This window comes from Sphingomonas sp. R86521, from assembly GCF_042466235.1.
GTDB lineage: Bacteria > Pseudomonadota > Alphaproteobacteria > Sphingomonadales > Sphingomonadaceae > Sphingomonas.
This window is the reverse complement of record NZ_JAXHBY010000001.1, coordinates 1164419-1625791: the sequence shown is the minus strand read 5'-3', so window position 1 is coordinate 1625791 and position 461373 is coordinate 1164419. Positions and strand designations below refer to the sequence as shown.

Below are 461373 nucleotides of genomic sequence, written 5' to 3'. Positions count from 1 at the left end.
GACCGCGGGGTGACAATTTCGTCATCCTCGCAACTCCCAGCACGGCGGGCGCCCGAGCTTGCCGCGTTATTGCGCGTCCAGGATCGCTGCGATCGCGGCGGCGACGTGCGCAATGTCCGCCATCCCGTCGACGCGGCGGACCAGGCCCCGCGCTTCGTAGATCGGGAGGATCGGCGCGGTCTTGGCGCGGTATTCGGCCATCCGGGTATGGACGGTCTGGGCGTTGTCGTCAGGCCGACGCTTGAACTCGGTCGAACCGCAAACGTCGCAGACCCCGGCAACCGCAGGCTTCTTGAAGCGGTCGTGATAGCCGGTGCCGCATTTGGCACAGGTGTAGCGACCGACGACACGATCGATCAGCGCAGCCTCGTCGACGTCGAGTTCGATGACGTAGTCGAGCGTGCGGCCGCGCGCGGCGAGCAGTCCGTCAAGCGCCTCGGCTTGCGCCGCGGTGCGCGGATAGCCGTCGAAGATGACGCCCGACACGGTGTCGTCCTGATCGAGCCGTTCGCCAATGATCCCCGAGACGATCTCGTCCGAAACGAGACCGCCCGATGCCATGACCGATTTGGCCTGAAGCCCGACCGGCGTACCAGCCGCGACCGCTGCACGCAGCATGTCGCCAGTCGACAGCTGGACCATGTCGCGGGTGTCGACCAGCGTCGCGGCCTGCGTGCCCTTGCCCGCGCCAGGCGGTCCCAACAGGATGATATTCACGAAACGCACTCCCTCGTCCGTGCGGAGTTAAAATCGACCGTCGCGCCTCAGCGCAGGCGGCCGCCCTTCAGCTTCGCCTTCTTGATCAGGTCGCCATACTGGTGTGCCAGCAGGTGCGACTGGATCTGCGTAACCGTGTCCATCGTTACGTTGACCACGATCAGGAGGCTAGTCCCGCCGAGGTAGAACGGGATCGACAGCGCGGTGACGAGATATTCCGGCAACAGACAGATGATGGTCAGGTACGCCGCACCGATCACGGTGATGCGCGTCAGCACGTAATCGAAATAATTCTCGGTGTTCTTGCCCGGACGGATGCCGGGGATGAACCCGCCATGCCGCTTCAGATTGTCCGCGGTCTCTTCCGGATTGAAGACGACGGCAGTGTAGAAGAACGAAAAGAACACGATGCCCGCGCCGTACAGCAGCATATACACCGGAGAACCGTGCTGGAGGTACTGGTTGAGGGTGATGATGAAATCGCCCCACTTGCTCTGCCCGGCGGCATACTTGCCCGCGAACTGCGTGATCGTCAGCGGCATCAGCAGCAGCGACGACGCGAAGATCGGTGGGATCACGCCGGCGGTGTTGATCTTGAGCGGCAAATGGCTGCGATCGGCCTGCATCCCGCGTTGGGTCTGGCGCTTGGGATACTGGATCAGGATGCGGCGTTGGGCGCGCTCCATGAAGCAGATGAACAGGATCAGCAGGACGACGGCGATCACGATGCCGATCAGCTTGATCGGATCAAGGCTGCCGGAGCGACCGCCTTCGAGCAGGTTGACCAGCGTGGTCGGCAGATGTGCGACGATGCCGGCCATGATGATCAGCGAGACGCCGTTGCCGATGCCGCGGCTGGTGATCTGCTCACCCAGCCACATCAGGAACATCGTGCCGCCGATCAGGCTGACGACCGCGGTCATGCGGAACAGCATGCCGGGTTCGATCACCGCCTGGACACCGGCGTTGGCGCCGAGCGTCTCGAGGCCGACGGCGATGAAATAGCCCTGCACCGCGGTCAGTCCGACGGTGCCGTAGCGGGTGTACTGGTTCAGGCGCTTGCGGCCCGATTCGCCGTCCTTCTTGATCGCGGCGAGCGTAGGGCTCAGCGAGGTCGCAAGCTGCACCACGATCGAGGCGGTGATGTAGGGCATCACGCCGAGCGCGATCAGCGACATCCGGCTGAGCGAACCGCCCGAGAAGGTGTTGAAGAAGTCGAGGACGCCGCCCTGAGTCTGTTGCCCCAGCACGCCGAGCGCGGTCGGGTCGATCCCCGGCAGCGGCACGTAGCTGAGCAAGCGGAACACGATCAGCGCACCGATCGTGAACCACAGACGCTTCTTGAGGTCGGTCGCCTTCGCGAATTTCGAAAGGCTGATGCTTTGCGCCATCTGGTCGGCTGCGGATGCCATGCGTCAAGATATCCTGGAAACAAGAACGGCGGGATGCGTTGTTACGCCCCCGCCGCTCATATAGGCGCCCAAGCGGGCTTGTCTAACTTTCCCAGAAATTGTTCCCCCGCGAAGGCGGGGGCCCAGTCTGGGTCCCCGCCTTCGCGGGGACACATAAGTTACGCCTTGAACGACGCCTTGTGCGCCTGGCGCTCCTTGTACTTCACGCCCTTCTTGGCAGCAGCCTTGGTAGCCGGATCGATATATTCGATCACGTCAACCTTGCCGCCGGCCTTCTCGACCGCTTCGATCGCGCCCTTGGACGCGCCGTTGACGGTGAAGGTGAGGACCGTGGTCAGCTCGCCCTTGCCGAGCAGGCGCACGCCGTCCTTGCCGCCGCGTGCCAGGCCAGCGGCCTTCAGCGCGTCGTGGTCGAGCGTTGCGTTGGCTTCGATCTTGCCGGCGTCGACCGCGAGCTGGATCGCACCGAGGTTGACCTCGGCGAAGTCCTTGCGGAAGATGTTGTTGAAGCCGCGCTTAGGCAGACGCATGTGGAGCGGCATCTGGCCGCCTTCGAAGCCGGCGATGGACACGCCCTCGCGGCTCTTCTGGCCCTTCTGGCCGCGGCCGCCGGTCTTTCCCTTGCCCGAGCCGATGCCGCGTCCGACGCGCATCTTGGACTTACGGGCACCCTGGTTGTCGCGGAGTTCGTTGAGTTTCATGGCTGTTGCACTCGCTTTCGCTTTTGTCGCGCTGATAGAAAGAAGAAGGGGGCCGTTAGCCCCCTTCCCCGTGTTTGTCACTAGTGTCCCTTACGTTCCTGCGAAGGCAGGAGCCCAGGGTTACCATGGCGGTCGTTTGTGATCCTGGGTTCCTGCGTTCGCAGGAAAACAGAAAAAGCTCAGCCCTCGACCGACACCATGTGCTGAACCTTGCGGATCATGCCGCGGACTTCAGGAGAATCCTGAAGCTCGCTGGTACGATGCATCTTGTTCAGACCGAGACCGATCAGCGTTGCGCGCTGGTCCTTCTCGCGGCGGATCGGCGAACCGGTCTGCGTGATCTTGATGGTTGCCATCTGATCTTACTCCGTGATCGCGGCTGCATCAGCCTCGGCGGTCTTCGACCCACCGTGGCCGAGCAGGTCGGCGATCTTCTTGCCGCGACGCTGTGCGACGGCCTTGGGCGAGGTCTGCTCGCCAAGGGCCTCGAACGTGGCGCGGATCATGTTGTAGGGGTTCGACGTACCGACCGACTTGGTCACAACGTCCGCAACGCCCAGCGACTCGAAGACGGCGCGCATCGGGCCACCGGCGATGATGCCGGTACCCTGAGGCGCCGACCGCAGCGTCACGCGACCGGCACCGAAGTGACCGTTGCCGTCGTGATGCAGCGTGCGACCATCCTTCAACGGAACGCGAACCATCTTCTTCTTGGCAGCAGCCGTAGCCTTCGAAATGGCTTCCGGCACTTCGCGTGCCTTGCCATGACCGAAGCCTGCACGACCCTTGCCGTCGCCGACGACGACCAGCGCTGCGAAACCGAAGCGCTTACCGCCCTTGACCGTCTTCGAGACGCGGTTGATGTGCACCAGCTTCTCGATCAGCTCTTCGCCACCGTCATCGCTGCCGGGACGACCGCCACGGTTGCCGCCGGGGCCACCGCGACCGCCGTCACGACCGCCACGGTTGCCACCAGGGCCACCGCCGCCGCGATTGCCGCCAGGGCCGCCGCGACCACCGCCGCCGCCGCCACCGGGACGACCACGACCACCGCCGCCGCCCTGATAACCGGTGCTCTGCTGAGGAGCTGCCTGCTGCGTGACGTCCTGCGCGGTCGTCTCGGGAGCGACAGTTGCCGGAGCTGCGGCCGGCGTGTTGTTTTCGTCAGCCATGTCTTAGAACTCCAATCCGGCTTCGCGCGCGGCGTCGGCAAGAGCCTTCACGCGACCATGGTAGAGGAAGCCACCGCGATCGAACACGACCTGGGTCACGCCCGCCGCCTTGGCAGCCTCGGCGACGCGCTTGCCGACCGAAGTCGCCGCGTCGATGTTGGCGCCCGACGTGCCGCGCACGTCCTTTTCCAGCGTCGAAGCCGATGCGACCGTCGTGCCGGCGGCATCGTCGATCACCTGGGCGTAGATGTGCTTGCCCGAGCGATGCACGGACAGCCGAGGACGGCTGCCAGCGCGAGCGCGAAGCGCGGTACGGTTGCGGCGGCGCCGCTTGGCGAAAAGAGAAAGTCCCTTGGTCATTACTTCTTCTTCCCTTCCTTGCGGAAGATGAACTCGCCGTCGTACTTGATACCCTTGCCCTTGTAAGGCTCAGGCTTGCGCCACTGACGAATTTCCGCGGCCAGCTGGCCAACCATCTGCTTGTCCGAACCCGAGATCTCGATCGTCGTGTTGTCCGGCGTCTTCACCTCGATGCCCTCGGGCACGTTGATGTTGACGTCGTGGCTGTAGCCGAGCTGGAGCTTCAGGTTTCGCCCCTGCGCTGCGGCACGGTAGCCGACGCCGTTGATCAGGAGCTTCTTGGTGAAGCCATCCGACACACCGGTGATCAGGTTCTGCACCAGCGTACGCTGCATGCCCCAGAACGCGCGAGCACGCTTGGTGTCGTTGGCCGGCTGCACCGAAATGCCGCCGTCCTCGAGCGTGTAGCTGATCTCTTCGCGCAGCGGCATCACGAGGGTACCCTTGGGGCCCTTCACGGTCAGCTGCTTGCCATCGATCGTGGGCGTGACGCCCGCCGGTACGGTGACCGGCTTCTTACCAATGCGGCTCATCAGAACACCTCTGCGAGGATTTCGCCGCCGACGTTCTGCTCGCGTGCTTCGGAATCCGAAAGCACGCCGCGGGGCGTCGAGACGATGGTGATGCCGAGGCCGTTGCGGACGCGGGGAAGTTCCTGCGAACCGGAATAGACGCGGCGGCCGGGCTTCGAGACGCGCGCGACATGCTTGATCGCAGGCTGGCCCTCGAAATACTTCAGCTCGATGCGGATGCCCGCTGCGGGGCCCATCTGCTCGTCGCTATAGCCACGGATATAGCCTTCACGCTGCAACACGTCGAGCACGCGGACGCGCAGCTTCGACGCGGGCGAAAGGACGGAGTCCTTCTTCGCGCGCTGGCCATTGCGGATGCGGGTGAGCAGGTCACCCAGGGGATCGGTCACTGCCATGATATGTCCTTACCAGCTCGACTTCGTGACGCCGGGGATCAGGCCCTTGTTGGCCAGATCGCGCAGCATGATCCGCGAGAGCCGGAACTTGCGGTAATAGGAGCGCGAACGCCCGGTCAGCTCGCACCGGTTACGGATGCGGGTGGGGTTCGCGTTGCGCGGCAGAGCCGACATCTTGAGGCGGGCCATCAGGCGCTCGCCGTCATCGAGGGTCTTGTCCTTGGCCATCGCCTTCAGCGCCGCAAACTTCGGAGCATACTGCTTGACCAACGCCTTGCGACGCTCGTTCTTGTTGACTGAACTCAGTTTCGCCATCGACTTAAGTTCTTTCTTTCTTCTGGTCCCTCCCCGCTCCGGAGAGCGGGTTGGGTGAGGGGCAATCCAGGACTGCGCCTCGTTTCTCTACGTAGGGAAAGGGAGACTCACTCCCCCTCTCCCCTGCCCTCTCCCCGAGGGGAGAGGGAGTTGGTTACGCTGCCTTCTTCTCGTCGGCAGCGTCGTCTTCGATCGGGAACGGGAAGCCGAACAGACGGAGCAGCTCGCGCGCCTCGTCGTCGGTCTTGGCCGTCGTCGTCACGATCACATCCATGCCGCGGACCTTGTCGACCCGGTCATAGCTGATTTCTGGGAACACGATCTGCTCCTTCAGGCCGCAGGCATAGTTGCCACGGCCATCGAAGCTCTTCGGGTTGAGCCCGCGAAAATCGCGGACGCGGGGAAGAGCGATCGTGATGAAGCGGTCGAGGAATTCGTACATGCGCTCGCGGCGAAGGGTGACCTTCACGCCGATCGGCATGCCCTCACGCAGCTTGAACTGCGCGATCGACTTCTTCGCCTTGGTGATGACGGGCTTCTGGCCGGCGATCAGCTCCATTTCAGAAGCGGCCTGGTCGACCTTCTTCTTGTCCTGGGTAGCCTCGCCAACGCCCATGTTCAGCACGATCTTGTCGAGCCGAGGGATCTCCATGACGTTCTTGTAGCCGAACTTCTCGGTCATCGCCTTGATGATCGTCTCGTCGTACAGCTTGCGCATGCGCGGCGTGTAGACGACCTCGGTACCGGTGCTCTCGGCTCCAGTGTTCTGATCAACCATTGATCTTCTCCCCGGTCTTGACCGCGACACGGACCTTCTTGCCGTCCTGCTCCTCGAAGCGGACGCGGGTCGGCTTGCCGTCGGCGGTCACGTGCGCGACCTTCGAAACGTGCATCGGCGCTTCCTTGCGGACCAGGCCACCCTGCGGGTCGCCCTGGGTCGGCTTGGTGTGGCGAACAGCGATGTTCACGCCTGCAACGACGACCTTGTCGGCCTTCGGCATCGACATGGTGACTTCGCCGGTCTTGCCCTTGTCCTTGCCGGACAGGATGATGACCTTGTCACCCTTCTTGATACGAGCGGACGCCATTACAGCACCTCCGGCGCGAGGCTGATGATCTTCATGTGCTTCTTGCCACGCAGTTCGCGAACGACTGGGCCAAAGATACGGGTGCCGATCGGCTCCTCGTTCTTGTTGACCAGCACCGCGGCGTTGCCGTCGAAGCGGATGACCGTGCCGTCTGCGCGACGGATGTCCTTGGCGGTGCGGACGATGACGGCGCGGTGAACGTCGCCCTTCTTCACGCGGCCGCGCGGCTGCGCTTCCTTGATGGAGACGACGATGATGTCGCCGACACCTGCAACACGACGCTTGGAACCTCCAAGCACCTTGATGCACTGCACCCGCTTCGCGCCACTGTTGTCAGCGACGTCGAGATTGGACTGCATCTGGATCATGGATCCGTATCCCTTCTCTCTTTGGGGCCGATTCCGACCGGACCCCGCCTAAAAAATCACCCCGGCGCGGATAAACCGCACCGGGGGGAGCGGCCCTGTAGCCGCCCCAGCGATGGGACGCAAGCGTCCCTCTTCGTTCCGTCATTCTGGCGGAAGCCAGGACCCAGGGCCACGAGCGTTACGCCCTTGGCTCTGGATCCTGACGTTCGTCAGGATGACGGCAGCAGGGTTACCCCTCGGCGGAAGCCCGCTCCGGCGTCGCGTGGGTGTTGACCCGCTCGATCACCTTCCAGGTCTTCAGCTTGGAGATCGGTGCGGTCTCTTCGATCCGCACGGTCTCGCCCTGCTTGAACTCGTTGCTCTCGTCATGAGCATGATACTTCTTCGAGCGACGGATGATCTTCCCGTAGAGCGGGTGCTTCACCTTACGCTCGACGTTCACGACCACCGTCTTGTCGCCCTTGTCGGACACGACCAGACCGGTCAGCACGCGCTTCGGCATGATGTGTTCCTTACTTCGCGGCCGCGGCGCTGGTGCGCTGCGACTGCAGGGTCTTGATCCGCGCGATGTCGCGACGGACTTCACGAACGCGGCTGGGCTTTTCGAGCTGGTTCGTCGCCGCCTGGAAGCGGAGGTTGAACTGCTCGCGCTTCAGCTCGCCGAGCGATTCCGACAGCTGGTCGTCGCTCTTGGTCTTCATGTCGTCGATACGAGCCATGATCTTACTCGCCTCCCAGATGCGAGGTGTCACCCAGACGGGCAACGACCTTTACCTTGATCGGCAGCTTCATGGCCGCCCGCTCGAACGCCTCTGCGGCGATCTTGCCCTCGACACCGTCGAGCTCGAACAGGATCCGACCCGGCTTGACGCGGGCGGCCCAGAATTCCGGGGCACCCTTGCCCGAGCCCATGCGGACTTCGGCAGGCTTCGACGAGACCGGAAGGTCCGGGAAGATGCGGATCCACAAACGCCCCTGGCGCTTGATGTGACGCGTGATCGCGCGGCGAGCCGCCTCGATCTGACGCGCGGTGATCCGATCCGGCTCCATCGCCTTCAGCCCGTACGAGCCGAAGTTGAGAGAGAAGCCGCTCTTCGCGTCGCCGGAAATCTTGCCCTTGAAGGCCTTCCGGAACTTGGTCTTTTTTGGTTGCAGCATGTCTGTTCCTGACCCTTAGCGACGATCGTCGCGCTGCGGACGCACGCCGGAGGTCTGAGCCTCCATCATGATCCGGTCATACGACGTGGGATCGTTGCCGAGGATCTCGCCCTTGAAGACCCAGACCTTGACGCCGCAAACGCCGTAAGACGTGTGCGCCGTGGCTTCGGCATAATCGATGTTCGCGCGCAACGTGTGCAGCGGAACGCGGCCCTCACGGTACGATTCCGACCGTGCGATCTCGGCGCCGCCAAGACGACCACCGCAACCCACGCGGATGCCTTCGGCACCCAGACGCATCGCCGACTGAACCGCACGCTTCATGGCGCGACGGAAGGCGATACGACGCTCGAGCTGGTCGGCGATGCCCTGCGCAACCAGCTTGGCATCGACTTCCGGCTTGCGGATTTCGACGATGTTCAGCGAGACCGTCGAGGACGTCATCTTGCCGATCGTCGACCGCAGCTTCTCGATGTCCGCACCCTTCTTGCCGATGATCACGCCGGGGCGTGCAGCGAAGATGGAGATGCGTGCGAGCTTGGCCGGACGCTCGATCACGACCTTCGAGATCGCGGCCTGCGGCAGCGTCTTGAAGATGAACGCGCGGATCTTGAGATCCTCGAGCAGGAGCCGACCATAGTCGGCGCCTTCGGCGTACCAGCGGCTGTCCCAGGTACGGTTGATCTGCAGACGCAGACCGATGGGGTTGCTCTTCTGACCCATTATGCTTCTTCCTGCTCGCGAACGACGATCCGCAGCCGCGAGAACGGCTTGAGGATGCGCGTCGACTTGCCGCGACCACGGGTCGCGAAGCGCTTCATCGTGATCGATTTGCCGACCGAAGCCTCGGCGACGACGAGTGCGTCGACGTCGAGGTTGTGGTTGTTCTCAGCGTTGGCGATGGCCGAAGCCAGAACCTTGCGAGCTTCGATCGCCATACCCTTGGTCGAGAAGGCGAGGATGTTCATCGCATCGCCGACCTTCTTGCCGCGGATGAGCGCGGCGACAAGGCCGAGCTTCTGCGCGGAACCGCGGATCTGGGTGCCGACCGAGAGCGCCTCGTTGTCGGCGACCTTGCGGGGTGCTGCCTGCTTAGACATCAGCGCTTGCCCTTCTTGTCGGCGGCGTGACCCGGGAAGTAGCGCGTGGGCGCGAATTCACCGAGCTTCATGCCGACCATGTCTTCGTTCACCGAGACGGGAACGAACTTGCGGCCGTTGTACACGTTGAACGTGAGGCCCACGAACGACGGCAGGATCGTCGAGCGGCGCGACCAGGTCTTGATCGGCGAACGCGCGTTGGTGTCCTGGGCGGTTTCTGCCTTCTTGAGCAGATGAAGGTCCACGAAAGGGCCCTTCCAGACTGAACGAGCCATGTTAGCCCTTCCTCTTCGTCGAGTGACGCGACCGGATGATCATCTTGTCGGTCGACTTGTTATGACGCGTGCGCGCACCCTTCGTCGGCTTGCCCCAAGGCGTGACCGGATGACGGCCACCCGAGGTACGGCCTTCACCACCGCCGTGCGGATGGTCGACCGGGTTCTTGGCGACGCCGCGGGTAAGCGGACGAATACCAAGCCAGCGCGAACGCCCTGCCTTGCCCAGGTTCTGGTTCTGGTTGTCGGGGTTCGAGACCGCGCCAACCGTCGCCATGCAATCGCTGCGGATGTAGCGCTGCTCGCCCGAGTTCAGGCGGACCATCACCATGCCCTTGTCGCGACCGACGACCTGCACGTACGTGCCGGCCGAACGGGCGATCTGGCCACCCTTCATCGGCTTCATCTCCACGTTGTGGACGATGGTGCCGACCGGCATCTGACCGAGTTCCATGGCATTGCCTGGCTTCACGTCGGTCTTCTTGGCCGCGAGGACCTTGTCGCCGACGGCCAGACGCTGCGGCGCCAGGATGTAGGCAAGCTCTTCGTCCGGGTACTTGACCAGGGCAATGAACGCGGTGCGGTTGGGATCATACTCGATCCGCTCGACGATGCCCTCGACGTCCCACTTGCGACGCTTGAAGTCGATGTAACGGTACTTCTGCTTGTGACCGCCGGCGATACCGCGCGAGGTCACATGGCCCTTGTTGTTACGACCGCCGGTCTTGTGCTTGCCTTCGGTCAGCGCCTTTACGGGCTTGCCCTTCCAGAGCGACGACTTGTCGACCAGGATGAGACCGCGGCGTGCCGGCGATGTCGGATTATAATGCTTGAGTGCCATGGCCTCAGATCCCCGTCGTCACGTCGATGGACTGACCGTCCTTCAACGTCACGATTGCCTTTTTCATGTCCGAGCGCGAATAGTTCGTGCCCTTCCACTTCTTGGTCTTGCCCTTCTGGACCAGCGTGTTGACGCCGACGACGTTGACGTCGAACAGCGCTTCCACAGCGGCCTTGATCTCGGGCTTCGTGGCGTCGTTGGACACCTTGAACACCACCGCGTTGTGCTCCGACAGAGTCGTCGTCTTCTCGGTGATGTGCGGCGCGAGGATAACGTCGTAGTGACGGTTATCGATCGTGCCGTTCTGCTTCTTAGCCATGGAAGCGCGCCTCCAGCTTTTCGACAGCGGCGCGGGTCAGCACCAGCGTGTCATGCTTCAGGATGTCGTAGACGTTGGCACCGGCAGCCGGCATCACGTCCACTTCGAACAGGTTGCCGGCGGCGAACGCGAAGCTCGTCTCGACCATGTCGCCGTCGATCACCAATGCGCGCTTGCCGAAACCGAGCTTGGCGAGATCGCCGAGCAGGGTCTTGGTCTTGCCGCCTTCGACGACCAGGCTGTCCATGACGAACAGCGTACCAGCCTTGGCATGGCTCGACAGCGCCATCTTCAGACCGAGCGCGCGAACCTTCTTGTTCAGGCCAGGGTTGAAGTCGCGGACGCGGGCGCCGTGTGCCTTACCACCACCGATGAACACCGGAGCGCGGCGATCGCCGTGACGGGCGGTACCGCCGCCCTTCTGGCGACCGAACTTCTTGCCGGTGCGGGCAACGTCTGCACGCTCGCGGGTGCCACGAGCCGTCTCGCGACGCTTCTCGAGCTGCCAGGTGACGACGCGGTGCAGGATGTCGGCGCGCGGGTCGAGGCCGAAGACCTCGTCGTTGAGCTCGATGTCCGCTGCGTCAGTACCGGCGAAGGATGAAATCTTGACCTTCACGTTCAGCCCTCCTGGCCGTCGGCTGCGGGTGCGTCGGTCGTTTCGGCCGGCGTATCTGCTGCAGTGTTGCTGTTGGTGGTCTTGAGACCGGCGGGGAACGGTGCGTCGGCGTGGCGCGCGACCTTCACCGAGTCCTTGACGAAGAGCCAGCCGCCCTTGGAGCCAGGAACCGAACCCTTGACGAACAGGAGACCACGCTCGACGTCGGTCGATACGATCTCGAGGTTCTGCTGGGTGCGATACTTGTCGCCCATGTGGCCGGCCATCTTCTTGTTCTTGAAGACCTTGCCGGGATCCTGGCGCTGACCGGTCGAACCGAGCGAACGGTGCGAGACCGAGACGCCGTGGGTCGCGCGCAGACCGCCGAAGCCCCAACGCTTCATGCCGCCCTGGAAGCCCTTACCCTGGGTCCGGCCCTGGATATCGACGATCTGGCCTGCGACATAATGGTCTGCCGAAATCTCGGCACCAACGTCGAGCAGGCCGTCAGCGTTCACGCGGAACTCATGGACGACAGCCTTGGGCTCCACTTCGGCCTTGCCGAAATGGCCGCGCTGCGGCTTTGCGACATTCTTCGACTTGGCGACACCTGCACCAAGCTGGACGGCGGTGTAGCCGTCACGATCCATTTCGCGAACGGAAATGACCTGATTGCCTTCGAGTGCCAGAACCGTGACCGGCACATGCCGACCATCGTCCTGGAACAGGCGGGTCATCCCCATCTTCTTCGCGATCACGCCAGTACGCATGATCTTGTCCCTTCCTCGACAGAGGCCCCCGCGAGACGATTCTCCGGGGGCTTGCGGCACCCGCCGCGGATCAACCACGACAAGGCGCCAAATACGAAACGCCACCGAAGCGAATGCCTCGATGGTGCCCCTTCCAGCCCGGAATATGCGATGCGAGCCCCCGTCCCGGGCTGGGATCCGGCGAACCGGACGAAACGGGAGACGCAGACCCGGTAGCAAGCCACCAGCGGTATCTCTTTTTCAGTCGGACGCTGGCCGAAGCCGGTTCCGAACTGGATCCCCGCCTCCGCGGGAACACGAACCCGGCGAGATAACCCGCCGGGGAAGCGAGGCCCTTAAGCCAGCCCGTTGACTACGTCAACAGGCCACCCCCGCCTTCGCGGGGGCTAAAGGCAAACTCGCTCAGGCGAGCTTGATCTCTACGTCAACGCCAGCGGCGAGGTCGAGCTTCATCAGCGCGTCCACCGTCTGCGGGGTCGGCTGCACGATGTCGAGCATGCGCTTGTAGGTCCGAACCTCGAACTGCTCGCGTGACTTCTTGTCGACGTGAGGACCGCGCAGAACCGTGAATTTCTCGATGCGCGTCGGCAACGGGATGGGACCACGGATGAGCGCGCCGGTGCGGCGGGCGGTGTCGGCGATGTCGCCAGTGGCCTGATCAAGCACGCGATGATCGAACGCCTTCAGACGAATGCGGATATTGCTGTCCATAGTCCCTACCGATGCGAAAGAGCGGGCCCGTTTCAGGGCTCTTGCTGATTGATGTTCAAACCGAAGGCGGGCCTGTACGGGAGGCCGCGGGGGAATGCAACCGGGGGTGGGTGATTTTCGCGGCGTAGTACGGCCGCGCCGCCCTCCCCGGCCGGAGTCCTATGCCGCGACCTGAGGTCCCGAAACGAGCTTTACGCTTTCCAGGATAACGTCCACTGCCGCATCACCCATGCGCTTGGCGGTTTCCAGCGCAGCGGCCGGCGTCAGGATGATGTCGACGTTCGACGGGCCGCGGACATGCACGGTGAGGCCCTCGGGCTCCACCCTGCTTGGCTGGTCGTGGATGGTCGTGCCCAACCGCATGGCGGACGCTTCCGTGATCCATTCGCGGGCGAGTCGCATCGACGCGAAGATCCGGTAGTCGGGACTAGCCGTGCGCTGCGCCCGTAGCTCGCGAATACCAGACGACGATACCACCGCGATCCGGTCCGGCCGCAGGTGGCCGAGGCGCGCGACCATCGCCCTCAGTGCGGCACCGACATCATGCGCCGGCGCCGTGGTCGAGCGAATATCGAGGATGCAGCACCGCGGGCGACCCGATATCTCCAGCAGGGCGAGCTCGCGGCGCAGGAGCGGTTCATAGGCCATCATCGTGTCGACCGACCACGACCCGGAGCGCGTGACCGTCAGCAACGGTATCTCGGGTTCAAGCTGGAAATCGAACATCGGTCGTGCCCCCTGGCGGTGAAAGCCCGTCATCGTCTCTAAGCTAACACGATATCGTGCGTTAATGATCCAGGTTGGTCATCCCTAGGTTAACATATTGTGCGCCCCCATGCGGCTAGGCGACGCTGCATGATCGATCGCGGAGGCTTGGGTGACCAGTTCGCGAGCCTATCCGCCCCGCCGCGCCCAGACGCAAAAAAACCCGGCCTATCTTGCGAGAAGCCGGGCTCTTTCGTTCGACGCCCGAAGGCGTGGAAGATTACTTCGAGATACCGCTGACGATACCCGAACCAACCGTACGGCCGCCTTCGCGGATCGTGAAGCGCTGGCCCACGTCCATGGCGATCGGTGCGATCAGCTTGATGCCGAGTGCGACGTTGTCGCCTGGCATGACCATCTCGGTGCCCTCAGGCAGCTCGACGGTGCCGGTGACGTCCGTGGTGCGGAAGTAGAACTGCGGGCGGTAGTTGGCGAAGAACGGCGTGTGACGGCCACCCTCGTCCTTCGACAGCACGTAGACTTCCGATGCGAAGTCGGTGTGCGGCTTGATCGAGCCGGGCTTGCAGAGAACCTGGCCACGCTCGACTTCTTCACGACCAACGCCGCGGATCAGCGCGCCGATGTTGTCGCCAGCCTGGCCCGAGTCGAGCAGCTTGCGGAACATCTCGACGCCCGTGACCGTGGTCTTGCGGACCGCCGGGTGGATGCCGACGATCTCGACTTCCTCGCCGACCTTCACAACGCCGGTCTCGACGCGGCCGGTGACGACCGTGCCGCGACCCGAGATCGAGAACACGTCCTCGATCGGCATCATGAACGGCTTGTCGAGCGGACGCTCCGGCTGCGGCAGGAACGTGTCGACGGCTTCCATCAGCTTCAGAACGGCGTCATGGCCGATCTCGGGCGTGACGTCGTTCAGGGCTGCAACAGCCGAACCGCGGATGACGGGGATGTTGTCGCCGTCGAAGTCATACTTCGAGAGCAGCTCGCGGATTTCCATCTCGACCAGCTCGAGGATTTCCTCGTCGTCGACGAGATCGACCTTGTTCATGAACACGACCATCGTCGGCACGCCGACCTGGCGTGCGAGCAGGATGTGCTCGCGGGTCTGCGGCATAGGACCGTCGGTCGCGGACACGACCAGGATCGCGCCGTCCATCTGGGCTGCACCGGTGATCATGTTCTTCACATAATCGGCGTGGCCCGGGCAATCGACGTGCGCGTAGTGGCGTGCGGTCGTCTCGTACTCGACGTGTGCGGTCGAGATCGTGATGCCGCGCTCGCGCTCCTCGGGAGCCTTGTCGATGTTCGCATAGCTGGTGAACGTGGCGCCACCGGTCTCGGCGAGGACCTTCGTGATCGCTGCGGTCAGCGACGTCTTGCCATGGTCGACGTGACCGATGGTGCCGATGTTGAGATGCGGCTTGTTCCGCTCAAATTTTGCCTTGGCCATGATTTCCTACCTTCTGATTCGAATTCCGGTGCCACCGGGGGCCACGCGAACGCGGCCCTGTAGCGGCTCAATTTCAGTTGCGCCAGCCCCCTGCCCTGCGGACGGGTCGACGCGGAAGTAAATTCCGCGTCGTCGGACCTCGGGGAAGCCCGCAGCCGGCCGGCCCTTCAGCGTCTCCGAGCCAAGCGAACTTGGCTCGGTGCGCCTTGGGCTTAAGCCAACTTCGCCTTCACCTCGTCCGCAACGTTCTGCGGCACTTCGTCATAGTGCGAGAACTGCATCGAGTAGTTCGCGCGACCCTGCGTGAACGAACGGAGCGAGTTCACGTAGCCGAACATGTTGGCCAGCGGGACCATCGCCTCGACCGTCTGCGCGTTGCCGCGGCTGTCGGTGCCCTGGATCTGGCCACGACGGCTGTTCATGTCGCCGATGACGTCGCCCAGATAATCCTCCGGGGTAACGACCTCGACCTTCATGACCGGCTCGAGCAGCGTGATGCCCGACTTCTGTGCCACTTCGCGCATCGCGCCACGGGCACAGATTTCGAACGCCAGCGCCGACGAGTCGACGTCGTGATAGGCACCGTCGTACAGCACGATCTCGAAGTCGATGATCGGGAAGCCGACCAGCGAACCCGACGCTGCGGTTTCGCGGAAGCCCTTCTCGATCGCCGGCAGATATTCCTTCGGAATGTTGCCGCCCTTGATCTCGTCCTTAAAGATGATGCCCGAACCGCGCTCGCCCGGCGTGACCTTGACCTTCACGCGACCGAACTGGCCGGTGCCGCCCGACTGCTTCTTGTGCGTGTAGTCGACGTCGACCGGCTTCTTCAGATATTCGCGATATGCGACCTGAGGAGCACCGACGTTCGCCTCGACCTTGAACTCGCGCTTCATGCGATCGACCAGGATCTCGAGATGGAGCTCGCCCATGCCCTTGATGATGGTCTGGCCCGACTCGGGGTCCGACGAGACGCGGAACGACGGATCCTCGCGCGCCAGACGATTGAGCGCGACGCCCATCTTTTCCTGGTCGGCCTTGGTCTTCGGCTCCACCGACAGCTCGATCACGGGCTCGGGGAATTCCATCCGCTCGAGGATGATCGGTGCGTTCTGCGCGCAGAGCGTATCACCCGTGGTGGTGTCCTTCAGGCCCGCCAGCGCGACGATGTCGCCGGCGAATGCCTCCTGGATGTCCTCACGGCTGTTCGCATGCATCAGCAGCATGCGACCGACCTTTTCCTTCTTGTCCTTCACCGAGTTGGTGACCATCGATGCCGCTTCGAGCTTGCCCGAATAGATGCGTGCGAAGGTCAGCGTACCGACGAAGGGATCGTTCATGATCTTGAACGCCAGCGCCGAGAACGGCACGTCGTCCGACGAGGCACGCTCGTCCGGCGTCACGCCGTCGAGCTTCAGGCCCTGGATCGCGGGAACGTCGAGCGGCGAAGGCAGATAGTCGACCACGGCGTCGAGCAGGGGCTGCACGCCCTTGTTCTTGAACGCCGAGCCGCAAACGACCGGCACGAACGCCATCGCCAGCGTGCCCTTGCGGATCAGCTTCTTGAGGTCGGCCGTGCTCGGCTCGTTGCCCTCGAGATAGGCTTCCATCAGGTCGTCGTCCTGCTCGACGGCCATCTCGATCAGGTCGCTGCGATACTTCGCGGCCTTTTCCTTGAGATCGTCGGGGATCTCGGCATATTCGAACTTCGCGCCCAGGCTCTCTTCGAGCCAGATGATCGCGCGGTTCTCGACGAGATCGACGAGACCCTTGAAGCCGCCTTCCATGCCGATCGGCAGGTACAGCACGGCCGGACGGGCACCGAGGCGCTCGATGATCGAGTTGACGCAGAAGTAGAAATCGGCGCCGGTGCGATCGAGCTTGTTGACGAAGCACATGCGCGGCACGCCGTACTTGTCTGCCTGACGCCACACGGTCTCGGACTGCGGCTCGACGCCGGCAACGCCGTCGAAGCATGCGACCGCGCCGTCGAGCACGCGCAGCGAACGCTCGACTTCGATCGTGAAGTCGACGTGCCCGGGGGTGTCGATGATGTTGATCAGGTGCTCTTCGCCCTTGCCCTCTTCGGCGCGCCACTTGCACGTCGTCGCGGCGGACGTGATCGTGATCCCGCGCTCCTGCTCCTGCTCCATCCAATCCATCGTCGCGGTGCCTTCGTGCACTTCGCCGATCTTGTAGGACTTGCCGGTGTAATAGAGGATACGCTCGGTCGTCGTCGTCTTGCCGGCGTCGATGTGCGCCATGATGCCGATGTTGCGGTAACGGTCGAGCGGATGGCTGCGGGCCATGATCGTGCTTCCTTAAAGATATGGGGAGCCAGCGGAACCGGCTCCCCATGATATAGGCGTTATATGGTTCGGGCGATAGACCACCCGCGCCATGTTACCAGCGAAAGCTGGTAAACACCGCTGTTACCAGCGGTAATGCGAGAATGCACGGTTGGCCTCGGCCATACGGTGCGTGTCTTCGCGCTTCTTGACCGCGTTGCCGCGGTTGTTGGCGGCGTCCATCAGCTCGCCCGACAGCCGTGCGGCCATCGTGTTCTCGCTGCGGGCGCGTGCTGCGCCGATCAACCAGCGGATCGCCAGGGCCTGGGCACGCTCGGGACGCACTTCGACGGGGACCTGATAGGTCGCACCACCGACGCGACGCGAACGGACTTCGATGCCCGGCTTCACGTTGGTCAGCGCGTCGTGGAACACGCCGATCGGATCGCGCTTTGCGCGCTGCTCGACGGTTTCGAACGCACCGTACACGATCAGCTCTGCGACGGACTTCTTGCCGTCCAGCATGACGCTGTTCATGAACTTCGACAGAACCTCATCCCCGAACTTGGGATCAGGCAGGATGACCCGCTTTTCGGGACGACGACGACGTGCCATTTTGTATTCCTTCTAAACTTCAGCCTTGATGGGTCAGATACCTGCCCGGCTTACTTCGGACGCTTGGCGCCGTACTTGGAACGCGACTGACGCCGGTCCTTCACACCCTGTGTATCGAGCACGCCGCGCAGGACGTGGTAGCGAACACCGGGAAGATCGCGGACACGACCGCCACGGATCAGGACCACCGAGTGCTCCTGAAGATTGTGGCCCTCGCCCGGGATGTAGCTGATGACTTCGCGCTGGTTGGTCAGGCGAACCTTAGCCACCTTGCGCAGAGCCGAGTTCGGCTTCTTCGGGGTCGTCGTGTAGACGCGGGTGCAAACGCCGCGCTTCTGCGGGTTGGCTTCCATCGCAGGGACCTTGGACTTGGCCTTCTGCGGATCGCGGCCCTTGCGGACCAGCTGGTTGATCGTCGGCATTGAAGCCTTCACCTTTCAAATGGTTACTTTGCTGGAGCCATGGGCGCCTAGGAATACAAAAAGGACCATAGGAAGCGGTGACCGCACCCTTAGGCCCTGGAATGCATCCAGCAATGTTCAAGCATGTCCGGCAGGAACGGTCCTGTCGAGCAGCGCCGGCCTATACGCATCGACAGGTGTCCGGTCAACCGGGGGATCGGGCCGCCCTCATCAACCGCGCAAGATGCGTAACGGACAAGAGTTGTGCCGAGAAGTCGGATGGCGGCTTGCCCTGCCGCAAACTGCGCGCTAGGGGCGGCGGGCGCGGAGGAGTGTAGCTCAGTTGGTAGAGCATCGGTCTCCAAAACCGAGGGTCATGGGTTCGAGTCCCCTCACTCCTGCCACGTTCTGAAAGGCGCAGCGCGCCTCGGACGTGGCCTCAGCGCTTCCGCAGCTTTATACATCACCCGGTCGTTACCCTGCATGCGTTCGGTATGCGCGATGCGACACGGGAGACGACAATGCGATTCGTTCAGATCGAGATGCTGCCTGCGGGCAAGGCGCTAATCGACATCGACAAGCTGACCCATGCGGTGCCCGAGGGCGAGGGATCGCGGCTGTTCCTGGGGGCGCAGCATATCGACGTCCCGCATTCGCTGTCCGAGCTCGAGAACGTCCTGGCCGGTCGCGAGCGGACCGACGATGGCGAGAACAGCCGGGCCGGGTTCGGCGTTCGCTAGCGCCCTGGCCGCTTGGTGCCTCTTCGGTCGCGCGGCGCACGACCGAAGAGGCAGTCGTTTAGGACCAGCCTAGTTAGAACTGGTAGCCGATGCCGCCGCTTGCACCGACGGTGTCGCGCGAATCATAGGATCCGGCGAGCTTCACGACCGTGTGGCCGTCGTTGAACGCCTTCGAAAAGCCGAGCGCGACTGCCGAGCCGGTTCGATAGGTGCCGCCGCCGATCGCGATCATGCCCTTTCCAGCCTCATACGCCTGCGGCAGCCCCGCCGCTGCCAGCGCGTTGGCGGTCCCGGCATTGGCATCGCGCCGGACCTGACGCAGGTCGAAGTTCAGCGCCGACACCCGCGAGTCGGTATAATTGTTGGACTGTGCCACGGCCGAGTTGATGCCGGTGCCCAGCTGCATGACGTTGACCGCGTCCATCGGCGACGTGCCCGCCGCGACATTGTGGAGCGGGATCGCGCTGCCACCCGGGTTGATCGTCACGCCCGACCGTCCGCTGTCATACTGTACGGCGTTCTGGCCCAGCGTGAGCGCGGTGTTGGCGGTGTTCTGGACAGTCGTGACGGTCTGGTTGGTGGCATAGAGCTGCGCGCCGTTGACCGCGTCGGTCGAGTTCGCGGCCAGCGTACCCGCCGCGACGTTGTTGATCGCGACCGGCGCCGCCGCATTGCCGCCGACGAGCGTGACGACATTGGTGCGTACGCCGTTGACCGAGTTGTAGGTCACCGCGTTGGCCGTGACCTGTGCTAGCCCGGCGATCTGCCCGCCGTTGACCGCATCGGTCGACCCCGCCTGGATCAGCCCGTTGCCGACATTGTGCAGCACCACCGGCGCCGCTGCGGCACCGACCAGGGTCAGGTCGTTGGTCCGCACCCCGCCATTGGGCGTCGTCGGTGTGCCCGGATTGGAGAACTGCACCGGCCCGACCGCGCCGTTGGCGACAGTGTTGCCCAGGTTCGTGATCGCGGTGGTGTTGTTGGCGACCTGGACGTTGGTCGCGTTCAGCTGCGATCCGTTCACCGCGTCGGTCGAGGTCGGGCTGAGCGCGCCGGCCGCGACATTGGTGATCGTCGTGCCGCCCGCCCCCGCCAGCGTCACCCGGTCCCGCGTCGTGCCGTCGTATTTGACCGACGCGTCGCTGAGCGCCCCGACCTGTGCCGCGACTCCGGCAACCTGGCCGACGGTAGCCGCATCGCTAGCCGCGACGCCCGCTGCGACGTTCGTGAGCTGCCGTTCGGCACCGGGCGCGCCGATCGAGACCTCGCCGATCGCGTTCTGCAGGCCGGCCAGCCCCAGCGCGGCATAGCCGGTGGTCGCGCCGCGTACTGCGGCGGCACCGGCGCCCAGCGCAACACTATTGCCTGCGACCGCGTTCGCTTCGGGGCCGATCGCGATGCTGTCGGTGCCGCTGACGGTTGCGTCGGGGCGTGTCGACAACACGCGGAAGTAGCGGATGCCGGCGCCGCCGTTGACCGATGTGTTCACCTGATCGAACACCGACTGCAACGTGGTGTATTGCGCGCCGCCATAGGCGATCGACGCCGCCAGGCTGTTCGTCGTCGGGTTATAGGTCGTCAGCCCACCATAGCTGTTGGCGATGCTGGTACCGAGCCCGGCGAGTTGCCCGCCGTTGACGGCATCGGTCGACCCCGCCCCCAGCACGCCCGCCGCGACGTTATGGATGCCGACCGGCGCCGCGGCGGCACCGACCAGGGTGACGTCGTTCGACACAACACCGCCATTCGGCACCGTCGGCGTGCCCGCGTTCGCATAGCGCACCGGACCGATCGCGCCGTTGGTCACGTTGGTCGTCAGATTGGTGACGTTGCCGTTGGTCGCGAACAACTGGCTACCGTTCACCGCCTCGGTCGAGGTCGCACCCAGTGTGCCCGGCGCGAGATTGGCGAGGGTCGTACCTGCCGGCCCCGTTAGCGTGACCCGGTCATGCGCGACGCTGTCATAGAGCACGGCAGTGCCCGCGACGGCACCGACCTGCGCCGCGACGCCGGCCAGTTGCCCGACGTTGACCGCATCGGTTGCGGCAAGCCCTGCCGCCACGTTGGTCAATTGCCGCTCGGCACCCGCAGCCCCGATCGAGACCTCTCCCGCCGAGTTCTGCGGTGCGGCCAACCCGAGGACGGTATAGCCAGCTTGCGGCCCGCGTGCCGCGACGCTGCCGGCGCCCAGCGCGACGCCGTTAACGCCGGTCGACTGCGCGCCGGTCCCAAGCGCTACCGCCCCGGTCGCACCGGCGCCGACGCCGGATCGTGCGCCCAGCGCGATCGACCCAACCGCCGTCGCATCGGTCAGCGCGGCATTGCCGAACGCGATCGAGCTAGCCTCGCCCGCAAACGCCTCCTGCCCGGTCGCGCCAAGCCCGGTGATGCGATTGCCGCCGATCGCGATGCCCGCCGGCGTGCGCAACGTGAACGAATCCGCCTGGGTGTCGCAACGATCCGCCGCGCCGACGACGACGCCGTTCGCATTCAAGACCTGAAGCGTAATCGGATTTCCCGCCGCGGCATTCGCCAACAGTCCGGCGGCATCGATGCTGAGCGGCGGCACCAGCGGCAGCACGCCGCCGACCACGCCCAGGATCGGGTTCACGGTATTCTGTATCGGGGCGACCACGCCGGTGACGACGGAGGACATGATGTCGGTGACGACCGACCGCGGCAGACTGACACCCGAACACGCGCCGACGATGTTGGGCGGGGGCGCAACCTGCGCGAAGCCCGCTCCCGGCGTCAGCAAGGCGGCGGCGGCAGCAAGGCCGGCGAGCGACGCGCCAGCGCCAAGGCGCGCACGCGTAGAGGTCGAGGTGGAAGGCAGATAGACGACAGGGTCGACGATAAACTCAGACATGGCGGCATCCTTTCCCAGACTGCGGAGCTGCAGTTCGTTTTTCTGAGTTCAGCGATAGGCTCGAACTCGATGGGTCAAGGCTGGCCTTCAATCGATAACGAATAGTTACGACAAAAACATAGTTGTCGACCTGAAACAAATCTCACCGTCATCCGTTTTACTCATGAAATAACCAAAATGCTTCGTAATTGATCGTCGATACTGTTACATACCTAATCGGACACTTGTTATGCTGCACCGCAGCCACGCAACGCGGCATATATAGCGCACTGTTGTTCGAATTCAGGTTAGCCCGCGGGAGAAAGTCTTACGCAGGCGGCGGGCGGCCAGGGCGGGGCGAGAGAGAGGGCGATGGCATCAGGCGGACCGGCGGCGACGCATTGCAGCGAGGTTTGATATCGCCTAGGCGCTCACACGGCCGGCCAGGGCTTCAGAATTTTGCGATAAGGCCACCACGCCAGGCGATAACCTACCCACTTCGCGCGAGCCCGAACCTACGATTGCAGAAAACGCATTCATGGTTGCGCAACCAGCAATTGCCTTGTCCTCTGCTGCGACGCACAAGGACGACGCCTTTCAGGCATCCTCTCCTAAAAACTTTTACGGCCGGTCGCATGACCGGCCTTTTTTTTGCTCTGCTCAGGCGGTCGCCAACGCGCCGTCTTTTCGGTCCGTCCGAGTCGTTACCGACGGCGCGATCCGGCTCCCCTGCCCCCACCCTTGCTTTCACGTGGCAGCGAAGCTATCTGCCCGGACTTCCGACGGCCAGCCCGACCGCCTTCCCAGGCGATGCGGCTTGCCCTCCTTTCTCTCAACATGCGGGTGCGAAGAACATCGTGGCGAAAACGTCCCCACTCGAATTCATCCAGCAGGTCCGCACCGAGACCTCGAAGGTCACGTGGCCGACGCGGCGCGAGACGGTGATGACCGGCGTTATGGTGGTGATCATGACCACGATCCTCGCGGTGTTCTTCTTCGCGGTGGATTCGATCCTCCAGGCGATCGTCACCATGCTCCTGAAACTCGCTCAATAAGGTCCGCACATGGCGCGCTGGTACATCATTCACGCCTATTCGGGTTTCGAGGGCAAGGTTCGCGATTCGATCATGGCGGAGGCGACCCGGATGGGTCTCGAGCAGTTGGTCGAGCAGATCGAGGTCCCGACCGAGACGATCACCGAAGCCCGTCGCGGCAAGAAGATCGCGGTCGAGCGCAAGTTCATGCCGGGCTATGTGCTCGCCAAGCTGAACATGAACGACGACGTCTATCACCTCGTCAAGAACACGCCGAAGGTTACCGGCTTCCTGGGTAGCATGGGCAAGCCCCAGGCGATCAGCGAGGCGGAAGCCACGCGGATGCTGAATTCCAAGGAAGAAGCCGCCGCCGCACCGAAGCAGAAGATCAAGGTCGACTACGAGATCGGCGATTCGGTCAAGGTCCTGGACGGTCCGTTCGCGACCTTCACCGGGCTGGTCGAGGAGCTCGATTTCGACAAGTCGAAGGTCAAGGTTTCTGTGTCGATCTTCGGTCGCGCCACGCCGGTCGAGCTCGACTTCGAGCAGGTCGAGCGCTCGAAGTAAGTCGAAGGCTTGCGACCGCACGCGGATAGCAGCGCTATCTGCGTGTCGGGCGGGCCTTCGAGAAGCGAGGTCCGACGACGCGGGATTTAGTCACGCGACACCGCGATATGCCGATAGGCGAACCTTCGTTTCCTCGCCGGAACAAAACCATCCGCCGGCCATTACCCCCTTTCGGCGTACGCGCCGTTCCAAACAGGGGGTTTCCTATGAAGAAGACGATCGTTCTCGCACTCGCAGCTGGTCTCGCATCGCTGTCGGCCTGCAATTCCAGCCCGCGCGAAAACGCTGCGGACACCATCGAGTCGAACACCGAAGCAGTCGCCGACAATCTGGAAGACGCTGCCGACAACGCCTCCACCAAGGCTGGAGAGAACGCGCTTGAGAACAAGGCCGACGCGGTCCGTGCAACCGGCCAGAACCAGGCCGACGACATGCGCACGAACGATCCGGACACCAACCTGGCGAACGGTATCTGATCAGTCGCGAGAAACCGTGACGCGCTGCTCCCAAGCACGGCGCGTCCGGCGGGGCGTTCGAGGCAACTCGAGCGCCCTTTTTCGTATCTGACGGGTCGCGCATTGAACGGCGACGTCAGACCGTCCGGTTTGCGGCTATCAGCTACAAAGCCGTCCAGACGTTGGCGTTGATGAGGATGTCGTTGAGGGTCTCGGGCCAGACTTGATCGGCCGTGGTTTGAAGATCGGCCTGGCTCCACCAACGGTAGGCCACCATCACGTTACGCTCCACCTCGGTCCAATTGGCGTTGCAAACGATCCCGTCACTGTTTCGAACCAAAAAGTACCGCTCGTCGGCTTCGACCAACTCCCCCGTTGGCAGCGTGAAGGACGCGACGCGACGCGCAACTTGTGGGCCGGGGTTTTCGATAACGAGCCCAGTCTCCTCGAACGCTTCACGGACCGCGGCGTGTTCGAACGTCTCGCCGTCGTCGAGGCGGCCACCGGGAGTAGCCCAGAATACTTGTCCGGCAAGAACGCCCTGTTTGTGCTCGAAGCGAAACAGCAAGATACGATCGGCCGCGTCCAGAACCAGCACACGCGATGAAGGACGATGAAGCACGGTTTCGTATAATCGCGGACTAGCTTGCGCCACAAGCAACGATCGCCGCCGATGATCCTCCCGTAGGCCGACGACTTCAGGGTCTGGCCCCCGACGGCGCGCGCTCCGGCCTTACCGCGCTTTAGCCGCGTCGATGTCTGCGCCCCAAGGATCCTTCCTGGCGACCGCCTTGCCGTCCGCACCGAACTCCATCAGCTGGTCGCTGGCGCGCGCATAAGTGGGCCAGGCCGGCAGCCCGGCGCCGTTCGGATTGCCCGTCCTGGCGAAATTGACGAGGTAGCGGCTGATCGTCCTGCCGACTGCGATGTCCTTCGGCGTGGTCGCGTCGCCATATTTGATCTTGGTCGTGTCGAAGAAGAACGGGATGTCGGTGGCGTGCTGCGCGCCCGGCTTGCCGACCGAGTCCGCGACGTAGGAGAAGCGGTATTCCCAGACCGGCACGCCGCGGTCCGCGATCGCCGCCGATGCTTCGCGGGCGCCCGCGACCATGAAGCCCGTCTTGCCGCCCATGTCGGCATCGGTCGCGCCGATCACGATCGGCACGCGCGCGAACCGGTCGGCGGCATAGGCGTCGCCGATATTCACCACCACCTCGCCGTCGACGAACGGGCCGGTGTTGGTGACCGGACCGGGCTTGGGCCGGAACAACTGCATCATGCTCAGCCCGTCGGTGACCTGGTCCGCCGACAGCGCGCGCAGCTTGGCTAGCGCGTCCGGGGCAGCGGGATCGATGTTTTTCGAGCGGGCGAAATCGGCGCCGATCTGCTCGACATCGGCGAGCGTCTTCTTGTCCGACTGGCCGTTGCCGCCCGACATCACGAACGCCTTGGCGAACAGGCCGCGCGCGAGCGGCGATGTGTTCAGCATGTGCACCGACATGCCGCCCGCGCTTTCGCCGATGATCGTCACGTTCGACGGATCGCCGCCGAACGCCGCGATGTTGCGCTTGACCCATTCGAGCGCCGCGATCTGATCCATGATGCCGTAATTGCCGAGCCGGCCGCCATCGGCATTCTGCTTCGTCAGCGCCGGCAGCGCGAACGTGCCGAACCGGCCGACGCGGTAGTTGAAGCTGACGAACACCACGCCCTGCCTGGCGACTTTGGCGCCCGCATAGGTCGGCGGCGACGCCCCACCGTTGACGAACCCGCCGCCATAGATCCACACGATCACCGGCAGTTTCGCCGCTTTGGACGCCGCTGGCTTCCACACATTGGCGTACAGGCAATCCTCTGCCGGTTGCGTGCCGAGCGGCGCGGCGTCGCTGGGGAACGGCACCTGCATGCAGTCGTGCGCGTAGGCGCTCGCGTCGCGGATACCCTGCCATGCCGGCGCGGGTTGCGGAGCACGCCAGCGCAACGCTCCGATGGGGGCGGCGGCGAACGGAATACCCTTCCAGCTCGCGATGCCGTCGGCGAGCGTGCCTCGGACCTGCCCGCGGTCGGTGGCGATCACCGGTCCGGCAACGGTCTGGGCGGTGCCGGCTAGCGGCATTGCCAAGGCAACGGCGGCGGCGGTCGTCAGGAACAGGTGATACGATGTCATGGGATTAAGCTCCGTACGGACCGGTCTGGCCGAGATTGACCGGATCGGAAGGCTTTTGTCACCTGGAACGTGATGAGCGACCTAGAATGTCGGCGCCGTCGGGACAGGTCGGTCGAAAGTTTTGGATGGACGCGCGCACCGCGATGCGCATGAATACGCCCAACGGCATCGTTCAGGAATGCCGAGCCGCTCGTCGCAGCGGCAAATCGAACCAAGGGGGATGCCGACATGATGACGACACGTACCGGAGCCGCCGCGATCGGCACGCTGCTGATCCTGTCGAGCGCCGCGAGCGGAGCGATGCCCGCCGCCGCGCGGGCGCCCGTTGCTGCCGCAAAGACCGCGCAGCCGTGGATGAACGCGACGCTGGATGCGCCACGCCGCGTCGCGCTGCTGCTGCCGCAGATGACGCGCGCCGAAAAGCTGCTGCTGGTGCACGGCTATTTTGCGACCGACTTTCCGCCCAAGCAGTTCAAGGCGCCGGTCGAAGGGCGCAACGGATCGGCCGGCTATGTTCCGGGCGTGCCTCGGCTCGGCATTCCGGCGCAGTGGCAGGCCGACGCGGGGATCGGCGTCGCGACGCAGGGCGGCGCACCGCGCAAGCGCGAACGTACCGCGCTGCCGTCGAACATCGCGGTCGCAGCGACCTGGGACGTCGCGCTGGCGACCCGCGGCGGGGCGATGATCGGTGCGGAAGCGCGCGCGTCGGGCTTCAACGTGATGCTCGCGGGCGGCGTCAACCTGACGCGCGAACCGCGCAACGGCCGCAACTTCGAATATGGCGGCGAGGACCCGTTGCTCGCCGGCACGATGGTCGCGGCGCAGATCGCGGGGATCCAGTCGAACCACATCATCTCGACGATCAAGCATTACGCGATCAACGACCAGGAGACCGATCGCAACGCCGGTAATGCGGTGATCGACCGTGCCGCGGCGCGGATGTCGGACCTGCTCGCGTTCCAGTTCGCGATCGAGGCGTCGAACCCGGGGTCGGTGATGTGCGCCTACAACCGCGTCAACGGGCCGTTCTCGTGCGAGAACCCGTGGCTGCTCGGCGACGTGCTGCGCCGCGACTGGGGCTGGAACGGCTATGTGATGTCGGACTGGGGCGGCACCCATTCGACGCTGCCGGCGATCACCGCAGGCCTCGACCAGCAATCGGGCTATCCGTTCGACAAGGAGCCCTATTTCGCGGCCAACCTGGAAGCGGGGCTCGCGTCCGGTGCGGTCAAGGAAGCGCAGCTGGACCGGATGGTAGGGCACATCCTGTACGCGATGTTCGACCACGGCTTGTTCGATCATCCCGTGACCGCGGCGCCGATGGAGCTGCCCGATGCGATGCTGGCGGACCATGCCCGCGTCACTGCGCAGGCCGCGGCGCAGGGCATGGTGCTGCTGAAGAACGCCGGCGCCATCCTGCCGCTGTCTTCGTCGGTAAAGTCGATCGTCGTCATCGGCGGCCATGCCGACAAGGGCGTGCTGGCGGGCGGCGGATCGTCCCTGGTCTATCCGAAGGGGGGCAATGCCGTTCCCGGACTGCAGCCGGCGGTGTGGCCGGGCCCGGTCATGTATTATCCGTCTTCGCCGCTCGACGCGATCCGGCAGCAGGCGCCGAACGCGCGGATCACCTTCGTCGATGGCAGCGATCCGAGGGCCGCCGCCGCGCAAGCCCGTGGCGCAGACGTCGCGATCGTGTTCGCCACACAGTGGGCGGGCGAGGCATTCGATGTCTCGCTGACGCTGCCCGATGGCCAGGACGACCTGATCCGCGACGTCGCCGCGGCCAATCCGCGCACCGTCGTGGTGATCGAGTCCGGCGGCGCGGTGCTAACGCCGTGGAGCGGTAGCGTCGCGGGTATCCTCGCTGCCTGGTTCCCGGGAACCGCAGGGGGCGCGGCGATTGCCGATGTCCTGTTCGGTCGCATCAATCCGTCGGGCCACCTGCCGATCAGCTTCCCCGCCAGCGTCGACCAGCTACCCCGCCCGGCCGCGCCCACGCCCGGCGACGTGACCTATTCGGAGGGTGCCGCGGTCGGCTACAAATGGTTCGATCGACAGCGCCAGCGTCCGGCCTTCGCGTTCGGGCACGGCCTGTCCTACACCAGTTTCGGCTATGACCGGTTGAGGGCAACGACCGACGGCGACGGCGTCCGCGCCAGCTTCACGGTGCGCAACACCGGCAAGGTCGCGGGGAAGGCCGTCGCGCAGATCTATGTCGCCGGTGAAGGCTGGGAAGCGCCCAAGCGGCTCGGTGGGTTCGCGCTGGCCGACCTGGCACCCGCAGCCTCCTCCGCGATGACCGTGCAGATCGATCCGCGCCTGTTCGCCACCTTCGACGAAGCCGCGCGCGCGTGGCGCATCGCCGGCGGAACCTACCGCGTGATGCTGGGCGGAGCGTCGGACGCGCTTGATCAGACCGTGACGATCACCCTGCCCGCCCGCACGCTGCCCGCCGGCTGGCACCCGAAAGCACCGTCGCCGCGGTAAAGGGGTCAGCGGCTATTCGGCGACGCGCGCGCAGTTCCGGCCGGCAGCCTTGGCGGCGTAGAGCATCGTGTCGGCCTGCTTCAGCCACGCCGGGAACGACGTGACGTCGGGGGCAAGAGTCGCCGCGCCGAAGCTCGCGGTGACGTGCAGCGTCGCCGCATCGTCGAGCGCGATCGGCTTTTCCGCGATGACGTGACGCAGCCGCTCGATCGCCGCGACCGCTTCGTCGCCCGCGGTCTCGGGCAAGAGGATCGCGAATTCCTCGCCCCCCAGGCGCCCGAGCACATCGCAGGGGCGAAGCGCGCCGCCGACCGCGTTGGCGAGCTGCTGCAGCACCCAGTCGCCCGCCGCGTGGCCGTGCGTGTCGTTGACCCGCTTGAAGTGGTCGAGGTCGAGCATCACAAGCGTGCTGGGGCGACCGTAACGCCGGGCGCGTGCGATCTCGCGTTCGGCCTGTTCGACGAAGCCGCGACGGGTAAGCGCGCCGGTGAGGTGATCGACCTGTGCGATCATCCGCAGTTCGAGCTCATCGCAGACGATGTTGGCGAAATTCGCCAGGATCGCGATGTCCGCCGGGCTGAAGCGACGCGGCCGCGTGTCCATCGCGCACAGCGAGCCGATATTGTACCCCTCGGGCGTCCGCAGCGGAATGCCCGCATAGCTTTTGATATGCGGCGGTCCCGCCACCAGCAGGCTGCCGGCAAAGCGCGGATCGAGATCGGCATTCTCGACGATCAGCGGGTCGCGCTGCTGGATGGTATGCGTGCAGAACGACACCGAGCGCGGCGTCTGGTCCGTTTCCAGCCCGCGCTTCGCTTTGAACCATTGGCGGTCGCGGTCGACCAGCGTCACCGTCGCGATCGGTACCGCGAGCACGGTACGGACAAGCGTGACGATCTTTTCGAACGGCTCCTCGACCGCGGTATCGAGCACGTCGAGGCGTTGCAGCGCAGCGATCCGCGCGGATTCGTCGTGCAGCAGCGGATCAAACATTGCGCGCTCCCAACATCATGCCGCGGATCACCGTAGTGAGTTCGTCGGCATAGCTGTCGACCAGCGTACGCACGCTCGACTCGATCGTGCTGCCCTCGACTCCGGCGGCGCGCATGCTGGTGATGAGCGCGCTCAGATGGGCTTGGTGACGCTGTACGCTGGCAAGCAGTTCCACTGGAATTTCGAGCGGCTCGGCATCCGTCGGTGCCGGTTCAAGTTGGTCGATCCGCATTACGCACCCTGAAGACTTTGGATGGCCAGACGCTAGCGCCGAAAGCTTAACGGGAAGGAAAGCACGTCGATGAACGTCTAGCGTGCCGACGCGAAAACCCCATAGCGTTCGCGCCAGGCGGCGACTTCGTCCTGAAGGTGCCCGGGCGCGGGATCGCCCGAGATCACCAGGCGGGCGATTTCGGCATCGGGATGCATCAGCATTTTCCGCGCGCCGTCGCTGAACCACACCGGGACCAACTGATCGCACAGGCTGTCGAGGACGGTCGCAGCCAGGCCATTCGCGATCGCGTCGCTGCCCGCAAGCAGCCGGATATTGATCGAGACGCCCTCGAGGCAGTTCTGCGGGGTATCGACGAAATTGATCGATACGAGCAGGCCTGAGCGGTCGGGTCGCGCCTCGTCCGGCAGGCTGGCGACCCGTCGCCAAGCACAGAACCAGGTTCGGCAGATACGGGGACGGACCGGGTGGATACCGCATCCCTGTCCGCTCAGGTGGATGCACGGCGTGCCAGCGGGCTTGGCGAAGTCCGGCGTATCGACGGTGAGTTCGGTGCAGCACGCCGTGCAATCGCCGCAGCTGCGATCCGCGAGGACCGGCCCCAACAGCGCCGTTTCGAGGTCGGTCTCAGCCTGCATCAGCGCCCGGTGTTCTCATCCAACGAGCCCACGGATCAGTTTCCGTCGGCATCCACGGTGAAGATCATCGGCTTGCCACGCGACACCGGCTCCCAGCCTGCCAGCAGCGCCGCCCGCACACCGCGCGCGAGCGTGGCATCGTCGATCTGCAACCGCCCGCGCGGCAGCCCCTTCAACAGCCGCTTGGGCGCGGGGAATTCCAGCAGCGCTTCACGCTTTGTATCGTGCTCGAGCAAGGCGATCGCCATGCCCTTCCAGCCTTCGTCGTCGGTCAATTGCGGCTCGCGCTGCAGCCGCCAGTCATAGGTGATGCCATCGACGACGATGGTGCCGGTAGTGCTTTTGATGTTCGCCATGCACGCTGCCCTAGCATGGCCGCGGCGCGTTACCAGCGTCGCAGTCTTAAGATCCCGAGGGCGTTATCGTTGATCTTCAGCCAAACTCCGCGACGTATCGCCAGAGTGGTGACCCCTACGGGAATCGAACCCGTGCTTCAGCCGTGAAAGGGCCGCGTCCTAACCGCTAGACGAAGGGGCCTGCGTGGTGGGAGGCCGACTAAGGCCCGGGCGGCCAAGCGTCAAGCGTTCAATCCGCCCAGGCCGCATCTTCGAGGTGAAGTTCGGCTGCGGGGCGCGACGACCAGTCGTCGATCTTCGCACGGCCCGCCAGCCACAGCTTGCGGTGCGGCGGTGCGCCGAGCAGCGCCTGGCCGAGCGGCGTCTCGGCGGCGCGGAACGCCATCGCCTTGATGCTGCGGCCGTCGTCGCCCGCCACCACGGTGCGGACATGGCCGTTGCCGACGATATCCGCCTTGATCACGCGCACCGGCCCCATCGCGACGCGTGGCGCGGGCCAGCCCATGCCGTACGGGCCGCCCGCCTCCATCGATTCGACGAGGCCGGGGTTGACACCCCCCGCCGCCAGCACCGCGTCGAGCAGCAGCGCACGGTCGCCATTGGAGCGATCGACCCCGGCGGCGAGCCGTTCCTCGAGGAAGTCGGCAAACGCCGGGATCGCGCTTTCGGCGATGGTGAGGCCCGCCGCCATCGCATGCCCGCCGCCCGCGACGAGCAGCCCGTGTTCCTTCGCCGCCATAACCGCCGCGCCCAGATCGACGCCCGAGATCGATCGGCCCGACCCCTTGCCGACGCCGTTCTCGTCGATTGCGATGACGATCGCGGGGCGGCCGAGTTTTTCCTTCAAGCGTCCCGCGACGATGCCGATCACGCCGGCGTGCCAGCCATGCCCGGCGACGACCGCGACGCGGCGGTCGGTGGACGTCAGCAGGTCGGCCGCCTCCTGGACGCCGGTCTCGATCATCCGACGCTCCTCGTTCAGCCGGTCGAGTTCGGTGGCGATGGCGCGTGCTTCGTCGGGGTCGCGCGTGGTCAGCAGGCGCACGCCGAGATCTGCACGCCCGACCCGTCCGCCGGCATTGATCCGCGGCCCAAGCGCGAAGCCGAGGTCGGTGCAGGTCGGGCTGCGGGTCAGCCGCGACGCCTCGATCAGCGCGGCGACGCCGATGTTGCGGCGCTGTGCCATCACCTTCAGCCCCTGCGCCACGAACGCGCGATTGAGCCCGCGCAACTGCGCGACATCGGCGACGGTGCCGAGCGCGACGATGTCGAGCAGGTCGATCAGCTTCGGTTCGGGCCGGCTGGCGAAATAGCCGCGCGTGCGCAACGTGCGGACCAGCGCGGCGGCGGCGAGGAAGCACATCCCGACTGCGGCAAGATGCCCGTGCGCCGCGCCTTCGCCCTCGTCGAGCCGGTTGGGGTTCACGACCGCCAGCGCGGGCGGCAGTTCGGCCGAGCATTTGTGGTGGTCGATGACGATCACGTCGACGCCCGCGTCACGCGCGGTGCCCAGCGCCTCGAACGCCTGCGCGCCGCAATCGACCGTGACGATCAGCGTCGCGCCCTCGGCCGCGAGGCGGGTCAGCGCGGCGCCCGACGGGCCGTAACCCTCGAGCATGCGGTCGGGGATATAGGGTCGCGCCTCTATACCGAGATCGCGGAGCACCAGCACCATCAGCGCCGCGGAGGTGGCGCCGTCGACGTCGTAATCGCCAAAGATCGCGACCTGCTCGCCGGCCTGTACCGCGTCGGCGAGGCGTCCGGCGGCGCGGTCCATGTCGCGGAAGATCGAGGGGTCGGGCATGAAGCTGCGGATCGAGGGGGTGCGATGCGCATCGAGGTCGTCGCGCGGGCAGCCGCGGGCGAGCAGCAGCTGGGTGACGAGATCGTCGCCGCTGAACCCGTCGCGCTGATCCGCCGCCAGCGCACGCCAGCGCCAGGGTTGGCCGAGGATCGAAGAGCTTACGCCGAGTACGTTCATCAGAGGGAGGTAGGGCTTGGCGCGGGATTGTCGAGCGGAAGGCGCCACAACCACGCCGTCATCCCGGGCTTGTCCCGGGATCCAGAGCCCCGAACGCCGTACTCCGTAACCCTGGATCCCGGGACGGGCCCGGGATGACGGACGATATTACGCATGGTGCTACGCGGGCGCGGCCGCGGCTATTTGATCCAGGGCCGCTCGCGAAACCACTTCGTCACGATGTACTTCGTCCCCTCGACCACCGGCATGCCCTCGTGCAGCGTCAACCGGTTCGGGCTGCCGTCGCGGTTCATGTTGTTCCAGGCCAGCAGCAGGCCCCGTTTGGGCGCGATCTTGATGCCGGCCTGCGGAAACCACGTCGCGCCGCCCTCGGGGACGTCGTTCAGGTACACCATCGCGGTCCAGGTGCGTTGGCCGCCCTGTTCCTGCATCTTGTCCCAATAGCTTTCGGATTCGTGGAAATAATCATGGTGCGCGCGGAATTGCTGGCCGGGGGCATAGCGCTGGCCCTGCATCGTCTCGCCGTGGAACAGGTCGATGCCGAGCAGCGTCGCGATCGCTTCGTCTGTCGGCTGGACGTCGGGCGACCAGCGATCCATGTCGCAGCTCTCGCTGGTGCGGAAACTGCTGTTGGGGCGATCGGACAACAGGGTAGACGGCCGCCGCTTCGAATCGATGATCGCTATCAGCCGCTTGCAGGTCGCGGCGTCGAGGAAGTCGTTGTGGTAATAGAATTGCGCGGTGTCCATCGCGACGCGTTGCACCGCGGGATTGGCGTCCAGACGTGCACCGACTTCGGACCCCGCGGCCTGGCGGAGCGCGGCGGCGGGATCGGGCTTTGGCTTGGCTTTGGTGAAGATACCCATCGCCCGAATGTGCCGACGCGCGCGCGAAACGCAAGGGGCCCGGCAGCCTGCGCCGCCGAGCCCCTCCCCTGTTACCCGTGGATTACCAGAAGATGTCGTAGACCGTGTCGACCACGCGGCCACTGTCGAGGTCGACCAGCAGCGCGTCGTTGTAATAGCGGACCCAGCGATAGGGGCCGTACGCTTCTGGCAGGCGATAGGTGTAGGGATCCTGGATCCAGTAGTTCTGGTCGAACAGGATGCTGTTCAGCGAGACCCCGACCCCGAAACGGCGATACCCCCCGCTCCAGCCGCCCGGCGCGTAGTAGCGCGGAAGGCGATAGGCACCGCGGTTCGTCGCGCGGTAATTGCTCCAGGCATAGCGGTTGTCGCTCCGCCAGCCGCGGTTCCAGTTGCCGCCGTTGAAGTCGCGGCGCCCGTTATATTGCTGGCGGTCGGCATAGGGCTGGCGGGCGTTATAAGGCTGACGAGCGTTATACCCGCCGCGATACTGCCCTTGGTCGCGCTGGTCTTGGTCGCGATAGTCGCGCTGGCCCTGACCGCGTTGGCCCTGATAGCCCTGACCCTGGTAGCCCTGGGGTCCGGGATAGTCCTGCCGTCCGTTGCGGTCGCCCTGGAACCCGGGACGTCCCTGCCCCGCGTCGCGCGTACCGTCGCGGTCTCCGTAGCGACCGCGCTGGTCGCCGGGCTGGCGGTCGTCGCGCTGGCCTTGCGGCGCGCCGCCGAAACCACCGCGCTGCGGGCGCTGGGCCTGCTGCGGTTGGGGTTGCTGCGCGGGCTGCTGGGCCTGCGGCTGCTGTTGCACGGGCTGAGGCGCCTGCTGCTGACCCCGCCCGCCGCGGTCGCCGCCGCGGTCACCGCGATCGCCGCCCCTGTCACCGCCACGCTGGCCATTCCACTGGCCGCGGCCATCGGCTTGCGTATCCGGTCCGCGCTGCGCGGTCGCCGCAACCGGGACCAGCGCCGTTGCCGCCATCAGGAGCTTCAGAAAAATGCGAGTCATGCTCGTCGTCCTCGACTGCCGGCACATGCCGCCGGCCCCTATGATGGACGATATGTGCAGCAACCGCGTCGAACCGAAGCTGAACCCGTTCGTCAGCGATCAGACAGCTTTGGCGGAACCAGCGCCGGCACCACGCGCGCGGCGTCGGCGGGGTCGATCCCGGGCCGCGCGCCGGTGGGAATGACCTCCTCGCCGCGCGTCGCCCGCCCGGCGCGCTGGATCGCCGCGACCAGCCGCGGATAGATGCCGCAGCGGCACAGGTTGGTGATGTCCCGGCGGATCAGCTCCTCGCTCGGATCCGCATTGTGCTTCAGCAGCACCGAGGCCGCCATAATCATGCCGGGAATGCAGAACCCGCATTGCGGCACCGCTTCGGCGGTGAAGGCCAGCTGCAGCGGGTGGTTGCGCTCGTGCGACAGCCCCTCGATCGTGGTGACGTAGCTGCCCTCGATGGTCCCGATCGGCACCCGGCAGCTGCGCCGTGCCTGCCCGTCGATGTCGACCGTGCATGCGCCGCAATGCCCGGTGCCGCAGCCGTATTTCGCGCCGGTCAGGTTCGACGCATCGCGCAACGCCCATAGCAGCGGCGTCGCGGGGTCGAGCCGGTACTCGACCGGCTGGTTGTTCACGGTGAAGCGCATCATCGCCGTCACGGTAGGCGGCGGCGCGCGCCCCGTCACCCTTCCGTTCGCCGATGGGCGCCTAGGTCCGCAGCAACCCTTCGGTGGCACGCGCCTTCGCGCTTCCCGGGAACAGCGCGGCCATCGTCCGCGCCGGATCGACTTCGAAATGAGCCGAGACCGCGCCGCCGATGAACGCATCGAGCTGCGCCGTCGGCCGGATGTCGCGCGCCTCGTAGAGTGCCGCGGGGGCCAGTCCCGGCCAGTCCGACAGCACGCGCCCGCCATTCACCCCGCCGCCGAACAGCATCGCCGCCGCGCCGGTGCCGTGATCGGTGCCCCCAGTGCCGTTGATAGCGACCGTCCGCCCGAATTCGGTCGCGACCAGCACCATCGTGTCCGCCCAGAGCGGCCCGAGCCCCGCCTGCAGCGCACCGATCATGGCATCGAGCCCGGTCAGCTGCGCAGTCAGCCGGCCGCGTTGCCCGGTATGCGTATCCCAGCCCCCGGTCTCGACCATCGCGATCCGCGCACCACCGTCGGGGGCGAGCAGCTTGGCCGCCAGCGTCCCCGTCGCCGCGGCGTTGCGGCCATTGTCAGAGCCCAGGTCGCTCGTCAGCGCGCGCGTCGCCATCGCCTCGCTCCACAGCCCGTGCAGCTGCGTATCCCCCTGATACAGCATCGAAACCCGCTGCAGCAGGTCGTCCGATGCCTGCGGCAGGCCGGAGGGCGCATAGGAGGCGATCTCCCGCGGGCCGCGCAGCGCCATCGGCACCGTCGCCGCTACCGCGATCGCGCGGGCTTCATCCGCGGGAAGAATGCCGAGCAGCCGGTTGAGCCAGCCGTCGCGCACCGCATAGGCACGGTCGCCGCCAGTCTCGAGCACGTTCTGCCCGTCGAAATGCGAACGGTCGCGGTACGGCGAGGCGATCGCGTGCGCGAACAAAGCCTGCCGCTTGCCGTACAGCGCCGCCGCGTTCGTCATCGCCGGGTGCAGCGCGAAATTGGTGTCCAGCTTCGCGCCGGTGGCGAAATCCGCCGCCAGGTCGCCGCGGACGCTACCGAACGCCGGATCGCCGACCGCGCCGAGCACGCCCAGCCCGTCGGCTGCGCCGCGCTGGATGATGAAGACGAAGCGTTTCTGGGTCGCGGCGCGCGCGAACGCCATCCGCGGTGCGAACGCGACCCCGAGGGCGCCGAGCGCACCGCGGGTCAGGATGAAACGACGGTCTATCATCACTTATCTCCGCATCATTTCGGGGGAAGCAAGCAGCAGCGCCAGCGCCTGTCCGGGGCTTTCGGCGCGGTCGAGCGCCTGCGCGGTCGCATCGCTCAGCGCACCGGGGAACAGGACCGGCGCCAGCGCGCGCGCATCGGTGCCGGCGGGTGCGCGGCTCGCGAACCGCTCCGCCGCCTCGACCCGCCGCATGATCGCGTCCGGTCCCGCCCAGGTGGCGGCGAGGTCGTCATAGCCGATCGGCTGACCCGGCTTCCACACCTGTTGCCCGAGCTGGTTGGTCAGCCCGAGGATCGCACCCGGCTGCACCGTCGTCGTGCCCAGCGCGCGCATCGACGCGACCGTCCATTCCCACGGCGTCCGGAATTTCACCGGAGTCTCGACCCAAGCCTCGCGCGAGGCGACGATCGCGCGGTATACCGTCGGCAGGTCGCCGCCCGACGACAGGAACGCCTTTTTCAGCCGCGCGATCATCGCCGGGGGCGGCACGTCGCCGGCGAAATGCCGCGCGAGCTTGGTGGCGATGTGCGTCGCGGTCGCGGGGTGGACCGCGAGATCCGCGAGCACCGCCTGCGCCTGCGCCTCTCCGGCGGCCGGGTAGAGCTTGCCCAGGATGGTCCGGTCGCCCGGCTGGTGGATTGCGGGCGTGAACGCGAAGTCGCCCGCGGTGACCGCCCCGCGCGGGCCGCGGCCGAGCCCGGCGACGGTCCATCCGGTCATCGCGCGGGCGAATTCGGTAACGTCGCCCTGCCCGTAGCCGGTCCGCACCCCCAGGGTATGCAACTCAAGGATCTCGCGCGCGAGGTTTTCGTTGAGTCCGACCTTGCGCTGCCCGCGTGCCGCCCGCAGGCCGACCGGGCTGTCCGGCCCGACCGACACCGCCTGATCGAGATACAGTAGCATCGCCGGATGCCGCTCCACCGCGTTCAGCATGTCGGCGAAGCGGCCGAGGACGTGCGGCCGGATCGCCTCGAACTCGATCGGCCCGGCCAGAGCGATTACCTCGAGCTTGTCGATCGAGACCGCGAAATGGTTCGACCAGAACTGCACCAGCCGCTCGACGAACGGCGCCGGCGTCACCAGCGCGGCGTTGGTCCGCGCCGCGACCGCCCGGCCATAGTCGGCGCGAATCGCCTTCGCCGCGACCTCGCGGGCATCGCGCAACGCCAGCTTGGTCGCGTCCATCCCCGCGGCGGGCGTCCCGCTTGTCATGAGATCGGGCGCGCCAGGTTTCGGCGCAAGGACAGGCGTCGCCATCGCGGGTGACGGGGCAGGCATTGCCGCAGCTCCGGCAGCAGGCATCGCGCCCGGAGCCCCCTGCCGCCGGATCATCCGCCGATCATCCTGGTAATCGACCAAGGCCGCGGCCATCGCATGCGTATCCGCGGTCGCGGCAACCCCGGGGGGACGTGGTTCGTAGCGGGCGAACTGGTCGAGCAGCCAGCTCCTGGGATCGCCGGTGACGCGATCGTCGGGACGCGCACCCAGGCCGAAGCGGTTCAGCGCAATGCTGGCGGACACCATCGGGTATCTCCTCTCGCAGATCCTGATACGCCAACTTTGTCGCACAATTGTGCCGGAGCGCATCCCGTGGCATCGCCCGCCGATGCTGCGCATCACCGAACTGAAGCTGCCGATCAACCACGCCGACGAGGCGCTGCCCGCCGCGGTGTGCAAGCGGCTGCGGATCACCCCGCGCGAACTGGTCCGCTACACGATCGCGCGCCGTGCCAACGACGCGCGCGACAAGATGGACATCCAGCTGGTCTATTCGGTCGACGTCAACGTCAAGAACGAGCCGGCGGTGCTGGCGCGCTTCAAGAAGGACCGCCACGTCCAGCCGACCCCGGACACCCGCTACACCTTCGTCGCAAAGGCCCCCGAGGGCGCCGACCTGCCGCGTCCGGTCGTGGTCGGTGCTGGCCCCTGCGGGCTTTTCGCCGGGTTGATCCTAGCGCAGATGGGGTTCCGCCCGATCATCGTCGACCGCGGCAAAGTGGTGCGCGAGCGGACCAAGGACACCTGGGGCCTGTGGCGTCGCGGCGTGCTCGACCCCGAGTCGAACGTCCAGTTCGGCGAGGGCGGCGCGGGGACCTTTTCCGACGGCAAGCTGTGGAGCCAGATCCAGGACCCGCGGCATCTGGGGCGGAAAGTCCTCACCGAATTCGTGAAGGCGGGCGCGCCCGCGGAAATCCTGACCGAGGCGCACCCGCATATCGGCACCTTCCGCCTCGTCACGATGGTCGAGAGCATGCGCGCGACGATCGAGTCGCTGGGCGGTGAATATCGCTTCGGCAACCGGGTCGAGGATATCGACATCGACGAGGCGAATGGGATGCGGCAAGTGGTCGGGCTGCGGATGAACAATGGCGACTATCTCGCCGCCAGCCATGTCGTGCTCGCGGTCGGGCACAGCGCGCGCGACACGTTCGAGATGCTCCACGCCGCCGGGGTGCACGTCGAGGCGAAGCCCTTCTCGATCGGCGTCCGCATCGAACACCCGCAGTCGTGGATCGACGAGGCGCGGTTCGGGCCGTGCGCAGGCCACCCCGATCTCGGCGCCGCCGCCTACAGCCTGTCGCACCACTGCAGCAACGGCCGCACCGCCTACAGCTTCTGCATGTGCCCGGGGGGCACCGTGGTGGCTGCGACCTCCGAGGAAGGCCGCGTCGCGACCAACGGCATGAGCCAATATTCGCGCAACGAGCGCAATGCGAATTCGGGTCTGGTCGTCGGGATCGATCCGGAGCGCGACTATCCGGGCTCGCCGCTCGCCGGGATCGCGCTCCAGCGCCACTGGGAGTCGCGTGCCTACGAAGTCGGCGGCTCCAGCTACAACGCCCCCGCGCAGCGCCTCGGCGACTTCATTGCCGGGAGGCCTTCGACTGCGCTCGGTACCGTGATCCCGTCCTACCGGCCGGGCGTGACGATGACCGACCTCGCGGACTGCCTGCCGGAATTCGCAGTGACCGCGCTGCGCGAGGCGCTGGTCGCGTTCGGGCAGCAGATCCCCGGTTACGATCATCCCGACGCGGTGATGACCGGCGTCGAGACGCGCACGTCCTCGCCGGTCCGGATCACGCGCAACGAGGTGTTCCAGAGTCTGAACACCGCGGGCCTGTTCCCGGCGGGCGAAGGGGCTGGTTATGCAGGCGGCATCCTTTCCGCCGCGGTCGACGGGATCAAGGTCGCGGAGGCGGTGGCGCTGAGCTTGGTCGGGCCATCCTAACCTACCCCACCCCGGCGAAGGCCGGGGCCCAGTTGGGAAGGTCGATATAAGGGCGGACGGTCCGTCGTTACTTCCGTCCCCCAACTGGGCCCCGGCCTCCGCCGGGGTGGTGAACCGCAAACAAATCCGTCATCCTCACGAAAGGCAGGGCCCAGGGTTCCAAGCGCCGCGCCCGATAACCCTGGGTCCCGGGTCAAGCCCGGGATGACGGAATTGGATGAGGTTCACCTTACCCCGCCGGAGTGATGTCCGGATAATGCAGCGGCCTACCGCTCCAGACACATCGCAATCCCCATCCCGCCGCCGATGCACAGCGTCGCCAGCCCCTTCTTCGCATCGCGCTTCTGCATCTCGTAGATCAGCGTCGTCAGCACCCGCGCGCCGCTAGCCCCGATCGGGTGGCCGATCGCGATCGCGCCGCCGTTGACGTTGACCTTCGCGGGATCCCAGCCGAGCTCCTTGCCGACCGAAAGCGCCTGCGCCGCGAACGCCTCGTTCGCCTCGATCAGGTCGAGATCGTCGATCGTCCAGCCCGCCTTTTCCAGCGCGCGGCGGGTCGCCGGCACCGGACCGATCCCCATGATCGACGGATCGACGCCCGCCGACGCCCAGCTCCGGATCGTCGCGAGGATCGGCGAACCGCGGCGCTCGGCCTCGTCGCGGCTCATGATCACCAGCGCGGCGGCGCCATCGTTGAGCCCGCTCGCGTTCGCCGCGGTGACCGTGCCGTCCTTCTTGAACGCCGGCTTCACGCCAGAAACGCTCTCGATCGTCGCACCCGCACGGATATATTCGTCGTCGGCAACGATGGTGTCGCCCTTGCGGCCCGGAATCGTGACCGGCGCGATCTCGTCCCTGAACCGCCCGCTGCCCCGCGCCGCTTCCGCCTTGTTCTGCGAAGCGACCGAAAACGCGTCCTGCTCGCCGCGCGTGACCTGATACTGTGCTGCCAGGTTCTCCGCGGTGATGCCCATGTGATAGCCGTTGAAGACGTCGGTCAGCCCGTCGCTGACCATCGTATCGACAAGCGCAAGATTGCCCATCTTCTGCCCGCCGCGGATCGACTGTGCGTGCGCGGACATCGACATCGATTCCTGCCCGCCCGCGACGACGATCGTCGCATCGCCCGCCTGGATCGCCTGGCACGCCAGCGCCACCGCACGCAGCCCCGATCCGCAGACCTGGTTGACGCCCCAGGCCGGCACCTCCTTCGGCACCCCCGCCGCCATCGACGCCTGCCGCGCCGGGTTCTGGCCCTGCGCCGCGGTCAGCACCTGGCCCATGATGACTTCCGATACGTCCGCACCCGCGACGCCCGCCTGCTCCAGCGCGGCTTCGATCGCGATGCGACCGAGTTCGTGCGCGGGCGTTGTCGCGAACGCGCCAAGAAAGCTGCCGACGGGCGTACGCTTGGCGGCGGTGATCACGATATCGGTCATGCGGTGTCCTTGTGCGGTCGGCGGTGCAGCAGCGCGGTGCGCAGGCACTGGCAGACCAGTTCGCCCCGCTGATTGTGGAGATCGTGGCGGAACGTCACGAGCCCCGCCCCCGGCCGCGACCGGCTTTCGCGCAACGCGGTGACCTCGCTCGACGCGCGCATGGTGTCGCCGATGAACACCGGGTTGGGGTGGACCAGCTTGTCGTACCCCAGGTTCGCGACCAGCGTCCCCAGCGTGGTGTCGCCGACCGACAGCCCCACCATCAGCGCGAAGGTGAAGGTGCCGTTGACCAGGATGCGGCCGAACTCGCTCGCCTTGGCGGCCTCGGCGTCGAGGTGCAGCGGCTGCGGATTGTGAGTCATCGTCGAGAAGAGCAGGTTGTCGGTCTCGGTGACGGTGCGACGGATCTCGTGGGCGAGCGTGTCGCCGATCGTCCAGTCGTCGTAATAGCGGCCTGCCATATCAAGTCGTCCCCGTCATGCCGGACTTGTTCCGGCATCCACTCATCCGCGCAATCACAGGGCGGAGAGTACGCGGAACGGTGGACCCCGGAACGAGTCCGGGGTGACGAAGAATATTCATTCGCGTGCCCCGATCGTCACCAGCACCGTCCCCTCGGAAACCTGCCCGCCGACCGTTGCGCTTAGCGCCTCAACCACCCCGTCGAACGGCGCGGTCAGCGAATGCTCCATCTTCATCGCCTCCAGCGTGACGAGCTTCTGCCCCTTCACCACCGCATCACCGACCGCGACATCCGCCGCAATGATCCGCCCCGGCATCGGCGACAGAATCGCGCCATCGGCGGCGGCACCGGCGGCGACTCCGGTCGCGCGCCATGGCGTCAGCTGCCAGGTCTGGCCGCCCTCGGTAATCAGCACGTCGCCATCGATCGCGGTCAATGCGGGGGCGTCCACAAAGTCGACGGGAACGGGCTTGCCGTCGAGCAGAAACAGCCCCTCCAGTCGCCGCGGGGCATTGAGGCGAAAGCCCGCGTTCGCTCTCCCGCCCGACAGCGCCGCCGCTGCCGCAATCAATGCCTCTTCAGTCGGCCGTTCGGGCGGCATGAGCGCATCGCCCTCGCGTGCGATCAGCCCGGTATCAACGGTGCCCGCTACGAACACCGGATGGTCGAGCGCTTCAACCAGGAACCCCGCATTCGACCGCACCGGCCATACCACCGCGCCATCCAGCGCATCGGCGAGCGTCTCGCGCGCCGTCTCTCGGTCGGGGCCCCAGGCGACGACCTTCGCGATCATCGGATCGTAGAAGGGCGAGATCGCCGCACCCTGTTCGACCCCGGTATCGACACGCGTCGCCTGGCCAAGATCGAACCGATCGAGCGTACCGATGCTGGGCAAAAATCCGGTCCGCGGATCCTCCGCGTACAACCGCGCCTCGATCGCCCAGCCGTCGATCGCCAGCTCGTCCTGCCGCTTCGGCAGCACCTCGCCGCTCGCCACGCGCAGCTGCCACTCGACCAGGTCCTGCCCCGTGATCTCTTCGGTCACCGGATGCTCGACCTGGAGCCGCGTGTTCATTTCCATGAACCAGATGCGGTCGGCGCGCAGGCCTTCGCTCGCATCGGCGATAAACTCGATCGTGCCGGCGCCGACATAGTCGACCGCCTTCGCCGCCTTCACGGCCGCCGCGCAGATCGCCTCGCGCGTCGCGGCGTCCATGCCGGGTGCGGGGGCTTCCTCGATCACCTTCTGGTGGCGGCGCTGCAGCGAGCAGTCGCGTTCGAACAGGTGGACGACGTTGCCGTGGCTGTCGCCGAACACCTGCACCTCGATATGGCGCGGGCTCAGGATGTATTTCTCGATGAGCACGTGATCGTTGCCGAACGACGACGCCGCCTCGCGCCGGCACGACAGCAACGCGTCGGCGAAGTCGGCCGCGGCGTCGACGCGGCGCATGCCCTTGCCGCCGCCCCCTGCAACCGCCTTGATCAGCACCGGATAACCGGTCGCATCCGCCTCCGCCTGGAGCCGTTCGAGGCTCTGGTCGTCGCCCATATAGCCCGGGGTCACCGGCACGCCGGCGGCGACCATCAAGGCCTTGGCGGCATCCTTGAGCCCCATCGCGCGGATGCTGTCGGGGTTGGGGCCGACCCAGACCAGCCCGGCGTCGATCACCGCTTGCGCGAACTCGGCATTCTCGGACAGGAAGCCATAGCCCGGATGGATCGCCTCCGCGCCGGTTGCCAAAGCCGCAGCGATGATCCGGTCGCCACGCAGATAGCTTTCGCGTGCTGGCGACGCGCCGATATGCACCGCCTCGTCGGCCTGACGGACGTGCAGCGCCTTGGCGTCGGCGTCGGAATAGACCGCGACGGTGCGGATGCCCATCGCCCGCGCGGTGCGGATGATCCGGCACGCGATCTCGCCGCGATTGGCGATCAGGAGCGAGCCGATCATTGCGCGGCGCACCCCGTGGTCCGCGACGACCAGGTCACGGACTGGATCTTCCAGCGGGCGTTCTCACGTACGAGATCGAAATGGTCGTAGCCGCAATGCGCCGGCTTGCCGTCGATCGTGAACACGTACGGCGCCCAGACCATCGCGATGTCGCCGTCGATCTCGATCGCGGGATCGGTGATCCGCTCGGCGTAGCGTTCGGGACCGGGCTTCACCATCGCGGCGAACTCGCGCGCGGTCATGTGCCGCACCGATCGCGTACCGTCGGGCTTTTGCTCGGCGACCGTCGCACCGGCATCGGGACGCATCGTCGCCAGGATCGCCTGCGGATCGCGCGCGGCGAGTCCGGCGAACAGCGCATTGATCGGCACCATCACGCCGGTCTCCTCGCTGACGCCGCCCTGCAATTCGGCGGGGGGCAGGCCGGTGCCCTTCACGATCGGCTGGACGGGGGTGATCTGGGCCAGCAGGAACAACAGGATCATGGGCGTTACATCCGGAACACGCCGAACGCCGGGCGTTCGGGGATGGGAGCGTTGAGCGTCGCGGCGAAAGCGAGGCCGAGCACGTCGCGGGTCTGGGCGGGGTCGATGATCCCGTCGTCCCATAGCCGCGCGGTGGCGTACCAGGGATTGCCCTCGTCCTCGTATTTCTGCCGCACCGGCGCCTTGAACGCCTCGGCCTGCTCGGGCGTCCAGTTGTCGGCATCGCGGTGGACGGTGGCGAGTACGGATGCCGCCTGTTCGCCACCCATCACGCTGATCCGGCTGTTGGGCCAGGTGAACAGGAATCGGGGGGAATAGGCACGTCCGCACATCCCGTAATTGCCCGCGCCAAAACTGCCGCCGATCAATACTGTGATCTTCGGAACGGTCGCGGTGGCGACGGCGGTGACGAGCTTTGCGCCATGTTTCGCAATGCCTTCTGCCTCGTACTTGCCGCCGACCATGAAACCCGAAATGTTCTGCAGGAACAGCAACGGGATCCGGCGCTGGCAGGCCAGCTCGATGAAGTGCGCGCCCTTTTGTGCGCTCTCGGAGAACAGCACGCCGTTGTTGGCGAGGATCGCGACCGGCATGCCCCAGATATGCGCGAAACCGCATACCAGGGACGTCCCGTAAAGCGCTTTGAATTCGTGGAATTCCGATCCGTCGACCAGCCGTGCGATGACCTCGTGCACGTCGTATGGTGCGCGGACGTCGCTGGGGACGATGCCGTACAGGTCTTCCGCGTCGAACTTGGGCGGTCGCGGCGTCTGCAGGTTGACCGGCGTCGGCACCTGCGGCGCCAGCGTCGAGACGATGTCGCGGACGATGGTCAGCGCGTGTTCGTCATTCTCGGCGACATGATCGACCACGCCCGAGCGGCGACCATGCGTGTCCGCCCCGCCCAGTTCCTCCGCCGAGATCACCTCGCCGGTCGCCGCCTTGACCAGCGGCGGGCCGGCGAGGAAGATCGTCCCCTGTCCGCGGACAATTATGGTCTCGTCGGACATCGCCGGAACATAGGCGCCGCCCGCGGTGCAGCTGCCCATCACGCAGGCGATCTGCGGAATGCCGAGGGCCGACATCTGCGCCTGGTTGAAGAAGATGCGGCCGAAATGATCGCGGTCGGGAAACACCTCGGCCTGATGCGGCAGGTTCGCGCCGCCGCTGTCGACCAGGTAAATGCACGGCAGGCGATTTTCCTGCGCGATTTCCTGCGCTCGCAGGTGCTTCTTGACGGTCAACGGGAAGTAGGTCCCGCCCTTCACGGTCGCGTCGTTGCACAGGATCATGCACTGACGACCCGACACGCGGCCGATCCCGGCGATGACGCCAGCGCCGGGGACTTCGTCGTCGTAGAGACCGTTGGCCGCGAGCTGGCCGATTTCCAGGAACGGCGAGCCGGGGTCGAGCAGGCGCTCGACACGGTCGCGCGGGAGAAGCTTGCCGCGCGCGGTGTGGCGAGCGCGCGATTGCGCTGAGCCGCCAACCGCAGCATCGGCCACCATGCACCGCAGGAGCCCGGCCAGCGCTTCATTGTGCGCGGCGTTGGCGCGGAAGGTGTCGCTGTCGGGGGACAGCGTGGAAGTGAGGATTGGGGCGGTCACTGGTCCCTCCCCCGCAGGGAGAGGGAACTCACTGCGCCACCTTCGGCGCAGCGCCGATCAGTTCGCGGCCGATCAGCATCCGCCGGACCTCGTTGGTCCCTGCACCGATATCGAGCAGCTTGGCATCGCGCATGAAGCGTTCGACCGGCCAGTCCTTGGTATAGCCCGCGCCGCCCAGCGCCTGGATCGCCTCCAGCGACACCTTCACCGCGCTCTCGCTGGCGAGCAGGATCGCGCCGGCGGCATCGAACCGCGTCGTCTTACCCGCATCGCAGCTGCGCGCGACCGCATAGACATAGGCGCGCGCCGAACTCAGCGCGACGTACATGTCGGCGACCTTCGCCTGGATCAGCTGGAACTGGCCGATCGCCTGCCCGAACTGCTTCCGCTCGCGGACGTACGGGATCACGATGTCGAGACACGCCTGCATGATCCCGAGCTGGATGCCGGCGAGCACCGCGCGTTCATAGTCGAGCCCCGACATCAGGACGCCGACGCCGCCGTTCAGCGGCCCCATCACCGCGCTGTCGGGCACCTCGCAACCATCGAACACCAGTTCCGCTGTCGGCGACCCGCGCATGCCCATCTTGTCGATCTTCTGGCCGATCGAGAAGCCGGGCATGTCCTTCTCGATCAGGAACGCGGTGATCCCGCGACTGCCCTCGCCGGTCTTCGCATAGACTACGAGAGTATCGGCGTAAGCCGCGTTTGTGATCCAGAATTTGGTTCCGTCGAGCACGTAACCGCTATCGCTCTTCCGCGCGCGCAGCTTCATCGAGACGACGTCGGACCCTGCCCCGGCTTCGGACATCGCCAGACTGCCGACATGCTCGCCGGACACGAGCTTGGGGAGATACTTCGCCTTCTGCTCGGGGTTTCCCCAGCGGCGGATCTGGTTGACGCACAGGTTCGAATGCGCGCCGTAGCTGAGCCCGATCGAAGCCGATGCGCGGCTGACTTCCTCGACCGCGACGACATGCTCGAGATAGCCGAGGCCTAGGCCGCCGAATTCTTCCTCGACCGTGATGCCGTGCAGGCCGAGGGCGCCCATCGCCGGCCACAGTTCACGCGGGAACCAGTCCTCGGCATCGATCTTCGCCGCCAGCGGCGCGATCTCCGCAGTGGCAAAGGCGTGCGTCGACTCGCGAATCATGTCCGCGTTTTCGCCGAGCGCGAAATCGAAATCGGGTATCATGCAGCCTCTCCGGGGCGTTGTGTTGTGCGCCGGCGGCTAGCAGGTTTGTGAGTTCAAGGAAAATGGGGAACGTCGACCCTGCCCCGCGTCATCTTGGGCCTCAGAGCAACAAGGGGCATCGTCCGTAACCCTGGATCCCGGGACGAGCCCGGGATGACGACGAAAGGACCGCTTACGCTGCCGCGCGGCCGACGCGCATGCCGGTCACGCTCACCACCAGCGTTTCAAGCTGCGTGTCGACGAAGCCAGCCTCGCGAAAGCGTTCGATTTCCGCCATCGGCAACGCGAACCCGCGGCGCCAGGCGTAGACCGCCGCGCGACGCAGCGCCTCGAGCCGCGGGTCGGCGAGCCGCGACGCGGTGCCGAGCCCGAACAGGCTGCCGATCGCACGCGACATCCGCCCCGTACCCTGCAGGCTGCGCAACGTGTCGCGCTTTGCGAGGGCGATCACGCTCCATTCGAGCGCGGAGAAGCCAGCCTGCGGCTCGGCCTCGACGCGCGATGCGCGGGCGCAGACCGGGGCGGCGAACATGTTGTCGAGATCGAGATAGGCCATCAGGCGGCTCCTTGCCGCTTCCCCCTTGGGATCCGGCTTCAATACCAGTCGGTATAGAAACGGCTTGCCGTAGGGTCAATCGCTTTTTGTACCGGCCGGTAATTTATTTGGTCGGCCATACCACCAGGCTAGTGTCCACAAGCTGTTCGAGCTCGCTGCACGTAGCGCCGGAGCCGCTTTGCAACGCCAGGCCCTGCATCAGCGCGATCAGGTATCGGACCAAGCCGGGTGCAGTCAGCCCGTCGGGAACGTCGCCTTCGGCGATCGCACGCTCGAAACGGCGAATGATCGCCGCCTCCGACGACGCGCGCCGCTTGACGACTTCCGCCTTGATCGATTCGGCTTCGATGCCGCAGGCGGCGACGCTGATCACGCCCAGGCACCCCTTGGGATCGCAGTTGCTGGTCTGGATCGCCAACGCCCCGCGCAACAGCCGCTCCGCCACGCCGCGCGCGGTCGGCGCCTCCAGCGCGGAGGTCATGTACGCCAGCTTCTCGCGTTCGTAGAGGTCCAGCGCCTTGTGAAACAAGGCTTCCTTGTTCCCAAACGCCGCGTAGAGGCTGGGCTTGGTGATGCCCATCGCCGCGGTCAGCTCAGTCATCGACGCGGCCTCGTAACCGTTGCGCCAGAACACGCGCAACGCGGCCGACAGCGCCTCGTCGAGATCGAACTCGCGGGGGCGGCCCTTGATCGGGGAAAGCGAACAGATATTCATACCGAACGGTATATAGTGGCAACCACCGCGAAAGCCAGCGCAACGGCCCTGCATGGCGTTTGACCGCGACGGCACGGCGTGGAACACCGGTCCGACGCAGGATACGAGCACGTCGAACCCCACATCGCCAGCCCCGGAGCCGCGTCATGACCGCCACCATCGATACCCGGCAGCACCAGATGTTCCCGGTGCTGGACACCGCCCAGATCGAGATGGCGAGCCGCTTCGCGAGCGGGCCGCAACGCCGGTTCGAAGCCCGCGAAATCGTCTACGCGATCGGTGAACAGGGCGCCCCCAGCTGGCTGATCCTCAAGGGGTCGATCGACGTGGTCCGCCGCGACGGGCTGAGCCACGAGGCACCGGTCACGACCCATGGCCGCGGCCAGTTCACCGGCGAGGTCAACCAGCTTGCCGGACGTCCATCGATCGCCGCCGGAACCGCGGGTGCCGACGGCTGCACCGCGCTGCCGTTCGACCCTGCGCATCTCCGCGCCCTGATGGTCGGTTCGGCGGATGTCGGCGAGGTCGTGATGCGCGCGCTGATCCTGCGCCGGGTAGCACTGATCGAGGAAGGCGGCGCGGGTACGATCCTGATCGGCACGCCGGGCAGCCCCGATATCGTCCGCCTGCAGGGTTTCCTCACGCGCAGCGGCTGGCCGAACCTCGTGCTAGACGCGGCATCCGATGCCGAGGGACACGCGCTGATCGAGCGGATCGGGGTGTTGCCGAACGAATTGCCGCTGGTCGTCTGTCCCGACGGGTCGATCCTGAAGGCGCCGAGCGACGCGGAAATCGCGGCCTGCCTGGGGATGACGCCCGACATCGATCCGGACACGGTCTATGACGTCGCGGTCGTCGGTGCCGGACCGGCGGGCCTCGCAGCGGCGGTCTATGCGGCATCGGAGGGGCTGTCCGTGATCGTCCTCGACGAACGCGCGATCGGCGGCCAGGCCGGCGCGTCGTCGCGGATCGAGAATTACCTCGGCTTCCCGACCGGTATCTCGGGTCAGGCGCTTGCAGGCCGCGCGTTCAACCAGGCGCTGAAGTTCGGTGCGGTGATCGCCATCCCTCTCTGCGTCGCCAGGCTGGACTGCGACGACGCCCGCCCGGCCGGCGATCCGCTGGTGCTGGACCTCAGCGAGGATCGCCGGTTGCAGGCGCGCGCGGTGATCGTCGCGTCGGGCGCACGCTATCGCCGTCCCGACATTCCCGATCTCGCGACGTTCGAGGGCGCCGGCGTATCATATTGGGCGTCGCCGATCGAGGCGCGGCTGTGCGAGGGCGAGGAGGTCGCACTGGTCGGCGGCGGGAATTCGGCGGGTCAGGCGGTGGTGTTCCTCGCCCCCCGCGTGAAGCGTCTGCATCTGGTCGTGCGCCGCCCGCTCGAAGCCACGATGTCGCGCTATCTGATCGACCGCATCGCCGCGCTGCCCAATGTCGTGCTGCATGTCGGCGCCGAGATCACCGGGCTCGAAGGCGACCGGGCCGGCGGGCTGACCGGCGCGACATACCGCCACAAGGACGGCAGCACGACGCACTGCGACCTGCGCCACGTCTTCCTGTTCATCGGCGCCGACCCTAATGCCGGCTGGCTGCAAGGGTGCGTCGAGACCGACGACAAGGGCTTCATCGTCACCGGTCGCGGCGCATTGGCGCTGGAGACCAGCCGGACCGGCGTGTTCGCGATCGGCGACGTCCGCGCGGGCTCGACCAAGCGGGTTGCCGCCGCGGTCGGCGAAGGTGCCGCGGTCGTTGCCCAGATCCATGCCGCGATCGCGGACCGCAAGGAGACGCCGTGATGTGCACCCACCTGGATACGATCCGCGACGTGACCCCCAGCGCGCGGGGCTGCGAGGAGTGCCTGAAGATCGGCAGCGAATGGGTCCACCTGCGGCTGTGCCGGGCCTGCGGCCATGTCGGCTGCTGCGACGACTCCCCGCACCGCCACGCCACCGCGCATTTCCACGCGACCCGGCATCCGATCATCGAGGGCTATGACCCGCCCGAAGGCTGGGGCTGGTGCTATGTCGACGACGAGGTGGTCGACTTGCCTGATCAGACCCCGCAGATCGGGCCCATCCCGCGGTACGTGTAATGTCGTCCCTCGTCATCCTGACGAAAGTCAGGACCCAGGGCCACGAATCCCGCCGCCGGTAACCTGAGTACCGGGCTAGGCGGGACATGACGGAAGCGGGTGCAACAACCTCCCCTTCCCCGCGTTCCAGCGCGGACAACCAAAGGACCATGCATGCCAGACCCGACCGCGCTTCCGACCGAACTGATCCTGCTCGGATGGTCGACCGTTATGCTGTTCGCCTACATCATGCTGCAGGGCCAGCTGGTCACCCGAGAGCGCGGTACCGACTGGAATGCGGGCCCGCGCGACGGCGATGAAAAGCCGCTCGGCGAATATGCAGGCCGGGCGGCGCGCGCGCTCGCCAATTTCCAGGAGACCTATCCGATCTTCGTCGCGCTCGCGCTCGGGCTCGCGGTATCGGACCGTACCGGCGGCATCGGCGCGATCGGTGCAATCATCTGGTTCGTCGCGCGGATCGTGTACGTGCCGCTGTATCTGTTCGGGGTGAAATACATTCGCTCGCTATGCTGGCTGGTGTCGATCCTGGGCCTGCTGTTGATGCTGATCCGCTTCCTCTGATCCTGCCGTCATACTGACGAAAGTCAGGACCCAGGGTAACCCAGCGCAGCGCTGCTTGGCTCTGGGTCCTGACTTTCGTCAGGATGACGGAGGTCAGGATGACCGGAACGTCCGGATGATCCCCGAGAAATCGACCCCACCCTGCCCGTCGGCGGCGAACGCCTCGTACAGTTCCGCCGCCTTTAACCCCATCGGCGTTTGCGCCCCGGCGTCCCTCGCCGCCGCCATCGCCAGCCGCAGATCCTTCAGCATCAGCGCGGTGGCAAATCCGCCCTGATAGTCGTGATCCGCCGGCGTCTCCGGCCCCACCCCGGGCAACGGCGCATAGGACGTCATCGACCAGCTCTGCCCCGAACTGACCGACGAAATGTCGTAGAATGTCTGCGGATCGAGCCCCAGTTTCTGCGCCAGCGCGAACGCTTCGCATGTCGCGATCATCGTCGCGCCCAGCAGCATGTTGTTGCACATCTTGACCGCCTGGCCCGCCCCGTTGGCACCGGCATGGATCACCGCCTTGCCCATGTCGGCCAGGAACGGGCGCGCACGATCGAATTCCTCTGCGGAACCGCCGACCATGAAGGTCAGCGTGCCAGCGTTCGCCGCGGCGATACCGCCCGAGACCGGCGCGTCGACCGCGGCCATCCCGCGCCCCTGCGCCGCGACCGCGACCGCCTTCGCCGTTGCGATATCTATCGTCGAACAGTCGATCAGGATCGCCGACGGCGCGACCACGCCGAACAGCGCCTCATAGACTTCGGCGACATGCCGCCCGGCGGGGAGCATCGTGACGATCGCCTCGGCCCCCTCGGCCGCCTCGACCGCGGAGCCGACCGCTAGGCAGCCGGCGGTTTCCGCGCGGGCCAACGCATCGGCGGAAAGGTCAAAGGCGCGGACGTCGTGCCCCTTCTTCGCCAGGTTCGCGGCCATTCCGCCACCCATGTTGCCAAGCCCGATGAAGCCGATGCGTGCCATGTCTCTCTCCTATTCTTCTTCGTCATCCTGGGCTCGACCCAGGATCCAGAGCCCTGAGCGCACCGCCCGCAACTCTGGATCCTGACTTTCGTCAGGATGACGGTCTTATCTACCCGTCCAAACGCCCGCGCGCTTGTCGACGAACGCGGCCATGCCCTCGCTCTGGTCCGCGGTTCCGAACAGGCCGTTGAACAGCCGCCGCTCGAACTGCACGCCCATGCTAAGCCCGGTCTCGAACGCCGCATTCACCATTTCCTTGTTCGCCAGCACCGCGAGAGGCGCCATCGCGGCGATGGTCGCGGCGGTCTTCACGGCCTCCTCGACCAGATCGTCGGCGGGCACGATGCGGCTGACCAGCCCGGCGCGTTCGGCCTCCTCGGCGCCCATCATCCGGCCGGTCAGACACATCTCCATCGCCTTGGCCTTGCCGACCGCACGCGTCAGGCGCTGCGATCCGCCCATGCCGGGGGATACCGCCAGCTTCACCTCGGGCTGGCCGAACTTCGCGGTATCCGCGGCGAGGATGAAGTCGCACATCATCGCCAGCTCGCATCCGCCGCCGAGCGCGAAGCCCGCGACCGCTGCGATCACCGGCTTCCGCGTTCGCGTGAACTGCTCCCAGCCGGCGAAGAAGTTGGTCGCGTACATGTCGGCAAAGCCCTGCGCCTGCATCTCCTTGATGTCCGCGCCGGCCGCGAACGCCTTGGCCGATCCGGTCAGCACCGCGCAGCCCTGGCTCGGATCCGCATCGAACGCGGCAAATGCGGCCAGCAGATCGGCGAGGATCTGCGAATTGAGCGCGTTGAGCGCCTGTGGCCGGTTCAGTGTGACCAGCGTCACGCGGTCGCGCTTTTCGACGAGAATGGTTTCGTAGGTCACTTATACTCTCCTTGTATCCCCGCGGAGGCGGGGACCCAGACTGGGCACCCGCCTTCGCGGGTGAACAGTCATTGTGGCGTCCATGCCTCGTCGTCGGGCAAAGGCGCGAAGATCTGGTCGATGACGTGATCGCTCACGCCCTCGGGCGTCGCCGGGTCCCAGCGTGGCGCATGGTCCTTGTCGACGATCACGGCCCGCACGCCCTCGATGAAGTCGTGGCGCTGCACGACGTGTGCGCCGACCGCATATTCCTGGCGCATCTCGTCTTCGAAGGTCGGCATCACCGCACCTTCCGCGAGCAAGCGGAGCGAAACCTTCAACGTCTGCGGTGACTTGGTCTTCAGCGTGGCCAGCGTCGCGGTCGCCCATTCGCCACCGTCCTCGGACAGCACGGCGTAGATATCCTCCAGCACGTCCGACGCGAACAGCCGGTCGATCATCGGCTTGTCGTCGAGGATGCGCGCAGCCGGTGGCGCCGCAGCGAGCGGGTCCAGCACGCCAACAATATCCTGCGGCGTCCTGGCCAGCCCCGCCTTGGCCGCGTCCAACGCCGTACCCGGCAGATAATGCGTCGCCAGCCCGAGCGCGAGGCACTCCGCGCCGTCGAGGCGGTGACCGGTCAGCGCCAGATACTGCCCGATCCGTCCCGGCAACCGCGACAGATACCAGCCGCCGCCGACATCCGGGAACAGCCCGATCCCGGTCTCCGGCATCGCGAACTTCGTGTTCTCGGTCGCGACGCGGAACCGGCACGGCGACGCGAGCCCGACCCCGCCACCCATCGTGATCCCGTCCATGAACGCGACCGTCGGCTTGGCATAGGTGAACAGCCGGTGGTTCATTCGGTACTCGGCATGAAAGAACGCGCGCGCCGCGACGCCGTCGCCCGCGCCGCTTTCGGCGAGCATCCGGATATCGCCACCCGCGCAAAACCCGCGGCCCTCCGCATGGTCGATCGTCACGACCTCGACCGCCGCATCGCCCCGCCAAGTCTCCAGCGCTTCGAGCACAGCTTCGCACATGCTGAGGTTCAGCGCGTGCAACGCCTTCGGTCGGTTCAACCGTATCCGGCCGACAGGCCCTTCACTCTCGACCATCAGATCATCGGTCACGCGTTCACCTCCCGAACATCATCTCCGCGTCTCCGCGTCTCCGCGTCTCCGCGTGAAAAGATTCTTGATCCACGCGGAGACGCGGAGACGCGGAGCAGAAGGAACGAGCAAAGCTGCGCAGGCTCATTGCCGCGTCAGCTCGCGGCCGACGATCATCCGCATCACCTGGTTGGTCCCCTCCAGGATCGAATGCACGCGCAGGTCGCGCCAGAAGCGTTCGATCGGATAGTCCTGCAGATACCCGTATCCGCCGTGCAGTTGCAGCGCGCGGTCGACCACCGACGAACCGGTGTCGGTCGCCAGCCGCTTCGCCATCGCCGCGAACGTGGTCTTGTTGGGCGCATTGGCCGTCACCTTCGCCGCCGCGATATAGAGCAGCGCGCGCGCCGCCTCCAGTTCGGTCGCCATGTCCGCCAGCGTGAACTGCGTGTTCTGAAAATCGGCGATCGCCTTGCCGAACTGCTTCCGGTCCTTGGTGTACGCGATCGCCTCGTCGAGGCACCGCTGCGCACCACCCAGCGAACACGCGCCGATATTGAGCCGCCCACCGTCCAGCCCCATCATCGCGATCCGGAAGCCCTCGCCAAGGCCGCCGACGAGGTTCTCGCCCGGCACGCGGACGCCGTCGAAGATCACCTGCCGGGTCGGCTGCGAATGCCAGCCGAGCTTCTTCTCGTTCGCGCCGAACGACACGCCGGGCATGTCCTTCTCGATCACCAGGCAGGAAATGCCCTTCGGCCCATCCTCCCCGGTGCGGACCATCGTCACGTACACCTCGTTCTCGCCGGCGCCCGAGATGAACTGCTTCGACCCGGTCACGATCCAGTCGTCGCCATCCTTCACCGCCCGCGTCTTGAGCGCCGACGCGTCGGAGCCCGAGCCGGGTTCGGTCAGGCAATAGCTGCCGAGCCGCTCCATCGTCACCAGGTCGGGGAGGTACTTGTCTTTGACCGCCTGCGACCCGAACCGGTCGATCATCCACGACGCCATGTTGTGGATGCTGATGAACGCCGAGGTCGAGGGGCAGCCATACGCCATCGCCTCCATGATCAGCGCCGCCTCGAGCCGCCCGAGCGCGATCCCGCCGCTCTCCTCGCTGACATAGATCGACGCGAAGCCGAGGTCGGCCGCGGCCTTGATCGTGTCGCGCGGAAAGATGTGCTTCTCGTCCCACTCGGCCGCATGCGGGGTGATCCGGTCGGCGGTGAAGCGTCGCGCCAGATCCTGGATCTCGCGCTGGTCGTCGGTAAGGTCGAACTGGTTGGTCATCGTCTTCTTCTTCCGTCATCCTGACGAACGTCAGGATCCAGGGTTACGAGGTGTTGCGCTTCATTACCCTGGATCCTGACGTTCGTCAGGATGACGGGGGAGGTCAGGTGATGGAACGGCAACCGGCGGTCTATATCTTGGCAAACTTCAGGAACGGCGCGCTCTATGTGGGCGTAACCTCGAACCTGATGGCGCGCCTCGTTCAACATCGCGACGAACTCTTTAAGGGGTTCACCAAACGGTACAGCATCAAACGCCTTGTGTGGTTCGCGATGGCCGACACGATGGATGCAGCGATGACCCGAGAGAAGCAGCTGAAGGTCTGGAAGCGGTCATGGAAGATCGAGCTGATCGAAACGGACAACCCGACCTGGCGTGACTTGGCTGAAGATTGGGGCTTCGACCCGCTCTTCCCACCGTCATCCTGACGAAAGTCAGGATCCAGAGCCACGAGCGTCGGCACCCGTGGCTCTCGATCCTGGGTCAAGCCCAGGATGACGGGATAAGCGGACGGCACCCCTCACCCCATCGTCGGAATGACGAACGCGTCGTTGTTCCGCGCCGGGCCGCCATCCTCGGCCATCGCTGGCAGCGCGGAGCCGTCCGGCCAGCGCTGCGTGATGGTCTTGACCTTGGTCCAGAACTTCACGCCCTCCATGCCGTGCTGGTTGGTGTCGCCGAACGCGCTGCGCTTCCAGCCGCCGAAGGAGTGATACGCCACCGGGACCGGGATCGGCACGTTGATGCCGACCATGCCGACGTTGACCCGTGCCGCGAACTCACGCGCAGCGTGGCCGTTGCGGGTGAAGATCGCGACGCCGTTGCCATATTGATGCTCGCTCGGCAGCCGCACCGCCTCGTCGAAGTCCGCCGCACGGACGATCTGCAGCACCGGGCCGAAGATCTCCTCCTTGTACGCCGACATGTCGGTAGTGACGTGGTCGAACAGCGACGGTCCGATGAAGAAGCCCTTTTCATGCCCCTGCAGCGCGAAGCCGCGGCCGTCGACGACCAGTTCAGCGCCCTCGTCGACGCCGGTCTGGATCCAGGCCTCCACGCGCGCCTTGTGCGCGGCGTTCACCACCGGGCCGTAATGCGCCTCCGCATCGGTCGACACGCCGACCCGCAACGCCGCGATCGCCGGGAGCAGCTTTTCGCGCAGCGCCACCGCGGTCTTCTCGCCGACCGGCACCACCACCGGCAGCGCCATGCAGCGCTCGCCAGCCGAGCCGAACGCCGCGCCCGAGAGGTCGGCAACGACCTGGTCGAGGTCGGCGTCGGGCATGACGATGCCGTGGTTCTTCGCACCGCCCATCGCCTGCACGCGCTTGCCCGCGGCGACACCGCGCCGATAGACGTAGTGCGCGATGTCGGACGATCCGACGAAGCTGACCGCCGAAATCGCCGGATGATCGAGGATCGCGTCGACCATTTCCTTGTCGCCGTTCAGCACTTGGAAGATCCCGGCGGGCAGCCCCGCCTCCAGGAACAGTTCGCCCAGCCGCACCGGCACCGACGGATCGCGTTCGCTGGGCTTCAGGATGAACGCGTTGCCGGTCGCGATCGCCACGCCGGACATCCACAACGGGATCATCGCCGGGAAGTTGAACGGCGTGATCCCGGCACCGATGCCGAGCGGCTGTCGCATCGAATAGACGTCGATCCCCGGCCCCGCGCCTTGCGTGTATTCGCCCTTGAGGATGTGCGGGATGCCGCAGCAGAACTCGATCACCTCGAGCCCGCGCTGGATGTCGCCCTTCGAATCGGCGATCACCTTGCCGTGTTCGGACGACAGCAACGTCGCCAGTTCGTCCATGTTGGCTTCGACGAGTCGCTTGAACTCGAACATCACCCGCGCCCGGCGTTGCGGGTTGGTCGCCGCCCAGGCTGGCTGTGCGGCCTGCGCCGCGGCGACCGCGACATCGAGGTCGACCGCACCCGACAGCCGCACGCGCGCCTGCACGTCACCCGAATTGGGGTCGAACACGTCGCCGAAGCGCTCGACGGTGCTAGCCGCGCCGTTCACCAGATTCTCGATCGTCCGCATGGCATCCTCTGTCTCGTCGCGGTCGGAATACCGCCGGCTCTGCGGCGCTTCTACACGCCATGGGCCGGGATTTCCGCTCTTTTCTGACCACATATCGGCCAGCCGCCGCACCGCGCGACCGGACCGGCGCCATGCTGCAACGCGGTACAAGCGATTGCCCCTGTCCGATCGCGCTCCTAAGCAGCCGCTGCGGCATCCCGGCCGCGGAGTGAGACGTGATCGCAGCCCAGTACCACCGGATGATCGACTGGATCGGCGACGGCACCGGCCTGCCCGACACGATCCTGCACATCCATGCCGGCCTGGCACTGCTGATGATCGCCCGCCTGATCACGCGGCGATCGTTCGGCACCTTCATCCCGTGGTGGGTGGTGGCGGCCGGCGAGGCGTTCAACGAGATCATGGACCGGCTGAACTTCGGGTCGTGGCGGTGGGAGGATACCTCGCTCGATATCGCCAACACGCTGTTCTGGCCGACGATGATCTGCCTGGGCGTGCGGCTGCGGCCGTTGATCCTGCGCGACCGGCCGCCGATCGAGGCGGACCGGCCCGCCTGATCAGCGCGTCGGCTGCAACGCGCTGGTCGCTGCGCCCAGCACCGCCGCCCGCGCGCGCAGCACCGCATCGAGCTTCGGCGTGTCGAGCGCCATGAATCGCCGCGGCGTCATGCCCAGGAAATGCTCCGCGTCACGCAGGAAATGCGGCACGTCGTGATAGCTCCGCGCGATCAGCGAATAATCGGCCCGCCCGCCCGCCGCCAGCATCCGCAGGAACGACCGCAGGAACCGCGTGCGGATCAGCAGGGTCTTGGGCGGAAACCCGAAATAGCGCGTCGACAGCCGTCGCAGCTGCATCTCGCTGATCCCCGCGGCCGCCGCGGCGCTTGGCAGGTCCCGCGTCTCGTCATCGACGATCAATGCCGCCAGTTGGCGGATCGCCGGCTCGTCCGGGTTCGGCGGGCCGAGATGCTCGAGGAAGAAATCGTCGAGGATCCCCTTTACCGCCGGACCCTGGTCCGACGCGCGCAGCCGGGCGACGAGCGCATCGACGATCGCCGGCGGCAGTACTTCGCCGAGCGGCGTGATCCGGTCGCGAAACCCGTCCGCCGGTCGTCGCACCAGCCGCGCCCAGCCCAGCGCGCTGATGCCGACCCCGATCGTCACGCCGCCATTCGTCGTTACCTCCATCGCCTGGCTGGTCGTTCCGTACAGCGACGCGACCGGGATCGGATCATAGGTCCGCCGCCGCAGCGTGACCGCCAGCCGCCGCTCCGACAGGAAGATGCGGATCGCCGGCCAGCTCGGCAGCATCCAGTCCACCGCGGGCACGCCGTCGGGCTCCACCGAATCGAGCACGTGATAATCCGTCAGATACCCGGCCAGCCGAACATCCGGCTGTTCGAAGCGCAACGCGGCATTCGCCGGCAGCCTGAACGCCGCCACCGACACCCCGGGCGTATGCGACCCGCTCTCGATCATTTCGCCAACGCAACCAGATACATCATCAAGCAAACACACATAAACCACCCGTTGTCAGACACCTGTAGAGCGGCGCGGTCCGCCGCGGCAAACATTCTCGCGACCGCATTTGACGGTTCGTACCGGGTGGTTGCCGCCGTCCGCTCACGTCGCTAGTCCAACGCCCATGAAACTGATCATCGGCAACAAGGCCTATTCGTCCTGGTCGCTCCGCGGCTGGCTCGCCTGCAAGCAATCGGGGCTGGCGTTCGAGGAAGTCGTCGTGCCGCTCTACGACGCCGAGTGGGACAAGCGCCGCGAAGGCGACGAGTTCGCGCCGTCGTCGGGCAAGGTTCCGATCCTGTGGGACGGCGACGCCGTCGTCTGGGACAGCCTGGCGATCGTCGAATACCTCTCGGACAAGGTCGGCCGAGATCGATTCTGGCCTGCCGAGGACGCCCCACGGGCGATGGCGCGGTCGATGGCGGCCGAGATGCATTCGAGCTTCCAGGCGCTGCGGCGGAAACACAGCATGAACATCCGCCAGGTGTTCCCCGCAATACGCCCCGACGACGACGTCCTCGCCGAACTACAGCGACTCATGGAGCTATGGGCACAGGCGCGCGCAAGGTTCGGCGGCGGCGGCGATTTCCTGTTCGGTCAGTTCGGCGCGGCGGATATCATGTTCGCGCCCGTCGTCACCCGCATCGTCACCTACCAGCTGCCGATCGCCCGCTTTGCCCAGGGCTATATGCAGGCGATGTTCGATCACCCCTTCATGCAGGACTGGATCGCCGGCGCGCAGGAGGAGGATTGGGTGATCGAGCAGTTCGAACAGCCCGCCGCGACCTGAGTCGCCGTTCTGGATTAGCGCAGTCGCTCGCTGTTGTACGGCGTCCCGTTGTTGTGGAAATAGCCTGCGATGCCGAAGCGCATATCGATGTCGGGATAGTCGCCGTCGCCACGCGGGCCTGCGCCGACCGCGACGAACACGCACGGCGCGTCGCTGCGGTTCTGCAGGTGATGGCCGTTCGCGATACCTTTCGGAAAGGCGGCGACGTCGCCGGCGCGCAGCATCGTCTCCGCATCGTCCTCGACCAGCACCGCCTCCCCTGCGAGCATCACGACGAACTCGTCCTCGGTCGCGTGCCAGTGGCGCTGCGACGACCACGCACCGGGTGCGAGCGTGACGTGGCTGACGCCGAACTCGGTCAGGCAGGCGGCCGGCGCGAGACGACGATACCAGCGCCCCGCCACCGCGGCATCGAACGGCGCCGGATAGCCGGTCGCGTTGGTCTGCGGGATTGTATCGAGATCGAGCTTGGGCAATGCCGCCTCCACTTCATGTGGGAGGCTGTGTGCCCGACGTCGTCGAACTAACCAAGGCTCTGATTGCCGCCGAGAGCGTCACCCCGGCCCGCGGCCGCGTGTTCGACGTGCTGGAGGCGGCGTTGCTGCCGATCGGGTTCGCGGTCGATCGCTTCGTGGTCGGCGAGGCGCCCGACGGCCCGGTCGAGAATCTGCTCGCGGTGCGCGGCGACGGCCCCCGGCACTTCGCGTTCGCCGGGCATGTCGACGTGGTGCCGGCCGGCGAAGGCTGGTGGCCCTGGTCCGCCGAGATCCGCGACGGACTGCTCTACGGTCGCGGTGCGGTCGACATGAAGGGCGCGGTCGCCGCCTTCGTCGCTGCCGCCGGTCGCAGCAACTCAGGCACACTGTCGCTGATCATCACCGGCGACGAAGAGGGGCCCGCCACCTATGGCACGCGCGCGCTGACCGATCGGATGGCGGCGCGCGGGCTGGCGCCCGACTTGTGCCTGGTCGGCGAACCGACCTCGACCGAGAAGCTTGGCGACATGATCAAGATCGGCCGCCGCGGCTCGGTCAACATCTGGATTGAGGTCGCGGGGCGCCAAGGTCACGTCGCCTATCCCCACCTCGCCGACAATCCGATCCCGCGGCTAGTCGCACTGCTTGCAGCGATCGAGGCGATCGTACTCGACGACGGCACCGACTGGTTCCAGCCGTCGAACATCGAGATTACCGACATCGCCGTCGGCAACCCCGCCGCCAACGTCATCCCGGCAAAGGCATCGGCGCGCATCAGCATCCGCTTCAACGACCTGCATAGCGGGGACGCGCTGGTCGCCCGCATCGGCGCGCTGGCTGCCGCACACGGCGCGACCGTGACGGGTCGCGTATCGGGCGAAGCCTTCCTGACCGCACCCGGCGCATTCTCGGCCCTGGTGGCAGACGCGATCGATCACGTCACAGGACTGACGCCAACGCTTTCGACGACGGGCGGCACATCGGATGCGCGGTTTCTCTCGAAATTGTGTCCAGTGGTCGAATTCGGTCTGTTGAACGCGACGATGCACAAGGTCGACGAAGCGGTAGCGATCGCCGACCTGCACGCTCTGACCGATATTTACACGAAGATCATCGCCGACGCCTTGGCACCGGCGCAGGCCTGACCGGCACCGATCGGCTTTCGTACGCATGCCACTGGGATCAACGCTTCCGTATCCGCGCTATCATCAAGCCCGTCCCGTATACGGGCGCGCCGTAACTCGCGCGACCGTATAGCAAACTGCGAGGCGACTTCCCGTCGCATGATGCATGCGCACGAAAGGGTTCGTCGCGTCGACAGGGCATTGCTTTTTCATCTATCGTCGGACCGGTGGATTCCCGTCGGCTGAACACGACGACGCACAAGGCCGACGAGGCGGCAGCAACCGCCGCTCTGAACGCCCCGCGAATATCTAGACGGCGATCATTTCCTCGGCACCTATACCGGTAGGACCCGTACCCACTGACTGTCGTGCGCATTTCACCGACACCAACGCTAGCGTGTTCGTAGCCGCCGCCATAAGCTCGCACCGCTCGTGTCCTCTTGGTGCGCCAACATGCCGACATGCCGGCACCGGCCTGTCAAATCGACGGCCAGTCCGTAATTCGCGCAACCGGCAGACGGCGGGGCGACATTTTTCGCGTCGGACGCATGCGCACGAAAAGGCCTGACGTGCCGGCGGGCGCTTGAGATCTGTCGCCGAGCCAGCAGGCTCCGGACCGGATATCGTTGTCGGCCTGTCCCGTTACGGTCGTGCCGTAACTCGCGCGCCTGGGGCAACCTGGAAGCGGTATCCTCCGTGTCAGGATACGCACACGAAAAGGGCCCGCCATGCCGGCAGGCCCTTGTTCTTTTACCTGTTACCGAACCAGCAGAACGCCGGCTCAAATATCGCTGGATCAGATATCGTCGTCGGCCTCCGGTCCCGCCATCATCTCTTCAGCGACCTTGTCGGTGCGCGCGCGGATCGCCTTTTCGAGGCGGTCGGCCATGTCGGGATTGTCTTTGAGAAAGGTTTTCGAATTCTCGCGACCCTGGCCAAGGCGCACGCTGTCGTAGCTGAACCACGCGCCCGACTTCTCGACGATCCCGGCTTTCACGCCAAGGTCGAGGATCTCGCCGAGCTTCGAGACGCCCTGCCCGTACATGATGTCGAACTCGACCTGCTTGAACGGCGGCGCGACCTTGTTCTTCACGACCTTCACGCGGGTCTGGTTGCCGACGACTTCCTCGCCGGTCTTGATCGCGCCGGTGCGGCGGATGTCGAGACGGACGCTGGCGTAGAATTTCAGCGCGTTGCCGCCCGTCGTAGTCTCCGGGTTGCCGTACATCACGCCGATCTTCATGCGCAGCTGGTTGATGAAGATCACCATGCAGCGCGAACGGCTGATCGAGCCGGTCAGCTTGCGTAGCGACTGCGACATCAGGCGCGCCTGCAGGCCGACATGGCTGTCGCCCATTTCGCCCTCGATTTCGGCGCGCGGCACCAGTGCCGCGACCGAATTGATAACGAGCACGTCGATCGCGTTCGACCGCACCAGCGTGTCGACGATCTCGAGCGCCTGCTCGCCGGTGTCGGGCTGCGACACGATCAGTTCGTCGATGTTGACGCCGAGCTTCTTGGCATAGACCGGGTCGAGTGCGTGCTCGGCATCGACGAACGCCGCGGTGCCGCCGCCCTTCTGCGCTTCGGCGATAACATGCAGCGCCAGCGTCGTCTTGCCCGAGCTTTCCGGCCCGTAGATCTCGATCACGCGGCCGCGCGGCAAGCCGCCGACGCCGAGCGCGATGTCGAGGCCGAGCGAGCCGGTCGAGATCACCTCGACCTGCATCGTCTCCTTCGAACCCAGGCGCATCGCCGAGCCCTTGCCGAACGCGCGGTCGATCTGGGCCAGCGCGGCGTCGAGCGCCTTCTGGCGGTCTGTGGTGGCTGTTGCCATACCGGTATCGATCACTTTCAGACTTGCGGCCATCGGGAAGCTCCATCGCTAGACCAAGCGCGCGATACGTTCAACGCGTCACGGCCCATGTATCGCGTTTGTTCTACGAGAACAATAGCGGAACATCGGTTTTCGATCATTAAAGTCCGACCGTCTCAGGTCAACGCGGTCTGGAGGCTCCACCACGCGCGTTCGCGCGCGCTTGCCGCTGCGGTGGCGCAAGCGGCCACGCTGTCGAACAGCGCGAAGCAGGTCGCGCCCGACCCCGACATCCGGGACAGCAGGACGCCGGGTGCCGCATCGAGCATCGCGCGGACGTCGCCGATCATCGGTGCAAGCGCGCGGGCGGGCGGCTCCAGATCGTTGCGACCGGCCAGCGCGCGCGCGAGCAGGTCGCCCTCGCCGATGCCGCCGCGGTCGATGCCGTCCCAGGTTCCAAAGACCGCGCCGGTCGAGACGCCGACGCCCGGATTGACGAGCAGCAGCGGGGTGTCCGGCAGCCCCGGGATCGCGACCAGCGCGTCGCCCTTGCCGGTGCCGAGCGTGGTGCGGCCATCGAGGCATGCCGGGACGTCGGCGCCGAGCGCCGCTGCAATGGCGTAGAGACGCTGACTGTCCAGCGGCACCGCGTGCAGCTGGGCCAGCGCGCGCAACGTCGCCGCCGCATCGGCCGACCCGCCGCCAATGCCGGACGCGATCGGCAGTCGCTTGTCGAGCGTGATCGCATGCGCATCGGCGATGCCGAACGTCTTGCCGAACGCGGCGGCCGCGCGCGTGACGAGATTGTCCGCCTCCGCGCGCAACCCGGCGGCGAACGGCCCGACGATCGTGAAGCGGTCGGACTCGCTCGCTTCCACCAAGATAGTGTCACCGTCGCGCGCGAACGCGAACAGCGTCTCGATGTCGTGATAGCCGTCGACGCGCCGGCGCCGGACGTGCAGCGCGAGATTGATCTTCGCCGGTGCGATCTCGACGATCATCGCCGCGACCCGCTCAACAAGCCATCCGCGATCTTGGTCGCCAGCCGCCGCCCGTCGTCGCCGGTCGCGGTCAGGGCCGCGGCCCGCCACGCGTAGCGCGCCTCGTAGCGGCGCCCCAGCGTCCAATAGACGTCGCCGAGATGCTCGCCGATCTCGCTGTTCGCAGGCTCCGCCACCGCCGCGCGTTCGAGCAAGGGCAGCGCACGCCGCGTGTTACCGCCGAGATGATAGGCCCAGCCGAGCGAGTCGGTGATCGAGGCATTGTCGGGATCGAGCGTCGCGGCGTGCGCCAGCAACCGGGTCGCGCCGACCATGTCCTCACCGTGCTCGACCCGCGCGAAGCCGAGATAGTTGAGCGCGAGCGGCTGGTTCGGCGCGCGCGCGACGGCTTTCGCAAGCGCCTCGCGCGCTTCGGGCCAGCGCCCCGCCTGGTCGAGCGCGCCGCCATATTGCAGCCAGTCGGTCCACGCGTGCTGGCTGTCGGCGTCCCGATCGCCGGCGTCGAGCATTCGGCGGTAATAGGGCACGGCGTCGGCCGGGCGGTCGGCGGTGATCAACAGGTCGGCGTAGCGTTGCCAGTCGTAGGCGTCGGCATCGACCCGTTCGGCGCGCGCAGCGGCGATCGCGAGCGCCTCGGCATCGCGACCAGCGGTGGTGAGGACGACGACGCGTTCGGCGGCGGCTGCGCTAGCGTAGGGGCCGTTCGCATCGATGCCGTCCAGTACCGTGAGCGCGCGCGCGACCGCCCCGCCCTTCCCCAGTGCGTCGGCGAGCAGGATGCGCGCACGGTCATACGAAGGGTCGGCCGTCAGCGCCGCTTGGGCGAGCGCGATCGACAGCGGCGTCGGCGTCGCGCCAGCGAGGTCGCCGGCGACGCGGACCAGGATGCGCGAGACGCCGAAGCCGAGCGTCGGCTTGGCGGGCGCACCGCGGCGCAGCGCGACGATCGTCGGGTCGCTGCCGACCATGAGTTTCCGCGCGGCTTCGTCCTGGCCTTTGCCGAACAGCAATTGCGCGGCGGCGACGCGCAGGTCGTTTCCAAGCGCGGCGACACCCGCGTCATATTGCCCCGCCGCGATCAGCAGAAGCGTGCGGGTTTCGGTCGCGAAGCGGGCGGCGACGAGGTCCTTGGTCGTCGCCCCCAGTGCGGGCGCCGGGTCGCCGCCGCGCGCGAACGCGGTCCAGCCGGTCAGCGCAGGCGCCAATACCCCGAGCGGACCGGTCCCGAGTTTGGCGATCGCCGCAGCGACGCCCTTGGCATCGCCGCGCCGCGCCGCCTCGGCAAGCGGCAGCAGCGCGGCGTCGGACGGCGCGACCCCGGCGGCATCGAGCGCGGTGGCGGCGCGGGTCGCGAGCGCGATGTCGCCGGCTTCCAGCGCCTCGCGATAGGCGCGGATCGCGATGACGGGATCGTGCGGCGCCGCGGACAGCGCGCGGGCGTAGTTGGCGGCGGCGATGTCGACCGCGCCATCGGCGTCGGCAGCGCGCGCCTTGACGTAGGCGGCGAGGTCACCGGGGTCGGCGAACGCCGGGGTGGCGACCAGGAGCGCGAGGGTCAGGGCGTAGTTGAAGGTTGAAGGCTTGATTGGTCGCGTCCCTGTCGTTCTTACTTGTTCCCCGGCGCAGGTCAGGGCCCAGTTGGGGCGTTGGCGATGAGGGATGGTCCGTCATTGCACCGCTTTCCCAACTGGGCCCCGGCCTTCGCCGGGGAAATGCATACATCCCCGCAGGCCGCCTACATATTCGGGTAATTCGGCCCGCCCCCACCCTCAGGCACAACCCAGTTGATGTTCTGCGTCGGGTCCTTGATGTCGCAGGTCTTGCAGTGGACGCAGTTCTGCGCATTGATCACGAACTTCGGGTCGCCGACATCCTCGCCAACGATCTCGTACACCCCGGCCGGGCAATAGCGCTGCGCCGGCTCGTCGTACATCGGCAGGTCGTAGTCGACCGGGATGTTGGGGTCCTTCAGTGTCAGGTGGACCGGCTGGTCCTCTTCGTGGTTGGTGTTCGACACGAACACCGACGACAACCGGTCGAAGGTCAGCACGCCGTCGGGCTTGGGATAGACGATCGGCTTGACCATGTCCTTGCGCCACAGGCTCTCGTGGTCGGGATGATGGTGCAGCGTGAAGGGCACCCTGATGCCCCAATGCTCGAGCCACATCGTGATCCCCGCCAGTCCCGATCCGAGCATGTCGCCGAACTTCTTGACCAGCGGCGCGACGTTGCGGACGACCGACAGCTCCTTCTTGACCCATGATCCGTCGAACGCCTGCGGATAGGCGGCGAGTTCGTCATGCTGGCGCTGCGACAGGATCGCGTCGACGGCGGCCTCCGCGGCCATCATCCCGGACTTCATCGCGGTATGCGTACCCTTGATCCGCGGCACGTTGAGGAAGCCCGCGCAGTCGCCGATCAGCGCCGCGCCCGGCATCACCAGCTTGGGGATCGACTGCAGCCCGCCATCGGAGATCGCACGCGCGCCGTAGCTGACGCGCTTGGCGCCCTTGAGCAAAGCCGCGACCTCGGGATGCGTCTTCCAGCGCTGCATCTCCTGGAACGGCGACAGATAGGGATTGGTGTAGCCTAGCCACGTCACGAAGCCGATCGAGACCTGCCCGTTCGCCTGGTGATAGATCCAGCCGCCGCCGTTCGACCCTTCGGTCTCGCTGAGCGGCCAGCCCTGCGTATGGATGACCCGGCCGGGCGCATGCAGCGCGGGGTCGATGTCCCACAATTCCTTGACGCCGAGGCCGTAGATCTGCGGATCGCTATCCTTGGCGAGGTCGAAATTGCGGATCAGTTCCTTGGTCAGGTGTCCGCGCACACCCTCCGAGAAGAACGTGTATTTCGCGTGCAGTTCCAGGCCGGGCGTATAGTCCGCCTTGTGCGTGCCGTCGCGCGCGACCCCCATGTCGCCGGTCGCGACGCCCTTCACCGAGCCGTCGTCGTTGAACAGCACTTCGGCTGCCGCAAAGCCCGGGAAAATCTCGACGCCGAGTTCTTCGGCCTTGCCGGCGAGCCAGCGGCACAGGTTGCCAAGGCTGCCGGTATAGGTGCCCTTGTTGTGCAGGAACGACGGCGTCAGCAGGTGCGGCAGGCTGGTCTTGCCGGTCTTGCTCAGCACCCAGTGATGGTTCTCCGTCACCGGCACTTCCGCCAGCGGACAGCCGTCGTCGCGCCAAGTCGGCAGCAGCTCGTCGAGGCTCTTGGGGTCGATCACCGCGCCCGACAGGATGTGCGCGCCGACCTCGGACCCCTTTTCGAGCACGCAGACCGAAATCTCGGCGTCTTTCTCAGCGGCGACCTGTTTCAGCCGGATCGCTGCCGACAGGCCCGCAGGGCCAGCGCCGACGATCACCACGTCGTACGGCATCGATTCACGGTCACTCATCATCGTCTCCCGGGATGCGGGCCAAACGCCGTTCGGTCGGGCGCGGGCCAGCACCATATTGTCCAATATGGCGATTGCGCGAGTTGACCGCCGCGTCAACCGCACAGCATAGAAGGCGGATGGGGGCAGACCAGCATATCGGATGGCAGGCGCTGGCCGCCAGCACGCTGGAATGGTGGCACGATGCCGGCGTCGACACGATGGTCGACGATGCCCCGCGCGACTGGCTGGCGCCATTCGAACCCGTTCCGGCAGCGTCGATCCCGGGCGCCCCGGCGCCCCAGGCGATCGCCGCGCCGGTTGCGGCACCGACCGAAATGCCCGCGCTACTCGCCGACTTCCTGACCTGGCGGAACGGCCCGGCGGTTCCCGAGGCAGACTGGGGCGGCATCGCGTTTGCCGCTACGGGTCCTGCGACTGCGGACCTGATGGTGCTGGTGGATTGTCCCGAGCGCGACGACGGCGAGACACTGCTGTCGGGTCCGGCGGGGCGCCTGTTCGACCGGATGCTTGCTGCGATCGGGCTCGCGCGCGACGCCGTGCACCTGACGTCGGTGTGCGCCAAACGCCCGACCGCCGGGCGGGTCCAGCAGGAGGCCGAGGCACAGCTTGCGGCGATCGCACAGCATCACGTCGGGCTGATCGCGCCCAAACGGTTGCTCGTTCTCGGCAATGCGGCGAGCCGTGCCATCCTCGGGACGGATTTATCGAATGCGCGGGGGCGTTTACACGAGTTTAACCATAAGACTGGAAAGACGGGGACGGTCGCGAGCTTCCACCCGCGGTTTCTGATCGAGAAGCCCGCGGCGAAAGCCGAGGCCTGGAGGGATTTGCAGATGTTGATGCGGAATTGGGACGCATGAAGCGGATCGTCATTGCAGCGGCGCTTGCCACGCTCGCACACCCGGCGCTCGCCGCCGCGGAACCGGCACCGGCAGCACCTGAGCCTGCAACGGACGCGCGGTTCGCCGGTGGTTCCAAGGCGGACGTGATCCCGGAGCAGCTCGACCCGGCACAACGCGATGCCTATCGCCGTGTCTTCGCCGCGATCCGCGACCAGAAATGGACCGACGCGCAGATCCAGCTCGACACCATGAAGCCCGGCCCGCTGCACGCGATCGCGCGCGCCGAACTCTACACCGCCAAGGGCTCCCCGCGGATCGAACTGGCACCGCTGATGGCGTTGCTCGCCGAAGCCCCCGATCTCCCCGAAGCGACCGATATCGCCCGCCTTGCCAAGGCACGCGGCGCGGTCGACCTGCCCGTCTTGCCCGAGGCGCAGCGGCTGATCTGGCAGGACGGCGCGCCCCGCCGCCTGCATGCCAAGAGCGTGAAAAGCGACCTGATCGCGGCCGATCTCGCGACCCGGATGCAGCCGTTCGTCAAGGCCGATATGGGTCCCGAGGCGCAGGCGCTGCTCGACAGCACACCGGGCCTGTCCCCCGACGCGCTGACCGAGTGGCAGCAGCGCGTCGCGTGGATCTATTTCCTGCGCGGCGACGATGCGAATGCGCGCACGATGGCCGCCAAGGCCGAGAATGGCAGCGGCGACTGGGCGATCCAGGCGCGCTGGGTCGGCGCGCTGTCGGCATGGCGGCAGAATGACTGCGCCAATGCCGAGGCCGGTTTCGAGGGCGTCGCCGGCCGCGCCGCGGATGTCGATATGCGCAGCGCCGCGCTATACTGGGCATCGCGCGCCGACATGGCCTGCGGCCGCCCCGACAAGATCGAGGGCCGGCTGAAGGCCGCCGCGCAATTCTCCGAGAGCTTCTACGGCCAGCTCGCGCGCCAGGCGCTGTCGATCAAGGACAAGCCGGCACGCGTGACCGGTCGTGTTGCCGCCGACTGGCTGGTGCTCGACAAGCGCCAGAACGTGAAGGTCGCCGCCGCGCTGGTCGAGGTCGGCGAGACCGATCTGGCCGACGACGTAATCCGCCAGCAGGCCAAGATCGGCGCCCCCGCCGAATTCCCGAGCCTGGTACGCGTCGCCGAAGCACTGAGCCTGCCCGCGACCACCGTTTGGCTCGCACACAATTGCCCGCAAGGCTTCATGGCCGCCGCCGACGCTCGCTACCCGACCCCCAACTGGACGCCCGACAGCGGCTGGCGCGTAGAAAAGGCGCTGGTCTATGCGCACACGCTCGAGGAATCACGGTTCCGCAACAAGGTGACGAGCGCGGCTGGCGCCTACGGCCTGATGCAGATCATGCCGGCCGCCGCGACCGATTTCGCCCGCGAGCGCGGTACCTTCATCGACAAGGTCGCGCTGACCAAGCCATCGACCAACATGGATATCGGCCAGCGCCACCTCGAGCGGCTGCGCGACATGACGGGCGTCACCGGCGGGCTGCTGCCAAAGGTGATCGCTGCCTATAATGCCGGCCCCCGCCCGGTCGGCGACTGGAACGCGATCGTCCACGATAACGGCGATCCGCTGCTGTATATCGAGAGCATCCCGTATTGGGAGACGCGCGGCTATGTCACCACGGTGATGCGCAATTACTGGATGTACGAGGCGCAGGGCGGCAAGAAGGCGTCGGTCAGCCGCTCCGCGCTGGCGCAGGGCATGTGGCCGCGCTTCCCGGGGCTTCCCGGCGCGACGATGGTGCGAATGAACGCGTCGCCGAATGTACGCGCCAGCGCCAGCATCACGCCGTTGCACACGGTTGCGGTGAACGCCGCGGTCAGTCCGCGATCCACCACGGTCACGCATGCCGATTGACCTGAGCGCGACGTTCCTCCCGGTCCGGATCGCGGTCCTGACCGTATCGGACACGCGCGGGCTGGCCGAGGATCGCTCCGGCGACATCCTAGTCGCACGCCTGACCGAGGCAGGGCATGTGCTGGCAGACCGCCGGATCGAAAAGGACGACGCCGACGTCATCGTCACCCGGCTGCACAGCTGGATCGACGATCCCGAGATCGACGTCGTCATCACCACCGGGGGCACCGGCGTCACCGGCCGCGACGTCACGCCCGAGGCGATCGAGCGCATCGCCGACAAGATGATCCCCGGATTCGGCGAGCTGTTTCGGATGCTCAGCTACCAGACCATCGGCACCTCGACGGTCCAGTCGCGCGCCTGCGCCTGCGTCACCCGCGGCACCTATATCTTCGCGCTGCCGGGCTCGACCGGCGCGGTGAAGGACGGCTGGGACGGTATCCTCAAGGACCAGCTCGACAGCCGCCACAAGCCGTGTAATTTCGTCGAACTGATGCCGCGGTTGCTTGAACGGTAAGTCGGGGCACTCCCCTGCCCACTCACAGTAACTGTACCTCGTTAGCGCGCGCGCCCATCCCCAGTCCCGACATCCCAGCGCAGGCTGGGATCCAGAGCTACAAGCGGCACTGACCGCTCTGAAGCGAGGGAATACGGCTCTAATCGTTCAGTCAAATCAGGACGCGAGCGGCGCTGCCAATGCGCTCCTAAGAGCGGCAAAGGAATTCTCGGCTGATAGTCTGCCTGCGCTTTAGTCATCGAATGCACCCTGCCGCCTCACCACTTCGAACTATTGTCGACAACCCGGAATCAGGATAAGCTTACCTGATAAAATGTCGGGGGATGACATGCGTAGGTTTTTGCTCGCGGTGATTGCGTCTGTTCTTGCATCGGCAACCGGAGCCCACGCTCAACAAGGATCAGGGCAGGGAAACGGGCCGAACAACAGCGGCACGAGCGAATTCAACCGCCAGCAAAATTTCCGTGATTTCTACGTCGGCGTTGCCGACTCCAGCCGGTTGACCATGCGGCCTGTCCCGGTGTCGCCGAAGGACATCGTGCAGGGGCTGGACGTCCGTGACGCCAAGGGACTCGTGATCGGCAAAGTCGAGACCGTCGGCAAGGGTTTCGCGACCGTGGCGAGCGCAGTCGGTAGCGTCGAGGTAGATTTTTCGTCCCTTGCGAAGAACAAGAACGGGCTGCTGATCAATATGCCCAAGAGCAAGATCGACGGTATGATGGCGCACGGCCATCCTGCACCATGACGTCCTGATCGGCTCGGACGCGATTCGCAGGGCTACAGCCGTCAATCTCGGTGCTGAGCGACATGCACGAGCCAAATAGACCATCCATTCCATCGACGCTTGCACCTTTGTTCGCTGTATGTTCTTGTAGCGAGATGTCGAAGAGCACAGGTCGAGGCGCAACCGGGAACCAGGCGAGCGCACGGTTCAACCTGCCGCAGACCGAGGCGGATGGCGACTGGCTCGACACGCGCGGCGACATCGACGGCGAGCCCGCACGCCGTCGCACTACCGTCACCGTCGAACACCCCCGCACGATCATCTCGCGCAACACCTCGCCCGACATCGGCTTCGATCGCTCGATCAATCCCTATCGCGGCTGCGAGCATGGCTGCATCTACTGCTTCGCACGGCCGAGCCACGCGTATCACGACCTGTCCCCCGGCCTCGATTTCGAGAGCAAGCTGTTCGCGAAGCCCGATGCCGCGGCGCTGCTGCGTGTCGAACTGTCGAAGCTTGGCTATGTCGTCGCGCCGATGGCCTTGGGCACCAACACCGATCCGTATCAGCCGATCGAGACCGACTGGCGCGTGACGCGAAGCGTGATCGAGGTGCTGGCCGAGACCGACCACCCGCTCGGGATCACCACCAAGTCCGATCGCGTGGTCCGTGATATCGACCTGCTCGCACCGATGGCAGCAAAGGGGCTGGTCTCGGTCACGCTGTCGATCACGTCGCTCGACCCGAAGATCGCCGCCACGCTGGAGCCGCGCGCGCCGACGCCGGAACGCCGGCTGACCGCGGTGCGCCGGCTCGCGGATGCCGGGATACCCGTCAACGTCTCGATCGCGCCGGTCATCCCCGCGATCACCGACCACGAGATCGAACACCTCGTAGCGCGCGCTGCGGAGGCCGGCGCGCGCTACGTGTTCTTCCTTCCGGTGCGGCTGCCCTGGGAGGTCGCGCCGTTGTTCCGCGCCTGGCTCGACGAGCATTTCCCCGACCGCGCGGGGAAAGTGATGGCAACGATCCAGTCGCTGCGTGGCGGCCGCGACAACGATTCCAACTTCTTCACCCGGATGCAGGGCCAGGGCCCGTGGGCGGAGCTGATGCGCACGCGCTTCGCGATCGCGGTCCGCAAGCACGACCTCAACCGCGACCGCGTGCCGCTCCGCCGCGATCTGTTCCGCCCCCCCCGCGGACCGCAGGGCGAGCTGTTCTAGACCCGCACCAGCATCTTGCCCTTGTTGCCGCCGGTGAACAGCCCGAGGAACGCGTCGGGCATCGCGTTGAGACCCTCGATCACCGTCTCCTCGCGCTTCAGCGTCCCCGATGCCAGCATCGCACCCATATCGCGGACGAACGCGTCGCGGCGGTCGAAAAAGTCGCTGACGATGAACCCGCGGATCTGGATGCGATTGCCGATCACCCGCGCCAGATAGCGCAACTCGGTCGCGGCGCCGCTGTTGTAGACGTCGATCATCCCGCAGATCGCGAACCGCGCGTGCATCCGTGCCGCGCTCAGCGCCGCGTCGAGATGCTCGCCGCCGACATTGTCGAAATACACGTCGATGCCCTTGGGGGCGGCCTCCGCCAGCGCCTTGGCGATCGGCACGCCCGACTTGTAGTCGATCACCGCGTCCGCGCCGAGGCTCTTCACCCACGCGCATTTCTCCGCGCCGCCGGCCGAGCCGATCACCGTCATCCCGCGCGCTTTGGCGATCTGCACCACGGTCGATCCGACCGCGCCGGCCGCCGCCGATACGAACACAGTGTCGCCGGACTTGGCTGCCGCGACTTCGGTCAAGCCGAAATAGGCGGTCATCCCCGGCATCCCGAGCTGCCCCAGGAACGCCTGTACGGGGACGTCGAGCGCCGGCAGCTTCTGGACCTCGGTGGCCGGGAGTACGGCTTCGTCGCGCCAGCCGAGCATGTGCTGGACCATGTCGCCGACCGCAAAGCCATCTGCGTTGCTCTCGACGACTTCGCCGATCGCCCCGCCCTGCATCGGCTCGCCGAGCACGAACGGCGGGACATAGCTTTTCACGTCGTTCATCCGGCCGCGCATATAGGGATCGACCGACAGCCAGCGGTTCGCGATCCGCACCTGCCCCTCCGCCAGCGGCTGATCAGGCAATGTGATCATCGCAAAGTCGGTATGCTGCGGCATGCCATTCGGCCGCGATTTCAGTGCCCATGCCCGTGCCATAGATCTTGCTCCCATCAGGAATTCGTGACTCCGGTATGCCGGATCGGTTGCGATTTGCAACCATGGAAAAGGCCCGGAGCGTTTCCGCCCCGGGCCTTCAGGATCGTCCGGCGTATCAGTAGGTGCCCGAAAAACTCTTATCGAGCGTACGGCCCTTGGTCAGATCGCCGTCCGCCGGGGCGCCGTCCTTTCCCCCGGTCCGGTCGCCATAATGGACCTCCGCGGAATTGCGCTCCTCGTCCTTCCACGCCGCCTTGGCATCGGCGGCGGACTTGGCGAGCGTCACCTTGGTGTCGACCAGCTGGATCCAGCGCGACGGGATCGAATGATGGATCCCGCCGGCATCCTTGTCGGTCCGCGTCAGCAGGATGCGATCGCCGCGCACCTTGTCGACGGTACCGACATGCTCGCCGTCCGACCCGACCACCTCCATATGCTCCTCGACCTTGGACAACGAACTGCGCTGCCCCTGCCGCTCGGTCCGCCACGCGCCGAATTCGTTGTCGAACTTCGACCGGTTCTCCTGGCGGTATTCCTCATAGTCGCGGTCCAGCGCGGCGATCTGGCTGCGGCGCCAGTTGTGATAGTGATCGTCGCGTTCGTGCGCCGACCGCGCGCGTTCGTCGCGCTCGTCGTAGCGTGCGTCCTGCTCGCGGCGCCGCTCGGCCTCGTCGTCGCCGAACCACGACCGAACCTCGTCGCCGGCGCGCGCGATAAAGCCGCGGTCGTCATAATCGTAACCCTGCGGCGCACGGCCATAGCCAGGCTGGCCATCCTGATTCCGGCCCTGCCCCCGACCCCGATCGCGATAATCGTCGTCGGCATGACGATTGCGTCCGAAATCCTCGAACCGCCGGCCGTCATGCGCGTAGGAGCCATGATATTCGGAATCGCGGTCGCCCCGCGGATCGCCCCGCCCACCTTGCGGCTGGTTGCCGTAATAGGCGCGCCCACGCTGGCTGTCGGGATCCGGGCCGCGGCGCGGATCGGAGCCGGCGTTGCGGCCTCGCTCGCCAGCGGCTTCATAGTCGCGGGCACTGGAATAGCTGCGATTGGCGTCGCCGGTCGCGCTGAAGTCGCCGCCGAAGTCGTTCGAGTTCGGATGACTATAATAGTCGCCAGCGTTGCGATCTCGCGAGTTGCGTTCGTAGGGCATGCAAACCTCCTATGGTCCTGCTGCTGCCGGTCGCGTCGTCCTGCGCGGCCATGCGCTGCCTTGGAAAAATGGCTGGAAAGCGCGAATGTTCCGGTCACTGGACGCTGCTTTCGACCATTCCGGCGACGGCACTGCGCGGCGATCAGAAGGCGGTGTCGAGGCCCAGGCGGAGCGTTCGAGGCCGAAGCGGCGTCACCTGGTCGCGGCCGGTGGTGAACGGGGTGCCGAGCGCGAAGCGGTTGCCGCGGACGTCCGCCAGGTTGGTGACGCCCAACGTGATCCCGAGTGTCCCGAGACCTATCCGCGCGGTGATGCCGGTGTCGAGATAGCTCCCTTGGCGCTGGCCGAGCACGGGTCCGACCCCCAGTCGCGACGATCCGACATAGCGCAGCCAGCCATCGACCTTGAGATCGGTCGATCCGCTCAATTGCCGGCGATAGATTGCGCCGGTGCGCGCGGTGATGCGGGCGATGTTGGGGATCTGGCTGAGACGCGCGAGGATCTGGGCGCGGCTTGCGACCGGGTCGGACGCGAACGCGGCGACCAGCGTGGACAGTCCGTACGCGGAGGCGGGATCGTCGATCCGTCCGTCATTGTACGACACCGCAGCCTCCAACCGCAACGCCTGGCCGACCCGCGTCCCGACCGTGCCCTCGATCGTCCAAAGCCGGCCGTCGCCGATGTTCGCGGTGCTGGGCAGCCCCGAGCCGTCGATGAAGTCCGCCTGGATATCGCGCCATGCGGTGTGCGCCAGCGTCAGCGACGCGTCGATCCTGTCGATGCCGGGCCGTCCGGTCCGCAACCCCGCTTCCGTGGTCGCGACCCGGTCGTTGCGGAAACGCCGGACGAAATCGCCATCGATCGCCAGGCCGCCCGGCCGGAACCCCTGTTGATAGCGCAGGAACAGCTGCAGCCTCGGCGTCAGGTCGACAAGCGCAGCCGCCGAGGGCAGCACGATGGTCTGCGCCCGCTGCGCGGTGGTCGCCAGTTGCGCGAGCGCGATGCGTTCGGTGACGTCGGCACCCTCACCGTCGACGACCGAGCGGGTCACGCGCAGCCCGGCGGTGGCGAGCAGGCCCGCCAGCACGCGCACGCTGCCCTCGCCGTACAGCGTCGTCTCGGCGATGCCGTTGACGACGCCGGTGACGGGTATCAGGTCGCCAGGCGTGCCAAACAACCGCGTCAGTCGGCTGCGGTTGTGAAGGTAACTGAAGCCCGCCAGCCAGCCGGACCCGTCGGGGCTCGACGACCACAGCCGGGTCTCGTTGGCCTGCATCCGGGTGCGGTTGGCCTGCGCGAACAGTCGCACCGGCTCGCCGGGCATGGTCGCGTCATAGCGTTCCATCAGGTCGTGCGCGGTGACGCCGCTGGTCGAGCGGAACCGCACCGTGCCGATCACGCCGGCCAGCACGATCTGGGCCTGGCCGAAGTCGGCGCTGAACCCTTCGGTGACGGGGGCCGAGCGGGTCAGCGGACGCCCGTCGCGATCGGCATATTGGCTGTCGGCCCCGCGAATCCGCTGGCCGATGCCGATCAGTTCGACACTCCACCTGGGTGCGAGATCGAGATGCGCGGCGGCGCGGCCACCCTCGATACGCGTGCGGTTGACGTCGGTGCGGTCGAGCAGCGGCTTGTCGATATAGCCCCCCTCGGTCGCGGCATTAGCGACGATCCGGATCGCGAGACAGTCGGCGACCAGCGGCACGTTCGCCACCAGCTGCGTGTCCGCGCCGGGTCCGCCATGCGCGGTCGTCGATCCGCCCAGCGTCGCGGAGATGCTGGCTCGCGACGGATCGGGCGCGTTGGGGACGAGCCGGATCAGGCCGCCGAGCGATCCGGCGCCGTACAGCGTGCCCTGCGGCCCTTCCAGCACCTCGACCGCGGCGAGATCCGACAGCCGCAAATCGGGGTCGGGCGCGTTGTAACTGAGCCGGAGATCGCCGAAATACTGGCCCACCGTCGCCTGCGTAGGTCCGGTGAAACTCGAATCCGCGATCCCGCGAATGAACAGCTTGTTGCGCCCCGCGCCAAGATAGGTGGAGGCGACGCTGGTCAACCGGTCGGCCAGCCGTTCGGTGCCCCCGGTCCCGCCGAATTCCAGGTCGGTGCCGGCGACCCGGGCATATTGCCCCGCGAAATGCTGCCGGCTGGTGTCGCGCTTGCTGGCGGTGACGACGACATCCGCAACTGGGGTCTCCGATACCGGCGCTGGTTGGCGGCGAGGCGGCCGGGGCGCCGCCTTGACGCGGCGCTCGGGGACCAGCCGCCAGCTCGCCGGACCGATCGCCTGCATCCGCGCTCCGGCATCGCGCGCGATCCGGGCGAGCGCAGTCTCGATCGTCAGCTGCCCGCGCAACGCCGGCACGCGACGCGACCACAGCTGCGCGTCGGGCACGACGATGCTCGCGCGGCCGAGACGCCCGAGCGCCACGACCTGTTGCCCGACGCTGCCGGCAGGCAGGTCGACGGCGATCGGTCCGGCAGCAGCGGCGGTGGTGACGACACATGTCGCCACGGCCCCCGCCACGTGCGCGCAAAAGTTCATCGGCGCGGTTCCAGCGTCCAGCCCTCCCCGGTCTGACGCACGGCGACGTCGAGCAGCGTACCGAGCAGCGCAGGCTGGTCCGCGACGGTCTTGACGTCGAGCGTACCGCGGAAAGTCCGCCCGGCGATCGCCGGTGCCGCGGTCACGCGCCGCCCGAGATGCCGGGACAGGTCCGCCGCGACCTCTGCCAAAGGCACATCGTCGAACGCCAGCCGACCGGCCTGCCAACCGCCGACATCCGCGACGTCGACCACGCGGCGGACCAGCGTGGTGCCGTCTGCGACCACCGCCTGGCCGGGGTCGAGCCGCATCGCGGCGCCGTCCGGGTCGACCATCACCGCGCCTTCCGACACTGCGACAACGGTGTGGCCAGCCGCGGCCTTGACGTCGAAGACCGTCCCGAGATCGACCAGCCGCAGCCCGGCGACGCGCACCGCGAACGGCCCGGCGGCATCGTGGCGGACGCGGAACAGCATCTCGCCGCTATCGACGGTCGCGATACGGGGATCGCGCGCGTCCAGCGTCACCTTCGATGCGCCCGCGAGAAGTATGCTGCTGCCGTCGCCGAGCGCGACGCTGCGCTGTTCGCCGGCGCGAGTCTTGACCACATAGGGCCGCGGCATCTGCGTCCAGGTACCGAACCCGATCGCGGCCGCCAGCGACGCCGCAAGCGCAGCCCCGACCCAGCGCCGCGACCGCGGTCGCGCCATGGTATCGCGCACTGGTGCACGCAGTTCAGCTGCCGGCAACGCCGCCGCGGTCGCGGCATCGTCGATTGCAACGACGGCGCGGTCGTAACGCCCGGCCCGCGCGGAATCGCCCTCGAGCCACGCCGTGAACGCGTCCCAGTCCGCGTCGGGCTCGGCCATCCGGATCGCCCAGTGCAGTGCCTCGTCGTCGATCATGGGATGGGTCATCGCATCCGTTCCTTGAGGTCGACCAGCGCGCGGCAGGCGATCCGCAGATCGCTTTCCACGGTACTGAGGCTGATCCCCAGCTCGGCCGCGATCTGCCGCTGCGGCACGCCGTCTATCCGTGCACGACGGAAAATCGTTTGCTGCCGCAGGCTTAGCGCAGCCAGGGTTTCGGCGACCCGTGCCGCCTCCTGCCGCGATGCCACGATCCGCTCGGCCGATGGATCGCCGGCGACATCGCCGTCACCCTGCCCCTCGCTCCAGTTCCGGTCACGCTGCCCGGCCTGTCGATCGGCACGGTAGCGATCGATCATCAGCATGTCGGCGGCGCGGAACAGATAGGCGAGCGGGTTGCCGATCGGACCGTCGATCCGCCCCGACACCTTGATCCACAGATCGTGGACAAGGTCCTCGGCCGCGTCGCCGGCGCCGCGTGCGATCAGAAACCGAACCAGCTTGTCGCGATTGCCGAGGTAGACGGCCTCGATCCCGCTGAGAGATCCGGGTGGATGTCCGGGGGGCGACATGGGGGTGACCGGTGGAAATGAACGGGAGGACGATCGTCTAGCCGATCCGGCGACGGGAGAGAAGGCGCCCCACCCCGGGGCAGGGTGGAGCGCCGGATCGCACGTGCGGGGGACGCGCACGCGCTTCGCCTAGAAGGCGAACTGGAGGGCGGCACGCACCGACAGCGCGACGTCGCCAAGCCGCTGCTCGGCGCCCGCCTCGCCGCTCAACCGGACCTCGCTGGAGCCGGTGATCGCGCGGACCTTGCCGGTCCAGCCGCTGTCGCGCGCTTCTGGATCGAGCGTGAAGGCGGTGCCGCTGCCGAAGCTGGCGGTGGTGCTGCCGAGCGTACCGGCGATATGCTGGCGCCGACCGCCCTCGACCTCGATGCGGCTCCACTGCGTGTAGCGATCGTCGCCGCCGAAGTTGATTCCCGCCGCTAGGCTCGCGGTCAGCGCCAGTTCGTCGCTGCTGCGCTTCCGTACCGTCAGGTCGTAGCCGGTGCCGCCGCCGGTCTCGCGATAGGAATCCTCGTTGAACTTGTAGTAATCGAGCGCGAGCACCGGGCGCAGGCTGAACTGACCGACGACATGCTCGTACGACACCGATCCCGAGCCGGTGTAGAGCATGCCGTTCCAGTCGCCGTTGGCGATCCGCTGCACCTCTTCGGTCCCGATCACGCCGTCGAACTGGCGGATGCTGTCGAGCGAGACGAACGCGGCGGACCCGCGTGCCTGTGCCGATATGCCGCCCCAACGTCCGCGCCAGAAGCCGGCGAGTTCATACTGGCTGTGGTTGACGCGGTTGACCGCCAGCCCCTCGCTGTCGCGCCCCTTAAGGTAACTGAGCGATACGCCGAAATTGCCAGCCTCGGTCTTGCGTTCGAGCCCGCTGCTCAGGCCCCAGCCGCGCACGTCGTAGCTGGTGGTGCTGCGCGTCGCCTTCGAGGCGTCCCAGCCGAACGGGGTGAGCCAGAAGCCCCAATCGCCCTCTTCGCTGAACGCGCCCGATGGTTCGCGAAGCTGTGCGGCGGCTGCGCGCGACCCCAGCGTCACGCTTTCGAACACGCCGCCGGCATAGTTCGGCAGCATCTGGTCGACCGCGCTGCGGAATGCCGCGCCGTCGTAGATCCCGCGTACCGCGGTGGCGAGCTTGGCATCGCTGCCGATCGCCGCATCGATCGAATCGAACGCGCTGGTGCCGGCACGATTGAGGCCCAGCTCGCCCTTAGCCTTCCGCGCCACTTCGACCGCGATCTCGTTGGCGGCACCGGCGACGATCGCGCCCTTGTAGATGAACGGCACCGCGGTGGCCGTGAGCGTCAGGTTGTTGGCGCCGGTCAGCGTCCCCGATCGCAGCACGACATAGCGCCCGGCGATGTCGGTACCGCCCGCAACACGCAGCGCGAGCTGGCTGTTGGCGCCGATCGTGGTCGCACCGCCGACCTGGATGAGGTTGGCGGTCGGGTTCGCCTTGTCGAGCGCAACGCTGAGGATCGACTGCTCGCCGAGCGCGAGCGATCCGATCGCCGCTCCGCCGCTGGCCGCGAACGTGCCGCCGCCCGATGCCACCGTAACCGCGAGGTTGGTGGCGTTGGCGAGCTTGCCTGCAAAGATGCCCTTGCCGCTGATCGCCAGCACGTCCTGGCCACCGCCTGCGAAATCGGCGGTGCCGTCGAACCGTGCGGTGCCGCCGATCGCGACGGTGTCGGCGCCGCTGCCGAAGCTGACTGCCCCCGCATAGCTGCCGGTGCCGCTGAGATCGAGGCGGTTGCTGCCCGCGCCGAACGCGACGTCGCCTGCGACCGCGCCCGCGGCGATCTCGAGCCGGTCGCTGCCGGTGCCGAAGCGGATCGTGCCGGTGATCGTCGGGGCGTTGCCCGCGGTTGGCGCGGTCTGGCGGATGACCGCGCCGCTGGTGTTGGCCGACAGGTCGATCGCGACCGACCGCGCAGCGTCACCGCCGGCTGCGCCGATCGCACCGCTGTTTTCGACCAGCGTCACACCACCGGTGCGATCGAGGATGGCGAAGGCTGTGGCGCCGGTCGCAGTCGCGCGGATCGTGCCGCTGTTGCGGATCGTCGCCACCGATGCACCGGTGTCGACCAGGACTGCGGTGGACTGCGTCGTGGTAGTGCCGCCGCCGGCTGCGTTGACCGCGCCGGTGACGCGCAGTTCGGGCGTCGAGGCGCCGGCGCCGAAGCGGATCCCGGTCGCTGCCGCGCCGGTTGCAGTCGCCTGCACGGTCCCGCCGATCGCGACCGCCTGCGCGATCGTGACGCTGCCGCCAAGACCGCCGACCGCGATCCCGGTCGCCGCGATGCCGCTATAGATGCCGCTGCCGGTGACCTTGCCATTGACGACCAGCCCGGCGGCTGGCGTCGTTCCGGCAACCGCGCCGATCGTTACCGAACGGTTGGCGGCACCGATCTGGAACGCCGGCGCCGCACCGAACGACGCCACGTCCGCGGTCTTGCCGGTGGCGTTCGACAGCGTGATGCCGCCCGCGACGTCGCCCGCGACGACGAGCGCGGAGCCGCCCTGCAACAGGTCGTCGGCATCGAGCTTCGATACGTCGGCGGGCGGCGTGGTGTAGCGGTAGCCGGTGGTGCCGATCGCACCTTCGACAACCAGCGCACCACCGATGTTGCCGTCAAACCGTGCGCCGACAGCGTCGCGGCCGACGGCGGTGATCGTACCGCCCAAGGTGACCGCGCCGGTGACCGCGTCCGCCCGTACGCCGACCGCCCGGTCGCCGAGGACCGTCGTCTTGCCCGAATGGACCAGAGCGCCGGTCAGCGGTCCGCCCAGGTGGATGCCCGCGGAGTCATTGCCCTCGACCGTGATCTCGCCGCTGTTGGTGATCGCGCCGGAAAAGGCGCCCGCGGTGCGGATGCCGGTTCGTGCATTGCCTTGCGCGAACGGCCCGTCGAGGTCGCCGTCCTTGTCGGTGTCGGTCGCGGTATAGCTCTCGTCGACGATGATCTTGCCGCTGTTGGTGATATCGCCGCGGACGCCGACTTGCGCCAGAATGCCGGTCGCGCCGTTGGCGTCGGTGATCTGGATCGTCCCTGCGTTGGCGACGCTGTTGTTGCTGTCGATCGTCACCGCGGTGCCGCCGGCGGTAACGACACTGCCCGCGGCGACGATGTTAATATTATCGGCGGCGCCGGCCTTTACCGTCGCGGTGTTGACGGCGGTGGTGCGCTTAGTGTCGATCACGGTCTGTGCCGAAGCGGACGCGGCCGCGACGAGGGCGAGCGTGGCGGACGAGGTGAGAAGCAAACGGTACACGGCATCGATCCCCTTTGGATGTCTTCACGCTCCAGACGGATTCGATGGCGCCGACCCTTGGTACGCGCGCGGGTTTTGATCGGACCCGGCTTTGCTGGGTCCGGGAGTACAGGCCGAGAGGAAGAGACAGCCGATCATGGCTCCGAACCGCACGAGGTCGGTCGGGATCGGTAAGATATGGTGATGAATTGAAGCCGCTAGACGGCTGGTGCACCCAGAGCGATTCGAACGCCCGACCCTCAGATTCGTAGTCTGATGCTCTATCCAGCTGAGCTATGGGTGCATCGCCTTGCCGTGACCGGCCTGACAGCGCCGCTATGAAGCGGAAAATCCTGGTGCACCCAGAGCGATTCGAACGCCCGACCCTCAGATTCGTAGTCTGATGCTCTATCCAGCTGAGCTATGGGTGCACTGGAGGTGCGCTACTAGTAGGGGGTTTCGGATCGCGCAAGTGCGTTGCGCGGAAAAGTTGCCGCGCATAGGGACTGGTGGATGAAACAGATCGTATCGCTCGCCGGCCTGCTCGCCCTCACCGCCTGTGCAAGCGATACTGCAGGCTATCCGTCGCTCGGCGCACGTCCGATCGAGAAGCTGGGATTCGAGGAGCCCGTGGTGAAGCCCGTGGTAGCGGCGCCAGACCCCGCACTCGATGCCGCTATCGTCAAGCTGTCGACGCAACTCGACGGGATTGCGGCGGGGTTCGCCAAGGATGCCGCCGCGACCGAGACCGCGGCCCGCGCCGCGCGCGGCCGGGCGGCGGGCAGCGAGGCATGGCTCACCGCGCAGACCGCACTGGCCGGGCTCGACGACTGGCGTGCGCAATCCTCCGCGCTGGTCGGCGATATCGAGCAGCATGCGACCGATCGTGCGGTGCAGCTGCAGCCTGAATATCCGGCGCTTACCGCGCTGCGGGCGAAGGCCCAGGCCGAGAACGATCGTCAGGGTGCGACGATCGCGCGCATCCAGGCCACCCTCCCCGCCGCCTAACGCTTGAGCAACGGCAGGATCGTCGAATAATCGTCGGTCCAGGCGGCGAAGCCCGACCGGCCGACCAGCGGTTGCCAGCCGGGATCGTTCGCCTTCAGCGCAGCAATCGAACCGGGGTCACGTGACAGCGCGATCCAGTCGGAGGGCGACGCGCGGTTCGCATCCAGCGTCGACGGCCGATACTGCATCTCGATCGCGGTCCATCCGCCGTCGTGCGCGACCGCGGCGACGACCGGCGCCAGGTCGATGAAGCGGTTCGAGATATGCACCAGCAGCAGGCCGTTCGGTGCGAGCACCCGGCCATAGGTCGCGAACGCCTCACGCGTCATCAGGTGCATCGGCACCGAATCGGACGAGAACGCATCGAGCGCGAGCAGGTCGAGGCTGTTCGGCGCGTCGTGACCGAGTGCGATCCGGGCATCGCCCATCCGGATCACGGGATCGGGCAGGCACCGCGCGAGATAGCTGAACTGACCGGTATCGCGCGCGATGCGGACGACGGCAGGATCGATCTCGTAGAACCGCCATTGCTGTCCCGGCTGCGCATAGCAGGCGAGCGTGCCGGTCCCCAGCCCGACGATCCCGACGCGGGCGTTCGGACCATAAAGCGGGCCGAGCACGTCCATCGCCAGGCCGACGCCGGATCCCCGGGCGTAATAGGTGGTCGGCGTGCGCTCTCGCGCGACCGATCCGCGTAGCTGCACGCCGTGCACGGTCGTACCGTGGTCCAGCTCGCGTACCCCGAGCCTGTCGCGGACGGTATAGACGCCGAAATAGCTCCGCGTCCGGGCGCCCTTGGCCACCGACATTTCGATCGCGCGGTAACCGCCGAACAGGATCAGCGCCCCTGCCAGTCCGGCGACATAGGGTAGCCTGGCGCCGATCGTCGCGAAGCCGATCGCAGCGATGACCACGAACGCCAATCCCTGATGGTCGTCGCCGAACACCCCGTCCGGCTGCGATATCCGCAGGCCGAGCATGACCGCGAACACGACGACGATCGCCGCCAGCACCGCGTTTCGCCGCCAACCCGGCTGCGTCCACAGCGCGCGGAAATGATGCGTGAGGAAGGTCTGCGGCACCAGCACCCCGGCGGCGAGGATCAGCAGCGGATATTCATAGGTCCAGTCGAACACCACCGGCGCGATCAGCCCCGCGAACACGCCGCCCAGCGCGCCGCCGGCCGACATCGCCAGATAGAAGCCGGTAAGGCGGTCCGGCGCGGGACGCAGGCGGTACAGCGCGGTGTGCAACGCGACCGAGATCATGAACAACAAGGTCAGCGCGATCCCCGCACTGAAGAACGGGCGTTCGTTATAACCGCCCATGATGACGCCACCGAACAGCAGGATCGTCACCGGCGCGACCCGCGTCAGGAAATCCGCAATGTCACGGTTGGCCGCGAACGCGACCGTAAAGCTCAGCAGGTACAGCCCGAGCGGCAACACCCACAGCAGTGGCATCGCGACGATGTCGGTGGTTATATACGTCGAGGTCGCCAGCATCAGCCCCGACGGCACCAGCGCCAGCACGATCCAGTGCAGCACGCGCCGGGTCGTGGCGCGCGCGCTGGTCGCGGCGACATGGTCCACCGCGCTGGTCCGCGGCAGCCGCGTCGCACAGGCGAGCACTAGCAGGACCAAAGCGACATAGCCGCCGCTCCACAACAGGCTCTGGCTGTGCGTCGCCATTAGCGGTTCGACGATAAGTGGATAGGCGATCAGCCCGCCGAAGCTGCCGAGGTTCGACGCCGCGTACAGCGCGTACGGATCGCCGCCGCCACTCGCAGCGCTGAACCAGCGCTGCACCAGCGGTGCCTGCGCGGAGACCGCGAAGAACAGCGGCCCGATCGACAGGCCGAGCAGCCACGGCACCCATACCGCAGGCTGCGCGTCGGCGGGCAGGTCCATCGCGATCAGGCCGATCGGTAGCCACAGAGCGGCGACCAGCAGCACGCCGACATGGATCGCCGCCTGTGCACGGGGCCGAACCCGCCCGAGCCAATGCGCATAGGCATATCCGGCTAGCAGGAGTGCCTGATAGACCAGCATCGCCGAGTTCCACACCGCCGGCGCGCCGCCGAGCCGCGGCAGCGCCATACGCGCGATCATCGGCTGGACCAGGAACAGCAGGAAGGATCCGGTCAGGATCGTCGCGAAGAACAGCACGCGGGACCACTTCGGCATCGGCTCAGTCACGCGCAGGACGATCGATCGCGTAGACGATATGCCGGCCGAGCGGATGGCCGACCGGAAAGCCCGGATGATTGAAATCGAGCATCGGCGCCGCGGTCATGCCGATCCGTCGCATCAGTCCCCAGGACGCGGTGTTGGCCGGGACCGTCCACGCCACGATCCGGTGGCGGTCGGTATGCGCCCAGCCCCATGCGATGCTGGCGATCGCGGCTTCGCGCGCATAGCCCTGCCCCCACGCATGCCGCGCCAGCCGCCAGCCGATCTCGAGCTCGTCGGAGACCGGCGTTCCGGCATGGCCGCCGATCCGCAGCCCGCAAAACCCTAGAAGGGCACCATCATCGCGGCGTTCGACTGCCCAGAAACAATGCCCCTGCGCTGCCTGGACGACGTGTTGGCGTTCGATCATCGCCTCGACTTCGGCGTACGATGGCGGCCCGCCGAGATGCGCCATGACCTCTGGGTCGCTGCATATTGCCGCGAAGGGTTCGATGTCGTCGTCGCGCCAGGGTCGCAGCGTCACACGTGCGGTCTCGATCATCCGCCCAGCAATCGCGCGGCATGCGCGGCGTGATAGGTCAGCACCCCCGAGCAACCGGCGCGCTTGAACGCCATCAACGTCTCCAGCACCATCGCGTCGCGGTCCGCTGCGCCGACCGCGACCGCAGCCTCGATCATCGCGTATTCGCCGGACACCTGGTACGCGAACACCGGCACCTTGAACGCCTCGCGGACCCGGACGATGATGTCGAGATACGGCAGGCCCGGCTTGACCATCACGGTGTCGGCGCCTTCGGCGAGATCGAGACCAACCTCGCGCAGCGCTTCCTCGGCGTTCGCGGAATCCATCTGATAGGTCTTCTTGTCGCCCTTGAGCAGGCCGCGGCTGCCGACAGCGTCGCGGAACGGGCCGTAGAACGCGCTGGCGTATTTCGCCGCATAGCTCATGATCTGGACGTTGTGGTGAGCATCGGCCTCCAGCGCGCCGCGGATCATGCCGATGCGGCCATCCATCATGTCGCTAGGCGCGATGATGTCGGCGCCCGCCGCGGCCTGGTTCAGCGCTTGGCGGACCAGCATGTCCGCAGTGGTGTCGTTGACGACATAGCCCGCCGCGTCGACCAGGCCGTCATGACCGTGGCTGGTATAGGGGTCGAGCGCGACGTCGGTCAGCACGCCAATCTCTGGCACCGCATCCTTCAGCGCGCGGATCGCTTGGCACATCAGATTGTCGGGGTTGAGCGCCTCGCGGCCGTCCTCGGTGCGGCGGTCGGGCTGCGTGTAGGGGAATAGCGCGAGGCACGGGATACCGAGGTCGCGCGCTTCGCGGCCGCGCGCGACGATGTTGTCGACCGACCAGCGCGACACGCCGGGTAGCGCGGCGATCGGTTCCTCGACCCCGCGCCCCTCGCAGACGAACAGCGGCCAGATGAGGTCGGCGGGGGTCAGAACCGTCTCGGCATGGAGCCGGCGGCTCCACCCGGTCGAACGGGTGCGGCGAAGGCGGAGCGCGGGATAGCTGGACATGATCGGGCTTTGCTGGATGGTGAAATGGCTTGCAAGCGTTACGGTACGAAAGCGCGCACCGTGCGTTAGGGGTTCCAATGTCCGACACACAGATCCGCTCCGCCGCGCTCGTCGTCAACGCCAAGTCGCGCAAGGGACAGGCGATGTTCAAGCGCGCCTGTGCTGCGATGTCGGGGCTTCCCTATGATGTCGACGCGCATGCGGTCGAGGATCCAGACGACCTCGAGGCCACCGTGCTCAGGGCGCTGGCGAAGAAGCCCGACCTGCTGATCCTGGGCGGCGGCGACGGCACGATCAGCGGTCTGGTCGACCTGATGGTCGGTCACGACGTCATCCTCGGCGTGCTGCCGCTGGGCACCGCCAACAGTTTCGCGCGGACGCTGGGGATTCCTCTGACGATCGAGGGCGCGGTCGAGGTGATCCGTACCGGCGCCCCGCGACGGATCGACCTGGGGATGATCGACGGCGACTATTTCGCCAATTGCGCCGCGATGGGGATCAGCCCGAAGATCGCCGAGACGGTGCCCCACGGCCTGAAGAAAATGCTGGGCCGGGTCGGGTATCTCGGCTGGGCGGCTTACCAGTTCATGCGGTTCCGGCCGTTCACGCTGATCGTCGGCGAAGGCGACGACGCGGTGCGGATGCGCGTCGTCGAGGTGCGCATCTCGAACGGTCCGTTCCACGGCGGCACCGAGCTGGTCGATGCCGCGGCGGTCGATTCGGGCGAGATCGTCGTGCAGGCGGTAATGGGCAAGATGAAGCGCCGGCTGGTCCAGAACTGGGTCGCCAGCGTGCTGCGTCACGAGTCCCGCCACGAGGAAGTGCGCGACTTTCGCGGCAAGAGCATCCGGGTCGATACCATCCCCAAACTGCCGATCTCGATCGACGGCGAGGTGCTGGCGCGGACGCCGGTCACCGCGAAGATCGCCGCGGGGATCATCCGCGTCATGGCGCCCCCGGTTCAAAACTAGCCGGAGGGGTGAAGCCGGCCGGCGGGTTCGGTCCCGGCGGGTTCACCCGTGGGCTGAGGCTCTTCGTCCGGCACCACCAGCGATCCCTTGCGCCAGTTGCCGTAGCGGTAATAGCCGATCGCCATGACCAGGTTCGCGACCGAGCCCGCCGGGAAGCTCCACCAGATCGCGTCGGACCCGATCCAGCGCTGCGCGACGAGCGCGAAGCCGATCCGGACCGGGTACATCGACACGAACAGGAACAGCAGCGGCATCAGCACCGCACCGTTCGCACGGACCGTCGAGAACAGCACCATCGTCGCGCCGAACACGACGAAGTTCCAGCTTGCGATCAGCTGGATATGCCGCGCGATCGGCAGCGCGGGGCTGGTTCCGGGGACGAACAGCGTCATCACCGAGCGATCGAACGCGATCACCGCGAGCACCATCGTACCGGTCAGCGCGATGTTGAAGATCAGCCCGTATTTGGTGATGTCGCCGACGCGGTCCCAGCGCCGCGCGCCGATGTTCTGCGCCGCCATCGAACTGACCGCGGCGCCGATCGCCAGCGCCGGCATCTGGATATAGGTCCACAGCTGCTGCGACACCGCATAGGCCGCTGCGGTATCGACGCCGAGACGGTTGACCAGCCCGACCATCGTCAGCCCGGCGGTCGACATCACCAGCATCTGTGCGCCCATCGGCAGGCCTTTGCGGACGATCGTCCCCGTCAACGCTGCGGACGGGCGCAGATAGCGGAGCTCCGCGCCTTTCAGACGGATCGGCAGGTCGCGGACGTAGAGGTATATGATCAGGCCGATCAGCGCGACGTGGTTGGCGATCAGCGTCGCGGTCGCGGAACCCGCGATCCCCATCCGCGGGAACGGGCCGATGCCGGCGATGAACAACGGGTTGAGGCCGCTGTCGAGCACGACGCTGACGCCCATGAACCACAACGGCGTCAGTGAGTCCCCCGAGCCGCGCAGGCCCATCATGATCAGCACCATCAGCATCGACGCCGGCAGCCCGAGGAAGATCACGCGGAGATAGGCGAGCGCGAGCGGCATCGCATCGCCGGGGGTCGCGAGCAGATGGAGGATCTGCGGCGCGAAGATCCAGCCGAGGATCGCGATCACCACCGCGCCGCCGAACACCAGCCCGACCGCCGAACCGAAGGCACGCCGCGCGCCGTCGAGATCGCCGCGACCGAAGCTCTGCCCGACCAGGATGGTCGCCGCCATCCCGAAGCCGAACACCGCGCCGAACATCAGGAACATGATGATGTTCGCGTTCGACGTCGCGGCCAGCGCCCCCTCGCCCAGATAGCGCCCGACCCAGATCGCGTTGATCGACCCGTTCAGCGACTGGAGGATGTTCGACCCCAGCGTCGGCAACGCGAACGCAAGCAGGGTGCGGCCGATATCGCCGGTGGTGAGGTCGCGCTTTGGTGGTGCCACGAGGCTATCCTGTTGGTGGATCGGCCGTGGTTGGAACGGCGAATGTTGAGGACGTTGAGACGATACGCTGTTTTTTGGATGGGCTCAGGATGGGGCTTGGCGGTGGGCTTGGGGCGGGTTTTTGGGGGGATTGCTCATGACTGGAGGGTGGCAAATTCCCGGCGTGTAGCACAGGGGGATTTTGGAATGGGGTTACACTGTTCTTGCGGACGCCCGCCGCCCGACGCCCTTCGTCGCCGACTCCGCCGCGCCGTTACCCCGGCGAAAGCTGGGGTCTTCCAGTTCGGGGCAACCGCTGCGACCCGAGCGGGAGACCCCAGCCTTCGCTGGGGTGACGGAATTGGGCTAACTACTCCCCTCCCCTTCAGGGAGGGGAGTAGTTAGCCCAACCGGCCTACCGCCGCATGCAGCCGCGCGGCCTCTTCTGCCTTGTCGGCGTGGTCGGCCTTGGCCTTTTCCACAGCCTCGGGCTTGGCGCGCTCGACGAAGCTGGCGTTGCCGAGGCGTCCGGCGAGCGCGTCGCGCTCCTTTTCCGCCGCAGCGATCGCCTTGGTCAAGCGGGTGCGTTCGGCGTCGAGGTCGATGACGCCTTCGAGCGGCAGGACGAAGGTCGCTTCGTCGACCACGACTTGCGCCGCGCCACCCGACACTTCGCCGTCGGCATGCGTGACGCGGGCGAGGCGCGCGAGCGCTGGTGCCTGGCGTTCGAGGCGCGCCAGCGTCGTCGCGTTAGCGTCGCGGACGTGGAGCGTCAGGCGCGCGCCGGGGGGCACGTTAAGTTCGTTGCGCGCGGTGCGGATTTCCTGGACCAGGCGGATCAGCCAGTCGACCTCGCGGCTCGCTTCGGGATCAAGCGAGCGGGCGTCCGCCATCGGCCACTGCGCGAGGATCAGGTCGTTCTCGCGCGGGTGGGCCGGGTCCGCCATCGCATGCCACAGTTCCTCGGTGATGAACGGCATGAACGGGTGGAGCAGGACCAGGATCTGGTCGAGCACCCAGCCGGCGACCGCCTTGGACTCGTCGTCGATCTGGCCGCGCTCGTCGCCGACCATCTGCGGCTTGATCAGTTCGAGATACCAGTCGCAGAACCGGCTCCAGGCGAACTGATAGATCGCGTTGGCGGCACCGTCGAAGCGGTAGTCGGCGAGTGCGAGGTCGACATTCTGGACGGTCGCGATGGTCTCGGCGATGATCCACTTGTTGACCGCGAGTTCCGCACGCGGTGCTTCGAGCGTCGTGCTGGCGACGATGCCGTTGGCCTGCGCGAAACGTGCCGCGTTCCACAGCTTGGTGGCGAAGTTGCGATAGCCCTCGACCCGCTTCTCATCCATCTTGATGTCGCGGCCCTGGCTCTCCATCGCCGCCATGAAGAAGCGTAGCGCGTCGGCGCCGTAGCGGTCGATCAGGCCGAGCGGATCGACCGTGTTGCCCTTCGACTTCGACATCTTGGCGCCGTCGGCGGCACGGACCAAGCCGTGGAGGTAGAGCGTGCGGAACGGCACATCGCCCATGAAGTGCAGGCCCTGCATCATCATCCGGGCGTTCCAGAAGAACAGGATGTCGAAGCCCGAGATGAGGACGTCGTTGGGGTAGCGACCGTTGAGCGTGTTGCCCCCCTCCCGCTTGCGGGAGGGGTTGGGGGTGGGCTCGCGCTCACCTTCGGGCGTAACGTTCGAGGAGGGCGCGAGCCCACCCCCGGCCCCTCCCGCAAGCGGGAGGGGGAAGAAGACTCTTCACCGTCCCACCCCAGCGTAGCAAACGGCCACAAGGCGCTGGAAAACCACGTATCCAGAACGTCGGGATCACGCGTCAGGGTTACCCCCTCGCCCGCCTTGAGCTGCGCTTCGGCTTCGGTTTCCGCGACATAGGCGGTGCCATCCGGCCCGAACCACGCCGGGATCTGGTGGCCCCACCACAGCTGGCGCGACACGCACCAGGGCTGGATGTTTTCCATCCAGTTGAAGAACGTCTTCTCCCACGTCTTGGGAACGATATCGATCGCGCCGACGCGGACCGCTTCGATCGCCGGCCGCGCGAGCGTATCGGCGTCGACATACCATTGGTCGGTCAGCCACGGCTCGATCACCACGCCCGAGCGGTCGCCGTACGGCGTCTGAATGGTGCGCGGTTCGGCGTCGTGCTCGACGCCCTCCTTGTCGATGTGCGGGATCAGGAAGCCCTCATCCTTCAGCCGCGCGACGACGGCTTTCCGCGCCTCCGCGGTCGACAGGCCGAGCATCTCGGCGGGGATCAGGCCGTCCGAAACCTGAGTAACCTGCGCCCGGGCGTCGAGCATGTTGAGCATCTCGCCGGCTTTCATGCCCGCGCGCTTGCCGACCTCGAAGTCGTTGAAGTCGTGGCCCGGGGTGATCTTCACCGCGCCCGATCCGAGCGCCGGATCGGCATGCTCGTCGGCGACGATCGGGATCAGGCGACCGGTGATCGGCAGGCGAACGTTCTTGCCGACCAGCGCGGTATAGCGCTCGTCGGACGGATTCACGGCGACGGCCATGTCGGCGAGCATCGTCTCTGGGCGCGTGGTTGCGACCTCGATGAAGCCGGATCCGTCTTCGAGCGGATAGCGCAGGTGCCAAAAGCTGCCCTTGATCTCGCGGGTCTCGACCTCGAGGTCGCTGATCGCGGTGCCGAGGCCGGGGTCCCAGTTGACCAGGCGCTTGTCGCGGTAAAGCAGGCCCTGTTCGTGGAGCTGGACGAACACTTTCACGACGGCCTTCGAAAAGCCCTCGTCCATCGTGAAGCGCTCGTTCTTCCAGTCCATCGAACAGCCGAGCCGACGGAGCTGCTGCGTGATCTCGCCGCCGCTTTCTTCCTTCCACGCCCAGACTTTCGCGACGAACTCCTCGCGGGTCATGTCGGTGCGCTTCTGCGGCGGGGTCAGCGCGCCCATTTGGCGTTCGACGACCATCTGCGTCGCGATCCCGGCGTGATCGGTGCCGACCACCCAGAGCGCGTCCTTGCCCTTCAGCCGCGCGTGGCGCGTCAGGATGTCCTGCAGCGTGTTGTCGAGCGCGTGGCCGATATGCAGCGAGCCGGTGACGTTGGGCGGCGGGTTGACGATGGTCCAGGGCTCGGCGCCGGGACGGTCGGGCCGGAACGCGCCGGTGTTCTCCCAATGCGCGTACCAGCGCGCTTCGATGGAGGCGGGGTCGAAGGTTTTGGGAAGTTCGCTCATGCCCGCCGCCTTAGCGGGCGGGTGGGCGGGAGGCCAGTGTCACGAATACACCGTCATCCCGGGCTCCAGAGCCCAAACCGCTGCACTTTGTAACCCTGGATCCCGGGACAAGCCCGGGATGACGAAGGTTCAGCCCTGGCGGGTGATCTTTGCGATTTCCTTGGCGACCATATCTTCGACCATCGCCGGGACGTTGGCGTCGATCCATTCGCGCAGCATCGGGCGGAGCATGTCGCGGACCAGGCCCTCGAGCGTGCCGTCGCTCGACGAATCGGGCTTCACCATCAGCCGCGACAACGCTTCCAGCGGCGCGCGGGCGGCGGCGGCGGTGTGGCGCGAGACGATCGGCTCGGCCTCGGGCTCGGCGTCGACGGCGGGCGCGCGCGGCGGCAGCGGTGCGGGTTCGGGTGCCGGCTTGGCGGCGCGCGGGGACGGCGTACGGTCGCTCATCGGCATCGGATCGCTCAGTTCGAGAATTTCGTCCTCGTCCATGTCATCGAGATCGATGGGGAGGTCGATTGGCTGGCGAACGCTCGGCGTGGCGCGCGAGTTGCGACGCGGCCGTCCGGGAACCGAATCCCCCTCTTCGGCGATGATCCGTTTGATCGACGAGAGGATCTCCTCCATCGACGGCTCTACGCTGATATCCCCCATGCGCGGCGTCCCGAATCGTAGCCACCGCCTCTATTGGCGGTTCGGCGAGGCTGCACCTGTCGTCAAGTTGGGCGTCCTGTCAACCGGACTGTCGAGCAATTCGTCCTGCGGACGCCTCACTACGGCGTCCTGCGCGGGCGATTGCACGGTCCGGGTCGCAACCGGAGCGGGTTCGCCGTCGCCGCCGAAATCGCCGATCCTGTGGTGGACGCGGTTGTAGTTCGCGACCGGATCGTAGAGCACGCCGCCGTCGAGCCCAAGGTCGCGCGCCTCCGCCTCGCCCATCGCGGCGAGCAGCGCGAAGCCCGCGACATAGGCGTCGCGGCGTGCGGTCACCAAGGTCACCTGGCTGTTCAGCAGCTCCTGCTCGGCGTTGAGAATGTCGAGGATGGTGCGGGTGCCGACGCTGTTCTCGGCACGGACGCCCTCAAGGCTCAGCTTGTTGGCGTTGACCGCGGTCTCCGACGACTGGATCACCTGTTCGGACGAGCGCCAAACCGCATAGGCCGAACGCGCCTGCGCGATGACGTTGCGTTCGGTGGCAGTGACATTCTCGATCGCGCGGCCGCGCAACGCCTCGGCCTGGCGGACCTGCGCGGCGGGACGACCACCCTGGAACAGCGGCACGCTGAGCGACAGCCCGGCCTGGGCCGCGGTGCCGGCGTTCGTCGTGCCCGACCCGCTGGTGTTGTAGGAGCCGAGATAGTTGTAATAGCTGGGGCCACCGACCGCGCTGAGCCGCGGCAGGCGGTTCGCGCGGGCGACCCCGATGTCGTAGCGCGTCGCGTCGCTTTCCTTGGCCGCGGCGAGCAGGAACGGATTGTTCTGCAACGCCGTTTCGACCGCGAGCTGCGGGTTGCCCGGCAGATGCGGCAGCGTCGGCGGGGTCTCGAGGATGCCGGCGGGGGTGCCGACGAGGCGGACATAGGTCTCGCGGCTGGTGATCAGCTGCGCCTGCGCCGACTGGAGCTGCGCGCGGGCGAGCGCGAGCCGTGCCTCGGACTGCGCGACATCGGTGCGGGTGAGGTCGCCGACCTGGAACCGGTCGCGGCTGGCTTGCAGGTTGACGTCGAGGACGCGGACGTTCTGGGTGTTCAGCCCGACGATCGCCTCGTCGCGGATGACGTCCATGTAGGCGGCGACGACGTTGGTGAAGAGATCCGATTCGGTCCCGCGCAGCTGCGCACGGCCACCGTCGACCCGGGTCTTGGCCGCCGCCACCGAGTTGCGCACCAGCCCGCCGGTGTAGATCGGCACCGAGACGTTGGCGCTGGCCGTCGCCTGGCGCCCGGGCGAGACGAAGTTGTTCGACGCGGTGAGCAGATATTCGGTGTAGCCGGCGCTGGCGTTGACCGATGGCAGGCCGGATGCGCGGGCGATCGGGACGTTCTCGTCGGTGGCGCGCTGCTGCGCCCGCTGCGCGGTGATCGTCGGGTTGGTGGCATAGGCCTTCAGCAGCGCCTCGCGCAGCGTTTCCGCGCTCGCCTGCGTCTCGCAATGGATCAGCGCGCTGCCTGCCAGCAGACGACGTACGGCGATGCCCCCCAGCATGCGGTCAGAACCGGAACGGTTTCGCGAGCGCGAAGCCCGGCAGGCCGACGCAGGCGATGTCCACGAACGCCGCCAGGCCGAACCCGCCGTCGGTCTTGCGCCCCGAGGCAAGCCGGGTAACGCCGCGCTCGACGATGCCGGAAACGACGCGGCCGCCGGGCTTGACCTGCGCCAGCAGCGTGTCGGGCAACTGCTCGATCGCGCCGTCGACGATCAGCACATCATAGGGAGCGGCGGCATGCCCGTCCGCCATCGGCGCCTCGACGATCTCGACATTGGCGACACCGGCGAGCGCATCGCGCGCGATCGCGACCAGCGCGGCGTCGCTCTCGACGGCGACGACCTCCGCGACGATCCCGGACAGCACCGCGGCGGTATAGCCGGTGGCGGCGCCGATCAGCAGCACGCGGTCGGTCGCGGTCAGATACGCTTCGGTCAGCAGACGGCCGGTCGCCATCGGCAGGTTCGCACTGCGCCCGCCCCCCAGCGGGATCGGCGCGTCGCGGTAGGCGATCGCGCGAACATCGGCGGGCAGGAACTCCTCGCGCGGCACGCGGGCCATCGCGGCGACGACGCGCTGGTCGCTGACCGCATTGGTGCGCAGCTGGCTCGCGACCATGGCGTGGCGCATGGCGTCGAACCCGGTGTCGGTGCCGCTGGTATGAGTCATGGTGTTCGTGAGGGTGTTCATGGGGCCATCCTGTCGCACAACTGTTTTAGTCATGCAATACACTTGTTGATGGTCCGACCTGTATCGCGGGCAGGCGCGCGCGCCAAGCGTGGGACGTATCGAAATCGGCATAGGATGCGGTTTGGCAAAGGACGCCCCGCCCGCCCGTGTGACACCGAAATGCCGCGAGCGGGGCGCCGAGGGTGCACGTGGAGACCACGGCAACACCTCGCCCGCGCTCCTAGCACCGAACCGCCCGCGCGCGACGCAGAATTTCGGTCCCCTGATGCAGATGGTTGCGAACCCGCTGCGGCATCTCTAGCGGCCTCGGCGTGACCGATTCGACGATTCCCTGGGCGCAGCCCCTCCCCGGCCTGCGCGTCCTGAAGCGCGGCGACGTGCCGATCACGCGCGTGCAGATCTATGGCTCGCGGTGCAGCGGCACCAACCTCGTCACGCGGACGATCGAGGCGAACCTCCCCGCGCTCGAGATTACCGAGGCGTTCGGGTTCAAGCACTGGTTCGTGCCGCGGCAGAGCGTGTTCGTGAAGGATACGCTGGTCGTGGTCGTGGCGCGCGACGCGTTCGACTGGGTGCGCAGCCTGCATCGCCAGCCCTGGCACGCGCATCCGGAACTCAAGGCGCAGCCGTTCGACGCGTTCATTCGCAGCGACTGGCACAGCTATTGGGACGAGCATTTCGGGCACGTCGAACCGGGGCACCCGATGCTCGGCAGCGAGATGCTGCACGAACGCGACCCTGCGACCGGCGAGCGATTCGCCAACTGCATCGCCAAGCGGACCGCCAAACTGCGGCACTGGGTCGCGCTGACTGCCCGCGCGCACAATGTCGCGCTGATTGGTTATGATTCGTTCGCGCGCGATCCTGCGGCGTTCGTGGCGGCGCTGGCGGATGCGGCGGGGATCGCCGCGCCGGAGGCGTTCGAGGCGATCACGAGCTACAAGGGGCAAGGGTACGAGCCGTATCGGCCGACTCGGTATGCCGAGCTGGCGGCGGCGGATGCGGGGCATATCGAGGGGTGGCTGGATCCTGAGGTCGAGGCGGCGTTTGGGTTGCGGGCGCGGTATTCGGCGCGGGATTAGGTTGGTCAACGACGTGCGTGTTCTCCTGCGGACGCAGGAGCCCAGGGTATAGAGCGATGTCCCCTGTGACCCTGGGCTCCTGCGTTCGCAGGAGAACGGGTGCGGACAGCCCGTGTAAACCGCGGAACAAGTCCGGGGCGACGGCGTAGTTCGACCAGACGTTCCGCACTCCCGGAACCGGGGGAGCATGAACTTGGCCGAGAGCCTGAAACCGATCACTTTCTTCATCCATCACCAGGGCCGCGGGCATGCCAACCGCGCGATGGCGATTATTCGCGAGTTGCCGGCCGAGCGTCCGGTCACGATCCTCACCGCCAAGCCGTCGCTGTTCGATGGATTCGAGCGCGAGATCAGTATCGTCCAGCTGCCCGACATGATCGGCGCGCCGGTGCCGACTCCGGGGTTGTTCGCGCAGGCGACGCCCGAGGTGATGCACTGCGTGCCGTTGGGGGTCGCGCAGACGCGGGCGACGATGCGGACGATCATCGACCGTCTCGACGACGTCGATCCGGCGCTGTTCGTCGTCGACGTGTCGGCCGAGATCGCGATGCTGGCGCGGATCGCGAGCGTGCCCGCGATCAGTATCCGGATGCACGGCGACCGGCTCGATCCGGGTCATCTGGGCGCGTACCAGGCCAGCGTCGGATTGCTCGCGCCGTTCGGCGAGCGACTCGAACAGGACGATACCCCCGCCTGGGTCCGTGCGAAGACGTGTTACGCGGGCGGGCTGTGCACGACGGTCGATGCGGTGCCGACGCGGGCCGAGGCGCGGGCGAAGCTCGGGCTGGATCCGGACAAGGAGATCGTCGTGGTGCTGACCGGCGGCGGCGGTGCGGGGACGCCCTATGCGCCGCTGACGATGGCGGCGCGCGCGGTGCCGGATGCGCTGTGGCTGGTGCTGGGGCCGGTCCACCGCGAGGGACACGAGACCGATTTCGGCAATCTGGTCGAGCTCGGCTGGGTGCCAGGCGTCACCGACCATATCGCCGCGGCGGACGTCGTCATCGCGTCTGCGGGCGACAACACCGTGCATGAGATCGCGCGGGTCGGTCGTCCGTATGTGTGCGCACCCGAATGGCGGTATTTCGGCGAGCAGACGCGGAAAGCCGAGCGGCTGGCGGAGCTGGGCGCGGCGGTCGCGCTGCCGGCGTGGCCGGGGGCGCTGGCGCCTTGGCGCGGGATTCTGGATGCGGCGAAGGCGCTGGAACCGACGGCGCTCGCCGATTTGTACGATGCCGATGCGGCGAGCGTCGCGGCGGCGTATCTGGACGATCTGGCGACGTCGCTTTGGTCAGCTGAATAGGGTCGTGTCCGGCATCCGCGAGGCGGTGATCTCGTCCGCGCCCGGATGCCGAAGGACCGTGATGCGATCGTCGTCGATCCGGATCATGCCGCGGTCGGCGAACTGGCCGAGCCAATAGTCCATGCACCAGCGGCCCCAGGTCGCGCGGAACAGCGTCGCGTTGCGCAGGATCGCATCGAAATGCTGGTAGGGCGGGACGTGGACCGCGTGATGCTGATGGTAGGCGCGGGCGCCGCCGACCCACGCCATCGGCACGTTCGCCGCTTCGAGTCGCGCGGCGAAGTCGGTCTCCTCGGCACCGTAGCCGACATAGCGTTCGTCCATGCCGCCGGCGGCGCGCCAGTCCGCCGCGGACAGCGCGAACGACAGGCCCCAGAGTTCGCCGTGGTTCGGGGTCGCGCGAATTTCGTCGGAGGCGATCGCGGGCTTGGCCGGATGACGCTGGCCGAGCCGGTCGAGCCTGTCGAAATCCAATCCGCCTTCGGTGGCGCCGGCCGGCAGGTACAGGACTTCGCCGAGGTGGACGCCCTGCCCCGCGGTCTCCGCGTAGCGCGCGACCAGCGTCGGCGACGGGATGCAGTCGACGTCGAGGAATACCAGCGTGTCGCCCGACGCGGCCTCTGCGGCGCGGTTGCGCGCAGCGGCTAGCGGCATCGGTTCGCCCGGTACCATCACGGTTCGTATCGGAAACGCGGTTGCGGGCAGGTCCGCATGCTCCTCGTCCTGCATGTAGGCGATCACCAGTTCGTCGGGCGCCTTGGTCGATGCGTTCAGTCCGGCGATCAGGTTGACCAGATGCTCGCGGCGTCCGCGGACCAGCGTCAGGACGCTGAGGCTCACGACGCCTGCGCTTCGATCCCGCGGAAATGCACCACGCCCTCCAGGACGCCACGGGCATGATGGCCGACCGCGACATAGCCGTGCGACAGGTCGGGACGCGCGGCGAGCCCGTCGGAATAATTGCCGACGATGATCGCGTGGCGGGCCGAGCGGAGCATCTCGATGTCGTTGCCGCTGTCGCCGGCGACGATCACCTGGCGGGGGGCGAGGCCGAGGCGGCGGCGGACATGTTCGACCGCGGTGCCCTTCGACGCGGCGTGCGGCAGGATGTCGAGATAGCGGCCATGGCTCTGGATGATCGAACAGCTGTGGCCATGCGTCGCCAGCAGCGCGCGCACCCGCTCGCCTGCGTCGCGGTCGCCACCGGCGAAATAGCTGAGCTTGTAGCGGCGCTGTTCGAGCGCGCTTTGCGGCATCAGCCGGCCGTGTCGGTCGATCAGCGCGGCGACCGCCTCGCGGTCCCAGCCGGCGGCGATGATCGCCTCCCATTCGGCATCGCGGTCGTACACCGCGCCCCGATAGGCACGGTAATAGATCTCCGAGCCGACCGAGGTGATCAGGATATCGGGGCGCGGCGCATCGTGCTGGCCCAGCACGGCGAGCGCGCTGTGGAAACTGCGCCCGGTGGCGATCGCGAACGCGACATCGGACTGCGCACGGTGCCAGGTCGCGAAATCGCCGACCGACTCCGCGCAACCGATCAGCGTGCCGTCGATGTCGGAGACCAGCAGCAGGTCGGGATCCGCCGTCGTTGGCGCGGCGCCGTCGACGACCTCTGCCAGCAGCTCGGCATAAAGCGCGACGTGGCGGTCCCAGTCATAGGCCTTGATCGCGACCGACCCCGCCGAGGCGTAGCGGTCCCAGAGTGCGGGATCGGACAGGATCGCCTGCAGCGCCCGGGTGATCGCGTCGGGCGAGCGCGGGTCGACCAGGATGCCGTTGCCGCAGGTCTCGACGATGTCGTTGGGGCCGCCGCTGTCGGTGGCAACCACGGGCAAGCCGCTTGCTGCCGCTTCGAGCAGGGTCAGGCCGAACGGTTCGTTGAGCGCGGGATTGGCGAACACGCCGCGGTGGGCACGGGCGTGCGCGTAGATCGCGGCGACGTCGTCGGGACGGTGGCTCTTGGGATAGGCGACCTTGCCGTACAGGTCGTAGCGGTCGATCAGCTGGAGCAGCTCGGCGAGGTTGTCGCGGATCTCGGGTTCGAGACTGGTCAGGTCGTCGCGGGTGCCGGCGAAGATCACCAGGTTGGCGGCGGCCTGCAACGCTGGGGACTGGCCATAGGCGTGGACGAGCGCGGCGAGGTTCTTCTTGGTCACCGGGCGCGCGATCGCGAGGATCACCGGCTTGGTCGGATCGTCGAGGAAGCGGTCGATGCTCGCCTCGACCCGCGGATCGCGTGCGCTGTCGGCGAACTGTTTCAGGTCGCTGCCCGGCGCGAACACGCGGATGCGGCCGGGGTCGTAGGCGTCGTAGCCGGCATATTGGACTTCGGCTTCGTCGCGCGACGAGGCGATGATCGCGGCGGCGCTGGCGATCGCCTCTTCCTCGATCGCGATGCGGCGGTCGAGACCGGCGGTCTCGGCGCAGTCGCGGTCGAACGCCGCGCGCTTGACCCGGCCGAGCGAATGCGCGGTGAAGACGTAGGGGATGCCGGTGCGCTTCGACACGCGAGCTGCGACCAGCCCGGCATCGGCGTAATGCGCGTGCAGGACGTCGGGGCGGCGATCGAGCGCGTCGATATGCTCGACCAGCGCTTCGACCAGGCTGTCATGCTCGGTCCACAGCTCTTCCTTGACAAGATACGCCGCCGATGCGGTGGCCAGTCGGACGATCCTCGTCGTACCGTCGATGGTCTCGACTGGCTCGGCATAGCATTCGGCATAAGCGACGTGGTGGAAGGCGCGCGTGACGATCTCGATCCGGTCGATCGCCGGGTTGCGGCGGCTGGCGGTGACGAGGTCGAGCAGATAGCGGATATGGCCACCGGTATCCGCGGTGATGCCATATTCGACGTCGGTGGCGCGCAGGCAGCCCTGCAACGCGATGTGCAGAACGAACACCTGTCCTCCGTTCATCTGGAATTCATGAACGGAACCGTCGGGAACGCGGCGAGTTCCGGCAGACATAGTCAAAAGGCAAGTACTTGATCCAGGTTTATACTTTTCCGGACCTGCCATGAGGATCGGGCTGCTGACCTGGGCCTATCCGCCGGAGAAGAGTGGCCTTTCGCGCGCTGCGCGTGAGATCACGCAGGCGCTGGCGCAGGCGGGGCATGACGTCCGGGTGTTCACGATGGACCGGCGCATGCGCGAGCGCGATGGCGCGGTCGAGGTGATCGGCTGCGGTTTGCGCGACGGGTCGCTTGCCGCAAGGATGCGCAAGGTCGCTGGCGCCGGTCATGTCGTTGGACCGCTCGCCTTCCTACGGGCGGTGCGGGCGGAGCATGCGCGGCGGCCGTTCGACGTGATCGAGGCGACCAACTGGTACGCGCCGGCGCTGGCGATCGCGCTGTTCGGGCCGGCGCCGCTGGCGACGCGCAACTCGACCCCGGCGGCGACATCCGCCGCGACCGCAACGTCGCTGCGGGATCGGTTCGATCGGCGTGTGGGGATGGCGTTCGAACGCTGGTCGGCGCGGCGCGGGGCGCTGATCTCCAATACCGCGCTTCATGCCGAGAAGATCGCGGCGCTGTACGGCGTGCCCGGTCCGGGTGCGGACCATGCGGTGATCGGCCTCAGCCTGCCGCCGGGGATTGCCGCGCGAGGGCAGGCTGCGGCGTATCCGACTGCGACGCCGGTCGAGCTGTTGTTCGTTGGGCGGGACGAGCATCGGAAAGGGTTCGACGCTCTGCTGGGTGCGCTCGCGATTCTCGGTGAGGAAGCGCAGGCGGGGACGCTCGATGCGTTTCGCCTGACCATCGTCGGCGTTACCGACGATGCGCTGGCCGGATTGCCGCCATCGGCTCGCGCCCATGCACGATGCTTCCACCGCGTCGACGAACAGACGCTCCACGACCTGATGGCAACCGCGCATGTCGTCGTAGCGCCGTCGCGCTACGAGAGTTTCGGACTGGTCTATCAGGAGGCGATGATGTTCGGCCGGCCGGTCGTCGCGTGCGCGGAGGATCCGAGCGCGCGGCTGTTCATCGGCGAAAGCGGCGCCGGACTGCTGGCCGCGACCTGCTCGGGACCCGACCTCGCCGACCCCCTGCGCCGGCTGATCCGCGACCCGGGCGCACGCGCGCACTTCGCCGCTGCCAGCCGCGCGGCGTCGGGGCAGTTCACGCGCGCTACGCTCGCGACGCAGACCGTTGCCGCCTATCGCACGGCGACGGGGTCGAACGGTTCGAGCAACCGCGTCTCGTCCTCGGGACGCCCCGCCCCCGCCGACATCGCCTCGTAGATCCGGGTGCGGGCACGGACGCGCTCGCCGTCCAGCCGGTGTTCGATCGCGCCCGCCAGCGCAAGCGAGCTTTCGTCGAACGGCACCACCGGGCGTTCGTGGACGCGGCCGGCAAAGCGGATGTCGCTGCGGTTGAGCCGGTACTGGATGTCGGGATAGAGCGCGGACTGCGCGCCATCGACCATGTTGCGCCGGGGCAACCCCAGCGAGCGCAACCCGTCCTGGTCCGCGCCCGCGACCAGCCAGCCGATCGCTGCCAGCAACGCCGCATCGGGCCGTTCGTCCGAATCGAGCTGCAGCACCCAGCGCGTGCCGGCCAGATCCTGGAGCCGGTTGCGCTGTGCGGCGAAGTCGCCGTCCAGCGGATGCGCGTGGCCCGAGACCCACGGCACGCGCGCCACGATCGCCGCGAGGTCTTCGGGTGTGCCGTCGATCAGGATGGTGATCCGATCGAACTGGTCGCGCAGCGTCGTGGCGAGGTCGATCACGTCCTTTGCGTCCGCGGGGCGCGCCATCACCGCAAGCGCTACCGCATGCTGCACGGTAGCCGCCGGATTGGTTGTCGCCGTGGCTGGCTGCTCGTCGGGCGCGAGGCCCGGCGACACCTGGTAGCCATAGCGCCAGGCCGCATTGCGCAGCCCGGCGCCGTCGAGCCTCCAGCTCTCGGGCGGATCGGCGGCGAGGTCGACCGCCCCCGCCGCCAGTCGCGCCTGCACCTCCGCCGCCACGCCTGGAAGGTCGCTGAAGTCGCGCACGATCAGTCGGCAATGGCTGCATTCCGGCCAGCCGCGATCGAGCCAATGGGCGTTGCCGCAGATCGGGCAGCGGGGATGCATCAGACCTCCGCCCAATCGAACGTCAGCGGCGCCTCGCGGAAGGCGAAGCGGTCGAGATGGCTCGACACCACGTCGCGCATCCGCGCGACGTCGCCGTCCTCGGGCACGGTCAGCGCGACGTCGAGCGTCTCGCTGTCCGCGCGCAGTTCCAGCACCGCACCGCCGGGGAAGGCAATGCGAGCTTCCTCCGGGGTGTGGCGCACGTCCATCTTGTGGCTCCAGTGCTTGGCAAGCTGCTGGAGGTATTTGCTCGCCGAATGCGTCGGCACGCGTGCGACTGAAACGCTCATTTCAGGCGCTCGATCTTCTGCGCGACCTCGTCGATCATTGCGGTGACCTCGTGCAGCGTGTCTTCGCCGACGTCGCCACGCATCATCCGATGTTGCAGGACCTGGCGCAGATTGCCCATTGCGCGCCGGATCGACGCGTTGTCGGTGCGTTCGGATTCCGCGTTCAGCGCCGCCAGCCGTGCGAACAACGCCTCGACGACCTCGGCCTGCTCGGCGAGCATCGCCCGTCCCTCGTCGGTCGCGGCAAAGCGCTTCTTGGCACCCTCGGACTGTTGTTCGCCGATCAGGTTCATCTCGTCGAGCAGGGTCAGCGTCGGGTACACCACGCCGGGGCTCGGTGCGTAAGTGCCGCCGGTCATCGCCTCGATCTCGCGGATCAGGTCGTAGCCGTGGCGCGGGGTGTCGGCGATCAGTTTCAGCAGCACGAGCTTCAGCTCGCCGCCATCGAACATCCGGCGACGACCGCCGCCGCCGCCGCCGAAACCGCGGCCATGCTCATGCCGGCCGCCGTGGCGATCGCCACGGACTTCCCAGCTCATCGAAAACGGGCCGCGCTCGAAATGCCCGCCCCGGGGACCGCATTCGCGGTTGTGTCTATCAAACATTCGTATTCCTTTATGTATCACGATAGCGCTAAGATATATCTTCCGAGGCTATCGTCAAGATGTATTTAAGATATATCTTCGGTTGCTGTTGGAAGCGGGAGGGAGCGGCATGGGGTGACGCCGCGGCGCTCCAACCTTACATCCGAATCATGGCCGACCTTTTCGCGGGTTTCGAACCCGCCCCCTCCCCCGACCTGCATCCTGCCAACGCGCCGCTCGCCGATCGCCTGCGGCCGCGTACGCTCGCGGAGGTTGTCGGGCAGGATCACATCACCGGTCCCGAAGGGGCGATCGGGCGGATGGTGGCGGCGGGGCGGTTGTCGTCGGTAATCCTGTGGGGGCCGCCCGGCACCGGCAAGACCACGATCGCGCGGCTGCTTGCCGATGCAGTCGACCTGCGGTTCGTCGCGATCTCGGCGGTGTTCTCCGGCGTCGCCGATCTGAAAAAGGCATTCGCCGAGGCGCGCGAGCACGCCAGGATCGGCAAGCGGACCTTGCTGTTCGTGGACGAGATCCATCGCTTCAACCGCGCGCAGCAGGATGGTTTCCTGCCTTATGTCGAGGATGGCACGGTCACGCTGGTCGGCGCGACCACCGAGAACCCGTCGTTCGAACTCAACGCCGCGTTGCTGAGCCGCGCGCAGGTGCTGATCCTCGAACGGCTCGGGCGCGGTGCGCTCGACCTGTTGCTGGAGCGGGCCGAGGCGGTGATGGAGCGCCCGCTGCCCCTGACCCCGCCGGCGAAGGATGCGCTGATCGCGAGCGCGGATGGCGATGGCCGCTTCCTGCTCAACCAGGCGGAGACGTTGTTCTCGGTCGACCTGCCCGAACCGCTCGATCCCGCCGGGTTGTCGGCGTTCCTGCAGCGCCGCGTCGCGGTGTACGACAAGGATCGCGAGGGGCATTACAACCTGATCAGCGCACTGCACAAATCGATCCGCGGGTCGGATCCGCAGGCCGCGCTTTATTATCTGGCGCGGATGCTGACCGCGGGCGAGGAACCGTTGTTCCTGCTGCGCCGCCTGACGCGCGCCGCGGTCGAGGATATCGGGCTCGCCGACCCGCAGGCGCTGGTCCAGTGCATCGCCGCCAAGGATACGTATGACTTCCTCGGGAGCCCGGAGGGCGAACTGGCGATCGCGCAGGCGTGCGTCTATCTCGCCACCGCGCCCAAATCGAATGCGGTGTACAAGGCGCAGAAGGCGGCGTGGAAATCGGCGCGCGAGACCGGGTCGCTGATGCCGCCGCCGTCGATCCGCAACGCGCCGACCAAGCTGATGCGCGATATCGGGTACGGCAAGGGCTATGCCTATGATCACGACGCCGAGGATGCGTTCTCGGGATCGGACTATTGGCCCGAGGAAATGGATCCGCAGACGTTCTACACCCCGACCGAGCGCGGGTTCGAGAAGCGGCTGTCCGAACGGCTTGCCTATTGGGACGAACGGCGGACCAAGCGGACGTGAGGGACTGGGATGCGGTCGCCGCGTTCGCGCTGTCGTTGCTCGGGACCGAGGCGTCGACCTCCTACGGCCAGCCGGCGGTCAAGGTGCGCGGGAAGATGTTCGTCAGCACGGGGCATGAGGACGGCAGCTTCCATGTCCGCAGCGCTTTCGAAGAGAAGGCGCTGCTGATCGAAACCGATCCGGCGACCTTCTGGCAGACGCCGCATTACGCGAGCTGGCCCGGGCTGCTGGTGCGGTACGGCAGCGGCGATGCGGATCGCATCCGCGCAGTCATCGCCCGCGCGTGGTGGGATCAGGCGCCAGCGCGGCTGCGAAGGGAATTCGGCGATCGCCCCTGACCGGTTCACGCGCTTCGCGGCGATCGACTGGTCGGGCGCGCGGGGATCGTCGCACAAGGGAATCGCGGTGGCGGTGTGCGAAACCGGCGATGCGGCGCCGGTATTGGTCGCGCCGCCCGGCCGGGCGTGGTCGCGGATGGCGGTGCACGACTGGCTGCTCGACCAGGCGGATACCGGATTGCTCGTCGGGCTGGACCTGTCGCCTGCGTTCCCGTTCATCGACGCGGGCGCGTATTTCCCCGGCTGGCATGACAGCCCTGCCGATGCGCGGGCGTTGTGGGCGATGGTCGACGCGCTGGCGGTGGGCGACGCCGACTTCGCCGCGGATGGCTTCCTGGCCGATCCGGACACTCGCCGCCATTTCCGCCAGCATCGCGACTGCGGCGACCTGTTCCCCGGCGGCGCGGGGCGGATGCGGGTGTGCGAGATCGGTACGCGTGCGATGGGGCTGTCGCCGACTAGCAGCTTCAACCTCGTCGGTGCGGCGCAGGTCGGCAAGGCGAGTTTGACCGGCATGCGCGTGCTCCACAGCCTGCAAAAGCGCGTGCCGATCTGGCCGTTCGATCCAGTGCCGGATCGCGGCACGCTCATCGTCGAGATCTATACCACGATCGCCGCACGCGCCGCCGGCATTCGCGCCGGCCGCAGCAAGATGCGCGATGCCGCCTCGCTCGATGCCGCGCTGATCGCGCTCGGCTCGCGGCCGCACGTCTCGCTGCCCCGGTACGACGACCATGCGACCGACGCGATCCTGACCGCCGCCTGGCTTCGCGTCAGCGCGGGGCGTCCAGACCTGTGGGCACCCTCCGGCCTTACCCCGCATATCGCGCGGACCGAAGGATGGACGTTCGGGGTGCCATCCGTGACGGGATATTTCGCGGCGAGCTAGCGTCCCGATCAGACGGTGAAGGAGCCGCGGTCGTGCGAGAATGCAGCGAACGAGGCCGCACGCTCGGGATCCATCGCCGCCAGCGCGGCGACGACCCGCGGCTCGGCCCGCGCCGCCGCCGGCGCCTGGCTGAGATCGATGCCCGGATGCAGTCCGACGAACGTCGCCAACGCGCGCGCGACGCTGTCGAGAACCGCGCCCGTGCCGCTGTTGACCGCCCGATCGGCCATCACGCCGACGCCGTAGGTCGAACTGACCACATCGCTGATGGTCACCGGATGACCGGGGACGCGGCGCGCACGGACAGCGGTGATCTGAGTTGCGATGGCGTGGAGGATCTGGATGTCCTGCACCGCCTGCTCGACCCCCAACCGGGAGACGATTGCGGTCAGTTTTGGATCGACCTGGATCGCAGAGGCGGCGTCCGCGCCGCGCACGACGCTGCCGTCGGCACCCGCCAGTTCGACCTCGTGCGCAGTGACGTCGATACCATAGCGCTGCAATCGGTCGTGATAGACCTGCGGTTCACGCCGTTTCACCTCGGCCAGCAACGGCACCAGCGATCCGTTGCCGCCCTCGCCGAAGGTCCACTGGATGAACCCGAAGGTCACGACCGCGCGATCCCAGGTGTTGACGTTGCTGAAGACACCCTCGTGCTGCGAGATGATCGTTAGGATACGCAGGTGGTCGCCGGTAGCGACCTGGCCCAGCCGGGCATTGACCACTGCGCGGGTATCGCCGTCCGCCTCGCCTTCCATGCCGCGCGCGTCCACCGTCCCAAAGGCGACGACATTGTCGTGCAGCCGGATCGTGTGGCCGTCGACCGTGACCATGTGGTGGTGCTGGGTGATCGCGACCAGCGGCACGAAGGCTGTGACCAGAAGGTCGACCGCAGCGGTCGCCTCTGTCCATTCGGTCATGATCGGGGCCAGCGCCAGTTCCGCGGCGGCGATCGCGGCGGCGTCGCGATGTCGCCGTGCCGCCGCGACGGCCAATTCGGCTGCGCGTTTGCGCGGTTGCAGCGCACGGGTCGCTCGATTGTGACGATAGCCCTGATCGCGCAACCATTGCAGGATAGCGGCGCTCGCGACCTCGACCGGGTGGTGCACCTGTGCGAGTGCGCGCTCGGCGGCGGCGATCACCCGCGCCTGCGCAACCGTCGGCACGCCGCCCCCCGCCGCCTGCGCCGTTGCCAGCTGTCGCTCCGCCTTTGCCTGCGCCCGGCGCGCATCGGCAAGCTGGCGAAAGATCGCGCGCTTAGACGGGGTGTTGGCAAAGGCGATCGCATTGAAGTCGATGAAATTGGGCTGGAGACCGATAGCCAGGGCACGCGTGGCCACCGTGATCGCGGCCAGGTTCGTGCCGATATCCGCCGCCGTCACGTCGGTCGCCTGCTCGCCGGCGGACACCGGGTCGAGCGGCGGGTCCGGCGCCAACGGATCGGGTAGCGGCGCGGGGAGATCGGCGCCGGTCGGAGTCAGCGGCGACCCGCGATAATTCGTCTGGTTTACCGCAATCTGCTGCGTGCCCGGGACCGCATTGTGCGACACCAGCGCCGACCATGTCAGCGCATCGAGCACGCCATCGGTCCGACCCGTGCCGCGCGGCAAGGCGCGATGCTGGAACTGCCCGACCGCCTGCCGCGTGCGATGGCCAAAGCGCCCGTCGACCTTGAGCGGCACGGTATCGCGGCCGACACCGTCGCGTTCGCTATGATCCTCACCGAGCAGGTTGAGCCGCGCCTGCATGTCGCGGACGGCGGGCCCGTAGGAACCGAACCGCAGCATGGCGTGGTTCGCAGCCGCGATCGCGATCGCCTGCCCGGCGTCCTCGGCACGACGTAGCACTGTGGTCTGCGGCAACAGCAAGCCGTCCGGGCCGGCGATCCGAAGCGCCCCGCCGTCATTGCCGACCGCGACATACTGGCCGGGTGCGCGCGCGTCGGCGCCCAATCGCAATGCGTCGGCGCGGTCGAGCAGATCGGGGTCCTGGACGATCGCCGTCCGTCCGCCATCGACCAGGATATCGCCACGCTGCAACGGCGCCGCGAGGCGCCGGCCGGGATAGGCGAGAAACATGATCGCAGTGTCGCGGGGGTCGATCGCGCGAGTCAGCAGATCGCCGCACCCCTCGTCGTTGGCCTGGCTTTCGCTGGTCATCGCACTCTCCCTCTTCTGACTGGTCACGGCACTGGATCGGCGAACGGCCGCATCGCTTCGGCTTGTTCGGTCGTCACCCAGCTCGACGTTGCGGCAATGTCGAAATCGATCATCCGGGCGGTGGTGGGCCGCATGGATTTACGCCAGAGCGCTGCGCTGGCGACGCCGTCCGGCAGCATCGCCAGTTCCGTCGGCGTCTTGTTGCTCAGACCCAGATGTTCTCGCCACAGGCGCATGCGATAGCGTTGGGCAAAGGTCGGCAGAGGGGCGCCGATGCCCCCGCCCTCAGTCCATTCGCGCGCGGCCAACGCCGTCGAAGCGACCAGCGGCGGTGGATCGTCATCGAAGATGAACGCGCAGACCTCGCTGTCATGCTGATACCCGCGGCGGTTGCAGTTTGCCGATCCGACAACCACCAGTTCGTCGTCGAACACCCAAGTCTTGGAATGCACATAGTCGTGGCAGCCGATCACCGATTTCTGCGGGTCGTGCGAAAGCTCAAACACGCCGATCTTGCGATCATTCGGCTCTGACAAGTTATGCCTCACTCGCTCGATGAACCTTTTGCGATAATGGCCGTCGACTACGGGCAAGGCCAATCCGTTCGCCGGGACCAGGATCGTCAGGTGTTCGATATGCGGGATCGCCGCGTTGAGCGCGGAAGCGATGTCGCGGGCCCTGGAGAAATTCGGATCCGGATAGTCGAAGAGATATTGGTCCTCGATATAGATGAAGCGGATTGCCTGGGCGATGGCGCGCAGGAGGAGGTGCTGGATATCGCGCTCGACGCGAAAGCCGGTGGGGTTCCTGCTTGGATGGAACTGGTTGTGAACCGGGTTGAAGGTTCGCGCGATGATCACCGACATCGTGCCCAGCCCCATGCCGTCGACCGGGTCGGGAATCGTCAAGGCTGGCGGTGTCGGCTCGGTAGCGCCGCGCAACGGCTCGATCCGGTGCGCCGGATCGGCCTCGATCTTGGCGCCCTCCGGATGATGCCGCCAGCGCCGCATGAACGTTTCCAGAAGGTCCCACGCGGAGGGCCCGACGATCCGGCAATGCGTATCATGCTGCGGGTCCGACGGCTTCACCTCGTAGAGGCGGTTGCTGTTGATATCGACGCCGCCGCAATAGGCGACCAAGGTGTCGCCGCGCTTGACCACCAGCACCTTTTGATGATGCGCCCCGGTCATGCGGATCAGGTCGGGCTGGATTGCGGTCAGGATGATCGGGATCAATTTGGGATCGACCTTCGCGGCGACAAGCGCCGCGAACAGCCGCGCGGTGGACGCCGGCGTCTTGTTCGCGGTCTCGTCGTCGCGGATGGCGACGCCATTCTTCATCAGGTTGATCCGCACGACCGCCTGCGTGCCCGACAACGGTGGTTTGGCCCACAGCATCACTCGCACCTGCACGCCCGCGTCCGATGCGCGTTGTAGCAGCGTGATGATGTTGCGCCCTTCGCTCGACTGCGTCGGACCGGCGGGGCAGGCGTGCTCGACGCCGATCCGCGACGGAACCGGCACCAGATCGAAATCGTCGACCATGTCCCAGCCGAGCAAATAGATATAATCCCCCGCTCCCTTCGTCGCGGCGATATCGGACGTCATCTCCTCATAGGTCTCGCGCCCGTCGATCAGCGACCGCACCGCGTTCCCCGACCGCAACCGCGCATCGGGTGACAGCAGCGGCGCCAGGATGGGCGCCCACCGCGTCGGATCCAGCGGCCGGTCGACCACACGAATGATCGGCGGCAGCGACGGTGGCCAACTCGGCGGCGAGGTCGGCGGGTCTCCCGGGTCGATCGGCGGCGTCCAAGGTTGCTCGAACGACCAGGCATCGATCTTCGCCCAGGTCCTGGGTCCGATGACTCCGTCCCACTCGGCGCGCTGATCCGGGAACGCCAGCTGCTGGAACGAGACGGTGGCCGCGCGTGTGTTCGGACCAAAGCTTGCGTCGACCTGCAGCGGGCACCGGGCGATCCGGCTTTCCTGTCGCGCCGCCCGCGCGGCGTCGATGCGGTTCAACCGCTGTTGCGCATCCTGGACGGGCGACCCGCGCGATCCCTGTCGGATGGTCGGTCGGCCCACCTCCGGCGGCAACGCGGGCGTTTCGCCATAAGCGGGGCTGCCGATGGCCGGCATCGGAACGCCGGCGCGAACGATGGTCATATCGTCGCGCAGCATGCGATCCGAACCATAGAGGCGAAGCCGGGTACCGAGATCGTCCCGTCCCGACGCCAGGTCCGCGATATCGATCGCCTCGGCCTCGACATGGCCCGATCGTTCGGGGCCCGCGGTCAGCACGTAGTTCCTTGCCGGTCCCGCGATCGGGCGTACCACGACGATGTCACCGGCGACGAAATCGTCGCGTACCCGGCGCCCCGGCCATGCCACCACGGTGAGATCGGCATCGTCGGGATCGAGCGCACGCGAGAGGATCGAGCCCTGCGGCGCCGTCGTATGCGATCGATCGATGAGCTCGCCGGGCATGATATTCTCCCTCAATTCGACGGATTCCGGCGCAGATGTGATCGCGACATCTTCAGGCGACCGCGGGGGCGTGCCGGCCTTCGGCCGACGTGGCGTACGCGGTGCGAGCCGACGGGCGGCGATCACCGCGGCTTCGGTATCGAGGAGGCCAAAACCCCAGCGTTCGCCACGCTCGACATCACCATCCGGTACTGAAGCGAGACTGGCGAACAGGATACGGCGAAGCGTCTCGATCGGCTGCGCTCCCGCCGCCTGCAACATCAGCGCCGCCGTGCCGGTGACGTGCGGCGCCGCCATGCTGGTACCGCTCATCGACACATAACCCGGCTCGATCGTCGCATCCTCGCGCGACCGGACCGAAGGGATGCGCACCCCGGGCGCCACCAGCAGCGGCTTCGGCCGGCCGTCGCGGGTCGGGCCTGCACTGGAGAACCCGGCAAGCGATCGGGCAGGATCATAGGGATCATAGGCGCCGACCGCGATGGTGTGCAGCGCGTTGCAGATGCTGCCGGTCGTCGACAGGCCGGATGCCCGATCGGTATCGAACCGTCCCTGGCATTTGGGACAGGCGGCATTCCGTTCGATCCAGGCGTGCCAGCGCCCGTCGACCACGTCGGTGCCAGTGATCTCGATCAACCAGTCCCCGGCGGGTGCGTGCGGCTGCAGCATCAGCGCGATCAGATGGTCGCCGTTATTCGGGTCATGTTCGCGGTGGTACAGGCGCGCGAGCAACCGGCCGGTTGGGTCGCGTAGCTCCGCGCTCTTCCCCCGCGCCGCTTCGGCGACACTCCCGTCGGGTGCGACCGCGCGGGCTTCGAACCGGTCCATGCCGCGGTACCAGATTTCGACGCTGGCCTCGGTCGCATCGCTCCGCGGCAGCCGAAACGGCAGGCGGTCGGTCGCGGCGCTGTGCAGACGCCCCTGCATATGGACGTCGCGCGCGAAGTAATTGCCGGTGCTCTGCACCACGACGGTGCCGGGTCGCTGCAGAACGAGCCAGTCGATCGCCTGTTCGATCAGCAGCGTGCCGTCATGCGGACCGGCGTGACGGCCGATGCTCATGTTGATCGCAAGCGGTCGGTCCCCCGCGATCTTCGCCACGAAGTCGACCGCTTCGAGAAGGTCGATCGAATTGCCGAGATCGCCGACGCCGGGTCCCAGATGGACGAACACCAGATCGGCATCCGGCGCGACCCCGGGCATCCCGCCTGCCAGGCCATTGCCTGCCGCGATCCCGAGCACATGCGTTCCGTGTGCGGGGCGCCCCCCCGCCCCCGGCCGATACGCCAGCGCCGCGAACGGATCGGCGGTCGCGAGCGCGGCATCGATCTCGGCGCGCGGATGCACCCGGCCATAGCCGTAATGCGGCGCCGGCCCCGATGCGCGCTGATCCCAGATTGCGAGGAAGCGTGATTTTCCGTCGCGCGTGCGGAAGTCGGGATGCGCGAAATCGATGCCCCAGTCGATCACCGCGACGACGGTGCCGCGCCCGGTCTCGGCGAGCCCGGGCGGTCGCCGTCGATAGTCTTCGTCGGGCGCCGGATCGCGTTCTTCGATCGTGATGTCGCCGCCCGGGACAGTATGAACGGAGCAAACCGGGCCGTCCTCGCCGGCATAGACGCGCGGCGACTTCATGCTCGCGATGGCCGGATCGGCGTAGATGGACGCCAGATCGCCGCGTCGCGCCCGCGCGGTCGCGATCGTCCCGAAACGCGCGATCAGCCTGAGGCCGGGCGGTGGCTCCCGGCCGGCGACGAGGCGGACGATGATCGCCACGTCGTCGGCGGGTGGTCCGCGCGCGATCAGCTCCTGAAGGCCCGGATCCATGGCAAATCCCTCTCTTCGCGATCAGCCCTGCTTCTTGGTGACGATGATCAAGTTCGCATCCTCGACCGATTTGGCGGCGGCCTTTGCCGATAGATCGGCCCGGGCCGCAGCGTCCCGCGCATCAATCACCGACAGGTTCGCTTCGCTGGCAGCGTCGGTCGCGATCAGCGCCTCTTCCTTCGAAGCCGCGACCGCGTCTGCGACCGAATCGCACGTCCCTTTTCCGCCGCCATCCGAGGGCTCGCTGTTGTGCATGGCCCGCACGGCAAGCAGGCTGACGACCGGATTGCCGACCACGAGCGAGATCAACTTCGCCCGCGACAACGCGTCTCCGGTCAGGCCCTGCGCCTCGGCGGCCTTCGTACCGACCAACAGGCTGATCAATTGATTTTGTGACATGGACTGGCTCCGCTGTTGGGAAAGGCCGGTTCGGACGCCTGGACGCGCGGTCGCCGTCCGAACCGTAAAGGCACGAAGGGGCGGCTCAGAGTGTCGACATCGCCATGACCATCATCATGGTCATCATCGACCCGTTGGAATCGCCCGGCGTGGACGACGACGAACCGCCCAGCATCCCGCCGTACATCAGCATCGGCATGAGCTTGGACAGCTTGTCGTTGCCGCCCGAGACGAGCGGCAGGATCATCGCGATCTGCCGCGATTCATCGACGCTCTTGCGAAGTTCGGCGGTCTCCCGCTTGCGAAGCACGATCTCCTTGCGCAACGCCGCGCTCAGCGCCGTGACTTCGCGCTCGGTCGATACCGTGCGTCGATCGAGCGACTTGACGGAATTGCTGAGCATGCCGATCCGGCCATCCAGCTTCCTGGCGGTGGCTTCGAGTTCGGCCTTGCTGGCATAGCCGGACGGCGGCGGCTTGACCGTGGAGTTGCCGTGCTGCGGCGTCCGCAAGGGCGGAGGCCGGCGCCCCTTGTTGCGACGCGAGGCTTCGCCGAGATCGAGCTCCGCCAGTTCGTCGAATTCATCGAATTCGTCGAACTCGGTATCGAGAAGGCCTTCAATGTCTTCGGTAAGCATCTGTCGTCTCCTTGCTCAAAAGTCAGTGTCCAGTCGCCGCATGCTGGCGTGTCGGCGGTTCGCGACGCCCGATCAGTGCGGCCCGTGCCACAGGATCGGGCCGCACCATGCCGACGCCGCCCCGCCCCCTGCATCCCGGACACAGATCGTCGTCGCCCCAGCAGAGTCCGCAGGCGCCGAGCGCAGCCGCGAGCCGGCCAAGCCGACCCATGGCCACCGCGTTGGCGTCGTGAAGCTGGCGCGCGACGCGGGTCATCTTGACCAGCCGTGTCTCCGCGGCATCGAGCCGCTCGCTCAGGTCGGCGATCAGATCGTCGCGTTCGTCGGGCTTGTCCTCGGTCGACGGCGCCTGCTGCGACTGCATCAGCTTCATCATCATCGCCACGCGCGGATCCTCGTCCGCGAGGCCCTGCATGATCTGGGCGGGATCGACCGTGCCGGCCTGCGCAAAGACTGCCGGATCAAACACGGACCGTCTCGTCGAATTCGCGAAAGATGTCGGCATCTTCGTTCCAGTCTTCGGGCCACGCTTCCGACGTGTCTTCCCCGACCAGATCCTCGCCGACCAGATCTTCGCTTACCCAGGCTTCGAGATAGCCGTGCTCGGCTTCGCTAGAGATCATCTCGCCGGCGGGAAAATACGGATCGTTGGCGTTGATCTGGATGGTCGTGGCCGGACCATGGTTCATCCAGAGCGACGGAGTCAGCGCGAGCACGGCGAGCAGCGCGTCGGCGCGGCCCTCGGCGTCTTCGGGGTCGATGCCCAGGACTTCGGCCGCGCTGGACGCATATTCCGGCGTTTCGGCGGCGCCCTCGTCGAACTCCGCGGCCTCATGCGCGGCGCGACCCGCGATGTTGCTGAGCGCGGCCAGCATCTGCGAAACCGCAACCGGCTGCTGCCCAACCAGTACCGACTGACGCCCCGCCGATCCCATCATCGCCGCGGTCACCGACTGCAGCAATTCCGGGCGCGACAACAAGCCCATCAACATGTTCACGCCGCCGGTCGCGCCATGGTCCCCGCCCCCATTCGCGCCCCCGTTGGCGTCGCCGCCGCGGGCGGTCTGCAGGCTGCCGAGCACGCTCCTGCCGGCAGAGGTGGTGCCCAACGCGCCGCTGGCCACCGAAGACAGCGACCCGAGCCCCCCGCCGATGCCACCACCGCGCACGGTGGAGACCAGGCTGCCCGCGCCGTGGATCGCACCACCGATGCGGCGCGCGGTCGGGTTGGACGATTGGCCCAGCAACCCGCTGGCAAGACCCGCACCGGCACCGATCAGGGCGCCCCAGGGACCAAAGGCCGCGCCACTCGATGCACCCTGCCCGATCGCCGGAAGCGCCTTGGCGAGCATCGGTGCCGCCTGCTGCGCGAACTGGCCGACCCCCTTGGCGACGTGCTGCAAGCCGCGGCCGAAATCGTCGAACAGGCCCTCGACATCCTCCGCGTCGACCTCTGGTCCATAGATGCCGCGCACCAGCTTTTGCAGCTCGGGCAGCGGCAGGTCGGCATAGCGGGTATCGAGGCTGGCCCGCAGCAGCGGATAGTCAGACATCAGGCTTCTCCTCACCGAAAGACATCGTCGCGATCCGTCGATCCATTGGACGAACCGACTTCATCGTGTCCGCCGGTCGGGACCAACAGCATGTCATCCGCGGCGAAGGCCCCGTCGAGCAGGTCGACCAGCCGGTCGAACCCCTCGAATCCGACGGCGCGCCCGCGCGACAGGTCGCGTACCGTGCCGCGAAGGACCGCGGCGTCGGCGACGCTTCCCTCGCGCCAGCACCGGACCACCAGCGTCTTGGCGCGCTGCGATGGCGCTCGCGCGGCGCGGGGGTCAGACGGATTGCGATCATTCAATGCCTCCTCCGTTCGCGAGATGGCGCCCACGGCGCAGATCGTTCGAGCGACGGGGTCAAGTCACCATGCCCGCATCACCACTGCATCAACACGCGATCACCGCCGCATCACCACCGGCCAAGGCACGGAGAACGCGCGTATAAAACTTCGATGGAATGCGGCGGGACGGTGTGCCGGCGGGACGCCAAGCCGGTCGGTCAGCGCGACTCGGCGATCAGGCGATCGAGCAGGCGCAGAGTCGATGCCATTCGGGATCTGGCCAGGACCAGGGCGCGATGTGGCGACAGCATAGGTATCGCCGGCGGTTCGGACACCAGCGGTTCGCCGGACGACGTCAAGCGGGATACCAGCGCGCGGGTTTCGGCCATCGGCGAGACCTGGAGCTCGCGCTCCAGATACGTCCGGAAGTCATTATATTGCTGGAGCGCCAACCCCCGGCTTCCGACCTCCATATAGGCTTGGATCAGCAACCGCTGGGCGTCCTCGCGTAGCGGCTCGACCTCGCACAGTGCGCGACATATCTCGAGCGTGTCCTGCCATTGGCAATGCCGCGCACAGACGCGAGCGAGCTGGAAACCGGCGTCGAGATACAGCGCGCGCAATCTTTCGCGTTCGATCATGATCGATTCGAGATCGCACATCGCGAGCAGGTCGCCGGCATAGGCGGCTAGCCCGCGTCGCAGCTTCACGCGGGCCGCGGCGCTGTCGAGGCTGCCGGGATCGTCGAGCGCATGCACCGCGCGTCGGGCCATCGCCAGCGCGTCGATCCAGACATTCGGGCCCGGCCGCAACGCGATCTGATCGCCCTCGACGTGGAAGACATCGTCGAAGCAGGGCAGCCGCTTTCTGATCCGCCACAACGCCGATGCAAGGCATTGGCGGGCGGCATCCTCGCTGGCGTCGGGCCACAGTTCGGCGGCCAGCGCATGTCGGTTACGGGCATGACGCTGCGCGGCCAACAGGCTCCCAATCAGCGGCCATGCCACCGCCGGCAACGCGGCCGCACGCCGCCGCCCGGTCATCACCGCCGTATTGCCAAGCACCAGGATCCGCCAGATCGCCATCCCCGCCTTTCGGATCGGCCGCGCAGTCGGGATTGCCTGTCGAACCGGCTGAAACACGCGGCGCCGACCTGATCAATTCTCGAAACGCGGGAGACGCCCCCATCACGCAACACATCGACTAGAACCACCGAAAGGATCGGACCGCCGACTCGACGCTTCAAATGCATAAGGCCATAAAATGTGAGTACGCAACTTTTTAAAGCGCGTTAACGGCGTTAATTCTGGCCTAAGCTGAGCATTAGGACTCTAATTGACAACCGGTGATTGTACTAAACTATATTTAACCAGGTTCTACTCGTTCAGTTTGGATCGAGTTACCGCCTAAACACCTGATCTTGCCAAGTAAACATTGCTCCAGATCTAATCTAGTCTTTGCATCGGGCGACACGGTGTGCAAAAACAGGATGACTGTGGGGTATGTCGATCGCCCTGCCCTGGCAGGTATGCAAGACCGGTTGCCGCTGCACGCGTTTTGCGCTATCCGCGCCGGCTTCCAAAGCTATAGCGTTGGAATGCTTGCGGGAGGGTGCCCTGGTGCCCGCTTGGACCGCTTAACTTGAGAAGAGTGAAAATGGCAAAGAAGATTACCGGATACATCAAGCTGCAGGTGCCTGCAGGCGAGGCCAAGCCGGCACCGCCGATCGGGCCTGCACTGGGTCAGCGCGGCGTCAACATCATGGAGTTCTGCAAGGCGTTCAACGCCGGCACGGGCGACCTGAAGAAGGGCATGCCGATCCCGACCGTCATCACGGTCTATGCGGATCGTTCGTTCTCGTTCGAGACCAAGACGCCGCCGGCATCGTACCTGATCAAGGAGGCCGCCGGTCTCAAGTCGGGTTCCAAGGAGCCCGGCAAGGTCGTCGCCGGCAAGATCACGCGCACCCAGCTGAGCGAGATCGCCACGACGAAGATGAAGGACCTGAACGCCAACGACATCGTCGCGGCAACGAAGATCATCGAGGGCTCCGCCCGCGCGATGGGCCTCGAAGTGGTGGAGGGCTGATATCATGACCAAGCTGACCAAGAAGCAGAAGACCATCACGATCGATCGTGAGAAGCTGCACATGATCGACGAGGCCATCGGCCTGGCGCGCTCGGGCGCAACCTCGAAGTTCGACGAGACCATCGAAGTCGCGCTGAACCTGGGCGTCGATCCGCGTCACGCAGACCAGATGGTCCGCGGCGTGGTGACGCTGCCCAAGGGCACCGGCAAGACGGTTCGCGTTGCCGTGTTCGCACGCGGCGCCAAGGCTGACGAAGCCACGGCTGCTGGTGCAGACGTGGTCGGTGCCGAGGACCTGATGGAGACCATCCAGGGTGGCACGATCGATTTCGATCGCTGCATCGCGACCCCGGACATGATGGGCATCGTCGGTCGCCTCGGCAAGGTGCTGGGTCCGAAGGGCCTGATGCCGAACCCGAAGCTCGGCACGGTGACGATGAACGTCGCAGCGGCGGTCCAGGCTGCCAAGGGCGGCCAAATCGAATACCGCGTCGAAAAGGCCGGCATCATCCATTCGGGCATCGGCAAGGCGTCGTTCCCGGCAGAGGACCTGCGCGCGAACTTCGACGCGCTGGTCGATGCCGTGGTCAAGGCCAAGCCGTCGGGCGCCAAGGGCAAGTATGTCCGCAAGGTCGCGATTTCGAGCACCATGGGTGCCGGGATTAAAGTCGACACGGCCGAGGTTGCTGGCGCCTAAGCGCTTCGCACTTCGATAGTTATGGAAGGGGCCGGGAGAGCGATCTCCCGGCCCTTTTTGTTTGTATGCGGTGGCAGACCCAATGCTGTTCTCCTGCGAAGGCAGGAGCACAGGGTTACGGGCGGTGACGCTTGGGACTCCTGGGCTCCCGCTTTCGCGGGAGAACAGCTTTTGCGGCAGAACGGTCTTTATGCGTCCGCGGTCTCGGGGAAGTCGGCACCGAGGCTGACGTCGCGCGCGGCGGTGATGTCGTCGAGGCGCTCCTTCAGCTTCGCTGTCACGGCGTCGTAGCCGAACTTGCCGAGCACCAGATGGCGCGGCGGCGTATCCTGCTGGACCGCAGCGATGATCGCTTCCCCGGCCCGCACCGGATCGCCGACCTGGTTGCCGCTGACGTCCTTGGTCCCGGCCATCCGCGCGCGCGCGGTTTCGGCATAGGCGGGGATGGTGCTGGGGGTCTGCCTTAGCGAGCGGCCGGCCCAGTCGGTGCGGAACGGGCCGGGCTCGACGCAGGTGACGCCGATGCCGAGCGGACCGACTTCGGCAAGCAGCGAGTCGGACCAGCCCTCGACCGCGTGCTTGGACGCCGCATAATAGCCCGAGCCCGGAAAGCCCACGAGCCCGGCGACCGAGGTGAAGTTGACGATGTTGCCCGACCCCTGCGCGCGCATGATCGGCAGCACCGCGCGGGTCAGCGCGAACAGGCCGAAGACGTTGGTGTCGAACTGCGCGCGGATCTCGGCGTCGTCGCCTTCCTCGGCGGTCGCCTGATAGCCGTAGCCGGCGTTGTTCACGAGCACGTCGATGCGCCCGAACTTCTCGGTGGCGGCAGCGACCGCGGCGGCGATCTGGGACTGGTCGTTGACGTCGAGATCGAGCGCCAGGACTCGGTCCTCGTGCCCGGCGACCAGGTCGGCGACGCGGTCCGCGCCGCGGGCGGTGACGACGGCGTTCCAGCCGCGATCGAGGACGAGAGTGGCGAGGTCGCGGCCGAAGCCGGTGGAACAGCCGGTGATGAACCAGACGGGAGTAGCGGGAAGAGACATGGCGCGGCCTTTCGCTTTGGAGAGCAGGAGTTAGGGCGCGGGGGGCGCGCGGCAAGGGGACTTGCCAGCGAAGCCCACGCGGCGGATCAATGCCGCGGGGGAGCAGCGATGAAAATACGCGCGACATTGGCGAGTGGACTCATCGCGGCGGCCAGCGTCGCCGTAGCGCAGGACGTACCGGTCGCCCGGAACGACCCGCCGCCGGAGATCGTCGTCACGGGCCAGGTGCCGCAGGTCCAGGACGGGCTCTGGCGTATCCGCCGCTGGCCGATGCGATCGGTATCCTATCCCGCGCAAGGGCCGAGCGCGGGCCAGACGGTTTCGCTTACTCCGGGGGGAGAAACCCGTCTCTGCGTAGCGAACGACAAGGCGAACCAGGCGATCGTTGCGTTGCTGGACAATGACGACCGTTCGCTTGGATGTTCGCGGCTGCGCCTTCGACTGGAGCACGGCCGGCTCCGCGGAAGCATGACCTGCATGCGCCTGACCGATCTGGGTCCGTTGGAGATGACAGCGCATTATCGCGGGACGATGACGCCCCAGCGCATCGACGTGCGGGTTGCGACTCGCATGACCCTGGACGGGGAGGATTTCGGCGAATCCACCATGCGGCTGGAGGCGGACCGCACCGGGGATTGCGCGCCGGTCGCAGCGTCCTCCGCGGTGCGGCAGGCTGCGCCCCTGCCCGCGCCGACCAGCAAGACGAACCCGGCGCTCGATCCTGCCGTTGCCGAGCCAGCCTTGGCTGAGGACGCAACGAGGGCTGACGCGGCCGTCACGCCGGCTCAGCCTCGCGCGGCCACGACGGGCGCGACGGGATCCGCCGACGACGTCGTCGTGGTGGCGCGGCGGTTGCGGAAATTGCGGTTGAACTATGCGAGTAGCCACCGCGTCATGTCGCGGTGTCGGGCGGATATCTCGAGCGGTGACAAGCGCGTCGATCGGATCGGGTGCGCGATCGTCAGGGCTTGCGTGCGGGCGGGGTTCGAAGAGCCGGGGCCGGCGCTGGCGTGCTTTCGGCGGAAGGTGAACTCGCTGGACCCCGATGATCCCCCAAGCGGCTAGCGGCGGTTCCACAGCTTTGGCCACATGTCGCCGAGATCGTTGGTATCGATCGGATCGGTACCCGCCCGTGGGACCCGCGCCTCGGCGATGAAGGCGGCGACATGGTCCGGCAGCGCGATGCCGAACCGCGGCAGATGCTTGAACACGTGATAGGCGGCCGCGGTCAGATTGTGTTCCCGCAGGATCGATACCAGCCGCAGGAAGGTGATCGGATCGAGCATCGGGACGAGCCGGACGAGGTCGGCGTATTGGTACAGCCCCTTGCCGTAGGCGTGGACGCTTTCCCAATAGAGCTTGAAGACCAGATGCGCGCCGAACCAGGCGAAATCGGGCAGGCCGATGACATGGTCCGGATAGAGTTTCTGCCACGAGCAGGCGAGCAGGCCGTCGAGTTCGATGTCGAGCGAGAGCTTGTGATGGATGTCGACGACCGCGTAGCACCACGGGGCATCGGTATCGGCATCATGCCAGAACTGGTGCGTCCAGGGTTCGTCGCGGATCGCGGCGCGAGTTTCGTCCGGCAGGTTCGTGACGAGCAGCCGACGGGCAAGGAAGCCGAGTTCGAAATGCGACTCCTCGACGATCGCGCGCAGTTCGCGGTCCGCGCGGACGAACTGGCCGCGATCGGGATCGCGCTGCGCCTGATGGAAGCCACAGTCGAGCGCGAGCGCCTCGGCATCGGCGAGATCGTCCCACCCGACGCCGAGGTCAAAATCCCACGCGGCGCGCAGGTGGCGTTCGGGATAGAGCAGGCATCCCGCGGCGGCGCCCTTCAGCAGCGCATATCGGATGCCGGCGGTGTCGAGTGCGGCGAGGAAGCCGGCACAGCCCACGATCTGCGCCTGTTCGAACGCGGTGACGGCCAGCCGCGCCCGGGCGAACCTGGGGTGATCCTCCGCGACCAGAGCGGTTTCGAGCAGGGTCGGATCGAGCCCGGGCAGCACCTGCCAGTTGGCGAGCAGCAGCGCGAGTAGTGTCGCCGATCCCGCCGGATCGGGACCGTCGCCCTCAGGCGCTTGCCCCGCGAGCAGCCGGATGAACTGTGTCTCGGACGGGCGCTCGGCTTGCTCCACGAAATTTCCCCTCGGTGATCGTCAGATCTCGATCGCTTCCAGCGGAAGCGCGTTGCGGCTTTTAGATGGGATCAGATGACCGGCGATCGCGGAGGCGACGCGATCGATCGCGGGGGGATCGAGACCGGCAAGCGCCGCGTATGGAGGATCGACGCCACGCGAAGACGCCACCGCGAGTGCCGCATCCCCTTCCTGCAACAATTGCCTGACGATCGAGTCTGCCAGAGCGTCGACGAAGGTTCTTGGCATGATCCTATTTCCTTCAGAACACGCTCGATCCTATCCGCTGCGGCGTAGCGATGTCGTTCGACTGGGTCCGTTCAGGGACTCGACCGCGTCGATCGCGTCCATAATGGTTTCGAACGCGGCGTCCGGGCTGCCGCTATTGTCGACGACCATGACATTGTCCTCGCCAGCCACGCGCTCTGCGAGTGCGGCGCGCATCCGGATCAGGTGGTCGAGCAGCGGGACGGTGCGGTCGGCGTTCCTGCGCGCCGCCGGATCTGCCTCCGTCATCGGCTGGTGAAGTCCGCCGACGATCCGCGCCCCGCCCTCGAAATAGCTGATCGGCCGGCCTCGCGCGATCATCCGGTCGCGGCAGATGCGGGGCTCGCAATCGATCAGGAACAGGATCGTGGGGCGCGGCGCATAGCGGGCGAGCGCGTGCATATAGTTGGTCGGCAACCCCTCCAGGATGCCGCGCACCATCAGGGTCGGGACGTAGCGGTCGAAGAATATCAGCCCGTCTCCGTTCAGGGCATCGCGGTGTTCGGCGACCTGTTCGACGATCGTCACCCAGCTGAGCAGGCTGAAGGTCAGCGGATTGGCATTGCGCCACTTCGCGCGCTCCAGTGCGTGGGTCGTCACGTCGGAGCGGCCGAGCTTGAGTTTGAGCGTTTTGCGGCCGCGTTCGGTGTAGGCGGCCAACACGCGGTCGAGCAGCGCGGACTTGCCGGCGCCGTCGATCCCTTCGAACGCGAACAGGTTGCGCGGGCGGAGCAGGTCGGGTGCGACGACCAGATCGACCGGCGGACGCGAGGGATACACTCCGGGCAGCGCATCGGGCTCGGGCGTGTCGTCGTCGATCCGCATGCGGGGGACTTCCTGATGATTGAGGCGGGGCGAAACCGGTGCCCCTGTCCCCCCGCCCCGCGGTGGGACAGGGTCGTGGCGCTAGTCGCGCTTGCGGGTTGTGGGCGCCGCTGTACCGGCGGAGTCGGTTGCCGCCGGTTCCGCTGGCGTATCGGCCGGGGCGGCGGCGGGTACGGCCGCGGGGTGTTCGACGGCCGCGGTGGTCGCCTCTGCCTGCGTGCTGCGCAACGAGGCGGTGACGATCGACGCGACGCGGTCCTGGAACAGGCGCGCATCGGCCGGCGTACCGACCAGTCGGACCGCGTTCAGGTGTCGCAGCATCGAACTTGCGACGATCGCGGCGGGGTCGGCTGTCGCCTGGCGGGTCCCCAGCGAATCGGTCAGGGCCTTGGCGGCGGCGGCGGGGTCGATCGTGCTGAGCGCGACCGGTTCGGCGCCCGGCGATTTGCCGAGTTGGCGGGTGACATTGCGGACGATCGCCTTGGTCAGGCGACTGGCCGCGAGCGGGATGCCGGGTGCCGCCTGCCCGGTCGCGAGACGGCGGGATACCGCGCTGGCGAGCTTGTTCGCGAGCATGTCGATCGAGGGCACCGCAGCGTTTCGGCCGCGTCCTGCCGATGCGAGAAGCGGGGCAGCGATGCTTCCGGTCAATGCAGCACGCGGCGCGGTGCGCTGGCCTAGCGCCTGGAGCCGACGCACGACCGCGGCGGCTACGGTATCGACGGTAGTCCTGGACATATCCTGTCTCCTATGAGGGGCCGGACGGCGATGCGATCGCCGCCCGGCGATAGTTCGACGCGTCTAGCGACGCCGCGCCGCCGCCCGGCCGGCGAGTTGCTTGGCCACAGCGCTGGCGACCGCCGCCGCAAGTCCGGCCCGCGGCTTGGCTGCAGCCCGCGCGGGGGCGGCGCGCCCCGGAGCGGCTGCCGCGAGCCGAACCGCGACCGCACTGGCGACCGCCACGGCGAGCGGGGCACGCTGGCCAGCCGATTTGCCGCGCGCCGCCGGATGGCTGAGCGCGCCGCGCCGACGCTTCGCGCCGGCCGTGACGATCTGGTCGTCGCGGCCGGATCCCTGCGCCGTGAAAAGCCGCTGGATCACCGCGGCGGCGACCGAGGCGGGCAGACTGGTGCGCTTGCCTGGCGGACGGCTGCGAATGGCCTTACGGATGTTGGGACGTGCCATGTCGTTCTCCTTTCAGTTCGGGGTAACCAGCTTCTTCTGGTGGGGGCGGTCCGGCGCCGGATCGGCGGGGACCGGGGTGAGGCGACCGGGCCAGCGTGCCGCGCAGTCCGCGAGCAGCGTCGCGGTCCACAGCGGATCGCCCGGCGGCGCGACGAGGGTCAGCCGCGCCGGCCACAGGATGAGCAGGCGCTCGACGAAATTCCGGACATCGGCGGCGGTCGGGGGATGCGGATAGGCCAGCACGCTCCATTCGCCGCGTGGCCGGCGCGCCCAGAGCAGCCAGTGGGTGTCGGCATCGTCGGTGCGCTGCCCGCTCTGGACGATCACCGTGGTCGCAGCGGGTCGCGGGGCGTCGGGCCAGGTCTTTGGCGAGGACGGGAACGCGGGCGGCGCGATCCGCCACGCATCGAGATAGCGCAGCACGGTCCAGCGCGAGAGCCGCGTCCCCGTCACCCGATCGATCAGCGCGGCCACCGTCGCGCCGTCCCAAAGCCCGAACCGCAGGCCCTGCGTCTCGGGCGCGCCCGCGAGCAGATGCACGGCGACCTGGTCGATCGGCGACCCCGCCGCGAGGCGCGGCGGGCGCCCCTGTCGCTTGGCTGCGAGCGTTTCGGCGCCACCGCGATGGAACCGTGACTTCCACTGGCTGACGCTGGCGACGGAGGTCTCGAGCAGCGCCGCGACCTGCTTCTGAGTCAGACCACGCGCCAACGCCTCGATCGCGCGACGGCGGCGGTCTTCGCGCTGGAGCGGTGTGAGAGGAAGCGGGGTTTCCATGCCCCTTCATGCCACGTCTTAAAGCAGTTTATGCACCAACTGGGACCGTTTCGGAGGTAACGACTTAAGCGTCACAGGAGGTCGAGGAGCTTGTGCAGCTGGAGACAGAGCCGATAGCCGTGGCGCAGCGCGACCTCGGCGGCAGTCGCCCGGTGGGCGCGGTTCGCGAGCGCATCGCCGTCGTCGCGTGGCATCACGAACACCGGCGTTTGCGGCGGCGCGCGGAACAGCCGGGTCGGCTGTCCCAGTTTCTGCGTCGACAGCATCGGCAGGCCGTCTTCGGCATCGATCTCCCCCGCCGCCAGCACGTATTTGTACGCGGTGATCCGCGGGATGATGGCATCGTGCAGCTGCTTGGTCTTCGGACTGCAGACGATCGTCAGCCGGTCGTCGATCGGCAGCGGAATCCACAACGTGCCGTTGGTCTCGATCTGGACGCGCAGACCCTGGCGCAACAGCTGCTCGACCAGCGGTGCGATGTTCTGGCGGAACGGTTCGCCGCCGGTCAGCACGATCAGGTCGCAGTGCGCGGGCCGATGCACCTCGATGTCGGCGAGCAGCGCCGGCAAATCCGGGCGCCACATCGAGCTTTCGAAATCGGTATCGCACCAGAAACATCGGATGTTGCAACCGCCGGTGCGGACGAACACCGAGGTCTCGCCGGCGAACGGCCCCTCGCCCTGCAGTGTGTAGAAGACCTCCTGGATCCAAAGCGCGGTGCCGTCGCCGACCTCCTGCGCGCGCGCCGGATTGCCGCCGAACATCAGAGCTCGGTCCAGCGATAGTCGCCGCGGCGATCGCACAGCATGCCGATCCGGTGACCCTCCTGCTTGCCGCGACGGATATAGGGGCGCCGCTCGACCTCGGCAGGGTAGACGATCGCCTCCTTCAGGACGTCGATACCGGGGTGTCCGACGACGACGAGTTTTGCGCGCGGGTCGAAGTCGAGCGCGGCGGCGACCATCGCCTGCGACGGCGCGGCGCTTTCGACGACGGCGAGATATTCGCCGAACCCGTCGAGCGGGTAGCGGACCGAGTCGACTGCGAACCCGGCGCTGCGGAGATGGTCGAACAGCAGGATCTCGTTCTGCAGTGCCATCAACGTCAGCCCGCTGGTCTTGCCGCAGAACAGGCCGAGGCAGATCGCGTCGTCGCGGACGCGGATGCGGTCGACGACGACCACCGGGCTGTCGGTGGCGTCGCTGTAATAGCCCTTGAACTCGCCGAACGGGGCCTCGGTGCGGCGCTCGCGGGTGACATGGCCCTCGATGACGATCCTTGCCTCGGCGGGGGCGGAAGGATAGTCGCCGCCCGCCAGTACCAGGTCCTGCCCGGCGAACCGCGCGGCGGCGTCGAAGCTGTCGATGGTGGCGGGCAGCTTGGCGGCAGCGGCGAGATAGACGCTCAAGGGGCCGCCGTTGAACAGCGTGATCGGCACGCGTGGGGCATGGGCGAGCCCGGCGGTGACGATGCGGTGGGCGTCGGTGCGCGGGTCCATGAACAGGACGATCTCGCGCGGGCCCGCCACCAGCCCGCGGTAGAAGCCTAGATTGGTACCGCCCCTCTCTCCGTCCGCGAGGGCACCGACGAACGCTGTCAGGTATTTGCCGACGTCGCCGGGCTGGTGCCGGAGCAGCGGCAGATCGGCGAGCGAGGCGATATCGCGGGTCGCTAGGCTCGGCGCGAACACCGGCGGCGCGGGGGTCGCGAGCCGGTCCGCGAGTTGCGCGATCGGGTCGGGCGCGTCCGCGAGCCCCATCTCGGCAAGCAGCGCGGCGCGGGTCGGCAGGTTCATCGCCAGTGGCAGCGGCGATCCCGTGATGTCGGTGAACAGGAAGCAGGGTTCGTCCCCGGTCCGACGCTGCCAGTCGGACAGGAAGCGGGTGACGCCAAGGTCCGGATCGACCGGCCGATCAACGCGAAACAGCTTCGCCGCACGCAACGCCTCACGCATCATCCTTTCCTTCCCAGGGGAAGATCACCCAGCCATGCACTTCGCAGGCCCAGTGATCGACGATCGCGCTCGGGTCGCGGCCGGCGAGGTTGGCGCGGTTGACGACCAGCGTCGCGGTGACGGGATCGGCGCCCGCCGCGATCAGCTCGCGCCGCGCGGCATCGAGCGTCAGCCCCTGCCCGACGATGTCGTCGACCAGCAGGACGCGGCGGCCGCGCAATGCCGCGAGCCCCAGATTGCCGCGGTTGGCGGGTTGCGACTTCTCGGCTTCGATGGCGTCGCTGTGGGTCCGTGCGATGTCGAGCACCGCGAACTGCCGCACGCCGAGGATGTGCGACAGGATCACCGCGGGGATCAGGCCGGACCGGGCAATCCCGACCACGCCGCCAAGCTGCGTGCCGGCAAGGCGGTCGCCCAGCAACCGCGCCAGGCCAGCGATATCCTCCCACGAGAACCGGTGTGCGACGGGCAGCGGGCGCGTGGGGTCCAGCATCGCTCAGCCCCCCGCCGGATCGGTGACGAACTGCCGCGCGAAATCGGGGTGCAGCACGGGCACGCCGTCGCGGACGTGCGGGCGCCCCTCCGCCTGGCCGGCATTGGAGATCCGCACGAAGCGCGCATGGTCGGCGAGTTCGGCCACGGCCGTGCAGCCGCTGTAGGTGACGCCCGAGCAGAGACCCTTGACCAGCCGTCCCAGAGTGTCGGCGACCGGTCCGCTATGCGCGAACGTGCCCTCGACGCCTTCGGGAAGATAGGCGTCGAACGCGCTGCGCGAGACCGCGGCGCCCGCGAGCCGTTGCAGCGTCAGTTCGACGCCGAGGGTGACGAACCCGGTGGTGACCTTGAAGCGGCGGCCGTCATGCTCGACCTCGCGGGCCTCGCTTTCGTCGGTGCCCGCGAGCAGCTTGCCGAGCATCACGCACGATGCCCCCGCGGCGATCGCCTTGGCGATATCGCCCGAGGTGCGGATGCCGCCGTCCGCGATCAGGCCGACGCCGGCCTTGCGGGTCACTGCGGCGCATTCGAGGATCGCGGTCAGCTGCGGCATCCCGGCCCCGGTGACGAGACGCGTCGTGCAGACGCTGCCCGGGCCGATCCCGACCTTGATCGCGTCCGCGCCGGCGTCGATCAGGTCGCGCGCGCCGTCGGAGGTGGCGACGTTGCCGACGACGCATTCGAGTCGCGGATGGCGTGCCTTCAGTTCCAGCAGCGCCGCGATCACGAAATCCGAATGGCCATGCGCGACGTCGATCGCGAGGAAGTCCGCCCCGCTGTCCGCGAGCCGGTCGGCGCGGTCCAGGTAATCGCCCTTGATGCCGACCGCGGCGCCGACGCTTAGCCGGCCAGCGCGGTCCAGCGTGGCACGCGCGCCATCGCCGGGTGCTGCGGCCTTCGTCGCGGCGACCGCGGCGGCCTGATCGTGCGGCGACCACATCCGATGGACGATGCCGATGCCGCCCGCGCGTGCCATCGCGATCGCCATCCGAGAGCCCGTGCACCACGGCGTGTTGGCGGATACGATCGGGACCGCAAGCCGGATGCCGGGCGTGAACTGCATCGCGGTGTCGACGTCGCGGCGGCTGCGGAGGCGATTGCGGCGCGGCACCAGCAGGACGTCGTCGAACGACAGTCCGGTATCCGCCCGGATATGGCTGGCGTCGTAGCTGGCGTCGAATGGTCCGTATTGAAGATTCACTCCCGCCCCCTCCCCGTCCGTTCACACGCTCAAGACATCGCCACGTCATGCCGTGTCGAAACCATGATATCGCTGGGATGCGATCGACCGCATAGAGACACAATGTCCGATACGGACAAGAAACGGCGTGCGGTCGCAAGCATGTCGGTGGCATTGAACATGGTTGTTGGACACCGATGCAGACCATGTCCTTGCAGGATAGCGCACGATGCCGCTGCCTTGCCCTCTGTATCTATCGTCATGGCATCGCGGGGGAGATGGTATTTTGACCGGATATGATCCTAGGCACGGTCTGCTCCCGACCGGATTTGTCGCCCGTGCATGCGAAGGGCCGTCCCATGGATAGCGCCCAGGTGCGTGCCGACGGCGCGGACGCCCGCTTTCCCCTCGTCGAACTGCCGCTGGTGGAATTGCCGATGCCGGGCGGGTTCGGCCGGTCGGCGAACGGCGACGGCGTCGCGAGCTGGCACCTGATCAGCCGCGAGATCGGCATCGATGCCGGGCACCGGGTGATGGACCACCGGTCGAAATGCCACAATCTCCACGGCCACCGCTATCGGATCGAGGCGTGGTGCCGCGGGCCGCTGTTCGGGGCCGGCGAACAGACCGGCATGGTGCTCGATTTCGGGTTCCTGAAGGACGAGATGATGCACGCGATCGACGCGCCGTTCGACCACGCGTTCATCCTCTGCGTCAACGATCCGCTGTGCCGCACGATGTTCGGGCTGGACGATGCGGAGCTGGCGCGCGCGGTCGACGATGCGGTGGCCCGCGACGGCGTGTTCCAGGGGGTGGGCCGCGACGGCATGCAGATCTGCGTGCTGGCGTTGGTGCCGACGGCGGAGAACTTGGCGAAACTGTGGTTCGACCTGCTGGCGCCGCGGGTCGCCCTGCGGACCGCGGAGCAGGCGACTTTGGTGTGCCTGAAGGTGTGGGAAACGCCCAATTGCTGGGCGTCCTATGGCCCGGTCGTGCCGGGGTGACGGATCACGCCCAGTTCCAGTCATTCGCGGTAGTTGATGAATTAGCCGAAGCGGCTGATCGCGCGCGCGGTCATCAATGTAAGTCGAGCTAGCTTTGCAACTGAAAACGCCATAGCTTCGGGATCGCGCCTTCCCCGTTGACGTGTTTCGCCATTAAACGGCTTTGCATCACGAGAATGAACCATGTGGATAGCTTGGGCGACTAACATTGCGGCGGCGATGCTAGGCATAATGGCCTGCTCCGGTGCGGTTGCCGCTGAGGCCGGGGGCACGCTCACAGTCTATGTTGATCTGTCCGAATGGACGCCATCGCAGAAGCTAGTCCTAGATTTGGCCTCGGGAGACTACATTGTAACTCCGCCCGCAACCGGCTGGCCTGAGGGGTTTCCGATGAAGGCTCGTCATACCGGTAGGCTTAAAGGTGACGTGATCGAGAACGTGCGCCGGCTTTCGGACCGAGCGTTCGCAAGCGGCGTCAACGACCCTAATTGTGCTGCGAAGCTGCGCGGAGGGCCGCCGCCGCCGCCGCCGCCGCCGGGCAACGCCGTCGGCCCCGAGGGGTTTACGTTGATGAAGGATGGCGTGGCGAGGAAGTCGGATAAGTTGTACTGCCTGACAAGCGACGCGAGCATATTTTATCGTGCCGTATCAACGCTGTTCGATTTCCGAAGGCCCTAAATTCGGCCCAAACTAATGACCTGAAAGCCGGTCGTCTTACGCTGGCCATAAATGCTGCGCTGCTAGATGTCCTCTTTCCACCACGATGCGACATTCGCGTCAGCGATCGGCGGAACGACCGCTGACGCCGTCACTCGCCCCAGCGGCGGACGATGCCGGCGTCGATCCCGAACAGGTCCAGGGCTCGGCCGATGCTGTGGTCGACTACATCCTCGATCGTGTGCGGACGCCGGTAGAAGGCGGGGACTGGCGGCATCAGGATCGCGCCGCTGGCGGTGGCGAGTGCCATCAGCGCGATGTGGCCGGCGTGGAGTGGGGTTTCGCGCAGCATCAGCACGACCCGGCGGCGCTCCTTGAGGCAGACGTCCGCGGCGCGCGCGACGAGGTCGCCATCGGTGCAGTTGGCGACGGCGCTGAGCGTCTTCACCGAACAGGGCGCGACCAGCATGCCGCGGGCGCGGAACGATCCGGAAGCGATCGCCGCGCCGACATCGCCGTGGTGGTGGCAGTGATCGGCGAGCGCGACGATGTCGGCGAGCGCCCAGTCGGTCTCCTCGGCGATCGTCCGCCGGGCGGCGGCGGTGACCACCAGATGCGTCTCTACCCGCGCCAACCGCCTGAGATGGACCAGCGCGCGGATGCCGTAGATCGCGCCGGACGCGCCGGTTATCGCCACGATCAGTCGGTCGGGATCGCCTGCGTCCATGCACCAGGATGCGATCGGTGCGCGCGATGCGACAACACGAATCGCGGCCATTATGACGCCGTCGCAGTATCGGATGGTGGCGAGCGAGGTCTTCGCCGATTGACTCCGCCGCGAACTTCGCTAAGGCGCGGGCTCGTTCGGCGGGCTTGCTCGTCGAACTCCGTCCGAGACGGTGGGTGTGCGGGGTTTGCCCGGACTTAATCTCCCACCTAGACGGGGAATGGAATTCCGCCGCCGTGCCCGTCACGTCGGCTGTGTCGCTTGCCTGCCAAGCGCCTCTCCCATGCCCCATCGATGAGACACCCCGGAAGCGTGGGATGTCCGCGCCTCCGGTTAGTGACCGGGTGATCCGCCGCGAGGCGAATTACCCAAAACCGTGGAGAATGGCATGGATCGTGATCAAAAGACCGCGGCCGTCGCTGAGCTGAACCGCAACTTTTCCGAGGTCGGCGTCGTCGTTGTGACGCGCAACCTGGGAATGACCGTCGCACAGTCTTCTGTGCTGCGGGGCAAGATGCGCGACGCCGGCGCGACCTACAAGGTCTCGAAGAACAAGCTTGCCAAGATCGCGCTGGACGGCACCGACTATCTCTCGCTGGGCGACATGCTCACGGGTCCGGTCGGCCTGGCCAGCTCCATCGATCCCGTCGCGGCCGCCAAGGTGGCCGTGGAATTCGCGAAGACGAACGACAAGTTCGAAATCGTGGGTGGGGCGATGGGTGCGACTGTCCTCGACGTGGACGGCGTCAAGGCGCTCGCGACGATGCCGTCGCTGGACGAACTGCGTGCCAAGATCATCGGTCTGCTCGTTGCACCCGCAACGAAGCTGGCGACGATCACGCAGGCTCCGGCGGCGCAGATCGCGCGCGTGCTTTCCGCCTACGCGGAGAAGGAAGACGCCTGATCTTGGGCACTTTCGTCAATTTTGAACTGATGGGGCATTCGCCCCGAGATGGAGACTACACATGGCAGACCTGAACGCACTGGTTGACCAGCTTTCCGCCCTGACCGTTCTCGAAGCAGCCGACCTGTCGAAGCTGCTCGAAGAGAAGTGGGGCGTTTCGGCCGCAGCAGCGGTCGCAGCAGCACCCGCAGCTGGCGGCGGCGCAGCCGCTCCAGCCGCTGAAGAGCAGACCGAATTCGACGTCATCCTGACCGGCGACGGTGGCAAGAAGATCAACGTCATCAAGGAAGTCCGCGCGATCACGTCGCTCGGCCTGACCGAAGCCAAGACGCTGGTCGAGTCGGCTCCCAAGGCCGTCAAGGAAGGCGTGTCGAAGGACGAGGCCGCCAAGATCAAGGCGCAGCTGGAAGCAGCCGGCGCGACCGTCGAGGTCAAGTAAGCCGCAGCGGGAGAGACGATTTAGCAGCTGCTAAATCGCACTCCCCGCAAGGCCGGCCGGCGGCATTCATGCCGACCGACGAGACTTCGGCTTTGCCGAAGTCGGCCAGTGGTAAGAAAAAGGGCGGCCGCAGCGATGCGGTCGCCCTTTTTTCGTTTCCTTGGCGGCGGCGGCAATCGGAACCCTGGGTCCTGACTTTCGTCAGGATGACGAAGGGGGGATCGAAGGCCTGGTCTAAGGCCCATATCGAAGGCGGGGGTTCTCGTTCAGTTTGGCTCCGCTAGCGTGCCGCGCATGCGCCAAACCTTGCTCCTTCCGCTCCTCCTCACCGCCTCCTGCGCCGACGCGCAGTCGATCCACGACCGGATCTACCAGCCGCACACCACGCCGTTGTCGATCGCCGGACTACCCGGCGGGGCCGCGCTCGACCGGGTCCGCACCGCGGACGGGCTGTTGCTCGGCGGCGTCGAGATCGCGGGCAAGGCGGACAAGCCGGTGCTGCTAGTGTTCCACGGCAATGCCGGCAGCGCGGACCGCAGCGTCGAATGGTTCGCGCCACTGGTCGCGCAGGGCTATGGCATCGTCGCGGCCGAGTATCGCGGCTACAGCGCAAACCCCGGCCGCCCCGATGCGAAGGGGCTCGCTGCCGATGCGGACGCATTCTACGCGCGCGCCAGGGCGCTGGCCGGCGCCCGGCGGGTGATTGTGGTCGGGCATAGCCTGGGCGGCGGCGTGGCGTTCGGGCTGGCGACGCGGCAACGACTGGATGCGCTGGTGACGGTCGGCACGTTCACCCGGCTGCGCGCGATGGCGCCGAAGATCGCGCGTGCGTTCGTCCCGAACGACTACGACAATCTCGCCGCGGTGCCGAAATTGGACGAGCCGTATTTCCTGATCCACGGGACCGCGGACGATACCGTCCCTGCGCCCGAGGGCGAGGCGCTGCAGGAGGCTGCGACCAAGGCGCACAAGGCGGGCGCGGCGTTCGTGATCGCCGGGGCCGGGCATCGCCCCGATGGCGCAGTGATGGCGGCGGTGATCGATGCGGTCACGGCGCGGGTGGCGGGGACACCCGCCCCTGCCCTGCCGGCTGGTGTGAAGGTGTATCCGTTCTAGCGCTCGAACGCCGCCGCGTGAGGCCGTGCGCCGATATCGGCGTACATCTTTGCCGGCGCATCGAGCCAGAACGGCGCGAGTTTCGCGGAATCGACGCGTTCGATACCGATCGCCCAGGCGCGGGTTGTCTGGCCGTCGGGATAGAGCAGGTTGACCGAGACGATCGGCACGAACATCGGGCGATTGGCGGCGGTCATCGTTCGGATCGCATCGCGCGGCGTCGCCGCGACCGCGCGGACCGAGCGGGTTTCGCCGGGCGCCAGCGCGAACGGCGGCGTCGCTGGCCGGCCGATCGGCGCGGCGGTGAGCGCGGCGAGGTCGGTGTCGAGCGCGCCGTGCGCGGTCAGCAGCGTGGCGCCGATGCGGATGCCCTCCGCGACCGTTTCCCCGGTGTTGGTGACGACCAGCTCGCACTCGACGACGGCGCTGAGCAGGTTGAGCCCGGCGCGTAGCGGGCGCAGCTCGACCGCGAGGCGCGCGCGTGGCGCGGGGCGTGCGGCGGGCGTCAGGAATTGCGGTTCGGGCGGGCTGGCGACGGGCAGCGGTGTCTGCTCGACGGGGGCTGGGACGACAGCCTCCGGCGCGATCGGCTCCGGCGCGGGTTCGATGTAAGCGGGCTCGGCCACCGGCCGGGTCGGACTCTTGCGCCGACGGGTCAGCGCCCACAGCCCGGCGAGCACCGCGACGATGACAGCGGGCAGCACCCAGATCGGCATCGTCCGGGCCGTTTCGGGTGCCGACAGCGTCGCCTGCGGTTGTGGCTGCGGCTGCGGCTGAGAATTTGTGACGGGTTCCGGGACTGGCGTCGGCGCAGGCGCGGCATCCGGCTCTGGCGCAGATGCGGCGTCCGGCGTTGGCTTGCTTACCTGGCTTGGCGTCGGTGCGCGACTGGGCTTCGGCTCAGGGCTGGCCGGTTCGGCCTTCGGCACGTCGCGGGCCGGGCGGGTATCGGTCCGCGGTGCCCTTGTCGTTGGCACCGGGCGGGCCGGGGTTGCGGTCGGCAGGACGATCACCGGCGGCGGCGGGACCGGCACGGCTTGTGGCGCGAGGCTTTCGAGCCCGCGCGGCGGTGGCGGCGTGTCCTGCGTATTCTGCGCGGCGGCGGGCGTCATCAGCCCGGCTGCGAACGCCGCGAAGGCGGCGGGCATCACGGCGCGCCGGTCGATCGTCATCTGTGCAATTCCCTTTACGCGCCAGCGTTCCCGCGGACGATGAACGTCGCGCGACGGCAACCCGTCTTGCGACGGGCTGGGGTGGGTTAGCGGCCAAGTCGCGGTTTTGCCAGCGGGTGGTTAGGAGAAGGGGTTTTCACGCGAAGGCGCTAAGGCGCGAAGATGACTCGCCCGGAACGTGCCTTGCTCCCTCCAGCAAAGTCACGGGCTTCGTTCCATCCGCAGCGTCTTTGCGCCTTTGCGTGACCATCATTCTATCGGCTGCGCCGAGCCGCCCCCCTTTGACATGGGCCCGCCCCTTCCCTATATGCGCCTCTCACCACAGCATCCGGGAAATGACCTGCCGTCGCGCAGCGGGTCGATCGTATTGGGTGCCGAGGTTCATACGCTGAAGCCGCCGCATTCGATGCGCGCGGCTTTTCTGCGTTGATGCACGTCCCGCCTGGGGGTCCCCGGGCACGAATTTACGACTGACGCGTCAGTTTATTGAGGGCAGATACACCCATGGCAACCAGAGCGATCAACGAGGGCGGCACGGCCAAGCGTCGCATCCGCAAGGTCTTCGGCAACATCCACGAAGTCGTGCAGATGCCGAACCTGATCGAGGTCCAGCGCGAGAGCTACGAGCAGTTCCTGCGCTCCGACAAGTCGATCGGCCACGTGTCCGGCCTCGAGAAGACGCTGCGCAGCGTGTTCCCGATCCAGGATTTCGCCGGCACCGCCTATCTCGATTTCGACGATTACGTCCTTGAGCCGCCGAAGTTCGACGTCGAGGAATGCCGCCAGCGTGGCATCACCTATGCCGCGCCGATGCGCGTCACGCTGCGTCTGACCGCGTTCGAGGTCGATCCCGATACCGAGGCCAAGTCGGTCATCGATATCAAGGAGCAGGACGTGTACATGGGCGACATGCCGCTCATGACCGAGAACGGCACGTTCTTCATCAACGGCACCGAGCGCGTCATCGTTTCGCAGATGCACCGTTCGCCGGGCGTGCTGTTCGATCACGATCGCGGCAAGACGCACGCATCGGGCAAGTACCTGTTCGCGGCACGCGTGATTCCGTATCGCGGTTCGTGGCTCGATTTCGAGTTCGACGCGAAGGACATCGTCAACGTCCGCATCGATCGCAAGCGCAAGCTGCCCGTGACGGCGCTGCTCTACGCGCTCGGCATGACGTCGGAGGAGATCCTCAACTATTTCTACAACCGCGTGACGTTCGTCCGCGGCCAGGGTGGCTGGATCGTTCCGTTCCAGGTCGAGAACTGGCGTGGCCAGAAGCCGATGTTCGACATCGTCGATGCGAAGACCGGCGAAGTCGTGTTCCCGAACGGCCAGAAGATCAGCCCCCGCGCTGCGAACAAGGCGTTCAAGGACGGCCTGACCGACCTGCTGATCCCGACCGAGGAAATCTTCGGCCGCTATTCGGCATATGACCTGATCGACGAGTCGACCGGCGCGATCTACATCGAAGCCGGTGACGAGGTTTCGGCCGAGAACCTGGAAATGCTCGACAAGGCGGGCATCGAGCGTCTCGAACTGCTCGACATCGATCACGTCGCGACCGGTCCGTGGATTCGCAACACGCTGAAGGCCGACAAGGCCGAAGAGCGCGAGCAGGCCCTGTCGGACATCTACCGCGTGATGCGTCCCGGCGAGCCGCCGACGCTGGAGACGGCAGAGGCGCTGTTCTCGGGCCTGTTCTTCGATCCGGACCGCTACGACCTGTCGGCCGTGGGCCGCGTCAAGCTCAACATGCGTCTCGACCTCGACGTCGAGGACACCGTGACGACGCTGCGCACCGAGGACATTCTCGAGGTCGTCAAGACGCTCGTGAACCTCAAGGACGGCAAGGGCGAGATCGACGATATCGATAACCTCGGTAACCGTCGTGTCCGTTCGGTCGGCGAGCTGCTCGAGAACCAGTACCGCGTCGGCCTGCTCCGCATGGAGCGCGCCGTGAAGGAGCGGATGTCGTCGGTCGACGTGTCGACGGTGATGCCGAACGACCTGATCAACGCGAAGCCTGCGGTTGCCGCGGTGCGTGAATTCTTCGGCTCGTCGCAGCTGTCGCAGTTCATGGATCAGACCAACCCGCTGTCGGAAGTCACTCACAAGCGTCGCGTGTCGGCACTTGGACCAGGTGGTCTGACGCGTGAGCGCGCCGGCTTCGAAGTCCGCGACGTTCATCCGACCCACTACGGCCGCATCTGCCCGATCGAGACGCCGGAAGGCCCGAACATCGGCCTGATCAACTCGCTGGCGAGCTTCTCGCGGGTGAACAAGTACGGCTTCATCGAGACGCCATACCGCAAGGTCGTCGACCACAAGGTGACCGACGACGTCGTGTACCTGTCGGCGATGGAAGAGGCCAAGCACACGATCGCGCAGGCCAACGCCGATCTGACGGCGGATGGCGGCTTCACCGAGGAGCTGGTCTCTTCGCGTCAGGCTGGCGACTTCCTGATGGCGCTGCCGGACAACATCACGCTGATGGACGTCAGCCCCAAGCAGCTCGTCTCGGTCGCCGCATCGCTCATTCCGTTCCTGGAAAACGATGACGCAAACCGCGCGCTGATGGGCTCCAACATGCAGCGTCAGGCTGTGCCGCTGGTCCAGGCCGAGGCGCCGTTCGTCGGCACCGGCATGGAAGAGACGGTCGCGCGTGACTCCGGTGCAGCGATCTCGGCGAAGCGTGCGGGCATCGTCGACCAGGTCGACGCGGCGCGTATCGTGATCCGGGCGACCGGCGAGATCGATGCCGGCAAGTCGGGCGTCGACATCTACACGCTGATGAAGTTCCAGCGTTCGAACCAGTCGACCTGCATCAACCAGCGTCCGCTGGTGAAGGTGGGCGACCAGGTCCGTGCCGGCGACGTGCTCGCCGACGGTCCGTCGACCGAGTTCGGCGAGCTGGCGCTGGGTCGCAACAGCCTCGTCGCGTTCATGCCGTGGAACGGCTACAACTACGAGGATTCGATCCTGATCTCCGAGCGGATCGTGAAGGACGACGTGTTCACGTCGATCCACATCGACGAGTTCGAGGTGATGGCGCGCGACACCAAGCTCGGGCCCGAGGACATCACGCGCGACATCCCGAACGTCGGTGAGGAAGCGCTTCGCAACCTCGACGAAGCGGGCATCGTCTACATCGGTGCAGAGGTCGAGCCGGGCGATATTCTCGCCGGCAAGATCACGCCGAAGGGCGAATCGCCGATGACGCCGGAGGAGAAGCTTCTCCGCGCGATCTTCGGTGAGAAGGCCAGCGACGTGCGCGATACGTCGCTTCGCCTGCCGCCGGGCGTGTCGGGTACGGTCGTCGACGTTCGCGTCTTCAACCGTCACGGCATCGACAAGGACGAGCGCGCGATGGCGATCGAGCGCGAGGAGATCGAGCGCCTGAAGAAGGATTCTGACGACGAGCGTTCGATCCTGAACCGTGCGACCTGGTCGCGTCTTCGCGAGATGCTGCTCGACCAGACCTCGACCTCGGTGCCGAAGGGCCTGAAGAAGGGCGCGGTCATCGACATGGAGATGCTCGACAGCGTCGATCGTCACGAGTGGTGGAAGTTCTCGGTTGCCGACGACAAGGTCCAAGGCAATCTGGAAGCCGTCAAGCAGCAGTATGACGACGCCGCCAAGCTGATTACGGACAAGTTCCACGATCGGCGCGAGAAGCTGGAGCGTGGTGACGAGCTGTCGCCGGGCGTGCTGAAGATGGTCAAGGTGTTCGTCGCGGTGAAGCGCAAGCTGCAGCCGGGCGACAAGATGGCCGGCCGTCACGGCAACAAGGGCGTCATCAGCCGCATCCTGCCGGCGGAGGACATGCCGTTCCTTGCCGACGGTACGCCGGTCGATATCGTGCTCAACCCGCTGGGCGTGCCATCGCGCATGAACGTCGGGCAGATCTTCGAGACGCATCTGGGCTGGGCCGCACGCGGTCTCGGCCAGCAGATCACCAAGTCGCTCGAGGATTGGCGCGAGGCGAACCCCGATGCCAAGCCGGGCGCGATGCCCGACGCGGTCAAGGAGCGTCTGAAGACGGTGTACGGCGAGCAGTATCACGCCGAGATCGAAGCCCGCACGGGCGACGAGATCATCGAGCTCGCGCAGAACCTGAAGAACGGCGTGCCAATGGCGACGCCGGTGTTCGACGGCGCGCGCGAGGCCGATGTGTCGGCGATGCTGGAACTGGCGGGTCTCGACCCGTCGGGCCAGTCGGACCTGTTCGACGGACGTACCGGCGACAAGTTCGATCGCAAGGTGACGGTTGGGTACATCTACATGCTCAAGCTCCACCATCTGGTCGACGACAAGATCCACGCACGGTCGATCGGGCCCTACTCGCTCGTCACGCAGCAGCCGCTGGGTGGTAAGGCGCAGTTCGGTGGCCAGCGCTTCGGCGAGATGGAGGTCTGGGCACTCCAGGCCTACGGCGCGGCGTATACCTTGCAGGAAATGCTGACGGTGAAGTCGGACGACGTGGTCGGACGCACCAAGGTCTACGAGGCGATCGTCAAGGGCGACGACACCTTCGAGGCCGGCATCCCGGAGAGCTTCAACGTGCTCGTCAAGGAAATGCGCTCGCTCGGCCTGAATGTGGACCTGAAGCAGTCGGAGCCCGGCTTCGACAGCGACGGCATCCAGATCGCGGCGGAGTAAGCCTCAACTCCTCCCCTCCCGCTTGCGGGAGGGGTCGGGGGAGGGCCTGTCCCCGCAGGCACCACCCCGAGAGGCTACGACATCCCCTCCCCTAGCCCCTCCCGCCATGCGGGAGGGGAATGGAGAATAAAATGAACGAGATGACCCCCTTCGCCAATCCGGTCGCCAAGACCGAGACGTTCGACCAGATCCAGATCGGCATCGCGTCCCCGGACAAGATCCGTTCGTGGTCGTTCGGCGAGATCAAGAAGCCCGAGACCATCAACTATCGCACGTTCAAGCCCGAGCGTGACGGCCTGTTCTGCGCGCGCATCTTCGGTCCGATCAAGGATTACGAGTGCCTGTGCGGCAAGTACAAGCGCATGAAGTACAAGGGCATCGTCTGCGAGAAGTGCGGCGTCGAGGTTACCGTCTCGAAGGTCCGCCGCGAGCGGATGGGCCATATCGAGCTCGCCGCACCGGTCGCGCACATCTGGTTCCTGAAGTCGCTGCCGTCGCGCATCGGCCTGTTGCTCGACATGCAGCTGAAGCAGCTCGAGCGCGTGCTGTACTTCGAGGCGTACATCGTGATCGAGCCGGGCCTGACCCCGCTCGAGAAGTACCAGCTGATGACCGAGGACGAGCTCCTCGACGCACAGGACCAGTATGGCGAGGACGCGTTCTCGGCCGGTATCGGTGCCGAGGCGGTCCGCATCATGCTCGAATCGCTCGATCTCGTCGGTGAGCGTACCGCGCTGCTCGAAGAGCTCAGCGGTCACCAAGTCCGAGCTGAAGCCCAAGAAGATCATCAAGCGGCTGAAGGTCGTCGAGAGCTTCATCGATTCGGGCAACCGCCCCGAGTGGATGATCCTCGAGGTCGTTCCGGTCATCCCGCCCGAGCTGCGCCCGCTGGTGCCGCTGGACGGTGGTCGTTTCGCGACGTCGGATCTGAACGATTTGTATCGCCGCGTGATCAACCGCAACAACCGCCTGAAGCGCCTGATGGAGCTCCGCGCGCCGGACATCATCGTCCGCAACGAGAAGCGCATGCTCCAGGAGGCTGTCGACGCACTGTTCGACAACGGTCGCCGCGGTCGCACGATCACGGGTGCCAACAAGCGTCCGCTGAAGTCGCTGTCCGACATGCTCAAGGGCAAGCAGGGCCGCTTCCGCCAGAACCTGCTCGGCAAGCGCGTCGACTATTCGGGGCGTTCGGTCATCGTGACCGGTCCTGAGCTGAAACTGCACCAGTGCGGCCTGCCGAAGAAGATGGCGCTCGAGCTGTTCAAGCCGTTCATCTACGCACGTCTCGATGCGAAGGGTCTGTCGATGACCCTGAAGCAGGCGAAGAAGTGGGTCGAGAAGGAGCGCAAGGAAGTCTGGGATATCCTGGACGAGGTGATCCGCGAGCATCCGGTCATGCTGAACCGTGCGCCGACGCTTCACCGTCTGGGCATCCAGGCGTTCGAGCCGGTTCTGATCGAGGGCAAGGCGATCCAGCTTCACCCGCTGGTCTGCTCGGCATTCAACGCCGATTTTGACGGCGATCAGATGGCCGTGCACGTTCCGCTGAGCCTCGAGGCCCAGCTCGAAGCGCGCGTCTTGATGATGTCGACGAACAACATCCTGTCGCCTGCCAACGGCAAGCCGATCATCGTTCCGTCGCAGGACATGGTCCTCGGTCTCTATTATCTGTCGATGATGAAGGAGAACGAGCCGGGTCAGGGGATGCTGATCAGCGACATGGCAGAGGTGCATCAGGCACTGAACGCCGGGTCGGTGACGCTGCACACCAAGATCATCAGCCGCGTTCCGCAGACCGATGAGAAGGGCAAGCAGTACCTGAAGCGGTACGAGACCACGCCGGGCCGCATGCTGCTGGGCGAGACCCTGCCGCACAGCCACAAGGTGCCGTTCGAGACCGTCAACCGCCTTCTCACCAAGAAGGACGTGGGCGACGTGATCGACGAGGTCTATCGTCACACCGGCCAGAAGGAGACCGTGCTGTTCGCCGACGCGATTATGTCGCTCGGCTTCCGCCACGCGTTCCGCGCCGGCATCTCGTTCGGCAAGGACGACATGATCATTCCGGACGCCAAGGTTGGTCTGGTCGACGACACCAAGGCGCTCGTGAAGGACTTCGAGCAGCAGTATCAGGACGGCCTGATCACGCAGCAGGAGAAGTACAACAAGGTTATCGACGCCTGGAGCCGTTGCGGCGACCAGGTCGCGAACGCCATGATGGACGAGATCCGTTCGGTGAAGATCGACGAGGAAACCGGCCGTGAAAAGCCGATCAACTCGATCTACATGATGGCCCACTCGGGTGCTCGTGGTTCGCAGGCGCAGATCAAGCAGCTTGCCGGCATGCGCGGCCTGATGGCCAAGCCGTCGGGCGAGATCATCGAAACGCCGATCATCTCGAACTTCAAGGAGGGCCTGACCGTCCTGGAGTACTTCAACTCGACCCACGGCGCTCGCAAGGGCCTCGCGGATACGGCGTTGAAGACGGCGAACTCGGGCTATTTGACGCGTCGTCTGGTCGACGTGTCGCAGGATTGCGTCATCATCGAACCGGATTGCGGCACGACCCGCGCTTTGGAGATGAAGGCGATCCTTCAGGGTGGTTCGACCATCGCATCGCTCGGCGAGCGCATCCTGGGTCGTACGACCGCGGAGGACATCACCGATCCGAAGACCGGCAAGGTCGTCATCCCATCGGGCACGCTGCTCGACGAGCCGATGATCACGACGATCGAAGGCCTCGGCACGCAGTCGTGCAAGATCCGCAGCCCGCTGGTCTGCGAGTCGAAGATCGGCGTCTGCGGCAAGTGCTACGGGCGCGATCTTGCCCGCGGTACGCCGGTCAACATCGGTGAAGCTGTCGGCGTCATCGCCGCGCAGTCGATCGGTGAGCCGGGCACGCAGCTGACGATGCGTACGTTCCACATCGGTGGTGCGGCGCAGCTCAACGAAACGTCGAACCTCGAGGCGCATGCCGACGGTACGGTGCAGTTCCGCGATCTGCGTATCATCGTCGATCAGCGTGGCCGTCGCGTGGTGCTTAGCCGCTCGGGCGAAATCGCGATCGTCGACATGGACGGCCGCGAGCTCTCGGTCGATCGCATCCCATACGGTGCGTACGTGCTGTTCGACGATGGTCACATCGTGTCGAAGGGCGACCGGATGGCCGAGTGGGATCCGTTCACCATGCCGGTGATCACGGAGAACCCAGGCACGATCAAGTATGTCGACCTGATCGAGGGCAAGACGCTCACCGAGCAGACCGACGAAGCGACGGGCATCGCCCAGCGCGTGGTCGTGGAATATCGTGCGGCAACCAAGTCGAAGGAGGATCTTCGTCCGCGCCTGACCCTGCTCGACGATGCGAGCGGCGAGAGCGGTCGTTACATGCTGGCGATCGGTGCGACGTTGTCGGTCGAGGATGGCGCACAGGTCCAGGGCGGCGACGTCGTGGCCCGTGTCAGCCGTGAATCGGCCAAGACCCGCGACATCACCGGTGGTCTGCCGCGCGTCGCCGAGCTGTTCGAGGCACGCAAGCCCAAGGAAAACGCGATCATCGCGAAGGTCTCGGGTCGTGTCGTGTTCGGCAAGGACTACAAGGCCAAGCGCAAGATCGGTATCCAGCCCGAGGACGGCAGCGAGGTCGTGGAGTATCTGATCCCGAAGTCGAAGGTCATCGACGTTCAGGAAGGCGACTACGTCAAGCGTGGCGACAACCTGATCGGCGGTTCGCCCGATCCGCACGACATTCTCGAAGTGCTCGGCATCGAGCCCCTAGCGGAATATCTCGTGTCGGAAATCCAGGAAGTCTACCGACTTCAGGGCGTGAAGATCAACGACAAGCACATCGAGACGATCGTTCGCCAGATGCTGCAGAAGGTCGAGATCACCGACGGCGGCGACACCACGCTGCTGGCCGGCGAGCAGGTCGATCGCGAGGAAATGGACGCGATCAACGAGAAGCTCGAGAAGAAGCAGGCCAAGGCGGTCGGCAAGCCGATCCTGCTCGGCATCACCAAGGCGTCGCTGCAGACTCGCAGCTTCATCTCGGCGGCGTCGTTCCAGGAGACCACGCGAGTGCTCACCGAAGCAGCCGTGCAGGGCAAGCAGGACATGCTGATGGGCCTGAAGGAGAACGTCATCGTCGGGCGTCTGATCCCGGCCGGCACCGGCGCTGGGCTTAACCGCCTGCGGGTCGTGGCCAACAGCCGCGATGCGGCGATGCGCGTCGCGCAGCGCAAGATGGCCGAAGTCTCGATCATCGCGCCCAAGGACGCGAAGGAAGAAGCATGACGCCGAGCTGGCACGGTCGGCACGCGATGCCGGCGGCACCGGCGACGATGCGCTGGCCGAGGTCGTGACCAGCGGCACCGGCACTGATGCGGACGCCGGCGAGTATCTGAACACGCCAGAGTAACCGGCGCATTCAGTTGGAGCTGGCGTAAATCAGGCCGCCGTCCGGGGAACCGGGCGGCGGCCTTTTTTTGTCGTCATATCGTCATGTCCGCGCGCCAGTGCCGTGTGGGGGACGTTGCGCATGCGAAAAATCGTTTTGGTCACGATCGGGTCGCTCGGCGATCTGCATCCCTTCATCGCGATCGGGCAGGCGCTGCAGCGGCGCGGGTTCCACGTCGTCATGGGCGTTCCCGAGGACCAGCTGGGCAAGACCCGCGCCGCCGGTCTGGACGCGGTCGCGGTGGTCGGTGGATTCGCGGCGGTGCGCGAGCGGCTGGGTTTGGGCGAGCGTGAAGCGGCGCAGCGGATCATGACCGACCAGCGCTATATGATGGACGAGGTGCTGATGCCGTGGCTGACGTCGAGCGCGGAGGCGCTCGATGCGATGGTCGAGGATGCGGTGGCGATCGTCGGATCGCTGTTCGTGTTCGCGGCGCCGATCATTGCCGAGAAGCACCGCATTCCGCTGGTCGGCGTCGTGCTGCAGCCGATGACATTGTTCTCGACCTATGCTCCGCCGCGGACCCCCGAGTTCCGGATGATGGCGCATGCGCCGACCGGGCCGTTGGGGCGGTGGTGGAACCGGCGGGTCTATGCTCGGCTTCGTGGCCTGTTGCGACGATTCTACGCGGCGCGGCTCGATGCGCTACGGGCGGCACACGGCCTGGCGGAATCGGATCAAGCGCTGTTGATCGACACGCCCGCTTGGACCGCGCTGACGCTGGGTTGCTATTCCCCTGTATTCGCACCGCGGCAGCCCGATGCGCCGCCCGAACTAAGGGTGGTCGGCTTCCCGATGTTCGACAGCGACGGCGGCGGATCGGAGGTGCTCGATGTGGCGCTGGAGGCATTCCTAGCGGCGGGGGCCCCTCCCCTGGTGTTCACGTTGGGGTCGTTCGCGGTGCTGGCGCCGGGTGACTTCTATACGGCCGCGGTCGATGCCGCCCGAACGCTGGGGCTGCGGGCCGTGCTGCTGGCGGGCGATGCCGTGGTGGAGCGATCGGGCGCAGACATCCAAGTAGCGCGCTATGTGCCCCACTCGCTGCTGTTCCCGCGCGCGTGTGCGGTGGTGCATCATGGCGGGATGGGATCGACCGGGCAGGCACTGCGCGCTGGCGTACCGCAACTGGTGGTGCCGCATATGGGCGACCAGCACGACAATGGCCACCGGATCGCCGCGCTGGGCGTCGGCGCCGTGCTGGAGGCCAGGCGTTTCACCGCGGCTCGCGCGGCAAGGGCGATCGCCGCGATCCTCGGCGAAACCCATATCCGCAAAGCGCGTGTCTTGGGGGGACAGGTCGCGGCAGAGAATGGCGCAGAAGCCGCCGCGGCAGCCATCATCGCGATGATCGATACGTCTGCGCCGGTGTGAAGCGTGTTTCAGCCGTGTGCGGGCTTCGCGTTGGCAATGACGTTGGCGGCCGAGAAGACGATCGCCTCCTCGACGAATCCGGTCGTGGTCTGACCCCAGCGGGCCATCGCCCATTTGCGCGCGGCAAGGCCTGCATAGGACGATCCGATCGCCGCGCCGATGCCGAGCGCGGCACCAGCGAACTGGCGCTTCGGCGGCGCGAGCGCGGCGCCTGCGAAACCGGCGGTGATCGTGCGCGCGAGCAAGCCGAGGAACACGGTGCGGTCGGGTGCGGTCTTCATCTTGTCACCGGCCATCTCCGCGGCAGCCATGGTCACGCCGCCGGCAGTGATCAGCGGATGCGCCATCAGCCGCGCGCCGGGCGTATCGTACGGCAGCGTACCGCGGCGCGCGGCGCCGGCGAGGGCGGCGAGCGGGGTCATCGAGCGCTGGCCGGCGACGAGGCCCATCAGAATCGAGCGTAACATGGTAACTCCTGTTGATTTGGTCGGAACGGCCGAGCGAGACGAGCGATCCCGGACCGCCAGCCTCTCCTCAGCCGTGCAGGACGTGCTTGGCTTCGGGTGACAGCGTCCGTGCCAGCGTCTCGAACCTGCCGCCGTCGATGCGGATTTCGTTGAAGGCGGGCGGGCTGCCGCGGGTGCGCTTCGACAGCGTGCCGGCACCGATCATGCGGACAATGCGGCCGGCGCGGTCGACGGGCACGTCGAAGGGGTCGTGAACATGACCCGACAGCACCGCGTGCGCGCCGGCTTCGGCGAGCGCGGTCAATGCGCTGTCACCGTGGCGGGTGCGTGCGGTGCCGGTGGTGCCGCCCTCGATCAACGGATGGTGCGCGGCTACGAAGATCAGGTTGCCCTTCGGCGCATCGGCGATCATCGCCAGCGCGCGTTGCAGCGAGCCCGGGCTGACCCGGCCTTTCGACCAGTTCCAGCGCCACTGCGCGCGTGCGGTGGTCTTCAGCGGGACCACCGTCATGCCGGGCAGGTCGAGCGGCTTCTCGATCATCGTCTCGACCGCCGCATAGCGCTGGTACGGCGCGAACAGGCGGCGGAACGGGTCCCAGTAGTAGGGGATGTCGTGATTGCCGACTTCCAGCGTCACGGGGACGCCAAGCGACCGCAGCCAGTCGCCGCCACGCTGGAACTCGTCCTTAGTCGCGCGCATCGTCAGGTCGCCCGTCATGATCACCGCGTCGGGGCGCTCTTCGGTCACCAGCGCGGAGAACCAGGCGATCGCCGCCGGGTCCTCCGCACCGAAATGCACGTCGCTGACATGAAACAGCTTGAGGGAACGGGCCTCAGACAAGTTCGGACAAGCTCTTTGGCTGGTGGACCGGGCAGCCGTTGAACTGGCCGCGGAACTGCGACGAGAGCTCATACGGGGATTTGCGGGCGCGGTTGACGCCGCCGAGCGGCTGGTGTGCCGTGACGCCGTCCCAGACGCTGTAGACCAGCGCGTCGTCGGTACGCTCGGTGGCGCCATGTTCCCAGCTAAGCTGCGGCGGGACTTCGAGCGTGGCGACGGTGACGAACGGGCTTGCCTTGTCGTCCCATACGACGCTCGCATCCTCGATCGGCATCGCGTCGAGATCGGTGTTGAGCTGCACGCGCAGCTCCCAGGTACCGCCATGCTCGATCATCTCATCGCGGACGACCTCACGCAATGCGTCGGGACGCGCGGTGACATCGACCAGGTCGCCTGTCAGCCGCGTCAGCCCCGGCGAGACCGGGAACAGCGCCAGCTTGGCGACGTAATCGCCGTAGCGGAACGGCGTCTGCGTGTAATAGGTCTCACCCAGTGGATGGACCGGCGCGGCACCGCCGAGCGTCTTGAGCGTCGCCGATTCGCCGCCGACCGCCTCCAGCGCGGATTCGACGACCCGGAAGGTTGCCGACATCGCCTTCTTAACGCCCTCGAACCGGTCGGTGGTCTTGGTCAGCAGCTTGAGGTTCTTGCCGAACGCCTTGGCATCGGGCGCCGAGAAGGCCGGGCCGTTGACCATGATGAAGTCCTGCGTGGCGTTGCCCTCCGACCCCGGCAGGCGGTCGCCATCCACGTCGAGGATCTTCAGCGCGAGGCCGCGCGGCAGGCTGACGCTGTCGTCGAGGATATCGCCGGCGTTGGTCGAGATGCGGATCACCGCCTCGTGCGTGCCGGGGGTCGCAAAGATACCCTGCGCAAGCTGGGGCGGCAGGTTCGCCGCGATGGTTAATGTGCCGCGTGCAATGCCGTGCGCCTTGGCATGGACCGCACGGACCGCATGGCCATAGTCCTTCGACGTCGTTTCCAGGATTTCCTGGAAGCTCTCGTTGAGCCCCGCGATCGTCTCGGCCTCGTCGGGGGCGATCGTCTCGATCGACGGATCGTAGCGGACGGGGGTATTGGACATGCGGTATCTCCTTGATCTCGATTGGGTAACCCGCGCGCAGGCGGGACGTTCCGCGCCGGCGCGATTGCAAAGCGAAGGTCGCGGGTGCAATCGCCGGGCAACCCGAGGAGACCGTTCATGCTTCCTGTCGTCGTCGTCCCCACCATCGCCATCGCCGGGTCCGCCGAGCGGTTTCCGGTGCGGCGGATATTCTGCGTTGGGCAGAATTACGCCGACCATGCGCGTGAGATGGGCAATGATCCGGACCGGCAGCAGCCGTTCTTCTTCGCCAAACCCGCCAACGCGGTCGTGGAGAATGGCGCCACCCTGCCCTTCCCGGTGCGGACCGACGATTTGCACCACGAGGTCGAACTGGTGGTCGCGCTCGCTGCGGGCGGGAGCGATGTCGATGCGAAGGACGCGCCGGGGCTGATCTATGGCAGCGCGGTCGGGATCGACCTGACGCGCCGCGACCTGCAGGCGGTGGCGAAGAAGGCCGGGCGACCATGGGACATGGCGAAGGGTTTCGACCGATCGGCGCCGATCGCGGCACTGACCCCGGGGGCGCCGCCCGAGACTGGACGGATCGCGCTGACCATCGACGGCGAGGGGCGGCAGTCGGGCGACCTGTCGATGATGATCTGGAGCGTGGCCGAGATCATCGCGGTGCTGTCGACCTATGTCGAACTGGCGCCGGGGGATCTGATCTTTACGGGCACGCCCGCGGGGGTCGGGCCGATCCGCGCGGGGCAGCGGGTTCGGGCGGAGATCGCGGGGTTGGAGGCGCTGGAGGTCAGCTTTACCTAATACCGTCATCGCGGCGAAAGCCGGGACCCAGAGTTACGGGCGGTATCGTTTGGGACCCTGGGTCCTGACTTTCGTCAGGATGACGGAGGTGTGGGGGTCAGCCTGCGCGGCGCATCTTGGCGAGCTTCTTCATGACCATGTCGCGCTTCAGGCGACTGATATGGTCGATGAAGAGCACGCCGTTGAGATGGTCGATCTCGTGCTGCATGCAGGTCGAGAGCAGGCCGTCGAGATACTCCTCGTGAGAAGCGCCGGTCTCGTCCTGCCAGCGGACGCGGCACGATGCAGGGCGTGCGACCTCGGCATATTGCTCGGGGATCGAGAGGCAGCCCTCGTTGTAGATCTTGCTCTCGTCGCCGACCGACAGGATTTCCGGGTTGATGTACGCGCGTGGGTCGCGGATCGGGGTTTCCTTGCCGTCCTCGTCGGTCTCGACCTCGTCCTGAAGGTCGATCACGAGGATGCGCTGGTCGACGCCGACCTGGATTGCGGCGAGGCCGATGCCGTGCGCATCGTACATCGTCTCGATCATGTCGGCGACGAACGCGCGCGTCGAATCGTCGATCGTCTCGACGGGCTTGGAGACCAGGCGCAGGCGCGGGTCGGGGACTTCTACGATTGGGAGGACGGCCATCCGCGCGAGCTAGGAAACGCGAGGGCCAGCGTCAAGCCATGGCCTCAGCCGACGGGACGCCGCGCACGCAACGCTTGGGCCAGCGTACCCTCGTCGAGATAGTCGAGTTCGCCGCCGACTGGCAGGCCGTGCGCAAGCTGGGTGACGCGTACCGGGAAGCGTTCGATGCGGTCGGCTATGTAGTGGGCGGTGGTCTGACCCTCTAGTGTCGCATTCATCGCGAGGACGACCTCGTCGATTCCGCCGGCTTCGATGCGGCGGACCAGGCTGTCGATACTGAGATCCTCGGGGCGGATACCCTCAAGCGCGGACAGGCGGCCGCCGAGGACGTGGAAGCGCCCGGGGAACAACCGCGAGCGGTCGAGTGCCCAGAGGTCGGCGACCTCTTCGACGACGCAGAGCGCGCGCTGGTCGCGGCGGGGGTCGGCGCAGATCGCACAGGGATTGGTGGTATCGATATTACCGCATTCGCTGCAATTCTCGAGCCGTTCGTCGACCGCGGTCAGCGCCTCGCGCAACGGGCCGAGCGCCGCCTCGCGCTTCTTGAGCAGATGGAGCACGGCGCGGCGTGCGGAACGGGGGCCGAGGCCGGGAAGTCGCGCCAGGGCTTGCGTCAGCGCCTCGATCTCGGGGGATGCCATCGAGAACAGATAGGGGGTTGCATCGCCCTCCGCCAGCGTGTTCGGGGAGTCGCATGCGGATCGTTTTCATGGGAACGCCGGACTTCGCGGTGCCGGTTCTGGATGCCCTGGTCGAGGCCGGGCACGATGTCGTCGCGGCCTATTGCCAACCGGCGCGGCCGGGCGGGCGGCGCGGCCGGGCGCTGGTGCCGTCGCCGGTGCAGGCGCGTGCCGAGGCTTTGGGAATCGCAGTGCGCTCGCCGGTGTCGTTGAAGACGGCCGAGGTGCAGGCCGAGTTCGCCGCGTTCGGGGCCGATGTGGCGGTGGTCGCGGCGTACGGCCTGATCCTGCCGCGCGCGGTGCTGGATGCGCCGGTGCACGGATGCCTGAACGTGCATGGATCGCTGTTGCCGCGGTGGCGCGGGGCGGCGCCGGTGCAGCGCACCATCCTCGCCGGGGACGCCGAGACCGGTGTCGGGATCATGCAGATGGAGGCCGGGCTCGATACCGGGCCGGTGCGGCTGGAGGGGCGGACGCCGATCGCAGGCAAGACCGCGGGTGAGTTGACTGCCGAGCTGGCGGCGATGGGCGGGCGGTTGATGGTCGAGGTGATCGGGGACCTGGACGCCCACCCTGCCCGGCCGCAGCCCGAGGACGGCGTCACCTATGCCGCGAAGATCGACAAGGCGGAGGCGCGGATCGATTTCACGCAGAGCGCGCGCGCGGTCGAGCGGCTGGTGCGGGCGATGAACCCGGCACCGGGGGCATGGTTCGAGGTCGCGGGCGAGCGGGTGAAGGTGCTGGCGGCGGATGTGCTGCCCTTCACCTTTCCAGGTGGCGACGGACTGACGGTCGATGCCGCGCTGACGATCGGGTGCGGCGACGGCGCGATCCGGCCAACGCTGGTCCAGCGGGCCGGACGCGGGATCTCGTCGACCGAAGAGTTTCTGCGCGGTTTTCCGATCCGGTCCGGTACCCAGCTTTGACGCGGTTCGCGCTGACGGTGGAGTTCGACGGCCGGCCGTTCATGGGATGGCAGCGCCAGACCCACGGCGCGACCGTGCAGGCCGCGCTGGAAGACGCGGTGTTCGCGGTGACCGGCGAGACCGTCGCGGTACACGGCGCGGGGCGGACCGATGCGGGCGTGCACGGGCGCGCGATGCGGGCGCATGTCGATATCGAGAAAGCGATCGCACCGTTCCGGTTGATGGAGGCGCTGAACGCGCGGCTGCGGCCGGCGCCAGTGGCGGTGCTGGCGTGCGAGGTCGTCGCGGAGGACTGGCATGCGCGGTTCTCGTGCATCGGGCGGGCGTATGAATACGTCATCGTCAACCGGCGGGCGCCGCTGACGGTCGAGGCGGGGCTGGCCTGGCAGGTGCCGCAGCCGTTGGACGCGGAAGCGATGGCGGAGGCGGCGCGGGCGTTGGTGGGGCTGCATGACTTCACGACGTTCCGGTCGGCGCATTGCCAGTCGGCGAGTCCGGTCAAGACGCTCGACCGGCTGGAGGTGGTGCGCCGCGGGGACCGGGTGACGATCGAGGCTGCGGCGCGGTCGTTCCTGCATCACCAGGTGCGGTCGATGGTCGGGTGCCTGGCTCTGGTGGGGATGGGGCGCTGGGCGGTCGGGGATGTGGCTGCGGCGCTGGCGGCGAAGGATCGGGCGAAGCTGGGGCTGAATGCGCCGCCGGATGGGTTGTTTTTTGTCGAGGCGGTCTACCCTCCGCCGTCATCCCGGGCTTGAACTGGAACCCAGAGTTACGGGGCGGAGCGCCTGTGACCCTGGGTCCTGACTTTCGTCAGGATGACGAAGAGGCGGCGGACGAAGCGGCGGCGGGAGGCGGCCTACCCATCCGCCGTCATCCTGGGCTTGACCCAGGATCCAGAGTTACGGAGCGCGGCGCTTGTGACTCTGGGTCCTGACTTTCGTCAGGATGACGAAGAGGCGGCGGACGAAGAGCGGGTGAACTTCGCCGCGAGTTCGACGTGGGTCGACCAGCGGAACTGGCCGACCGGCTGGATCCAGTCGATCTGCCAGCCGGCATCGTACAGGTCCTTGGCATCGCGGGCGAAGGTGGCCGGGTTGCACGAGACATAGGCGATGACCGGCGTCTTGCTCGCCGCCAGCGCGACGATCTGTTCGCGTGCGCCGGAGCGCGGCGGATCGAGTACGACGGCGTCGAAGCGGTCGAGTTCGGCCACGGTCAGCGGGCGGCGATAGAGGTCGCGGTGTTCGGGGAAGACGGCTCGACGCGCGGCGTTGGCGCCGGCCTTCAGCGATCCGAGTGCGTCGCGGCCGGCTTCCGCCGCGTAGACCTTGGCGGGAATCGCCAGCGTGAAGGTGCCGAGACCGGCGAACAGGTCGGCGACGGTGGCGGGCTTGCCGATCGCGTCGAGGACTGCGGCGGTCAGCGCCGCCTCGCCGTCGACGGTCGCCTGCAGGAACGAGGCCGGCGGTAGCGGCACGGGGACGCCGCCGAGCGTGATCGTGCAGGCATCGGGTTCCCAGCGGGTTTCCGGACCAAGGCCGTCATCGAATGCGACGCGGGCGATTCCATGAGTTTCGCAGAATGCGACCAGCGCTTCGGCGGCGGGCAGGCCGTCGGGCGCGAAGCCGGTGATCAGGATGTCGGGGCCCTGGTCGGCGAGCGTCAGGTGGATGTCGCCACGGCGCTTGAAGTTCAGCTTTCGGAGCAGGACGCGCAGTGGTGCGACCAGCGCGAACAGCCGCGGGTCGAGGATCCAGCATTCCCTGATGTCGACGATTGCGTGCGATTTCTCCTCGGCGAAACCGAGCGTGATGCGGCCGCCCTTGGCTTCGGCGTGGAGGGTGGCGCGACGACGGGTGCGCGGCGGCGAGATGTGGGGTTCTCGGATCGTGGTGGCGATGCCCTGCCCGTCGAGCGCGGAGGCGATGCGATCCACGACGAACTCGGCATAGCTCTGGTCGTCGAGCTGCTGGAGCTGGCAGCCGCCGCAGGTCGGGAAATGGATGCAGGGCGGCACCTGGTGATGCGGTCCGTGCGTCAGCGTGCTGTCGGCGGCGAGCGTGTCGCCAGGCGCGGAGAGGGCGGCGTGGCGGCCGTCGGCGGTGATGCCGTCGCCGCGCGCGGCGATGCGGATGATGGTGTCGTCGGTCATAGGGAGGCGCGGGCTTTTTGTAGGGCGAGAGCTAGGTCGTCGGCGATGAAGGCGGGGCCGAGCCGGCGGGCGGCGTCGGCGTGGAGCCACACGCCGGCGGCGGCGGCGTCGAGTGCGTCGAGACCTGCAGCGAGCATCGCGCCGATCGCGCCGGCGAGGACGTCGCCGGTGCCGGCGGTGCTGAGCCAGTCGCTGGAACGCGGCGCGATGCGGACGCGGCCGTCGGGGGCGGCGATGACAGTGTCGGCGCCTTTGAAGACGACAATGGCGTCGGCGGCCTTGGCGGCGTCGCGGGCTCGGGTGATCTTGTCGGCGTTGGATTTGCCGAACAGCGCGTCGAACTCGCCGGAATGGGGGGTGAGGATGGCGCTCACGGTCAGCGCGGCGATGCGGGCGGGATCGAGCAGTCGGAGCGCGTCGCCGTCGATGACGAGGTGATGGGCGGTGGCGAGCGCAGCATCGAGCAGCGCGCGCGCATGGTCGCTGCGGCCGAGGCCGGGGCCGATGACCAGCGCGCCGATGCGGTCGTTGGCGAGCGCGTCATCGCTGAAGGCCGCGCGGACGAGCGCGTGCGGGGGGCCCTGGGTGTCGCCGAGCAGCGTGACGTAGCCGGCACCGGCGTGCATCGCCGCGAGCGCGGCGAGTTCGGAGGCGCCGGGCATGTCGCCGGCGATGATCGCGACCATGCCGCGGGTGTATTTGTGCGCGTCGGGACCGGGGTTCGGGAGGTCCCGGGCTTCGAGGACGTAGGCGTCGCTGGCGATGGGGATGCCGATGTCCAGGAGGCGGATTTCTCCGCAATAGCGCGCGGCGGGTTGGAGGAGGTGGACTGGCTTTACGGCTCCGAGCGCGAGGGTGATGTCGAAGACGGGGGGCGTGCTGAGGGCTGCGCCGGTGTCGGTGGCGAGGCCGCTGGGGAGGTCGATCGCGATCGTCAGGTGCGCGGCGGTGGCGAGGTGGTGGAGTTTTTCCACGATCCCCTGTTCCCCCGCGAACCGCCGTTCCCGCGCGAAGGCGGGGGCCCAGGGTTGCCGTGAGCTATCGCTGCTGGGTTCTAGCTGGGCCCCGGCTTCCGCCGGGGAACGGTTGATAGCTGGGCGTTCGTTGGCAACGGACCGTTCCCCGGCGGAGGCCGGGGCCCAGTTGGGGGAGGCTTGCGGGCTATCGATCGCGTTGCCCAACTGGGCCCCCGCCTTCGCCGGGGAACGGTCGGGGGTGTCGAGAGGGCGTGTCAGGCCGGTGCCGAATAGGGCTTCGACCAGGATCGGCGCCGGGGCCGCGTCGGCGAATGTCTCGACGAGGCCCGACCACCCTGCCCTTGCCGCCTTTGCCGCGTCGGTCTTCGGTTCCGCTAGCGTGGCCACGCGCACCCTTGCCCCGCCCGCGGCCAGCACACGTGCCGCGACATAGCCGTCGCCGCCGTTGTTACCGGGGCCGCACAGGATCAGGATTTCGCTGTCGCCGGCCAGACGGCGCACGGCTTCGGCGATCGCGGTGCCGGCGCGCTCCATCAGGGTGGTGACGCTCTCGCCGGTCGCGTGTTCCGCGGCGCGCATCTGCGCGGCGGTGACGATCGGCATCCCTTCGATTCGGTTCACCGCGCGCCCTTGATCGTCGCCGGCAGGCGGTAGCGGTCGCCGCCGAGCGCGACCTCGATGCCGTCGGCGCCGACTACCGTCACCTTCGCGACCTCGGCACCGTCGGCGGCGACGACGCCGCGGCCGTCGGTCGTCACCAGCAGTCGGTGGAACGCCCCGTCGGGATGGCTGACCGTCAGTACCAGCCCGTCCTGCCCCTGGCTCTGCTCGATCGTGCAGTCGCGGGTCAGCGTGGCGCCGTTCCGCGCGCACAGGATGCGGCCGCTGTCGGCGGCATCGGTGCGCGCCTGCGCCTCGACCTGCGCGAGGACCTGCGTATTGGCGGGCTGCTCGCGCCCGCAGGACGCAAGCGTGAGGAACAGGACCGCGCTAGATATCCGCGTAGACATGGGTTTCGGCAGCGGCTCCGGGGTGGGTGACCGCGCCCTTGTAGGCCGGACCCACCGTCTTCGCATAGCGCCACAGTGCGCCCGACTGGTAATCGTTGCTCCGCGGCACCCAGTTCTTCCGGCGCTCGGTCATGACGTCCTCGGCGACGTCGAGGTCGATGGTCCCGGCCTCGGCGTCGATGCGGATGATGTCGCCGTTCTCGACCAGCGCGATCGGGCCGCCGTCGGCCGCTTCCGGGCCGACATGGCCGATGCAGAAGCCGCGGGTGCCGCCCGAGAAGCGACCGTCGGTAATCAGCGCGACGCTCTCGCCCATGCCGAGGCCGTAGAGCGCGGCGGTGGTCGACAGCATCTCGCGCATGCCGGGGCCGCCCTTGGGGCCTTCGTAGCGGATGACGATGACTTCGCCTTCGTTGATCAGGCGGTTTTCGACCGCGGCGAAGCAATCCTCCTCGCAGTCGAACACCCGCGCCGGGCCGGTGAACTGGAGCCGGTGGAGGCCGGCGACCTTCACGATCGCGCCGTCGGGTGCCAGGCTGCCACGCAGACCGACGACGCCGCCGGTCGGGGTGATCGGCGTGGCGATGTCGTAGATCACCTTCTGGTCCGGGTTCCACGTCACCTGGTCTATGTTCTCGCCGAGCGTCTTGCCGGTCACGGTCTTGCAGTTGCCGTCGAGCAGGCCGCCACTCAGCATCGTCTTCATCAGCATGTAGACGCCGCCGGCCTCGTACATGTCCTTGGCGACGTATTTGCCGCCGGGCTTGAGGTCGGCGATGTACGGCGTAGTCTTGAAGATCTCGGCGACGTCGAACAGGTCGAACTCGATTCCGGCTTCATGCGCCATCGCCGGCAGATGCAGCGCGGCGTTGGTCGAGCCGCCGGTTGCCGCGACCACGCGGGCGGCGTTGATGAACGCCTCGCGCGTGCAGATGTCGCGCGGGCGGAGGTTGTCGGCGAGGCATTCCATGACCTGCGCGCCCGCCGCGACGGCGATCTGTTCGCGCGTGCTGTAGGGCGCGGGGACCATGTTGGAATTGGGCAGCGACAGGCCGATCGCCTCGGCGACGCAGGCCATGGTGTTGGCGGTGTACTGGCCGCCGCACGCGCCGTGGCCTGGGCATGCGACCTTTTCCAACGCGTGGACCTCGGACAGCGGGCAGGCGCCGGCGGCGTATTTGCCGACGACCTCGAACACGTCGACCACGGTGACGTCGCGGTCCTGGTAGCGGCCGGGCATGATCGAGCCGCCATAGACGAAGATGCCGGGGACGTTGAGGCGGAGCATCGCCATCATCATGCCGGGCAGCGACTTGTCGCAGCCGGCGAACGCGACGATTGCGTCGTAGCAATGGCCGCGGACGCTGAGTTCGACCGAATCGGCGATGACCTCGCGGCTGACGAGGCTGGACTTCATGCCCTGATGGCCCATCGCGATGCCGTCGGTCACGGTGATGGTGTTGAAGCGGCGCGGCATCCCGCCGCCCTCGATCACGCCGCGTTGCGCGGCATCGGCCTGCGCATCGAGCGTGGTGTTGCAGGGCGCCGAGTTGTTGCCGGCCGAGGCGAGCGCGACGAACGGCCGGGCGATCTGCTCCTCGTCTAGGCCCATCGCATAGTAATAGCTACGATGCGGGGCGCGCTCGGGTCCGACCGAAACATGGCGGCTGGGCAGGCGGGATTTATCGAATGTGCGGGTCATGGCGCACGCCTATGTCGCGGCAGGGGGTATCAGCGCAAGAGTGTTGCGCGACATTCTGCACAGTACTGGTAGCCGGTACCGGTTTAGAGCGCGTCGAGGGCCTGCGCGACGCCGTCCATCGTGAACGGCTTCTGCAACCGTGGCCGGTCGCGGAAGCGCGGGTCGAGACCGTCGTCGCCGCCACCGGTCGCGAACACGAACGGGACGCCCCTGGCGGCGAGCGCCTCGGCGACCGGCATGCTCTTTTCGCCACTGCGCAGGTTCACGTCGAGGATCGCACCGTCGATCCCGCCCTGTTCGATCCTTGCGAGCGCGTCGGCGACGGTGTCGACGCTGCCGGCGACCCCCTTGCCGAGGACTTCGAGGAAATCCTCGAGCATCATCGCGATCAGGGGCTCGTCCTCGACGATCAGAATCTGCGGCATAGCGTTCATCACGGCGCTCTACCCATGATTGTTGCGCAACGCCAACAACTTGTTCGACTCACCGCCCGGCGAGCACGTCCCGTGCCGCCTCGGCGAGCTGCTGCACCGAAAACGGCTTCGGCAGGAACGCGACGTTGTCGAGGTCGATCGACTTGCGCAGCTGCTCCTCGGCATAGCCGGACATGAACAGCACCGGCAGATCGGGATATTTCGCGCGCGCCCGCCGCACCATGGTGGGGCCGTCCATCGTCGGCATCACGACGTCGCTAACGAGAAGGTCGGGGCGGCCGTGCTTCTCGAGCACCTGCAGCCCGATCTCGCCATTCTCGGCGGTCAGCACGCTATAGCCCTGCCGCGTCAGCGCGCGTTCGGCGACGGCGCGGACCATGTCCTCGTCCTCGACCAGCAGGATCGTGCCGGTGCCCCACAGATCGGCGGGCCTGATCGCGATCTTGGGGGCCGCAAGCCGGGGCGCGGCGGGCGCGGCGTGGACCGGGAGGTACATGGTGAAGGTCGCACCCTGCCCCGGGTTCGAGTCGGCGAAGATGTAGCCGCCGGACTGCTTGACGATCCCGTAGACGGTGGAGAGGCCTAGCCCCGTACCCTTGCCGAATTCCTTGGTGGTGAAGAACGGCTCGAAGATCTTCGGCAGGATGTCGGGCGCGATGCCCGCGCCGGTGTCGTGCACGACCAGCGCGGTATAGTCGGCGACGGGCAGGATGTCGGAGGCCATCTGGCGGACGTCGGCCGATGACACCGCGCGCGTGCTGATCGACAGGGTGCCGCCCCCGCGCGGATTGGCGGCAAGGATCGCGTCGCGCGCGTTGACCGCGAGGTTGACGACGACCTGTTCGAGCTGGCCCGGATCGGCGCGTACGGGGCCCAGGTTGCGGCCGTGAGTCATGTCGAGGCGGACGTTCTCGCCCATCAGCCGCTTCAGCAGGTTCGAGACTTCGGAGACGACGTCGGGCAGCTGGAGTATCTGCGGGCGCAGCGTCTGCTGGCGGCTGAACGCGAGCAGCTGGCGGGTCAGGCCGGCGGCACGGTTGGAGTTGGTGCGGATCTGCTGGATGTCGTCGTAATCGCTGTCGCCTGGCGAATGGCGCATCAGCATCAGGTCGCAGTGGCCGATGATCGCGGTCAGGATGTTGTTGAAGTCGTGCGCGACGCCGCCGGCAAGCTGGCCGACCGCCTGCATCTTGGTGGCCTGTGCCACTTCGCGCTTCAGGCGCGATTCCTCGCTGTTGTCCTTCAGGCTCAGCAGCACCGATGCGTCGCCCAGTCCTCGCGCGCCGGCGATGGTCAGCGCGACCGGTTCGTCTGGGTGATCCTTGAGCCGGACCGCCATGTCGGTCGAATGCGTCGCGCCGCTGGCGAAGCGGCGGATCGCATCCGCAACCGCGGCCTTGTCCTCGCGCACCACCAGGTCGCCCGGGTAGAGCGGCGGGGCGGCGCCGGTGACGCCGGCCGCGCGCAGGAACGAATCGTTCATTTGCAGGAAACGGCCGTCGCGATCGACCAGCGCCATGCCGAACGGCATCAGGCTGACCAGGCTGCGGACGTGCGCCGACGCGCTGGCGCCGATCGCGGGCGCGTCCTCTTCCTCGTCCAGCAGGACGACGAGGACAGGGGCGTCGTCGCCGTCGATGAACGGGATCTGGAGGACGCGCAGCGGGGTGCCGCCCAGCCCTTCGCGTTCGAAGCGGACCAGGCCGCGGCTGTCGGTGATCAGGAAGCGGGCGAAATCACGCCCCTCGATATCGCCGCCAAGGTTGCCGCCGTCCTGCCCGAGGGCGCGGACGCGGAGCACGCGGTTGGCCGAGCGGACCCGGCCGTCGGGCGAGATCAGCGCGATCATGATACCGCTGCCGCCCAGCCGGTCGCCGGTCGGACCCGAGATCAGCAGGTTCGCGGTCTCGGCAAGGTCGTCCTCCTGCGTCGTGACGAAACGCCAGACCAGCATGTCGGCCTCGTCGCCGGCGCGGGTCACCAGGACCGACAGCCGCGCGGTCGACGTCGCCAGGCGGTCCGCGCGCGCGGCACCGTCGCGCCATGCTGCGCGACCGGCATCGCCGAGCGCGGCGATCCCTGCGTCGTCGAGCGGCAGGCCGGGCGGGGTCGGAAAGCCGGCGAAGACGTGTTCATAAGCGTCGTTGGCGCACACCAGCCGGCCGGCGCGATCGGTGACGGCGACGGCGTCGGTGCTGGCCTGCGCGATCGCACGCGCGAAGTCCCAGTCGATCGGGCGCGGGGCACCGGCGTCGGCGGGGGTGAGCGTGCGCCATGCGATTACCGCTCCGCCGGCGATGATCCCGGCCGCTAGAAAACCGGTTGCAGCCACGACGCTGCCGACCAGCAGCAGGACGAGCAAGGCGGCGGCGACCGCCGACGCACCGGCGATCAGCGCGGCGTTGCGCATGGAGGGGGTGGTCTGGGGTAGCGAGGCCATTGGTGCGGTCTTCCCCCCTAGGGGGGCGGAGCGTCAAGCGGGATCGGTACGTGCACCCGCCTCCGTCATGCTGAACTCGGTTCAGCATCCACCGTGAGGCGCGCGTTCGGGCCAGAGCCGGTCGGTGCGCCTGCCGCTTAGTGGACCCTGAAACGAGTTCAGGGTGACGGAGGGGATTGGTTTGCGGGCGGGGTTTACGAAAGCTCGGCCTCTACCAGATCCGGACGCGCTGTTCGGGGGTCAGGAACAGCTTCTGGCCCGGCTTCGGCTGATACGCCGCGTACCAGGGGTCGAGGTTGCGGACGACCGAGGCGCGCTGTTCGGAGGGCGAGTGCGGGTCGGTCAGCAGGCGCTGGCGCAGGTTCGCCTCGCGGTAGCTGCGCCGCCAAACCTGCGCCCAACCGAGATAGAAGCGCTGGTCGCCGGTAAAGCCGTCGATCACCGCCGGGGTCTTGCCGCCGAGCGCCTTGTGGTACGCGTCATAGGCCACGGTCAGGCCCGCCAGATCGGCGATGTTCTCGCCCATCGTCAGCTGACCCTTCACGTGCAGGCCGGGCAGCGGTTCATAGGCGTCGTACTGCGCGCCGAGCTTGCCGGTCAGCGCCTTGAAGTTGGCGACGTCCTTGGGCGTCCACCAGTCGGTCAGCTGGCCGTGCGCGTCGTACTTGGCGCCCTGGTCGTCGAAATGATGGCTGAGCTCGTGCCCGATCACCGCGCCAATGCCGCCGTAATTGACCGCGGGGTCCGCCTTCGGATCGAAGAACGGTGGCTGCAGGATCGCGGCGGGGAACACGATCTCGACCATGCCGAAATTGGCATAGGCGTTGACCGTCATCGGGGTCATCCCCCACTCCCAGCGCTGCAACGGCTTGCCGAGATGGCCGACGTTGTACTGGTGCGCCCATTCGTTGGCGCGCCATTCATTGCCGAACGCATCGCCCTTCGTGATCGCGAGGTTGCCGTAATCCTTCCACTGGCTGGGGTAGCCGATCTTGGGGGTGAAGGCGGCGAGCTTGGCGTGCGCCTTGACCTTGGTTTCGGGCGCCATCCACTCGAGCGTATCGATACGCTTGCCCATCGCGGCGAGCACGTTCTTGACCAGCGTATCGGCCGCGGCCTTGGTCTCGGGCGGGAAATACTGCGCGACGTAGAGCTTGCTGACGTCGTCGCCGAGCGCGTCGCTGGTGAACTGGACGCCGCGCTTCCAGCGGGCTTCCTGCTCGGGGGTGCCCGACAGCACGGTGCCGGAGTAGGCGAACTGTTCGTCGTCGAACGCCTTTGGCAGGACGTCGGCATATTGGTCGAGCGAGCGCAGGATCAGCTGGTCCTGAATGACGCCGATCGGCGCTGCCGCGACGAGTTTGGCGATGCCGGCGACCGCGGTCGGCTGCGATACGATCAGCGTGTCGACGGGGGTGCCGATACCCTTGAAATAGGTCGCGAAGTCGAATCCTGGCGCGGCCCTTGCGAGATCGGCGACGGACATCTTGTTGTAGGTCTTGGTGGCGTCGCGGCTGTCGATGCGGGTCCAGCTGACGCGTGCGATCTCGGTCTCGAACGCGACCAGCGCGGCGGCGCGGGCGGCGGCGTTGGGTTCGCCGGCCAGCGTCAGCATCTTGGCGATGTGCGCCTGGTACGCGGTCTTGGTCTCGACCAGCTTGGCATCGGTGCCGAGATAATAGTCGCGGTCGGGCATCCCCAGCCCCGCCTGGCTGATCGACAGCGCGTAGATTTCGGGGAGCTTGTCGTCCTGGCCGACATAGGCGCCGAACGGTCCGCTGATGCCGGCGCGCGAGGCTTCGGCGACAAGCGCGGGATAGCTCGCGCGGGTGGCGCCCTTCACCTTGGCGAGCCAGGGCTGGATCGGTGCCAAGCCCTTCGCGTCGATCGCCGGGCGATCGAGGAAGGTGGAATAGGCGCGGCCTATCTTCGAATTGGAGTCCTTGGCGGCGGTATCGAGAATGCCGCGGGTACGGCTTTCCGACAGGTCGGACAGCAGGTTGAAGGCGCCGTAGTTCGCCTTGTCGGCGGGGATCGGCGTGTCCTTCGCCCAGGTGCCGTTGGCAAAGGCGTAGAAATTGTCACCGGGCTGGACCGCGCGGTCCATGCCTTTTTCGTCGAAGCCGAAGGTGCCGTATTGGGCGCCGGTGCTCTTGGGGTTCGCGCTTTGCGAGGTGGCTGCGGTGACGCCTGCGACGGCGGTGGCGGCGAGCAGGCTCGCGGCGATCAGGGACTTCATGGGACTCTCCTAAATTCGCCGTCATCCCGGGCTTGACCCGGGACCCAGGGTTACAAGCGCGCCGCTCGTAACCCTGGGTCCTGACTTTCGTCAGGATGACGAAAAGGCGTGTTTACCAGATGCGGACGCGGGCTTCGGGGGCGAGGTAGCTCTTCTCGCCGGGCTTGGCACCGAACGCGGCGTACCAGGGGTCGAGGTTGCGGACCGTCAGGACGCGCTGGTGGCCCGGCGAATGCGGGTCGGACAGCAACGTCTGCTGCAGCGCTGCGTCGCGGAACTTGGTGCGCCAGACGCCGGCCCAGCCGTAATAGAAGCGCTGGTCGCCGGTGGTGCCGTCGATGATCGGTGCAGGCTTGCCGCCGAGCGACTTGTGATACGCGTCGTACGCCACCGTCAGGCCGGCGAGATCGGCGATGTTCTCGCCGAGCGTAAGACCGCCCTGGATGTGCTGGCCGGGCAGCGGCTCGTACGCGTCGTACTGCTTCACGAGCGCGTCGGTGAAGACCTTGAACTTTGCGACGTCCTGCGGCGTCCACCAGTCCGTCAACTTGCCGTTGAGGTCGTATTTGCGCCCCTGGTCGTCGAAGTGATGGCTGATCTCGTGACCGATCACCGCGCCGATCCCGCCGTAATTGACCGCCGGGTCGGCCTTCGGATCGAAGAACGGCGGCTGCAGGATCGCGGCCGGGAACACGACTTCGTTCATCGTCGGGTTGGCGTAGGCGTTGATCGTCATCGGCGTCATGAACCATTCGCCGCGGTCGATCGGCTGGCCCAGCTTCTTGAGATCGCGGTCATATTCGAACGCGTTGGCGCGCGCGACGTTGCCGACCAGATCGCCCGGCTGGATCGTCAGCGCCGAATAGTCGCGCCACTTGTCGGGATAGCCGATCTTGGGCGTGAACGCGGCGAGCTTGGCGAGCGCCTTGGTCTTGGTCTCGGGCGCCATCCAGGCGAGGTTGCGCAGGCGGTCGCCCATCGCGGCGATGACGTTCTTGACGAGCTGGTCGGCGGTCGCCTTGGCCTCGGGCGGGAAATACTTCGCGACATACTGCTGGCCGATCGCCTCGCCCAGCGCGCCCGATACGGTCGAGACGCCACGCTTCCAGCGCGGCTGCTGCTCGGGCGTGCCCGACAAAGTGGTGCCGTAGAAGGCGAAGTTCGCCTTGTCGAAGTTGCTCGACAGATACGGCGCGAACGAGCGCAGCACCTTCAGCATCGCGAAGTCCTGCAGCACCGCGATCGGGGTGTCGGCATAGACCTTGGCCTCGCCGGTCAGCGCGCTGGGCTGGGCGACGAGGTAGAAGGGACGGCCCGACACGCCCATCGCGGTCATGTACTGCGCCCAGGGGAAGCCCGGCGCCTTTGCGGCGAAATCGGCGGCGGTCCACTTGTTGTAGGTCTTGTCGGCGTCGCGGCTTTCGATGCGGGTCCAGTGCGCGGTCGCCAGCGCCTTCTCCATGCCGAACACCGCGGCGGCGCGGGCAGCGGCGTTGGGCTCGCCCGCCAGCGTCAGCATCTGCGCCAGATAGGCCTGGTAGGCGGTGCGGACGGTCGCGAGCTTGGCGTCGTCCTTCAGGTAATAATCGCGGTCGGGAAGACCGAGCCCGGCCTGGCCGAAATTGACGGCGTAGCTGGTCGGATCCTTGTCGTCCTGGCCGACGCCGACGCCGACCAGGCCCCCTGCCCCCTGGCGCTGGAGCTTCGCGATCTCGGTTGCGAGCGCGGTCTTGTCGCGCGTGGCCTTGATCGCGGCGAGCCACGGCTTGACGGGCCCGGCGCCCTTCGCGTCGACCGCGGCCTGGTCCATGAAGCTGGTATAGAACGTCCCGACCTTGTCGTTGGGGATCTTCGCCGACCCATCGAGGATGGTACGGGTGCGCTCCAGCGACAGGTCCTGGAGGACGTGGAACATGCCATAGGACGAACGATCCTGCGGGATCGGCGTGTTCTTGACCCAGGTGCCGTTGGCATAGTCGAAGAAGTCGGTGCCCGGCGTCACGGTGGTATCGCGGCCCGCCATGTCGAAGCCGAAATCGCCGATCTGCGGCTTGTTGGCATCCTTGGGTGCGACCGGGCCGGTTGCGGCGGCGGTCGGCGCAGCGGCTTTAGTCGGGGTGCGCTGGGCGATCGCGATGGTCGAGATGGAGACGAGCAGAAGGGCAGTCAGGATCGGCGTGCGCATCGATGGTCCTCGAACAGGAAGTCAGGATGCCGCGTGTTCTACGCCGATAGCACGCTTCGTCAATTGTCGTATCTTGTGTGACGATGTCGCCACTTGCGCGCGATCCAGACCCGCCAGCCGAGCGCGCTGAGCGCATAGCCGGCGACCGCCGAGACGACCGCGATTACGATCAGCCCCAGCGCTGTCGCGGGGCCGGCCTGCATCAGCCACGGGATCCAGCCGGTATGCGCGGCGGCATCGGCGACCGGCTGGCCCGGCACATGCGCATCGAGCCGCAGCAGCCAGCGACCGATCCAATAGGCGAGCACCCAGATCGGCGGCGTGGTCAGCGGGTTGGTGACGAAGGTGGTCAGCGCGGCGGTCGGCACGTTAGCGCGGAACGGCAGCGCGAACAGCGCGGCGACGGGGGTCTGCGCGACCGGGACGAGGATCCCGGCGATCATCCCGAGCGCAACGCCGCGCGGGACCGAACGGCGGGTGAAGCGCCACAGTTCGGGGGCCAGGACGCGGTGCGCGACCGGGCGCAGCAGGCGGTTGCTTTCCATCGACTCGCGCGTCGGCAGGTTGCGCCTGCTCCAGGCGCCGAAACGTTGCCAGCCGGTCATCGCCACCGAACCCCGATGATCAGCCGCGGTCGCGCATGATGCGGCCCTGTTCGCGCTTCCAGTCCTGTTCCTTCACCGAATCGCGCTTGTCGTGGTTCTGCTTGCCCTTGGCGAGCGCGAGTTCGACTTTCGCGCGGCCCTTGGAATTGAAATAGATCATCAACGGCACGAGCGTCATGCCCTGACGCGCGACCGCGCCGTGCATCTTGTTGATCTCGCGTTCGTGCAGCAGCAGCTTCCGCGGCCGCTTGGGCTCGTGGTTGAAGCGGTTGCCGTGGCTGAATTCGGGGATGTTCGAATTGACCAGCTGGACGGTGTTGCCCTTCACCTCGGCATAGGCCTCGGCGATCGATCCCTCGCCGCCACGCAGCGCCTTCACCTCGGTGCCGGTCAGCGCGATCCCCGCCTCGAACACCTGCTCGATGTAATAATCATACCGCGCGCGCCGGTTCTCGGCGACGATCTTGGTCTTCTCGAAGGTGGGTGGCTTTGGGCGCGACATGGGGGCGATGTAGGCGCGAAGCGATGGCAGCGAAAGCCCAGGGGTAGCGAAAGCCCCAGGGGTAACGAAAGCCTAGCCCGTCATCCTGACGAAAGTCAGGACCCAGAGCCCAGGACGTTACCGCCCGTAACCCTGGGTCCTGACTTTCGTCAGGATGACGTAAGGTTGGCGACGGGGCGGCGTGGGTCAGGCGAGGCCGGCGTGCGCCAGCGCGGCGTCGACGGCGGCGCGCGACGCTGCATTCGCTGGCGTCATCGGCAGCCGGAGCGTTTCGGGGAAACCGCTGCGCACCTTGGTCATCGCGTATTTCACCGGGCCCGGCGACGCGTCGGTGAACAGCGCCTCGTGGAGCGGATACAGCTTGTCCTGATACGCCAGCGCGGTGACGAAATCCCCGGCCTGGCAGGCCGCCTGGAACTCGGCGCACAGCCGCGGCGCGACGTTGGCGCTGACCGAGATGCAGCCGGTGCCGCCCATCGCGTCGAACGCGAGCGCGAGGTCGTCGTTACCCGATAGCTGCGTGAAGTCCGGCCCGCACGACGCACGGTGCTGCGACACGCGGGCGAGGACGCCGCTGGCATCCTTCACGCCGACGAAGATCGTGGGATAGGCCGTAACGATACGCGCGAGCGTCGCCGGCTGGATGTCGGTCACCGTGCGCGCGGGCACGTTGTAGAGGATGATCGGCAGCGGCGCAGTGTCGCCCAGCGCGGCGAAATGCTGGAAAATGCCCTCCTGCGACGGGCGGTTGTAATAGGGCGGGACCATCAGCGCGGCGTCGGCGCCGGCGTCCTTCGCGGCCTGCAGGTTGCTCGCCGCGACCTTTGTGTCGTTGGAGCCCGCGCCGGCGATCACCGGAACGCGGCCGCGGGTCTGGTCGACGCAGATGCGGACGACGTCGAAATGCTCCTCGTACGACAGCGTCGCGGCCTCGCCGGTGGTGCCGCAGGCGCACAGCGCCGACGACCCTTCCGCGATCTGCCATTCGATCAGGTCGCGATATGCGGGTTCGTCGACGCTGCCGTCGGGCGCGAACGGGGTGACGAGCGCGGGGATGGATCCGGAAAACATGAGGATGCGCGCTCCTGTTGCGCTGAAGCTGAGGTCTGGTTTTTGGGATTTCGTTCAGGACAGATACGGGTTGAAGGCGTATGATGTCCACATGGTAGCATTTGCGTTGAAAACGAGCATCCTCCTGGCCCTCGCGGCCGGTACCGTAGCGGCATCGGGGGTCGGGCAGGACGACCTCGACCGCTATCGCACGCAGATGGCGAACATGGGGCCACAGCCGGTCGCGGTGAACCCCAACACCGCCGATGGCGCGATCGCCGCGACGATCGCGCAGTGGCGCGCGCTGCAGCAGACCGATGCGCTGCCGTTCGACAGCTATGCCGGCTTCCTGATGGCACATCCGGGCTGGCCGAACGCGGCGGCGAACCGGCGTGCCGCGGAAAAGCAGGCGGGGAACGCCGCACCGGGCAGCGTGGCCGCGTTCTTCCGGCGCTATCCGCCGACCACTGCGTCGGGCAACCTGGCGTTCGCTCGTGCCCTGATGGCGACCGGCGCGCGTGAGCAGGCCTATGCGGCCGCACGCACCGCATGGCGATCTGCAGGGTTGAGCCCGTCCGACGAGGCTGCGGTGATCGCCGGTTTCCCGGGCGCGCTGACGACCGACGACCAGGATGCGCGGATGGATGCGCTGCTGTGGGCGGGGCAGACCGGCGCGGCGCAACGCCAGCTGGCTTATGTGAGCCCGAGCCGCCGTCCTGTGTTCGCAGCGCGGCTGGCGTTCCGCACCAACGCGCCGAACGCCTCGGACCTGTCGGCGTCGACGCAGGAACTGTACCGCAACGATGCCGGCTATGTCGCCGATCGCGCGATCTGGTTGCGCAATTCCGGCGCGAGCCCGAGTGCGCGAGCGTGGCTGGCGCGACCGCGGTCGCTGACGACGCGCCCGGCCAATGCCGGCGAATGGTATGAGGTGCTTGCCACCAACGCGCGCGGCGCGGCGGCGGATTCGCAGTGGCAGACCGCCTATGACATCGCGCGGCAGATCGACGACGCCTACCCCGCCGGCGCCGACATATCGGCCAAATCCTATGCCGAGCGCGACGAATACACCAACCTAGCCTGGCTCGGCGGCCAGGCGGCGTTCAGGCAGTTGCGGCGGCCGGCGGACGCGATGACGCTGTTCGACCGCTATGCGCGCGGATCGAAGTCGCCGACAGTACGTGCCAAGGGCTATTACTGGGCGGGCCGCGCAGCCGAGGCAGCGGCGCTGCAACCGCAGGCCGCGGCTTATTACGGGCAGGCCGCGGGCTATCGCGACCAGTTCTATGGCCAGTTGGCGATCGAGCGGACCGGCCAGCCGCTGGTCGCGCCGCCGCCGATCCCGGCGGTCCCAATCGCCCCCGCGGTCCGCGCCGCGTTCGACGCGCGCGAGACGGTGCGCGCGGTGAAGTTCCTCGGCATGATCGGCGACTGGCAGGACCAGACCGCGTTCGTCCGCCAGATCGCGGCGGATGCGACCACCGACACCGACCACCGGCTTGCCGACGAATTGTCGCGGACGATCGGCCGACCCGACCTGGGCGTGATGGTCGGGCGCAGCGCGATGACCAACGGGCTCAGCGAGTATTCGGCGGTCGGCTTCCCGACCGTGCCGGTCCCCGCGGGTTATGAGAGCAATTGGACGATCATCCACGCGATCTCGCGGCAGGAGAGCCAGTTCGATCGCGCGGCGGTGAGCCATGCCGGCGCGCGCGGGCTGATGCAGCTGATGCCGGGCACCGCGCGCGAACAGTCGGGCAAGCTTGGGCTAGCCTATTCGCAGGCGTCGCTGACCACCGATCCGAACCTGTCGATCATGCTGGGGTCGAGTTACTTCCAGCGGGTCTACGCCAATTACGGCAGCTATCCGCTGGCGGTGGCGGCGTACAATGCCGGCGGCGGCAACGTGAACAAATGGCTGCGCGCGAACGGCGATCCGCGGACCGGCGCGGTCGACATGGTCGACTGGATCGAGGCGATCCCGTTCCAGGAGACGCGCAATTACGTCCAGCGCGTGCTGGAGAATGCGGTGGTGTACGACCTGCTCAACCCGCCGCGGTCGACCAGCCGGGGGGCGGCGCGGTTGTCGTGGTATCTGGGGAAGAACCGGCCGGGCTGAGCCCCCGCCCGTCGCCCCGGATCCGCCCGTCACGTCGGCCTGTTCGTCACTCCGGCCCGCTCCGTCACCCCAGCGAAGGCTGGGGTCTCGTGCCGCAAGCGCGCGTTTAGTAACGTGAGACCCCAGCCTTCGCTGGGGTGACGGAGCAGGTTATTTGGTGGATGGATGGAGTGGGCTAAGAGCCTCTTATGGATCGCCCGAACTACATCACGCCTGCCGGCTATGCGACGTTGCGCACCGAATACGAGCAGTTGCTGTCGACCGAACGCCCCGCGCTGGTCGAGGTGATCTCGTGGGCGGCCGGTAACGGCGACCGCTCCGAGAACGGCGACTATATCTATGGCCGCAAGCGCTTGCGCGAGATCGATCGGCGGCTCGGCTGGCTGTCGAAGCGGATGAAGGCGGCCAAGGTCATCGATCCGGCCGCGCAGGACGATCGCTCGCGCGTCTGGTTCGGCGCCTGCGTGACGGTAGCCGACGAAGACGACGCCGTGCGCGTGCTGACGCTGGTCGGTGATGACGAGACCGATGCGAGCGCGGGGCGGATCGGGTGGAACTCGCCGTTCGCCCGCGCGCTGCGTGGTGCCACGATCGGCGACGTCCGGCGCGTCGATCTGCCCGCCGGCGAACGCGAATACGAGGTGATGGCGATCGGTTATCCGTAATCGAACCGTTTCGCGTCGTCGCATTGACCGGTTGGGTCGCACGTGGGACTTTCCGGCAGCGTAACGAAACCCCGGAGACCATCATGCCCATACCCGCCACTTGGAGCGCACGCCTGTTGAGCGTGATGCGTATCGTCGTTGCGCTGGTCTTCTTCAGCCACGGCATCTCCAAGTTCTTCGGCGTACCGCCGTTCCCGATGGCGCTGACGCCGATGCTGATGGTGGCAGGCGCGCTGGAGGTCGTCGGTGGCGGGTTGTTGATCATCGGTCTCTTCACGCGCCCGGTCGCCTTCATCCTCTCGGGCATGTCGGCGGTCGCGTATTTCCTCGCGCATGCGCCGCAAGGCCCCTTCCCGATCGCCAATGGCGGCGAGGCAGCGGTGCTGTACTGCTTCGTCTTCCTGTATCTGGCCGCTGCTGGCGGCGGCGCATGGAGCGTGGACGCGCGGACCCGGCGCGGCTAATCCTGCGGGTATGCTCGACACCCAAACCCGCAACGTCGCCCTGCTGATCGACGCCGACAACGCGTCCGCCTCAACCCTGGACCCGGTGCTGACCGTCCTTGCCGAACTCGGCACGGTCAACGTCCGCCGGGTCTATGGCAACTGGTCGAAGCCCGCGCTGAAGGCGTGGCGCGACATGTCGATCATGCACGGCATCGAGCCGCAGCAGCAGTTCGACCTCACCAAAGGCAAGAACGCGACCGACATGAAGATGACGATCGATGCGATGGACCTGTTGTTCAGGGGGCGCATCGACGGCTTCGGGATCATGTCGTCGGACAGCGACTTCATGCCGCTGGCGACCCGTATCCGCCAGGACGGCGTGCCGGTCTATGGCTTCGGCACCAGCCGCACGCCCGAGGGCTTTCGCCAGGCGTGTACGCGGTTCATCGACGTCGGCGCGCTCAACGACACCTCGGAGCCGGTGCCCCTGCCCTTGCCGCCGTCGATTACGGGAGGCCTGCCCGCCCCCAAGGCCGCGGTGCCGCGGGCGAAGCCGAAGCAGGAGATCGGCGCGGACGTGATCAAGCTGCTGATCGATGCGTACGGCGCCAGCAAGCGCGACGAGCGCGGCTATGTCAGCCTGTCGGCGATGGGGACGCTGGCCGGTAACCGTTCGAGCTTCGACACCCGCAATTACGGCTACGCCCAGTTGTCGGACCTGATCGAAAAGATCCCGAACTTCCAGGCCGAAACGCGCGAAGGTCGGGTGTTCGTCAAGCGGTTGCGGTAGTCGACGGCGAAGACTAGGCTCGCACTATGACGGTCCAGGAACGCCTTTCGCCCGGCAAGTACAAGCTGCGTGTCGAGGATTACGAGTTACTGGCGGAGGCGGGCGCGTTCGGCGACCAGCGCACGGAGTTGATCGACGGAGAAGTGATCGTCATGCCTCCGCAGTTCCGTCCTCATGGCATGGTCAAGCTCGAACTCTATGACCAATTGCTACTGCAGGTGCGCGCGTTGGGATTGCCGTTGCGTCCGGTCTTGGAGTTCAGTCTCGATCTGAGCGAGACCAGCATGCCTGATCCAGACATCACGCTGACCAGCGAACCCCGTGGACCGAAGGCGATACCGCTTTATTCCGTAAGGTTGATCGTCGAAGTGTCGGACACCACGCTTGCCGACGACATGGGCAGAAAGCTGCGGCTGTATGCCACCGCCGGAATTCCGGAATATTGGGTCGCCGATGTGAACGGGCGGGTCCTTCACCAGATGTGGGAACCGAGCGAGAACGGGTACGCGCGGCGTCTTGCGATCGCGTTCGGTGCACCAATCGCTGCTGCGACTATCGCCGATCTGACGATCGAGACGAGCGCTCTCTAACGGCGCGTTCGTTCCAGTATTCAAATGCTGTACGCTGCCTGACGTCGACATAGGCGCGGGCTTCGGGACCGGTCCAGGCCGGTGCGTCGCGCCCGACCCACCAGCCCTGCCCCGGTAGCCGGTCACTCTCGCGCACTACTAGCACCGCAAGCGGCGGTTCGCCGGTCGCCGTCGCATCGCGATCGATCGCGTCGAGCGTGCGACATACCGCGCGCATCCTCGGCCGCGTGAAGCGGTGGCCTAGCGCGTTCAACAGTTCGGTATAGCTGACCGCCCGCCCCGCGCGCGCCGCTTCGATCAACAGCCTGCGGACACGCGCGACATCGCCGAGATCGTGCGCATCGGTTGCGACGATCCCTTCGGCCTCCAGCCACTGCGACAGCGTGTCGCCGAAGCCGGAGGCCGTACGCGTCACCGCGTCAGTTTCTTGTAGGACAGTGCGGTCGGACGATCCGCCGCATCGCCCAGACGGCGGCGCTTGTCCTCTTCGTAGGATTCGAAGTTGCCCTCGAACCATTCGACATGGCTGTTGCCCTCGAACGCCAGGATGTGCGTGGCGAGACGATCAAGGAAGAAGCGGTCGTGGCTGATCACCACCGCGCAACCCGCGAAATTCTCGATGGCTTCCTCGAGCGCGCCCAGGGTCTCGACATCGAGATCGTTGGTGGGCTCGTCGAGCAGAAGCACGTTGCCGCCGCGCTTCAACATCTTGGCGATGTTGACGCGGTTGCGCTCGCCGCCCGAAAGCTTGCCGACGTTCTTCTGCTGGTCCTGGCCCTTGAAGTTGAACGCCCCGACATAGGCGCGAGTCGACTGGTCGAACCCGTTGACCTTCATCGAATCGAGGCCGTCGGAAATCTCTTCCCAGACGTTCTTCTTGTCGTCGAGATGATCGCGGCTCTGGTCGACATAGCCCAACCGCACGGTCGAACCCTTGTCGATCGTGCCGCTGTCCGGTGTCTCCTGCCCGGTGATCAGCTTGAACAAAGTCGATTTGCCGGCGCCGTTGGGACCGATGACGCCGACGATGCCGCCTGCGGGCAGCGTGAAGCTGAGATTGTCGAACAGCAGCTTGTCGCCGTAAGCTTTCGAGACATTCTCGAGTTCGATCACCTTGCCGCCGAGACGCTCGGGCACCTGGATGACGATCTGCGCCTTGCCCGGCGAGCGGTTCTCCTGTGCGGAGACGAGGCGTTCGAAGTTGGCGATACGCGCCTTGGACTTGGTCTGGCGCGCCTTGGCGCCCTGGCGGATCCATTCGAGCTCGTTCTTGATCGCGGTCTGACGACCGGATTCCTCGCGATCCTCCTGCTCGAGGCGCTTGGCCTTCTTCTCGAGATAGGTCGAGTAATTGCCCTCGTACGGGAAATACTTGCCGCGATCGAGTTCGAGCACCCAGCCGACGACGTTGTCGAGGAAATAGCGGTCATGGGTGATCATCAGCACCGCGCCCGCATAATCCTTCAGATGGTTCTCCAGCCACTGGACGCTTTCGGCGTCGAGATGGTTGGTAGGCTCGTCGAGCAGCAGGATCCCCGGCTTCTGGATCAGGAGGCGGGTCAGCGCGACGCGGCGCTTCTCACCACCCGACAGCTTGTCGACAGCCCAGTCGCCCGGCGGGCAGCGCAGCGCTTCCATCGCGACCTCGAGCTGGTTGTCGAGCGTCCAGCCGTCGACCGCGTCGATCTTCTCCTGGAGCGTCCCCATTTCCTCGAGCAGCGCGTCGAAGTCGGTGTCGTCCTGGGGATCGCCCATCTCGGCGGAGATCGCGTTGAAGCGGTCGACCATGTCGGCGACGTCGCGCGCGCCGTCCTTGACGTTCTCCAGCACGGTCTTCGAGGCATCGAGCTGCGGCTCCTGCTCGAGATAGCCGACGGAGACGTTCTCGCCCGGCCATGCCTCGCCGGTATAATCCTTGTCGATGCCGGCCATGATCTTGATCAGCGTCGACTTGCCCGCGCCGTTGGGGCCGACGATGCCGATCTTGGCGCCGTGATAGAATTGCAGGTTGATGTTCGACAGCACCGGCTTGGGCGCGCCGGGGAAGGTCTTCGTCATGTCCTTCATGACATAGGCGTATTGGCCGGCCACGGGGGTCTCCGTTCGGGTGTTCGTGAGTGCGGGATTGGTCTGCGCATGTAAGCGCAGGCGCCAAGGTTGGCAACGCGCGCGCTCGGACCTAACGGTGGCGCATCACCAAGGGGAATAGCCGATGACGCGTATCGCACCATTTCTGGCGGCCTGTGCCGCGATCACCGCCGTTCCCCTAGCGGCGCAGCGCACCGCCGCACCGCCGACCGCCGGCGATGCCAAGGTCGCGGCGCTCCGCGACAAGGCGCTGACCGACGACACCGCCTATGCGATCGTCGAGGGGCTGACGACCGAGGTCGGTCCGCGGATGACCGGGACCGAAGCGGCGCCGCGGGCGCGGGCCTGGGCGGTGGCCAGGTTGAAGGCGATGGGGTTCAAGAACGTCCGGATCGAGCCATACCAGCTGCCGGTCTGGTCGCGCGGGACCGAGAGCGCGGCCTTGGTCGCGCCCTATGCGCAGACACTGCACGTCGTCGGGCTCGGCAATTCGGGGGCGACGCCGGCGGGCGGACTGACGCTGCCGATCGTCTATTTCCCGACCTACAACGACCTCGCGCTCGCAGCCGACGACAGCCTGAAGGGCAAGATCGCCTTCGTCTCGAACGCGATGCAGCCCACCCAGGACGGGTCGAGCTATGGCAGCCAGGGCACCGCGCGCTTCGTCGGCCCCAACCTCGCCGCCAAGAAGGGTGCGGCGGCGATCGTGATCCGGTCGATCGGCACCGACCATGGCCGCGGGCCGCACGCGGGCAACACCAATTTCGAGCCCGGCGTGACGCCGATCCCGGCCGGTGCGCTGTCAGTCGCGGATGCCGAGCAGGTCGAGCGTCTGGTCAAGCTCGGCAAGTCGGTGACGCTGAAGCTGGTGCTCGACGACCGGCAGGTCGGTACGCGCGACTCGGGCAACGTCGTCGCCGAAGTTCCAGGCAGCGATCCCAAGGCGGGCATCGTGCTGGTCGGCGGGCATCTCGACAGCTGGGATCTCGGCACCGGCGCGATCGACGACGGCGCGGGCGTCGCGATCACCGCCGCTGCGGCCAAGATCGTGATGGACGCGCCGGGCACGATGCGGCGGACGATCCGCGTGGTCTGGTTCGGCGACGAGGAAAGCGGCGGCTTCGGCGGCGCAGCCTATGCCAAGGCGCATGCCGGTGAACGCCATGCCACCGCGGCCGAATCCGACTTCGGCGCCGATAACGTCTGGCGCTTCGAGAGCAGCCTGCCCGACGCCGCCAAGCCGATCGCCGATCGCCTTGCGGTCGCGCTGTCGCCGCTGGGCATCATCCGCGGTGCCGATGCACCGCATGGCGGCACCGACGTAGGGCCGATCATCGCGACCGGAGTGGCCGGTATCGACCTGAACCAGTCGGGCCAGCGCTATTTCGACTGGCACCATACGCCGGAGGATACGCTCGACCGGATCGACCCCGTGCAGCTGCGTCAGAACGTCGCGGCGTGGACCGCGATGCTCGCCACGGTCGCCGATGCACCGGAGGAAATCGGACCGATCGCCCCGAAAAACTGACCAGACGAGGGATCGATACTGTCTTCGAACCGTCGCAAAGGTTGCCGTCCGGTGAATTTAGCGGATTGACCGGGGGGACCCGTACGCTATTTGCGGCGCTTCGCGACGGCAATCGGGTCGGCCGCGAATTGAACTATGCTTGGGAGCATTCGAATGAAGAAGATCGTTCTGATCGCTGCTGCCGCCGGCCTGATGTCCGTCGCAGCCTGCAACAAGTCGCCTGAAGCTGCCGCTGTTGAGAACAACGCGGACATGCTGGCGGACAACATGGAAATGCAGGCCGACAACATCGACGCGATGGCCGACAACACCACCAACGCTGCTGCTTCGGACGTTCTCGAGAACGTTGCAGACAACGTCAACGCTGCTGCGGACAACGTCCGTGACCAGGCTGATGCCAAGGCAGACAACATGCAGTAATTCGCGCTGGGTGCACGCACCCGGTACGATTTGCATGATGAAAGGGCGCTCCTTCGCGGGGGCGCCCTTTTTCTTTGGCTTTTTCTTTGTGAGATGCTGCGCTAACGCAGGATCCGGTGGGGCCTGTAGCTCAACGGTTAGAGCTGGCCGCTCATAACGGCTAGGTTGCGGGTTCGATTCCTGCCGGGCCCACCAAACGCTCCGATGCAATGAAATCCTTTACGGATCCCGTCCGATCGGCGCTTGCGCGACCGTCGGCTCGCGGGCAGGAGGCGCTCATTCGCATTCCAGGAGTAACTTCATGTCCAGCCGTCTCGATATCGACCTTGCCAGCCTGACCGACAACGACCGCCAGAAGCAGGTCGAATTCACCGGTGAGATCGACGGCGAGGACCGGGATTTCGCGGTCAAGTACGCCGTGTTGAAGGAACTGAGCGGCGACGAGCCCGAGGACGACGCGCTCGAGCTGTTCGAGCGGTTCAGCGACGAGATCGTCGACATCTGCGCCGAAGTCGCGGCTGCCAAGCCGAATGCGACGCTGATCACGATCGACGAGGGCGACCTGGAATAGGGCGTTCGCCGATTGCGATGCGACCCCGCTTGCCGCGGGTCGCGTCGCAGCGGTAAAACTCCCGTGAAAACGGGAGCAGGTCATGTCACATCCAGATCGTCGTACGGTGCTCAAGGCGGGTGCGACCATCGCCGGTCTGTCGCTGGGCGGTAGCGCGATCGCCGGTAGCGACCGGATCGAAACACTGATCGCGCGGATGACGCCGGCCGAGAAGGCCGGACAGCTCAGCTGTTTCTCGGACCAGATCCGGCCGATCGGGGTGCCGTTTAACCCCGGACTGGCGAACGGCGGCGCGACCGATCAGCTGGCGCGGATCAGGACCGGCGCGATCGGGATGCTGTTCAACGGCGTCGGCTATGCCGGTGCCAAGGCCGCGCAGGACGCCGCGATGGCGACCCGGCTGAAGATTCCGCTGATCTTTGCGGGCGACGTGATCCACGGATTGCGCACCGCCTACCCCCTGCCGATCGCGGAGGCGTGCGCGTTCGATCCCGACCTAGCGATGCGGACCTCGCGGGCGGCGGCGCTGGAAAGTACCGCGCTCGGCATCCACTGGACCTTTGCGCCGATGGTCGACGTCGCGCGCGACCAGCGCTGGGGACGGGTTGCCGAAGGATCGGGCGAGGACCCGTATCTCGGCACGCAACTGGCCAAGGCGCGGGTGCGCGGGTTTCAGGGCGACGACCTGCGCGATCCGACCCGCGTCGCCGCCTGTGCCAAGCATTTCGCCGCCTATGGTGCGGTGTCGGGCGGGCAGGATTACAACTTCACCGAGATTTCGCCGGCGACGCTGAACGAGGTGCATCTGGCGCCGTTCAAGGCGTGCGTGGATGCCGGTGTCGCAACGTTGATGAGCGCGTTCAACGATATCGACGGGGTCCCTTCGAGCGGTAATCACTGGCTGATGACCGACCTGCTGCGGGGCCAGTGGCGGTTCAAGGGGATGGTCGTCGGCGACTATACCGCCGACGAGGAACTGATCGCGCACGGCTATGCCAGCGATGGCCGCGACGCCGCGAAGAAGGCGTTCATGGCGGGGATGGACATGGCGATGCAGTCCAACCTGTTCAATCGGTGGCTGCCCGACCTGGTCGCGAAGGGCGAGGTGCCGATGGCGCGGCTGGACGAGGCGGTGCGTCGCGTGCTGCAGCTGAAGGAGGCGATCGGGCTGTTCGCCAACCCCTATCGATCGGTCAGCCGGAGCGCCGAGAAGATCAGCGTGTCGACGCCGGCGATGCTGAAGCTCAGCCGCGAAGCTGGGGCGCGGTCGATCGTGCTGCTGAAGAACGAGGGCGGGCTGTTGCCGCTGAAGACGAACCCGGGACGGATCGCGCTGATCGGGCCGTTCGGCGAGGATCGCAAGAACGTCGTCGGGACCTGGGCGTTCATGGCGGACGAGACGCTCAACGTGTCGATCGCGCAGGGGCTGCGCGCGCGGGGGCTGAGCGTGACCGCGGTGGCGGGATCGGGGATCGAGGCGCCGCTGCCGGGCGGGATCGCCGCTGCGGTCTCTGCGGCGCAGGGTGCCGATGTCGTGCTGCTCGCGATCGGCGAGTCGCAGCTGATGTCGGGCGAGGCGCAGGCGCGGACCGACATCGTCGTGCCGGAGGCGCAGATGGCGCTGGCCGAGGCGGTCGCCGCGACCGGCAAGCCGGTGGTCGTGCTGTTGCGGCATGGCCGCGCGCTGGCGTTGCACGGTGCGGTGAAGGCAGCGCCGGCGATCCTGGCGACGTGGTTCCTAGGGTCGCAGAGCGGTCATGCGATCACGGACATACTGTTCGGTGACGTCAATCCGTCGGCAAAGCTGTCGGTGAGTTTCCCGAACGAGAGTGGACAGGAGCCGTATTTCTACAACCACAAATCGACCGGCCGGCCGGCGCCCGAGACCGGTTCGCAGGAGTACAAGTCTCGGTATCGTGAGACGAAGAACGAGGCACTGTACCCGTTCGGGCATGGGCTGAGCTACACGCGGTTCAAGGTATCGGCGGTGTCGGTGCCGGCTCGAATGACCGATCGGATCGAGGTTTCGGCGATGGTCACGAACACCGGGGCACGGAGCGGCGACGAGGTGGTGCAGCTGTATATCCACGACCGGGTCGCGAGCCGGACCCGGCCGGTGCGCGAGTTGAAGGGATTTGCGCGGGTGTCGTTGAAGGCGGGGGAATCGAAGCCGGTGCGGTTTGCGCTGGTCCGCGACGATCTGCGGTTCTGGGGGGATGGCGACTGGGTGGTCGAGCCGGGGATGTTCGACCTTTGGGTCGCGACGAGTTCGGTGGACGGGGAGAAGCAGGCGTTCGAGCTTACCTAATCGTCATCCCGGGCTTGTCCCGGGATCCAGGGTAACCGAGCGCGGGGTCCGTGACCCTGGGTCCTGACTTTCGTCAGGATGACGGAGGTTCGTCTGGATGAGGGAGGGAGGGATTACATCCGGACGATCTGCGTGCCGATGCGTTCGGCTTCCTCGGGGTCGTGGGTGACCATCAGGATCGCCAGCTTCAGGACGTCGCGGACGTGCTCGATCGCGCGCATCACTTCGTCGCGGCGGGGGCGGTCCAGCGAGGAGAGCGGCTCGTCGAGCAGCAGGAAGCGCGGGTCGCTGAGCAGGGCGCGACCGATCGCGACGCGCTGTGCCTCGCCGCCCGAGAGCGAGCGCGGCCAGCGATCGAGGAGGTGGCCGATGCCGAGGAACTCGATCCGGTCGATGGCGACGCTGGTGTCGGGGGCGCCGTAGAGCAGGTTGGCGCGGACCCGCAGATGCGGGAACAGCCGGGCGGCCTGGAACACATAGCCGGCGCGGCGGCGTTCGGGGGGCACGTCGACGCCGTCGCCGAACAGCGTCTCGCCGTCGACCGCGATGTGGCCGGCATCGGGGCGGAGCAGCCCGGCGACCATGTTGAGGACGCTGGTCTTGCCGACGCCCGAGGGCCCGAACAACACCGTCGCGCCCTGCCCGACCTGTGCGGTCAGCGCGACCTGCGCGTCGCCGAAGCGTTTGCGGACGTCGATGTCAAAGGACATGGAGCCCCCTTCCCGCGCGCCGTGCCAGCCATTCGGACGTCACCAGCGCGGCAAGTGACAGCGCGACGGAGATCGCCGACAGCCGCCAGACCATCGCGTCGCCGCCGGGCTGTTGCAGCGCCGAATAGATCGCGAGCGGCAGTGTCTGGGTCTCGCCCGGAACGTTCGAGACGAAGGTGATGGTCGCGCCGAACTCGCCGATCGAGCGCGCGAAGCCGAGCACCGCGCCCGCGAGCACGCCGGGCAGGCTGAGCGGCAGCGTGATCGTGCGGAACACGCGCGCACGGCCGGCGCCGAGCGTGCGCGCCGCCTGTTCGAGGCGCCGGTCGACCGCCTCGATCGACAGCCGGATCGCGCGGACCATCAGCGGCAGCGCCATGACGCCCGCCGCGATCGCGGCGCCGGTCCAGCGGAACAGCACCGAGACGCCGAACCAGTCCTGCAGCCACGCACCGATCGGACCGGCGGGCGCAAACGCGAGCAGCAGCACCCAGCCGGTCACGACCGGCGGGACCACCAGCGGCAGGTGGATCACCGCGTCGACCAGGATCTTGCCCGGAAACGCCACGCGCGCGAGCAGCCAGGCGAGCGCGAACGCGACCGGCAGCGTCACCGCCATCGCCACCCCGCCGACCTTCAGCGACAGCGCGACGATCGCCCATTCGGCGGGGGTCAGCACGTCAGCGCGCGCTGAACCCGTAGCGGACGAAGATCGCCTTGCCCGCGCGCGAGATGAGGAAGCGGCGGAACGCCTCGGCCTGCGGGTTGGTCGAGGTCTTCAGTCGCGCGACCGGATAGGTGATCGGCGGATGCGAGCTTTCGGGGAACACCCCGGCGATGCGGACCTTTGCCGAGGCCTTGGCATCGGTGGCGTAGACGATGCCGAGCGGTGCCGCACCGCGTTCGACCAGCGCCAGCGTCGCGCGGACGTTTTCGGCGCGAACCACCTTCGGCGAGACCTGCGCCCAGACGCCGAGCTTCTCGAGTGCCTGCTGGCCGTATTTGCCCGCGGGCACCGGGGTGTCGGCCATCGCTAGCGGGCCGGCGCCCAGCACGCGCGCGAGCGCGGCGGGTGGGCGTACCGGGATGCGGACCTTGCTGCCCGCGGGGGCTGCGACGACGAGGCGGTTGCCGAGGAACGTGACGCGGGTGCTCGCGACGATCAGGTTCTTCTGCGCGAGGTCGTTCATCCAGTCCTCGTCCGCGGACACGAACAGGTCGGCGGGCGCCCCGGCGGCGACCTGGCGGGCGAGCGCGGACGACGCGGCGAACGAGATGGTCGGCTTGGGATGGCCCTGTTTCGCCCACGCATCGGCGGCGGCGGTCATCGATTCCTGCAATGACGCGGCGGCGAGGACCAGCGGCGCCTGCTGCGCGGTCGCGGCGGTCGAGAGGATCAGGGACAGGATCAGCGCGTACGGGAGAGATTTCATCGAGGACCTCGATCTGGCGGACGATATCCCGCGGTATATAGACCGGGCGCGGAAGGCTAGCGGCGTCGGTGGAAAGTCTCAAAAGTCACACCAAAGGGGGTAGATTCAGATAGTGGTTGCCACCCCGGCGGAGGCCGGGGCCCAGTTGGGGGACAGGCGTGACCGACGCCGCACTCCGTTACAACGACCTTGCCAACTGGGCCCCGGCCTTCGCCGGGGTGGTGATCTTGGTTGAGGATCGCATGATCCGAGGCTGGCGAAACGCGCGGCTGTAGGACAGCGCTTTCTCAAGCCGCCGTCACCCTGCCCGTCCGCGCCAGCTTGCCCCAGCCTACCAGCGGACCACGCAGTGCCTGGGCGATCGCCTTCAGCACCACATAATACATCACCTGGCGATAGCCGATCCGCTGCGGGATCAGCAGCCAAAGCAGACGCCACCGCTCCTTGCGTTCCAATGCGAAGGCGATGGTTGCGGCGAGCAGGTCGATCGCGGTGAAGACGAGCCAGTAGCCGAGCATCGTATAGACGTCGTGGCTAGTCTGTTCCCAGCCATGCGCGCGCACCGCGAGATAGGTGAAGAGGAAGCTGACGAGCAGCGCGAGATCGATGATCGGCGAGATCGACGCGAGCACGATCTGGAACAGGATCGCCTGCGGCAACCCGACCCAGCCGAGCCCGCGCGGGTGCGAGCCGAAGATCGCCGAGCGATGCTTGTACAGGCATTGCAGCGTGCCGTACGCCCAGCGGAAGCGCTGTTTCGCGAGCGCGCGCATCGTCTCGGGTGCTTCGGTCCAGGCGATCGCGAACTGGTCGTACTTGACCGCCCAGCCGGCGCGCTGGATCGCGATGGTCAGGTCCTGGTCCTCGGCCAGCGTATCGTCGGGATAGCCGCCGACGCCCCGGATCGCGGACAGCCGCCACGCCCCGACCGCGCCGGGAACGACGGTCATCGCGTTCAGGCGGGCGAGCGCGCGGCGTTCGAGATTCTGCGCGGTGATGTATTCGAGCGCCTGCCATTTGGTGATGATGTTGACGCGGTTGCCGACCTTGGCGTTGCCAGCGACGGCGCCGAGCGTCGGATCGTCGAACCAGCGGGCGAGGCGCGCGATCGTGGTCGGTTCGAACTGCGTATCGGCGTCGAGCGCGATGACGATCTCGCCCTTCGCCTCTTCGAGACCGCGGTTGAGCGCGCGCGCCTTGCCGCCGTTCTGCAGCGTCAGCAGGCGGACGCGGGGATCGTTCGCGAACGCTTCGGTGACGACGCGGCTGGTGCCGTCGCTGGAGCCGTCGTCGATCACCACGACCTCGATCCGGACGTCGGTCGAGGCGAGCACGCCGTGGACCGCGCGGACGATGACGCGCTCCTCGTTGAACGCCGGGATCATGACGGTAACGAAACGATCCGGATCGATCGGCGGAAACACCGTCTTGAGCTCGCGGCGCGCCTGGATCAGCGCGAGCGCGGACAGCGCCAGCGCGCGGAGGATGCCGATCGTGATCGCGATGCCGAAGATCCAGCGTAGCGCCACAACGAGCCCGCCGAGCGTGCTGAACAGCGCGAGATCGGCCATTGCGGCAACGCGGTCGCTGGACGAGATCACCGGCATCGCGGCGTCACGCGACAGGCCGGCGAGCGTCGAGACCGGCACGAAGCTGTAGCCCAGCGCACGCAGGCGCTCGATGATGATCGGCAGCGCGGCGACGGTCTGCGCGCGGTTGCCGCCGGCGTCGTGGAGCAGGATGACGTTGCCGCTGCGTTCGGGGTTGCCGGCCTGGACCTCGTCGATGGTGCGATCGACGATTTCCTGGACGCCAGGCCGCTTCCAGTCGTCGGGATCGACGTGGAGACCGACCGAGATATAGCCGCGCTGCTGCGCCTGCAGGGCCGGGACGATTTCGTCCGCGGTACTCGGCTCGGCATCGCCGAAATACGGTGCGCGGAACAGCCGGAGCGATCGCCCGGTGAACGCCTGGAACAGCCGCTGCGTGGTGTTCAGCTCGAACTTGACCTGGCGCGGCGAGACCGTGGCGAGATTGGGGTGGGTATAGGTGTGGCTGCCGATCTCATGCCCCTCCGCGACCATCCGCACCAGCAGCGACCGCTGCGTCAGCGCGTTCTCGCCGATCACGAAGAACGTCGCCGGCGCATGTTCGCGCTTGAGGATGTCGAGGATCTGCGGGGTCCATTCCGCATCGGGGCCGTCGTCGAACGTCAGCGCCAGCTGCTTCGGGCGATAGCCGGTGCGGTCGACGACGTACGGGGACGGCATCCGCAGGAACCGGACGTCGGCGATCGTGCCGTCCTTTGCCGGTACCGCGTCGCGGATGCCGGTCACCGGGGTCGCGGCGATCTTCAGGATTTCGCCCGATCCCTCGATATCGACATTGGTGCCCGCCGGCATCTGATCGATCGAATCGGGCACCGGCAGGGTGCGGTGGTCGCGGCCGAAGATCGACCAGAGCCCCGGATCCTCCGACCCGAGCCGCCACAGCGCGACGCTGCCGAGCCCTGCCTTTTGCAGGAACGCGATCTGGTTGTAGGCCGAGGCTGCATCGAGCATCCAGACCTGGTGGCGGCTATTGCCTTCCGAATAAGCGAAGCTGCTGTTGCCGCTCTCCTTGTCGAAGGTCGGGACGGTGCCCGAATCGGCGGCGTTCTGCCACGCTTCCTCGATGTCGAGCGCGTCGCCGCCCTTGTCGTGCCAGTCATAGGCGTAGGAGCCGATCGCGACGACCAGCTTGGCCGGCGGGATCCCGCGTGCGGCGTCGGCGACGGTGCGCGCGAACCAGCGCTGCGACGCGATCGGTCCGGGCGGCCCGCTGGTCTCGTGCTCGTCATACGCCATCAGGAAGATCTTGTCGGTCACCGCGGCATAAGCCGGCAGGTTCCAGTCGGGATTGGCGACCGGCGCCGCGATCGCGACCACCCAGCCGCGCGGCGCGAACCGCGCCTTGGCCTCGGCGAGGAACGCGCGGTAATTGGGCTGCGCGCTGACCGGCAGGTCCTCGAAGTCGAAGAACGCGCCGCCGGCATGGTTGACCGCGAGGAACGGCACGAGCCGGTCGAGGAAGGCACCGCGCGTCTTCGGATCGGCGAACATCGCGGCGCTGCCGGCGCCGTCCCAGTCGCCGTTCACCGCGTTCTGCACCATTGGCAGGATCACCGGGCGGTGCACCGCCTTGTTGAGGATGTCGCGGCCAGCCTGGTCACGGAACACGGTGATGTGGTGATCGGCGCCGGTGACCGAGATCCAGCCCGGGATCAGCCAGTCGAGCTGTTCGACATGGCGGGCGAGGCTGGCGGTGCTCGACTGGTCCCACGGCGCGTGAAAGGCGATCGCGAGCGCCGGATTGCCCACGCGGGGATGCCCCGGCCGCGCGGGGACGCCGAACAGCCGCTTGGCGTAATAGTCGATGTCGCGACGGGTGCGGCCGATGATCCCGCCACGCGGCGGCGGCAGCCGGTGGAGCGCGGCGTGCTCGGGCTCGATCGGCAACAGCGGCGCGGCCGGCACGACGCCGATCGAGACCGCGAACACCACCACCGCAAGGACGAGCAGCGCCAGGAAGGCGGCGACCGCGAGTGCGAAACGCCGGCGCCGGCGACCGCTGGCATCGAAGAAGACGGGACGTTGTGACATGGAGCTCCGCGTGTGCGATTTGGGCTGGCGTTACCATCCTGAACGCCCGCGCCGCTCCTGACAAATGCGTCACGTCGTTACGGCTAGCGAAACGGTTCGTCATCCCGGCGAAGGCTGGGATCCAGGGCCCCGGGCGTCGACGCCTGCAACCCTGGATCCCGGGACGAGCCCGGGATGACGGGCGCTCATCCTCCCCCGCCAGGGGGAGGTGGCGCCGAAGGCGACGGAGGGGGAGGACACGGAACGGACATGTCGTTGCCCTCCCCCTCCGTCACGCTACGCGTGCCACCTCCCCCTGGCGGGGTAGGATTTTAAGTGGTTTTAGCTGTCGTCGCCCATGCGGAGCGCGGCGATGAAGGCTTCCTGGGGGATGCTTACGCTGCCGTACTCGCGCATCTTCAGCTTGCCCTTCTTCTGCTTTTCCAACAGCTTCTTCTTGCGGGTGGCGTCGCCGCCATAGCATTTCGCGGTGACGTCCTTGCGCATCGCGCTGATCGTCTCGCGCGCGATCACCTTGCCGCCGATCGCCGCCTGGATCGGGATCTTGAACAGGTGGCGCGGGATCAGTTCCTTGAGGCGTTCGACCATGCCGCGGCCGCGGACTTCGGCGGTGCCGCGGTGGACGATCATGCTCAGCGCGTCGACCGGCTCCTCGTTGACGAGGATACCCATCTTGACGAGGTCACCTTCACGGTAGCCGATCTGGTGATAGTCGAAGCTCGCATAGCCCTTCGACATCGACTTCAGCCGATCGTAGAAGTCGAACACCACTTCGTTCAGCGGCAGCTCGTAGGTCGCCTGCGCGCGTCCACCGACATAGGTCAGGTTCTTCTGGATGCCGCGGCGATCCTGGCACAGCTTCAGCACCGACCCGAGATATTCGTCGGGGACGTAGATCGTCGCCTCGATCCACGGCTCGCTGATCGTCGCGATCTTGTTGGGCTCGGGCATGTCGGCGGGGTTGTGCAGCTCGATATGCGTCGTGCCGGCCGGATCGGGGTGGCTCAGCTCGATCTCGTATACGACGGAAGGCGCGGTGGTAATCAGGTCCAGATCATACTCGCGGGTGAGACGCTCCTGGATGATCTCCAGATGCAACAGCCCTAGGAAGCCGCAGCGGAAGCCGAAGCCGAGTGCCGCCGAGGTTTCCATCTCGAACGAGAAGCTCGCATCGTTGAGCCGCAGCTTCGAGATCGATTCGCGCAGCTTCTCGAACTCCGCGGCATCGACCGGGAACATCCCGCAGAATACGACCGGCTGGACTTCCTTGAAGCCCGGCAATGCCTCCAGCGCAGGCCGCTTGGCGTCGGTGATGGTATCGCCGACGCGGGTCTGCGCGACCTCTTTGATCTGCGCGGTGATGAAGCCCATTTCGCCGGTGCCGAGCTCGGTCAGCTGCTCGATCTTGGGCCGGAAGCAGCCGACGCGGTCGACCAGGTGCATCGTCCCGGTCTGCATGAACTTGATCTGCTGGCCCTTCTTCAGGACGCCGTCGATCACGCGGACGAGGATGACGACGCCGAGATACGGGTCGTACCAGCTGTCGACCAGCATCGCCTTCAGAGGCGCCTCGGGGTCGCCCTTGGGTGGCGGGATCTTGGTGACGATCGCCTCGAGGATCTCGGCGATGCCGATCCCCGACTTGGCCGATGCCAGCACAGCCTCCGACGCGTCGATGCCGATGACGTCTTCGATCTCTTTCCGCACCTTCTCGGGCTCGGCGGCGGGCAGGTCGATCTTGTTGATCACCGGCACGATCTCGTGGTCGTGCTCGATCGACTGATAGACGTTGGCGAGCGTCTGCGCTTCCACGCCCTGCGCGGCGTCGACCACCAGCAGCGCGCCTTCGCACGCGGCAAGGCTGCGGCTGACTTCATAGGCGAAGTCGACATGGCCCGGCGTGTCCATCAGGTTGAGGACGTAGTCGAGCCCGTCCTTCGCCTTGTAGGCAAGGCGCACGGTCTGCGCCTTGATGGTGATGCCGCGCTCCTTCTCGATGTCCATGTTGTCGAGCACCTGCTCGGACATCTCGCGCTCGGTCAGCCCTCCGGTCTGCTGGATGAGGCGATCGGCAAGCGTCGACTTGCCGTGGTCGATATGCGCGATGATCGAGAAATTGCGGATGCGGTCGAGCGGCGTGGTCACTGGTTATCGTTCTTTGCGAAAAGGAGGTCCCGGAGCCGTTAGCATCGCGCGGCGCATATGCCAAAGCGCGACGTCGCGTGACGACTTCCCCCCGTCAAAAACCGCCGATAAACATCGATCAATTCTTCCGGGGGGATTTTTCATGATTCGAATCGCAACCATCACGCTCGCCGCCACGCTGTTGCTGCCGGCCGCCGCCGATGCGCAGGCGCGCGCGTCGAAAGGCCAGCAGATGCAGGTGCAGGCTGCCAACGACGTGCCGCGTTGCACGCGCAAACTCGGCACGCTGTCGATCGCCGATGGCGACGATCCCTATGCGTGGACGCAGAACAGCCTCGCGCCGCCGTCCAAGGTGCTGCGGGCGCTGGTCCAGCGGTCGGGCTGCTTCAACCTGGTCGATCGCGGCACCGGCCTGAATGCTGCCAGCCGCGAGCGCGCGATCGGAGAAGGCCTCGGGCTGCAGCGCCGCTCGAACGTCGGACAGGGCCAGATCAAGGCCGCGGACTATGTGCTGGTCGCCGAGATCCAGGGTGCCAACAGCAACGTCAGCGGCAGCGGTGCGGCGGGTGCGGTCGGTGGCTTGCTGGGCGGTCGCGTCGGCGGGCTGCTCGGCGGCATCAAGAGCAAGAAGATGGAGGCGAACACCGTCCTCTCGCTGACCAACGTCCGCACCACCGAGACGCTGGCGGTCGAGGAAGGCTATGCGGCCAAGAACAACCTCGCCTTCGGGGCGGGCGGGTTCTTCGCGGTCGGCGGCGCGATCGGCGGCGGCTACGACAACACCGACATCGGCCGGATCGTAACGCTGAGCTTTATCCAGGCCTACACCAAGCTGGTGACGGGGCTGGGCCTGGTGACACCGGGCAGCGCGGGCACGGCGGAGGCCGCTCCAACCAAGACGTATACCGCACAAGGCCCGGTCGCGATGCGCGCGAGTGGCGTCGCAACGGCCAAGATCCTGCGCACGCTGCCGGTCGGCGCGATCGTCTATCCTACCGGCACCAAGGCCGGCCTGTGGTGGGAAGTCGCGGACGAGAACGACAATGTCGGCTGGGTGCTCAACACCAAGCTGGCGCCGTCGAACTGACGGCTTGCGTGGGGGCAAAGCTGTGGCTATAGCCGCGCCTCCAAGCACGGACGGCCGCTTCAGCGCCCCTCCGGACTCCGTCGGGGAGTAGCTCAGCCTGGTAGAGCACTGTCTTCGGGAGGCAGGGGCCGGAGGTTCGAATCCTCTCTTCCCGACCATATTTTCTGCAGTTGCTGCAGCTTCGTTTACATCTTTCTTCGGCGAATACGTGCTGTGCGCGTGTTTTCCGATTTGGCACTGAGTATCGCGCTGATGCGTTGAGCGGGACCATGAAGGAGAGACCGATGTCCGACGATCCCAACGTTCAGCCCGAGCCGCAGAGTTTCGCCGATCTGGCAAACCAGCCGACGGGATCGGGCGTGGCCGACGAGCAGATCGCGTTCATGGAGGCTGCGCTAGAGGGCGCTACTACGGATGCCGGCGTCGAGGACGGGCGGGTCGTCGATCCAGACGTGCTGGCGCCGACCGTAGGCGGTTCGGCGGAGGACGAAAGCGAAGCACAGCCGAGCTAGTCTCGCCCGGTGTGGGCTGAACTGCCGCTCAGGTCGGCTTCATGGTCCGCCGCATTTCCGCCGTCGCGCGCTGCCCCATTGCATCGGTGGCAGCGGCAATCAACTGTTCCGCGAGGAACAGGGCGTCTTTGGGGGCCAGTGTGACGGCGCATCTGGACCCGTCGACCAGTACATATCCCTCGTCGGCGACTGCGACGAAGGTATCGGTACGCAGTGTTTCGATCATGCGATCCTCCTGTAACGAAGCTACGTCCCTGAAGGGCGTCGGGATGCATGTATATTCAATATGTTAGGCTGAGATTTCGAAGGGTTGAAATGTAAGCTAGGCTGTCTGGTTTGGGGCCTATACGACGTGCTCGCGCCGGTTCGCTGCGATACATCGCTGTTCGTTACGACCACAGTATTGATCTGTGTTGTGCCTTTTTCGTTTAGATTTAGCGAAGATCACGCAACTCAAGGCCTGCGCGATGGAACTCTAGACGCATCCGATACCTTATCGCTTCACGCAGAACGAAGCGTAGGAGAGATGTATGAACCGAGTTTTACTTGCCGCCGCCCTGATTGCCGTGCCGACCTTGGCAGCAGCACAGGCAGCACCGACCCCCGCCACCTATGTCATGAAGGCCGGTGCCGGCGATCAGTATGAAATCCAGTCGAGCAAGCTGGTCATGGCAACGACCACGAACACCGCACTGAAGCAGTTCGCGACGATGATGGTCAGCGATCACACTAAGAGCACCGCGGACGTCAAGGCCGCTGCGATGCAGTCGAAGCTGACCCCCAAGCCGCCGATGCTCGACGCGATGGGTCGCAAGAATATCGCGGCGCTGAAGGCTGCGAAGGGTACGACGCGCGACACGCTGTACATCACGCAGCAGAAGACGGCGCATCAGCAGGCGCTGGCGCTGCACCAGGGCTATGCCTCGTCCGGCACGGCGCCGGCACTGAAGCAGGTCGCGGCCGGGATCGCTCCGGTCGTGCAGCATCACATCGAGATGCTCTCGTCCATGTAACGGATTGGGTCCGGTTCGCTACGGCGGGCCGGACCTGTCTTTTCACCGATCGTCGTTGTCCTCGACAAGATGGTTGAGGAAATTTGTCAGTTCCAGACGCCGGTTTGCCTCGGTGGCAAATTCGCGATCGACCCCAAGCGACCACATCGCCGAAAGACGATCGGGTTCGTGCTGCAGGATGTCGAGTTGAGCGGCTCGGCATTCGACGTCGTCCGTCGTTTCGGCAAGCCCCGCCGCGACGATGTCGCTAGCCTGGCGGCGAAGCGCTGCGGCGATTTCTCCGGGCGCGAGCTCGGGATGATATTGCACTCCCCAGAAAATCCCGCCTGCATGGCGTATTTCGGCGGCCTGGATCGCGGTGACGCCATTCGTCGCGAGTAATGTCGCGTCGGCCGGCAGTGCCTCCACTTCGTCGCCGTGGATCGCGGGTGCGTCCCAGCTTGGCGGGCGTCCGGCGAGCAGAGGATGGCCCTGCCCCGCCTCGGTCGCGGTGATGCGGCGTGCGACGCCGGCTTCCATCGGCCCGGGCATTTTGCGCACCTTTCCTCCCGCCGCCGCGACCGCGAGTTGCAGGCCCGCGCAGGAGCCGAAGGACTGCGTGCCCGACGCGAATACCGTCCGCATGAAGGCCAGTTGCCGGCGCACCTCCGGAGTGTCGTCATAGACGTGGAGCGGCGAGCCGGTGATGAAGACGGCATCGAACGCGCGCATCGCTTCGATGTCGATCACGTCGGCGTCTTCATCGGCGGGGGCGACGATAGCGATGTCGGCATCGGGGCGAAGCTGCGCCAAGGTGGCGGCGTAGGTTTCGCCCGAGCTCTTGCCGACGCTGCGGCGACGCGTCTTGCGCTCGTCCTCGGTTTCACTCTCTGCGACTAGAAAACGTAACAAGGGCTGTCCTTCACCACCGGGCCGAGCAGGCTGAACGCGCCAGTCGGCATTTCGTGCGGAGTGAGGAGAATATCCGTTACGGTTGCTTGGGGCTGAACTTACAGCCCTTCGCCGCCGACCCATTGCGCGTTGGACAGGCGGCGGGCGAGGTCCCAGCTCTGCTGGCGGATGTCGGGGACCGCGACGACTTCCCAAAGGCCGCCGCGGGTCATCGGGCCGATGCAGTGGAGGCGTTCGTCGGCGCTGCCGTCGCGGCGGATCGCGCGGGACTGCGCGTCGACGTCGACGCCCAGGCGGAGCGGATCGGGACGGATCGCACCGCTGTCGAGCAGATGGCGGACGAGCGGTTCGTCGGAGCGCAGCAGATCGCCCTGCGGCCCGGTGCAATTGACGATCCGCGCGGCGCGGGTGACGACGGGGTCGATGCTGCCCCGCGGGCGCCAGGTCAGGTCGGCGTGGTCCCCCTGCCCGACCGCGCCGACCAGCTTGCCGGCGACGAAGCGCAGCCGCCCCGATTCGACCAGCGCATCGACTCGGTCGGCGACATTGGGCGCCAGACGGTGGCGGTGGACGTCCCAATAGGGGCGGAGGTGGCGCAGGAAGCGCGCGCGGTCGGCGTGCGATGCGGCGCCCCACATCATCTGCGTGACCGGGCGGAGTTCGTCGACCGCGGCGCGCCACCCGATCTCCGCGGTGCGGGCGCGGACGTGGACGATCAGGTCGGCGAGCCCCCCTTGCGGCTTTTCCGATACACCGCGCGTCGCCGATGCGCCGTCGACATGGCGACGCGGGACCAGGCCCCGCCGCGACAACGCGAGCATGGTGCCGCCGAACCCCCGCGCGTCGAGCAGCAGCGCAGCGTCGATCGCGGTCAGCCCGGTGCCGACCAGCACCACAGTGTCGTCGTCGCGCAGGCCGTCGGCAAGGTCCGCCGCCCACGGATCGGGGCAATAGACGCGGTCCGGCAGCGCATTGGGGGACAAGCCCGGCGGCGTGTGCGGCGGCAGATTGCCGAGCGCGAGCACCGCGCTGTCGGCGACGACCGTCTCGCCATCCGCCATCGTCAGCGTGATCCGGCCTGCGGAGTCGAGCGCGCAGACTTCGCCTTCCGCCAGTACCAGCCGTCCGTCGGCCTGTGCGTGCGTTGCGTCGAGCATGTCGCGCAGGTAGCGGCCATAGGTGGTGCGGGGCACGAAACTGGTGCGATCCCCCTCCCCTCGCTCGCCGAGCCAGCGGACGAAGTTATCGGGATCGTCGGGCAGCGCGCTCATGTTGCCGGCGCGCACGTTGAGCAGGTGGCTAGGGTGCGCGGCGCTGTAGGCGACCCCACGCGCGAGCTGGCGCGGACGGCGCTCGATCAGGGTCGCGCGCGGGCCGCCGTGGCGCATCAGGTTGATCGCCAGCAGCGTCCCCGAAAAGCCGCCGCCGACGATGACGACATGGTCCTCGGGTCCCGCAATGCGCGTGCCGCCGCCGTTGCTGATGCTGGTTGTCATGACGATGCCCGATAGCGGGATCGCCTGCTACGCGCCATCCTGAGCGCGCGCGACGAACGGCCGGTCGGGGCGCATGAAGACGGTCAGCCCCGCTCCCACCAGCAGCAGCGCGATCGAGCCGCAGAACGGCGCCGTCCAGCTGCCGGTCCAGTCGAGCAGCGCACCGAACACCAGCGGCGAGGTGATCCCGGCGATCCCGAACCCGAAATTCATCATCCCGCTGGCGGTGCCGGCATGGTCGGGGGCGATATCCATCGGCACTGCCCAGATCGGCGCGACCACCAGTTCGGAGAAGAAGAACGCCAGCGACAGGCAGATCGCGACGGTGTTGAGATCGTGGGTCATGACCACCGGGATCAGGAACACGAACGCGCCGAGCATGCCGGTGACGATGACGTTGCGCCGGGCGGACTGGAGGTTGCCGGTCTTGCGATAGATGCGGTCGCTGACGATGCCGCCGACCGCATCACCCGCGACCCCGCCGAGCAGCACGCCCGCGGAGAACAATGCGGAATGCGCGAGATCGAGGTGGAAGTTCTTGAAGAAGAACGACGGCAGCCAGGTCAGGAACACCCACAGCGTCCAGCCATAGCAGAAGTCGACCGCGGTCACCGGCGCGATCCGCTTCGCCAGTTGCAGCCACAGCGCGCGCGACACCGGCACGCGCGGCTTTGCGGATGGCAGCGCGGCCCGGTCGGCCTCGGTCATGCCGGGATGCTTTCGCGGATCGTCGCGCGCGACCAGCAGCCAGCACACGATCCAGACCAGGTTGAGCAGCCCGAGCGCGATGAACGCGCCGCGCCACGACACGAAGGCGAGGATGCCGACGATCAGCGGCGGCGTCAGCGCATTGCCGAGGCGCGCCGCGGCATGGGTGACGCCCTGCGCGAAACCCCAGCGCGAGGCCGGCAGCCACGTCGCGATCGCGCGCGTCGCGCTGGGGAACGCGAAGCCTTCGCCGAAGCCGAGCGCCAGCCGCAGCGCGAACAGCGAGGCGAGGCCGCCGACGAACCCGGTCAGGATCGTCGCCGCGCTGACCAGCAGGCCGCAGAACAACAATGTCCTGCGCGTGCCGAAACGGTCGCTGATCCAGCCGCCGAACAGCTGGATCAGCGCATAGGGGTAGGAAAACGCCGAGACCGCCAGCCCGAACTGGACGTTGGTAAGCTTGAGGTCGGCGGTCATGCTGGGCGCGACCGTCGCGATGTTCACGCGCTCGATATAGAGCACCAGGTACATCAGGCAGAGCACCGCCAGCACCTGGTTGGGCACGCTCAGCCCGAACCGGCGGCGCGACAACGCGCCGCTCACGCAGGGCGGCTTTCGCCCTTGATCTGGGTCCGGTGCATCACCCGGCGGCTGTCCGGATCGAACGGATCGCGGCGATGCATGGTGCAGCGATTGTCCCACAGCACCAGGTCGCCGGGCCGCCAGACATTGGTCCAGGTATGCGGGCTATGCTCGACCTGGTCCCACAGCGCGTCGAGCAATGCCTCGGACTCGGCGAGGTCCAGGCCCTCGACGTAAGCATTGCGGCGACGGCCGAGATAGAGCGCCTGCCGCCCGGTCTCGGGGTGGGTGTAGACGATCGGGTGGAGCGCGCCCGGCGCCTCGCGCGGGTCGTCGCTGGGGATCACGCCCTGGCGGACGAAACCGCCGCTGTTGTAGGTGCCGTCGTGCTTTACGCGCAGCCCGGCGATCCGCTGTTTCAGCGCGTCGGGCAGCGAGTCGTAGACCGCGTACATATTGACGAAGCTGGTGTTTCCGCCGGTCGGCGGGACCTCCAGCGCATAGAGCGCGCTCGCCTTGGGCGGCAGCTCGGTATAGGACATGTCGGTGTGCCAGACCGCCTCGCCATTGCCGAGGCTGCCGATCGGCTGGCCGTTCTCGACGACGTTCGACACGACATACAGCTCGGGCATGCCGCCGACGAAGCGGCGCCCGGTTTCCTGCACCGGCGCATGGTCGAGTTCGCCGAGCCGGCGGCTGAACGCGATCAGATCGGCGTCGCTCAGCTGCTGGTCGCGGAACAACAGGACGAGGTTGTCGAGCCACGCCTGCTTCACATCGGCGAACCCGGTCGCGTCGATCGTACGCAGATCGATCCCGCGGATCTCCGCGCCTAGCCCGCCGTCGGTAACGCGGACGTCCAGAGTCTGTTCGTCGGTCATGGTCACTCCTGCATGCGGCACGGAACATAGGTTGCGACGCGCGATGCGGGCGCACCGATTTCTTGGGGTTCGCCCAGATTTGGTTTCCCGCCCCAAAATCCGTCGGGCGGGTGTATAGGCCGAGCGATGACAGAACGATCGACGACGCGCGCCCGGCTGCTCTGGCTGGCGATACTCACCCTGTTCTGGGCGCAACCGGTGGCCGCACAGGTCGTGCCGCCCGACCCGGTCGCGACCGCGGTCGCCGCGATCGCGCAGGCATCGACGGATGTGCAGGCGACCGACCGCTTGCTCGACACCCGGCTGGACCAGGACGGCCAGCGCGCGGTCACTGCAAAGCTGGCGGCGGCGCGCAAGTCGGCGTCGGACAGCGCGGATACGCTGCAGACGCAGATCACGATGATCGACGCGCGGATCGCGCAGCTCGGGGCCCCGACACCGGGCGTTGCCGAAGCGCCGGATATCGCCGCGCAGCGCCGCCTGCTCGCGCAACAGCGGTCGACGATCGATTCGGCGATCAAGCGCGCGCGGCTGCTGGTGATCGAATCGAAGCAGATCGACGACGAACTCGACGCGACGATCGCGGCGCGGCGGGGACGGCAGCTCGCGCAGCAATTGCCGTCGGTGCTGACCCCGAGCTTCTGGGGTCCGCTTGCCGAAGCGGTACCGGGCGACGTGACCCGGATCGGTCAGCTCGCGCATATGGGGTTCAGGACCGCGGTCGCGGGCGGTCGCGGGCCGCATGGCTGGCTGGCGGTGCTGGGCCTGCTGGTCGCGATCCTGGTGCTGGGACCGGTGCGGATGCGGCTGCGGACGATCGGCCGGCAATATGCGATCGACAACGTGCCGGGCCACCGCGTGCGGCGGTCGGGCTATGCACTGTGGCGGCTGGTGATCGGCACCGCGACGCCGGGAATGGCTGCGCTGGCATTCGTCTGGGGCATGGGCGCGGCCAACATGGTCGACGAGCGGTGGGCGCCGATCGTCGCGGCGCTGGTGCCGGCGACCTTCGTCGCCGCGTTCATCACCGCGCTGGCGGGGGCGCTACTGCTGCGCAACCAGCCGTCGTGGCGGTTGCTGCCGATCGATGACGCGCTGGCAGATGCGCTGCGGCCATGGAGCTGGGGGTTGGCGGTGCTCGCGCTGGTCGACCCGCTTTTGCTGGCCATCAACGATGCCGCCCGCGCCAGCCGCGCGGCGCATACCGCCGCCGACACCGCCGAAGCCGTGCTGACGCTGATGGTCGCGATCGGCGTGCTGGTCACGATCGCCCGCCAGCGACGCGCGGCGCGCAACCGGCTCGAGGCGGAGGGCGGCGAGGCCGCATCGGGGTTTGCGCATCCGACGATCGCGTTGATCGCGCTGGTCGTGACCGCGACGACGATCGGCGCGGCGATCGCGATCCTCGGCGGCTATATCGGGCTGGCGCTGTGGCTGATGCGATCGGTGATCTTCTGGCCGGCGATCGTGGTCGGCGCGCTATATATCCTGCTGACGGTGGCCGACGACGTCGCCACCAGCCTGTTCGCGGCGTCCAGCCGGCCCGGTATCCTGATCGGCCGCAGCATCGGCATCCGGCCGAGCGCGATCGACCAGTTCGGCGTGCTGCTGTCGGGCGTGCTGAGGCTGGTGCTGATAGTGTTTGCGCTGGGCGCGATCCTGACCCCGTTCGGTACCGGGTTCGGCTCGTTCTTCTCGCAGCTCGGCACGCTGTCGGACGGGCTGACGATCGGCCAGGTGACGATCTCGCCGGGGGCGGTGCTGCGCGCGTTGCTGGTGTTCGGCGTCGGGCTGGCGCTGGCGCGCGGTTTCCTGGGCTGGCTGAACACGCGCTATCTGCCGACCACCGAGCTGGACGACAGTGCGCGGAATTCGGTCGGGCTGGTAGCGCGCTATATCGGCATCCTGATCGCGGTGCTGTGGGGGCTGGCCGCGCTCGGCATCGGGCTGGAGCGGATCGCGCTGCTGCTGTCGGCACTGTCGGTCGGCATCGGCTTCGGCCTGCAGGCGATCACGCAGAACTTCGTCTCGGGGCTGATCCTGCTCGCCGAGCGACCCGTCAAGATCGGCGACCTGATCCGGATCGGCGCGGACGAGGGCGACGTCAAGCGGATCAGCGTGCGGTCGACCGAGATCGTGCTTGGCGATCATTCGACGCTGATCGTGCCGAACTCGAAGCTGATCACCGAGACGGTGCTGAACAAGACGCTGTCGAATGCGCTGGGGCGGATCCAGATCCTGTTCACGGTGCCGCTGAACACCGATCCGGGCCCGGTGCGCGCGATCGTGCTGCAGGCGTTCGCGGACGCGGAGGCGGTTCTCGCCACGCCCGCGCCGGTGGTGTTCCTCGATGGGATCGTCGACGGGCGGATCGGCTTCAACTGCATGGCGCACGTCAGCGGACCGCGCGAGGCCTATCCGACGCGCAGCGCGGTGCTGATGCAGATCCTGCAGCGGTTCGCGGCAGAGGGGATCGACGTCGGCACGCCCAACACCCGGCTGGAACTGGTCGGCGGCACCCGGCCCGACGGGATCGCCTGACACGAAAAAGCCGGCCCGGGATCGCTCCCCGGCCGGCCGTTTCAGTCACTCGTCGGTACGCGATCAGGCGAAGATGAAGGCATCCTGATGCGGTGCCGCAGCTGCGCCGTAGACGTCGATCGCGAAGTCCGCTGCTCCGTCGCCGTTGGTGTCGCCCTGGACGACGTAATGGCCCGCATCGCTTGCGGCGGAGACGGTCAGCTGGCCGGCCTGGCCGCTGAAGCTGTCGACCAGCGTGAAGCGGTCGAGCGCGTTGGCGTTGCCCTGCACCGCGTCGACCGAGCGCAGGTCGATACGGTCGCCCGCGGCCTGGTTGAAGTCCAAGATCGAGTCATGTGCCGCGGCATTGGCGACGAAGCTGTCCGCCCCTGCCCCACCGGTGAGCGTGTTGTTGCCCAGACCGCCGACGAGGATGTCGTTGCCGTCGCCACCGTCGAGCACGTCGTTGCCCTGCCCGCCGAACAGCGTATCGTTGCCGATCCCACCGATCAGCGTGTCGTCACCCTGGTTGCCGTAGAGCGCGTCGTCGCCCTGGCCGCCGTACAGCGTGTCGTTGCCGAACCCGCCGTTGAGGGTGTCGTTGTCCTGGTTGCCGAACAGCGTGTCGTTGCCGTCGCCGCCGAACAGCGTGTCGTTGCCGAACCCGCCGGTCAGAACGTTGGCGGCGCCATCACCGGTCAACGTATCCGCGAAGGCCGATCCGGTCAGGTTGGCGATGTCGTGCAGCGTATCGGTGGAGACACCGGTGGCCTGTGCGACTGCTGCGGATCCGGCGATACCCTGCCCGACCAGCGTTACCGTCACGCCCGAGGCGGCGTTGATGTAGCCCGCGGTATCCGAACCACCGTCGCCAAAGACATCGTTGATGCCCTTGCCGCCCTCGAGATGATCATTGCCGAGATTGCCGTGAAGCACGTCGTCGCCCTGGCCGCCGAACAACGAGTCGTCGCCCTGGCCGCCGAACAGCTGGTCGTTGCCGGCATTGCCGTAAAGCGTGTCGTTGCCGGTGTTGCCGTACACCAGATCGTCGCCGCCGCCCGCGGTGATGACGTCGTTGCCTGCGCCACCGGCGATGTAGTCGGTGCCGTCGCCGGTCGTCACGGTGTCGTTGCCGGTGCCGGTGGTGATGCGGAAGTTCTCGACGCCCATGAAGTCGGCCTTGGCGCCCGACAGATCGGCGATCGACCCGACATAGCCGCCGGCGAGGTTGCCGCTGGTGACGCCGCCGGTGACTGCGGTCACGGCTGCAGAATAATCGACGATCAGCTGGTCGGTACCCGCGCCGGCGACGATGGTGTCCTGTCCGCCGGTGATGGTGATGACGTCGTTGCCGGCACCCGAGGTGATCGAATCCGCCCCGTTGCCGGTGGTGATGACGTCGGCGCCGCCGCCCGTGGTGATCGTGTTGGCACCGTTGCCGGCCTCGACGCGGTTGCCGCCGTCGCCTGCGACGATGGTGTCGGCATCGTTGCCGCCCACGATCAGGTTGACGCCGTTGCCCGCGGTGATGGTGTTGGCACCGTTGCCGGCGCGAACTTCGTTGTTGCCGTTGCCAACAGTGAGGGTGTCGGCGCCGCTACCGGTCAGGATGGTGAAATCCTCGAACCCGCCGTTGATGGTGACGAGACGCCCGCCGCTGCCGGCTTCGGCGAAGTTCGACAGCGAATCACCGGATACGGCGCCGGTCGCGAGGCTGTAGTCGACGATCAGGCGATCCTGCCCCAGCCCGCCGCTGACCGCGTCGGCGCCGCCCGAGACCTGGATGACGTTGTCGCCGTCGTTGCCGACGATCATGTTGCCGTCGGCGCCGTCGAACACGTTGATCGGTGCGGTGCCGCCGAGCGTCACGCTGGTGACGCCGCCGGCGAGGTTGAGCACGATGCCGGTCGAGGTGGCGTCGCCCTGGATCGTCATGCCGGTATAGAGGACCGAGGCGACTTCGCCGGAATAGCCGGATTCGAGCAGAATAACGTCGCCCGGACCGCCTGCGGTCATGGCGTCTTGAATGGAGCGGAAGGTCGAGTTCGGACCGACGGTCAGGGTAGCCATGCGAGTATCCTTAGCGTCGGGCGGAAGCTGCACGCATCCCGTCCGCGATCGCATATATCTCAAGGAACGCCCCGCCAGCGTTGCAGAATAGGCCAGTAAGGCATACCGAAGGCGAAGATCTCAGGGCCGGAACCCGAATAGCGCCATATCCGGCAAGCCGAACTAGTCGATGCCGGTCAAACATAGATCAGGCTGAATAGTTCCAAACTGAATCTAGGCAGTTGTCCGCGCCGATCTTCGAGGCACTCGAGATTCCGAATTTCCGAGCGTCGGACAGCGTCGCACGGCGTCGCTAATCTCGTATCTGAAGGGGGTCAGCGCGATTGGAGGCCCGACCGGGAATCGAACCCGGGTGCGAGGATTTGCAGTCCTCTACGTCACCACTCCGCCATCGGGCCTCGATCGCGTGAAGGCGGCGCAAATGCGGGGGTTTTGGCCGATGGTCAACCCCGCGTTTGCGTCGGCGGTACGCGAACGCTCAGATAAGCGCGTCGAGCAGGCCGATCAGCGGGCGATCGGCGGGCGGCATCGGCAGCGCGTACATCTCTGCGGGACGGACCCATTTCAGCGCCGTGGCCTCCAGCGCGCGCGGCACCCCGACCCATTTTCGCGCGATGTAGAGCAGCAGCAACAGATGCCGGTCGCCGAGCGGTGCGCTGGCGAAGGCGCCGGGGGCGAGGCACGCATGCGGCACCGCGATCCCCAGTTCCTCTTCGAGCTCGCGGATCAGCGCGACCTCCGGGGTCTCCCCAGCCTCGACCTTGCCGCCGGGGAATTCCCATAGCCCGGCCAGCGACTTGCCCTCGGGACGCTGCTGCAGCAGCACCCGCCCGTCCCGATCCACCAGCGCTGCCGCGACGACCGGCAACAACAGGCTCGATACTCCGACATCGGTCATTTGTTGGTCATTCGTTAAGTCCCTGCCGCTAGGCTCCATGCCATGAAGCTGCCCATGCCCGCCGTAAAGCGCGTCGTCGCTACGCTCGTCCGCCTGACGCGCGACCGGCGCGGGGCGACTGCGATCGAATACGGGCTGATCCTGGCGCTGGTGTTCCTGGGTATGCTGCTCGCGCTGACGGCGCTCGCCGACAAGACGATCGGGCTGTGGAACTACGTCGATGTCAGCGTCGCCGCCGCGCATTGATGACGCCGAATTCGACGTCCCGCCGATTTCGCAGCGATCTTAAACTTTTATCAACCCGGCCCCCGTATCGGTCGAAACGCTGATCCGGTCTGTCCGGCGCAGCCGGGTGACTGAAACAATCTAACGATGGAGACCGGAATGAAGACGATTCGCAAGTTCCTGAAGAACAACAAGGGCGCCACCGCAATCGAGTACGGCCTGATTGCCGCACTGATCGCCGTCGCCGCCATGGCCGCAATGTCGGGCCTCGCTGGTTCGCTGAACAAGACGTTCAACAACGTCTCGGGCAAGCTCGGCAGCGCAGTGAGCTAATAGGTTCCCATAAGGACCTATTGAATGGGGCGGCGGAACTTCGGTTCCGCCGCCCTTTTTCGTTTGTGCTTAGAGGCGACCCATCTGCAGGAACTTGGCCTGGCGGTCGCGGCGCAGTTCGGCCGGCGACAGTTGCACGAGCTCACCGAGCGCATCCGACAGCGCGCCGCCCAGTAGGTCGATCGCACCGGCCGGATCGCGGTGCGCGCCGCCCAGCGGTTCGGGGACGATCGCGTCGATCACGCCGAACGCCTTGAGGTCCTGCGCGGTGATCTTCATCGCCTCGGCGGCTTCCGGCGCCTTGTCCGCGGTGCGCCACAGGATCGAAGCGCAGCCCTCAGGCGAAATCACCGAATAGACCGCGTGTTCGAACATCAGCACGCGGTTGCCCGCTGCCAGCGCCACCGCGCCGCCGGAACCGCCTTCGCCGACGATCGCACTGACGATCGGGACGCCGGCGCCGAGACAGGCCTCGGTCGAGCGGGCGATCGCCTCGGCCTGGCCGCGCTCCTCGGCCTGGATGCCGGGGAATGCGCCGGATGTGTCGACCAGCGTGACGACCGGCAGGCCGAATCGGTCTGCGAGCTCGACCAGGCGAATCGCCTTCCGATAGCCCTCGGGCTTGCCCATGCCGAAATTGTGACGGAGCCGGCTGGCGGTGTCATCGCCCTTCTCGTGGCCCAGCACCATGATCTTGCGCCCGCGGAAGATCGCGAAGCCGCCTAGGATCGCCTGGTCGTCGCCGAACGCGCGATCGCCCGCCAGTGGCACGAACTCGTCGAACAGCGCCGCGACGTAATCCTTGAAGTGCGGGCGTTCGGGATGGCGCGCGACCTGCGTCTTCTGCCACGGCGTCAGCCGCGCGAAGGTGTCCTTCAACAGCTTGTCGGACTTGGCCTGGAGCCGGGTGATATCGGCGGTGAGGTCGACGCTGCCTTCGGCGGCGGTGTCGCGGAGTTCGTCGATCCGGCCCTGGAGTTCGGCGATCGGTTTCTCGAAGTCGAGGAAGCTTGGCATGCGCCCGCGGTTACGGCGCGCGTGGCGGCACGTCAACGCGGGCGGGTACATCGGCGAGCGGGTGGCGGCTGTTGACCAGCTCGACCAGCCGGCTGGCGTCGACATGCGTATAGATCTCGGTGGTCGCGATATCGGCGTGGCCGAGCATCGATTGCAGCGCGCGCAGGTCCGCCCCGCCCTCCAGCAGATGCGTCGCGAACGCATGGCGCAGGACGTGCGGCGAGACGCGGTCCGGCGGCACCCCGGCGTCGGCGGCAAGCGCCTTGACGAGCTGGTAGAGGCGGATCCGCGAGAGGTGCCCCTTGCCCGACGGGAACAACCAGAGCCGGTCGCTATCGACATGATCGCGCCACACCGCAACCGCGGCGCGCGCGCGGTCCGAGATCGGGACCAGGCGTTCGCGGCCGCCCTTGCCGCGCAGGATCAGGAACGGCCGATCGGGGTGGACCGCGTTGCGCGGCAGGCTGACGAGCTCGGTCGCGCGCAGCCCCGAGCCGTAGAGCAGCTCGATCAGCGCGGCCAGGCGCAGGTCGTTGGGATCGGCGATCGGTCGCGCCTGGCGCTCGGCGACCGCGGCGAACAGCCGGTCGACGTCGGCGTGGCTGAGCACTTTTGGCAGCGGGCGGGCGGTGCCGGGACGGGGCAGCGCCTTGCCGGGGTCGTCGGCGCGGTGGCCCTCGTCGGCGAGGAACGCGTAGAACCGCCGCAGCGACGCCGATTTGCGCGCGACGGTGGACCGCGACAGCGCCGCCCAGTCGTTGGCGACGCGGGTCAGCGCATCGGCATCGGCGGCGGCGAGCCCGCCGTCGAGCCGCTGCGACGCTAGCGCGAGGTCGCTGCGATAAGCGGCCACGGTGTTCGGGGCCGCGCCTGCCTCGGCGGTCATCATCTCAAGGAACCGGTCGATCAGCGCGTGATCGGCCAGCGCCGTCATGCCCGCGCGATCGCCTCCGCCGCGATCATCCGCGCTTCGCCGTCGAGGCCGACCGCACGCAGCGCGCCGACGATCCGGTAGAGCGCCTCGGGCGGCACCCCCTTCCACGACGAGGTCTGCATGCCGGTCGCCGCAAGCAGCGCGACGGTGCCCGCCTGCCCGGCGCGCGCCGCCGAATCGAGCGCGCGCGTCCAGCTGTTCTCGGCACCGATGCGGACGTCGAGCGCCTGCGCAGCGCGTTCGACATCGGCCGGCGACAGGCGACCCAGGCCGGCGAGCCCGGCGAACAGCATGCGCTGCTTCAACGCCGAATCGCCCTCGTCACCGGAATAGGCGGCCAGATCGCTATAGCCGACGCGGCCGTACGCGTCGGGATCGCCGAGCAGGATCATCGCCCAGGCATCGCTGCCGGTATCGACCCGGGTACGCCAGCGCGCCGCGGTGCGATCGAGCCCGGCGGACAGCATCGACGCCACCAGCCGGTCGTTCTCGGCCTTGTCCTTCGCCGCGGGCATCCGCGCCGCCGCACGCGCGGTCAGCACCAGCCGCGCATAGGATGGCCGCGCCGAGCCATCGCCCCATATCTGCCGCAGCGCCGCCATCCCCGCGTCGCTGTCGCGATCGGCATAGGCGGTCTGCAGGTCGCGCGCGGTCGCGGTGGTCGTGCTCTGCACGGTGTCGTCGTCGGCCGCGGCGCTGTAGAGATCGACCAGCGCGGCGCTCGACAGCACGCCCTGCCCCGCCGCTGCCTCGGCCGCACCGATGCGGTCGGCCAGCGTCATGCTCGGCGAGAGCGCACGCCAATAGGTCACCTGCGGCCCGGCGGTCGCGTAGAGCGCGTCGGGCACCGCCACCGCGGTCGCCATCGCCAGCCCGAACCGCCAGCTCGTCAGCTGATCGACGCCGTCCCATTCGATCGTCACCGCCTGGCGCCCCTGCGCGCCAGCACCGATCACTTTCTGCGCCAGCAACAGGTCGATCCCGCTGGCGACGTTGCGACGGCGCGCGGTCGTCAGCAGCGGCCCGGCCTGCGCCGGATAGCCCGACAGCCCGGCGCACATCGCCTGCGCCATCGTCCAGCCGCGCGCCGGCGCGACCCGCATCGCGCCTGTGACCAGCGGACACAGCCCGCCGGGATCGCCGTTCGCCAGCGCCGTGTTCATCGCGACCTGATAGAGTTTCGGCGTATAGTTGTCGGTGTCGACGCCCTGCACGACGGCACGGGCGGCGACCGATTCGCCCATCCGCAGCAACAGCCAGCCGCGTTCGGCGGCGAAATCGGCACCGTTGACGTTACGCGGCGTATCGAGCCGCGACGCCAGCGTCCGGCGCAGCAGGATCGACATCCAGCGCGACGGCAGCGGCGCGCTCAAATGCCGCATCAGACGCTCGACATAGCGACCATCGGCAGTCCCGAAGGCGTCGGCGTCGAGGCCGCCCTGCCCGGTCCCGACCGGACCGACGGTGTCGAGCGAGCGGCGCGCGGAAGCCGGCATCTCATATTGCGCGAGCACCGCCGGATCGACCGTGGGCGTCGCCGCAGCAGCAGCCGCCGGATCGGGCGTCGCCGAAGGATCGACGGCCGGTGTCGGCAGCGGCTGTACGGTCGCGGTCGGCGGGATCGGCGTTCCGGTACGCGGCGCAGGCGTTGGGGTCGGGCTGGGTGCCGGCGCAGGCGCGGGGGCATCGCCGAACCCTGGCGGCAGGATCGATTCGGGCTTGTCCTGCCCGATCGCGGGCGCCAGCGCGGCAAACCCGCCGACGGTGACCCCAGCAGCGACCAGCGCCGCCAGCGAAAGCTTAGGAAAGGTTCGCAAGCGTCACGGCCTTCTCGACGCGGGTCTGCGGACGCTCGGTCGCGCGGCCGGCGAGCAGGAACAACCCGCCCACGATCACGACGAGGATGACGACGACCGAAAGAAGCAGGCGGGACATGGCGAACCTTAAACGACCGGAGGAAACGCGCACGGCGTTTCCCACCGCGCGACGCCGCTGTATAGCGCGTGCCAGCATGTTGCAAAGCCACAACCCCGATGCCCGGCCCGCGAAGGGGCTGCCGACCGATCGACCGATCGTGCTGGTGGGCCTGATGGGGGTCGGCAAGACCACCGTCGGACGCCGTCTGGCGCAGCGCCTGCGGCTGCCGTTCGTCGATGCGGACCACGAGATCGAGGCCGCGGCGGGGATGACTGTCGCCGAAATCTTCGAACGGTTCGGCGAGCCGTATTTCCGCGACGGCGAGCGCCGCGTGATCTCGCGGCTGGTCGACGGCACGCCCAAGGTGATCGCGACCGGCGGCGGCGCGTTCATCAACGACGACACGCGGGCGCTGATTTTGTCGGCGTCGACCTCGATCTGGCTGAGCGCGCGGCCGGAAGTGCTCGCCGAGCGCGTCGGCCGGCGCGACACGCGGCCGCTGCTGCGCAACCGCGATGCGAAGGAGGTGCTGGCCGAACTGGCGCGCGTCCGCAACCCGATCTACGCGCAGGCGCATATCCACATCGCCAGCCAGAAGGCGCCGCACGAGGCGACCGTGGCGGCCATCTTGAAAGCCTTGCGCGCATGAAGACGATCACCGTGGAATTGGGCGCACGGACCTATCCGATCCTGATCGAAGCGGGGCTGCTTGCGCGCGCCGCCGATCATCTGGCGCCGCTCGCGCGCGGGCGGACGATGGCGATCGTCACCGACGAGAATCTGGCGCCGCATCTCGCGACGCTGCAGGGCGCGCTGACCGCGGCGGGGGTCGCGAGCGAGACGATCGTGCTGGAGCCGGGTGAAGGCAGCAAGAGCTGGGCGACGCTGGAACGGCTGTGCGACCGGCTGCTCGACCTGGGGATCGAACGCGGTGACCATGTCGTGGCACTGGGCGGGGGCGTGATCGGCGACCTGGTCGGGTTCGCCTGCGCGATCCTCAAGCGCGGCTGCAAGTTCGTGCAGATCCCGACCAGCCTGCTCGCGCAGGTCGACAGCTCGGTCGGCGGCAAGACCGCGATCAACACCCGCGCGGGCAAGAATTTGATCGGTGCGTTCCACCAGCCGGCGATGGTGCTGATCGATCCTGCGGTGCTCGACACGCTGCCGCCGCGCGAACTGCGCGCGGGCTATGCCGAGGTCGTCAAATACGGGCTGATCGACGATTTCGCGTTCTTCGAATGGTGCGAGGCGAATGGCGCGGCGTTGCTGGCGGGCGATTTGGAACTGCGCGAATATGCGATCGCGCACAGCGTCGCGGCGAAGGCGCGGATCGTTGCCGCGGACGAGCACGAGACCAACGGCACGCGTGCGCTGCTCAACCTGGGGCATACGTTCGGCCATGCGTTGGAGGCGGAGACGGGGTTCTCGCAGGCGCTGATCCACGGCGAGGGCGTCGCGGCGGGGTGTGCGCTCGCGTTCGGGTTTTCGGCGGCACAGGGGCTGTGTCCGGGCCAGGACTCGACACGGGTCGCGGCGCATTGGCGCAGTGTTGGGCTGCCCGACGGCCTTGCCGCCGCGCGGATCGAGGCTAGCGGCGCGAAACTTGTCGATCATATGCGGCACGACAAGAAGATGGCGGCGGGTACCCTGCCCTTCCTGCTCGCGCGCGGGATCGGGCGGACGTTTCTCGACAAGACCGTCGATCTCGCCGACGTCGAGGCGTTCCTCGACGCGCAGCCGCGCTGATGCCGACCGGGGTCAAGAAGCAGGATTTGCCGATCAAGATGTGCCCGGCGTGCGAGCGGCCGTTTGCGTGGCGGAAGAAGTGGGCGCGGGATTGGGAGAGCGTGGTCTATTGTTCGGACCGGTGCCGGAAGAAGCGGTGATCCCCGCCGCCCCGTCATCCTGACGAAAGTCAGGACCCAGGGTAACGAACGCAGCGCTGCTTGGCTCTGGGTCCTGACTTTCGTCAGGATGACGGTAGGCGTGAGGGTGACGGGGTGGGTAGCGGGGTCAGCCGCGCGCGTTCCATGCCAGCCACAGCCACCCGCCGATAAGCAGTGCGCCACCAATCGGCGTGATCGCGCCGAACCAGCGCGGGGCACCGAGCGCCATTGCGTAGAGCGTGATCGCGAAGATTGCGGCGCCGGCGACGAACAGCCAGGCCGGGCCCTTGTGCCCCATCTGCACCGCGACCAGCGCCGCGACGACGTGGACCAACTGATACTGCGCACCGGTGCGGAGCCATTCCGCTGCGCTGCCGCTCGCGCCGTGCGCGCCGAACGCGCCGGCTGCGACCGCCAGGGCGCCCGACAGCGCTGCCAGAACCAGAAGTATCATCGCGGTTCATTCCCCCAGGGAAAGCGTTCGGCAGTCTCGGTCCGCGCGGCGCGGATGTCGCCGGCCTCGATCTGCAACGCCAGGCGTTCCTTGTCCTTGGCGCGATATTTGTCCTCCGCGCGGTCGATGTCGGCGGGCGAGACGTCGAGCCCGCGCAACGCGATCCGCGCCATCTTGACCGCGGATTCGAGGACTTCGCGGACGATGAAATCGGCCGAGGTCTTCTTGAGCTTCACCAGTGCGCGGCGATCGAACACGCGGACGTAGATCGACGCCTTGGGAAAGGCCTCGTGGATCGCGTCGAGCGTGGCGGGTTCGATCTGGTCGCCGTCCATGCAGAAGCAGATCAGCTCGGCATCCGCGGCGCCAGCCTGGCGGAGCAGGTCCAGCCGGGTGCCGTCGCCGTAATAGACCTTCGCGCCGAATTCCTGAGCGATGTCGATCATCTCGATATCGGTATCGATCAGCGTCACCGGAATGCCCTGCAACAGCAGCATCTGGCCGACGGTCTGGCCGAACCGCCCATAGCCGACGATGATCGCGTTGGCGCCGTCGGCCTTGGGACCGTCGCGCTCGCCGCCCTCGACGAGGGGCTCGGCCCGGAAGCGCTTGGTGATGCCCATCAGGAACGGCGTCGTCGCCATCGACAGCGTGATGATCGCGCCGAACAGGCTCGCTGCCTCGGGCTTGATCAGATACCCGGCCTGCGCCTGTGCGAAGAGGACGAAGCCGAATTCGCCGCCCTGACTCAGCAAAAGGCCGAGTGCGAATGCCTGGCGCCACGTCATTTTGAACGCGAGGCCGATCGCCATGATCACGCCGGTCTTGGTAACGATCAGCGCCAGCGCCATCGCCAGCACGAAGAACGGCCGGTCGGCGATCGCCTGGAGGTTGAGCAGCATGCCGACCGCAAGGAAGAACAGCCCGAGCAGGATCGAGCGGAACGGTTCGACATCGGCCTCGAGTTCGTGGCGGTACGGGCTGTCGGCGAGCATCACACCGGCGATGAACGCGCCGAGCGCGGTCGACAGGCCGAGGAACTCCATCACCGCGGCGCTGGCGATGACGGTGAACAGCCCGGCGAACACGAACATCTCGCGCTCGCCGAGATTGCCGATCAGCCGGAACATCGGCCGCAACAGGAAGCGCCCGGCGATGATCAGCCCGCCGATCGCAAGTACGGTGTAGATCGCGAGCAGCCATCCCGGTGGCGCGTTGGCGTCGGCGGGGTTGCGGCTCATCGCCGCGACGATCGTGATCAACGGCACGATCGACAGGTCCTGGAACAGCAGGATCGAGAACGCGCGCTCGCCGAACGGGGTACGCATGCGGCCCGACGACTGCAGCATCGGCAGCACCTGCGCGGTCGACGATAGCGCCAGCGGCAGCCCGAGCGCGAGCGCCGCGGTCGGCGAGAAATGCGCGAGCCAGACGATCGCGGTGATCGCCAGTCCGCACAGCACGACCTGGAGCAGGCCTAACCCGAAGATCTCCTCCTTCATCCGCCACAACCGCGTCGGGTTCAGTTCGAGCCCGACGAGGAACAGCAGCAGCGTGATGCCGAGTTCGGCGATCCCCAGCTTCGCCTCGGCATCGCCGACCATGCCGAGCACATGCGGCCCGACGACAGCGCCGGCGACGAGATAGCCCAGCGTCGCACCGAGCCCGAGCTTGCGGAACAGCAGGACGAAGACCAGTCCCGCGCCGAGCATGACGACGCCGTCGCGCAGCAGGGACGTGGTGCCCTCGTGCATCAGCACGCCGCCTTCGCGGTGGCGGCGGCTTCGACCGCGGCTTGGGCGGCGGCTTCGAACGCGAGGCGGATCGAGGGGTGGCGCGCGGTGTAATCGAGCGCCGGGGTGAAGATCGCGATGCCGGGCCAGTCGGGTTGCTCGCCCTTGCCCGCGAGCCAGTCGGTCAGCGCGTCGCGTGCGGCGGCGACTTCCTCGGGGGTGCGGCCGATCACGTTCGCGGCGAGCAGCGACGACGAGGCCTGGCCGAGCGCGCAGGCACGGACCAGCATCCCGACCTCGCCGACGCGGCCCGCGTCGTCGAGCGCGACGTCGACGGTCACCCGGCTGCCGCAGATCGCCGAGCGCTTCTCGACGCTCGCCATCGGCTCTGCGAGGCGTTCGTGATGCGGGATCGTGGCGGCGAGCCGCAGGATCTCGGCGTTGTAGAGGGGCGCGCTCACTGGCTGGGTTCACTTGTATTCGAGGTCGACGAAAGCGGCGGCGTCCGCGCGCCGAACACCGGCAGGCCGCGGCGGCGGCGGTCGACGAAATCGGCGATGCTGGCGCTGGTCGCGTTGAGCAGCGGATAGGTGCGCGAGCCGGTCATCCACACCGGCCGCCGCGATGGCCCGCCGTGCAGCGTGTCGAGGACCAGCGTGGTCAGCAGGAAGGCGAGGCTGGCAAGGATCAGGCCCTTCAGCGCGCCGAAACCGAAGCCGAGCGCGCGGTCGACGGGGCCGAGGATCGAGGTCCGCGTGCGCTTGCCGATCGCGTTGGCGACCAGCCGCCCGCCGATATAGGTGACGCCGGCGATCAGCGCGAACGCGAGGACGGCGGCGCCGGAAACGGTGCCGACGACGGGCGTCAGCATCGCGGCGAGCGGGACGTGGAACAGCTTCAGCACCGCGACGATGCCGATCCAGGCGAACAGCGACAGCACTTCGGTCACGAACCCGCGCAGCAGACCGAGGATCGCGGACCCGGCGACGGCGAGGAGGACGATGATATCGAGCGCGGTCAGGTTCATGCGGTAGGGAATAGGGATGCGGGGGGCTCAGGGCTAGTGCCGGAACGGCGTGCGAGCGTTGCTCCCCTCCCTGAAAGGGAGGGGTTGGGGGTGGGTCGGCTCGTGGGGAGCGCGGTGTTTCCTCGAAAGCTACCCACCCCCGACCCCTCCCTTTCAGGGAGGGGAGCGCGCCTGACTGTGCCTGACGGTCTGCCTTCTACCCGCGCCCGAGCATATGTTCGACGAATGCGCCGAGCGTCTTGAACCCTTGCAGGCGCATCCCCGATTTCTCGTCCGTCATCGACGCCGGCACCATCGCACGTTCGAAGCCGAGCTTGCTCGCTTCCTTCAACCGCAGCGGACCGTGGGCGACCGGGCGGATCTCGCCGGACAAGGCGACTTCGCCGAACGCGACCGCGTCGACCGGCACCGGGCGTTCGGCCATCGCCGAGATCAGCGCAGCTGCGACCGCGAGATCGGCGGCGGGGTCCTGCACGCGGTAGCCGCCGGCGATGTTCAGATAGACTTCGGCCGACGAGAAACTCAGCCCGCAGCGCGCCTCCAGCACCGCAAGGATCATCGCGAGCCGGCCCGAATCCCAGCCGACCACCGCACGCCTGGGCGTCGCGCCGCTGGCCAGCCGGACGGTCAGCGCCTGGATCTCGACCAGCACCGGCCGCGTGCCCTCTAGCGCGGGGAACACCGTCGCGCCGGTCATCGCGTCATCGCGGTGGGTGAGGAACAGCGACGATGGGTTGCCGACTTCGGCCAGCCCCTCGGTCTGCATCGAGAACACGCCGATCTCGTCGGTGCCGCCGAAGCGGTTCTTGATCGCGCGGAGGATGCGGTACTGGTGGCTGCGCTCGCCCTCGAAGCTCAGCACGGTGTCGACCATGTGTTCGAGCACGCGGGGGCCCGCGATTGATCCGTCCTTGGTGACGTGGCCGACCAGCACCACCGCGGTGCCGCGTTCCTTGGCGAAGCGGATGAGCTCCTGTGCCGATGCGCGGACCTGGCTGACGGTGCCGGGCGCGCCCTCGATCAGGTCGGAGTGCATCGTCTGGATCGAATCGATCACGAGCAAGGCGGGCGGACGCGTCTGCAGCGTGGTCAGGATGTCGCGGGTCGAAGTCGCCGCGGCGAGTTGCACCGGCGCGTCGCCCAGGCCCAGCCGACGGGCGCGCAGCCGGACCTGGTCCGCGGCTTCCTCGCCCGAAACATAGGCGACCGACTGGCCGGCCAGCGCCATCTTTGCTGCCGCCTGGAGCAGCAAGGTCGACTTGCCGATGCCGGGATCGCCGCCGATCAGCGTCGCGGAGCCCTCGACGAAGCCGCCGCCGAGCGCGCGGTCGAGTTCGGCGATACCGGTCGCCATCCGGTCGGGCAGCTTGATCTCGGCGTCGAGCCCTACCAGCTGGATCGCGCGGCCACCGGTCTGGAGGTTATGCTTCGAATGGAACGGCGTCGCGGCGGTGTTCGCCTCCTCAACCAGCGTATTCCATTCCGCGCAATCGGCGCACTGGCCGGCCCAGCGCGAGGCGACAGACCCACAGGCCTGGCATACGTATCGTTTTTGGGGTTTCGCCATGGGGGCGATGTAGCAAGTCTGGAACGATAGGGGAACATGCGTGGTGCGTGCTCCCAGCTCCGATCCGTCATCCCCGCGGAGGCGGGGACCCATATCCTCCAACGACGAGATGGAGCCGCGCGGCTAGCCAGTATGGGTTCCCGCCTTCGCGGGAATGACGGAGGTTTGGGGGGAGCAGCAGTTCCCCCCAACCCATCACCGGTACGCGGTGATTTTGCCCTTCTGGTCGAGCGTGTAGAGCGTCGAATTCGCGACGATCGGCGGCAGCGTGAACGCCGCCTTGGTCTCGACGGTGGAGGCGACGGCGCCGTCGCCCGGGTTGACGTAGACGATCTCGCCGCGCGAATTGGTCAGGATCAGGTGGTTGCCGGCGAGCACCGGGCCGAACCACGTCACCGCGTTGCTGCGCTTCTTCTCGTTCTGGAAGCGCTTCAGCTGTGCGATCCAGCGAGCCTTGCCGTTGGTGCGCGACAGGCAGACCAGGCGTGCATCGTCCGTGACCACGAACAGCCATTCGCCCGCGATCCACGGCGTCGAGATGCCCGCGAAGTTCTGCTCCCACAGGCGCTGGCCGGTGGCGAGTTCGAGCGCGACCATGCGGCCACCCTGCCCGACCGCATAGACCCTGCCGTTGTCGATCACCGGCGCGGCATCGATGTCCGACAGGCTCGATACCGACGTCGTCACCGAGGTGCGCGACAAGGCGTCCTGCCACAGGATGCGGCCATTCTCGTAACGATAGGCGCTGAGTTCGCCGCTCGAGAAGCCGGCCACCACGGTGCCCTGGCTGACCGCGGGGGCCGCGACGCCGAACACGCCCTGGGTTTCCAGCGTGCCCGACTGGACCCACTGGACCTTGCCGTCGCCCTGATCGAGCGAGAAGATCTGGTTGTCCTGCGTCAGCACATAGACCGAGCCGTTGGACACGGTGGGCGAGCCGCGCAACGGGCCGCCGGGCTTGACGCGCCACAGCTGCTTGCCATCCGCGGCGTTGAGCGCGACGACGTCGCCGACGCCGTCGGTCGCATAGACCTTGCCGTCGTCATAGCTGACGCCGCCGCCGAAGCGCGCGCTGGCGTTGAGCTTGCCCTCGGTCAGCGGGGTGGTCCAGAGCGGCGCGCCGGTGTCGGCGGCATAGGCGTGGATCACCGCGGCGACATCCGACACGAACAGCTTGTTGTCGGCGACGACCGGTGCCGCGGCGAGCCGCTCGCGGTTGGAGCCGCCGTTGATCCCGACCTGCCACGCGCGGGTCGGCGCGTTGCCGAGCGCGAGCTGGCCGAGCGAGTGCGCCGGGTTGCCGCCGGGCTGTGCCCAGCTGTCGTTCGGGGCCGCCGCGGGCAGCAGGACCTGGACGTCGGCGATCGTCTTGTCGGTCTCGACCTCGTTCTCCGAGACCAGGATCGGGACGCGTTCGCCGACCGTCGGGGTCTTCTTGGCCCCGCCCTTGAAGATGCCGCAGCCGCCAAGGGCCAGCAACGCAGCCACCGCGACGCTTACGCGATAGGAATTCTTCATTTGGATACCTCGATAGGGGTCGCATTCGGCGTGGCGTCGACGCCCAGTACGCCCGCCATCTGAACCGCGCGTTGACGGATCGTGTCGGGCACGTTCGGATCGCGCGCGACCTGGCCGAACAGCGTCCCGGCCTGCGCGCGCTGGTTGAGGCGGATATAGGCGACGCCTACCATCTCGCCGGCGCTGCCGAGCCACGGGCCGCCCGGCACCGCGAGCGGCCGCAGCCGCTCGACCACGACCTGCGGCTTCAGCGTGTCGTATTCGGCCGAGGTCTGGCGGATCAGCGCGAGATCGCGGAACGGCTTGGCCAGCGACGTATCGGCGGCGACCGTCGCGAACTTCTGCGCGGCACCCTTCAGGTCGTTCTTCTGCAACAGGATGTCGGCCTGCGTGAACATCGCCAGCGCGCGGTATCCGTCGCGGCTCGACCCGGCCAGTTCGCCGAGCGACTTCGATGCGGCGGACACGTTGTTGGCGGCCAGCGAATTATACGCGGCCTGCAACTGCTCGCCCTCGACGCCCGCAGCCTCGGCCTGGCGGTGCTGCCAGTAGAGGAAGCCGCCCAGCACCGCGAGCGCGGCAACGACCGCCACCGCGACCCACAGGCCCCAGCGGGTCCAAAACCCGGCAAGCTGGTCGCGACGCAGTTCCTCGTCGACCTCGCGCAGGAATGCTTCATCGGTTTTCGGCGGCAGGGCCAAGGACAGCTCCGGATCTGAGGGGAAAGCGCGGCGGACCTTAGCCGTGCCGCCGGTGAAACGAAAGCCGGATCAATCCGCCGGTCAATCCTTCGCGGCGTAGGTCTGGTCGGGTGTCGGGAAGGTCCGGGCCCGAACCTCTCCTGCATAGTCCGCGACCGCGGCGGAAATGCGGCCGGCGAGGTCGTCGTAGCGCTTCACGAAGCGCGCGGTGCGATCGAACAGCCCCAGCATGTCCTCGGTTACCAGGACCTGGCCGTCGCACTCGGCCGACGCGCCGATGCCGATCACCGGGCAGGCAACCTCGGCGGTGATGGTGCGAGCGAGCGGCTCGAGCACGCCCTCGACCACCATCGCGAATGCGCCGGCGTCGGCCACCGCGCGCGCATCGCCAACGATCTTGGCATGTTCGGCGTTGGTACGACCGCGCGCACCGTAGCCGCCGAGCACGTTCACCGCCTGCGGGGTGAGACCGATATGCGCCATCACCGGAATGCCGCGCGCGGTGAGGAACGCGATCGTCGGGGCCATCGCCTCGCCGCCCTCAAGCTTCACCGCCGCCGCGCCGGTCTCCGCCATGATCCGCGATGCCGAGGCGAAGGCGGCCTCGGGGCTGGCCTCGTAGGTGCCGAACGGCATGTCGATGACGACGACGCTGTGAAAGCTGCCGCGCACCACCGCGGCGCCGTGCGCGCACATCATGTCGAGCGTGACGGCCAGCGTCGAGGGCAGGCCGTAGATCACCTGCCCCAGGCTGTCGCCGACCAGCAGCAGGTCGCACTGCGCGTCGAGCAGTTGCGCCATTCGCGCGGTATAGGCGGTCAGCATCACCAGCGGCTCGCCGCCCTTGCGCCGCTGGATCGCGGGCACGGTAAGGCGCTTCATCGGCGTCGGCGTCGGGGTGCCGCGACTCGTCGCGGTGTCGAGCTGATAGGTGGTGGACATGGCGGCGGGTCTTAGCGCGGGGTGCGGGCGGCGTACAATCCACCCGTCATATGCCCCCCCTGGCCGTCATGCCAGCGAAGGCTGGCATCTCCCGGTTCGGGCCACGGCACCCGCCCCCGCGAGACCCCAGCCTTCGCTGGGGTGACGGGTTTGGAACGGGCGTCAGGCGACCGTGACGCCCTTCCAGAATGCGTACCGACCCTTGATCTCGGCGGCGGCGGGCATCGGGTCGGGATAGTACCAGACGGCGTCGACGTTTCGCTGTCCGTCGACCACCAGCGTCTTGTAGCGGGCGTCGCCCTTCCACGGGCAATGTGTCGTCGTCGCGCTGTCTTCGAGCAGCGCGGGATCGATGCTGTCGGCGGGGAAATACTGGTTGCGCTCGACCACGACGGTATCGTCGGAGCGGGCGATCTCTGTGCCGTTCCAGGTGGCGACGGGCATGCGACTCTCCTTAGCGTTCGAGATCGGCCTCATAGCGTTCGGGCTTGAAGCCGACCAGCAGCGCATCACCGGTGTCGAGCACCGGGCGCTTGATCATCGACGGCTGCGCCAGCATCAGCGCGGTGGCCTTGGCGGCGTCCAGATCCGCCTTGTCCGCCTCGGGCAGCTTGCGGAACGTCGTGCCGGCGCGGTTGAGCAACACCTCCCAGCCGACGCGGCCGATCCAGTCCTCGAGCCGTTCCGCGTCGATGCCGGACGCCCTGTAGTCGTGGAACGCGTAGGCGAAGCCGTGCGCATCGAGCCAGACGCGCGCTTTCTTCATCGTGTCGCAGTTGCGGATGCCGTAGAGAATCGGGGTCATGACGTAGATCCGTAGCGGGTCGGCGCTGCGCGGGTAACCGTCGCGTTTTCAGCCAGCCTGCAAGCAGTACGGTCGCATTCGGCCGTTCGGTCCTCGACAACACACCGCCGATGGCGGACCATCGGCGCGTCGTGAAGCGATACGTTGACCCAATTGCCAGGAATTCTCATGAAGATCGTCGTGCTGAGCTTGTTGATCGCTGCGGGGTCGCCGGTCGTCGCGCAGACGCCGCCGCCGACGCCGCAGATCCTGGTATCGGCGAGTGGCACGGCGAAAACCCTGCCGGACATGGTGACGGTTGGCTTCATGCTGCGCGGTGAGGGCATTACGTCCGACGAGGCCGCGGCGAAACTCCGCGACGGCGCAAAGGCGATGCGTGCCGGCGTGACCGGGCTGTTGCACGACGCCGCCGAGTATCACGCGGCCAACCTGTCCATCGGCGAGGTTCGGTCGAAGGAGTGCGACTCGAATTCCTATGGCCAGCAGCGGCTGTCGACGGGGGCGTGCGCGATCATCGGCTATGTCGCGACGCTGCCGGTCACGATCGACACCCCGCGGGTCGGCGATGGCGGTACGCTGGTCACGCTGGTCGGCCACCTCGGCGGGCTCAACGCGGGGCTGCGGTCGTTCTGGCTGAAGGACGACACCGACGCGCGCAAGCGTGCGACGCAAGCCGCGCTGGCCAACGCACAGGCGCAGGCGCGGCTCATCGCCGAAGGATCGGGCGGCAAGCTCGGGCGGCTGTCGCGCGTCCAGGATTCCGAATACCGCGATGTGAGCCTTGAGATGCCCACGTCGGCGCAGGCGTTCGGTGCGATGACCGTGACGTCACAGCCCGTACCAGCACCACCACCCCCCGCCCTGGTTCGTATCGATCTCGCGCCCGAGCCGATCGAGACGATCGTCCGGCTGATGGCGGCCTACGACATCGAGCGCTGACGCGCGGATCGGGTGCGCTCGTGTCCACCCGATCTTCGCGATTGCAGGAGATTAAGGCGGCAAGTATCCCGTACGAGTCGGAGGTTACCATGCGACTCTACGGACGTGCTTCGTGTCTGATATTGCTCGCCTCCGTGGCGGGCGCGGCCGCACCGGCCGACACTTTGCAGCATGTCTGGCGGCCCTACACCGCGCAGCTGGGACGCCAGTGTCCGGCGAAACACCTCGAGCTGCTGTCGCCCGCCGACCTGCGCGACGCGCTCGACAGCTATACGCGTCATGTCCCAGCGAGTGTCCGACGGGCGATGGCCAGCGCCGACCGCCGCAGTTGCCGCAACGTCATCGCCGGGGCGTCCTGCAGCAACGCCGCCAGCCTCTCGGTCGCGGAGGATACGCGGACGCTGCCGACGCTCGCCGCATCGGTTTGCGGACAGTTCGAGACCTGCCGGGAGCAATCCGACTGCGACCCGGCCTCCGCACATGCCGTCGAACAGGCGATCCACCGGAATGGCGCAGCGGCCGCGGCCGCCTCGCTGTCCAACGCCGAGTGGGACATCGCCCTGGACGAGGCGGCGGACGGCCGCGCCGACTGGATCGACGCGATCGCAGCGCTTCGCACGGCAACGGACGGCGCCCGCAGCGAAGCCATCGACGGTGCGCTGAGCGACGCCCTGCTCAGCAATCCCGTCGAAGTCCTAAAACTGCTCGCGACCCGAACGGACCTCCCAGGGGTGCCCGCCCTTTGCGAGGATCGCACCATCGAGCCGACCAAGGCGGAATCGAGGCAGCACATTGCTGCTGCGCTCGCCGCAGTGGGACAGGTTTCGGACCTCCGGCTGCAAAGGGTGCGCGTACAATGCCTGGCATCGTTGAGGAACGCGGCGGCATAATTTAGTGTCGGAAGTACAATAGTCGCGATCTAAACCGAACGTACGCGCGGTCCGATCTGACCATGCAAATTGCATACGGTCAGCATGCCCAATGATAACTGATATCAGCTGCTAGATGCCGAAACGATATTTCCAAACGGTCGATTTGCACCGTGAACCTCTCGCATTATGGCGAACCGATGCAGCGCCCGTCGTTACGTCCGCTCGTGCGCGACCGCGACCGCGACCAGCGTGTTTTGCTTTTCCGGTTCGAACACAGAAATGGCCCTTTGCTGGCCAGGCATTATGGGCGACGCCAGGCGAAGTTGACGAGGGAGAAAGCGGCGCAGACGTGGCGCGAAGAGAGCTATTCGAAGAGTTCGGTCTGTAGATCAGTCATCCGGGCCAGCCAGCCTAACGAATGGCAACGTTTTTTTCTAACAAACGGGCAAATGATCGAAGCGGACGAGCAGTATTTCCTTGTTCAGTCAGACGAAGATCGCCCTGTCTCCTTCCACGCGTGTCGGATGCTATCGCGCCGGTACCAGCTCCACCACGTCCAGCACCGACTCGAAACGCGGGTACGGTAGCACCAGCCGCCACCGCTTCGCGCCGATGCGTTCGATCACGCCGGCCATATCGCGCCCGGCGTCACGGCCATAATCGAGGGCGCGGGTTTCGTCGCCCAGCACCATCGTGCCGAGGAAGATGCTGCGGGTGTCGGTGTCGGGATAGATCGTTCCCGACGGCCGTTGCGATCCGCTGGCCTTGCCGAACACGAGTTGCCCGCGCTCGTCGCGGTCGATGCGGCAGGCGAACCAGCCATAGGCGGTGAAGGTCGGCCCCACCCCGGTGCGCGCGCCGAGCTTGAACGTGCGGCAACGATACGCGCCGGGCGGCGGCAATGCGCCCGCGACCGCATGGTCGGGATCGAACAGCGCCGGCTCCCGGGCGATCTGAGCCGGGTCGGCGTGTGACAGCGCGTTGATCCACGCGCCCCGCCAGCCGCGCAGCCGTCCGCGATCATCTGCCGTCGCGACGCGTCGCCAGTCGAGCGACACCGCCTCCGACCCCGGCGACGCGACGGTGCCACCGCCGCCGCATCCCGCCACCATCATACACGCCGCAACCCCGATCAGACACGCCCGCATCGTTTTCCCCACATCCAAGGGGCAACGCTACACAGGCTTGTCCCCCCGCGGCAATGGTTCACACCGCTGGAAAGCAGCGTCACGCGTGTCCTTCGCCGCGCAGCCCTTGCAACCACCGCGCGCGCCAAGCATTTCGCTACCGACACGACTCAACAAGGTAGCGCCAATGCGGCTCGACGATTTCGATCCCAACATCAATGTCGAGGACCAGCGCGGCCAGGGCGGCGGCGGTTTCGGCGGTGGCGGCGGCGGACTGTTGTTCGGGCTGTTGCCGATGATCGGCAGCCGGTTCGGATGCGGCGGAATCGTCGTCGTGCTGATCGTGATGGCGCTGTTCGGCGGGCTTGGAGGGCTCGGCAATCTGGGCGGCATGCTCGGCGGCGGATCGTCGGCTCCGACCGGCGCGACCCGCAAGGCCGGCACCGACACGACGTCGAGCTGCACGCTGACCCCCGAAAGCAAGGCGGCGTGCAACGCGTTCAGCTCTGCCGACCATACCTGGGAAGCGATCTTCGCCAAGAGCGGCCAGCAGTTCGTGGCGCCGAAGCTCGTGTTCTTCGGTGGCAACGGCCAGTCCGGCTGCGGCGCTGCGCAATCGGCGATGGGCCCGTTCTACTGCCCGACCGATCAGGGCATCTATCTCGACACCAGCTTCTTCGCAGAACTCGCCAACCGCTTCGGCGCGAAAGGCGACTTCGCGCAGGACTATGTGATCGCACACGAATTCGGCCACCACATCCAGAAGCTGCTCGGTACCAACGAACAGGTCCAGCGCGCGCAGCGCCAAGGCAGCGAGACTGAGGGCAACGCGATGTCGGTGCGTCTCGAGCTTCAGGCCGACTGCTACGCCGGCGTCTGGGCCAATGCGAACAAGACCCGGCTCGAACCCGGCGATATCGAGGAGGGCATGACTGCCGCGCAAGCGATCGGCGACGACACGCTGCAAAAGCAGTCACAGGGCCGCGTCGTCCCCGACAGCTTCACGCACGGCACCTCTGCCCAGCGTCAGTCCTGGCTGAAGCGCGGACTCGATTCGGGTGATCCGGCGCAGTGCGATACGTTCTCGGGGGCGATCTAAAACTGGCGGTCAACCATGCGCGCGGTCGCGCAAGATCGACCGCCAGCTTATGGTCTGATCCATCGCCGTATCCGGATCGAAGCGGTAACCTCACTGGATGCCATGCACAGCAACGGCTGATGCGAAATCTGTACCTCTAGATGCCCGCTTGCCACCAAGCTGGACGTGATGATGTCTTTCCAGCCCCATCGGGCCATGCCGCCGCATGCCAAACCCGTAGCGCATGCGCTGCGTCGTGCGTATCTACGGCGGCATGAGCCAGACGCATCCGTTCTTCGCGCTTCACCGTCACGGCATGATCCGGGTTGCCGCGGCGACGCCCGTGGGGTCGGTCGGCGACACCGCCTTCAATGCCGAGCAGACGGTGCAACTGGCGACTCAGGCCGACGCGCGCGGGGTCGACCTGGTGGTGTTTCCGGAACTGAACCTCAGTTCCTATGCCGTCGACGACCTGCACCTGCAGACCGCACAGCAACGGGCCGCGGACGATGCGCTGGCGACGGTCGCGGCGGCGACGTCGGGGTTGCGCGCGGTGTTGCTGGTCGGGATCGCGCTCAGGCGGAACGGGCGGTTGTACAATTGTTGCGCGGTGGTTTCGCGCGGGGCGATACTTGGCGTGGTGCCGAAGACGTTCTTGCCCAACTACCGCGAATATTACGAGAAGCGCTGGTTCGCGAGCGGCGCCGGCCTCAGCGGGCTTACGATCGAGGTCGCCGGGCAGAGCGTGCCGTTCGGGACCGACTTGGTGTTCGCCGCCAGCGACCTGTCCGGGTTCGTATTCCATGCCGAGATCTGCGAGGATTACTGGGCCCCTACCCCGCCTTCGACGATGGGGGCGCTGGCGGGCGCGCTGATCTGCTGCAACCTGTCGGCGTCGAACATCGTCGTCGGCAAGGCGCGCGAACGGGCGATGCTGTGCGCGGCACAGAGCGCGCGGGGCGTCTGTGCGTACGTCTACTCCGCCGCCGGGCCGGGCGAGAGCACCACCGAAGTTGCGTGGGACGGCCAGGGCATGATTCACGAACTGGGCGAGGTGATCGCCGAATCGACGCGGTTCGCGCGCGAGCCGGGTCTCGTGGTGGCCGATGTCGACGTCGAGCGGATCGAGCAGGAGCGGATGCGCTTCGGCACGTTCAACGATGCGGCGCGTGCGGCGGGCGATCCCGAGACGCGGTTCCGTCGCGTGGCGTTCGAGCACGCCGCGCCTGTTGCCGATCTCGGGCTGGAGCGTGCCATCCGCCGCTTCCCGTTCGTGCCGAACACGCCCGAAAAGCGCGACGCGGATTGTTACGAGGCGTTCAACATCCAGGTCGAGGCGCTGGCCAAGCGGTTCGCCGCGGCGCGCGCGGAAACGCTGGTGATCGGGGTATCCGGAGGGCTCGATTCGACGCATGCGCTGATCGTCGCGGCGAAGGCGATGGATCGGCTGGGGCGGCCGCGAACCGATATCCTGGGGTTCACGATGCCGGGGTTCGCGACGGGCGATGCGAGCAAGGCCAACGCCTGGGCACTGATGCGGGCGCTGGGGATCACGGCTGAGGAGATCGACATTCGCCCTGCCGCGACGCGGATGCTGGAGGACATGGGCCACCCCTTCGGCCGCGGCGAACCGGTGTATGACGTGACCTTCGAGAATGTGCAGGCGGGTCTGCGCACCGATTACCTGTTCCGCCTCGCCAACCAGCGGCGCGGGATCGTCGTCGGCACCGGCGACCTCAGCGAGATGGCGCTCGGCTGGTGCACCTACGGCGTCGGCGACCAGATGAGCCATTATGCGGTCAACGCGGGCGTGCCCAAGACGCTGATCCAGTTCCTGATCCGCTGGTGCATCCGGACCGACCAATATGACGCGGCGACCGATGCGATCCTGACCGCGATTCTAGCGCAGGAGATTTCGCCCGAGCTGGTCCCGGCGGGTGCCGATGGCGCGATCCAGAGTACCGAATCGATGGTCGGGCCGTACGCGCTCAACGACTTCTTTGCGCATTACGTGATCCGCCATGGCCTGGCGCCGTCGAAGATCGCGTTCCTGGCATGGCATGCGTGGCGCGATGTCGCCGCGGGGCGCTGGCCGCAGGATTTCCCGGCCGATGCGCGGGTGGCGTACGACCTGCCGACGATCCTGCACTGGCTCGAGAAGTTCCTGGTGCGGTTCTTTGCGACGAGCCAGTTCAAGCGGTCGGCGATGCCCAATGGGCCGAAGGTATCGGCTGGCGGATCGCTGTCCCCGCGCGGCGACTGGCGCGCGCCATCGGACGGGACCGCGGAGGTCTGGCTGCGCGAACTGCGGGCGGCGCTGCCCTAAAATTCGATCCTCCCCTGCAAGGGGAGGTGGCAGCCCGCAGGGCTGACGGAGGGGTGTCGCGCTGTCGAGAGCGCGTCACCCCTCCGTCTGGCTCCGCCAGCCACCTCCCCTTGCAGGGGAGGATTGCGGGCAGCGCGCGTGAGGTTCCAGTCCTCCCCCTCCGGGAGAGGGTTGTGTCGCACGTACGGCGCAAGCGGACTTTCATACCGATTGGTCGCAAAATGCCGCGACAACCTTGCATAAATTGCCCCGTCGGCGCATTATGAAAATCCTATGACAGTGCCTCCACCGGATGGATCGCGCGATCGCCGGATCGAGGACCCATCGAACCTCTGGCTGATCCACCCAGCGAGCCGGGCCCTAGTGCCTTTAGCGATCGCGCGCGGAATTTCCGCGAACGCGGTATCGGGCGTCGGGTTGTGCCTGGGGGCGATGGCGGCGCTGGCGTATGCACAGTGGCATGACTGGCGGTTCGCGGTACTCGGGCTGCTGCTGTCGATCGGCTGGCTGATCGCCGACGGGCTCGACGGCATGGTCGCGCGGGCGACCGGCAGCGCCAGTCCGTTCGGGCGGATGCTCGATGGGCTGGTCGACCACGGCGTGTTCGCGATGATCTATGTCGCGCTGGCGATCACGGTGGGCACGCCCGAGGGCTGGGCGCTCGCCTTTGCCGCCGGCGGCGCGCACGCGGTGCAGTCGAGTCTGTACGAAGGCGAACGCGCGCGCTTCCATCGCCGCGTCAAGGGCATCGCGATCGCCGCGCCCGCGGTTCCCACCGGTAACGCGCTGGTGCGCTTCTACGATAGTTTCGCGACCAGCATCGACCGCGTGGCGATGCCGTTCGAGCGCGTGCTGGGCCAGGCGAGCGATCCGGTCGCATGTGGTCGTGTCTATGGCGAGCGCGCGACGCCGCCGTTGCGGCTGTTGTCGCTGCTGACCGCGAACGTTCGCGTCGCGGCGATCTTCGTCGCATGTTTTGCGGGCAATCCGCGCATCTTCTGGTGGTTCGAGATCGTCGCTCTGACGATCGTCGCCGTCATCGGGCTCGTCTGGCACCGCCGTGTCGAACGCGCCTTCGTCCGGGTCACGCCGCGCGCCAAGGCGGCGTCGCGCATGCATTTATCGTAAGGAACAGGGTCAGTAATGAATAGCATTCGGATCGCCGTCGTCGGCATCGGCAACTGCGCGAGCTCGCTCGTCCAGGGGCTCGAGCATTACCGCGAGGGCACGAACGACAGCGTCGGCCTGATGCATTGGGAAATGGGCGGCTACAAGCCGAGCGACATCAAGGTCGTCGCGGCGTGGGACGTCGACCGGCGGAAAGTCGGCAAGGACGTCGCCGAGGCGATCTTCGCCAAGCCCAACTGCACCGCAGTGTTCGCCGCCAATATCGGCAACACCGGCACCGTCGTGAAGATGGGCCGCAAGCTGGACGGCGTCGCCGACCACATGGCCGACTTCAAGGACGACCGCACCTTCCTGGTCGCCGACGCGCCCGAGCCGACCAAGGAAGACGTCGTCGCCGAACTGCGCGCTAGCGGTGCCGACGTGCTGATGAACTATTTGCCCGTCGGCAGCCAGGAAGCGACGGAATTCTACGCCGAGTGCGCGATCGAGGCGGGCGTGGCATTCGTCAACAACATCCCCGTGTTCATCGCGTCGAACCCGGTCTGGGCGAAGCGGTTCGAGGATGCCGGCGTCGCGATCATCGGCGACGACATCAAGGCGCAACTGGGGGCGACGATCGTCCACCGCGTGCTGACCGACCTGTTCGCCAAGCGCGGCGTCAAGCTGGATCGCACCTATCAGCTGAACACCGGCGGCAACACCGACTTCCTCAACATGTCGAACCATCGCCGTCTGGAATCGAAGAAGATCTCGAAGACCGAGGCCGTGCAGTCGGTCGCGGCCGAGCGCCTCGACGACGACAACGTGCATATCGGTCCGTCCGACTATGTGCCTTGGCAGAACGACAACAAGGTCTGCTTCCTGCGGATGGAAGGCCAGCTGTTCGGCGGCGTGCCGATGAACCTTGAGCTGCGCCTGTCGGTCGAGGATTCGCCCAATTCGGCGGGCGTCGCGATCGACATGATCCGCTGCGCCAAGATCGCCAAGGACCGCGGCGTCGCTGGCGTGATCGACCCTGCGAGCGCGTATTTCTGCAAGCATCCGCGCACCCAGATGACCGACGATCTCGCGCAGATCGAGGTCGAGAAGTTCATCAAGGCCGCGTGAGGGTGATCGATACCGCGGTCATTCTCGCCGCGGGCGAAGGCAGTCGTCTTCGCGCATCGGCACCGTACAAGCCGCTCTGCCCGGTGGCAGGGCGTCCGCTGATCGATCATGCGCTCGACGGGCTCGCTGCGGCGGGGCTGGCCCGGGTGATCGTGGTGCTCGGTTACGGTGAGGAAGCGATCGCCGCGCATCTGGCGTCGCGGCGCTGGTCGATCGCGGTCGAGACGGTGCGGAGCGATCCGCGCCGTCCGAACGGCGTGTCGGTGTTGGCTGCCGCGCCGGTGCTGGACGGCGCCGAGGCGGTGCTGGCGATGTGCGACCATCTGGTCACGCCGGCGCATTATGCGCGGATGGCGCGGGCTGGTGCGGGTGCCGGGCTTCGGCTCGGGATCGACCGGCGGCTGGGGCATGACTGGGTGGATCCGGAGGACGTGACCTGCGTCGCGACCGAAGGCGATGCGATCGTCGCAATCGGCAAGGGGCTCGAGCCGCACGACTGCTACGACACCGGCGTGTTCGCGATCGGGCCGGCGCTGATGGCGGCATTGGCGACGCTGGAAGCACCGTCGCTGACCGAAGGCGTACGGATGCTGATCGCGGACCGTGCCGCGAAGGTGGTGGATTGCAGCGATCTCGACTGGATCGACGTCGACGACGCCGCCGCGCTGGCGAAGGCGGAAGCCTGGATGACGAGCGCGCTCGCCGCCTGAGGGCGTGCGGCACCTTCGCCTCCAACCTCAGGCGTCCAACCCGCCCCCTTGTTTCCCCGCGAAGGCGGGGACCCAGACTGGGCTCCCGCCTTCGCGGGAGAACAAGCTTCTGTCGCTCCCATTTCGGTTCCCCGGCGAAGGCCGGGGCCCAGTTGGGGGACATGCGTGACGACAATCAGCGCTCCGTTACCGCCACCTTCCCAACTGGGCCCCGGCCTCCGCCGGGGAACGCATCGCTATTGGCCGCCTGCCGTAAACGCCCTTACTTCGCCCGGCGCACCGTCAGGATGCGCACCGGTGCGGCAATCATCTGGCCTTTCATCGCCCCCGCCCCTGCAGTCGGCGAGGTCGGCGCCTCAAGGATGCGGCGGACCACGTCCATCCCCTCGACGACATGCCCGAACGCGGCGAACCCCTGGTTGTCCCCTGCTCGCGCCGGATCGGCATCGAGATACGGGATCGCGCCGACGGTAATGAAGAAATCCGCGGTCGCGGTCCCCGGAGCGTAGCGCGCCAGCGAAATCGTCGCGTCGTCGTGCGTCAGCCCGGTCAAGGTGGTCGGTTCGTGCGCGACCGGCGGCAGGATGCGTTTCGGATCGCCCTTGAGACCGCCCTGGATCAGCCCGACGCCGTTGCCGAGCTTCATCGCGCGATAGAAGGTCACGCCGTCGAGCCGCTTCTGGTCGACGTAGCGGAGGAAGTTCGCGGTCGTCTTGGGCGCATGATCCTTGTCGAGCGCGAGCGTGATCGGGCCGTCGCTGGTCGTCACCACGACGCGCACCGCGGTTGCCGGCACCGTCGGCGCAGGCGCTGGCAGCACAGGGGCCGGCGGCGGCGGGGGCGCCACGACTTGCGCGGAGGCGGCGGAGGCGATGCAGAGCGCGATCGCGGCGAGCGGGGATCGAATGGCCATGCGTCCGATCTAGCGCAGCACCCCGCGCCTGTCAGCATGGTTGCCCTGCCCGCCTGCGGCCCTATCAGTCGTCGCATGACGCCGATCGTCCCGCTCGCCCGCGCCTGGGTCCAGAAGAACGACGCCAGCCTGCGCCAGGCGGTGCGAGTGATGGTCGCGGTCGCGGCGACGTTCGCGACGTACAAGATGCTCGGGCTGCAACAGGGCTATTGGGCGGTGTTCACCGTGCTGGTGGTGATGCAGGGGTCGATCGGCAGTACGCTGGGCGCGGCGCTCGACCGGCTGCTGGGGACGCTGATCGGCGCGGCGCTGGGCGGGATCGGCCTCGCGTTCCACCCGGCAAATCCTGTCGAGGTTTGCGCGGTCCTCGTCGTGGTGACCGGCATCGGCGGGTTCGTCGCGGCGGTGCGGCCGCAGCTGCGGATCGCGCCCGTCACCGCGGCGATCATGCTGTTGAACGCCCCTGCCGGATTGCCGCTGCCGACGTTCGTCGCCGACCGGATCATCGAGATCGGCCTGGGCGGGGTGATCGGCGTACTGGCGTCGCTGCTCGTTCTCCCGGCGCGCTCGCGCGACCTGGTCGTCGAGCGCACCGTCGCGGTGCTCGAGCGGATCGGCGCGATGCTCGACGAACAGGCCGAAGCGCTGGAAACCGGGATGGCGTTGCCGACCTCGCCCAACCACCGTGCGCTGCGCAATGCACTGGGATCGGTCGAGGCGGCGATGAAGGATGCCGACCGCGAGCGCGCGTCGTGGCTGGCGAACCACGGCATTCCGTCGTCGGTGCCGCGTACGCTGTGGCGGGTGCGCAACGACCTGACCCAGATCGGCCGCGCGATCGACGAGCCGTTGCCGGGCAATGCCGCCGCCGGGCTCGCCGCCGCCGCCGCGATGTCGCTGCGCGCGGAGGGTGCGCTGGCGCGGCGCTGTGCGACCGCGCTGACCGCGGTGACGACGGTCGATCGCGGCACCGTGGTGGCTGGACAGGCGCGGTTCGCCGAGAACTTCGACGCGTTCCGCCGCGATCCCGACGCGCAGACGCTCGACTTCGACCAGTCGGGACGGATCTTTGGCCTCGCCTTCGCGATCGGGCGGCTGCACCGCGACCTGCTCGACCTCGCCAAGCGCATCGACGAGATCGCCGGCGGCGGGCGGCGCGGGCGATCCTCGGCCGGAGCACCCGTCGCGGGTTGACGAGGCGCGCGCTGGCGCTAGCCCGCCGGCATGATTGATCCCCTGGTCACCGCCCTCGTCGCACTGCTCGACATCGAGACGCTCGACATCGATCTCTACCGCGGACCGCGCAAACCGGGCGCGACAGGCCGGGTGTTCGGCGGGCAGGTGATCGCGCAAGCGGTGATGGCGGCGCAGAAATCGATCGACGACAAGATCGCGCATTCGCTCCACGCCTATTTCCTGCGCGCCGGCGACGAGACGCTGCCGATCATCTTCCGCGTCCAGCGCGATTTCGATGGTGGCAGCTTCGCCAACCGCAGGGTGATCGCGGTGCAGGGCGGCATCCCGATCCTGACGCTGTCGGCGTCGTTCCAGCGTCCGGAGACCGGGCTGACGCATGCCGCGTCCCTGCCCGACATCCCGCCGCCCGAAGACCTGATCCCGCTGGAGGACTGGGCCGACCGGCTCGGCGACGGCGTGTCCGACACCGCCCGCGCGTTCCTGCGGCGGCCATCGGCGTTCGAGGTCCGCCCGGTCGGCCAGCCGTCTTTCGTGCAGCGCGGTGCCGGACCGCCGAGCGCTGCCAACTGGTTCCGGTTGCGCGGCCCCGTGCCCGCCAGCACGGCGTTGCACCGCGGGATCCTCGCCTATGTCTCGGACTATTCGCTGCTCGGCACCGCGGTGATCCCGCACGGCTACAACCTGTTCGATCACGCGATGCAGCCGGCGAGCCTGGATCACGCGATCTGGTTTCACGGCGCCGTCCCGCTCGACGACTGGCTGCTCTACAGCACCGACAGCCCGTTCGCCGGCGACGCCCGCGGCCTTGCGACCGGCAGGATCCACGCACGGGACGGACGGCTGATCGCCAGTGTCGCGCAGGAGGGGCTGATCCGGATGCGTCCCGATCGTGCGCCCGGAGCGACCGTGCCGCACACGCCCTGAACGCCTAGGCGAACACCGCCGCTTCGGGCAGTATCCGGATCGGATGCCCGCCGCGCCGCAACCCGTCGGCCTTCAGGAACTGCGCATTGTAGCGGATGTCGACCGGATAGGGCTCCACGCCTGCGATCGCGAGGATCGTCGTCGTCAACCCGACCGAGGCGACCACCCGCCCGCCCTGCGCCGCGATCGCCTGCGCCAGCCGTCCATCCCGCGGCTCGCCCAGCACGGCGATGCGTTCGCCCTTCAACGGCCCCACCGCGGCGGGCTTGGGCAGCGGGCGCTGCGGCGGTTTTGGCGCGGGCAGCAACCACTCGGCGAGCGGGATGCCGGTATGCTCGATCGCCTTAACCACCACCCACCCGGCCGCGCGCGCGTCGCTCAGCGCATCGTGATGACGATGCGCGATACCGAGATGGTTGGTCAGGACATTGAGGCGGTGGCTCGCCAGCTCGGGCCAGGCGCGCTTGGCGACGCGCACGCTGTCGAGCCAAGTCGTCTGGATCGCATCCAAATCGTGCACGCGACAGGCGGCGGCCAGCGCGCCCTTGTCGAAATAGGAATGCGCCACCGTGGTCCGGCCGCCGAGATGCGCGTCGACGACTGCGTGGATCTCGCCGAAATGCGGCTGGCCGACGACATGGTCGGCGGCGATGCCGTGGATCCGGGTGTTGAACATATGGAACTCGTCGCGCGGGTCGACCAACGTCTCGTACGCGAAGATCTCGCGACCGCCGCGAAACCCGACGATGCCGATCTGGCAGATGCTGCTGACCCGCGAACAGGCGGTTTCGACATCCACCACCACGAAATCGGGGACATCGTCGGACGGACTGGAAACCATCCGGACTGCCTAGAACCGCGGCGCGCAGTGGATCAAGCCGGAACTTCAACGGGTTGACCGGCGCGCGATCCCGTGGCTTTGGGCGGCATGCCGAAATCAGCCACCGACCTCATGCAGGACATCATCAACGCGGCCGTCGTCGACGCGATCGTCGCGCTCAAGGACAGCGCCAAGGGCATGCCCAACGCGCTGCTCCGCGACCTGAACGCGGTGCACGCCAACACCGCATTCACCGACCTGCCGGCGGCGGTGCAGACCGCGGTCGCGACCAGCGTCCGCGATGCGTTCGGCAAGCTGCGCAAGGAGGGCTATGCGATCGCCGAGACGCAGGCGACCCCGCGGCCGCCGCGTCCGGCTGGTGTGCCGATCACGCGGCGCCCCGGTGGACGGCCGCCCGCGCGGCGGTAACCGTCACCAACCATATACACCACCCCGGCGGAGGCCGGGGCCCAGTTGGGGGACGGAGGTAACCCTGGGTAACGCCCCGTTACTTCGGCCTTCCCAACTGGGCCCCGGCCTCCGCCGGGGTGGTATTACAGGTAACGAGGGTAGCGCCTCAGGCGCCCGTTACCCGCCACACCACGTTGGCAAGATCGTCGGCGATCAGCAGCCCGCCACTGCGGTCGATCGCCAGTCCTACCGGCCGGCCGCGCGCGTGGTTTGCCGCATCGACGAACCCGGTGACGACATCGCGCGCCTTGCCGGCGGGCTTGCCGCCCATGAACGGTACCCAGACGACCTTGTAGCCGTTCAGATGGCCGCGATCCCAGCTGCCATGCTCGCCGACGAATGCGCCGTTGCGAAACGCCGCCGGGGTCTGCGCGGTCCCGAATGCGAGGCCGAGCGGCGCGACGTGCGAACTGAGGCTGTAGTCGGGCATCACCGCCTTCGCGACCATGTCCGGCCGGCGCGGCATCACGCGCGGATCGACGTGCTGGCCCCAGTAGCTGTACGGCCAGCCATAGAACGCACCGTCGCGCACCGAGGTCAGGTAATCGGGCACCAGGTCCGGACCGATCTCGTCGCGTTCGTTGATCACCGCCCAGAGTTGGCCGGACTGCGGGTTCCAGCTGAGGCCGTTCGGATTGCGCAGGCCGGTGGCGAAATCGCGGTGCGCGCCGGTCGCGCGGTCGACCTCCCAGATCCTAGCGCGATCGCGCTCCGCCTCGATCCCCGCTTCGGTGATGTTGCTGTTCGAACCGATGCCGACGTACAGCTTCGACCCGTCGGGACCGGCGACCAGGCTCTTCGTCCAGTGATGGTTGATCGGTCCACCCGGCAGTTCTGTCAGGATCGTGCCTGGCGCGGTGATCCGGGTCTGGCCGGTGACATAGGGGTAGCGGACGATCGCGTCGGTGTTGGCGACGTACAGGTCGCCGCCGACCAACGCGACGCCGAACGGCGACACGAGGTGATCGAGCAGCACGGTGCGGACGTCCGCCTTGCCGTCGCCGTTGGTGTCACGCAGCAGCGTGATCTGGTCGCCGCCCTGGACCTTGCTGTGACCGAAGCCCTGGATCAGGCCGACCAGGATGTCCTTCGGCCGCATCACCGGCTCGGTGGGGCCCTTCGGCTCGACCGCGAGCACGTCGCCGTTGGGCAGGACATAGACCGAGCGGACGTTCTTGAACCCGGTCGCGAACGCGGTCACCTTCAGCCCCGGCGCGACCGTCGGGACCTGCGATCCCCACGGCACCGGCTTGGCGATCTTCATCGGCGGGAGCAGATATTGCTGCAGCGACGGCAGTCCGGGATTGGCGCCGAGCTGTGCGGTGGCATCGCCGCCCTTGCCGCTGCAGCCAGAGAGCAGGACGGCGGCAGTCGCCAGCGAGAGCGTCAGGGTGTTGCGCATCATGCGTCCTGCCGTGCTTCGAGGGAATAGCCCGACCAGCTGGTCGCAAGCGCAAGGATCGATACGATCACCGACAGGACAATCCCGGTCGGCACGACCGAGGTCCAGGCGTCGCGGCTGTGGATGAAGGCGTTGAGCAGCGCGAGCGCCATCATCAGCAGCGTGCCGATGCTGTGAAACCAGGGGCGCCGCGCCCGCGCACGTCCGCGGTTGGCAACGGCATCGACGATCCCGACGATCGCCGCGAGTACGCCCATGAACAGCCCGCCCGCGATCAGCCAGACCGAGAAGTTGGCCCACTGCATGTTCGCGGTGTTCAGGTAGGTGATGTCGGTCACCAGCGCCGTGGTGAACAAAGCCAGCGGATAGGCCGACAGGATGCCGTGGATCGGGTGCGCGCGCACCACGCGAGGCTGGATAGTACGGGTCGGATAGGCAGTAGCCATGGGCGGACCTTCGCGAGATGTAATCCTATTGTACGTCCCGCGAGGATAGTGCGTTCCATGACTTCGCTGTCATGCGCACGTCGCGACCCTACCCCGCCACCCCGACTCGTGCTGGGATGACGGGGGCAGAGACGGCCGTAGTTATTCGGCGTCTTCGGCCTTGGCGTTGACCGAGGTCTCGGCGAGCTTGGTCATGTATTCGTCGCCGCCATAGATGTCCTTGGTGGCGTCGCGCAGCGCCTTGGCGTCGTCCTTCAGCCCGAGCGCCTTGGCATAGGCGGCGGCGGTGCCGAAGCCGGCGATGCCGTAATGCGTCATCCGCTGATACTGGGCGATGATCAGGACATCGAGCACCGGACCCTTGTCGGGACCTTCTTCGAGGACATGCTTGGTGGCTTCGGCGACCAGGCCTTCCATGCCCTTGCAATGCTCCTTGGAGACCTTCTCGTCCTGCCCGGCGATGAGTTCCTTGAGCGTCGCGGTATGCGCGGTGATGCCCTCGTGCGACTTGGTCAGCATCTCCTTCAACGCCGGATCGCTCGCCTTGGTGGTGATCTTCTTCAGCACCTTGAGCATCTGGTCGTTAGCGGACCACAGGTCCTTCAGTTCGTCGACATAGATATCGTTCAGGTCTTCTGGCGTGGACATGACGGGCTCCCTGGTGCCCCGGCCGAAGGGCGCGGGTTGCTGCAGGCCAGCGTTCCGCCGGGCGACTGGTTCCGCCAAAACACCGGGTCGCAACCTCGATCAATCAGTTCGTCGGGTACTGCCCAATGGCTCGGTCAAGCGCGCTGGATCTGTGCGAAAATGCCCTGTGCGTCGACGCCCATCAGATGCTGCATCACGACCCAGTATCCCGCGACCGCCTGCCCGCCCGACGATTCATACGCCCGCGCCATGTTGTTGTGCAGGACGATGAACAGATGCTGCTCCAGCTTCAGGCCCTCGTCCGTCAGCCGCAGCAGGCGCTGTCGGCGATCGCGTTCGCCGGGGCGCGACTCGATCAGCCCCTGTTCGGTCAGTTCGTTGGCGACGCGGCCGAACGACTGTTTGGTGATCGCGAGGATGTTGAGGATCTCGCTGACCGGCATGTCCGGTTTGCGCCCCAGGAAATAGAGGATGCGGTGGTGCGCGCGCCCCAGCCCGCGCTTTTCCAGTTCCACATCCGCATGCTGCAGATGCCGGCTGTGCGCGAACAGCATCAGGTCCATCCCCCCGCGGATCGCATCTTCACGCAGGAACTGCTCTGGCGGGGGAGATAAAATATCTGTCATGACGACATCCTGCCGCGCACCGGCGCATGCGGCAAGTCGTTCCATCAGCGTTTCGTTCCAACTCCGGCGCGGGCGGAGCACCCCGTCAGCGCGGGGGCGCCGGATCGCGGCGTTAGCGCGTAACCATCTTGCCGCGGCCGAACAGATCGACGGTCTGCGGGGTGATCCAGCCATAGGCGTAATTGAGCTGGAACAGCACGAACAGCGTGGTCGCGACGATCGTCACGCGCCACGCGATCCGCCCCGCATGGAATTCATGCGGGGCGCTTTCGGCCTGGCCGGGGACAAGTTCGCCCCCGGCTTCGCGCGTCGTGCGCACGCCGAACGGCAGGACCAGGAACACCGACAACGACCAGAACAGGATGTAGATCGCGAGCGCCGAGGTCCACCGCATCGGATCAGCCCTGGATCAGCAAGACGTCGACGATCGGCTGCTTGCCGGTCCAGCGCTTGGCAACCTTGCGCACCGCGAGGCGAACCTGCTCGCGCAGCTTGTCGGCATCGCGCTTGCCACCGCGGACCGCGTCGGCGGTCGCCTGGACCGCATCGGCGACGAACGCCGCGCGATCTTCCTCGACCGGCACGCCCTGCACGCGAACCTGCGGCTGGCCGATCATGCGACCATCCTTGGCGATCGCCACGCCGACCGAGATCTGGCCGTTGATCGCGAGCTTACGTCGATCGGCGATGGTCGCACCGTCCGCGGGCAGGATCACATCGCCGTCGAGCACCAGGCGACCGACCGTCGCGTTGCCGATCTTGGCCGGACCCTTTGGCGCAAGGCGGATGATGTCGCCGTTGCTCTGCACGATCGCGCGCGGGATACCCTCCGAGAGACCGAAGCGACCATGCTCCATCATGTGCCGCATCTCGCCGTGGACCGGGACCAACACGTCGGGACGCAGCCAGTCGTACAGCTGTGCGAGCTCGGGCTGGCCGGGGTGGCCGGAGACGTGGACGTGCGCCTGGCGCTCGGTGATCATCTTGATCCCCTTGGCCGCCAGCGTGTTCTGGATGCGGCCGATCTGGACCTCGTTGCCCGGAATCTGCTTCGACGAGAAGATCACGGTGTCGTCGGCCTGGAGCTGGATCGTGTGGCTGCCGTTGGCGACACGCGCCAGCGCGGCGCGCTCCTCGCCTTGGCCGCCGGTGGCGATGATCAGCACCTTGTCACGCGGCAGGCGCATCGCCTCGTCGGGGCTGATCGTATCCGGGAAGTCCTTCAGATACCCGGTTGCGCGGGCGACCTTGATGATCCGGTCGAGCGACCGACCGGTGACGCACAGCTTGCGCCCGGTTTCCTTCGCTACCTCACCAAAGGTGTGGAGGCGAGCCGCGTTGGACGCGAAGCTGGTGATCATCACCCGGCCCTTGGCCTTGCTGACTTCCTCGTGCAGGCCCTGGCGGACGGTGCTTTCGCTGCCCGATGCCGTGGTGTTGAAGATGTTGGTCGAATCGCAGACCAGGACGTCGATGCCCTTGTCGCCGATCGCCATGAAGCCCTCGGGCTTGGTCGGGTTGCCGATCACCGGCTTGGCATCGAGCTTCCAGTCGCCGGTGTGGAACACGCGGCCGTAAGGGGTGTCGATGATCAGCGCATTGGCTTCGGGGATCGAGTGCGACATCTCGACGAAGGTGAAGCCGAACGGCCCGAGCTGGAAGTTGCCGCCCATCGGGATCATCTTGAGCTTCACGCGGTTGGCGATGCCCTCTTCCTCGAGCTTGCCGCGGATCAACCCCATCGTGAACGGGGTGGCATAGATCGGCACGCCGAGGTCTTCGGCGAGGTAGGGCAACGATCCGATATGATCCTCATGCCCGTGGGTGATGACGATGCCGACTAGGTCGTCGAGGCGCTCCTCGATGAACGACAGGTCGGGCAGGATGACGTCGACGCCGGGATATTGCGGATCGGCAAAGGTGATGCCGAGATCGACCATCACCCATTTGCCGTTACAGCCATAGAGGTTGACGTTCATGCCGATTTCGCCGGAACCGCCCAGCGCGCAGAAAAGAAGTTCGTTCTTGGGGGACATTCAAATGCTTTCAGATAGTACGATAATATGGCCCAGATGGCCGGTCGGAATGATGTCGGGGATAGCCCAGCGGCTCAGCGGCGCGAGCGTTCAGGCCTTCATATGGGTACGATCCCACATCATAGCCAGCCCCTGGATCGTCAGGTCGGGCTCGATATGGTCGAATACGTTGGTTTGCTTCTCGAATAAGGTGGCCAAGCCGCCGGTCGCGATCACCCGGGACGGTCGGCCGATCTCCGCCTTCAGGCGCATGACTAGCCCCTCGAGCATCGCGATATAGCCCCAGAAGATTCCGATGTTCATCTGGTCGATCGTGCTGCGGCCGATCACGCTGGTGGTCGCCGGTGCCTCGATCGCGATCCGCGGCAGCTTGGCGGCCGCGGTGACCAGCGCGTCGAGCGACAGGTTGATGCCCGGCGCGATGATCCCGCCCTTGTAGGCGCCCGAATAGTCGCTGACGTCGAATGTGGTCGCGGTGCCGAAGTCGATCACGATCAGGTCGCCGTCGTACAGCGCATGCGCCGCGATGGTGTTGACCGCGCGGTCGGCGCCCAACGACTGCGGCTCGGCGACGTCGATCGCGAAGTCCCACGGTGCCGCGGGCGATCCTGCGATGACGGCGTCGGTAGCGAAATACTTGCTGGCCAGGACCTGCAGGTTGTGGAGCGCGCGGGGCACGACGGTGGCGACGATCACGCCCTCGACGACGCTGCGGTCATAGCCTGCGAGCTGGAGCAACTGGCTGAGCCACACCGCATATTCGTCGGCGGTCCGCCGCGGATCGGTCGCGATCCGCCAGCGCGCCGCGATCCGCCCCGCTTCGACGAGCGCGAACACGACATTGGTGTTGCCGGCATCTATCGCGAGCAGCATTGGCTCCGGGCTTTCAGATCAGGAAGACGTCGGCGGCGTGAATGACACGCCGTTCGCCGTCCGCCAAGCGAAGGATGAGCGCGCCGTCCGCGTCGAGCCCGTCGAACAGGCCATCATGCACGGTGCCGTCGGGCAGGCGCGCGGTCAGCGCGGTGCCGATGGGGTGCGCGCGGTCGAGCCAGCGTTGACGGATCGGGGCCAGGCCTTCGCTGCGCCAGCGGGAGAGCCAGCGGGCGAAGGTTTCGGCCAGGGTTTCGGCGAATTGGGTTGGGTCGACCGGGGTGCGGTGCGCGGCAAGACTCGTGCTGGGACGATCGGGGAGGTCCGGATGGTGCGCCAGGTTGACGCCGATGCCGACCACCACCGCGTCGTCCGCGCGTTCGAGGAGAATGCCGGAGAGCTTCGCGCCTTCGAAGAGAAGGTCGTTCGGCCATTTGAGATGCAACACCCCCCCTGCCCCACCCCGGCGGAGGCCGGGGCCCAGTTGGGATAGCGGCGGTTGGTTTGCGTTGCGCGCCGTTTCGACGGCCTTCCCACCTGGGCCCCGGCCTTCGCCGGGGTGGAGGAAGGTGGAGACGGCCTCTTCGAGCGCGACCGCCGCGAGCAACGCTAGCGTAGCAGGAGCGGGATCGGTCGGTCGCAACCTAACCACCGTGCTCCCATAGAAATTCCCGACCGGCGAGACCCACTCGCGCCCCATCCGGCCACGGCCGGACAGCTGCCGTTCCGCCCGCAACCACACACCCTCGCCGACTCCGCTACGCGCGAGCGCGAGCATGTCGGCGTTGGTCGATCCCGTCTCCGCGACGGTCCGGATGGTCAGAACAGCGCCCGTGCCGCCACCATCGTCCAGCCGCCGATCAACGGAATGGCGAAGTAGCCGAGGGGCGAGACGAAGATCGCGGCGACGGCGATGAGCCCGCCCTCGACGGGGTTGTCCATCGGCGCGAACGCAGGGGCCGGATCGTCGAAGTACATCGTCTTGACGACGCGCAGGTAGTAATACGCACCGATCACCGACGCGACATAGCCGACCACCGCGAGCGGGAAGAGCCCCGCACCTATCGCGGCGTTGAACACCGCGAACTTGCCGTAGAAGCCGAACAGCGGCGGAATGCCGGCGAGGCTGAACATGAAGATCGCCATCGCCGCCGCCAGCGCCGGGCGCGTCCGCGACATCCCCGACAGGCTGGCGATGGTCTCGATCGGCTGGCCGTCCTCACCACGCATCTGCAGCACCACCAGGAACGAGCCGAGCGTCATCGCGATGTAGATCACCAGATACATCAGCACCGACGAGACGCCCTCCTGCGTCCCCGCAGCGAGGCCGACCAGCGCGTAGCCGACATTGTTGATCGACGAATAGGCAAGCAGCCGCTTGACGTTGGTCTGGCCGATCGCGGCGACCGCACCGAGGATGATCGAGGCGAGTGCCGCGAAGATCACGATCTGGCGCCACTGGTCGGTCGCCGGGCCCATCGCCTCGACCGCGACGCGCATCGCGAGACCGAGGGCTGCGACCTTCGGCGCGGACGCGAAGAACGCGGTGACCGGGGTCGGTGCGCCCTCGTACACGTCGGGCGTCCACATGTGGAACGGCACCGCCGAGATCTTGAACGCGATACCGGCGAACACGAACACGAGGCCGAACAGCAGGCCGAGCGAACGCGGCCCTGCATAGGCCTGGGCGATACCCGAGAACATCGTGGTGCCCGAGAAGCCGTAGACCAGGCTGATGCCGTAGAGCAGGATCCCGCTGGCGAGCGCGCCGAGCACGAAATACTTCAGGCCGGCTTCGGCCGACCGCGTGTCGCGGCGCATGAAGCTTGCCAGCACGTAGGCAGCAAGGCTCTGCAGTTCGAGACCGACGTACAGCGTCAGCATGTCGCCCGCCGACACCATCATCCCCATGCCCGCCGCCGACAGCAGCAGCAGCACCGGATATTCGGGACGCAGGTCGTCGCCGTTGGTCCGCTTGAAGAAGCTCGGCGCCAGCACGATCGAAACCGCGGTGGCGATGTAGATCAGCACCTTGCAGAACGCCGCGAACGCATCGGCGCGGTAGAGCCCGCCAAAGGCGGGGCCACCCGACGAGGCCGGACCGATCAGCGCGACGCCGGCACCCGCCAGCACCGCGACCGCGGTCCACGACACCGCCTTGGTCGAGGCGCTACCACCCCAGGCCGAAACCAGCATGAGCGCGATCGCACCCAGCGAGAGCACGATCTCCGGCAAGGTCATTGCCAGATTTGCGGAATAATCCATCAGTGCGCCTCCGCGTGCGCTGCAATCGGGGCCACGTGGCCAACAGTTGGTCGGGAATCACTCATCGGCCTGGCGCTGTCGATCCGGGTCAGCAGCACGCCGACATCCTTGCGCATCGGCGCCAGGAAGCTCTCGGGGTAGACGCCCATCCACAGCACGACGGCGGCGATCGGTGCGAGCAGCCAGAATTCGCGCGCCGACAGGTCGACCATGCCGCGGACGTCGTCCGACTTGATCTCGCCGAACGCGACGCGGCGATACAGGAACAGCATGTAGCCGGCGCCGAGGATGATGCTGGTGGTGCAGAGCAGCGCGGTCCAGGTCGACACCTGATAGGTGCCCATCAGCGACAGGAACTCGGCGACGAAGCCGCTGGTCCCCGGCAGCCCGATCGACGCCATCGTGAAGAACAGGAAGAACACGGCGTATTTCGGCATGTTGATGCTGAGCCCGCCGTAGCGCGAAATCTCACGCGTGTGCAGCTGGTCGTAGATCACGCCGACGCACAGGAACAACGCACCCGATACCAAGCCGTGGCTGAGCATCATGATCATCGCGCCTTCGATGCCCTGGCGGTTGAACGCGAACAGACCGATCGTGACGATCGCCATGTGCGCGACCGACGAATAGGCGATCAGCTTCTTCATGTCCGACTGCACCAGCGCGACCAGCGAGGTGTAGATCACGGCGATTGCCGACAGGCCGAAGATCAGCCAGGTCAGCTCGCCGCTCGCGACCGGGAACATCGGCAGCAGGAAGCGCAGGAAGCCGTAGCCGCCGAGCTTCAGCAGCACGCCCGCCAGGATCACCGAGCCGGCGGTCGGCGCCTGCACGTGCGCGTCGGGCAACCAGGTGTGAACCGGCCACATCGGCATCTTGACCGCGAACGACGCGAAGAAGGCGAGCCACAGCCAGGTCTGGACCGACGCGGGGAAGTCGTACGCCATCAGCGCTGGGATGCTGGTCGTCCCCGCGGTCTTCGCCATGTAGAGCATGGCGACGAACATCAGGACCGAGCCGAGCAACGTGTACAGGAAGAACTTGTACGACGCGTAGATCCGGTTCGCACCGCCCCAGATTCCGATGATCAGGTACATCGGGATCAGGCCGGCTTCGAAGAACACGTAGAACAGGAACAGGTCCTGCGCCGCGAAGGTGCCGATCATCAGCACTTCGGTGAACAGGAATGCCGCCATGTATTCCGGCACGCGCGTGGTGATCGAACGCCAGCTGGCACCGATGCAGATCGGCATCAGGAACACGCTGAGCATGATCAGCATCAGCGCGAAGCCGTCGATCCCGAGCATCCAGCCGAACGGACCGAACACGCCCGGGTGCGCCTCGACGAACTGCCACTGCGCGCCACCGACGTCGTAGCTCGCCCACAGGACGACGCCCAGGACCAGGTCGACCAAGGTCGCCGACAACGCCATCGCGCGCGCGGTCTGTGCGTTCACGAACAGGCACGCCACGGCGGCGGTCGCAGGGACCGCGATCATCAGCGAAAGAAGGGGGAAGTCGCTCATTTATAGAGTCCGATCGCCCAGGTTACGGCTGCGGTCAGGCCGATCAGCATGACGAAGGCATAGGTGTAGAGATATCCCGTCTGGAAGCGGTTGGCGACGCGGGCCCCGACCTGCACCACCCAGGCCGAGCCGTCGGGCCCGAACCGGTTGATGGTCTGCTCGTCGCCGCGGTGCCACAGCACCCGACCGAGCGCGAACGCCGGCCGCACGAAGATCAGATCGTAGAGCTCGTCGAAATACCATTTGTGCAGCAGGAAGCGGTACAGGATCCGGAAATGCTCCGCGACCGAAGTCGGCAGGCTCGGCGACTTGATGTACGCGACCCACGCCCCGACCAGACCGAGCAGCATCGCGATCGTCGCGGACAGCTTCACCATCAGCGGGACGCCGTGCATGTGGTGCATCAGTTCCTCGCGGAACGCGATCGCACCCTTCCAGTAGCGCTCACCCGACTCCGGCTCGATGAAGTAACCGTGGAACACGAAGCCCGCGGCGATCGCGCCGATCGACAGCAGGATCAGCGGGATCAGCATCGGGAGCGGACTCTCGTGCGGATGATAGCCGCCGGTGCCGGCCGGCAGGTCGTGCTGCGCTGGGCCGTGTTCGGAGGGACGATCGCCCGCATCCTCGGCCTGCGCCGGGTTGCCGTGATGATCGTCTGCATGATGCGCGTCGTGTGCGTCATGGGCATGGTCGTCGTGGCCATGACCGTGCGCGTCGTGGAGCGCATGCTGGATGTGCTCCGACGCGGCCCAACGCGGCTTGCCCCAGAAAGTCAGGAACATCAGGCGCCACGAATAGAAGCTGGTGAGCAGCGCGACGAGCACACCGACGAACCAGGTGCCGCCTTCGCCAGCCGCCCAGCTCACTTCGATGATCGCGTCCTTCGAATGGAAGCCTGCGAAACCAAACGCGGTGTTGCCGAAGATGCCGGGAATGCCGACGCCGGTGATCGCGAGCGTACCCGCCATCATCGCCCAAAAGGTCAGCGGGATCTGTTTCCGCAGGCCGCCGTAATAGCGCATATCCTGCTCGTGGTGCATCGCATGGATCACCGAGCCGGCGCCGAGGAACAGCAGCGCCTTGAAGAACGCGTGCGTGAAGAGGTGGAACATCGCCGCGCCGTACGCGCCGACGCCCGCTGCGAAGAACATGTAGCCGAGCTGCGAACAGGTCGAATAGGCGATCACGCGCTTGATGTCGGTCTGGACCAGCGCGACCGTCGCCGCGAACAGGCAGGTGGCGGCGCCGATGCCCATCACGATGTGCAGCGCGAACGGGCTCTGTTCGAACATCGGCGACAGGCGGCAGACCATAAAGACGCCGGCCGTGACCATCGTCGCGGCGTGGATCAGCGCCGACACCGGGGTCGGACCCTCCATCGCGTCGGGCAGCCAGGTGTGCAGGCCGAGCTGCGCCGACTTGCCCATCGCGCCGACGAACAGCAGCAGGCACAGCACCGTCATCGTGTCGAAGCGGTGGCCGAGGAAGCCGAGGGTCGATCCGGCCATGCCGGGTGCGGCGGCGAGAATCTCGGGGATCGACACCGTGCCGAACACCAGGAACGTGCCGAAGATGCCGAGCATGAAGCCGAGATCGCCGACGCGGTTGACGACGAACGCCTTGATCGCGGCGGCGTTGGCGGAGGGTTTCCGGAACCAGAAGCCGATCAGCAGATAGGATGCGAGGCCCACCCCTTCCCAGCCGAAGAACATCTGCACGAGGTTGTTCGCGGTCACGAGCATCAGCATCGCGAAGGTGAACAGGCACAGATACGCGAAGAAGCGCGGCTGGTCCGGGTCCTCGCTCATATAGCCCCAGCTATAGAGGTGGACGAGCGCGGACACCGAGGTGATCACGACCAGCATCACCGCGGTCAGCGAGTCGACCCGCAGCGCCCAGGCGACGTTCATGTCGCCGGAGTGGATGAAGTCGAGCACCGGTGTGATCGATGCGGCGCTGCCACCCGACAGGAACCCGATGAACACCGGCCACGACAGCGCGGCCGAGACGAACAGCGCACCGGTGGTGACGATCTTGGCCGGCACCGCGCCAATCGCGCGATTGCCGAAGCCTGCGACGATCGATGCCAGCAGCGGCAGGAAGACGATTAGGAGGATCAACCGAGTTACCCCTTCATCCGGTTGACGTCGTCGACCGCGATGGTGCCGCGACCGCGGAAATAGATGACGAGAATGGCGAGGCCGATCGCGGCTTCACCCGCGGCGACGGTCAGCACGAACATCGCGAACACTTGGCCCACCAGATCGTGCAGATATGCCGAGAAGGCGACGAGGTTGAGGTTCACCGCGAGCAGGATGAGTTCGATCGCCATCAGGATGACGATCAGGTTCTTCCGGTTCAGGAAGATGCCGAGCACCCCCATGGTGAACAGGATCGCCGCGACGACGAGGTAATGGACGAGACCGATCGTCACAGTTCAACTCCCTGCCCGACGACCGGGCGCGTGTTGCGCGTCGCGTCCTGCGGACGGCGTGCGTTCTGGCGGCTGACGTTCTGCGCCTTGACGCCGCCACGCTGGCGGTGGGTCAGCACGATCGCACCGATCATCGCGACCAGCAGGACGAGGCCAGCGCCCTCAAACACGAACAGGTAGCGTGTGTAGAGCAGGTTGCCGATCGCCTGGATGTTGGGCACGCCCGGATCGATCGGCGCGATACGCCGCGCAAGCTGGATCGGCCCGGTGCTCCACGCCCCGACTGCGATCATCACCTCGGCGGCGAGTGCGACGGCGAGTGCGAGCCCGATGCCGAAATAGCGCGCGACCCCTGCCCGCATCTCCGTGAAGTCGATGTCGAGCATCATCACCACGAACAGGAACAGCACCGCGACCGCGCCCACATAGACGATGACCAGCAGCATCGCGATGAACTCGGCGCCGACGAGGATCATCAGCCCGGCGGCGTTGAAGAACGCCAGGATCAGCCACATCACCGAATGCACGGGATTGCGCGACGCGATCGTCATCGCTCCGGAGAGGATCACGATGATCGCGAAGAGATAGAAGGCAATGGCCTGGATCACGGTGTCACCGTCACCCCAGCGAAGGCTGGGGTCTTTCCGTTGTTGAGCGCGCGCTTGCGGCACGAGATCGCAGCCTGCGCTGGGATGACGAGGGGGTGGCGATACATGCGGCTGCGCCTACCGGTACGGCGCATCGGCGGCAAGGTTCGCCGCGATGGCGCTTTCCCAGCGATCGCCGTTATCGAGCAGTTTCGACTTGTCGTAGATCAACTCTTCGCGCGTCTCGGTCGAGAATTCGTAGTTTGGCCCCTCGACGATCGCATCGACCGGGCACGCCTCGGCACACAGACCGCAATAGATGCATTTGGTCATGTCGATGTCGTAGCGCGTCGTACGGCGGCTGCCGTCATCGCGCGGCTCGGCCTCGATCGTGATCGCCTGCGCGGGGCACACGGCCTCGCACAGCTTGCACGCGATGCAGCGTTCCTCGCCGTTCGGATAACGGCGCAGCGCATGCTCGCCGCGGAACCGCGGGCTGACCGGATTGCGCTCGTACGGGTAGTTGATCGTCGCCTTTTCCTTGAAGAAATAGCGAAGCGTCAACGCGTGCGCCTTCACGAACTCCCACAGGGTGAACGACTTGATGATCTGAGCGACGCTCATGAACCCACTCCAACGCGCGTCAGCATGAGATAGCCCGACACGAGGAAAACCCAGAACAGCGACACCGGCAGGAAGATTTTCCAACCCAGCCGCATCAGCTGGTCGTAGCGATAGCGCGGCACGGTCGCCTTCACCCAGCTGAACAGGAAGAAGAAGAACAGCATCTTGGCGAACAGCCAGATGATCCCGGGCACGTAATAGAGCGGCGCCCAGTCGACCGGCGGCAGATACCCGCCCCAGAACAGGATCGCGTTGAGCGCGCACATCAGGATGACGTTGGCGTATTCACCGAGCCAGAACAGCGCGAACGACATCGACGAATATTCGGTCTGGTACCCGGCGACGAGCTCGCTCTCCGCCTCGGTCAGATCGAACGGCGCGCGCTGCGTTTCCGCCAGGCTCGAGATGAAGAACATCACCGCCATCGGGAACAGCAGCGGGTTCAAGAAATTGCCGTTGAGGTGAAGGTAGACGTTGGTCTGCGCGAGCACGATGCCCGACAGGTTGAACGTCCCCGACCACAGCACGACCGAGATCAGGATGAAGCCGATCGCGACCTCGTAGCTGACCATCTGCGCGGCTGCACGAAGCGCCGAGTAGAACGGGTATTTCGAGTTCGACGCCCAGCCCGACAGGATGATCCCGTAGACGCCAAGCGACGACGCCGCGAGCACGTAGAGCAGCCCGACGTTTATGTCGGCGAGCACCACGCCGGTCTGGAACGGCACCACGGCCCAGACGATCAGCGCGACCGTGAAGGTGATGATCGGCGCCAGCAGGAACAGCGTCCGGTTGGCCGCTGCGGGGATGATGGTTTCCTGCAGGAACACCTTCAGGCCGTCGGCGAAGCTCTGCAACAGGCCGAACGGGCCGACCACGTTGGGCCCACGCCGCAACGCCATCGCCGCCCAGATTTTACGATCGGCGTAGATGATCATCGCGACCGCAAGCATCAGCGGCAGCGCGATCACGAGGATGCCGATGATCGTCGAGACGAACCACGCCCAGCCATATGGCAGGCCGACACTGTTCTGGAAGAAGCTGGTCATTCCGCCGCCTCCGCGAAGTCTTCGCCGTGGAGCAGTTCGGCCGAGCAGCGCTGCATCGTCGGCGATGCGCGGCAGATCGCGTTGGTCAGGTAGAAATCCTTGATCGGATAGCCGGCGAGGACGCCCTCACCCGACCCGGACAACGCAGGCGCCGCCCAGTCGAACGTCGCAAGCGCCTGATGGCGAAGCGCCGGCACCGCGGCGTACATTTCCTCGCGCAGCCCGACGAGGCTGTCGAACGGCAGCGTCTGACCGAGCACTTCGGACAGCGCCCGGAAGATCGACCAGTCGTCGCGCGCGTCGCCGGGGGCGAACACCGCGCGCTCGCCGCGTTGGACGCGGCCCTCCAGGTTGACCCACGTTCCCGACTTCTCGGCATAGGTCACGCCCGGCAGGATGACGTCGGCAGCCGCCGCACCCTTGTCGCCGTGATGGCCGACGAACACCTTGAAGCCCGCGAACTGCGAGAAGTCGACCTCGTCGGCGCCGAGGAAGAAGCCGAGCTTCGCCCCCATCACGTCGGCGATGCCGCCCTTCTGCGCATAGCCGAGCATCAGCCCGCCCATCCGCGATGCCGCCATGTGGACGACGTTGAAGCCGTTCCAGCCGTCGCGCACCAGGTTGAACGTCTGTGCGAACTGCAACGCGGCACCGTGGCCGCCCTTCAGCGCGGCACCGCCGACGATCACCATCGGGCGCTCGGCCTTGCCGAACAGCTCCGTCACTGCCTCGGGCAGGTTGCCGAGAAGCGCCAGATCATCGCCGAGCCATTCGACCTTGTAGGTCAGGTCCGTCTCCGCCCCGATCGCGAAGACCTTCGCGCCCTTCTTGATCGCCTTGCGGATGCGCGTGTTCACCAGCGGCGCTTCCCAGCGCAGGTTGGTGCCGACCAGCAGGATCGCGTCGGCGCGCTCGGTGCCGGCGATCGTCGTGTTGAAATTGACCGCGGCCATGCTCGACGTGTCGTACGCCATGCCGGTCTGGCGGCCTTCGAGCATCGTCGAACTCATCTTGGCGAGCAGCGCCTTGGCGGCGAACATCGTCTCGCAATCGACCAAGTCGCCGGCGATTGCCGCGACGCTGCTACCCGCGTCGACCGCGGCAATGGCAGCGAAGGCCTCGTCCCAGGTCGCCGGAACGAGCTTGCCGTTCACCCGGACATAAGGCTTGTCGAGACGACGACGGACGAGGCCGTCGATGGCGTGGCGCGTCTTGTCGGTCGCCCACTCCTCGTTCACGTCCTCGTTGATCCGCGGGACGCAACGCAGCACTTGGCGACCACGGCTGTCGAGCCGGATGTTGGTACCGACCGCGTCCATCACGTCGATCGTCAGCGTTTTCCGGAGCTCCCAAGGACGCGCCTCGAACGCATACGGCTTCGACGTCAGCGCACCCACCGGGCACAAATCGACTACGTTGCCGCTGAGTTCGCTCTTCACGGCGTTCTCGAGATAGGACGTGATCTGCATGTCCTCGCCGCGGAAGATCGCACCGATCTCCTCGACGCCCGAGACTTCCTCGGCAAAGCGGATGCAGCGCGTGCACTGGATGCAGCGGGTCATGACCGTCTTGACGATCGGACCCATATACTTCTCGGTGACCGCGCGCTTGTTCTCGTCATAGCGCGAATGGCCGCGGCCATAGGCGACCGACTGGTCCTGCAGATCGCACTCGCCGCCCTGATCGCAGATCGGGCAATCGAGCGGATGGTTGATGAGCAGGAATTCCATAATGCCCTCGCGGGCATTCTTCACCATCGGCGAGTTGGTGAAGATCTCCTGCTTGTCCGCCGCCGGCAGCGCGCAAGACGCCTGCGGCTTGGGCGGACCAGGCTTCACCTCGACCAGGCACATCCGGCAATTGCCGGCGATGCTGAGGCGCTCATGATAACAGAAACGCGGGATCTCCTTGCCGGCAAGCTCACACGCCTGCAGCACGGTGGCACCCTGAGGCACCTCGATCTCGACGCCATCGACTTTGACTGTTGGCATTATTCGGCCGCTTCCATCATCGGTGCCAGGTCGCCCTTGGTGGCATGCGCGCGCTTCTCGGTGATGCGGCGTTCCATCTCGGGGCGGAAATGCTTGATCAGGCCCTGGATCGGCCATGCGGCTGCGTCGCCGAGCGCGCAGATCGAGTGACCCTCGACCTGCTTGGTGACCTGCTGGAGCATGTCGATCTCGGACAGTTCGGCGTCGCCGGTGCGCATCCGCTCCATCACGCGCCACATCCAGCCGGTGCCCTCGCGGCACGGCGTGCACTGACCGCAGCTCTCATGCTTGTAGAAGTACGAGATGCGGCTGATCGCGCGGACGATGTCGGTCGACTTGTCCATGACGATGATCGCCGCGGTGCCGAGACCCGAGCCGACCGCCTTCAGGCCGTCGAAGTCCATCGCGCAGTCCATGATCTGCGCTGCGGGCACCAGCGGCACCGATGAGCCACCCGGGATCACCGCGAGCAGATTGTCCCAACCGCCACGGATACCGCCGCAATGCGTCTCGATCAGGTCGCGGAACGAGATGCTCATCTCTTCCTCGACCACGCACGGCTTGTTCACATGGCCGCTGATCTGGAACAGCTTGGTGCCGCGGTTGTTCTCGGCGCCGAAGCTGGAGAACCACGCAGCGCCACGCCGCAGGATCGTCGGCGCGACCGCGATCGATTCGACGTTGTTGACCGTCGTCGGGCAGCCATAGAGTCCAGCACCTGCCGGGAAAGGTGGCTTCAGCCGCGGCTGGCCCTTCTTGCCCTCGAGGCTCTCCAACATCGCGGTCTCTTCGCCGCAGATGTAGGCGCCTGCACCACGATGCACGAACACGTCGAAGTCGTAGCCCGACCCGCACGCATTCTTGCCGATGAAGCCGCGGTCATACGCCTCGGCGACGGCTGCGAACAGCGTCTCGGCCTCGCGGATATATTCGCCGCGGATGTAGATGTACGCGGCGCGCGCGCGCATCGCGAACCCGGCGATCAGCGCGCCTTCGATCAGCTTGTGCGGATCGTGGCGGATGATCTCGCGATCCTTGCAGCTGCCCGGCTCGGATTCATCGGCGTTGATGACGAGGAAGTTCGGCCGGTCCGGCTTCGGCTCCTTCGGCATGAACGACCATTTGGTGCCGGTCGGGAAGCCCGCCCCGCCACGGCCGCGCAGCCCCGACGCCTTCATCACGTCGATGATCGCGTCCTGCCCGAGCGCCATCAGGTCCTTGGTGTTGTCCCAATCGCCGCGCATGATCGCCGCGTCGATATTCCACGGCTGGAAACCGTAGACGTTGGTAAAGATGCGGTCCTTGTCGGCGAGCATCAGGCCCACTCCCCCCGGTAATCGTGGTTCGCGTCGACCATCGCCTTCAGCGAGGTCGGGCCGCCTTCGGGGCAGCTCGCGCGACGACCGAATTGCGGTCCCGGCGTCGGGTGCCCGCCATTGGCCAGCGCCTCGAGGATCTCGGTCGTCTTGTCGTAATCGAGGTCTTCGAAGTTATCGTCGTTGATCTGCACCATCGGCGCGTTCGCGCAGGTGCCCAGGCACTCGACTTCGGTCAGCGTGAACATGCCGTCCGGCGTCGTGCCGCCCTTGACCAGACCACGGTTCTTGCACGCGGCGAGAACGTCGTCCGACCCACGCAGCATGCACGGCGTCGTGCCGCAGACCTGAACGTGGAAACGACCGACCGGCGCCAGATTGAACATCGTGTAGAATGTCACGACCTCGTACACGCGCATGTATGGCACGCTGATCTGACGCGCGACGAACTCGATCACCGGCACCGGCAACCAGCCCTGCGTCTGCGTTTCCGCACCGACCTGGCGCTGCGCCAGATCGAGCAACGGGATCGACGCCGACTGCTCGCGACCCTTGGGATAGCGCCCGAAGATCTCGTTCGCCTTCACCTGGTTCTCGTCCGTCCACGCGAACGAACCCCAGCGTGCGCGGGTTTCTGCCTCGTCGGGTATTTTGGGGGCTTCAGCCATCAGCGGTCACATTCACCAAAAACGATATCCATCGCGCCGAGCACTGCGGTCGTATCCGCGAGCATGTGGCCCTTCATCATGAAGTGCATCGCCTGCAGATGCGAGAACGCGGTCGGGCGGATCTTGCAGCGGTAGGGCTTGTTCGAGCCATCGGCGACCAGGTACACGCCGAACTCGCCCTTGGGGCTTTCGGTCGCGACATAGACGTCGCCTGCCGGCACGTGAAAGCCCTCGGTGTAAAGCTTGAAGTGATGGATCAGCGCTTCCATCGAATGCTTCATCTCGGCGCGCTTGGGCGGCACGACCTTGCGGTCGAGGCTCGCGATCGGGCCCTCGGGCATTTCAGCCAGGCACTGCTTCATGATCCGCGCGGACTGGCGGACCTCTTCGACGCGCACCATGAACCGGTCATAGCAATCGCCGCGGGTACCGACGGGCACGTCGAAGTCCATCTTCGCGTACACGTCGTATGGCTGCGACTTGCGCAGATCCCAGGCAATCCCCGAACCGCGGATCATCGGGCCCGAAAAGCCCCATTTGATCGCGTCGTCACGGCTCACCGTCGCGATGTCGACGTTGCGCTGCTTGAAGATGCGGTTGTCGGCGACCAGCGAAATCGCGTCCTCGAACAACCGCGGCAGGCGCGTGTCGAGCCAGTCGCCGATGTCGGCTAGCAGCTTCAACGGCGCGTCCTGATGCACGCCGCCGGGACGGAAATAGTTCGAATGCATGCGCGCGCCCGACACGCGCTCGAAGAAGTTCATGCAATCCTCGCGGATCTCGAACATCCACAGGTTAGGCGTCATCGCGCCGACGTCCATGACGTGCGACCCGAGGTTGAGCATGTGGTTCGAGATGCGCGTCAGCTCGGCGAAGAACACGCGGAGATACTGCGCGCGGATCGGCACTTCGAGGTCGAGCAGCTTCTCGACCGCCAGCACCCAGCTATGCTCCATGCACAGCGGCGAGCAGTAATCGAGCCGGTCGAAATACGGCAGCGCCTGGGTGTAGGTCTTGTACTCGATCAGCTTCTCGGTGCCGCGGTGGAGCAGACCGATATGCGGATCGACCCGCTCGACGATCTCGCCGTCCAGCTCCATGACCAGCCGCAGCACGCCGTGCGCGGCCGGATGCTGCGGACCGAAGTTGATCGTGTAGTTCTGGATCGCGACGTCACCCGTGGTGGGATCGGCATCGTCCGAAACATGCAGCAGTTCGTCGACATAGTCGCTCACTGGTTCTGTCCTCCACCCTTGGTCGGGATCACGTCCGACTCAGCGGGCTTGTCCTGCTTCTGGTTGCCCGGATGCGGTTCGCCCGCGCCGCTCTGCGCGGTGCTGGTCGCATCCTTCTTGGCATAGGGCTCGCTCGGCGCGGCCGGCGCCTTGGTCGCGCTCTGCGCCGCGTCGGCCTTCTGGATCGCGGCGGCGCTCAGCGGCGTGGGTGCGCCCTTCGCCTCGGGCAGCGCAGCCTTTTCGTCGCCGGGCAGCGCGTATTGCGCGCCCTCCCACGGGCTGGTGAAATCGAAGGTGCGGAAGTCCTGCGCCAGCTGCACGGGTTCGTACACCACGCGCTTGGCTTCTTCCGAATAGCGCAGCTCGACATACCCGGTCAGCGGGAAGTCCTTGCGCTGCGGATGCCCGCTGAACCCATAGTCGGTCAGGATGCGGCGCAGGTCGGTATTGCCGCTGAACAGCACGCCGTACATGTCGTAGACTTCGCGCTCGAGCCAGCCGGCGACCGGCCAGATGCCCGTCACCGACGGTACCGGCGTGTCCTCGCCGGCCGCGACATGGACGCGGATGCGGTGGTTGCGGGTCAGCGAGAGCAGGCAATAGACCACCTCGAACCGCGGCTCGCGCTCCGGATAGTCGACGCCAGCGATCTCCATCAGCTGCTGATACGCAAGCCCCGGTGTGTCGCGCAGGACGATCATCGCGTCGTACACGGCATCGCGCTCGACATAGAGCGCAACCTCGCCGACGCGCTCGACTGCGTCGATCAGGCTGCCGCCCAACGCCGCGCGCGCCGCGTCGATGACGCCGTCGTTCGACGTATAGGCCGGTGCGGGCGCCCTCACCGTTCGATGCTCCCGGACCGCCGGATCTTACGCTGCAACTGCATGATGCCGTACAGCAGCGCCTCTGCGGTCGGCGGGCAGCCGGGGACATAGATGTCCACCGGCACCACGCGATCGCAACCGCGAACGACGCTGTAGCTGTAATGGTAATAGCCGCCGCCATTGGCGCACGACCCCATCGAGATCACGTATTTTGGCTCCGACATCTGGTCGTAGACCTTGCGCAGCGCAGGCGCCATCTTGTTGCACAGCGTGCCGGCGACGATCATCACGTCGGACTGGCGAGGGCTTGCGCGCGGTGCGGCGCCGAAGCGCTCGAGGTCGTAGCGCGGCATGTTGACGTGGATCATCTCGACCGCGCAGCATGCGAGCCCGAACGTCATCCACCACAGCGAGCCGGTACGCGCCCACTGGAACAGGTCCTCGGTCGACGTGACGAGGAATCCCTTGTCGGTCAGTTCACCGTTCAGCCCGTCGAAGAAACCCTGGCCGGGCGCGACGATCGCGCCCGGGTTGCGGTCGAGCTCGACGGGGCCGGAATGCCCTGCGTTCATGATCATTCCCAATCCAACGCGCCCTTCTTCCAGGCGTAGACGAGGCCGAGCGCCAGCTCGGCGATAAAGACCATCATCGAGATCCACGCGGTCCAGCCGAGCGTGAAGACGCTGACTGCCCAAGGATACAGGAACGCCGCTTCGAGATCGAAGATGATGAACAGGATGGCGATAAGGTAGAAGCGCACGTCGAACTGGCTGCGCGGATCCTCGAACGCGGGGAAGCCGCACTCGTATTCGCTGAGCTTTTCAGGCGTGGGCTTGTGCGAGCCGGTTAGGCGCGAAACCGCCATCGGCAGGAATACGAACGTGCTCGAAAGCGCGATCGCGACCCCCAGGAACAGCAGGATCGGAAGATATTGCGACAGGTCAACCAAGGGGCTTCTCGCATGTGCGAACGGAACGGGGCCGCTTTAGGCCGATGGGCCCGGAGGGGCAAGGCGGTGAGGCTGTGAGAATCACTCGCAACATGCGGGACAGGATATGCAATTGGGGCGGCCCGGCCCACCACATCGACCCCAGCCATCCCGCATATCGCGCCGCCTTCCCGCCCCCGCCGTCATCCTGAACTTGTTTCAGGATCCACCGTGCGGCACGCGCAGGCTTCCAAATTAGGAACCACGCTCGCGACGGTAGATGCTGAAACGAGTTCAGCATGACGGGGACTTCTCTGGCGTAGCGCCTCGCGTTTAACGCAGCGCGCCGGCGACCAGCTTGTGGAGCCGCGAGTGCAGTGAGTCGTTGGCGGCGAGGAACTCGTTGCGCTCCATCGGCTTGTCGCCGCCGCGGAAGTCGGTGACGAACCCGCCGGCTTCCTTGACCAGCAGCATGCCAGCCGCCACGTCCCACGGCTTCAGGTCCGATTCCCAGAACCCGTCGAACCGACCGGCAGCGAGCCAGGCGAGATCGAGCGCAGCGGCGCCGAGCCGGCGGATACCCGCAACCTCAGGGGCAACCGCACCGAAGATGCGGCTCCACTGCGCGAAGTCGCCGTGCCCGAGGAACGGGATGCCGGTCGCGATCAGCGATTCCGACAGGTCACGGCGCGACGACACCCGCAGCCGCTGGTCGGTAAGCCATGCGCCACGGCCCTTTTCCGCCCAGAAGCTCTCGTCGGTTAGCGGCTGGTACACCAGCGCCGTCGTGATCTCGCGCTTGCCGTTGGGCATCGGCTCCTCGACCGCGATCGAGATGCAGAAATGCGGCATGCCGTGGAGGAAGTTCGAGGTGCCATCGAGCGGATCGACGATGAACCGCGGCTTGTTCGGATCGCCGAGGATCTCGCCGCGCTCTTCCATCAGGAAGCCCCAGTCGGGACGAGCGTGGACGAGCTCCTCGTAGATCGTCTGTTCGGCGCGCTGATCGGCCTGGCTGACAAAGTCGGCCGGACCCTTGCGGCTGACTTGGAGCTGCTGGACCTCGTTGAAATCGCGACGCAGGCGGGGGGCCGCCTTGCGTGCCGCGCGTTCGATGACGGTCATGATGCCGGAATGGGATGCCATGTTAGTCTAACTCCCCCCTCCCGCTTGCGGGAGGGGTCGGGGGTGGGCTCGCGCTTTCAACCGAAACTGGTGGCGATGGCGCGAGCCCACCCCCCAGCCCCCTCCCGCTTACGGGAGGGGGAGCAGCAATCAGTCCGCGCGGCGGACGTAGGTCTGTTCGTACACGTCGACGACGATCTTGGTCCCCGCACCGATATGCGGCGGCACCATCACGCGGACGCCGTTCTCGAGGATCGCGGGCTTGTAGCTCGACGAGGCGGTCTGCCCCTTCACCACGGCATCGGCCTCGACGATCATCGCCTCGATCGTGTCGGGCAGCTGGACCGAGATCGGCCGCTCTTCCCAAAGCTCCATGACCACGTCCATGCCGTCCTGCAGGAACGCCGCGGCGTCGCCCAGGATGTCGGCGTCAAGCGTGATCTGCTCGTAGTTCACCTTGTCCATGAAGGTCAGCGTGTCGCCCTCGCGGAACAGGTACTGGAAGTCGACGGTGTCGAGCCGGACCTTTTCCAGGCTCTCGGCCGAACGGAAGCGGACGTTGTTCTTGCGGCCGTCGATCAGGTTCTTCATCTCGACCTGCATGTACGCACCGCCCTTGCCGGGCTGCGTGTGCTGGATCTTGACCGCGCGCCAGATGCCGCCTTCATATTCGAGAATGTTGCCGGGACGAATCTCGACCGCGTTGATCTTCATGACCTATACCTGCTGGAAAGAGCGAAGCGCAGGCCTTTAGCCGCCGGCGCCCTTACCGGCAAGCAGGGGGTACGGGTTGACGTTCTCGCCCTCCCACCAGCGCTGGCCCGGCGCCATCCGCGTGATCCCGAAATGCAGGTGGTAGTTGCCCGCCCCCGCGTCGCCGGTATCGCCGACGAACCCGAGCGGATCGCCGGCCTTCACGACCTGTCCCTCATGCACGCCGGGGGCGTAGCCGGCGAGGTGTGCGTAATAATAGGTCCAGCCGCCGTCGACCGAGCGGACGTACAGCGTCGTCCCGCCGAGGTTGCTCTGGAACAGCTTCTCGATCCGCCCCGGCGCCGCGGCCACCACCGACGCACCGGCCGACGCCATGATGTCGGTGCCGTGGTGCCCGCGCGTGCCGCCGCCCCGCGCATCGTTCCAGCTATCGGCGATCTGGTCGCGGCGGACACCGGCGACCGGCACGGCCAGCACCCCCTGCCGGACAGCAACGGGGACGACCGTCGGCGCCTTCGGGTGCCACGGGATGCGGGTGCTGCCGCCGCCGAACGACAGCATCGACGCAAACCCGCCGACCGCGACGACGATCAGCGTCAGGATAACCCAGAAGGTCCGCGTCACGGGCCTATTCCTGGAACACCACCGGCGTACCGGGCTTGACCATCATCGCGAGGCGCGCGGCGTTCCAGTTCGCCAGCCGGACGCAGCCATGGCTCGCGGTCCGCCCGATCAGCTCGGGCACCGGCGTGCCGTGGATGCCGTAATGCTCCTTCGACAGGTCAAGCCAGACCACGCCGACCGGACCGTTCGGCCCCGCCGGCAGCATCGCCTTCTTGTCGTCCTTCTTCGCGTCCCAGAACAACGCCGGGTTGTAATGGAACTTCGGGTTGTAGTCCGCGCCGTTGATCTTCCAGGTGCCCAGCGGCAGCGGATCGTGCGTGCTGCCCGTCGTCACCTGGAACAGCGCGACCAGCTTGCCGGCCTTGTCATAGGCCTTCAGCACCTTCTCGGACTTGTCGACGACGATCTTGTCCGCCTGCGGCTGGTTCGCATCGACATTGAGCATCGCCAGCGTCGCGAGCCAGTCGGGCTTCAGCTTCTGGTCGTACGCACGCGAGGTCGGCAGCGCGTTGGGGAACACTACCTTGGTGCCGGGCTTGAGCAGCGTCTGCGGCGAATTCAGCTCCATCAGCACCTGCGGGGTGGTGTGGAACATCTCCGCCAGCTTCTCCATCGGTGAGCGATAGCCGAGCGCCGGCAGCTTCGCCTGTTCGTCCTCGCCCTTGGGAATCACGTAGTACGGACCGGCAAGCGCCGCGGCGGACAGCGTCAGCGTCTTGGTCGCCTCGACCCCGGCATAGGGCTTCAGTGCCTCGACGGTCGCCTGATCGAGCTCACCGGTCGTCGGCAGCCCGCGATTTTCCTGGAACCCCTTGATCGCGGCGGTCAGCGTCATGCCGCGCCGCCCATCCAGTACGCCGGGCGAGAAGCCGAGCTTGTCGAGGATCACCTGGACCTTCAACACCCCGCGATCGAGCGGCGGAGTGGGCGCTGCCGACACCGCGGCGCTCATGAACGCCAAGCCGAGAACCGTTGCCGCGATCGCCTTCATCGTGTTTCCTAACCGTTACGCTTTCGCACCAACGGTCGGACGGACGGTTGTTTCCCTTGAACGGATCGGGCGCGCGCGGCCGTCGAAACCATGCCGTTCTCCTGCGAAAGCAGGAGCCCAGGGTTACTCAAGGCAGCGCTCGAGACTCCTGGGCTCCTGCTTTCGCAGGAGAACCGTGTTCGGTTATCAGCGGAACCAGTACTGGCAGACCCGAAGGATCACGCCGCCGACAGCGACGCGCGATCCCCCAGCAGATCGGCGAACGCCTTGACGGCCTGGGCTTCGTCACCGCCCCAGATGCCGTTCGACACGGCAAGGAAGTCGGCACCCGCAGCCACCAGCGGCGGTGCGTTGGCGATCGTGATACCGCCGATCGCGACGCACGGGATCTCGAACAGCGTCGACCACCACGACAGTAGTATGGGCTCCGCGACATGCTCGGTGGTCTTGGTCGTGGTCGGATGGAACGCGCCAAACGCGACATAGTCGGCCCCCGCCTCGCCCGCGTCCATCGCAAGATGGCGGCTTGCATGCGCGGTGACGCCGATCTGCGCCTCCGGGCCGAGTTCCGCACGCGCCTCGCGCGGGTCGCCGTCGTCCTGGCCCAGATGGACGCCGTCGGCACCGAGCCGCTTGGCCAGCGCGATGCTGTCGTTGACGATGAACGCGACGTCGCGGTCGGCGCAGATCCGCTGCAACGGCTCGGCGAGCGCGGCGGCGGCGTGCTGGTCGATGTCCTTGACGCGGAACTGGAACGCCGCAACCGGGCCGGCGTCGAGCGCGCGTGCCAGCCGGTCGGCAAAGCCGCCGGTCACGTTGAGCGGCGAGACAATGTAGAGCTGGCATTTCGGCCGGCGCAGGTCGCGCGTGAAATTGGCGGCGAAATTGGGGTCGAGGGGACCCAGCGGATCTTCGAAGTCGGTCATCGCGCTGCCCTAGAGCAATTTGCCGGTCCGATGCACCTGTCTTGTTGCCGTGGAGGGCGGACAGCATTGCCACCCCCTCGTCACCCCAGCGAAGGCTGGGGTCTCCCGCGGCGACGTGCCGCCCGAGCCACGGGAGATCCCAGCCTTCGCTGGGATGACGATCGGGGGGGCGGAAGTGATCAATCCCGCCCCCCCGATCCGTCAGAGCCTTATTCCTCGTTCTTGTAGATCGAGACGATCTTCGCGAGCATTTCCAGCGCCTCGGCACGCGGGCGCTGGAAGGTGTTGCGGCCGATGATCGAGCCGTTGCCGCCGCCGTCGCGGATGTCGCGGGCGTCCTGATAGACCGCGTCCGACCCCTTCGCCGCACCGCCCGAGAACACCACGATCCGGCGTCCGGCAAAGCTCGACTGGACGACGTGCTTCACGCGGTCCGACTGCTTCGACCAGTCGGTGCCCTCATACGCCTTCTGCGCGTCCTTCTGCTCGATATGCGCGGTCGGCAGCTTGACCTTGATGATGTGCGCGCCGAGCAGCGCTGCCATGTGCGCGGCATAGGCACCGACGTCGAGCGCGAGTTCGGCGTCCTTCGACAGGTTAGGGCCGCGCGGATAGCTCCAGATCACGGTGGCGATGCCGACCGACTTTGCCTCCTCGGACAGCTCGCGGATTTCCTCCATCTGCTCGAAGACGTTGTCGCCGCCCGGATAGATGGTGAAGCCGATCGCCGCGCAACCGAGCCGCAGCGCGTCGGAGACGCTGGCGGTGACGGCCTGGTCGATGCTGGTCGCCCAGCTGTTCGAGCTGTTGCACTTGAGGATCGTCGGAATCTGGCCGGCAAACGTATCGGCGCCCGCTTCGAGCATCCCGAGCGGTGCCGCATAGGCGCTGAGCCCGGCATCGATCGCGAGCTGGTAGTGATAGTGCGGATCATACGCCGGCGGGTTGATCGCAAAGCTGCGCGCCGGGCCATGTTCGAAGCCCTGATCCACCGGCAGAATAACCAGCTTGCCCGTGCCGCCGAGGTGGCCCTGCATCAGGATGCGCGTCAGGTTCGCCTTAACCGCCGGGCTGGTAGCTTCGTATTTGTCGAGGATGGATTTTACGATCGGGGTCATCTTCATTCCTTTGGTCGATACGAGATTATAAATTGAGCCAGAGCCGCGCGGCGTCGTCGACCCGCGTCATGGCGCCGTCGTCGAGCGATCCAATGACCGCGTCGACCGCGACGTCGCGGATCGTGAGGATCTTGTCGAGCAGCACGACAGACGCATCGCGCAGGTTGTTCCGGTCATCGGGCATGACCGCGATCCGGAACGCAGACGGCAACGCTTCCGAGGTTATCATACAGACGGTGATCGACGAGGGCCGGTCGAGAAACGCGGAATTCTGCAACACCAGCCAAGGGCGCGGTTTGCCCGCGTAAGGTCCCTTCTCGCTCGCGATGACGATGTCACCGCGCTGCAAGATCGTCGCTCAGGTCACGAAACGCCGAACCCAGCACCGCATCCAGCTCCGGGTTGTCGCGCTCCGCGTCGCTGATCGCGCGCCATTCCGCCCGCGCTCGCGCCTCGACGTCGTTGCGCAGGACATACGACCGGATGGCCTCCCGCGCGATCTGGCTCTTCGGCCGGCGCGTACGCCGGGCAATGGCGTCGAGCGCCAATTCCGTCTCCGCGTCCAGCCGTACACCAAGCATCATCGCGTCCTGTTCAACATGTTGAACATAGAGGTTCCACGGTTCCCGATCAACGCCGAAGTGCAGCCACGCCCGGCAGTTCGCGGCCTTCCATCCATTCCAGGAACGCGCCGCCTGCCGTGGACACGAAGGTAAACGCGTTGGCGACCCCTGCATGGTTGAGGGCTGCGACGGTGTCGCCACCGCCGGCGACCGAGACGAGGCTGCCGTCCTGAGTCAGTGCTGCGGCGGTCTTCGCGAGTGCGACCGTGGCGGTGTCGAACGGTGGGGTCTCGAACGCGCCGAGCGGGCCGTTCCAGACCAGCGTGCGGCAGTTCTTGAGCACGTCGCCGAGCGACTCCACCGCCGCCGGGCCGACGTCGAGGATCATCTCGTCGGCCGCGACCTCGTGGACATTGACGGTACGGGTCGCGGGGTTCGGCTTGAATTCCTTCGCGACGACGACGTCGTATGGCAGATGGACGATGCAGTTGGCCTTGTCGGCGGCGTCGAGGATCTGTTCGCAGACGCTGGCCAGTTCATGCTCGCACAGGCTCTTGCCGACCGCGACGCCGCGCGCCGCAAGGAAGGTGTTGGCCATGCCGCCGCCGATGATCAGGTGATCGACCTTGGTCACCAGGTGACGGAGCACGTCGAGCTTGGACGACACCTTCGCGCCGCCGACCACCGCGGCGACTGGATGCTCGGGAGCGCCCAGCGCCTTTTCCAACGCATCGAGTTCGGCCTCCATCGCACGGCCCGCAAAGGCGGGGAGGACATGGGCGAGACCCTCGGTCGAGGCGTGCGCGCGGTGCGCGGCGGAGAAGGCGTCGTTGACGTAGAGGTCGCCCAGCGCCGCGAAGCGATCGACTACTGCCGGATCGTTCTTTTCCTCACCGCCGAAGAAGCGCGTGTTCTCCAGTACTGCGATGTCGCCGGGCTGCAGCATGGCGACGGCGTCGGTTGCCCCCTCCCAGTCGACATAGCGCACCGGACGGCCAAGCACCGCGGCATAGGGCCGGACGACCTGCGACAGCGAGAATTCGGGGCTCGGGATGCCTTTGGGACGGCCGAAATGCGCGAGAATCAGGACGATCGCGCCGCGGTCCGCCAGTTCCGACACCGTCGCCACCGTCGCACGCAGGCGGGTGTCGTCGGTCACCGCACCATCGGCCATCGGCACGTTGAGATCCTCGCGGACCAGCACGCGCTTGCCGGTGATCTCACCGATATCGTCGAGCGTCTTGAAAGCCTTGGTCATGGTGTCTCGATCCTGATCTCATCGCCGATCGCAATCATGCCACCGGCCAAAACGCGCGAACAGGCCCCGCCCCGCCAATCGGGAGTCAGGGCCGCGAACAATCCCGGCGCTAGCGCCTCCATGCGCTCGCACGGATCGGTATGGCGGGTAATCTCGAGCAGCACGTCGCGCCCGATCCGCAGCCGCGCGCCGGCAACCTGCGGCAAATCGAGCGCCTCGACCAGCAGGTTGGCGCGGCGCTGGTACCAGGGCAGGTTATGACCGACCTCGGCCATCGCCGCATCCCAGTCGATCCGCTCGAGCAGCGTCACCTGCCGACGCCCCTTGCCGCCCGGCTTCACCGCGCCGCGAAAGTCGCCGTGCAGGCCACCCGCTATGGTGACCTCGACATGGTCGATCGTCTCCATCGGCGCTTTCGCACGCGGGTGGCGGGCGATACCTATCAATTTACCGGTCAACAGGCCGTTCCCCTGCTCCCGCATTCGCCGCCGTCCGTATCTCCGTCACCCCAGCGTAGGCTGGGGTCTTCCCGTCGGGAAGCGTCCCGGCCCGAACCGGGAGATGCCAGCCTGCGCTGGCATGACGGGCTTTGGGGACGTCGGACGGACACGGACGCTATGATCAGATGAACTTCGCCATCGCGGTCGCGGTGTCGACCATGCGGTTGGAGAAGCCCCATTCATTGTCGTACCAGCTGAGCACGCGGACCAGCTTGCCGTCGATCACCGCGGTTTCCAGGCTGTCGACGGTCGACGACTGCGGCGAGTGCATCAGGTCGATCGAGACCAGCGGCTCGTCGGTATAGACCAGGATGCCCTTGAGCGGACCGCTGTCCGCCGCCGCCTTCAGCACCGCGTTGACCTCGTCGCGGGTGGTGTCGCGCTTGGGGGTGAAGGTGAGGTCGATCAGCGACACGTCGGGCACCGGCACGCGGATCGCCGAGCCGTCCAGCTTGCCCTTGAGCTCCGGCAGCACCTCGGCGACGGCGCGCGCGGCACCGGTCGTGGTCGGGATCATGTTCATCGCCGCGGCGCGCGCACGGCGCAGGTCGGGATGGATCTGGTCAAGGATCTTCTGGTCGTTGGTATAGGCGTGCACCGTCGTCATCAGCCCGCGCTCGATACCGATCGCGTCGTTCAGCACCTTGGCGACCGGCGCCAGGCAGTTGGTCGTGCACGATGCGTTCGAGACGATGTTGTGATCGGCGGTCAGCTTGTCGTGGTTGACGCCGTAAACCACGGTCAGGTCGACACCCTTGCCGGGCGCGGAGATCAGCACCTTCTTGGCGCCAGCGTCGATATGCTTCTGGCACGAGACGTTGTCGGTAAAGAAGCCGGTGCATTCGAGCACGATGTCGACGCCCAGTTCCTTGTGCGGCAGGTTCGCCGGATCGCGCTCGGCGGTGACGCGGATGCGCTTGCCGTCGACGACCAGGTCGTTGCCCTCGGCCGAGACTTCGCCGGGATAGCGGCCATGCACGCTGTCGCGGCTGAACAGCCACGCGTTCGACTTGGCGTCGGCGAGATCGTTGATCGCGACGAGTTCGAGATCGCCCTGCTTCTCAAGCAGCGCGCGCGCGACGAGACGACCGATGCGTCCGAAGCCGTTGATCGCAACCTTGACCGTCATGTCCGTCTCCTGAAATTTCCAGCGCCACGGCCCCGTGGAGTCCGGGTCAGACTCCGGCGGGCGGGCGCGCAGCCTTTGCGGGGCGGCAGGCTGCCCTGTCAACCGCATGGGCCGTGGCCGACGGGCCGAAACCGCCTTGCCGCGGGATCGTTGCGTGCTATCCGGGGGGCATGGCAGACACTCCTTCCGCAGTCGATCGCATCGATGGCGCGATCGCCCGAATCGAGGCGGCGATCGACGCGCGTGCGAAAAGCGGCGATGCGCTCGCCCGACGTCATGCAGATCTGAAGGCGCGGATGGCCGAAGCGGTCGCCGCGCTCGACGACGTCATCGCTCGTGGGAATCCAGGCTGATGGCCGAAGTCATGCTCAACATCGGCGGTCGCAACCACCCGATCGCCTGCGCTGATGGCGACGAAGGCCGCGTCCGGCAGCTGGGGACGATGATCGATGCGCGCTGGGCAACCGCGCAGCGCGCCGCGGGCGGCCTCAGCGCCGAACGCGCGATGCTGTTCGTCGCGCTGATGCTCGCCGACGACCTCGACGAGATCGAACAGCGGCCGCCGGAAGGAGCAGCAGTCAGCGAGACCGCGCTCGCCCGGATCGCAGCCCGTCTCGAAAGCCTGGCCGAAGCCCTTGAGCATAGCCCGCCGAGCGCCTAGATTGGTGATGGCGGGTTCTGCCCGGTGCGAGCCTTTATTATCCCTGAGGCTATTCATCATCCATAGGGGGCTGTCCCTGTTAGGACCCTGGTCCAAAGCATATGGTCCCCACCTGACGTACCGTGCGTCAGTGGATAACCCGGCACACGGCCATGGTGGGCCCGCCACACCCACCCAGCGAAAGCGCGCATGACCGACAAGCGTGCCCTTCGAACCTCGCTGCGCACCGCGCGCGACGGTTTCGGCGTGCAGTCGGTGCTGGTGCCCCCGGCGTTCCTCGCGCGGCTCTCCGCCGGGCTGACGGTCGCCTCCTATGTCCCCATCGGCAGCGAAGCCGACCCCTCCCCGCTCGCGCGTGCCGCGGTCGAGGCCGGCTGCGTCATCGCATTGCCGCATGTCGTCGACCGGACGCAGCCGATCCGCTTCCTGAGCTGGGATACCGAGGCGGCGCTGGCATCGGGGCCCTACGGGCTCAGCCAACCCGCTCACGACGCCGCCGAGCTGGAACCCGACATCATCCTCACCCCGCTGGTCGGATTCGATCGCGCGGGCAACCGCATCGGCCAGGGTGCCGGCCATTACGACCGTGCATTCGTCGCGCACCCCAACGCCTGGCGCGTCGGCATCGCGGTGTCGGTGCAGGAGGTCGCGACACTTGCCCCCGATCCGTGGGACGTTCCGCTCCACGCCATCGCCACCGAACAAGACTGGATCGTGCCATGACGCCGAGTTGGCGCAAACCCGTCGGGATGCTCGGCATCCTGCTGCTGATCCTGCTGTGGTGCGTCGCCATCACCAGCCTGTCGGGCGTCGTCGGCGGCTGGCACTGGACCGCGCAGCTGGTCTTCTACCTGTTCACCGGTCTGATCTGGATCACGCCGCTGAAGCCCGTGCTGCGCTGGATGGAAGTCGGGCACTGGCGCTGACCGCGCCTGCTCCGTCATCCTGACGAAAGTCAGGACCCAGAGCCAAGGCGCGTCGTGCCCGGTTACCCTGGGTCCTGACTTTCGTCAGGATGACGGAGTAGGTAAATAAACCCGTACATTCAACGATCTGGAGACCACAACCGCCAACCCTTGTGAAGGGTGGCGCGAGTGACGGGACTCGAACCCGCGACCTCCGGCGTGACAGGCCGGCGCTCTAACCAACTGAGCTACACCCGCTTATGAAGCGTGGTGGCGGGCAACTACGTCGGGAGCCCCGAACCGTCAACCCCCCGTTTCGCGTTGTTCGTTTTTCTCGCGATTTCTTCCGCGCTGCTGGACCAGCGTACCATGCTCGAACAGGAATCCGGCGATGTCGGGCTTGCCGGCCGCGCCCAGCACGGTCTGCAGGATGATCAGCAGCGGAACCGCCAGCAACGCGCCCAGCGTGCCCCACACCCATCCCCAGAAGCTCAGGGAGATCAGGATGAGCAACGGGCTTATCGTCAAGCGGTGCCCGACCACGAAGGGCGTGATAGCATTCGCCTCGACCAGGTGCAGCCCGTACATCAGCGCCGGCGGCAACAAGGCCATCCAGATATCCGAAAACGTCATCAGCCCGCCCAGCGCCAGCAGGAAGGCGCCGATCACCGGCCCGAAATACGGAATGTAGTTGAGCAGCGCGACGATCCCGCCCCACATCGCCGGATAGGGCATGCCGATCGCCCACAGCGCGGTGCCGGTGATGACGCCCAGGATGATGTTGATGACCGTGATGGTGCCCAGATAGGCCGAGACGTCGTCGACGACGTCCTGGATCACCCGTGCGGTCGCCATTGCGCCGTCGAAGCTGGTGCGCCCGGTGATCGTCCGCCGGCGCATCCGGGTCCAGCCGGACAGGAAGAAGAATACGATCAGCGTCCCGAACAGGAACTGCACGATCACAGCTGGCGCCGAGGTGGCCGCCACTTCAAGGATCGACCCCGGCGCGGCGACGCCGGCGGTCGCTGGCTGGCGGATCGGCGTCGATGCGACCTGCCGCAGCGTGCGGTTCACGTATTTTTCGAGGCTCGAATACAGATCGAGCAGCGGCGCGAGGTTGTGCTGGATGCGATCGAGCCGCGTCGGCAGCAGGCGGAAGAAGTCGGTTGCCGGCACCACGATCGCCGCGATCGCGATGTTGGCGGCGATCAGGAAGACCAGGATGCACAGCAACGCTGCGACCGGCGACGGCAACCCGCGCCGTTCCAGCCACTCGAGCACCGGCACCAGCGCGACTGCGATGACCAGCGCCGTGGTCAGCGGCAGGAAGAACTCCGCACCCGACTTCAGCGCGAACGGCAGCGCGATGACCAGCCCGATCCCTGCGGTCAGTGTCAGCGCGGCTAGTAGGCGGTCGCGGCGCTGCGCGATCCGCAGCGCTTCGTCGGCACCGACCCCGATCGGTAACCCGAACGCGCCCTGCGCGGCCGGATCCGGCGCTTCCTCGATTCGAACCTTGCCGTCGTCGTCCGCCATGTCGCTGATCCTTCAGCCACATCCTTCCCGCAAAGGTCGGCCGCGTTCAAGCGTCAGCGATGTTGATCGATATCGATATCTGTCGGTGCGACATGGAGCGCCTGGGTCGGCGCGCCCAGCACTGCGGCACGGGCGCGGACGCTGGCCTCTAGAAAGGGATTCGCGAGCTGCATGAACCGCCGCGGGGTGGTGCCGAGGAAGGTGTTCGCGTCGCGCAGGAAGTGCGGCATGTCGTGATAGCTCGGGTCGATCGCACTCGGGTCGGTCGGATTGCCCGAGATGAACAGCTGCAGGAACGACCGCAGGAAGCGCGCCCGCCGCATCAACAGCTTCGACGGCATCCCGAAATAGCGCTGCGACAACCGCCGCAGCGTCGACGCGGTGATTCCCATTTCCTCCGCCAGTTCGCCGACCTCGCTCAAGCCGGGGCGGACGACTAGCCGCATGAGGGTCCGGATATGGGCTTCGTGCGGGTCTTCGCGAGTGAACAACGGCAGGAAAACTTCGTCCAGCAAGGGCTTTAGCGCCGCCCGGTCGGGGGCGCCGGTCAGCACCGTGATCAGCCGACCTACCACTGCGGGATCCAGAACGGTATCCGCCGGCACGATACGGTTGTGGAAGTCGACCGCGCTACGCCCGGTGAGCGCCGCCCAGCCTGCCGCGCTGATGCCGATGCCGACCATCGTGCCGCCGTGCGTCGTGACGCTCAGCGCGCGGCTGGTCGGGCCGATCAGGCTCGCCTGCACCATCGGCGGGAACGGGCGGCTGCCGATCCGCGGGAAGATCGGGCCGGCATCCAGCGCAACACCCAGCATCACCGGCGCGGGCAGAAACCAGTCGACCTGCGGTTCGCGACTTTCCACGCTGTACGCGGTATAGCCGGTAATCAAGGCAGCCAGCCGCGGATCGGGCATATCGTACCGGATCGCCATCCCTTTGGGCATGACGACCGGCGCGGCCACTGGAAGCGTGTGCCGATCGATCTCGTCGCTCATTTGTTACGCTACCCCACCCTGGCGCGACGCCACCCGGCCCCCCGGCGTCTAACTCACCGGCATCGCACGAAATTGAGCTAATCTAGTTTAGGCAACGGTCAACCGTGATTCCGTACGGCGCAGTGCGTTTTGTTCCAAAATTGTACGGTCGCAAGCTTCCAGCACCCTACTGGGGGGCGGATGTGGGCGAAAACTCCGACAGCGCATTGAACATCGGGTTTGTATTCTCAGAGGCCTCGGATCGAGGACACTCTTGCCTAGCGTTACGATCATCGCGATAGAAGCCTGGCGATTCGAAGCGAAGGTATGGCAATAGCGTCGCCAGAATGCGCAGACAGCAGGAGTTTCCATGACCGCCCCGATCCGCACCGAGCGCCACGACGACATTCTCGTGATCATCTCCGATAATCCCCCGGTCAACGCGCTGGGTGCCGCAGTCCGCCAGGGGCTGGAGGCGGCGGTGAAGGACGGCATCGCCGACAGCGGCGTCACGGCGATGGTGATCCGCTGCGACGGCCGCACCTTTTTCGCCGGTGCCGACATCACCGAGTTCGGCAAGCCGATGCAGGAACCGGGGCTGCCGACGCTGGTCGACATGATTGAGGCGTCGCCCAAGCCGATCGTCGCCGCGATCCACGGTACCGCGCTGGGCGGCGGGTGCGAGGTTACGCTCGGCTGCCATTACCGGGTCGCAGTGCCCTCGGCCAAGATCGGCACGCCCGAGGTCAAGCTGGGCCTGTTGCCGGGTGCCGGCGGCACGCAGCGGATCCCGCGGATCGCCGGCGTGAAGCTGGCGCTGGAAATGACCGCGAAGGGCGATCCGATCTCCGCGAAGCGTGCGCTGGAGGCTGGACTGATCGACCGGATCGTCGGCGAGGATAGCCTGGAAGCGGATGCGGTCGCCTTCGCACGGGAGATCGCCGCCCAGCGCCCCCTGCCACGCGCATCCGAGAAGACCGCGACCGCCGATCCGGACGCCGTCGCCGCGTTCAAAAAGGAGAATGGCCGCCGCTTCCGCGGGTTCGAGGCGCCCAACGCCAACATCGCCTGCGTCGAGAAGGCTGCCGACGGATCGAGCTTCGCGGACGGCGTCGCGTTCGAGCGGCAGGAATTCATGCGGCTGATGATGGGCGTACAGTCCGCGGCGCAGCGCCACATCTTCTTCGCCGAACGCCAGGCATCGAAGATCGACGGGATCGCCGCCGACATCGCGTTGCGGCCGATCAAGCGCGTCGGCGTGATCGGTGCCGGCACGATGGGCGGCGGGATCGCGATGAACTTCCTGTCGGCGGGCGTCCCGGTGACGATCGTCGAGATGGCGCAGGACGCGCTCGATCGCGGCGCCAGCGTGATCCGCAAGAATTACGAGGCGTCCGCCGCCAAGGGGCGCCTGAAGCCGGAGCAGGTCGAAGCGGCGATGGGCGCGCTAACCCCAACACTCGACTTCGCCGCGCTGGCCGACTGCGACCTGGTGATCGAGGCGGTGTACGAACAGATGAGCGTGAAGACGGAGATCTTCGCCAGGCTCGACGCGATCTGCAAGCCCGGTGCGATCCTCGCGTCGAACACCTCCTATCTGAACGTCGACGAGATCGCCGCCGCGACCGGCCGCCCGCAGGACGTGGTGGGCATGCACTTCTTCTCGCCCGCCAACGTGATGAAGCTGCTCGAAGTCGTGCGTGGCGCGAAGACGGCGGACGACGTGCTGGCGACGGTCATGGCGCTCGCGAAAAAGATCAAGAAGGTCGCGGTCGTCGCCGGGGTCTGCGACGGCTTCATCGGTAACCGCATGCTGATGCCTCGGCAGGTCGAGGCGATGAAGCTGCTGATGGAGGGCGCGACGCCCGAGCAGATCGACCGCGTCCATGTCGAGTTCGGCATGCCGATGGGGCCGTTCCAGATGAGCGACCTCGCCGGCGTCGACATCGGCTGGCACCGCGACCCGACCCGCATCGAGAGCATCCGCGACGCGCTCGCCGCCGAGGGTCGATGGGGTCAGAAGACGCAGAAGGGCTTTTACGACTACGACGAGAAGCGGACCCCGACCCCGTCGCCGCGGGTCGCCGAGATCATCGAGGAATTCCGCGCGAAATCGGGCACCGCGGTGCGCGAGATCAGCGACCAGGAGATCGTCGAGAAGACGCTCTACACGATGGTCAACGAAGGCGCGCTAATCCTCGAAGAGGGCATGGCGCAGCGCGCGTCCGACATCGATGTGGTCTGGATCTATGGCTATGGCTGGCCGGTCTATCGCGGCGGACCGATGTTCTGGGCGGATACCGAAGGGCTGGCGAAGGTGGTCGCGGGGCTGGAGCGCCACGGCTTCGCGGTGGCGAAGTCGCTGGCGGAGAAGGCGGCGAACGGCGGGCGATTCAACAGGTAGCGCGGCAGACGCGCCAACCTCCCCACCACCGTTATCGTCACCCCAGCGAAGGCTGGGGTCTCTGTGGGGCAGATGCCGCGATCCGAACCGGGAGACCCCAGCCTACGCTGGGGTGACGGATCTGGTGGCGGGTGGCGGCCAAAAACGGACTCCGACGAAAGAGACACCATGACCGACCTCGACCAATTCCGCTCGGAAACCCGCGCCTGGCTCGCCGAGAACTGCCCGCCCGAGATGCGCGAGCCGTTGCGTTCCGAAAAGGACGTCTGCTGGGGCGGGCGAAACTACGTGCCTTCCAGCCCCGCGCAGAAGGAGTGGCTGGACCGCATGGCGGCGCGCGGCTGGACCGTGCCCGACTGGCCCAAGGCGTATGGCGGCGGTGGCCTGAGCGCGGCGGAGACCAAGGTCCTGCGCGAGGAAATGGCGGCGATAAACGCGCGCAACCCGCTCAATTCGTTCGGCATATCGATGCTTGGACCGGCGCTGCTGAAATACGGCACCGAGGAGCAGAAGGTCGATCACCTCACCAAGATCGCGCGCGGGGAAATCCGCTGGTGCCAGGGGTATAGCGAACCCAATGCCGGGTCCGACCTCGCCAGCCTCGCGACCTCGGCCGACGACAAGGGCGACCATTATCTCGTCAACGGCCAGAAAGTGTGGACGTCCTACGCCGACCAGGCCGACTGGATCTTCTGCCTGGTGCGCACCGACAAGACCAGCAAGCAGGGCGGGATCAGCTTCGTGCTGTTCGACATGGCGAGCCCCGGCGTCTCGACCCGCCCGATCCTGCTGATCAGCGGCAATTCGCCGTTCTGCGAGACCTTCTTCGACGACGTGAAGGTGCCCAAGGCCAATCTGGTGCACGAGGAGAACAAGGGCTGGGACGTCGCGAAGTACCTGCTCGGGCACGAGCGCGAGATGATCTCGGGCATGGGTCTCGGCCATAGTGGCGGCAATCCGCTGATCGACGGGGCGATCGCAACCGTCGGGCTCGATCATGACGGCCGCCTCGCCGACCCGTTGCTTCGCGCGAGCATCGCGGTGTTCGAGGTGCGTGCGCGTGCATTCGGGGCGATGTCGGAACGATTCATCGACGAGCTCAAGGCGGGCCGAGCGCATCCCGCGCAGCCGAGCATGATGAAATATTACGGGACCGAGCTGAACAAGACGCGGCACGAACTGATGATGAGTGCGGGCGGGTCGGACGCACTCGAATGGGACAGCGACCGCTCGCGCGGCGGCGCGGCGGCGCGGTCGTGGCTGCGGACCAAGGCGAATTCGATCGAAGGCGGGACGAGCGAGATCCAGCTCAACATCGTCGCCAAGCGGATCCTCGATCTGCCGGCCTAACGCCCACACGCCGTCACCCCGGACTTGGTCCGGGGTCCACTCATTCACCGGCGCTCGCTCCCGAGGCACGGTGGACCCCGGAACAAGCCCGGGGTGACGAAAGAAAAGCAGATGCCCCTCTTCCTCGACGACGACCAGACCGCCCTGCAGGACACCATCCGCGACTTCATCGGCGAAGCGGCGCCGGTTGCACACATGCGCGCGCTGCGCGATTCCGAGGACGCCACCGGCTTCTCGCGCGACCTGTGGAAATCGTTCGCGGAGATGGGCTTTACCGGCATCCTGATCGGCGAGGATCAGGGCGGGCTCGGGATGGGCCATGTCGAGGCGGGGATCGTGCTGGAGGAGATCGGCCGCAACCTGTCGCCGTCGCCGTTCCTGACCACCGCGGTCGCAGCGGTCGAGGCGCTCACCGGGACGCCGCACGCCGCCCGCTGGTTCCCCGGGATCGTCGCCGGCGAGACCGTCGCGGCGCTCGCGATCGACGAGCGAGCCAAGCACGGCGGCGCGATCGGCATGACCGCGGAACGCTCGGGCAATGGGTTCAAGCTGACCGGGCAGAAGCGGTTCGTCGGCCACGGCCATGTCGCCGATCTGATCATCGTCGCCGCCCGGACCGCGGGGGCGGAAGACGATGCCAATGGCGTGACGCTGTTTGCCGTACCGACGGACGCCGCCGGGCTTACCGCGGACGCCGAGCGACTGGCGGACTCCAGCCTGGCCTCCCGCCTCGAGTTCGACGGTGTAGAGCTCGATGCCGACGCGGTGATCGGCGAGGTCGATGGCGGGCGGGCGCGGCTGGACGGCCTGTTGCGCGCCGGTCGCGCGGGGGCGTCGGCGGAGCTGCTCGGCGTCGGCGGCGGGGCGATGGACATGACGATCGACTACCTCAAGCAGCGCAAGCAGTTCGGTGCGATCATCGGCAGCTTCCAGGCGCTGCAGCACCGCGCCGCGCACCTCTATGCCGAGATGGAAGTCGCGCGCGCGGCGACGCTGAAGGCACAGCAGCTGCTCGATGCGAACAGCCCGCTCGCCGACGATGCGGTGTCGGTGGCGAAGGCGATGACGTCGCTCGCGACCACGCTCGGCGTCCAGGAGGGGGTGCAGATGCACGGCGGCATCGGCATGACCGACGCCTATGACATCGGCTTCTACATGAAGCGCGCGCGGGTGCTGGCGGAGATGTTCGGCGATGCGAACTTCCATGCTAACCGGTTGGCGATAGCCGCCGGGTATTGACCAGGACCTGTCCCCCCGCGAAGGCGGGGGCCCAGACTGGGCACCCGCCTTCGCGGGTGAACACGGAGCTCAGATGACCTTGGACACCGCCGATATCTCGCCCGAAGCGCTCGCCCAGCGCCTCGTCGACCTGCTCGAGATCGAGGAGATCGACACCGACCTCTATCGCGGCAAGCGTCAGCCGGGCGGATCGGGCCGGGTGTTCGGGGGGCAGGTGATCGCGCAGGCGTTGCAGGCGGCGCAGCGCTCCACCGATGCGCCCAAGACCGCGCACTCGCTCCACGCCTATTTCATGCGGCCGGGCGACGAGCAGCACCCGATCCTGTACCGCGTAGTGCGCGATTTCGACGGCCGCAGCTTTGCCACGCGGCGCGTGATCGCGATGCAGAAGGGCAAGCCGATCCTAAACATGGCGTGCTCGCTGCAGGCGCCCGAACAGGGGTTCACGCACCAGGACGCGATGCCCGACGTGCCGCCGCCCGAGGATCTGCGGTCCGACCACGACCTGCGCGCCGAGTCTGCCGAGCAGATTCCAGAGCCGTTCCGGGCGATTTTCGCACGCCAGCGGCCGATCGAGATCCGCCCGGTCGAGCCGCGCAACTGGGTCAACCCGACGGTCGGCCCGCCGTGCCAGCACAGCTGGTTCCGGATCGTCGCGCCGATCGGCAACGACCCGGCGATGCACCGCGCGATCCTGGCCTATGCGTCGGACATGTCGCTGCTAGGCACCGCGACGCTGCCGCACGGCGTCAACTGGATCACGCCGGGGTTCCAGACCGCGAGCCTCGATCATGCGCTGTGGCTGCACGAGGATTTCCGCGCCGACGACTGGCTGCTCTATGCGTGCGACAGCCCATGGGCGGGCCATGCGCGCGGCTTCAATCGCGGCAAGATTTTCGCGCGCGATGGTCGGCTCGTCGCCAGTGTCGCCCAAGAGGGGCTGATCCGGCTGCGCGATTGATTAATATCAGCGCGTTACCTAACTTTGGGCGCATATCGCGGACGGCTAGCGTGCGCTCGATCACCCGGAGCCATACGTGCAGCGACTTCTCTATATCAGCACCGCGCGCAAACCGCTGACGCAGGACGAGATCGACGAGATCCTGCGCACCTCGCGGCGCAACAACGCTGCGGTCGCGGTGACCGGGCTGCTGGTGGTCGGTGGCCGGCGCTTTATGCAGGCGCTGGAGGGACCGACCGAGGCGGTCGAGCGCGTCTATCAGCGGATCTGCGCCGATCCCCGGCACTTTGCGGTGGTGATGCTGGCGCGCGAGCCGATCGAGCGGCGGCGCTTCGACGACTGGGCGATGGGGTATCGCGCGGGCGCCGACCCCAGCGGCACGGCGTTGCCCGACGTCGTCCGGTCGCTGACCGCAACGATCGACGACCCGACGTTGCGCGCCTATTTCACCAGCTTCGCCGACCTGCACGCGGCGAGTTAAACCGCGGTCTTGCCGTAGTCCTGTCGCGTGACCGGGTGGCTCGACGACAAACCGCCATCGACTACCAGCGCCTGGCCGTTGACGTAGCTGGCGTCGTCGGAGGCAAGAAACAGCGCGGCCTTGGCGAGTTCGTCGGGCTGCGCACCGCGGTGGAGCGGATTGAGCCGGCCGAGGCGGTCCATCTTGTCGGCACTGCGGGCATAATCGAAGGTCGGCTTGGTCATCCCGGTCTCGGTCAGGCCGGGGCAGATCGCGTTGACGCGGACGTTCGATCCCGACAGCTGCTGCGCGGCGACCGCGGCGAGGTTGATGACACCGGCCTTCGACGCGGAATAGGCCGGGCTGCCCGCACCGGAGCGGAGTCCGGCGACGCTGGCGGTCAGGACGATCGCGCCTTTTCCACGCTTGGCGATCTCCGGCGCGCCGTGCTTGATCGCGAGGTATGGCCCGATCAGGTTGACGCGCAGCACCTCGGTGATCAGCGCGACGTCGGTGTCGAAGATGTTGGCCATGCCGCCCGAAATGCCGGCATTGGCGAACAGGATGTCGAGCCCGCCGAACTGGTCGCAGGCGAGCGCGACGGTGAGGACCACGTCGTCCTCGGATCCAGCGTCCATCCGGATCGCGACTGCGGTGCCGCCGGCCTCGGTGATGATCCGTGCGGTCTCGTCGGCGCCTTCGGTCAAGTCGGCGACGACGACCCTGCCCCCTTCGGCCGCGAAGAGGACGGCGGCGGCGCGACCGATGCCCGATCCGGCGCCGGTGACGATGATCGACTGGTCGGCGAAGCGCATTCGGGTGCCTTTTCTATTCGTCACCCCAGCGGAGGCTGGGGTCTCCTTGGGGCGGACGCCGTGGCCCGAACCGGGAGATCCCAGCCTTCGCTGGGATGACGGAGGGGGGCTGGACGACGGAAGGGGACTGGGTGCCGTGTGACGGGAGGGCGCGACATCACGCCCCCGCCTTTTCGGCGAAATGCCAGCTCGCCTCGGCCAGGCGGTACACCCCCGCCGCGGAGGCTTCGGCCTGCGCGCTGGAGGCGGTGCCCTCGACGATGCGCTTCTTGATGCCCTGGACGATGCCGGTGAGGCGGAACAAATTGTAGCTGAAATACCAGTTGAGGTCGGGCACGCCGTCGCGGCCGGTGGCGGCGCAGTAGCGCGCGGTCATCGCCTCGATCGTCGGGATGCCGCTGTCGCCGCCAGCGACGCCGAGCAGGCCCGACCGGCCCTCGGGCGGCGTCACCCAGCTCATCAGGAAATACGAGAAGTCCGCGAGCGGATCGCCCAGCGTCGACAATTCCCAGTCGAGCACCGCGATCACGCGTGGCTCGGCGGGTGCGAAGATCATGTTGTCGATGCGGTAGTCGCCGTGGACGATCGAGGTCCGGGTCTGCGGCGGAATGGTGCGCGGCAGCCATTCAATCAGGCGCTCGACCGCGGGCATCGTCTCGGTCTCGCTGGCGCGGTACTGCTTGGTCCAGCGCGCGACCTGGCGTTCGAAATAATTGCCGGGCTTGCCGTAATCACCGAGCCCCGCCGCTTGGTAATCGGCATTGTGGAGCGCGGCGAGCGTGTCGCACATCGCATCGTACAGCGCGGTGCGCTCGGCCGGCGCATAATCGGGGAGCGTGCCGTTCCACAGGTTGCGACCATCGGCGAACCCCATGACGTAGAACATCGACCCGATCACGCTGTCGTCGGTGCACAGCCCGTAGGGTTTCGCGACCGGGAAGCCGATCGGATACAGCCCCGCGATCAGGCGATATTCGCGGTCGACTGCATGCGCGGAAGGGAGCAACGGGCCGAACGGTTTGCGCCGCAGGACGTAGGTGCCGGACGGGCTGTCGATCCGATAGGTCGGGTTGGACTGGCCGCCGGCGAACTTGGCGTAGGTCAGCGGGCCGGTGAAGCCGGGGACGTTCTCCGACATCCACGCGGTCAGGTTGACGACGTCGAGTTGGTCGCGGCCTTCGGCTGGGATGGTGCTGGATTGGCTTTCGGTCATCGAACCACTCTCGAATTCGTCAGGATGACGGGAGGCGGGAGAAAGGTGCGCCTAAGGCCGTCATCCCAGCGAAGGCTGGGATCTCCCCGTTCGGGCCGCGGCGCCCGCCCCGGAAAGACCCCAGCCTTCGCTGGGGTGACGGTGGGGCTACCGGGTGGCACCAGCCGCCAGGTCGCCGTACTTCCCGAACTCCGCCCGTGCGATTGCGCGGTTGTGGACTTCGTCCGGCCCATCCGCGAAGCGGAGCGTGCGCAGTGCCGCCCAGTCGTGCGCGAGCGTGAAGTCCGCCGATACGCCGCCGCCGCCATGCGCCTGGATCGCGTCGTCGAGGATGCGCAGCGCCATGTTGGGTGCAGCGACCTTGACCATCGATATCTCGAGCTGCGCGGCCTTGTTGCCGGCGCGGTCCATCATGTCGGCAGCCTTGAGGCACAGCAGCCGCGTCATCTCGATATCGATCCGCGCGGTGGCGATGCGTTCCTCCCAGACCGAGAAGTCGGCGATCCGCTTGCCGAACGCGACGCGGGTCAGCAGCCGCTTCGCCATCGCCTCGATCCCGGTTTCCGCGACGCCGATCGTGCGCATGCAGTGATGGATACGGCCCGGCCCGAGCCGCCCCTGTGCGATCTCGAACCCCCTGCCCTCGCCGAGCAGCACGTTCTCGACCGGCACGCGGACATTCTCGAGCACGACTTCGCCGTGGCCGTGCGGCGCATGGTCATAGCCATAGACCGACAGCATCCGCTTGATGGTGACGCCCGGCGCATCCATCGGCACCAGGATCATGCTCTGCTGCTGGTGGCGCGCCCCCTCGAAGCTGGTCTTGCCCATCACGATCGCGACCTTGCAGCGCGGATCGCCGACCCCGCTCGACCACCATTTGGTGCCGTTGATGACATAGTCGTCGCCGTCCCGGACCATCGACGTCTCGATGTTGGTCGCATCCGACGACGCCACCGCGGGTTCGGTCATCAGGAACGCCGAACGGATCTCGCCGCGCATCAGCGGGCCGAGCCATTCCTCCTTCTGCGCCGCGGTGCCGTAGCGGTGGAACACCTCCATGTTGCCGGTGTCGGGCGCCGAGCAGTTGAAGCATTCGCTGGTCCAGCCGATCTTGCCCATCTCCTCGGCGCATAACGCATATTCGAGATTGGTCAGCTGCGTGCCTTCGAACTCGAAGCTGTCGTCGACATGCCGCTGGCCCGAATGCGGCGGCATGAAGAAATTCCAGAGCCCGGCCGCCTTGGCCTTTTCCTTCACCTGCTCGATGACCGGCAGCACCTTCCAGCGCTCGCCGTGGTGGGCCTGCTCGTCATAGTCGGCCTGGCGCGGACGGATTTCGGCGTCGATGAACGCCTTTACGCGATCCCGGAAATAGGTCTCGCGTTCGCTCAGCGTAAAGTCCATCCGTTCCTCCGTCCGGTCGTCTCTTGACCATCGGGGTAGACCATACCGCGTTTTCGGTAAAGCGTGGCGCGGTCGAATGAACCGTTGATTTCATCGCATACGTAACACCCTGCCGAAAAACACTGTATCTTCAAAACCAAGCTGGTACTGTGCGCCGATGCAGGGTGCGGGCACGGAAAAAGACGACGGCGAGCAGGGTACGAAGCGGTTCCGGGCGAAGCGCGACGCGATCCTGGCTGCGGCGGCCGAGGCGATCAACGAACAGAGTGCCAAGGGCATGACGTTCGCGGACGTCGCCCGGCGGGTAGGACTGAACACCACCAGCGTCACCTATTATTTCAAGCGCAAGGAAGACCTTGCCGCGGCGGCGTTCGAGCACACGCTCGACTATCTGCTGGTGATGCTCGACGCGGCGGCGGAGGAAGCGACGCCGGAGGCGCGGGTGCGCCGCTATGTCGCGCTCAACATGGCGCGGCTGGCGCGGATCGAGCGCGGCGAGGAAAAGGCGTTCGCGGTCCTGTCGGACCTTCGCGCGACCGAGGAGCCGCTGCGCGGGCGGCTGATGGCGGGCTGGCGCGAGGTGTTCCGCCGGACACGGCTGCTATGGGGCCCCGCCGGGACGCGCGCGCAGACCGACCTCAACAGCGCACGCGCACACGTGCTGCTCGAGAACACGTTCTGGCTGCCGATCTGGCTAACGCGGTACGAGCCCGATCAATATGACCGGGTCGAGGCGCGGCTGATGGACGTCCTCGCGCATGGCCTCGCCGGCGCCGAGGTCGACTGGACCCCGACGCTGCTCGACCTGGATCATGCCGATGCCGAGCCCGGTCGCGCGGCGTTCCTGCTGGCGGCAACCCGGCTGATCAACGAGCTCGGCTATCGCGGCGCCAGCGTGCAGAAGATCGCGTCCGAGCTGAACGTGACCAAGGGCAGCTTCTACCATCATCTCGATGCCAAGGACGACCTGGTGGTCGCCTGTTATCGTCGCAGCTTCGACACCATCGCGCAGTCGCAGGCGCTGGGCGACACCGAGGGCGGCACGCACTGGCACCGGCTGTCGAGCGCGGTCGCGACGCTGCTCGACGTCCAGTTCGCGGAGCGCAGCCCATTGCTGCGCACGACCGCTCTGAGTGGGCTGCCAGTCGGCGAGCGCAACGCGATGGTCGAACGCTCGAACCGGATCGCGCGTCGCTATGCCGGCACGATCATGGACGGCACGGCTGAAGGGTCGATCCGGCCGGTCGATGCGCTGATCGCGGCGCAGATGCTGATGGCGCTGCAGAATGCCGCGTTCGACATGCGCAAATGGGCCGGGACGATGCCGCGCGAACGCGCGACCGCGATGTACGCGTCGACGCTGTTCTACGGGATGTTCGACGACCGGATGACCGGATGACCGCCTGACGCGCGGCCGTCGTACCGCAGACCGATCACGGTCTGCGGTACTAGGAGCTTAGCGGGGCCGCGGGCCGCCGAATGGCAGCGGCGGCGTCGGGCGACGGTCGCGACGGGGCAGCTGGGCCTGGTACGCATGACCGCAGTGATCGACGCAATACGGGAACCCCGGGTTCACCTTCTCGCCGCAGAAATGGAAGTCGGGCTCGCCGGGATGGCCGAGCGGCCATTTGCAGATCCGGTCGTTGAGATCGAGCAGGCTGGTCTTGCCCGCCATATCCGCGGACGGCTTGGCCGGCACCAGCCGACGCGGCGGCGCAGGGGTGCTCGGCGGCTGCTGCTCGCCGGGCGCCTGGCGAAGGAAGCCACCTGGGCCGACCGAGCGCATGATTGGCTGCGGCGGACGCGGCGTGGCAACGACCGGGGCCGCAACCTCGTCGTCCTCGTCCTCGTCGTCGTCTTCAGCCTCGTCTTCGACCGACTCGACGACCGGTGGCGCGACTGCCTCGACCGGGGCCGGCACCGGCGCCGGAACGGGCGCGGCCGCGACCGGCTCGACGACCGGCGTCTCGTCGGGCTCGACGGCTTCCGCTGCGCTGATCTTCGCATCGGGATCGTTCGGCTTCACCGGCGATGGCCGTGCCTGCAGCGCGAGGCGGTGCGCCTTGCCGATCACCGCGTTGCGGCTGACGCCGCCCAAGGCTTCGGCGATCTGGCTGGCGGTCTGTCCCGCCTCCCACATGGTCTTGAGCGTATCGATTCGCTCGTCGGTCCAGGACATAGTCGTTCCTTACGTTCGCCCGGGTTGCAGGCGGCAGCGGCAGCGATTACCCGCAACCTCTATGAGCAGCCAGCCCCCAATCGGTGATATCCATCCAGCAATCAGGTTCGCCCCCGGCGTTCCGGTCATCCGGAACGTAAACTGGGGCGGTCTTGCAACGCTCTATATCAAGGAGGTGCGCCGGTTCTTCAAGGTCCAGCTCCAGACGGTGTGGGCGCCGGCGATGACGACGTTGCTGTTCCTGATCGTATTCACGATCGCGACGGGGGCCAAAAGCCCGGTTCATGTCGGCGGCACGATCATCCCGTTCGCCGATTTCATCGCGCCGGGGCTGATCATCAGCCAGGGCATGATGGGGCCGGCGTTCGCCAACGCCAGCTTCTCGCTGCTGGTCGGCAAGATGCAGGGCACCATCGTCGACTATTTACAGCCGCCGCTGTCGTCGGCCGAGCTGCTGGCGGCGCTGGTCGGTGGTGCGGTCACCCGGGCGATGATCGTCGGGGTCGTGGTCTGGGCGGCGATGGCGCTCTATCCGGGCGTCCACGTGACCCCGCACGCGCCGCTGGCGATCCTGTGGTTCGGGTTGCTCGGCGCGGTGTTCCTGGCGCTGCTGGGGGTGCTGACGTCGATCTGGGCGGACAAGTTCGATCACGCCGCCGCGGTCACCAATTTCGTCATCGCGCCGCTGTCGCTGCTGTCGGGGACGTTCTATTCGGTCGACCGCCTGGCCCCGGCGTTCCGGACGTTCAGCCACGCCAACCCGTTCTTCTACATCATCTCCGGGTTCCGCTACGGGTTCCTGGGCGTGGCCGATTCGCCGGTCATGCTCGGCGGGGTGGTGATCCTGGTGATCGACATCGTTCTCGCCGGGATGTGCTACACGCTGCTGCGGAGTGGCTGGAAGCTGAAGAATTGATCCGGCGGCTGCTCGCGCTGGTCCTCGCATTGTCGCCGGTCGCGGCGTTGGCGCAGGCATCGGGGGCGCAGGCGCCGGGCGTGACAGCCGATCCTATTTTGCGCGCACGGGCCGCTGCGCTGACCGGCATCCTCGACGACGGCGGCGGCTACGAACGCTATTTCGCCGAGGGCTTCCGCGCCAAAGTGCCCCGCGCCCGCCTCGCGCAGATCGCGGCGCAGCTGAAGGAGACGCTGGGGACGCCGCAGCGGGTCGAATCGCTGACCGCGACCACGCGGTGGTCGGCGAACCTGGTGATCGCCTATGAGCGCGGCACGGCGACGGTGACGCTGGCGCTCGATCCGGCGGCCCCGCACCTCGCGACCGGGCTGTTCGTGACCGGCACCGGCACCCGCGACGACAGCCTGGCAAAGGTCACCGCCGATTTCCGCGCGCTGCCCGGCGCCAGCGGGTTCGGTCTCTACGCACTCGGCGACACAGCCCCCACGCCGATCGCCGCCTACCGCGACGATATCGCCGCGCCGGTCGGGTCGGCGTTCAAGCTGTGGGTGCTGGACGAGGCCGCGCGCCAGGTTGCGGCCGGTGGTCGGCACTGGGCGGACGTCGTGACCATCGGCCCGCCCTCGCTCCCGTCGGGCGTGTTGCAGACCTGGCCCGCGGGGGCGCCGGTGACGCTGCAGACGCTGGCGACGATGATGATCTCGATCAGCGACAACACCGCGACCGACACGTTGATGACGACGCTGGGCCGCGACGCGGTCGATGCGCGCGCGGCTGCGAACGGTGGCAGCACGCCGGTACTGACGACTCGCGAATCGTTTGCGTTGAAGGGGGACCCGGCGCGCACCGCCGCCTGGGCTGCGGCGACGCCCCCTGGCCGCCGCGCACTCCGCGACGGCCAAATGGCCGCGATCTCCGCGAGGCCGCTCGACGCCAGCGTGTTCTCGGGCAAGCCGGTCGCGATCGACAGCGTCGAATGGTTCGCCAGCCCGCTCGCCATGGCCAAGGTCCTCGATCGATTGCGCCATGCCGACGCGCCCGTCCCGGCGATCCTGGCGGTCAACGCCGGCGTCGACGCCGCGACCGCGGGGCGGTTCCGCTATGTCGGCTACAAGGGCGGGTCGGAGCCCGGCGTGATCGCGCTGAACTTCATCGTCCAGGCGAGCGATGGCCGCTGGTACGCCGCGACCGGCAACTGGTACCGCGCCGACGCGGATGTGAACGAACTGCGCTTCACGGGGCTGATGTCGCGGCTGCTGGCGCTGGTAGCCGCCCGCTGACCTTCTGCTCCCTTCGCTGGAAGGGAGGGGCTGGGGGTGGGTGAGATCTTGGTGGGACGCGGGCACGCGCCACCGACCCACCCCCGACCCCTCCCTTCCAGGGAGGGGAGACCGTAGCGTCCGGGAGGACGACGTCAGCCCAACGCCCGTCCCGCCACCGCATCCAGTTTCGCCAACAGCGCGGGATCGCGCGCGTCCGGCGCGGTGATCAACGCCGCATCCAGGCAGGTGTCGATCGGCGACGCCGGCCGCTCCTCCGGCAGCGCGCGCAGCAGGTGCATCACCATCGCCCGCGCCTTGGCCGCGTTGGCGCCGAGTTGCGCGATCACCTGCGCGACATCGACCCCAGCCTCGTCCTCCCGCCAGCAATCGTAATCCGTCACCATCCCGACCAGCGCATAGGGAAGCTCCGCCTCGCGCGCGAGCTTCGCCTCGGGCATCGCGGTCATGCCGATTACGGCGCACCCCCATTGGCGATACAGCCGGCTCTCCGCACGGGTCGAGAATTGCGGCCCCTCCATCGCCAGATAGGTGCCGACGGCATCGACCTCCGCCCCCGCCGCGCGCGCAGCCTCGACCGCCAGCGTCGACAGCCGCGGACAGACCGGGTCCGCCATCGAGACATGCGCGACGAGGCCGGTGCCGAAGAAACTCGACGGCCGACCCTTGGTGCGATCGATGAACTGGTCGACCACGGTGAAGCTGCCTGGCGGCCGGTCCTCGACGAGCGACCCGACCGACGACACCGACAGCACGTCGGTGACGCCCAGCCGCTTCAGCGCATCGATGTTCGCGCGGGCGTTGAGCTCGGATGGCGAAATCCGGTGTCCGCGGCCGTGGCGCGGCAGGAACGCGACGCCGACATGCCCTACTCGGCCGGTGAAGATCGCGTCCGAGGGGTCACCCCACGGCGTCTCGACCGTCTGCCAGCGGCCGTCCTCGATACCGTCGACCGCGTAGAGCCCCGATCCGCCGATGATCCCGATCGTCCAGCCGCTCATTCGGCATGCGCCCGTGGCCGCGCGTAGAGGAAGTAGATCGCCAGCCCGAGAACGTTCCACAACGCGAAATAGAGCTGGGTCTTCGATGGCAGGCTGACGAACAGGTACAGGCAGCCGAGGATACCCGCGGTCCCGACCAAGGTCGCGGCCGGCGTGCGGAAGCTGCGGACCGCGTCGGGCGCCCGCCGCCGCATCACCAGCATGCAGGTGCAGACCGCGACGAAAGCGGCGAGCGTGCCAGCATTCGCCAGCGCCGCGATCTCGGCGAGCGGCAACAGCCCGGCGATCACCGCGACGATCGCCGCGGTGATCCAGGTGATCCGCACCGGCGCGCCGCGCTTCGAGACCTTGGCCAGGCTCGCCGGCAACAGGCCGTCACGCGCCATCGTGAAGAAGATCCGGCTCTGCCCGAACAGGAAGGCGAGCAGCACGGTCGGCAACGCGATCACCGCCGACGCGCCCAGGAAGGTCGCAAAGCCGGGCCGACCGATCTCACGCAGGATCAGCGCCAGCGGCTCGGCCGAGCCCGCGAACCGCGCGTACGAAAGCGCGCCGACCGCTGCGACCGCGACCAGGATATAGATCGCGATGCACGCCACCATCGACCCGACGATCCCAATCGCGAGGTCGCGCTCGGGGTTCTTGGTTTCCTCCGCCGCGGTCGAGATCGCATCGAAGCCATAGAAGGCGAAGAAGATGATCGCCGCCGCCGCCATCACCCCGCGCTCGGCGCCGTCGGCCGCAACCGCCTTGGGGAAGCCGTACGGCATGAACGGGTGCAGGTTCGCGGCGTCGAAATATTGCAGCGCGATGATCACGAACACCGTCAGCGCGACCATCTTCACCGCGACCAGCACGGCGTTCAGCGTCGCACTCTCACGCGTGCCGAACGACAGCAGCCCGGCCACCACCGCGATGATCGCGATCGCGGGTACGTTGAGGATGCCGCCGAGCTCCGGGCTTTTCACCAGCGCCTCGGGAAAATCGAACGCGGCGCGCAGCAGCGGCGCGGCATAGCCCGACCAGCCGACCGCGACAGTCGACACCACGAGCGAATATTCGAGGATCAGGCTCCACCCGATCACCCAGGCGATGATCTCGCCGAGCACGACATAGCTGTAGGTGTAGGCGCTGCCGCTGGCGGGGATCATCGTCGCCATCTCGGCATAGGCGAGCGCGGCGCACGCACAGATGGCTCCTGCGATCGCGAACGACAGGATCACCGCCGGCCCCGCCAGCCCCGCGCCGACGCCGATCAGCGTCAGGATGCCGGTCCCGACGATCCCGCCGACCCCCATCGCGACGAGGTGTGGCCACGACAACGTCCGCGCGAGCTGCTGCCCCGCGGGTTGCTCGCGGACGATCTTCTTGCGGAACAGGCTGGCCATATCTTCCCCTTCTTCCCCCCTCCCGCTTGCGGGAGGGGTCGGGGGAGGGCCTGACATAAATCCAGACCAGTGGGCAAGGCTACGTCGCGCCCTCCCCTAGCCCCTCCCGCGAGCGGGAGGGGAACAGGTCAGACCGTAAAGCTCTCCCCACACCCGCACGCGCCCTTGGCGTTGGGGTTGGCGAAGACGAAGCCAGCGGTGAAATCGTCCTCGACCCAGTCCATCGTCGATCCGATCAGGTACAGGATCGACCCGCCATCGACGAACAGCGTGCCGCCCGGCGTCTCGATCCGCTCGTCGAACGGTTTCGCGTCGGTGACGTAATCGACCGAATAGGCGAGCCCGGAACAGCCGCGTCGCGGGGTGGACAGCTTGACGCCGATCGCATCCGCCGGCGCGCGACCCATCAGGTCCGCGATCCGGGCGTGCGCCGTCGCGGTCAGGTTCAAAGCTGCAGGGCGTTCGCGCAAGGTGGTCGCCATAACTCGTTCCTTCTTTCCCCCCTCCCGCTCGCGGGAGGGGCCGGGGGTGGGCTCCCGGCCAGCCACTCAAACCGTATTCATTGCGGTGAGCGCGAGCCCACCCCCAACCCCCTCCCGCATGCGGGAGGGGGCTTTATGTCAAAGCATACCCAGCTCGAGCTTCGCGTCGTCCGACATCTTCTGCGGATCCCAGGCCGGGTCCCACACCAGATTGACCTCGGCCACCCCAACACCCGGCACCGAACCGACGCGCATCTCGACTTCCATCGGCATCGATTCCGCGACCGGGCAGTTGGGCGTGGTCAGCGTCATCGTCACCACCGCATGGCCATCCTCGGTCACCTCGACGCCGTAGATCAGCCCCAGGTCATAGATGTTCACCGGGATCTCGGGATCGTAGATATCCTTCAGCGCGTCGATGATCGCATCGTACACCACGCCGCCGGGTTCGCCCGCGGGGTCGGCCTGCGGCTTCTGCGCCAGGAACCCCTCAAGGTAATCACGTTTCCGCTCGGCGTTCGAGTCCGTCTCCATGACCACGCGCGCCTTGGGCGGGGCCTCGACCGCGTCCACTTCCTCGATGCGAAATCCGTCGCTCATCCGAAAATCCTCGTTACTCGCTCGATACCGCGGACCAGTGCGTCGACATCCGCCGGTCCGTTATACACGCCGAAGCTCGCGCGCGCCGTCGCGTCGACGCCCAGTGCCTCCATCAGCGGCTGCGCACAGTGGTGGCCGGCGCGGATCGCGACACGCTCCTCATCGAAGATGGTGCCGATGTCGTGCGGATGCACCCCCTCGATCGTGAAGCTGACGATCCCCGCCGAGTCCGCCGGGCCGTACAGCCGCACCGAATTGATCGCCGAGAGTGCCTCGCGCGTCCGGGTCACCAGCGCGGTCTCGTGCGCGTGGATCGCCGCCAGTCCGATGCTCTCGACATAGTCGATCCCCGCGGCCAGCCCCAGCGCGCCGACGATATGCGGCGTCCCCGCCTCGAACCGTCCCGGCGGCGGCGCGTACGTGGTCTTCGCGAACGACACCTTGTCGATCATCGACCCACCACCCTGGTAGGGCGGCATCGCGTCGAGTAGTTCGGGCCGCGCCCACAGCACGCCGATGCCGGTCGGGCCGTACAGCTTGTGTCCCGAAAAGACATAAAAGTCGCACCCGATCGCCTTTACGTCGACCGCCATCCGGGGCACCGACTGGCACCCGTCGATCAGGATCTTCGCGCCGACCGAATGCGCGATCTCGGTCGCGCGCCTGGCGTCGAGCACCGAGCCGAGCACGTTCGAGACATGGCCGAGCGCGACCAGCTTGTGCGCCGGCGTGATGATCCGCTCCATCGCATCCAGGTCGATGCGGTGGTCGTCGGTCAGCGGCAGCACGTCGATCGCGACGCCGAGGCGCTCGGCGACCATCTGCCACGGCACGATGTTCGAATGATGCTCCAGCATCGACAGCAGGATGCGATCGCCGGCCTTCAGCTGCATCCCCGCCCAACACTGCGCGACCAGGTTGATCCCCTCGGTCGCGCCGCGAACGAACACGATCTCGTTCTCGGACCCCGCACAGATGAACCGCGCCACGGTGCGGCGGGCGGCCTCGTACGCCAGCGTCATGTCCGCCGATCGCTGGTACACGCCGCGGTGCACAGTGGCGTAGCTGGTATCGTAGGCACGCGTGATCGCGTCGATCACGACCTGCGGCTTCTGCGCGGTGGCGGCAGTGTCGAGATACGCCCAACCCGCGGGGATGGCGGGGAAATCCGCGACGCGGTCGAGGGGGCGGGTGTCGGTGAGGACGCTCATCGCCCCTCCCCCCAAGCAACGTCATCCCGGGCTCGTCCCGGGATCCAGAGCCCAGCAGCGCCGGACTCCGTTACCCTGGATGCCGGGACGAGCCCGGCATGACGGAGGGGAATACTCACAACGCACTCTCCAACCACGCGTCCGCATCCGCGACGAACGCCTCGCGCACCGTCTCATTGCCGATCCGGTCGAGCGCATCCGCCACGAACGCCCGCGTCAGCAGCGCCTGCGCCTTCGCCTTGGGGATGCCGCGGCTCTGCATATAGAACAGCGCCTTGGCATCGAGTTCGCCGACCGTCGCACCATGCGCGCACTTCACGTCGTCGGCGAAGATCTCGAGTTCCGGCTTCAAATTCACCGTCGCGGTGCGCTGCAGCAACAACCCGCGCAGCGACTGCTCGCCGTCAGTCTTCTGCGCATGCCGCGCCACCTCGACCGCGGCGGCCAAGCTGACCGTCGACCGGTCGGCTGCAACCGCGCGCCACAACTGATGGCTCTGCCCGTTCAGCGCGTCGTGCCGCAACCGCACCGCGCACTCCTTGTTCTCGTCGCCACGCGTGAGCAGCGCCCCGCCCAGCTCGGCATAGCCATCGTCGCCATTGACGCTGACCGCGCCATCGATCCGCGCGCCCGCGCCGCCAAGCGCCAGGAACGTCGCGACCAGGCTCGCGCCCGCGTCCAACTCGACTTCCTCGCGCAGCGACACGAAACCGTCGTCCTGCAGGATCCGCACCGCCCGCATCAGCCGTGCGGTCTTGCCGAGCGTGATCCGCGCGACCCTGTTGCTCCAGCCGCTACCGACATAGGTCTCGACGACCTGCGCGACCGCATCGTCGGCGAGGACGATCTCGCACGGCAGATGGTTCGCGCCACCGGTTGCGACATGCACGACCTGCACCGGATCGACCGCCGCATCCGCATCTAGCCGTAACGACCAACCCCTGCCGCCCGCCTTGCGGCCAAGCACATGCTCACCGCCATCGATCTTCGCGAGCGTAACCCGCTGCAGATCGCTCCGCGCATCATCGAGCACGCCATCGACGAACACGAGACGCGCGCCCGGCAGATCGAGAAAATGATCCGCGCCATCGGCCGCCGTCTTCGGCAGCTGCGTCGCGGCGACCAACGTCGGCAGGTCCGCCCAGCGCCAGGCTTCCTCGCGGGTCGAGGGAAGGTCGAGCAGGTCGCTCATCGTGCGCATTCCGTCGAGAAGAAGGATGGTTCACGCGGAGGCGCGGAGACGCGGAGAGAAGACGAAGAGCCCGTCAGGGCTTTCATACCACGGCCAGCGATGACACGCGGGAGCGCTGCCGACGCGACGAAACCTCCGCGTCTCCGCGCCTCCGCGTGAAACCCCTTCTTGAAAGCGCCTACGGCGCGAGAGACCATCACGCCGCGATCCCTACATAGCCCTCGGATTCGAGCTGCTTGGCCAGCTCCGCCCCACCCGAACGGACGATCCGGCCATCGGCGAGCACATGCACGAAGTCCGGCTCCACATAATCCAGCAACCGCTGGTAATGCGTGATCAGCAGCACCGCCTTGTCGGGCGCGCGCATGATGCGGTTGATGCCGTCGCCGACGACGCGCAGCGCATCGATGTCGAGGCCCGAATCCGTCTCGTCGAGGATCGCGAACTTCGGGTTGACGATGCCCATCTGGACCATCTCGTTGCGCTTTTTCTCGCCGCCCGAAAAGCCGACGTTCACCGGCCGCTTGAGCATGTCGTAGTCCATGCCGAGCAGATCCGCCTGCGCGCGCGCAAGCTTCAGGAACTCAGCCCCCGACAACGGCTTCTCGTCCCGCGTCGCGCGCTGGGCGTTGAGCGCCTCGCGGAGGAACTGGACGTTCGACACGCCGGGGATCTCGACCGGATACTGGAAGCCGAGGAACACGCCCGCCGCAGCGCGCTCGTGCGCCTCCAGCTCGAGCAGGTCGACACCGTCGAACGTCACCGAGCCGGCCGTGACCTCGTAGCCAGGCCGCCCGCCGAGCACATAGCCCAGCGTCGACTTGCCCGCCCCGTTCGGCCCCATGATCGCGTGCACCTCGCCCGCGTTTACGGTCAGGGACAAGCCCTTGAGGATTTCCTTGCCGTCGATCTCGGCGTGGAGGTTTTCAATTTTAAGCATTTTCAGTTCTCTTCACGATCCGCGTCATAGTCATGTTCGTCACCCTGAACTTGTTTCAGGGTCCACCCAGCCACGGGCGCTGTCGCCCCAGGCTCCGTGGATGCTGAACCAAGTTCAGCATGACGGGGGTAGGGTTGGTCACCCCACCGAGCCTTCCAGCGAAATCCCCAGCAGCTTCTGCGCTTCGACCGCGAACTCCATCGGCAGCTGCTGCAGCACCTCCCGCGCAAAGCCATTGACGATCAGCGCCACCGCCGCCTCCTGGTCCAGCCCGCGCGACATCGCGTAGAACAGCTGGTCCTCGGAGATCTTCGACGTCGTCGCCTCGTGCTCGATCTGCGCGGAGGGATTGCGGACCTCGATATACGGCACGGTATGCGCGCCGCACTGGTCGCCGAGCAGCAGGCTGTCGCACTGCGTGAAGTTCCGCACACCCTCCGCGGTCGGCGCCACACGCACCAGCCCGCGATAGGTGTTGTCCGAACGCCCCGCCGAAATCCCCTTCGACACGATCGTCGATCGCGTGTTCTTGCCGAGGTGGATCATCTTCGTGCCGGTATCGGCCTGCTGGTGATTGTTCGTCACCGCGACCGAATAGAACTCGCCGACCGAGCCATCGCCGAGCAGCACGCACGACGGGTATTTCCACGTGATCGCGCTGCCGGTCTCGACCTGCGTCCAGCTGACCTTCGAGTTTTTGCCCTGGCACAACGCACGCTTTGTGACGAAATTGTAGATCCCGCCGACGCCGTTTTCGTCGCCCGGATACCAGTTCTGCACGGTCGAATACTTGATCTCGGCATCATCGAGCACGACCAGTTCGACCACCGCCGCATGCAGCTGGTTCTCGTCGCGCATCGGCGCGGTGCAGCCTTCGAGATACGAGACGTACGAACCCTTGTCCGCGACGATCAGCGTGCGCTCGAACTGCCCGGTATTCTCGGCGTTGATGCGGAAGTACGTCGACAGCTCCATCGGGCAGCGCACGCCCTCCGGAATGTAGACGAACGTGCCGTCGGAGAAGACCGCCGAGTTCAGCGTCGCGAAGTAATTGTCGCGCTGCGGCACGACCTTGCCGAGCCACTTCCGGACGAGATCGGGATATTCCTTGATCGCCTCGGAGATCGAGCGGAAGATCACGCCCGCGGCCTCGAGCTCCTTGCGGAACGTGGTCGCGACCGAGACGCTGTCGAACACCGCATCGACCGCGACGCGACGCTTGGGCGTGCCGTCCTTGTTCAGCGGATCCTCGACCACACCCGCCAGCATCTTCTGCTCGCCGATCGGAATGCCGAGCTTCTCGTAGACGCGCAGGATCTCCGGATCGACCTCGTCGAGCGACCCGAGCTTCGGCTTCGCCTTGGGCTCCGCATAATAATACGCGTCCTGGTAATCGATTGGGGGGACGTTGAGCTTCGACCAGTCGGGCGCCTCCATCGCCTGCCACAACGCAAACGCCTTCAGCCGCCAGTCGAGCATCCACTGCGGCTCGCCCTTCTTGGCGGAAATGAAGCGCACTGTGTCTTCCGACAGACCCTTGGGCGCGAATTCCTGTTCGATGTCCGAGGAGAAACCCCACTCGTACGTCTTGTTCGCGGCGGCATACGCCTCTGCGTTCCGGGTAGCCATTATACTGTCTCTCTCGTTCCCCGGCGGAGGCCGGGGTCCAGTTGGGAAGGTTCAGGTGGTGAAGTGCGGTTTTCAGCCAAGATTCCGCCCTCAACTGGGCCCCGGCCTTCGCCGGGGAACGACGACAGGGAAGCCAAACTCACACCCGCGAGCGCACCGCGCACCGCACCGTTTACGGCGTTCCAGTGCGGCTTCACCTTGCAGGTCTGCTCGACGCAGCAATCCTGCGTGGCGCCCTCGACGCACGACGTCAGCGCGATCGGTCCTTCGACCGCCTCGATGATCTCGGCGAGGTTGATCGAGGACGGCGGCCGCGACAGCCGGAAGCCGCCGCCGGTGCCGCGCGTGCTCTCGATCAGCCCCGCCGCGGACAGCCGGCTGATCAGCTTCTGGACCGTCGGCAACGGCACGCCGGTTTCCTCGGCCAGCACCGTCGCGTTCAGCCGCGCCACGCCACCGCAATGACGCGCGGCGGCGCTCATCATCACGACGGCATAGTCGGCAAGGCTGGAAAGACGCATGGGGTCCAATCGGAACGATTTCGTCCGATTGCAAATGGTGCCGGGACGGGGGTACGTCAACCCGGTTTGCCTGCGAACGACTCGCAGGCGAAAGCGTGCGAATCCGGTCGATCCCACCCCGCCCGTCACCCCAGCGCAGGCTGGGGTCTTTGCGGGGAGAGCGCTCGGCCCGAACCGGAAGACCCCAGCCTGCGCTGGGGTGACGATTGGGGGTGGGCGGCGACACTGGACCGGCGACTTGACCGTGTTTCGCCCCAGCGTCCAAGGACGGCCATGGCCTTCTATCACCCCCTGCTCTTCCGCCTCGACGCCGAGCGCGCACACAGCCTTACGATCGCCGCGCTGGCGGTCTGGGGCAAGGCCGGCGCACCGCTGGCCCCCAGCACGCCGGGGCTCGCGACGACCGTGGCGGGGATTGCATTCCCCAACCCGGTTGGCCTCGCCGCCGGGGTCGACAAGGACGGTCGCGCGATCGACGGCTTCTTCGGGCTCGGGTTTGGCAGCGTCGAGATCGGTACGCTCACGCCGCTGGCGCAACCCGGCAACCCTAAACCCCGCATCTTCCGGCTTCCAGAAGACCGCGCGGTCATCAACCGCCTGGGCTTCAACAACAACGGCCTCGATGCGGCCCTCTCCCGAGTATGTTCACCCGCGAAGGCGGGTGCCCAGACTGGGTCCCCGCCTTCGCGGGGAAACAAGGTTTTGGGGATCAACGTCGGCGCCAACAAGGACGCCGCCGACCGCACCGCCGATTACGTCCACGGCGTCACCCGCGCCGCGCCGCACGCCGACTACATCACGATCAACATCAGCTCCCCCAACACCCCCGGCCTGCGCGACCTCCAGCACGGCGCGGCGCTCCGCGACCTGCTCGCCGCCTGCACCGCGGCCAAGGGGGACACGCCGATCTTCCTGAAAGTCGCCCCCGATCTCGAACCCGCGGATATCGACGACATCGCCCGCGCCGCGCTCGACAACCGCATCGATGCGCTGATCGTCAGCAACACGACGATCAGCCGCCCCGGCCTGCGCTCGGCGAACGCGAAAGAAACCGGCGGACTCTCCGGGGCGCCGCTAGCCCCCCTCGCGCGCCAGCGTCTCGCCGACTTCCGCAAGGCGACCGGCGCCGGCATCCCGCTGATCTCGGTCGGCGGGATCGACAGCGGTGCCGAGGCCTATGCCCGCCTCCGCGCCGGCGCCAGCCTGGTCCAGCTCTACACCGCGTTGGTCTACGAAGGCCCCGGCCTGCCCGCCCGCATCCTTCGCGAGCTGTCCGCGCTGCTCGCGCGCGACGGCCTTGCCACGGTGGCCGATGCGGTGGGGGTCGATGACCCCAAGCTACCGTCATCCTGACGAACGTCAGGACCCAGAGCCACGAGCGCCGCCGCCCGTAACCCTGGGTCCCGGGTCGAGCCCGGGATGACGGCGCGTCGGGTGTAGTGGGTTGCCTCCGCCTCGATCCCCGTTAGGTTCGGTTCCGATGAAGACTATCCTAGCGCTCGCCCTCCTGCTCCCCGTCGCCGCGCAAGCGCGTGAGCCCGCAAGCCCGCCAGCCAATACCCAGGGCCCCAATGCTCAGGGCATGGTCAGCGCCGCCGATCAGCGCGCCGCCGCCGCCGGCGTCGAGATGCTCCGCGCCGGTGGCAGCGCGACCGACGCGGCGATCGCGACGATGCTCGCGCTGAACGTCGTCGAGCCGCAGAGCTCCGGCATCGGCGGCGGCGGCTTCTGGGTCGCGCAGGCTGCAAACGGCGCGCTCAGCACGATCGATTTCCGCGAGAAAGCACCCGCCGCCGCCGACGGCCGCTGGTTCTACGCCCCCGACGGCACGCCATTGTCGCATGCCGACGCCGTCCCCGGCGGGCGCAGCGTTGGCGTGCCGGGCTCGCTGCGCGGCATGGCGCTGGCACATCGCAGCAACGGCAAGCTGCCCTGGGCGAAACTGTTCGAACCCGCGATCCGCCTCGCCCGCGATGGTTTCAAGGCGACGCCGCGGCTGGTGAACGGCATGGCGGCGTACGGCGCGCACATCACCCCCGAAACGCGCGCGCTGTTCTCCGCCCCCGACGGCAGCCCGGTCGCGGTCGGCGCCACCATCAAGAACCCCGCGCAGGCCGCGTTGCTCGGACGGATCGCACAGCGCGGCCCCGACAGCTTCTACGTCGGCCCCGAAGCGCAGAAGATCGTCGCCACCGTCAACGGCGCCGCGCGCAATCCGTCGAAGATGACGCTCGGCGACCTCGCCAGCTACGATGCTGTGCCCCGCGCCCCGGTCTGCATCAAATACCGCGTCTACCGCGTCTGCGGGATGGGCCCGCCATCGTCGGGCGGCGTCACCGTGCTGATGATCCTGAAGCAGCTCGAACGCTTCGAAATGACCGGGATGGGCAAGGACAGCGCGCAGGCCTGGCACCTGTTCGCCGAATCCTCGCGCCTCGCCTATGCCGACCGCGACTTCTATGTCGGCGATCCGGACCATGTCTCGGTACCGGTCAAGGGCATGCTCGACGCCGGCTATCTCGCCTCGCGATCGGCCCTGATCTCGCCCGCGACGACGATGGCCAGCGTCGCCCCCGGCACCCCGCCGGGCGCGCCGAAGCGCCAGCGCGCGCCGGCCAGCGAAGTCGCGGGCACCACCAGCCTGTCGGTCGTCGATGCGCGCGGCAACGTCGTCGAGGTCACGACCACGGTCGAGGGCTATTTCGGATCCGGCCTCACCGTCGACGGCACCGTGCTCAACAACCAGCTGACCGATTTCGACATCGTGCCGGACAAGGACGGCTATCCCGTCGCCAACCGCGTCGAGGGCGGCAAGCGACCACGCAGTTCGATGTCGCCGACCATCGTCTACGGCCCAGACGGCAAAGTCCGGCTCGCGGTCGGCGCGGCCGGCGGATCGACGATCATCGCGCAGGTTGCCAAGACGATCATCGGCGTGGTCGACTGGAAGCTGTCCGCGCAGGACGCGATCGCGCTGGGGCTGCTCTATGCCCCCGGCCATGTCGCCGCCGCCGAGAAGGGCACCGAGCGCGAGGCGATGGTCCCGGCCCTACAGGCGCTCGGCGAGACCGTGCAGGTCGCGGCGCTGGGCCTGAAGGCCAACGCGATCGAACGCGTCGACGGCAAATGGGTAGGTGCCGCCGATCCCCGCAGCGAAGGCGTCGCGATGGCGCAGGACGGCAGCGTCGCTGCGATCCAGCGCGTCGGCGTGCTACAGCGCGCACCGGAATAAGACGATGCCCGCATAGGGCGCGTGGAGAGAGAGACGATGGCCCGCCAACTCGAATATTTCCCGAACCTCGTCACGATGTTCTTCACTCGGGCCCGCGAGAAGGGTGACGCGCCGTTCCTGTGGTCCAAAACCAGCGGCGCCTGGGTCGCGATCAGCTGGACCGACGCCGCGAAACAGGTCGCGAGCCTTGCCGCCGGACTGAAGGCAGTGGGGCTAAAGCGCGGCGACCGCGTCATGCTGGTCAGCGAGAACCGCCCCGAATGGTGCCTCAGCGACCTCGCGATCATGGCCGCGGGGTGCGTCACCGTGCCCGCCTATGTCACCAACACCGAACGCGATCACCTGCACGTCATCGAGAATTCGGGCGCCTGCGCGGTCATCGTCTCGACCGCGAAGCTGGCGATGACGCTGCTGCCCGCGGTGCTCAAGTCGAACATGGCGCAGACCGTGATCGGGATCGATCCGATGCGCGTCCCCGGCACCGGCGTCGATTTCCACGACTGGCGCGCGCTGATCGCGGCCAATCCCACCGCCCCCGACATCGCCGCGGCGGAAGCGGACTTCGACCGCGGCGACCTGGCGTGCATCATCTACACCAGCGGCACCGGCGGCGCCCCGCGCGGCGTGATGCAGCACCACGGCGCGATCCTCCACAATTGCGCGGGTTGTGCCGACGTGATCTCGGAGGATTTCGGCTGGGACGACGAGGTGTTCCTGTCGTTCCTCCCGCTCAGCCACGCCTATGAGCACACCGGCGGCCAGCATTTCCCGATCTCGCTGGGTGGCCAGATCTATTACGCCGAGGGTCTCGACAAGCTCGCCGCGAATATCGAGGAGACCAGCCCGACGATCATGTTCGTCGTCCCACGCCTGTTTGAGGTGCTGCGGACGCGGATCAGCAAGACGATCGAGAAACAGGGCGGCGCGTCGGCGTATCTGCTGCGGCAGGCGCTCGATATCGGCGCCAAACGCTACCAGGGCCGGCTGCGCCTGATCGACCGGCCGATGCAGGCCGCCGTCGCGACGCTGTTCAAGCCCAAGATCGCCAAGAAGTTCGGCGGGCGGATGAAGGCGATGATCTCGGGCGGTGCGCCGCTCAACCCCGAGGTCGGGCTGTTCTTCGAAGCGCTCGGGCTGACCTTCCTGCAGGGCTATGGCCAGACCGAGGCCGCGCCGGTGATCTCGTGCAACCGCCCCAAGGCCGGCATCCGCATGGACTCGGTCGGGCCGGCGCTGGCAAACACCGAGGTGCGGATCGCGGCGGACGGCGAGATCCTGGTGAAGGGCGAACTCGTCATGCACGGCTATTGGCGCAACGACGCCGAGACTGCGAAGGTGCTGCAGGACGGCTGGCTGCACACCGGCGACATCGGAGAGATCGACGCCAACGGCCGGATCCGCATCACCGACCGCAAGAAGGACCTGATCATCAACGACAAGGGCGACAACATCGCCCCGCAAAAGGTCGAGGGGATGCTGACGCTGCAACCCGAGATCGTTCAGGCGATGATCGCCGGCGACCGCCGCCCCTACATGGTCGCGCTGATCGTCCCCGACCCCGAATGGACGCAGGAATGGTGCGCCGCGAACGGCGACACCTGCAGCTTCGCGCGGCTCGCGGAAAACAGCGAATACCGCACCGCGCTGGGGGCTGCGATCGAGCGGGTCAACAAGGACCTGACGGTGACCGAACGCATCCGCCGGTTCGTGCTGGCGGATGCGCCGTTCGGGATCGAGAACGAACAGCTGACGCCGAGCTTGAAGATACGGCGGCATGTGATCCGGCAGGTTTATGGGGAACGGCTGGACGCGTTGTACAAGGCCTAGTCACGCGCTGCCGTCACAGCGCCATCCGTCACGGCAACCCCATCCGTCACCCCAGCGAAGGCTGGGGTCTCCCGTTCGGGGCAACCGGCTCGACACGAGGGAAAGATGCCAGCCTGCGCTGGCATGACGGCGTGGGGGGCCGGAGTGGAAGGCCATTGCTCCGCCATCATGTCAGCGTATCGTACAGGTCGCGCCACTCCGGGTTCAACTCTTCGATCAGCCGGATCTTCCACGCTCGGTTCCACGCCTTCAACGCCTTCTCGCGCCAGATCGCGTCCTGGATCGTCTCGTGCGCCTCGGCGAACACTAAAGTCTTGATGCCGTATCGCCGGCAGAACACGGAGCCTTCGTCACGACGATGCTGGTCGACCCGGGCTGCAAGATAATTGGTCACGCCGATGTACAGCATGCCGTGCGGCCTGCTCGCCATGATATAGGTCCAGCCGCCGCGCACCATGCGACGAGGCTATCGCGCTCCGACGGGAGATGCCAGCCTGCGCTGGCATGACGGATGCGGGGGAGCGGAAGCCCGCCAACACCCACCCTCACCTTGACCGTCATCGTCCACCGTCACGGTCACCCTGACCGTCACTTCAGCGAAGGCTGGGGTCTCCCAAGGCGGCGCGAAACGCTGCCGAGAACGCCCCTACTTCTTCGCAACCCCCGCCGGCACGACCGCCATCGTCCAGTCCTTGTCCGGCCGCAGCCACTTCGCCGCGGTCGCCTGCAGGTCGGCAGGCGTCGTCGCCACCAGGTCGCTAGCAATGTGCTGCGTCGCGTCGATCCGCCGCGGGTCGAACGTTGCGCCGCCCAGTTGCTGCAGCCAGAACTGGTTCCCGGTCGACGCGCGCATGATGTACTGCCCCATCGGCTTGCGGATGCGCTCCAGTTCGTCCGTCGGGATCGGCGTCGACACCAGTTCCGCCGCGATCTTGCGCGCGATCTCGAAGAAGAACGCGACCTTGTCCGGCGCCACCTGGCCGATCGCGACCATCCGGCCGCCGCTGTTCATCCCGACCGGCCACTGGCTCGACACGTTGGGGCTGTAGCTGGCGCCGGCCGCCTGGCGCAGCCGCTCGAACAGCCGGTCGCTGAACACCTGCGCGAGCACGTCGAGGCGACGGCTCTCGGCGATGTCGGCGAGCCCACCGCCGGTCGGCCAGGCGATCACCGCCGCGGCCTGGTTCTCGGGACCGGTATGCGTGCGCATCACCGGCGTCGTGTTGTGCGCGGGGAAGCCGACCGTCGACGCGACGACCGGCGCCGCCGTGCGCGGCTTCATCGCGCCGAAGCTCTTTGCCACCGCGGCGATGACCTCGTCTGCCTTGACGTCGCCGAATACCGAGACCTCGATCGGCCCGGTCTTCAGCAACGGCTCCCAGAAGGTCCGGAAATCCTTTGCGGTGAGCGCCTCGACCGTCGCCTTGGACGGTGTGCCCCAGCGCGGGTCGCCGGCGCGCAGCAAGCCTTCGAGATCGCGCGCGAGCACGCCGTCGGGCGACGAATCATAGCCAGCGAACCCGGCCAGCGCGGCCGCACGCGCGCGGGCCACCGGGGCGGGGTCCCAGCCCGGGAACGCGAGCTTGGCCGCCATCAGCCGCAGCTGGTCGGTATAGTCGGTCGGCGAGGTGATCGCGCCGAGCGTGAAGGCATCGTCGTCGATCCCGAAATCGAGCCCGATCCGCCGTCCCGCGGTCAGCTGGTCGAGATCGCCCTGGTCGAGCTTGCCGATGCCGCCCGCGACCAGCGCGAGGTCGCCCGCCCACGCCGGCGTCGGCCGGTTCGCGGGCAGCGCCGCATAGCCGCCACCGAACCGCACGCGCACATAGACGCGGCCGGTCTCGCCCGCGTTCGCATACAACAGCAACCGAGTCCCGTTGGCGAAGTTCACCTGCTCCATGCCGAACTGCGGGATCGGCGTGCGCGATGCGACGACGCCGGGCTTGCCCAGCGACGGCAGCTTCGAGAAATCGACCGAGGCCTGCGCACGGCGCTTGCCGGCCAGCCCCTTCACATCGACGCTGAGCGCGGTCGCGAGCTTTGCGGCGGCGCCATCGTCCGGGGTCCGGGTGTTGACCATCGCGCGGGTCACGCCCTCGTCGAAGATCCGCTTGGTCGACGCCAGCAGCGTCGCGGGCGTGAACATGCCCTTCGCCTTGGCATCGCGCAGGATGTCGTACGAGGTCTGTGGCGATGCCACCGTCTCGCGGATGTCGAGCGCACCGACCATGTCGTCGGCCTGCTTCGACCCCGCCTCGACCCGCTGCGTCTCGACCGAGGTGCGCATGATCGTGTCGAAATCGGCATATTCGCGGTCGACCTCGGCCTGGCTGGGCGCGGTCGTCTCGGCGTCGGCGATCACTGCGCGGACGTCCTTCAACGCCGCCTGCCAGTCGTCGCCGATCGGCACGATATTGACGCTGGTCAGGTTCGCCGAGCGCGAGACGTCGTCGATCGATACGCTGGCCTGGAGGAAGCTGCCCCCGGCGCGCGCGCGCGTCTCGAGCCGGCGGCTGATCAGCCGCGTCGCCAGCGTGTCGACCAGGCGATCCTGGTTCATCTTGACGGTGTCGTCCTTGTATTCCCAAGGCCGCACCACGCCCATCGTCACGACGGCGGGGATTGCCGGTTCGGCGATCGTTCCGGACGACGGCGCCTTGGGATCGGGCTTGCCGAAATCGGGCGCCGGAACCTTCGGGCCGATGCCCTTCCAGCTGGCGAAATTCTTGACGACCAGGCGCGCGAACAGCACCGGGTCCATATCGCCCGAGATCACCACGACGGCGTTTTCGGGACGGTACCAGCGGTCGTGGAACGCATTCACGGTCGCGCCGGTGGCGGCCTGCAGCGTCGAGATGTTGCCGATCGGCGACCGGTCGGCGAGCGGCTGGCCCGCGAACAACGTTTTCCGAATCGCATCGCCGTACCGCACCTGCGGGCCCGGCTGCTCGCGCTGTTCCGCCAGCACCACCGGGCGCTCGGCGGCGACCGCAGCGTCGGTGATGACCGGCTGCTCCATCATCCCCGACATGATCTTTAGGCTCTCGTCGAGCCCGGCTTCGGTCGCGGACGGCAGGTCGAGCTTGAAGGTCGTCGAGGTCGGCGTGGTCTGCGCGTTGGTGTCCGAGCCGAAGGTCGCGCCGAACCGCTGCCACACCCGCTTGGCCTCGCCGTCGGGGACGTATTGCGAGCCGCGGAACGACAGATGCTCGATGAAATGCGCATAGCCGCGTTCGTCGTCGGTCTCGTTCAGCGACCCCGCATCGATCCGCACCCGCACCGAGACCTGGCCGGGCGGCACGCCGTTCTTGCGGACCGCGAAGCGCAGGCCGTTGGGCAAGGTGCCGAACTTCCAGTCCGCATCGCGGGTCAGGTCGCTGCCCTTGTAGAGCCAGGCGGTGGTATCGATGCCCGTCAGCGCGGGCAGCGTCGGCGCCTCCTTGGCAGGCGCACCCTGCGGCGCACCGGATTGCCCAATCGCAGGGATCGCCAGCGCGAGCACGAGAGGGAGGAGCAAGGGAGCGAGCGCACGCGGGGAAGACACCATGCGCCGTTCTGTAGCGGGCGTGCGGAAGAACCGCCAGCGTTCCAGGGGTGCCTCCGCCATCACCCTCCCCCTCCCTTCGTCATCCTGACGAAAGTCAGGACCCAGAGCCCCGAGTGCGCCGCCTGGAACCCTGGGTCCTGACTTTCGTCAGGATGACGGAAGATGGGAGGGCCTCACGAAGGCATCACGACCACCTCGATCGACGCGCCCGAAAGAAACCGTTTCCCCTTCCGCGCTTGATCCGCACGCCCCGCCGCGCCACATGTGCCCCATGCTGATCGAGACAGAATCCACTCCCAATCCCCAGACGCTGAAGTTCCTGCCGGGACGCACCGTCATGGAGTCGGGCACGCGCGATTTCGCGACCCCCGAAGAGGCCGAGGCGAGCTCGCTCGCCGACGCGATCTTTGGCCTGGGCGATGTCACCGGCGTGTTCTTCGGCCGCGATTTCGTCTCGGTCACCGCCGCCCCGGGGGTATCCTGGCCTTCGCTCAAGCCCGACATCCTGGCGATCCTGCTCGATCATTTCTCGGCCGCCATGCCGCTGTTCCGACCCGCTACCGCCGGCTTCTCGGTGCCGAGCGACGAGGTCCTGACCGACGACCCGGCGGATGCCGACATCGTCGCGCAGATCCGCGAGCTGATCGAGACCCGGGTCCGTCCCGCGGTCGCAAACGACGGCGGCGACATCGTCTATCGCGGGTTCGACAAGGGCAAGGTGTTCCTGCAGCTGCAGGGCGCCTGCGCGGGCTGCCCGTCGTCGAGCGCGACGCTGAAGAACGGCATCGAACAGCTGCTAAAATATTATGTCCCGGAAGTCACCGAAGTGAGAGCCGTCTAATGCTCGACGATACCGCACTGGATACCGTGTTCCGCACCGCGCGCAGCTACAACGGCTATACCGACCAGCCCGTCGCCGAGGCCGACCTGCACGCGATCTGGGACCTGATGAAATGGGGCCCGACCTCCGCCAACCAGCTGCCCGCGCGGCTGGTGTGGGTGACCAGCGACGAGGCCAAGCGCAAGCTGGCGGATGCGTGCAGTGCGCAGAACCAGCCGAAGATCCTCAAGGCGCCGGTCTCGGTGATCATCGGCATGGACACAAATTTCCACGAACACCTGCCCGAGCTGTTCCCGCACGTCGACGCCAAGGCGTGGTTCGACGGCAACGCCGAGTTGCGCGCCGCGTCGGCGTTCCGCAACTCGAGCCTGCAGGGCGCGTATTTCATCATCGCCGCGCGGATGCTGGGGCTCGGCACCGGGCCGATGTCGGGGTTCGACGCTGGCCTCGTCGATGCGGCGTTCTTCGCCGACACGCCGGCGGTGCGGACCAACTTCATCGCCACGCTCGGCCACGGCGACCCCGCGACCGTCCACGCCCGCCTGCCCCGGCCGGCGTTCGAGAAGTTCAACACGATCGTTTGAGTCCGCCTGCCGTCACCCCGGACTTGTTCCGGGGTCCACCGTGTCGCAAAGCAAATACCGTAGATTGCGCGGAGCGGTGGATGCCGGACCAAGTCCGGCATGACGAAGACGAAGGCTGAAATCCCAATGCGCACGCTCGTCATAGAAACCGCCACCGCCGCCTGCTCGGTCGCCCTGATCGAGTCCGGCACGGTGATCGCCCGCGCGCACGAGGTCGTCGGCCGCGGCCATGCCGAGCGATTGATCCCGATGATCGCCGGCCTTCCCGACGGGGGTTGCGCCGCGCACATCCTGGTCGATTGCGGACCGGGCAGCTTCACCGGCGTCCGCGTCGGCATCGCCGCCGCGCGCGGGCTCGCGCTCGGCTGGGGTGGCACGGTCTCGGGTTATTCCTCGCTTCCGCTGATCGCCGCCGCCGCCCTGCACGCTCGCCCCGCCGCCGATATTGCAGTGATCATGGAAGGCGGGCACGGTGAGGTCTTCATGCAGGCCTTCGCCGCCGACCTTTCGCCGCACGCCGATCTGGCGTCGCTGAAGCCCGATGCCGCGCTCGCCGCGCTCGGCGACCTGCCCGCTGTCGGCAACGGGGTGCGCTGGCTCGCCGCGCTCGACGCCTCGCTCGACCTGACCGAGGCGCTGCCCGACGCCGCCGACGCGATCCTGTTGCCGGCGGCGCTGGCCGCCCTCCCCGCGCGTCCGATCTACGGCCGTGCGCCTGACGCGAAGCCCCAGGCGCCGCGTTGATGGCGACCCGCACCATCATGCTGCGCAGCGGCGACGCCCGCGATATCGTCGCGGTCGATGCGCTGATGCAGACCGCGTTCGACCCGAGTTTCGGCGAGGCGTGGACGCGCAGCCAGTGCATTGGCGTTCTCGCGATGCCCGGCGTCCGTCTGACGCTGGCGATGGTCGACGACGTCGCCGCAGGCTTCGCGATGACCCGCAGCGTCGCCGACGAGGCCGAACTGCTGCTGCTGGGGGTAGCGCCCGATTGCCGCTGCCGCGGCGTCGGCACCGCGTTGCTCCGCAGCGTCGAGGCGGATTGCATCGCCAACGGCATCGCGACGCTGCATCTCGAGGTCCGCGCGAGCAACACCGCCGTGCGGCTGTATGTCGGTCACGGCTTCGTCAAGGTCGGCGAACGCCGCGCCTATTATCGCAGCAAGACGGGCCAGGCGCACGACGCGCATACCTATAGCCGGAAACTGCGAGCCTGAGCCACGGGCACGGCGTTATTGCGAGTCGGTATCTCTTTTCGCAACAGCCAATTGCGCCTACATGGTCATCGTCAGGGAATTATCATGCCGCGTAAGATCGACCTCGAAGCATTGTGCAACCAGAAGGGGCTCCGCATCACCGAGCAGCGCCGCGTGATCGCACGCGTGCTGTCGGAAGCGGAGGATCATCCCGATGTCGAAAAAGTGTACGAGCGCGCCAGCCTGATCGACCGCGGGATCTCGATCGCGACGGTGTACCGCACCGTGCGGCTGTTCGAGGAGGCCGGCATCCTCGATCGCCACGATTTCGGCGACGGCCGCGCCCGCTACGAACCCGCCCCCGAGGCACATCACGATCACCTGATCGACGTCGAGAGCGGCCGCGTGATCGAGTTCGTCGACCCCGAGCTCGAGCAGCTGCAAAAGGCGATCGCGGAGAAGCTCGGCTTCCGCCTGGTCGACCACCGCATGGAATTGTACGGCGTCAGCCTGGCCCGGAAAGACGCATAGGCAGTGTGCGGCTAGCCGCGCGACTGGCGGCGCTGATCGCGGCGCTAGGGATCGCATTGGCGCTGCACGGCGCCTGGCGGCTGGTCGGTCGGCGTTCGCCCTGGCCGCCGCGGTTCCTCGGGCTGGTCGCGCGGATCGTCGGCGCCCGCCCGCGGATCGTCGGCACGCCGCTGACCCATCATGTCGTGATCGTCGCCAACCACCTCAGCTGGATCGACATCCTGCTGCTGTCGGGCGCCACAGGCACCGCCTTCATCGCAAAGGCCGAACTCGAGACCGTTCCGCTGGTCGGCTGGCTCTGCCGGCTCAACCACACCATCTTCGTGAGTCGCGGCGACCGGCTGGGCGTGCACGCGCAGGTCGAGCAGATCCGCGAGACGCTTGCCGCCGACTGGCCGGTGACGTTGTTTGCGGAGGGCACGACCGGTGATGGCGTGACCATCGCGCCGTTCAAGGCGTCGCTGCTCGCAGCACTCGACCCGCCGCCGCCCGGGGTCCGCGTCCAACCGGTGCGGATCGACTACGGCGACGCCACCGCGGCGCTCGCCTGGGTCGGCGACGAGCACGGCAAGGACCACGCACTGCGGGTGTTGCGCCGCGCCGGTGTCTTCCACCCGACGCTGCATTTCTGCGACGTGTTCGACCCCGCCGACTACGGCAACCGCAAGGCGATCGCCGCGGAAGCTCGCCGACGGATCGAAGCCGCATAATCCTCCCCGTGGCGGGGAGGATTTGCTATGGGGCGCGCATGTCTTCCCCGAAAACCGCCCCCAAGACCTTTCACGTCAAGTCGTTCGGCTGCCAGATGAACGTCTATGACGGCGAGCGCATGGCCGAGCTGATGGCCGCCGACGGCCTCACGCCTGCCGACGCCGCCGATGCCGATCTGGTCGTGCTCAACACGTGTCACATCCGCGAACGCGCCACCGAGAAGGTCTATTCGGACATCGGTCGGCTGCGGAAGGGCGGCAAGACGCCAATGATCGCGGTCGCCGGCTGCGTCGCGCAGGCCGAAGGGCCTGAAATTTTCGCGCGCGCAAAGGTCGACGTCGTTGTCGGCCCGCAGGCCTATCACAACCTTCCCGCACTGGTCGCCAGCGCCGCCGCCGGCGTGCCGTCGCTCGATACCGACATGCCGATCCTGTCCAAGTTCGGCGCTCTGCCGGCGCGGCGGAAAGTGGCGCCATCGGCGTTCCTGACCGTGCAGGAAGGCTGCGACAAGTTCTGCACCTATTGCGTCGTTCCCTATACCCGCGGTGCCGAGGTCAGCCGGCCGTTCGCGGCGATCGTCGACGAGGCCAAGGCGCTGGTCGATGCCGGCGCGCGCGAGATCACGCTGCTCGGCCAGAACGTCAACGCCTGGAGCGAGGGCGACAGCGGATTGCACGACCTGATCGGCGCGCTCGACCGCATCCCCGGCCTCGCCCGCATCCGCTACACCACAAGCCACCCCAACGACATGCGCCAGGGCCTGATCGACGCGCACGGCGACGTCGAGAGCCTGATGCCGTTCCTGCATCTGCCGGTGCAGTCGGGCAGCACGCGCATCCTGAAAGCAATGAACCGCAGCCACGGCCGCGACGACTATCTCCGCCTGCTCGACCGCGTCCGCGCGGTCCGCCCCGACATCGCGCTGTCGGGCGATTTCATCGTCGGCTTCCCCGGCGAGACCGAGGCCGATTTCGCCGATACGCTGAGTCTGGTCGGCGCGGTCGGCTATGCGCAGGCGTACAGCTTCAAATACTCCGCCCGCCCCGGCACCCCCGCAGCGACCATGACCGACGAGATATCGGAGGCCGTGATGGACGAGCGCCTGCAACGCCTCCAGGCCGCGCTCAACCGCGACCAGCAGGCGTTCAACGCGAACAGCGTCGGGCGCACTTGCGACGTGTTGCTCGAACGCCCGGGGAAACTGCCCGGCCAGCTGATCGGCAAGTCGCCCTGGCTGCAGTCGGTCCACCTGATCACCGACGCGCGGATCGGCGACCTCGTCTCGGTCGACCTCGTCCGCGCCGATCCGAACAGCCTGGCCGGCGTCCCGGCAATGCGCGCCGCCGCCTGACGCCCGCGATGCGGTGTCGCCGCCACGAATAGCGCTGTCCTACGTCGGCGCGACCTGCCAGACTTGCCGGCGATGCAGCTGCGCCCGCGCGACTCGATCCTTTTTCACCGCGCTCACGGGCGCTGGTTGAACGCGTCGCGTACGCCCCTCATCTCCGGTGTACGAACCCCGCTACCGTCTCAACATCGTCAACATTCGCGTCGTCTTGAAAGGACCGCATGAGCCGCAAGCCCGTCCCCGCCCAGTCCGGCGAACGCAGCCGCGTCGAACTCCTGTTCGACAAGCCGCAGGCGCTATCCCGCCTCTTCGGCCAGTATGACCAGAACTTGGTCGCCCTCGAAAACCGCCTCGGGGTCTATATCACCGCGCGGGGCAACAAGATCGGGTTGGAAGGGACCGCCGAACAGGTCGCGACGGCGCGCGACGTGCTCCACGATCTCTATGCCCGCATCCAGCGCGGCGAGGAGGTCGATACCGGCTTGGTCGACGCGTCGATCGCGATGGCGTCCGAACCGACGCTGACCGGGATCATCCGCGCCGACGCAGGCGGCACCGGCGCGCCGCCGATCATGATCCGCACCCGGAAAAAGACGATCGTGCCGCGCACCCCGGCGCAGGCGCACTACATGCGCGAGCTGGTCAACAACGACATCATCTTCGCACTCGGACCCGCAGGTACCGGCAAGACATACATCGCGGTCGCGCAGGCGGTGCAGCAGCTCATCACCGGCAGCATCCAGCGCCTGATCCTGTCGCGCCCCGCGGTCGAGGCGGGCGAGAAACTGGGCTTCCTGCCCGGCGACATGAAGGAGAAGGTCGATCCCTATCTTCGCCCGCTGTACGATGCGCTGAACGACTGCCTGCCCGCCGAGCAGGTCGAACGCCGGATCGCGTCTGGCGAGATCGAGATCGCACCGATCGCGTTCATGCGCGGCCGTACGCTGGCCGACGCCTTCATCATCCTCGACGAGGCGCAGAACACCACGCCGGCACAGATGAAGATGTTCCTGACCCGATTCGGCGAGAACAGCCGGATGGTGATCTGCGGCGATCCGAAACAGGTGGATATCCCCGGCGGCGTCAGCGCCTCGGGCCTCGCCGACGCGGTCGTCCGGCTAGAGGGCGTCGAGGCGCTATCGATCTGCCGCTTCACGTCCGGCGACGTGGTGCGTCATCCGATTGTCGGTCGGATCGTCGAAGCGTATGAGGGGAACGAGGCTTGAGCTGCGGGATATCCTGGCGTAGCGTCGGGATATCCCCAGGAGGCGATGATGGCATCTCTCTATATCAAGGACAGCGAGACCGCGGAGCTTGCGGCCGAACTTGCTTCCCGACTTGGTGTCACGAAGACCGAGGTCGTCCGTGACCTGCTGCGGCGGCGTAGGGCCGAATTGATGCCGGAAGCGTCGGCGCCGAGCATCCATGAACGGCTGAGGGCATGGCGTGCCTCGCACCCTTTGGGTGAGCCAACGGGACTCGAAGCCGACAAGGCGTTCTATGACTCGCTGAACGACGAGGAAGACGATTGACCGTCTTCGTTGACGCGTCTGCGATGGTTGCGATGATAACCGATGAGCCGGACACGTATTCAGTTGCTCAGCGCTTCGGCGACGCCGAGGATACTCTGTACTCGGCGATTGCATTATGGGAGACGATACGCGCCGTAGCCCGCAAGCGCAAAGTGCGGATGAAGACCGCCCAAATAGAGGTTGAAACGTTCATCGCCGATTTTGGGCTTCGCCTCGTGCCGATTAGGAAGCGCACATCGCCGTCGAAGTCCACGATCACTACGGTAAGGGTACCGGCCACCCAGCACGCCTCAACATGGGCGACTGCTTCGCCTACGCCTGCGCCAAGACGAACGGTGCGGAACTTCTCTACAAGGGTGACGATTTCGCCCTGACCGATCTGGCCTGAAGGAACCCCATGCTCGCCATCGAACTGTCCTTCGACCCGCCCTGGTCCGACGCGACCGACTGGGACGCGCTTGCACTCCGCGCCGCCAATGCCGCGATCGAGCGTACCCCGCACGGTGAACTCCTGACGCTGCCCTCGACCGTCGAGATCTCGATCCGCCTCACCTCGGACGATGAGGTGCAGACCCTCAACAAGCAGTATCGGCAAAAGGACAAGCCGACCAATGTCCTCAGCTTCCCGATGGTCCAAGCCGACCTGCTGGAAACCATCAGCCAGAATTCCGACGACGGCGAGGTCCTGCTCGGCGACGTCGTGCTCGCGCACGGCGTGTGCGTCGCCGAAGCCGCGGAGCGCGGCATTTCGGTCGAGGATCACGCGACACATCTGGTGGTGCACGGCGTGCTGCATCTGCTAGGCTATGACCACATGGACGACGATGAAGCCGAGGGCATGGAGCAGATCGAACGCGATGCGCTCGACGCACTCGGCCTGCACGACCCGTATCTGATACGCGAGGACTGAACGACCGAGATGGCCGACGCCCCCAATGCCGCGCCTGGCGACAGTAACGACAGTATCTGGCGCGGACTGAAGACGCTGATCTTCGGTGCGCAGGACGAATCGCTGCGCGACCAGCTCGAGGATGCGATCGACCGCCACGAAGGCGATCCCGCCCCCGATGCGAAAGGCGACCTGACCCCGCTCGAGCGCCAGATGGTCCGCAACCTGCTCCACTTCAGCGAGCGCGACGCCGGCGATGTCGGCGTGCCGCGCGCCGACATCATCGCGGTCGAGGAGGATACCAGCTTCGCCGATCTGGTCGCGCTGTTCGCCGATGCCGGGCACAGCCGCCTGCCGGTCTACCGCGACAACCTCGATACGATCATCGGGATGGTCCACATCAAGGACGTGTTCAAGATCCTCGCGACCGGTGCCGAGCATCCGCCGACGCTGGAAGGGCTGATCCGCGAACCGCTCTATGCGCCGATGTCGCGCGGTGCGCTCGATCTGCTCGCCGACATGCGGCAGAAGCATGTCCACCTGACGATCGTGCTCGACGAATATTCGGGCACCGAGGGCCTCGTGACGTTCGAGGACCTGATCGAGGAGATCGTCGGCGAGGTCGAGGATGAGCATGACGACGCCCCGCAGGTGCTGCTCACCCCACTAGACGGCGGTGCCTGGGATGCCGACGCGCGCGCTGAGCTGGAGGACGCCGCCGAACTGATCGACCCGCGCCTGGCCGAGGTCGACGGCGACATCGACACGCTGGGCGGCCTCGCCGCGCTGCTCGCAGGTCATGTGCCGCAGGTCGGTGAGTGCGTCGATCATCCTAGCGGCTGGAGGCTCGAAGTCATCGATGCCGACGAGCGCCGGATCAACCGACTGCGCCTGCATCCCCCGCGCCCCGAGCCGGAGGATGTCGACGCTTGATCGATACACTCGCTTAGACCGACAAGATTAAGTCGTTTCCTAGGTCACGTCAGATGGCCCATACGATATGTTCAGTTCGACAGGAGACAGGATCATGGACGCAATCACCGAAGGCAGTCCGCTGAGCGACCCGAACAAGGAGCCCGCCGCGCTCCGCAGTTTGCTCGGCCGGACCAACCGCGACTGGTGGCCGAACCAGCTCAGCCTCGACATCCTCCAGCAGAACGGCCTGTCGGGTAACCCGATGGGCGACGATTTCGATTACGCCGCCGCGTTCAACAGCCTCGATCACGCCGCCGTGAAGGCCGATCTGGTCGCGCTGATGACCGACAGCCAGCCTTGGTGGCCGGCCGATTACGGGCATTACGGCCCGTTCTTCATCCGCATGGCCTGGCATTCCGCCGGCACCTATCGCACCGGCGACGGCCGCGGTGGCTCGTCGTCGGGCTCGCAGCGTTTCGCGCCGCTGAACTCGTGGCCTGACAACGGCAACCTCGACAAGGCTCGCCGCCTGTTGTGGCCGATCAAGTCGAAATACGGCCAGAAGCTCAGCTGGGCCGATCTGTTCATCATGGCGGGCAACGTCGCGATCGAATCGATGGGTGGTCCGGTGTTCGGTTTCGGCGGGGGTCGCCAGGACGTGTTCGAACCCCTGAAGGACATCTATTGGGGCACCGAGCAGGAATGGCTCGGCGACACCCGGATCGAGGAAGAGTCGGGCCGCGCGCTCGAAAACCCGCTGGCTGCGATCCAGATGGGCCTCATCTACGTGAACCCCGAAGGTCCAGGCGGCTGCCCGAACCCACTCGGTTCGGCACGCGACATGCGCGAGACGTTCGCGCGGATGGGCATGAACGACGAGGAAACCGTCGCGCTCACCGCCGGTGGCCACACCTTCGGCAAGGCGCATGGCGCCGGTGATGCCAAGCTGGTCGGCGTCGAGCCGGAAGGCGCGGACATCGCGACGCAGGGCCTCGGCTGGGTTTCGACGCATGAGAGCGGCATGGGCGATCACACGATCACCAGCGGCATCGAAGGCGCCTGGACCCCGACCCCGATCACCTGGGACATGACCTATTGGGACATGCTGCTCGATCACGAATACGAGCTGGTGAAGAGCCCGGCGGGCGCCAACCAGTGGCAGCCGGTCGGCAACCCCGAAGAGACGCTGGCACCCAAGGCGCATTCGCCGGGCGTCAAGGTGCCGACGATGATGACGACCGCCGACATGGCGCTCAAGAAGGACCCGAAGTATCTCGAGATCAGCCGGCGTTTCCAGAAGGATCCGGCGGCGTTCGAGGATGCCTTTGCCCGCGCCTGGTTCAAGCTGACCCACCGCGACATGGGTCCGCGGGTTCGCTATCTCGGGCCGGAAGTCCCTGCCGAGGACCTGATCTGGCAGGATCCGATCCCCGCTGCGGACTATCCGCAGATCGACGCGAGCGACGTGCCCGCGCTGAAGCAGGCGATCACCGATGCGGGCCTGTCGATCGCCGAACTGGTGACGACGGCCTGGGCCTCGGCCTCGACCTATCGCCAGTCGGATCACCGCGGTGGTGCCAATGGCGGGCGCATCCGTCTGGCGCCGCAGAAGGACTGGGAGGTCAACCAGCCCGCGCAGCTCGCCAAGGTGCTGTCGGCTTATGAAGCCATCAAGGCGGACTTCGACGGCAAGGGTGCCAAGAAGGTATCGATCGCCGATCTGATCGTGCTCGGCGGCTCCGTCGGGATCGAGGCGGCGGCGAAGGCGGCCGGTACCGAGATCGAGGTACCGTTCGAGCCGGGCCGCACGGACGCATCGGCAGAGCATACCGACGCCGAAAGCTTCGATGTGCTCGAACCGCAGGCAGACGGGTTCCGCAACTACCTGTCGGTCAAGTTCAGCGTTCCAACAGAGGAGCTGCTGGTCGATCGTGCGCAGCTGCTCGGGCTCAGCAGCCCCGAGATGGCGGTCCTCGTCGGCGGGCTCCGCGTGCTCGGCGCGAACCATCCGAAGGCCGAAAAGCACGGCGTGTTCACCGATCGCAAGGGTCAGCTGACCAACGACTTCTTCGTCAACCTGCTCGACATGCAGACCGCGTGGAAGCAGCTCAGCGACGAGAGCGACGAGGAATATCTCGGTACGCTGCGTGAGACCGGCGAGGAGAAGTGGACCGCCTCGCGCACCGATCTGGTGTTCGGCGCCAACTCGCAGCTGCGCGCGCTGGCGGAGGTCTATGCCTCGGGCGATGCCGGGCCGAAGTTCGTCAAGGACTTCGTCTGGGCCTGGACCAAGGTGATGAACGCCGATCGCTTCGACCTGTCGTCGGGTCACGTCCGCGGCACGCCTGCGGTCGCGTAACCGGCTCGTTCGCCGGATACTGGGTTCTGCCAGTATCCGGCGAACATCCCGACTGGGCTAGGCCCAGCGGCTATGGCGCGAGGTCTGCCCGATTCCCGGGTTGAACTGGTTGAGCGGATCGAGCTCCCGGTAGAAATCGACCAGCACGGGCTTGGCCTTGTAGAGGTGCCCGACATTGTGCTCGGCGGGATATTCCGCACCGCGGCCATCGAGCAATTCCAGCATGCGATGCTCCAGCGCGACCGGGTCGGTGCCCTTCGCGACGATGTAATCTTGGTGGAACACGTGGCAGAAGAAATGCCCGTAATAGAGCTTGTGGAGGATCGGCGCCTCGATCTCCGGCGGCAGCGTCTCGAACCAGTCGCGATCGTTGCGCGGTAGCGCGATGTCGAGTGCGACGATGTCCTCGACGGTGTCGGCATGGACGGTGCGATAGCGGACCGCTGCCCCGGCCGCGGCGAAGCGGTGCAGGAACGCCTTTGTCCCCTCCTCCGCCGTGCATTCGAAGAACGCGCCGGTCGCCGACGGAAACACCGCCGCCAGATGAGCCCGCGCCTCGGCGATACCGGTGCCCGCCATCCGCAGCATGAGATGGTGCGCGTAGCGGTCACGATAGTCGGTCATTCGCTTGGGCAGGTGGCTGGGGAACAGCCGAGACAGGCGTTGCAGCAGGCGGTCGCTGAGGCCGTCCTTCACCCAGGGCAGCTTGCGCGCGGCGCCATCGAACCGCGCCTTTATGCCGAAGAATCGGGGTAGCCGGTCGGTGCCGAAATGGCTGATCGCTAGGAAGGTGTCCTTGCCGTAGACCTCGGCGATGTCGAACGCGGCGCGGTGCATGTATTCGCCGGCGACCGGCAAGCTTTCGAACCGGCCGAGGATATCGCGGCGGAGCGCGGTCAGCTCGGCGGGATCGTTGGTGCCGATGTAGAAGACCGCGGTTTCGGGCTCGCGTTCGAACGTGTCCAGGCGGACCGCGAACAATGCCAGATGGCCTGCGCTCCCCGACGCCTCGTGCAGCCGTCCGGCATCGGCGTTGAACCGCGCCGGCGTGGGTTCGTCGATGCAGCGGACGTGGCGGCCATAATCGTGATCAGACGCACGCTTGCCGGGTTCGTGCCGCACGTCGGCGTCGGTGAAGCCGCGCGCCTCGACCGCGGCCAGCGCCGCCTCCGGATCGTCGGGCAGGTCGATACCGAGATGGTTGACGAGCCGCAGCACGCCGTCCGCATCGACCCGGGCGAACAGTGCCAGTTCGGTGAACACCGGCCCGCGCCGGACCAGCGCCCCGCCCGAATTGTTGCAGACGCCGCCGAACACCGACGCGCCGATGCACGAAGACCCAATCACCGAATGCGGCTCGCGGCCCAGCGGTTTCAGCTGGCGTTCTAAGTCGTAGAGCGTCGCGCCGGGCAGGCACACCACCTGGCGCCCGTCGTCGATAAGGTGCGCGCCAACGATCCGCAGCGTGCTGATCACCACGACATCGCGGTCGTAGTCACCGTGCGGGGTCGAGCCACCCGTCAGCCCGGTGTTCGCCGCCTGCATGATCACGATCAGGTCTGCGGCGACGCAGGCCTGCAGCACGCGCCATTGCTCGACCAGGCTGCCGGGCTGGACCACCGCGATCGCCTCGCCCGCACCGAAGCGATAGCCGTGGACGTACCGCCGGGTCTGGTCGGCGCCGGTCATGACGTGGCGCGCACCGACGATGGAACGCAGCGCCTCGACGATCGCGTTATGCGGCATGGAGCCGCGCGGCGAAGCGCCGGCTGTTGGCGACGTAGATATCCGCCGAGACCTTCAGCCCGGCGATCTCGGTTTCGCTAAGCATCCGCACCAGCCGCGCGGGGGTCCCGACGATCAGCGCGCCGTCAGGAAAGCTCTTCCCTTCCGTCACCAGCGCGCCCGCGCCGACCAGGCAGTTGCGCCCGATCACCGCGCCGTTGAGCAGCGTCGCGCCCATCCCCACCAGCGTGCCGTCGCCGACGGTCGCGCCGTGGATGATCACGCGGTGGCCGATCGTGCAGTCCGACCCGATGGTGACCGGCGACCCGCGATCCGCATGGAGCACGGCATTGTCCTGAACGTTGCTGCGGTCGCCGATCGCGATGACGTCGTTGTCCGCGCGCACGACGGCGCCGAACCAGATCGAGGTGTCGACGCCCAGCCGCACCTGCCCGATGACATGCGCGCCGGGCGCGACATATAGGCGCGCCGGGTCGGCGACCTCGGGGCTGCTGTGGTCCAGCGTGTAGAGCGTCATCGTCAGCCTTCCCAATCCGGAGCGAGTGTCTCCCATATCGTCCCGCCGCCGCCGATGGCGAGCGCGTTAAACGATTTTTACCATTCCCCGGTACGGTCGCACCCGATGACAGGAGTATCGACAGTGCTGAAGGCCAAGGAACCCAGGCTGGCGATCGGCTTTTTCATTTTGGCGTCGGCTGCCATCCTGCTCACACGGTTCAACGGCGGCGTCGCGCTGCTGTGGGTCGCGAACGCACCGCTGCTCGCGCATCTCTGCCGCACCAGGCCCGCCCGCTGGCCTGCCGCGCTGCTGTGGACCGGCGCGGCCTCGGTCACTGCCAGTGCCCTGTTCGGTCCGGTGTTCTGGGCAGGACCGATCTTCGGGATCGCCAGCATCTTCGAGGCGGTGCTCGCGGCGATCGCGCTGCGATATCTGCTCCCAGACCGCGACTTCTTCGCGACCTCCAAATCGGTGGTCGTCTTCACCGCGGTCGCGGGGCTCGCCGGACCGATGGCCAGCGGCGTGATCGCCGCGACGACGGCCTGGTTCGCATTCGGCCGGCCATGGGGCCCGATCTATGTCGACTGGGTCGTCGGTCGCGGGCTCGGGATGGTGATCGCCATGCCGATCGTCGGAATGTTCTACGGCCGGACGCGGGGAAGCGCCAAGGCGGCATTACGCGAGCAGTTGAGCGGCGAAGGCGGCATCCTGTTGCTGGCGGTCGCCGGCACAACCGCGGCGGTGTTCACGCAGGAGACGCTGCCGCTGCTGTTCCTGCCCGCGCTGCCGGTGCTGCTGGCGACGTTCAAGCTCGGGCGGCGCGGTGCGGCGCTGTCGATCGGGTTGGTCGCCGTCATCGGCTGGGTCGCGACCGCGAGCGGCCACGGCCCGGTGATGATGACGTCGCTGACCAAGGCCGGCCGCTTCCAGTTCTTCCAATTCTATCTCGCGTCGACGTTCCTGATGTCGCTGCCGGTTGCCGGCGCGCTGGGGCAGTCGAGGAAACTGCTGCAGGCGTTGAAATCGAGCGAGGCGCGGCACCGGCGGATCGTCGAGCGGTCGCAGGACATGATCTTTGAAACCGACGTCAGGGGAAACTGGACGTTTCTGAGCGACGCCTGGGTCCGGCTGACCGGCCGGGAAATCGCCGACAGTTTGGGCCAGCCGTCGAACCTGACCGTCATCGAGGCCGATCGGCCCAAGCTGGAGGATGCGGGCCGGCAGTCGCAGATCGCGGTCGACGGCATCGGTCAGGCCGAGGTGCGGTTCTCGACCGCCGACGGCCTGCGCTGGGCCGCGATCAACGTCGGCATCCTGCGCAACGACGAAGGCCAGGTCGTCGGCAGCTATGGCACGATCAGCGACGTCACCGAGCGCAAGCAGCTGGAATCGGGCACCGCCGCCGCGTTCCAGCAGGTTCGCGAGACCAACCGCCTGTTCAGGATGGCCGGCGCGCTCGCGTCGATCGGCCATTGGCGGTTCGAGGTTCACGGCGACAGCGTGATCTGGTCCGACGAAGTATTCCGGATCCACGGACTGCCGGTCGGCAAGCCCCCCGCCCTCGCCAATGCGATGGACTATTATCACCCCGATGATCGCGCCCGGATCGAAGCGGCGTTGACCGAGGCGATGGCAGAAGGCCGCGGCTTCGAATGGGAAGCGCGGATCGTCGGTGGCGACGGCCGCACCCGCCATGTCGTCGCGCAGGGCCAGACCGAGTTCGACGATGCCGGCGACCTCGTCGCGATGTTCGGCGTGTTCCAGGACGTTACCGACCGTGCGCTGGCAGAAGCCGCCCGCCGCGACAGCGAGGCGCGCTTTCGCCTGATCACCGAACAGGCCAGCGACATCATCGCGCTGATCGATCTCGACGGCGTCATCCTCTTCATGTCGCCCGCCTCGGCGACGATCCTGGGTACCCCGCCCGAGGACATGGTCGGCACCCTGCCCCGCGAGCGAATGCACCCGGACGATCTGGAGGCGATCAACGCCTATCGTATCCGCCTGCACGACAGCGCCGGTCAGGCTTCGACCACTATACGCTTTCGCATGCGCCGCGCCGATGGTGACTATGCGTGGATCGAGGCGATCTCGCGGTTGACCGACGTCGACGGTGCGCCGTGCGTGATCACGGTGTGGCGTGACGTCTCGCGCCAGGTCGCGATCGAGGCCGAGCTCACCGCCGCCAAGGCCGCCGCCGAAGCCGCCACCGTCGCCAAGGCCGGCTTCCTGGCCAACATGAGCCACGAAATCCGCACGCCGATGAACGGCGTCATCGGGTTCGCCGAACTGCTGCTCGCCAGCGACCTGTCGCCTGGACAGCGCCGCGACGCCGGGTTGATCGCCGACAGCGGCAAGGCGATGATGAAGCTGCTCAACGACATCCTCGACATCTCGAAGATCGAGGCCGGGCAGCTGGACGTCGTCGCCGAACCGTTCGACCTGCCGCACGCGGTCCGGGCCTGCGGCAAGCTGTTAGGTCCCGGCGCGGCGCAGAAACAGCTGCTGTTCGACGTAACGGTGGCGGACGATGTTCCGCGCTTCGTCCTGGGGGATGGGCTGCGGATACGGCAGGTGGTGCTCAACCTGGTCGGCAACGCGATCAAGTTCACCGATCAGGGGTCGGTCTCACTCGCGGTGCAGTTGACCGAAGACGGTGGCGAGCCGTGGCTTGCGATCACCGTCCGCGATACCGGGATCGGCATCGCGCCCGAGCGGCAGGGCGCGATCTTCGAGGAGTTCGTCCAGGCCGACCATTCGATCACGCGGCGCTATGGCGGGACCGGGCTGGGGCTTGCGATCAGCAACCGGCTGGCCAGGCTGATGGGGGGCCGGATCGCGGTCGACAGCGTGGTCGGGCAAGGTACCGTGGTCACGCTGATGCTGCCCGTCGCGATCGCGCACGCCGCCGCGGTACCGCCACCGTACGCCGAGGTCCCCGTGCCGCGGAGCACCCGACCCAGCCGCGTGCTGCTGGCCGAGGATCACGAGGTCAACCAGCTGCTCGTCCGTGCTATGCTCGCACATGGCGGCCATCAGGTCGTGCTGGTCGAGGACGGCCAGGCGGCGGTCGACGCCGTGCGCGACAGCATCGCCAACGGCACGCCGTTCGATATGGTCCTGATGGACATGCAGATGCCGGTGATGGACGGCATGGCGGCGACGCGGGCGATCCGCGCCGCGGAGACGAGCGGCGGGCGGCGTCTGCCGATCGTCGCGCTGACCGCCAACGCGTTTGCCTCCGACCTCGAAAGCTGTCGCGATGCCGGGATGGACGATCACGTCGCCAAGCCGGTGTCGATGGAGGCGTTGCTGGCCGCGGTAGACCGCTGGTCGTGCCCCGCCGAAGCACCCTGCGCCCCGCCGCCGGCGGCGAAGTTCCAGCCCAGCGCGGCCGTCCGGGACAAATATGCCGTTCACCGCGCCCGCACGCTGGAGCATGTCGACGCGCTGGTCAGGTCCGGCACCTTCTCCGACGAAGAGGTGCAGGCGACCGCTGCGCTGCTCCACAAGCTTGCCGGCACCGCGGGGATGTTCGGCGAAACCGCGCTCGGCAACTGTGCGAGCGAACTCGAGGACGGGTTGCTCGAATGGCCGAAGGAGGAACGGATCGCGCGAATCTCGGCCGGCGCCACGCGGCTACGCAACGCCGCGTGATCCGGTGCGTTGGTGTCGAAGGACGAGTCTTGTCCGGCATCTCGCATCGCGAAGGTACAGTATGGCGCGGATCATCATTGCGGACGACGACGAGATAATGGGTGAGATCGCCTGCGATGCGCTGGTCGCGCATGGCCATGGCGCCGGACTGGTCCCCGACGGCACCGCGGCGTTGCGGGTGGTCAAGGCGAAACGCCCCGACCTGCTGGTGCTCGACTGCAACATGCCCGGCATGTCGGGCGTGCTGGTCCTGCGCGAGCTGCGCAACACGCCCGGCCTCGCCGACCTGCCGGTGATGATGCTGACCGGGCGGCGCGGCGCGCAGGACGAGGAGCTGGCGATGTTCTCCGGCGCCGACGACTATATGCGCAAGCCGTTCGACCCGGAGGAATTCGTCTTCCGGGTCGAGGAGCTGATCGAGAAGAAGAAGAACGCCAAGCCCGCCGCCGGCCGACGCTAGGCTAGCGCGGGGTCAGGACCGGCGGACGCGCCGGTCCGCGGTGAAGCTCTTGGTTTCCAGCGCCGCGGCAACCCGCTGGACAAGGTCCTCGGGCTCGAACGGCTTGGTCAGATAGTCGTCCGCGCCTGCTTCCATCGCTTCGTCGGCGGGCGCATTGCCGCGCTTGCCGGTCAGCATCAGGATCGGCGTCAGGTACGTCGCCGGCGTTTGCCGCAGGCGTTTCAGGATCTCCATCCCCGGCATGCCGGGGACCGAACGATCGAGAATGACGAGATCGGGTTTCTTGAACACGATCGTCTCGTACGCAAGCGTCCCGTGACCGATCACGCCGACCAGATGCCCCGCTTGAGTCAGCACGTCGCGGACCAGTTCCCCGGCGAGATCGTCGTCCTCGACATAGATTATCCGGGCCATCGTCCACTCCAGTTACACTCGGCGCAGCACGCAAACGCACTGCGCCGCGCTTTGGCACCGAACTCGGCGGACAACAGCACGCTAATCCAGGGAATGATGGATCGTCACGCCGAACCCGGCACGCGCGTCAGACGGTATCGGTCACCTGGACCACGTCCGACGTCCGTTCCTGCAGGACGGCCTCGATCGAATCGATACAGTCGCTCAGCTTGGCCCCGAGCAGCGGGTCCTCGCCCTCGTCGGCGAGTCGCAGGGCTTCCTCGATCAGGAAAACCATCGACCTCAACCGCGCGACCGTCTGCGCTTCGCTCTGCATTGCCGTCCCCGTTGGAGTGTGCACGGGTGATACGCTTCCCGCGGTCGGTTTTGAAGCGCCAAACGTTCCAACGCGGCGCGACAAACTAAACTTGATGGTGGCAAAGCTGGTGCGACTTGGCAAGATCGCGTGGTGCGTGGCACTGGCCTGACCTAATTTCATCGAGGCTCCATGACCGATCTCGCCATCCTCTACGAACACCCGGCGTGGTTCGTACCGCTGTTCGCCGCACTCGACCGCCGCGGCGTCGACTATGCGCGCAGCACGCCGGACGGCGATTGGAACCCCGCCGACAGCAGCGCGCCCGCGCCGGTCGTCTTCAACCGCATCGCGATGTCCAGCTTCCTGCGATCGGACGAGCATCCGATCTTCGACACGATGGCACTGCTCGATCACTGGGCGCGTGCCGGTGCGCGAGTCGTCAACGGCGCGGACGTGCTCGCGGTCGATGCGTCGAAGGCCCGGCAGTTGTCGCTGATCGCGTCGCTGGGTCTGGCGGTCCCCAAAACCCGCGTGGTCCACCGCGCCGCCGACGTCGTGGCGGCCGCCGCGACGATCGGCTTCCCGCTGGTCGTGAAGGCCAATATCGGCGGATCGGGCGCCGGCATCGTCAAGTTCGACAGGCTCGACGAACTGCGCGCCGCGGTCGCCGATGGCGGGTTGCCGAGCAGCGTCGACGGCGTGCTGCTGGTGCAGGACTATGTCCCGGTCCGGGGCGGTGCGATAACCCGGATCGAGACGCTCGACCGTAAATACCTGTACGCGATCGACGTCGCGGGCGGTGGCGCGTTCGATCTCTGCCCGGCGGATGCGTGCGTCGTTCCCGGTTCCGGGATCAGGATGGCCGCCGTCGAACCGGCCGTCGACCTGCGCGACGCGGCCGAGTCGATCGCGCGCGCGGTCGGGCTCGACGTCGGCGGGGTCGAGGTGATGATCGACGACCGCGACGGGATCGCACGGTTCTACGACATCAACGCGCTGTCGAACTTCGTAGCGAAGCCCTTGGACGTCCTCGGCTGGGACCCGCACGACCGGTTGGTGGACTACCTGATCGACACCATCGAGAAGGCCCGCTGATGCGCTATGGATATTGGACCCCGGTGTTCGGCGGCTGGCTGCGCAACGTCCCCGACGAGGGGATGGAGGCGAGCTGGGCCTATACCAAGGCGCTGACCCAGAATGCCGAGCGCTGGGGCTATGACCTGACGCTGATCGCCGAATTGAACCTCAACGACATCAAGGGCGTCGAGCAGCCTGCGCTCGACGCATGGTCGACCGCTGCGGCGCTGGCGGCGGTGACGGAGAGCGTCGAGCTGATGGTCGCGGTCCGCCCCAATTTCCACCACCCCGCGCTGTTCGCAAAAGCGGCGGCGAATATCGACCGAATCTCGGGCGGGCGCCTCGCGCTCAACGTCGTGTCGTCGTGGTGGGCGGACGAGGCGAAGCAATATGGCCTGCAGTTCGACCAGCACGACGATCGCTATGCGCGCACCGCCGAATGGCTGACCGTGGTCGACGGGTTATGGACGCAGGAGCGCTTCGACTTCGCCGGGCAGTTCTACACCACCGAACAGGCGATCTGTTCGCCCAAGCCCGTCAAACGCCCGACCGTCTATGCCGGTGGCGAGAGCGAAAAGGCCAAGGCGATGATCGCCGCGCAGTGCGACGCCTATGTCATGCACGGCGACCCGGCATCGGCGATCGCACCAAAGATCGCCGACATGGCGGCGCGGCGCGAAGCAGCAGGCGGTGCGCCGATGCAGTACGGCATGGCGGCCTACGCAATCGTCCGCGACAGCGAGGCCGAGGCGAAGCGCGAGCTCGAACGCATCACGACGGTCGCCGAACTGCCCGCCGGCTACGCCAATTTCGACCAGTGGCTTTCGGGCACGCAGCTCGAGCGCGAACTGAAGATCCAGGAATATTCGGTCTCCAACCGCGGCCTGCGCCCCAATCTGGTCGGCACCCCCGAGCAGCTGAAGGCGCGGGTCGAGGAATATGCCGAGGCCGGCGTCGACCTGCTGCTGCTGCAGATGAGTCCGCAGGCCGAAGAGATGGAGCGCTTTGCATCACAGGTGATGGGCACGGCATGATCCGCCTCATCGATGTGGAAAAGCGCTACCCCGGCACAGGCGGGGCGGCGCTGGCAGGCTTGTCGCTGGATATCGTCCGCGGCGAGGTGTTCGGCGTGATCGGCCAGTCGGGTGCGGGCAAGTCGACGCTGATCCGCCTGATAAACGCGCTGGAACGCCCGACCACCGGCCAAGTCCAGGTCGACGGCATCGACCTTGCTAGCCTTGCCCCCGCAGCGCTCCGCGTGCTGCGCCGTCGGATCGGCATGATCTTCCAGAATTTCGGACTGCTGTCGTCGCGCACGGTCGCCGCCAATGTCGGCTTCCCGCTGCAGCTGGCCGACATGCCGCGTGCCGCGCGTGATGCCAAGGTCGCGGCGCTCCTCGATCGGGTCGGCCTGATCGAGCACGCCGACAAATACCCGGCGCAGCTTTCGGGCGGGCAGAAGCAGCGCGTCGGCATCGCCCGCGCGCTCGCCACCGATCCCGACATCCTGCTGTGCGACGAAGCGACCAGTGCGCTCGACCCCGAGACCACGCGCCAGGTGCTGGCGTTGCTGCGCGACCTCAACCGCGACCTGGGGCTGACGATCGTGCTGATCACGCACGAGATGGACGTGGTCCGCGCCGTCTGCGACCGCGTCGCTGTCCTCGATCGCGGCCGGATCGTCGAGACCGGCACCGTCGCCGGTATCTTCGAGGCCCCTGCCCATGACGCGACCCGGCGCATGCTTGCGGCGCTCGCGGCGTGAGGGGCTGGTTCGACAATGTCGACTGGGGCGATATCGGGCGCGCCTGCCTCGATACGCTGGTCATGCTCGGCGGGTCGCTGGCGCTGACGATCCTGCTCGGGCTGCCGCTCGGCGTGCTGCTCTACCTCACCGGCCAAGGCCGTCTTGCGCAGAGCCGGCTCGCCAACGGTGCCCTGGGGACGGTCGTCAACATCCTGCGCTCGATCCCGTTCATCATCCTGCTGATCATCATGATCCCGCTGACCGTCGCGCTGGTCGGTACCTCGCTGGGCGTGCTCGGCGCGATCCCGCCGCTCGTCGTCGGTGCCGCCCCCTTCTATGCGCGCCTAGTCGAGGGATCGCTGAAGGAAGTCGACCGCACCACGATCGAGGCGGTGCAGGCGATGGGCGCGACGACCCGACGGATCGTCACCGGCGCACTAATCCCCGAGGCGCTTCCCGGGCTGATCGCCGGCGCCACCGTCACCGCGGTCGCGCTCGTCTCGTTCACCGCGATGGCGGGCGTGGTCGGCGCCGGGGGCCTTGGCGACCTCGCGATCCGGTTCGGCTATCAGCGCTTCCAGACCGACGTCATGGTCGTCACCGTCGTCCTGCTCGTCATCCTCGTGCAGGCCATCCAGTTCGCCGGCGACCGCCTCGCCTGCCATTACACCCGACGCTAGGATTTCCGATGAACCGCCGCACGCTGATCGCCGCCCTCTCGCTGACCGCCCTCGCCGCCTGTTCGGGGGCAAAGACCGACGACGGCAAGACGCTGACCGTCGCCGCCACCGCAGTGCCGCACGCGGAGATCCTGGAATCGGTCAAGTCGACGCTGGCCAAGGAAGGCGTCGAGCTGAAGATCCGCGTCTTCAACGACTACGTCCAGCCCAACCTGCAAGTCGAACAGAAGCAGATCGACGTGAATTATTTCGAGACCAAGCCGTATCTCGATGAATTCAACGCCGCACGCGGGACCCATCTGGTCCCCTATGCCGGCATCCACGTCGAGCCGCTCGGCGCGTATTCGCGGAAATGGAAGACCCTCGCGGCGGTTCCGCAGGGCGCGACGGTCGCGATCCCCAACGAACCCAGCAACGGCGGCCGCGCGCTGCTGCTGTTGCAGAAGGTCGGCCTGATCCGTTTGAAGGTGCCGACCAACCCGCTGTCGACGCTGCGCGACATCGTCGCCAACCCCAAGGGGCTGAAGTTCCGCGAACTGGAGGGCGCGACCCTGCCTCGTACGCTCGGCGAGGTCGACATGGCGCTGATCAACACCAACTACGCGCTGGACGCGAAGCTCAACCCGGTCCGCGACGCGCTCGCGATCGAGGATGCGAACAGTCCGTATGTGAACTTCGTCGTCGGCCTGCCGGGCGGCGAGAAGGACCCACGGGTGGTCAAGCTGATCGCCGCGCTGCGCAGTCCGGCGACCAAGGCGTTCATCGAGAAGACGTTCAAGGGCGCGGTGCTGCCGGCATTCTGAGCCCCCCAGCCGGTTCTCCTGCGAAAGCAGGAGCCCAGGGTTACAAGAGCTGAGCTTGGTTACCCTGGGTTCCTGCGTTCGCAGGAATACTAGGCGGCCGGATACACCCGCGACGCCGTGATCCGGAGCGCGACGTCGTCTCCCGCGCGGGGCACCTGCCGCCCTGCGCCCAGGTCGATCTCGACCGCGCGCGGGTCGTCCAGGGTCGTACCCTCGACCCGCCAGCCACCCCCGCGGGGGCGAACCACATCGATCCGGATCGCCAGCGTACCGTCGCCGCCGTTGACGATCTCAGCCTGATGCGGCCGGAAATGAAGGTCGCCCACACCTTCGATCCCGCCCGCATCGGCGGACAGCGGCTTGCCCGCATACGAAACCCGTCCCCCCGAGACCGTCACCGGCAGGCGATTGGTCTCGCCAACGAACTGCGACACGAACGCGGTCGCTGGCGAATCATAGACCTCGGCCGGTGTACCGACCTGTTCGATCTTGCCCTGGCTCATCACCACGACGCGGTCGGCCAGTTCCAGCGCTTCCTCCTGGTCGTGCGTCACGAACACCGAGGTCAGCCCCATCTTCTCGTGCAGATGCCGCAACCACCGCCGCAGGTCTTTCCGCACCTGCGCGTCGAGCGCCCCGAACGGTTCGTCGAGCAACAGCAGTTGCGGTTCGACCGCCAGCGCGCGGGCCAGCGCGACGCGCTGGCGCTGCCCGCCCGATAGCTGCGCGGGAAAGCGGCCGCCGATATCCGGAAGCTGGATCAGGTCGAGCAGTTCCACCACCCGCCGCACGATATCCGCCTTTGCCGGCCGTTCGCGGCGTTTGCGCACGGTCAGCCCGAACGCGATGTTGTCCGCCACCGTCATGTGCCGGAACAGCGCGTAGTTCTGGAACACGAAACCGATCCGGCGTTCGGCGGCCGGCGTGTCGGTCATGTCCGCACCATCGAACAGCACGCGCCCGGAATCGGGGAAGTCGAGCCCGGCGATCATCCGCAGCAGCGTGGTCTTGCCCGACCCCGACGGCCCCAGCAGCGCGAGGAATTCCTTCGGCCGCGCCTCCAGGCTCACGCCGTTCAGCGCGGCGAAGCCGGAGAAACGCTTCGACAGGTCTTCGACGACGATACTCAATGCGCGCTCCTGGCGTGGTGGTGGCCGAAGCGCCATTCGAGGACGCTCTTCAACACCAGGGTCACGAGCGCAAGCGAGGCGAGCAGCGAGGCGACCGCGAAGGCGCCGACGAAATCATATTCATTGTACAATATCTCGACATGCAGCGGCATGGTGTTGGTCAGCCCGCGGATATGCCCCGACACTACCGACACCGCACCGAATTCGCCCATCGCGCGGGCGTTGCACAGCAGCACGCCGTACAGCAGCCCCCAGCGGATGTTGGGCAGCGTCACCAGCCGGAACACCTGCCACCCCGACGCACCCAGCGATACCGCGGCCTCTTCGTCGTCGCGACCCTGTTCCATCATCAGCGGGATCAGCTCGCGCGCAACGAACGGGAAGGTCACGAACACCGTCGCCAGCACGATCCCCGGCACCGCGAAGATGATCTTGAGGTCGTGCGCCATCAGCCACGGCCCGAACCACCCCTGCGCCCCGAACAGCAGAACGAAGATCAGGCCTGATACCACTGGCGACACCGAAAATGGCAGGTCGATCAGCGAGATCAGCAGGCTCTTGCCGCGAAAGTCGAATTTCGTGATCGCCCAGGATGCGACGACGCCGAACACGCAGTTGAGCGGTACGGAGATCGCTGCGACCAGCAGCGTCAGGCGGATCGCCGCCAACGCGTCGGGCTGCACGATCGCCTCGGCAAACGCGCTCCACCCCTTCGAGAATGCCTGTACGAACACCACGACCAGCGGCAGCACGAGGAACATCGCGAGGAACACCAGGCCGACGCCGATCAGCAGCCGGCGCGTGAAGGCACGCTCGCTGGTGGCGGAGCGGCGGCTCACCGCGTGCCCCGCTTGGCGCGCCACGCCTGCAACAGGTTGACCAGCAGCAATACCGAGAACGAGGCGACCAGCATCACGCAGGCGATCGCGGTCGCGCCCTGATAGTCGAACTGTTCGAGTTGCGTCGCGATCAGCAACGGCGCGATCTCCGACCGATAGGGCATGTTGCCCGAGATGAAGATGACCGAGCCATATTCGCCGACCCCGCGCGCGAAGGCGAGCGCGAACCCGGTCAGCAACGCGGGCGCGATCGCCGGAAAGATGACGCGGGCAAATGTCTGCCAGCGGGTCGCGCCTAGCGTTGCAGCCGCCTCTTCGACGTCGCCACCGAGATCGGCGAGCACCGGCTGCACCGTGCGGACGATGAACGGCAACCCGATGAACACCAGCGCGACGACCACGCCGAGCGGGGTGTAGGCGACCTTGACCCCCAGCGGCGCGAGCAGCGACCCGATCCAGCCATTGTCCGAATAGAGCGACACCAGCGCGATACCCGCGACCGCGGTCGGCAGCGCGAACGGCAGGTCGACCACCGCATCGACCAGCCGCTTGCCCGGAAAATCATAGCGCGCGAGGATCCACGCGATCAGCAGCCCGAACACCGCGTTGATGCCCGCCGCCGCGAATGCCGCGCCGAAGCTCAGCCGGTACGCCGCCATCGCGCGCGGCGACAGCCCGACCGCGACGAAGCCGTCCCAGCCGAGCCCCGCCGCACGCAGGAAGATCGTCGTCAGCGGGATTAGCACGACCAGCGACAGCCAGGCGAGCGTGATCCCGAACGTCAGTCCGAACCCCGGTATCACCGACGCCCGCCGCGACATGCGGACCGGCACGACGTCAGCCACCGATCAACGCTTCGGCCCGGAGTAGATCGTGTCGAACACGCCGCCATCGGCGAAGAACCGCTTCTGCGCCGCCTGCCACCCGCCGAAATCGCGGATCGTCAGCGTCTCGACCTTCGGGAATACGCTGGCATAGCGCGCCAGCACCGCGGCCTCGCGCGGCCGGTAATAGTTCTTCGCGGCGATATCCTGGCCCTCCGGCGTGTAGAGGAACTTCAGATACGCCTCGGCGACCTTCTCGGTGCCGTGCTTCTTCGCGTTCGCATCGACCACCGCGACCGAAGGCTCGGCGAGCACCGACAGCGACGGCACGACGATGTCGAACTTGCCCTTGCCGAGCTCCTTCTCAGAAAGCAGCGCCTCGTTCTCCCACGCGATCAGCACATCGCCCAGGCCGCGCTCCACGAACGTCGTGGTCGCACCGCGCGCACCCGAATCGAGCACCGGGACATGGCCGTACAGCTTGGTGACATAGGCCTGCGCCGCGCCGTCCGACCCGCCGCCCGCGCGCTTGCCATAGCCCCACGCCGCGAGGAAATTCCACCGCGCGCCGCCGCTGGTCTTGGGGTTGGGCGTGATCACCTGGACGCCCGGCTTCACCAGGTCGGCCCAGTCGTGGATCCCCTTCGGATTGCCCTTGCGCACCAGCAGCACGATCGTCGACGTATAGGGCGCGCTGTTGTCGGGCAGCCGCGTCTCCCAGTTCGCCGGCAACAGCTTCGCGCGCTCGGCGATCGCGTCGACGTCATAGGCGAGCGCCAGCGTCACCACATCCGCGCCCAGCCCGTCGATCACCGCACGCGACTGCTTGCCCGACCCGCCATGGCTCATCTTGAAGCTCACGACCTGCCCGGTCTGCTTCTGCCAGTTCGCCGCAAACGCCGCGTTGACCTGCTTGTACAGCTCGCGCGTCGGATCGTACGACACGTTGAGCAGCTCGACCGCGCCCTTGCCGTCCTTGCCGGCGCCAGACGGCGACGAGCATCCGGCGATCGCCAGCGCCAGCGCCATGCCCGTCATCCCAAGTCCGTACCGCATGCTCATACTCCAATAGCCCCGCGAGCATATTCCCAGCGGCGATATAGGGAATATCGGTAATGGTGAAGCGATCGAAAGATCAGCTATGTTGCCGACGCTGCCAGCCGGTGGCGAACATGCGCAGGAGACAGGCCGTGAGAAGTTGCATCGCCGTCGCATTGGCCGCCGCGTCGTCGCTGGCGATCCCCTCCCCTGCGCAGGCTCAGACCAGTGCGATCGCGCACGGCATCGAGGTGAAGCGCGGCAGCACGATCATGCGCGTCACTGCGATCGGCGATGCGATCCTGCGCGTCCGTGTGGCGAAGGACGGCGTGTTCCCCGAGGATGCGAGCTGGGCAGTCGCGGCGGACGTCCGCGCCCGCACCGCCCCGGTCCGGCCGACCGCGAACGGCTTCGCGACCGCGGCGATGCGGGTCGCGGTCGATCCCGCAACGCTGCGGATGACGGTCACCGACCCGACCGGCCAGGTCATCACCAGCGACACCCTCGATCCCCTGACGATCGAGGGCAAGAGTTTCACACTGCGCAAGGCGATGCCGCAGGCCGAGCATTATTTCGGGCTGGGCGACAAGACCGGCGGGCTCGACCGCCGCGGCAAGAGCTTCGTCGACTGGAACACCGATGCGTTCGGCTTTTCGGGCAGCGACGACCCGATCTACAAATCGATCCCGTTCTTCATCGGCGTCGGCGGCCCCGGCGGCAGCTATGGCCTGTTCCTCGACAACAGCTGGAGGTCGTGGTTCGATTTCGGCCACCGCGACGCCAACGTCCTGGCGTTCGGCGCGCACGACGGCCCGATCGATTATTATCTCATCGCCGGCCCCTCGACCGCCGAAGTCGTCCGCCGCTACACCGACCTGACCGGCAAGGCGCCGCTGCAGGCGCAATGGGCGCTCGGGTACCAGCAGTCGCGCTACAGCTACATGTCCGCCGACGAGACCAAGGCGATCGCGGCGCGGTTGCGGTCCGATCGCATCCCCACCGACGTGATCTGGCTCGACATCGACTTCCAGGACCGCAACCGCCCCTTCACCGTCAACCCCGTGACCTTCCCCGACCTCAAGGGCATGGTCGGCGATCTCGGCAAGGACGGCTTCAAGGTCGTCACGATCACCGACCTCCACGTCGCCCGCGCCGTGAATCAAGGCTATCGCCCCTATGACGAGGGCGCGAAGGGCGACCATTTCGTCCACAACCCCGATGGCAGCGTCTATGTCGCCCCGGTCTGGCCGGGCCCGTCGGTGTTCCCCGACTTCACCCGCACCGCGACGCGCGACTGGTACGGCACGCTGTTCCGCAAGCAGGTCGACGACGGCATCGCCGGCGCGTGGAACGACATGAACGAACCCGCGATCTTCGATACGCCGACCAAGACGATGCCGCTCGACATCGTCCACCGCATCGACGGCGACGGCTTCGCGCCGCGCACCGGCACCCACGCCGAGCTCCACAATGTCTATGGCATGCAGAACACCCGTGCGACCTATGAGGGGCTGCGCAAGCTGCAACCGAACGAGCGCGCGTTCGTGATGACCCGCGCCAGCTATGCCGGCGGCCAGCGCTATGCCGTAACCTGGACCGGCGACAACAGCGCGACCTGGGATCACCTCAAGCTGTCGGTGCAGCAGATCATCAACATGGGCCTGTCGGGCTTTTCCTATGGCGCTGCCGACGTCAGCGGCTTCGCGGGCGGTCCCAGCCCCGACCTGCTGACCCGCTGGTTCGAGATCGGGGCATTCTACCCGGTGTTCCGCAACCATTCCGCCAAGGGCATGCCGCGCGTCGAGCCCTGGGTCGACGGCCCGCAACACCTCGCGATCCGCCGCCGCTTCATCGAGGAACGGTACCGGCTGATGCCCTATCTCTACGGCCTCACCGAGCTCAACGCGCGCACCGGCGACCCGATCCTGCGCCCGGTCTTCTACGATTATCCGTCGGCGATGACGATGTCGTGCGACCAGTCGATGACCTTCACGCTGGGCAAGGGCCTGCTGGTCGCGCCGCCGCCCAAGCCGGAATCGCCACAGGCCTATGAGATTTGCCTGCCCGCGGGTGGCTGGTACGATTACTGGACCGGCAAGCGCGCCGGTGCCGCGCAGGGGGATGTGCCGGGCCCGGTCCAGTCGGCATCGCAGGCGACCGGCGACCCGCGCACCCGCGGCGACGTCTTCACCGCCATCCCGCGGCTCGATCAGCTGCCGGTGTTCGTCCGAGCCGGCACCATCCTGCCCCGCCAGCCGCTGGTCCAGAGCACCGCCGAAACGCCGGCCGGGCCGCTATCGCTGGACGTCTATCCCGGCGCGGATTGTCGCGGAGACCTCTACGCCGACGACGGCCACTCGACTGCGTTCCAGTCGGGGGCGTTTTTGCGCCAGACGGTACGGTGCACGGTGACGCCAAAGGGACTGACGCTAGATTTCGAGGCACCCGTCGGCCGGTACGTGCCGTGGTGGAAACAGTTTGCGGTCACCGTCCACGGCTGGACGGGCGCAAGCACGGTGTCCGTCACCGGCCGCGCCATCGCCAGCGCCCCCGACCCGGCGGCACAGACCGCCAGCTTCACGATTCCCGCGCCGTCCGCCGCCACCCGCATCACCATAGCGCGCCGCTGAACACGCAGCGGCCGTCGTGGACCCCGATTACACCCTGTTCGCGACCATCGTCGCCACCGGCAGCCTCTCCGCCGCCGGACGGACGCTGGGCATGTCGCCGGCGATGGTATCGAAACGGCTCGCGCGGCTAGAGCAGCGGCTCGGCACGCGCCTCGTCCATCGCACCACGCGACGGCTGTCGCTCACCGGGGCGGGCGTCGGTTTCCACACCGACGTCGTCGCGATCCTTGCCGCGATCGAGGCGGCGGAAAGCGCTGTCACCGGACGGCAGGACGTCGTGCGCGGGCAGTTGCGCGTCTCTGCGCCGACCGCGTTCGGCCGGCTGTACGTCGCGCCGCATCTGAAGGGCTTCCTCGACCGCTATCCGCTGGTGGACCTCCGGCTAGACCTGTCCGACGGGGTTAGCGACCTGCTGGCCGAACGGATCGATCTAGCGATCCGGATCGCGCCCACGATCGGCGCCGGCCTATCCGCGCACCGGCTGGCGAGCAGCCGCCGCGTGCTGTGCGCCGCCCCGGCGTATCTGGCGGAGGCCGGCACCCCCGTCGACATCGCCGCGCTTGCCGGACACCGGCTGCTCGCGGCCGATGGGCAGATGCCGTGGCGGTTGCACGGCCCGCGCGGTGCGGTGATCGTCGACCACGCTTCCCACATCGGCACCAACTCCAGCGAGGTGGTCCGCGAACTGGCGCTGGCGGGCGTCGGCATAGCGCTGCGGTCGCTGTGGGAGGTCGGCCGCGACATCGCCGCAGGACGGCTGGCACGCGTCGTACCCGACCATGAGGGCTCGGCCGACGTCGGCATCTACGCGGTCCACCCGGACACCCCGCACGTCCCCCGCACGGTCGCCGCCCTGGTCGATCACCTCACCGATCTGTACCGCACACCACCCTGGGACGCATAAACCGCTGGAAAAATCGGTGCGTGCAGGGGATGCAGCGCCATGGCCTATACCGACATCGCGACGCGTACCTACAATCATGGCTGGCGGCTCGACCCGATCATCCGCAGCCTGCTCGATACCGATTTCTACAAGCTGCTGATGCTGCAGATGATCCGGCGACTGCATCCCGACACGCAGGTGAGCTTCGCGCTGATCAACCGCAGCCGCACCGTCCGGCTTGCCGACACGATCGACGAGGCCGAACTCCGCGCGCAGCTCGATCATGCGCGCACGCTGCGGTTCACCAAGAAGGAACTGATCTGGCTGGCGGGCAACAGCTTCTACGGCGAGGCGCGGATGTTCGCGCCCGACTTCATCGCATGGCTCGCGGACTTCCGCCTGCCCGACTACGACCTGCGCACCGTCGATGGCCAGTTCGAGCTGCGCTTCGACGGGCCGTGGACGCACACCACGATGTGGGAGATTCCCGCACTGGCGATCGTCAACGAACTGCGCGCGCGCGTCGCGGTGCGCAATCACGGCCGGTTCGCGCTCGACATTCTCTACGCCCGCGCCAAGGCCAAGCTGTGGGAAAAGGTCGAGCGGCTGCAAGAGCTGCCCGATCTCGTCATCTCGGATTTTGGCACGCGTCGTCGCCACGGCTTCCTGTGGCAACGCTGGTGCGTCGAGGCGATGAAGGAGGGCCTCGGCAAACGCTTCATCGGCACCTCGAACGTACTGCTCGCTATGGATGCGGACCTGGAAGCGATCGGCACCAATGCACACGAACTGCCGATGGTCGCCGCCGCGCTCAGCGACAGCGACGCCGAGCTGGCCACCGCGCCCTACCGCGTGCTCGAGGACTGGCGCGCATCCTATCACGGCAATCTGCTGATCGCGTTGCCCGATGCATTCGGGACCACCTCGTTCCTGGCGCAGGCACCGGAATGGGTCGCCGACTGGACCGGCTTCCGCCCCGATAGCAGTCCGCCGATCAAAGGCGGCGAGCAGATCATCCGCTGGTGGCAGGACAAGGGCCGCGATCCGACGACCAAGCGCCTGATCTTTTCCGACGGCATGGACGTCGGCTCGATCGAGGCGACCTATCGCCATTTCCACGGTCGGGTCCGTACCAGCTTCGGCTGGGGCACCAACCTGACCAACGATTTTCGCGGCTGCGATCCGGAGGGCGGCGATGCCCTCGCGCCGATCTCGCTGGTCTGCAAGGTGGTGGCGGCGAACGGGCGCTCCGCGGTCAAGCTGTCGGACAATCCGGCCAAGGCGACCGGTGATCCCGCCGAAATCGCGCGCTATCTGCGGGTGTTCGGCGACAGCGGACGATCGGTGCAGGCGGTCAGCGTATGACCGGCGTTATCGCAGCTGGCTGTCCTTGCTGCCGCGCCGATTGAACAGGGCGTTGCCCGGCCGCTGGTCGCGCGTCGACTGGCACCCGACGCAGGTCCGCGCGCCGGGCAGCGCAAGCCGCCGGGCCGCCGGGATCTCGTCCCCGCACTCCAGGCAATGCGTCTCGCCCTCGCCCGCAGGCATGCGTGCCCGTGCGCTGAGCACCGCATCCATGATCGTATCGTCGATCTGGTCCTGTACCGCCCCATCGGGGGCCCAACCGCTCGCCATCTCCGCGCTCCGCTAACTTTGTTGAACAGTTAGATAGTGTTGCGCCGGGATTTTTCCAGGTCACGAGCGGTATGGCCATAGGCGAAGGCACCCCGGACGAAGCGCGTCGTCGCGTCCGGCAGCGTGATCGGCAGCATATGGCCGCCATCGATCGTGTCGATCTTCGCACCCGGCACGATCGCCGCGGTGCGGTGGCCGTGCAGCCCCGGATCGAGGATCGCGTCCTGCCGCCCGAACAGGATACTGACCGGGACACGCAGTTCGCCGTAGCGCGGGATCATTTGCCGCAGGTCGCCGTTCGCGCCGAACAGTTCGGCGGACGCCGTCGCGATCGCCGAGGGACGCTGCGACAACAGCCCGCCGCCGCGGATCCCGAAATCGTCGGGTGCGATCTCAGGCGCGAAGACCATGTCGAGCGTGTGCCGCGCGGTCAGCTTGCTCAGCGGCGTGCCGACCGTCTGCGCAAAGAACAGTCGCGCCGATTGCGGTACCCTCGCCAGGCCGCGGAAACTGTCGGGAACGGTGTCCTGCATCTGCGTCAGCGGCGCGATCAGCGCGATCCCGCGTACCAGGTTGGGTTGGTCGAGCGCCAGCGCCAGCGAAACCGCACCCCCCATCGAATGCCCGACGACCAGCGGCCGATCGAGGTGCAGCGCCTTGATCAACTCGGCAATCATCGCACCCTGCGCGATCAGCCCCGGTGTCGTTCCCGGATCCGCGGTCGAGTATCCCGACCCCGGCCGGTCGACCAGGATCACGCGGTATTCGGACGTCAGCCGTTCGAGCATTGCATAGCTGAAGTTGCGCAACTGGCCGCCAAGCCCGTGGACCATGACGATCGTCGGGCGCTGCCCGCCCGCGTCGACATAATGCAGCCGCGCGCCAGCGACGTCGAGGAACTGCCCGTCCGCCGGGACCAGCGCCTCGGCCTCGCGCGCGATGTGGTTCGCGTAATAAGCGAGCCCCAGCCCCGATGCGGCGGTGAACATCGCGCCGCCGATCCATGTCTTGCCGGACATCACCGGCCGTGTCTTTGATCTGTCATGATAGGGCAACGCATAGCCCGGCATTCTCGTTCTGCCATTATTTTTGCCGGCTCGTCATCAGCGGCTGGATCCGCGTCCCGAACGCCTCCACCCCTTCGAGGAAGTCGTCGAAGGTCAGCAGCACGCCGCCGGTGTTCGGCACCGCCGCCATCTCGTCGAGCATCCGCGCGACGCTTTCATACGATCCCACCAGCGTCCCCATATTGATGTTCACCGCACCTTCCGGCGCGGCGAGCTGGCGGACATTGGTGTCGGCGTTGTGGGTATCCTTCGCGCCCTGGTCGGCCAGCCAGGCGATCGCGTCGATATCGACTCCGGCGTTGTAGTGCCGCCATTTCGCCATCGCCTCCTCGTCGGTCTCCGCTGCGATGATCATGATCAGCACGAAGATCGATACGTCGCGCCCGGTCTTCGCGGTCGCCTCCGCCAGCCGGGTGTTGTTCGCGGCGAACGCGGTCGGCGTGTTGACGCCCTTGCCGAGGCAGAACGCATAGTCCGCCCACTTGGCGGAGAAGGCGAGTCCCTCGTCCGACGATCCCGCGCAGATGATCTTCATGTCGCCGGTCGGCTTCGGCCAGACCCGGCAGTCGGTCATCTCGTAATAGTCGCCCTTGAAGTCCGAGCTGCCCTCGTCCCACAGTTCACGCAGGATATGCGCATACTCGTCCAACATCTTGTAACGGTTCTTGAAATGCTCGTCGCCGGGCCACATCCCCATCTGCGTATATTCGGGCGGCTGCCACCCGGTGATCAGGTTCAGCCCGAACCGCCCATGGCTGATCGAATCGATCGTGTTGCACATCCGCGCGGCATAGGCGGGCGGGACCAGCAAGGTCGCGCAGGTCGCGAAGATCTTGATCTTCTCCGTCACGGCCGCCAGCCCGGCCATTAGCGTGAAGCTCTCCAGCCCGTATTCCCAGAACTCGGTCTTGCCGCCGAACCCCCGAAGCTTGATCATCGACAGCAGGAAATCGAGGCCATGCTTCTCCGCCGCGTGCGCGATCGCCTTGTTGAGGTCGAAGCTCGGCTTGTACTGCGGCGCGGTCTCGCTGATCAGCCAGCCATTGTTGTTGATGGGTATGAAGACGCCGACCTGCATAATTATCCCCCTGTTTCGGCGTCGAGCCAGTCGCAAAGCCACATGTTGAAATGGTCCGCGCGGGTCACGTTGCAGGCATGCGCCCCCACCGCCATCCGCGCCAGTTGCGCGCCCGGAATCCCCGCGGCCAGCTTCTCAGACGCCGACGGCGGCACCAGCATGTCATCGTCCGAGGCCACCAGCAGCGTCGGCACGCGGACCTCGTCCAGACGGCCTGCGATATTGAACCGCCGCGCCGCGGCGACGCGCCGCTGGATCATCTCCGCGCCGGGGAAATGCGCGAGATGCACCTCCTCCTCGGCCTGCAACGCCTCGTGATGATCCGAAATCCATTGCGGCGGATACAGGAACAGCGGCTGTGCATGCAGATAGGCGCGCGGGCCACTGTCGCGCAGCAACGCCAGCCGCGTGTCGAAGCATCGCGCCGTGTGTGGGTCCAGCTTCGCCCAACCGTTGATGACGACGAGGCGTTCGATCCGGTCCGGCGCATGCAATGCCAGCGCCAGCCCGATATGCCCGCCGAGCGCATGACCGACGAACGTGACGCGCTCGATACCGAGACCATCGAGCAACGTGACGACGTCTGCGGCCATCGCCTCCACGGTCAGGTCGCCCGGTACCTTACGGTCGGACCGTCCGGTGCCGCGGTGATCATAGGTGATGACGCGGTGGTGCTTGCCGAACGCCGCGAGGTTCGGTTGCCAATAACTGCCCGATCCACCGAGACCGCTCGACAGCATGATCGGCGGTCCGTTCGCGCGGCCGTGGTCTTCCCAGTACAGCCCCTCCGTCGTCGGCATCAGCCGAGGTGGGCGATGCTGGCGATCTCGACCAGGCACTCCGGCTTCACGAGGTCGGTCTTGATGCAGTAGCGCGCTGGCTTGGGCCCCGGAAAATACTCCGCGTAAACAGCGTTGAAGGCGGCATAGTCGCCAAGGTCTTTCAGGAAGATATGGTTGAACGCGACGTCCGCCAACGAAGCCCCCGCGGCCTCCAGCGTCGTCCGGATCACGTCGAGCACATGCCGGGTCTGCCCCGCCGCATCGCCGATGTGCAACACCACACCGCCCTCACCCAGCGCCAGCACGCCCGAGACGTAGACCGTGTTGCCGGCCTTGGCCGCCGCCGAATAGGGCGCGATCGGGGTCGGGAACTGCGGCGGGTTGATCGCTTCGAACGGCATGTCTGTCTCCCTTATTTACGCCTCACGGGCGCTGTCCGAACGATCCGCAGAAGTCCGCGACACTGCTCACCCAGCCGAAGAATTTCTCGATGTTGTAGACGGTTGCAGCCTGCATCTCAGTCGGGCCGAGATGATGCGTCGCATCCTCGAGCATCACCCCGAAATATTCGAGGTGGAAGCCGTCGCGCAGCGTGCACTCGACGCAGACGTTGGTGGCGATGCCGACGAAGACGATGTTGCGAATGCCGCGCGCGCGCAGCACGCTGTCGAGCTGCGAGTTGAAGAACGCGGAATAGCGCGTCTTGTGGACGCGGATGTCGCCGGGCTGCGGGGTCAGGGCATCGACGATCTCGTAATCCCAGCCGCCGCGCGCGAGGAACTGCCCGGCGAGTTCGGGCCGCGCGCGCATTGTCTTCAACGCGTTCGACTTGTACCAGTTGGGCGACCCCGGCCCGCCCGCCTCGACATAGTCGGGGTCCCAGCCATTCTGCAGGTAGACGACCGGCATCCCAGCGCCGCGTGCGGTGTCGAGCACCTTTGCGATCCGTTCGATTGTCGCGGCCGAACCCGAAATGTCGAACCCGGCGACGTCGACATACCCGCCGGGCGTCGCATAGGCGTTCTGCATGTCGATCACGACCACCGCGGTCTCGGCGGGGTCGAGCCGCAGCCCCTCGGGACGGGCGGCGAGCGTCACCGCATTGGCTTCGTTGGCACCGGCGCGAAGGATGGGATCCGCTGTCATTGCCGCAAGCTGCGCCCGATGCGGCTCGTTGTGCAAGTGCGAAATGTGCGGGCGGCTCGCGGCTCATTCCCGTCATCCCAACTGCTGATCCCGTTCAACATGTACGAGTCGCGGCCTTACCGTATCACGCCCCTCCTTGTTCTCCCGCGAAGGCGGGAGCCCAGTCTGGGTCCCCGCCTTCGCGGGGAAACACGTCTTCGGTGCTCGAAGCGGATAGCTGCGGTCATCGCAGCTAAGGCTGGCATGATCGGAGGGAGGCCGGCGGAACGCGAAGCCTTTACGCCCTACCCGACCAGCGCCAACCGCGTTTCCGAGTTCTTCAGGTCGATGCTCGTGACCCCCGGAAGCGTCTCGATATGCCCGGCCAGCTCTCCGTCGAGCAGGAAGTCGCGCCCCAGCAGGATAGTCAAATCGCATGTCCTGACCCGCACCTCGCCGCGAGCGCCGCGGTGGTCCGACAGCAGCCGCGACAAGGCCGCGAACGCCGACGGGTGGTCGATCGTCACCACCGCCTGGAACCGCGCGGTCGCCGCCAGTCCCTCGAACGGCTGGATGCGCTTGACGGTGACCCGCGGTGCGTCCTCGCCGGGCTTGCGGTCGAGTTCGACGGTGATCAGCCCGCAACCGCCCGCCTTCGCGGCCTCCTCCAGATCCGCTGCGACCGCATCGTCGAAACAGGTCGCCTGGAACTGCCCGCTGGCGTCGGACAGCTGCGCCATCATGTAGCGCTTCCCCCGCGCGGACGTGCGCCAGCGCGCATCCTCGACCAGCACCGCCATCGTGGCGCCGGCGCGGCTGCCGTCATCGGGAATGTTGAGCTCGGACAACGCGGTGTAAGCACGCGCGCCGTGGCTGTTGGCGATATGGCGGTGACGGTCGACCGGGTGCGACGAGAAGTAGAAGCCGAACGCTTCCTTCTCCTGCTCCATCCGCTGGCTGAGCGTCCAGCGCACGCCGGCGGGCAGCTTGATCGCGTCGCCGGCGGGCTCGGCATCGCCGAACAACCCGCCCTGCCCGCTGGTCTTGGCGTCATGCGTCCGCGCCGCGATCGCGAGGATGGTCTCGGCGGTAGCGTGGATGCCGGCGCGGTTGTCCTCGATCGCGTCGAACGCGCCGGCCGCGGCAAGCGTCTCAAGCTGGCGCTTGTTGAGCAGGCGCGGGTCGACGCGCTTGGCCAGCGCATCGAGGCCCGCGAACGGGCCATTCGCGACCCGCTCGACGATCAGCTTCTCCATCGCGCCCTCGCCGACGCTCTTCAACGCGCCTAGCGCGAAGCGGACCGCGAGGCCCTCACCGGCCGCTTCGACGTCGAATTCCGCCTGGCTCGCGTTAATGCACGGCGGCAGCACCGCGACGCCCATCCGCCGCATGTCGTCGACGAAGATCGCCAGCTTGTCGGTCTGGTGCAGGTCGTAGCACATCGAAGCCGCGTAGAATTCCTCCGGGTGGTGCGCCTTCAGCCACGCGGTCTGGTATGCCAGCAGCGCGTAGGCCGCGGCGTGGCTCTTGTTGAAGCCATAGCCGGCGAACTTGTCGATCAAGTCGAACAGCGCGTTGGCTTCCTGCGCCTTGATCCCGTTGACCTTCAGGCAACCCTCGACGAACCCCGCGCGCTGCGCGTCCATCTCTGCCTTCACCTTCTTGCCCATTGCGCGGCGCAACAGATCCGCGCCGCCGAGCGAGAAGCCCGCGAGCACCTGCGCGGCCTGCATCACCTGTTCCTGGTAGACGAAGATGCCGTACGTCTCGGACAGGATCGGTTGGAGCAATTTGTGTGGATACACAATCTCTTCGGTGCCGTTCTTGCGACGGCCGAACGACGGAATATTGTCCATCGGACCCGGCCGATAGAGCGAGACGAGCGCGATGATGTCGCCGAAATTGCTCGGGCGCACCGCCGACAGCGTCCGCCGCATGCCTTCGGACTCGAGCTGGAACACGCCGACGGTGTCGCCCTTTTGCAGCAGCGCATAGACGCCGGCATCGTCCCATTCGAGCGCGTCGAGATCGACCACGACACCGCGTTTGGCGAGCAGCTGGACACCCTTCTGCAGCACCGACAGCGTCTTCAGCCCGAGAAAATCAAACTTCACGAGGCCCGCGCCCTCGACATATTTCATGTCGAACTGCGTAACGGGCATGTCGGAGCGTGGATCGCGGTAGAGCGGGACCAGTTCGCTCAGCGGCCGGTCGCCGATCACCACGCCGGCGGCATGCGTCGACGAGTGGCGCGGCAACCCCTCCAGCTTCATCGCGAGATCCATCAGCCGCCGCACGCCATTGTCGTTGGCATATTCGCGCGCGAGGTCGGTGACCCCGTTAAGCGCACGCTCCAGCGTCCAAGGATCGGTCGGGTGGTTGGGCACCAGCTTCGCCAGCCGGTCGACCTGGCCATAGCTCATCTGCAGCACGCGGCCGGTATCCTTGAGCACTGCGCGCGCCTTGAGCTTCCCGAAGGTGATGATCTGCGCGACCTGGTCGCGGCCGTATTTCTCCTGGACGTAACGGATCACTTCGCCGCGCCGGGTTTCGCAGAAATCGATATCGAAATCGGGCATCGACACGCGTTCCGGGTTAAGGAAGCGCTCGAACAGCAGGCCAAGCTTCATCGGATCGAGATCGGTGATCGTCAGCGCCCAGGCGACCACCGAGCCCGCACCCGAACCACGGCCCGGGCCGACCGGAATGTCGTGGTCCTTCGCCCATTTGATGAAGTCCGCCACGATCAGGAAATAGCCGGGGAAGCCCATCTGGATAATGACGTCGAGCTCGAAGTCGATCCGGTCGCGGTATGCCTTGCGCCAGTCACCTTCGCCCTCGCCGTGGAGCTCGGTAATCCGTGCCAGCCGCCGTTCGAGCCCGGCATGCGCGTCGTCGCGCAGCATCTGCGCCTCGCCGGCCAGATCGCCCGCGAGCGTCGGCAAAATCGGTTTCCGGTACGGCGCCATCACCGCGCAGCGTTGCGCCACCACCAGCGTGTTGGCGATCGCCTCGGGCAGGTCGGCAAAGATCTCGTGCATCACCGGCGACGGCTTCATCCACGCCTCGGGCGAGCTGCGCACCCGGTCCTCGCTCTCGACATAGGTCGAATGCGCGATGCACAGCATGGCGTCGTGCGCATCCCCGAACGCGCTCTCGGTAAAGCAGCACGGGTTGGTCGCGACCAGCGGCAGGTTGTGCGCATAGGCGAGGTCGATCAGCGGATCCTCCGCCGCGATCTCGACCGCATCGCCGCGGCGGCACAGCTCGATATACAGCCGGTCGCCGAACAGACCCTGGAGCCGGTCGAGATAGGTCGCCGCCGCCCCCGGCTGGCCGTCGGCATAAAGCCGCGCGAGCGCACCCTCGCCGCCCGCGGTCAGCACGATCAGGCCATCGGTGCGGCCTTCGAGTGCGGCGAAATCGACATGCGCGGGCTGCTCGATCGGGCGATCGAGATGCGCCATCGACACCAGCGCGCAGAGATTGTCATAGCCGGTCTCGTTCTGCGCATAGAGCGCGAGCCAGTCGAACGGTGCGGCGACGCCTTCGGGAATATCGGGCCGACGGACCCCCAGCATGGTGCCGATCACCGGCTGCACGCCGTCCTTCTTGGCGGCGTCGGAGAACGCCATCGCCGCGTAAAGGCCATTGCGATCGGTCAGCGCGGCGGCGGGAAAGCCGAGTTTCCGCGCCTGTGCTGCGATCGCCTTGGGCTCGATCGCGCCGTCGAGCATGGTGTAACAGGAGAAGTTGCGCAGGGGCACGAAGCCGGAATGAGACATCACACCACCCTACGCGCAGATGGGTGATTCTGCCAGCGGTGCGCGGCCGGGACAGACCCCCCCGACGAACCGTCTGCCGCATTTGTTTCCCCGCGAAGGCGGGGACCCAGACTGGGCTCCCGCCTTCGCGGGAGAACAAGACGTCAGAGCAACCCCTCGATGTCCTTGCGGATATCCTCGGGCTTGGTGGTCGGCGCATAGCGATCGACCACCTGCCCATCCCGGCCCACCAGGAACTTGGTGAAGTTCCACTTGATCGCCTTCGACCCCAGCAGACCCGGGGCTGCGGCCTTCAGCGTGTCGAACAGCGGATCCGCCTGCGCGCCGTTGACGTCGACCTTGCCGAACACCGGGAACGTTACGTCATAGGTCAGCGAACAGAAATTTGCGATTTCCGCCGCATCGCCCGGTTCCTGCGCGCCGAACTGGTTGCAGGGAAACGCCAGCACCTCGAACCCGCGCGCGGCATAGTCGCGGTGCAGTGCCTCCAGCCCTTCATATTGCGGCGTGAACCCGCATTTCGACGCGGTGTTGACGATCAGCAGCACTTGTCCGCGATACGCCTCCAGCGCGACGGACGATCCATCGGCCGCCTTGACGGTGAAATCGGTGATCGCGGTCATCGGCAGTCCTCGTGTCGGGCCAGCAGGTACATCAGGTTCTGGCGCACGCCCGGCCATTCATGCGCGAGGATGCTGTAGACGACGGTATCGCGCAAGCGCCCGGTCGCGGTCACCTGATGCCCGCGCAACACCCCGTCGCGCCGCGCGCCGAGCCGTTCGATCGCCGCCTGGCTGCGCCGGTTGAGCGCGTCGGTCCGGATCTGCACGCTCTGGCACCCCAGCCGGTCGAACGCATGCGTCAGCAGCAGCAGCTTCGCCTCGGTGTTCGCGCCGGTCCGCTGCGCCCTGGTGGCGTAGAAGGTACCGCCGATCTCGAGCCGTCGGTTCTGCTCGCTCATCCGCATCAGGCGCGTCGTGCCGATCGTCTCCCCGGCCGCATCGAGCACCGTGAACGCCACCGCGCGGCCATAGGATTGCTCGGCGAAAACCTCCGCGAACCAGCCGTCGATATCCTTCAGCTTGGCGACGCCGGCGTAGAACAGGTCCCACAGCCCGTCGGCGGACGCGGCCGCGACCAGCGCGGGGCCATCCGCGCGATCGAGCGGGCGGAGCGTGACGTGCCGACCGGCGAGCGTCGGCGTTTCAGTCCATAGGTTCATCCTCTGCGGTTACGCACGCGCGGCGATGCCGACAACCCGGCACCGCCCCGCCCGAACGATCAGCGATGCCCGATGTCGATCGCCGGATCGACGATCCAGTCGCGCACGTCGGCCGCTCCGGCGCAACAACACGGATAGCAGTACGCCATGGTCGCGCCGGCGCGTCCGATCTTCATCTTGTACGAGACACCGCGCGGCACGAACATCCAGTCGCCAGCGTGCAGTTCGACCTCGTCATGTACCACGGAGCCCGCGACGATGATCCGCAGCGCATCGCCATTGTCGTGCGCGTGATCGGGCAGTTCGGCGCCGGCCTCCGCGTCGCTGATGAAGAACTGCGCCCGGTCGAAGACGAAGGGTAACTGGTATTTGGTGAATCCCGTCGGCACATTGGTGACGCCTAACTCCTTCAGCGCACCGGCCACGTCCGGGTCCTTCGATGTTAGCACGCGCGATTTGGTCTCCAGCTTATGCTTGGCGACCACGCCCTCGACGCGGACCGCGCCTTGCGCGAAACTGATCGGGCTTGGATCGAACTTTGCCATTTCCGTATTCCTGTCGCTTGAGTGACGAAGCACGCGAACGCGACCGCCGCTCGACCACAGGTGCTTCGGCACGGGACGATCGACCCGGATACGTCTCCGGCACCGTCACAGGCTGCGGGCAACGCACGGCCGGCGCAAGCCGAAGCGAGTCCGAAACGGTACCGCTACTGCAGCACGCCCTCATGCAACCGCAGCACGCGGTCCATCCGCGCGGCGAGCCGTTCGTTGTGCGTCGCGACCAGCGCGGCAGTGCCCTGTTCGCGGACCAGGCGGATGAATTCGGCGAACACGATGTCCGCGGTATGCTCGTCGAGATTGCCGGTCGGCTCGTCCGCCAGCACCAGCGCCGGTTCGTTGGCGAGCGCGCGTGCCACCGCGACGCGCTGCTGCTCGCCGCCCGACAGCTGGCTGGGGCGATGCGTCAACCGGTGGCCGAGCCCGAGCTGCGTCAGCAATTCGGCCGCCCGCGCGTCCGCCTTGGCGCGTGATGCGCCGTGGACGAGCTGCGGCAGCACGACGTTCTCGGTCGCGTTGAAGTCGGGCAGCAGGTGATGGAACTGATAGACGAAGCCGAGCTGGTCGCGGCGCACGATGGTGCGGTCGTGCGCGTTGAGCTTGGCCGCCTCGACGCCGGCGATGCGTATCGAACCCTCGAACCCGCCCTCGAGCAGGCCGACCGCCTGCAGCAGCGTCGACTTGCCCGACCCGGAGGGCCCGAGCAGCGCGACGATCTCGCCGGGCGCGATCGCCAGGTCGATACCGCGCAGCACCGCGATCGTCTCGCCGCCCTGCGTGAACGACCGCGTCAGCCCGGTCGTCTCCAGCACGGCCGATTGCGCCGGGGATACCGCGCCACCAAAGGCGATCTTCACGTCATTCATAGCGCAGCACCTGCACAGGATCGGTACTCGCCGCCTTCCACGCCGGGTACAGCGTGGCGAGGAAGCTGAAGACCAGCGCCATCAGCGCGATCACGACGATCTCGACCGGATCGGGTTTGGACGGCAGTTCGGTCAGATAGCGGATCGACGGATCCCACAGATTCTGCCCCGTCACGAACTGGACGAAGTTTACGACGGCTTGCCGGTAGAACAGGAACACGAAGCCGAGACCGAGGCCTGCCACCGTACCGAGTGCGCCGATCGTCGTGCCGACCACCATGAAGATCCGCATCAGCCCGCCGCGGTTCGCGCCCATCGTGCGCAGGATCGCGATGTCGCGGGTCTTGGCGCGCACCAGCATGATCAGCGACGACAGGATGTTGAACACCGCGACCAGGATGATGATCGACAGCACGGTGAACATCGCCACCCGCTCGACCGCCAGCGCCTCGAACAATTGCGCGTTCATCGTCCGCCAGTCCGCGATCACCGCACGCCCCGCGACCTTGTCGGCGAGCGGCGCGAGGATCGGCCCGACGCGGTCGGCATCGACCGTCTCGAGCTCGATCATTCCCACCGAATCGCCGAGCAGCAGGAAGGTCTGCGCATCCTCGATCGGCATCAGGACGTATGCCTTGTCGTAATCGTAGACGCCGATCTCGAAGATCGCGCCGACCGTATAGGTGACGATCCGCGGTACCGTGCCGAACGGCGTCGCCTGCCCCTGCGGGCTGATCACCGAGATTTCCGAACCGACCTGCGCGCCGAGCGAGTCGGCCAGCCCCGATCCGATCGCGACGCGGCCGCTGCCGGTGGTGATGCTGTCCATCGACCCCATCACGATCTTCATGCCCTTCTTGGCGGTGGTGCGGATGTCGGGCACCCGCATCCCGCGCAGCAGGATGAATTCCGATCGTCCGTTATAGCTCGCGAACAACGGCTGTTCGATCAGCGGCACCGCGCTGGTCACGCCCGGGGTCGCGCGCGCCTGCTTCACGACGTCGCGCCAGTCGGGCAACCGGCCGCCGACGCCCTGTACCACCGCGTGCCCGTTCAGCCCGACGATCTTGTCGAACAGCTCGGCGCGGAAGCCGTTCATCACGCTCATCACGATCACCAGCGCGGCGACGCCGAGCATCACTGCGACCAGGCTGATCGAGGCGACGAGGAAGATGAACGCCTCGCCCTTGCCCGGCAGCAGGTAGCGCCGGGCGATCATCCGTTCATAGCGTGACAGGATCATGGATGGTTCGATCTGGAAGGAAGCTTAAGGGCCGGCTCTACGGTGCAGGCCGGCGCGAGGCAACTATGACGCACTGGGGCACGCTGTGGCGGAATCATCACAGGGGGGCGTCATTCGTGACAGCTTCCTGTCAAATGCCGTGACAAAGATGCCTCCACTAACTAGCAAAACTCTTGCTGAGACACAGGCAACGGCCGTGGTTCGGGGAATGCTTTTACGCCCCGTCGCAAGACGAAGGGCGAGAGCGGGAAAATGGGGGCTGACGAGCGATCGTCACGCAGGCGCCCGGATCGGAAACGGTCCGGGCGTTTGCTTGTGCACCGCACAAATTCTCACGCCTTTCCTTACAAAACGTCGACGGGGAGCCGGGAGCTTCCGACTTCGACTCCCAGCCGACAGTTGCCAAACTACGCCGTCCAAGATGAACGGCGGGTTACTTCCAGCAGACCTTCTGTTTCATCCGAACCGGCACCACCGATTTACCAGCACGCCGCGGCTATCCTGCGCTCCTGCCCCGGCAGTAGCGCAAGGATCAGAACGATTTCGACACGGTGATGCCATAGGTCCGCGGATCGCCCGGCTGGCCGACCACCAGCCCCGTGCTCCCCGACTGCAGCGCCAGCAGCTCGAAATACTTCTTGTCGAACGCGTTCCGGAGCCAGCCGAACACGTTCAGCCCGTCATCCGCCTTGAACCCGAGGCGGAAGTTGCTGAGCGCATACCCGTTTATATTGGTGTACGCCGATGGCGACGGGTTCGACGAGAAGCCCGAGCGATAGCTGCCATCATAGCCGAGATAGACGCTCCCCTTCAGGTCGCCGATCGACGCCGGCACATCGTACTGCGCGCCGTACGAGAACGCCCATTTCGACACCCCCGGCAGGCGCTGGCCCGAAATGTCGCAGTTCTGCGGGCTGATGCCGCCCGGCGTCCCGGGTGCGCTGGCCGCCTGCCCCGCCGCCGCCGTAGTGCCTCCAGACAATTCGGGCGGGCACGGCGCATCGACGAACTTCACGTACTTCGCATCGGTATAGGCGCCGTTCGCATAGAGGCTGAGCTGCGCGGTCGGGCGGAACGCGGAGTCGAACTCGATCCCGCGGGTCCGCACCTTGCCCGCATTGGCCAGATACCCGCGCAGCACGCCTAGCTGGCCATTCGTCACGGTAGCCTGATACTCGCTGATCTCGGTCCAGAACCCCGCCAGGTTCAGCGTCACGCGGCGATCGAGGAACTGCGTCTTGAGGCCGAGTTCATAGTGATTGACCTTTTCGGGCCGCACCGTCGCCGCCGACAAAATCGGGGTGTTGGCGGCGTCCAGCGGCAGGCCGGACAGGTTGATACCGCCCGATTTGTAGCTGCGCGCATAGGTCGCATAGGCGTGGATATCGTCCGCGACCTCGTACGCCACGGTCAGGTCGCCCGACAGGTTCCAGCTGTCGAACTTCGGCTGATAGCTCTGCGGCGCGAGCACACCGCGCTGATCCGCGGTCAGCGCGGTGCCGGTGCCGTTGGTCACGACCGAAACGTAGTCGCCCTCCTTCTTGTCATAGTTCAGCCGCAGCCCGGGTGCGATCTGCAGCCGGTCGGTGACATGCCAGGTCAGCTTGCCGAACAATGCCGCGCTGGTGTTCTTGAACCCGATGGTGTTGCGCGAGGTCAGCCCGTCGAGCGTCGCGGGGTTGCGGCCGCCGGCGCTGGTCGGGTTGAGCAGGAACGCGCTCGCCGATCGCCCCTGGACCTGCAGCCCCTGGGTATCGATGGTCTGGTAGAAGTAGAACGCGCCGAGCACGTAATCGAGCGCATGCGTGCCGTTCGACGCGACCCGCAGCTCCTGGCTATATTGCTTCTGCTGCGACGGGTTCGCCGACACCGTCGTCACCGGCAGGCCGATGAAATCGCGGTCGTTCGACGGGTCCCAGTCCCAGAACCGCCACGCGCTGACCGAGGTGATCGTCGCCGCCCCCAGATCGAGATTGCCGACCAGCGACGCCCCGCCCAGTCGCTGCTTCGCGCGCAACGGGGTGTCGACATCGGTGACCCGATCGAACACGTCGGTCGACGGCACCGCATAGCCCTGCGCCGCCGCCAGCGCGGCATATTGCCGGTTCAGCGGTCGCTGAGTCGCGCCGGTACGCACATAATATTGCACGCAGCAATCCGGGTTCTGGTTGTTGAAATCGCCCGACAGCGTCAGGTCGAGCGTCTCCGTCGGCTTCCACAACAGCTGCCCGCGCACGCTCTGATTGTCCTGCGCGTTAAGGTTCTTGCCGGTCACGACATTGTGGATCGTACCCTCGCGCCGGGTGATCGACGCCGACAGCCGTAGCGCGAGCTTGTCGGCAATCAGCGGCCCGGACACCGACGCCTTGGCCTGGACGAACGCCAGATTGCCCGTCGTCAGCTCGACCCGCGCCTCGGGCGTGAAGCTCGGTTTGCGCGTGTAGACGTTGATCGCCCCCGCCGTGGTGTTCTTGCCGTACAGCGTGCCCTGTGGCCCGCGCAGCACCTCGATCCGCTCGGTATCGGTGAAGTCGAACGTCGCCGATGCGATCCGGCTGTAATAGACCTGGTCGACATAGATGCCGACGCCCTGTTCGATGCCGTCGTTCGTAAGGCCGAACGGCGCGCCCAGCCCGCGGATATTGGCGGCGGAATTGCGAGGATTCGTCGAATAGAATTGCAGCGTCGGCTGCAGCTGGGTCAGCCGGTTGACGTTGTACGCGCCGGTTTCCGCCAACGCCTGGCCGCCGATCACCGAGATCGCGATCGGCACGGTCTGCACCGTCTCAACGCGGCGACGCGCGGTAACGACGACATCGCCGCCGCCCTGCTGCGCGGGACCTAGCTGGCCCGGTTCGGGCTTTTCCACCGCTTGTTCGGTCGGTGCGGTTGCGGCTTGGGCGGCCAGCAGAAACGCAAGCGTAAGCGACATCGAAATCCCCCTGTTGAAGACTCAATGTCCCCTGAATCACTGGATGATCAAACAAGGCGATGCTTGGGGATGAAAAAGATGCGCTTGTCGGGCGAAATGCCCCTTGAACCGCTTTTCGGGCGACCCAAATCTGCGCCGCGCGCTGCCTTTTGGGCTGCGTGGCGGCGTCGCCTCCGGGGGCGCCGGCCTCGTTCAACTCGCTCATTGGAGGACTTGAAATGCGACTCGACCTGACCCCCTACCGCCGCTCGACCGTCGGCTTCGACCGTCTGTTCGACATGCTGGAGACCAACGCGCGCGGCGCGACCTCCGACAACTACCCGCCGTTCAATCTCGAACGCATCGCCGACGACCGCTACCGCATCACGCTCGCGGTGGCCGGCTTCTCGCGCGACGACATCGAGATCACCGCGCAGCAGAACCTGCTGCTCGTATCGGGCAAGAAGGACGAGGCCCAGTCCGAGGGCCAGCTGCTCCACATCGGCATCGCCAACCGCGCGTTCGAGCGCCGGTTCGAACTCGCCGATTTCGTGCTGGTACAGGATGCGCGCCTCAACGACGGCCTCCTCGTCATCGACCTGGTCCGCGAAGTCCCCGAGGCGATGAAGCCCAAGACCGTCGCGATCAAGACGGGTGCGCCGCTGGCCGCGGTCGAGGACAGCGGCGTCGTCGACCAGGCCGCATAAGCGTCTTCTGGTCCCACTGTCGGGCGTCCGGATCGAAGGGTCCGGGCGCCCTTCCTTAGCCGCAAAGAAGAAGCAGGGGTTTCACGCGGAGGCGCGGAGACGCGGAGATTTGCGCCCGTCGCGCCAGCGACTTTCACCAAAGACCGCGCATCCGCGTCGATCGGGAATATCGCCCGCTCCGCGAACTCCCTCCGCGTCTCCGCGCCTCCGCGTGAAACCCCTTCTTCAATCCGAGCCGAAGAAAGGGAACTCACGGAAAGGCACAAAGGCGCAAAGATTTTGCGATAGCAAAGGCGTTGCGCCTCACTCGCTAAAGTCGGAGCGCTACGCGCTCGGCAAGCGCAACCTCTTCGCGCCTTTGCGCGTTTGCGTGATCAAAACTGCCTTCAAACCAGCCGGCTCTGCTTCACCGCAGCCTGGATGAAACTCGCGAACAGCGGATGCGGGTCGAACGGTTTGGATTTCAGCTCCGGATGGAACTGCACACCCACGAACCACGGATGATCCGGCCGCTCGACGATCTCGGGAAGCGTGCCATCCGGCGACATCCCCGAAAAGACCAGCCCGCCGCGTTCCAAGGCCGGCTGGTAATGCGTATTCACCTCATAGCGATGGCGATGCCGCTCCGAAATCTCGGTGCCGCCATAGATCGACGCGACCACGCTGTTGCCGTCGAGCTTGGCATCGTACGCGCCGAGCCGCATCGTGCCGCCAAGGTCGCCCTCCGCCGCGCGCGTCTCCAGCCCCTCGCGGCCCATCCATTCGGTGATCATCCCGACCACCGGCTGGTTGGTCGGCCCGAACTCGGTCGACGACGCATCGGATATGCCCGCGGTATCGCGCGCCGCCTCGACGCACGCCATCTGCATCCCGAAGCAGATCCCGAAATACGGGATCTTCCGCTCGCGCGCGAACTTGACCGAGGCGATCTTGCCCTCCGCCCCGCGCTCGCCGAACGCACCCGGCACCAGGATCGCGTCACACGGTTCGAGCGAACTCGCGATATCGCTGTCCGCATTCTCGAACAGTTCGGCGTCGATCCAGCGGACGTTGACCTTGACCCGGTTGGCGATGCCGCCATGCACCAGCGCCTCGTTCAGCGACTTGTACGCGTCCTGCAGCCCGACATATTTGCCGACTACGCCGATCGTGACCTCGCCCTGCGGGTTGGCCAGGCGGTCCATGATCTCGATCCAGCGCGACAGGTCGGGCGAGCCTTCGGGCTCGATGTTGAACGCGCGGAGCACCTCCGAATCGAGGCCCTCGGCGTGATATTGCATCGGCACCGCGTAGATGCTCTTCGCATCGAGTGCGGGGATCACCGCCGCTGCCTTGACGTTGCAGAACAGCGCGATCTTGGCGCGCTCCGACGGCGGCAGCGGATGTTCGCAGCGGCACACCAGCACGTCGGGCTGCACGCCCAGCGCCGCCAGTTCGCGGACCGAATGCTGCGTCGGCTTGGTCTTCAGTTCGCCGGCCGCGGCGATGTACGGCACCAGCGTCACGTGGATACTGATCGCGTTGCCGCGGCCTTCCTCGTTCTTCAGCTGGCGGATCGCCTCGATGAACGGCAGCGACTCGATATCGCCGACGGTGCCGCCGATCTCGCACAGCACGAAATCGACATCGTCGGTTTCGGCGCGGGCGAACGCCTTGATGGCATCCGTGACATGCGGAATGACTTGGACGGTCGCGCCCAGATAGTCGCCGCGACGCTCGCGCGCGATGATCTGCTGATAGATCCGGCCCGACGTCACATTGTCCGACTGGCGCGAGGGAACGCCGGTAAAGCGTTCGTAATGCCCGAGATCCAGGTCGGTCTCTGCGCCGTCGTCGGTCACATAGACCTCGCCGTGCTGATAAGGCGACATCGTGCCTGGGTCGACGTTCAGGTAAGGGTCGAACTTGCGGATGCGCACGGTGTACCCGCGTGCCTGCAACAGAGCCGCGAGGCTCGCTGCCATGAGACCCTTGCCGAGCGAGGAGACCACGCCGCCGGTGATAAAAATGAACCGCGCCATGGGAGCAATTGCCTAGCGTGTCTTGAGGGCGAACGACAAGCGTCCGCGAAACGCGGACGCACGAAATAACAGTTAACCGACGGTATTAGTGGGCGAGCGGGACGCTCGAATTGTCGGCAGGCGCGGTGCCCGGCGCGACCGGCTTCTCGCCGCCGCCCGCAAACGGTGCCGCATCGCCCTTCGGCGCGGCAGTCGGCACGCCCGTGGTAGCGGGGGCCGCCGCGGCGGCCGGGGTCCGGGCCAGCGACGTATCGATCGTCGAGGTCGACCGCTTGGTCGCGGCGAACACCGCCAGCGCGATCGAGAACAGCACGAACATCGTCGCCAGCACGCCGGTCGCGCGGGTCAGGAAATCGGCCGCGCCACGCGCCGACATCAGCCCCGACGGGCTGCCGCCCATGCCCAGACCGCCGCCTTCCGACCGCTGCATGAGGATGACCGTGACGAGGGCGGCCGCGATGATCGCGTGGACGACGAGCAGGAAGGCGAACATTGCGCAGGAAACCCCGGAACTTTTACGAAGCCCGGCACATAGGCGAGGCCGCCGCGGCGATCAACCGCGCGCATCCTGCGCCAAACTGAAACACGATCGCCATGGGGCGGAAACAAGCGGTGCAAGCGGGCGTTATGTCCCCGTAATGAAGCCTGAACCCGGGCACAGAGGATTGGCGGATCAACGCTGTGGCATCAATGGCAGCTCAAACCTTATCGAACTGGATGAGTGCGCTGGTGGACTATGTCCGCTCCGGCGAGCCCGATCTTACCAACCGGCAGATGGCGCTGCTGCTGCTCGTATACCTGAAACCCGGCCCGCATACGGTGCGCGGATTGGCGCGTGCGCTCAACGTCTCGAAACCCGTGGTCACACGCGCCTTGAACAGGTTGGGTGCGCTCGGCTATCTGCGCCGACAACGCGACGACAGCGACAAGCGCAACATCTTCGTCGCGCGCACCACCGAAGGGGCAGATTTTCTTGAAGAATTCGGGCAATTCATCGGCGAAAACGACGGCGCCGCCCGCACTCACGCCCCCGCGTAGCAGTTTTGCGCTGACCGGTCGCTCGGTCGCGCTCGATCCCCGGCGCCATGCGGTGCGCCGCGATATCGCCGATATCCGCTTAGCCGAGCAGGTATTTGCGCCGCACTATGCGGTGCCGATGCCGACGATCGTGTCGCGCGCCTCGCCGCTAAGGCTGGAGCGCGATGCCGACAGCGAGATCGTCGCGACCCTACAATCGGGCGATACGTTCGAGGTGCTCGAACTTGCCGGCGTCTCGGCTTGGGGCGTCGCGGTCGGTGAAGGCCTGGTCGGCTATATCGACCGGACCGCACTCGAACTGATCGGGAGTGTTTCCGCATGACCAGCGTCTTCATCGACGGCGCGGCCGGCACCACCGGTCTCGAAATCCGCGACCGGCTCGGCGGACGCAGCGACATCGCCATCGTCCTGCTCGACGATGCGCGGCGGAAAGATGCGGACGCCAGGCGCGAAGCGCTCAACGACGCCGATTTCGTCATCCTCTGCCTGCCCGACGACGCCGCACGCGAAGCGGTGGCGCTGATCGACAATTCGCGCACGCGGGTGATCGACGCGTCCAGCGCGCACCGCGTCGCCCCCGGCTGGGTCTACGGCTTTGCCGAGATCGCGCCCGGCAACCAGGCCGCGATCGCGAACGCCGCCCGCGTGACCAACCCCGGCTGCTACCCGACTGGTTTCCTCGCGCTGGTCGCGCCGCTTGTCCGCGCCGGGTTGATCCCCGCCGACCTGCCGCTCAGCGTCAACGCGACCTCAGGCTATTCGGGCGGCGGCAAGGCGATGATCGCGGAGTTCGAGAGCGGCGGCGCATCGGCGTTCCGCCCGTACGCGCTGCAACTCGGCCACAAGCACGTCCCCGAAATGGCGACGCATGCCGGGCTCGCGCACGCACCGATCTTCGCGCCCGCAGTCTCCAATACCTATCGCGGCATGGTCGTCGAAGTCCCGCTGCATCTCCACGCGTTGCCGGGCTCCCCGAGCCTGCGCGACCTCGAAGACGCGCTGCGCGCCGCCTATGACGGTTCGCCTCTCGTCTCGGTAGCCGCTGGCGACGTTGGCGCAGTCGACATCGCGGAGAACGCCGGTACCGATCGCCTGACGCTCCGAGTCTGCGGCAACGCGGCCGCCGGTCAGGCCCGGCTGATCGCGACGCTCGACAATCTCGGCAAGGGCGCAGGCGGCGCCGCTGTCCAGAACCTCAACATCATGGCCGGGCTCGATCCCCATGCCGGCCTGATCCTCTAGGATATGCCCTTGACCCGTGACCCCGTCGCCAAGCTGCTCCTGTTCGGCGCCACCGGCGATCTCGCGCAGCGCATGCTGCTGCCCTCGCTCTACGGCCTGCACGCCGATGGGCTCTTGCCGTCCGAACTCACCATCACCGGCGCCGCGCGGCACGACTATGACGACAAGGCGTATCGCGCGTTCGCCAAGAAGGCGCTGCATTCGTTCCTGCCCGAGGACCGCAAGGACGAGAAGGCGCTCGGCACCTTCCTCGAACGGCTGTTCTACCAGCCGACCGACCTGTCCGACCCGGCGAGCTTCCAGCCGCTTGCCGACAAGATCGGCGACATTGCGGGTGGCCTCGCCATCTATCTGTCAACCGCGCCGTCACTGTTCGAATCGGCGATCGAAGGTCTGCATAAGGTCGGCCTCGCCGGGAACACCGTCCGCGTCGGCCTTGAAAAGCCGCTCGGCTACGACCTCGCCACCAGCCGCGAGATCAACGATGCGGTGGCCAAGGCGTTTCCCGAGGACCGCACCTTCCGCATCGACCATTATCTCGGCAAGGAAACCGTCCAGAACATCCTGGCGCTGCGCTTCGGCAACAGCTTCTTCGAACCGGTCTGGAACGCGCAGGGCATCGCCAACGTCCAGATCACCATCTCCGAGATGGTCGGGCTCGAGGATCGCGCCGGCTATTACGACGGCGCCGGCGCGCTGCGCGACATGGTCGCCAACCACATGCTCCAGCTGCTCGCATTGATCGCGATGGAGCCGCCCGCGCGGTATGACGGCACCGACATCCGCGACGAAAAGGCCAAGGTCTTCAGGTCCTTGCGGATGATCACCCCGGAAACCGTGAACCAGGACACGGTCACCGGCCAATATGGCGACGGCGCGGTCAACGGCGCGATCGTAAAGGGCTATCTCGACGAACTCGGCAAGCCGTCGACCACCGAGACCTTCGTTGCGATCAAGGCGCATGTCGACAATTGGCGCTGGCAGGGCGTGCCCTTCTACCTGCGCACCGGCAAGCGCATGACCACGCGCCGCAGCGAGATCGCGATCCAGTTCAAGCCGGTCCCGCACTCGATGTTCGCCGGCCGCGGCGGCCAACTCCAGCCGAACACGCTGGTGATTCGCCTGCAGCCCGAGGAATATGTCCAGCTGCTCGTCATGGCCAAGGAGCCCGGCCTCGACCGCGAGGGCGTCCGCCTGCGCGAGGTGCCGCTCAACCTGTCGCTCGACGCCGAATTCGCCGGCAGCCGTCGCCGCATCGCGTACGAGCGCCTGCTGCTCGACCTGATCGAGGGCGACCAAGCGCTGTTCGTGCGGCGCGACGAGGTCGAGGCGCAATGGACCTGGATCGACGCGATCCGCGCCGGCTGGACCGCAAACGGAACCAAGCCCAAGAGCTATCCGTCGGGCAGCTGGGGCCCGTCGGCCGCGATCGGCCTGACCGAGCGCGACGGGGTGACCTGGCAGGACGACTGAGTGCTCCGTCCCCCGAGAGTAATGCTTCAAAATTTCAAGGACGTACAATGACCGAGATCGAATGGTGGGATTACGACGACGCGGACGAGATGGCCGCGGCGGTTGCCGGCGACATCCAGTTCATCATCGAAAGCGCGATCGACGCGCGCGGCTCGGCGGTGATCGCGCTGGCGGGCGGTAACACCCCCCTCCCCGCCTACCGGCTGCTCGCCGAGGCGAAGCTCGACTGGAAGAAGGTCACGATCATCCCCGGCGACGAACGCATCGTCCCGCTCGGCGACCCGCTGTCCAACGTCACCGCGCTGGCGAAGATTTTCCTGCCCAAGGGTGCACGCGTAAAGCCGATCGTCCCCGAGGCCACCAAGGATTACAAGGCCGCTGGCCGCTCGGCCGACGCGCTGATGCAGGACCTCCACTGGCCGCTCGACTTCTGCCTGCTCGGCGTCGGCGGCGACGGCCATACCGCGTCGATCTTCCCCGGCCCCGACTACGAGGAAGCCGTCGCCGGCCCCAAGGAGCGCCGTGCGCTGGGCGTCATGCCCGACCCGCTGCCCCCCGAAGCCCCGGTCGCGCGAGTCACGCTGAGCCGTGAAGCCATCGTAACCGCCCGCGCGGTCATGATCGCCGTCACCGGCCAGGCCAAGCGCGACATCATCGAAAAGGCGATCGAGCAGGGTCCGCTGTCGCAATACCCGATCGGCCGGGTTTTGGCCGACGTCGAACTGCCGATCGATATCCACTGGGCGGCCTAAACTAACGGACGCCCCAGAAGAAACCGTCACCCCGGACTTGTTCCGGGGTCCACCGTGCCGCAAACCAAACGGCCGAAGATTACGCGGCACGGTGGATGCCGGACCAAGCCCGGCATGACGAGGATGGCATGAACCCCGAAGTTTCCGCGGTAACCGACCGCATCATCGAACGCTCGCGCACGCCCCGTGCCGCCTATCTCGCGCTCATCGAGCGTGAACGCGACGCGCACGTCCGTCGCCCGAACCTCGGCTGCGCGAACCTCGCGCACGCCTATGCGGGCACCGCCGAGGATCGCGACGCGATGAAGGCGGATGCGGGGATGAACATCGGCATCGTCACCGCGTACAACGACATGCTCAGCGCGCATGCCGTTTACTACCGCTACCCCGAACTGATGAAGGTGTGGGCGCGCGAGGTCGGCGCCACCGCGCAGGTCGCCGGCGGCGTCCCCGCGATGTGCGACGGCGTGACGCAGGGCTATCCCGGCATGGAGCTGTCGCTGTTCAGCCGCGACACCATCGCGCTGTCGACCGCGATCGCGCTCAGCCACGGCACCTTCGAGGGCGCCGCGCTGCTCGGCATCTGCGACAAGATCGTCCCCGGCCTGCTGATGGGTGCACTGCGCTTCGGCCACCTGCCGATGGTGCTGATCCCCGGCGGCCCGATGCCGACCGGCCTTCCCAACAAGGCCAAGGCCGCGGTCCGCGAGAAGTTCGCCGAGGGGCTGGTCGGCCGCGAGGAACTGCTCGACGCGGAGATTGGCGCCTATCATTCGAAGGGCACCTGCACCTTCTACGGCACCGCCAACACCAACCAGATGATGATGGAGGTGATGGGCCTCCACATGCCCGGCGCCGCGTTCGTCAATCCGGGCACCAAGCTCCGCCAGGAACTGACGCGCGCCGCGGTCCACCGCCTCGCGCAGATCGGCGCGCGCGGCGACGATTATCGCCCGCTCGGCCACTGCGTTGACGAACGGGCGATCGTCAATGCGGCGGTCGGCCTGCTCGCCACCGGCGGCTCGACCAACCATTTGCTCCACGTCCCCGCGATCGCGCGCGCAGCCGGCATCGTCATCGACTGGGAGGATTTCGACCGCCTCAGCCGCGCGGTGCCCACCATCGCCCGGGTCTATCCCAACGGCTCGGCCGACGTGAACGCGTTCGAGGCGGCGGGCGGCATGCCCTATGTGATCCGCGAGCTGATCGGTGCTGGACTGCTCCACGCCGATATCCCGACGATCGCCGGCGGCGACCTCTCCGCCTACGCCCACACCCCCTCGGTGGTCGACGACATGCTCGGCTGGTCCCCCGTCGGCGACAGCGGCGACGAGACCATCCTGCGCCCCGCCGCCGCGCCTTTCTCGCCCGATGGCGGCATGCGTATCCTCGCCGGCAATATCGGCCGCGCCTGCATCAAGGTCAGCGCGGTCGAGCGCGATCGCTGGGTGGTCGAGGCGCCGGCAGCGGTGTTCGACGACCAGCTCGACGTCATCGAAGCGTTCAAGCGCGGCGAACTGGAACGCGACGTCGTCGTCGTCGTCCGCTTCCAGGGCCCACGCGCGAACGGCATGCCCGAGCTGCACAAGCTCACCCCCCCGCTCGGCGTGCTCCAGAACCGTGGCTTCCGCGTCGCGCTGGTCACCGACGGCCGCATGTCGGGCGCCAGCGGCAAGGTGCCCTGCGCGATCCACTGCTCGCCCGAAGCACTGCTGGACGGCGCGATCGGCCGCATCCGCGACGGCGACATGATCCGCGTCGATGCGGAGACCGGCATGCTGACGGCGCTGGTCGATGCCGACGAATGGGCCGCACGCGTTCCGGCTTCCGCACCGCCGCCCGCCTCGGGCATGGGCCGCGAACTGTTCGGCATGTTCCGCAGCGGCGCCGACGAGGCCGAGCGCGGCGCGTCGGCAATGCTCGCAGGGGCTGGACTATAATACCGTGCCCTCACCCTTCTCACGGCCAAGCAGCCGCGGCCCCCTTCCCTCTCCCCGTCGAGGAGAGGGAGAGACGCCGAAGGCGGCGAGGGTGAGGGCACGCCGTACCGATATGAACGGGAGAGACGCATGCAGATCGTAGCCGCGGACATCGGCGGCACCCACGCCCGCTTCGCGCTCGCCGAGGTCGAGAACGGCCGCGTCGTTGCGCTCGGCGAACCCGTCACGCTCAAGACCGCGGACCATGCCAGCCTGCAGACCGCCTATCAGGCGTTCGGCGCCAGCCTCGCCCAGCCGCTGCCGCGCGCGATCGCGATCGCCGTCGCGTCGCCGGTCGGCAACGACGTCATCCGCCTCACCAACAACCCATGGATCATCCGCAAGTCGCTGATCCAGGAGCGGTTGAACGCCGATCAATGGGTCGTGGTCAATGATTTCGGCGCGGTCGGCCATGCCGTCGCGCAGGTGCCGGAGAGCGACTTCATCCATCTCTGCGGCCCCGACACGCCGTTGCCGTGCGAAGGCATCACCACGGTCTGCGGCCCCGGTACCGGCCTGGGCGTGGCGCAGGTCCTGCGGCACAAGACTGGCTATCAAGTGCTTGAGACCGAGGGCGGCCACATGGACTTCGCCCCACTCGACGGCATCGAGGACGCGCTGCTCAAGCGCCTGCGCAACACCTTCACGCGCGTGTCCGCCGAACGCGTCGTCGCCGGCCCCGGCATCGTCGCGATCTACGAGACGCTCGCCGCACTCGAGGGCCGCGCCGTTCCCAGCCATGACGACAAGACGATCTGGACCGAAGCCATCGACGGCACCGATTCGATCGCGCTCGCCGCGCTCGACCGCTTCTGCCTCGCACTCGGCGCCGTCGCCGGCGACCTCGCATTGGCGCAGGGTGCCAAGGGCGTCGTCATCGCCGGCGGCCTCGGCTTCCGCATCAAGGATCGCCTGATCCGCTCCGGCTTCGACCAGCGCTTCGTCGCCAAGGGCCGGTTCCAGACCATGATGGCGGCGATGCCCGTCAAGCTCATCACCCATCCCCAGCCCGGCCTGTTCGGCGCCGCGGCCGCCTTCGCCCAGGAGCATACCCAATGACCGTCACCATCTCCGACATCATGCAGACCAGCGCGGTCATCCCCGTCCTCGTCATCGAAGACGCCGCCCTCGCCCGTCCGCTCGCCGAAGCGCTGGTCCGCGGCGGCCTGCGCGTCCTCGAAGTGACGATGCGCACCGGCGCCGCGATCGAGGCCATCACCGAGATGAAGAAGGTCGAGGGCGCGATCGTCGGTGCCGGCACCGTTGTCTCGACCCAGCAGTTCGCGCAGGTCATGGACGCCGGCGCCGAGTTCATCGTCTCGCCGGGCCTGACCGAACGCCTCGGCAAGACGATCGTCGACAGCGGCGTGCCGTTCCTGCCCGGTATCGCCAACGCCGGCGACATCATGCGCGGCCTCGACCTCGGCCTCACGCACTTCAAGTTCTTCCCCGCCGAAGCCAGCGGCGGCCTCAAGGCGCTGAAGGCCCTCGCCGCACCGTTCTACCAGTGCAGCTTCTGCCCCACCGGCGGCATCACCGAAGCCAACGCCCCCGAATGGCTCGCGTTCAAGCCGGTGCTCTGCGTCGGTGGCAGCTGGGTCCCCGGCGGCACGATGGCGGAGGTCGAACTGAAGGCGCGGGCTGCGAACGCCCTGCGGGGGTAACCGGGACATCGTCACCCCAGCGCAGGCTGGGGTCTCGTGCCGCATGTTCCGTCCCTGCCGCATGAGATCCCAGCCTTCGCTGGGATGACGGAAGCGGCTGGGAGGGTAAGCACCCCACCCTCCCCAACCGTCACCCTGAACTCGTTTCAGGGTCCACCTCGCTCCGGGCGCAATCGTCTGGGGCAAGGTGGATGCTGAACCAAGTTCAGCATGACGGAGCTACATCTCCCCGCGTGCCCTTCTGATCGCGTACCATTTCTGCACATTGGCGTTATGCTGCTCGAGCGTATCCGCGAACACATGACCCCCGGTCCCATCCGCGACGAAATACAGCGCGTGCGTCGGCGCCGGATCCAGCACAGCATCGATACTGGCCCGCCCGGGGTTGGCGATCGGCCCGACCGGCAGCCCCGTCTCCGCATAGGTATTGTAGCCGTTCTTCGCCTGCAGCTCCGACCGCAGAATCCGCCGCCCCAGCGGCCGCCCCTTCGTAATCGGATAGATCACGGTCGGATCGGCCTGCAGCGGCATGTGGAGCTTCAACCGGTTCCCATAAACCGCAGCGACGGTGCGGCGTTCGGACGGCTTGCCGGTTTCCTTCTCGACGATTGCGGCGAGAATGATCGCCTGTTCGGGCGTCGTCACTGCGATGCCCGGCTTGCGCTTGGCCCAGGCGGCGGCGAGATAGTCGCGCATCGCCTTTTGCATCCGCGCCACCACCGACTCCCGCGTATCGCCGCGCTGGAACGCATAGCTGTCGGGCAACACCGATCCCTCGGCCGGCACCGCGACCTGCCCGACCAGCCCGTCGGCCTTCATCAGCGCGTCGTGGACCAGCACCGACGGATAGCCCTCCGGCACCACCACCAGCCGCTGCAGCGTCTTGCCACCCTGGAGCATCTTCAGGATATCGGCCTGGCTCAGGTGCGGCGGGATGCGGTATTCGCCGGTCTTGATCGGATCGCCCGACCCGAACACGCGGGCATAGAGCCGAAAGCGCGTCGCCGACCGGATCGCGCCGGCCTTTTCGAGCTCGTTCGCGGCGGCGGCAAGCGACGCGCCCTGCGGCACCTGCACCGTCAGCGTCCGCTTTGCCGGACCAGCGCCACCCCAGCCCTGCACCACGAGAAACAACGCGACGATCGCGGCGAGGCCGACGATGAGTCCGAAACAACCGACCTTACGCATCGCCACTCCTTGTTCCCCCGCGAAAGCGGGGGCCCAGATTCTATCGCACCTTCGTCATGATCAGCGACGCATTGGTCCCGCCGAACCCGAACGAGTTGTTCAGCACGGCGCGAACCTCGCGCTTCTTCGCGACATGCGGCACCAGGTCGACCCCCACGCAGCTGTCGCTCGGGTTGTCGAGGTTGAGCGTCGGCGGCACGATCTGGTCGCGCAGCGCGAGGATGCAGAAGATGCTCTCGACCGCGCCGGCGCCACCGAGCAGATGCCCGATCGCCGACTTGGTCGACGACATCGACAGCCCGGAGATCGCATCCCCGAACAACCGCCGTACTGCGCCCAGCTCGAGCTCATCGCCGAGCGGCGTCGAGGTCCCATGCGCGTTGATGTAATCGATGTCCTCGAGCTTGAGGCCCGACTTCTTCACCGCCATCTGCATCGACCGGAACGCGCCATCGCCCTCGGGATGCGGCGCGGTGACGTGATACGCGTCGCCCGACAGGCCATAGCCGATCACCTCGGCATAGATCTTCGCGCCGCGCGCCTTGGCATGCTCGTACTCCTCGAGCACCAGCACGCCCGCGCCCTCGCCCATCACGAAGCCGTCGCGGTCGCGGTCATAGGGCCGCGAGGCCTTTTCAGGCGTATCGTTGAAGTTGGTCGAGAGCGCGCGCGCCTGCGCGAACCCGGCGATGCCGAGCGGGCACACCGTACCCTCCGCGCCGCCCGCGAGCATGACGTCGGCATCGTCCATCGCGATCATCCGCGCGGCATCGCCGATCGCATGCGCGCCCGTCGAACACGCGGTGACGACCGCATGGTTCGGCCCGCGCAGGCCGTATTTGATCGAGACCTGACCCGAGATCAGGTTGATCAACCGGCCGTGCACGAAATGCGGCGAGACGCGACGCGGCCCCTTTTCGTGGAGCACGATCGCCTCGCTCTCGATCCCCGGCAGGCCGCCGATGCCCGACCCGATCGAGACGCCGGCACGCCAGCTTTCCTCGACGGTCATATCGAGCAGCCCGGCGTCCTCGAGCGCCTGGCCCGCGGCGTCGATGCCATAGATGATGAACGGATCGACCTGGCGCTGGACCTTGTGGTCGACGCGCTTGCCGGGATCGAACCCGTATTCGTGATCCTTGGGCTTCACTTCGCAGGCGATGCGGCAGACATACTCGCTCGCGTCGAAGCGCGTGATCGTGCCCGCGCCGGATTTGCCCGCGAGAATGTTGGCCCACACCGTCTCGACGTCCGCGCCGAGGGGGGTAACCATGCCTAGTCCGGTGACGACGACACGCCGCATGACCTAAAACTCCGTGATGCTCAAAACGAAACGGCTCCCCGCCCTCTTAGCCCAAGGACGGGGAGCCGCTCAAATCCGACCCGTCAGGGCAGGTCCAAAGATCTGGACCCGAAACCTGATTTAAGCCTTATGCTCGTCGATATAGGTGATGGCGTCCTTGACGGTCGCGATCTTCTCGGCGGCATCGTCGGGGATCTCTACGCCGAACTCTTCCTCGAACGCCATGACCAGCTCGACGATGTCGAGGCTGTCCGCGCCCAGGTCGTCGATGAAGCTCGCGTCCTCGGTCACCTTGTCGGCTTCGACGCCGAGATGCTCGACGACGATCTTCTTCACGCGGTCTGCGGTCTCGCTCATGTTCGTTCCCTCTATGCTCTGGGGGTTATTCGTTGTTCCTGAACGCCCGTAGAACGGGGTCCGTTTCGTGGCAAGCGTCACTTCATCCGGTCCCTTGCCCCGACCAGCGCCAAATCGACGCCGAACCGAACGGGGACCGGGGTATCACACCATCGCCATGCCGCCATTCACATGAATGGTCTGACCGGTGACATAGCTTGCCTCGCGACTGGCAAGGTAGACCACCGCGGCAGCCACGTCAGCCCCCTCGCCGAGCTTCCCCGCCGGGATGCGTGCGGTCAGCGCGACCTTCTGCGTCTCCGGGAGCGCATCCGTCATCGCCGACGCGATGAAGCCGGGCGCGACGCAGTTGACGGTGATGTTGCGGCTCGCAAGCTCCTGCGCGAGCGCCTTCGACATCCCGACCAGCCCGGCCTTCGACGCGGCATAGTTCGCCTGCCCCGGGTTGCCGGTCTGCCCGACCACCGACGTGATCGACACCACCCGCCCGAACCTTGCCTTCATCATCGGCTTGGCCGCCGCCCGGATCAGCCGGAACGCCGCCTCCAGATTGACCCGGATCACGGTATCCCACTCCTCATCCTTCATCCGCATCGCCAGATTGTCGCGCGTCACGCCGGCATTGTTGACGAGAATATCGAGTCGCCCCAGCGCCGCCACCGCCTGCGGCACCAACGCATCCACCGCCGCGCCGTCCGACAGGTCGCACGGCAAAGCGACATGATCACCGCCCAGGCTGGCGCGAAACGCCTCGAGTTTGTCTGCATTGGACCCAGAAACCGCCAACCGCGCGCCTTGTGCGGCGAGCGCCTTGGCGATCTCCGAACCGATCCCACCGGAAGCGCCGGTCACCAGCGCGGTCATGCCTGTAAGGTCGAACATTCTACTCTCCGATTTCAGATTTTTTCGCGCAGAGGCGCAGAGGACGCAGAGGGCTGGTGGTTGTTGACCAGGCGGCGGACACCTTCCTTCAACGTTTCGCCTCCAAAGTTTATCAGCAGCCCGACGGGCTGTTTGGTCAATCGCAGATACGTCAGCAGTTGCTTCGCGTGGACGGGAAGCAGCCTCTCGACGGATTTGATCTCGATGATCAAACGCTCGTCGACCAGCACGTCGATCCTGAACGCGCCCTCGATCCGGATGCCTTCGAATTCGATGTCGACAGACCGTTGCCGAGCAACGGTGTAGCCCATCGCCTCCAGCCGCGCAGCGAGAACAGCTTCATACACGCTTTCGAGCAACCCGGGCCCCAAATCCCGATGCAACCGTAAAGCAACATCCAGCACATCGCCGCTGATCGCATCGATATCCTTCATGGTCTCTGCGTCCTCTGCGCCTCTGCGCGATAAAACTCGAACCTACATCGTCTTAACCAAAGCCTCGATATCATCCATCGTCACAACGCTAACCGCATCGACATCCGGCGCAGTACGCTTGACCATAGGCGCCAGCACCTTGCCGCCGAATTCGACGAACCGCTCGACGCCAGCCGCCTGCATCGCCAGCACCGATTCGCGCCACCGCACCATCCCAGTCACCTGCCGGACCAGCGCGACCCGGATCGCGCCCGGATCCGCCACCGCGACGGCGTCGACGTTGGCGAACACCGGGACCAGCGGCGCGCGCAGGTCGGCGTCGAGGAGTGCCGCCTCCATCGCGTCGGCGGCCGGCTGCATCAGCGAACAGTGAAACGGCGCGGAGACCGGGAGCAGGACCGCGCGCTTGGCGCCCAGGTCCTTGGCCAGCGCGATCGCACGCTCGATCGCCAGGCGATGCCCGGAGATCACCACCTGCGACGGATCATTGTCGTTGGCGACGGTGCAGACCAGCTCCGCGCCGCCCTCTGCCAGGATCGAATCGACCGCAGCGCCCGCGATCAGCTGCGCCTTCTCCAGGTCCGCACCGAGCAGGGCGGCCATCGCGCCTTCGCCGACCGGCACCGCCGCCTGCATCGCGCGGCCACGCAGCCGCAGCAGCCGCGCCGTGGTCGCCAGATCGAGCGCACCCGCGGCACACAAGGCGGTATATTCGCCCAGGCTGTGCCCCGCGACATAGTCCGCCTTGTCGGCCAGCCGGATGCCGCCCTCCTTCTCGAGCACGCGCAAGGTCGCGATCGCGTTCGCCATGATCGCGGGCTGCGCGTTCTCGGTCAGCAGCAGGTCCTCGGCCGGGCCTTCGCTCATCAACCGGTACAGATGCTGCCCGAGCGCCTCGTCGACCTCGGCGAAGACCTCGCGCGCGGTCGCACTGGCGTCGGCCAGCGCCTTGCCCATGCCGACCGCCTGGCTGCCCTGCCCCGGGAAAATGAACGCGCGCATGTACCTCTCCTTTGGTCGGGCGCCCTAGAAAGGTGCGCGGTCACATGCAACCTGAACGGCCCCCCAGACCTGAACAGACATGAACGGGTTGCGACATTCCGCGACCATTTCCGCTCGTTGGCGACAATCGCCTGCGACAGATGGACGCCAGATAGGGTTCCGACGCCGCGTAGAAGGCGCCGTTACAAACGGGAGTATATCATGAACAAGTTCATTCTCAGCGCGATCGCCACGACCTTGGTCGCCAGCCCGCTGATCGCCGCCGCGCCTGCATCTGCACAGGTGCGTCACGAAACCACTACCGTCCGCCAGGGCCCGAACGGCCGCACCGTGGTCACCAAGAAGACCGTGGTCCGCCCGACCCAGTATCGCAACTGGCGCGCCGGCCAGCGCTTCGACCGTCGCTACGCGCAGGACTACCGCGTCGTGACGACCTACAAGAACTACCGCCTGTCGGCCCCGCCGCGCGGCAGCCAGTGGGTCCGTTCGGGTCGCGACGCGATCCTGATCAACGGCCGCGGCGACGTGGTCCAGGTTCGTGGCGGCGCGTTCCGGTAAGCGGCACGCGTGGACGTGAGAGCGTCGCAGGGGCGCTCCCATCCCCATAGCCCCGTCATCCTGACGAAAGTCAGGATCCAGGGTAACGGGCGGCGGCAGTTCCGGCTCTGGGTCCTGACTTTCGTCAGGATGACGAAGCCGGAGGGAAACCGGGCGCGGCAACCTTGCCTTTCCCCGACAATCGGGTAAGGCGCTCTGCAACCGGGGTGAGAGATTCGCGTCTCTCGCCCCTGTTTGCATTTCGAATGCGAATTTTCGAACGACAGCCGGAGGGGTGTACGCATGGGGCGTGCATCAGCGATCGGTAACGAAGGACGAGACATGGCTCTGTATGAGCACACGTTCCTTGCGCGCCAGGATCTGGCACAGGCGCAGGTGGACGCGCTGGCGGAAATCGCCACCAAGATCGTGAACGACAACGAAGGTCGGGTCGTCAAGACCGAGAACTGGGGCCTGCGTTCGCTGGCGTACAAGATCGCCAAGAACCGCAAGGCGCACTATGTCATGCTCGAGATCGATGCCCCGGGCAGCGTGATCGCAGAGCTGGAGCGCCAGACCCAGATCAACGAAGACATCATCCGTTACATGACGGTCAAGGTCGACACCCTCGAAGAGGGCCCGACCGTGATGATGCGCAAGCAGGATCGCGACCGTGAGCGTCGTGGCGACCGTGAAGGTGGCCGTGGCGACCGTCCGGATCGTGGCGATCGTCCCGAGCGCGGCCCGCGCCGTGATCGCGAAGAGGGAGCAGAATAACCATGGCACGTCCATTCTTCCGCCGCCGCAAGAGCTGCCCGTTCTCCGCAAAAGACGCTCCCCGGATCGACTACAAGGACGTCCGGTTGCTGCAGGGCTTCGTGTCCGAGCGTGGCAAGATCGTTCCTTCGCGCATCACGTCTGTTGCCGCGAAGAAGCAGCGCGAACTGGCCCAGGCCATCAAGCGTGCGCGTCATCTGGGCTTGCTGCCCTACATCGTTAAGTAAGGAGCGCCCCCATGGACGTCATTCTGCTTGAGCGCGTCGAAAAGCTTGGTGCTATCGGCGACGTGGTGAAGGTCAAGGACGGTTACGCACGTAACTTCCTGCTTCCCAACAAGAAGGCGCTTCGTTCCAACGAAGCAAACCGCAAGGTGTTCGAGTCGAACCGTGCGCGTATCGAATCGGACAACGCATCGCGTCGCTCCGATGCCGAGACCGAGGCGAAGACCTTCACCGACGCGACCGTCACCCTGATCCGTCAGGCATCGAACACCGGCCAGCTCTATGGTTCGGTCGCGGTGCGTGACCTGGTCGACGCGCTCAACGCCGACGGCCACAAGGTGCCCAAGGCTGCGATCGTGCTCGACAAGCCGATCAAGTCGATCGGTGTCTACACGGTCAAGGTTGCGCTGCACCCCGAGGTGTCGGTGGCCGTCAAGGTCAACGTCGCCCGCTCGCCTGAAGAGGCCGAGATGCAGGCTTCGGGCGTCGACGTCATGTCGTCGATGTTCGAGCGCGACGAAGCCGGCTTCGTCGAGGATTACGATCCGAACGCAGAGCCCGGCGCGACCGCCGAAGCACCGCGCGACCAGGAGGAAGAGGCGCAGGGCTGAGCCCGACGCTTTTCTCCAAACGCAAAAAGGGCCGTCCGGAGCAATCCGGGCGGCCCTTTTCGTATCGCCTTGGGAGCGACGCTTACCTCACGGACACGTCACGCAGGCGCCGACGACGGCGGCCAGCGGAATGAGCGCGAAGAAGACGGGGAACAGATGCTTCATGATGCGGGAACTCGTGAGAGGGTCTCCGCTCAAATGCCCGGGCGCGAAAATGGTTTCCAGAAGATGAACGAAGCCGCGTCACGCGTCGTACTACAGCGCATCCCGCGCATCGATACGTCAGGCTTCCGGGACCAATCCCTTAACCCAACTGCAAGCATGTTCCGCGCACGGTTTTCGCCGTTTTAGCATCAGGGAGGCTGGGCTGCTGCAATTTTCGCGCCTCGCTCGAGCCCACCCACCCAGCCCATGGGACAGCAGGCCAAATGTCCGGACCTAGTGAAATCCTGCCTGACCGCTTATGGGGAGGCTGAACGTCATAGCTGCCGCAGATCGCCGCTGACTTTGCGTCAGCTAGCTACGCTGATATAGTGAAATCACGTTCGTCAGTTGAGTCCAGACCTTATTGCCTTTGGCTGTGAAGCCAGCCCTACCACCTGAGGCGCCAAGCGGAAAGAACTGCGCCACCGCCCCCTTATTTAGGTCGACAAGGGCCACTTGAAATACTCCGCCCTTCTTCTCTGGCCAAGAGATAAGCGCAAAGTGTCCGTCGGGACTGACTTCTAGAATGTCTCCATTCCAAAATTCTTTCACGGTTGTGGAAATCGACCACAGCACCTTTCCATTATAAAAGTTACGAAGCTCCAGCAGTGGACCCGTCCGCGGTTGGGGCAGCGGTACTGTAGGGCACTTTCTGCTCCATACCTCACAAATGATCTGGACGCCGTCGGGCTGTAACTCACGGGTATTGAGGACTTGCTTTCCCGATGGGACAAGGACCAAGCGGTTACGTCTTTCCTTGCCAAAAGGAGAAACTACTTCGATAGGTGGCAAACCCTGTATCCATCGAACCCATGTGTCCCCATCTTGATTGCGGATCGTGACGACTGAACGTATGCGGCCTGCCGCCACCACAGCCGTTGCCGCCGCTATTGAAAACCGAGCATCAAACCCTGCCTTGCGCTGGTTGAACGACCTCAAGCTACTTAGCGCTAAGCGGTCCAGAACCTGACCGTGCGCGGCATCGATCATTGCCAGTTCCGGTGCCGGGTCGGCGTGGGGCGGTCTGTAGTAACTTCCATTGGTTCCGACCTGAACCAGCGCCATTGGGGAGTTCCGTATCCATTGAACGGCATCAAGAGGACCAGCGGGTAATGGCTTCAAGCTCGTAGGCAAGGTAGAACCGTCCCTCGCCAGACGCATCAGCGTCAGACCTGACAAAGGAAAGGGCGAGGGATAGGCCACTTCCTGCTTGGCAGCCCATACTGACTTTGAGTCACTCGACCATCCAATTGGCGGCTCCGCTCCTGTAAGGGACTGAAAACCGGAGTCGCCCAGGTGAGTGGTGAAGGTTCTTGTCTGTCCTGACTTTACATCCGCTATCACAACCTCGTCGCGATTTAGCCATGCGAAGCCGCTGCCGTCTGGGGCCATCGACGGCGAGGTCAAGCTGTTACTGCCTTTAGCGTTGATACAGTGAGCGGACGTCAGTTTGTAAGGTCCCGCGCTTTCGCGCTCGTTCTCGAAGCGGCCCCCGAAGTGCGCCGGGCAATTCGTGACTACTATTTCTGGCGCCAAGGCGCCAGCCGCGGAAGTAGCTGCGGCAGATAAGAGTAGGAAGCGCTCTAGCATTGCGTAATCCTAGCCCAAAAAAGTGACGAACCGTCGTTCAATTACAATTCCTCATAGTGCCAAACGCCGCCGATACCGTCACGAGGAATGTCTGCAATTCGGTTAGACCTGTGCGATCCGAACAGCAGCGATTGGGCGTTAGCTGCCTCACGTGTCTTTTGGCATTTGAGTAAGTAGGCAGCGAATCCAAGCTCTAAATCCTTATTTACGACCAAAGAGCTTCTCAAGATCCCCGTGCTGCAGCTTCACCCAAGTCGGGCGGCCGTGGTTGCACTGGCCGGAATGCGGGGTGACTTCCATTTCGCGGAGCAGCGCGTTCATTTCGGTCACCGACAGAATCCGCCCGGCGCGGACCGAGCCGTGGCAGGCCATCGTCCCTGCCACCGCGTCGAGGCGCTCCTTCAGTGACAGCGCCTCGTCGAACGCCGCGAGTTCGTCGGCGAGATCGGTGACCAACCCCTTGGGATCGCTCGGCCCGAGCATCGCCGGGGTTGCGCGGACCAGCATCGCGCGGGGACCGAAGCGTTCGAGGTCGAGCCCGAATTCGGACAGTTCGGCGGCGCGCGCTTCCAGCCGGTCGCACGCAGGTTCGTCGAGCTCGACCACCTCCGGGATCAAGAGCGCCTGGCTCGCGACCGTCCCGCCGCTGAGCGCGGCGCGCATCCGTTCGAGGACTAGGCGTTCGTGCGCGGCGTGCTGGTCGACCAGGATCAACCCGTCCTCGGCCTCGGCGACGATATAGGTCTTCGCGACCTGCCCGCGCGCGACGCCGAGTGGGAAACTGCTGGTCGAAGGGGGCGGCGTCCAGGCGGGTTCGGCGCGGGCCTGTGGGGGCGCCGAGAAGAAGGTCGGGCGGGTATCGTTGACCGAACCGTAGCTGCGCTCGGCGAGCGCGAGCCGGTCCGGCACCCCCTCACCCCAACCCTCTCCCCGCAGGGGAAAGGGAGCCGTCTGTTCCGGCTGCCACATCGCCAGCGCCGCCTCGGGCGCGCGCTGGCTACGATGCCCGGCACCATCCAGCGCCCGCCGCAGTCCCGACACGATCAGCCCGCGGACCATCGCCGGATCGCGGAACCGCACCTCGGTCTTCGCCGGATGGACGTTCACGTCGACCTGGTCGGACGGCACATCTAGGAACAACGCCACCACCGCATGCCGGTCGCGCGGCAGCATCTCGGCATAGGCGCCGCGGATCGCGCCCATCAGCAGCCGGTCCTTCACCGGCCGTCCGTTGACGAACAGATATTGATGGTCGGCGATCCCGCGATTGTAGGTCGGCAGGCTCGCGACCCCGCCGAGCACCAGCCCCTCCCTTTCCATGTCGATCGCCACCGAACTGTCGGCCAGCGCGCGGTCGGTCAGCGTCGCCACCCGCCCCGGCCGGTCCTCGACTTGGCTCGCGGACAGCACACGCCGCCCATCATGCTCGACCGTGAACGCAATGTCCGGCCGCGCCATCGCCAGCCGCCGCACGCTGTCGAGGCACGCCGCATATTCGGCCCGCGCCGATCGCAGGAACTTGCGCCTGGCTGGCACCCGCGCGAACAGGTCCTCGACCACCACCCGCGTGCCGGGGGGCAACGCCGCCGGCCCCTCGCGCGTCACCACGCCGTTGTCGACCGTCCGCGCCCAGCCCTCGGCGCCGCGCACCCGGCTCTCGATCGTCAGCCGTGCGACGCTCGCGATCGACGGCAGCGCCTCGCCGCGAAAGCCCAGCGTCACGACCGATTCGATGAACTCGTCGGGCAGCTTGGAGGTCGCATGCCGCTCCAGCGCCAGCGCCATGTCGTCCGGCGTCATCCCGCAGCCGTCGTCCGCGACCTCGATCCGCAGCGTCCCGCCTTCGGCCAGCACCACGGCGATCCGCGTGGCGCCTGCATCGACCGCGTTTTCGACCAGTTCCTTCAACGCGCTGGCGGGTCTTTCCACCACTTCACCGGCGGCGATACGATTGACCAGATGCTCGGGGAGACGCCGTATTGACATGGGTAATGGTCTAGACCAAGCGACGGCATCCCGCGAGCCGCAAATGCCCCAGCACGGAGCGCCAGCACCCGTGCCTGATAGCGGCGGATCGCGAGATGTCTGCGATGTGCGTCGCCGGTAGCGGTGGCAGGTTACGGGACCCTGATTGAATGGCCTTCTACTCGCGTTTCTTCAAATTCATGTCGCATGACATGGCCATCGACCTCGGCACCGCGAACACCGTCGTCTATGTCCGTGGGCGCGGCATCGTGCTGAACGAGCCGTCTGTGGTCGCGGTCGAGACGATCAACGGCGTCAAGCGGGTCAAGGCGGTCGGCGACGATGCCAAGATGATGATGGGCAAGACCCCCGGCAATATCGAGGCGATCCGCCCGTTGCGCGACGGTGTCATCGCCGACATCGACGTCGCCGAGCAGATGATCAAGTATTTCATCCAGAAGGTCCACGGTCCGCGGAAATTCGCGCGCTGGCCCGAAATCGTGATCTGCGTGCCGTCGGGATCGACCAAGGTCGAGCGCCGCGCGATCCGCGATGCCGCGTCCAACGCCGGTGCGTCGCAGGTCTGGCTGATCGAGGAGCCGATGGCCGCCGCGATCGGCGCCGACATGCCGGTCACCGAACCGATCGGCAGCATGGTCGTCGATATCGGCGGCGGCACCACCGAAGTCGCTGTGCTGTCGCTCCGCGGCCTCGCCTACACCACCTCGGTCCGCGTCGGCGGCGACAAGATGGACGAGGCGATCGTGTCCTACGTCCGCCGCAACCACAACCTCCTGATCGGCGAAGCCACGGCAGAGCGGATCAAGAAGGAAGTCGGGATCGCCAAGCCGCCCGCCGACGGCATCGGCATGATCATCCAGATCAAGGGCCGCGACCTCGTCAACGGCGTGCCCAAGGAAATCCAGATCAACCAGGGCCAGATCGCCGAGGCGCTCAGCGAGCCGGTCGCGACGATCGTCGAGGGCGTCCGCGTCGCGCTGGAGAACACCGCGCCGGAGCTCGCCGCCGACATCGTCGACCAGGGCATCGTGCTGACCGGCGGCGGCGCGCTGCTCCAGGGGCTGGACGAGGTGCTGCGCGACGAGACCGGCCTGCCGGTGACGGTCGCCGAGGATCCGCTGACCTGCGTTGCACTCGGCACCGGTCGCGCGCTCGAGGACCCGCTGTTCCGCGGCGTGCTGATGAGCGGCTGAACGGCGGATTGGCATTGCGTCGGTAGGGTGGCGGGGACGGTCCCCGCCGCCGACCGGCGCGCAAGGACGAGGGGACAGGCGCATGGCGCCAGCCCGCGACCGCCGCACCGGATTTTCCCGGCGGCGGCAATATGGTGTGTTCATGGGCTATGTGCTCGCCATCGCCGGAGTGGTGGTGGGCGCGGCGTTGCTCGTCATGTCGACCTTCAATCCGCCCGCCTTCTCGGCGCTGCGGATGACGGTCGCCGGCGTCACCACGCCGGTCTCGTCCGGGCTTGCCTGGGTCGGGTCGGGCGCCGCCGCGGTGCCGCGGACGATCGGCACCTTCTTCTTCGTCCGCCAGGAAAACGCCGCGCTGCACGCGGAGGTCGATCGCACCCGCGCACTGCTGATGAAGGCGCGGACGATCGCCTATGACAATCGTCGCTTGCGCTCGCTGCTGGCGGTCCGCGACCGTTCGGTCGATCCGATCGTCACCGCGCGGCTGGTCAGTTCGACCGCGTCGAGCGGCCGCCGCTATGCGCTGCTCAACGCCGGCCGCTGGAGCGGTGTCCGGCCCGGCATGCCGGTGCGCGGCCCCGACGGGCTGGTCGGCCGCATCGTCGAGACCGGACCCAACGCCGCCCGCGTCCTCCTGCTGACCGATCCCGACAGCATCGTGCCGGTCCGCCGCACCCGCGACGGCCTGCCCGCGATCGTCGCAGGGCGCGGCGACGGCATGGTCGACGTCCGATCGGTCAACGCCACTAACGTCAAGTTCTCGGCCGGCGACCTGTTCGTCTCGTCGGGCATCGGGGGCATATATGCGCCCGGCGTGCCCGTCGCCCGAGTCATGAAGGCCGGACAGGATTCGGTCGAGGCCCGCACCTTCGCCAATCCGGACACGCTCGACTTCGCACTGGTCGAGGGCGCGTTCATGCCGATGCCGCCGCGCGCGCCGACGCCGCCCGGACCCGTGCCCGCGCCGTGAGTGTATCGTGAACGCGCAGCCCAACACCGTCGACTATCGCCCGTTCGCACCGACTCTGGGCGCCCGCCGCGCGCGGCTGATCGCGGCGGGCACGGTGATGCTGGGGTCGCTTGCTACGATCGTGCCCGTAGTCGCGACGATCCCGATCCTGCCGCCGCTCGGGCTGGTCATGCTGCTCGCCTGGCGACTGCTGGCGCGCTTCGCGTTCAAGCCCTGGGCAGCGGCACCGCTCGGGCTGTTCGACGACCTCGTCAGCGGCCAGCCCCTCGGCAGCGCGGTGCTGCTATGGTCGCTGTGCTTCCTGGCGATCGACATGCTCGAACAGCGCCTGGCGTACCGCGACTATTGGCAGGACTGGCTGATCTCCGGCGGACTGATCGCCGGCGTCATCATCGGCGGTCGTTTCCTGGCGGTTCCGGTCGGCTCGCATGTCGATACCGTGCTACTGGCGCAGATCATGGTCACCATCCTGCTCTTCCCCTTCGCGGCGCGGATCGTCGCGCGTGTCGAACGCAAGCGGGGCGAGGATTGAGCGGCCGCACGCGCATCGTGACCGAGATGTCGCAGGCGTACAGCTTTTCGCGTCGTGCCTGGCTGCTCGGCGCGGCACAGGGCACCGTCGGGCTGCTGCTCGCCGGGCGGATGGCGTGGATCTCGGTCGCGCAGAATGAACGCTACACCTCGTTGTCGGAGAGCAACCGCGTCAACATGACGCTGCTGCCCCCGCGGCGGGGCTGGATCGTCGATCGCCACGGCGTCCCGATCGCCAACAACCGCACCGACTTTCGCGTCGACATCGTCCCCGAACGGCTGCGCGACAAAGATCGCGTGCTCGACCTGCTCGGCCGCCTGCTGCGCCTGCCGCCCGAAGAGATGGAGCGGATCCGCATCGACCTCGACCATGCGGTCGGGCTGCAACCCGTACAGGTCGCGGAAAACCTCGACTGGGAGCGGTTCGCTGCGGTCAGCGTCCGCCTGCCCGAACTCCCGGGCGTCGCCCCTACCCGCGGTTTCGCCCGCGCCTATCCCGCCGGCGCCGCGGTCGCGCACCTGACCGGCTATGTCGGCGTGCCCAACGTCGAACAATACAAGAAGACCCACGACCCGCTGCTGGTCACGCCAGGCTTCAAGCTCGGCAAGGACGGGCTCGAGAAGATGCTCGAACCCGAATTGCGCGGGGTCGCCGGCGCCAAGCGCGTCGAGGTTACCGCGCGTGGCAAGCTGGTCGCCGAACTCGCCACCCGCCCCGACGTCCCCGGCAAGACCGCACGCCTGACGATCGATGCCGGGCTGCAGGATTACGCGGCACGCCGGCTCGGCCCCAATTCCGGCTCCGCGGTCGTGATCGACTGTCGCACCGGCGAGATGCTGGCGATGGTGTCGATGCCGGCTTACGATCCCAACAATTTCTCCGACGGCATCAGCCATCTCGAATGGCAGATGCTCAGCGACGACGATCACGTGCCCTTGATGAACAAGGTGACGCAGGGGCTCTATCCCCCCGGCTCGACCGTGAAGCCGATGAACGGCCTCGCGCTGCTCGAAAATGGCGTCGATCCGCATGCCCGTGTCTCATGCTCGGGCGCGATGCGGGTCGGCAACGGCATCTTCCATTGCCACAAGAAGAGCGGCCACGGCCCGCTCGATCTCAAGAACGCGATCATGCAGAGCTGCGACATCTATTTCTACGAAATGGTCCGTCGCCTCGGCTACGACCGCGTCGCGCCGATCGCGCGGATGGTCGGCCTCGGGCAGAAATTCGACCTGCCGTTCTCGACGCAGCGCTTCGGCACCGTCCCCGACAGCGCGTGGAAGCTGAAGAAGTACAAGGCCGGCTGGACCGTCGCGGATTCGCTCAACGCCTCGATCGGCCAGGGCTATGTGCTCGCCAATCCGCTGCAGCTGGCGGTGATGGCCTCGCGCATCGCCTCGGGCCGGCATCTGCGCCCGAGCATCCTCGCCAGCCATATCGACCGCGATGCGCCGATCCTGCCGCTCCAGTCCGAAAACCTCGCGATCGTCCGCGACGCGATGTTCGGGGTGGTCAATGGCGGCGGCACCGGTGGCGCCGCGCGCATGCTGACACCCGGGATCGCGCTTGCGGGCAAGACCGGCACCGCGCAGGTCCGCCGCATCACCATGGCCGAACGCCGCTCCGGCGTGCTCAAGAACGGCCAGCTGCCGTTCAAGCTGCGCGATCACGCCGTGTTCATGGGCTTCGCGCCCGCCGACAACCCCCGCTATGCCATCGGCATGGTCCTGGAGCATAACGGCCACACCGTCCGCAACCTCGATTCCCCACAGATCGCCCGCGACATCATGACCTATCTGTTCGACCGCGACCGCGCGATGGCCTCGCTGGCCGAGGGCGAGCCGACCTGGGGCGGCGACATCCGGACGCGGATGGCGACGCAGGCGGCCGCCTATCGTGCCGCACAGGCCCCGCCCCCGGCCGCCAGCGCCACCAAGACCGATGCGCTGGTCCCCAGCGACGCCCCCGCCGTCGAACGCGCCACCGATCAGGCCAACGCGACCCAGGCCGCTTTGATCACCCCCGGCAACACCGTCGCCGAAGACGGCTCCACGGACCGCGAACCATGAGATCCCGGATCGTCCCCGAACCGCTCGCCCGGCTGCCGTGGAAGGTCCTGCTGCTGGTCGTCGCGATCGGCTGCTTCGGCCAGGTGGTGCTGTATTCCGCCGCAGGAGGCTCGCTGAGGCCCTGGGCGCTGTCGCAGGGCATCCGCTTCTTCGTCCTGCTCGGCGGCGCCATGCTGCTGTCTCGCGTGCCCGAAAGGGTGTGGAAGGACTCCGCGCTGCCCGCCTATGCGATCATCACGGTGTCGCTGCTGGCGGTCGAGCTGCTTGGCAAGGTCTCGGGCGGCTCGCAACGCTGGCTCGACCTCGGCTTCATCCGCCTCCAGCCGTCCGAATTCATGAAGCCAGTGATCGTGCTCGCCTGCGCGAAATTCTACGACATGCTGCCCCCCGGCGAGACCCGGCGGTTCAGCGCGATCTGGCCGGCGGCCATGCTGATCGGGGTGCCGGCGGCGCTGGTCATGCTGCAGCCCGATCTCGGCACCGCGCTGATGATCTGCGCGGGCGGTGCGACCGTGATGTTCCTGGCCGGGATCCCGCTGCGCCTGTTCATCGGCGGCGGGCTGCTGCTGTCGGTGGCGACTCCGCTGGCCGTCAACTTCCTGCTCCACGACTATCAGCGCAACCGCGTGCTCATCTTTCTCGACCCCGAAAGCGACCCGCTCGGCACCGGCTATCACATCAGCCAGTCCAAGATCGCGATCGGATCGGGCGGCATCTGGGGCAAAGGTTTCCTTCAAGGCACCCAAAGCCACCTCGACTATCTACCCGAAGGCCATACCGACTTCGTGTTCGCGACCATGGCCGAGGAATGGGGCCTGGTCGGTGGCTGCCTGCTGATCCTCGCCTTCCTGCTGGTGATCCGCTGGGGCATCGACGTCGGCCAGCGCGCCACCGGCCGTTTCGCCCGCCTGACCGCCGCAGGGCTCGCCACCACGATCTTCTTCTACGTTGCGATCAACCTGTCGATGGTGATGGGTCTGGCACCCGTCGTCGGCATCCCCCTGCCGCTGGTCAGTTTCGGCAGTTCGGCGCAGATGACGGTGCTGCTGTGCCTGGCGATCCTGATGTCGATCGACCGCCAAAACCGCAAGACCGTGGGCTGGTAATCAAAAAAGGGGTTGCGCCCCCCGCCCCGCCTGCTAACAGCGCGCTTCCCCGGACACGGGGCGCCACACCAGCGGCGCCACCCAAACCGCCCGGCATGGACGCATAGCTCAGTTGGTAGAGCAGCTGACTCTTAATCAGCGGGTCCTTGGTTCGAGCCCAAGTGCGTCCACCATTTTTTCATAACTGTATGAGCTACTTATGGGTGGGCTTCTCACTCTCGAACCGAGAAGTTAGTGGCCGGGCACCGGATAGATACTGACGACTTCGGCCGAGGAATACGGCAGCTGCGCTCATTCTGGCGTTCCGATCGGGCTCCATCCTCGCTACGGTCGACGAGCTCAACATTCGGGCGAAACCACTGAGGATTACCGATGTCAGGGATTTCGAATACGGCTACTCGTCAGCCGTCTCTTTTCCCATCCGGCCTTGATGGCGACGATGCGCTCGGCCTTACATTTCGGGATAGCAAGTCGCTCCCAGTGCACGGATGGTATCCCTATGTTGAGGGGTTCGCCGCCGGCTACATCGAGGATCTGGTGCGGTCCCACGTTGGCGACGGTATCGTGTACGATCCGTTCGGTGGAAGTGGGACGGTCAATCTGATTGCTTCTCAGCTTGGCCGAGAAAGCGCGTTTTCGGAGGCGAACCCGTTTATGCGGTTTGTGGCCGAGACCAAGGTAAACGCTAGGGCGACGGCGAAACGAGATTTTGCAGCATTTTCCAAGTGTGTTGCACGCTTCCGACGCTGGGTTATGTCGAAAGAATTTGAGAGCGCGGCCAGCCGACAGAACTTGGACGCGTACGACGCAGCATTTAGCGGACGTGACTTTTTCCAAGAGGACGATCTTCGCGAGCTGATCACCATCCGCGACGGAGTAGAGTTTCACTCTGGGGGCAACAGGGCTTTCAAAGACCTCCTGCTGCTCGCGGTCATGTCCGTAACCGTTGCATGCTCGAATATGACGCGCCGTGCTGATCTCCGCCGTCGGCGACCTGACGAATATCTCACGCGAGTTGTGGACGTCAGAAAGGCCGTACTTGCAAAACTCGTAGATATTGAAAGAGACATTCAAACCGACGGCACCGTCCATGCACCAACCGCCTTTGTTTCTAATGATGCTCGTGAATACGTCCCCGCACTTCACAATCGCGCGAGCCTCATCCTTACCTCTCCACCATATCTCAATGGAACAAGCTATATTCGCAATACGAAGCTTGAACTGTGGCTTGCTGGATTTATTGAAAATGAGAGAGAGCTTTCTTCACTAAACAAAATTTGTATGGTTTGCGGTATCAGTAACGTCGTTAAGGGTAGGCCTCCAACGTTTCAATACCCCTCAGTTGAGAGCGTCGCCGGTGATCTAGACAGGGTCAGCCCTGATCAGAGAATTCCGGCTCTAGTCCGAGGCTACTTCTCTGATATGTTTGAGATATTTAAGAATTGTGCGTCCTACCTGACCGAGCAGGGTTCTTTTGTTCTCGATATTGGCGATTCTAAGTTTTACGGTATTCATGTTCCAACAGACGAACTCCTAATTGAAGTTGCTGCAAGCGCGGGTTTTGCCGTGAAGGAAAATCGGATACTGGCAAGGCGCCATTCGCGTGACAAATCGCCACTCAAGCAGGTCGAACTGACTTTCATCCATGCTCACTGAAACTACTTCGCGACTACAACAGCAGGGGGAAGATTTTCAACAAACGCTTCCCCATACCATCCGGCCTTACGCCAGCCGCGCGTGGGGGCACGGGCTACATTCACTTTGCTCCTATCAAGGGAAGCTTAAGCCTAGCCTGGCGCATTGGATGGTTCGGCAGTTTACAGCCCCCGGTGATCGCGTGGTGGACCCGCTCGGGGGCGTTGGAACCATCGCGTTTGAAGCCGGATTGCTCGGTCGGGTGCCTTTCACAACGGACCTTAGCCCGTTTGCTTCAACAGTCGCTCGTGCAAAAGTCGCTCCACCAACGCCAGAGTTGCTCTGGGCGGCCTTTGAGCAGTTTACGTCGGCGTTGGAGCTTGAAAAGCTTTCTGACGATGATACGGCCAGTGCTGCGTTCGGACTAAACGCGACCGTATCCGATTATTATCACCCCGAGACATTGCAGGAAGTTCTTAAAGCAAAACGGTATTTCTCTGCCCGCGACCTCTCGGCTGGGTCGAATTTTATCAAAGCCTGTCTTTTGCACATTCTGCATGGAAATCGGCCGTATGCGCTTTCTCGAACATCGCACCCAATTACTCCTTTTAGCCCGACCGGTGAGTTCGAATACCGGTCTGTCGTGGAGAGGCTTCAGAAGCGACTGTTGCGCTTGATAGAGCTCGACCGGCCGAACGAGTTCAATCCAGGTCAGTCGTGGCATTCGGATTTTAGAGGTCTACCCGAGTTGCTTGACGCTCCAGTCGACGCGGTCTTGTGTTCGCCACCCTTCCCCGGGATGCGATTTGATCGACCCAATTGGTTGCGTATGTGGTTCTGCGGTTGGGGCGCCAACGATTTTCACCAAACAAGCAAATCATTTCTAGAACGTCAGCAGGGTAAGACCTTTTCAGTCTATAAAGAGTTTTTTGCAACTTGCGCCGAGATTACCAAGTCCGGCTCACCGGTGATACTTCACGTCGGCGGCTCGAAGGGTTATGATATGGCGACCCATCTCATTGAGTTATCTCGCCCATATTTTCGGCATCAAGGAACAGTAATCGAAGCCGTCGACCATGTAGAAAAGCACGGGATTAGCGACAAAGGAACTACAAGCTCCCACATCCTACTACTCTTCGAGCGATTCTAGCTCGGCATCTACAAATGCGTCGGATATCGACTTGGGCCTAATGCTTTCTGCGCGCTTGAGGGCAAGAAACGTTGGCAAGTCTGCGTCCTTAAGTTCTGCCCATAGATCGACATCGGGTCGTAACTCGACGACTTTTCGAGCTATCGCGTTAAAAGCCCGAGGATCTGCCCGCTGAGCGAAATCAACAATGTTCTTTTGAATTCGCATTAGCTCAGGCTCGCATACGGAGCGTGTCTGCAATGCGGCAAGGTCGAGACCCGTCAATTCAGACAGACGAATCAACTGCGCCTCAGAGTAAAAATCTACCGGAAATCGATCTTTTTTGTGGTTGTTATGCTCACTACAGAGGCACGTCGCGTACTCATCAATTGGCCAGAGATAGGAAAGAGGTCGCGTGTGATCTAGCTCAACTTCCTTCAAAGTGAGCGGTTTAGAGCAGTAAAAGCATGCACGGCCAAACCGGTCCCATACGATGCTTTTTAGCCCCCGACCTTGCCGTTCCTTAACTCTTTGTAGTATTTCCGGCTCTCTGAGAAGAAGGCGCCGTTCTCGATTTATTACCGAGCTCTCGTTTAGCTGGTCGCTTGTACGGAGTGGGTTGAACGAGTTGTTGATTCTCCATTTTTTGCACGCTCTGCATTCATTTTGGTGGCCACTGAGCTTCGCATTGTGTTTATGGAAGCCGAGACGGCCGGCCGTACCTGGTCCAGTGGGCAGGTGGCGGCCACAATACGAGCACTTCTTCAACTCTATTAGCGAGCCCTCAGAAACGTGTTCAGCTCCTGAGAGGCCTTCCGGCAATATTGCTGAATGAGTTAGATACAAGGTTTCGGGGAGCAGGTGAGATTTGTTCAGTTCCGTTAAAGACGGAACCACTCCAGCCCCACTGTCAGGAAAAACGATTTTTCCAGCAGCGAGGCCCCAGACGTCAATATACTCCAACGGCTTGGAAAAACTAATTGTGACGTCAAGCGAACCAGACGATGCTTCGAATGCGCGTCCGACCCGCATCCATCCGTTACCGATGTGATAGCGCGCATCTGCGAAGATTTGACCGTCGACCTGTGCGGTTAACGCCAACTCTACGGAATCGGGCGCTCGAACATACGCGCCGACGCCCCAGCTGCGCTCGTTCTCTGCGCCCGCGGATACCTCGCATTGCCAAGACAGAGAGGTAATGCCGCCCGACGCAGACATGCGCGTACTAGGATGCGCTTGTATTTCCTGGTAGTCACGGCGGCTTCCGTAATCATCTTCTCGGTCTTGTTTTGCTAGTCTGCGCACGAACTTCTCCCTATCGAGAAGCTCGCACTGACGTCCTTGGATTTCAAGGGCTAAGCGCTGAACCAAGTAGGATCGCTATAGTCGGTTATAATTGCGCGGCTTCTGGTCAGCCGGTTGAGGCGCCAGATGCGGGCTCCTCAAGGCACCGGTCACCATGCACAGCATCGCAGACGGCTGAAGGAGCGGAAAAGGGGAATACGTCATCCGGCTCAATGATCGCGGCGTTCGCATCAGGCGCGAAGCGATTTTGCGATGAGCAAACCTTGCCTCAGCGCTGATCATCAAACAGCGCGCTTGGGTGAACTGCTAATGCGGCCGCCAATCGCCCTACGACCGCGACTGACGGATTACGACGCCCCCGTTCGATGCCGCCCAAATATGTCAGATCGATCTCGACGTCGTGCGCAAGCTGCTCCTGGGTGAGCTTCCGCTCGCCCCGCAGCCGGCGGACGTTGGCCGCGACGATCTCGTTCCAATTCATCTTACAGACTGGACGCGCGCCGGCGGCTCGGCTCTAGGGACTATAGTCTCTATTCCGTTGACACGGCAGAATGTCACGGCAGGGTCGGCTCCATGTTCGATCTATGGGCCGCAGAGCACTCGGTGCTCCGAGAGAAGGTGCTGGAGCGTGTCTTCCTCACCGAGCTCTCTAAGGTGCTCCTGATCGAGTTCGAGACGCCCTTCGAGGTGCTTCGGTCGGAGTTCGATGCCAACGGCTATGACGTTGTGGTCGAGGCGCGGGGCATCCTCCGCCACATCCAGCTCAAGGCCACTCGCGTCGGCGGCAAGCGCGCGAGCGTAGATGTGAACTTGGCCTTGGCGGAGAAGCCGGGTGGATGCGTGGTCTGGTTCAAGGCTGATCCAGAAACGCTAGCGGTCGGGCCTTTTCACTGGCTGGGCGGAGCGCCCGGCAAGCCCCTTGCGATCCCCGCCGGATCTGCGGCGCGGCACAGCCGAGCGAACGCGGTGGGACTGAAGGGCGAGCGGCTGGCGCTCAGGCGGGTCCCGATGGGAAGATTTACGCGGATGGATACGATCGAGGAGGTCGCAGAAGCGATGTTCGGAGCAGACCACGGCCGACTGCTCCGCGTCCACCTAGCTAGTCGCAACGTGGAGCTTGGCGCTCTCACGTTGCCCGAGCGCCTGACCTATGAGAACTCAGACGACCTCGCTCACGCGATCGATGGGTACGTGCTCGCCGAGGTAGCCGGGCTTGGCGACCCTGCCGAATACCTGGAAAAAGCCAGAGCGGAGGCCGAGACAATCGGCGCGTGGCGGGGTTCGGCGCTAGAGCTCTGGGTCGCTCTGTTCCTAGAGCATCGGCGCGATCACTTCGGCGGATTTCTTGTCGGGAGCGACATACCGGTGGCTAAGTCCCCGTTACGGGACGAGCTGTGCGTAGCGCTCCTCGCCAGCCTCAGACGAAACTATCCGAGCCGGTCAGGTTAAGCTCGTCGCCATTTGCGATGCGCACGGCGTCAGCGGGCTGAAGAGGCGCCGCCGCCCTCACCCGACAGGCGACAACGACGGTGCAATCCTCTTCACCGTAGCGGCGCGCGTTCCGTTCCCGCGTCTTCTTCGTCCGGGTCGTCGCGCCATGCCTCGTCCTCGTTCCACGGATCATCACGGACCCACATAGGCTTCGGCTTCCCGTACACCCCCATCGCGATGGTGCGTGGCTCGTACCGGAGCACCTGAAGATCCGCCTCTACCCTGTGCCTCGCCCCCTCATCGAAGTCGTCCGGATCCCCGCCGCAGAGGATGAATGCTTCCAAAGGCGTGACGATCTGCTCTCCAGCGAGCGCCTCACGGATCGCGCAGTATCGACGGCGCGGGGTTAGAAAGTTTCCTTCCTCGTCATAAGCATCCATGCTCAGTCCTCCTCGTCGTCGGAATAGGGGTCATTGCCGGCAGTCTGTTCGGCTTGACGCATCAGCGCGGCGTTGATGTCGCGGTAAGGATTGCGGGCACCATGCTCGAAAGCCGTGTCGTCGTGCGCGGCCTCCTCCGCGATCCGCTCCATTTCTAGCAGCGCCTGAGAGACGCGCCGGAACTGCTCGCCCACCAGCGCCTCGGCGAGTTCACTGGCCGCAAACGGCCTACTCGCCACATCCATCTCGCCAACGCGCGAGCACAGGGCCGCGGCGAGTTCGTGATCCTTGGTCGCCGCCGCCAGCTCAGCAAACGAAGCAAGTTCAGCTGGACCGGAATTCGCAATCTGCTGCACGAGCCGGCTGCGGCGCTCGGACCCAAGGTCGCGCCGCATCAGTACCTGCACGGGAGATGTATAGTGCGGCTTAATCGCTCCGGCCGCAGTCATGTGCCGCCCGGCTTCTCGAACCATGGTCAGCCGATTGTCCGCCGTCTCGCGCTTCAGCTCGTTGCGGAAGCCTGCGAGCGCCTTCTGAACTGTCGCAATGCGGTGGGTCTCTGGGAGGTCGGCGAGGGACCGGGCCAGTTCGGCCCTGCGTCCCTCGACCTTGTCTTCGAGCGAGCGGATCAGGCGCATCTGCGCCTCCCGGTTGCTCTTTGCTTGCGTCAGCCGTGCGATCACGTCCGTCTCGGACGCCCAGCTCGTGCCAAGGCTTGCCTTCTTAATTGCCATTTTCGTTCTCCTCTACCGGTTCAGCATCGCGCGTCGCCTGAGGGTCGGATCTGGCGCGGCGCAGCCGCTAATCGTTCCCGCCAACGCGGAGGGCTCATCCAGTTGATGAGCCGCACCGGAACTGAATGCCTCAGTCGCGGCGCGGCGCAGACCATCATCCGTGGTCGACTACTGCCGCTAGCTGACGTTTCGGCGAGACGGGCTCTTGAGGTGCTGCTTCGCCCAAGCGGTCGCAAGCGCCTCGGGCACCCCGGCCATCATGGCCGTGAGCGCCTTAAGACCCGGCCCGCACATCACGTGAGCGTTGCGGGCCGCTGCGACGGCGGTGGCGCAGGCGTCGATCTGCTCCCGATCCAAACCATGCATCGTCCGCCCCACCGTCTTGACGTCGTCACGGGTGAAGCTGACTACCCGCACGTCCCTCGCGATGATCTTGCCCATTTCCATGCTCCTCGATGAAAGCACGCTGATTGCGTACCAGGGAGCCTGTCGAGGAACACGAGCGCGGAATCGACCAACGTTTAGGTAAACGCGAGATTCACGTTCTAGCTTCGAACGCTACGCTCGGGAAGATTTTCCGAATCCGCCGCTCCAGGCTTGAGGGAGGAAGGTACTTCAACATACGGAATTCAACTAAGAGGTCGAACAAATCTTTAGCGATGGGCGCAGTCGAATTCACAGCGATTAACCCGATGTCCTGACTTGTGAGATGACTTCGGAGTAGGTTGCTGTAGCGATACTTTTCCTCGGCGGTCAGCCTTGTATCACTGCGTAGTCGATCAAGAATTGTGTAAATCATCCTGAAGTACGGAGAAAATGATGCCTCAACGCGGTCTTGGAGCCTTTTCATATAGATTCCGCCGAGATCTTCTCTCGATAGGTCGCCCTTTCCATGTTCCCTAATCCAAAATCTGATTTCTATGCTAACAGCTCTGATCGCCAGGTAGCCCCGTGCCGTTTTATACGAGTGAGCTGAAGATGTTCGCCCATGCGCCAAAGCGCTATTTACGGACATATTAACGTATTCTTTAGAGAATGAGTAACTTAGATCATCCCGCAACTGGCGCAACAAGCGAAGCAATTCAAAAAACGAACTCTCGAAACGCTCCCTGTGCGTGTCATCTAGTTGCGCGCTGAAGGCGGCTTGCTGATCTCTGAGGGCGATTTGCTGAAGGCGCAGCGTCGCAACAACCAAGAATGTGCCCGCAGTAGATACAAGGGCTGTAAAGGCACCGAACGTGTCTCCCCATGAGCCAGCCCCAGATACCGTCGACGCTTTCGCGCCCGCGAAGAAAGTTGCGACCGCGACCGAGTAGTCGGCGTACAATCCCCAAGCGAACGCAACGATCAAGAGACCGAAAAGCCAAGTTCGAATCGACATCCGCAGTGCCCCCAACAAATGTCGCCCAGTTAGCCGCGCAGCTTCGGCAATCCTACCAGTCACATCCACGCCGATCGTACATCGTCTTTAGAAGCTCCGGCAGGTGAACCGGGAAGGTGCCCACACCACGCCGTAGCGGATCGCGTCCGCTCCGTGGTCGGCAGCGTCGCTGTCCAAATCTTCAACGTCGCGGGGGTCGCGGGGAATCGTAGGCATCGTATCCCAAGCGTAGTTGCACAGGCGCGAGATATAGAGCCCAGGCAGGTCAGGCGATCCAGCCTGCGACAGCATGGTCCGCATCCGCTGCCACCCGGCCTTACGGGTGCCCTTGCCGCACGGGCTGAAGGAAACCCCCTGCTGTGAGAACTCATCTGCGATGGTGGCAGCGGCGTAGCCCCGAGCACGGGCGAAGATCGCGTCGTCCGCCGCCCCGTCTGGCTCCACGCCCCAACGGGCACACATCTCCTTGATCCCCTCCGCTAGCCGCGGAACGGTCCAGCCGAGTCCCTCGCTAGGCCGGTTCGGGCGCGCGGTGGCCAGTTCGTCCAACACCACGATGGAGCCACGCGGATAATATCGCCCGTCCAGTCCGATCGCGCCAGGGGAGCGCGTCATGACGTATGTCGCGGAGGGCGATGCCGTCCCAAAGTCGTGGGCGATGAATGCCTCCCATCCCATCGGCACCTGGCGCCACGGGTCAACGGCGCACCGCTCGGGAGAGAGGCACCCCGCGAAGAAAGCGCCGCGCGCCACAGACCAGTCGCCCTCCGTCCAGGCCCGGAACAGCTCGTCATCCCCGGCACATGCCGCCCGGAGCTGGCGGCAGTAGTCGTCAGTGTCTAGGTGGGGGTTGTCGAGGTACGTGCTCGGCGCGTGGACGCACAGGCCCCCGGCCTCGGTGCGGAAGGGCACCCACGCACGGCCCGGAAGGACGTAACGGGAGGCAACCCAATGGTGCCCGACGCCACCGGGGTTGCCCGCGTAAACGGTGCGCAGCGGCACATCCTTCGGGCCGCGCAGGTTCGACCGCAGCATGTCGATCGACAGCGGATCGGCCCACTGAGTCAGCTCGTCCACCATGATGAGGGTGAAGGAACGACCCTGCACCTTATCGTAGGCGCCCGGCGTATCGACCTGGGCTAGCTCGACGTAGCCGTACGGCAGTCGGAAGACGTGCTCGGTGGCGTTGTACGACGCGGCAGACCCGTAGGCCGCCGAGAAGAGCGAGCGGAGCACCAGTTCGAAGTCGGCCAGCCCCTTGTAGGTCCGCCGAACGTACAGCACGCGGGCCTTCTCCCTGTACTGCTCGACGTGGCGTAGGATCAGCAGCGCCTTGCAGTGGGACTTGCCGCCGCCGCGCCCGCCGCCGAGGAACAGGTCCACGGTCTCCGGGACGCTGAGCGCGCGGGATTGATAGGGAGTCGGTGCCAGCTCCTCGGTCATGCCCGCACCCCGTCGACGGTCCGCATGTAGTCGTCCACGCTTGCCTGCGCGCCCGGCAGGTTGATCGTGACGTTCACGCGCTGCTCGGTTCCGCCCTGCGGTGCGCCTTGGTCGCGGTAGCCATGGCGGCCCTTGAGGGCGAAGATGATGGATGTCGTGTCGCCGGCGCGCGCCTTGTCCATCAGCAGCCCGACCAGCTCCTCCTCCTCGAACTTGCGGGCCTCGCCGAACGCGGAGGCGATCCGCTCGTCTTCGGTCTTCAGTCGTCCCCAGGTGCGGTAGTTGACGCCCAGGGCGCGGGCGATCGACACCTCCGACTTGCCCTGCCGTATCGCCGCGATGACCTTGGGCACGGATCGCTCCGGGAGGACGTACTTCGGCTGTCCAGGCCCCCGCTTGATGGCTAGGGAGGGCGGCGCGCTGTGCTCGGCTCGGTGCTCGTGTTCGTCTTCCATGCCTAAGTCCTTGATCCGGTTCGGCAACCCGACACGGCACCCACCGATCGACGATCAGAGGGCCTGCTTTCGGATCGCCTGCGCGCGCGCGTTTTGTGCCGCGTGAACCGCGCTTTTGCTGACCAACGATCCGAGGAGGTGGCTCAATCGCGCCCGAAGCCGCGCCGCCCACCTAGGCTTCCCGCCAGGCGCGTGCTCACCAAGGGCTAAGTGGCCTCAAGCGCTACCGCGCCGTCAGGAAATGAGCCACAAGCGTCAGAACCGTCAAAGGAAAAGCCTTGTTTCGCATAGCTTTGTACACTTCTGACACTTCTGACACTTTGATAATTAGATTGTAAATTTAGAATATAGTCAGGCACCCCGCCGCGCCGCCGATCCCAATCAGCAGAAGGCACCTGGCCACGGCGGATTTCGCTCGAAAGACTGTCAAAAGCGTCAGAAGTGTACAAGCTGCTGAACTGGCTTGGTTTTTGGGTCGCGAAAGCGTCAATCGTCCAAGCTGTAAGTGTCAGAAGGGCGCCGGACCGATGGCCCGACGTCCCTGACTTATCTTGCCTAGTCGGTTCGATGCTCAGTCCCAGTCGACCTGCCCGCCAACAAGGGTCTCGAAGCATTGACGGGCGGCTGCAAGAGGCGGGACGCGCCAGACCTTGCCGCCCCTGCGGTCCCGAGCGGTCACGTCGATGCCAACCCGCGAGAGGAAGCGCGCGACTGCGTGCTTGGTGAACTCCGCGCGCCTCCCCATAGCCCGCGCCTGTGCTTCCAGCGCTGCGACAAAGCCGTCCTTTGCTGCGCTGTCCACGTCGAAGCCCTCCGGCCATCCGGCTACTCCGAGGCCGCCCGAGAGGTCGCCGTCCTCCAGGGCCCGGTGCCACCAGAAGGCGATCGGGTCGTTGCGGAAGCCCTGAACCTTCTGCTGCGTCAGCGCCCGGGTGGCGGGCACGTGCGAGCGCGGGTGCCAGTCTGCGATGTCGATGTGCTGGAGTTCGTGGAGCATCGCCGCTGCTCCGCCTTCCCTCATCTGCCGGTTGAGTTCCTCGAAGAAGCCCGCGGGAAGCGCAGCACGAGCGACCCCGTCGGCCTCGAAGACGGCGAACCGGCGCTCGTCAGGGGAAGCGGGTATCACCCAGTCCTCGTTGGATGCGATGACAACGTGCAACCGGTTGGGGCCGCTCACGATAGGCTTGTTCTTACCCTCGAACGAAAGGGTCGGCTCGGTGATCAGGTTCTTCAGGGCGCCCTCAGCCTTGCGGTCGCCCGCCCAGAGTCCCTCGTCGACGAACAGCAGAATGGTGTCGTTCAGATGGTCATTGAACCTGCCGGTGAAATGGTCCGCCTGCGCGACCTGGCGCCCGTGCTGCCCGGCGAGATCCTTCAACGCTCGGGCAAACGTCCCCTTCCCCACGCCCTTCTGTCCCTTGAACACTAGCGCCACCTCGGCCGGCGCGTTCGGGTGCTGCACCATGAACGCCGCCCACTTCAGCACGTAGTCGAGGTTGGCGTGATCGCCGCCGCACAACACGTCGCTCATGAGGCGCTTCATCAGAGACCAGTCGCCTGCCTCGGGCTCGACGCTCCAACCGCGCCAGAGGTTGTACAGGCGCGGATGGTCCGCTCCTGGGGCGGGGTCAAAGATCACGCCGTCATACTGGCGGCGGCGCGGGTGCTTGACCCACCATGACCCAAGCGGCTTCCGTGCTCCATCCGGAAGCACTACCGACCGGCTATCCAAGTGCTTCTGGACCGCGACGTCGGGGAACCACTCAACGGAGGTGTGACCCTGGAACGGGCAAACCCCCTCCCTACCGACTAGGTACTTCCCTGCCGTTAGGACAGTGAAGTGTGTCGCGTTCACCTCTTCCAGCTCAGCGCTTGCCTGTGAGCGCGACTGAACGCCTTCGTAGGCTGGCAGATCGTCGGCGAAGTCCTCCTCGGCGGTGTGTCGAGGGATAAGGTCCTGCCTGCCTGCATCGATGAGCGCCTTGAATAGCGTGCGCTGCGTGACGCGGCGGCCGTCCTGATCGGCGTGAAGGCTGTCCCAACGGCGCCCGATCGACCACGCCTGATCCTGGTACTCGGGGTCCGTCGTCGACCACCCGAGGAACTCGTCGCGGCCCTCACCGGCAGTAGCATGGTGGCAGGCCATCATCAGCGCGAGCCACTTGGCGTGGTCCGAGAACATGCGGGCGTCGAGGCCCTCCAGCATCTCGCTGAGCTTCTCCGGGCTGACGTCGCCCGCGTCGGCCGCGGCGATCCGCTCAGGCCGCCGCGTCAGCTCGACGAGCGAGGCCGGGGCGTCCCTGACCTCGGCCAGTGTCACGGCGAGGGGGTCGGGGTCCCACTCGTACGGCCTGAGCGCGTCCGGGTGCACCGAGCCAGCCGAGACGACCTGGCGCCCGAGCGTCTTGAACTCGACGCCCTGGTAGGCCTCCAGACTGTCCCTGAGCAGCTCGTGCTCGGGCTTGAGCATGTAGACGTGGTATCCGCCCGAGCCGGTGATGACCCGGGGGTAGTCGGTGAAGTCGACGCCCAGGTCGTCCTGCAGGCGCCGGTAGGGGTCGTCGCCCTCGAGGAAGTTGCGGGGGTCGACGTCGACCACCAGGTCGCACGGCCGCAGCCGCACGCCCACGTTGCCGCCCTCGGCCATGTGGGCGGCGGCCTCGTCGACGGTCAGGTGCACGTCCTGGCGCCACCCCTTGTAGGGTGCCTTGCCAATCGGCCGGCCCTCTTGATCGCGGTCCCGCGGATGGTGCAGGCGGATCAGCTCATGCCCAGTGTGTCGGTAGTCCTCCAAAAGCTGGGGCTTGTTCAAGGGTACTTCGTGGTGAGCCAGAGGCACATCGTTCTTCTTGGAGCTGCCCATTCCATGCGCTTCCTCGACGGGCGCGTCGCCGATCCCATCGGCGCGCCCGTCACCCTCCCGATAACTCATCGCACGCCCCCCCCACGCACGAACGCGTCGAGCGCTTCGATGTGATAGCGAACAAGCTTGGTCTGGATGACATGGTAGCGTGGACCTTCGCCGCGCGAGCGCCACGTCTTTAGCGTCCCCGGCGTGCAGCTGAGGTATTCGGCCGCGGCATCGCTGTCGAACCACGGACTCCGCTTATGGTTGTCGAGGACGCGTCGCATTGCGTCCTCGATCATTTCGATCGATTCGGATTGCATGAGCAATCTCCTTTGGGAGGGGATTGCCGAACTTTTCTCGATCAAACAGGGGCAGGCCGGCGCCGCTGCACGTGGCTCATTGAAGAGATCCCTCTACGCGCTCCACCTCATTAACTCAGGTCGACTTAAAGACGTATCAACGTTTCACGATTTATTTCAGGCTTACTGCTGGCCACTCATGTCCTGATTGCGGACCAAGTTCGCTTGAATAATCCGGTCATCAATGTGCCGGGCTAGAGCATCCACCGCGTTCCGTGCACTCTCGACAAAATCACGGTTCACGACGATCTTATCGTTCCGAAGCGGGATAAGCGGATAATCACTTCGATACAGAGGGTCCGCCTTTCCATCACGATGAACTAGAATATGCCGAGCATCCAAATAGGGCATTGCTCCTGCCACCAAGGTAGCATCCAAGTCTAGGCCCAAGCGAGCGCTCGCTTTCTTTAGTAAATCCTTTGTATTCCGTTCGTTCTCCAGCTTTCTGAAAATTGCATCTGATACCAATCGGACCGCCGCATCCCAGTTTCCCGCCGCCAATATCTCAGAGGCGTGCAAATCCAACTTTATCTCTCCAACAAACCTAGCTGGATCGATGCCTGCTAGCGCCGCCTTCGTCATTGTTCCCGAAATGAATTCGGAAAAGTCTTCAAACAGATCCTTTATGAACGCTGCATGCAGTGTCGCCTTAAGGTGCTGTCCGACAATATTTCTGGAGTCGCGAACATTCACGCGTCTAGACAGATGGGGATATCGCTGCTCGTCTGAGCCAAGTGCAACCGCTACACTGTCTTCAGAGTTTGGTATCGTTATGAACTTCTCGACGAGTGCATCACATAGCTCAATATCGGAATTGTAATAAGCTATGCGATTTGAAAACCGATGGTAGGCTTTAGTCGCCACGTCTCTATCCCCCCGTTTAGTTGACTACCCTCTATCCGCAATAATTCTATTTTCCAACGCTTGCGAATGCTGCCGCAGGTGCTCGACGAGATGTTCGGCGTGGACGTAGCCGCCGGAAGCTCCAGGTAGCTTTTGCCCTAGCAAGAGCGCACTCTCAGCGTAGGGAACCCCGCTCGCAATATACAGGGTGCGCGCGTGGTGCCGATATTCGTGAGGACTCGGAAGACCGTCCTCCTTCGGCTCGACAACGTGCCCGCACGCGCTCGTCGCGGAAGGCCATAACCAAGGACTGTTCAGAGGCTCGTCCTCGGTGATCCGGGTCAGCAACATTTCGGCTAGCCGTGAGCCTAATGGGAACAGCATCTGCCCGCCCGTCTTCATATGGCGGAATCTGAGAATGCCCGTCTCAAAATCGATATCATCACGTCGGACTTGCACGATCGACGATCGGCGGGCGCCAGTGAGCAACATCGCGATGTGAAGGTCGCGACGAATTGCCGTCAGCTTCTCCACCTCGATCCACCATGCCTTTAGGTCGAGCGCGTTGACCTCACGGCGCTTCGGCGAGGGAACTCGAAGCGCCGCGACCGGATTGCTGCCGATTGTCTCATCCATCCTCATGGCAGTGTTGATCGTCGCCCGTAGCGTCCGCATGGTGCTTGCCGCCGTCGTCTCGCCGCGTTGCTTCTTCAGCCCGTCGAATAGGTCCCGCACCTCCTGCCGCGTGATGTCGGTCACGGCCCGGTTTCGGAAGCGGGTGAGGTAGTGGTCCAGGTGGTAGTGGTAGCCCTCGACCGTACGCGGGCTGTAGGTCTTCTCGGAGAGGTGGGCGTCCAGTGCCTGCTTGAGCGTGATGCCGCTTTCTGCGGGACCGGCCGTGGGGTCCACGCCGGACTGGATCTGGCTCATCAGCGCCTTGGCGCGGTTGCGGGCTTCCCGGAGGCCGATGCGGTCGCACCGGTCGATCTTCACCCGCACCGTCCGGACGTGCCGCCCGTTCCGCCGTACGTCCCCCTGAACCGCATAGGTGCGGGTCGACTGGTGGCAGACTACCATCAGCCCCTTTACCTGCTCGTCCCGATGGATGCCCGACCCGAGGGCGAGGTCCCTGATACGCGCCTCCGTCAAGTTCACGACTGCCATTCTATGTCTCCACGAGTACCGGCCTGAGCACCGAAAACGCGCTCTCTCTGAGCGGCTCAGGTCTACCTAGATGTCGTGAAAACAGTGCTCCGCGAACCATGATTGCCTCAGGTTCTCAGTCATTTACACCAAAGCGCTGAACTCTTAATCAGCGGGTCCTTGGTTCGAGCCCAAGTGCGTCCACCATATTTTACAGAGGCTTACCTCGAAAATTTGAAGTGAGGCTCCCGGTCCACTCGGGCGTAAGCTACAACGCAGCTACAGGATTGGATCGGTTGGTTTTAAGCCAGCCTATGACCGGGTCAGTAGGAACGCTGGCTTGGGTAAATTCTTTAGTCGCTGTTTGATCAGTTAATGTCGCCGACAACCGCGTTTACGCCCTGCCCTATGGTAGCGTAGAGTGTCCCGACGCGATCCTGATTCGGCTCGGCGTGGTTAAGATGCGACCTAACGTATTATGGCTATTGCGAAGGCGCTTTCGTCTTCGGATACGGTACGTTGAAGCGTTACGCATGGGCGTGACGCGAGGGACAATTCAAGGCGGTCATGGCACGTAGCGATATTCTCGTCAGTCTTGTTCGTGCCAGTGCAACGGGCGATCGGGAAACCGTGCGTTCGGCTACCGAGGCGCTCGTTGCAGATGAGCGAGCTAAAAAGCATTATATCGTCGCCGATCGCTTGCAGCGTGCCTTGTCGGCAGTGCCCGTGACGCCGCCCGCGCTTACGTCCACGTCCTCGCAGCTTAATCCGACCAGCGGTCGGGAGACGATCTTAGAGGTAACCGCGCGCCTACGCCTTGATGATCTGATGCTTCCATTGCCAGCCCAGCAGAGCGGCCGCCAAATCATCGAAGAGCATCAACGCGCCGATGTGTTGCGTGCGAGCGGTTTTGAGCCCCGCCATCGCGTACTGCTGTCGGGGCCGCCGGGGAATGGCAAGACGTCCTTCGCGGAAGCGGTTGCCGAGGGACTTGGCCTACCCTTTTTCGTGGTGCGCTACGATGCTCTCATTGGAAGCTATCTCGGCGAGACTAACGCACGCCTGCGTAAGCTATTCGATTATGTACGCACGACACCCAGCGTCCTTTTCTTCGACGAGTTCGACGCGATCGGCAAGGAGCGCGGCGACACGCACGAGACGGGCGAGATCAAGCGCGTGGTATCGTTCCTATTGATGCAGCTTGACCAGTTGCCGAGCTACGTCGTTGTGATCGCGGCGACCAATCACGGCGAGCTACTTGATCGCGCCGTCTGGCGGCGTTTTCAGATGCGCTTGGCAATGCCAGCCCCACAAAAGCGGGACGTGACCGTGTTTCTCGATCGCGTCTTGTCTGATTGGCCAGACGCGCCCAAGATGAGTGCAGGCAGGATTGCAACCAGATTGGGAGCGGTCAGCTATGCTGAGGCGCTCGACTTCTGTCAAAACGTGCGAAGGCGCCAAATATTGGGCTTGGGGGAGGTATCGGTAGATGATGCGTTGCGCGCGGAACTCGAACTTTGGACGGCGCGGGTAACACCCGAGTCACTTCATGCCCAGCGACCCCACGAAACCGCTCTTGAGGCTGACGCCTCAAGCTGAACAGCCGCGCCAGCTCGGTCGCCCTGCCTATGTTCCGGCGCCAGACAGCTTCCCAAGAGCCCGTCAGACTGACACTTTCGGACCAAGGTTCGCACGCTTAGCCGAAGTGCTTGCGCGCGGCGCTAACGCCTTGGAGCTTCGTGCTGACCCCGCCGGTCTCGCGCCCGAACGACTGTTGGTCTTTGAAGTTCGCGGCTCGATCAACGCTTTTGCGAACGCTGTTCGCAATGTCGCCGGCCTTGAGTTGATCGACGAAGAAGAACTCGAGGGCGATGACGGGGACAAGCAGCCTTTCGCCTATTTGCTGGTGCCTGACATGGTTGCGCTTCGCAATCTCGAGTCCCTGTGGCGCCGATGGCAAGCCGGCCAACTGGTGCGCGGGGAGACTCCGTGGGCTGCCGTATTCGATTTGCTCCGCGATCTTCGGCCATGGGGGCCACTGGATCGCGTTCACGCCAGCGATGCGTCATTTCTTGAGACGGCAATCGACGGTTTTGACGATGCGGCATTGATACGACTAAAAGTCGAACTCGTCTTCCGCGAACGTGATGCCACTGCGGCAGAGCAAGAAGCCAATGTTCGCGCCGCAATTGTTGGCCGCGGCGGCGCGGTAATATCGCAAGCTCGTATCGCGGACATCAGCTACCACGCGCTGCTCGTTGATCTTCCCGTCGTTGTCGTCAGGGAAATCATTGCGCGCCGCGTCGATGGCGTCGCTGGCTTGGAACCGGTGCTACACATCCGCCCCCAAAGCGCTCCGACTGAAATTGAAATTGCGGATGCTAGCGAAGCGCCAGCTAAAGCATCTGACGAGCGCGCCCTTGGCGAACCCATTCTGGCGTTGTTGGACGGCGTCCCCGTTGCTGCGCATAGGCTGCTTGCGCGCCATATCGATCTTGACGACCCGTTTGACCTAGAGCCCGGCGCGCTGGTCGCGAGCCGATCACACGGCACAGCCATGGCGTCCCTGATTATCCATGGTGATCGGAACGAGAACGCAGAAGCACTACCACGTCAGATTCACGTCTTGCCGGTGATGGGGAACAATGATGACTTCCCCGCCAACAGACTGGTGGTCGACCTCATCTATCTGGCCATCATGCGCTTGCGCGAAAACCGGCCAAACATCCTGATCGTCAATCTTTCGCTTGGAAATCGGGTTCGGCCATTTCACGGCCAACTTTCGCCGTGGGCGCGTCTGCTCGATCGATTGTCAGCCCGCTTTGGCCTTTTGTTCGTCGTAAGCGCCGGCAACGCGTCGAGCGATATAGCCGTCCCGGCCTATCCGACTGGACTGGCATACGAGCGGGCAAATAGCGACCACCGTGCGACGTCGATGATCAGCGCGCTGCAGGCTGTCATTGGCGACCGCCGCATGTTCTCGCCGGCCGAAACGGTAAACGGTGTGACGGTCGGTGCGTGGAACAAAGATGCTGTGTCCGACGCGGATCGCGCTCTCGCGCGTGTTTTTATTGATCCTTATCCCGCACACGACACAGCCAATCCTTCGAGCGCGCTGGGGCCAGGCTTCGCGCGATCGGTGAAGCCCGACATCCTACTACCCGGCGCACGCGAGCATATGCAGGTCGTACGCAACCATGACCATATCGAAGTGCGACTCGGCCGAGCTTCGCGCGGTGCTGGTCTCAAGGTTGCAGCGCCACCGGCGGGCGGCCGCGAGAACCAAGATGGTTACACAAACGGAACAAGCGCAGCCGCAGCGCTTGCGTCGCGAACCTGTCACCGCATCCATGATGCACTGGAGCTAGCATATGGTGATCCGTTTCTCGCGTTGCCGGCGCTCGAACGCGCTACCCTATTGAAGGCGCTGATCGTCCATCCAGCGCGCTGGCCGCGCGACGTGGCCGAATTGATCAAGGCGACAATCGGTCCATGGGGACGCGGTCAAGCAAGCAAACAAAAGGACAATATTCGTCGATTTGTAGGATTCGGGTGTGTTGATGCCGACGAGGCTGTCGCGTGTGCGTCGGATCGCGCTACATTCTTCGCAACAGGTACTCTGCCACGCGATAGCAGTCTCACCGTCGCTGTGCCTGTTCCGTTGGTAATGGGCGGCAAAGCCCGGCCGCATAGCCTGTCAGTCACCCTCGCATGGTTCACGCCAGTATCGCCGGGCCGCAAAAGCTATCGCACGTGCCGCCTCAAGGTTCTAAAACCTGCTGTAATTGGCGATTTGGGCGTCGCCGGCCATGGCTCGCAGCCTGATGAAAATCAGACCAACCGCGGAACGATTTTCTCGCGTTGCTGGGAAGGAAGCGATGCCCCGATTGTGACGGCTGATATGACTGTGCCGCTTATTGTGCAACGCGATCCTGATCAGGGCGCTGCGGTCGATGATCCTATAACTTTTGGTCTAGCTGTTACCCTTGCGATGCCGGGAGAAGTGACTTTGTACGATGAAGTCTTCGCACGCGTACAGCCGCCAGTTCGAGCTACTGCCAGGTGAACAATTTCTAAAGCTCCGCCAGTTTTGAACTGATTTATGTCTTTCACGTCGAAATCTGATAATACAAGTTTTCGCTGGCCGAACTATATGTGAACATTCTGAGCATAAACCAAGCATATAGAAGAATAGAAAGACGATCACACTGGAGGCAGAACAAGGCTGTCGAGGTGATCAGCCCACAATTGAAGCGCGTGTTTCTTCTCTGCAAAATACTCCCATCGGTTGTAGATGCGACGAATGCCCACTTGTTTATGGTTTAAAATGCGCTCGACGACTTCTGTGATGATTAGCGGCCGAAAGTTCTCATCGAGGAGGCCGGTCATTCCTGTCGCCACGCTGCGCCGAAGATCGTGAAGGGACCAAGGGGCAACGGTCCTGCGATCACGAGCCGCGATCCGGGACATCAGGTCGCGCATTCCAGATACTGATTTGCTGTACCCGCTAAGAGGACGCTCAGGGCCGTTGCGACCGGGCCACACGTACTCGTAGTTACCCGCGAACCTTCGGCGGTCGGCGAGGAGACGGATTGCCTGCGAGGAGAGTGGCAGAACAAGCTCATCACCGTTCTTGCTCCGCTCCGACGGCAAGGTCCAAGTCCCCTTCGCAAAGTCAAATTCTGACCAGCGGGCCTCGAATGCCTCAGAGCGGCGACAGCCGGTAAGCAAGATGAATATCGAGGGTTCGGTAAGCCTTGAACTGCTTGCTTTGAGAATGGAAACTAGAATGGATAATTCGAAGTCAGAAAGGAACCGATCTCCCTCCTTAGCCTTTTCTAGCTTTACCACATGCTGTGACGGATCGACCTCTAGCCTCGTAGTTACCCGGCCTTTTGTTACGCACCACCGAAAGAATCGCTTAATGAGTGCGACGATATTGTTCGACATGACGGGCGCGGTTTCGGACTTTTTCAACACGATCGTTGCGAGGTCATCATACCTAATTTTGTAGATGGACTTGTCTCCAAGAATAGGCTGGATGTCCTTGCGATAAATACGCCACTTCTCAGCAGCAGATTTTTTCTGCCCTCCCTCCTGTGCCATGTACTTGTCTAACGCCCAATCCATTGTCTTCGTGGCAACGATGGCCGGCTGATGAGGCAGGTCACTCCCACGCAGGACGGGGTCGTTCCCCCTCTCCTTTTCCAGCATAATCGCCGATGCGAACTCCCGAGCGACCGCCACCGTGTAGGCGGGATGACTGCCAAGCGTGAACGTCTTGACCCCGTCTGGCGTCCTTCCCTTCCAGTTCCATACTTTCCGGCCGGAGGGGTACACCGAGACGCCGAGCCCCTTAGCTTCGGCATCCCTTACGCGGTACATCTCAGCCATCGGAGGCAAGGACCTGACCTGTGCGTCAGTCAGAGATTTGAACGACAACCCATCCTCCAGCAACAACGTAGCAACGGGCTTTATTGTTGGTTGAAAAGAACTTTTCGTCAAAGGTTAGCGTGACTTAGCTTCAGATCACGTAGCCGCTATTAAGGCTCAACTTTTAGAATATGGCGCGCCGCCCTTGGCGCAATCTAGTAAAGCCTAACTCTACCCGCGCAGAGCGACTCGGGGGCACGGCGCAGCAACAGCCAAGCTACTAAGCGGAAAGCTCCCCTGAAAAGCAGGCATTTTTCTAGCAGCCCTTCACGCTTAACCCTTTGATTAATAGCACCTATTATTTTTTATGTGGGCCTCTTAATCAGCGGGTCCTTGGTTCGAGCCCAAGTGCGTCCACCACCTCTTTCCTATAGAACAGCGGCCTGCTTCATGGTGAAGCTCAACGCCCTATCTTGATGCGAAGCCCGGTAACGACGGCGTCCTTGCGTAGCGCGTCGCCTCCCGGGTTCACCACATATTGCAGGTCGGGCTGTACGCTCAGCCACGGCGTCACCACCGCATTGTAGACGGTTTCGACCACCACCTCTTGCCTGTCGCGATCGCGGTCGAGCGCCGAATGGTCCCGGCGATAGCGAGCGCCGAACCCGGCGGCTGCGACGGATAGGCCGACCTGATCGTCGGGGCGGCCCGGTGCGGTGCCGGTATGGACCAGTCCCCCGCCGATATAGCGTCCGATCCGATTGAACCGGGTGTCGGCGACACCGAACCGCAGCCACCCGGCAAGGCCATGCGCATCGTCGGCGCGGGAGCCGACCAGGCGATGCTCGGCGAACACATACGCCCCCTTGTTCCCGCGCCGGGCTGCCGCCGGATCCGACGTACCGACATCGTCGAAGCGGGCGGTGTAGCCCCAGACCCCGATCGCGGCCTTCGTGCCATGACTGAGATAGTCGACCTCGCTCACCACCAGCGCGCCGTCGGTGGACGACAGCTTGACCGCGGTGCGCGCGGGATGGGCCGGATCGCCGGGGACACCGTCGAGCACCGCGACCCGCCCCAGCCAATGCTCGCCGAGCTTCACCTCGCCGCGGACCGCCAGCGACGTCACCGGGAAGATCGACGGCCCGCGCCGGCCCGCCTGCGCGAACTCCGGACCGATGCCGTGTGCGGACACCAGGAACAGCCCGCCGCTCTGCGTCGTGTCGAACTCGGAGTTGAGGTTGTACAGGCCGACCTTCACCGAGGCGTTGCGGCCGACGTCCTGTTCGACCCATGCCTCGAACAACCGCGCCGCCCGAACGCCGGTCTCGATGTTGGACACGCCCTGGGCGTCGCCGACCAGATCACTGGATAGCGAGGCTCCATTGTCGTAGAGGCCGTACAGGAACAGCCGCGCGCAGTGCCATCCGACCAGGCGATCCGCGTCGATCGCGACCTGTAGATCGAGATTGTCAAGGTAGCGGGTACCGCGGGCGATCCCGCCCGATACGTTGCTGCGGATGTCCGCGACATACACCGCGGACAGCGTGACCGGCTTGTCGGATCGCTCGTTTGCCGAGCGTGGATAGCCGGTCGGCCGTTCGTCCTGCGCATAAGCCGGGGCAGCGGTCCCGAGCAGCACCAGCGTGAGGCAGCGCCGGATCACACGGCATCGTCCAGGCTGAACCGGTCCGCATCCTCGTCATACGCGAACACCTCGGCATAGCGGCCCCAATGCGTCACCGTCCGCAACGTCTCGTCGGCGTAATCTTCCGACATGTGATCCTCGAGCTCGTCGCGGAACCGGCGGGCGGGAGCGACATGCCCGCTACGCTCGTCGAGGATGCGGCGGATGTGCTGCGCGAGCGGGACGTGTGCGAGCAAAGCCTGCGCGAACAGCGCCTTGCGCGCGTCGACATCGGCCTGCGCATAGCGCCGCGCGGCCGGCGTCAGCAGGATGTCGGCGCCTTGCAACTCGGCGAACCGCAGCAACTGGAGCGTCTCCGCCATCGGGAACAGATCGTCGACCTCCAGCTGGAGCTGGTCGGCGAGATCCGCCATCGCCGCGCGGCCGTCGAACGGGCTGGCGTCGACTTCCTCGATCAGCCCGGCGAGCGCGTTGGTCGAGACGCGCGGCAATACCATCTGGATGCCGGTGCCGGGGAACAGCCCGTCGCGGACCGGCTCGGCGGGCGCGCGCGCGGTCATCTGCGCGTAGATGTCGTCGACCAGCTTGCGGAAGGCGGGATCGAGCCGGTCGCGAGGTTGCGGCAGGTCGACCACGATCTCGGCGGCGACGCGGCCGGGGTTGGACGAGAAGACGAGGATACGATCGCACATCAGCACCGCCTCCTCGATATTGTGCGTGACGATCAGGATCGATTTGATCGGCATCCGCCCTTCCGCCCACAAATCGAGCAGGTCGGTGCGCAAGGTCTCGGCGGTCAGCACGTCGAGCGCGGAGAAGGGTTCGTCCATCAACAACAGCGACGGATTGACGACGATCGCGCGCGCCAGCCCGACGCGCTGGCGCATCCCACCCGACAGTTCCTTGGGATAGGCGTTCTCGAACCCGTCGAGGCCGATCAGGTCGATCGCCGCCAGCGCGCGGGTGCGGCGCTCGTCCGCCGGAACGCGCTGCGCCTCTAGGCCAAGCTCGACGTTCTGGAGCACGGTCAGCCATGGAAACAGCGCGAAGGTCTGGAAGACCATGCTGATCGTGTGCGCAGGCCCATCCGGCACGTCGGCGAAGTGCACGCGGCCCTCGTCCGGCCGGATCAGCCCGGCGATCGAGCGCAGCAACGTCGACTTGCCCGAGCCCGAGCGACCGAGCAGCCCGACCACCTCGTCCTCATGCAGAGTCAGGCTGACGTCGTCGAGCACCGGCGCGCCGCCATCGCCGCGGCCATAGCGATGACTGACGTGCTCGACCTGGACGAGCGGGCGGCTGGCCGGAGCGCGGAGGAATGCTGTTGCCATGTCTTGTCCTTTCGACATCAGGCGAGCCGGAGACGGCGTTCGGCAAAGGCGTACATCGGACGCCAGACGAGCCGGTTGAAGGCGATCACGAACATCGACATCACCGCGATGCCGAGCGCGACGCGCGGATAATCGCCGGCTTCGGTTGCCTTGGCGATGAACGTGCCGAGCCCGTGAGCCTCGATCTTCTGCGTTCCCCACGACACCGCTTCGGCGACAATGCTGGCGTTCCACGATCCGCCAGACGCGGTCAGCGCGCCGGTGACGTAATAGGGAAACACGCCGGGCAGAGCGACCTGTCGCCACCATTGCCAGCCGCGCACGTCGAACATCCCCGCCGCCTCGCGCAGGTCGGTCGGGATCGCGCTGGCGCCGGCGATGACGTTGAACAGGATGTACCACTGCGTGCCCAGGATCATCAGCGGCGACAGCCAGATGTCGGGCGACAGCCGCCAGTGGACGATGCCGATCACCGCGAACGGGAAAAGCACGTTGGCCGGGAACGCCGCGAGGAACTGCGCGACGGGTTGCAGGCGCTCCGCCCATTTGGGGTTGAGGCCGATCCAGACGCCGATCGGCACCCAGACGAGGCTGGCCAGCGCGATCAGCACGACGACGCGCAGCATCGTGATGCAGGCCAGCCCGAACACCGCGACCGCATCGCTCAGCCGCAGCGTCGAGAAGACATAGCGTCCCGCGAGCCAGAGCGCGGCGACCACCGATACCAGGACCACCGCCTGCCACAGCCGTTCCAGCACGATGCTCGGTTCGCGAACGCGGCGCTCGCGCGGGCGTGCCCTGCCCCGGTCTAGCGTCAGCAGCAGCTGGCCGAGCGCGGTGACCGGCGCGAACAGCACCGGCAGCAGGCGCGTGCGGCGGAACAGGTCATAGGCCCAGGATTGCGGCCGCTCGGTGCTGGCGGTCTGCTCGAACCGGAAGCGATCCGCCCAGGCGACCACCGGCCGGAAAACGAGCTGATCGTACAGCAGGATGACGATACCCATCGCGACCACGGCGAGACCGATCGCCGTGAAGTCCTTGCGGGCGATCGCCAGCGCAAGCCATGAGCCGACCCCGGGCAGAGTCACGGTCGTGTTGCCGACCGTGATCGCTTCGGACGCGACGACGAAGAACCAGCCGCCCGACATCGACATCATCGCGTTCCACACCAGCGACGGAGTCGCGAACGGCAGGTCGAGCCGGAGGAACCGCCGAACCGGCGACAAGGCGAAACCGCGGGTCACCTCGTCTAGGTCGGACGGCACCGAGCGCAGCGACTGGTAGAAGCTGAACGCCATGTTCCACGCCTGGCTGGTGAAGATCGCGAACACCGCGGCCAGCTCGACGCCGAGGATCTGGCCCGGGAACAGCCCCATGAACGCCGTGACGGTGAAGGTGAGGAACCCGAGGATCGGCACCGATTGCAGGATGTCGAGCATCGGCACGATGATCTGCCCCGCGCGGCGGCTGCGCGCGGCGAGCGTCGCGACGACCAGCGTAAAGACCAGGCTCGCCGCGAGTGCCGCAAACATCCGGATCACCGTGCGCAGCGCATAATAGGGCAGATACCACGGATCGAGCGTCACCGGCTCGACGCGCAGGCGCGACAGCGGCTCGGCCACGCCCTCCGCGCCCCGCACCAGCAGCGCGGCGATGCCAATCAGCAGCACGAAGGCGATGGCATCCGCGCGGTTGGGCTGGGTCAGCCTCAAAATCCGCGAGAATGAGCGGACCCGGCCGCCACCCGTCACCCCATCAGCCACCGCGCCGTCCTTTTCCGCAGACGCGGCGTATTACCCACGCAGCGTGACATGCGCGCGTCATGCCGACAGCTCGGTCACCGTGCGGAATCCGCTCGCCACGCATCCCCTGAGGATGCGACCACGATGTAGCGGTGCGGCGGCGAGCGCCGCGTGGATGGCGCGATCATGCTGGATCGCGCGGAAATCGAGATTGGTCATCAGGCGTCTCTTCCGGGCTCGTGGGCGAGTCCGGGACAGACGCTCAGCCGGACCGCACCCGCGATCCCCGAACGGCTTGCCCGAACCCGGGACGTCCAGCGGCGATCGTCAGCAGGGCAGAGCCGCTACTGTCGCCATCGCCGGACAAGGGGGTAGATCGGGGTTTCATGTGCGTCCTGTGTGTTGCCGGCGGCGCGATTTGCGTGCCTGCGAGGCGGCCGCTATACCCTAGGGGACTATAGATCAAGGGGGAGTTTCGCGTCGATCATGAGCCATGTCGAGAAGGAGAAAAAGAAGCTGCTCAACAGGCTCAAGCGGCTGAAAGGACAGATCGAAGCGCTCGAGCGCGCGATCGAGGAAGACCGCGAATGCGCGCGCGTCCTGCAGCAGGCGACCTCGTGCCGCGGCGCGCTCGACGGGTTCATCGCCGAGGTGATCGAGGATCATATCCGCGAACACATGATCGATCCCGCCACCGCGCGGGACGATCCCCGCACGGTCGCCGCCGAAGAACTGGTCGAGATCGTCCACGCCTATCTGACCTGATCACGCGTGGTCCGATGTCCGGCTATCGGGACCGTATCGGATCGGTCCGTCGGCGGGTGCGGCGCAGGCGCACGGCATGGATCGCTTCGGCGGTATGCGCGTGCCCCCGACGCTCGGCCCGCAGCGCCACCACGACGCGCTTGCCGTTGATCATCAGCGTCAGGCCAAGCAGCGCGATCGGAAACACCATCACGGCCAGCGCGGACCGGTCCATCGCCGCCGCGACGCCGCAAGCGCCGACTGCCAGGATCACGCCGACCCCGCGCCAGATACGATCGCGCCGGCTCATGCCGCGATCCCCCGAACATGAGAGCCGGCGTCGTCGTCGATGACGATCCGCCCGGCGTTGCGCAGCGCGAACGCCGCTTCCGGTCGCCAGTCTCGCGCGACGTCGTGGCAGAGCACGATATCGGCGGGCAGGTAATGCTCGTCCGCCAACGCAGCGAACATGTCAGCGACCGCAAAGTCCACGCCGATCGCCGGGTCGGCGAAGCGGGTTAAGGCAGCACGCGCGCGACCGATCAACAGCGCCGATCCGTCGGTCCCGCGCCCCTCGATCGCGGTGAAGCCAAGCCGCCTTGCCTGTTCAAGTGCGTGCAGCAGCAGCGTCCCGGCGCCGCAATCGATATCGACGATGCGCACCGCATGCCGACCGCTCGCGCGTAACGTCGCCAAGACCGCTCCGACCTTAGGCCAGCGCGGATCGTGAACGACCGCCTTCGACACGTACCGCGAACCGGCGGGGAGACCATGAACGTTCATCGCCATTCCCCCGTCACGCCGCACGCGGCAACGCACGCTCGTCGCGACCGACGGGTGCAAAGGACACGAGCGGCGTGAGCGGCACGTCGGCGATCTCGACGCTGGCGTGGTAGATATCCCGCTCGGCGTGCGCGTAGCTCAAGGCCGCGCCGTAGGAGATGAAGCGGCCTTCCAGGGTCCGCCGGCTGTCCTGGACCAGCCAATGTCCCGCGCGATCCTGGCCGACATAGATGACGAGTCCGGTAGGATCGGGCTCCGATATGGGTTCAGACGACATGTCGCCGTGCCTTTCGTATCACGAGCGTCCTGCCCGCCCCCGCCATGTACGGGGTACGGCATAGCGCTTCGAGATCGATCCACGCTGATCGCATAGCGGGAGCATAGTGATTCTACGCGATCGGGCGCGTTTTGGGATGCTCGGTTGCTAGCCGGATGACCCGACCTGGCGTTTCCAGTTCCACGCGAGGGCGAAGATGAGTCCGGTTATGAGCCCGGCGGCGTGGGCGACATGCGCAACTTCGGGTGCGACGGGCGGCAGGCCCAGTAGCTCCAGCCCCCCAAGGGTCAGAAAAACCAGCATGACGCCGCCCGTCCACGCCCGCCGGGGCGAGCGGGAGGCTTCGCGCCAATCGAGCAGGATAGCGCCAAGCATCGCATAGGTAACGGCCGACAAACCGATCCTGCCGACGCCGCCTATCCACGCTTCGGCGCCCATGGCGATATAGGCACTGACGCCCCACAGGCAGATAATCGCGACCCCGCCGTCACGCCGTTCGAGATAGCTGCCCAGCGTGGCCAAGCACCAGAGATTGAGCGCAAGGTGGATCGGCCCGGTATGCAGCACCGTAGAGACCGGGGCGAACGACCAGAAGAAAGACGTGCTGAATATTGAGTCGCGCGCGATGCCGCGCCAGGCGAGTCTATGGATTTCGAGAGTCTGCCAATGGACGATATGCTCGAGCACGTAGCAAAGAATGCAAAGCATCGCGATCGTGCAGACCGCCCAGTACCGACGTATGACCATCCGGTGATGCTGAACGATGCGATCGTTTCGGGCAAGCAATGAACGTTGAGGTATCTGCCGGCACTTGGGTACGTCTTCGTCCCAACACACAGAAGGACATCACGCGCACCATTATCGTAGTCGATATGTCGCTACCGATCCGAACACCGCCAACTGCGCCAGCAGCACCGCAACCGCGCCGGCGACTTCTCCGAGCGATGCGCCCATCTGGTTCAGCGGCACGAAGATGTGCGTCGCCGGGGTGACGGGGATCGTCCACGCGATCGCCTGCACCCAGCCCGGCATCGCGAACAGCGGCCATGCGAAACCCGACAGGAAGACGAACGGGATCGAGGTCGGGATGAGCAATTTCAGCGCATCGTCGCCGCTTCGCACGAAGCTGCCGACCGTCAGCGCGAGCGCGGACACGGTCGCGGCGAACAGCGGCACGGTCAGCAGCAGCGCGGGAATGTTGCCGCCGTGGGGAATGTCCTGCAGCCAGAAGACCAGACCGAAATAGAGCAGCCCGCTCAGCGTTCCGATCGTCGTGCACGCAGCCCATACGCCCAGCACCATGCCGCGCTGCCACCGGCCGGTGCGGCGGCGCTCGGCGACCAGCCGCGCGACCGCGAACAACAGCGTCTGCTGCAGGATGATGTTGGCTACCGCGGGGAAGATATAGTCGCGGTACCCCTCGGTGGTGTTGAACAGCGGGCGGGTGACGACGGGGGTGATGGGGATTGCGGTCGCTCCTGCCAGCCCGGCCAGTCGCTCTTCGACCGTGGCGGCGATCGCCGTGCCGATGGTCTTTCCGACCGCCTCCGCACGGAGCAGATAGGCGCCGTTGAGCCAGATCGCGATGCCGCCGCCGGATCGACCCTGGATCAGGGATGCGCCGAGATCGCGTGGGATCACCAATATGCCTTCGGCCTGCCGGTTGCGGACGAGTGCCTTGGCCGCCGCCGTGTCCGACACGTTGGCGGCAATCTCGACCTCGTGCGCAGCATCTAGGTTGCGGACGATCGCGCGCGAGACGACACTGCGATCGGCATCGACGACGACGATCGGCAGGCGCTCGACGACCTGGTGCGCATAGGGTGCGGGGTAGTAGAAGGCGTAGAACAGCACCGAGATCACCGCGACCGCAACCAGATCGCGCGTCCGCAGGATTTCGAGCAGGGCGCCCTCGAAGGCTTGGCGGACCGTCATGCCGATGTGCGTGCCTGCCGCCGAAGCAGCAGCGTCGCGCCGCCGCCCGCGATCAGCGCGGCCAACGCCAGGATCGCCGCCTGCTTCGCCCAGGTCAGGATATCCACGCCGATCGTCTGGTCCATCTCGAGCGTGACATAATGGGTGAGCGGCAGGATCGCGCTCCAGATCCGCGCCACCGCGATGCCGCCGGTGATCGGCAGCGACGCGCCCGAATAGGCGAGCGCGGACCCGGCGTAGATCACGCTCGCGGACAGGCTGGTCGCGACCTCGCCGGTCAGCGCGATCAGCAAGGTCGAGATCGCCGCGGTCGCGACGAACAGCAAGACCCCGCCGATCGCGACGAGGCCGATCGCGCCGGTGAAGGCAAAGCCCTGCCCCAGCGTCAGCCACAGCAGCCACGCGCAAAGCCAGAGCGTACCGATCACGACATGCGGCAACAACCGCCCGGCGGCGGCCATCGCGGGGGCACCGACCTGCGCCGCCCATGGCCCCATCGACTTGCCGACCAGCTCGCGACCGAGCGATGCGGCGCAGGTCACCGCGATCAGCAAATGCAGGATCGCGGGACCGATCAGCAGGCCGAGATACCATTCGAGACTGGCCGACGGATTGCCGAGCAGCGTCACCTGCACGCCCGGCAGTGGCACCCTGATCAGGCCGATCCCCGCCAGGCCTGCATCGGCAGGCGCCTGTCGTATCAGGTCCGCGGTGATCGTCGCTTGGAGCAGCGCGGACGTCAGCGCGCCGGTCGACAGGAACGCGGTCTGGTAGAAGATCTCGATCGTGCGCGGGGTCGCCGTCGTCCGTGCGCCGCCGAGACCGGACGGCAGCACGACCACCGCGATCGCCCTCTCGCGACGAATCTCGGAAAAACTTTCCGCCAGGCTGGATACGTCATCGACGATCGTCAGCGCATCGACCGCCTGGATCGCCCGGACGATCGACCGGGACGCGACGCTGCGATCCTGGTCGACGATCACCACGCCGAGACCGCGCGGCGATCCCTGCGACAGCATCCCGCCCATCACGACCAGGCACACCAGCGGCACCAAGGTCAGCAGTGCGAGGTCGAAGCGGTCGCGCCAGAGATGCGCGAGTTCCCCGACCAGCGCCCGCCGGAACGCGCTCATCGCGGCCAGTCGAACAGCACGCTCATCCCCGGACGCAGATCCGCGACGCGCTCGACGGGGCGCAGCTGGACGCCGAACGCGCGAACGTCGTAGCCGCTCGACTGGCGGGTCGCGCGGACCGTCGCGAATGCGGCTTCGGGCGCGATGTGGGTAACGCGGAACCGGACGTCGCGCGCGAGCGCCGGGACATGGCCGACCAGGATACCGCCCGGGTGGACGCCGGCATATTGGCTCTCGCGGACCGTGATCTCGACGCGCGGGTGATCGATGTCGATCACCTGATAGGCGGGCAGCACCGGGCTGACGATCTCGCCCGGCTGCAGCAATTTGCGCGAAATCTCGCCGTCGATCGGCGACACCAGCCGCGTCTCGCCCATCAGCGAACGCGCGGTCGACAGGCCGGCCTGCGCGATCCGGACCTGCGCCGCCGCTGCCTGCTTGTCCTCGCTGCGGGGCCCGGCCAGCGCCTTCTCATATTGCAGCCGCGCGGCCTCTGCCGACATCCGGCTGCTGTCGCGCGCGGCATGCGCTTCGTCGCGCCGCTGCGCCGCGATCACGCCTTCGGCATAAAGCGTGTCGGCGCGGCGGCTCGACGTCGCGCCAAGGTTGGCCGCCGCCTGTGCCGATTGCCAGATCGCGCGAAGCGAGCCGACATCCTCGCTGCGCGCCCCGGCCTGCGCCACCGCGTCGAGCGCCCGCGCGGTGTCGAGCGCACCCTGCGCCTGGCGTTCCGCGTTACCCAGTTCGGGGCTCGACAGCGTCGCCAGAACCTGTCCCGCCTTCACCCGCGCGCCTTCGTCGACCAGCAACCGATCGACCCGCGCCAGCGCCTTGGTCGCGACGTTGACGCTGTCGGCTTCAACCATGCCCTGGATCTGCTCGGGCCCCGGTCGGCTGGCGAGCCACAGGCCGATCCCGACGATCGCCACCACCACGATCAGGCCGACGTACAGCAATATCCGCGCACGGCGGGTCGGCGGGGCGGTGGGATCGCTCATCGGTTGGTTCCGTAGGTGAGGCGCTGGTCGGCCTTGGCCAAGTGCGCACCGAACGCATCGAGCCGGCTGGCCGACGCGAGCAGGCCCGCCAGCGCGAGGTCGTATTCGTACGCGACGGCGATGCGCTGTGCCTCGGCGGTATCGAGCGCCGCCTGCGCGGCGATCACCGGTGTCGCCGTCCCCTCACCTTCGCGAAACGCCACCGCCTGCACGCGGACATTCTCGCGTGCCGCAACCATGCTGCTGTCGAGCAGGACGAACGATCGGCGGGCGCCCTCGACCAGATTGTACGCGCGGATCGTCGCGCTGGTGGCGATCCTTCGCGCTTCGGCGGCGGTATCGGCGGCCGCGGCGGCCTGCGCGCGCGCCGCATCCTCGGTACGCTTGCGGTCGATGTTCGACAGGATGGTGTAGCGAACGCCCACGCCCGCGATCCAGTCCGGCTCGATCGGCAGCGCGTTCGAGTGATTGAAGTTGTATTCGCCGAACGCATAGGCCTGCGGCAGGCGCCGTGACCGCGCAAGCGCGACGCCGGCGTCGGCGATCTGTCGCCCGGCATCCGCGGTCCGTGCTTCGGGCGCGGTACCTTCGCTGCCGAGAAAGGTCCCGACCGGTGCCAGCGGACGCGTCTGCACGAACAGCGCGGTCGTGGGCACGACGCTGCCGTTGATGTCGAGCAGCCGGGCGAGTTCGTCGCGCGCCGTCGCGCTGGACAGGTCGGCACGCTGATACGTGCGCTCTGCGGTATCGCGCGCGACCTGCACCTCCAGTGTCCGGGCATGCGGGATCACCCCCGCCGCCTCCAGCTTGCGCGAGTCCGACAGAATCTTGTCGAGCGCATCGCGGCTGCGGCGTGCGGCTTCGAGTAGCCCGGCCGCCGCCTGCTGCCCGAAATACGCGCGGATCAGGTTGATCCGGGCGAGGTCGACCACCTGCGCGCGGCGTCCCTCGGCCATCGCGACGCCGCCTTCCGCCGCACGCTGGATCGCCGGGATCGCGCCGCCGGTGTAGAGCGGCAGTGCCGCCTGCACGGTGGGCCGGAAGACCTCGTCGCGAAAACGGTAGCTGAGCTGGTCGGGGATCGCGTCGAACAGACCCGGCAGCGCCTGCGACAGCCGGCCGGTGATCTCGCTCGCGATCTGCTGGAATGCGGGCGGCACGCTACCGGGAAAGGACGCCAGAAAATCCTGCGCGTTGCCCAGCGCATCGCCCTTGGCGCCGGCAAGATCGACCGAGAGCGTCTTTTCGTAGACGAGATACTGCGCCGATGCCGTGACGATCGGCCGGTGCAGGGTCCGCATCGCGTCCGCACCGGCCTTGGCCGCATCGACGCCGTGATCGGCGGCGCTGACCGCGCGCGACGTGCGGTCCAACCGCATCTGCGCGGCATCGAAGCTCAACGCCGTCTGCGCACCGGCCGCCGACGAAAAGGACACCGTCAGCGCGACCGCCATCGACCAGTGCCACTTCCCCGCCACTCGTATCGCCCTCGAAAGTCCTGCCCGGTCTCGCTCTAGCAAAGCATTTCGCCGGACGCGACGGGCAAGCCGACCCAGACCGGGTCAGCGCGTGGAAAGCTGGCGAGCCGCCGCCTCCGCGGTGTCTTCGGGCCGGGTATTGAACGCGATCGCCGCGTCGGGCGCCGCCCGGTGGACCAGGTTCACCACGGTCTCGAACAACGCGAGGCTCTTCGGCGGCAGCCTCAGGCCGCCGCCGATCACCACGCAGTCATAGACTGCTCCGCGTAGCGCCGCTTCCAGCATCGCGCTGCCCGCGGCGTCGGGCGTGATCATGCAGGTGTCGCCCTGCCATCCGCGCTCCCGGATCTTTTCCACCGCGATCGCGATCTTGTCGGCATCGAAGCCGGGCGGCAGCGCCGGATCCGAGAAGTCGACGGTTTCGGGTTTCTGGCCAACGAACAGGATTCTGGTCACGGATATTCTCCTCAAAGACGATGGTTAAGATCAGGCTGCCCATGCCGCAGCGGCACTCTCGGCAAAGTCGCGGTAGGACCGCGGTGCGTGACCGAGCAGGCTCGTCAGGCGCGCGATGTCGGCATCGGTGGCGACCGCGCCGTCCTGCTGATAGCGCCGCATCATCAGCGTCATGTCATAGGCGAGCCACGCCGGCCCGAACCCTTTCAGTCGCTGTTCCAGCGCATCCAGGTCGTTTCCGGCATAGCCGATCGGCCGCCCCAGAACATCGCTCCACAGCGCGGAGATCGTCTTGCTGGTGAGCGCATCGGGACCGACCAGCTCATAGATTTCATGCGGCAGCGGTGCACCGGCGCGCTCGCGGCGCAGCAATTCCGTCGCGGCGGCTTCACCGATATCGCGAACGTCGACCATCGAAATGCCCTTCTCGCCGATCGGCATGCCGTACACCCCGCCCTGCAACAAAGCGTCCTGCTGCCGCAGGTCGTTCTGGATGAAGTACGCCGGCCGCAGGACGGTGACGGGCAGCGCCGCGGCGTGGATCATCCGCTCGACCGTCATCTTGCTCGCAAAGTGCGGCACGTCGGCATAGGCTTCGCCCTTGAACACCGACAGATAGACGACACCCTTCACGCCAGCCGTGCGCGCCGCATCCAGCGTCAGCATCGCCTGCGTCAGTTCGTCGGGGGCATTCGGTGCGAGCAGGAACAGCGTGCTGACGCCCTGCAGCGCCGCGCGGACGCTGTCGATATCGGACAGATCGCCCCTCACCGCGGTCACGCCGGCGGGAAACTGCGCCTTTTCCGGCGTCCGCGTCAGCGCGCGAACCTCGGCGCCGTGGCCATCGAGATAGGCCAGCACCTGCGTACCGATGGTGCCAGTGCTGCCGGTTACCAATATCGTCATGGTGTATCTCCTTGATCGTCGAGACGACCCGTGTCGTCGCTGGATACAAAATAGCCGTTCCGAAGTTGTGTGGAAGATGGCAGGATCGGGACAGGTCGTCTCGTACATGGAACACAACATGGATCTCGCCGCGCTTGCCGACTTCAACCTTGTCGCGGCGCATGGCGGGTTCGGGCTCGCCAGTCGCGCCGCGCGCCGTCCCAAGGCCACCCTGTCGCGCAAGGTCACCGAACTGGAAGCGCATCTTGGCGTCAGGCTGATCGACCGAGGCTCGCGAACGCTGCGCCTGACGCCCGAAGGCCGCGCGCTGCACGAACGTACCCAAGGCCCGCTCGCGGAAATCGGCGAGGCCGAACAGGCGGTTGCCTCCGGCGCGTCGGTGCCCAGCGGCACGCTCCGGGTCAGCGCACCGATCGTGCTCGCCCATGTCCTGCTACCGCGTGTCGCAGCGGATTTCGTTCAGGCCTATCCCCAGGTCGCGCTCGAGATCGTCGCCGAGGATCGCAAGGTCGACCCGGTCGAGGACAATTACGACCTGGTGATCCGCATCAACCCGAACCCCGATGAGCGCCTGGTCGGACGGCGCATTCTCCACGACGAACGTCTCTTGGTAGCATCACCCGACCGACCCAATCCATTCCCGACGGCCACCGAGGACGCGCCCGTGACCGTCGCTGCGGTCGGGCACATCGCCACCTCCGGCGACGCGCCCTGGCGGATCAGGACCGACCACGGCGTCCGCTTGCTCGGCCCCGACATGCGGTTGCGCTTCTCCTCGTTTCTGATGGTGCAGGACGCGGTCCTCGCAGGCGCAGGAGTCGCGCTGATGCCGAAACTGCTCGCACGGCAGAACATCGCGACCGGCAAGCTCATCGTCTGGGGCATAGACGACGGCCCCAAGGTCGAGATCTGGGCCCTCCAGAACTCCCGCCGCCTCTCGAGTTCGAAGATCCGCGCGTTTCTCGAGGTACTGACTTCGTTGGTATAGACGGCGGGGTGCGCATCGATCGGTTGCAACGGCGCAGCTCCAAAATCACACCGTCTTGTTCATGCACAATCTCTGCTCAGTGACAGCGCGTATAAAGTCGGCCACGTCGGCTATGCCTCCATAGAGCAGCTCGCCGCGGCCGAGGTTGCATACGCCTTTACCGACGAACCCAGTGGAACATGTGCAGACCATTGGTCGAATAAGTCCTTTGCGGAGGATCTACCATTTAGGACTGGTACGCCTTTCAGAATCGCTTTCTCTGTTTTAAATATCCATATGCATAAAGTATTTCCCCGACTTATTCAGATAATATAAACTAACCCACAATAGGTATGTATAAAACCGTTACAGTTGTAGTATTGTTTAGCAGGTAAAGGCTACATTTTTAACAAATGATTTACTGAATCACTCCACTTATATCGGTATGAGTGGACGCACTTCATATTTTGTTCGGTGCCAAAAGGGAACGACGTTCCGCCCGCTGCTTCGATGTCTGCGCGATCGGCAGGGCGTCGCGCTGATCGAGATGGCGATCACGCTGCCGGTTCTCTTAACCCTGCTGTTCGGGATCATGGCGTACGGCGAATGGTTCTTCGTGTCGCATACCGTCCAGCAGGCCGCGAACGATGCGGCGCGTTCCACGCTTTCCGGGCTGTCCAAGGACGAGCGCCGGGCAATCGCACTGCAGACGGTGAGCACGAGTTTCCAGCGGGGCAGCACGCTCGACGACTCCAGAGTCACCGTCGCCGTCGTCGACGACGGCAAAACGATCGTCGTTCGCTTGTCGTACGACGCCGCCGCCGATCCGCTGCTTTCGACCGGATTGGTGCCGTTGCCGAGCAGGACAATCAGTCGAAGCGCGGCCGTCCTGCTGGGCGGGATCTGAGGCATGGTACGGCGCGCGATCCGACCGATGGCGCAGTTCGCCGAGGATCGCCGCGGATATGTCACGGTTCTGGTCGCGGGCGCGATGACGATGCTGATCGGAACGGCCGCGCTCGGCGTCGACATGGGGTCCATATACGTGGCAAAGCGACAGTTGCAGGGCGTCGCCGATGCCGCTGCCCTGAGCGCGACCAGCAACGTCGCCGACCCGTTACAGGGCGCGCGCGCCGCGGTGACGTTGGGCGGAACCCCCAACACGACGATCGCCAGCCTTGTACGGGGTCGGTATGTCCGCGATCCGAACCTAGCGATCAGTGCGCGGTTCGTTGCCGATACCTCCTCCGAACCGGGCATCGCCAACGCGTCGAAGGTTACGCTGGCGCAGGACGTACCGCTGTTCTTCGGGCGCCTGATCGTCGGCCGCCCGACGACACGCATCACCGCAACCGCGATGGCGGCACGAACCGACATGGCGGCATTCTCGCTCGGCACGCGGCTGGCCGGGGTTTCGGGCGGGTTGCCGGGTGCGCTGCTCTCCGGACTGGCCGGGACCACGCTGAACGTATCGCTGATGGACTACAACGCGCTGCTGTCGGCGAACGTCGATGCGCTCGCGTTCACCAGCGCGTTGCGGACCCAGCTCAATCTCGATGCCGCGACCTTTGGCGAGACGCTCGCGACGACGGTGACGTTGCCAAAGGCGGTCGAGGCGCTCGCTGCGGCGACAACCAGCCCGACGGCCGCGGCGGCGCTGCGCTCGATCGCGCTCAAGCTTCCGCCGACGACCGTGCAATTGTCAAAGCTGATCGATCTGGGGCCATTAGCCGGGCAACGCGACGCCGAACCCGCCAACGTCTTCTCATTCGACAGTTACTCGGGACTCCGCGAAATCCTTCAACTCGCCAATGGCCAGCGCACCGTGGCCCTCGGTACCGGCCTGGTGGTTCCCGGCCTGCTGTCGACGCAGGTGACGATGGCGAGCGGCCAGCGCATGGCCAACTCTCCCTGGCTTGGCATCGCCAAGGACAATGCCGTCATCGTGCGCACCGCGCAGACCCGGCTGTACATAGACACCCAGATTGCAGGGCCGGCGACGTTCGGGCTGGTATCCCTGCGGCTGCCGATCTTCGTCGAGCTTGCATCGGCCCAGGCGTCGCTGAACAAGATCAACTGTGTCCAGGGCGTGTCGTCGGCAACCGTCGATCTCGACGTCACGCCTAGCGTCGGCACCGCCATGATCGCCGATATCGCGACCGATCGGCTCAACGATTTTACCAAGCCGGTTACCGGACAACGCGCGACGATCGCCCATGTCGCGTTGATCGACGTCACCGGCTATGCCGATGTGAAGCTTGGCGGTGTCACCACGCAGCGCGTAACCTTCACGGCAGACGATATCGCGCAAAACCGGGTCCGCTCGGTTTCGACCAACGATTTGACCCAGGGGCTCGCCTCATCGTTGCTCCGCGGACTTGTTCTTCAAGTCAACCTGCTTGGACTCGGACTGAACCTGTCGGCGATCTCCGCCGCGGTCGGCACCGCGCTCTCGGTCGCGGCACCGGCGCTCGATGGGTTCATCAACGATCTAACCGGCTTGCTGGGCGTGCGTGTCGGCCAAGCCGACGTGCAGATCAACGGTGTACGGTGCGGGAAGTCCGTACTGGTAGGGTAGAACCAAGCAGATAGCGACGCGCACACAGCGCAAATCCTACCAAATACCCACCGATAACCGAATACTTAACGGACGGCCTTCGAACCGCAGCAACCTTGTTCACCATGAAAGCGCGGTAAACAGGTCGTGTTGCCAACCACGAATCGATCCTGCGCGACCCGCGTTGAGAATGTGCATAAATTGTAAGGGAACCGCAGGACTGCGTGATTCAATCAATGTAACGAAGCGCCAAGCCAAGGCCGATCGATAGATTTGCAATACCGTCGCAATACCGCGCCCGCTGCTATCGGAGCACTTCTTCGACTGCCGCTCGCTAAATACGATACCCTCGTCGATAACCCTTTTGCGCTCCCTCGACGATAACACTCCACGACGGCGAAGCGGTCCGGCAAGCTGGAGCGGAGAGAACACACCAAAGCCAATGCCGATTTCTCCGCCGCTGCGAACCGCAGTTGATCATCCACAGCGACACGACCGACATCCTGCAATCCTAATGAAGAAGGTGCTTCATACCGCGATTTCGGCCCGGATATACCGAGCGACAGAGGCAATCGGCGCCTGCCAAGCGAAACACGGCTTTGCCCCCATGACCAAACAGGGCGTTACACCCAGCGCCTCTTAGAACCGCAGCCGCACCCCCGCAGTGACCGTTTCCTGATGATCGTCCCTGCCCGTCTGCGAGCCTGCGGAAGCGAACAGGTCCAGGCCGCTCGGCAGGCGATAGCCGACACCCGCTGCCGCCGTGCCGACCATCCGCGACCGCGCGGCGCCCAAGGTCCCGAGTCCGAGCCCGCCACCGGCATAGCCCGCGACCGCGTCGGTACGGGTCCCCTCGAGCTGATAGCGTACGCCGAGCGATACGAACGGACGGAAGGGTTCAGCCGACGTCTCTGCACGCGAGAACGACAGGCCGCCATCGGCGAAGCCCGCGACGTGTCGATCACGTCCGACGGTGAGCGCGAAGGGACTGCCGCCCGTTTCGGTCACGCCGTCGCGGGTTGTGCGCACATAGGTGATCCCCGCACGTGGACGCAGCGTCCAGTCCGAAGCAACTGCCATATCGTAGCCGATCGCCACGTCGCCGACCCAGCTGTGCAGGTCGTAGCGCCCACTGGCGGCAGCCGTTCCCGGTAAGGCGCGGTTCGTCCGTGCCGTGCCGCCGTCGTAGAGGATCGACGCGGTCAGCCCAAACCCGGCCGGCGCCTGATAGCGACCGTGGACACCCGCGACGACGCCGTCGAGCTTGGTCCGTGCGTCGAGCGTATCGATCTGCTGGCGATCGTTCAGATACCCGGCAAACCCGCCGATGCTCCAGGCTGCGCTGCCGATGCCGACGCCGCCGACGAAGCCGTAGCTGCGGCTCCGTGCCGTCGACGTCCCCGCCGCGGGGTCGGCATCGAGCCGATGCCAGCCACCCAGCGTCTGCGCGAAAGTGAAGGCGTGGGCGTCCTCGCCGTCCGTACCGAAACCGGCGCCGCGCGCTGTTCCGGCCAGGGCCAGCGCGTTGTCGACGCCGATCTGGCTCGCCGAGGCATAGGCTTCGGGCGTGAGCTGCGCGAACGCGGTAGGGTTCGAGGCGCCCCCCGTCGTCAGCAGCGCGGGGAGCGCGGCGAACAACGGGCTCGTCGCCGGTGCGGTCGACAGCGTCGCATTGGCATAGGCGATGCTGCCGGTGACCTGCGGCGAGAAAGCGGCGTCGTTCAGGAACTGGCCGAGCAGCTGGATGCGGTCGGCACGCTGGACGACGAAGCCGAACAGCGTGTCGGGCTTGACGATTGTCGTATAGCCACCGGTGATCCCGCCCGTGGCGACGATCAGGTCGTAGGAGGTGCCGGGGCGCAAACTGCCGCTGGGGACGAGCTGCAGCGTTGCTCCCGACGCGATCGAGACCGCGCCGTTTACTACGAGCTTGTCCGACACCGTCGGCGTGATCTCGAACAGCGACACCGATCCCGACTGGATCGCGACATTGCCGTTGACCGTCATCGTGCCCGGCGACGCGCCGGGGCTTAGCGTACCGGCGATCGTGAGGTTGCCGTTGATGGTCCCCGCCGAGCCGAAGGTCGCGCCTTGGCGGACCAGGAACGACCCGCCGATCGTCGAGCCGGCGAGCCCGACGATCCGACCACCGGACAGGTCGACGCTGCCGAAAGCGGCCGTGCCCGATACTGTCGCGAAGCCGCCGGACATGGCGAAATTCTCGACGTTCGCGACCGAGCCGAAGGCGACCGGTGCCGCCTCGCTGCCGCCCGACACCGCGATCGTGTCTGTGCCGGCACCGCCATCGACCGATCCAACGAAGCCACCGGCGATCGTGAAGCGGTTGTTGGCGGCACCGAACTGGACCTGTGGTGCCGTGAGCGCCGCGCCGACCACGACGGTCAGGTCGGTAGCGGCGGTGACGCGGTCATAGGCGCTCGTCCCGGTCAGCGACAGGATCCCGGTACCTTCGGTAGCGAGTGTCTCGAACCCGGTCAGCTCGCCGCCGATCGTACGGTTGCCCGCCAGCTCGATGGTCGCGACGTCGGTGCCGGCGCCGCCTGCTACGGTGCCGATCAGCGTGCCAGTTGCGGCGAGGCGGAAGCTGTCATTCCCCGCACCGAGATCGATCGTGCCGGCCAGCGTGCCGCCGTTGGCGAGCTTGAGCTGCTGGTCGCCGGCGCCGAAAGCGAGCGCCGCACCGGTCGAGCCGAGCGTCCCCGTCACTATGAGCGCGTTGCCCGCAAGCACGAGCTGCTCAAAGCCGGTCGCGGTGCCCGCCAAAGTGACCGGAGTCGCCGCGGTGACGCGCAGCGTGTCGGTGCCCGCGCCACCGTCGTAGCGGCCCGCCGCGCGCGTAGTCCCGAGCGCGAGCGTGTCGTCGCCAGCGCCGAGCGATACGCTGGCGATGTCGCCGTCGACCGCCAGCGTATCGGCGGCTGCCGATCCGGTGACCGCGCCGATGCTGCGACCAGCGAGTGTTACGTTCAGCCCGGTGCCGGTCAGCACAACCGTGTCGAAGCTCTGATCGAGCGTGAGCGACAACGCGCCCGTTCCCATTACGCCCAGGCGCTCGAACCCGGTTCGCGCGCCGAGACCGGTACGGTCGCCAGCGAGGACGACCGTATAGAGGTCGCTGCCCGCGCCGCCGTCGACGCCGCCTGCGACGCGGCTGCCGGCCCCCTCGACGAACTCGTCGTCGCCGTCGCCCAGCGACACCGCGCCGCCGACACTGCCATTGTTGACGAAACGATCATTGCCGCCGAGCAGCGCGACCGAGCCCGCGATGGAGCCGTTGTTGATCACGGTCTCGGCCGCGCCGGTTCCCGTCAGCGTGACGGGACCTGTGCTGGTCAGCGTCTGGCCCGCCGCGACGGTGATATTGCTGCCGCCAACACCGATCGTGTCGAAGCGGAAATTGCCCGAATAGGCGACGTTGCCTTGGCCGACTTGGCTGAAGCGTTCGAAGTTGACGAACTGGTCGCCATTGACCGCGCCGCCGCCGGTCGCGTCGACCACCAGGCTGTCGAGGCCCACGCCACCATCGACCGTACCGACCAGCGTCGCGCTGGCGAGTTGCAGGAGCGTGTCGTCGCCCGCGCCGAGGAATACGTTGCCCTCGATGCGACCGCGATTCTCGATCGTGTCGCTACCTTCGCCGAGCGCGACCGAGCCGATGATGGTGCCCGTGTTGACGATCCGGTCGTCGGCGCTGCCGCCCGTCTGGATCGCGCCGGCGACGTATGACGTGCCGAGATAAAGCGCGAAGGGATTGTCGGCTGCGAGTACCGTGCCTGCACTGCCTTTGATCGTCCCCGCATTCGTGAGATCGATCCCAGCATCGTAGGACAGGAGCGCGGTGGCAGTCGGGCCGGTGGCCTCGATCACGCCCGTAGCGGCGTTGACCACCACCGCCTTGACGACCGGCGCCGTGGCCGGAGAATTGCTGTTGAGAATGAGGGCGACGCTGGCACTACCGTTCGCACGAATCGTGCCCGAATTGACCACGTTGATGGTCTGTTGGAAAACGCCGTCGCCAGCCGCGTTGACCAGCGCACCGGTGCCGCTGCTGCCGGTCGCCTCGATCGTGCCGGTATTGGTAAGCGATACGCTGCCCGCAGTGCCGTACGTTCCGGCGTAGAGGTCGACGGCCGTGCCGCGCGCACGCGTGATCGTGCCGCTATTGACCAGCGACACGGATGCCGTGGCCGGCGCGGCGGTGTCCGAGCCGGCATAGCCGTAGGAGGATGCATCGAACCCGCCCGTAATCGTGCCGCTGTTCGTCGCCGCAATCGCCCCGCCAGCGTAGCTGAACAGCGACGCGGCGATGCCGTTTCCGCCGCTCGTGATCGCACCGCTATTGCCGAAGGTGATGCTGGAGGCGCCCAGAGAGACGGGATTCGCGCGTCCGTTGTTGAGGATCGTGCCGCTGTTGGAGAAGGCCAGCGTGTCGTTCTGGCTACTCGCGACCGCGTTGACCGCCAGTGTGTTCGTGCCGATCGTTCCCGTGTTGACGATGCTGCCGACCGCGCCGGCGAAGCCCATGTCGACACCGCCGGCGTTGGTGAAGGACGCGAGCCGCGCGGTGGCGGCGGTTTGGCCGAAGTCGGGCGTACGGACGTAGACCTGGCCGCGGATCGTCGCGGTGTTGACGATCGCGCCGTCGCCCGAAACGACGACATCCGTCGCGAACGGTGCCGCCGCGGCGATCGTCACGGTCGTTCCGGCACCCTGCGCGCGCGCACCTTCGCGCTCGAAGCTCGTCGCCGTCGGCGCGCCTAGTGTCACGGTACCGCTGGTCGTGCGGGCATGGACGAAGGTATCGATCCCCTGCCCTCCGTCGATCGTGCCGCTGACCCCGGTCACGCCGTCCGTCGCGATGAACACGTCGTCGCCCGACCCGAAGCGCAGATCGCCCGCGAGCGTGCCGCCGTCGGCGATGTAGGTGGCCGACAGGAACGACCGGCCGTTGGTCGCATAGCCCAGATCGACCGACCCGGCGATCGTCCCCGCATTGCTCAGCGTGCCGCCCGCGATCTGGATCGCCGCCTGACCCGCCGCGCCGCGGATCGTACCGCCCGCCTGGTTGGTGATCGCCGCATTATAGGTGGTGCTGTAGAGCACGGTCGCGATCGCGGGACCGCCGGAACTGGCGATCCGTCCCGAATTGACGATGCTGTTGCCGTAGCTCAGCAACACCGCCGCGCCGGTGGAGTCGATCGTGCCGCTGTTGGTCAGTGCCGCGATGCCATTGACCGCCGCCGTGCCGGAGATTCCCGCGGTCTGGATGATCGCGCCGGAATTGGTGAACGCCGGCGCGTTGGTCACGCCACCCGCATTGGTGAGCGTGATCGTGCCACTGTTGACGACGGCTTTGCCGCCCGAGATCGCGTAGATCGGGTTGGAGATCGTCGTTGCCCGATCCCGCACCGTGATCGTGCCGGTGTTGGTGAAGCTGTCGTTCCCGCTCAGCACGACGGCGGAGGAGGCCCCGTTCGTATCGTTCGGATGATCGAGCGTCAGCGCGCCGCGGCTGGTGATGGCGAGGCCGCTGCTCGTCGGCGAGGTCTCGCCGGGAGCGATGAGCAGCGAGGTGACGAGGATCGCCGGCTGGCTGGTCGCGGCGATCGTGCCGTTCAGGTCGACGGTGCCGCGCCCCGCCAGCATCAACGGCGGGGTAAAGAAAGTCGGCGACGACTGGCTGGCGGTGCCGGTGAGCGTCAGAGTCGCATCGTCGTACAAGTCGTAGCCGACGCCGACGAAGCCGGTCGGCAGGCCGAGCGTGCCCGCCGCATCGCTGCGCACGCGGTAGCGCAGCTGCGTGCCCGATCCCGTCACGCTGCCGGTGATGCCCGCGAACGCCCCCGATCCGCGATTGACGAGTTCGGTGATCAGCGTATCGCCCGTGCCGAGAGTCAGGCTACCGTTGAGCACGCCGCCCGCGACCGCGAAATAGCGGTTGGGATTATAGTTGCTGATCGACGCGCCGACGAGGCGGACATTGCCGTTGATCGTGCCGGCATTGACGATTGCAGCACCGAACATCGAATTGGACGTGCCTGCGATCCCCGCGGTTCCGCCAGTGACGATGCCGCCCGCACGGTTAACCAGCACGCCGTAGTAATCGAGCTGCACGCCGGTCGCGGCCGATGCGATCGTCCCGGTGTTGATCAGCGTGCTGCTGACGCGCGCGCCGGCTGTGGCGCCTTCGATACGGCCGCTGTTGGTCCAGTCCGATCCGTATGACCCCGACAGGATGACGCCGATCCCGCCGGTCGAGCGGATCGTGCCCGAATTTGTGAAATAGGGCCCGAACAATGAAACGCCGGTGCCCGCCGCGGTAATGGTACCGCTGTTGAGGAACCTGCCCTGCGAACCGAAGTCGACGCCGTCGCCGGTCGCCGTGATCGTCCCGCTGTTCTCGAACCGGTTGATGGAGAAGCCGAGCCCCAGCGCGAAGACGCCCGACCTGCCGGCCGTGGTGACGATCGTACCGGCATTGACGAAAGTCGGAGAGCTCAGCGAGGCGGAATCGACGGCAACCGCCTGGGTCGCGCCGACGATAGTCGTCCGGTTGATGACCGTGCCGCTACCCCCGATCAAGATAGGCCCCGGCGCATTGAACCCGTCCGCCAACGTCGTCGTCACCTTGGTATCCGGCGCAAGCGACACGCGTTCGAAGTTGGTCGGCAAGACGATCGTTCTGGCGATCGTTGCATCCGCGGTGAATTTAACGCGCAACGTATCGGTGCCAGCCGCGCCGTTGATCGCACCGGTGATGCCGGTCACCAGACCGGTGCCGTTCCAGCCGGCAATCAGCGTATCGTCGCCCACGCCGAAGGTCACCGAACCTGCAATCGTTCCCGAACTCGAATCGATCGTGCTACCGGTCACGTAGCTCGGCTGCGACGCGGTAATAACGTTCCCGGTGATCGTACCGGCATTGGTCAGCGTCAGATAGGTATTGGACTGGATGGCGGTGGCGCCGGCGCTCGTGATCCGCCCGCCGCTGGCATTGGTGATCGACAGGTTCTCGCCCGTCAGCGCGGCCCCCGTGCCCCGGTTGGCGATGGTGCCGCTGTTCATGACGGCGCGAAACGAACCTAGATTGGCGACCGTCGCGACCGTGCTCGTCGAGGCGATAGTGCCCGAATTGGTGACACTGCCGTTGAATAGGCCGCCCGTGCCCATATCGACGGCGCCGCGTACGCCGCCGTCGATCGTGCCCGCATTCGTCAGCGTTCCAACCGGTCCGCTGATCGCGCCGATCGTGCCGGTGGCGCGGTTCGTTATCGTCGAAAACCCTGCGAAGGTGGGCGTCGTCGATTGCAGCGCAATGCCGCTCGTCCCCGTCAGGGTCCCGGCATTGTCGACCGTCGCATAGACATAGGATGAACCTGCCGCCGCCTGCCCGACCGTCAGCGCAGTATTGCCCGTCACGGTGCCACCCTGCGCGACCGTTAGCGCGATGTTCGCGGTACTGAAGCCCTGCGATGGCTGCGCCTGCACGCTCACGCCCGCTTGCGCGCCGCCATCGACGCGGCCCGCGACCGTCACGGTGACCCCTGATCCAAAACCGGTGGCTGGCGCCTGCACCGCGATGCCGGGTCGTCCGCCACCCAGCACCGTCGCGCCGATGGGTACGCTGACGGTCGTGCCGGACGTGGTTACCGTCACGCCATTCGGATCGGTGCCGGTGCAGGTCGTGGTGCCGTTCGCCTGGGTCGGCTCGGGTGCGCACTGCGCGAAGGCCGGCCCGGTCAGCACGAGCGTCAACGCCATTCCGCTCGTCTGCAACGCAAGCGCACGCACTCGCCGCCCCGACGAAAACATTCCAACCATTCCGCATCCCCCTGCTTCGACTTACCTTTATCGACAGGCGAGGGACATTGTCCAGATGCCGGTGACGCATATGATATACAGTAAAAAATAGCGGGAACCCGACGCAGCACTACGCACGATAATATTCTTCCTGCGGCTCAATGACGACGCAGGAAACGGCAGTTTTGGTTCTGGTACCATGCTTAACGAACTCGCCGCCCGCGGCACTTCATCAACATTGTTCTTTCGTTTCACGTCCGCCATGATCGCGTTCGGAAGCTGAAGCTCGAGCATTCGCGGCGACATGGGATGATAGCGAAACGGATCGTATTGTTTGGTCTAATGACCGCACTGCCCCCGCCCGCGCTCAGTCGCTATCCGATCTCGCCAACGAAGTGATGGTCTTTGGCGGTAACGGTGCGGCGACTTCCAATGCCACCTTCGCCCAATAGGCTGCGGCGCAATAAATCCTTTTCATATGATTAATATGTTAGTCAGCCTTCATCGGAAACCGGGGACTTCACTGAGACAGTTCACGAACACGAGTCTAATAATAAGCAAGTAGCTGCGCTCACGTCGCCGATCTGACCGGTTCGACCTGTGATCTGGCTGAGCAGATCGAAGCCGACGATTTGATTCGTTTCGGGGTTGGCGGCCCCCAGGAAGCTAAACAGATGGCAACCAACGGCTGCTACCGCCTTCCTCCTCAACGAACGTAATCGATCGACCGGATCACGGTGTCCGTTCGCGCGATGTGGTAGTCGATCTCCCAAGGAAGATCCCGGTCCTACCCGGCGAGGCCGAACTGATCACCAGCGTTCTCAGCGGAGCACTGACCGCACTGTTCGACAATAAAGAGGAAGATTGGAGGGCAGCAGACGACGCGAACGCTACTAGCAGAATGAAAGACCATAAATCGGCCGTAACGCGCCTACGAATATTTCCGCGTCAGCAACGATGCCGAGGGCGGAAACATTGCCAATATCGCCGCTCAGATCGCGGCGATCCAAAGCCGCGCCGAGCGCGACGAGATTCAGATCATCGCGATGTTCGAAGAACCGAACGTCGCCGGCCGCAAGCTGCACCCGCCAGTTCGACGCCATGTTGACTAAGGCTATCAGCCAGGAACGGCCGTGGACATCATCTATGTCTACGCCCTGTCGCGCTATGCACGGCGTCTGCTGCCGGGCGCTGCGGAACCCGCGCGATGCGGCAGGACGAGCTCGACGCCATCGCCCTCTCCGTTCTGACCGAACGTATTCTGCAGCGGCAGCGGCTGACGTAACTGCTGCAGGCAGTGCTTGAGAAGTCGGATGTTGCGGATACACAGCGGCTAAAGGATTTGGATTGCGTCCGACGGGAGAAGGTCGCGGCGGGAACGAGGATGCGCCGCTTGCTTGAGATGGTCGAAAAGGGCCTGACACCCCCGAAGGATACGATGTCCGCGGAGCGCCTAGCCCAACACCGTCAAAACATTGCACAGCTCGACGTCGCCGACCTTAGCCTGCCGCTGCAACTTGCACGAGACTCATGCCGCATCGACGCGGATATCCTCGGCCATAGGAATCTGCGACCGCTCCCGCGCCGTTCCCTGATGTAGTTCTCCAGCCGCCAAGCGTGAGCGCGAGGTCGCGTTCGATCCTCGCCTCGCGCAGAGCATCACGAAACGAGTGCCTGAGGCCGTGAAAACATGTGCGTTCGCGGGCTGCATCGCAGGAAATCAGGAATCGAGAAAACCACTTTGAAAACTTGCCGGAGTAGAGACCCAGAGAGTCGTTGGTGAGGTCGGCGAAGAGGCGGACATCATGCTCCTTGCGGCGCTCAGTGACGTAACTCGCAAATCCGATCTTTCGTAGTTCCGGATGGATCGGCACCACCCAATGGCTCGCCTCCGTCTTGAGGCGCTTGCCATTGTCTCCACCCGTTGACACCACAAAGCATAGAACTCCGTCGATCTCGGACATCGTCGGCAAGCATCTGGCAAATCGCGCCTTGCCGTAGCCCCGACCACAGAGCCACGAGCGGAATCCAGAAATGGAAGCGTCGCGATTGATTTCATCCGACAATCGCGTAGCCGTTTTCGTCATCGCGACAACCCCGATAAAGGGGTGCGTCAGATGTGACGCTAAAGCTGCCAATTGGCGAAGAGAAGCCATTTCTCACGAGCCGATAGGGGTTCCACGACCCGCAAACCTCTTGTACGGTATCCAAAATCGTGCTCGCCGGGGGGCGTTTCGAACCTCGAACAGCATATCCGTTCTCATCGTCCCGGCATCCTCGATACAACGGGGCATCGAATATGCGACGTAGTTGAACGATAAAGAAAGGTTGCCTTTTCTCTCGGGCATTCAACGGCTCTGCGATCCTGAGCCCTCTAGCGGGGTTCTTATCAATAAGCTCTTCCTTCACTGCCCAGTTCAGCAGACTGGGCAGCTTATTCATGTATTCGTTCGCGTTTGCCGGACTCATGGCGGCTTCTTTCGTTCGCCTTGCTTCATCCATGATCTCGACAAGCGACAGCGTAGGCCATCGATTCCGCGCATTGCCGGGTAAAACTTGAAGCGCCTTGAGGACATTCCGGCATGCGTCTCGCGATACAGAATATACCGGGAATCTGGCCAAGTATTTCGCTGATGGTCTTGAGGGTCGTGCGATAAACTACGGCGCTCTTCGGTGACCGCTGCATCGTAGGATCATTCAGATAAAGCTCGCATAGTTCTGCCATGCTGATGGACGATCGCTTGGATGGTGCCTGATGCTTACCCTCTACAGTGCACAGTATCACTGATCGCGCGACAATCGATGCTGTCCGCCAGACCCAAGTTTTTTCTTTACCGCATTGAACTTCTCCTTAATGCAGTAGGCGAATCCACGGGCCAATCGTCGAGCAACGGCGATGCAGGTCGTTCCCAGAGAGCGGTTGATATGGGATCGACCAACGAGCGAACACAGGTCTTGGGGGACGCGAACACAATACTGATAAACCGCACCTCGACGCCATACTCCGCTTTGTCTTCTGTGCGACACCTGTGTGCGACAGTTCAGAGCACACGAAACTGAACCATCTGAACAACTTGAGGAAGGTTCGCGGGGCGGTGTGCGACACCGTTGTGCGACGATCCGCTCGGGACCATGGCTTAAACGATTGATCTACCGACGGTTTTTGTAGGTTGGTGCCGCTTACAGGACTCGAACCTGTGACCCCCGCATTACGAATGCGATGCTCTACCAGCTGAGCTAAAGCGGCGTCGACCAAGGCGTTTGCCTGTCGAGGTGGCCGCCACTAACAGGTCGCCAAATCGCTGACAAGCGACTTTCCGCCATCGCCATCCATCGCTTCCAACAGGCGACTTTACGCCTCGTTTACCAAGCGCGGTGCACAAGCGCCGGACGAAACGGGGATGAACCATGGATACGGCACGCGGCCTGGACGACGAGCGGATCGAGCAGGAGCCCGATTCTACCGATGCGGGCGTCAACGACGCGATGTTCGAGCTCGGCGGCGACGAGCGGCGGATGCATGTGCGCGCCTATAATCACTGGGTATCGCTGCTGAAGGGCCGCCCCTACCCGTCGATCGCGACGCTGGATCCCGCGGGTATCGCCGATTTCGGTCCGCACAGCGTGCTGCTCGATTTCAGCGACGGCGTCGAAAATCCCGGGATCGCGTATCTCGGCCAGGCGCTGCGCGAGGAATGCGCGCTGGTCGGTCCGATCGCGTCGATCGCCGACGTGCCCAGCCGATCGCTGCTGTCGCGCCTGACCGACCATTATCTGGAAATCATCGCCAACCGCGCGCCGATCGGTTTCGAGGCGGAATTCGTCGGCAGCCGCGGTCGCACCACACTGTATCGCGGCATCCTGATGCCGTTCTCGTCGAGCGGTCCGGACATCGACTTCCTGTTCGGCGTGATCAACTGGAAGGAACTGGTCGACGACGGCCTGCAGGCGACGCTGGATGCCGAGCTCGACGCCGCTGTCCGCGCGGGCCCTACACCCGGCGTTGCGACGCCGATCTGGGCGGACGGCCCAAGCGGCGGGTTCGATACCGTCGTCGATCCCGTCCCCCCGCCGCCCGTAGTCGCCCTCGATTCCGTCCCCGACGAATTCCTGCTGACCGAGATCGTGCCCGAACCGCAGGCGGCCGACCCCGCCGCCACGGACTCGCTCGGCGACCGGCTGACGATCGCCCGCGACAGCGCGGCACAGGTCCGCGCCGCCGATACCCGCCGCCGCGCCGCGCTCTATCGTGCGCTCGGTCGCGCACATGATTTCGCGCTCGCGGCAGAACGCGACACGGCCGACTATGTCGAAACGCTGTCCGACGCCTGCATTGCGGCCCAGCCCGCCGCGCCGACCACCCCGATAGTCGAACTGGTGTTCGGCGCAGAATACGACCCCGCCCGACTGGCAGACTTCGCGACCGTGCTGCAGCATGCGCGCCGGACCGGCATCGGCAGCGGCGAGCTGGCATCGTTGCTGGCCGGCACCCCGGGCGGCATCAAGGCGATCGTCGCCGCCGAGCGGGGCCCGTCGAAACGCGCCGCCTCCCCGGCAAAGCGCGCGCCACGCCAAACCACGCTGGGGCATCTCGCCATCGAGACGCAGGCGGCGGTCGGTGAAACCGTGCTGCTCGTCGGTCGCGTCGCACCCGGCGGCGGGATCGATATCGTCGGTTCCGTCACCGGCGACCATGCGCTCAACGAGCGCGCAGTCCGCGCCATCAGCTGAGGCGCGGGACCGACCGAACCAGTACCGCGCTGCACCGCAACACGGCGCCTTCGCAACCGCCACAAGCCTTGAGCTCATCCCGCCACGGGCGCATAGGCGCGGGCATGGCGAACAACATGCAGATGCTGACCGACGCCCTTGCGGCCCGGCTAACCGAACGCGCTCTTCCGGGCGAACTCAAGGACTTCGGCGCGGGAGAGATCGCGCACGCCGCGGCCTTCGTCGCCGCCACCGCCGCGCACCGCGATGGCGACGCGCCGGCGATCGCGATCGAACCGATCGCCGCCGACGACGTGCGCCGCCGCATGCGCGTCGCGATCGTCAACGACGACATGCCGTTCCTGGTCGATTCGGTCGCCGCCGCGATCGGTGCCCAGTGCATCGCGGTCGATCGCATCATCCACCCCGTCGTCACGACCACCCGCGGCACAGACGGCACGCTCGAATCGATCGGTGAATCGACCGGTCCGGCTGGCACCCCCGAATCGATGATCTATCTCGAGATGGAACGCGCCGACGCGCGCGACCGTCGCGGCTTGGTCGAGGATCTGACCGCGGTGCTCGCCGACGTCCGCGCCGCGGTGACCGACTGGCGCGCGATGCAGGCGCGGATGGCGGCGGACATCATCGGGGTATCGGACAACGAAGGCGCCGCGCTGTTGCGTTGGTTCCTCGACGGCAGCCTGACCCTGCTCGGTCATCAGCTGTGGCACCGCGACGGCAGCGGTGGCGCCGCACTCGGCATCGCCCGGCAGGAACATCGCACCCCGATCCTGGCGGAGGCATCGCGCGCACTCGCGATCCAGTGGTTCGAAAGCGGCAGGACCGCGCCGTTGCTGCTGAAGTCGAACCTGATCTCCACCGTCCACCGCGCCGTGCCGCTCGACCTCGTGATCGTGCCGGTGATGGCGGGCGCGACAGTGACTGGCCTGTCGATCCATGCCGGGCTGTGGACCAGCGACGCCCTCGCCGCACGGCCGCGCGACGTGCCCGTGCTGCGCACCGCGCTGAAGGCGCTGGAGCAGAAGTTCGGTTTCGACCCGCGCGGCCATGCCGGCAAGGCGCTGACGCATGCGCTGACCCAGTTGCCGCACGATCTGGTCATCGCGTTCGAACCCGCCGCGCTCGAAGAGCTGGCGCTGACCGCGATGAGCCTGGCGGATCGCCCGCGGCCTGCGCTGGTGCTGGTCCAGTCGACGCTGAAACGGCATCTGTTCGCGTTCGCCTGGCTGCAGCGCGACGACGTCACGACCAGCCGCCGCGTTGCGATCGGCGAGATGCTCGCCGAGGCCGCGAACGCGACCGTGCTGAACTGGTCGATCGGGCTGGAAGACGGCGGCGTCGCGCTGATCCGCTACACCCTCGACCTGCGCGGCGATGGCCGCATGCCCGAGGTCGCGCCGCTGGCCGCACGGTTGCAGCGCATGGTCCGCGGCTGGGGTCCCGATGTCGAGGCCGCACTCGCCGAGACGCTGGCCGCACCGCGGGCCGCGCGGCTCGCGCTACGCTGGGCTGCAGCATTCCCGCAGAATTACCGCAACGTCAGCAGCGCCGCCGAAGCCGCCGCCGATATCCAGCGGCTGGCCGCACTCGAAGACCCGGAATCCCGCGGCGTACGGCTGATCGCGAGCGCGCCGGGCGAAAATCGCCAGCTGAAGATCTACAAGCTCGGCGGCGCACTGGCGCTGTCGGACGCGGTGCCGGTGCTGGAGAATTTCGGGTTCCGTGTGATCGGCGAACTGCCGACGCGGTTGCAGGGCGACGGCGACGCGTTCGTCCATGATTTCGTGCTGGAAGCGAACGACGCCGCGCTCGATACCGATGCCGAAACCCTTGAAGGCGCGATCGCCGCGGTCCTCGAGGGCGCAGCCGAGAACGACGCGTTCAACCGCCTGATCGTCGAACTGGGTATGGCACCGCGTGCGATCGTGCTGTTCCGCGCCTGGTTCCGATATCTCCGCCAGGCCGGTCTGCCTTACGGCCTGACCACCGTGGTTGATGCGCTCCGCCGCGCGCCCAACGTCGCCGCGGCGCTGATCGCGCGGTTCACCGCGGTCCACGACCCGGCGCATCCGGGCAACGCGATCGAGGCCGATCATGCGATCGAGGCCGGGCTCGATGCGGTCGCCGCGATCGACGACGACCGTATCCTGCGCGCCTATCGCAGCCTGGTCGCCGCGACGCTGCGCACCAACGCCTTCACCCCCGCAGCGGCGGAAGCGCTGGCGTTCAAGCTCGACAGCCACCTGATCCCCGGTCTTCCGGCGCCGGTGCCGTGGCGCGAGGTCTGGGTCTATTCGCCCCGCGTCGAGGGCATCCACCTGCGCGCCGGCCCGGTCGCGCGCGGCGGCCTGCGCTGGTCCGATCGCCGCGACGATTTCCGCGTCGAGATTCTCGGCCTGATGAAGGCCCAGCGCGTCAAGAATGCGGTCATCGTCCCGACCGGCGCCAAGGGCGGCTTCTATCCGAAGCAGCTCCCCTCCCCCGCCAACCGCGACGCGTGGCTGGCCGAAGGCACCGAAAGCTATCGCATCTTCATCCGCTCGCTGCTGTCGATCACCGACAACATCGTCGAAGGGGCGGTGGTGCACCCCGAGAACGTGACGATCCTCGACGGTGACGACCCCTATTTCGTGGTCGCCGCCGACAAGGGCACCGCGACCTTCAGCGACGTCGCGAACGCCCTCGCGCTGGAACGCGGCTACTGGCTCGGCGATGCGTTCGCGAGCGGCGGCAGCGTCGGGTACGATCACAAGGCGATGGGCATCACCGCCAAGGGCGCCTGGATCAGCGTCCAACGCCACTTCGCCGAGCGCGGTATCGACGTGCAGACCCAGCCGATCACCGTGGTCGGCTGCGGCGACATGTCGGGCGACGTGTTCGGCAACGGCATGCTGTTGTCAAAGACGCTCAAGATCGTTGCGGCGTTCGACCATCGTCACATCTTCCTCGATCCCGACCCCGATCCCGCAGCAAGCTGGACCGAACGCGACCGGATGTTCGCACTGCCCCGCTCGAGCTGGGCGGATTACGACTCGACGCTGATTTCCGAAGGCGGCGGCGTGTTCGCGCGTACCGACAAGGTCGTGAAGCTCTCGCCCCAGATCCAGGCGGCACTGGGATTGAACGTCAGCGAGATCGAGCCAGGCGCGCTGATCACCGCGATCCTCAAGGCGCCGGTCGACCTGCTGTGGTTCGGTGGCATCGGCACCTATGTGAAGGCAGCGTCCGAGGCGAACGTCGCGGTCGGCGACCCCGCCAACGACCGCCTGCGCGTCAACGCCGAGGATCTGCGCGTCACTGCGATCGGCGAAGGCGCCAATCTGGGCGTGACCCAGGCCGCACGCATCGCGTTCTCGGCACGCGGCGGGCGGATCAACACCGACTTCATCGACAATTCGGCAGGCGTCGATTGTTCGGACAACGAGGTCAATATCAAGATCGCGCTGAACCGCGAGATGATCGAGGGTCGCCTCGATTATGAGGCACGCAACACGCTGCTCGCATCGATGACCGACGACGTCGCGCACATCGTGCTGGAGGACAACCGCCTGCAGACGCTGGCGCTGTCGATCGCCGAGGCCGACGGCGCCGTCGCCGTGCCGAGCTATGTCCGCGTGATCGAGATCTTCGAGAACACCGGGCGGCTCGATCGCGCAGTCGAGGGGCTGGCACCGAACGACATCCTGCTGCGCCGCGGCCAGGACGGGCTCGGCTTGACCCGCCCCGAGCTCGCGGTGCTGCTCGCGACCGCCAAGCTCGCGTTGCAGGATGCGATCGAGCAGAGCGACATCGCCACCGACGACGAACTGAAGCCGGACCTCCACGCCGCCTTCCCGACCGCGATGCGCGATCGTTATGCGGCCGCGATCGATGCGCATCAGCTGCGCGGGCAGATCGTCGCGACTAAGCTCGCCAATCGCATCGTCAACCGCCTGGGCGTGCTCTATCCGTTCGAGCTTGCCGAAGAAGAAGGCGCCGCGATGGGCGACATCGCGGGCATGTTCGTGGTCGCCGAGCGGCTGTTCGACCTGCCCGCCCTGTGGGCCGAAATCGAAACGACGGCGATGCCAGAGGCAGCCCGGATTGCGCTGTTCGACGAGGTTGCGGTGGCGACGCGGTCGCAGATCGCCGACCTGCTGCGGGTTTCCGCGCCCGGATCGAGCCCGGCAGACGTGCTGTCGCGGTTGAGCCAGGGTATCGCGCACCTCGACGGCCAGACCAAGGCGCTGCTGCTCGCGGAAGCCAGCGCGCAGAGCGACCGGATTGCCGGACAGCTTGAAACCGTCGGCGCGCCCGCGGCACTGGCCCGAAAGGTCGTCAGGCTGTTCGAACTGGACGGCGCAGTCGGGTTGGCCGAACTGGGCCAGCGCCTGTCGCTCGACGAGGCGGTCCTGACCCGTGCGTTCACGCACCTCGGCCAGGCGCTGGGGCTGGACTGGGCGCAGGCCAACGCGGCGCGGATCAGTCCGACCGATCCGTGGGAGCGGCTGCTGATCGCGGGCCTCGCGCGCGATTTCCAGCAGCTTCGCCTGGAATTCCTCGCCCGCTGCGGCGCGACCGATCCGCAGGGCGCGGTTGAGACCTGGCTGCTCGCCAATGCGCCCCGCGTCGCGCAGTTCAAGGCGGTAATCGACCGCGCCCGCCATGCTGCGGTGCCGAACGCGGCGATGCTGGCGCAGATTGCCGGCCAGGCACGGGTGCTGCTCGGCCGGTAACGAACCGGCCCTTTAAACCGGGAGCCCGATCGCGCTAGTCTGCCGCGATCGGACCCTTAGGTGGCGATGCCTTCCGCGTGAACCAGACGATCACCACCAGCGACAGGCACAGCCACGCCGAAATTCGGAACAGGTCGGTCGACGCCAGCAGATACGCCTGCCCGACCATCTGCCGCGTAATCGCGCCGGCCGCCTGCGTATCGGTCAACCCCAGTCGCGCCAGCCCGTCCGCCGCGAGCCGATACGGCATCCCCTGCCCCACCACCTCGGACAGCCGGGTCTGATGCAGCGCCTCGCGTCGGTCCCACATCGTCGTGATCAGCGACGCGGAGAAGCTCCCAGCGGTGATCCGCGCGAAGTTCGACACGCCCGTCGCCGACGGCAGCCGTTCGGGCGGAATACGATCTAGCGAGATCGTCAGCATCGAAAGGAAGAAGGTCGCCATCGCGATCCCCTGCACCATCATCGGCAGCATCAGGTCGTAGAAGCTGGCCGTGGTCGTGTAGCCCGAGCGCAGGTAATAGGAGTAGCCGAACGCCGCGAACGACACCGTCGCCAGGATCCGCGCGTCGACCTTACCCGCGATCCGCGCCACGAACGGCGTCAGGATTACAGCGACGATTCCCGACGGCGCCGCGACCAGCCCGGCCCAGGTCGCGGTATACCCCATCTGCGTCTGCAGCCAGAGCGGCAGCAGTAGCGTGTTCGCGAAGAACACAGCATAGCCAAGGCAGAAGGCCAGTGTCCCGATCGCGAAGTTGCGGTTCTTGAACTGAGTCAAGTTCACCGCCGGATTGGCGTCGGTCAGCTCCCAGATCAGCCAGGTTGCGAACCCGATCAGCGCGACCACCGCGGCGATGACGATGCGATCAGACGCGAACCAGTCGTCGTTCTTGCCCAGGTCGAGCACGATCTGCAGCGCACCGACCCACATCACCAGCAGGATCAAGCCCATCCCGTCGATCGGCAGCTTCCGCGTCGGCGTGTCGCGCTTGCCCAGCATTTTCCAGCAGATGAACCCGGTGAACAGCCCGAACGGCACGTTGATCAGGAAAATCCAGCTCCAGTGGTAATTATCGGAGATGTAGCCGCCCAGGATCGGCCCCATGATCGGCGCCACCAGCGTTGTCATAGACCAGATCGCCAGCGCGGTGCCGCGCTTGTGCGGCGGGAAGATCGCAATCAGCAGCGCCTGGCTGCCCGGAATCATCGGGCCCGACACTGCGCCCTGCAGGATGCGGAACCCGATCAGCGACGGCAGGTCCCACGCGATCCCGCACAGGAACGACGCGAAGGTGAAAAGCATGACGGATACGCAGAACGTCTTCACCACGCCGAACCGGCCCATCAGCCACCCGGTCAGCGGCACCGCGACGCCGTTCGCGACGGCAAACGCAGTGACGATCCACGTCGAATTGTCGCTGGAGACGCCGAGATTACCGGCGATCGTCGGCAGCGACACGTTCGCGATCGTCGTGTCCAGCACCTGCATGAAGGTGCCGAGCGCAAGCGCGATCGCGGTAAGCGCGAGTGGCCCGCCGGTCAGCGGCGCAGGACCGGCGCCGGATGGGGCGGCCATCAGCCCACCACCTCGTCATGAAACCCACCACCCCGGCGACGGCCGGGGCCCAATTGGGAAGGCTGTGGTAACGGAGCGCTGACGATCGTCCCCCAACTAGGCCCCGGCCTCCGCCGGGGTGGAAGCGACCCCATCACCGGTTCGCCGCAATGATCTGCCGGATCTTAGCCTCGACCGCCGGATCGCCTGCACCAGTCGACAGCCCACGATATGCCGCGGTCGCCGGACGTCCGACCATCGTCCCAGACCGGTTCGCGGTATCGACCGTGGCGTTCACCGACAGCCCGACCCGCAACGGGTTGCGCTGCAACTCGGCCTTATCGAGCGCGATGCGCACCGGCACGCGTTGCGTGATCTTGATCCAGTTGCCGCTGGCATTCTGCGCCGGCAGCAGCGCGAACGCATTGCCGCTGCCCGCACCCAAGCCGACGACATGCCCGTGATAAACCAGGTCGTCGCCGTACATGTCCGCGGTCACCGTCGCCGGCTGGCCGATGCGCAGGTCGCGCAGCTGCGTCTCGCGGAAGTTCGCGTCGACCCACACCCGGTCGAGCGGCACCACCGCCATCAGCGGCATGCCCGCCGAAACCTGCTGCCCCAGCTGCACGGTACGCTGTGCGACAACGCCGTCGATTGGCGCGACGACATGCATATGGCTGCGCGTGATCGCGGCGCGTCGATAGGCCGCGATCGCCGCCATCACCGCCGGATTGTTCGACACCGTGGTGCCGGCGACGCCATTCTGCGACTGTGCCTGCTGGCTGCGAACCAGCGCCAGCGTCGCGCTCGCCACCTTGACCTGGTCCGCGGCATGACCGAGCTCCTCGCCCGACACCGCACCCTCGGCCGCCGCACCACGACGGCGCTTCAGGTCGTTCTGTGCGCGCGCGAGTTCGGCCTGTGCCTGCACCACCGCGGCGCTGGTCTCGCCCAGCTTCGAAAAGTCCGACCGCGTTGCCCGAACCGCGCGCGCCAATTCGGCCTCGGCGGATGCGATCCCGACATCGGCGGTGGCGGCATCCAGATCGATCAGCGGCTGGCCGGCCTTCACGACCTGCGTGTTGTCCGCATGGATATCGGTCACCTGCCCCGGATCGCGCGCGGTGATCGCTACCACGTCGCCGGCGATATAGGCGTCGTCGGTTTCCTGCTCCGGTGCCGCCAGCAGGAAGTGGAACACCGCCCAGACGATCGCGCCGATCACGACGACGACCGACAGCACGGTCAGCGCACGCTTGCGGGTCGGATTGCCCGTGGGCGGGGCAGGCGTCTGCGTATCGGTCATCGGATATCCTGCGTGAAGCCGCCACCGAGCGCCAGCACGAGCGCGACGCGCTGCTGGGCTGCATTGGCAGCGAGATTGGCGTCGGCCTGTTCGGCTTCCAGCGTGCGTACGTCGTTGTCGACCAGGTCGAGCCGGCTATCGAGCCCACTCGCGACGCGAACCGCGTTCAGCCGCCCGGTCTCGGAAAAGCCGCGCACGACCTCGCGCTGTCGGGCGCGGTCGGCGCTCAGCGCCGCGACCCGCGACATCGCATCCGCCGCCTCGCGTACCGCGCCGATCACCCGGTCGTTATAGTCCGCGGTGGCAAGGTCGAGCGCGGCGGTCGCGCCGGCCAGATCGGCCTTCAACCGGCCGTTGTCGAAGATCGGCAGATGCACCGCCGGTCCGGCACCGACCGTGCCGGCATCGAGCGACAGCAAATTGCCCAGCCCGACCGCCTGGAACCCGGCGAGCGCCGCCAGATTGACGTTGGGATAGAATGCCTTGCGCGCGACTTGCCGCCCCGCCGCCGCCGCCGCGATCCGCGCCTGCGCCGCACCGATGTCGGCACGGCGTGCGAGCAGATCGGCAGGCAGGACCTGCGGCAGCGGCAGCGCGGCGTCGAGATGCAACCGAGTCGCCGCGATCGTCGCGGCATAGTCCGCCCCGCGTCCCGCCAACGCCGCCAATGCATTGCGCGCGAGCACCTGCGCAGCCTGCGCCCGCAGCAACGCCTGCCGCGCCTGCGCCACCAGCGTGGTCGCTGCCTGCGCATCGAGCTTGCTGTTCAGCTGATTGCGAACGCGAACGTTCACCAGCCGCAGCGAATTTTCGCGGGTCGCGATCGTTCGCGTCGCGATCGTGGCCTGCGCCTCGGCCCGTTCGAGGTCGATATAAGTCTGCACCACCGAACCCGACAGCGACAGGCGCGCCGCTGCCAGATCGAGCGACGCCGCGGCCACGCTCGCGCGCGCGCCGGCGATCGCGGCCTTCTGGCGCCCGAACAGATCGAGGTTCCAGTTGAGGTTCGCCACGGTCGACCCGACGAACCGCGTCGAGCCACCATAGGGCGGCGGGATGGTGTAGCGTCCCGACAGCCGCGCGTACTGCTCCTGCGCATCCAGCGTGACGTCGGGCCCGTTGTCGGCATTGCGCGAGGCCACCACCGCCTGCGCCTGCGCAATCCGCGCCAGCGCTGCATCGAGCGACGGGCTACCAGCGACCGCATCGCCGACAAGCCGGTCGAGCTGCGGGTCGCCAAACCCGCGCCACCAATCCGCAGCGATCGTCGGGGCAGCATCAGGCGACAGCCCGAGCGCGGTGTCGGAGACCGGCGCGACCATTGGCTTCGACGCGGGAATCGCACATCCGCCGAGCAGCACGGCGATCAGGAGACTGGCGGTCTTCATGCCCGCACGCCCTCGGCCGACGCCGACTCCATCGTCACGTGCAGTTTCCGCAACAGAGCGATCATCGTCGCGGTCTCGGCCTTGTCCCAATCCTTCAGGACCGCATTCCAATAGCTAATGACCCGGACCCGACACCGATCCGCGACGGTCCGGCCCTCGTCGGTCAACGTGAGCTTTATGATGCGACGATCATCGGTATCGCGATCGCGGGTCAGCCAACCGCGCTGCTCGAGCGTATCCACCAACCGCGTCATCGCACCCTTGTCGTGGTTCAGATCCCGGGCAAGTTCAGCGCACGTCGTGCCACGCTCGAACCAGAGCGACATCAGCGCCGACCATTGGATCCCGCTGGTGCCTTCCTCGGCGAACATCGGTTCCAGCGCGGCCACGCCGATCTGGTAACTGCGCCGCACGAGGTAACCGATCGAACAATCGGGCGTGAAATCGTTGGTCGAGTAGAATGCCATACCATTGCCTTGGCAATCATTGCCTCGGCAGTCAATACGTTTATCGATCGCGCCGTCCGGCTACCACTTCCACCGCGCCGTATAGGCGATGTAGTCGTCCGTCTCAGCGCCCGCGCCCTTGCGGCCGCAACCATTCGGACCCTCGATCAGGCACCCTAGGTCCCGAAGTTCGCTGTAGTTATAGCCTGTTCCGGCATTTGGGCCGACGTCCGAGATCGACGGACGTCTTCGGTCCCATCTGACATATCGAATGCCGAAGCCCCGTTTCGTATTGTTCGCAGCCGAGTCCAGTATCTTATGAGTGCGCCGAAACGCGAACCAACAGAAAAAGTTTTTCGCCCGCGGATTAGCTCCAGGCTGACATCGTGCCGGCGATCGATACTCCGGGTCGATCGGCAGAACGAAAAAAGGCGACACCAAGGTGCCGCCTCCTCTCACGATTCGGCGTTCGCCGCCGACTGATCATACCTGATTAGGCAAACATCAGATCCGTGTGGTCGACAGTTCCCAGATAGAGCTTCTGGATATGGAACGCACTCACCTCGGCCGGCGAAGCCTCTGCAATATACGCCTGATGGTCTGCGTCGGTCGATACCGCCGCCGACGTCGCAGCCGCGGTTACGACCGCTGCGTTCAGGATCAGGTCGTTGGCGGAAACCGCATTGGCGCCGGCAACCTGGATATTAACGTCGATCGAGCCATCGCCGCCCAGATCCATCGTGACGAACGTCGTCGTGCCGGAGGAGGTAATGGTGACGCGGTCCGCCGAACTAGTGTTGATCGCCGCCAGATCGATCTTGTCGGTCCCGGACTGGAAGTCGAGGATCGTATCAGAGCTCGCGAGCGTCGAGTCCGCAGCAGTAACGTAACGGAAGATATCGCTGCCGATACCACCGGTGAAAAGATCGGCACCACCCCCTCCCTGGATGAGGTCGTTGCCGTCGCCGCCGTTCAGCACGTCGTTGCCCTGCCCTCCGAACAGCTGGTCATTGCCAATGCCGCCGATCAGCGTGTCGTCGCCAACGTTGCCCAACAGCAGATCGTCGCCCTGACCGCCGTACAGGGTGTCGTTGCCGGCACCGCCGTTGAGCGTGTCATTGTCCTGGTTGCCGTACAGCGTGTCGTTGCCGTCATCGCCGTTCAGCGTATCGGCACCGAACCCGCCGTTGAGCGTGTCGTTGCCAAGGCCACCACTAAGGACGTTGGCGTTCGCGTCGCCGGTCAGGGTGTCGCCGAACGAGGAGCCGGACAGGTTCTCGATCGAGACTAGCCGATCAAGACCGCCACCGCCGGTGTCCTGATTGCCGGTGATCAGCAGGCTGACGTTTACCGCCGATGTCGCACTGGCGTAGCTCGCCGTGTCGATCCCAGCGCCACCATCTACGGTGTCGGGCGCGACCTCGGTAGCACCGGTGTAGTCGACGCTCGCCGAGGTGGAAGAGACGTGCAGGGTATAGGCCGCGTTTGCCGGCGGACCGCTCGCGATATCGAAATCCTGGACCCGCAGGTAATATGTCCCGGCGGTGCTAAAGGTGTAGTCGATCGCGCTCGCCGTGGCATCGCCGCCCGGATCGCTCGAATCATCGTTCTCGGCAAGGACGGCCCCGCCGGCGTTCAGCACCTGGATCACCGAGTCGAAACTGTTGTTGTCGATGTCGAAGACAACGCGGGTGCCGGCTGCGACTGTAACCGCGTAATATTCCTGCACCCCACCCGAAGCCGCGGCGTTGATCGAGGCGTGCGGGATCGTGGTCGAGCTGATGATGTTGCCGTTCGAAACCAGATCGAAATCGCCGCCCGGCGCGGTGTTGAGCACGAGCGCGGTCGCCATGCTGCTGATGACGCGCGTGTTGGGCTTTGCGATATCGGGATGATTCACGGTAACCTGGATCACCGCTTCGCCCCCGACGCCGCCATCGAGAATATCATCGCCCTCGCCGCCCGACAGCGAGTCGCTGCCCTGGCCGCCGATCAGAACATTGTTTTCCGCGCTGCCGAGTATGGTGTCCGAATAGTTCGATCCAGTGACGTTCTGGATGCTGAAGAGCGTATCGGTACCGGCACCACCGGTTGCCGTTCCAGCGCCGAGATTGACCGACACCGCCGCTGTCGCGTTCGCATAGGACACCGTGTTGAACCCGGTGCCCCCGCTCAGAATGTCGTTGCCGAGGCCCCCTTCAAGGAAGTCATCGCCGACGCCGCCGTACAGCGCGTCGTCGCCCTGCCCGCCATAGATCACGTCGTTGCCCGACTCGCCGTAGATCGTGTCGTTGTCCTGGTTGCCATAGATGACGTCGTTGCCGGCCCCGCCATAGATCTTGTCGGCGCCGGTCCCTCCGGTGATGGTGTCGTTGCCGTCAGCGCCGTACAGCGTGTCGGCAGCCGCGCTGCCGTTGATCGTGTCGTTCAGATGCGTGCCGTACAGCGTGGTCTGGCCGGCGTTGGCGATCACCAGCGTCTTCGCGGCCTGCACCGCCCGGTCCGCGAGGATGAAGCCCGATCCGGTCTTGACGTCGTAGCCGGTATCGAACGCCGCGGTGGCGGCGTCGTCCATGTCGAGCGCCGTGCTCTGCATCAGCGCACGAATGTCGGCGCCATTCAGGTTGGGGTTCGCCTGCAGCATCAACGCCGCGACCGCAGCCGCATCCGGTGCCGCCGCCGACGTCCCGAAGAAGTTCGGCGAGGTGTCGGGATCGGCCGAACTGTCGCTGCCGAAGAAGGTTGTGTTGCCGCCGTCGACCGCAGTCACCGCCACGCCGTAATATTCGGGTGCGGCGAGACGTGCGCCGTTGTCGTCATAGACGATCTTCTGCGTGCCGCGCGACGAGAAACTCTCGGCGACCGGCGGGTTGTAGCCCGCGATCGGCGTACGCGCGAACGACGTCGCGCCGATGCCCATCCCGCCCTCGACCGCATGGTGGCCGTACAGCGTGCCCTCGTTGGTGTTGGACGCCGGGTTCTCCAAGTCCACCGCAGCGCCATTGCCCGATGCGATCAGGCGGATTTCACCCGGTGCCGCGCCGCTGCCGAGGCCAACGCGGAGCTGCAGCGTCGAACCGACGGTCGCACCGCTCGCGGTGAAGCGGAACACCTCGACCGGATCGCCACCGATATTGTTGCTGACGGCGCCCGCCCGAATCGTCGTGCCGTCGGCGTTGGTCAGAAAGATGTCGAGATCGCTGGTCGCGCCAGGGCCGCCAGCCGAAGAGCCGGGCTGATCCCATTGCAGGATGAACGTCTGGCTCGCAGCGACACGGACGTTGATATAGTCCTGCCCCGGCGCGAACTGCATCAGCGTATAAGCCTGACCGTTCAGCGTCTGCGTCGCACCAGACACCCACGCGCCCTGATACCCTTCCTTACCGTCGTTGCCGGCCGAGCTGAAATAGGCGACGCCTTGGCCCGCGACCTCGTTCACCGCCTGCGCGATGATGCCGTTCTGATAGGTGAGCTCCGCGAAATAGCTTACGTCGTCGACGATCACCTTGTCGCCCGCCTGCGCCAGCCGGATGATGTTGTTGGCGAACGATGCCTGGCCGTTGAAGGCAGTGGCGAAATCGATCGCCGCGCCTGGCGCGAGATCGTGGACCAGTTGCGCCATCGCGCGACCTTCATCGGTCCCGCTGGCGGCGTCCTGCAGAACACGCGTGTCGGTCGGCAGGTCGTTGCTGGCGATATTGCTCTGCTGCGAGTCGATCGCGGTCGAGCGGTTGAAGCTATCCGACATCACGCCGACGCGGATACCGCTGCCGTCCACACCGTAATTGGCGCGCGCGACGTCGGCGTACATCCCCGAATCGGCCTGGGTCGTGACGAGACCGACGCTGGTCGCGAAGCCTGATTCGCGGGCCGAATGCAGCAGGCTGGTACCGACCAGCGCGCCGACCTGGTCGACCGGCAGATAGCCCGAGGCGACCGCGCCATACGAACTGCCGCCCTTCAGCCCCAGTGCGCGCAACTCGGTGAGCAGGCTCGCGCCATCGCCGTTTTTCGACACGGTGTCGATCAGCACATATTTGCCGTCGGCGGTGATCGCGTTGTCGAGATGATCGACGCCGCCGGTGAAGGCAGCCATCGCGGCGGACTGCGACGACGACGCATAGAACAGCGAAGCGAGCTGCGAATCGAGTACCGACAGCGGGCCGGTCTTCATCGCCGTGGTTGCAACCGAGAACGCATCCTCGAAGCTGAGCGCGACCGGGCCGGTAACGCCGCTGGCGGCGCCCACGCTCGGTGTGCTCGCCGTGACGACGGGCGCGGTGGTATGCGCATAGGCGAGCGCCGACACCGCGTCGGCGCTGACCTCACCGAAATGACTGTCGAACGTCCCGGACTCGCGCACGAACGACGAAAAATCCAATCCGGGAGCGGCATCGCTCTCGCTACCGGCGCCGCCGACAACATCCCGTACATTATTGATCGCCATCGCGTTGAGCCCCGTTGTTCGGATAGTGGAAAGGAAATGGTCTAGGCAAATTAACGCCCTGTCGGGACTAGGCCGAACAGGTGCACCTTGAAAGGCAACAAAATTGCGCGCCCCGTGGTAAATCACTCCGTAATTTTCAAAAGCTATACTCCAAACGATGCCTTCACAAGCCCGCAAAACACTGTGGCGCAATTTCTCGTGCTCGTGCCGGCTAGGCGCAGATGTCTAAGGCAAAACCGACCGACGCATTCTTGTCGACGCGGCCTGAGCCCCATCGTGTGGTCGCCTGGACTGTTCGAATTGTGCGTCAGGTGTCATGACCGACGACCTTGGGTATTTTTTGGCACGACGAGGATGGCCGCGCACGATACCAAACCGGCTGGTGAGGCGGCGAACCGTTTAGACACCGCCGCCTCGCTGCAGGACGCATTTCCAGCCATCGGTGGCCGGACTCACGCAGCGCGCGGCTAGACCGGCTGACCGCTCTGACGGATCATCAGGGGGACGGTCAGCACCTTTTCATGCGGGACGCCGTGCTCCCAGACGCCGCCCTCGCCCCAGGCGTCGCCATGATCAGCGCAGAGGAGGATGGTCGCGTTCAGGAACCGCGCGATCAGCGGCGCCAGCGCCCGGTCGACATGACGAAGCGACGACGCCTGTCGTGCCGCACACTCGTCGCTGCGATCGACCGTCTGGAAAGGGTGGCAGCAATTGTCGTCCTGCGGCCACGGCGCACCCTGATGCCAATAGGGGACGTGGGTCTCGCCGCAATTCAGGAAGGTGAAGACCGGCCCGGTCGCGGCATCGAGCCGCTCCTCGATCCAAGCGACCTGGGGCTCACAGGCGCCGGGCTGGCCGTCGTGCAGGAAATGCTGGAACGGCCGCCCCAGATGCACGCCGGTCGGCGTATTAGGGTCGAACCAATTAACTGCGCCCGAGCCGATCGTCGTATAACCGCGGTTCGCGAACCCCTCGATAATGTTCGCGCCAACCAGCTCGAACCCCTCGCCGCCCTTGCCGGGATGCCCCCCGCCGACCAGCTTGAACGGCTTGGCCGCCTTCGGGTTGAGCAGCGGAACCGGATCGAGCGTGGCGACCGGCGTGAACCCGACAAACATCGCGCAATGCGAGCCATAGGTGAAATAGCTCGGCGCCTGTGCGGCCCGCAGCGGCGCGATGTCGCGCATGCTCAATCCGTCCGCCGCCGCCATCGTGTCGAAGCGACACGAATCCAACGTCACGAAAAGGACGCTTTCGGGGTCGAGCTCAGCCACCGGGATCGACCGGACCCGATACCGGCGTGCGCGCGGCACCGTCGAACACGTTCGCCTGACCGATCCCATCGAGGGCGTCGACCGCGGTCATCCACGGGATCCGGTCGCGATCGTTGAGCCTTGCGACATCGGGGGCCAGCGGGTCCGCGGGCGTCTTGATACCAAATATCGCCGGATCCAGCTTGCCGCTGGCGGCGATCAGCGTCGCTTCGCCGACATAGCTGTCGTGCGCCGCATTCGCCCGGGCGATGCGCGCGTTGTTCAGTTCTTGTGCCGCGTTGAGGATGTCGAGCGCGGACCGCAAGGCGAACCGTTCCTCGATCTTCGTCCCTTTGTAGACGCCGGCCTGCGCGGTGACCTGCTGGTCGTACAGATCCAGCGCCTGCTGGCTGCCGCGCATCTGTTCATAGGCCTGCGACACCGACAGCCGCACCTGACGCCGCGCGCTTTCGACCAGGTCGATATCCGAGCGGTTGCGCGCCCGCGATTCGCGGATCCGCGACGTAACCGCGCCCGATGAATAGATCGGCACGCTCAGGACGAGTCGGACGGTCTGGTTGTCGTTGCGCAATTTGTCGTTGTACGGCAGCAGCGGCCCTTGGCTTATATCGCCGCGCAGCGCCAGCGACGGCCGGGTCGCGGCCTTTGCCTGCAGGATGCCCGCGCGCGACGACCGTTCCTGGAAATCGGCGCTCAGCAGCACGGGGCTGCTCTGCTCCGCGACCGCGTAGAAACCCTCGACCGTCTTCGCCAGATCCGGCAACGGCGGGACCGGCTCCAGCGTGCCCGGATCCCGCCCGACGACCGCGCGATACCCGCTCTCACTGGTCCGCAACCGCGCCGTTGCCACCACCAGCTGGGCTTGGGCCGCAGCGAACCGCGCAAAGCCCTGGTCGCGATCGGTCAGCGTCGCCGACTTGACCGCGAGCTTGGCGCTGGTCTGGTCGATCTGGCCCTGCAGCAACCCGACATTCTCGGTGCTGATCGCGACGATCTGCTGGTCGCGCTGGACATCCGCATAGGATGTCACGACCTGGGTCAGCACCCGCGCCTGCGCGCGCCGGACATATTGATAGTTGAGGAAGACGTTGGCGAGCGCTGCTTGGAGCGCGGCGTGGAGGCGTCCGCCGGAATAGATCGGCTGGATCACCGTCAGCGACTGCGACGCCGTCTGCGCGGTGACTTCGTTGTTCACGGTGGCGGTACTGTCGACGACCGCGCGCTGCGATTGCAGCGAGGCGGTGGCATCGATCGTGAAGCCGAGCTGCGCGCGCGCCTGCAAATAGCGCTCGTTGATCGCGCGGAGCAGTTCGCGTTGCGCGAGGATATCGGGGTTGGTGTCGTAGGCGGTGGCGATCGCCTGCGCGAGCGTGTCGGCATATGCCGCGGACGTCGCCCCGGCCATCGCCCCAATGATCGTCAGGCCGGCCGCTGCCGATCCCAATAACCGCGCAAGAAAGTGGCGCCCGAAGGCGCCACCAAGAAAACCGGATGCTGACACCATCATACGTCCACGCTTTACACCAGACACCATCGGCTTCGGTAGGTTCCGTACCGGCTTGCGCCGACACTATTGTACGATTGCGACCCGGTCCACACGGATATTGCGGACCGGGTCTGGTCCATCAGGCGAAGATGAACGCGTCGTGGTTAGGCGCTGCGGTCGCGCCAAACACGTCGAGGTGGAAGTCCGCGACGCCGTCACCATTGGTATCGCCATCGACGACATAATGACCAGCGCCGCTGGCTGGCGTTACGACCAACTGGCCGGCCACATCGGTGAAACCGGCGACCAGTGTGAACTGATCCGCCGTATTGGCATTGCCCTGCACCGCATCAATCGAGCGAAGATCGATCCGGTCGCCGTCGCCCTGGTTGAAGTCCAGGATCGTGTCGTGCCCGGCCACGTTCATGACGAACTGGTCCGCGCCGGCGCTGCCGGTCAGCTGGTTGGTGCCGAGGCCACCGATCAGAACATCGTTGCCGAGGCCACCGATCAGGACATCGTTGCTGTCGTCGCCGAACAGGGTGTCGTTGCCCTGACCGCCATAGAGAGTGTCGTTGCCAAGCCCGCCGTGAAGGATATCGTTACCCTGGTTGCCGATCAGCATGTCGTCACCGGCGTCGCCGAACAACGTGTCGTCACCCAACAGACCCGTGATCGTGTCGTTGCCGCCGCCGCCAATCAGAACGTTGGCATTGTCGTTGCCGGTCAGCGTGTCGGCAAACTTGCTGCCCGTCAGGTTCTCGAACCCGAACAGTGTGTCGCTGCCCGCACCGATCGTATCCTGCGCTTCCAACACCACGTTGGTCACGTGATCGACAGTCGCCGGGGCTAAGACCTCGGCATACTGGGCGAGCAGGCTGACCGTTACGCCTGCGCCGGCGCTGATGTAGCCGACCGTGTCGACCCCGTCGCCGCCGTGCAGTTCGTCGTTGCCAGCGCCGCCTTCGACATAATCGTTGCCGGCATCGCCGTAGATCACGTCGTTGCCCTGACCGCCATACAGCGTATCGTTGCCCTGACCGCCGCTCAGGATGTCGTTGCCCTGGTTGCCGTACAGCGTGTCGTTGCCGTCAAACCCATAAAGCGTGTCGTCACCGACGAGGCCGGTCAGCGTATCGGCGCCGGCCGCACCCTGCAAATAGTCGCTAAGGGCGGTGCCGGAGATGGTGTGGGCAATCAGAGCATCAGTGTTATCCGGGCCGAACTCGAGACCCGCGTCCGATGCGGTCACGGTGTTGCCGCTGACGGCGATCGTGTCCGGACCGACAATGCCATCGACGACGATGCCGGTGTCGGCGTTGCTGACGGTGTTGCCCGTGACGCTGCCGCCGCTGACGTTGTTGTCGACATAGATACCGACGAAGTGGCTGTCCGCGATCGCCCCGGTGACGGTGTTGGCGGTCACCGCCAGGTCATGGTTGCCCGAATAGACCAGGATGCCGGTCGCGCTGCTGGCGTTGCCGACATAGCCGAGCGCGCTCACCACGTTGTTGGTGATGACACCCGACGAGTCGAAGGTGACGATGCCGTTCTGCGCGAGCGCGCCGGTCGGGCCGCTGCCGGTAATCGCGACGCCGTGGACGTTGAGGACCGCGTTGGTGACGACCAACCCGTTCTTCTGGAAGTCGCTGATCGACCCACCCGACATCTCGAAGACGAGACCGGGCGCGTGGTCGCCGTTGTCGACGAGCACCGCACGGCCACGCTGGCCGCCGCTGAGCGCGCCGCCCGGTCCGACATAGGCGTCACGGATGTGCGCGACATCGACGTTGTACAGGCCGCCCGAGCTGTTCTCGAAGAATACCCCCGAAAACTCGTTCTCGCCGACCGACGAACCACCGGCCCCGGCGCCGTCGATGTGGATGCCCTGGATGCTGACGTTGGTCGAGTCGGTCACGTTGATGACCGCGCTGACGTCGACGCCGTTCGTCTTCTCCCCGGTGATGTGCAGGACCGGCGGTGCAACGATCGTTACCGTCGTGCCGGCAACCGCCTTGATCGTCAGGCCGTCGAACTCATTGACCGAGACCTGCTCGGTATAGGTGCCGCCGTTGATCAGCACGGTGCCGCCGCTGCCTGCCGCGTTCACCGCAGCCTGAACGGTGGTGAACGTGCCGGTCAGGTGACCCTGCGCGTCGAACACCTGGATCGGGTCGGCGAGCGAGAACGCCTGGCTGCCAAGGTCGAACCTAAGCGCCTCGACGCCGGTGAGCGTATCGGCGCCGCTGTCACCGACGGTAGGTACGATGGTGGCCACGGTCGTGAACGCCGTCACAAAGCCGCCAGTATTCTCCGTAATGCCGATTGTATGCGCCCCAGCCGGTCCGCTGAAGATCGCGGTGTCGAACCCGTCGCCGCCGTTCAGCGTGTCGTTACCCGCACCGCCGGTCAGGAAGTCGTTGCCCGCGCCGGCGTTGATGGTGTCGTTGCCAGTACCGCCGGTAAGGATGTCGTCATAGGCCGTGCCGGCGACGACTCCGTCGCCGGTGATGTGGTTGTAGTCGCCGTTGACCGTGAGCGTGAAGGTCGCCGGCGCCGAGACCAACGAACCGTCGGTCACCGCATAGGTCACCTTGACCGTTGCGGTGTCGCCCACGTTGAGGAACGCGAACGCGTTGGAGTCTACGGTCAGCTGGCCGCCGGCGAGCGAATAGGCCGATGGTGCAACCGTCAGGACCGTGCCGTGCTGGTCGGTCGCAACGATCGTCGGGGTGCCACTGATCTTCAGCGCGCCCGTACCCAAGTCAATGTCGCTCGCGGTGGCGAGCAGGTTGTATGTATGAAGCCCGGTATAGTCGATCGTCGTCGCCGCGCTGGCAGTCACGACCGGTGCGTCGTTGGCGCCCTGCACCAGGATCACGCGGAAGTCGTTATAGACCGCCGGCGGGCCGCCAAGGGTCGAGGCCCCCGTGGTGACGGTGTAGGCGATGCGGACCTGCTCCAGATCGCCGACGTTCAGGCGATCGAAATACGCGGTGTTCAGCGTGAAGCTGTTGCCGTTCAGCTGGTACGCCGAGCCCGGCAGCGTCACGCCCGTCGGGTTGCCGTCTCCGTCAAGCAGCGTGATGACCACGTTGTCGACCGTCTTGGCGTTGTCCGGATCGATCGTACCGGCCGACAGGTCGACCGTGAACGGACCGGCATTGTCGTTGGTCCGCACGGCCGAGCCGCCGTTGTTGCGCGACACGTCGTCGCTGCCGGTGATCGTCACCTCCAGAACTGCCGTATCCACGCCGGCCTGAACGGTCAGCTTGTCGACGACGGTCTGGCCAACGTTGAGGCCCTGCGTCTTCGTCGTGTCGACCGAGAAGGTCCACACGCCGTTGTCGTTCAGGGTGAACGTGCCATGGTCCGTCTTGAGGGGCGACGTCGCGGTGAGCGGCGTGGTCTTATCGTCGACATCGCTGACCACGAGCGTGCCGCCGACCGGGGACTTCGCATCCTCATCGGTCGTGGCGGTGTTGCCCGAAACCACGGCGGCGTCGTTGGACCCGTTGACGGTCACGCTGATCACCGTCGACGAGAAGTCGTCGGCTGTCACCATGAACTTCTCGACATAGTCGGCCTTCAGCGCCTGCGCCTTGGCGATGTCGAGCGCGTAGGTCCAGGTACCCTGCTGCGTAAGGTTGAACGTGCCGTACGCACCGGGCATGTTGCTCACCGCGTTGAAGCCACGGGGGCCATCATCGACGTCGTTCGCGGTTAGTGTGCCGCTGACCGTGTTTCCGACCGGACCGCCCGGCGTGGTCGGCGCGATGCCGTCCTCGCTGATGTTGCGCTCGGTCGTGCCGGTGATGACCGACTTGTCGTCCTCTCCGGTGATGACGACCGAATAGGTGGCAGGCGTGGTTGCACCGAGATCGTCGCTGACCGTGTAGTTGACGACGACCGTTTCCGTCTCGCCCGCAGCCAGATCGTTGAACGCGTTGGCATGAAGCGTGAAAACGCCATTGGTCAGCGAATAGTCGTTAGCGCTCAGAGTATGTGCACTGTCGCCGAACGTACCGACTTTATAGGATCCCGAAACCGTCGGCGCAGTCCCCGTCGCCGAGTCCGGATCGCTCACGCCGTCCAGCAGGTTATGCGTGAAGTTCGCAACCTGGTCGGTCGTCGCCCCAGCGGCCTGCGGCACGACGACGGGTGCGTCGTTCACGCCCGTGACGACGACGGTGTAAGACGCCGGGGTTGCCGCCGCCTCTTCGTCGTCGACGACGTAGGACACGGTCACCGTCTCGGTCTCGCCAGCGGCGAGATCCGCGAACGCCTTGGCGTTCAGCGTGAACACGCCGTTGACGACCGAATAATCGCTGGTGGTCAGGACATGGTCGCTGGCCCCGGTGGAGGTGACGCGGACGATGCCCGGCACGATCTCGGCGTCGGCACGATAGGTGTAGTCCGGGTCGGTCACGCCGGCCAGCAGGTCGTGCGTGAAGGCCCCGACCTGGTCGGTGGTCGCACCGTTGGGCTGCGGCGCGACGACGAGGGCGTCGTTATTGCCGGCGACGTTCACGACATAGTTCGTCGCGGTCGGCGGCGAGACGCCGTCGGTGACGGTGTAGTTGACCTGAACCGTGGCGATCTCGTTGATCGACAGGCTGTTGAAATGGTTCGGATCGATCGACAGCGTCGAACCGGTCAACGTGAAGCCCGAAGGCAGCGCGTTCGCGGCGAACGTGCCGTTCAGCCCGGTGCCGGCGGGTGCGCCGGTGATCGTCACCGACACGTTGGTCACCGACAGCGTATTGTTGCCGTCGGGATCGCTCGAACCCGCGAGCAGGTTCTGCGAATAGAGGCCATCGTCCTCGTCGATGGTGATGTTCGGGATAACGCCGACCGTCGGCGCGTCGTTGACGCCGTCGATCGTGATGACGACCTGGCCGGGCGAACCGTCGGGCGTGGTGAAGTTGAACGTGTCGGTCGGGTGATCCGTCTCGCCGAGCGGGCCAGTCTTGGCTGCGCTGAGCGTGTAGACATAGGTGCCGTCGCCGTTCAGCACGAGCGTGCCGTACTGGCCGGTCAGCGTGCTGGTCGGTGTCAGCGGCACGGTCGGGCTGTCCGGATCGGACGTGAGCACGGTACCGGTGACGTTCGCTACGTTCGCCGCAACCGTCTTGGTGTTGCCGGTGAACGTTGCGAGATCGTTCGCGCCGTTGATGCCGACCGAGATTTCCTGCGCGGTGCCGTCGGACGTGTGGACGATGATCGTGTCGTTCAGCAGTTCGCCGATCTTCAGTGCGTTGACGTCAGGATCGGCCTGATTGAGCGTGTAGGTGTAGTGGCCGTCCTGGGTGATCGTCAGCGAGCCGTGACCCCCGCCCGCCCCCTGGAACGTGCCCGCCTTCCACGTGTTCTCGCCGCGGTCGGGATCGTTGGCGAAGACCTGGCCGGAGACGGTGTTCTCGGCGTTGGTGTGGACGACGCCTGTGCCGTCGACGCCGCTCTCGTACATGTTCGGGCCGGTATCGCCGTCGGGCTCGGGAATGTCGTTGGAGCCCACCACGTTGATCACGATGCTGGTCGACGCATTGCCGGCGGTGACGACGTCGAAGGTGACATGGTCGGTCACGCCGCCCGGGATCTGCTGCGCGTTGGCGGTGTTGACCTTGAAGGTCCACGTACCGTCTGCGGCGATATGGAAGTCACCGAGCGAGCTGGTCTGCGAACCCTCTACGAACGTGGTCGCGCTGTCGGGATCGGTCGCGATGACCTTGCCCGTGATGGCCGTCGTCGCATCCTGATTGGTTTCGCCCAAGCGAGCCCCCGAGAACACCGTCGGATCGTCGATGCCGTTGACCGTGATGACGACGTTCTGCGGCGTGCCGTCGGCGCTGGTGATGCGGAACGTCTCGGTCGCGTCGGCGGTCAGCTGGATTGCGCGGCTGTCGACGTTATAGGTCCAGTTGCCCGACTGATCGATATGGAACGAGCCATAGGCACCCGACACGGTACCGCTGGAAACCGCCGACGTCGAAACCGTGTAGAGCACCGGATTGGAAACCGGCACCGGCGCTGGCGCGATGCCCGAGGCCGGCACGAAACCGACGGTCGCGAGCGCCGACGAACTGTCGATGTCGGCGACGGCGACACGGCCGTTGATACCAAAGTACGCCTTCTCGGCAATGTTGCCCGTCAGGTTGCCCGAGAACTTTGCCGCGTCGTTGACGCCGGTGACGTAGACGGTGACCGTCGACGGCGTGCCGTCGGCGCTGACGATATCGAATTCCTCGATCGCGGTGGGACCGACGTTCAGCCTCTGCGCAGCGGCGGTGGGCACATACGTCCATGCCCCGGTCGCGCTGATCGAGAAGGTGCCGTAATCGCCCCGGCCGTCTTCGCCGGCGGCGAAACGGAAGTTGGCGGTGGGGTTGTCGACATCCGTCGCCGTCACGGTGCCGCTGGCCAAAGCCGCGTCCTCGGTGATCATCGCGTCGCGACCGGATTCGGAGTAGATCGCGGTGTCGTTCGCGCCTTGCACGGTGAACGAGAAGGTCGCAGGCGTCGTGCCGCCATGGCCGTCGTTCAGCGTATAGTTGACCGTAACGCTGGCCGACGCGCCGACGTTCAGGCTGTCGAAATAGGTCGGGTTGAACGAGAAGTTGCCACTCGCATCAATCGTATAGGCGTTCGTCGGCAACGGCTGCACGGTGCTGCTGCCGGCCACCGTGAAGGTCGCGTTGACGTTGCTGACGGCCAGCGTGTCACCGTCGGCATCGCTCGCGCCGGCCTGCAGGTTCTGCGTCACCGGCACGGTCGCGTTGTCATCGGTCTGCTGCGACAGGATCACGCCTTGGACGGGGGCGTCGTTCTTGCCGGTCACGTTGAAGACCAGGCTGGCAGTCGTGCTCGCCTCGCCGTCGGTCGATGCGTAGGTGAAGGTATCGGCGCCGACGATGCCCTCGCCCAGCGCCTTCGCGTTGTTCGCGACATAGGTGTACGCGCCGTTCGCGGCGATCGTCAGCGCGCCATAGGTGCCGGTGAGCGTCGTGGCCGTGCCGTCGGCAAGAACCGCCTGGTTCGTACCCGTGGCGGTCTTGATGCCGGTCACGGTCATGCGGTCGTCGATGTCGAGATCGTTCGCGAGCACGCCGGTGCCATAGTTGGCGCCGGTGGTGCCGCCGGTTGCCATCGCCGTCGCGTCCGCCTGGACGGTGATCGTGTCGGCGGTCGCCTGCAGGATCGCGTTGCCCGATGCGGCGACCTGGACCTGGACGTCGTTGTCGAACACGATCGTCTCGACCGTCGTCACGCGGTCGATGCCGCCGCGACCGGTGGCGATCAACTGCGTGATCGAGGACTGCACCGAAATGGCGTTGGCGGCGGTGGTGTGGACCCGCGCGATGTCGGTGCCGATGCCGCCCGACAGCGAGTTGTCGGCTGCGTCGGTGCCACCGTCGAGATAGTCGTTGCCCGACCCGCCGTTGAGCTGGTCGACGCCGTCGCCGCCGTACAGGAAGTCGTCGCCCGCGCCGCCGTTCAGGGTGTCGTTGCCAGTGCCCCCGTTCAGGGTGTCGTTGCCGCCACCGCCGCTCAGCGTGTCGTTGCCGGCACCGCCGTTCAGGATGTTGGCATTGTTGTCGCCGGTGATGACATCGTTGCCCGAGCCGCCGGTGACGTTCTCGATGTTGCTGAAGGTATCGTTGCCGATGCCGACGCCGCGCAGCGTGCCGGCGACCATGTCGATCGTCAGGTTCGCGGTGACCGAACTATCGGCGGCCAGCGTGTCGTTGCCGGCCAGGCCGTCAAAGACGTCGTCGACACCGTTCTGGCCGAAATTGATGATATCGTTGCCGGTCGTACCATTGATGATCGCCATGATAGTATATCCTCGATTAGCGCCAGTCGCCGAAGCCCGGCGCCGCATATGATGACTGAAATTTACGTGATCTGATGTTCGAACTTCGGGCGCGAACGGACACCGCCACGAAATCGCCCAAGCGCCGTGTCGGTATCCGCATCGCCGTACAGGGTTGCTCGTCGCGCCGCTTATCGGTGCGGCAGCGTAGCGTCCCTTTTCATAGTGCTGTTCTTAGGCATCTTGGCATCACCCCCCGGTTTGATGGTCAAGATGCCACGCGGAGATATCGCGTTGCCGATCTGCATTCGGCGGTCGACGCACTCCGAAGTCCCCCATCCCCTCTTTTTATCACAGTGCCGGATTGCTGGGCCAACTGTGGAACAAAGTAAATGATCTATTATTTGCAAAACCGCCCTCTCACCTGACGCGCCTCTTACGCGCCACTCGCGAGCTTGAAGGGACACTTGATTTGTAAATAATAGTCATGCCGCGAGCGCCGTTCCCTTCGCGATCGCGGCTATTCGTCCGGTCGACGGAATCGATCATCGCAACGGCATTTTGCCGGCGACCGGATTTCGCTTGTGGTGATCCGGCGCGCTCTATACCGAAAGCGCTGCGCGACGTGCCGGGGGTGGGCGCGCTGCAGACGAACGCTTCCAATCTCAAGTCCTTGGCACATCCTCGGGCGCGGTCTGGTTGGGTGCGACATCGTCGGCGGCGCCTGTCGATCACCGCCCTTTCATCGAAGGGCCGGGTGTCAACGCGTGCACACACGATGATTGCATGATCTTGAGGTAGCGTCGATGTTTGCGGCCAAGGAACCCTTCAGCAACCAGGCCTGGAGCCTGATCCGATCGCATGTCCGCTGGGCCGTGCTGTTCAGTGCGCTGGTCAATATTCTCTATCTCGCGCCGACGATCTACATGATCCAGGTCTATGACCGGGTGGTCCCGACGCGCGGCGTACTGACACTCGTCTTTATCACGATGGTCATCCTTGGCGCGCTCGCGACGCTGTCGGTGCTGGACCAGATGCGCAACTCCATCCTGTTGCGCGCCGCGGTCCGACTCGACGACGAGCTTGGCCCCAGGCTGGTGCGGATGACGGTTAGCACCCCGGCGGCAGGCGGACACCCGCAACAGGTGATGCGCGACTTCGACACGCTGCGCCAGTTCCTGGCCAGCCCCGCGCTCGGCGCGCTGTTCGACATGCCGTGGGCGCCGATCTACATCATCGTCGCGACCATCATCCATCCGCTGCTGGGGCTCGCCACGCTGATCGGCGCCGCGATCCTGGTCGCGCTCGCGATCGCCAACGACCGCGCGACCCGCTCGGCCGCGAAGGCTGCGGCGGAACGTTCGACCGACACCTATTTCGCGCAGGAAGCGGTCGGCAGCGTGACCGACACGATCCGCGCGCTCGGGATGCGCGATGCGCTGGTCAACCAGTTCGTCGCCTCGCGGGTGCAGTCCGCGGCCCCCGGCCGCGCCGTCGCCGAGACTGCGAGCCGCTATTCGGGCGTCATCAAGTTCGCGCGGCTCTCGCTGCAGTCGGCAGCCCTCGGCATCGGCGCGTTCCTGGCGATCAACGACATGATCTCGGCAGGCGCGATCATCAGCGCCAGCGTCCTGATGTCGCGCGCGCTGGGCCCGATCGACCAGATCGTCAGCGGCTGGCGTGGCTTGGGCGACGCGCGCAACGCGCTCGCGCAGCTCAACACGTTCACGCTGAACTACGCCGAGCCCGGTCCGCGCACCACGCTGCCCCGCCCCCGCCCCGTCCTGCAGGTCGAGAACGTCAGCGTCCTCGCGCCCGACGGCAAGCGCCTGCTGATCTCCGACATCAGCTTCCGGATCGACCAGCCCGCGGTCGTCGCGGTGGTCGGTCCCAGCGGCGCGGGCAAGTCGACGCTGCTGCAGGTGATGGCGAACGCACGGATTGCCGATCGCGGCGCGGTCCGGCTCGATTCGGCCAAGCATACCGACTGGGAACCCGAACAGCTCGCCAGTCATCTCGGCTATCTGCCGCAGGACATCACCCTGCTGTCGGGGTCGATCAAGGACAACATCTCGCGCTTCCAGTCGCGGCTTGGCGACGACATCGATGCCGCCGCTGTTGCCGCCGCGCAGCGTGCCGGTGCGCACGACATGATCCTGCATCTGCCCGCCGGCTACGACACGATGCTGGGACCACGCGGCCGCGGCCTGTCGGCAGGACAGCAGCAGCGCGTCGGACTGGCGCGGGCGCTGTACGGCTCACCGGTGATGCTGGTGCTCGACGAGCCCTATTCGGCGCTCGACAACGAGTCCGAGGCGCGACTGCTCCGCGGTCTGGCCGAAATGCGCGAGCAGGGGACGATCGTCGTCGTCGCCGCGCACAAGAACTCGATCGTGAAACTCTCCGATTATCTCGTCATCATGAAGGACGGTGCGCTGCAGGCGTTCGGACCGACGGCGAAAGTCCTGGAGCAGATGCGTCCGGCACCTGTTCCGCGTAGCGAAGTGGCGACCATCGCATGACCTATGTAAGCCAAATCGACGGCAGCGAGTCCGACCAGCCCGAAGCCCCGCCACCGCCGCCACGGCGCAACCTTGGCGCGATCTTCCGCCGTACGAGCACGCCCGCCCTAGCCGGCCCCGGAGATCCCAGCCGCCCGATCCGCGTCGGACTCGGCGTGGCGTTCGCCTTCTTCGTCGGCTTTCTAGGCTGGGCGGCGCTGGTCCGGCTGGATGCCGGCGTCACCGCACAAGGCTATGTCGTCGTCGCCGGCAACCGCAAGGCGGTCCAGCACCGCGAGGGCGGGATCGTCGGCAGCCTCTACGTCCACGAGGGCGACACGGTGAAGGCCGGGCAGGTCCTGATGCGCCTTGCCGACGACGAGCTTCGCTCGCGCGAACGCGCCGCCAGCAGCCAGGTGATCGCACTGAAGGCGTACAAGGCACGGCTGACCGCCGAGATCGAGGACAAGCGCTCGATCAGCTTTCCGCCCGAGTTCGCCTCGCTGACCGGTCCCGATCTGGAGGATGCGCGAATCAACATGCGCGTCCAGCAGAAGGAGTTCGACCTGCGCGGCCTTGCGCTCTCGACCGAGAAGAAGGTGCTGCGCGAACGCATGACCGAGCTGAGCCATCAGGCCAGCGGCAGCCGTGCGCAGGTCTCGGCCAGCGAACGCCAGGGCCAGCTGATCGGCGACGAACTGGTCGGTCTGCGCGATCTCGAACGCCAGGGCTATGTCGCGATGTCGAAGGTCCGCGAAGCCGAGCGCGCCGAGGCGCAATATCGCGGCTCGCGCGGCGAATACGAGGGCGGCGTCGCGAAGAGCCTCGCCTCGATCGGCGAGACCCAGGTCCAGATGATCGGCCTCGACCGCAACCATGCCGCCGACGCCGCGCAGCAGTTCCGCGAGGCTGATCTCAAGCTCGCCGAACTCGAGCCGCAGCTGGTGGCACTGCGCACGCAGCTGGGCCGGACGATCGTCCGCGCGCCGGTGTCGGGCCAGGTGGTCGGCCTGAAGGTCTTCACCAACGGCGGCGTCATCGCGGCGGGCGAAACGCTGATGGAGATCGTGCCGACGCGTGAGAGCCTGGTGGTGCTTGCCAAGGTCGAGCCGTCCGACATCGACGACCTGACGATCGGGCAGAAGACCGAGATCAAGATCCCGGCGTTCCACAACCGTGGGCTGCCGATCCTGAACGGCAACGTCTCGAAGGTCTCGGCCGACAGGCTGGTCGACGAGAAGACCGGCAAGCCGTACTTCAACGTCGAGGTCGTCGTGCCGCCCGCGGAACTGAAGATCCTGCGTGACGTACGCGGCAGCAAGACCGACCTGATCGCCGGTCTGCCCGTCGACATCGTCATCACCCAACGCAAGCGCAGCGCGCTCGACTATATGTTCGAGCCGATCGGCCAGGCGCTCTGGCGGTCGTTCCGCGAGGAGTAGAGCGAGCAGGGCGCGCCGGGGATACCCGGCGCGCCCTTTTCAATGTCCGAGCACGTTATCTTGGGCGAGCGCCGCGCGACGTCCGGCAGCGCCCCTTCGCCGCACGCGGCTGCGCGCCGAGCATTCCCGTAAGCGCGTCCCCATCGCGCACGATCGCCAGCGAGGCGCGGTCGAGCGTGAAGCCGTCGAACATCACGGTATCCCGCGTGAACAGCGCGCGCGACTTTACGGCAGGCGCGGTCGCCGGCCAGCTATAGCGCACGACACCGTGCACTTCGTCCATCCGCAGCATCATCGTGGCGGGTCGCCATCTATCGTCGATCGTGCACGTCAAGGTGACCGGCATGGTCATGGCCAGCAGGACGATAGCGAACATCGGGCCTCGCTCCTCACATGTGAAGCGCCAAACCCGAAGGCCAGCGACGGGCCGTCACTCTGCACGGCTTACAGGGTGAGCGGTAGGCCAAACGTCATTGCACGCCGCCAGGCCGCCGACATGGTCAACGTTGCGCTACCAGCATCTCAGAACAACAATCACGCACCACGTAGTAATCGATCCGGTTTTTGTTATAACAAAAACAGTTCTATCAATATGTTTCATTGCTAAGCAGTTTAGATAGCGCAATGCGCAAGTAGTATTCTTACATAAATATAGTAAATGCCGCGACAACGATCTTCTTGACTTGCCTGTTAATGCGATTCGGGGATTTTAGAACCTTCATTAGCCACTTGGACCATCGAGGTCCTTGAAACGCCTTGGTGAGGAGATGACCATGTCCGTAATCCGTACGTTATTCTCGAACGACGATCTCGGCCCGATCCTGTTCGGCGACGACGACGCACAAACGGCGTTCCCCGGACTGCCGATCATCGGCACCAATGGCGACGACGTCATCAACGGTACCGCCAACGATGAGTTGATCACCGGACTGGGCGGCAACGACACGATCCACGGCAACGCCGGAGCCGACACTATCTCCGGCGGCACTGGCAATGACGTGCTGTACGGCGATGCCGGCAACGACATCGTCAATGGCGACGAAGGCAACGACGTGATCTTCGGCGGCGACGGCGACGACGTGTTGAATGGCGGACTTGGCTCCGACGTGATCGAGGGTGGCCTCGGCAACGACGTCATGGACGGCGGCGGGCTGCTCGGCATCATCGATCCCGACGTCGACACGGTCAGCTATCTGAACACCAACGTCCTCAGCGGCGTGACCGTCAGCCTCGCGCTGCAGGGCCAGGTCCAGAACACCGGCACCGCAGGCTTCGACACGCTGTTCGGGTTCGAAAACCTGATCGGCACGCAGTTCGGCGACAGCCTGACCGGCGACTCGGGCAACAACCGCATCGACGGCTATGGCGGCTCGGACCAGCTGTTCGGCATGGCCGGCGATGACGTGCTGGAAGGCGGTCGTGGCGACGACGGCATCAACGGCGGCGACGGCAACGATACCGCATCATATCAGAACGCCCAGCTTGCGGTCTCGGTCAGCCTGCTGTTGCAGAATACCGCGCAGAATACCGGCGGCGACGGCATCGACACGCTGACCTCGATCGAGAACCTGATCGGATCGCGGTTCGCCGACACGCTGACGGGCGATGACGGCTTCAACATCATCACTGCCGGTGCCGGTAACGACCTTGTGACGGCTAACGGCGGCAACGATACCGTATTTGGCGGCGACGGCGACGACATCATCTACGGCAACCAGGGCAACGACGTGCTCAGCGGCGATGCCGGCAACGACACGCTATTTGGCGGCCAGGGCGACGACGTGTTGCACGGCGGCATCGGCAATGACTATCTCGAGGGCGGCAAAGGCACCAACTTCGTCTATGGCGACGGCGGATCGGATACCGCGGGCTACATCTATGCCGCCAACGGCGTGACCGTCAGCCTATCCTTGCAAAGTGCCGCCGGATCGCCCGCTATCGCCCAGGACACCGGGATCAGTACTGACTATCTGTTCGACATCGCCAACCTGACCGGGTCCGGGTATGCCGACACGCTGACCGGAGATGCCAACGCCAACGTCCTGACCGGCGGCGGCGGCAACGATCTGCTGACCGGCCTGCTTGGCAACGACACACTGTTCGGCGATGCTGGCGACGATACCCTGCTGGGCAACCAGGGCAACGATATTCTCCATGGCGGCGACGGCAACGACACGCTGTACGGCGGGCAGAATGACGACGTGCTGTTCGGCGATGCCGGAAACGACGTCCTAGTCGGTGGTCTGGGCACCAACGTCCTGACCGGCGGCGCCGGCGCGGATATCTTCGTGATGACGGCGGCGGGACACGACACCATCCTCGACTTCAATGCGGCCGAAGGCGACCGGATCGACCTGCGTGGGATCGACGCCAACACCACCAACGCGACCTTCGATCACTTCACCTTCTCGGCGGGCGCTGCGTTCACCGGGGTAGCAGGTCAGTTGATCGTCACTGCCGGTGCCGACGCCTCGCACTTCCAGGTGCAGGGCGATCTGGACGGCAACGGCGTCGCCGACTTCGTCATGGATGTTGCCAGCACCTCTGCCCCCCACGCCGACGCGTTCCTGTTCGGCTGATCGGGATACCCTCATCCCCGCGTAACTGGGGGTGAGGGTTCGTTCTCACTGATAACCGCTCGCAGGAGCGGCGCTGCCCTTCCCCCACCCCCTCCCCCTTGCTAAGGCCCGCCGGGTAACAGCATTTTGCTCGGTTCCCCGGCGCGCCCCGCGCGGCCTTGCGGTCGCTTCCCCCTCGGCGCACCTGCGACCGGCGCCCATGGGAAGGACCCCTATGACTGCCATCGGCCAGGACACCCTAAAGACCCGCACCAGTCTCTCGACCGGCGGCAAGACCTATGATTATTACAGCCTTGCCAAGGCATCCGAGCAGCTCGGCGACATCAGTCGCCTGCCCTTCTCGATGAAGGTGCTGCTCGAGAACCTGCTGCGCTTCGAGGACGGCGTCACCGTGACGCGCGACGACATCCAGGCGATCGTCGACTGGCAGAAGGACTGCCGTTCGAACCGCGAGATCCAGTATCGCCCCGCGCGCGTGCTGATGCAGGACTTCACCGGCGTGCCTTGCGTCGTCGATCTCGCCGCGATGCGCGATGCGATGACCAAGCTGGGCGGCAACCCCGAGAAGATCAACCCGCAGGTCCCCGTCCACCTCGTCATCGATCACTCGGTGATGGTCGACGAATTCGGTACGCCCAAGGCGTTCGAGGATAACGTCGATCTCGAATATCAGCGCAACATCGAGCGCTACGAGTTCCTGAAATGGGGCAGCAAGGCGCTCGACAACTTCCAGGTCGTGCCCCCAGGCACCGGCATCTGCCACCAGGTGAACCTGGAATATATCGGCCAGGCCGTATGGTCGTCGGCATCGTCGGGCGAGCACGGCGACGGCACGATGATCGCGTATCCCGACACGCTGGTCGGCACCGACAGCCACACGACGATGATCAACGGCCTGGGCGTGCTCGGCTGGGGCGTCGGCGGGATCGAGGCCGAGGCCGCGATGCTCGGCCAGCCGGTCTCGATGCTGATCCCCGAAGTCGTCGGCTTCAAGCTGACCGGCGCGGTCAACGAAGGCATCACCGCGACCGACCTGGTGCTGACCGTGACGCAGATGCTGCGCGCCAAGGGCGTGGTCGGCCGCTTCGTCGAGTTTTACGGCCCCGGTCTCGACACCATGACGCTCGCCGACCGCGCGACGATCGCCAACATGGCACCCGAATACGGCGCGACCTGCGGCTTCTTCCCGATCGACGACAAGACGCTCGACTATCTGCGCCTCACCGCGCGGACCGAAGCGAATATCGACTTGGTCGAGGCGTACGCAAAGGCCAACGGCTTCTGGCGCGACGCCGATGCGCAGGACCCGCTGTTCACCGACACGCTCGAACTCGACATGGGCACCGTCGTCGCCAGCCTTGCCGGGCCGAAGCGCCCGCAGGACCGCGTCAGCCTGAACAAGGTCGACGAGGTGTTCAACGGCGACCTGCGCAAGATCTATCACAAGGAGCAGCCGACGCGCGTGGCGGTCGAGGGACGTGACCACGACATCGGCGACGGCGACGTCGTGATCGCCGCGATCACCAGCTGCACCAACACCTCGAACCCCTCGGTGCTGGTCGCCGCCGGGCTCGTCGCGCGGAAAGCCCGCGCGCTTGGCCTGACGTCGAAGCCCTGGGTCAAGACCTCGCTGGCGCCGGGTTCGCAGGTCGTCACCGACTATCTCGACAAGGCTGGCCTGACCGAGGACCTCAACTATCTCGGCTTCAACCTGGTCGGCTATGGCTGCACCACCTGCATCGGCAATTCGGGACCGCTGGCACCGGCGATCTCGTCGGCGATCAACGAGAACGACGTCGTCGCCGCATCGGTGCTGTCGGGTAACCGCAACTTCGAAGGCCGCGTCTCGGCCGACGTCCGTGCGAACTTCCTCGCCAGCCCGCCGCTGGTCGTCGCCTATGCGATCAAGGGCACCGTCACGACCGACATGATCGAGACGCCGCTGGGCCAGGGCTCCGACGGCCAGGACGTCTATTTGCGCGACATCTGGCCGACCAACGCCGAAGTCCGCAGCACGATGGACGCCAACATCGACGCCGGCATGTTCGGCGCGCGCTACGGCGACGTCTATGCGGGCGACGCCAAGTGGCGCGAGATCGAGGTCACGGGCTCGGACACCTATGCATGGCGCGCCGGGTCGACCTATGTCGCCAACCCGCCCTATTTCGAGGGCCTGTCGATGACCCCTGCCCCCGTGCAGGACATCATCGACGCCAAGCCGCTCGCGATCCTCGGCGATTCGATCACCACCGACCACATCAGCCCGGCGGGCTCGATCAAGGCCGACAGCCCCGCTGGTCGCTTCCTGCTGGAGCATCAGGTCAGCAAGGGCGACTTCAACAGCTATGGCGCACGTCGCGGCAACCATGACGTGATGATGCGCGGCACCTTCGCCAACATCCGCATCAAGAACGAGATGGTCCCCGGCGTCGAGGGCGGGATGTCGAAGTACAACGGCGAGACGATGGCGATCTACGACGCCGCGATGCGCTTCAAGGCCGACGGCACGCCGCTGGTGATCGTCGCCGGCAAGGAATACGGCACCGGCTCGTCGCGCGACTGGGCGGCAAAGGGCACCAACCTGCTCGGCGTCCGTGCGGTCATCACCGAGAGCTTCGAGCGCATCCACCGCTCGAACCTGGTCGGCATGGGCGTGCTGCCGCTGCAGTTCGCGGAAGGGATCGATCGCCAGACGCTCAAGCTCGACGGGTCCGAGACCTTCACGATCCTCGACGTCGCGGCGATCCGCCCGCGCCAGGACGTGACGGTCAAGCTGACCCGCGCCGATGGGTCGAGCGAGACGTTCGAGACCAAGTGCCGGATCGATACCGTCAACGAGCTGGAGTATTTCCTCAACGGCGGCATCCTGCAGTACGTGCTGCGCAACCTGGCCGCCTGACGCGAAAAAGCGGGGCGACCGGTGAGGTCGCCCCGTAGTTCAGGGAGGATACCGCCGCCAAAAGGGGGGAGCGACGGCGAGGTCGCTCTGCACCCGATATGTTGCAGGGATGTGTCGGGTTGCTGAAACTGCCACTCCCGTCATCCTGACGGAAGTCAGGACCCAGGGTCGCGAACGCCAGCTCTTGTTACCCTGGGTCCCGGGTCAAGCCCGGGATGACGGTTGGGTTGGTATGGAACGCCCCTCTACGGTCCGGCCTCTCGGGCCATATCGACAGCTATTCCCTGCACGTAAGACGTGTTTCCCCGCGAAGGCGGAGACCCAGACTGGGCTCCCGCCTTCGCGGGAGAACGAGAAGGGGCGTGATGCCGCAAGATTGATTGCGGCTCTTACAGGGTCGACGGGGATAGGCTTCGACCAAGTCGGGGCGACGAACGCGCCTAGGCTCGCCCTGCCCCGTTCCAGTCATGCCGGCGCAGGCCATAGATCAGGCTGTCGCGCATCCCGAGATGCGTTTCCCATTCGTCGCGCAGCAGTCGCTCGCGGCGGAACCCCAGCCGTTCCAACAGCAGGATCGACGCCGTGTTCTCGGTATCCGCGTCCGCGAACACGCGCTTGCGGCCCTCCGCAAACAGTCGGTCGATCACCGCCGTCACCGCCTCGCTGGCGATGCCGTTCCCCCACGCCTCGCGCGCCAGGATGAACCCGATCTCGGTCACGCCGCCGCGGCTGTCGCCATCGGCTTCGCTCCCCGAGACCCAGCCGATCGCGCGGTCGTCGCCGGTACGCGTGATCGCCCAGGTGCGCTGATTGCCGGGCTCCGCCTCTTCGGCGAGATAGGTCCGGACGTCGTCCACCGTGCCGAGCGGCCCGTCCGCCGAATAGGTCATCAGCTCCGCATCGGCGAGCATCGGATGCAACGCGGCCGCATCGTCCTCGACCAGCGGGCGCAACACCAGTCGCGGCGTCGCCAGAACGGGATGGTCGGTCACGCCGTCAGCGCGTCGACCAGCGCGCGCACCTTCTTCTGTCGCCACTGCGGCAACGGCGCGACCAGCCAATAACCGCCCCGCGACGGCTGCGCCTCGCCGATCACGACGACGCTGCCGCTCGCGATCGCGCGCCGGGCCAGCATCTCGGGCACCGTGGTGCGTCCCAGCCCGGCCGCGGCCGCATCGATCGCGAGCCCGGCATCGGCGACTCGGACCAGCGCCCCGACGCCGTCGCCCGACCAGGCGATGACGGCTTCCGACGCGCTGCCGCCAGCCGCGATCGTGACCAGTCCTTCGGACTCCAGCGCCTCGCCTTCATGCTCGCCCGGCCCGTCGCCCCAACGGATCGCGAGATCCAGGTTCGCTTCGGTGAAGTCGACATTCTCGTCCGCGGTGATCAGCACGAACCGCAGCTCGCCATCCGCCGCAGCGATCTCGGCGAGACGCGGCATCAGCCATTTCTCGGTCAGGTCGCGCGGCGCGGCGATGGTCAGCGACTTGGACGACTGCCCCGCCTGCATCGCACGGACGGCTTCCTCGAACTGCAGGAAGCCGTCGCGAAGCGGCCCCAGGCCTGCTTCGGCCTCTGGCGTCAGCTCAAGCCCGCGCGTCGTACGACGGAACAGCACGACGCCGAGCGTATCCTCCAGCGCGCGGATCTGCTGGCCGACCGCGGCCGGGGTCACCGCCAGTTCGTCGGCCGCGCGCGTGAACGACAGATGCCGCGCCGCGGCGTCGAGGACGCGCAGGCCGTTGAGCGGAAGATGCGTCCGCTTCACTGCTCCGCTCCCCAATCCCGATCCGTCACCCCAGCGCAGGCTGGGGTCTCTGTGGGGCTGATGCTGCGGTCGCCGACGGGAAGACCCCAGCCTGCGCTGGGGTGACGGACGAGGGTAGACGCCAGCTGGCCGAACCCTCTCACGACGTCACCGCCGGTGCGAACAGGCTGAAATCGGGGATCTCGACATCGAACACCGCGCCGGTATCGTCGACCATCCGGTACGATCCCCGCATGCCACCCGTCGGCGTCGCCAGCGGGCAGCCCGAGACATAGTCGAAGCTCGCGCCGGGCTCGATCAGCGGCTGTTCGCCGACTACGCCCTCGCCCTCGACGGTGTGCTTGGCGCCGCGCCCGTCGGTGATCTCCCAATGCCGGGTCAGCAGTTGCACCGCGCCTGGGCCGTCATTCTCGAGGCGGATATGATACGCCCAGAACCAGCGCCCGCGCTGCGGTTCCGACTGTTCGGGCAGGTAGCTGACCGAGACGCGCACCGTCACCCCGCGCGTGGTGGTCGCGTTGGGGAACAGCGCCTTCATAGCCCGACCTTCGCCAATGCGCGGTCGAGATCGTCGATTACGTCGGCGACGTCCTCCAGCCCGACGTTGAGGCGCAGCAGCCCCTCGGTCACGCCCATCTCGATGCGCTTGTCCTCGGCGACGCCCGAATGCGTGGTCGACGCCGGATGCGTCATCAGCGACCGCGAGTCGCCGATGTTGTTCGAGATATCGACCAGTTCCAGCGCATCGAGCAGCCCGTGCGCCTGCTCGCGACCCTCGACCTCGAACGCGAAGATCGGCCCGCACGCGTCCATCTGGCTCATCGCCAGATTGTGCTGCGGATGGCTGGCCAGCCCGGGATGCAGCACGCGCGGTACGCGACCCTCCAGGAAGGCACCGACCTTCAGCGCGTTCTCAGACTGGCGATGGATTCGCAGGTCGAGCGTCTCGAGCCCCTTCAGCACCACCCAGGCGTTGAATGGCGACAGCGTCGGCCCGGTGTTGCGCGTGAACGGCAGCAGCGTGTTGGTGATGAAATCCTCAGACCCGCACACCGCGCCCGCGAGCACGCGGCCCTGGCCGTCCATCATCTTGGTCGCGCTATAGGCGGTGACGTCGGCGCCGAACTCCATCGGCCGCTGCAGCGCAGGCGTCGCGAACGCATTGTCGACGACGGTGGTGATGCCGCGTTCACGGGCGATGTCGCACACCGCCTTCAAGTCGACGACGTCCATCGTCGGGTTGGCGGGCGTCTCGAAGAAGAACACCTTCGTATTCGGCTTCACCGCGTCGAGGAACGCCTGTGGGTCGCGGGCGTCGACGATCGTCGTCTGGATGCCGAATTTGGGGAGCAGCGTGTCGGTCAGCCAGCGGCACGACCCGAACGCCGCACGGCCGCCGACCAGGTGATCGCCGGTCTGCAACTGGCACAGCAGCACCGCGGTCATGGCGGCCATGCCGGTCGCCATCGTCCGGCATGCCTCGGCGCCTTCGAGCAGCGCGATGCGTTCCTCGAGCATCTGCACGGTCGGGTTCTGCAGCCGGGAATAGGTCATCCCGTCCTGCTCGCCGGCGAACCGCGCCGCGGCGTCGCCTGCCTTGTCGTAGCAATAGCCCGAGGTGAGGAACAACGCCTCGGACGTCTCGCCATATTCGCTGCGCGCGGTACCGCCGCGCACGGCTTGCGTCTGGGGACGCCATGTCTGGGTGATCGAACGATCCTGGCCGGTCTTGCGCTTCATGGGCTCGCTTTGCAGGGGGCGGCCCGCGATGACAAGGGCGGACCCCCGACTATGCCGCCCCGGACGGAATCCGGGGCGGCTTGGTTGGTCAGATGTGGATCGGCTTGCCCTGCACCGCCATCGCAGCTTCCTTGATCGCCTCGGCATGCGTGGGATGCGCGTGACACGTGTAGGCGATGTCCTCGCTGGTGGCGCCGAATTCCATCGCGATAGCGGCTTCGGCGATCAGCGTTCCCGCCAGCGACGACACGATCCAGACGCCAAGGACGCGATCGGTCTTTGCGTCGGCGATGATCTTCACGAAGCCGTCGGTGTCGCGGTTGGTCTTGGCACGGCTGTTGGCGGCGAACGGGAACTTGCCGACCTTGATCTCGGTCTTTTCCTTCGCGGCTTCTTCCGTGAGGCCGACGCCGGCGATCTCGGGCATCGTGTAGACGACGCTCGGGATGACGTCCTCGTTGACGATGCCGGTCTGGCCGGCGATGTTTTCCGCGACCGCGACGCCCTCGTCCTCGGCCTTGTGCGCGAGCATCAGCCCGGGGATGCAGTCGCCGATCGCCCAGACGCCGTCGACCTTCGTGCGGAAGCTGTGATCGGTTTCGATCTGGCCACGCTTGTTGAGCTCGAGGCCGATGGCTTCGAGGTTGAGGCCGTCGACGTTCGCTTTCCGGCCGATCGAGACGAGCACCGCGTCGGCGGTCAGCGTCTCGGACGCGCCACCCGCGGCGGGCTCGACGGTGACGGTCGCGACGCCGTCGGCGACGGTGACGCCGGTGACCTTGGTCGAGAGCTTGAGCTCCATGCCCTGCTTCTTGAAGAGCTTGGCGGTCTCGCGGCGGACTTCGCCGTCGAAGCCGGGGAGGATCTGGTCGACGAACTCGACGACTGTGACCTTCGCGCCGAGGCGACGCCAGACGCTGCCCAGTTCGAGACCGATCACGCCGCCGCCGATCACGACCATGTGCTCGGGGACCTTGGGGATCTCGAGCGCGCCGGTGCTGTCGACGACGGTCGTCTGGTCGACTTCGACACCGGGGAGCGGCATGACGCTCGAACCGGTGGCGATGACGATGTTCTTCGCGGTGACCTTCTGGCCGTTCACGTCGACGGTATGCGCGTCCTGGAACGCGGCCTTGCCCTTGAGCCAGGTCACCTTGTTCTTCTTGAATAGAAATTCGACGCCGCCGGTCAGTTCCTTGACGGCCTTGGCCTTCTCGGCGTGCATCTGGTCGAGGTTCAGGGTCACGCCGGTGAACTCGACACCGAACTTCGTCATGTGGCCGCCCTTCGCCTCCTCGTAGATCTCGGAGGCGTGGAGCAGCGCCTTGGACGGAATGCAGCCGACGTTGAGACAGGTGCCGCCGAGCGTCTCGCGCGATTCGGCACAAGCGGTGCGCAGGCCGAGCTGCGCGGCGCGGATCGCCGCGACGTAACCGCCGGGGCCCGCACCGATCACGAGGACGTCATAGTCGTAGTCAGCCATGTTATGCTCCACGTGTTTTCCTGCGAACGCAGGAATCCAGGGTTATCGAGGGCGACGTTCGTGACCCTGGGTTCCTGCGTTCGCAGGAAAACAGCAGTCAGAAGAGCGTCTCGTACAAATCCTTCCAGTGCGGGTTGGTCTGTTCGATCAGATCGATCTTCCAGGCCCGCTTCCATTTCTTCATCTGCAATTCGCGTTGCCGTGCAGATTGTATGTCGTCACTCGCCTCGAACCACACAAGGAGGATGCAGCCATGCTCCTTGGAGAAGCCGTCGATCAGGCGATTGCGGTGTTGGTAGGCTCGGGCGAGCAGGTCGCTGGTGACGCCGAGGTAGAGCGTTCCGTTGCGGCTGCTCGCCGTTAGATAGACGAAACCGGGCCTCACGTTTTCCTGCGTATGCAGGAATCCAGGGTTACGGAGGGTGGTATCCGGAACCCTGGGCTCCTGCGTTCGCAGGAGAACAAAAGGGCCTGATGGGTCAGAGGTCGATCAGGATACGGGTCGGATCCTCAATAGCATTTTTCAGCGCCACCAGGAACGTCACCGCTTCACGGCCGTCGATCAGGCGGTGGTCGTAGCTGAGCGCGAGGTACATCATCGGACGGATGACGATCTGGCCGTTCACCACGACCGGACGTTCCTCGATGCGGTGGAGGCCAAGCACGGCGGACTGCGGCGGGTTGATGATCGGGGTCGACATCAGCGAGCCGAACACGCCGCCGTTCGAGATCGTGAAGGTGCCGCCCTTCATCTCGTCCATCTTGAGCGTGCCGTCCTTGGCCCGCTTGCCGAAATCGCCGATCGTCTTCTCGATGCCAGCGACCGTCAGCGCCTGCGCGTCGCGGATCACCGGAACGACGAGGCCGCCCGGCGACGACACCGCGACCGAGATGTCGGCGTAATCGTGATAGACGATGTCGTCGCCGTCGATCGACGCGTTGACGCTGGGGATGTCCTTCAGCGCCATCGTCGCGGCCTTCACGAAGAAGCCCATGAAGCCGAGCCGGACGCCGTGCTTCTTCTCGAACAGGTCCTTGTACTTGGCGCGCGCCGCGATCACCGCGCTCATGTCGACGTCGTTGAACGTCGTCAGCATCGCTGCGGTGTTCTGCGCTTCCTTGAGGCGCTTGGCGATGGTCTGGCGCAAGCGCGTCATGCGCACGCGCTCTTCCTTGCGACCACCGGCAGCAGCCGCGACGGGCGCCGGGGCGGTGGCGGCGGGCGCAGGCGCTGCGGCGGGCTTGCTGCTCGCGGCGGCGGTGACGTCTTCCTTAGTGATGCGACCATCGCGGCCGGTGCCCTTGACCGTCGAGGGATCGACGCCGTGTTCGAGCACCGCGCGGCGCACCGACGGCGAGAGTGCGGCAGGCGAGTCGCCCGCGGCGGGGCTGTCGCTGGCCGACGTGCCCGGCTGGTCGCCGTAACCGGCACCGCCATCGCCCGATGGCGCAGCAGCCGAAGCCGCAGCAGCGGGTGCGGGGGCCGCGGCGCCACCGGCAGCATCGATCGTCGCGAGCATCGCGCCGACCTGCACCGTGTCGCCCACGGCGACGGCGTGCTGGCCCATGACGCCGGCGACCGGCGACGGAACTTCGACCGAGACCTTGTCGGTTTCGAGGCTGGCGATCGGCTCGTCGACCGCCACGGCCTCGCCGGGCTGCTTCAGCCATTCGCCGAGGGTGGCTTCGGTGATCGATTCACCCAGGACAGGGACGGTGACTTCGGTTGCCATTTTTGCTTCTACCTTTTGTGCTCCTGCGTACGCAGGAGCCTAGGGTTGCTCTGCCGGACCCTGGGTTCCTGCGTTCGCAGGAAAACAGGGAGCGGGTTCGATCAGTTCGCGCGGGTGCGGCGGATTTCGTCGCGGACGGAGTGGCCGAGCGCGTCGGCGACGAGCGCGCCCTGTTCGGCCTGGTGACGCTTCATCAGGCCAGTCGCCGGCGACGCCGAGGCGTTGCGGCCGGCATAGCGCGCGCGCTTCACAGGGGAGTCGACCGTCGCCAGTGCCTCCTCGATCAGCGGCTCGACGAAGAACCAATAGCCGTTGTTCTTCGGCTCTTCCTGCGCCCAGACGATCTCTTCCAGGTTCGGCATCCGCGCGACCCGCTCGGCGATCGCATCGCCGGGGAAGGGATAGAGCTGTTCGACGCGAACGATCTGCGTGTCGGTGTCGCCGTGCGCGTCGCGCGCCTCGATCAGGTCATACGCGACCTTGCCGGTGCACAGCACGAGCCGCTTCGTATCGACGTCGGCGGCCGGATTGGTATCCGACAACAGGCGGCGGAAGTGGCTGTCGCCCTGAAAGTCCTCGGCCGACGATACCGCCAGCTTGTGACGCAGCAACGACTTCGGCGTCATCACGATGAGCGGCTTGCGGAAGTTGCGGTGCATCTGCCGGCGGAGCAGGTGGAAATAGTTCGCTGGGCTGGTGCAGTTCGCGACCTGGATGTTGTCGTCGGCGCACGATTGCAGGAAGCGCTCGGGACGCGCCGAGCTATGCTCAGGCCCCTGCCCTTCATAGCCGTGCGGGAGCAGCATCACGAGGCCGTTGGCGCGGAGCCACTTCGATTCGCCCGACGTGATGAACTGATCGATCATGATCTGCGCGCCGTTGACGAAATCGCCGAACTGCGCCTCCCAGAGGACGAGCGTCTTCGGGTCCGCGAGCGCGTAGCCGTACTCGAACCCGAGCACGCCGTACTCCGACAGCGGGCTGTCGAGCACTTCGAAATTGCCGTGCTCGATTTCCTGCAGCGGCACGTACTTGTGCTCGTCGGTCTGGTCGACCCAGACCGCATGGCGCTGCGAGAAGGTGCCACGACCCGAATCCTGGCCGGACAGACGGACGCCGTAGCCTTCCGAGAGCAGGCCGCCGAACGCGAGCGCTTCGCCGGTCGCCCAATCGAAGCCCTTGCCCGACTTGAACATCTCGCGCTTGGCGTCGATCACGCGCGCCAGCGTCTTGTGGATCTGCACGCTGTCGGGAACCGTGGTCAGCGTGCGGCCGAGCGAGTCGAACAGCTTGGTGCTGAGCCCGGTCTCGACGTTGCGGCGCACGTCGGAATCGGCCTTGGGCGCGCTGAGCCCGGTCCAGCGACCGCCGAACCAGTCCGCCTTGTTGGGCTTGTACGCGGCACCGGCCGCGAACTCGCTCTCGAGGCGAATGTTGAGTTCCTTGACGCTCTCGTCGATCCACGCCTGATCGACGACCTGCTCCGCGACCAGTCGATCGCCGTAGACCTTGGACACGCCGGGGTGCTTGCGGATGATGTCGTACATCAGCGGCTGCGTGAAGCTTGGCTCGTCGCCCTCGTTGTGGCCGAAGCGGCGATAGCACCACATGTCGATGACGATGTCGCGGTGGAACTTCTGGCGGAATTCCATCGCCATCTTGGTCGCGAAGGTGACCGCCTCGGGATCGTCGCCGTTGACGTGGAAGACCGGCGCCTGGACGCCCTTGGCGACGTCCGACGGGTAGGGCGACGAGCGCGCGAACTGCGGCGAGGTCGTGAAGCCGACCTGGTTGTTGATGATGAAGTGGACGCAGCCGCCGGTGTTGTAGCCGCGGATGCCGGAGAAGCCGAGGCACTCCCAGACGATCCCCTGCCCCGCGAACGCCGCGTCGCCGTGGATCAGGACGGGCAAACTAGCCACGTGGTCCTTGAGGTCGTTGTTGAGCGTCTGGATCGCGCGGGTCTTGCCGAGCACGACGGGGTCGGCGGCTTCGAGATGCGACGGGTTGGCGACCAAGCTCATGTGAACCTTGTGGCCGTCGAACTCGCGGTCGGTGCTGGTGCCGAGGTGATACTTCACGTCGCCCGAGCCGCCGATGTCGTCGGGGTTGGCCGAACCGCCGGCGAATTCGTGGAAGATCACGCGCAGCGGCTTGGCCATCACGTTTGCGAGCACGTTCAGGCGGCCACGGTGCGCCATGCCGATGACGATCTCGCGCACGCCCATCTGGCCGCCGTATTTGATGACGGATTCGAGCGCGGGGATCATCGATTCACCGCCGTCGAGCCCGAAGCGCTTGGTCCCGACATACTTCTTGCCGAGGAATTTCTCCCACTGCTCGGCTTCGATGACCTTGTTGAGGATCGCCTTCTTACCGTCGACGGAGAATTCGATCGCCTTGTCCTGGCCCTCCATGCGCTCCTGGAGGAAGCGGCGCTCCTCGACGTCGGAGATGTGCATGTATTCGAGGCCGACATTGCCGCAATAATTCTTGCGCAACGTGTCGACAAGCTCGCGGACAGTCGCCCACTCCATGCCCATCGTGCCACCCAGATAGACCGGGCGATCGATGTCGGCATCGGTGAAGCCGTGATATTCGGTGCGCAGATCCTCGGGCATCTCGCGCTTGGACAGGCCGAGCGGATCGAGATTGGCGGCGAGGTGGCCGCGGACACGGTAGGTGCGGATCAGCAGCTGCGCGCGGATCGCATCGCCGGCTGCCTTGATGATGTCGGCCTTGCTGACCGCGGGCGCGGGCGCCGCCGGAGCAGGCTTGCCGCCCTTGGCGGGCTTCGGTGCAGGCTCCATCTGGGTCGGGTCGAGGGCCGCGGTCAGGTCGTCGGTCGTGGTCAACGGCCAGCGTGCGCTCTCCCAGCTCGGGCTCTGCGCGCTCTCGAGACCCTCGAAGAAGCTGCGCCAGCCGCTGTCGACCGAGGCGGGGTCGGCATTGTACTTGACGTACAACGTCTCGACGAAGGCCGGGCTGACGCCGGCGGCGATATCGCTGAAATCCTGGCCTTCGTAGCCCATGTCGTTCGTCCCAGCCGCTAAGTCTTCCGTCATCCCGGGCTCGTCCCGGGATCCAGGGTCACGGGCGGCGCGCTTGCGGCCCTGGATCCCGGGACAAGCCCGGGATGACGTCACATCACTTGTTCAACACGCTCAGCAGCGTCTCGCCGAGCAGGCTCGGGCTTTCCGAGACCTTGATCCCGGCAGCTTCCATCGCCGCGATCTTGCTCTCCGCGTCGCCCTTGCCGCCCGACACGATCGCGCCGGCGTGGCCCATGCGACGGCCTGGAGGCGCCGTACGACCGGCGATGAAGCCTGCCATCGGCTTCGACCGACCGCGCTTGGCTTCGTCGCGGAGGAACTGTGCCGCCTGCTCCTCGGCGTCGCCGCCGATTTCGCCGATCATGATGATCGACTGAGTTTCGTCGTCGGCAAGGAACAGCTCGAGCACGTCGATGAAGTTCGTGCCGTTGACCGGATCGCCACCGATGCCGACCGCGGTCGTTTGACCAAGGCCTGCGTTCGACGTCTGGAAGACCGCCTCATAGGTGAGCGTGCCTGAACGGCTGACAACGCCGACCGAGCCCTTCTTGAAGATCGAGCCGGGCATGATGCCGATCTTGCACTCGCCGGGCGTCAGCACGCCGGGGCAGTTCGGGCCGATGAGGCGCGACTTGGAGCCCGACAGCGCGCGCTTGACCTTGACCATGTCGAGCACGGGAATGCCCTCAGTGATCGCGACGATCAGCTCGATCTCGGCGTCGATCGCCTCGAGGATCGAATCGGCGGCGAAGGGGGGCGGCACGTAGATGACGGACGCGGTCGCGCCGGTCATCGCCTTGGCTTCGGCGACGGTGTTGTAGACGGGGAGGTCGAGGTGGGTCGTGCCGCCCTTGCCGGGCGTGACGCCGCCGACCATCTGCGTGCCGTATTCCAGCGCCATCTTGGTGTGGAAGCTGCCGGTTTCGCCGGTCATGCCCTGGGTGATGACCTTGGTGTTCTTGTCGACGAGGATGCTCATCTAGTGCTCCTTGTACCCCGCAAGCGGGGGAACAGGTTTAAAATAGTGACTCGAACAGGTCGTTCCAGTCGGGGTTCATTCGTTCGATCTCGGACAGTTTCCACTGCCGGTTCCACTTCTTCATCTGAAGCTCGCGCAGGCGCGCGTTGTCCAGATCGTCGTGCACCTCATACCAAACCAGAAGTTTGCAGTGGTGCGTTTTCGTGAAACCGATGATCAGGCCGTTGCGATGCTGATAGGATCGTGCGGCGAGATCGCTGGTGACACCGAGATAAATCGTTCCGTTCCGCCGGCTCGCCATCATGTAGACGTAGCCGGCTTTGTTCACGCGGCCCGCGATCCTCCTTGTTCCCCCGCGAAGGCGGGGGCCCAGTCTGGGTCCCCGCCTTCGCGGGGAAACAAGTTAGGTTCGCGACGCATTTTAATTCAGCGAACCATCGATACCCTTGCAGGCCACGATCAGTTCCTTGACCGCGTCGACCGAGACCTGGAGATTGCCCTTGGCTTCATCATCAAGCTTGATCTCGACGATCTTCTCGACGCCGCCGGCACCGATCACCACCGGCACGCCGACGTACAGATCGGTCAGG

Annotated in this window: 417 protein-coding genes, 10 tRNA genes and 3 pseudogenes (1 of these 430 running past the window's edge); 146 read left to right on the top strand and 284 right to left on the bottom strand. The window is 66.4% G+C overall.

Annotated features, from left to right (window positions below; all coding sequences use genetic code 11):
• Positions 1–66: 66 nt before the first annotated feature.
• The 28 genes from SJY20_RS07625 to rpsL form a co-directional block, all read right to left on the bottom strand.
• Positions 67–717, bottom strand: a complete 651-nt coding sequence (locus SJY20_RS07625) for an adenylate kinase (protein WP_380786064.1) — start codon at positions 715–717, stop codon at positions 67–69.
• A gap of 47 nt (positions 718–764) precedes the next feature.
• Entirely contained in the window at positions 765–2129 is a 1365-nt protein-coding gene (secY, locus tag SJY20_RS07620; RefSeq protein ID WP_380786063.1) for a preprotein translocase subunit SecY, read from the bottom strand.
• A gap of 158 nt (positions 2130–2287) precedes the next feature.
• Positions 2288–2830, bottom strand: a complete 543-nt coding sequence (gene rplO, locus SJY20_RS07615) for a 50S ribosomal protein L15 (RefSeq protein ID WP_380786061.1) — start codon at positions 2828–2830, stop codon at positions 2288–2290.
• Between the two features lie 179 nt (positions 2831–3009).
• The gene (gene rpmD, locus SJY20_RS07610; RefSeq protein WP_147082682.1) at positions 3010–3186 is read right to left on the bottom strand and encodes a 50S ribosomal protein L30; all 177 of its coding nucleotides are present in this window, start codon (positions 3184–3186) and stop codon (positions 3010–3012) included.
• A gap of 6 nt (positions 3187–3192) precedes the next feature.
• Positions 3193–4002, bottom strand: a complete 810-nt coding sequence (gene rpsE, locus SJY20_RS07605) for a 30S ribosomal protein S5 (RefSeq protein WP_380786060.1) — start codon at positions 4000–4002, stop codon at positions 3193–3195.
• Between the two features lie 3 nt (positions 4003–4005).
• On the bottom strand, positions 4006–4362 hold the full coding sequence (rplR, locus tag SJY20_RS07600; protein ID WP_131585872.1) for a 50S ribosomal protein L18: 357 nt from the start codon (positions 4360–4362) through the stop codon (positions 4006–4008).
• The gene (gene rplF, locus SJY20_RS07595) at positions 4362–4895 is read right to left on the bottom strand and encodes a 50S ribosomal protein L6 (protein ID WP_380786058.1); all 534 of its coding nucleotides are present in this window, start codon (positions 4893–4895) and stop codon (positions 4362–4364) included. The genes rplR and rplF overlap by 1 nt, the downstream gene beginning before the upstream one ends.
• Positions 4895–5290, bottom strand: coding sequence for a 30S ribosomal protein S8 (gene rpsH, locus SJY20_RS07590; protein ID WP_380786057.1), 396 nt, complete (start codon positions 5288–5290; stop codon positions 4895–4897). The genes rplF and rpsH overlap by 1 nt, the downstream gene beginning before the upstream one ends.
• 9 nt (positions 5291–5299) lie before the next feature.
• Positions 5300–5605 (bottom strand): 30S ribosomal protein S14, encoded by a 306-nt coding sequence (gene rpsN / locus SJY20_RS07585; protein ID WP_380786056.1) that lies wholly within the window; start codon positions 5603–5605, stop codon positions 5300–5302.
• A gap of 154 nt (positions 5606–5759) precedes the next feature.
• Entirely contained in the window at positions 5760–6383 is a 624-nt protein-coding gene (rplE, locus tag SJY20_RS07580; RefSeq protein WP_380786054.1) for a 50S ribosomal protein L5, read from the bottom strand.
• The gene (rplX, locus tag SJY20_RS07575) at positions 6376–6693 is read right to left on the bottom strand and encodes a 50S ribosomal protein L24 (RefSeq protein WP_380786053.1); all 318 of its coding nucleotides are present in this window, start codon (positions 6691–6693) and stop codon (positions 6376–6378) included. Before rplX ends, rplE begins: the two co-directional genes overlap by 8 nt.
• Positions 6693–7061 carry a 50S ribosomal protein L14 gene (gene rplN, locus SJY20_RS07570; RefSeq protein ID WP_031393755.1) on the bottom strand — a complete coding sequence of 123 codons (369 nt, stop codon included), beginning with the start codon at positions 7059–7061 and terminating at the stop codon, positions 6693–6695. Before rplN ends, rplX begins: the two co-directional genes overlap by 1 nt.
• A 229-nt stretch (positions 7062–7290) precedes the next feature.
• Complete coding sequence (gene rpsQ / locus SJY20_RS07565; RefSeq protein WP_031393756.1) at positions 7291–7563, bottom strand: 30S ribosomal protein S17; 273 nt, start codon at positions 7561–7563, stop codon at positions 7291–7293.
• A gap of 10 nt (positions 7564–7573) precedes the next feature.
• The gene (rpmC, locus tag SJY20_RS07560; RefSeq protein WP_147082697.1) at positions 7574–7780 is read right to left on the bottom strand and encodes a 50S ribosomal protein L29; all 207 of its coding nucleotides are present in this window, start codon (positions 7778–7780) and stop codon (positions 7574–7576) included.
• Between the two features lie 4 nt (positions 7781–7784).
• Positions 7785–8219 carry a 50S ribosomal protein L16 gene (rplP, locus tag SJY20_RS07555; RefSeq protein WP_380786052.1) on the bottom strand — a complete coding sequence of 145 codons (435 nt, stop codon included), beginning with the start codon at positions 8217–8219 and terminating at the stop codon, positions 7785–7787.
• A gap of 15 nt (positions 8220–8234) precedes the next feature.
• Entirely contained in the window at positions 8235–8942 is a 708-nt protein-coding gene (rpsC, locus tag SJY20_RS07550) for a 30S ribosomal protein S3 (protein WP_380786051.1), read from the bottom strand.
• Entirely contained in the window at positions 8942–9319 is a 378-nt protein-coding gene (rplV, locus tag SJY20_RS07545; RefSeq protein ID WP_147082704.1) for a 50S ribosomal protein L22, read from the bottom strand. Before rplV ends, rpsC begins: the two co-directional genes overlap by 1 nt.
• Positions 9319–9594 carry a 30S ribosomal protein S19 gene (gene rpsS, locus SJY20_RS07540; RefSeq protein WP_147082706.1) on the bottom strand — a complete coding sequence of 92 codons (276 nt, stop codon included), beginning with the start codon at positions 9592–9594 and terminating at the stop codon, positions 9319–9321. The genes rplV and rpsS overlap by 1 nt, the downstream gene beginning before the upstream one ends.
• 1 nt (position 9595) lies before the next feature.
• Entirely contained in the window at positions 9596–10435 is an 840-nt protein-coding gene (rplB, locus tag SJY20_RS07535) for a 50S ribosomal protein L2 (protein ID WP_380786049.1), read from the bottom strand.
• A 4-nt stretch (positions 10436–10439) separates the two neighbouring features.
• Positions 10440–10754: a 50S ribosomal protein L23 gene (locus SJY20_RS07530; protein ID WP_332782669.1), complete on the bottom strand. Its 315-nt coding sequence runs from the start codon at positions 10752–10754 to the stop codon at positions 10440–10442.
• Entirely contained in the window at positions 10747–11373 is a 627-nt protein-coding gene (gene rplD, locus SJY20_RS07525; RefSeq protein ID WP_380786048.1) for a 50S ribosomal protein L4, read from the bottom strand. Before rplD ends, SJY20_RS07530 begins: the two co-directional genes overlap by 8 nt.
• A gap of 2 nt (positions 11374–11375) precedes the next feature.
• Positions 11376–12122: a 50S ribosomal protein L3 gene (rplC, locus tag SJY20_RS07520; protein ID WP_380786047.1), complete on the bottom strand. Its 747-nt coding sequence runs from the start codon at positions 12120–12122 to the stop codon at positions 11376–11378.
• Between the two features lie 402 nt (positions 12123–12524).
• A complete protein-coding gene (gene rpsJ / locus SJY20_RS07515) occupies positions 12525–12833 on the bottom strand; it encodes a 30S ribosomal protein S10 (protein WP_147082712.1) in 309 nt (102 codons plus the stop codon).
• Between the two features lie 159 nt (positions 12834–12992).
• A complete protein-coding gene (locus SJY20_RS07510; RefSeq protein ID WP_380786045.1) occupies positions 12993–13559 on the bottom strand; it encodes a hypothetical protein in 567 nt (188 codons plus the stop codon).
• A gap of 259 nt (positions 13560–13818) precedes the next feature.
• Positions 13819–15012, bottom strand: coding sequence for an elongation factor Tu (gene tuf / locus SJY20_RS07505; protein ID WP_380786043.1), 1194 nt, complete (start codon positions 15010–15012; stop codon positions 13819–13821).
• A gap of 212 nt (positions 15013–15224) precedes the next feature.
• On the bottom strand, positions 15225–17321 hold the full coding sequence (gene fusA / locus SJY20_RS07500) for an elongation factor G (protein ID WP_380786042.1): 2097 nt from the start codon (positions 17319–17321) through the stop codon (positions 15225–15227).
• 123 nt (positions 17322–17444) lie between these two features.
• Positions 17445–17915 (bottom strand): 30S ribosomal protein S7, encoded by a 471-nt coding sequence (gene rpsG / locus SJY20_RS07495; protein ID WP_380786041.1) that lies wholly within the window; start codon positions 17913–17915, stop codon positions 17445–17447.
• Between the two features lie 50 nt (positions 17916–17965).
• Positions 17966–18337 (bottom strand): 30S ribosomal protein S12, encoded by a 372-nt coding sequence (gene rpsL, locus SJY20_RS07490; protein ID WP_010164594.1) that lies wholly within the window; start codon positions 18335–18337, stop codon positions 17966–17968.
• A 307-nt stretch (positions 18338–18644) separates the two neighbouring features.
• On the opposite strand from rpsL, the gene SJY20_RS07485 reads away from it, so the two are divergent.
• Both SJY20_RS07485 and SJY20_RS07480 read left to right on the top strand, forming a co-directional pair.
• Positions 18645–18720: transfer RNA gene (locus SJY20_RS07485), tRNA-Trp, on the top strand.
• A 117-nt stretch (positions 18721–18837) separates the two neighbouring features.
• Positions 18838–19056, top strand: a complete 219-nt coding sequence (locus SJY20_RS07480) for a hypothetical protein (protein ID WP_380786039.1) — start codon at positions 18838–18840, stop codon at positions 19054–19056.
• Between the two features lie 73 nt (positions 19057–19129).
• On the opposite strand, the gene SJY20_RS07475 is transcribed toward SJY20_RS07480, so the two are convergent.
• Complete coding sequence (locus SJY20_RS07475) at positions 19130–21925, bottom strand: YadA family autotransporter adhesin (RefSeq protein ID WP_380786038.1); 2796 nt, start codon at positions 21923–21925, stop codon at positions 19130–19132.
• 836 nt (positions 21926–22761) lie between these two features.
• Between SJY20_RS07475 and secE the strand changes: the two genes are divergently transcribed.
• The 3 genes from secE to SJY20_RS07460 all read left to right on the top strand — a co-directional run bounded on the left by secE (position 22762) and on the right by SJY20_RS07460 (position 23981).
• On the top strand, positions 22762–22959 hold the full coding sequence (gene secE, locus SJY20_RS07470) for a preprotein translocase subunit SecE (protein WP_380786037.1): 198 nt from the start codon (positions 22762–22764) through the stop codon (positions 22957–22959).
• Between the two features lie 9 nt (positions 22960–22968).
• Positions 22969–23505, top strand: a complete 537-nt coding sequence (gene nusG / locus SJY20_RS07465; protein WP_380786035.1) for a transcription termination/antitermination protein NusG — start codon at positions 22969–22971, stop codon at positions 23503–23505.
• Positions 23506–23711: 206 nt separating this feature from the next.
• Positions 23712–23981, top strand: coding sequence for a hypothetical protein (locus SJY20_RS07460; protein ID WP_380786034.1), 270 nt, complete (start codon positions 23712–23714; stop codon positions 23979–23981).
• Between the two features lie 142 nt (positions 23982–24123).
• On the opposite strand, the gene SJY20_RS07455 is transcribed toward SJY20_RS07460, so the two are convergent.
• Both SJY20_RS07455 and SJY20_RS07450 read right to left on the bottom strand, forming a co-directional pair.
• Complete coding sequence (locus SJY20_RS07455) at positions 24124–24582, bottom strand: NUDIX hydrolase (protein ID WP_380786032.1); 459 nt, start codon at positions 24580–24582, stop codon at positions 24124–24126.
• Positions 24583–24693: 111 nt separating this feature from the next.
• Positions 24694–26127 carry a carboxylesterase/lipase family protein gene (locus SJY20_RS07450; protein ID WP_380786031.1) on the bottom strand — a complete coding sequence of 478 codons (1434 nt, stop codon included), beginning with the start codon at positions 26125–26127 and terminating at the stop codon, positions 24694–24696.
• Positions 26128–26355: 228 nt separating this feature from the next.
• On the opposite strand from SJY20_RS07450, the gene SJY20_RS07445 reads away from it, so the two are divergent.
• Positions 26356–28614 carry a beta-glucosidase gene (locus SJY20_RS07445; RefSeq protein ID WP_380786030.1) on the top strand — a complete coding sequence of 753 codons (2259 nt, stop codon included), beginning with the start codon at positions 26356–26358 and terminating at the stop codon, positions 28612–28614.
• 12 nt (positions 28615–28626) lie between these two features.
• Here the strand turns inward: SJY20_RS07445 and SJY20_RS07440 are convergent, their stop codons facing one another.
• The 11 genes from SJY20_RS07440 to SJY20_RS07390 form a co-directional block, all read right to left on the bottom strand.
• Positions 28627–29607: a diguanylate cyclase gene (locus SJY20_RS07440; RefSeq protein WP_380786029.1), complete on the bottom strand. Its 981-nt coding sequence runs from the start codon at positions 29605–29607 to the stop codon at positions 28627–28629.
• Positions 29600–29839, bottom strand: a complete 240-nt coding sequence (locus SJY20_RS07435) for a hypothetical protein (protein ID WP_380786027.1) — start codon at positions 29837–29839, stop codon at positions 29600–29602. Before SJY20_RS07435 ends, SJY20_RS07440 begins: the two co-directional genes overlap by 8 nt.
• Before the next feature lie 77 nt (positions 29840–29916).
• Complete coding sequence (locus tag SJY20_RS07430; RefSeq protein ID WP_380786026.1) at positions 29917–30477, bottom strand: YkgJ family cysteine cluster protein; 561 nt, start codon at positions 30475–30477, stop codon at positions 29917–29919.
• A 35-nt stretch (positions 30478–30512) separates the two neighbouring features.
• Positions 30513–30833 carry a hypothetical protein gene (locus SJY20_RS07425; RefSeq protein ID WP_380786025.1) on the bottom strand — a complete coding sequence of 107 codons (321 nt, stop codon included), beginning with the start codon at positions 30831–30833 and terminating at the stop codon, positions 30513–30515.
• Between the two features lie 106 nt (positions 30834–30939).
• A tRNA-Glu gene (locus tag SJY20_RS07420) sits at positions 30940–31014 on the bottom strand.
• A gap of 48 nt (positions 31015–31062) precedes the next feature.
• Positions 31063–32814 (bottom strand): single-stranded-DNA-specific exonuclease RecJ, encoded by a 1752-nt coding sequence (gene recJ / locus SJY20_RS07415; protein ID WP_380786024.1) that lies wholly within the window; start codon positions 32812–32814, stop codon positions 31063–31065.
• 179 nt (positions 32815–32993) lie between these two features.
• Positions 32994–33680 (bottom strand): prolyl hydroxylase family protein, encoded by a 687-nt coding sequence (locus tag SJY20_RS07410; protein WP_380786023.1) that lies wholly within the window; start codon positions 33678–33680, stop codon positions 32994–32996.
• 82 nt (positions 33681–33762) lie between these two features.
• Positions 33763–34683, bottom strand: coding sequence for an RcnB family protein (locus SJY20_RS07405; RefSeq protein ID WP_380786022.1), 921 nt, complete (start codon positions 34681–34683; stop codon positions 33763–33765).
• A gap of 92 nt (positions 34684–34775) precedes the next feature.
• Positions 34776–35327: a (2Fe-2S)-binding protein gene (locus SJY20_RS07400; RefSeq protein WP_380788604.1), complete on the bottom strand. Its 552-nt coding sequence runs from the start codon at positions 35325–35327 to the stop codon at positions 34776–34778.
• Positions 35328–35385: 58 nt separating this feature from the next.
• Entirely contained in the window at positions 35386–36540 is a 1155-nt protein-coding gene (locus SJY20_RS07395; RefSeq protein WP_380786021.1) for a DUF1501 domain-containing protein, read from the bottom strand.
• 3 nt (positions 36541–36543) lie between these two features.
• On the bottom strand, positions 36544–38064 hold the full coding sequence (locus SJY20_RS07390; protein WP_380786020.1) for a DUF1800 family protein: 1521 nt from the start codon (positions 38062–38064) through the stop codon (positions 36544–36546).
• Positions 38065–38146: 82 nt separating this feature from the next.
• Between SJY20_RS07390 and SJY20_RS07385 the strand changes: the two genes are divergently transcribed.
• Positions 38147–39769 (top strand): NAD(P)/FAD-dependent oxidoreductase, encoded by a 1623-nt coding sequence (locus SJY20_RS07385; RefSeq protein WP_380786019.1) that lies wholly within the window; start codon positions 38147–38149, stop codon positions 39767–39769.
• Positions 39770–40035: 266 nt separating this feature from the next.
• Here the strand turns inward: SJY20_RS07385 and SJY20_RS07380 are convergent, their stop codons facing one another.
• From SJY20_RS07380 to SJY20_RS07345, 8 genes are all read right to left on the bottom strand, one after another.
• Positions 40036–41208, bottom strand: a complete 1173-nt coding sequence (locus SJY20_RS07380) for an acetyl-CoA C-acetyltransferase (RefSeq protein ID WP_380786016.1) — start codon at positions 41206–41208, stop codon at positions 40036–40038.
• Positions 41205–41669, bottom strand: a complete 465-nt coding sequence (locus SJY20_RS07375) for a MaoC family dehydratase (protein ID WP_380786015.1) — start codon at positions 41667–41669, stop codon at positions 41205–41207. The genes SJY20_RS07380 and SJY20_RS07375 overlap by 4 nt, the downstream gene beginning before the upstream one ends.
• Positions 41670–41786: 117 nt before the next feature.
• A complete protein-coding gene (locus tag SJY20_RS07370; protein WP_380786014.1) occupies positions 41787–43625 on the bottom strand; it encodes an acetyl/propionyl/methylcrotonyl-CoA carboxylase subunit alpha in 1839 nt (612 codons plus the stop codon).
• Positions 43622–44110 carry a nuclear transport factor 2 family protein gene (locus SJY20_RS07365; protein WP_380786013.1) on the bottom strand — a complete coding sequence of 163 codons (489 nt, stop codon included), beginning with the start codon at positions 44108–44110 and terminating at the stop codon, positions 43622–43624. Before SJY20_RS07365 ends, SJY20_RS07370 begins: the two co-directional genes overlap by 4 nt.
• 5 nt (positions 44111–44115) lie before the next feature.
• Positions 44116–45717 carry a carboxyl transferase domain-containing protein gene (locus SJY20_RS07360; protein WP_380786011.1) on the bottom strand — a complete coding sequence of 534 codons (1602 nt, stop codon included), beginning with the start codon at positions 45715–45717 and terminating at the stop codon, positions 44116–44118.
• Between the two features lie 28 nt (positions 45718–45745).
• Positions 45746–46912 carry an isovaleryl-CoA dehydrogenase gene (locus SJY20_RS07355; RefSeq protein ID WP_380786010.1) on the bottom strand — a complete coding sequence of 389 codons (1167 nt, stop codon included), beginning with the start codon at positions 46910–46912 and terminating at the stop codon, positions 45746–45748.
• 172 nt (positions 46913–47084) lie between these two features.
• The gene (locus tag SJY20_RS07350; protein ID WP_380786009.1) at positions 47085–47468 is read right to left on the bottom strand and encodes a hypothetical protein; all 384 of its coding nucleotides are present in this window, start codon (positions 47466–47468) and stop codon (positions 47085–47087) included.
• Between the two features lie 103 nt (positions 47469–47571).
• Positions 47572–48183: a TetR/AcrR family transcriptional regulator gene (locus tag SJY20_RS07345; RefSeq protein ID WP_380786007.1), complete on the bottom strand. Its 612-nt coding sequence runs from the start codon at positions 48181–48183 to the stop codon at positions 47572–47574.
• Between the two features lie 146 nt (positions 48184–48329).
• Between SJY20_RS07345 and SJY20_RS07340 the strand changes: the two genes are divergently transcribed.
• From SJY20_RS07340 to SJY20_RS07330, 3 genes are all read left to right on the top strand, one after another.
• A complete protein-coding gene (locus tag SJY20_RS07340) occupies positions 48330–49982 on the top strand; it encodes an FAD-dependent oxidoreductase (protein WP_380786006.1) in 1653 nt (550 codons plus the stop codon).
• Positions 49982–50278 carry a UBP-type zinc finger domain-containing protein gene (locus tag SJY20_RS07335; protein WP_380786004.1) on the top strand — a complete coding sequence of 99 codons (297 nt, stop codon included), beginning with the start codon at positions 49982–49984 and terminating at the stop codon, positions 50276–50278. The genes SJY20_RS07340 and SJY20_RS07335 overlap by 1 nt, the downstream gene beginning before the upstream one ends.
• A gap of 153 nt (positions 50279–50431) precedes the next feature.
• On the top strand, positions 50432–50839 hold the full coding sequence (locus SJY20_RS07330) for an MAPEG family protein (RefSeq protein ID WP_380786003.1): 408 nt from the start codon (positions 50432–50434) through the stop codon (positions 50837–50839).
• A 93-nt stretch (positions 50840–50932) separates the two neighbouring features.
• Here SJY20_RS07330 and mmsB read toward each other — a convergent pair whose 3' ends face one another.
• From mmsB to SJY20_RS07310, 4 genes are all read right to left on the bottom strand, one after another.
• On the bottom strand, positions 50933–51811 hold the full coding sequence (gene mmsB, locus SJY20_RS07325) for a 3-hydroxyisobutyrate dehydrogenase (protein WP_380786002.1): 879 nt from the start codon (positions 51809–51811) through the stop codon (positions 50933–50935).
• Positions 51812–51916: 105 nt separating this feature from the next.
• Positions 51917–52690, bottom strand: coding sequence for an enoyl-CoA hydratase (locus SJY20_RS07320; protein WP_380786000.1), 774 nt, complete (start codon positions 52688–52690; stop codon positions 51917–51919).
• A 68-nt stretch (positions 52691–52758) separates the two neighbouring features.
• Positions 52759–53787 (bottom strand): enoyl-CoA hydratase/isomerase family protein, encoded by a 1029-nt coding sequence (locus SJY20_RS07315; RefSeq protein WP_380788602.1) that lies wholly within the window; start codon positions 53785–53787, stop codon positions 52759–52761.
• A 138-nt stretch (positions 53788–53925) separates the two neighbouring features.
• Entirely contained in the window at positions 53926–55071 is a 1146-nt protein-coding gene (locus SJY20_RS07310) for an acyl-CoA dehydrogenase family protein (RefSeq protein WP_380785999.1), read from the bottom strand.
• Positions 55072–55121: 50 nt separating this feature from the next.
• Between SJY20_RS07310 and SJY20_RS07305 the strand changes: the two genes are divergently transcribed.
• Positions 55122–55499, top strand: a complete 378-nt coding sequence (locus tag SJY20_RS07305; protein WP_380785997.1) for a GIY-YIG nuclease family protein — start codon at positions 55122–55124, stop codon at positions 55497–55499.
• 92 nt (positions 55500–55591) lie between these two features.
• Here the strand turns inward: SJY20_RS07305 and SJY20_RS07300 are convergent, their stop codons facing one another.
• Entirely contained in the window at positions 55592–57118 is a 1527-nt protein-coding gene (locus SJY20_RS07300) for a CoA-acylating methylmalonate-semialdehyde dehydrogenase (RefSeq protein ID WP_380785996.1), read from the bottom strand.
• Positions 57119–57333: 215 nt separating this feature from the next.
• On the opposite strand from SJY20_RS07300, the gene SJY20_RS07295 reads away from it, so the two are divergent.
• Entirely contained in the window at positions 57334–57675 is a 342-nt protein-coding gene (locus tag SJY20_RS07295) for a hypothetical protein (protein ID WP_380785995.1), read from the top strand.
• Here the strand turns inward: SJY20_RS07295 and SJY20_RS07290 are convergent, their stop codons facing one another.
• A complete protein-coding gene (locus tag SJY20_RS07290; RefSeq protein WP_380785994.1) occupies positions 57676–58596 on the bottom strand; it encodes a helix-turn-helix domain-containing protein in 921 nt (306 codons plus the stop codon).
• A 166-nt stretch (positions 58597–58762) separates the two neighbouring features.
• On the opposite strand from SJY20_RS07290, the gene SJY20_RS07285 reads away from it, so the two are divergent.
• Positions 58763–59428 carry a glutathione S-transferase family protein gene (locus tag SJY20_RS07285; RefSeq protein ID WP_380785993.1) on the top strand — a complete coding sequence of 222 codons (666 nt, stop codon included), beginning with the start codon at positions 58763–58765 and terminating at the stop codon, positions 59426–59428.
• A 14-nt stretch (positions 59429–59442) separates the two neighbouring features.
• Here SJY20_RS07285 and SJY20_RS07280 read toward each other — a convergent pair whose 3' ends face one another.
• Complete coding sequence (locus tag SJY20_RS07280; protein WP_380785992.1) at positions 59443–59904, bottom strand: cupin domain-containing protein; 462 nt, start codon at positions 59902–59904, stop codon at positions 59443–59445.
• Between SJY20_RS07280 and dapE the strand changes: the two genes are divergently transcribed.
• Complete coding sequence (gene dapE, locus SJY20_RS07275; RefSeq protein ID WP_380785990.1) at positions 59904–61049, top strand: succinyl-diaminopimelate desuccinylase; 1146 nt, start codon at positions 59904–59906, stop codon at positions 61047–61049. The two genes, SJY20_RS07280 and dapE, sit on opposite strands and share 1 nt — an antisense overlap.
• A 775-nt stretch (positions 61050–61824) precedes the next feature.
• Here dapE and recA read toward each other — a convergent pair.
• The 3 genes from recA to SJY20_RS07260 form a co-directional block, all read right to left on the bottom strand.
• On the bottom strand, positions 61825–62898 hold the full coding sequence (gene recA / locus SJY20_RS07270; RefSeq protein ID WP_380785989.1) for a recombinase RecA: 1074 nt from the start codon (positions 62896–62898) through the stop codon (positions 61825–61827).
• A 122-nt stretch (positions 62899–63020) separates the two neighbouring features.
• Complete coding sequence (locus SJY20_RS07265; protein ID WP_380785987.1) at positions 63021–63845, bottom strand: 4-(cytidine 5'-diphospho)-2-C-methyl-D-erythritol kinase; 825 nt, start codon at positions 63843–63845, stop codon at positions 63021–63023.
• Complete coding sequence (locus tag SJY20_RS07260) at positions 63842–65050, bottom strand: tetratricopeptide repeat protein (protein ID WP_380785986.1); 1209 nt, start codon at positions 65048–65050, stop codon at positions 63842–63844. Before SJY20_RS07260 ends, SJY20_RS07265 begins: the two co-directional genes overlap by 4 nt.
• 49 nt (positions 65051–65099) lie before the next feature.
• On the opposite strand from SJY20_RS07260, the gene SJY20_RS07255 reads away from it, so the two are divergent.
• On the top strand, positions 65100–65234 hold the full coding sequence (locus SJY20_RS07255) for a hypothetical protein (protein ID WP_380785985.1): 135 nt from the start codon (positions 65100–65102) through the stop codon (positions 65232–65234).
• 346 nt (positions 65235–65580) lie between these two features.
• On the opposite strand, the gene SJY20_RS07250 is transcribed toward SJY20_RS07255, so the two are convergent.
• A complete protein-coding gene (locus SJY20_RS07250; RefSeq protein WP_380785984.1) occupies positions 65581–67242 on the bottom strand; it encodes a 4Fe-4S dicluster domain-containing protein in 1662 nt (553 codons plus the stop codon).
• Between the two features lie 119 nt (positions 67243–67361).
• Between SJY20_RS07250 and SJY20_RS07245 the strand changes: the two genes are divergently transcribed.
• The 5 genes from SJY20_RS07245 (at position 67362) to SJY20_RS07225 (ending at position 72428) form a co-directional block, all read left to right on the top strand.
• A complete protein-coding gene (locus SJY20_RS07245; RefSeq protein ID WP_380785983.1) occupies positions 67362–68105 on the top strand; it encodes a uracil-DNA glycosylase in 744 nt (247 codons plus the stop codon).
• Positions 68102–69964, top strand: coding sequence for a transglycosylase SLT domain-containing protein (locus SJY20_RS07240; protein WP_380785982.1), 1863 nt, complete (start codon positions 68102–68104; stop codon positions 69962–69964). The genes SJY20_RS07245 and SJY20_RS07240 overlap by 4 nt, the downstream gene beginning before the upstream one ends.
• Positions 69954–70481: a molybdenum cofactor biosynthesis protein B gene (gene moaB, locus SJY20_RS07235; RefSeq protein WP_380785981.1), complete on the top strand. Its 528-nt coding sequence runs from the start codon at positions 69954–69956 to the stop codon at positions 70479–70481. The genes SJY20_RS07240 and moaB overlap by 11 nt, the downstream gene beginning before the upstream one ends.
• A gap of 328 nt (positions 70482–70809) precedes the next feature.
• A complete protein-coding gene (locus SJY20_RS07230) occupies positions 70810–71226 on the top strand; it encodes a hypothetical protein (RefSeq protein WP_380785979.1) in 417 nt (138 codons plus the stop codon).
• 134 nt (positions 71227–71360) lie between these two features.
• The gene (locus SJY20_RS07225) at positions 71361–72428 is read left to right on the top strand and encodes a PA0069 family radical SAM protein (RefSeq protein WP_380785978.1); all 1068 of its coding nucleotides are present in this window, start codon (positions 71361–71363) and stop codon (positions 72426–72428) included.
• Here SJY20_RS07225 and SJY20_RS07220 read toward each other — a convergent pair.
• The 8 genes from SJY20_RS07220 to SJY20_RS07185 form a co-directional block, all read right to left on the bottom strand.
• Entirely contained in the window at positions 72425–73414 is a 990-nt protein-coding gene (locus SJY20_RS07220) for an NADP-dependent oxidoreductase (RefSeq protein ID WP_380785977.1), read from the bottom strand. The genes SJY20_RS07225 and SJY20_RS07220 overlap by 4 nt on opposite strands.
• A gap of 115 nt (positions 73415–73529) precedes the next feature.
• Entirely contained in the window at positions 73530–74570 is a 1041-nt protein-coding gene (locus SJY20_RS07215; protein ID WP_380785976.1) for a DUF2171 domain-containing protein, read from the bottom strand.
• Between the two features lie 142 nt (positions 74571–74712).
• Positions 74713–77085: a TonB-dependent receptor domain-containing protein gene (locus tag SJY20_RS07210; protein WP_380785975.1), complete on the bottom strand. Its 2373-nt coding sequence runs from the start codon at positions 77083–77085 to the stop codon at positions 74713–74715.
• 26 nt (positions 77086–77111) lie between these two features.
• A complete protein-coding gene (locus SJY20_RS07205) occupies positions 77112–78032 on the bottom strand; it encodes a FecR family protein (protein WP_380785973.1) in 921 nt (306 codons plus the stop codon).
• Entirely contained in the window at positions 78029–78556 is a 528-nt protein-coding gene (locus SJY20_RS07200; RefSeq protein WP_380785972.1) for an RNA polymerase sigma factor, read from the bottom strand. The genes SJY20_RS07205 and SJY20_RS07200 overlap by 4 nt, the downstream gene beginning before the upstream one ends.
• A 129-nt stretch (positions 78557–78685) precedes the next feature.
• Positions 78686–81829: an autotransporter domain-containing protein gene (locus SJY20_RS07195; protein WP_380785971.1), complete on the bottom strand. Its 3144-nt coding sequence runs from the start codon at positions 81827–81829 to the stop codon at positions 78686–78688.
• A 206-nt stretch (positions 81830–82035) separates the two neighbouring features.
• Positions 82036–82112 (bottom strand) — tRNA-Arg (locus SJY20_RS07190).
• Positions 82113–82162: 50 nt separating this feature from the next.
• Positions 82163–82239 (bottom strand) — tRNA-Arg (locus SJY20_RS07185).
• 82 nt (positions 82240–82321) lie between these two features.
• Between SJY20_RS07185 and SJY20_RS07180 the strand changes: the two genes are divergently transcribed.
• Positions 82322–82816, top strand: coding sequence for a hypothetical protein (locus SJY20_RS07180; protein ID WP_380785970.1), 495 nt, complete (start codon positions 82322–82324; stop codon positions 82814–82816).
• Here the strand turns inward: SJY20_RS07180 and SJY20_RS07175 are convergent.
• From SJY20_RS07175 to hemB, 3 genes are read right to left on the bottom strand one after another with little or no spacing between them, the layout of a single operon-like run.
• Positions 82813–85002 carry a spermidine synthase gene (locus tag SJY20_RS07175; RefSeq protein ID WP_380785968.1) on the bottom strand — a complete coding sequence of 730 codons (2190 nt, stop codon included), beginning with the start codon at positions 85000–85002 and terminating at the stop codon, positions 82813–82815. The genes SJY20_RS07180 and SJY20_RS07175 overlap by 4 nt on opposite strands.
• A gap of 4 nt (positions 85003–85006) precedes the next feature.
• Positions 85007–85549, bottom strand: a complete 543-nt coding sequence (locus SJY20_RS07170) for a GNAT family N-acetyltransferase (protein WP_380785967.1) — start codon at positions 85547–85549, stop codon at positions 85007–85009.
• Positions 85546–86535, bottom strand: coding sequence for a porphobilinogen synthase (gene hemB, locus SJY20_RS07165; RefSeq protein ID WP_380785966.1), 990 nt, complete (start codon positions 86533–86535; stop codon positions 85546–85548). The genes SJY20_RS07170 and hemB overlap by 4 nt, the downstream gene beginning before the upstream one ends.
• Before the next feature lie 77 nt (positions 86536–86612).
• Between hemB and SJY20_RS07160 the strand changes: the two genes are divergently transcribed.
• On the top strand, positions 86613–87506 hold the full coding sequence (locus SJY20_RS07160; RefSeq protein WP_380785964.1) for a diacylglycerol/lipid kinase family protein: 894 nt from the start codon (positions 86613–86615) through the stop codon (positions 87504–87506).
• Here SJY20_RS07160 and SJY20_RS07155 read toward each other — a convergent pair.
• The 5 genes and pseudogenes from SJY20_RS07155 to SJY20_RS07135 all read right to left on the bottom strand — a co-directional run bounded on the left by SJY20_RS07155 (position 87503) and on the right by SJY20_RS07135 (position 95031).
• A complete protein-coding gene (locus SJY20_RS07155; protein ID WP_380785962.1) occupies positions 87503–88942 on the bottom strand; it encodes an MATE family efflux transporter in 1440 nt (479 codons plus the stop codon). The genes SJY20_RS07160 and SJY20_RS07155 overlap by 4 nt on opposite strands.
• 380 nt (positions 88943–89322) lie before the next feature.
• A pseudogene (locus tag SJY20_RS07150) lies at positions 89323–92135 on the bottom strand (valine--tRNA ligase).
• Between the two features lie 129 nt (positions 92136–92264).
• Positions 92265–92789 (bottom strand): DUF2497 domain-containing protein, encoded by a 525-nt coding sequence (locus SJY20_RS07145; RefSeq protein WP_380785961.1) that lies wholly within the window; start codon positions 92787–92789, stop codon positions 92265–92267.
• A gap of 30 nt (positions 92790–92819) precedes the next feature.
• On the bottom strand, positions 92820–94340 hold the full coding sequence (locus tag SJY20_RS07140; protein ID WP_380785960.1) for a TolC family outer membrane protein: 1521 nt from the start codon (positions 94338–94340) through the stop codon (positions 92820–92822).
• 4 nt (positions 94341–94344) lie between these two features.
• Positions 94345–95031, bottom strand: coding sequence for a protein-L-isoaspartate O-methyltransferase (locus tag SJY20_RS07135; RefSeq protein ID WP_380785958.1), 687 nt, complete (start codon positions 95029–95031; stop codon positions 94345–94347).
• Positions 95032–95342: 311 nt separating this feature from the next.
• On the opposite strand from SJY20_RS07135, the gene SJY20_RS07130 reads away from it, so the two are divergent.
• Both SJY20_RS07130 and SJY20_RS07125 read left to right on the top strand, forming a co-directional pair.
• A complete protein-coding gene (locus SJY20_RS07130; protein WP_380785957.1) occupies positions 95343–96113 on the top strand; it encodes a hypothetical protein in 771 nt (256 codons plus the stop codon).
• A 187-nt stretch (positions 96114–96300) separates the two neighbouring features.
• Positions 96301–97416, top strand: a complete 1116-nt coding sequence (locus SJY20_RS07125; RefSeq protein WP_380785955.1) for a glycosyltransferase — start codon at positions 96301–96303, stop codon at positions 97414–97416.
• Here the strand turns inward: SJY20_RS07125 and SJY20_RS07120 are convergent.
• Together SJY20_RS07120 and SJY20_RS07115 are read right to left on the bottom strand one after the other, a co-directional pair.
• A complete protein-coding gene (locus SJY20_RS07120) occupies positions 97405–98256 on the bottom strand; it encodes a glycosyltransferase family 2 protein (RefSeq protein WP_380785954.1) in 852 nt (283 codons plus the stop codon). The genes SJY20_RS07125 and SJY20_RS07120 overlap by 12 nt on opposite strands.
• Positions 98253–100319: an HAD-IIB family hydrolase gene (locus SJY20_RS07115; protein ID WP_380785953.1), complete on the bottom strand. Its 2067-nt coding sequence runs from the start codon at positions 100317–100319 to the stop codon at positions 98253–98255. Before SJY20_RS07115 ends, SJY20_RS07120 begins: the two co-directional genes overlap by 4 nt.
• Before the next feature lie 115 nt (positions 100320–100434).
• Here SJY20_RS07115 and SJY20_RS07110 point away from each other — a divergent pair, with 115 nt between their 5' ends.
• Positions 100435–101661, top strand: coding sequence for a glycosyltransferase family 4 protein (locus tag SJY20_RS07110; protein ID WP_380785952.1), 1227 nt, complete (start codon positions 100435–100437; stop codon positions 101659–101661).
• Here SJY20_RS07110 and SJY20_RS07105 read toward each other — a convergent pair.
• Genes SJY20_RS07105 through SJY20_RS07095 form a run of 3 tightly spaced genes read right to left on the bottom strand, consistent with a single transcriptional unit; the run spans position 101577 to position 103392 of the window.
• Positions 101577–102497, bottom strand: coding sequence for a hypothetical protein (locus tag SJY20_RS07105; RefSeq protein WP_380785950.1), 921 nt, complete (start codon positions 102495–102497; stop codon positions 101577–101579). The two genes, SJY20_RS07110 and SJY20_RS07105, sit on opposite strands and share 85 nt — an antisense overlap.
• Positions 102497–102787, bottom strand: coding sequence for a DUF2218 domain-containing protein (locus SJY20_RS07100; protein WP_380785949.1), 291 nt, complete (start codon positions 102785–102787; stop codon positions 102497–102499). Before SJY20_RS07100 ends, SJY20_RS07105 begins: the two co-directional genes overlap by 1 nt.
• Positions 102784–103392 (bottom strand): PadR family transcriptional regulator, encoded by a 609-nt coding sequence (locus SJY20_RS07095; protein WP_380785948.1) that lies wholly within the window; start codon positions 103390–103392, stop codon positions 102784–102786. Before SJY20_RS07095 ends, SJY20_RS07100 begins: the two co-directional genes overlap by 4 nt.
• Before the next feature lie 149 nt (positions 103393–103541).
• Between SJY20_RS07095 and SJY20_RS07090 the strand changes: the two genes are divergently transcribed.
• Genes SJY20_RS07090 through SJY20_RS07080 form a run of 3 tightly spaced genes read left to right on the top strand, consistent with a single transcriptional unit; the run spans position 103542 to position 106085 of the window.
• Positions 103542–104858, top strand: a complete 1317-nt coding sequence (locus SJY20_RS07090) for a replication-associated recombination protein A (protein ID WP_380785946.1) — start codon at positions 103542–103544, stop codon at positions 104856–104858.
• Positions 104855–105196, top strand: coding sequence for an MmcQ/YjbR family DNA-binding protein (locus tag SJY20_RS07085; RefSeq protein WP_380785945.1), 342 nt, complete (start codon positions 104855–104857; stop codon positions 105194–105196). The genes SJY20_RS07090 and SJY20_RS07085 overlap by 4 nt, the downstream gene beginning before the upstream one ends.
• Positions 105108–106085, top strand: a complete 978-nt coding sequence (locus SJY20_RS07080) for a hypothetical protein (RefSeq protein ID WP_380785944.1) — start codon at positions 105108–105110, stop codon at positions 106083–106085. The genes SJY20_RS07085 and SJY20_RS07080 overlap by 89 nt, the downstream gene beginning before the upstream one ends.
• A gap of 8 nt (positions 106086–106093) precedes the next feature.
• On the opposite strand, the gene SJY20_RS07075 is transcribed toward SJY20_RS07080, so the two are convergent.
• From SJY20_RS07075 to SJY20_RS07040, 8 genes are all read right to left on the bottom strand, one after another.
• Positions 106094–108244 (bottom strand): peptidoglycan-binding protein, encoded by a 2151-nt coding sequence (locus tag SJY20_RS07075; protein WP_380785942.1) that lies wholly within the window; start codon positions 108242–108244, stop codon positions 106094–106096.
• A 23-nt stretch (positions 108245–108267) separates the two neighbouring features.
• Positions 108268–112560: a S8 family serine peptidase gene (locus tag SJY20_RS07070; RefSeq protein WP_380785941.1), complete on the bottom strand. Its 4293-nt coding sequence runs from the start codon at positions 112558–112560 to the stop codon at positions 108268–108270.
• 21 nt (positions 112561–112581) lie between these two features.
• On the bottom strand, positions 112582–112959 hold the full coding sequence (locus tag SJY20_RS07065) for a hypothetical protein (RefSeq protein ID WP_380785940.1): 378 nt from the start codon (positions 112957–112959) through the stop codon (positions 112582–112584).
• Positions 112960–113044: 85 nt separating this feature from the next.
• Entirely contained in the window at positions 113045–113596 is a 552-nt protein-coding gene (locus SJY20_RS07060) for a hypothetical protein (RefSeq protein ID WP_380785939.1), read from the bottom strand.
• A gap of 22 nt (positions 113597–113618) precedes the next feature.
• A complete protein-coding gene (locus SJY20_RS07055; protein ID WP_380785938.1) occupies positions 113619–114065 on the bottom strand; it encodes a hypothetical protein in 447 nt (148 codons plus the stop codon).
• A complete protein-coding gene (locus SJY20_RS07050; RefSeq protein WP_380785937.1) occupies positions 114058–115149 on the bottom strand; it encodes a hypothetical protein in 1092 nt (363 codons plus the stop codon). Before SJY20_RS07050 ends, SJY20_RS07055 begins: the two co-directional genes overlap by 8 nt.
• Positions 115150–115160: 11 nt before the next feature.
• Positions 115161–115454, bottom strand: coding sequence for a hypothetical protein (locus SJY20_RS07045; RefSeq protein ID WP_380785936.1), 294 nt, complete (start codon positions 115452–115454; stop codon positions 115161–115163).
• Positions 115455–115651: 197 nt separating this feature from the next.
• Positions 115652–116518 (bottom strand): BTAD domain-containing putative transcriptional regulator, encoded by an 867-nt coding sequence (locus SJY20_RS07040; protein WP_380785935.1) that lies wholly within the window; start codon positions 116516–116518, stop codon positions 115652–115654.
• 571 nt (positions 116519–117089) lie between these two features.
• Between SJY20_RS07040 and rplK the strand changes: the two genes are divergently transcribed.
• Positions 117090–117521, top strand: a complete 432-nt coding sequence (rplK, locus tag SJY20_RS07035; protein WP_380785934.1) for a 50S ribosomal protein L11 — start codon at positions 117090–117092, stop codon at positions 117519–117521.
• A gap of 4 nt (positions 117522–117525) precedes the next feature.
• Positions 117526–118218, top strand: a complete 693-nt coding sequence (rplA, locus tag SJY20_RS07030; RefSeq protein ID WP_380785933.1) for a 50S ribosomal protein L1 — start codon at positions 117526–117528, stop codon at positions 118216–118218.
• A gap of 188 nt (positions 118219–118406) precedes the next feature.
• Here the strand turns inward: rplA and SJY20_RS07025 are convergent, their stop codons facing one another.
• On the bottom strand, positions 118407–119264 hold the full coding sequence (locus SJY20_RS07025) for an oxidoreductase (protein WP_380785932.1): 858 nt from the start codon (positions 119262–119264) through the stop codon (positions 118407–118409).
• 108 nt (positions 119265–119372) lie between these two features.
• Between SJY20_RS07025 and SJY20_RS07020 the strand changes: the two genes are divergently transcribed.
• On the top strand, positions 119373–120329 hold the full coding sequence (locus SJY20_RS07020) for a DUF3617 family protein (protein WP_380785931.1): 957 nt from the start codon (positions 119373–119375) through the stop codon (positions 120327–120329).
• On the opposite strand, the gene SJY20_RS07015 is transcribed toward SJY20_RS07020, so the two are convergent.
• From SJY20_RS07015 to SJY20_RS06970, 10 genes are all read right to left on the bottom strand, one after another.
• The gene (locus tag SJY20_RS07015) at positions 120326–121402 is read right to left on the bottom strand and encodes a nucleotidyltransferase family protein (RefSeq protein ID WP_380785929.1); all 1077 of its coding nucleotides are present in this window, start codon (positions 121400–121402) and stop codon (positions 120326–120328) included. The genes SJY20_RS07020 and SJY20_RS07015 overlap by 4 nt on opposite strands.
• Positions 121403–121423: 21 nt before the next feature.
• A complete protein-coding gene (locus tag SJY20_RS07010) occupies positions 121424–121651 on the bottom strand; it encodes a hypothetical protein (RefSeq protein ID WP_380785928.1) in 228 nt (75 codons plus the stop codon).
• Positions 121652–121681: 30 nt separating this feature from the next.
• On the bottom strand, positions 121682–122494 hold the full coding sequence (locus SJY20_RS07005) for a dTMP kinase (RefSeq protein ID WP_380785927.1): 813 nt from the start codon (positions 122492–122494) through the stop codon (positions 121682–121684).
• 81 nt (positions 122495–122575) lie between these two features.
• Positions 122576–123232 carry a hypothetical protein gene (locus SJY20_RS07000; protein WP_380785926.1) on the bottom strand — a complete coding sequence of 219 codons (657 nt, stop codon included), beginning with the start codon at positions 123230–123232 and terminating at the stop codon, positions 122576–122578.
• 63 nt (positions 123233–123295) lie between these two features.
• The gene (locus SJY20_RS06995; RefSeq protein WP_380785925.1) at positions 123296–123679 is read right to left on the bottom strand and encodes a hypothetical protein; all 384 of its coding nucleotides are present in this window, start codon (positions 123677–123679) and stop codon (positions 123296–123298) included.
• 12 nt (positions 123680–123691) lie between these two features.
• A complete protein-coding gene (locus tag SJY20_RS06990) occupies positions 123692–124456 on the bottom strand; it encodes a helix-turn-helix domain-containing protein (RefSeq protein ID WP_380785924.1) in 765 nt (254 codons plus the stop codon).
• A 71-nt stretch (positions 124457–124527) separates the two neighbouring features.
• Positions 124528–125220 (bottom strand): 7-carboxy-7-deazaguanine synthase QueE, encoded by a 693-nt coding sequence (locus SJY20_RS06985; RefSeq protein WP_380785923.1) that lies wholly within the window; start codon positions 125218–125220, stop codon positions 124528–124530.
• Positions 125220–126410, bottom strand: coding sequence for a UbiD family decarboxylase (locus SJY20_RS06980; RefSeq protein ID WP_380785922.1), 1191 nt, complete (start codon positions 126408–126410; stop codon positions 125220–125222). The genes SJY20_RS06985 and SJY20_RS06980 overlap by 1 nt, the downstream gene beginning before the upstream one ends.
• Complete coding sequence (locus tag SJY20_RS06975) at positions 126403–126903, bottom strand: phosphoribosyltransferase (protein ID WP_380785921.1); 501 nt, start codon at positions 126901–126903, stop codon at positions 126403–126405. Before SJY20_RS06975 ends, SJY20_RS06980 begins: the two co-directional genes overlap by 8 nt.
• Before the next feature lie 3 nt (positions 126904–126906).
• Positions 126907–128106, bottom strand: coding sequence for an IMP dehydrogenase (locus tag SJY20_RS06970; protein ID WP_380785920.1), 1200 nt, complete (start codon positions 128104–128106; stop codon positions 126907–126909).
• A gap of 338 nt (positions 128107–128444) precedes the next feature.
• Here SJY20_RS06970 and SJY20_RS06965 point away from each other — a divergent pair, with 338 nt between their 5' ends.
• Positions 128445–129089, top strand: coding sequence for a 6-carboxytetrahydropterin synthase (locus tag SJY20_RS06965; protein ID WP_380785919.1), 645 nt, complete (start codon positions 128445–128447; stop codon positions 129087–129089).
• Positions 129090–129515: 426 nt separating this feature from the next.
• Positions 129516–129767, top strand: a complete 252-nt coding sequence (locus SJY20_RS06960; protein ID WP_380785918.1) for a hypothetical protein — start codon at positions 129516–129518, stop codon at positions 129765–129767.
• A gap of 130 nt (positions 129768–129897) precedes the next feature.
• On the opposite strand, the gene SJY20_RS06955 is transcribed toward SJY20_RS06960, so the two are convergent.
• The gene (locus SJY20_RS06955) at positions 129898–130473 is read right to left on the bottom strand and encodes a UbiX family flavin prenyltransferase (protein ID WP_380785916.1); all 576 of its coding nucleotides are present in this window, start codon (positions 130471–130473) and stop codon (positions 129898–129900) included.
• Between the two features lie 388 nt (positions 130474–130861).
• Between SJY20_RS06955 and rplJ the strand changes: the two genes are divergently transcribed.
• The 3 genes from rplJ to SJY20_RS06940 all read left to right on the top strand — a co-directional run bounded on the left by rplJ (position 130862) and on the right by SJY20_RS06940 (position 132932).
• Positions 130862–131377: a 50S ribosomal protein L10 gene (rplJ, locus tag SJY20_RS06950; RefSeq protein ID WP_380785914.1), complete on the top strand. Its 516-nt coding sequence runs from the start codon at positions 130862–130864 to the stop codon at positions 131375–131377.
• Between the two features lie 61 nt (positions 131378–131438).
• The gene (gene rplL / locus SJY20_RS06945) at positions 131439–131816 is read left to right on the top strand and encodes a 50S ribosomal protein L7/L12 (RefSeq protein WP_380785913.1); all 378 of its coding nucleotides are present in this window, start codon (positions 131439–131441) and stop codon (positions 131814–131816) included.
• A gap of 306 nt (positions 131817–132122) precedes the next feature.
• Positions 132123–132932, top strand: a complete 810-nt coding sequence (locus tag SJY20_RS06940; protein WP_380785912.1) for an alpha/beta hydrolase — start codon at positions 132123–132125, stop codon at positions 132930–132932.
• Here SJY20_RS06940 and SJY20_RS06935 read toward each other — a convergent pair.
• Complete coding sequence (locus tag SJY20_RS06935) at positions 132929–134104, bottom strand: hypothetical protein (protein ID WP_380785910.1); 1176 nt, start codon at positions 134102–134104, stop codon at positions 132929–132931. The two genes, SJY20_RS06940 and SJY20_RS06935, sit on opposite strands and share 4 nt — an antisense overlap.
• A gap of 504 nt (positions 134105–134608) precedes the next feature.
• Here SJY20_RS06935 and rpoB point away from each other — a divergent pair.
• The 3 genes and pseudogenes from rpoB to SJY20_RS06920 all read left to right on the top strand — a co-directional run bounded on the left by rpoB (position 134609) and on the right by SJY20_RS06920 (position 144596).
• Positions 134609–138766, top strand: coding sequence for a DNA-directed RNA polymerase subunit beta (rpoB, locus tag SJY20_RS06930; protein ID WP_380785909.1), 4158 nt, complete (start codon positions 134609–134611; stop codon positions 138764–138766).
• Between the two features lie 131 nt (positions 138767–138897).
• Positions 138898–143186: pseudogene (rpoC, locus tag SJY20_RS06925) on the top strand (DNA-directed RNA polymerase subunit beta').
• Positions 143187–143306: 120 nt separating this feature from the next.
• On the top strand, positions 143307–144596 hold the full coding sequence (locus SJY20_RS06920) for a glycosyltransferase (protein ID WP_380785908.1): 1290 nt from the start codon (positions 143307–143309) through the stop codon (positions 144594–144596).
• 8 nt (positions 144597–144604) lie between these two features.
• Here SJY20_RS06920 and SJY20_RS06915 read toward each other — a convergent pair whose 3' ends face one another.
• The 3 genes from SJY20_RS06915 to SJY20_RS06905 form a co-directional block, all read right to left on the bottom strand.
• Positions 144605–145063, bottom strand: a complete 459-nt coding sequence (locus tag SJY20_RS06915) for a DUF4126 domain-containing protein (protein ID WP_380785907.1) — start codon at positions 145061–145063, stop codon at positions 144605–144607.
• A 67-nt stretch (positions 145064–145130) separates the two neighbouring features.
• Positions 145131–145904, bottom strand: coding sequence for a metallophosphoesterase family protein (locus SJY20_RS06910; RefSeq protein WP_380785905.1), 774 nt, complete (start codon positions 145902–145904; stop codon positions 145131–145133).
• Positions 145897–146988, bottom strand: coding sequence for a catalase family protein (locus SJY20_RS06905; protein WP_380785904.1), 1092 nt, complete (start codon positions 146986–146988; stop codon positions 145897–145899). The genes SJY20_RS06910 and SJY20_RS06905 overlap by 8 nt, the downstream gene beginning before the upstream one ends.
• A 117-nt stretch (positions 146989–147105) precedes the next feature.
• On the opposite strand from SJY20_RS06905, the gene SJY20_RS06900 reads away from it, so the two are divergent.
• Positions 147106–147774 carry a fumarylacetoacetate hydrolase family protein gene (locus tag SJY20_RS06900; protein ID WP_380785903.1) on the top strand — a complete coding sequence of 223 codons (669 nt, stop codon included), beginning with the start codon at positions 147106–147108 and terminating at the stop codon, positions 147772–147774.
• Positions 147775–147871: 97 nt separating this feature from the next.
• Here the strand turns inward: SJY20_RS06900 and def are convergent, their stop codons facing one another.
• Together def and recR are read right to left on the bottom strand one after the other, a co-directional pair.
• Complete coding sequence (gene def / locus SJY20_RS06895) at positions 147872–148408, bottom strand: peptide deformylase (protein ID WP_380785902.1); 537 nt, start codon at positions 148406–148408, stop codon at positions 147872–147874.
• 44 nt (positions 148409–148452) lie between these two features.
• Positions 148453–149049, bottom strand: coding sequence for a recombination mediator RecR (gene recR / locus SJY20_RS06890; protein WP_380785900.1), 597 nt, complete (start codon positions 149047–149049; stop codon positions 148453–148455).
• Positions 149050–149102: 53 nt separating this feature from the next.
• Between recR and fmt the strand changes: the two genes are divergently transcribed.
• The gene (gene fmt, locus SJY20_RS06885; protein WP_380785899.1) at positions 149103–150014 is read left to right on the top strand and encodes a methionyl-tRNA formyltransferase; all 912 of its coding nucleotides are present in this window, start codon (positions 149103–149105) and stop codon (positions 150012–150014) included.
• Positions 150011–150769 (top strand): tRNA pseudouridine(38-40) synthase TruA, encoded by a 759-nt coding sequence (gene truA, locus SJY20_RS06880; RefSeq protein WP_380785897.1) that lies wholly within the window; start codon positions 150011–150013, stop codon positions 150767–150769. Before fmt ends, truA begins: the two co-directional genes overlap by 4 nt.
• 185 nt (positions 150770–150954) lie before the next feature.
• On the opposite strand, the gene SJY20_RS06875 is transcribed toward truA, so the two are convergent.
• The 11 genes from SJY20_RS06875 to dapA all read right to left on the bottom strand — a co-directional run bounded on the left by SJY20_RS06875 (position 150955) and on the right by dapA (position 165331).
• Positions 150955–152166, bottom strand: a complete 1212-nt coding sequence (locus tag SJY20_RS06875) for a class I SAM-dependent RNA methyltransferase (protein WP_380785896.1) — start codon at positions 152164–152166, stop codon at positions 150955–150957.
• A complete protein-coding gene (locus SJY20_RS06870) occupies positions 152163–153764 on the bottom strand; it encodes an NAD(P)H-hydrate dehydratase (RefSeq protein ID WP_380785894.1) in 1602 nt (533 codons plus the stop codon). The genes SJY20_RS06875 and SJY20_RS06870 overlap by 4 nt, the downstream gene beginning before the upstream one ends.
• Positions 153761–154153, bottom strand: a complete 393-nt coding sequence (locus tag SJY20_RS06865) for a hypothetical protein (RefSeq protein WP_380785893.1) — start codon at positions 154151–154153, stop codon at positions 153761–153763. Before SJY20_RS06865 ends, SJY20_RS06870 begins: the two co-directional genes overlap by 4 nt.
• On the bottom strand, positions 154134–155855 hold the full coding sequence (gene ilvD / locus SJY20_RS06860) for a dihydroxy-acid dehydratase (protein ID WP_380785891.1): 1722 nt from the start codon (positions 155853–155855) through the stop codon (positions 154134–154136). The genes SJY20_RS06865 and ilvD overlap by 20 nt, the downstream gene beginning before the upstream one ends.
• 83 nt (positions 155856–155938) lie before the next feature.
• Complete coding sequence (locus tag SJY20_RS06855; protein WP_380785889.1) at positions 155939–156289, bottom strand: response regulator; 351 nt, start codon at positions 156287–156289, stop codon at positions 155939–155941.
• Between the two features lie 49 nt (positions 156290–156338).
• A complete protein-coding gene (locus SJY20_RS06850; protein ID WP_380785887.1) occupies positions 156339–158729 on the bottom strand; it encodes a response regulator in 2391 nt (796 codons plus the stop codon).
• 211 nt (positions 158730–158940) lie between these two features.
• Positions 158941–160968: a M13 family metallopeptidase gene (locus SJY20_RS06845; RefSeq protein ID WP_380785886.1), complete on the bottom strand. Its 2028-nt coding sequence runs from the start codon at positions 160966–160968 to the stop codon at positions 158941–158943.
• Between the two features lie 112 nt (positions 160969–161080).
• Positions 161081–163153, bottom strand: a complete 2073-nt coding sequence (locus SJY20_RS06840; RefSeq protein ID WP_380785884.1) for a M13 family metallopeptidase — start codon at positions 163151–163153, stop codon at positions 161081–161083.
• Between the two features lie 59 nt (positions 163154–163212).
• A complete protein-coding gene (locus SJY20_RS06835; protein WP_380785882.1) occupies positions 163213–163758 on the bottom strand; it encodes a DUF2062 domain-containing protein in 546 nt (181 codons plus the stop codon).
• 19 nt (positions 163759–163777) lie between these two features.
• Positions 163778–164260 (bottom strand): SsrA-binding protein SmpB, encoded by a 483-nt coding sequence (gene smpB / locus SJY20_RS06830; RefSeq protein WP_147082763.1) that lies wholly within the window; start codon positions 164258–164260, stop codon positions 163778–163780.
• Positions 164261–164446: 186 nt separating this feature from the next.
• Positions 164447–165331, bottom strand: a complete 885-nt coding sequence (gene dapA, locus SJY20_RS06825) for a 4-hydroxy-tetrahydrodipicolinate synthase (RefSeq protein WP_380785881.1) — start codon at positions 165329–165331, stop codon at positions 164447–164449.
• Between the two features lie 91 nt (positions 165332–165422).
• Between dapA and SJY20_RS06820 the strand changes: the two genes are divergently transcribed.
• The 5 genes from SJY20_RS06820 to SJY20_RS06800 all read left to right on the top strand — a co-directional run bounded on the left by SJY20_RS06820 (position 165423) and on the right by SJY20_RS06800 (position 169920).
• Complete coding sequence (locus tag SJY20_RS06820; RefSeq protein WP_380785880.1) at positions 165423–167429, top strand: lytic transglycosylase domain-containing protein; 2007 nt, start codon at positions 165423–165425, stop codon at positions 167427–167429.
• A gap of 188 nt (positions 167430–167617) precedes the next feature.
• On the top strand, positions 167618–168094 hold the full coding sequence (gene greB, locus SJY20_RS06815; RefSeq protein ID WP_380785878.1) for a transcription elongation factor GreB: 477 nt from the start codon (positions 167618–167620) through the stop codon (positions 168092–168094).
• An 83-nt stretch (positions 168095–168177) separates the two neighbouring features.
• Positions 168178–168558 (top strand): DoxX family protein, encoded by a 381-nt coding sequence (locus tag SJY20_RS06810; RefSeq protein ID WP_380785876.1) that lies wholly within the window; start codon positions 168178–168180, stop codon positions 168556–168558.
• 10 nt (positions 168559–168568) lie between these two features.
• Positions 168569–169330, top strand: coding sequence for an NYN domain-containing protein (locus tag SJY20_RS06805; RefSeq protein WP_380785873.1), 762 nt, complete (start codon positions 168569–168571; stop codon positions 169328–169330).
• A 26-nt stretch (positions 169331–169356) separates the two neighbouring features.
• A complete protein-coding gene (locus SJY20_RS06800; protein WP_380785872.1) occupies positions 169357–169920 on the top strand; it encodes a Uma2 family endonuclease in 564 nt (187 codons plus the stop codon).
• Here the strand turns inward: SJY20_RS06800 and SJY20_RS06795 are convergent.
• Positions 169883–170335 (bottom strand): ribose-phosphate pyrophosphokinase, encoded by a 453-nt coding sequence (locus tag SJY20_RS06795; protein ID WP_380785871.1) that lies wholly within the window; start codon positions 170333–170335, stop codon positions 169883–169885. The two genes, SJY20_RS06800 and SJY20_RS06795, sit on opposite strands and share 38 nt — an antisense overlap.
• Positions 170332–172011: an energy-dependent translational throttle protein EttA gene (ettA, locus tag SJY20_RS06790; RefSeq protein WP_380785870.1), complete on the bottom strand. Its 1680-nt coding sequence runs from the start codon at positions 172009–172011 to the stop codon at positions 170332–170334. The genes SJY20_RS06795 and ettA overlap by 4 nt, the downstream gene beginning before the upstream one ends.
• A 121-nt stretch (positions 172012–172132) precedes the next feature.
• Here ettA and SJY20_RS06785 point away from each other — a divergent pair, with 121 nt between their 5' ends.
• The 5 genes from SJY20_RS06785 to SJY20_RS06765 all read left to right on the top strand — a co-directional run bounded on the left by SJY20_RS06785 (position 172133) and on the right by SJY20_RS06765 (position 176835).
• Positions 172133–173536 carry a M20/M25/M40 family metallo-hydrolase gene (locus tag SJY20_RS06785; RefSeq protein WP_380785869.1) on the top strand — a complete coding sequence of 468 codons (1404 nt, stop codon included), beginning with the start codon at positions 172133–172135 and terminating at the stop codon, positions 173534–173536.
• A gap of 153 nt (positions 173537–173689) precedes the next feature.
• Positions 173690–173956: a hypothetical protein gene (locus tag SJY20_RS06780; protein ID WP_380785867.1), complete on the top strand. Its 267-nt coding sequence runs from the start codon at positions 173690–173692 to the stop codon at positions 173954–173956.
• A gap of 119 nt (positions 173957–174075) precedes the next feature.
• A tRNA-Ile gene (locus SJY20_RS06775) sits at positions 174076–174151 on the top strand.
• 106 nt (positions 174152–174257) lie between these two features.
• Entirely contained in the window at positions 174258–174527 is a 270-nt protein-coding gene (locus tag SJY20_RS06770) for a DUF1488 family protein (protein ID WP_380785866.1), read from the top strand.
• A gap of 82 nt (positions 174528–174609) precedes the next feature.
• A complete protein-coding gene (locus SJY20_RS06765; RefSeq protein WP_380785865.1) occupies positions 174610–176835 on the top strand; it encodes a glycoside hydrolase family 3 N-terminal domain-containing protein in 2226 nt (741 codons plus the stop codon).
• 113 nt (positions 176836–176948) lie between these two features.
• Here SJY20_RS06765 and SJY20_RS06760 read toward each other — a convergent pair whose 3' ends face one another.
• From SJY20_RS06760 to lepA, 5 genes are all read right to left on the bottom strand, one after another.
• Positions 176949–177545 (bottom strand): ATP-binding cassette domain-containing protein, encoded by a 597-nt coding sequence (locus SJY20_RS06760; RefSeq protein WP_380785864.1) that lies wholly within the window; start codon positions 177543–177545, stop codon positions 176949–176951.
• Positions 177535–178224: a molybdate ABC transporter permease subunit gene (gene modB, locus SJY20_RS06755; RefSeq protein ID WP_380785863.1), complete on the bottom strand. Its 690-nt coding sequence runs from the start codon at positions 178222–178224 to the stop codon at positions 177535–177537. Before modB ends, SJY20_RS06760 begins: the two co-directional genes overlap by 11 nt.
• A 1-nt stretch (position 178225) precedes the next feature.
• Entirely contained in the window at positions 178226–178978 is a 753-nt protein-coding gene (gene modA, locus SJY20_RS06750) for a molybdate ABC transporter substrate-binding protein (RefSeq protein WP_380785862.1), read from the bottom strand.
• 287 nt (positions 178979–179265) lie between these two features.
• Entirely contained in the window at positions 179266–182619 is a 3354-nt protein-coding gene (locus tag SJY20_RS06745; RefSeq protein WP_380785861.1) for a polysaccharide deacetylase family protein, read from the bottom strand.
• Positions 182620–182940: 321 nt separating this feature from the next.
• Positions 182941–184764 carry a translation elongation factor 4 gene (gene lepA, locus SJY20_RS06740; RefSeq protein ID WP_380785859.1) on the bottom strand — a complete coding sequence of 608 codons (1824 nt, stop codon included), beginning with the start codon at positions 184762–184764 and terminating at the stop codon, positions 182941–182943.
• A gap of 232 nt (positions 184765–184996) precedes the next feature.
• Between lepA and SJY20_RS06735 the strand changes: the two genes are divergently transcribed.
• The 3 genes from SJY20_RS06735 to SJY20_RS06725 all read left to right on the top strand — a co-directional run bounded on the left by SJY20_RS06735 (position 184997) and on the right by SJY20_RS06725 (position 186363).
• On the top strand, positions 184997–185851 hold the full coding sequence (locus SJY20_RS06735) for a CsgG/HfaB family protein (RefSeq protein ID WP_380788601.1): 855 nt from the start codon (positions 184997–184999) through the stop codon (positions 185849–185851).
• Between the two features lie 81 nt (positions 185852–185932).
• A tRNA-Pro gene (locus tag SJY20_RS06730) sits at positions 185933–186009 on the top strand.
• A gap of 126 nt (positions 186010–186135) precedes the next feature.
• On the top strand, positions 186136–186363 hold the full coding sequence (locus SJY20_RS06725) for a hypothetical protein (protein ID WP_380785858.1): 228 nt from the start codon (positions 186136–186138) through the stop codon (positions 186361–186363).
• A gap of 28 nt (positions 186364–186391) precedes the next feature.
• On the opposite strand, the gene SJY20_RS06720 is transcribed toward SJY20_RS06725, so the two are convergent.
• Positions 186392–186589, bottom strand: a complete 198-nt coding sequence (locus SJY20_RS06720; RefSeq protein WP_380785856.1) for a hypothetical protein — start codon at positions 186587–186589, stop codon at positions 186392–186394.
• Between the two features lie 304 nt (positions 186590–186893).
• Here SJY20_RS06720 and SJY20_RS06715 point away from each other — a divergent pair, with 304 nt between their 5' ends.
• Positions 186894–187376 carry a DUF4142 domain-containing protein gene (locus tag SJY20_RS06715; protein WP_380785855.1) on the top strand — a complete coding sequence of 161 codons (483 nt, stop codon included), beginning with the start codon at positions 186894–186896 and terminating at the stop codon, positions 187374–187376.
• Positions 187377–187418: 42 nt separating this feature from the next.
• Here SJY20_RS06715 and SJY20_RS06710 read toward each other — a convergent pair whose 3' ends face one another.
• From SJY20_RS06710 to SJY20_RS06695, 4 genes are all read right to left on the bottom strand, one after another.
• Complete coding sequence (locus SJY20_RS06710; protein ID WP_380788599.1) at positions 187419–188267, bottom strand: type 1 glutamine amidotransferase; 849 nt, start codon at positions 188265–188267, stop codon at positions 187419–187421.
• 98 nt (positions 188268–188365) lie between these two features.
• Positions 188366–189763, bottom strand: coding sequence for an FAD/NAD(P)-binding protein (locus SJY20_RS06705; protein WP_380785853.1), 1398 nt, complete (start codon positions 189761–189763; stop codon positions 188366–188368).
• A gap of 27 nt (positions 189764–189790) precedes the next feature.
• The gene (locus SJY20_RS06700) at positions 189791–191074 is read right to left on the bottom strand and encodes an MFS transporter (RefSeq protein WP_380785851.1); all 1284 of its coding nucleotides are present in this window, start codon (positions 191072–191074) and stop codon (positions 189791–189793) included.
• Entirely contained in the window at positions 191071–191934 is an 864-nt protein-coding gene (locus SJY20_RS06695) for a TauD/TfdA dioxygenase family protein (protein WP_380785849.1), read from the bottom strand. Before SJY20_RS06695 ends, SJY20_RS06700 begins: the two co-directional genes overlap by 4 nt.
• Before the next feature lie 126 nt (positions 191935–192060).
• Here SJY20_RS06695 and SJY20_RS06690 point away from each other — a divergent pair, with 126 nt between their 5' ends.
• On the top strand, positions 192061–194475 hold the full coding sequence (locus SJY20_RS06690; protein ID WP_380785848.1) for a DUF3772 domain-containing protein: 2415 nt from the start codon (positions 192061–192063) through the stop codon (positions 194473–194475).
• A 63-nt stretch (positions 194476–194538) separates the two neighbouring features.
• On the opposite strand, the gene SJY20_RS06685 is transcribed toward SJY20_RS06690, so the two are convergent.
• From SJY20_RS06685 to SJY20_RS06675, 3 genes are all read right to left on the bottom strand, one after another.
• Complete coding sequence (locus SJY20_RS06685) at positions 194539–196524, bottom strand: calcium-binding protein (protein WP_380785846.1); 1986 nt, start codon at positions 196522–196524, stop codon at positions 194539–194541.
• A 324-nt stretch (positions 196525–196848) separates the two neighbouring features.
• Positions 196849–196922, bottom strand: a tRNA-Cys gene (locus SJY20_RS06680).
• 80 nt (positions 196923–197002) lie between these two features.
• Positions 197003–197422, bottom strand: a complete 420-nt coding sequence (locus SJY20_RS06675; protein ID WP_380785845.1) for a (deoxy)nucleoside triphosphate pyrophosphohydrolase — start codon at positions 197420–197422, stop codon at positions 197003–197005.
• A 42-nt stretch (positions 197423–197464) separates the two neighbouring features.
• Here SJY20_RS06675 and SJY20_RS06670 point away from each other — a divergent pair, with 42 nt between their 5' ends.
• Together SJY20_RS06670 and SJY20_RS06665 are read left to right on the top strand one after the other, a co-directional pair.
• On the top strand, positions 197465–197668 hold the full coding sequence (locus tag SJY20_RS06670; RefSeq protein WP_380785843.1) for a Flp family type IVb pilin: 204 nt from the start codon (positions 197465–197467) through the stop codon (positions 197666–197668).
• A gap of 138 nt (positions 197669–197806) precedes the next feature.
• Positions 197807–197980: a Flp family type IVb pilin gene (locus SJY20_RS06665; RefSeq protein ID WP_380785842.1), complete on the top strand. Its 174-nt coding sequence runs from the start codon at positions 197807–197809 to the stop codon at positions 197978–197980.
• A gap of 69 nt (positions 197981–198049) precedes the next feature.
• On the opposite strand, the gene SJY20_RS06660 is transcribed toward SJY20_RS06665, so the two are convergent.
• Genes SJY20_RS06660 through SJY20_RS06645 form a run of 4 tightly spaced genes read right to left on the bottom strand, consistent with a single transcriptional unit; the run spans position 198050 to position 201866 of the window.
• A complete protein-coding gene (locus tag SJY20_RS06660) occupies positions 198050–198997 on the bottom strand; it encodes an acetyl-CoA carboxylase carboxyltransferase subunit alpha (RefSeq protein ID WP_380785841.1) in 948 nt (315 codons plus the stop codon).
• 10 nt (positions 198998–199007) lie between these two features.
• Complete coding sequence (locus tag SJY20_RS06655) at positions 199008–199931, bottom strand: tyrosine recombinase (RefSeq protein WP_380785839.1); 924 nt, start codon at positions 199929–199931, stop codon at positions 199008–199010.
• Entirely contained in the window at positions 199928–201748 is a 1821-nt protein-coding gene (locus SJY20_RS06650; RefSeq protein ID WP_380785837.1) for a hypothetical protein, read from the bottom strand. Before SJY20_RS06650 ends, SJY20_RS06655 begins: the two co-directional genes overlap by 4 nt.
• Positions 201732–201866, bottom strand: a complete 135-nt coding sequence (locus tag SJY20_RS06645) for a hypothetical protein (RefSeq protein WP_277872714.1) — start codon at positions 201864–201866, stop codon at positions 201732–201734. The genes SJY20_RS06650 and SJY20_RS06645 overlap by 17 nt, the downstream gene beginning before the upstream one ends.
• 76 nt (positions 201867–201942) lie before the next feature.
• On the opposite strand from SJY20_RS06645, the gene SJY20_RS06640 reads away from it, so the two are divergent.
• From SJY20_RS06640 to SJY20_RS06630, 3 genes are read left to right on the top strand one after another with little or no spacing between them, the layout of a single operon-like run.
• A complete protein-coding gene (locus tag SJY20_RS06640) occupies positions 201943–202497 on the top strand; it encodes a shikimate kinase (RefSeq protein ID WP_380785836.1) in 555 nt (184 codons plus the stop codon).
• Positions 202494–203594: a 3-dehydroquinate synthase gene (gene aroB, locus SJY20_RS06635; protein WP_380785834.1), complete on the top strand. Its 1101-nt coding sequence runs from the start codon at positions 202494–202496 to the stop codon at positions 203592–203594. The genes SJY20_RS06640 and aroB overlap by 4 nt, the downstream gene beginning before the upstream one ends.
• Positions 203594–203734 (top strand): DUF2256 domain-containing protein, encoded by a 141-nt coding sequence (locus SJY20_RS06630; protein ID WP_380785833.1) that lies wholly within the window; start codon positions 203594–203596, stop codon positions 203732–203734. The genes aroB and SJY20_RS06630 overlap by 1 nt, the downstream gene beginning before the upstream one ends.
• A 127-nt stretch (positions 203735–203861) precedes the next feature.
• Here the strand turns inward: SJY20_RS06630 and SJY20_RS06625 are convergent, their stop codons facing one another.
• The 10 genes from SJY20_RS06625 to SJY20_RS06580 all read right to left on the bottom strand — a co-directional run bounded on the left by SJY20_RS06625 (position 203862) and on the right by SJY20_RS06580 (position 212481).
• Positions 203862–204188 carry a DUF423 domain-containing protein gene (locus tag SJY20_RS06625; protein WP_380785831.1) on the bottom strand — a complete coding sequence of 109 codons (327 nt, stop codon included), beginning with the start codon at positions 204186–204188 and terminating at the stop codon, positions 203862–203864.
• Complete coding sequence (locus SJY20_RS06620) at positions 204185–205942, bottom strand: cation:proton antiporter (protein ID WP_380785830.1); 1758 nt, start codon at positions 205940–205942, stop codon at positions 204185–204187. Before SJY20_RS06620 ends, SJY20_RS06625 begins: the two co-directional genes overlap by 4 nt.
• A complete protein-coding gene (locus SJY20_RS06615; RefSeq protein ID WP_380785829.1) occupies positions 205942–206382 on the bottom strand; it encodes an iron-sulfur cluster assembly scaffold protein in 441 nt (146 codons plus the stop codon). Before SJY20_RS06615 ends, SJY20_RS06620 begins: the two co-directional genes overlap by 1 nt.
• Complete coding sequence (locus tag SJY20_RS06610; protein WP_380785828.1) at positions 206379–206948, bottom strand: CvpA family protein; 570 nt, start codon at positions 206946–206948, stop codon at positions 206379–206381. The genes SJY20_RS06615 and SJY20_RS06610 overlap by 4 nt, the downstream gene beginning before the upstream one ends.
• Before the next feature lie 196 nt (positions 206949–207144).
• Positions 207145–208515, bottom strand: coding sequence for a DNA repair protein RadA (gene radA / locus SJY20_RS06605; protein ID WP_380785827.1), 1371 nt, complete (start codon positions 208513–208515; stop codon positions 207145–207147).
• A 195-nt stretch (positions 208516–208710) separates the two neighbouring features.
• Complete coding sequence (locus SJY20_RS06600; protein WP_380785826.1) at positions 208711–210033, bottom strand: PQQ-binding-like beta-propeller repeat protein; 1323 nt, start codon at positions 210031–210033, stop codon at positions 208711–208713.
• On the bottom strand, positions 210030–210734 hold the full coding sequence (locus SJY20_RS06595; RefSeq protein WP_380785825.1) for a tetratricopeptide repeat protein: 705 nt from the start codon (positions 210732–210734) through the stop codon (positions 210030–210032). Before SJY20_RS06595 ends, SJY20_RS06600 begins: the two co-directional genes overlap by 4 nt.
• An 81-nt stretch (positions 210735–210815) precedes the next feature.
• The gene (gene panB / locus SJY20_RS06590) at positions 210816–211676 is read right to left on the bottom strand and encodes a 3-methyl-2-oxobutanoate hydroxymethyltransferase (RefSeq protein WP_380785823.1); all 861 of its coding nucleotides are present in this window, start codon (positions 211674–211676) and stop codon (positions 210816–210818) included.
• A gap of 162 nt (positions 211677–211838) precedes the next feature.
• Positions 211839–212120, bottom strand: a complete 282-nt coding sequence (locus SJY20_RS06585) for a DUF427 domain-containing protein (RefSeq protein ID WP_380785822.1) — start codon at positions 212118–212120, stop codon at positions 211839–211841.
• Positions 212121–212130: 10 nt separating this feature from the next.
• Positions 212131–212481, bottom strand: a complete 351-nt coding sequence (locus tag SJY20_RS06580) for an ArsC family reductase (protein WP_380785821.1) — start codon at positions 212479–212481, stop codon at positions 212131–212133.
• A gap of 168 nt (positions 212482–212649) precedes the next feature.
• On the opposite strand from SJY20_RS06580, the gene SJY20_RS06575 reads away from it, so the two are divergent.
• The 3 genes from SJY20_RS06575 (at position 212650) to SJY20_RS06565 (ending at position 214680) form a co-directional block, all read left to right on the top strand.
• Positions 212650–213420 carry an SIMPL domain-containing protein gene (locus SJY20_RS06575; protein ID WP_380785819.1) on the top strand — a complete coding sequence of 257 codons (771 nt, stop codon included), beginning with the start codon at positions 212650–212652 and terminating at the stop codon, positions 213418–213420.
• Between the two features lie 134 nt (positions 213421–213554).
• Complete coding sequence (locus tag SJY20_RS06570) at positions 213555–214310, top strand: hypothetical protein (protein ID WP_380785817.1); 756 nt, start codon at positions 213555–213557, stop codon at positions 214308–214310.
• Between the two features lie 115 nt (positions 214311–214425).
• Positions 214426–214680, top strand: a complete 255-nt coding sequence (locus tag SJY20_RS06565) for an NUDIX domain-containing protein (protein ID WP_380785815.1) — start codon at positions 214426–214428, stop codon at positions 214678–214680.
• Positions 214681–214819: 139 nt separating this feature from the next.
• Here SJY20_RS06565 and SJY20_RS06560 read toward each other — a convergent pair whose 3' ends face one another.
• On the bottom strand, positions 214820–215440 hold the full coding sequence (locus SJY20_RS06560) for a DUF4893 domain-containing protein (RefSeq protein WP_380785814.1): 621 nt from the start codon (positions 215438–215440) through the stop codon (positions 214820–214822).
• Between the two features lie 166 nt (positions 215441–215606).
• Between SJY20_RS06560 and SJY20_RS06555 the strand changes: the two genes are divergently transcribed.
• The 5 genes from SJY20_RS06555 (at position 215607) to SJY20_RS06535 (ending at position 221768) form a co-directional block, all read left to right on the top strand.
• A complete protein-coding gene (locus SJY20_RS06555; RefSeq protein ID WP_380785813.1) occupies positions 215607–216518 on the top strand; it encodes a neutral zinc metallopeptidase in 912 nt (303 codons plus the stop codon).
• Between the two features lie 253 nt (positions 216519–216771).
• Positions 216772–218823: an NAD(+) synthase gene (locus tag SJY20_RS06550; RefSeq protein ID WP_380788598.1), complete on the top strand. Its 2052-nt coding sequence runs from the start codon at positions 216772–216774 to the stop codon at positions 218821–218823.
• 273 nt (positions 218824–219096) lie between these two features.
• Positions 219097–219951 carry a CDP-alcohol phosphatidyltransferase family protein gene (locus SJY20_RS06545; RefSeq protein WP_380785811.1) on the top strand — a complete coding sequence of 285 codons (855 nt, stop codon included), beginning with the start codon at positions 219097–219099 and terminating at the stop codon, positions 219949–219951.
• A gap of 15 nt (positions 219952–219966) precedes the next feature.
• Entirely contained in the window at positions 219967–221058 is a 1092-nt protein-coding gene (locus tag SJY20_RS06540) for an inositol-3-phosphate synthase (protein WP_380785809.1), read from the top strand.
• A 2-nt stretch (positions 221059–221060) separates the two neighbouring features.
• Positions 221061–221768 (top strand): NTP transferase domain-containing protein, encoded by a 708-nt coding sequence (locus SJY20_RS06535; protein WP_380785808.1) that lies wholly within the window; start codon positions 221061–221063, stop codon positions 221766–221768.
• Between the two features lie 262 nt (positions 221769–222030).
• On the opposite strand, the gene SJY20_RS06530 is transcribed toward SJY20_RS06535, so the two are convergent.
• Positions 222031–222681: a peptidylprolyl isomerase gene (locus SJY20_RS06530; RefSeq protein ID WP_380785807.1), complete on the bottom strand. Its 651-nt coding sequence runs from the start codon at positions 222679–222681 to the stop codon at positions 222031–222033.
• A 75-nt stretch (positions 222682–222756) separates the two neighbouring features.
• On the opposite strand from SJY20_RS06530, the gene SJY20_RS06525 reads away from it, so the two are divergent.
• Positions 222757–223875 carry an FUSC family protein gene (locus SJY20_RS06525; protein WP_380785806.1) on the top strand — a complete coding sequence of 373 codons (1119 nt, stop codon included), beginning with the start codon at positions 222757–222759 and terminating at the stop codon, positions 223873–223875.
• Between the two features lie 30 nt (positions 223876–223905).
• Positions 223906–224802: an acyl-CoA thioesterase gene (locus SJY20_RS06520; RefSeq protein WP_380785805.1), complete on the top strand. Its 897-nt coding sequence runs from the start codon at positions 223906–223908 to the stop codon at positions 224800–224802.
• Between the two features lie 4 nt (positions 224803–224806).
• Here the strand turns inward: SJY20_RS06520 and SJY20_RS06515 are convergent, their stop codons facing one another.
• A complete protein-coding gene (locus SJY20_RS06515; RefSeq protein ID WP_380785803.1) occupies positions 224807–225643 on the bottom strand; it encodes an exonuclease domain-containing protein in 837 nt (278 codons plus the stop codon).
• An 87-nt stretch (positions 225644–225730) separates the two neighbouring features.
• On the opposite strand from SJY20_RS06515, the gene SJY20_RS06510 reads away from it, so the two are divergent.
• Entirely contained in the window at positions 225731–226051 is a 321-nt protein-coding gene (locus tag SJY20_RS06510; protein ID WP_380785801.1) for a hypothetical protein, read from the top strand.
• A 148-nt stretch (positions 226052–226199) separates the two neighbouring features.
• On the opposite strand, the gene SJY20_RS06505 is transcribed toward SJY20_RS06510, so the two are convergent.
• From SJY20_RS06505 to gap, 33 genes are all read right to left on the bottom strand, one after another.
• Entirely contained in the window at positions 226200–227495 is a 1296-nt protein-coding gene (locus tag SJY20_RS06505) for a PQQ-dependent sugar dehydrogenase (protein WP_380785800.1), read from the bottom strand.
• Positions 227495–227941: a DUF2231 domain-containing protein gene (locus SJY20_RS06500; RefSeq protein WP_380785799.1), complete on the bottom strand. Its 447-nt coding sequence runs from the start codon at positions 227939–227941 to the stop codon at positions 227495–227497. The genes SJY20_RS06505 and SJY20_RS06500 overlap by 1 nt, the downstream gene beginning before the upstream one ends.
• A 141-nt stretch (positions 227942–228082) precedes the next feature.
• Positions 228083–228589: a ferritin-like domain-containing protein gene (locus SJY20_RS06495; protein ID WP_380785797.1), complete on the bottom strand. Its 507-nt coding sequence runs from the start codon at positions 228587–228589 to the stop codon at positions 228083–228085.
• Between the two features lie 134 nt (positions 228590–228723).
• Positions 228724–229215, bottom strand: a complete 492-nt coding sequence (locus SJY20_RS06490) for a MarR family transcriptional regulator (RefSeq protein WP_380785796.1) — start codon at positions 229213–229215, stop codon at positions 228724–228726.
• 112 nt (positions 229216–229327) lie between these two features.
• On the bottom strand, positions 229328–229609 hold the full coding sequence (locus SJY20_RS06485) for a DUF1467 family protein (RefSeq protein ID WP_380785795.1): 282 nt from the start codon (positions 229607–229609) through the stop codon (positions 229328–229330).
• A gap of 4 nt (positions 229610–229613) precedes the next feature.
• A complete protein-coding gene (locus SJY20_RS06480; protein WP_380785794.1) occupies positions 229614–231251 on the bottom strand; it encodes a ribonuclease J in 1638 nt (545 codons plus the stop codon).
• Between the two features lie 90 nt (positions 231252–231341).
• On the bottom strand, positions 231342–232124 hold the full coding sequence (locus SJY20_RS06475) for a type III pantothenate kinase (protein WP_380785793.1): 783 nt from the start codon (positions 232122–232124) through the stop codon (positions 231342–231344).
• Between the two features lie 13 nt (positions 232125–232137).
• Complete coding sequence (locus SJY20_RS06470; RefSeq protein ID WP_380785792.1) at positions 232138–232902, bottom strand: biotin--[acetyl-CoA-carboxylase] ligase; 765 nt, start codon at positions 232900–232902, stop codon at positions 232138–232140.
• Between the two features lie 41 nt (positions 232903–232943).
• Positions 232944–234389 carry an NADH-quinone oxidoreductase subunit NuoN gene (gene nuoN, locus SJY20_RS06465; RefSeq protein ID WP_380785791.1) on the bottom strand — a complete coding sequence of 482 codons (1446 nt, stop codon included), beginning with the start codon at positions 234387–234389 and terminating at the stop codon, positions 232944–232946.
• Complete coding sequence (locus SJY20_RS06460; protein ID WP_380785789.1) at positions 234389–235915, bottom strand: NADH-quinone oxidoreductase subunit M; 1527 nt, start codon at positions 235913–235915, stop codon at positions 234389–234391. Before SJY20_RS06460 ends, nuoN begins: the two co-directional genes overlap by 1 nt.
• Positions 235912–238038 carry an NADH-quinone oxidoreductase subunit L gene (gene nuoL, locus SJY20_RS06455; RefSeq protein ID WP_380785788.1) on the bottom strand — a complete coding sequence of 709 codons (2127 nt, stop codon included), beginning with the start codon at positions 238036–238038 and terminating at the stop codon, positions 235912–235914. The genes SJY20_RS06460 and nuoL overlap by 4 nt, the downstream gene beginning before the upstream one ends.
• A gap of 5 nt (positions 238039–238043) precedes the next feature.
• Positions 238044–238352, bottom strand: a complete 309-nt coding sequence (gene nuoK / locus SJY20_RS06450; protein WP_380785787.1) for an NADH-quinone oxidoreductase subunit NuoK — start codon at positions 238350–238352, stop codon at positions 238044–238046.
• The gene (locus SJY20_RS06445; RefSeq protein WP_380785786.1) at positions 238349–238960 is read right to left on the bottom strand and encodes an NADH-quinone oxidoreductase subunit J; all 612 of its coding nucleotides are present in this window, start codon (positions 238958–238960) and stop codon (positions 238349–238351) included. Before SJY20_RS06445 ends, nuoK begins: the two co-directional genes overlap by 4 nt.
• A 117-nt stretch (positions 238961–239077) precedes the next feature.
• Positions 239078–239563, bottom strand: a complete 486-nt coding sequence (gene nuoI, locus SJY20_RS06440; RefSeq protein ID WP_031393837.1) for an NADH-quinone oxidoreductase subunit NuoI — start codon at positions 239561–239563, stop codon at positions 239078–239080.
• Positions 239560–240612, bottom strand: coding sequence for an NADH-quinone oxidoreductase subunit NuoH (gene nuoH, locus SJY20_RS06435; RefSeq protein WP_380785784.1), 1053 nt, complete (start codon positions 240610–240612; stop codon positions 239560–239562). Before nuoH ends, nuoI begins: the two co-directional genes overlap by 4 nt.
• Positions 240609–242603: an NADH-quinone oxidoreductase subunit NuoG gene (gene nuoG / locus SJY20_RS06430; RefSeq protein WP_380785783.1), complete on the bottom strand. Its 1995-nt coding sequence runs from the start codon at positions 242601–242603 to the stop codon at positions 240609–240611. The genes nuoH and nuoG overlap by 4 nt, the downstream gene beginning before the upstream one ends.
• A complete protein-coding gene (gene nuoF / locus SJY20_RS06425) occupies positions 242603–243919 on the bottom strand; it encodes an NADH-quinone oxidoreductase subunit NuoF (protein WP_380785782.1) in 1317 nt (438 codons plus the stop codon). Before nuoF ends, nuoG begins: the two co-directional genes overlap by 1 nt.
• Entirely contained in the window at positions 243919–244587 is a 669-nt protein-coding gene (locus SJY20_RS06420) for a complex I 24 kDa subunit family protein (protein ID WP_380785781.1), read from the bottom strand. Before SJY20_RS06420 ends, nuoF begins: the two co-directional genes overlap by 1 nt.
• Positions 244587–245801 (bottom strand): NADH-quinone oxidoreductase subunit D, encoded by a 1215-nt coding sequence (locus SJY20_RS06415; RefSeq protein WP_380788596.1) that lies wholly within the window; start codon positions 245799–245801, stop codon positions 244587–244589. The genes SJY20_RS06420 and SJY20_RS06415 overlap by 1 nt, the downstream gene beginning before the upstream one ends.
• Positions 245802–245818: 17 nt before the next feature.
• Positions 245819–246667, bottom strand: a complete 849-nt coding sequence (locus tag SJY20_RS06410) for an NADH-quinone oxidoreductase subunit C (RefSeq protein ID WP_380785779.1) — start codon at positions 246665–246667, stop codon at positions 245819–245821.
• Positions 246664–247227: a NuoB/complex I 20 kDa subunit family protein gene (locus SJY20_RS06405; protein ID WP_380785776.1), complete on the bottom strand. Its 564-nt coding sequence runs from the start codon at positions 247225–247227 to the stop codon at positions 246664–246666. Before SJY20_RS06405 ends, SJY20_RS06410 begins: the two co-directional genes overlap by 4 nt.
• Positions 247224–247598, bottom strand: coding sequence for an NADH-quinone oxidoreductase subunit A (locus SJY20_RS06400; RefSeq protein ID WP_380785774.1), 375 nt, complete (start codon positions 247596–247598; stop codon positions 247224–247226). The genes SJY20_RS06405 and SJY20_RS06400 overlap by 4 nt, the downstream gene beginning before the upstream one ends.
• A gap of 312 nt (positions 247599–247910) precedes the next feature.
• A complete protein-coding gene (locus SJY20_RS06395) occupies positions 247911–248723 on the bottom strand; it encodes an inositol monophosphatase family protein (protein WP_380785773.1) in 813 nt (270 codons plus the stop codon).
• A gap of 129 nt (positions 248724–248852) precedes the next feature.
• Positions 248853–249416, bottom strand: a complete 564-nt coding sequence (gene efp, locus SJY20_RS06390; protein ID WP_380785772.1) for an elongation factor P — start codon at positions 249414–249416, stop codon at positions 248853–248855.
• A gap of 36 nt (positions 249417–249452) precedes the next feature.
• The gene (locus tag SJY20_RS06385) at positions 249453–250040 is read right to left on the bottom strand and encodes a peptidoglycan DD-metalloendopeptidase family protein (protein ID WP_380785771.1); all 588 of its coding nucleotides are present in this window, start codon (positions 250038–250040) and stop codon (positions 249453–249455) included.
• 4 nt (positions 250041–250044) lie between these two features.
• Positions 250045–251031, bottom strand: coding sequence for a L,D-transpeptidase family protein (locus SJY20_RS06380; RefSeq protein ID WP_380785769.1), 987 nt, complete (start codon positions 251029–251031; stop codon positions 250045–250047).
• Between the two features lie 218 nt (positions 251032–251249).
• The gene (gene thiE, locus SJY20_RS06375; protein ID WP_380785768.1) at positions 251250–251957 is read right to left on the bottom strand and encodes a thiamine phosphate synthase; all 708 of its coding nucleotides are present in this window, start codon (positions 251955–251957) and stop codon (positions 251250–251252) included.
• A 209-nt stretch (positions 251958–252166) separates the two neighbouring features.
• On the bottom strand, positions 252167–253081 hold the full coding sequence (locus tag SJY20_RS06370; RefSeq protein WP_380785767.1) for a class I fructose-bisphosphate aldolase: 915 nt from the start codon (positions 253079–253081) through the stop codon (positions 252167–252169).
• Between the two features lie 19 nt (positions 253082–253100).
• On the bottom strand, positions 253101–253424 hold the full coding sequence (locus SJY20_RS06365) for a type II toxin-antitoxin system PemK/MazF family toxin (RefSeq protein WP_380785765.1): 324 nt from the start codon (positions 253422–253424) through the stop codon (positions 253101–253103).
• Positions 253411–253656 carry a ribbon-helix-helix protein, CopG family gene (locus tag SJY20_RS06360; protein WP_380788594.1) on the bottom strand — a complete coding sequence of 82 codons (246 nt, stop codon included), beginning with the start codon at positions 253654–253656 and terminating at the stop codon, positions 253411–253413. The genes SJY20_RS06365 and SJY20_RS06360 overlap by 14 nt, the downstream gene beginning before the upstream one ends.
• A 49-nt stretch (positions 253657–253705) precedes the next feature.
• A complete protein-coding gene (locus SJY20_RS06355) occupies positions 253706–254896 on the bottom strand; it encodes a phosphoglycerate kinase (RefSeq protein ID WP_380785763.1) in 1191 nt (396 codons plus the stop codon).
• Positions 254893–255303: an MOSC domain-containing protein gene (locus SJY20_RS06350; RefSeq protein ID WP_380788592.1), complete on the bottom strand. Its 411-nt coding sequence runs from the start codon at positions 255301–255303 to the stop codon at positions 254893–254895. The genes SJY20_RS06355 and SJY20_RS06350 overlap by 4 nt, the downstream gene beginning before the upstream one ends.
• A gap of 214 nt (positions 255304–255517) precedes the next feature.
• Positions 255518–256525: a type I glyceraldehyde-3-phosphate dehydrogenase gene (gene gap, locus SJY20_RS06345; RefSeq protein WP_380785761.1), complete on the bottom strand. Its 1008-nt coding sequence runs from the start codon at positions 256523–256525 to the stop codon at positions 255518–255520.
• A 170-nt stretch (positions 256526–256695) separates the two neighbouring features.
• Here gap and SJY20_RS06340 point away from each other — a divergent pair, with 170 nt between their 5' ends.
• From SJY20_RS06340 to SJY20_RS06325, 4 genes are all read left to right on the top strand, one after another.
• Positions 256696–256878 (top strand): hypothetical protein, encoded by a 183-nt coding sequence (locus tag SJY20_RS06340; RefSeq protein ID WP_380785760.1) that lies wholly within the window; start codon positions 256696–256698, stop codon positions 256876–256878.
• On the top strand, positions 256878–257186 hold the full coding sequence (locus SJY20_RS06335; protein ID WP_380785759.1) for a cell division protein ZapA: 309 nt from the start codon (positions 256878–256880) through the stop codon (positions 257184–257186). Before SJY20_RS06340 ends, SJY20_RS06335 begins: the two co-directional genes overlap by 1 nt.
• Positions 257187–257375: 189 nt before the next feature.
• Positions 257376–257909, top strand: coding sequence for a 5-formyltetrahydrofolate cyclo-ligase (locus SJY20_RS06330; protein ID WP_380785758.1), 534 nt, complete (start codon positions 257376–257378; stop codon positions 257907–257909).
• Positions 257906–258112, top strand: a complete 207-nt coding sequence (locus tag SJY20_RS06325) for a DUF2842 domain-containing protein (RefSeq protein WP_380785757.1) — start codon at positions 257906–257908, stop codon at positions 258110–258112. Before SJY20_RS06330 ends, SJY20_RS06325 begins: the two co-directional genes overlap by 4 nt.
• A 160-nt stretch (positions 258113–258272) precedes the next feature.
• On the opposite strand, the gene SJY20_RS06320 is transcribed toward SJY20_RS06325, so the two are convergent.
• The 3 genes from SJY20_RS06320 to SJY20_RS06310 all read right to left on the bottom strand — a co-directional run bounded on the left by SJY20_RS06320 (position 258273) and on the right by SJY20_RS06310 (position 260622).
• A tRNA-Asp gene (locus SJY20_RS06320) sits at positions 258273–258349 on the bottom strand.
• A gap of 45 nt (positions 258350–258394) precedes the next feature.
• Positions 258395–259627 (bottom strand): AI-2E family transporter, encoded by a 1233-nt coding sequence (locus SJY20_RS06315; protein ID WP_380785756.1) that lies wholly within the window; start codon positions 259625–259627, stop codon positions 258395–258397.
• 53 nt (positions 259628–259680) lie between these two features.
• Positions 259681–260622, bottom strand: coding sequence for a hypothetical protein (locus SJY20_RS06310; RefSeq protein ID WP_380785754.1), 942 nt, complete (start codon positions 260620–260622; stop codon positions 259681–259683).
• A gap of 349 nt (positions 260623–260971) precedes the next feature.
• Here SJY20_RS06310 and SJY20_RS06305 point away from each other — a divergent pair, with 349 nt between their 5' ends.
• The 5 genes from SJY20_RS06305 (at position 260972) to SJY20_RS06285 (ending at position 267036) form a co-directional block, all read left to right on the top strand.
• The gene (locus tag SJY20_RS06305) at positions 260972–263005 is read left to right on the top strand and encodes a 3-hydroxyacyl-CoA dehydrogenase NAD-binding domain-containing protein (protein WP_380785753.1); all 2034 of its coding nucleotides are present in this window, start codon (positions 260972–260974) and stop codon (positions 263003–263005) included.
• 168 nt (positions 263006–263173) lie between these two features.
• Positions 263174–264355: an acyl-CoA dehydrogenase family protein gene (locus SJY20_RS06300; RefSeq protein WP_380785752.1), complete on the top strand. Its 1182-nt coding sequence runs from the start codon at positions 263174–263176 to the stop codon at positions 264353–264355.
• Between the two features lie 111 nt (positions 264356–264466).
• Positions 264467–265594, top strand: a complete 1128-nt coding sequence (locus SJY20_RS06295) for an acyl-CoA dehydrogenase family protein (protein ID WP_380785751.1) — start codon at positions 264467–264469, stop codon at positions 265592–265594.
• A gap of 73 nt (positions 265595–265667) precedes the next feature.
• The gene (locus tag SJY20_RS06290) at positions 265668–266555 is read left to right on the top strand and encodes an acyl-CoA thioesterase (protein WP_380785750.1); all 888 of its coding nucleotides are present in this window, start codon (positions 265668–265670) and stop codon (positions 266553–266555) included.
• A 76-nt stretch (positions 266556–266631) separates the two neighbouring features.
• Entirely contained in the window at positions 266632–267036 is a 405-nt protein-coding gene (locus SJY20_RS06285) for a BLUF domain-containing protein (protein ID WP_380785749.1), read from the top strand.
• Here SJY20_RS06285 and SJY20_RS06280 read toward each other — a convergent pair.
• The 3 genes from SJY20_RS06280 to SJY20_RS06270 form a co-directional block, all read right to left on the bottom strand.
• Positions 267033–267830 carry an SDR family NAD(P)-dependent oxidoreductase gene (locus SJY20_RS06280; protein ID WP_380785748.1) on the bottom strand — a complete coding sequence of 266 codons (798 nt, stop codon included), beginning with the start codon at positions 267828–267830 and terminating at the stop codon, positions 267033–267035. The two genes, SJY20_RS06285 and SJY20_RS06280, sit on opposite strands and share 4 nt — an antisense overlap.
• Before the next feature lie 157 nt (positions 267831–267987).
• On the bottom strand, positions 267988–269043 hold the full coding sequence (locus tag SJY20_RS06275) for a phosphotransferase family protein (RefSeq protein WP_380785747.1): 1056 nt from the start codon (positions 269041–269043) through the stop codon (positions 267988–267990).
• A gap of 147 nt (positions 269044–269190) precedes the next feature.
• Positions 269191–270450, bottom strand: coding sequence for an acyl-CoA dehydrogenase family protein (locus SJY20_RS06270; RefSeq protein ID WP_380785745.1), 1260 nt, complete (start codon positions 270448–270450; stop codon positions 269191–269193).
• 157 nt (positions 270451–270607) lie between these two features.
• Here SJY20_RS06270 and SJY20_RS06265 point away from each other — a divergent pair, with 157 nt between their 5' ends.
• Positions 270608–271849 (top strand): TetR family transcriptional regulator, encoded by a 1242-nt coding sequence (locus SJY20_RS06265; RefSeq protein WP_380785744.1) that lies wholly within the window; start codon positions 270608–270610, stop codon positions 271847–271849.
• 57 nt (positions 271850–271906) lie between these two features.
• Here the strand turns inward: SJY20_RS06265 and SJY20_RS06260 are convergent, their stop codons facing one another.
• Positions 271907–272629: a GcrA family cell cycle regulator gene (locus SJY20_RS06260; RefSeq protein ID WP_380785743.1), complete on the bottom strand. Its 723-nt coding sequence runs from the start codon at positions 272627–272629 to the stop codon at positions 271907–271909.
• Between the two features lie 61 nt (positions 272630–272690).
• Here SJY20_RS06260 and SJY20_RS06255 point away from each other — a divergent pair, with 61 nt between their 5' ends.
• Positions 272691–273545: an ABC transporter permease gene (locus SJY20_RS06255; RefSeq protein WP_380785742.1), complete on the top strand. Its 855-nt coding sequence runs from the start codon at positions 272691–272693 to the stop codon at positions 273543–273545.
• Entirely contained in the window at positions 273542–274825 is a 1284-nt protein-coding gene (locus SJY20_RS06250) for a serine hydrolase (protein WP_380785741.1), read from the top strand. Before SJY20_RS06255 ends, SJY20_RS06250 begins: the two co-directional genes overlap by 4 nt.
• A 134-nt stretch (positions 274826–274959) precedes the next feature.
• On the opposite strand, the gene SJY20_RS06245 is transcribed toward SJY20_RS06250, so the two are convergent.
• The 9 genes from SJY20_RS06245 to SJY20_RS06205 form a co-directional block, all read right to left on the bottom strand.
• Positions 274960–275826, bottom strand: coding sequence for an S-methyl-5'-thioadenosine phosphorylase (locus SJY20_RS06245; protein ID WP_380785740.1), 867 nt, complete (start codon positions 275824–275826; stop codon positions 274960–274962).
• A complete protein-coding gene (locus SJY20_RS06240; RefSeq protein ID WP_380785739.1) occupies positions 275823–277214 on the bottom strand; it encodes an amino acid permease in 1392 nt (463 codons plus the stop codon). The genes SJY20_RS06245 and SJY20_RS06240 overlap by 4 nt, the downstream gene beginning before the upstream one ends.
• Positions 277215–277342: 128 nt before the next feature.
• Positions 277343–277696, bottom strand: a complete 354-nt coding sequence (locus SJY20_RS06235) for a HesB/IscA family protein (protein ID WP_380785738.1) — start codon at positions 277694–277696, stop codon at positions 277343–277345.
• 138 nt (positions 277697–277834) lie between these two features.
• Positions 277835–278296 (bottom strand): SUF system Fe-S cluster assembly protein, encoded by a 462-nt coding sequence (locus tag SJY20_RS06230; RefSeq protein WP_380785737.1) that lies wholly within the window; start codon positions 278294–278296, stop codon positions 277835–277837.
• A complete protein-coding gene (locus SJY20_RS06225) occupies positions 278293–279507 on the bottom strand; it encodes a cysteine desulfurase (RefSeq protein WP_380785736.1) in 1215 nt (404 codons plus the stop codon). Before SJY20_RS06225 ends, SJY20_RS06230 begins: the two co-directional genes overlap by 4 nt.
• Positions 279508–279622: 115 nt before the next feature.
• Positions 279623–280699 (bottom strand): SufD family Fe-S cluster assembly protein, encoded by a 1077-nt coding sequence (locus SJY20_RS06220; RefSeq protein WP_380785735.1) that lies wholly within the window; start codon positions 280697–280699, stop codon positions 279623–279625.
• 196 nt (positions 280700–280895) lie between these two features.
• A complete protein-coding gene (gene sufC, locus SJY20_RS06215) occupies positions 280896–281639 on the bottom strand; it encodes a Fe-S cluster assembly ATPase SufC (protein WP_380785734.1) in 744 nt (247 codons plus the stop codon).
• Between the two features lie 138 nt (positions 281640–281777).
• Entirely contained in the window at positions 281778–283268 is a 1491-nt protein-coding gene (sufB, locus tag SJY20_RS06210) for a Fe-S cluster assembly protein SufB (RefSeq protein WP_380785732.1), read from the bottom strand.
• A complete protein-coding gene (locus SJY20_RS06205; protein ID WP_380785730.1) occupies positions 283268–283789 on the bottom strand; it encodes an SUF system Fe-S cluster assembly regulator in 522 nt (173 codons plus the stop codon). The genes sufB and SJY20_RS06205 overlap by 1 nt, the downstream gene beginning before the upstream one ends.
• A gap of 273 nt (positions 283790–284062) precedes the next feature.
• On the opposite strand from SJY20_RS06205, the gene SJY20_RS06200 reads away from it, so the two are divergent.
• The 3 genes from SJY20_RS06200 to SJY20_RS06190 all read left to right on the top strand — a co-directional run bounded on the left by SJY20_RS06200 (position 284063) and on the right by SJY20_RS06190 (position 288848).
• Entirely contained in the window at positions 284063–285142 is a 1080-nt protein-coding gene (locus SJY20_RS06200; RefSeq protein WP_380785729.1) for a quinone-dependent dihydroorotate dehydrogenase, read from the top strand.
• A gap of 127 nt (positions 285143–285269) precedes the next feature.
• The gene (gene ggt, locus SJY20_RS06195) at positions 285270–287021 is read left to right on the top strand and encodes a gamma-glutamyltransferase (protein WP_380785727.1); all 1752 of its coding nucleotides are present in this window, start codon (positions 285270–285272) and stop codon (positions 287019–287021) included.
• 36 nt (positions 287022–287057) lie between these two features.
• Positions 287058–288848: an AMP-dependent synthetase/ligase gene (locus tag SJY20_RS06190; RefSeq protein ID WP_380785726.1), complete on the top strand. Its 1791-nt coding sequence runs from the start codon at positions 287058–287060 to the stop codon at positions 288846–288848.
• Positions 288849–289014: 166 nt separating this feature from the next.
• Here SJY20_RS06190 and SJY20_RS06185 read toward each other — a convergent pair whose 3' ends face one another.
• Both SJY20_RS06185 and SJY20_RS06180 read right to left on the bottom strand, forming a co-directional pair.
• Entirely contained in the window at positions 289015–289305 is a 291-nt protein-coding gene (locus tag SJY20_RS06185; RefSeq protein WP_380785725.1) for a GIY-YIG nuclease family protein, read from the bottom strand.
• Positions 289306–289494: 189 nt separating this feature from the next.
• Complete coding sequence (locus tag SJY20_RS06180; protein WP_380788590.1) at positions 289495–292395, bottom strand: M16 family metallopeptidase; 2901 nt, start codon at positions 292393–292395, stop codon at positions 289495–289497.
• A gap of 271 nt (positions 292396–292666) precedes the next feature.
• Between SJY20_RS06180 and SJY20_RS06175 the strand changes: the two genes are divergently transcribed.
• The 13 genes and pseudogenes from SJY20_RS06175 to katG all read left to right on the top strand — a co-directional run bounded on the left by SJY20_RS06175 (position 292667) and on the right by katG (position 303301).
• Positions 292667–293236, top strand: coding sequence for a NifU family protein (locus tag SJY20_RS06175; protein ID WP_380785724.1), 570 nt, complete (start codon positions 292667–292669; stop codon positions 293234–293236).
• Positions 293236–293820 (top strand): malonic semialdehyde reductase, encoded by a 585-nt coding sequence (locus tag SJY20_RS06170; protein WP_380785723.1) that lies wholly within the window; start codon positions 293236–293238, stop codon positions 293818–293820. Before SJY20_RS06175 ends, SJY20_RS06170 begins: the two co-directional genes overlap by 1 nt.
• A gap of 126 nt (positions 293821–293946) precedes the next feature.
• On the top strand, positions 293947–294564 hold the full coding sequence (gene tsaB, locus SJY20_RS06165; RefSeq protein ID WP_380788588.1) for a tRNA (adenosine(37)-N6)-threonylcarbamoyltransferase complex dimerization subunit type 1 TsaB: 618 nt from the start codon (positions 293947–293949) through the stop codon (positions 294562–294564).
• A complete protein-coding gene (locus SJY20_RS06160; RefSeq protein ID WP_380785722.1) occupies positions 294564–295037 on the top strand; it encodes a GNAT family N-acetyltransferase in 474 nt (157 codons plus the stop codon). The genes tsaB and SJY20_RS06160 overlap by 1 nt, the downstream gene beginning before the upstream one ends.
• A gap of 84 nt (positions 295038–295121) precedes the next feature.
• Positions 295122–295547: a Fur family transcriptional regulator gene (locus SJY20_RS06155; protein ID WP_380785721.1), complete on the top strand. Its 426-nt coding sequence runs from the start codon at positions 295122–295124 to the stop codon at positions 295545–295547.
• Between the two features lie 5 nt (positions 295548–295552).
• Entirely contained in the window at positions 295553–296257 is a 705-nt protein-coding gene (locus SJY20_RS06150) for a lysophospholipid acyltransferase family protein (RefSeq protein ID WP_380785720.1), read from the top strand.
• A gap of 38 nt (positions 296258–296295) precedes the next feature.
• Complete coding sequence (gene miaB, locus SJY20_RS06145) at positions 296296–297609, top strand: tRNA (N6-isopentenyl adenosine(37)-C2)-methylthiotransferase MiaB (RefSeq protein WP_380785719.1); 1314 nt, start codon at positions 296296–296298, stop codon at positions 297607–297609.
• A 218-nt stretch (positions 297610–297827) separates the two neighbouring features.
• A complete protein-coding gene (locus SJY20_RS06140; protein WP_380785718.1) occupies positions 297828–298832 on the top strand; it encodes a PhoH family protein in 1005 nt (334 codons plus the stop codon).
• A 48-nt stretch (positions 298833–298880) separates the two neighbouring features.
• Positions 298881–299138 carry a type II toxin-antitoxin system VapB family antitoxin gene (locus SJY20_RS06135; protein ID WP_380785717.1) on the top strand — a complete coding sequence of 86 codons (258 nt, stop codon included), beginning with the start codon at positions 298881–298883 and terminating at the stop codon, positions 299136–299138.
• A gap of 23 nt (positions 299139–299161) precedes the next feature.
• Positions 299162–299526, top strand: a pseudogene (locus SJY20_RS06130) (type II toxin-antitoxin system VapC family toxin).
• A gap of 9 nt (positions 299527–299535) precedes the next feature.
• Positions 299536–300048: an rRNA maturation RNase YbeY gene (gene ybeY, locus SJY20_RS06125; protein ID WP_380785716.1), complete on the top strand. Its 513-nt coding sequence runs from the start codon at positions 299536–299538 to the stop codon at positions 300046–300048.
• A gap of 9 nt (positions 300049–300057) precedes the next feature.
• The gene (locus SJY20_RS06120; RefSeq protein ID WP_380785715.1) at positions 300058–300960 is read left to right on the top strand and encodes a hemolysin family protein; all 903 of its coding nucleotides are present in this window, start codon (positions 300058–300060) and stop codon (positions 300958–300960) included.
• Between the two features lie 94 nt (positions 300961–301054).
• A complete protein-coding gene (gene katG / locus SJY20_RS06115; RefSeq protein WP_380785713.1) occupies positions 301055–303301 on the top strand; it encodes a catalase/peroxidase HPI in 2247 nt (748 codons plus the stop codon).
• Positions 303302–303358: 57 nt separating this feature from the next.
• Here the strand turns inward: katG and dld are convergent, their stop codons facing one another.
• A complete protein-coding gene (dld, locus tag SJY20_RS06110; RefSeq protein ID WP_380785712.1) occupies positions 303359–305047 on the bottom strand; it encodes a D-lactate dehydrogenase in 1689 nt (562 codons plus the stop codon).
• Positions 305037–305600, bottom strand: a complete 564-nt coding sequence (locus tag SJY20_RS06105) for a gamma carbonic anhydrase family protein (protein WP_380785711.1) — start codon at positions 305598–305600, stop codon at positions 305037–305039. Before SJY20_RS06105 ends, dld begins: the two co-directional genes overlap by 11 nt.
• Positions 305601–305687: 87 nt before the next feature.
• On the opposite strand from SJY20_RS06105, the gene SJY20_RS06100 reads away from it, so the two are divergent.
• Together SJY20_RS06100 and SJY20_RS06095 are read left to right on the top strand one after the other, a co-directional pair.
• Positions 305688–309203 (top strand): PAS domain S-box protein, encoded by a 3516-nt coding sequence (locus tag SJY20_RS06100; RefSeq protein WP_380785710.1) that lies wholly within the window; start codon positions 305688–305690, stop codon positions 309201–309203.
• A gap of 61 nt (positions 309204–309264) precedes the next feature.
• On the top strand, positions 309265–309663 hold the full coding sequence (locus SJY20_RS06095; protein ID WP_380785709.1) for a response regulator transcription factor: 399 nt from the start codon (positions 309265–309267) through the stop codon (positions 309661–309663).
• 12 nt (positions 309664–309675) lie between these two features.
• Here the strand turns inward: SJY20_RS06095 and SJY20_RS06090 are convergent, their stop codons facing one another.
• Together SJY20_RS06090 and SJY20_RS06085 are read right to left on the bottom strand one after the other, a co-directional pair.
• Complete coding sequence (locus tag SJY20_RS06090; protein WP_380785708.1) at positions 309676–310077, bottom strand: response regulator transcription factor; 402 nt, start codon at positions 310075–310077, stop codon at positions 309676–309678.
• A gap of 127 nt (positions 310078–310204) precedes the next feature.
• Positions 310205–310393 (bottom strand): hypothetical protein, encoded by a 189-nt coding sequence (locus SJY20_RS06085; protein ID WP_380785707.1) that lies wholly within the window; start codon positions 310391–310393, stop codon positions 310205–310207.
• Positions 310394–310564: 171 nt separating this feature from the next.
• On the opposite strand from SJY20_RS06085, the gene SJY20_RS06080 reads away from it, so the two are divergent.
• From SJY20_RS06080 to SJY20_RS06060, 5 genes are read left to right on the top strand one after another with little or no spacing between them, the layout of a single operon-like run.
• Positions 310565–311470 carry a RimK family alpha-L-glutamate ligase gene (locus SJY20_RS06080; protein WP_380785705.1) on the top strand — a complete coding sequence of 302 codons (906 nt, stop codon included), beginning with the start codon at positions 310565–310567 and terminating at the stop codon, positions 311468–311470.
• Positions 311470–312486, top strand: a complete 1017-nt coding sequence (locus SJY20_RS06075) for an LLM class flavin-dependent oxidoreductase (RefSeq protein WP_380785704.1) — start codon at positions 311470–311472, stop codon at positions 312484–312486. The genes SJY20_RS06080 and SJY20_RS06075 overlap by 1 nt, the downstream gene beginning before the upstream one ends.
• On the top strand, positions 312483–313217 hold the full coding sequence (locus tag SJY20_RS06070; protein WP_380785702.1) for a methionine ABC transporter ATP-binding protein: 735 nt from the start codon (positions 312483–312485) through the stop codon (positions 313215–313217). The genes SJY20_RS06075 and SJY20_RS06070 overlap by 4 nt, the downstream gene beginning before the upstream one ends.
• Positions 313214–313879, top strand: coding sequence for a methionine ABC transporter permease (locus SJY20_RS06065; RefSeq protein WP_380785701.1), 666 nt, complete (start codon positions 313214–313216; stop codon positions 313877–313879). Before SJY20_RS06070 ends, SJY20_RS06065 begins: the two co-directional genes overlap by 4 nt.
• An 8-nt stretch (positions 313880–313887) precedes the next feature.
• Positions 313888–314682, top strand: coding sequence for a MetQ/NlpA family ABC transporter substrate-binding protein (locus SJY20_RS06060; RefSeq protein ID WP_380785700.1), 795 nt, complete (start codon positions 313888–313890; stop codon positions 314680–314682).
• 89 nt (positions 314683–314771) lie between these two features.
• Here the strand turns inward: SJY20_RS06060 and SJY20_RS06055 are convergent, their stop codons facing one another.
• The 4 genes from SJY20_RS06055 to SJY20_RS06040 are packed head-to-tail and all read right to left on the bottom strand — an operon-like array spanning position 314772 to position 318531.
• Positions 314772–315812: a sulfate/molybdate ABC transporter ATP-binding protein gene (locus SJY20_RS06055; protein ID WP_380785699.1), complete on the bottom strand. Its 1041-nt coding sequence runs from the start codon at positions 315810–315812 to the stop codon at positions 314772–314774.
• Entirely contained in the window at positions 315809–316651 is an 843-nt protein-coding gene (gene cysW, locus SJY20_RS06050; RefSeq protein ID WP_380785698.1) for a sulfate ABC transporter permease subunit CysW, read from the bottom strand. The genes SJY20_RS06055 and cysW overlap by 4 nt, the downstream gene beginning before the upstream one ends.
• The gene (gene cysT, locus SJY20_RS06045) at positions 316648–317496 is read right to left on the bottom strand and encodes a sulfate ABC transporter permease subunit CysT (RefSeq protein ID WP_380785697.1); all 849 of its coding nucleotides are present in this window, start codon (positions 317494–317496) and stop codon (positions 316648–316650) included. Before cysT ends, cysW begins: the two co-directional genes overlap by 4 nt.
• A gap of 3 nt (positions 317497–317499) precedes the next feature.
• Positions 317500–318531: a sulfate ABC transporter substrate-binding protein gene (locus tag SJY20_RS06040; protein WP_380785696.1), complete on the bottom strand. Its 1032-nt coding sequence runs from the start codon at positions 318529–318531 to the stop codon at positions 317500–317502.
• Between the two features lie 134 nt (positions 318532–318665).
• Between SJY20_RS06040 and SJY20_RS06035 the strand changes: the two genes are divergently transcribed.
• From SJY20_RS06035 to pncB, 3 genes are read left to right on the top strand one after another with little or no spacing between them, the layout of a single operon-like run.
• The gene (locus tag SJY20_RS06035; RefSeq protein ID WP_380785695.1) at positions 318666–321143 is read left to right on the top strand and encodes a TIM-barrel domain-containing protein; all 2478 of its coding nucleotides are present in this window, start codon (positions 318666–318668) and stop codon (positions 321141–321143) included.
• A 16-nt stretch (positions 321144–321159) separates the two neighbouring features.
• Entirely contained in the window at positions 321160–322047 is an 888-nt protein-coding gene (locus SJY20_RS06030) for a LysR family transcriptional regulator (RefSeq protein ID WP_380785694.1), read from the top strand.
• Positions 322048–322086: 39 nt separating this feature from the next.
• Entirely contained in the window at positions 322087–323391 is a 1305-nt protein-coding gene (pncB, locus tag SJY20_RS06025) for a nicotinate phosphoribosyltransferase (protein ID WP_380785693.1), read from the top strand.
• Between the two features lie 6 nt (positions 323392–323397).
• Here pncB and SJY20_RS06020 read toward each other — a convergent pair whose 3' ends face one another.
• From SJY20_RS06020 to SJY20_RS05960, 13 genes are all read right to left on the bottom strand, one after another.
• On the bottom strand, positions 323398–323661 hold the full coding sequence (locus SJY20_RS06020; protein WP_380785691.1) for a DksA/TraR family C4-type zinc finger protein: 264 nt from the start codon (positions 323659–323661) through the stop codon (positions 323398–323400).
• Between the two features lie 29 nt (positions 323662–323690).
• Entirely contained in the window at positions 323691–324680 is a 990-nt protein-coding gene (locus SJY20_RS06015) for an alpha/beta fold hydrolase (RefSeq protein WP_380785690.1), read from the bottom strand.
• 64 nt (positions 324681–324744) lie between these two features.
• Complete coding sequence (gene rutA, locus SJY20_RS06010; protein WP_380785689.1) at positions 324745–325806, bottom strand: pyrimidine utilization protein A; 1062 nt, start codon at positions 325804–325806, stop codon at positions 324745–324747.
• A gap of 2 nt (positions 325807–325808) precedes the next feature.
• A complete protein-coding gene (gene rutD, locus SJY20_RS06005; RefSeq protein WP_380785688.1) occupies positions 325809–326606 on the bottom strand; it encodes a pyrimidine utilization protein D in 798 nt (265 codons plus the stop codon).
• Positions 326606–326989, bottom strand: coding sequence for a Rid family hydrolase (locus SJY20_RS06000; protein WP_380785687.1), 384 nt, complete (start codon positions 326987–326989; stop codon positions 326606–326608). Before SJY20_RS06000 ends, rutD begins: the two co-directional genes overlap by 1 nt.
• A 22-nt stretch (positions 326990–327011) precedes the next feature.
• Complete coding sequence (gene rutB / locus SJY20_RS05995) at positions 327012–327734, bottom strand: pyrimidine utilization protein B (protein ID WP_380785686.1); 723 nt, start codon at positions 327732–327734, stop codon at positions 327012–327014.
• Between the two features lie 284 nt (positions 327735–328018).
• Entirely contained in the window at positions 328019–331498 is a 3480-nt protein-coding gene (gene dnaE, locus SJY20_RS05990; RefSeq protein WP_380785685.1) for a DNA polymerase III subunit alpha, read from the bottom strand.
• A gap of 143 nt (positions 331499–331641) precedes the next feature.
• A complete protein-coding gene (locus SJY20_RS05985) occupies positions 331642–332121 on the bottom strand; it encodes a glutathione peroxidase (RefSeq protein WP_380785684.1) in 480 nt (159 codons plus the stop codon).
• The gene (locus SJY20_RS05980) at positions 332118–332720 is read right to left on the bottom strand and encodes a GNAT family N-acetyltransferase (RefSeq protein WP_380785683.1); all 603 of its coding nucleotides are present in this window, start codon (positions 332718–332720) and stop codon (positions 332118–332120) included. The genes SJY20_RS05985 and SJY20_RS05980 overlap by 4 nt, the downstream gene beginning before the upstream one ends.
• Before the next feature lie 59 nt (positions 332721–332779).
• A complete protein-coding gene (locus SJY20_RS05975) occupies positions 332780–333265 on the bottom strand; it encodes a cupin domain-containing protein (RefSeq protein ID WP_380785682.1) in 486 nt (161 codons plus the stop codon).
• 164 nt (positions 333266–333429) lie between these two features.
• Positions 333430–334146 carry an ABC transporter ATP-binding protein gene (locus SJY20_RS05970; RefSeq protein ID WP_380785681.1) on the bottom strand — a complete coding sequence of 239 codons (717 nt, stop codon included), beginning with the start codon at positions 334144–334146 and terminating at the stop codon, positions 333430–333432.
• Entirely contained in the window at positions 334139–335389 is a 1251-nt protein-coding gene (locus SJY20_RS05965) for a lipoprotein-releasing ABC transporter permease subunit (protein WP_380785680.1), read from the bottom strand. The genes SJY20_RS05970 and SJY20_RS05965 overlap by 8 nt, the downstream gene beginning before the upstream one ends.
• Positions 335390–335921: 532 nt before the next feature.
• Positions 335922–338321: a TonB-dependent receptor gene (locus tag SJY20_RS05960; RefSeq protein WP_380785679.1), complete on the bottom strand. Its 2400-nt coding sequence runs from the start codon at positions 338319–338321 to the stop codon at positions 335922–335924.
• 218 nt (positions 338322–338539) lie between these two features.
• Here SJY20_RS05960 and SJY20_RS05955 point away from each other — a divergent pair, with 218 nt between their 5' ends.
• Positions 338540–339007: an Hsp20 family protein gene (locus tag SJY20_RS05955; RefSeq protein WP_380785678.1), complete on the top strand. Its 468-nt coding sequence runs from the start codon at positions 338540–338542 to the stop codon at positions 339005–339007.
• A 386-nt stretch (positions 339008–339393) separates the two neighbouring features.
• On the opposite strand, the gene SJY20_RS05950 is transcribed toward SJY20_RS05955, so the two are convergent.
• On the bottom strand, positions 339394–341028 hold the full coding sequence (locus SJY20_RS05950; protein WP_380785677.1) for a CTP synthase: 1635 nt from the start codon (positions 341026–341028) through the stop codon (positions 339394–339396).
• 85 nt (positions 341029–341113) lie between these two features.
• Positions 341114–341521: a preprotein translocase subunit SecG gene (gene secG / locus SJY20_RS05945; protein ID WP_380785676.1), complete on the bottom strand. Its 408-nt coding sequence runs from the start codon at positions 341519–341521 to the stop codon at positions 341114–341116.
• A gap of 224 nt (positions 341522–341745) precedes the next feature.
• Between secG and SJY20_RS05940 the strand changes: the two genes are divergently transcribed.
• The 8 genes from SJY20_RS05940 (at position 341746) to eda (ending at position 349176) form a co-directional block, all read left to right on the top strand.
• The gene (locus SJY20_RS05940) at positions 341746–342066 is read left to right on the top strand and encodes a MarR family transcriptional regulator (protein WP_380785675.1); all 321 of its coding nucleotides are present in this window, start codon (positions 341746–341748) and stop codon (positions 342064–342066) included.
• A 52-nt stretch (positions 342067–342118) separates the two neighbouring features.
• A complete protein-coding gene (locus SJY20_RS05935; RefSeq protein ID WP_380785674.1) occupies positions 342119–342388 on the top strand; it encodes an SH3 domain-containing protein in 270 nt (89 codons plus the stop codon).
• Positions 342385–343308 (top strand): N-acetyl-gamma-glutamyl-phosphate reductase, encoded by a 924-nt coding sequence (gene argC / locus SJY20_RS05930; RefSeq protein ID WP_380785673.1) that lies wholly within the window; start codon positions 342385–342387, stop codon positions 343306–343308. The genes SJY20_RS05935 and argC overlap by 4 nt, the downstream gene beginning before the upstream one ends.
• Before the next feature lie 3 nt (positions 343309–343311).
• Entirely contained in the window at positions 343312–344781 is a 1470-nt protein-coding gene (zwf, locus tag SJY20_RS05925) for a glucose-6-phosphate dehydrogenase (protein ID WP_380785672.1), read from the top strand.
• 47 nt (positions 344782–344828) lie between these two features.
• Positions 344829–345533 carry a 6-phosphogluconolactonase gene (pgl, locus tag SJY20_RS05920; RefSeq protein WP_380785671.1) on the top strand — a complete coding sequence of 235 codons (705 nt, stop codon included), beginning with the start codon at positions 344829–344831 and terminating at the stop codon, positions 345531–345533.
• Positions 345534–345661: 128 nt separating this feature from the next.
• Complete coding sequence (gene edd / locus SJY20_RS05915) at positions 345662–347473, top strand: phosphogluconate dehydratase (protein ID WP_380788586.1); 1812 nt, start codon at positions 345662–345664, stop codon at positions 347471–347473.
• 129 nt (positions 347474–347602) lie between these two features.
• Positions 347603–348571: a glucokinase gene (gene glk, locus SJY20_RS05910; protein WP_380785670.1), complete on the top strand. Its 969-nt coding sequence runs from the start codon at positions 347603–347605 to the stop codon at positions 348569–348571.
• On the top strand, positions 348568–349176 hold the full coding sequence (gene eda / locus SJY20_RS05905; RefSeq protein WP_380785669.1) for a bifunctional 4-hydroxy-2-oxoglutarate aldolase/2-dehydro-3-deoxy-phosphogluconate aldolase: 609 nt from the start codon (positions 348568–348570) through the stop codon (positions 349174–349176). Before glk ends, eda begins: the two co-directional genes overlap by 4 nt.
• Before the next feature lie 219 nt (positions 349177–349395).
• On the opposite strand, the gene mltG is transcribed toward eda, so the two are convergent.
• From mltG to fabD, 6 genes are all read right to left on the bottom strand, one after another.
• A complete protein-coding gene (gene mltG, locus SJY20_RS05900) occupies positions 349396–350364 on the bottom strand; it encodes an endolytic transglycosylase MltG (RefSeq protein ID WP_380785667.1) in 969 nt (322 codons plus the stop codon).
• Between the two features lie 40 nt (positions 350365–350404).
• Positions 350405–351667, bottom strand: coding sequence for a beta-ketoacyl-ACP synthase II (gene fabF, locus SJY20_RS05895; protein ID WP_380785666.1), 1263 nt, complete (start codon positions 351665–351667; stop codon positions 350405–350407).
• 120 nt (positions 351668–351787) lie between these two features.
• Positions 351788–352024, bottom strand: coding sequence for an acyl carrier protein (locus SJY20_RS05890; RefSeq protein WP_031393971.1), 237 nt, complete (start codon positions 352022–352024; stop codon positions 351788–351790).
• 144 nt (positions 352025–352168) lie between these two features.
• Positions 352169–352906, bottom strand: a complete 738-nt coding sequence (gene fabG / locus SJY20_RS05885; RefSeq protein WP_380785664.1) for a 3-oxoacyl-[acyl-carrier-protein] reductase — start codon at positions 352904–352906, stop codon at positions 352169–352171.
• A 14-nt stretch (positions 352907–352920) separates the two neighbouring features.
• Entirely contained in the window at positions 352921–353340 is a 420-nt protein-coding gene (locus tag SJY20_RS05880) for a GxxExxY protein (RefSeq protein ID WP_380785663.1), read from the bottom strand.
• A 42-nt stretch (positions 353341–353382) separates the two neighbouring features.
• Positions 353383–354342: an ACP S-malonyltransferase gene (fabD, locus tag SJY20_RS05875; protein ID WP_380785662.1), complete on the bottom strand. Its 960-nt coding sequence runs from the start codon at positions 354340–354342 to the stop codon at positions 353383–353385.
• A 201-nt stretch (positions 354343–354543) separates the two neighbouring features.
• Here fabD and SJY20_RS05870 point away from each other — a divergent pair, with 201 nt between their 5' ends.
• The 4 genes from SJY20_RS05870 (at position 354544) to rplI (ending at position 356491) form a co-directional block, all read left to right on the top strand.
• The gene (locus tag SJY20_RS05870) at positions 354544–354900 is read left to right on the top strand and encodes an RcnB family protein (protein WP_380785661.1); all 357 of its coding nucleotides are present in this window, start codon (positions 354544–354546) and stop codon (positions 354898–354900) included.
• Between the two features lie 321 nt (positions 354901–355221).
• Positions 355222–355656 (top strand): 30S ribosomal protein S6, encoded by a 435-nt coding sequence (gene rpsF, locus SJY20_RS05865; protein ID WP_147080461.1) that lies wholly within the window; start codon positions 355222–355224, stop codon positions 355654–355656.
• A 2-nt stretch (positions 355657–355658) separates the two neighbouring features.
• Complete coding sequence (gene rpsR / locus SJY20_RS05860) at positions 355659–355883, top strand: 30S ribosomal protein S18 (protein WP_031393978.1); 225 nt, start codon at positions 355659–355661, stop codon at positions 355881–355883.
• 11 nt (positions 355884–355894) lie between these two features.
• Positions 355895–356491, top strand: a complete 597-nt coding sequence (rplI, locus tag SJY20_RS05855) for a 50S ribosomal protein L9 (RefSeq protein ID WP_380785660.1) — start codon at positions 355895–355897, stop codon at positions 356489–356491.
• A 516-nt stretch (positions 356492–357007) separates the two neighbouring features.
• On the opposite strand, the gene SJY20_RS05850 is transcribed toward rplI, so the two are convergent.
• Entirely contained in the window at positions 357008–357760 is a 753-nt protein-coding gene (locus tag SJY20_RS05850; protein WP_380785659.1) for a hypothetical protein, read from the bottom strand.
• A gap of 726 nt (positions 357761–358486) precedes the next feature.
• Positions 358487–360271 carry a DNA mismatch repair endonuclease MutL gene (gene mutL / locus SJY20_RS05845; protein ID WP_380785658.1) on the bottom strand — a complete coding sequence of 595 codons (1785 nt, stop codon included), beginning with the start codon at positions 360269–360271 and terminating at the stop codon, positions 358487–358489.
• Between the two features lie 149 nt (positions 360272–360420).
• Between mutL and SJY20_RS05840 the strand changes: the two genes are divergently transcribed.
• The 8 genes from SJY20_RS05840 (at position 360421) to SJY20_RS05805 (ending at position 368926) form a co-directional block, all read left to right on the top strand.
• Entirely contained in the window at positions 360421–361464 is a 1044-nt protein-coding gene (locus SJY20_RS05840) for a rod shape-determining protein (RefSeq protein ID WP_147080455.1), read from the top strand.
• A gap of 82 nt (positions 361465–361546) precedes the next feature.
• Positions 361547–362434: a rod shape-determining protein MreC gene (gene mreC, locus SJY20_RS05835; RefSeq protein ID WP_380785657.1), complete on the top strand. Its 888-nt coding sequence runs from the start codon at positions 361547–361549 to the stop codon at positions 362432–362434.
• Positions 362435–362441: 7 nt separating this feature from the next.
• Positions 362442–362966 carry a rod shape-determining protein MreD gene (locus tag SJY20_RS05830; protein ID WP_380785656.1) on the top strand — a complete coding sequence of 175 codons (525 nt, stop codon included), beginning with the start codon at positions 362442–362444 and terminating at the stop codon, positions 362964–362966.
• 26 nt (positions 362967–362992) lie between these two features.
• Positions 362993–365035, top strand: coding sequence for a penicillin-binding protein 2 (gene mrdA, locus SJY20_RS05825; protein WP_380788584.1), 2043 nt, complete (start codon positions 362993–362995; stop codon positions 365033–365035).
• Complete coding sequence (rodA, locus tag SJY20_RS05820; RefSeq protein ID WP_380785655.1) at positions 365032–366141, top strand: rod shape-determining protein RodA; 1110 nt, start codon at positions 365032–365034, stop codon at positions 366139–366141. Before mrdA ends, rodA begins: the two co-directional genes overlap by 4 nt.
• A 97-nt stretch (positions 366142–366238) precedes the next feature.
• Positions 366239–366314 (top strand) — tRNA-Lys (locus tag SJY20_RS05815).
• A 199-nt stretch (positions 366315–366513) separates the two neighbouring features.
• Positions 366514–367797 (top strand): hypothetical protein, encoded by a 1284-nt coding sequence (locus SJY20_RS05810; protein WP_380785654.1) that lies wholly within the window; start codon positions 366514–366516, stop codon positions 367795–367797.
• Positions 367787–368926: a hypothetical protein gene (locus tag SJY20_RS05805; RefSeq protein WP_380785653.1), complete on the top strand. Its 1140-nt coding sequence runs from the start codon at positions 367787–367789 to the stop codon at positions 368924–368926. The genes SJY20_RS05810 and SJY20_RS05805 overlap by 11 nt, the downstream gene beginning before the upstream one ends.
• On the opposite strand, the gene SJY20_RS05800 is transcribed toward SJY20_RS05805, so the two are convergent.
• Positions 368906–370210 carry an HNH endonuclease gene (locus SJY20_RS05800; RefSeq protein WP_380785652.1) on the bottom strand — a complete coding sequence of 435 codons (1305 nt, stop codon included), beginning with the start codon at positions 370208–370210 and terminating at the stop codon, positions 368906–368908. The two genes, SJY20_RS05805 and SJY20_RS05800, sit on opposite strands and share 21 nt — an antisense overlap.
• A gap of 268 nt (positions 370211–370478) precedes the next feature.
• Positions 370479–370691, bottom strand: coding sequence for a helix-turn-helix domain-containing protein (locus SJY20_RS05795; RefSeq protein ID WP_380785651.1), 213 nt, complete (start codon positions 370689–370691; stop codon positions 370479–370481).
• Positions 370692–370783: 92 nt separating this feature from the next.
• Here SJY20_RS05795 and SJY20_RS05790 point away from each other — a divergent pair, with 92 nt between their 5' ends.
• Positions 370784–371659, top strand: a complete 876-nt coding sequence (locus SJY20_RS05790; RefSeq protein ID WP_380785650.1) for a hypothetical protein — start codon at positions 370784–370786, stop codon at positions 371657–371659.
• 92 nt (positions 371660–371751) lie between these two features.
• On the opposite strand, the gene SJY20_RS05785 is transcribed toward SJY20_RS05790, so the two are convergent.
• The 10 genes from SJY20_RS05785 to SJY20_RS05740 form a co-directional block, all read right to left on the bottom strand.
• Positions 371752–372081 (bottom strand): hypothetical protein, encoded by a 330-nt coding sequence (locus tag SJY20_RS05785; RefSeq protein WP_380785649.1) that lies wholly within the window; start codon positions 372079–372081, stop codon positions 371752–371754.
• A 2-nt stretch (positions 372082–372083) separates the two neighbouring features.
• Positions 372084–372815: a hypothetical protein gene (locus SJY20_RS05780; RefSeq protein WP_380785648.1), complete on the bottom strand. Its 732-nt coding sequence runs from the start codon at positions 372813–372815 to the stop codon at positions 372084–372086.
• A 177-nt stretch (positions 372816–372992) separates the two neighbouring features.
• The gene (locus tag SJY20_RS05775; RefSeq protein ID WP_380785647.1) at positions 372993–373256 is read right to left on the bottom strand and encodes a hypothetical protein; all 264 of its coding nucleotides are present in this window, start codon (positions 373254–373256) and stop codon (positions 372993–372995) included.
• Positions 373257–373353: 97 nt separating this feature from the next.
• Positions 373354–374211, bottom strand: a complete 858-nt coding sequence (locus tag SJY20_RS05770; RefSeq protein WP_380785646.1) for a putative phage abortive infection protein — start codon at positions 374209–374211, stop codon at positions 373354–373356.
• Positions 374212–374283: 72 nt separating this feature from the next.
• A complete protein-coding gene (locus SJY20_RS05765) occupies positions 374284–375639 on the bottom strand; it encodes a phage terminase large subunit (RefSeq protein ID WP_380785645.1) in 1356 nt (451 codons plus the stop codon).
• Entirely contained in the window at positions 375636–376094 is a 459-nt protein-coding gene (locus SJY20_RS05760; RefSeq protein ID WP_380785644.1) for a hypothetical protein, read from the bottom strand. The genes SJY20_RS05765 and SJY20_RS05760 overlap by 4 nt, the downstream gene beginning before the upstream one ends.
• Positions 376095–376665: 571 nt before the next feature.
• The gene (locus SJY20_RS05755) at positions 376666–379026 is read right to left on the bottom strand and encodes a DUF5906 domain-containing protein (RefSeq protein ID WP_380785643.1); all 2361 of its coding nucleotides are present in this window, start codon (positions 379024–379026) and stop codon (positions 376666–376668) included.
• Positions 379023–379262 (bottom strand): helix-turn-helix domain-containing protein, encoded by a 240-nt coding sequence (locus tag SJY20_RS05750; RefSeq protein WP_380785642.1) that lies wholly within the window; start codon positions 379260–379262, stop codon positions 379023–379025. The genes SJY20_RS05755 and SJY20_RS05750 overlap by 4 nt, the downstream gene beginning before the upstream one ends.
• A 162-nt stretch (positions 379263–379424) precedes the next feature.
• Positions 379425–380165: a hypothetical protein gene (locus tag SJY20_RS05745; protein WP_380785641.1), complete on the bottom strand. Its 741-nt coding sequence runs from the start codon at positions 380163–380165 to the stop codon at positions 379425–379427.
• 24 nt (positions 380166–380189) lie between these two features.
• Entirely contained in the window at positions 380190–381308 is a 1119-nt protein-coding gene (locus tag SJY20_RS05740; protein ID WP_380785640.1) for a tyrosine-type recombinase/integrase, read from the bottom strand.
• A 546-nt stretch (positions 381309–381854) separates the two neighbouring features.
• On the opposite strand from SJY20_RS05740, the gene SJY20_RS05735 reads away from it, so the two are divergent.
• Both SJY20_RS05735 and SJY20_RS05730 read left to right on the top strand, forming a co-directional pair.
• Positions 381855–382886 (top strand): AAA family ATPase, encoded by a 1032-nt coding sequence (locus tag SJY20_RS05735; protein ID WP_380785639.1) that lies wholly within the window; start codon positions 381855–381857, stop codon positions 382884–382886.
• Positions 382887–383016: 130 nt separating this feature from the next.
• Entirely contained in the window at positions 383017–385353 is a 2337-nt protein-coding gene (locus tag SJY20_RS05730) for a S8 family peptidase (protein WP_380785638.1), read from the top strand.
• A gap of 137 nt (positions 385354–385490) precedes the next feature.
• On the opposite strand, the gene SJY20_RS05725 is transcribed toward SJY20_RS05730, so the two are convergent.
• From SJY20_RS05725 to SJY20_RS05705, 5 genes are all read right to left on the bottom strand, one after another.
• Entirely contained in the window at positions 385491–386729 is a 1239-nt protein-coding gene (locus tag SJY20_RS05725; protein ID WP_380785637.1) for a tyrosine-type recombinase/integrase, read from the bottom strand.
• Between the two features lie 391 nt (positions 386730–387120).
• A complete protein-coding gene (locus SJY20_RS05720; RefSeq protein ID WP_380785636.1) occupies positions 387121–388326 on the bottom strand; it encodes a carbohydrate porin in 1206 nt (401 codons plus the stop codon).
• A complete protein-coding gene (locus SJY20_RS05715; protein WP_380785635.1) occupies positions 388323–389639 on the bottom strand; it encodes an AAA-associated domain-containing protein in 1317 nt (438 codons plus the stop codon). Before SJY20_RS05715 ends, SJY20_RS05720 begins: the two co-directional genes overlap by 4 nt.
• 17 nt (positions 389640–389656) lie before the next feature.
• Positions 389657–391402, bottom strand: a complete 1746-nt coding sequence (locus tag SJY20_RS05710) for an ABC transporter permease (protein ID WP_380785634.1) — start codon at positions 391400–391402, stop codon at positions 389657–389659.
• 57 nt (positions 391403–391459) lie between these two features.
• Positions 391460–391600 (bottom strand): hypothetical protein, encoded by a 141-nt coding sequence (locus SJY20_RS05705; protein ID WP_380785633.1) that lies wholly within the window; start codon positions 391598–391600, stop codon positions 391460–391462.
• A gap of 267 nt (positions 391601–391867) precedes the next feature.
• Between SJY20_RS05705 and SJY20_RS05700 the strand changes: the two genes are divergently transcribed.
• Positions 391868–392146: a metal/formaldehyde-sensitive transcriptional repressor gene (locus SJY20_RS05700; RefSeq protein WP_132734421.1), complete on the top strand. Its 279-nt coding sequence runs from the start codon at positions 391868–391870 to the stop codon at positions 392144–392146.
• Positions 392147–392168: 22 nt separating this feature from the next.
• Here the strand turns inward: SJY20_RS05700 and SJY20_RS05695 are convergent, their stop codons facing one another.
• The 10 genes from SJY20_RS05695 to SJY20_RS05650 form a co-directional block, all read right to left on the bottom strand.
• Entirely contained in the window at positions 392169–392435 is a 267-nt protein-coding gene (locus tag SJY20_RS05695) for a hypothetical protein (protein ID WP_380785632.1), read from the bottom strand.
• On the bottom strand, positions 392432–392908 hold the full coding sequence (locus SJY20_RS05690) for an SAM-dependent methyltransferase (protein ID WP_380785631.1): 477 nt from the start codon (positions 392906–392908) through the stop codon (positions 392432–392434). Before SJY20_RS05690 ends, SJY20_RS05695 begins: the two co-directional genes overlap by 4 nt.
• A gap of 13 nt (positions 392909–392921) precedes the next feature.
• A complete protein-coding gene (locus SJY20_RS05685) occupies positions 392922–393185 on the bottom strand; it encodes a hypothetical protein (RefSeq protein ID WP_380785630.1) in 264 nt (87 codons plus the stop codon).
• Between the two features lie 147 nt (positions 393186–393332).
• The gene (locus SJY20_RS05680) at positions 393333–393932 is read right to left on the bottom strand and encodes a rhomboid family intramembrane serine protease (RefSeq protein ID WP_380785629.1); all 600 of its coding nucleotides are present in this window, start codon (positions 393930–393932) and stop codon (positions 393333–393335) included.
• A gap of 111 nt (positions 393933–394043) precedes the next feature.
• Entirely contained in the window at positions 394044–395120 is a 1077-nt protein-coding gene (locus tag SJY20_RS05675) for an ABC transporter permease (RefSeq protein WP_380785628.1), read from the bottom strand.
• Positions 395117–396253 carry an ABC transporter permease gene (locus SJY20_RS05670; RefSeq protein WP_380785627.1) on the bottom strand — a complete coding sequence of 379 codons (1137 nt, stop codon included), beginning with the start codon at positions 396251–396253 and terminating at the stop codon, positions 395117–395119. The genes SJY20_RS05675 and SJY20_RS05670 overlap by 4 nt, the downstream gene beginning before the upstream one ends.
• On the bottom strand, positions 396250–397251 hold the full coding sequence (locus tag SJY20_RS05665) for an HlyD family secretion protein (RefSeq protein WP_380785626.1): 1002 nt from the start codon (positions 397249–397251) through the stop codon (positions 396250–396252). Before SJY20_RS05665 ends, SJY20_RS05670 begins: the two co-directional genes overlap by 4 nt.
• A complete protein-coding gene (locus SJY20_RS05660; RefSeq protein ID WP_380785625.1) occupies positions 397248–398729 on the bottom strand; it encodes a TolC family protein in 1482 nt (493 codons plus the stop codon). The genes SJY20_RS05665 and SJY20_RS05660 overlap by 4 nt, the downstream gene beginning before the upstream one ends.
• Before the next feature lie 84 nt (positions 398730–398813).
• Positions 398814–399185 (bottom strand): hypothetical protein, encoded by a 372-nt coding sequence (locus SJY20_RS05655; RefSeq protein ID WP_380785624.1) that lies wholly within the window; start codon positions 399183–399185, stop codon positions 398814–398816.
• Between the two features lie 30 nt (positions 399186–399215).
• On the bottom strand, positions 399216–400091 hold the full coding sequence (locus SJY20_RS05650) for an SDR family oxidoreductase (RefSeq protein WP_380785623.1): 876 nt from the start codon (positions 400089–400091) through the stop codon (positions 399216–399218).
• A gap of 76 nt (positions 400092–400167) precedes the next feature.
• Between SJY20_RS05650 and SJY20_RS05645 the strand changes: the two genes are divergently transcribed.
• From SJY20_RS05645 to SJY20_RS05635, 3 genes are all read left to right on the top strand, one after another.
• A complete protein-coding gene (locus tag SJY20_RS05645; protein WP_380785622.1) occupies positions 400168–401079 on the top strand; it encodes a LysR family transcriptional regulator in 912 nt (303 codons plus the stop codon).
• 424 nt (positions 401080–401503) lie between these two features.
• Positions 401504–401965: a TadE/TadG family type IV pilus assembly protein gene (locus SJY20_RS05640; protein ID WP_380785621.1), complete on the top strand. Its 462-nt coding sequence runs from the start codon at positions 401504–401506 to the stop codon at positions 401963–401965.
• A gap of 3 nt (positions 401966–401968) precedes the next feature.
• Positions 401969–403636 (top strand): pilus assembly protein TadG-related protein, encoded by a 1668-nt coding sequence (locus SJY20_RS05635; RefSeq protein WP_380785620.1) that lies wholly within the window; start codon positions 401969–401971, stop codon positions 403634–403636.
• A gap of 618 nt (positions 403637–404254) precedes the next feature.
• Here SJY20_RS05635 and SJY20_RS05630 read toward each other — a convergent pair.
• A complete protein-coding gene (locus SJY20_RS05630) occupies positions 404255–411397 on the bottom strand; it encodes an autotransporter outer membrane beta-barrel domain-containing protein (protein ID WP_380785619.1) in 7143 nt (2380 codons plus the stop codon).
• Positions 411398–412410: 1013 nt separating this feature from the next.
• Between SJY20_RS05630 and SJY20_RS05625 the strand changes: the two genes are divergently transcribed.
• Positions 412411–412548 carry a hypothetical protein gene (locus tag SJY20_RS05625; protein ID WP_380788582.1) on the top strand — a complete coding sequence of 46 codons (138 nt, stop codon included), beginning with the start codon at positions 412411–412413 and terminating at the stop codon, positions 412546–412548.
• 387 nt (positions 412549–412935) lie between these two features.
• Here the strand turns inward: SJY20_RS05625 and SJY20_RS05620 are convergent, their stop codons facing one another.
• The 3 genes from SJY20_RS05620 to SJY20_RS05610 all read right to left on the bottom strand — a co-directional run bounded on the left by SJY20_RS05620 (position 412936) and on the right by SJY20_RS05610 (position 414683).
• The gene (locus SJY20_RS05620; RefSeq protein WP_380785618.1) at positions 412936–413592 is read right to left on the bottom strand and encodes a hypothetical protein; all 657 of its coding nucleotides are present in this window, start codon (positions 413590–413592) and stop codon (positions 412936–412938) included.
• A 625-nt stretch (positions 413593–414217) separates the two neighbouring features.
• Positions 414218–414463 (bottom strand): DUF6538 domain-containing protein, encoded by a 246-nt coding sequence (locus SJY20_RS05615; RefSeq protein ID WP_380785617.1) that lies wholly within the window; start codon positions 414461–414463, stop codon positions 414218–414220.
• 144 nt (positions 414464–414607) lie between these two features.
• Positions 414608–414683: transfer RNA gene (locus tag SJY20_RS05610), tRNA-Thr, on the bottom strand.
• A gap of 161 nt (positions 414684–414844) precedes the next feature.
• Between SJY20_RS05610 and SJY20_RS05605 the strand changes: the two genes are divergently transcribed.
• Complete coding sequence (locus SJY20_RS05605; RefSeq protein ID WP_380785616.1) at positions 414845–416167, top strand: hypothetical protein; 1323 nt, start codon at positions 414845–414847, stop codon at positions 416165–416167.
• Positions 416168–416271: 104 nt separating this feature from the next.
• Positions 416272–420885, top strand: coding sequence for an NAD-glutamate dehydrogenase (locus tag SJY20_RS05600; protein ID WP_380785615.1), 4614 nt, complete (start codon positions 416272–416274; stop codon positions 420883–420885).
• A 34-nt stretch (positions 420886–420919) separates the two neighbouring features.
• Here the strand turns inward: SJY20_RS05600 and SJY20_RS05595 are convergent, their stop codons facing one another.
• The 8 genes from SJY20_RS05595 to SJY20_RS05560 form a co-directional block, all read right to left on the bottom strand.
• A complete protein-coding gene (locus tag SJY20_RS05595; RefSeq protein ID WP_380785614.1) occupies positions 420920–422464 on the bottom strand; it encodes a DHA2 family efflux MFS transporter permease subunit in 1545 nt (514 codons plus the stop codon).
• Between the two features lie 133 nt (positions 422465–422597).
• On the bottom strand, positions 422598–423749 hold the full coding sequence (locus SJY20_RS05590) for an efflux RND transporter periplasmic adaptor subunit (RefSeq protein ID WP_380785613.1): 1152 nt from the start codon (positions 423747–423749) through the stop codon (positions 422598–422600).
• Positions 423746–425137: an efflux transporter outer membrane subunit gene (locus tag SJY20_RS05585; protein WP_380785612.1), complete on the bottom strand. Its 1392-nt coding sequence runs from the start codon at positions 425135–425137 to the stop codon at positions 423746–423748. The genes SJY20_RS05590 and SJY20_RS05585 overlap by 4 nt, the downstream gene beginning before the upstream one ends.
• Entirely contained in the window at positions 425134–425604 is a 471-nt protein-coding gene (locus tag SJY20_RS05580) for a MarR family winged helix-turn-helix transcriptional regulator (protein ID WP_380785611.1), read from the bottom strand. Before SJY20_RS05580 ends, SJY20_RS05585 begins: the two co-directional genes overlap by 4 nt.
• 472 nt (positions 425605–426076) lie before the next feature.
• Positions 426077–430030: a pre-peptidase C-terminal domain-containing protein gene (locus SJY20_RS05575; protein WP_380785610.1), complete on the bottom strand. Its 3954-nt coding sequence runs from the start codon at positions 430028–430030 to the stop codon at positions 426077–426079.
• 467 nt (positions 430031–430497) lie between these two features.
• Complete coding sequence (locus tag SJY20_RS05570) at positions 430498–431217, bottom strand: sulfatase-like hydrolase/transferase (protein ID WP_380785609.1); 720 nt, start codon at positions 431215–431217, stop codon at positions 430498–430500.
• Between the two features lie 79 nt (positions 431218–431296).
• A complete protein-coding gene (locus SJY20_RS05565) occupies positions 431297–432748 on the bottom strand; it encodes a TolC family outer membrane protein (RefSeq protein WP_380785608.1) in 1452 nt (483 codons plus the stop codon).
• 181 nt (positions 432749–432929) lie between these two features.
• Positions 432930–440624, bottom strand: coding sequence for a VCBS domain-containing protein (locus tag SJY20_RS05560; protein ID WP_380785607.1), 7695 nt, complete (start codon positions 440622–440624; stop codon positions 432930–432932).
• 785 nt (positions 440625–441409) lie between these two features.
• Here SJY20_RS05560 and SJY20_RS05555 point away from each other — a divergent pair.
• Together SJY20_RS05555 and SJY20_RS05550 are read left to right on the top strand one after the other, a co-directional pair.
• Entirely contained in the window at positions 441410–443125 is a 1716-nt protein-coding gene (locus SJY20_RS05555; RefSeq protein ID WP_380785606.1) for a type I secretion system permease/ATPase, read from the top strand.
• Positions 443122–444546: an HlyD family type I secretion periplasmic adaptor subunit gene (locus SJY20_RS05550; RefSeq protein ID WP_380785605.1), complete on the top strand. Its 1425-nt coding sequence runs from the start codon at positions 443122–443124 to the stop codon at positions 444544–444546. The genes SJY20_RS05555 and SJY20_RS05550 overlap by 4 nt, the downstream gene beginning before the upstream one ends.
• Before the next feature lie 55 nt (positions 444547–444601).
• On the opposite strand, the gene SJY20_RS05545 is transcribed toward SJY20_RS05550, so the two are convergent.
• Positions 444602–444922, bottom strand: coding sequence for a hypothetical protein (locus SJY20_RS05545; protein ID WP_380785604.1), 321 nt, complete (start codon positions 444920–444922; stop codon positions 444602–444604).
• A 397-nt stretch (positions 444923–445319) separates the two neighbouring features.
• Here SJY20_RS05545 and SJY20_RS05540 point away from each other — a divergent pair, with 397 nt between their 5' ends.
• Together SJY20_RS05540 and acnA are read left to right on the top strand one after the other, a co-directional pair.
• Positions 445320–447125: a calcium-binding protein gene (locus tag SJY20_RS05540; protein ID WP_380785603.1), complete on the top strand. Its 1806-nt coding sequence runs from the start codon at positions 445320–445322 to the stop codon at positions 447123–447125.
• Positions 447126–447339: 214 nt separating this feature from the next.
• Positions 447340–450024 carry an aconitate hydratase AcnA gene (gene acnA / locus SJY20_RS05535; RefSeq protein ID WP_380785602.1) on the top strand — a complete coding sequence of 895 codons (2685 nt, stop codon included), beginning with the start codon at positions 447340–447342 and terminating at the stop codon, positions 450022–450024.
• Between the two features lie 440 nt (positions 450025–450464).
• Here the strand turns inward: acnA and SJY20_RS05530 are convergent, their stop codons facing one another.
• The 11 genes from SJY20_RS05530 to mdh all read right to left on the bottom strand — a co-directional run.
• Positions 450465–451016 carry a GNAT family N-acetyltransferase gene (locus SJY20_RS05530; RefSeq protein ID WP_380785601.1) on the bottom strand — a complete coding sequence of 184 codons (552 nt, stop codon included), beginning with the start codon at positions 451014–451016 and terminating at the stop codon, positions 450465–450467.
• Complete coding sequence (locus SJY20_RS05525; protein WP_380785600.1) at positions 451013–451795, bottom strand: LysR family transcriptional regulator; 783 nt, start codon at positions 451793–451795, stop codon at positions 451013–451015. Before SJY20_RS05525 ends, SJY20_RS05530 begins: the two co-directional genes overlap by 4 nt.
• A gap of 139 nt (positions 451796–451934) precedes the next feature.
• On the bottom strand, positions 451935–452333 hold the full coding sequence (gene apaG, locus SJY20_RS05520) for a Co2+/Mg2+ efflux protein ApaG (RefSeq protein ID WP_380785599.1): 399 nt from the start codon (positions 452331–452333) through the stop codon (positions 451935–451937).
• Positions 452330–453535, bottom strand: coding sequence for a trans-sulfuration enzyme family protein (locus SJY20_RS05515; protein ID WP_380785597.1), 1206 nt, complete (start codon positions 453533–453535; stop codon positions 452330–452332). The genes apaG and SJY20_RS05515 overlap by 4 nt, the downstream gene beginning before the upstream one ends.
• Positions 453536–453623: 88 nt before the next feature.
• Entirely contained in the window at positions 453624–455018 is a 1395-nt protein-coding gene (gene lpdA, locus SJY20_RS05510) for a dihydrolipoyl dehydrogenase (protein ID WP_380785595.1), read from the bottom strand.
• 97 nt (positions 455019–455115) lie between these two features.
• Positions 455116–455403 (bottom strand): GIY-YIG nuclease family protein, encoded by a 288-nt coding sequence (locus SJY20_RS05505; protein WP_380785594.1) that lies wholly within the window; start codon positions 455401–455403, stop codon positions 455116–455118.
• 94 nt (positions 455404–455497) lie between these two features.
• A complete protein-coding gene (gene odhB, locus SJY20_RS05500; protein ID WP_380785593.1) occupies positions 455498–456751 on the bottom strand; it encodes a 2-oxoglutarate dehydrogenase complex dihydrolipoyllysine-residue succinyltransferase in 1254 nt (417 codons plus the stop codon).
• A 101-nt stretch (positions 456752–456852) separates the two neighbouring features.
• A complete protein-coding gene (locus SJY20_RS05495; protein ID WP_380788580.1) occupies positions 456853–459783 on the bottom strand; it encodes a 2-oxoglutarate dehydrogenase E1 component in 2931 nt (976 codons plus the stop codon).
• Between the two features lie 115 nt (positions 459784–459898).
• Entirely contained in the window at positions 459899–460783 is an 885-nt protein-coding gene (gene sucD, locus SJY20_RS05490; protein WP_380785592.1) for a succinate--CoA ligase subunit alpha, read from the bottom strand.
• Between the two features lie 37 nt (positions 460784–460820).
• On the bottom strand, positions 460821–461111 hold the full coding sequence (locus tag SJY20_RS05485) for a GIY-YIG nuclease family protein (RefSeq protein WP_380785591.1): 291 nt from the start codon (positions 461109–461111) through the stop codon (positions 460821–460823).
• Positions 461112–461204: 93 nt separating this feature from the next.
• A protein-coding gene (mdh, locus tag SJY20_RS05480; RefSeq protein ID WP_380785590.1) for a malate dehydrogenase crosses the window boundary here: on the bottom strand, positions 461205–461373 show its 3' portion. It continues 794 nt past the right edge of the window; 169 of the gene's 963 nt are visible here — the last part of the coding sequence; its start codon lies beyond the right edge, outside the window; it ends in the stop codon at positions 461205–461207.

Coding starts and splice junctions, on each gene's coding strand:
- SJY20_RS07430 (WP_380786026.1), bottom strand. CDS start 30,477: ATGCAGGCTGAGACCGACCTCGAAACGGCGCTGTTGGGGCCGGTCCTC.
- SJY20_RS07170 (WP_380785967.1), bottom strand. CDS start 85,549: ATGATCGAGACCGCACGTGTGACGCTGCGACCCTGGCGCGACGACGAC.
- SJY20_RS06295 (WP_380785751.1), top strand. CDS start 264,467: ATGCCCCTCTTCCTCGACGACGACCAGACCGCCCTGCAGGACACCATC.
- SJY20_RS06735 (WP_380788601.1), top strand. CDS start 184,997: ATGCAGGTGCAGGCTGCCAACGACGTGCCGCGTTGCACGCGCAAACTC.
- SJY20_RS07065 (WP_380785940.1), bottom strand. CDS start 112,959: ATGTCACAAAATCAATTGATCAGCCTGTTGGTCGGTACGAAGGCCGCC.
- SJY20_RS06405 (WP_380785776.1), bottom strand. CDS start 247,227: ATGATCATGAACGCAGGGCATTCCGGCCCCGTCGAGCTCGACCGCAAC.
- apaG (WP_380785599.1), bottom strand. CDS start 452,333: ATGAAGGCGCTGTTCCCCAACGCGACCACCACGCGCGGGGTGACGGTG.
- SJY20_RS06185 (WP_380785725.1), bottom strand. CDS start 289,305: ATGGTGCGCGGCGGCTGGACCTATATCATGGCGAGCAGGCCGCACGGC.
- SJY20_RS05550 (WP_380785605.1), top strand. CDS start 443,122: ATGACCTATGTAAGCCAAATCGACGGCAGCGAGTCCGACCAGCCCGAA.
- SJY20_RS07160 (WP_380785964.1), top strand. CDS start 86,613: ATGTCCGACACACAGATCCGCTCCGCCGCGCTCGTCGTCAACGCCAAG.
- zwf (WP_380785672.1), top strand. CDS start 343,312: ATGCCCTTGACCCGTGACCCCGTCGCCAAGCTGCTCCTGTTCGGCGCC.
- SJY20_RS05580 (WP_380785611.1), bottom strand. CDS start 425,604: ATGGCATTCTACTCGACCAACGATTTCACGCCCGATTGTTCGATCGGT.
- SJY20_RS06875 (WP_380785896.1), bottom strand. CDS start 152,166: ATGACCGACGACACCATCATCCGCATCGCCGCGCGCGGCGACGGCATC.
- SJY20_RS07340 (WP_380786006.1), top strand. CDS start 48,330: ATGACCGCCACCATCGATACCCGGCAGCACCAGATGTTCCCGGTGCTG.
- SJY20_RS06690 (WP_380785848.1), top strand. CDS start 192,061: ATGACAGAACGATCGACGACGCGCGCCCGGCTGCTCTGGCTGGCGATA.
- tsaB (WP_380788588.1), top strand. CDS start 293,947: ATGCGCACGCTCGTCATAGAAACCGCCACCGCCGCCTGCTCGGTCGCC.
- SJY20_RS05685 (WP_380785630.1), bottom strand. CDS start 393,185: ATGTCGTCTGAACCCATATCGGAGCCCGATCCTACCGGACTCGTCATC.
- SJY20_RS06155 (WP_380785721.1), top strand. CDS start 295,122: ATGCCGCGTAAGATCGACCTCGAAGCATTGTGCAACCAGAAGGGGCTC.
- SJY20_RS06000 (WP_380785687.1), bottom strand. CDS start 326,989: ATGCCGTTCGAAGCGATCAACCCGCCGCAGTTCCCGACCCCGATCGCG.
- SJY20_RS07400 (WP_380788604.1), bottom strand. CDS start 35,327: ATGATGCGCTTCACCGTGAACAACCAGCCGGTCGAGTACCGGCTCGAC.
- pncB (WP_380785693.1), top strand. CDS start 322,087: ATGGCCTATACCGACATCGCGACGCGTACCTACAATCATGGCTGGCGG.
- SJY20_RS05750 (WP_380785642.1), bottom strand. CDS start 379,262: ATGCAATCCGAATCGATCGAAATGATCGAGGACGCAATGCGACGCGTC.
- SJY20_RS05495 (WP_380788580.1), bottom strand. CDS start 459,783: ATGGGCTACGAAGGCCAGGATTTCAGCGATATCGCCGCCGGCGTCAGC.
- SJY20_RS06985 (WP_380785923.1), bottom strand. CDS start 125,220: ATGTTCGGCGGCAATCCGGCGCGCGCGCAGGAGGTCGGCGACGGCACC.
- SJY20_RS06175 (WP_380785724.1), top strand. CDS start 292,667: ATGCTGATCGAGACAGAATCCACTCCCAATCCCCAGACGCTGAAGTTC.
- dapE (WP_380785990.1), top strand. CDS start 59,904: ATGCCGCCTCCACTTCATGTGGGAGGCTGTGTGCCCGACGTCGTCGAA.
- SJY20_RS05960 (WP_380785679.1), bottom strand. CDS start 338,321: ATGTCGCTTACGCTTGCGTTTCTGCTGGCCGCCCAAGCCGCAACCGCA.
- SJY20_RS07435 (WP_380786027.1), bottom strand. CDS start 29,839: ATGCGGATCGACCAACTTGAACCGGCACCGACGGATGCCGAGCCGCTC.
- rpsS (WP_147082706.1), bottom strand. CDS start 9,594: ATGGCTCGTTCAGTCTGGAAGGGCCCTTTCGTGGACCTTCATCTGCTC.
- SJY20_RS07380 (WP_380786016.1), bottom strand. CDS start 41,208: ATGACCGATATCGTGATCACCGCCGCCAAGCGTACGCCCGTCGGCAGC.
- rpmD (WP_147082682.1), bottom strand. CDS start 3,186: ATGGCAACCATCAAGATCACGCAGACCGGTTCGCCGATCCGCCGCGAG.
- SJY20_RS05590 (WP_380785613.1), bottom strand. CDS start 423,749: ATGACCGATACGCAGACGCCTGCCCCGCCCACGGGCAATCCGACCCGC.
- eda (WP_380785669.1), top strand. CDS start 348,568: ATGACCGTCACCATCTCCGACATCATGCAGACCAGCGCGGTCATCCCC.
- def (WP_380785902.1), bottom strand. CDS start 148,408: ATGGCCGTCCTCCCAATCGTAGAAGTCCCCGACCCGCGCCTGCGCCTG.
- SJY20_RS06485 (WP_380785795.1), bottom strand. CDS start 229,609: ATGCGGTGGACCTCGGCGCTCGCGATCTACATCCTGTTCTGGTCGTTG.
- odhB (WP_380785593.1), bottom strand. CDS start 456,751: ATGGCAACCGAAGTCACCGTCCCTGTCCTGGGTGAATCGATCACCGAA.
- greB (WP_380785878.1), top strand. CDS start 167,618: ATGGATCGCCCGAACTACATCACGCCTGCCGGCTATGCGACGTTGCGC.
- SJY20_RS05940 (WP_380785675.1), top strand. CDS start 341,746: ATGAGTGCGCTGGTGGACTATGTCCGCTCCGGCGAGCCCGATCTTACC.
- mutL (WP_380785658.1), bottom strand. CDS start 360,271: ATGTCAATACGGCGTCTCCCCGAGCATCTGGTCAATCGTATCGCCGCC.
- secG (WP_380785676.1), bottom strand. CDS start 341,521: ATGTTCGCCTTCCTGCTCGTCGTCCACGCGATCATCGCGGCCGCCCTC.
- dld (WP_380785712.1), bottom strand. CDS start 305,047: ATGCCGCATAACGCGATCGTCGAGGCGCTGCGTTCCATCGTCGGTGCG.
- SJY20_RS05805 (WP_380785653.1), top strand. CDS start 367,787: ATGCTCACTGAAACTACTTCGCGACTACAACAGCAGGGGGAAGATTTT.
- hemB (WP_380785966.1), bottom strand. CDS start 86,535: ATGTCCAGCTATCCCGCGCTCCGCCTTCGCCGCACCCGTTCGACCGGG.
- SJY20_RS07355 (WP_380786010.1), bottom strand. CDS start 46,912: ATGATACCCGATTTCGATTTCGCGCTCGGCGAAAACGCGGACATGATT.
- SJY20_RS05810 (WP_380785654.1), top strand. CDS start 366,514: ATGTCAGGGATTTCGAATACGGCTACTCGTCAGCCGTCTCTTTTCCCA.
- SJY20_RS07245 (WP_380785983.1), top strand. CDS start 67,362: ATGGGGGCAGACCAGCATATCGGATGGCAGGCGCTGGCCGCCAGCACG.
- rpsR (WP_031393978.1), top strand. CDS start 355,659: ATGGCACGTCCATTCTTCCGCCGCCGCAAGAGCTGCCCGTTCTCCGCA.
- SJY20_RS06200 (WP_380785729.1), top strand. CDS start 284,063: ATGGCCTTCTATCACCCCCTGCTCTTCCGCCTCGACGCCGAGCGCGCA.
- SJY20_RS07410 (WP_380786023.1), bottom strand. CDS start 33,680: ATGGGTATCTTCACCAAAGCCAAGCCAAAGCCCGATCCCGCCGCCGCG.
- rpoB (WP_380785909.1), top strand. CDS start 134,609: ATGGCAACCAGAGCGATCAACGAGGGCGGCACGGCCAAGCGTCGCATC.
- SJY20_RS07370 (WP_380786014.1), bottom strand. CDS start 43,625: ATGATCGGCTCGCTCCTGATCGCCAATCGCGGCGAGATCGCGTGCCGG.
- rplV (WP_147082704.1), bottom strand. CDS start 9,319: ATGTCTAAGCAGGCAGCACCCCGCAAGGTCGCCGACAACGAGGCGCTC.
- SJY20_RS05780 (WP_380785648.1), bottom strand. CDS start 372,815: ATGGCAATTAAGAAGGCAAGCCTTGGCACGAGCTGGGCGTCCGAGACG.
- fusA (WP_380786042.1), bottom strand. CDS start 17,321: ATGGCCCGCAGCCATCCGCTCGACCGTTACCGCAACATCGGCATCATG.
- nuoG (WP_380785783.1), bottom strand. CDS start 242,603: ATGCCAACAGTCAAAGTCGATGGCGTCGAGATCGAGGTGCCTCAGGGT.
- gap (WP_380785761.1), bottom strand. CDS start 256,525: ATGACGGTCAAGGTTGCGATCAACGGCTTCGGACGCATCGGTCGTCTC.
- recR (WP_380785900.1), bottom strand. CDS start 149,049: ATGGCATCCCCCGAGATCGAGGCGCTGACGCAAGCCCTGGCGCGACTT.
- rplE (WP_380786054.1), bottom strand. CDS start 6,383: ATGGTTGATCAGAACACTGGAGCCGAGAGCACCGGTACCGAGGTCGTC.
- SJY20_RS06170 (WP_380785723.1), top strand. CDS start 293,236: ATGCTCGACGATACCGCACTGGATACCGTGTTCCGCACCGCGCGCAGC.
- SJY20_RS07440 (WP_380786029.1), bottom strand. CDS start 29,607: ATGTTTGATCCGCTGCTGCACGACGAATCCGCGCGGATCGCTGCGCTG.
- SJY20_RS07145 (WP_380785961.1), bottom strand. CDS start 92,789: ATGGGGGATATCAGCGTAGAGCCGTCGATGGAGGAGATCCTCTCGTCG.
- SJY20_RS06280 (WP_380785748.1), bottom strand. CDS start 267,830: ATGCGCTTCGCCGACCAGTCGATCATCGTCACCGGCGCCGGATCGGGC.
- SJY20_RS06315 (WP_380785756.1), bottom strand. CDS start 259,627: ATGGCGGACGACGACGGCAAGGTTCGAATCGAGGAAGCGCCGGATCCG.
- SJY20_RS05600 (WP_380785615.1), top strand. CDS start 416,272: ATGGCGAACAACATGCAGATGCTGACCGACGCCCTTGCGGCCCGGCTA.
- SJY20_RS06965 (WP_380785919.1), top strand. CDS start 128,445: ATGGATAGCGCCCAGGTGCGTGCCGACGGCGCGGACGCCCGCTTTCCC.
- SJY20_RS06275 (WP_380785747.1), bottom strand. CDS start 269,043: ATGACCGAAAGCCAATCCAGCACCATCCCAGCCGAAGGCCGCGACCAA.
- SJY20_RS05605 (WP_380785616.1), top strand. CDS start 414,845: ATGGATACGGCACGCGGCCTGGACGACGAGCGGATCGAGCAGGAGCCC.
- SJY20_RS07530 (WP_332782669.1), bottom strand. CDS start 10,754: ATGGCTAAGAAGCAGAACGGCACGATCGATAACCGTCACTACGACGTT.
- mreC (WP_380785657.1), top strand. CDS start 361,547: ATGGCGCCAGCCCGCGACCGCCGCACCGGATTTTCCCGGCGGCGGCAA.
- mltG (WP_380785667.1), bottom strand. CDS start 350,364: ATGCGTAAGGTCGGTTGTTTCGGACTCATCGTCGGCCTCGCCGCGATC.
- SJY20_RS05570 (WP_380785609.1), bottom strand. CDS start 431,217: ATGCGCGACATCGCGCCGCTGCGGGCCGCACAGGCGCCGAGCTATTTC.
- SJY20_RS06565 (WP_380785815.1), top strand. CDS start 214,426: ATGCCGAAACGATATTTCCAAACGGTCGATTTGCACCGTGAACCTCTC.
- SJY20_RS06630 (WP_380785833.1), top strand. CDS start 203,594: ATGCCGACCGGGGTCAAGAAGCAGGATTTGCCGATCAAGATGTGCCCG.
- SJY20_RS06780 (WP_380785867.1), top strand. CDS start 173,690: ATGAAGAAGATCGTTCTGATCGCTGCTGCCGCCGGCCTGATGTCCGTC.
- SJY20_RS06785 (WP_380785869.1), top strand. CDS start 172,133: ATGACGCGTATCGCACCATTTCTGGCGGCCTGTGCCGCGATCACCGCC.
- mmsB (WP_380786002.1), bottom strand. CDS start 51,811: ATGGCACGCATCGGCTTCATCGGGCTTGGCAACATGGGTGGCGGAATG.
- SJY20_RS07395 (WP_380786021.1), bottom strand. CDS start 36,540: ATGATAGACCGTCGTTTCATCCTGACCCGCGGTGCGCTCGGCGCCCTC.
- SJY20_RS05690 (WP_380785631.1), bottom strand. CDS start 392,908: ATGAACGTTCATGGTCTCCCCGCCGGTTCGCGGTACGTGTCGAAGGCG.
- glk (WP_380785670.1), top strand. CDS start 347,603: ATGCAGATCGTAGCCGCGGACATCGGCGGCACCCACGCCCGCTTCGCG.
- secY (WP_380786063.1), bottom strand. CDS start 2,129: ATGGCATCCGCAGCCGACCAGATGGCGCAAAGCATCAGCCTTTCGAAA.
- SJY20_RS06225 (WP_380785736.1), bottom strand. CDS start 279,507: ATGAGCGTCCTCACCGACACCCGCCCCCTCGACCGCGTCGCGGATTTC.
- SJY20_RS05840 (WP_147080455.1), top strand. CDS start 360,421: ATGGCCTTCTACTCGCGTTTCTTCAAATTCATGTCGCATGACATGGCC.
- acnA (WP_380785602.1), top strand. CDS start 447,340: ATGACTGCCATCGGCCAGGACACCCTAAAGACCCGCACCAGTCTCTCG.
- SJY20_RS06955 (WP_380785916.1), bottom strand. CDS start 130,473: ATGGACGCAGGCGATCCCGACCGACTGATCGTGGCGATAACCGGCGCG.
- SJY20_RS07335 (WP_380786004.1), top strand. CDS start 49,982: ATGTGCACCCACCTGGATACGATCCGCGACGTGACCCCCAGCGCGCGG.
- SJY20_RS07075 (WP_380785942.1), bottom strand. CDS start 108,244: ATGACCAGCGAAAGCCAGGCCAACGACGAGGGGTGCGGCGATCTGCTG.
- SJY20_RS07205 (WP_380785973.1), bottom strand. CDS start 78,032: ATGACCCATCCCATGATCGACGACGAGGCACTGCACTGGGCGATCCGG.
- rpmC (WP_147082697.1), bottom strand. CDS start 7,780: ATGGCTCGTATCGACGACATGAAGACCAAGAGCGACGACCAGCTGTCG.
- SJY20_RS06075 (WP_380785704.1), top strand. CDS start 311,470: ATGCGCTATGGATATTGGACCCCGGTGTTCGGCGGCTGGCTGCGCAAC.
- SJY20_RS07405 (WP_380786022.1), bottom strand. CDS start 34,683: ATGACTCGCATTTTTCTGAAGCTCCTGATGGCGGCAACGGCGCTGGTC.
- SJY20_RS06135 (WP_380785717.1), top strand. CDS start 298,881: ATGGCATCTCTCTATATCAAGGACAGCGAGACCGCGGAGCTTGCGGCC.
- SJY20_RS06715 (WP_380785855.1), top strand. CDS start 186,894: ATGAACCGAGTTTTACTTGCCGCCGCCCTGATTGCCGTGCCGACCTTG.
- SJY20_RS07005 (WP_380785927.1), bottom strand. CDS start 122,494: ATGCGGATCGACGACGACACGCCCGAGCCCGATGCGCTGCCCGGAGTG.
- SJY20_RS06610 (WP_380785828.1), bottom strand. CDS start 206,948: ATGAACCTGACCGCGCTCGATATCATCGTCCTCCTCGCCGTCGCCGGG.
- SJY20_RS06460 (WP_380785789.1), bottom strand. CDS start 235,915: ATGAGCGACTTCCCCCTTCTTTCGCTGATGATCGCGGTCCCTGCGACC.
- SJY20_RS06540 (WP_380785809.1), top strand. CDS start 219,967: ATGAATAGCATTCGGATCGCCGTCGTCGGCATCGGCAACTGCGCGAGC.
- SJY20_RS05755 (WP_380785643.1), bottom strand. CDS start 379,026: ATGAGTTATCGGGAGGGTGACGGGCGCGCCGATGGGATCGGCGACGCG.
- SJY20_RS05680 (WP_380785629.1), bottom strand. CDS start 393,932: ATGGTCATACGTCGGTACTGGGCGGTCTGCACGATCGCGATGCTTTGC.
- SJY20_RS06495 (WP_380785797.1), bottom strand. CDS start 228,589: ATGTCCACGCCAGAAGACCTGAACGATATCTATGTCGACGAACTGAAG.
- SJY20_RS06245 (WP_380785740.1), bottom strand. CDS start 275,826: ATGAGCGGCTGGACGATCGGGATCATCGGCGGATCGGGGCTCTACGCG.
- SJY20_RS07350 (WP_380786009.1), bottom strand. CDS start 47,468: ATGGCCTATCTCGATCTCGACAACATGTTCGCCGCCCCGGTCTGCGCC.
- SJY20_RS07425 (WP_380786025.1), bottom strand. CDS start 30,833: ATGGCGAACATCAAAAGCACTACCGGCACCATCGTCGTCGATGGCATC.
- SJY20_RS06525 (WP_380785806.1), top strand. CDS start 222,757: ATGACGCCGATCGTCCCGCTCGCCCGCGCCTGGGTCCAGAAGAACGAC.
- SJY20_RS06645 (WP_277872714.1), bottom strand. CDS start 201,866: ATGTCCCGCCTGCTTCTTTCGGTCGTCGTCATCCTCGTCGTGATCGTG.
- SJY20_RS06805 (WP_380785873.1), top strand. CDS start 168,569: ATGCTCGACACCCAAACCCGCAACGTCGCCCTGCTGATCGACGCCGAC.
- SJY20_RS06300 (WP_380785752.1), top strand. CDS start 263,174: ATGACCGACCTCGACCAATTCCGCTCGGAAACCCGCGCCTGGCTCGCC.
- SJY20_RS07475 (WP_380786038.1), bottom strand. CDS start 21,925: ATGTCTGAGTTTATCGTCGACCCTGTCGTCTATCTGCCTTCCACCTCG.
- SJY20_RS06685 (WP_380785846.1), bottom strand. CDS start 196,524: ATGGCTACCCTGACCGTCGGTCCGAACTCGACCTTCCGCTCCATTCAA.
- rutA (WP_380785689.1), bottom strand. CDS start 325,806: ATGCAGGTCGGCGTCTTCATACCCATCAACAACAATGGCTGGCTGATC.
- recA (WP_380785989.1), bottom strand. CDS start 62,898: ATGGCCGCAAGTCTGAAAGTGATCGATACCGGTATGGCAACAGCCACC.
- SJY20_RS05515 (WP_380785597.1), bottom strand. CDS start 453,535: ATGAAGCGCAAGACCGGCCAGGATCGTTCGATCACCCAGACATGGCGT.
- SJY20_RS06180 (WP_380788590.1), bottom strand. CDS start 292,395: ATGGTGTCTTCCCCGCGTGCGCTCGCTCCCTTGCTCCTCCCTCTCGTG.
- katG (WP_380785713.1), top strand. CDS start 301,055: ATGGACGCAATCACCGAAGGCAGTCCGCTGAGCGACCCGAACAAGGAG.
- SJY20_RS07090 (WP_380785946.1), top strand. CDS start 103,542: ATGGCCGACCTTTTCGCGGGTTTCGAACCCGCCCCCTCCCCCGACCTG.
- SJY20_RS06515 (WP_380785803.1), bottom strand. CDS start 225,643: ATGGTTTCCAGTCCGTCCGACGATGTCCCCGATTTCGTGGTGGTGGAT.
- SJY20_RS06090 (WP_380785708.1), bottom strand. CDS start 310,077: ATGGCCCGGATAATCTATGTCGAGGACGACGATCTCGCCGGGGAACTG.
- recJ (WP_380786024.1), bottom strand. CDS start 32,814: ATGAACGTACTCGGCGTAAGCTCTTCGATCCTCGGCCAACCCTGGCGC.
- SJY20_RS05700 (WP_132734421.1), top strand. CDS start 391,868: ATGAGCCATGTCGAGAAGGAGAAAAAGAAGCTGCTCAACAGGCTCAAG.
- rplC (WP_380786047.1), bottom strand. CDS start 12,122: ATGCGTACTGGCGTGATCGCGAAGAAGATGGGGATGACCCGCCTGTTC.
- SJY20_RS06505 (WP_380785800.1), bottom strand. CDS start 227,495: ATGCGCAACACCCTGACGCTCTCGCTGGCGACTGCCGCCGTCCTGCTC.
- SJY20_RS06230 (WP_380785737.1), bottom strand. CDS start 278,296: ATGAGCGACGGATTTCGCATCGAGGAAGTGGACGCGGTCGAGGCCCCG.
- moaB (WP_380785981.1), top strand. CDS start 69,954: ATGCCGATTGACCTGAGCGCGACGTTCCTCCCGGTCCGGATCGCGGTC.
- SJY20_RS07225 (WP_380785978.1), top strand. CDS start 71,361: ATGTCGAAGAGCACAGGTCGAGGCGCAACCGGGAACCAGGCGAGCGCA.
- SJY20_RS06555 (WP_380785813.1), top strand. CDS start 215,607: ATGCGGCTCGACGATTTCGATCCCAACATCAATGTCGAGGACCAGCGC.
- dapA (WP_380785881.1), bottom strand. CDS start 165,331: ATGTTTTCCGGATCCATCCCCGCGCTCGTCACCCCGTTCGCGCCCGAC.
- SJY20_RS06620 (WP_380785830.1), bottom strand. CDS start 205,942: ATGCACGAGGGCACCACGTCCCTGCTGCGCGACGGCGTCGTCATGCTC.
- SJY20_RS07365 (WP_380786013.1), bottom strand. CDS start 44,110: ATGATCCTGTTGTTCCTGCTGGCCCAGATCACCCCCGTCCAGCCGATC.
- SJY20_RS06310 (WP_380785754.1), bottom strand. CDS start 260,622: ATGAGCGACGAGATCGATCGGCACACGCTTCCAGTGGCCGCGCCGGTC.
- SJY20_RS07220 (WP_380785977.1), bottom strand. CDS start 73,414: ATGGCACGGGCATGGGCACTGAAATCGCGGCCGAATGGCATGCCGCAG.
- SJY20_RS05880 (WP_380785663.1), bottom strand. CDS start 353,340: ATGAAGGATATCGATGCGATCAGCGGCGATGTGCTGGATGTTGCTTTA.
- SJY20_RS06500 (WP_380785799.1), bottom strand. CDS start 227,941: ATGGCTACTGCCTATCCGACCCGTACTATCCAGCCTCGCGTGGTGCGC.
- rpsL (WP_010164594.1), bottom strand. CDS start 18,337: ATGCCGACGATCAACCAGCTGGTCCGCAAGGGCCGCGATCCGCAGAAG.
- smpB (WP_147082763.1), bottom strand. CDS start 164,260: ATGTCGCGCCCAAAGCCACCCACCTTCGAGAAGACCAAGATCGTCGCC.
- SJY20_RS06915 (WP_380785907.1), bottom strand. CDS start 145,063: ATGTTACGCTCGATTCTGATGGGCCTCGTCGCCGGCCAGCGCTCGATG.
- SJY20_RS07240 (WP_380785982.1), top strand. CDS start 68,102: ATGAAGCGGATCGTCATTGCAGCGGCGCTTGCCACGCTCGCACACCCG.
- SJY20_RS07315 (WP_380788602.1), bottom strand. CDS start 53,787: ATGGTCGAGAGTGAAGGGCCTGTCGGCCGGATACGGTTGAACCGACCG.
- SJY20_RS07010 (WP_380785928.1), bottom strand. CDS start 121,651: ATGCCAAGAACCTTCGTCGACGCTCTGGCAGACTCGATCGTCAGGCAA.
- SJY20_RS06720 (WP_380785856.1), bottom strand. CDS start 186,589: ATGATCGAAACACTGCGTACCGATACCTTCGTCGCAGTCGCCGACGAG.
- SJY20_RS06395 (WP_380785773.1), bottom strand. CDS start 248,723: ATGGCATCCCATTCCGGCATCATGACCGTCATCGAACGCGCGGCACGC.
- SJY20_RS06545 (WP_380785811.1), top strand. CDS start 219,097: ATGACAGTGCCTCCACCGGATGGATCGCGCGATCGCCGGATCGAGGAC.
- SJY20_RS05630 (WP_380785619.1), bottom strand. CDS start 411,397: ATGGCGTTGACGCTCGTGCTGACCGGGCCGGCCTTCGCGCAGTGCGCA.
- SJY20_RS05640 (WP_380785621.1), top strand. CDS start 401,504: ATGAGTGGACGCACTTCATATTTTGTTCGGTGCCAAAAGGGAACGACG.
- SJY20_RS05540 (WP_380785603.1), top strand. CDS start 445,320: ATGTCCGTAATCCGTACGTTATTCTCGAACGACGATCTCGGCCCGATC.
- rplR (WP_131585872.1), bottom strand. CDS start 4,362: ATGACCAAGGGACTTTCTCTTTTCGCCAAGCGGCGCCGCCGCAACCGT.
- rodA (WP_380785655.1), top strand. CDS start 365,032: ATGAGATCCCGGATCGTCCCCGAACCGCTCGCCCGGCTGCCGTGGAAG.
- SJY20_RS07300 (WP_380785996.1), bottom strand. CDS start 57,118: ATGCGGACGATCGAGAATCTGGTGAACGGCGCGGCTAGCACCGTCGAG.
- SJY20_RS06585 (WP_380785822.1), bottom strand. CDS start 212,120: ATGCCCGTCGCCACCTGGAACGGCACAGAGATCGCCCGCTCCGACGAT.
- SJY20_RS06990 (WP_380785924.1), bottom strand. CDS start 124,456: ATGGAAACCCCGCTTCCTCTCACACCGCTCCAGCGCGAAGACCGCCGC.
- SJY20_RS05985 (WP_380785684.1), bottom strand. CDS start 332,121: ATGACCGCGATCACCGATTTCACCGTCAAGGCGGCCGATGGATCGTCC.
- SJY20_RS07200 (WP_380785972.1), bottom strand. CDS start 78,556: ATGTCGCCCCCCGGACATCCACCCGGATCTCTCAGCGGGATCGAGGCC.
- SJY20_RS05850 (WP_380785659.1), bottom strand. CDS start 357,760: ATGGCGCTGGTTCAGGTCGGAACCAATGGAAGTTACTACAGACCGCCC.
- fabF (WP_380785666.1), bottom strand. CDS start 351,667: ATGCGGCGTGTCGTCGTCACCGGACTAGGCATGGTTACCCCCCTCGGC.
- rplB (WP_380786049.1), bottom strand. CDS start 10,435: ATGGCACTCAAGCATTATAATCCGACATCGCCGGCACGCCGCGGTCTC.
- SJY20_RS05760 (WP_380785644.1), bottom strand. CDS start 376,094: ATGGAAGACGAACACGAGCACCGAGCCGAGCACAGCGCGCCGCCCTCC.
- SJY20_RS06995 (WP_380785925.1), bottom strand. CDS start 123,679: ATGGCACGTCCCAACATCCGTAAGGCCATTCGCAGCCGTCCGCCAGGC.
- SJY20_RS06480 (WP_380785794.1), bottom strand. CDS start 231,251: ATGTCCCCCAAGAACGAACTTCTTTTCTGCGCGCTGGGCGGTTCCGGC.
- SJY20_RS05635 (WP_380785620.1), top strand. CDS start 401,969: ATGGTACGGCGCGCGATCCGACCGATGGCGCAGTTCGCCGAGGATCGC.
- SJY20_RS06015 (WP_380785690.1), bottom strand. CDS start 324,680: ATGTCCGGCAAGACATGGATCGGCGGCGCGATGTTCACCGCCGCATCG.
- SJY20_RS06355 (WP_380785763.1), bottom strand. CDS start 254,896: ATGACCAAGGCTTTCAAGACGCTCGACGATATCGGTGAGATCACCGGC.
- SJY20_RS06290 (WP_380785750.1), top strand. CDS start 265,668: ATGACCTTGGACACCGCCGATATCTCGCCCGAAGCGCTCGCCCAGCGC.
- SJY20_RS06600 (WP_380785826.1), bottom strand. CDS start 210,033: ATGAAGAATTCCTATCGCGTAAGCGTCGCGGTGGCTGCGTTGCTGGCC.
- rutB (WP_380785686.1), bottom strand. CDS start 327,734: ATGACAGCGGATCCCATCCTTCGCGCCGGTGCCAACGAAGCCAATGCG.
- SJY20_RS06520 (WP_380785805.1), top strand. CDS start 223,906: ATGATTGATCCCCTGGTCACCGCCCTCGTCGCACTGCTCGACATCGAG.
- SJY20_RS06360 (WP_380788594.1), bottom strand. CDS start 253,656: ATGCTTGGTGTACGGCTGGACGCGGAGACGGAATTGGCGCTCGACGCC.
- modA (WP_380785862.1), bottom strand. CDS start 178,978: ATGAAATCTCTCCCGTACGCGCTGATCCTGTCCCTGATCCTCTCGACC.
- lpdA (WP_380785595.1), bottom strand. CDS start 455,018: ATGGCTGACTACGACTATGACGTCCTCGTGATCGGTGCGGGCCCCGGC.
- SJY20_RS06855 (WP_380785889.1), bottom strand. CDS start 156,289: ATGAACGCTATGCCGCAGATTCTGATCGTCGAGGACGAGCCCCTGATC.
- SJY20_RS07375 (WP_380786015.1), bottom strand. CDS start 41,669: ATGGCAGGCCGCTATTACGACGACTGGACGATCGGCGACACGCTCGCC.
- SJY20_RS07250 (WP_380785984.1), bottom strand. CDS start 67,242: ATGAGTGACCGTGAATCGATGCCGTACGACGTGGTGATCGTCGGCGCT.
- SJY20_RS06920 (WP_380785908.1), top strand. CDS start 143,307: ATGCGAAAAATCGTTTTGGTCACGATCGGGTCGCTCGGCGATCTGCAT.
- SJY20_RS07100 (WP_380785949.1), bottom strand. CDS start 102,787: ATGAGCGTTTCAGTCGCACGCGTGCCGACGCATTCGGCGAGCAAATAC.
- SJY20_RS06800 (WP_380785872.1), top strand. CDS start 169,357: ATGACGGTCCAGGAACGCCTTTCGCCCGGCAAGTACAAGCTGCGTGTC.
- nuoH (WP_380785784.1), bottom strand. CDS start 240,612: ATGACCAGCTTCTTCCAGAACAGTGTCGGCCTGCCATATGGCTGGGCG.
- aroB (WP_380785834.1), top strand. CDS start 202,494: ATGAAGACGATCACCGTGGAATTGGGCGCACGGACCTATCCGATCCTG.
- SJY20_RS07290 (WP_380785994.1), bottom strand. CDS start 58,596: ATGATCGAGAGCGGGTCGCATACGCCCGGGGTGTCGGTGGCGGCGTTC.
- SJY20_RS06840 (WP_380785884.1), bottom strand. CDS start 163,153: ATGCGCACGCCGATCCTGACTGCCCTTCTGCTCGTCTCCATCTCGACC.
- rplP (WP_380786052.1), bottom strand. CDS start 8,219: ATGCTGCAACCAAAAAAGACCAAGTTCCGGAAGGCCTTCAAGGGCAAG.
- SJY20_RS07135 (WP_380785958.1), bottom strand. CDS start 95,031: ATGAACACCCTCACGAACACCATGACTCATACCAGCGGCACCGACACC.
- rplN (WP_031393755.1), bottom strand. CDS start 7,061: ATGATCCAGATGCAGTCCAATCTCGACGTCGCTGACAACAGTGGCGCG.
- SJY20_RS06370 (WP_380785767.1), bottom strand. CDS start 253,081: ATGAAGATGACCCCGATCGTAAAATCCATCCTCGACAAATACGAAGCT.
- SJY20_RS05785 (WP_380785649.1), bottom strand. CDS start 372,081: ATGGATGCTTATGACGAGGAAGGAAACTTTCTAACCCCGCGCCGTCGA.
- mrdA (WP_380788584.1), top strand. CDS start 362,993: ATGTCGCAGGCGTACAGCTTTTCGCGTCGTGCCTGGCTGCTCGGCGCG.
- SJY20_RS06105 (WP_380785711.1), bottom strand. CDS start 305,600: ATGGGAGACACTCGCTCCGGATTGGGAAGGCTGACGATGACGCTCTAC.
- SJY20_RS07110 (WP_380785952.1), top strand. CDS start 100,435: ATGAGGATCGGGCTGCTGACCTGGGCCTATCCGCCGGAGAAGAGTGGC.
- SJY20_RS05620 (WP_380785618.1), bottom strand. CDS start 413,592: ATGGCTTCTCTTCGCCAATTGGCAGCTTTAGCGTCACATCTGACGCAC.
- SJY20_RS05645 (WP_380785622.1), top strand. CDS start 400,168: ATGGCAGGATCGGGACAGGTCGTCTCGTACATGGAACACAACATGGAT.
- fmt (WP_380785899.1), top strand. CDS start 149,103: ATGCGGATCGTTTTCATGGGAACGCCGGACTTCGCGGTGCCGGTTCTG.
- SJY20_RS06420 (WP_380785781.1), bottom strand. CDS start 244,587: ATGGCTGAAGCCCCCAAAATACCCGACGAGGCAGAAACCCGCGCACGC.
- SJY20_RS07310 (WP_380785999.1), bottom strand. CDS start 55,071: ATGACCAACCAGTTCGACCTTACCGACGACCAGCGCGAGATCCAGGAT.
- SJY20_RS06845 (WP_380785886.1), bottom strand. CDS start 160,968: ATGAAGTCCCTGATCGCCGCGAGCCTGCTCGCCGCCACCGCCGTCGCA.
- SJY20_RS06470 (WP_380785792.1), bottom strand. CDS start 232,902: ATGCTCGCGCTCGCGCGTAGCGGAGTCGGCGAGGGTGTGTGGTTGCGG.
- tuf (WP_380786043.1), bottom strand. CDS start 15,012: ATGGCCAAGGCAAAATTTGAGCGGAACAAGCCGCATCTCAACATCGGC.
- SJY20_RS06085 (WP_380785707.1), bottom strand. CDS start 310,393: ATGCAGAGCGAAGCGCAGACGGTCGCGCGGTTGAGGTCGATGGTTTTC.
- SJY20_RS06765 (WP_380785865.1), top strand. CDS start 174,610: ATGTCACATCCAGATCGTCGTACGGTGCTCAAGGCGGGTGCGACCATC.
- SJY20_RS07215 (WP_380785976.1), bottom strand. CDS start 74,570: ATGCCCTACGAACGCAACTCGCGAGATCGCAACGCTGGCGACTATTAT.
- SJY20_RS07345 (WP_380786007.1), bottom strand. CDS start 48,183: ATGAATATCTGTTCGCTTTCCCCGATCAAGGGCCGCCCCCGCGAGTTC.
- rpsF (WP_147080461.1), top strand. CDS start 355,222: ATGGCTCTGTATGAGCACACGTTCCTTGCGCGCCAGGATCTGGCACAG.
- SJY20_RS05705 (WP_380785633.1), bottom strand. CDS start 391,600: ATGACCAATCTCGATTTCCGCGCGATCCAGCATGATCGCGCCATCCAC.
- SJY20_RS06510 (WP_380785801.1), top strand. CDS start 225,731: ATGCCGAAATCAGCCACCGACCTCATGCAGGACATCATCAACGCGGCC.
- SJY20_RS05650 (WP_380785623.1), bottom strand. CDS start 400,091: ATGACGATATTGGTAACCGGCAGCACTGGCACCATCGGTACGCAGGTG.
- SJY20_RS06330 (WP_380785758.1), top strand. CDS start 257,376: ATGACCGACAAGCGTGCCCTTCGAACCTCGCTGCGCACCGCGCGCGAC.
- SJY20_RS06670 (WP_380785843.1), top strand. CDS start 197,465: ATGAAGCTGCCCATGCCCGCCGTAAAGCGCGTCGTCGCTACGCTCGTC.
- edd (WP_380788586.1), top strand. CDS start 345,662: ATGAACCCCGAAGTTTCCGCGGTAACCGACCGCATCATCGAACGCTCG.
- SJY20_RS07020 (WP_380785931.1), top strand. CDS start 119,373: ATGAAAATACGCGCGACATTGGCGAGTGGACTCATCGCGGCGGCCAGC.
- SJY20_RS06900 (WP_380785903.1), top strand. CDS start 147,106: ATGCTTCCTGTCGTCGTCGTCCCCACCATCGCCATCGCCGGGTCCGCC.
- SJY20_RS06530 (WP_380785807.1), bottom strand. CDS start 222,681: ATGGCCATTCGATCCCCGCTCGCCGCGATCGCGCTCTGCATCGCCTCC.
- SJY20_RS05890 (WP_031393971.1), bottom strand. CDS start 352,024: ATGAGCGAGACCGCAGACCGCGTGAAGAAGATCGTCGTCGAGCATCTC.
- SJY20_RS07070 (WP_380785941.1), bottom strand. CDS start 112,560: ATGGATCCGGGCCTTCAGGAGCTGATCGCGCGCGGACCACCCGCCGAC.
- SJY20_RS07330 (WP_380786003.1), top strand. CDS start 50,432: ATGCCAGACCCGACCGCGCTTCCGACCGAACTGATCCTGCTCGGATGG.
- SJY20_RS07140 (WP_380785960.1), bottom strand. CDS start 94,340: ATGCTGGGGGGCATCGCCGTACGTCGTCTGCTGGCAGGCAGCGCGCTG.
- pgl (WP_380785671.1), top strand. CDS start 344,829: ATGACCGAGATCGAATGGTGGGATTACGACGACGCGGACGAGATGGCC.
- sufC (WP_380785734.1), bottom strand. CDS start 281,639: ATGCTTAAAATTGAAAACCTCCACGCCGAGATCGACGGCAAGGAAATC.
- SJY20_RS05595 (WP_380785614.1), bottom strand. CDS start 422,464: ATGGCCGCCCCATCCGGCGCCGGTCCTGCGCCGCTGACCGGCGGGCCA.
- rplF (WP_380786058.1), bottom strand. CDS start 4,895: ATGAGCCGCATTGGTAAGAAGCCGGTCACCGTACCGGCGGGCGTCACG.
- SJY20_RS05670 (WP_380785627.1), bottom strand. CDS start 396,253: ATGAGCGCGTTCCGGCGGGCGCTGGTCGGGGAACTCGCGCATCTCTGG.
- rpsC (WP_380786051.1), bottom strand. CDS start 8,942: ATGGGTCAGAAGAGCAACCCCATCGGTCTGCGTCTGCAGATCAACCGT.
- SJY20_RS05980 (WP_380785683.1), bottom strand. CDS start 332,720: ATGAACCTATGGACTGAAACGCCGACGCTCGCCGGTCGGCACGTCACG.
- SJY20_RS05740 (WP_380785640.1), bottom strand. CDS start 381,308: ATGGCAGTCGTGAACTTGACGGAGGCGCGTATCAGGGACCTCGCCCTC.
- nuoN (WP_380785791.1), bottom strand. CDS start 234,389: ATGGATTATTCCGCAAATCTGGCAATGACCTTGCCGGAGATCGTGCTC.
- rplX (WP_380786053.1), bottom strand. CDS start 6,693: ATGGCGTCCGCTCGTATCAAGAAGGGTGACAAGGTCATCATCCTGTCC.
- SJY20_RS06120 (WP_380785715.1), top strand. CDS start 300,058: ATGGCCGACGCCCCCAATGCCGCGCCTGGCGACAGTAACGACAGTATC.
- rpsJ (WP_147082712.1), bottom strand. CDS start 12,833: ATGGACAGCAATATCCGCATTCGTCTGAAGGCGTTCGATCATCGCGTG.
- SJY20_RS05545 (WP_380785604.1), bottom strand. CDS start 444,922: ATGTTCGCTATCGTCCTGCTGGCCATGACCATGCCGGTCACCTTGACG.
- SJY20_RS06235 (WP_380785738.1), bottom strand. CDS start 277,696: ATGGCGACCACCTTGCGCGAACGCCCTGCAGCTTTGAACCTGACCGCG.
- SJY20_RS05795 (WP_380785651.1), bottom strand. CDS start 370,691: ATGAATTGGAACGAGATCGTCGCGGCCAACGTCCGCCGGCTGCGGGGC.
- rplJ (WP_380785914.1), top strand. CDS start 130,862: ATGGATCGTGATCAAAAGACCGCGGCCGTCGCTGAGCTGAACCGCAAC.
- ggt (WP_380785727.1), top strand. CDS start 285,270: ATGAAGACTATCCTAGCGCTCGCCCTCCTGCTCCCCGTCGCCGCGCAA.
- rplI (WP_380785660.1), top strand. CDS start 355,895: ATGGACGTCATTCTGCTTGAGCGCGTCGAAAAGCTTGGTGCTATCGGC.
- thiE (WP_380785768.1), bottom strand. CDS start 251,957: ATGACCGACTTCGAAGATCCGCTGGGTCCCCTCGACCCCAATTTCGCC.
- SJY20_RS07040 (WP_380785935.1), bottom strand. CDS start 116,518: ATGGCGATCTGGCGGATCCTGGTGCTTGGCAATACGGCGGTGATGACC.
- SJY20_RS07285 (WP_380785993.1), top strand. CDS start 58,763: ATGAAACTGATCATCGGCAACAAGGCCTATTCGTCCTGGTCGCTCCGC.
- SJY20_RS06660 (WP_380785841.1), bottom strand. CDS start 198,997: ATGCCAAGCTTCCTCGACTTCGAGAAACCGATCGCCGAACTCCAGGGC.
- SJY20_RS06850 (WP_380785887.1), bottom strand. CDS start 158,729: ATGGCCTCGCTACCCCAGACCACCCCCTCCATGCGCAACGCCGCGCTG.
- SJY20_RS05765 (WP_380785645.1), bottom strand. CDS start 375,639: ATGACCGAGGAGCTGGCACCGACTCCCTATCAATCCCGCGCGCTCAGC.
- SJY20_RS06835 (WP_380785882.1), bottom strand. CDS start 163,758: ATGACCGGCTGGCAACGTTTCGGCGCCTGGAGCAGGCGCAACCTGCCG.
- rpsQ (WP_031393756.1), bottom strand. CDS start 7,563: ATGCCGAAGCGCGTGCTGACCGGTCTGGTCGTGTCCGACAAGGGCGAC.
- SJY20_RS07105 (WP_380785950.1), bottom strand. CDS start 102,497: ATGCATCCCCGCTGCCCGATCTGCGGCAACGCCCATTGGCTCGATCGC.
- dnaE (WP_380785685.1), bottom strand. CDS start 331,498: ATGTCTCATTCCGGCTTCGTGCCCCTGCGCAACTTCTCCTGTTACACC.
- SJY20_RS05695 (WP_380785632.1), bottom strand. CDS start 392,435: ATGAGCCGGCGCGATCGTATCTGGCGCGGGGTCGGCGTGATCCTGGCA.
- SJY20_RS07125 (WP_380785955.1), top strand. CDS start 96,301: ATGAACTTGGCCGAGAGCCTGAAACCGATCACTTTCTTCATCCATCAC.
- SJY20_RS06040 (WP_380785696.1), bottom strand. CDS start 318,531: ATGCGGTACGGACTTGGGATGACGGGCATGGCGCTGGCGCTGGCGATC.
- SJY20_RS06140 (WP_380785718.1), top strand. CDS start 297,828: ATGAGCCGCAAGCCCGTCCCCGCCCAGTCCGGCGAACGCAGCCGCGTC.
- rpsE (WP_380786060.1), bottom strand. CDS start 4,002: ATGGCTGACGAAAACAACACGCCGGCCGCAGCTCCGGCAACTGTCGCT.
- fabD (WP_380785662.1), bottom strand. CDS start 354,342: ATGCGCGCGTTCATTTTCCCGGGGCAGGGCAGCCAGGCGGTCGGCATG.
- SJY20_RS07230 (WP_380785979.1), top strand. CDS start 70,810: ATGCGTAGGTTTTTGCTCGCGGTGATTGCGTCTGTTCTTGCATCGGCA.
- SJY20_RS06350 (WP_380788592.1), bottom strand. CDS start 255,303: ATGGAGACGATCGACCATGTCGAGGTCACCATAGCGGGTGGCCTGCAC.
- SJY20_RS05575 (WP_380785610.1), bottom strand. CDS start 430,030: ATGGCGATCAATAATGTACGGGATGTTGTCGGCGGCGCCGGTAGCGAG.
- SJY20_RS06265 (WP_380785744.1), top strand. CDS start 270,608: ATGCAGGGTGCGGGCACGGAAAAAGACGACGGCGAGCAGGGTACGAAG.
- SJY20_RS06205 (WP_380785730.1), bottom strand. CDS start 283,789: ATGCGTCTTTCCAGCCTTGCCGACTATGCCGTCGTGATGATGAGCGCC.
- rpsG (WP_380786041.1), bottom strand. CDS start 17,915: ATGGCACGTCGTCGTCGTCCCGAAAAGCGGGTCATCCTGCCTGATCCC.
- SJY20_RS05665 (WP_380785626.1), bottom strand. CDS start 397,251: ATGAGCGATCCCACCGCCCCGCCGACCCGCCGTGCGCGGATATTGCTG.
- SJY20_RS05735 (WP_380785639.1), top strand. CDS start 381,855: ATGGCACGTAGCGATATTCTCGTCAGTCTTGTTCGTGCCAGTGCAACG.
- SJY20_RS05775 (WP_380785647.1), bottom strand. CDS start 373,256: ATGGGCAAGATCATCGCGAGGGACGTGCGGGTAGTCAGCTTCACCCGT.
- SJY20_RS06060 (WP_380785700.1), top strand. CDS start 313,888: ATGAACCGCCGCACGCTGATCGCCGCCCTCTCGCTGACCGCCCTCGCC.
- SJY20_RS05970 (WP_380785681.1), bottom strand. CDS start 334,146: ATGAATGACGTGAAGATCGCCTTTGGTGGCGCGGTATCCCCGGCGCAA.
- SJY20_RS06305 (WP_380785753.1), top strand. CDS start 260,972: ATGACCGCCCCGATCCGCACCGAGCGCCACGACGACATTCTCGTGATC.
- SJY20_RS06335 (WP_380785759.1), top strand. CDS start 256,878: ATGGCCGAAGTCATGCTCAACATCGGCGGTCGCAACCACCCGATCGCC.
- SJY20_RS06640 (WP_380785836.1), top strand. CDS start 201,943: ATGTTGCAAAGCCACAACCCCGATGCCCGGCCCGCGAAGGGGCTGCCG.
- SJY20_RS06705 (WP_380785853.1), bottom strand. CDS start 189,763: ATGACAACCAGCATCAGCAACGGCGGCGGCACGCGCATTGCGGGACCC.
- SJY20_RS06475 (WP_380785793.1), bottom strand. CDS start 232,124: ATGCTGCTCGCGATAGATGCCGGCAACACCAATGTCGTGTTCGCGCTC.
- rplK (WP_380785934.1), top strand. CDS start 117,090: ATGGCAAAGAAGATTACCGGATACATCAAGCTGCAGGTGCCTGCAGGC.
- SJY20_RS06760 (WP_380785864.1), bottom strand. CDS start 177,545: ATGTCCTTTGACATCGACGTCCGCAAACGCTTCGGCGACGCGCAGGTC.
- SJY20_RS07450 (WP_380786031.1), bottom strand. CDS start 26,127: ATGACATCGTATCACCTGTTCCTGACGACCGCCGCCGCCGTTGCCTTG.
- fabG (WP_380785664.1), bottom strand. CDS start 352,906: ATGTTCGACCTTACAGGCATGACCGCGCTGGTGACCGGCGCTTCCGGT.
- SJY20_RS07025 (WP_380785932.1), bottom strand. CDS start 119,264: ATGTCTCTTCCCGCTACTCCCGTCTGGTTCATCACCGGCTGTTCCACC.
- SJY20_RS06270 (WP_380785745.1), bottom strand. CDS start 270,450: ATGGACTTTACGCTGAGCGAACGCGAGACCTATTTCCGGGATCGCGTA.
- SJY20_RS05975 (WP_380785682.1), bottom strand. CDS start 333,265: ATGGCAAAGTTCGATCCAAGCCCGATCAGTTTCGCGCAAGGCGCGGTC.
- rplA (WP_380785933.1), top strand. CDS start 117,526: ATGACCAAGCTGACCAAGAAGCAGAAGACCATCACGATCGATCGTGAG.
- SJY20_RS06980 (WP_380785922.1), bottom strand. CDS start 126,410: ATGCGTGAGGCGTTGCGTGCGGCGAAGCTGTTTCGCGTTGATCGGCCG.
- SJY20_RS06975 (WP_380785921.1), bottom strand. CDS start 126,903: ATGCTGGACCCCACGCGCCCGCTGCCCGTCGCACACCGGTTCTCGTGG.
- SJY20_RS06490 (WP_380785796.1), bottom strand. CDS start 229,215: ATGACAGATATTTTATCTCCCCCGCCAGAGCAGTTCCTGCGTGAAGAT.
- miaB (WP_380785719.1), top strand. CDS start 296,296: ATGTCTTCCCCGAAAACCGCCCCCAAGACCTTTCACGTCAAGTCGTTC.
- SJY20_RS06865 (WP_380785893.1), bottom strand. CDS start 154,153: ATGTCTACGCGGATATCTAGCGCGGTCCTGTTCCTCACGCTTGCGTCC.
- SJY20_RS05675 (WP_380785628.1), bottom strand. CDS start 395,120: ATGACGGTCCGCCAAGCCTTCGAGGGCGCCCTGCTCGAAATCCTGCGG.
- panB (WP_380785823.1), bottom strand. CDS start 211,676: ATGTCCACCACCTATCAGCTCGACACCGCGACGAGTCGCGGCACCCCG.
- SJY20_RS07000 (WP_380785926.1), bottom strand. CDS start 123,232: ATGTCCAGGACTACCGTCGATACCGTAGCCGCCGCGGTCGTGCGTCGG.
- SJY20_RS05555 (WP_380785606.1), top strand. CDS start 441,410: ATGTTTGCGGCCAAGGAACCCTTCAGCAACCAGGCCTGGAGCCTGATC.
- SJY20_RS05790 (WP_380785650.1), top strand. CDS start 370,784: ATGTTCGATCTATGGGCCGCAGAGCACTCGGTGCTCCGAGAGAAGGTG.
- SJY20_RS06810 (WP_380785876.1), top strand. CDS start 168,178: ATGCCCATACCCGCCACTTGGAGCGCACGCCTGTTGAGCGTGATGCGT.
- SJY20_RS06325 (WP_380785757.1), top strand. CDS start 257,906: ATGACGCCGAGTTGGCGCAAACCCGTCGGGATGCTCGGCATCCTGCTG.
- SJY20_RS06020 (WP_380785691.1), bottom strand. CDS start 323,661: ATGGCGAGCGGTTGGGCCCCCGATGGGGCGGTACAGGACCAGATCGAC.
- nuoI (WP_031393837.1), bottom strand. CDS start 239,563: ATGAGCGTCGCTCAGATCATCAAGTCGTTCACCCTGTGGGAGTTCGTG.
- SJY20_RS06725 (WP_380785858.1), top strand. CDS start 186,136: ATGTCCGACGATCCCAACGTTCAGCCCGAGCCGCAGAGTTTCGCCGAT.
- SJY20_RS06340 (WP_380785760.1), top strand. CDS start 256,696: ATGGCAGACACTCCTTCCGCAGTCGATCGCATCGATGGCGCGATCGCC.
- SJY20_RS06190 (WP_380785726.1), top strand. CDS start 287,058: ATGGCCCGCCAACTCGAATATTTCCCGAACCTCGTCACGATGTTCTTC.
- SJY20_RS06575 (WP_380785819.1), top strand. CDS start 212,650: ATGAAGATCGTCGTGCTGAGCTTGTTGATCGCTGCGGGGTCGCCGGTC.
- SJY20_RS06745 (WP_380785861.1), bottom strand. CDS start 182,619: ATGTCACAACGTCCCGTCTTCTTCGATGCCAGCGGTCGCCGGCGCCGG.
- sufB (WP_380785732.1), bottom strand. CDS start 283,268: ATGGCTACCCGGAACGCAGAGGCGTATGCCGCCGCGAACAAGACGTAC.
- SJY20_RS07510 (WP_380786045.1), bottom strand. CDS start 13,559: ATGTTCGATTTCCAGCTTGAACCCGAGATACCGTTGCTGACGGTCACG.
- SJY20_RS06665 (WP_380785842.1), top strand. CDS start 197,807: ATGAAGACGATTCGCAAGTTCCTGAAGAACAACAAGGGCGCCACCGCA.
- SJY20_RS07390 (WP_380786020.1), bottom strand. CDS start 38,064: ATGGTGTCCGCCAGCATTGCGCTGAACCGCTTCGGCCTGGGTGCGCGT.
- SJY20_RS07050 (WP_380785937.1), bottom strand. CDS start 115,149: ATGTCTGACTATCCGCTGCTGCGGGCCAGCCTCGATACCCGCTATGCC.
- SJY20_RS06070 (WP_380785702.1), top strand. CDS start 312,483: ATGATCCGCCTCATCGATGTGGAAAAGCGCTACCCCGGCACAGGCGGG.
- SJY20_RS07445 (WP_380786030.1), top strand. CDS start 26,356: ATGATGACGACACGTACCGGAGCCGCCGCGATCGGCACGCTGCTGATC.
- SJY20_RS06080 (WP_380785705.1), top strand. CDS start 310,565: ATGACCGATCTCGCCATCCTCTACGAACACCCGGCGTGGTTCGTACCG.
- rplO (WP_380786061.1), bottom strand. CDS start 2,830: ATGAAACTCAACGAACTCCGCGACAACCAGGGTGCCCGTAAGTCCAAG.
- ilvD (WP_380785891.1), bottom strand. CDS start 155,855: ATGACCCGCACATTCGATAAATCCCGCCTGCCCAGCCGCCATGTTTCG.
- SJY20_RS06580 (WP_380785821.1), bottom strand. CDS start 212,481: ATGACCCCGATTCTCTACGGCATCCGCAACTGCGACACGATGAAGAAA.
- SJY20_RS05715 (WP_380785635.1), bottom strand. CDS start 389,639: ATGGCAACAGCATTCCTCCGCGCTCCGGCCAGCCGCCCGCTCGTCCAG.
- SJY20_RS06560 (WP_380785814.1), bottom strand. CDS start 215,440: ATGCGGGCGTGTCTGATCGGGGTTGCGGCGTGTATGATGGTGGCGGGA.
- SJY20_RS07175 (WP_380785968.1), bottom strand. CDS start 85,002: ATGCCGAAGTGGTCCCGCGTGCTGTTCTTCGCGACGATCCTGACCGGA.
- argC (WP_380785673.1), top strand. CDS start 342,385: ATGACCAGCGTCTTCATCGACGGCGCGGCCGGCACCACCGGTCTCGAA.
- SJY20_RS06655 (WP_380785839.1), bottom strand. CDS start 199,931: ATGACGGCGCTGGCCGATCACGCGCTGATCGACCGGTTCCTTGAGATG.
- nuoF (WP_380785782.1), bottom strand. CDS start 243,919: ATGCTCGCCGACAAGGACCGCATCTTTACCAACGTCTACGGTTTCCAG.
- SJY20_RS06935 (WP_380785910.1), bottom strand. CDS start 134,104: ATGACGATCGACCGGCGCGCCGTGATGCCCGCCGCCTTCGCGGCGTTC.
- SJY20_RS06095 (WP_380785709.1), top strand. CDS start 309,265: ATGGCGCGGATCATCATTGCGGACGACGACGAGATAATGGGTGAGATC.
- SJY20_RS06220 (WP_380785735.1), bottom strand. CDS start 280,699: ATGAGCGACCTGCTCGACCTTCCCTCGACCCGCGAGGAAGCCTGGCGC.
- SJY20_RS05950 (WP_380785677.1), bottom strand. CDS start 341,028: ATGGCGCGGTTCATTTTTATCACCGGCGGCGTGGTCTCCTCGCTCGGC.
- SJY20_RS06240 (WP_380785739.1), bottom strand. CDS start 277,214: ATGGCCAGCCTGTTCCGCAAGAAGATCGTCCGCGAGCAACCCGCGGGG.
- sucD (WP_380785592.1), bottom strand. CDS start 460,783: ATGAGCATCCTCGTCGACAAGAACACCAAGGTCATCACCCAGGGCATG.
- SJY20_RS07180 (WP_380785970.1), top strand. CDS start 82,322: ATGAAACAGATCGTATCGCTCGCCGGCCTGCTCGCCCTCACCGCCTGT.
- SJY20_RS06550 (WP_380788598.1), top strand. CDS start 216,772: ATGAGCCAGACGCATCCGTTCTTCGCGCTTCACCGTCACGGCATGATC.
- SJY20_RS05965 (WP_380785680.1), bottom strand. CDS start 335,389: ATGATCCTGTCACGCTATGAACGGATGATCGCCCGGCGCTACCTGCTG.
- rpsN (WP_380786056.1), bottom strand. CDS start 5,605: ATGGCGAAACTGAGTTCAGTCAACAAGAACGAGCGTCGCAAGGCGTTG.
- SJY20_RS06260 (WP_380785743.1), bottom strand. CDS start 272,629: ATGTCCTGGACCGACGAGCGAATCGATACGCTCAAGACCATGTGGGAG.
- SJY20_RS06255 (WP_380785742.1), top strand. CDS start 272,691: ATGAGCAGCCAGCCCCCAATCGGTGATATCCATCCAGCAATCAGGTTC.
- rplL (WP_380785913.1), top strand. CDS start 131,439: ATGGCAGACCTGAACGCACTGGTTGACCAGCTTTCCGCCCTGACCGTT.
- SJY20_RS07265 (WP_380785987.1), bottom strand. CDS start 63,845: ATGATCGTCGAGATCGCACCGGCGAAGATCAATCTCGCGCTGCACGTC.
- SJY20_RS07095 (WP_380785948.1), bottom strand. CDS start 103,392: ATGTTTGATAGACACAACCGCGAATGCGGTCCCCGGGGCGGGCATTTC.
- SJY20_RS06695 (WP_380785849.1), bottom strand. CDS start 191,934: ATGACCGACGAACAGACTCTGGACGTCCGCGTTACCGACGGCGGGCTA.
- SJY20_RS06770 (WP_380785866.1), top strand. CDS start 174,258: ATGTCCAGCCGTCTCGATATCGACCTTGCCAGCCTGACCGACAACGAC.
- rpsH (WP_380786057.1), bottom strand. CDS start 5,290: ATGGCAGTGACCGATCCCCTGGGTGACCTGCTCACCCGCATCCGCAAT.
- radA (WP_380785827.1), bottom strand. CDS start 208,515: ATGGCGAAACCCCAAAAACGATACGTATGCCAGGCCTGTGGGTCTGTC.
- SJY20_RS06160 (WP_380785722.1), top strand. CDS start 294,564: ATGGCGACCCGCACCATCATGCTGCGCAGCGGCGACGCCCGCGATATC.
- SJY20_RS05955 (WP_380785678.1), top strand. CDS start 338,540: ATGCGACTCGACCTGACCCCCTACCGCCGCTCGACCGTCGGCTTCGAC.
- SJY20_RS07060 (WP_380785939.1), bottom strand. CDS start 113,596: ATGCTTACCGAAGACATTGAAGGCCTTCTCGATACCGAGTTCGACGAA.
- SJY20_RS07080 (WP_380785944.1), top strand. CDS start 105,108: ATGCGGATCGCATCCGCGCAGTCATCGCCCGCGCGTGGTGGGATCAGG.
- nusG (WP_380786035.1), top strand. CDS start 22,969: ATGGCGCGCTGGTACATCATTCACGCCTATTCGGGTTTCGAGGGCAAG.
- SJY20_RS07460 (WP_380786034.1), top strand. CDS start 23,712: ATGAAGAAGACGATCGTTCTCGCACTCGCAGCTGGTCTCGCATCGCTG.
- SJY20_RS06625 (WP_380785831.1), bottom strand. CDS start 204,188: ATGATACTTCTGGTTCTGGCAGCGCTGTCGGGCGCCCTGGCGGTCGCA.
- rutD (WP_380785688.1), bottom strand. CDS start 326,606: ATGCCGACGACGGAGGGGCTGTACTGGGAAGACCACGGCCGCGCGAAC.
- SJY20_RS05585 (WP_380785612.1), bottom strand. CDS start 425,137: ATGAAGACCGCCAGTCTCCTGATCGCCGTGCTGCTCGGCGGATGTGCG.
- SJY20_RS06905 (WP_380785904.1), bottom strand. CDS start 146,988: ATGTCCAATACCCCCGTCCGCTACGATCCGTCGATCGAGACGATCGCC.
- SJY20_RS06380 (WP_380785769.1), bottom strand. CDS start 251,031: ATGAAGGCGATCGCGGCAACGGTTCTCGGCTTGGCGTTCATGAGCGCC.
- SJY20_RS05870 (WP_380785661.1), top strand. CDS start 354,544: ATGAACAAGTTCATTCTCAGCGCGATCGCCACGACCTTGGTCGCCAGC.
- SJY20_RS07385 (WP_380786019.1), top strand. CDS start 38,147: ATGCTGCGCATCACCGAACTGAAGCTGCCGATCAACCACGCCGACGAG.
- ybeY (WP_380785716.1), top strand. CDS start 299,536: ATGCTCGCCATCGAACTGTCCTTCGACCCGCCCTGGTCCGACGCGACC.
- efp (WP_380785772.1), bottom strand. CDS start 249,416: ATGAAGATCAACGCGGTCGAGATTCGTCCCGGCAACATTCTCGAATAT.
- SJY20_RS05560 (WP_380785607.1), bottom strand. CDS start 440,624: ATGGCGATCATCAATGGTACGACCGGCAACGATATCATCAATTTCGGC.
- SJY20_RS06675 (WP_380785845.1), bottom strand. CDS start 197,422: ATGACCGATGTCGGAGTATCGAGCCTGTTGTTGCCGGTCGTCGCGGCA.
- SJY20_RS06820 (WP_380785880.1), top strand. CDS start 165,423: ATGGTAGCATTTGCGTTGAAAACGAGCATCCTCCTGGCCCTCGCGGCC.
- SJY20_RS07480 (WP_380786039.1), top strand. CDS start 18,838: ATGCGATTCGTTCAGATCGAGATGCTGCCTGCGGGCAAGGCGCTAATC.